General features: G+C 66.9%; 404 protein-coding genes, 4 tRNA genes, 13 pseudogenes and 1 riboswitch (2 of these 422 running past the window's edge). Of the genes and pseudogenes, 259 read left to right on the forward strand and 162 right to left on the reverse strand.

The window, feature by feature from the left end; translation table 11 throughout:
* The 7 genes from MSG_RS08910 to MSG_RS08940 form a co-directional block, all read left to right on the forward strand.
* Positions 1-281 carry the final stretch of a DMT family transporter gene (locus MSG_RS08910; RefSeq protein WP_170063148.1) on the forward strand. The gene continues 682 nt to the left of window position 1, outside the view, so only the last 281 of its 963 coding nucleotides appear in the window; its start codon lies off the left edge, out of view; its stop codon occupies positions 279-281.
* 30 nt (positions 282-311) lie between these two features.
* Positions 312-1001, forward strand: coding sequence for a class III extradiol ring-cleavage dioxygenase family protein (locus tag MSG_RS08915; protein WP_096438896.1), 690 nt, complete (start codon positions 312-314; stop codon positions 999-1001).
* Entirely contained in the window at positions 998-1957 is a 960-nt protein-coding gene (gene miaA, locus MSG_RS08920) for a tRNA (adenosine(37)-N6)-dimethylallyltransferase MiaA (RefSeq protein WP_096438898.1), read from the forward strand. The genes MSG_RS08915 and miaA overlap by 4 nt, the downstream gene beginning before the upstream one ends.
* Positions 1958-1961: 4 nt before the next feature.
* A complete protein-coding gene (gene dapF, locus MSG_RS08925; protein WP_096444257.1) occupies positions 1962-2831 on the forward strand; it encodes a diaminopimelate epimerase in 870 nt (289 codons plus the stop codon).
* A gap of 49 nt (positions 2832-2880) precedes the next feature.
* Complete coding sequence (gene hflX / locus MSG_RS08930; RefSeq protein WP_096438900.1) at positions 2881-4329, forward strand: GTPase HflX; 1449 nt, start codon at positions 2881-2883, stop codon at positions 4327-4329.
* 102 nt (positions 4330-4431) lie between these two features.
* Positions 4432-5592 carry an acyl-CoA dehydrogenase family protein gene (locus MSG_RS08935; protein ID WP_096438902.1) on the forward strand — a complete coding sequence of 387 codons (1161 nt, stop codon included), beginning with the start codon at positions 4432-4434 and terminating at the stop codon, positions 5590-5592.
* Positions 5593-6123: 531 nt separating this feature from the next.
* Entirely contained in the window at positions 6124-8367 is a 2244-nt protein-coding gene (locus MSG_RS08940) for an LGFP repeat-containing protein (RefSeq protein ID WP_096444259.1), read from the forward strand.
* Positions 8368-8388: 21 nt separating this feature from the next.
* Here MSG_RS08940 and lexA read toward each other — a convergent pair whose 3' ends face one another.
* Positions 8389-9084 carry a transcriptional repressor LexA gene (gene lexA / locus MSG_RS08945; RefSeq protein ID WP_096438904.1) on the reverse strand — a complete coding sequence of 232 codons (696 nt, stop codon included), beginning with the start codon at positions 9082-9084 and terminating at the stop codon, positions 8389-8391.
* 291 nt (positions 9085-9375) lie between these two features.
* Between lexA and MSG_RS08950 the strand changes: the two genes are divergently transcribed.
* The 3 genes from MSG_RS08950 to MSG_RS08960 all read left to right on the forward strand — a co-directional run bounded on the left by MSG_RS08950 (position 9376) and on the right by MSG_RS08960 (position 11011).
* On the forward strand, positions 9376-9876 hold the full coding sequence (locus MSG_RS08950; RefSeq protein ID WP_096438906.1) for a LysM peptidoglycan-binding domain-containing protein: 501 nt from the start codon (positions 9376-9378) through the stop codon (positions 9874-9876).
* 157 nt (positions 9877-10033) lie between these two features.
* Entirely contained in the window at positions 10034-10498 is a 465-nt protein-coding gene (gene nrdR / locus MSG_RS08955) for a transcriptional regulator NrdR (RefSeq protein WP_096438908.1), read from the forward strand.
* A gap of 27 nt (positions 10499-10525) precedes the next feature.
* Positions 10526-11011 carry a peroxynitrite isomerase gene (locus tag MSG_RS08960; RefSeq protein WP_096438910.1) on the forward strand — a complete coding sequence of 162 codons (486 nt, stop codon included), beginning with the start codon at positions 10526-10528 and terminating at the stop codon, positions 11009-11011.
* A 5-nt stretch (positions 11012-11016) separates the two neighbouring features.
* Here MSG_RS08960 and MSG_RS08965 read toward each other — a convergent pair whose 3' ends face one another.
* From MSG_RS08965 to MSG_RS08975, 3 genes are read right to left on the reverse strand one after another with little or no spacing between them, the layout of a single operon-like run.
* Positions 11017-11703, reverse strand: a complete 687-nt coding sequence (locus MSG_RS08965; RefSeq protein ID WP_096438912.1) for a PhzF family phenazine biosynthesis protein — start codon at positions 11701-11703, stop codon at positions 11017-11019.
* A gap of 33 nt (positions 11704-11736) precedes the next feature.
* Positions 11737-12768 (reverse strand): alpha/beta fold hydrolase, encoded by a 1032-nt coding sequence (locus tag MSG_RS08970; RefSeq protein WP_096438914.1) that lies wholly within the window; start codon positions 12766-12768, stop codon positions 11737-11739.
* A 35-nt stretch (positions 12769-12803) separates the two neighbouring features.
* Positions 12804-13778, reverse strand: coding sequence for a proteasome assembly chaperone family protein (locus tag MSG_RS08975; RefSeq protein WP_096438916.1), 975 nt, complete (start codon positions 13776-13778; stop codon positions 12804-12806).
* A gap of 205 nt (positions 13779-13983) precedes the next feature.
* Here MSG_RS08975 and MSG_RS08980 point away from each other — a divergent pair, with 205 nt between their 5' ends.
* Positions 13984-14802: a trypsin-like serine peptidase gene (locus tag MSG_RS08980; protein WP_096438918.1), complete on the forward strand. Its 819-nt coding sequence runs from the start codon at positions 13984-13986 to the stop codon at positions 14800-14802.
* Positions 14803-14814: 12 nt separating this feature from the next.
* On the opposite strand, the gene sthA is transcribed toward MSG_RS08980, so the two are convergent.
* A complete protein-coding gene (gene sthA / locus MSG_RS08985) occupies positions 14815-16221 on the reverse strand; it encodes a Si-specific NAD(P)(+) transhydrogenase (RefSeq protein WP_096444261.1) in 1407 nt (468 codons plus the stop codon).
* A gap of 113 nt (positions 16222-16334) precedes the next feature.
* Between sthA and MSG_RS08990 the strand changes: the two genes are divergently transcribed.
* Positions 16335-17390, forward strand: a complete 1056-nt coding sequence (locus tag MSG_RS08990; protein ID WP_096438920.1) for a DUF4192 domain-containing protein — start codon at positions 16335-16337, stop codon at positions 17388-17390.
* A gap of 5 nt (positions 17391-17395) precedes the next feature.
* On the opposite strand, the gene MSG_RS08995 is transcribed toward MSG_RS08990, so the two are convergent.
* From MSG_RS08995 to MSG_RS09005, 3 genes are all read right to left on the reverse strand, one after another.
* Positions 17396-18091, reverse strand: a complete 696-nt coding sequence (locus MSG_RS08995; protein WP_096438922.1) for a metal-dependent transcriptional regulator — start codon at positions 18089-18091, stop codon at positions 17396-17398.
* Positions 18092-18238: 147 nt separating this feature from the next.
* Entirely contained in the window at positions 18239-19198 is a 960-nt protein-coding gene (gene sigB, locus MSG_RS09000; RefSeq protein WP_096438924.1) for a sigma-70 family RNA polymerase sigma factor SigB, read from the reverse strand.
* Between the two features lie 150 nt (positions 19199-19348).
* The gene (locus MSG_RS09005) at positions 19349-19756 is read right to left on the reverse strand and encodes a DUF3099 domain-containing protein (protein WP_096438926.1); all 408 of its coding nucleotides are present in this window, start codon (positions 19754-19756) and stop codon (positions 19349-19351) included.
* 76 nt (positions 19757-19832) lie between these two features.
* On the opposite strand from MSG_RS09005, the gene MSG_RS09010 reads away from it, so the two are divergent.
* On the forward strand, positions 19833-20072 hold the full coding sequence (locus MSG_RS09010) for a DUF3039 domain-containing protein (protein WP_181159141.1): 240 nt from the start codon (positions 19833-19835) through the stop codon (positions 20070-20072).
* On the opposite strand, the gene MSG_RS09015 is transcribed toward MSG_RS09010, so the two are convergent.
* Positions 20073-21080, reverse strand: a complete 1008-nt coding sequence (locus MSG_RS09015) for a YihY/virulence factor BrkB family protein (RefSeq protein ID WP_096438928.1) — start codon at positions 21078-21080, stop codon at positions 20073-20075.
* A gap of 66 nt (positions 21081-21146) precedes the next feature.
* Complete coding sequence (locus MSG_RS09020) at positions 21147-21332, reverse strand: DUF7455 domain-containing protein (RefSeq protein WP_096438930.1); 186 nt, start codon at positions 21330-21332, stop codon at positions 21147-21149.
* A gap of 158 nt (positions 21333-21490) precedes the next feature.
* Between MSG_RS09020 and MSG_RS09025 the strand changes: the two genes are divergently transcribed.
* Complete coding sequence (locus MSG_RS09025; RefSeq protein WP_096444267.1) at positions 21491-21856, forward strand: DUF952 domain-containing protein; 366 nt, start codon at positions 21491-21493, stop codon at positions 21854-21856.
* On the opposite strand, the gene MSG_RS09030 is transcribed toward MSG_RS09025, so the two are convergent.
* The 3 genes from MSG_RS09030 to ppgK all read right to left on the reverse strand — a co-directional run bounded on the left by MSG_RS09030 (position 21835) and on the right by ppgK (position 24876).
* A complete protein-coding gene (locus tag MSG_RS09030) occupies positions 21835-22212 on the reverse strand; it encodes a RidA family protein (RefSeq protein ID WP_096444265.1) in 378 nt (125 codons plus the stop codon). The two genes, MSG_RS09025 and MSG_RS09030, sit on opposite strands and share 22 nt — an antisense overlap.
* 177 nt (positions 22213-22389) lie before the next feature.
* Positions 22390-23889: an RNA polymerase sigma factor gene (locus MSG_RS09035; protein WP_096438932.1), complete on the reverse strand. Its 1500-nt coding sequence runs from the start codon at positions 23887-23889 to the stop codon at positions 22390-22392.
* A gap of 177 nt (positions 23890-24066) precedes the next feature.
* Positions 24067-24876 (reverse strand): polyphosphate--glucose phosphotransferase, encoded by an 810-nt coding sequence (gene ppgK, locus MSG_RS09040; protein ID WP_096438934.1) that lies wholly within the window; start codon positions 24874-24876, stop codon positions 24067-24069.
* Positions 24877-24989: 113 nt separating this feature from the next.
* On the opposite strand from ppgK, the gene MSG_RS09045 reads away from it, so the two are divergent.
* Positions 24990-25892 carry an inositol monophosphatase family protein gene (locus MSG_RS09045; protein WP_096438936.1) on the forward strand — a complete coding sequence of 301 codons (903 nt, stop codon included), beginning with the start codon at positions 24990-24992 and terminating at the stop codon, positions 25890-25892.
* Between the two features lies 1 nt (position 25893).
* Here MSG_RS09045 and cei read toward each other — a convergent pair whose 3' ends face one another.
* Positions 25894-26547 (reverse strand): envelope integrity protein Cei, encoded by a 654-nt coding sequence (gene cei, locus MSG_RS09050; RefSeq protein WP_096438938.1) that lies wholly within the window; start codon positions 26545-26547, stop codon positions 25894-25896.
* 180 nt (positions 26548-26727) lie between these two features.
* Here cei and MSG_RS09055 point away from each other — a divergent pair, with 180 nt between their 5' ends.
* On the forward strand, positions 26728-27030 hold the full coding sequence (locus MSG_RS09055) for a DUF4193 domain-containing protein (RefSeq protein WP_007774871.1): 303 nt from the start codon (positions 26728-26730) through the stop codon (positions 27028-27030).
* A gap of 1 nt (position 27031) precedes the next feature.
* On the opposite strand, the gene MSG_RS09060 is transcribed toward MSG_RS09055, so the two are convergent.
* On the reverse strand, positions 27032-27508 hold the full coding sequence (locus MSG_RS09060) for a DUF3093 domain-containing protein (RefSeq protein ID WP_096438940.1): 477 nt from the start codon (positions 27506-27508) through the stop codon (positions 27032-27034).
* A gap of 37 nt (positions 27509-27545) precedes the next feature.
* Between MSG_RS09060 and dut the strand changes: the two genes are divergently transcribed.
* Together dut and MSG_RS09070 are read left to right on the forward strand one after the other, a co-directional pair.
* Complete coding sequence (gene dut, locus MSG_RS09065; RefSeq protein WP_373421129.1) at positions 27546-28010, forward strand: dUTP diphosphatase; 465 nt, start codon at positions 27546-27548, stop codon at positions 28008-28010.
* 74 nt (positions 28011-28084) lie between these two features.
* The gene (locus MSG_RS09070) at positions 28085-28825 is read left to right on the forward strand and encodes a DUF3710 domain-containing protein (protein ID WP_096438944.1); all 741 of its coding nucleotides are present in this window, start codon (positions 28085-28087) and stop codon (positions 28823-28825) included.
* 12 nt (positions 28826-28837) lie between these two features.
* Here MSG_RS09070 and MSG_RS09075 read toward each other — a convergent pair whose 3' ends face one another.
* The gene (locus MSG_RS09075; RefSeq protein ID WP_096438946.1) at positions 28838-29548 is read right to left on the reverse strand and encodes a hypothetical protein; all 711 of its coding nucleotides are present in this window, start codon (positions 29546-29548) and stop codon (positions 28838-28840) included.
* Positions 29549-29679: 131 nt separating this feature from the next.
* Between MSG_RS09075 and MSG_RS09080 the strand changes: the two genes are divergently transcribed.
* Positions 29680-30048, forward strand: coding sequence for an OB-fold nucleic acid binding domain-containing protein (locus MSG_RS09080; protein ID WP_096438948.1), 369 nt, complete (start codon positions 29680-29682; stop codon positions 30046-30048).
* Positions 30049-30050: 2 nt separating this feature from the next.
* On the forward strand, positions 30051-30728 hold the full coding sequence (locus MSG_RS09085; protein ID WP_096444269.1) for a DUF3159 domain-containing protein: 678 nt from the start codon (positions 30051-30053) through the stop codon (positions 30726-30728).
* Here the strand turns inward: MSG_RS09085 and MSG_RS09090 are convergent.
* Together MSG_RS09090 and MSG_RS09095 are read right to left on the reverse strand one after the other, a co-directional pair.
* Positions 30725-31399, reverse strand: coding sequence for a potassium channel family protein (locus MSG_RS09090; RefSeq protein ID WP_096438950.1), 675 nt, complete (start codon positions 31397-31399; stop codon positions 30725-30727). The genes MSG_RS09085 and MSG_RS09090 overlap by 4 nt on opposite strands.
* Before the next feature lie 31 nt (positions 31400-31430).
* Positions 31431-32114, reverse strand: a complete 684-nt coding sequence (locus MSG_RS09095) for a potassium channel family protein (RefSeq protein ID WP_096438952.1) — start codon at positions 32112-32114, stop codon at positions 31431-31433.
* 130 nt (positions 32115-32244) lie between these two features.
* Here MSG_RS09095 and MSG_RS09100 point away from each other — a divergent pair, with 130 nt between their 5' ends.
* The 5 genes from MSG_RS09100 (at position 32245) to MSG_RS09120 (ending at position 39566) form a co-directional block, all read left to right on the forward strand.
* A complete protein-coding gene (locus tag MSG_RS09100) occupies positions 32245-34239 on the forward strand; it encodes an APC family permease (protein WP_096438954.1) in 1995 nt (664 codons plus the stop codon).
* A gap of 38 nt (positions 34240-34277) precedes the next feature.
* Complete coding sequence (locus MSG_RS09105) at positions 34278-35522, forward strand: class I SAM-dependent RNA methyltransferase (RefSeq protein ID WP_096438956.1); 1245 nt, start codon at positions 34278-34280, stop codon at positions 35520-35522.
* A 103-nt stretch (positions 35523-35625) separates the two neighbouring features.
* Positions 35626-37089 carry a cation:proton antiporter domain-containing protein gene (locus tag MSG_RS09110; protein ID WP_096438958.1) on the forward strand — a complete coding sequence of 488 codons (1464 nt, stop codon included), beginning with the start codon at positions 35626-35628 and terminating at the stop codon, positions 37087-37089.
* A gap of 60 nt (positions 37090-37149) precedes the next feature.
* Positions 37150-39063: a 1-deoxy-D-xylulose-5-phosphate synthase gene (gene dxs, locus MSG_RS09115; protein ID WP_096438960.1), complete on the forward strand. Its 1914-nt coding sequence runs from the start codon at positions 37150-37152 to the stop codon at positions 39061-39063.
* A 155-nt stretch (positions 39064-39218) separates the two neighbouring features.
* Positions 39219-39566, forward strand: coding sequence for a YbaB/EbfC family nucleoid-associated protein (locus MSG_RS09120; protein WP_096438962.1), 348 nt, complete (start codon positions 39219-39221; stop codon positions 39564-39566).
* 55 nt (positions 39567-39621) lie between these two features.
* Here the strand turns inward: MSG_RS09120 and MSG_RS09125 are convergent, their stop codons facing one another.
* The 6 genes from MSG_RS09125 to MSG_RS09150 all read right to left on the reverse strand — a co-directional run bounded on the left by MSG_RS09125 (position 39622) and on the right by MSG_RS09150 (position 44751).
* A complete protein-coding gene (locus MSG_RS09125) occupies positions 39622-40149 on the reverse strand; it encodes a YbaB/EbfC family DNA-binding protein (protein ID WP_232011200.1) in 528 nt (175 codons plus the stop codon).
* Positions 40150-40184: 35 nt separating this feature from the next.
* Positions 40185-40502, reverse strand: a complete 318-nt coding sequence (locus tag MSG_RS09130) for a type VII secretion target (protein WP_096438964.1) — start codon at positions 40500-40502, stop codon at positions 40185-40187.
* Positions 40499-41722 carry an EspA/EspE family type VII secretion system effector gene (locus MSG_RS09135; protein ID WP_142404447.1) on the reverse strand — a complete coding sequence of 408 codons (1224 nt, stop codon included), beginning with the start codon at positions 41720-41722 and terminating at the stop codon, positions 40499-40501. Before MSG_RS09135 ends, MSG_RS09130 begins: the two co-directional genes overlap by 4 nt.
* 168 nt (positions 41723-41890) lie before the next feature.
* Positions 41891-43186, reverse strand: coding sequence for an HRDC domain-containing protein (locus tag MSG_RS09140; protein WP_096438968.1), 1296 nt, complete (start codon positions 43184-43186; stop codon positions 41891-41893).
* A 1-nt stretch (position 43187) separates the two neighbouring features.
* Complete coding sequence (locus MSG_RS09145; RefSeq protein WP_096444273.1) at positions 43188-43823, reverse strand: DUF3000 domain-containing protein; 636 nt, start codon at positions 43821-43823, stop codon at positions 43188-43190.
* Between the two features lie 121 nt (positions 43824-43944).
* Positions 43945-44751, reverse strand: a complete 807-nt coding sequence (locus MSG_RS09150; RefSeq protein WP_096444276.1) for an enoyl-CoA hydratase/isomerase family protein — start codon at positions 44749-44751, stop codon at positions 43945-43947.
* 64 nt (positions 44752-44815) lie between these two features.
* On the opposite strand from MSG_RS09150, the gene hemE reads away from it, so the two are divergent.
* Genes hemE through hemQ form a run of 3 tightly spaced genes read left to right on the forward strand, consistent with a single transcriptional unit; the run spans position 44816 to position 47939 of the window.
* Positions 44816-45865, forward strand: coding sequence for a uroporphyrinogen decarboxylase (gene hemE, locus MSG_RS09155; RefSeq protein ID WP_096438970.1), 1050 nt, complete (start codon positions 44816-44818; stop codon positions 45863-45865).
* Positions 45862-47238, forward strand: a complete 1377-nt coding sequence (locus tag MSG_RS09160; protein WP_096438972.1) for a protoporphyrinogen oxidase — start codon at positions 45862-45864, stop codon at positions 47236-47238. Before hemE ends, MSG_RS09160 begins: the two co-directional genes overlap by 4 nt.
* Before the next feature lie 5 nt (positions 47239-47243).
* A complete protein-coding gene (gene hemQ / locus MSG_RS09165; protein ID WP_096438974.1) occupies positions 47244-47939 on the forward strand; it encodes a hydrogen peroxide-dependent heme synthase in 696 nt (231 codons plus the stop codon).
* 189 nt (positions 47940-48128) lie between these two features.
* On the opposite strand, the pseudogene MSG_RS09170 reads toward hemQ, so the two are convergent.
* Positions 48129-49046: pseudogene (locus MSG_RS09170) on the reverse strand (alpha/beta fold hydrolase).
* A 53-nt stretch (positions 49047-49099) separates the two neighbouring features.
* On the opposite strand from MSG_RS09170, the gene MSG_RS09175 reads away from it, so the two are divergent.
* Positions 49100-49591, forward strand: a complete 492-nt coding sequence (locus MSG_RS09175) for a winged helix-turn-helix transcriptional regulator (RefSeq protein WP_096438976.1) — start codon at positions 49100-49102, stop codon at positions 49589-49591.
* A 21-nt stretch (positions 49592-49612) separates the two neighbouring features.
* Here MSG_RS09175 and msrB read toward each other — a convergent pair whose 3' ends face one another.
* The 4 genes from msrB to MSG_RS09195 all read right to left on the reverse strand — a co-directional run bounded on the left by msrB (position 49613) and on the right by MSG_RS09195 (position 53895).
* Positions 49613-50035 (reverse strand): peptide-methionine (R)-S-oxide reductase MsrB, encoded by a 423-nt coding sequence (gene msrB / locus MSG_RS09180; protein WP_096438978.1) that lies wholly within the window; start codon positions 50033-50035, stop codon positions 49613-49615.
* Between the two features lie 78 nt (positions 50036-50113).
* Positions 50114-51457, reverse strand: coding sequence for an arabinofuranan 3-O-arabinosyltransferase (aftC, locus tag MSG_RS09185; RefSeq protein ID WP_096438980.1), 1344 nt, complete (start codon positions 51455-51457; stop codon positions 50114-50116).
* 74 nt (positions 51458-51531) lie between these two features.
* Entirely contained in the window at positions 51532-53091 is a 1560-nt protein-coding gene (locus MSG_RS09190; RefSeq protein WP_096438982.1) for an alpha/beta hydrolase, read from the reverse strand.
* Between the two features lie 24 nt (positions 53092-53115).
* A complete protein-coding gene (locus MSG_RS09195) occupies positions 53116-53895 on the reverse strand; it encodes a pyrimidine reductase family protein (RefSeq protein ID WP_096438984.1) in 780 nt (259 codons plus the stop codon).
* Between MSG_RS09195 and zapE the strand changes: the two genes are divergently transcribed.
* Positions 53894-54982 (forward strand): cell division protein ZapE, encoded by a 1089-nt coding sequence (gene zapE / locus MSG_RS09200; protein WP_096438986.1) that lies wholly within the window; start codon positions 53894-53896, stop codon positions 54980-54982. The two genes, MSG_RS09195 and zapE, sit on opposite strands and share 2 nt — an antisense overlap.
* Here zapE and MSG_RS09205 read toward each other — a convergent pair.
* Positions 54960-55511 carry a GNAT family N-acetyltransferase gene (locus tag MSG_RS09205; protein ID WP_096438988.1) on the reverse strand — a complete coding sequence of 184 codons (552 nt, stop codon included), beginning with the start codon at positions 55509-55511 and terminating at the stop codon, positions 54960-54962. The two genes, zapE and MSG_RS09205, sit on opposite strands and share 23 nt — an antisense overlap.
* On the reverse strand, positions 55499-56032 hold the full coding sequence (locus tag MSG_RS09210) for a hypothetical protein (protein ID WP_096438990.1): 534 nt from the start codon (positions 56030-56032) through the stop codon (positions 55499-55501). The genes MSG_RS09205 and MSG_RS09210 overlap by 13 nt, the downstream gene beginning before the upstream one ends.
* Before the next feature lie 161 nt (positions 56033-56193).
* Between MSG_RS09210 and MSG_RS09215 the strand changes: the two genes are divergently transcribed.
* Positions 56194-56541: a DUF732 domain-containing protein gene (locus MSG_RS09215; protein WP_096438991.1), complete on the forward strand. Its 348-nt coding sequence runs from the start codon at positions 56194-56196 to the stop codon at positions 56539-56541.
* A gap of 7 nt (positions 56542-56548) precedes the next feature.
* Here MSG_RS09215 and MSG_RS09220 read toward each other — a convergent pair whose 3' ends face one another.
* On the reverse strand, positions 56549-57160 hold the full coding sequence (locus tag MSG_RS09220) for a hypothetical protein (RefSeq protein WP_096438993.1): 612 nt from the start codon (positions 57158-57160) through the stop codon (positions 56549-56551).
* Positions 57161-57248: 88 nt separating this feature from the next.
* Here MSG_RS09220 and MSG_RS09225 point away from each other — a divergent pair, with 88 nt between their 5' ends.
* Both MSG_RS09225 and MSG_RS09230 read left to right on the forward strand, forming a co-directional pair.
* Positions 57249-57617 carry a DUF732 domain-containing protein gene (locus MSG_RS09225; RefSeq protein ID WP_096438995.1) on the forward strand — a complete coding sequence of 123 codons (369 nt, stop codon included), beginning with the start codon at positions 57249-57251 and terminating at the stop codon, positions 57615-57617.
* Positions 57618-57673: 56 nt separating this feature from the next.
* Complete coding sequence (locus MSG_RS09230) at positions 57674-58615, forward strand: cytochrome c oxidase assembly protein (protein WP_096438997.1); 942 nt, start codon at positions 57674-57676, stop codon at positions 58613-58615.
* A gap of 14 nt (positions 58616-58629) precedes the next feature.
* Here the strand turns inward: MSG_RS09230 and MSG_RS09235 are convergent, their stop codons facing one another.
* Positions 58630-59763: a glycosyltransferase gene (locus tag MSG_RS09235; protein ID WP_096438999.1), complete on the reverse strand. Its 1134-nt coding sequence runs from the start codon at positions 59761-59763 to the stop codon at positions 58630-58632.
* Positions 59764-60060: 297 nt separating this feature from the next.
* Here MSG_RS09235 and MSG_RS25140 point away from each other — a divergent pair, with 297 nt between their 5' ends.
* Both MSG_RS25140 and MSG_RS09245 read left to right on the forward strand, forming a co-directional pair.
* On the forward strand, positions 60061-60366 hold the full coding sequence (locus MSG_RS25140) for a DUF732 domain-containing protein (RefSeq protein ID WP_162899180.1): 306 nt from the start codon (positions 60061-60063) through the stop codon (positions 60364-60366).
* Between the two features lie 193 nt (positions 60367-60559).
* Positions 60560-61714: a glycosyltransferase family 4 protein gene (locus MSG_RS09245; protein ID WP_096439002.1), complete on the forward strand. Its 1155-nt coding sequence runs from the start codon at positions 60560-60562 to the stop codon at positions 61712-61714.
* On the opposite strand, the gene MSG_RS09250 is transcribed toward MSG_RS09245, so the two are convergent.
* Together MSG_RS09250 and MSG_RS09255 are read right to left on the reverse strand one after the other, a co-directional pair.
* Entirely contained in the window at positions 61665-62717 is a 1053-nt protein-coding gene (locus MSG_RS09250) for a polysaccharide deacetylase family protein (protein ID WP_096439004.1), read from the reverse strand. The genes MSG_RS09245 and MSG_RS09250 overlap by 50 nt on opposite strands.
* A 113-nt stretch (positions 62718-62830) precedes the next feature.
* Complete coding sequence (locus MSG_RS09255) at positions 62831-63169, reverse strand: hemophore-related protein (protein ID WP_096439006.1); 339 nt, start codon at positions 63167-63169, stop codon at positions 62831-62833.
* 492 nt (positions 63170-63661) lie between these two features.
* Here MSG_RS09255 and MSG_RS09260 point away from each other — a divergent pair, with 492 nt between their 5' ends.
* Both MSG_RS09260 and MSG_RS25145 read left to right on the forward strand, forming a co-directional pair.
* A complete protein-coding gene (locus tag MSG_RS09260; RefSeq protein WP_142404448.1) occupies positions 63662-63925 on the forward strand; it encodes a hypothetical protein in 264 nt (87 codons plus the stop codon).
* 112 nt (positions 63926-64037) lie between these two features.
* Positions 64038-64193, forward strand: a complete 156-nt coding sequence (locus MSG_RS25145) for a hypothetical protein (RefSeq protein WP_162899181.1) — start codon at positions 64038-64040, stop codon at positions 64191-64193.
* A gap of 936 nt (positions 64194-65129) precedes the next feature.
* On the opposite strand, the gene MSG_RS09265 is transcribed toward MSG_RS25145, so the two are convergent.
* Positions 65130-65489, reverse strand: coding sequence for a DUF732 domain-containing protein (locus MSG_RS09265; protein WP_096444278.1), 360 nt, complete (start codon positions 65487-65489; stop codon positions 65130-65132).
* A gap of 235 nt (positions 65490-65724) precedes the next feature.
* On the opposite strand from MSG_RS09265, the gene MSG_RS09270 reads away from it, so the two are divergent.
* The 13 genes from MSG_RS09270 (at position 65725) to MSG_RS09335 (ending at position 75093) form a co-directional block, all read left to right on the forward strand.
* A complete protein-coding gene (locus tag MSG_RS09270; protein ID WP_096439010.1) occupies positions 65725-67482 on the forward strand; it encodes a putative alpha/beta hydrolase in 1758 nt (585 codons plus the stop codon).
* A 3-nt stretch (positions 67483-67485) separates the two neighbouring features.
* Positions 67486-68001: a hypothetical protein gene (locus tag MSG_RS09275; protein ID WP_096439012.1), complete on the forward strand. Its 516-nt coding sequence runs from the start codon at positions 67486-67488 to the stop codon at positions 67999-68001.
* Between the two features lie 492 nt (positions 68002-68493).
* Entirely contained in the window at positions 68494-68751 is a 258-nt protein-coding gene (locus MSG_RS26115) for a DUF3761 domain-containing protein (protein ID WP_096439014.1), read from the forward strand.
* 122 nt (positions 68752-68873) lie between these two features.
* Positions 68874-70337: a putative alpha/beta hydrolase gene (locus MSG_RS09290; protein WP_096444280.1), complete on the forward strand. Its 1464-nt coding sequence runs from the start codon at positions 68874-68876 to the stop codon at positions 70335-70337.
* A gap of 13 nt (positions 70338-70350) precedes the next feature.
* Positions 70351-70887, forward strand: coding sequence for a hypothetical protein (locus MSG_RS09295; protein ID WP_096439016.1), 537 nt, complete (start codon positions 70351-70353; stop codon positions 70885-70887).
* Between the two features lie 51 nt (positions 70888-70938).
* On the forward strand, positions 70939-71232 hold the full coding sequence (locus MSG_RS09300; protein WP_096439018.1) for a hypothetical protein: 294 nt from the start codon (positions 70939-70941) through the stop codon (positions 71230-71232).
* 362 nt (positions 71233-71594) lie between these two features.
* On the forward strand, positions 71595-72743 hold the full coding sequence (locus MSG_RS09305; RefSeq protein ID WP_096439020.1) for a tyrosine-type recombinase/integrase: 1149 nt from the start codon (positions 71595-71597) through the stop codon (positions 72741-72743).
* Between the two features lie 178 nt (positions 72744-72921).
* The gene (locus MSG_RS09310) at positions 72922-73113 is read left to right on the forward strand and encodes a helix-turn-helix domain-containing protein (protein ID WP_181159142.1); all 192 of its coding nucleotides are present in this window, start codon (positions 72922-72924) and stop codon (positions 73111-73113) included.
* Positions 73110-73400, forward strand: a complete 291-nt coding sequence (locus MSG_RS09315) for a hypothetical protein (RefSeq protein WP_096439022.1) — start codon at positions 73110-73112, stop codon at positions 73398-73400. Before MSG_RS09310 ends, MSG_RS09315 begins: the two co-directional genes overlap by 4 nt.
* Before the next feature lie 98 nt (positions 73401-73498).
* Positions 73499-73948, forward strand: a complete 450-nt coding sequence (locus MSG_RS09320) for a hypothetical protein (protein ID WP_096439024.1) — start codon at positions 73499-73501, stop codon at positions 73946-73948.
* Positions 73949-74087: 139 nt separating this feature from the next.
* Positions 74088-74480, forward strand: coding sequence for a hypothetical protein (locus MSG_RS09325; RefSeq protein WP_096439026.1), 393 nt, complete (start codon positions 74088-74090; stop codon positions 74478-74480).
* A gap of 192 nt (positions 74481-74672) precedes the next feature.
* The gene (locus MSG_RS24835; protein ID WP_142404449.1) at positions 74673-74885 is read left to right on the forward strand and encodes a hypothetical protein; all 213 of its coding nucleotides are present in this window, start codon (positions 74673-74675) and stop codon (positions 74883-74885) included.
* Positions 74866-75093, forward strand: coding sequence for a hypothetical protein (locus MSG_RS09335; protein ID WP_142404450.1), 228 nt, complete (start codon positions 74866-74868; stop codon positions 75091-75093). The genes MSG_RS24835 and MSG_RS09335 overlap by 20 nt, the downstream gene beginning before the upstream one ends.
* Positions 75094-75132: 39 nt before the next feature.
* Here the strand turns inward: MSG_RS09335 and MSG_RS09340 are convergent, their stop codons facing one another.
* Together MSG_RS09340 and MSG_RS09345 are read right to left on the reverse strand one after the other, a co-directional pair.
* Entirely contained in the window at positions 75133-75492 is a 360-nt protein-coding gene (locus tag MSG_RS09340) for a DUF732 domain-containing protein (RefSeq protein WP_096439032.1), read from the reverse strand.
* A 722-nt stretch (positions 75493-76214) separates the two neighbouring features.
* The gene (locus MSG_RS09345) at positions 76215-76775 is read right to left on the reverse strand and encodes a hypothetical protein (RefSeq protein WP_096439034.1); all 561 of its coding nucleotides are present in this window, start codon (positions 76773-76775) and stop codon (positions 76215-76217) included.
* A 14-nt stretch (positions 76776-76789) separates the two neighbouring features.
* On the opposite strand from MSG_RS09345, the gene MSG_RS09350 reads away from it, so the two are divergent.
* From MSG_RS09350 to MSG_RS09375, 6 genes are all read left to right on the forward strand, one after another.
* On the forward strand, positions 76790-78268 hold the full coding sequence (locus MSG_RS09350) for a terminase large subunit domain-containing protein (protein WP_096439036.1): 1479 nt from the start codon (positions 76790-76792) through the stop codon (positions 78266-78268).
* Positions 78249-79673 (forward strand): phage portal protein, encoded by a 1425-nt coding sequence (locus MSG_RS09355; protein WP_096439038.1) that lies wholly within the window; start codon positions 78249-78251, stop codon positions 79671-79673. The genes MSG_RS09350 and MSG_RS09355 overlap by 20 nt, the downstream gene beginning before the upstream one ends.
* Positions 79673-80113, forward strand: a complete 441-nt coding sequence (locus MSG_RS09360) for a hypothetical protein (protein WP_096439040.1) — start codon at positions 79673-79675, stop codon at positions 80111-80113. Before MSG_RS09355 ends, MSG_RS09360 begins: the two co-directional genes overlap by 1 nt.
* Positions 80114-80188: 75 nt before the next feature.
* On the forward strand, positions 80189-81052 hold the full coding sequence (locus MSG_RS09365; RefSeq protein ID WP_096439042.1) for a phage major capsid protein: 864 nt from the start codon (positions 80189-80191) through the stop codon (positions 81050-81052).
* Positions 81052-81378 carry a hypothetical protein gene (locus MSG_RS09370; RefSeq protein ID WP_096439044.1) on the forward strand — a complete coding sequence of 109 codons (327 nt, stop codon included), beginning with the start codon at positions 81052-81054 and terminating at the stop codon, positions 81376-81378. The genes MSG_RS09365 and MSG_RS09370 overlap by 1 nt, the downstream gene beginning before the upstream one ends.
* 162 nt (positions 81379-81540) lie before the next feature.
* Positions 81541-81888 carry a hypothetical protein gene (locus tag MSG_RS09375; protein ID WP_096439046.1) on the forward strand — a complete coding sequence of 116 codons (348 nt, stop codon included), beginning with the start codon at positions 81541-81543 and terminating at the stop codon, positions 81886-81888.
* Here the strand turns inward: MSG_RS09375 and MSG_RS09380 are convergent, their stop codons facing one another.
* From MSG_RS09380 to MSG_RS09400, 5 genes are all read right to left on the reverse strand, one after another.
* Positions 81889-82260 (reverse strand): DUF732 domain-containing protein, encoded by a 372-nt coding sequence (locus tag MSG_RS09380; protein ID WP_096439048.1) that lies wholly within the window; start codon positions 82258-82260, stop codon positions 81889-81891.
* Positions 82257-82577 carry a hypothetical protein gene (locus MSG_RS09385; protein WP_142404451.1) on the reverse strand — a complete coding sequence of 107 codons (321 nt, stop codon included), beginning with the start codon at positions 82575-82577 and terminating at the stop codon, positions 82257-82259. Before MSG_RS09385 ends, MSG_RS09380 begins: the two co-directional genes overlap by 4 nt.
* Positions 82578-82735: 158 nt before the next feature.
* Positions 82736-82810, reverse strand: a tRNA-Val gene (locus tag MSG_RS09390).
* A gap of 16 nt (positions 82811-82826) precedes the next feature.
* Positions 82827-82897 (reverse strand) — tRNA-Cys (locus MSG_RS09395).
* A 28-nt stretch (positions 82898-82925) separates the two neighbouring features.
* Positions 82926-82998, reverse strand: a tRNA-Gly gene (locus MSG_RS09400).
* Positions 82999-83177: 179 nt separating this feature from the next.
* Between MSG_RS09400 and MSG_RS09405 the strand changes: the two genes are divergently transcribed.
* From MSG_RS09405 to MSG_RS09420, 4 genes and pseudogenes are all read left to right on the forward strand, one after another.
* Positions 83178-83249, forward strand: a tRNA-Val gene (locus MSG_RS09405).
* Positions 83250-83519: 270 nt separating this feature from the next.
* Positions 83520-83657: pseudogene (locus tag MSG_RS26120) on the forward strand (helix-turn-helix domain-containing protein); the annotation flags it as partial.
* Between the two features lie 265 nt (positions 83658-83922).
* The gene (locus MSG_RS26005) at positions 83923-84189 is read left to right on the forward strand and encodes an NUDIX hydrolase (RefSeq protein WP_308737746.1); all 267 of its coding nucleotides are present in this window, start codon (positions 83923-83925) and stop codon (positions 84187-84189) included.
* A 45-nt stretch (positions 84190-84234) separates the two neighbouring features.
* Positions 84235-84547 (forward strand): annotated as a pseudogene (locus tag MSG_RS09420) (ABC transporter permease); the annotation flags it as partial.
* A 114-nt stretch (positions 84548-84661) separates the two neighbouring features.
* Here MSG_RS09420 and MSG_RS09425 read toward each other — a convergent pair.
* Positions 84662-86791, reverse strand: a complete 2130-nt coding sequence (locus MSG_RS09425; RefSeq protein ID WP_096439052.1) for a S9 family peptidase — start codon at positions 86789-86791, stop codon at positions 84662-84664.
* A 426-nt stretch (positions 86792-87217) separates the two neighbouring features.
* Here MSG_RS09425 and MSG_RS25545 point away from each other — a divergent pair.
* A pseudogene (locus MSG_RS25545) lies at positions 87218-87404 on the forward strand (transposase); the annotation flags it as partial.
* 518 nt (positions 87405-87922) lie between these two features.
* Here MSG_RS25545 and MSG_RS25150 read toward each other — a convergent pair.
* Entirely contained in the window at positions 87923-88099 is a 177-nt protein-coding gene (locus MSG_RS25150) for a hypothetical protein (protein WP_162899111.1), read from the reverse strand.
* Here MSG_RS25150 and MSG_RS09430 point away from each other — a divergent pair.
* On the forward strand, positions 88086-89252 hold the full coding sequence (locus tag MSG_RS09430; RefSeq protein ID WP_096444284.1) for a PPE family protein: 1167 nt from the start codon (positions 88086-88088) through the stop codon (positions 89250-89252). The genes MSG_RS25150 and MSG_RS09430 overlap by 14 nt on opposite strands.
* 730 nt (positions 89253-89982) lie before the next feature.
* Here MSG_RS09430 and espB read toward each other — a convergent pair.
* The 4 genes from espB to MSG_RS25155 form a co-directional block, all read right to left on the reverse strand.
* On the reverse strand, positions 89983-91362 hold the full coding sequence (gene espB, locus MSG_RS09435) for an EspB family ESX-1 secretion system-associated protein (RefSeq protein ID WP_096439054.1): 1380 nt from the start codon (positions 91360-91362) through the stop codon (positions 89983-89985).
* A gap of 155 nt (positions 91363-91517) precedes the next feature.
* Positions 91518-92156 (reverse strand): TetR/AcrR family transcriptional regulator, encoded by a 639-nt coding sequence (locus MSG_RS09440; protein WP_096439056.1) that lies wholly within the window; start codon positions 92154-92156, stop codon positions 91518-91520.
* 51 nt (positions 92157-92207) lie between these two features.
* Positions 92208-93461, reverse strand: coding sequence for a PPE family protein (locus MSG_RS09445; protein ID WP_096439058.1), 1254 nt, complete (start codon positions 93459-93461; stop codon positions 92208-92210).
* A 12-nt stretch (positions 93462-93473) separates the two neighbouring features.
* Complete coding sequence (locus MSG_RS25155) at positions 93474-93614, reverse strand: hypothetical protein (protein WP_162899182.1); 141 nt, start codon at positions 93612-93614, stop codon at positions 93474-93476.
* A gap of 859 nt (positions 93615-94473) precedes the next feature.
* On the opposite strand from MSG_RS25155, the gene MSG_RS09455 reads away from it, so the two are divergent.
* A complete protein-coding gene (locus tag MSG_RS09455) occupies positions 94474-94764 on the forward strand; it encodes a hypothetical protein (protein ID WP_096439062.1) in 291 nt (96 codons plus the stop codon).
* Positions 94765-94871: 107 nt separating this feature from the next.
* Here MSG_RS09455 and MSG_RS09460 read toward each other — a convergent pair whose 3' ends face one another.
* The 3 genes from MSG_RS09460 to MSG_RS09470 form a co-directional block, all read right to left on the reverse strand.
* Entirely contained in the window at positions 94872-95687 is an 816-nt protein-coding gene (locus MSG_RS09460) for an MBL fold metallo-hydrolase (protein ID WP_096439064.1), read from the reverse strand.
* A gap of 108 nt (positions 95688-95795) precedes the next feature.
* Complete coding sequence (locus MSG_RS09465) at positions 95796-97364, reverse strand: long-chain-fatty-acid--CoA ligase (protein WP_096439066.1); 1569 nt, start codon at positions 97362-97364, stop codon at positions 95796-95798.
* Between the two features lie 90 nt (positions 97365-97454).
* On the reverse strand, positions 97455-98018 hold the full coding sequence (locus MSG_RS09470) for a hypothetical protein (RefSeq protein WP_232011202.1): 564 nt from the start codon (positions 98016-98018) through the stop codon (positions 97455-97457).
* A gap of 192 nt (positions 98019-98210) precedes the next feature.
* On the opposite strand from MSG_RS09470, the gene MSG_RS09475 reads away from it, so the two are divergent.
* The gene (locus MSG_RS09475; protein WP_096439068.1) at positions 98211-98999 is read left to right on the forward strand and encodes an SDR family NAD(P)-dependent oxidoreductase; all 789 of its coding nucleotides are present in this window, start codon (positions 98211-98213) and stop codon (positions 98997-98999) included.
* Between the two features lie 74 nt (positions 99000-99073).
* Positions 99074-99856: a sulfite exporter TauE/SafE family protein gene (locus MSG_RS09480; RefSeq protein ID WP_096439070.1), complete on the forward strand. Its 783-nt coding sequence runs from the start codon at positions 99074-99076 to the stop codon at positions 99854-99856.
* 199 nt (positions 99857-100055) lie between these two features.
* Here MSG_RS09480 and MSG_RS09485 read toward each other — a convergent pair whose 3' ends face one another.
* Both MSG_RS09485 and MSG_RS09490 read right to left on the reverse strand, forming a co-directional pair.
* Positions 100056-101147 (reverse strand): glutamate--cysteine ligase, encoded by a 1092-nt coding sequence (locus MSG_RS09485; RefSeq protein WP_096439072.1) that lies wholly within the window; start codon positions 101145-101147, stop codon positions 100056-100058.
* A gap of 50 nt (positions 101148-101197) precedes the next feature.
* Complete coding sequence (locus MSG_RS09490) at positions 101198-101632, reverse strand: anti-sigma factor antagonist (RefSeq protein ID WP_232011203.1); 435 nt, start codon at positions 101630-101632, stop codon at positions 101198-101200.
* Positions 101633-101786: 154 nt separating this feature from the next.
* On the opposite strand from MSG_RS09490, the gene MSG_RS09495 reads away from it, so the two are divergent.
* Positions 101787-102380 carry a TetR/AcrR family transcriptional regulator gene (locus MSG_RS09495; protein WP_096439074.1) on the forward strand — a complete coding sequence of 198 codons (594 nt, stop codon included), beginning with the start codon at positions 101787-101789 and terminating at the stop codon, positions 102378-102380.
* 22 nt (positions 102381-102402) lie between these two features.
* Here the strand turns inward: MSG_RS09495 and MSG_RS09500 are convergent, their stop codons facing one another.
* Positions 102403-103068 carry a DedA family protein gene (locus MSG_RS09500; protein WP_096439076.1) on the reverse strand — a complete coding sequence of 222 codons (666 nt, stop codon included), beginning with the start codon at positions 103066-103068 and terminating at the stop codon, positions 102403-102405.
* A 14-nt stretch (positions 103069-103082) separates the two neighbouring features.
* Positions 103083-103967: an SGNH/GDSL hydrolase family protein gene (locus tag MSG_RS09505; protein ID WP_096439078.1), complete on the reverse strand. Its 885-nt coding sequence runs from the start codon at positions 103965-103967 to the stop codon at positions 103083-103085.
* 70 nt (positions 103968-104037) lie between these two features.
* On the opposite strand from MSG_RS09505, the gene MSG_RS09510 reads away from it, so the two are divergent.
* Positions 104038-105699 carry an AMP-binding protein gene (locus tag MSG_RS09510; protein WP_096439080.1) on the forward strand — a complete coding sequence of 554 codons (1662 nt, stop codon included), beginning with the start codon at positions 104038-104040 and terminating at the stop codon, positions 105697-105699.
* Between the two features lie 12 nt (positions 105700-105711).
* On the forward strand, positions 105712-106785 hold the full coding sequence (locus MSG_RS09515) for a permease (protein WP_096439082.1): 1074 nt from the start codon (positions 105712-105714) through the stop codon (positions 106783-106785).
* Between the two features lie 9 nt (positions 106786-106794).
* Here the strand turns inward: MSG_RS09515 and MSG_RS09520 are convergent, their stop codons facing one another.
* Positions 106795-107604, reverse strand: a complete 810-nt coding sequence (locus tag MSG_RS09520) for a polysaccharide deacetylase family protein (protein ID WP_096439084.1) — start codon at positions 107602-107604, stop codon at positions 106795-106797.
* A gap of 280 nt (positions 107605-107884) precedes the next feature.
* Here MSG_RS09520 and MSG_RS09525 point away from each other — a divergent pair.
* Positions 107885-108027 (forward strand): annotated as a pseudogene (locus MSG_RS09525) (hemerythrin domain-containing protein); the annotation flags it as partial.
* A 13-nt stretch (positions 108028-108040) separates the two neighbouring features.
* On the opposite strand, the gene MSG_RS09530 reads toward MSG_RS09525, so the two are convergent.
* Complete coding sequence (locus MSG_RS09530) at positions 108041-108748, reverse strand: TetR/AcrR family transcriptional regulator (RefSeq protein ID WP_096439086.1); 708 nt, start codon at positions 108746-108748, stop codon at positions 108041-108043.
* Between the two features lie 695 nt (positions 108749-109443).
* Here MSG_RS09530 and MSG_RS09540 point away from each other — a divergent pair.
* The 4 genes and pseudogenes from MSG_RS09540 to MSG_RS09555 all read left to right on the forward strand — a co-directional run bounded on the left by MSG_RS09540 (position 109444) and on the right by MSG_RS09555 (position 111780).
* Positions 109444-110027, forward strand: a pseudogene (locus tag MSG_RS09540) (helix-turn-helix transcriptional regulator).
* Positions 110024-110449 (forward strand): hypothetical protein, encoded by a 426-nt coding sequence (locus MSG_RS09545; RefSeq protein ID WP_096444290.1) that lies wholly within the window; start codon positions 110024-110026, stop codon positions 110447-110449. Before MSG_RS09540 ends, MSG_RS09545 begins: the two are co-directional and overlap by 4 nt.
* Before the next feature lie 42 nt (positions 110450-110491).
* The gene (locus MSG_RS09550; protein ID WP_096439089.1) at positions 110492-110839 is read left to right on the forward strand and encodes a cupin domain-containing protein; all 348 of its coding nucleotides are present in this window, start codon (positions 110492-110494) and stop codon (positions 110837-110839) included.
* Entirely contained in the window at positions 110839-111780 is a 942-nt protein-coding gene (locus MSG_RS09555; RefSeq protein ID WP_096439091.1) for an NAD(P)H-dependent flavin oxidoreductase, read from the forward strand. The genes MSG_RS09550 and MSG_RS09555 overlap by 1 nt, the downstream gene beginning before the upstream one ends.
* A gap of 9 nt (positions 111781-111789) precedes the next feature.
* Here the strand turns inward: MSG_RS09555 and MSG_RS09560 are convergent, their stop codons facing one another.
* Positions 111790-112293 carry a DUF1990 family protein gene (locus tag MSG_RS09560; RefSeq protein ID WP_096439093.1) on the reverse strand — a complete coding sequence of 168 codons (504 nt, stop codon included), beginning with the start codon at positions 112291-112293 and terminating at the stop codon, positions 111790-111792.
* Positions 112294-112349: 56 nt separating this feature from the next.
* Here MSG_RS09560 and MSG_RS09565 point away from each other — a divergent pair, with 56 nt between their 5' ends.
* From MSG_RS09565 to MSG_RS09600, 8 genes are all read left to right on the forward strand, one after another.
* Complete coding sequence (locus tag MSG_RS09565; protein WP_373421127.1) at positions 112350-113216, forward strand: aldo/keto reductase; 867 nt, start codon at positions 112350-112352, stop codon at positions 113214-113216.
* Positions 113217-113240: 24 nt separating this feature from the next.
* On the forward strand, positions 113241-113864 hold the full coding sequence (locus MSG_RS09570) for a PaaI family thioesterase (RefSeq protein ID WP_096439097.1): 624 nt from the start codon (positions 113241-113243) through the stop codon (positions 113862-113864).
* Positions 113865-113971: 107 nt separating this feature from the next.
* A complete protein-coding gene (gene thrS / locus MSG_RS09575) occupies positions 113972-116080 on the forward strand; it encodes a threonine--tRNA ligase (protein WP_096439099.1) in 2109 nt (702 codons plus the stop codon).
* The gene (locus tag MSG_RS09580) at positions 116073-116645 is read left to right on the forward strand and encodes an HIT family protein (protein WP_096439101.1); all 573 of its coding nucleotides are present in this window, start codon (positions 116073-116075) and stop codon (positions 116643-116645) included. Before thrS ends, MSG_RS09580 begins: the two co-directional genes overlap by 8 nt.
* A 189-nt stretch (positions 116646-116834) precedes the next feature.
* Entirely contained in the window at positions 116835-117500 is a 666-nt protein-coding gene (gene pgsA, locus MSG_RS09585; RefSeq protein ID WP_096439103.1) for a phosphatidylinositol phosphate synthase, read from the forward strand.
* Entirely contained in the window at positions 117497-118447 is a 951-nt protein-coding gene (locus tag MSG_RS09590; RefSeq protein ID WP_096439105.1) for a phosphatidylinositol mannoside acyltransferase, read from the forward strand. The genes pgsA and MSG_RS09590 overlap by 4 nt, the downstream gene beginning before the upstream one ends.
* On the forward strand, positions 118447-119571 hold the full coding sequence (locus tag MSG_RS09595; RefSeq protein WP_096439107.1) for a glycosyltransferase family 4 protein: 1125 nt from the start codon (positions 118447-118449) through the stop codon (positions 119569-119571). The genes MSG_RS09590 and MSG_RS09595 overlap by 1 nt, the downstream gene beginning before the upstream one ends.
* Positions 119571-120614, forward strand: coding sequence for an NUDIX hydrolase (locus MSG_RS09600; RefSeq protein WP_096439109.1), 1044 nt, complete (start codon positions 119571-119573; stop codon positions 120612-120614). The genes MSG_RS09595 and MSG_RS09600 overlap by 1 nt, the downstream gene beginning before the upstream one ends.
* A gap of 1 nt (position 120615) precedes the next feature.
* Here MSG_RS09600 and MSG_RS09605 read toward each other — a convergent pair whose 3' ends face one another.
* Both MSG_RS09605 and MSG_RS09610 read right to left on the reverse strand, forming a co-directional pair.
* Entirely contained in the window at positions 120616-121836 is a 1221-nt protein-coding gene (locus tag MSG_RS09605) for a PE-PPE domain-containing protein (RefSeq protein WP_096439111.1), read from the reverse strand.
* A 21-nt stretch (positions 121837-121857) separates the two neighbouring features.
* Positions 121858-122985, reverse strand: coding sequence for a PPE family protein (locus tag MSG_RS09610; protein WP_142404453.1), 1128 nt, complete (start codon positions 122983-122985; stop codon positions 121858-121860).
* 319 nt (positions 122986-123304) lie between these two features.
* On the opposite strand from MSG_RS09610, the gene pdxS reads away from it, so the two are divergent.
* The 4 genes from pdxS to MSG_RS09630 all read left to right on the forward strand — a co-directional run bounded on the left by pdxS (position 123305) and on the right by MSG_RS09630 (position 126644).
* Complete coding sequence (gene pdxS / locus MSG_RS09615) at positions 123305-124216, forward strand: pyridoxal 5'-phosphate synthase lyase subunit PdxS (protein WP_096439115.1); 912 nt, start codon at positions 123305-123307, stop codon at positions 124214-124216.
* Positions 124217-124225: 9 nt separating this feature from the next.
* Positions 124226-125062, forward strand: coding sequence for an acyl-CoA thioesterase II (gene tesB, locus MSG_RS09620; protein WP_096439117.1), 837 nt, complete (start codon positions 124226-124228; stop codon positions 125060-125062).
* Entirely contained in the window at positions 125059-125655 is a 597-nt protein-coding gene (pdxT, locus tag MSG_RS09625; RefSeq protein WP_096439119.1) for a pyridoxal 5'-phosphate synthase glutaminase subunit PdxT, read from the forward strand. Before tesB ends, pdxT begins: the two co-directional genes overlap by 4 nt.
* Positions 125656-125888: 233 nt before the next feature.
* A complete protein-coding gene (locus tag MSG_RS09630) occupies positions 125889-126644 on the forward strand; it encodes a YebC/PmpR family DNA-binding transcriptional regulator (protein WP_096439121.1) in 756 nt (251 codons plus the stop codon).
* A 6-nt stretch (positions 126645-126650) separates the two neighbouring features.
* Here the strand turns inward: MSG_RS09630 and MSG_RS09635 are convergent, their stop codons facing one another.
* The 5 genes from MSG_RS09635 to MSG_RS09655 are packed head-to-tail and all read right to left on the reverse strand — an operon-like array spanning position 126651 to position 130303.
* Positions 126651-128246, reverse strand: coding sequence for a polyamine aminopropyltransferase (locus tag MSG_RS09635; RefSeq protein ID WP_096439123.1), 1596 nt, complete (start codon positions 128244-128246; stop codon positions 126651-126653).
* Complete coding sequence (locus MSG_RS09640; protein ID WP_096439125.1) at positions 128243-128698, reverse strand: DUF350 domain-containing protein; 456 nt, start codon at positions 128696-128698, stop codon at positions 128243-128245. Before MSG_RS09640 ends, MSG_RS09635 begins: the two co-directional genes overlap by 4 nt.
* Positions 128699-128732: 34 nt before the next feature.
* Entirely contained in the window at positions 128733-129164 is a 432-nt protein-coding gene (locus MSG_RS09645) for a DUF4247 domain-containing protein (RefSeq protein WP_096439127.1), read from the reverse strand.
* A gap of 14 nt (positions 129165-129178) precedes the next feature.
* Complete coding sequence (locus MSG_RS09650; protein ID WP_096439129.1) at positions 129179-129682, reverse strand: DUF2617 family protein; 504 nt, start codon at positions 129680-129682, stop codon at positions 129179-129181.
* A gap of 9 nt (positions 129683-129691) precedes the next feature.
* Positions 129692-130303 carry a DUF4178 domain-containing protein gene (locus MSG_RS09655; protein WP_096439131.1) on the reverse strand — a complete coding sequence of 204 codons (612 nt, stop codon included), beginning with the start codon at positions 130301-130303 and terminating at the stop codon, positions 129692-129694.
* A gap of 198 nt (positions 130304-130501) precedes the next feature.
* Here MSG_RS09655 and ruvC point away from each other — a divergent pair, with 198 nt between their 5' ends.
* The 5 genes from ruvC (at position 130502) to MSG_RS09680 (ending at position 134009) form a co-directional block, all read left to right on the forward strand.
* Positions 130502-131071: a crossover junction endodeoxyribonuclease RuvC gene (gene ruvC / locus MSG_RS09660; RefSeq protein ID WP_096439133.1), complete on the forward strand. Its 570-nt coding sequence runs from the start codon at positions 130502-130504 to the stop codon at positions 131069-131071.
* Entirely contained in the window at positions 131068-131682 is a 615-nt protein-coding gene (gene ruvA, locus MSG_RS09665; RefSeq protein WP_096439135.1) for a Holliday junction branch migration protein RuvA, read from the forward strand. Before ruvC ends, ruvA begins: the two co-directional genes overlap by 4 nt.
* Positions 131679-132749 carry a Holliday junction branch migration DNA helicase RuvB gene (gene ruvB, locus MSG_RS09670; RefSeq protein ID WP_096439137.1) on the forward strand — a complete coding sequence of 357 codons (1071 nt, stop codon included), beginning with the start codon at positions 131679-131681 and terminating at the stop codon, positions 132747-132749. The genes ruvA and ruvB overlap by 4 nt, the downstream gene beginning before the upstream one ends.
* Before the next feature lie 61 nt (positions 132750-132810).
* On the forward strand, positions 132811-133197 hold the full coding sequence (locus MSG_RS09675; protein WP_096439139.1) for a DUF1304 domain-containing protein: 387 nt from the start codon (positions 132811-132813) through the stop codon (positions 133195-133197).
* A gap of 116 nt (positions 133198-133313) precedes the next feature.
* Positions 133314-134009 carry a hypothetical protein gene (locus tag MSG_RS09680; protein ID WP_096439140.1) on the forward strand — a complete coding sequence of 232 codons (696 nt, stop codon included), beginning with the start codon at positions 133314-133316 and terminating at the stop codon, positions 134007-134009.
* An 83-nt stretch (positions 134010-134092) separates the two neighbouring features.
* Here MSG_RS09680 and car read toward each other — a convergent pair whose 3' ends face one another.
* On the reverse strand, positions 134093-137584 hold the full coding sequence (car, locus tag MSG_RS09685) for a carboxylic acid reductase (protein WP_096439142.1): 3492 nt from the start codon (positions 137582-137584) through the stop codon (positions 134093-134095).
* Positions 137585-137738: 154 nt separating this feature from the next.
* Positions 137739-139088: a 4-aminobutyrate--2-oxoglutarate transaminase gene (gabT, locus tag MSG_RS09690; protein ID WP_096444292.1), complete on the reverse strand. Its 1350-nt coding sequence runs from the start codon at positions 139086-139088 to the stop codon at positions 137739-137741.
* A gap of 254 nt (positions 139089-139342) precedes the next feature.
* Between gabT and yajC the strand changes: the two genes are divergently transcribed.
* The 6 genes from yajC to MSG_RS09720 all read left to right on the forward strand — a co-directional run bounded on the left by yajC (position 139343) and on the right by MSG_RS09720 (position 147686).
* Complete coding sequence (gene yajC, locus MSG_RS09695; protein WP_096439144.1) at positions 139343-139669, forward strand: preprotein translocase subunit YajC; 327 nt, start codon at positions 139343-139345, stop codon at positions 139667-139669.
* Between the two features lie 77 nt (positions 139670-139746).
* The gene (secD, locus tag MSG_RS09700) at positions 139747-141645 is read left to right on the forward strand and encodes a protein translocase subunit SecD (protein ID WP_096439146.1); all 1899 of its coding nucleotides are present in this window, start codon (positions 139747-139749) and stop codon (positions 141643-141645) included.
* 2 nt (positions 141646-141647) lie between these two features.
* Positions 141648-142967 carry a protein translocase subunit SecF gene (gene secF / locus MSG_RS09705; RefSeq protein ID WP_096439148.1) on the forward strand — a complete coding sequence of 440 codons (1320 nt, stop codon included), beginning with the start codon at positions 141648-141650 and terminating at the stop codon, positions 142965-142967.
* Between the two features lie 5 nt (positions 142968-142972).
* A complete protein-coding gene (locus MSG_RS09710; protein ID WP_096439150.1) occupies positions 142973-144679 on the forward strand; it encodes an ABC transporter substrate-binding protein in 1707 nt (568 codons plus the stop codon).
* Positions 144661-145218: an adenine phosphoribosyltransferase gene (locus MSG_RS09715; RefSeq protein ID WP_373421128.1), complete on the forward strand. Its 558-nt coding sequence runs from the start codon at positions 144661-144663 to the stop codon at positions 145216-145218. Before MSG_RS09710 ends, MSG_RS09715 begins: the two co-directional genes overlap by 19 nt.
* 95 nt (positions 145219-145313) lie before the next feature.
* Positions 145314-147686: a RelA/SpoT family protein gene (locus tag MSG_RS09720; protein ID WP_096439154.1), complete on the forward strand. Its 2373-nt coding sequence runs from the start codon at positions 145314-145316 to the stop codon at positions 147684-147686.
* A gap of 20 nt (positions 147687-147706) precedes the next feature.
* Here the strand turns inward: MSG_RS09720 and MSG_RS09725 are convergent, their stop codons facing one another.
* From MSG_RS09725 to MSG_RS09735, 3 genes and pseudogenes are all read right to left on the reverse strand, one after another.
* Entirely contained in the window at positions 147707-149551 is a 1845-nt protein-coding gene (locus MSG_RS09725) for a protein kinase domain-containing protein (protein WP_232011205.1), read from the reverse strand.
* 209 nt (positions 149552-149760) lie between these two features.
* Positions 149761-151462 (reverse strand): annotated as a pseudogene (locus MSG_RS09730) (protein kinase domain-containing protein).
* Between the two features lie 140 nt (positions 151463-151602).
* Positions 151603-152505 carry a peptidylprolyl isomerase gene (locus tag MSG_RS09735; protein ID WP_096439156.1) on the reverse strand — a complete coding sequence of 301 codons (903 nt, stop codon included), beginning with the start codon at positions 152503-152505 and terminating at the stop codon, positions 151603-151605.
* Positions 152506-152624: 119 nt separating this feature from the next.
* Here MSG_RS09735 and MSG_RS09740 point away from each other — a divergent pair, with 119 nt between their 5' ends.
* Together MSG_RS09740 and hisS are read left to right on the forward strand one after the other, a co-directional pair.
* Positions 152625-153299 (forward strand): MBL fold metallo-hydrolase, encoded by a 675-nt coding sequence (locus MSG_RS09740; protein ID WP_096439158.1) that lies wholly within the window; start codon positions 152625-152627, stop codon positions 153297-153299.
* Positions 153296-154564, forward strand: coding sequence for a histidine--tRNA ligase (hisS, locus tag MSG_RS09745; protein ID WP_096439160.1), 1269 nt, complete (start codon positions 153296-153298; stop codon positions 154562-154564). The genes MSG_RS09740 and hisS overlap by 4 nt, the downstream gene beginning before the upstream one ends.
* A gap of 28 nt (positions 154565-154592) precedes the next feature.
* Here hisS and MSG_RS09750 read toward each other — a convergent pair whose 3' ends face one another.
* The 3 genes from MSG_RS09750 to helR form a co-directional block, all read right to left on the reverse strand.
* Complete coding sequence (locus MSG_RS09750) at positions 154593-154817, reverse strand: deoxyribodipyrimidine photolyase (protein WP_096439162.1); 225 nt, start codon at positions 154815-154817, stop codon at positions 154593-154595.
* Between the two features lie 183 nt (positions 154818-155000).
* Positions 155001-155426 carry a hypothetical protein gene (locus tag MSG_RS09755; RefSeq protein ID WP_096439164.1) on the reverse strand — a complete coding sequence of 142 codons (426 nt, stop codon included), beginning with the start codon at positions 155424-155426 and terminating at the stop codon, positions 155001-155003.
* Positions 155427-155581: 155 nt separating this feature from the next.
* Entirely contained in the window at positions 155582-157783 is a 2202-nt protein-coding gene (helR, locus tag MSG_RS09760; RefSeq protein WP_181159241.1) for an RNA polymerase recycling motor ATPase HelR, read from the reverse strand.
* A gap of 79 nt (positions 157784-157862) precedes the next feature.
* Here helR and MSG_RS09765 point away from each other — a divergent pair, with 79 nt between their 5' ends.
* Positions 157863-158888 (forward strand): Rv2578c family radical SAM protein, encoded by a 1026-nt coding sequence (locus MSG_RS09765; protein WP_096439166.1) that lies wholly within the window; start codon positions 157863-157865, stop codon positions 158886-158888.
* A gap of 1 nt (position 158889) precedes the next feature.
* Here MSG_RS09765 and MSG_RS09770 read toward each other — a convergent pair whose 3' ends face one another.
* Positions 158890-160476, reverse strand: coding sequence for a purple acid phosphatase family protein (locus MSG_RS09770; RefSeq protein ID WP_096439168.1), 1587 nt, complete (start codon positions 160474-160476; stop codon positions 158890-158892).
* Positions 160477-160577: 101 nt separating this feature from the next.
* On the opposite strand from MSG_RS09770, the gene MSG_RS09775 reads away from it, so the two are divergent.
* Positions 160578-161024 (forward strand): hypothetical protein, encoded by a 447-nt coding sequence (locus MSG_RS09775; RefSeq protein ID WP_162899184.1) that lies wholly within the window; start codon positions 160578-160580, stop codon positions 161022-161024.
* Between the two features lie 30 nt (positions 161025-161054).
* Here MSG_RS09775 and ypfJ read toward each other — a convergent pair whose 3' ends face one another.
* The 4 genes and pseudogenes from ypfJ to MSG_RS09795 form a co-directional block, all read right to left on the reverse strand.
* Positions 161055-161933 (reverse strand): KPN_02809 family neutral zinc metallopeptidase, encoded by an 879-nt coding sequence (gene ypfJ, locus MSG_RS09780; protein ID WP_096439172.1) that lies wholly within the window; start codon positions 161931-161933, stop codon positions 161055-161057.
* Positions 161934-161942: 9 nt separating this feature from the next.
* Positions 161943-162222: pseudogene (locus tag MSG_RS09785) on the reverse strand (hypothetical protein).
* A 9-nt stretch (positions 162223-162231) separates the two neighbouring features.
* The gene (locus tag MSG_RS09790) at positions 162232-163119 is read right to left on the reverse strand and encodes an oxidoreductase (protein ID WP_181159242.1); all 888 of its coding nucleotides are present in this window, start codon (positions 163117-163119) and stop codon (positions 162232-162234) included.
* 38 nt (positions 163120-163157) lie between these two features.
* On the reverse strand, positions 163158-164099 hold the full coding sequence (locus tag MSG_RS09795; RefSeq protein ID WP_197705020.1) for an alpha/beta hydrolase: 942 nt from the start codon (positions 164097-164099) through the stop codon (positions 163158-163160).
* Between the two features lie 135 nt (positions 164100-164234).
* Between MSG_RS09795 and aspS the strand changes: the two genes are divergently transcribed.
* From aspS to MSG_RS09810, 3 genes are read left to right on the forward strand one after another with little or no spacing between them, the layout of a single operon-like run.
* Positions 164235-166010, forward strand: coding sequence for an aspartate--tRNA ligase (gene aspS, locus MSG_RS09800; protein WP_096439177.1), 1776 nt, complete (start codon positions 164235-164237; stop codon positions 166008-166010).
* Entirely contained in the window at positions 166007-166441 is a 435-nt protein-coding gene (locus MSG_RS09805; protein WP_096439178.1) for a nitroreductase family deazaflavin-dependent oxidoreductase, read from the forward strand. Before aspS ends, MSG_RS09805 begins: the two co-directional genes overlap by 4 nt.
* Before the next feature lie 47 nt (positions 166442-166488).
* Positions 166489-167562, forward strand: a complete 1074-nt coding sequence (locus MSG_RS09810; protein ID WP_096439180.1) for an FUSC family protein — start codon at positions 166489-166491, stop codon at positions 167560-167562.
* On the opposite strand, the gene MSG_RS09815 is transcribed toward MSG_RS09810, so the two are convergent.
* Positions 167559-167948: an MmcQ/YjbR family DNA-binding protein gene (locus MSG_RS09815; protein WP_096439182.1), complete on the reverse strand. Its 390-nt coding sequence runs from the start codon at positions 167946-167948 to the stop codon at positions 167559-167561. The two genes, MSG_RS09810 and MSG_RS09815, sit on opposite strands and share 4 nt — an antisense overlap.
* A gap of 148 nt (positions 167949-168096) precedes the next feature.
* Here MSG_RS09815 and MSG_RS09820 point away from each other — a divergent pair, with 148 nt between their 5' ends.
* Both MSG_RS09820 and MSG_RS09825 read left to right on the forward strand, forming a co-directional pair.
* The gene (locus MSG_RS09820; RefSeq protein ID WP_096439184.1) at positions 168097-169035 is read left to right on the forward strand and encodes a transglutaminase family protein; all 939 of its coding nucleotides are present in this window, start codon (positions 168097-168099) and stop codon (positions 169033-169035) included.
* Complete coding sequence (locus MSG_RS09825; RefSeq protein ID WP_096439186.1) at positions 169028-170092, forward strand: zinc-binding metallopeptidase family protein; 1065 nt, start codon at positions 169028-169030, stop codon at positions 170090-170092. The genes MSG_RS09820 and MSG_RS09825 overlap by 8 nt, the downstream gene beginning before the upstream one ends.
* Positions 170093-170097: 5 nt before the next feature.
* Here the strand turns inward: MSG_RS09825 and MSG_RS09830 are convergent, their stop codons facing one another.
* A complete protein-coding gene (locus tag MSG_RS09830; RefSeq protein WP_232011206.1) occupies positions 170098-171060 on the reverse strand; it encodes an alpha/beta hydrolase in 963 nt (320 codons plus the stop codon).
* 147 nt (positions 171061-171207) lie between these two features.
* Here MSG_RS09830 and MSG_RS09835 point away from each other — a divergent pair, with 147 nt between their 5' ends.
* On the forward strand, positions 171208-172812 hold the full coding sequence (locus MSG_RS09835) for an adenylate/guanylate cyclase domain-containing protein (RefSeq protein ID WP_096439190.1): 1605 nt from the start codon (positions 171208-171210) through the stop codon (positions 172810-172812).
* A gap of 215 nt (positions 172813-173027) precedes the next feature.
* Here the strand turns inward: MSG_RS09835 and MSG_RS09840 are convergent, their stop codons facing one another.
* Entirely contained in the window at positions 173028-173825 is a 798-nt protein-coding gene (locus MSG_RS09840) for a class I SAM-dependent methyltransferase (RefSeq protein WP_096439192.1), read from the reverse strand.
* 95 nt (positions 173826-173920) lie between these two features.
* Here MSG_RS09840 and MSG_RS09845 point away from each other — a divergent pair, with 95 nt between their 5' ends.
* Positions 173921-174490 carry a TetR family transcriptional regulator gene (locus MSG_RS09845; protein WP_096439194.1) on the forward strand — a complete coding sequence of 190 codons (570 nt, stop codon included), beginning with the start codon at positions 173921-173923 and terminating at the stop codon, positions 174488-174490.
* A gap of 41 nt (positions 174491-174531) precedes the next feature.
* Here the strand turns inward: MSG_RS09845 and MSG_RS09850 are convergent, their stop codons facing one another.
* The 3 genes from MSG_RS09850 to MSG_RS09860 form a co-directional block, all read right to left on the reverse strand.
* Positions 174532-177198, reverse strand: a complete 2667-nt coding sequence (locus MSG_RS09850) for a circularly permuted type 2 ATP-grasp protein (protein WP_096439196.1) — start codon at positions 177196-177198, stop codon at positions 174532-174534.
* Positions 177199-177224: 26 nt separating this feature from the next.
* Positions 177225-180578: a transglutaminase family protein gene (locus tag MSG_RS09855; protein WP_096439198.1), complete on the reverse strand. Its 3354-nt coding sequence runs from the start codon at positions 180576-180578 to the stop codon at positions 177225-177227.
* A gap of 130 nt (positions 180579-180708) precedes the next feature.
* On the reverse strand, positions 180709-181776 hold the full coding sequence (locus MSG_RS09860; RefSeq protein WP_096439200.1) for a hypothetical protein: 1068 nt from the start codon (positions 181774-181776) through the stop codon (positions 180709-180711).
* A 145-nt stretch (positions 181777-181921) separates the two neighbouring features.
* Here MSG_RS09860 and MSG_RS09865 point away from each other — a divergent pair, with 145 nt between their 5' ends.
* On the forward strand, positions 181922-183295 hold the full coding sequence (locus MSG_RS09865) for a replication-associated recombination protein A (protein ID WP_096439202.1): 1374 nt from the start codon (positions 181922-181924) through the stop codon (positions 183293-183295).
* Between the two features lie 56 nt (positions 183296-183351).
* On the opposite strand, the gene MSG_RS09870 is transcribed toward MSG_RS09865, so the two are convergent.
* Entirely contained in the window at positions 183352-183975 is a 624-nt protein-coding gene (locus MSG_RS09870) for a hypothetical protein (RefSeq protein ID WP_096439204.1), read from the reverse strand.
* 205 nt (positions 183976-184180) lie between these two features.
* On the opposite strand from MSG_RS09870, the gene MSG_RS09875 reads away from it, so the two are divergent.
* The 11 genes from MSG_RS09875 to aroQ all read left to right on the forward strand — a co-directional run bounded on the left by MSG_RS09875 (position 184181) and on the right by aroQ (position 195077).
* Positions 184181-184570 carry a secondary thiamine-phosphate synthase enzyme YjbQ gene (locus MSG_RS09875; protein ID WP_181159243.1) on the forward strand — a complete coding sequence of 130 codons (390 nt, stop codon included), beginning with the start codon at positions 184181-184183 and terminating at the stop codon, positions 184568-184570.
* Positions 184571-184729: 159 nt separating this feature from the next.
* Positions 184730-187444: an alanine--tRNA ligase gene (alaS, locus tag MSG_RS09880; protein ID WP_096439208.1), complete on the forward strand. Its 2715-nt coding sequence runs from the start codon at positions 184730-184732 to the stop codon at positions 187442-187444.
* On the forward strand, positions 187445-187975 hold the full coding sequence (gene ruvX / locus MSG_RS09885) for a Holliday junction resolvase RuvX (protein ID WP_096439210.1): 531 nt from the start codon (positions 187445-187447) through the stop codon (positions 187973-187975).
* Positions 187968-189215, forward strand: a complete 1248-nt coding sequence (locus tag MSG_RS09890) for an endolytic transglycosylase MltG (protein ID WP_096439212.1) — start codon at positions 187968-187970, stop codon at positions 189213-189215. The genes ruvX and MSG_RS09890 overlap by 8 nt, the downstream gene beginning before the upstream one ends.
* Positions 189190-190029 (forward strand): shikimate dehydrogenase, encoded by an 840-nt coding sequence (locus MSG_RS09895; RefSeq protein WP_096439214.1) that lies wholly within the window; start codon positions 189190-189192, stop codon positions 190027-190029. Before MSG_RS09890 ends, MSG_RS09895 begins: the two co-directional genes overlap by 26 nt.
* Positions 190030-190040: 11 nt before the next feature.
* A complete protein-coding gene (locus MSG_RS09900; protein WP_096439216.1) occupies positions 190041-190460 on the forward strand; it encodes a prepilin peptidase in 420 nt (139 codons plus the stop codon).
* Between the two features lie 57 nt (positions 190461-190517).
* Positions 190518-191690, forward strand: coding sequence for an acyl-CoA dehydrogenase family protein (locus MSG_RS09905; protein ID WP_096439218.1), 1173 nt, complete (start codon positions 190518-190520; stop codon positions 191688-191690).
* Between the two features lie 117 nt (positions 191691-191807).
* Positions 191808-193016, forward strand: a complete 1209-nt coding sequence (aroC, locus tag MSG_RS09910; RefSeq protein WP_096444298.1) for a chorismate synthase — start codon at positions 191808-191810, stop codon at positions 193014-193016.
* On the forward strand, positions 193013-193564 hold the full coding sequence (locus MSG_RS09915) for a shikimate kinase (RefSeq protein WP_096439220.1): 552 nt from the start codon (positions 193013-193015) through the stop codon (positions 193562-193564). The genes aroC and MSG_RS09915 overlap by 4 nt, the downstream gene beginning before the upstream one ends.
* Positions 193561-194646 carry a 3-dehydroquinate synthase gene (gene aroB, locus MSG_RS09920; protein ID WP_096439222.1) on the forward strand — a complete coding sequence of 362 codons (1086 nt, stop codon included), beginning with the start codon at positions 193561-193563 and terminating at the stop codon, positions 194644-194646. The genes MSG_RS09915 and aroB overlap by 4 nt, the downstream gene beginning before the upstream one ends.
* Positions 194646-195077 carry a type II 3-dehydroquinate dehydratase gene (aroQ, locus tag MSG_RS09925; RefSeq protein WP_096439224.1) on the forward strand — a complete coding sequence of 144 codons (432 nt, stop codon included), beginning with the start codon at positions 194646-194648 and terminating at the stop codon, positions 195075-195077. The genes aroB and aroQ overlap by 1 nt, the downstream gene beginning before the upstream one ends.
* Before the next feature lie 5 nt (positions 195078-195082).
* Here aroQ and MSG_RS09930 read toward each other — a convergent pair whose 3' ends face one another.
* The gene (locus MSG_RS09930; RefSeq protein WP_096439226.1) at positions 195083-195796 is read right to left on the reverse strand and encodes a B-4DMT family transporter; all 714 of its coding nucleotides are present in this window, start codon (positions 195794-195796) and stop codon (positions 195083-195085) included.
* A gap of 33 nt (positions 195797-195829) precedes the next feature.
* Here MSG_RS09930 and MSG_RS09935 point away from each other — a divergent pair, with 33 nt between their 5' ends.
* The 21 genes and pseudogenes from MSG_RS09935 to MSG_RS10035 all read left to right on the forward strand — a co-directional run bounded on the left by MSG_RS09935 (position 195830) and on the right by MSG_RS10035 (position 217502).
* Positions 195830-196933 (forward strand): M24 family metallopeptidase, encoded by a 1104-nt coding sequence (locus MSG_RS09935; RefSeq protein WP_096439228.1) that lies wholly within the window; start codon positions 195830-195832, stop codon positions 196931-196933.
* Between the two features lie 66 nt (positions 196934-196999).
* Complete coding sequence (locus MSG_RS09940) at positions 197000-197314, forward strand: hypothetical protein (RefSeq protein ID WP_145958455.1); 315 nt, start codon at positions 197000-197002, stop codon at positions 197312-197314.
* Between the two features lie 157 nt (positions 197315-197471).
* A complete protein-coding gene (gene efp / locus MSG_RS09945; RefSeq protein WP_096439232.1) occupies positions 197472-198035 on the forward strand; it encodes an elongation factor P in 564 nt (187 codons plus the stop codon).
* Positions 198032-198550: a transcription antitermination factor NusB gene (gene nusB, locus MSG_RS09950; RefSeq protein ID WP_096439234.1), complete on the forward strand. Its 519-nt coding sequence runs from the start codon at positions 198032-198034 to the stop codon at positions 198548-198550. Before efp ends, nusB begins: the two co-directional genes overlap by 4 nt.
* Positions 198547-198900, forward strand: a complete 354-nt coding sequence (locus tag MSG_RS09955; RefSeq protein ID WP_096439235.1) for an antitermination protein NusB — start codon at positions 198547-198549, stop codon at positions 198898-198900. Before nusB ends, MSG_RS09955 begins: the two co-directional genes overlap by 4 nt.
* Positions 198901-199022: 122 nt before the next feature.
* Positions 199023-201872: an aminotransferase class I/II-fold pyridoxal phosphate-dependent enzyme gene (locus tag MSG_RS09960; protein ID WP_096439237.1), complete on the forward strand. Its 2850-nt coding sequence runs from the start codon at positions 199023-199025 to the stop codon at positions 201870-201872.
* Positions 201873-201948: 76 nt separating this feature from the next.
* On the forward strand, positions 201949-202581 hold the full coding sequence (locus MSG_RS09965) for a helix-turn-helix domain-containing protein (protein WP_096439239.1): 633 nt from the start codon (positions 201949-201951) through the stop codon (positions 202579-202581).
* A gap of 261 nt (positions 202582-202842) precedes the next feature.
* Positions 202843-203214 (forward strand): cupin domain-containing protein, encoded by a 372-nt coding sequence (locus MSG_RS09970; RefSeq protein ID WP_372513168.1) that lies wholly within the window; start codon positions 202843-202845, stop codon positions 203212-203214.
* Between the two features lie 19 nt (positions 203215-203233).
* Positions 203234-203767: a dimethylamine monooxygenase subunit DmmA family protein gene (locus MSG_RS09975; RefSeq protein ID WP_096439241.1), complete on the forward strand. Its 534-nt coding sequence runs from the start codon at positions 203234-203236 to the stop codon at positions 203765-203767.
* Positions 203764-204708, forward strand: coding sequence for a PDR/VanB family oxidoreductase (locus MSG_RS09980; protein WP_096439243.1), 945 nt, complete (start codon positions 203764-203766; stop codon positions 204706-204708). Before MSG_RS09975 ends, MSG_RS09980 begins: the two co-directional genes overlap by 4 nt.
* Positions 204705-206242: pseudogene (locus MSG_RS09985) on the forward strand (heme-dependent oxidative N-demethylase subunit alpha family protein). The gene MSG_RS09980 and the pseudogene MSG_RS09985 overlap by 4 nt, the downstream one beginning before the upstream one ends.
* The gene (locus MSG_RS09990; protein ID WP_096439245.1) at positions 206239-207234 is read left to right on the forward strand and encodes a PDR/VanB family oxidoreductase; all 996 of its coding nucleotides are present in this window, start codon (positions 206239-206241) and stop codon (positions 207232-207234) included. The pseudogene MSG_RS09985 and the gene MSG_RS09990 overlap by 4 nt, the downstream one beginning before the upstream one ends.
* Positions 207231-208256 carry a heme-dependent oxidative N-demethylase family protein gene (locus MSG_RS09995; protein ID WP_096439247.1) on the forward strand — a complete coding sequence of 342 codons (1026 nt, stop codon included), beginning with the start codon at positions 207231-207233 and terminating at the stop codon, positions 208254-208256. The genes MSG_RS09990 and MSG_RS09995 overlap by 4 nt, the downstream gene beginning before the upstream one ends.
* 51 nt (positions 208257-208307) lie before the next feature.
* Positions 208308-209825, forward strand: coding sequence for an APC family permease (locus MSG_RS10000; RefSeq protein WP_096439249.1), 1518 nt, complete (start codon positions 208308-208310; stop codon positions 209823-209825).
* Positions 209826-210265: 440 nt separating this feature from the next.
* On the forward strand, positions 210266-211597 hold the full coding sequence (gene glnT, locus MSG_RS10005) for a type III glutamate--ammonia ligase (protein ID WP_096439251.1): 1332 nt from the start codon (positions 210266-210268) through the stop codon (positions 211595-211597).
* A gap of 30 nt (positions 211598-211627) precedes the next feature.
* Positions 211628-212524 (forward strand): class II glutamine amidotransferase domain-containing protein, encoded by an 897-nt coding sequence (locus MSG_RS10010; protein WP_096439253.1) that lies wholly within the window; start codon positions 211628-211630, stop codon positions 212522-212524.
* A complete protein-coding gene (locus MSG_RS10015; RefSeq protein ID WP_096439255.1) occupies positions 212512-213192 on the forward strand; it encodes a GltB/FmdC/FwdC-like GXGXG domain-containing protein in 681 nt (226 codons plus the stop codon). The genes MSG_RS10010 and MSG_RS10015 overlap by 13 nt, the downstream gene beginning before the upstream one ends.
* Before the next feature lie 11 nt (positions 213193-213203).
* Positions 213204-214538, forward strand: coding sequence for an FMN-binding glutamate synthase family protein (locus MSG_RS10020; RefSeq protein WP_096439257.1), 1335 nt, complete (start codon positions 213204-213206; stop codon positions 214536-214538).
* Entirely contained in the window at positions 214538-215725 is a 1188-nt protein-coding gene (locus MSG_RS10025) for an NAD(P)/FAD-dependent oxidoreductase (RefSeq protein WP_096439259.1), read from the forward strand. The genes MSG_RS10020 and MSG_RS10025 overlap by 1 nt, the downstream gene beginning before the upstream one ends.
* A gap of 59 nt (positions 215726-215784) precedes the next feature.
* Entirely contained in the window at positions 215785-216870 is a 1086-nt protein-coding gene (locus MSG_RS10030; protein ID WP_096439261.1) for an S-(hydroxymethyl)mycothiol dehydrogenase, read from the forward strand.
* Positions 216867-217502: an MBL fold metallo-hydrolase gene (locus MSG_RS10035; protein WP_096439263.1), complete on the forward strand. Its 636-nt coding sequence runs from the start codon at positions 216867-216869 to the stop codon at positions 217500-217502. The genes MSG_RS10030 and MSG_RS10035 overlap by 4 nt, the downstream gene beginning before the upstream one ends.
* Before the next feature lie 233 nt (positions 217503-217735).
* On the opposite strand, the gene MSG_RS10040 is transcribed toward MSG_RS10035, so the two are convergent.
* From MSG_RS10040 to MSG_RS10075, 8 genes are all read right to left on the reverse strand, one after another.
* On the reverse strand, positions 217736-218806 hold the full coding sequence (locus tag MSG_RS10040; RefSeq protein ID WP_105886897.1) for a PPE family protein: 1071 nt from the start codon (positions 218804-218806) through the stop codon (positions 217736-217738).
* 43 nt (positions 218807-218849) lie between these two features.
* The gene (locus tag MSG_RS10045) at positions 218850-219593 is read right to left on the reverse strand and encodes an enoyl-CoA hydratase/isomerase family protein (protein WP_232011208.1); all 744 of its coding nucleotides are present in this window, start codon (positions 219591-219593) and stop codon (positions 218850-218852) included.
* Between the two features lie 66 nt (positions 219594-219659).
* Positions 219660-220859, reverse strand: coding sequence for an acyl-CoA dehydrogenase family protein (locus MSG_RS10050; protein WP_096439268.1), 1200 nt, complete (start codon positions 220857-220859; stop codon positions 219660-219662).
* Entirely contained in the window at positions 220860-221684 is an 825-nt protein-coding gene (locus tag MSG_RS10055) for an SDR family oxidoreductase (protein WP_096439270.1), read from the reverse strand.
* Complete coding sequence (locus MSG_RS10060) at positions 221685-222854, reverse strand: acyl-CoA dehydrogenase family protein (RefSeq protein WP_096439273.1); 1170 nt, start codon at positions 222852-222854, stop codon at positions 221685-221687. It lies immediately after the preceding gene.
* Between the two features lie 9 nt (positions 222855-222863).
* The gene (locus MSG_RS10065) at positions 222864-224915 is read right to left on the reverse strand and encodes an acetate--CoA ligase family protein (RefSeq protein ID WP_096439275.1); all 2052 of its coding nucleotides are present in this window, start codon (positions 224913-224915) and stop codon (positions 222864-222866) included.
* Positions 224912-225103, reverse strand: coding sequence for a ferredoxin (locus MSG_RS10070; RefSeq protein WP_096439277.1), 192 nt, complete (start codon positions 225101-225103; stop codon positions 224912-224914). Before MSG_RS10070 ends, MSG_RS10065 begins: the two co-directional genes overlap by 4 nt.
* Positions 225100-225492: a hypothetical protein gene (locus MSG_RS10075; protein WP_096439279.1), complete on the reverse strand. Its 393-nt coding sequence runs from the start codon at positions 225490-225492 to the stop codon at positions 225100-225102. The genes MSG_RS10070 and MSG_RS10075 overlap by 4 nt, the downstream gene beginning before the upstream one ends.
* 210 nt (positions 225493-225702) lie before the next feature.
* Between MSG_RS10075 and MSG_RS10080 the strand changes: the two genes are divergently transcribed.
* The 8 genes from MSG_RS10080 to MSG_RS10115 are packed head-to-tail and all read left to right on the forward strand — an operon-like array spanning position 225703 to position 234211.
* Positions 225703-226881 carry an aromatic ring-hydroxylating oxygenase subunit alpha gene (locus tag MSG_RS10080; RefSeq protein ID WP_096439281.1) on the forward strand — a complete coding sequence of 393 codons (1179 nt, stop codon included), beginning with the start codon at positions 225703-225705 and terminating at the stop codon, positions 226879-226881.
* A gap of 2 nt (positions 226882-226883) precedes the next feature.
* Positions 226884-227528, forward strand: a complete 645-nt coding sequence (locus MSG_RS10085) for a TetR/AcrR family transcriptional regulator (protein ID WP_096444302.1) — start codon at positions 226884-226886, stop codon at positions 227526-227528.
* A complete protein-coding gene (locus tag MSG_RS10090; RefSeq protein ID WP_096439283.1) occupies positions 227525-228643 on the forward strand; it encodes an extracellular solute-binding protein in 1119 nt (372 codons plus the stop codon). Before MSG_RS10085 ends, MSG_RS10090 begins: the two co-directional genes overlap by 4 nt.
* Entirely contained in the window at positions 228640-229533 is an 894-nt protein-coding gene (locus MSG_RS10095) for an ABC transporter permease (protein WP_096439285.1), read from the forward strand. The genes MSG_RS10090 and MSG_RS10095 overlap by 4 nt, the downstream gene beginning before the upstream one ends.
* Positions 229530-230351, forward strand: coding sequence for an ABC transporter permease (locus tag MSG_RS10100; protein ID WP_096439286.1), 822 nt, complete (start codon positions 229530-229532; stop codon positions 230349-230351). Before MSG_RS10095 ends, MSG_RS10100 begins: the two co-directional genes overlap by 4 nt.
* Before the next feature lie 3 nt (positions 230352-230354).
* Positions 230355-231485 carry an ABC transporter ATP-binding protein gene (locus MSG_RS10105; protein ID WP_373421206.1) on the forward strand — a complete coding sequence of 377 codons (1131 nt, stop codon included), beginning with the start codon at positions 230355-230357 and terminating at the stop codon, positions 231483-231485.
* 21 nt (positions 231486-231506) lie between these two features.
* Positions 231507-232820, forward strand: coding sequence for a flavin monoamine oxidase family protein (locus MSG_RS10110; protein ID WP_096439288.1), 1314 nt, complete (start codon positions 231507-231509; stop codon positions 232818-232820).
* On the forward strand, positions 232817-234211 hold the full coding sequence (locus MSG_RS10115) for an aldehyde dehydrogenase family protein (RefSeq protein ID WP_096439290.1): 1395 nt from the start codon (positions 232817-232819) through the stop codon (positions 234209-234211). The genes MSG_RS10110 and MSG_RS10115 overlap by 4 nt, the downstream gene beginning before the upstream one ends.
* A gap of 9 nt (positions 234212-234220) precedes the next feature.
* On the opposite strand, the gene MSG_RS10120 is transcribed toward MSG_RS10115, so the two are convergent.
* A complete protein-coding gene (locus tag MSG_RS10120) occupies positions 234221-234892 on the reverse strand; it encodes a FadR/GntR family transcriptional regulator (RefSeq protein WP_096439292.1) in 672 nt (223 codons plus the stop codon).
* A gap of 86 nt (positions 234893-234978) precedes the next feature.
* On the opposite strand from MSG_RS10120, the gene MSG_RS10125 reads away from it, so the two are divergent.
* Positions 234979-236208, forward strand: a complete 1230-nt coding sequence (locus MSG_RS10125) for an MFS transporter (RefSeq protein WP_096439294.1) — start codon at positions 234979-234981, stop codon at positions 236206-236208.
* A 64-nt stretch (positions 236209-236272) separates the two neighbouring features.
* Positions 236273-236713: a MarR family winged helix-turn-helix transcriptional regulator gene (locus tag MSG_RS10130; protein WP_096439296.1), complete on the forward strand. Its 441-nt coding sequence runs from the start codon at positions 236273-236275 to the stop codon at positions 236711-236713.
* Here MSG_RS10130 and MSG_RS10135 read toward each other — a convergent pair.
* The 4 genes from MSG_RS10135 to MSG_RS10150 are packed head-to-tail and all read right to left on the reverse strand — an operon-like array spanning position 236693 to position 240265.
* Positions 236693-237277, reverse strand: coding sequence for an isochorismatase family protein (locus tag MSG_RS10135; protein WP_197705021.1), 585 nt, complete (start codon positions 237275-237277; stop codon positions 236693-236695). The genes MSG_RS10130 and MSG_RS10135 overlap by 21 nt on opposite strands.
* Before the next feature lie 5 nt (positions 237278-237282).
* On the reverse strand, positions 237283-237939 hold the full coding sequence (gene leuD, locus MSG_RS10140) for a 3-isopropylmalate dehydratase small subunit (RefSeq protein WP_096439298.1): 657 nt from the start codon (positions 237937-237939) through the stop codon (positions 237283-237285).
* A gap of 8 nt (positions 237940-237947) precedes the next feature.
* Positions 237948-239354, reverse strand: a complete 1407-nt coding sequence (locus MSG_RS10145) for a 3-isopropylmalate dehydratase large subunit (protein ID WP_096439300.1) — start codon at positions 239352-239354, stop codon at positions 237948-237950.
* Positions 239351-240265, reverse strand: coding sequence for an isocitrate lyase/PEP mutase family protein (locus MSG_RS10150; RefSeq protein WP_232011211.1), 915 nt, complete (start codon positions 240263-240265; stop codon positions 239351-239353). The genes MSG_RS10145 and MSG_RS10150 overlap by 4 nt, the downstream gene beginning before the upstream one ends.
* A gap of 399 nt (positions 240266-240664) precedes the next feature.
* Here MSG_RS10150 and MSG_RS10155 point away from each other — a divergent pair, with 399 nt between their 5' ends.
* The 6 genes from MSG_RS10155 to MSG_RS10180 are packed head-to-tail and all read left to right on the forward strand — an operon-like array spanning position 240665 to position 247363.
* A complete protein-coding gene (locus MSG_RS10155; protein WP_096439304.1) occupies positions 240665-241417 on the forward strand; it encodes a GntR family transcriptional regulator in 753 nt (250 codons plus the stop codon).
* Complete coding sequence (locus MSG_RS10160; protein ID WP_096439306.1) at positions 241414-241644, forward strand: 4Fe-4S dicluster domain-containing protein; 231 nt, start codon at positions 241414-241416, stop codon at positions 241642-241644. Before MSG_RS10155 ends, MSG_RS10160 begins: the two co-directional genes overlap by 4 nt.
* Before the next feature lie 25 nt (positions 241645-241669).
* Complete coding sequence (locus MSG_RS10165; RefSeq protein ID WP_096439308.1) at positions 241670-243058, forward strand: ABC transporter substrate-binding protein; 1389 nt, start codon at positions 241670-241672, stop codon at positions 243056-243058.
* Positions 243055-243933 carry an ABC transporter permease gene (locus MSG_RS10170; protein WP_096439310.1) on the forward strand — a complete coding sequence of 293 codons (879 nt, stop codon included), beginning with the start codon at positions 243055-243057 and terminating at the stop codon, positions 243931-243933. The genes MSG_RS10165 and MSG_RS10170 overlap by 4 nt, the downstream gene beginning before the upstream one ends.
* Positions 243930-244670 (forward strand): ABC transporter ATP-binding protein, encoded by a 741-nt coding sequence (locus MSG_RS10175; protein ID WP_096439312.1) that lies wholly within the window; start codon positions 243930-243932, stop codon positions 244668-244670. Before MSG_RS10170 ends, MSG_RS10175 begins: the two co-directional genes overlap by 4 nt.
* Positions 244670-247363, forward strand: coding sequence for a fumarate reductase/succinate dehydrogenase flavoprotein subunit (locus tag MSG_RS10180; protein ID WP_096439314.1), 2694 nt, complete (start codon positions 244670-244672; stop codon positions 247361-247363). The genes MSG_RS10175 and MSG_RS10180 overlap by 1 nt, the downstream gene beginning before the upstream one ends.
* Positions 247364-247527: 164 nt before the next feature.
* On the opposite strand, the gene MSG_RS10185 is transcribed toward MSG_RS10180, so the two are convergent.
* Genes MSG_RS10185 through MSG_RS10195 form a run of 3 tightly spaced genes read right to left on the reverse strand, consistent with a single transcriptional unit; the run spans position 247528 to position 249648 of the window.
* Entirely contained in the window at positions 247528-248067 is a 540-nt protein-coding gene (locus MSG_RS10185) for a GNAT family N-acetyltransferase (RefSeq protein WP_096439316.1), read from the reverse strand.
* Position 248068: 1 nt separating this feature from the next.
* Positions 248069-249274 carry a serine hydrolase domain-containing protein gene (locus MSG_RS10190; protein WP_096439318.1) on the reverse strand — a complete coding sequence of 402 codons (1206 nt, stop codon included), beginning with the start codon at positions 249272-249274 and terminating at the stop codon, positions 248069-248071.
* Positions 249275-249297: 23 nt separating this feature from the next.
* Positions 249298-249648, reverse strand: coding sequence for an STAS domain-containing protein (locus tag MSG_RS10195; RefSeq protein ID WP_096439320.1), 351 nt, complete (start codon positions 249646-249648; stop codon positions 249298-249300).
* 204 nt (positions 249649-249852) lie between these two features.
* On the opposite strand from MSG_RS10195, the gene MSG_RS10200 reads away from it, so the two are divergent.
* Positions 249853-250284 carry a cellulose-binding domain-containing protein gene (locus MSG_RS10200; RefSeq protein WP_096439322.1) on the forward strand — a complete coding sequence of 144 codons (432 nt, stop codon included), beginning with the start codon at positions 249853-249855 and terminating at the stop codon, positions 250282-250284.
* A gap of 49 nt (positions 250285-250333) precedes the next feature.
* Here MSG_RS10200 and MSG_RS10205 read toward each other — a convergent pair whose 3' ends face one another.
* On the reverse strand, positions 250334-251113 hold the full coding sequence (locus MSG_RS10205) for a DUF6065 family protein (RefSeq protein WP_096439325.1): 780 nt from the start codon (positions 251111-251113) through the stop codon (positions 250334-250336).
* A 347-nt stretch (positions 251114-251460) separates the two neighbouring features.
* Between MSG_RS10205 and pyrR the strand changes: the two genes are divergently transcribed.
* The 12 genes from pyrR to metK all read left to right on the forward strand — a co-directional run bounded on the left by pyrR (position 251461) and on the right by metK (position 264732).
* A complete protein-coding gene (gene pyrR / locus MSG_RS10215) occupies positions 251461-252036 on the forward strand; it encodes a bifunctional pyr operon transcriptional regulator/uracil phosphoribosyltransferase PyrR (protein ID WP_096439327.1) in 576 nt (191 codons plus the stop codon).
* A 10-nt stretch (positions 252037-252046) separates the two neighbouring features.
* Positions 252047-253021: an aspartate carbamoyltransferase catalytic subunit gene (locus MSG_RS10220; RefSeq protein ID WP_096444308.1), complete on the forward strand. Its 975-nt coding sequence runs from the start codon at positions 252047-252049 to the stop codon at positions 253019-253021.
* Positions 253018-254322 (forward strand): dihydroorotase, encoded by a 1305-nt coding sequence (locus MSG_RS10225; RefSeq protein WP_096439329.1) that lies wholly within the window; start codon positions 253018-253020, stop codon positions 254320-254322. The genes MSG_RS10220 and MSG_RS10225 overlap by 4 nt, the downstream gene beginning before the upstream one ends.
* Before the next feature lie 61 nt (positions 254323-254383).
* Positions 254384-254881: a PH-like domain-containing protein gene (locus MSG_RS10230; RefSeq protein ID WP_096439331.1), complete on the forward strand. Its 498-nt coding sequence runs from the start codon at positions 254384-254386 to the stop codon at positions 254879-254881.
* Positions 254878-256008 (forward strand): glutamine-hydrolyzing carbamoyl-phosphate synthase small subunit, encoded by a 1131-nt coding sequence (gene carA / locus MSG_RS10235; RefSeq protein WP_096439333.1) that lies wholly within the window; start codon positions 254878-254880, stop codon positions 256006-256008. Before MSG_RS10230 ends, carA begins: the two co-directional genes overlap by 4 nt.
* On the forward strand, positions 256008-259370 hold the full coding sequence (gene carB / locus MSG_RS10240) for a carbamoyl-phosphate synthase large subunit (protein WP_096439335.1): 3363 nt from the start codon (positions 256008-256010) through the stop codon (positions 259368-259370). Before carA ends, carB begins: the two co-directional genes overlap by 1 nt.
* Entirely contained in the window at positions 259367-260194 is an 828-nt protein-coding gene (gene pyrF / locus MSG_RS10245) for an orotidine-5'-phosphate decarboxylase (RefSeq protein WP_096439337.1), read from the forward strand. Before carB ends, pyrF begins: the two co-directional genes overlap by 4 nt.
* 466 nt (positions 260195-260660) lie before the next feature.
* Positions 260661-260978 (forward strand): integration host factor, actinobacterial type, encoded by a 318-nt coding sequence (mihF, locus tag MSG_RS10250; protein WP_003407240.1) that lies wholly within the window; start codon positions 260661-260663, stop codon positions 260976-260978.
* Between the two features lie 60 nt (positions 260979-261038).
* Positions 261039-261665: a guanylate kinase gene (gene gmk / locus MSG_RS10255; RefSeq protein WP_096439339.1), complete on the forward strand. Its 627-nt coding sequence runs from the start codon at positions 261039-261041 to the stop codon at positions 261663-261665.
* 73 nt (positions 261666-261738) lie between these two features.
* Positions 261739-262071 carry a DNA-directed RNA polymerase subunit omega gene (gene rpoZ, locus MSG_RS10260; protein ID WP_096439341.1) on the forward strand — a complete coding sequence of 111 codons (333 nt, stop codon included), beginning with the start codon at positions 261739-261741 and terminating at the stop codon, positions 262069-262071.
* A gap of 69 nt (positions 262072-262140) precedes the next feature.
* Positions 262141-263391, forward strand: a complete 1251-nt coding sequence (gene coaBC, locus MSG_RS10265) for a bifunctional phosphopantothenoylcysteine decarboxylase/phosphopantothenate--cysteine ligase CoaBC (protein ID WP_096439343.1) — start codon at positions 262141-262143, stop codon at positions 263389-263391.
* Positions 263392-263520: 129 nt separating this feature from the next.
* Positions 263521-264732 (forward strand): methionine adenosyltransferase, encoded by a 1212-nt coding sequence (gene metK / locus MSG_RS10270; protein ID WP_096439345.1) that lies wholly within the window; start codon positions 263521-263523, stop codon positions 264730-264732.
* Between the two features lie 72 nt (positions 264733-264804).
* Here metK and MSG_RS10275 read toward each other — a convergent pair whose 3' ends face one another.
* Complete coding sequence (locus MSG_RS10275; RefSeq protein ID WP_096439347.1) at positions 264805-265386, reverse strand: pyridoxamine 5'-phosphate oxidase family protein; 582 nt, start codon at positions 265384-265386, stop codon at positions 264805-264807.
* 51 nt (positions 265387-265437) lie between these two features.
* Positions 265438-266418 (reverse strand): Lrp/AsnC family transcriptional regulator, encoded by a 981-nt coding sequence (locus MSG_RS10280; protein WP_096439349.1) that lies wholly within the window; start codon positions 266416-266418, stop codon positions 265438-265440.
* Positions 266419-266544: 126 nt separating this feature from the next.
* On the opposite strand from MSG_RS10280, the gene MSG_RS10285 reads away from it, so the two are divergent.
* Positions 266545-267303 carry an SDR family oxidoreductase gene (locus MSG_RS10285; RefSeq protein WP_096439351.1) on the forward strand — a complete coding sequence of 253 codons (759 nt, stop codon included), beginning with the start codon at positions 266545-266547 and terminating at the stop codon, positions 267301-267303.
* On the forward strand, positions 267300-268157 hold the full coding sequence (locus MSG_RS10290) for an LLM class flavin-dependent oxidoreductase (RefSeq protein ID WP_096439354.1): 858 nt from the start codon (positions 267300-267302) through the stop codon (positions 268155-268157). The genes MSG_RS10285 and MSG_RS10290 overlap by 4 nt, the downstream gene beginning before the upstream one ends.
* Positions 268158-268214: 57 nt before the next feature.
* On the opposite strand, the gene MSG_RS10295 is transcribed toward MSG_RS10290, so the two are convergent.
* Complete coding sequence (locus tag MSG_RS10295; RefSeq protein ID WP_096439356.1) at positions 268215-269180, reverse strand: alpha/beta hydrolase; 966 nt, start codon at positions 269178-269180, stop codon at positions 268215-268217.
* A 22-nt stretch (positions 269181-269202) separates the two neighbouring features.
* Positions 269203-270162 (reverse strand): alpha/beta hydrolase, encoded by a 960-nt coding sequence (locus MSG_RS10300; RefSeq protein ID WP_096439358.1) that lies wholly within the window; start codon positions 270160-270162, stop codon positions 269203-269205.
* On the opposite strand from MSG_RS10300, the gene MSG_RS10305 reads away from it, so the two are divergent.
* The 3 genes from MSG_RS10305 to MSG_RS10315 all read left to right on the forward strand — a co-directional run bounded on the left by MSG_RS10305 (position 270161) and on the right by MSG_RS10315 (position 273634).
* Entirely contained in the window at positions 270161-270895 is a 735-nt protein-coding gene (locus MSG_RS10305) for a lysoplasmalogenase (RefSeq protein ID WP_096439360.1), read from the forward strand. The two genes, MSG_RS10300 and MSG_RS10305, sit on opposite strands and share 2 nt — an antisense overlap.
* Before the next feature lie 135 nt (positions 270896-271030).
* Entirely contained in the window at positions 271031-272983 is a 1953-nt protein-coding gene (locus MSG_RS10310; RefSeq protein ID WP_096444310.1) for a primosomal protein N', read from the forward strand.
* A gap of 168 nt (positions 272984-273151) precedes the next feature.
* Positions 273152-273634, forward strand: a complete 483-nt coding sequence (locus tag MSG_RS10315; RefSeq protein ID WP_096439362.1) for a MarR family winged helix-turn-helix transcriptional regulator — start codon at positions 273152-273154, stop codon at positions 273632-273634.
* Between the two features lie 44 nt (positions 273635-273678).
* On the opposite strand, the gene MSG_RS10320 is transcribed toward MSG_RS10315, so the two are convergent.
* Positions 273679-274503 (reverse strand): class I SAM-dependent methyltransferase, encoded by an 825-nt coding sequence (locus tag MSG_RS10320; protein WP_096439364.1) that lies wholly within the window; start codon positions 274501-274503, stop codon positions 273679-273681.
* Positions 274504-274675: 172 nt separating this feature from the next.
* On the opposite strand from MSG_RS10320, the gene fmt reads away from it, so the two are divergent.
* The 4 genes from fmt to ribD are packed head-to-tail and all read left to right on the forward strand — an operon-like array spanning position 274676 to position 278752.
* Entirely contained in the window at positions 274676-275608 is a 933-nt protein-coding gene (gene fmt, locus MSG_RS10325; RefSeq protein WP_096444312.1) for a methionyl-tRNA formyltransferase, read from the forward strand.
* Positions 275605-277002, forward strand: coding sequence for an RsmB/NOP family class I SAM-dependent RNA methyltransferase (locus MSG_RS10330; RefSeq protein WP_096439366.1), 1398 nt, complete (start codon positions 275605-275607; stop codon positions 277000-277002). The genes fmt and MSG_RS10330 overlap by 4 nt, the downstream gene beginning before the upstream one ends.
* Before the next feature lie 32 nt (positions 277003-277034).
* Positions 277035-277733, forward strand: coding sequence for a ribulose-phosphate 3-epimerase (gene rpe / locus MSG_RS10335; RefSeq protein ID WP_096439368.1), 699 nt, complete (start codon positions 277035-277037; stop codon positions 277731-277733).
* Positions 277730-278752, forward strand: coding sequence for a bifunctional diaminohydroxyphosphoribosylaminopyrimidine deaminase/5-amino-6-(5-phosphoribosylamino)uracil reductase RibD (gene ribD, locus MSG_RS10340; protein ID WP_096439370.1), 1023 nt, complete (start codon positions 277730-277732; stop codon positions 278750-278752). Before rpe ends, ribD begins: the two co-directional genes overlap by 4 nt.
* A 5-nt stretch (positions 278753-278757) precedes the next feature.
* On the opposite strand, the gene MSG_RS10345 is transcribed toward ribD, so the two are convergent.
* Together MSG_RS10345 and MSG_RS10350 are read right to left on the reverse strand one after the other, a co-directional pair.
* On the reverse strand, positions 278758-280323 hold the full coding sequence (locus tag MSG_RS10345; RefSeq protein WP_096439372.1) for an MFS transporter: 1566 nt from the start codon (positions 280321-280323) through the stop codon (positions 278758-278760).
* A complete protein-coding gene (locus MSG_RS10350; protein ID WP_096439374.1) occupies positions 280323-281027 on the reverse strand; it encodes an LppX_LprAFG lipoprotein in 705 nt (234 codons plus the stop codon). Before MSG_RS10350 ends, MSG_RS10345 begins: the two co-directional genes overlap by 1 nt.
* A 130-nt stretch (positions 281028-281157) precedes the next feature.
* Here MSG_RS10350 and MSG_RS10355 point away from each other — a divergent pair, with 130 nt between their 5' ends.
* From MSG_RS10355 to MSG_RS10420, 15 genes are all read left to right on the forward strand, one after another.
* Complete coding sequence (locus MSG_RS10355; RefSeq protein WP_096439376.1) at positions 281158-281760, forward strand: riboflavin synthase; 603 nt, start codon at positions 281158-281160, stop codon at positions 281758-281760.
* Between the two features lie 211 nt (positions 281761-281971).
* Complete coding sequence (locus MSG_RS10360) at positions 281972-282301, forward strand: TM2 domain-containing protein (protein ID WP_096439378.1); 330 nt, start codon at positions 281972-281974, stop codon at positions 282299-282301.
* A gap of 822 nt (positions 282302-283123) precedes the next feature.
* Entirely contained in the window at positions 283124-284401 is a 1278-nt protein-coding gene (locus MSG_RS10365; protein ID WP_096439380.1) for a bifunctional 3,4-dihydroxy-2-butanone-4-phosphate synthase/GTP cyclohydrolase II, read from the forward strand.
* Between the two features lie 49 nt (positions 284402-284450).
* The gene (gene ribH, locus MSG_RS10370; RefSeq protein WP_096439382.1) at positions 284451-284930 is read left to right on the forward strand and encodes a 6,7-dimethyl-8-ribityllumazine synthase; all 480 of its coding nucleotides are present in this window, start codon (positions 284451-284453) and stop codon (positions 284928-284930) included.
* The gene (locus MSG_RS10375) at positions 284927-285394 is read left to right on the forward strand and encodes a PH domain-containing protein (RefSeq protein WP_096439384.1); all 468 of its coding nucleotides are present in this window, start codon (positions 284927-284929) and stop codon (positions 285392-285394) included. The genes ribH and MSG_RS10375 overlap by 4 nt, the downstream gene beginning before the upstream one ends.
* A gap of 36 nt (positions 285395-285430) precedes the next feature.
* The gene (locus tag MSG_RS10380) at positions 285431-286108 is read left to right on the forward strand and encodes a hypothetical protein (protein WP_096439386.1); all 678 of its coding nucleotides are present in this window, start codon (positions 285431-285433) and stop codon (positions 286106-286108) included.
* A 72-nt stretch (positions 286109-286180) separates the two neighbouring features.
* Positions 286181-286537 carry a hypothetical protein gene (locus MSG_RS25555; protein WP_232011213.1) on the forward strand — a complete coding sequence of 119 codons (357 nt, stop codon included), beginning with the start codon at positions 286181-286183 and terminating at the stop codon, positions 286535-286537.
* Positions 286447-288363: an excinuclease ABC subunit UvrC gene (uvrC, locus tag MSG_RS10385; RefSeq protein WP_232011272.1), complete on the forward strand. Its 1917-nt coding sequence runs from the start codon at positions 286447-286449 to the stop codon at positions 288361-288363. Before MSG_RS25555 ends, uvrC begins: the two co-directional genes overlap by 91 nt.
* Positions 288360-289310, forward strand: coding sequence for an RNase adapter RapZ (gene rapZ, locus MSG_RS10390; protein WP_232011214.1), 951 nt, complete (start codon positions 288360-288362; stop codon positions 289308-289310). The genes uvrC and rapZ overlap by 4 nt, the downstream gene beginning before the upstream one ends.
* Entirely contained in the window at positions 289307-290383 is a 1077-nt protein-coding gene (gene yvcK / locus MSG_RS10395) for a uridine diphosphate-N-acetylglucosamine-binding protein YvcK (RefSeq protein WP_096439392.1), read from the forward strand. The genes rapZ and yvcK overlap by 4 nt, the downstream gene beginning before the upstream one ends.
* Positions 290380-291357 (forward strand): DNA-binding protein WhiA, encoded by a 978-nt coding sequence (gene whiA / locus MSG_RS10400; RefSeq protein WP_096444314.1) that lies wholly within the window; start codon positions 290380-290382, stop codon positions 291355-291357. The genes yvcK and whiA overlap by 4 nt, the downstream gene beginning before the upstream one ends.
* A gap of 976 nt (positions 291358-292333) precedes the next feature.
* Positions 292334-293593: a PPE family protein gene (locus MSG_RS10405; protein ID WP_096439394.1), complete on the forward strand. Its 1260-nt coding sequence runs from the start codon at positions 292334-292336 to the stop codon at positions 293591-293593.
* Positions 293594-293605: 12 nt separating this feature from the next.
* Complete coding sequence (locus tag MSG_RS10410; RefSeq protein WP_096439396.1) at positions 293606-294970, forward strand: PPE family protein; 1365 nt, start codon at positions 293606-293608, stop codon at positions 294968-294970.
* A gap of 70 nt (positions 294971-295040) precedes the next feature.
* Complete coding sequence (locus MSG_RS10415) at positions 295041-295406, forward strand: DUF732 domain-containing protein (protein WP_096439398.1); 366 nt, start codon at positions 295041-295043, stop codon at positions 295404-295406.
* A 304-nt stretch (positions 295407-295710) separates the two neighbouring features.
* Entirely contained in the window at positions 295711-297099 is a 1389-nt protein-coding gene (locus MSG_RS10420) for a WS/DGAT/MGAT family O-acyltransferase (protein WP_096439400.1), read from the forward strand.
* 1 nt (position 297100) lies between these two features.
* Here MSG_RS10420 and MSG_RS10425 read toward each other — a convergent pair whose 3' ends face one another.
* The 3 genes from MSG_RS10425 to MSG_RS10435 are packed head-to-tail and all read right to left on the reverse strand — an operon-like array spanning position 297101 to position 300738.
* A complete protein-coding gene (locus MSG_RS10425) occupies positions 297101-298357 on the reverse strand; it encodes an alpha/beta hydrolase (protein WP_096439402.1) in 1257 nt (418 codons plus the stop codon).
* Positions 298357-299994 carry an acyl-CoA ligase FadD12 gene (gene fadD12, locus MSG_RS10430; protein WP_096439403.1) on the reverse strand — a complete coding sequence of 546 codons (1638 nt, stop codon included), beginning with the start codon at positions 299992-299994 and terminating at the stop codon, positions 298357-298359. The genes MSG_RS10425 and fadD12 overlap by 1 nt, the downstream gene beginning before the upstream one ends.
* A gap of 3 nt (positions 299995-299997) precedes the next feature.
* The gene (locus MSG_RS10435) at positions 299998-300738 is read right to left on the reverse strand and encodes a 1-acyl-sn-glycerol-3-phosphate acyltransferase (protein ID WP_373421210.1); all 741 of its coding nucleotides are present in this window, start codon (positions 300736-300738) and stop codon (positions 299998-300000) included.
* 664 nt (positions 300739-301402) lie between these two features.
* Between MSG_RS10435 and MSG_RS10440 the strand changes: the two genes are divergently transcribed.
* The 8 genes from MSG_RS10440 to MSG_RS10475 all read left to right on the forward strand — a co-directional run bounded on the left by MSG_RS10440 (position 301403) and on the right by MSG_RS10475 (position 310897).
* Positions 301403-301741, forward strand: a complete 339-nt coding sequence (locus MSG_RS10440; protein ID WP_096439405.1) for a hypothetical protein — start codon at positions 301403-301405, stop codon at positions 301739-301741.
* A 141-nt stretch (positions 301742-301882) separates the two neighbouring features.
* Entirely contained in the window at positions 301883-303631 is a 1749-nt protein-coding gene (locus tag MSG_RS10445; RefSeq protein WP_096439407.1) for a DUF3556 domain-containing protein, read from the forward strand.
* Between the two features lie 173 nt (positions 303632-303804).
* The gene (gene gap, locus MSG_RS10450) at positions 303805-304836 is read left to right on the forward strand and encodes a type I glyceraldehyde-3-phosphate dehydrogenase (RefSeq protein ID WP_096439409.1); all 1032 of its coding nucleotides are present in this window, start codon (positions 303805-303807) and stop codon (positions 304834-304836) included.
* Between the two features lie 2 nt (positions 304837-304838).
* Positions 304839-306086: a phosphoglycerate kinase gene (locus MSG_RS10455; RefSeq protein ID WP_096439411.1), complete on the forward strand. Its 1248-nt coding sequence runs from the start codon at positions 304839-304841 to the stop codon at positions 306084-306086.
* Complete coding sequence (gene tpiA, locus MSG_RS10460; RefSeq protein WP_096439413.1) at positions 306083-306868, forward strand: triose-phosphate isomerase; 786 nt, start codon at positions 306083-306085, stop codon at positions 306866-306868. Before MSG_RS10455 ends, tpiA begins: the two co-directional genes overlap by 4 nt.
* A 53-nt stretch (positions 306869-306921) precedes the next feature.
* Positions 306922-307155, forward strand: a complete 234-nt coding sequence (gene secG, locus MSG_RS10465) for a preprotein translocase subunit SecG (protein ID WP_096439415.1) — start codon at positions 306922-306924, stop codon at positions 307153-307155.
* Positions 307156-307208: 53 nt separating this feature from the next.
* On the forward strand, positions 307209-310007 hold the full coding sequence (gene ppc, locus MSG_RS10470; RefSeq protein ID WP_096439417.1) for a phosphoenolpyruvate carboxylase: 2799 nt from the start codon (positions 307209-307211) through the stop codon (positions 310005-310007).
* An 83-nt stretch (positions 310008-310090) separates the two neighbouring features.
* Positions 310091-310897, forward strand: coding sequence for a DUF1206 domain-containing protein (locus MSG_RS10475; protein WP_096439419.1), 807 nt, complete (start codon positions 310091-310093; stop codon positions 310895-310897).
* Positions 310898-310909: 12 nt separating this feature from the next.
* Here the strand turns inward: MSG_RS10475 and MSG_RS10480 are convergent, their stop codons facing one another.
* Complete coding sequence (locus tag MSG_RS10480; RefSeq protein WP_096439421.1) at positions 310910-311311, reverse strand: ATPase; 402 nt, start codon at positions 311309-311311, stop codon at positions 310910-310912.
* Between the two features lie 520 nt (positions 311312-311831).
* Here MSG_RS10480 and MSG_RS26125 point away from each other — a divergent pair.
* The gene (locus MSG_RS26125; protein WP_373421207.1) at positions 311832-313910 is read left to right on the forward strand and encodes a PPE family protein; all 2079 of its coding nucleotides are present in this window, start codon (positions 311832-311834) and stop codon (positions 313908-313910) included.
* Between the two features lie 7 nt (positions 313911-313917).
* On the opposite strand, the gene pgl is transcribed toward MSG_RS26125, so the two are convergent.
* Genes pgl through tkt form a run of 5 tightly spaced genes read right to left on the reverse strand, consistent with a single transcriptional unit; the run spans position 313918 to position 320389 of the window.
* Positions 313918-314667 carry a 6-phosphogluconolactonase gene (pgl, locus tag MSG_RS10495; protein ID WP_096439423.1) on the reverse strand — a complete coding sequence of 250 codons (750 nt, stop codon included), beginning with the start codon at positions 314665-314667 and terminating at the stop codon, positions 313918-313920.
* Entirely contained in the window at positions 314664-315575 is a 912-nt protein-coding gene (opcA, locus tag MSG_RS10500; RefSeq protein ID WP_096439425.1) for a glucose-6-phosphate dehydrogenase assembly protein OpcA, read from the reverse strand. The genes pgl and opcA overlap by 4 nt, the downstream gene beginning before the upstream one ends.
* Before the next feature lie 49 nt (positions 315576-315624).
* Positions 315625-317169, reverse strand: coding sequence for a glucose-6-phosphate dehydrogenase (gene zwf / locus MSG_RS10505; protein WP_096439427.1), 1545 nt, complete (start codon positions 317167-317169; stop codon positions 315625-315627).
* Positions 317166-318284, reverse strand: a complete 1119-nt coding sequence (gene tal, locus MSG_RS10510; RefSeq protein ID WP_096439429.1) for a transaldolase — start codon at positions 318282-318284, stop codon at positions 317166-317168. Before tal ends, zwf begins: the two co-directional genes overlap by 4 nt.
* A 14-nt stretch (positions 318285-318298) precedes the next feature.
* Positions 318299-320389: a transketolase gene (gene tkt, locus MSG_RS10515; RefSeq protein ID WP_096439431.1), complete on the reverse strand. Its 2091-nt coding sequence runs from the start codon at positions 320387-320389 to the stop codon at positions 318299-318301.
* A 267-nt stretch (positions 320390-320656) separates the two neighbouring features.
* Here tkt and MSG_RS10520 point away from each other — a divergent pair, with 267 nt between their 5' ends.
* Positions 320657-321571: a heme o synthase gene (locus MSG_RS10520; protein ID WP_096439433.1), complete on the forward strand. Its 915-nt coding sequence runs from the start codon at positions 320657-320659 to the stop codon at positions 321569-321571.
* A gap of 22 nt (positions 321572-321593) precedes the next feature.
* Here MSG_RS10520 and MSG_RS10525 read toward each other — a convergent pair whose 3' ends face one another.
* Positions 321594-322571, reverse strand: a complete 978-nt coding sequence (locus MSG_RS10525; RefSeq protein WP_096439434.1) for a quinone oxidoreductase family protein — start codon at positions 322569-322571, stop codon at positions 321594-321596.
* A 19-nt stretch (positions 322572-322590) separates the two neighbouring features.
* Here MSG_RS10525 and MSG_RS10530 point away from each other — a divergent pair, with 19 nt between their 5' ends.
* Positions 322591-323283, forward strand: coding sequence for a hypothetical protein (locus MSG_RS10530; protein ID WP_096439435.1), 693 nt, complete (start codon positions 322591-322593; stop codon positions 323281-323283).
* On the opposite strand, the gene MSG_RS10535 is transcribed toward MSG_RS10530, so the two are convergent.
* The gene (locus MSG_RS10535) at positions 323233-324216 is read right to left on the reverse strand and encodes a COX15/CtaA family protein (protein ID WP_373421208.1); all 984 of its coding nucleotides are present in this window, start codon (positions 324214-324216) and stop codon (positions 323233-323235) included. The genes MSG_RS10530 and MSG_RS10535 overlap by 51 nt on opposite strands.
* A 103-nt stretch (positions 324217-324319) precedes the next feature.
* Entirely contained in the window at positions 324320-324922 is a 603-nt protein-coding gene (locus tag MSG_RS10540; RefSeq protein WP_096444320.1) for a TetR/AcrR family transcriptional regulator, read from the reverse strand.
* Positions 324923-324988: 66 nt separating this feature from the next.
* On the opposite strand from MSG_RS10540, the gene MSG_RS10545 reads away from it, so the two are divergent.
* Entirely contained in the window at positions 324989-325783 is a 795-nt protein-coding gene (locus MSG_RS10545; RefSeq protein ID WP_096439437.1) for an MBL fold metallo-hydrolase, read from the forward strand.
* Positions 325784-325792: 9 nt separating this feature from the next.
* Here the strand turns inward: MSG_RS10545 and MSG_RS10550 are convergent, their stop codons facing one another.
* Genes MSG_RS10550 through mptB form a run of 3 tightly spaced genes read right to left on the reverse strand, consistent with a single transcriptional unit; the run spans position 325793 to position 329255 of the window.
* Positions 325793-326578, reverse strand: a complete 786-nt coding sequence (locus MSG_RS10550) for an ABC transporter permease (protein WP_096439438.1) — start codon at positions 326576-326578, stop codon at positions 325793-325795.
* The gene (locus tag MSG_RS10555; RefSeq protein WP_096444322.1) at positions 326575-327507 is read right to left on the reverse strand and encodes an ABC transporter ATP-binding protein; all 933 of its coding nucleotides are present in this window, start codon (positions 327505-327507) and stop codon (positions 326575-326577) included. The genes MSG_RS10550 and MSG_RS10555 overlap by 4 nt, the downstream gene beginning before the upstream one ends.
* A 14-nt stretch (positions 327508-327521) precedes the next feature.
* Positions 327522-329255 carry a polyprenol phosphomannose-dependent alpha 1,6 mannosyltransferase MptB gene (gene mptB, locus MSG_RS10560; protein WP_096439440.1) on the reverse strand — a complete coding sequence of 578 codons (1734 nt, stop codon included), beginning with the start codon at positions 329253-329255 and terminating at the stop codon, positions 327522-327524.
* A 66-nt stretch (positions 329256-329321) separates the two neighbouring features.
* On the opposite strand from mptB, the gene MSG_RS10565 reads away from it, so the two are divergent.
* Genes MSG_RS10565 through MSG_RS10595 form a run of 7 tightly spaced genes read left to right on the forward strand, consistent with a single transcriptional unit; the run spans position 329322 to position 335670 of the window.
* The gene (locus MSG_RS10565; RefSeq protein WP_096444324.1) at positions 329322-330110 is read left to right on the forward strand and encodes a helix-turn-helix transcriptional regulator; all 789 of its coding nucleotides are present in this window, start codon (positions 329322-329324) and stop codon (positions 330108-330110) included.
* A gap of 56 nt (positions 330111-330166) precedes the next feature.
* Positions 330167-331612 (forward strand): Fe-S cluster assembly protein SufB, encoded by a 1446-nt coding sequence (gene sufB / locus MSG_RS10570; protein ID WP_096439442.1) that lies wholly within the window; start codon positions 330167-330169, stop codon positions 331610-331612.
* Positions 331612-332796, forward strand: a complete 1185-nt coding sequence (gene sufD, locus MSG_RS10575) for a Fe-S cluster assembly protein SufD (protein WP_096439444.1) — start codon at positions 331612-331614, stop codon at positions 332794-332796. Before sufB ends, sufD begins: the two co-directional genes overlap by 1 nt.
* Positions 332796-333569 (forward strand): Fe-S cluster assembly ATPase SufC, encoded by a 774-nt coding sequence (gene sufC, locus MSG_RS10580; RefSeq protein ID WP_096439446.1) that lies wholly within the window; start codon positions 332796-332798, stop codon positions 333567-333569. The genes sufD and sufC overlap by 1 nt, the downstream gene beginning before the upstream one ends.
* Before the next feature lie 2 nt (positions 333570-333571).
* The gene (locus MSG_RS10585) at positions 333572-334834 is read left to right on the forward strand and encodes a cysteine desulfurase (RefSeq protein ID WP_096439448.1); all 1263 of its coding nucleotides are present in this window, start codon (positions 333572-333574) and stop codon (positions 334832-334834) included.
* Positions 334835-334837: 3 nt separating this feature from the next.
* Positions 334838-335326 (forward strand): Fe-S cluster assembly sulfur transfer protein SufU, encoded by a 489-nt coding sequence (gene sufU, locus MSG_RS10590; RefSeq protein WP_096439450.1) that lies wholly within the window; start codon positions 334838-334840, stop codon positions 335324-335326.
* Positions 335323-335670: a metal-sulfur cluster assembly factor gene (locus tag MSG_RS10595; RefSeq protein ID WP_096439451.1), complete on the forward strand. Its 348-nt coding sequence runs from the start codon at positions 335323-335325 to the stop codon at positions 335668-335670. The genes sufU and MSG_RS10595 overlap by 4 nt, the downstream gene beginning before the upstream one ends.
* Positions 335671-335677: 7 nt before the next feature.
* Here the strand turns inward: MSG_RS10595 and MSG_RS10600 are convergent, their stop codons facing one another.
* On the reverse strand, positions 335678-336157 hold the full coding sequence (locus MSG_RS10600) for a hypothetical protein (protein WP_096439452.1): 480 nt from the start codon (positions 336155-336157) through the stop codon (positions 335678-335680).
* A 102-nt stretch (positions 336158-336259) separates the two neighbouring features.
* A complete protein-coding gene (locus MSG_RS10605; RefSeq protein ID WP_096439453.1) occupies positions 336260-338089 on the reverse strand; it encodes an acyl-CoA dehydrogenase in 1830 nt (609 codons plus the stop codon).
* A 326-nt stretch (positions 338090-338415) separates the two neighbouring features.
* Between MSG_RS10605 and trxA the strand changes: the two genes are divergently transcribed.
* From trxA to MSG_RS10625, 4 genes are all read left to right on the forward strand, one after another.
* On the forward strand, positions 338416-338766 hold the full coding sequence (trxA, locus tag MSG_RS10610) for a thioredoxin (RefSeq protein ID WP_096444326.1): 351 nt from the start codon (positions 338416-338418) through the stop codon (positions 338764-338766).
* Positions 338767-338789: 23 nt separating this feature from the next.
* Complete coding sequence (locus tag MSG_RS10615) at positions 338790-339635, forward strand: enoyl-CoA hydratase (RefSeq protein ID WP_181159244.1); 846 nt, start codon at positions 338790-338792, stop codon at positions 339633-339635.
* 32 nt (positions 339636-339667) lie between these two features.
* Positions 339668-341296 (forward strand): ABC-F family ATP-binding cassette domain-containing protein, encoded by a 1629-nt coding sequence (locus MSG_RS10620; protein WP_096439455.1) that lies wholly within the window; start codon positions 339668-339670, stop codon positions 341294-341296.
* Positions 341297-341380: 84 nt separating this feature from the next.
* The gene (locus MSG_RS10625) at positions 341381-341572 is read left to right on the forward strand and encodes a helix-turn-helix domain-containing protein (RefSeq protein ID WP_096444328.1); all 192 of its coding nucleotides are present in this window, start codon (positions 341381-341383) and stop codon (positions 341570-341572) included.
* On the opposite strand, the gene MSG_RS10630 is transcribed toward MSG_RS10625, so the two are convergent.
* Entirely contained in the window at positions 341569-342165 is a 597-nt protein-coding gene (locus tag MSG_RS10630) for a TetR/AcrR family transcriptional regulator (RefSeq protein WP_096439456.1), read from the reverse strand. The genes MSG_RS10625 and MSG_RS10630 overlap by 4 nt on opposite strands.
* A gap of 19 nt (positions 342166-342184) precedes the next feature.
* Positions 342185-345013, reverse strand: coding sequence for an aconitate hydratase (locus MSG_RS10635; protein WP_142404531.1), 2829 nt, complete (start codon positions 345011-345013; stop codon positions 342185-342187).
* Between the two features lie 196 nt (positions 345014-345209).
* On the opposite strand from MSG_RS10635, the gene MSG_RS10640 reads away from it, so the two are divergent.
* The 10 genes and pseudogenes from MSG_RS10640 (at position 345210) to MSG_RS10685 (ending at position 355212) form a co-directional block, all read left to right on the forward strand.
* Positions 345210-345761 carry an Rv1476 family membrane protein gene (locus MSG_RS10640; protein ID WP_096439458.1) on the forward strand — a complete coding sequence of 184 codons (552 nt, stop codon included), beginning with the start codon at positions 345210-345212 and terminating at the stop codon, positions 345759-345761.
* A 228-nt stretch (positions 345762-345989) separates the two neighbouring features.
* Positions 345990-347418 (forward strand): annotated as a pseudogene (gene ripA / locus MSG_RS10645) (NlpC/P60 family peptidoglycan endopeptidase RipA).
* Positions 347419-347445: 27 nt separating this feature from the next.
* Positions 347446-348183 (forward strand): NlpC/P60 family peptidoglycan endopeptidase RipB, encoded by a 738-nt coding sequence (ripB, locus tag MSG_RS10650; RefSeq protein WP_096439459.1) that lies wholly within the window; start codon positions 347446-347448, stop codon positions 348181-348183.
* 174 nt (positions 348184-348357) lie between these two features.
* Positions 348358-349491, forward strand: a complete 1134-nt coding sequence (gene moxR1, locus MSG_RS10655) for a chaperone MoxR1 (RefSeq protein WP_096439460.1) — start codon at positions 348358-348360, stop codon at positions 349489-349491.
* 44 nt (positions 349492-349535) lie between these two features.
* Positions 349536-350447 (forward strand): DUF58 domain-containing protein, encoded by a 912-nt coding sequence (locus MSG_RS10660; RefSeq protein WP_096444330.1) that lies wholly within the window; start codon positions 349536-349538, stop codon positions 350445-350447.
* Positions 350448-350493: 46 nt separating this feature from the next.
* Positions 350494-351501, forward strand: coding sequence for a VWA domain-containing protein (locus MSG_RS10665; RefSeq protein WP_096439461.1), 1008 nt, complete (start codon positions 350494-350496; stop codon positions 351499-351501).
* A gap of 118 nt (positions 351502-351619) precedes the next feature.
* On the forward strand, positions 351620-352480 hold the full coding sequence (locus MSG_RS10670; protein WP_096439462.1) for a hypothetical protein: 861 nt from the start codon (positions 351620-351622) through the stop codon (positions 352478-352480).
* 116 nt (positions 352481-352596) lie between these two features.
* The gene (gene fabG1 / locus MSG_RS10675; protein WP_096439463.1) at positions 352597-353352 is read left to right on the forward strand and encodes a 3-oxoacyl-ACP reductase FabG1; all 756 of its coding nucleotides are present in this window, start codon (positions 352597-352599) and stop codon (positions 353350-353352) included.
* A gap of 14 nt (positions 353353-353366) precedes the next feature.
* On the forward strand, positions 353367-354176 hold the full coding sequence (inhA, locus tag MSG_RS10680) for an NADH-dependent enoyl-ACP reductase InhA (RefSeq protein ID WP_096439464.1): 810 nt from the start codon (positions 353367-353369) through the stop codon (positions 354174-354176).
* 16 nt (positions 354177-354192) lie between these two features.
* The gene (locus MSG_RS10685; protein WP_096439465.1) at positions 354193-355212 is read left to right on the forward strand and encodes a ferrochelatase; all 1020 of its coding nucleotides are present in this window, start codon (positions 354193-354195) and stop codon (positions 355210-355212) included.
* Here the strand turns inward: MSG_RS10685 and MSG_RS10690 are convergent.
* Entirely contained in the window at positions 355209-356147 is a 939-nt protein-coding gene (locus MSG_RS10690; protein ID WP_096439466.1) for a hypothetical protein, read from the reverse strand. The genes MSG_RS10685 and MSG_RS10690 overlap by 4 nt on opposite strands.
* A 57-nt stretch (positions 356148-356204) precedes the next feature.
* Here MSG_RS10690 and MSG_RS10695 point away from each other — a divergent pair, with 57 nt between their 5' ends.
* Genes MSG_RS10695 through MSG_RS10705 form a run of 3 tightly spaced genes read left to right on the forward strand, consistent with a single transcriptional unit; the run spans position 356205 to position 358209 of the window.
* A complete protein-coding gene (locus MSG_RS10695) occupies positions 356205-356639 on the forward strand; it encodes an NfeD family protein (protein ID WP_096439467.1) in 435 nt (144 codons plus the stop codon).
* Between the two features lie 48 nt (positions 356640-356687).
* Positions 356688-357833: an SPFH domain-containing protein gene (locus MSG_RS10700; protein ID WP_096439468.1), complete on the forward strand. Its 1146-nt coding sequence runs from the start codon at positions 356688-356690 to the stop codon at positions 357831-357833.
* A gap of 19 nt (positions 357834-357852) precedes the next feature.
* Positions 357853-358209, forward strand: a complete 357-nt coding sequence (locus MSG_RS10705) for a DoxX family protein (RefSeq protein ID WP_096439469.1) — start codon at positions 357853-357855, stop codon at positions 358207-358209.
* Between the two features lie 3 nt (positions 358210-358212).
* On the opposite strand, the gene MSG_RS10710 is transcribed toward MSG_RS10705, so the two are convergent.
* The 3 genes from MSG_RS10710 to MSG_RS10720 form a co-directional block, all read right to left on the reverse strand.
* Entirely contained in the window at positions 358213-358512 is a 300-nt protein-coding gene (locus MSG_RS10710) for a hypothetical protein (RefSeq protein ID WP_096439470.1), read from the reverse strand.
* Between the two features lie 154 nt (positions 358513-358666).
* Positions 358667-359419, reverse strand: a complete 753-nt coding sequence (locus MSG_RS10715) for a S1 family peptidase (RefSeq protein ID WP_232011215.1) — start codon at positions 359417-359419, stop codon at positions 358667-358669.
* 296 nt (positions 359420-359715) lie between these two features.
* The gene (locus tag MSG_RS10720; protein ID WP_096439471.1) at positions 359716-360477 is read right to left on the reverse strand and encodes a TVP38/TMEM64 family protein; all 762 of its coding nucleotides are present in this window, start codon (positions 360475-360477) and stop codon (positions 359716-359718) included.
* Between the two features lie 194 nt (positions 360478-360671).
* On the opposite strand from MSG_RS10720, the gene mutA reads away from it, so the two are divergent.
* The 7 genes from mutA to MSG_RS10750 all read left to right on the forward strand — a co-directional run bounded on the left by mutA (position 360672) and on the right by MSG_RS10750 (position 370341).
* The gene (mutA, locus tag MSG_RS10725; protein WP_096444334.1) at positions 360672-362549 is read left to right on the forward strand and encodes a methylmalonyl-CoA mutase small subunit; all 1878 of its coding nucleotides are present in this window, start codon (positions 360672-360674) and stop codon (positions 362547-362549) included.
* Positions 362550-362554: 5 nt separating this feature from the next.
* Positions 362555-364819: a methylmalonyl-CoA mutase gene (scpA, locus tag MSG_RS10730; RefSeq protein ID WP_096439472.1), complete on the forward strand. Its 2265-nt coding sequence runs from the start codon at positions 362555-362557 to the stop codon at positions 364817-364819.
* 81 nt (positions 364820-364900) lie between these two features.
* Positions 364901-365893 (forward strand): methylmalonyl Co-A mutase-associated GTPase MeaB, encoded by a 993-nt coding sequence (meaB, locus tag MSG_RS10735; protein ID WP_096439473.1) that lies wholly within the window; start codon positions 364901-364903, stop codon positions 365891-365893.
* 63 nt (positions 365894-365956) lie between these two features.
* Positions 365957-367243: an esterase/beta-lactamase LipL gene (gene lipL / locus MSG_RS10740; RefSeq protein WP_232011217.1), complete on the forward strand. Its 1287-nt coding sequence runs from the start codon at positions 365957-365959 to the stop codon at positions 367241-367243.
* A 104-nt stretch (positions 367244-367347) separates the two neighbouring features.
* Positions 367348-367515 carry a hypothetical protein gene (locus tag MSG_RS25160; protein ID WP_162899187.1) on the forward strand — a complete coding sequence of 56 codons (168 nt, stop codon included), beginning with the start codon at positions 367348-367350 and terminating at the stop codon, positions 367513-367515.
* A gap of 16 nt (positions 367516-367531) precedes the next feature.
* Positions 367532-368809 (forward strand): glycosyltransferase, encoded by a 1278-nt coding sequence (locus tag MSG_RS10745; protein WP_096439475.1) that lies wholly within the window; start codon positions 367532-367534, stop codon positions 368807-368809.
* A gap of 227 nt (positions 368810-369036) precedes the next feature.
* Entirely contained in the window at positions 369037-370341 is a 1305-nt protein-coding gene (locus MSG_RS10750) for a glycosyltransferase (protein WP_096444336.1), read from the forward strand.
* A gap of 31 nt (positions 370342-370372) precedes the next feature.
* Here the strand turns inward: MSG_RS10750 and MSG_RS10755 are convergent, their stop codons facing one another.
* Positions 370373-371050: a class I SAM-dependent methyltransferase gene (locus MSG_RS10755; RefSeq protein ID WP_162899188.1), complete on the reverse strand. Its 678-nt coding sequence runs from the start codon at positions 371048-371050 to the stop codon at positions 370373-370375.
* A gap of 360 nt (positions 371051-371410) precedes the next feature.
* Here MSG_RS10755 and MSG_RS10760 point away from each other — a divergent pair, with 360 nt between their 5' ends.
* Positions 371411-372679: a glycosyltransferase gene (locus MSG_RS10760; RefSeq protein ID WP_096439477.1), complete on the forward strand. Its 1269-nt coding sequence runs from the start codon at positions 371411-371413 to the stop codon at positions 372677-372679.
* A 21-nt stretch (positions 372680-372700) separates the two neighbouring features.
* Here MSG_RS10760 and MSG_RS10765 read toward each other — a convergent pair whose 3' ends face one another.
* From MSG_RS10765 to MSG_RS10775, 3 genes are all read right to left on the reverse strand, one after another.
* Positions 372701-373957 carry a glycosyltransferase gene (locus MSG_RS10765; RefSeq protein ID WP_096439478.1) on the reverse strand — a complete coding sequence of 419 codons (1257 nt, stop codon included), beginning with the start codon at positions 373955-373957 and terminating at the stop codon, positions 372701-372703.
* Between the two features lie 6 nt (positions 373958-373963).
* Positions 373964-375091 carry an NAD-dependent epimerase/dehydratase family protein gene (locus MSG_RS10770; protein WP_096439479.1) on the reverse strand — a complete coding sequence of 376 codons (1128 nt, stop codon included), beginning with the start codon at positions 375089-375091 and terminating at the stop codon, positions 373964-373966.
* Between the two features lie 177 nt (positions 375092-375268).
* On the reverse strand, positions 375269-376180 hold the full coding sequence (locus MSG_RS10775; RefSeq protein ID WP_096439480.1) for a sulfotransferase family protein: 912 nt from the start codon (positions 376178-376180) through the stop codon (positions 375269-375271).
* A 525-nt stretch (positions 376181-376705) separates the two neighbouring features.
* On the opposite strand from MSG_RS10775, the gene MSG_RS10780 reads away from it, so the two are divergent.
* The gene (locus MSG_RS10780; protein ID WP_096444338.1) at positions 376706-377539 is read left to right on the forward strand and encodes a TylF/MycF/NovP-related O-methyltransferase; all 834 of its coding nucleotides are present in this window, start codon (positions 376706-376708) and stop codon (positions 377537-377539) included.
* Between the two features lie 185 nt (positions 377540-377724).
* The gene (locus MSG_RS10785; protein ID WP_096444340.1) at positions 377725-378822 is read left to right on the forward strand and encodes an acyltransferase family protein; all 1098 of its coding nucleotides are present in this window, start codon (positions 377725-377727) and stop codon (positions 378820-378822) included.
* A 7-nt stretch (positions 378823-378829) separates the two neighbouring features.
* Here the strand turns inward: MSG_RS10785 and MSG_RS10790 are convergent, their stop codons facing one another.
* Positions 378830-380116, reverse strand: a complete 1287-nt coding sequence (locus MSG_RS10790; protein WP_096439481.1) for a glycosyltransferase — start codon at positions 380114-380116, stop codon at positions 378830-378832.
* Between the two features lie 507 nt (positions 380117-380623).
* Here MSG_RS10790 and MSG_RS10795 point away from each other — a divergent pair.
* Positions 380624-381424 (forward strand): annotated as a pseudogene (locus MSG_RS10795) (FkbM family methyltransferase); the annotation flags it as partial.
* A 7-nt stretch (positions 381425-381431) separates the two neighbouring features.
* On the opposite strand, the gene MSG_RS10800 reads toward MSG_RS10795, so the two are convergent.
* The 3 genes from MSG_RS10800 to MSG_RS10810 form a co-directional block, all read right to left on the reverse strand.
* On the reverse strand, positions 381432-382400 hold the full coding sequence (locus tag MSG_RS10800) for a class I SAM-dependent methyltransferase (RefSeq protein ID WP_373421209.1): 969 nt from the start codon (positions 382398-382400) through the stop codon (positions 381432-381434).
* A 57-nt stretch (positions 382401-382457) separates the two neighbouring features.
* Positions 382458-383702: a glycosyltransferase gene (locus MSG_RS10805; RefSeq protein WP_096439483.1), complete on the reverse strand. Its 1245-nt coding sequence runs from the start codon at positions 383700-383702 to the stop codon at positions 382458-382460.
* Positions 383703-383857: 155 nt separating this feature from the next.
* Positions 383858-384697, reverse strand: coding sequence for an NAD-dependent epimerase/dehydratase family protein (locus MSG_RS10810; RefSeq protein ID WP_096439484.1), 840 nt, complete (start codon positions 384695-384697; stop codon positions 383858-383860).
* 515 nt (positions 384698-385212) lie between these two features.
* Here MSG_RS10810 and MSG_RS10815 point away from each other — a divergent pair.
* Together MSG_RS10815 and MSG_RS10820 are read left to right on the forward strand one after the other, a co-directional pair.
* A complete protein-coding gene (locus MSG_RS10815) occupies positions 385213-386427 on the forward strand; it encodes a glycosyltransferase family 2 protein (protein ID WP_096439485.1) in 1215 nt (404 codons plus the stop codon).
* A gap of 80 nt (positions 386428-386507) precedes the next feature.
* Complete coding sequence (locus tag MSG_RS10820; RefSeq protein ID WP_170063149.1) at positions 386508-387344, forward strand: class I SAM-dependent methyltransferase; 837 nt, start codon at positions 386508-386510, stop codon at positions 387342-387344.
* 384 nt (positions 387345-387728) lie between these two features.
* Here MSG_RS10820 and MSG_RS10825 read toward each other — a convergent pair whose 3' ends face one another.
* The 14 genes from MSG_RS10825 to MSG_RS10880 form a co-directional block, all read right to left on the reverse strand.
* Positions 387729-388778 (reverse strand): putative sugar O-methyltransferase, encoded by a 1050-nt coding sequence (locus MSG_RS10825; protein ID WP_142404532.1) that lies wholly within the window; start codon positions 388776-388778, stop codon positions 387729-387731.
* Positions 388779-388952: 174 nt separating this feature from the next.
* Positions 388953-390176: a class I SAM-dependent methyltransferase gene (locus MSG_RS10830; protein WP_096439488.1), complete on the reverse strand. Its 1224-nt coding sequence runs from the start codon at positions 390174-390176 to the stop codon at positions 388953-388955.
* Positions 390173-390724, reverse strand: a complete 552-nt coding sequence (locus MSG_RS10835; protein WP_096444346.1) for a dTDP-4-dehydrorhamnose 3,5-epimerase family protein — start codon at positions 390722-390724, stop codon at positions 390173-390175. Before MSG_RS10835 ends, MSG_RS10830 begins: the two co-directional genes overlap by 4 nt.
* Positions 390721-391815, reverse strand: a complete 1095-nt coding sequence (gene rfbG / locus MSG_RS10840) for a CDP-glucose 4,6-dehydratase (protein ID WP_096444344.1) — start codon at positions 391813-391815, stop codon at positions 390721-390723. The genes MSG_RS10835 and rfbG overlap by 4 nt, the downstream gene beginning before the upstream one ends.
* The gene (rfbF, locus tag MSG_RS10845; protein WP_096439490.1) at positions 391797-392567 is read right to left on the reverse strand and encodes a glucose-1-phosphate cytidylyltransferase; all 771 of its coding nucleotides are present in this window, start codon (positions 392565-392567) and stop codon (positions 391797-391799) included. Before rfbF ends, rfbG begins: the two co-directional genes overlap by 19 nt.
* On the reverse strand, positions 392564-393433 hold the full coding sequence (locus MSG_RS24845; RefSeq protein WP_142404533.1) for a hypothetical protein: 870 nt from the start codon (positions 393431-393433) through the stop codon (positions 392564-392566). The genes rfbF and MSG_RS24845 overlap by 4 nt, the downstream gene beginning before the upstream one ends.
* A gap of 354 nt (positions 393434-393787) precedes the next feature.
* Positions 393788-394594, reverse strand: a complete 807-nt coding sequence (locus tag MSG_RS24850; protein WP_142404534.1) for a class I SAM-dependent methyltransferase — start codon at positions 394592-394594, stop codon at positions 393788-393790.
* Between the two features lie 126 nt (positions 394595-394720).
* The gene (locus MSG_RS10850) at positions 394721-395707 is read right to left on the reverse strand and encodes a glycosyltransferase (RefSeq protein ID WP_096439492.1); all 987 of its coding nucleotides are present in this window, start codon (positions 395705-395707) and stop codon (positions 394721-394723) included.
* A gap of 19 nt (positions 395708-395726) precedes the next feature.
* Positions 395727-396515: an ABC transporter permease gene (locus MSG_RS10855; protein ID WP_096439493.1), complete on the reverse strand. Its 789-nt coding sequence runs from the start codon at positions 396513-396515 to the stop codon at positions 395727-395729.
* 3 nt (positions 396516-396518) lie between these two features.
* Positions 396519-397259 (reverse strand): ABC transporter permease, encoded by a 741-nt coding sequence (locus tag MSG_RS10860; protein ID WP_096439495.1) that lies wholly within the window; start codon positions 397257-397259, stop codon positions 396519-396521.
* Complete coding sequence (locus MSG_RS10865; protein ID WP_096444348.1) at positions 397256-398206, reverse strand: ATP-binding cassette domain-containing protein; 951 nt, start codon at positions 398204-398206, stop codon at positions 397256-397258. Before MSG_RS10865 ends, MSG_RS10860 begins: the two co-directional genes overlap by 4 nt.
* Positions 398207-398395: 189 nt before the next feature.
* On the reverse strand, positions 398396-401338 hold the full coding sequence (locus tag MSG_RS10870; RefSeq protein WP_096439497.1) for an MMPL/RND family transporter: 2943 nt from the start codon (positions 401336-401338) through the stop codon (positions 398396-398398).
* A gap of 97 nt (positions 401339-401435) precedes the next feature.
* Entirely contained in the window at positions 401436-404342 is a 2907-nt protein-coding gene (locus MSG_RS10875) for an MMPL/RND family transporter (protein ID WP_096439499.1), read from the reverse strand.
* A complete protein-coding gene (locus MSG_RS10880) occupies positions 404339-404797 on the reverse strand; it encodes an MmpS family protein (RefSeq protein WP_096439501.1) in 459 nt (152 codons plus the stop codon). The genes MSG_RS10875 and MSG_RS10880 overlap by 4 nt, the downstream gene beginning before the upstream one ends.
* An 858-nt stretch (positions 404798-405655) precedes the next feature.
* On the opposite strand from MSG_RS10880, the gene MSG_RS10885 reads away from it, so the two are divergent.
* From MSG_RS10885 to MSG_RS10905, 5 genes are all read left to right on the forward strand, one after another.
* Positions 405656-405886, forward strand: coding sequence for an MbtH family protein (locus MSG_RS10885; protein ID WP_096439503.1), 231 nt, complete (start codon positions 405656-405658; stop codon positions 405884-405886).
* A gap of 89 nt (positions 405887-405975) precedes the next feature.
* Positions 405976-416202, forward strand: coding sequence for a non-ribosomal peptide synthetase (locus tag MSG_RS26130; protein WP_096439505.1), 10227 nt, complete (start codon positions 405976-405978; stop codon positions 416200-416202).
* A gap of 35 nt (positions 416203-416237) precedes the next feature.
* Positions 416238-423830, forward strand: a complete 7593-nt coding sequence (locus MSG_RS26135) for a non-ribosomal peptide synthetase (protein ID WP_408632023.1) — start codon at positions 416238-416240, stop codon at positions 423828-423830.
* Between the two features lie 340 nt (positions 423831-424170).
* Entirely contained in the window at positions 424171-424401 is a 231-nt protein-coding gene (locus tag MSG_RS10900; RefSeq protein WP_096439509.1) for an MbtH family protein, read from the forward strand.
* Between the two features lie 44 nt (positions 424402-424445).
* The gene (locus tag MSG_RS10905; RefSeq protein WP_096439511.1) at positions 424446-434726 is read left to right on the forward strand and encodes a non-ribosomal peptide synthetase; all 10281 of its coding nucleotides are present in this window, start codon (positions 424446-424448) and stop codon (positions 434724-434726) included.
* 110 nt (positions 434727-434836) lie between these two features.
* On the opposite strand, the gene pks2 is transcribed toward MSG_RS10905, so the two are convergent.
* The gene (pks2, locus tag MSG_RS10910) at positions 434837-441187 is read right to left on the reverse strand and encodes a sulfolipid-1 biosynthesis phthioceranic/hydroxyphthioceranic acid synthase (protein WP_096439513.1); all 6351 of its coding nucleotides are present in this window, start codon (positions 441185-441187) and stop codon (positions 434837-434839) included.
* Positions 441188-441499: 312 nt separating this feature from the next.
* Here pks2 and MSG_RS10915 point away from each other — a divergent pair, with 312 nt between their 5' ends.
* From MSG_RS10915 to ileS, 5 genes are all read left to right on the forward strand, one after another.
* Complete coding sequence (locus MSG_RS10915) at positions 441500-443233, forward strand: AMP-binding protein (RefSeq protein ID WP_096439515.1); 1734 nt, start codon at positions 441500-441502, stop codon at positions 443231-443233.
* Between the two features lie 60 nt (positions 443234-443293).
* On the forward strand, positions 443294-443887 hold the full coding sequence (locus MSG_RS10920; RefSeq protein WP_096439517.1) for a carboxymuconolactone decarboxylase family protein: 594 nt from the start codon (positions 443294-443296) through the stop codon (positions 443885-443887).
* 76 nt (positions 443888-443963) lie between these two features.
* Positions 443964-445082 carry a nitronate monooxygenase gene (locus MSG_RS10925; protein ID WP_096439518.1) on the forward strand — a complete coding sequence of 373 codons (1119 nt, stop codon included), beginning with the start codon at positions 443964-443966 and terminating at the stop codon, positions 445080-445082.
* A gap of 127 nt (positions 445083-445209) precedes the next feature.
* Positions 445210-445379: riboswitch (M-box (ykoK) riboswitch) on the forward strand.
* A 284-nt stretch (positions 445380-445663) separates the two neighbouring features.
* Positions 445664-445903, forward strand: coding sequence for an Rv1535 family protein (locus MSG_RS10930; protein WP_096439520.1), 240 nt, complete (start codon positions 445664-445666; stop codon positions 445901-445903).
* A 321-nt stretch (positions 445904-446224) separates the two neighbouring features.
* Entirely contained in the window at positions 446225-449386 is a 3162-nt protein-coding gene (gene ileS / locus MSG_RS10935; RefSeq protein WP_096439522.1) for an isoleucine--tRNA ligase, read from the forward strand.
* Between the two features lie 22 nt (positions 449387-449408).
* Here ileS and MSG_RS10940 read toward each other — a convergent pair whose 3' ends face one another.
* Entirely contained in the window at positions 449409-449975 is a 567-nt protein-coding gene (locus tag MSG_RS10940) for a class I SAM-dependent methyltransferase (protein WP_096439523.1), read from the reverse strand.
* A gap of 40 nt (positions 449976-450015) precedes the next feature.
* Between MSG_RS10940 and MSG_RS10945 the strand changes: the two genes are divergently transcribed.
* Complete coding sequence (locus MSG_RS10945) at positions 450016-451434, forward strand: DNA polymerase IV (protein WP_096439525.1); 1419 nt, start codon at positions 450016-450018, stop codon at positions 451432-451434.
* On the opposite strand, the gene MSG_RS10950 is transcribed toward MSG_RS10945, so the two are convergent.
* The gene (locus tag MSG_RS10950) at positions 451399-452328 is read right to left on the reverse strand and encodes an asparaginase (protein WP_096439527.1); all 930 of its coding nucleotides are present in this window, start codon (positions 452326-452328) and stop codon (positions 451399-451401) included. The genes MSG_RS10945 and MSG_RS10950 overlap by 36 nt on opposite strands.
* A gap of 76 nt (positions 452329-452404) precedes the next feature.
* Between MSG_RS10950 and lspA the strand changes: the two genes are divergently transcribed.
* Both lspA and MSG_RS10960 read left to right on the forward strand, forming a co-directional pair.
* Entirely contained in the window at positions 452405-452977 is a 573-nt protein-coding gene (lspA, locus tag MSG_RS10955; protein WP_096439529.1) for a signal peptidase II, read from the forward strand.
* Entirely contained in the window at positions 452977-453903 is a 927-nt protein-coding gene (locus MSG_RS10960; protein ID WP_096439531.1) for an RluA family pseudouridine synthase, read from the forward strand. The genes lspA and MSG_RS10960 overlap by 1 nt, the downstream gene beginning before the upstream one ends.
* On the opposite strand, the gene MSG_RS10965 is transcribed toward MSG_RS10960, so the two are convergent.
* The 3 genes from MSG_RS10965 to MSG_RS10975 form a co-directional block, all read right to left on the reverse strand.
* A complete protein-coding gene (locus MSG_RS10965) occupies positions 453904-454662 on the reverse strand; it encodes a class I SAM-dependent methyltransferase (protein WP_096439533.1) in 759 nt (252 codons plus the stop codon).
* Positions 454663-454678: 16 nt separating this feature from the next.
* Positions 454679-455311: an MliC family protein gene (locus tag MSG_RS10970; protein WP_096439535.1), complete on the reverse strand. Its 633-nt coding sequence runs from the start codon at positions 455309-455311 to the stop codon at positions 454679-454681.
* A 75-nt stretch (positions 455312-455386) separates the two neighbouring features.
* Positions 455387-455794 carry a group I truncated hemoglobin gene (locus MSG_RS10975; protein WP_096439537.1) on the reverse strand — a complete coding sequence of 136 codons (408 nt, stop codon included), beginning with the start codon at positions 455792-455794 and terminating at the stop codon, positions 455387-455389.
* Positions 455795-456050: 256 nt separating this feature from the next.
* Here MSG_RS10975 and MSG_RS10980 point away from each other — a divergent pair, with 256 nt between their 5' ends.
* From MSG_RS10980 to dnaE, 4 genes and pseudogenes are all read left to right on the forward strand, one after another.
* Positions 456051-457067 (forward strand): SDR family NAD(P)-dependent oxidoreductase, encoded by a 1017-nt coding sequence (locus MSG_RS10980; RefSeq protein ID WP_096439539.1) that lies wholly within the window; start codon positions 456051-456053, stop codon positions 457065-457067.
* A gap of 4 nt (positions 457068-457071) precedes the next feature.
* Positions 457072-457874 (forward strand): annotated as a pseudogene (locus tag MSG_RS10985) (SDR family NAD(P)-dependent oxidoreductase).
* Between the two features lie 177 nt (positions 457875-458051).
* Positions 458052-458446 (forward strand): annotated as a pseudogene (locus MSG_RS10990) (type II toxin-antitoxin system Rv0910 family toxin).
* A 67-nt stretch (positions 458447-458513) separates the two neighbouring features.
* A protein-coding gene (gene dnaE / locus MSG_RS10995; protein WP_096439541.1) for a DNA polymerase III subunit alpha crosses the window boundary here: on the forward strand, positions 458514-461373 show its 5' portion. The gene runs 680 nt beyond the window's last position; 2860 of the gene's 3540 nt are visible here — the first part of the coding sequence; it begins with the start codon at positions 458514-458516; the stop codon falls past the right edge of the window.

Raw genomic sequence — 461373 nt, forward strand, 5'->3', positions numbered from 1 at the left:
CGTTGCCGACGTCGGTGGTGGCCAAGCCGCTGGTCGGCGCGATCCTCGGGATGGCCGTGCTGGGCGAGACGCTGGACTGCCACGGGCCGTGGCGGCTGGTGCTCGCTGCGGGTGTCGTGGTGGTGGTCGTCGCGACCGTGGCGCTGGCCCGCGGCGAGGCCGCGAGCATGTCGCAAAGCTCCGAGCAGCCTGCACAACCGGTGGAGCTGCTGCCCGACGACCCTTCGGTTGACCTGCGCGACCCCGCCGGCTGCGTGCAGGCCCGCGGCCGGACCGCCTGACGCCGCTGACCCGTCGGTTAGTTTGGTGCCGTGCTGAGCGCCATCGCCATCGTCCCCTCGGCGCCGGTGCTGATTCCCGAACTTGCGGGAGCGGCCGCCGCCGAAATCGCCGACCTCACCGCCGCGGTGGTTGAGGCTGCCGCGGCGCTGCCGCCGCGCTGGATCGCCATCGGAACCGGCGCCGCCGACGCCGTCCTGGACCCCGACGCCGGCGGCACCTTCGCGGGCTTCGGCGCCGACGTGCGGGTGGGACTCTCGCCGCACGCCCTGGTGCAGGAGCCGGTCCCGCTGCCGCTGTGCGCGCTGATCGCCGCCTGGGTGCGCGGCCGGGCCCGGCCCGACGCCAGCGCGCAGGTTCGCGTCTACGCCGGCGACCGCGCGCCCGACACCGCGCTGGCGCTGGGCAGGCGGCTGCGCGCCGAGATCGAGCGGGAGGCGGACCCGGTCGGCGTGCTCGTCGTCGCCGACGGCGCCAACACCCTGACCCCGCCCGCGCCGGGCGGCTTCGACCCCGCCAACGCTGAGGCCCAGCAGGCGCTCGACGACGCGCTGGCCGACGGCGACCTCGCCGCGTTGACCGCGCTGCCCGCGCCGATCCTGGGGCGGGTCGCCTTCCAGGTGCTGGCCGGCCTGACCGAGCCGGGACCTCGATCGGCCAAGGAGTTCTACCGCGGCGCGCCCTACGGGGTGGGGTACTTTGCCGGCGCCTGGCAACCATGAGGCCGCTCGCGATCCTTGGGCCCACGGGCACCGGGAAGTCGCAGCTGGCGCTCGACGTCGCCGGACGGCTCACCGACGACGGCCTCGGTGCGGAAATCGTCAACGCCGACGCGATGCAGCTCTATCGCGGCATGGACATCGGGACCGCCAAGCTGCACGTCGCCGAGCGGCGCGGTATCCCGCATCACCAGCTCGACGTCCTCGACGTCACCGAGACCGCGACCGTCGCCCGCTACCAGCAGGCCGCCGCCGCGGACATCGAGGCGATCGCCGCCCGCGGCGCCGTCCCGATCGTGGTGGGCGGATCGATGCTCTACGTCCAATCGCTGCTCGACGACTGGACCTTTCCCGCAACCGACCCCCGGGTGCGCGCGCGCTGGGAGCAGCGGCTCGCCGAGGTCGGGGTGGGCGCGCTGCACGCCGAACTCGCGCGCCGCGACCCGGTGGCCGCCGCGGCGATCCTGCCCACCGACAGCCGCCGCACGGTGCGCGCGCTGGAGGTCGTCGAGCTGACCGGGCAGCCGTTCGCCGCGTCCGCGCCGCGCATCGGCACCCCGCGATGGGGCACCGCAATCGTCGGATTGGACTGTGAGACAACCATTCTCGACGAGCGATTGGCCGGGCGCACCGACGCGATGTTCGACCTTGGGCTGGTCGACGAGGTGCGGCAGCTGCTGAGGCGGGGCCTGCGCGAGGGGGTGACCGCTTCGCGCGCGCTGGGCTACGCGCAGGTGCTGGCGGCCCTGGACGCCGACCCCGATACCGACCCGGACGACGACCGGCTGCGCGAGGCGCGGGAGATGACGTTCGTCGGCACCCGGCGGTACGTGCGACGGCAGCGGTCGTGGTTTCGTCGCGACCACCGGGTGCACTGGCTCGACGTCGGGACGGGAACCGACGCCGACCGGGCCCGCCTTGCCGCGGCGGCCCTGGACGCGTGGCGGCAAGTACCCTGAACAGGTGATCTTCAGTAAGGGGCACGGCACCGAGAACGACTTCGTGCTGCTGCCCGACATCGAGTGTGGGATCGCCGTGTCCGCTTTGCGGGTGGCCACGCTCTGCGACCGGCGCCGCGGGTTGGGCGCCGACGGGGTGCTGCGGGTGACCACGGCGGGCGCCGCGCTGACCGCCGGTGTGCTCGATCGCCTGCCGGACGGCGTCGCCTCCGCCGACTGGTTCATGGACTACCGCAACGCCGACGGGTCGATCGCGCAGATGTGCGGCAACGGCGTGCGGGTGTTCGCGCACTACCTGCGGGCCAGCGGCATGGAGGCCCGCGACGAGTTCGTGGTCGGCTCGGTGGCCGGCCCGCGCCTGGTGGCGCTGCACCGCGTCGACGCGACCAGCGCCGACGTCACCGTCGACATGGGCAAGGCGAACCGGCTGGGCGGCGGCGAAGCCGTCGTCGGTGGCCGGCGATTCACCGGGCTGGCGGTCGACGTGGGCAATCCGCACCTGGCGTGCGTGGACGCGCGGCTGAGCGTCGACGAGCTCGAGGCCCTCGACGTAGGGGCGCCGGTGCAGTTCGACCCGGCGCAATTCCCGGATGGCGCCAACGTCGAAGTTCTCACCGCGGCGACCGGGGGAGTCGTGCACATGCGGGTGCACGAGCGCGGCGTGGGCGAAACCCGGTCCTGTGGCACCGGAACCGTCGCGGCCGCGGTGGCGGCGCTGGCCGACGCCGGCACCGACACCGGGACCCTGACCGTGCGGGTGCCGGGCGGCGAGGTCACCGTCACCGTCACCGATGCCACCAGCTACTTGCGGGGGCCCTCGGTGCTGGTGGCCCGCGGCGAAATCGCCGACGACTGGTGGAACGCCCTGCGGTGAATATTCTAGGTGCGCCGCGCCGCGTGACGTGCCACCATCGAAATTGGCTATGACGTATCCACATTCGCCCGAACCGGGCCTTCCCGACATCCCTGACGCTGCACCGAGCCTCGGTGAACTCGCCCTCGAAGATCGATCGGCGCTGCGCCGCGTCGCCGGGCTGTCGACCGAGCTCGCCGACGTCTCCGAGGTCGAGTACCGCCAGCTGCGGCTCGAGCGGGTCGTCCTGGTCGGCGTGTGGACTGAGGGCAGCGCCGCCGACAACCAGGCCAGCCTCGCCGAGCTGGCCGCGCTCGCCGAGACGGCCGGCTCGCAGGTGCTCGAGGGGCTCATCCAGCGCCGCGACAAGCCCGACCCGTCGACCTATATCGGCTCGGGCAAGGCGCAGGAACTGCGGGAAGTGGTCCTGGCGACCGGCGCCGACACGGTCATCTGTGACGGTGAGCTATCGCCCGCGCAGCTGACCGCGCTGGAGAAGGCCGTCAAGGTGAAGGTTATCGACCGCACCGCGCTGATCCTCGACATCTTCGCCCAGCACGCCACCAGCCGGGAGGGTAAGGCCCAGGTGTCGCTGGCCCAGATGGAATACATGCTGCCGCGGCTGCGCGGCTGGGGCGAGTCGATGTCGCGGCAGGCTGGTGGTCGCGCGGGTGGCAGCGGCGGCGGCGTGGGCCTGCGCGGCCCCGGTGAGACCAAGATCGAGACCGATCGCCGCCGCATCCGGGAGCGGATGGCCAAGCTGCGCCGCGAGATCAGGGAGATGAAGCAGGCCCGCGACACGCAGCGCAGTCGGCGGCTGCACAGCGACGTGCCGTCGGTTGCGATCGTCGGCTACACCAACGCCGGCAAGTCCAGCGTGCTCAACGCGCTGACCGGGGCTGGGGTGCTGGTGCAGGATGCGTTGTTCGCCACCCTGGAGCCGACCACTCGGCGCGCGGAGTTCGACCCCGACTCAAAAGGGTCCAGGCCCTTCCTGCTGACCGACACCGTCGGCTTCGTGCGCCACCTGCCGACGCAGCTCGTCGAGGCGTTCCGCTCCACGCTGGAGGAGGTCGTCGACGCCGACCTGCTGGTGCACGTCGTCGACGGGTCGGACGTCAACCCGCTGGCTCAGATCAACGCGGTCCGGCAGGTGATCTCCGAGGTCCAGGCGGACCACCACTCCGCTCCGCCGCCCGAACTGCTGGTCGTCAACAAGATCGACAAGGCCGGCGATCTCGCGCTAGCCAAGTTGCGCCACGCGCTTCCCGGGGCACTCTTCGTCTCGGCGCACACCGGTGAGGGCATCGACGCGTTGCGGCGGCGGATCGACGAGCTCGCCGTCGCGGCCGACACGGCCGTGGACGTCCTGATTCCGTATGACCGGGGAGATCTGGTGGCCCGGGTGCACGCTGACGGGCGTGTCCAGTCCGAGGAGCACGACGCGGTGGGCACCCGGCTGCGCGCCCGCGTCCCCGTGGCGCTGGCCGCCAGCCTGCGGGACTTCGCCGCCCGCTGATCCGGGGGCCCGGCGGGTGCACCGGGGCCGGCCCCACTGCCGACCAACCGTCTGGTTGGTATATCTTGGGCGACAGCATCCCGAGCCGCCGGAGGTCATTCCATGAGCAGTGCCGTCAAGTTCCAGCGCACTCTTTTCGAACCAGAGCACGAGCTGTTTCGGGAGTCCTACCGGGCGTTCCTGGATCGCCACGTCGCGCCTCACCAAGAGGAATGGGACAAGGCGAAGATCGTCGACCGCGGCGTGTGGCTGGAGGCCGGCAAACAAGGCTTCCTGGGCATGGCGGTGCCCGAGGAATACGGCGGCGGCGGCAATCCGGACTTCCGGTACAACACGATCGTCAGCGAGGAAACTGCGCGGGGTCGCTACAACGGCATCGGATTCGGGCTGCACAACGACATCGTGGCGCCCTACCTGCTGTCACTGGCGACCGAGGAGCAGAAGCAGCGCTGGCTGCCGAAATTCTGCAGCGGGGAACTGATCACCGCCATCGCGATGACCGAGCCGGGCACGGGCAGCGACCTGCAGGGCATCAAGACCCGGGCGGTCAAGCAGGGTGACCATTACGTGCTCAACGGGGCAAAGACGTTCATCACCAACGGGATCAACTCCGATCTGGTGATCGTGGTCGCCCAGACCGATCCGGACAAAGGCGCTCAAGGGTTTTCGCTACTCGTCGTCGAACGAGGCATGCCGGGATTCGAGCGCGGCCGTCATCTCGAAAAGATCGGGCTCGACGCGCAGGACACCGCTGAATTGTCCTTCACCGACGTCCACGTGCCGGCCGAGAACCTGCTCGGCGAGGAGGGACAGGGATTCATCTACCTGATGCGCAATCTGCCCCAGGAACGCATCAACATCGCCATCATGGCCGCCGCGTCCATGGAGAGCGTACTGGAGCTGACGCTGCAGTACACCAAGGAGCGCAAGGCCTTTGGCAAGCCGATCGGCAGTTTCCAGAACAGCCGTTTCCTCCTGGCCGAGTTGGCGACCGAGGCCACCGTGGTGCGCATCATGGTCGACAATTTCATCGGCCTGCACCTCGAGGGCAAACTTTCGGCCGAGCAGGCTGCCATGGCCAAGTGGTATTCCACCGAAAAGCAGGTCCACCTGATCGACCGTTGCCTGCAGCTGCATGGCGGCTACGGCTACATGCGTGAATACCCCGTTGCGCGTGCATATCTGGACGCCCGCGTGCAGACGATCTACGGCGGCACCACCGAAATCATGAAAGAGATCATCGGCCGCAGCCTCGGCGTCTAGCCAATTTCGCTGCCGCGCAACGACCGCGGGGTCGGGGCCGACTACCGGTCGGCAGTCCCGCGGGATGCCCCGATCGAAGTGTCGATTCCCCGGATCGGCTGGGCCGTCGGGTAGATTCCCGAACAATGATGGCCTCGCGCACCGACCTCACACGTGCTTCGCGCACGCGGATTGCGCGATCTGACGTCACGACGCCGCGGTTTTCGGCGTCGACGAGGTCGGTGACAGCGGTCGGACTATGGCCGGCCGCGCGGTAATCCGGGCCGGAAGCGCCCGGTCGCGAGATGGGCGTGGTTTTGCATCAATTCGACATCAGCGGGGTATCCGTTTTCGTAACATTTGCTATTTGACTTCGTATTCTTTGCTGGCTATAGGAAAGTTATGTGAGCCCGCGACTACACGAAGTCGAGTGAAGTTGATAATCCGGGGTGGGGTGCGAAACCGCTCGCAGGGTCTGCAGGCGATGAGCATGGCCAACGAAACAGGCATATCCGTCGGCTGGGAGGCTGGGTGAACGGGCAGATAGGCCAACTGTGCAAGCTCTTTGGGCGTGCGCTGGTCAGCGTGACGGCGGCTGCCGTGGCTGCCGCATTGCTGGCACCTGCTGCTGTGGCGTCTCCGATCGGCGACGCGGAGGCGGCCATGATGGCCGAGTGGACCAAGGCCGGTGGCGACACCTCACCGCTGGGTCCCCGCAAGGGCGACGTGTACCCCGCCGGGGACGGCTTCGAGCTGAACTTCGACGGCGGCAAGATGTTCTACACCACGGCCACCGGGGCAAGATACATTTACGGGCCGATTCTGGACAAATACGAGATGCTGGGCGGCCCCGTGGGCAGCGATCTGGGCTTCCCGACCATCAACGAAGTCCCCGGGCTGGCCGGGCCCGACAGCCGGGTGGCGACCTTTTCGGCCAGTGACAAGCCGGTGATCTTCTGGACGCCCGACCACGGTGCGTTCGTGGTGCGCGGCGCCCTGAACGCGGCTTGGGACAAACTCGGCAGCTCGGGCGGCGTGCTCGGTGTCCCGGTCGGCGACGAGACCTACGACGGCGAGATCTCCTCGCAGAAGTTCACCGGCGGTCAGATCTCCTGGAACCGCAAATCCAAGGAATTCACCACCGAACCGTCGGCGCTGGCCGATCAGCTCAAGGGCCTGCAGGTCGCGATCGATCCGGCCGCGGCCATCAACATGGCGTGGCGCGCGGCCGGCGGCACCGGCGGCCCGCTGGGCGCCAAGCAGGGCGGTCAGTACCCGATCGGCGGCGACGGGATTGCCCAGAACTTCGCCGGCGGCAAGGTGTTCTTCACCCCGGCCACCGGGGCGAACGCCGTCGAGACGAACATCCTGGCCAAGTACGAGTCGTTGGGCGGCCCCGTCGGCAGCGACCTGGGGTTCCCCACCGCCAACGAGGCCGACGGCGGCCTCGGGCCGTCCAGCCGGATTGCCACGTTCTCCGCGGCCGACAAGCCGGTGATCTTCTGGACCTCCGACCACGGCGCGTTCGTCGTGCGCGGCGCGCTGAAAACCGCGTGGGACAAGCTGCGCGGCGCCGGCGGCACACTCGGCGCCCCGGTGAGCGATCAGTCCGTGGACGGCGACGTGGTCTCGCAGAAGTTCACCGGCGGCAAGATCTCGTGGAACCGGGCGAAGAACACGTTCTCCACGGACCCGGCGAACCTGGCGCCGTTGTTGTCCGGCCTGCAGGTGACGGGCCAGAATCAGCCGAGTGGGACCGCGCCGCTGCCGTCCCACGCCAAGGACTGGCTGACCTGGCGCTGGTGGTACCTGCTGGCCATCGTTCCGCTGCTGGTCTTGATCGCCTTGTCGGTGTTCCTGGCGGTGCGCGCCAGGCGCCGCCGTTCCCGCCGGCAGCCCGAGCCCTACCTGCTCGAGAGCGAGCTGGACGCGTCCGGCTACGACGAGACGGGCGAACCTCGCTGGGGCCCCGACTACACCGAAGGCGCGACCGAGGACTACCGATTCGGTGAGTCGCCGGAGGACGCGCGTGTGGCCGGCGCGCCGCACGGCCACTGGCCACACGCGGCCTATGAGGCCGGCGACGACAAAGAGGTTTGGGGCGCTGGGGAATACGTCGACGAGGAACGTGCCGAGCAGCACGATCCCGACGCGGTCGACACCGATTCCATCCCCGTCGTCTCGGCGGCGGAGCTCGCGGCCGCCGGCTACGCCGATGCCGGCCCGGACGACGCTTATCCGGACGACGCTTATCCGGACGACGCTTATCCGGACGACGCTTATCCGGACGACTCCTACGCGGAGGGCGGCTACCCCGACGACGCCTCCGAGGCCGTGTACGCCGGGGCCTTCGGTCCCGACGACGGCTACGAGGAGTTCGCGGGACCCGGCGCGGAGCCGGCCCAGGCCGTCACCGCCGACACTGACGCCGACTTCCCTGACCTGGCCGTGCCGCATACTCCGCCGGATGTCGCGGCCGCGGGTGCCGCCGCCGGCGTGGCCGCCGCGCCTGCCGCACCGAGATCCGGGCGGCACGCGGCCGCGGACGTCGATGAGGACGATCTGGATTTCGTTCCGACCGGCGGCTTTGTGGCGCTAACGCCGGCCGGGCGCCCGACGATCCACCTGCCCATGGACGATCCGTATCAGATGCCCGACGGCTATCCCATCAAGGCCAGCCCCCGCTTCGGGCTGTACTACACCCCCGACAGCGAGTTGTACCACGACACGCTGGCCGAGATCTGGCTGTCCAGCGAGGAAGCCGCCGTCGCGAACGGCTTCGTCAGGGCCGACTGACGGCCACCGAGCGTCGGGCGGCTACACCTTGCGAATCACGGTGACGACCTTGCCCAGCACGGTCGCGTCATTTCCGGGAATGGGGTCGAACGCCGGGTTGTGCGGCATCAGCCACACCTGACCTCCGGCGCGTTTGAAGGTTTTGACGGTCGCCTCACCGTCGAGCATGGCCGCGACGATGTCGCCGTTGTCGGCGACATTCTGCTGCCGCACGACCACCCAGTCGCCGTCGCAGATCGCGGCCTCGACCATCGAGTCGCCGACCACCTTAAGCAGGAACAGCGTGCCCTCGCCGACCAATTCACGCGGCAGCGGGAAGACGTCCTCGACGGCCTCTTCGGCGAGGATCGGTCCGCCGGCCGCGATGCGCCCGAGCACGGGAACGAAGGTGGGTTCGGGTAGGGCGTCGGACCCCGCGACCTCGGTCACGGGTGCCGCCCCGGTGTCGTCGGCGCCGCGAACATCGACGGCGCGGGGACGGTTCGGGTCGCGGCGCAGATAGCCCTTGCGTTCCAGGGTGCGCAGCTGGTGTGCCACCGAGGAAGTGGACGTCAGGCCGACGGCATCGCCGATCTCCCGGATGCTGGGCGGGTAGCCGCGGGTTGTCACCGACTCGCGGATGACGTTGAGGATGGTGCGTTGCCGCTCGGTAAGCGATGGATCCACGGAGTGCAGCCGGCCGTCGGGGCCGGCCGAGGTGTCGTTGCTGTCGCTCATGGCACTGAATGTAGCGGGGCAGCACCGTAGAATCAAACATGTGTTCGACTAGCGTGTCGTCGCAGCACAGCGGGGCCTAAAGACCCTATGACGGGCGAATCACACGTGTGTAACTTTTTTTCGGATCGGGTATCCGCGCCGCATGACGGCCCTGACATTCCCGCCAGTTTTGTCGGTGGTGCGGTCTAGCGTTTGGCGTGTGCGACACGCTTCGCTCAAATGTTCGGATATCGAACACACGAGCGATACAGTCGAACACACGAGCGAGTACTACCGACCGGAGGAACGCACATGACACTCATCCACACCGTCTCGTCGCGTACCAGCGATGTCCGGCGTCCGAGCAACACCCTCGCTCAAGGGACCCGTTACGACCGCGAGCGCGTCGTGCGGGCCCGCCGGCCGGTTGCGGCGCGCCCGGCTGACCTGCGGATGCGCTACCACGGCACCGGCGTCGCCAGGTCGACGGCACCGCACCGTCGCGGTCGTCCGGCCTCGCTGATGACCACGCTCGGGCTGGCCTTGCTGGCCGGAGTCATCACCGTCTGGCTGGGCCTGATCGCCAACCTTGGCGAGATGGCCAACGGCGTCTCCGGGAACTCTGCCACCGCCGCCGTGCCGGACAGGCTCGCTGTCGTGCGGGTCGAGCCGGGCGAGTCCTTGCAGGACGTGGCGCACCGGGTGGCGCCTGACGCACCGGCTCGCCAGGTCGCCCAGCGCATCCGCGAACTCAACGACTTGAACTCGCCGGCGTTGTCGGCGGGCCAGACGCTGATCGCCCCGGTCGGCTGACGAAGCCGCGACGGCGCGCGAAAACCGCTCTACGCCAAGGCGCTTCGGGCCCCGGGGCGGCCGGTGCAGCCACGTCGTGGCCGTGTTGGCCTGCCGGGGGACCGCACAGGTACGCTCGTGGTGTTCCGCGAGGTGTCAGCACGGCAAAGGAGCAGTCATGCACTGTCCGTTCTGCCGTCATCCCGATTCCCGGGTGATCGACTCGCGCGAAACCGATGAAGGCCAAGCGATTCGGCGCCGCCGGTCCTGCCCCGAGTGTAGGCGACGCTTCACCACGGTCGAGACCGCCGTCCTGGCCGTCGTCAAACGCAGCGGTGTCACCGAGCCGTTCAGCCGCGAGAAGGTGATGAAGGGCGTCCGCCGCGCCTGCCAGGGCCGTCAGGTCGACGAGGACGCGCTGAGCCTGCTGGCCCAGCAGGTGGAAGACACCGTGCGTGCGGCCGGGTCGCCGGAAGTCCCCAGCCACGAGGTGGGCCTGGCGATCCTGGGCCCGTTGCGTGACCTCGACGAGGTCGCTTATCTGCGTTTTGCGTCGGTATACCGATCCTTCACCTCGGCCGAGGATTTCGAGCGCGAGATCGAGGCGCTACGCAAGCACCGCGAGGTACCGGCCCCGGGCTGACCCGGTGCGCGGGGCTAGGCTGTATTCATGCCCGCGGCGCTGCATCCCGATCTCGAGGCGCTGGCGCCGCTGCTGGGCACGTGGGCGGGTCGGGGCACCGGAAAGTACCCGACGATCGAGACCTTCGACTACGACGAGGAAGTCGTCTTCTCCCATGTCGGCAAGCCGTTTTTGGTCTACTCGCAAAAAACCAGGGCGGCTTCGGACGGCCGACCGCTACATGCCGAGACGGGGTATCTGCGGGTGCCGCGACCGGGGAACGCCGAGCTCGTTCTCGCGCACCCGAACGGCATCTCCGAAATCGACGTGGGCACCTACTCGGTGACCGGCGATGTCATCGAAATCGAGTTGGCCACAACGGTCATCGGGTTGGCGCCGACGGCCAAAGAGGTGACCGCGTTGACCCGTTCGCTTCGCGTCGTCGGCGACGAGCTGTCCTACCTGCTGCAGATGGGCGCGGTCGGGCAACCCCTGCAGGAGCATCTCGCCGCGGTATTGCGCCGCAAGCCCTGACGCGATCAATTCAGCCGTCGCGCACCGTCGTTGACGACGCGGCCGGCCACGCGTAACCAGCCGTCGGGGCTGTAGGTGGTCTCGAGTATCGACCCCTTGCCCTGCGTGATCCTCAGGTCGCGGCCGAGGTGATCGGTGATCCGTAACGCCGCCGAGCCCGTCGCCTCGTCCTCCGGCACGCCCAGGCTTGCGGCGAACATCCGCGAACGCAGCCACCCGGCCGATTCGTCGACCCAGGCCCACAGGTAATGGGCGGTATCGTCCGCGAACTCGGCCGGATCGGCCGCCAAAAGCCGCTCGGCGGAATCGAATTCGTGGAGGGTGAAGTCGGGGGCCCATTGCGCGTCGGCGCTGACGCCCACCAGATCACCGGCGTAGTGCACCTGGACGATCCCGGCCCTTACCCGAAGCGTGTCGATCGGCGCACCGATGTCGCGCAGCCACCACGATGCGCCGACGGCCGGGTGCCCGGCGAAGGGAAGCTCGGTACTCGGCGTGTGAATGGCGGCGACCGCGGTGGTCGAGCCGGCATCGGGGAGCTCAACGAATATCGTTTCGCTGTAACCCAACTCGGTCGCCAGGCGTTGTCGCCCGGCGGGCTCGACCTGCGCGGCATCGACGACCCCGAGCGGGTTGCCGTGCCTTCCGTCGGCATCGGTGAACACGCGCAAGACCGTCACATCGATAGCCATGCCCCGACTGTACGGCGCGGGTCAACCGAAATATCAGGTGGCGCTGCGCTCGTCGGATCCCATCGCGTTGAGCACCGCGACGCGGGTGTCCGCCGAGCCGGTGATCGTCTTTTCGCCGCTGCCGCTACGCAGCAAACGGCGCAAGGCGGCCTGATCGTATTCGGCGGGCGCGGTGGTCTCGATGAAGCGCTGGACCACGTCGATGAAGCGGGCCGGGTCCTCGTGGAAGGGGAAGTGGCCCGCGCCCTCGAAGATTTCCAGGCGGGAGCCGGGCATCGCGGCGTGGGCCATCCAGGCGTGTCGGACCGGGACGACGACATCCTTTGTGCCCCAAACGATTTGGGTGGGAATGGCCTCGGCCAGATAACATCGGTCCAGGAAGGTGACGATCTGCCCGCGCCAGTCCACCACGGCCCGCAGTGTCCGGCTGAACGCCGACGAGGCCGTCGGCTCCGGCAGGTCGTCCAGGATGCGCAGCACGTGGGGCAGGTCGCGGCCCAGGCCTGTCGAGCCGATCGCCAGGCCCGCCAGCTTCCCCGCCAGCTGCACCGTCGGCAGCACCAGCGGCAGCCGCAGCAGCGCCAGGGCCTCGGAGCCGATCGGCAGCGAGGCCAGCCGGAAGGCGACGTTGACGTCCTTGGTGACCCCGCCCGCGGCGACCAGGATCAACCGCTCGACCAAATGCGGGAACTGGTAGGCGAATTGCATCGCCACCCCGCCGCCGAGCGAATGACCGATGATGGTCACCCGCTCGATATCGAGCACGGACAGCAGATCGCGCATGCCGTTGGCGTAGCCCGCGACCGAGTAATCGGCGCGCGGCTTGTCGGACCGCCCGTGCCCCAACAGATCGGGGGCGATGACCGTGAACCGCTGGGCGAGCTTGGCCTGCACGGTATTCCACGTCGTGGAGTTGTCGCCCATGCCGTGGATCAGCAGCAGTGCCGGCCCGGAACCGGCGATCCGGTACGCCCGCTTGTAGCCGTGGATGGTGCGGAACTCGAGTCGGGGCGCGGTGACTTCGCGCACCGGGCGAAGATTGCTCTTACGCTGCCGCTCGGTCATGTCGCAAACTCCGTCATCGGGCCGGCTCGCAACGCTCAGGCTGGGTCGTCGTCGTCGCGCTTCTTCTCCGCTTGCTGGGCGAGGAATCGCTCGAACTCTGCGCCAAGTTCGTCGCCGCTAGGCAGGTCCTCGTCGCGTGCCAGTAACGACCTGTTCTCCTGAGCGTCGATGAAGGCATCGTACTGGCGCTCGAGGGCGGCCACCACTTGGGCGACCTCGGCGCTGGCCTCCACCTGCTCGTCGATCTTGGTCCGGATCTCGGAGGCCGCCTCGGTCAGAGCGGCCAGCGGCAGCTCCAGCGACCCGGTCTTGGCGACCTGCTCGAGCAGCGCCTGCGCGGCGGCGGGATAGTCGGTTTGGGTCAGGTAATGCGGCACGTGGACGGTGAACCCGACGACCTCGTGACCGTGCTGGGCCATGCGGTACTCCAGCAGGTTCGACGCGCTGCCGGGGACCTGGATCTCGGAGATCCACGGCTGGAAATCGGCGATCAGTTCCTTGTTGTTGGAGTGTGCGGTCAGCGTGGTCGGCCGGGTGTGCGGAACGGCCATCGGCACGGTGCCCAGGCCGATGGTCTGGCGCACGCCCAGCCGCTCGGCCAACAGGCGCACCGCGGTGATGAATCGCTCCCACTTCAGGTCGGGTTCCAGGCCGGCCAGCAACAGAAACGGGGTGCCGGCGCTGTCGCGCAGCGCGTACAGGCTGAGTTCCGGGTCGTCGTAGTGGGTGAAGTGGTCGGTCTTGAAGGTCATCAGCGGCCGCCGCGAGCGGTAGTCCAGCAATTCGTCGATGGCGAAAGACGCGACCAGTTCGGTGTCCAGCGCCGCCTTGAGGTGGCTGGCGGCCAGCCGTATCGCGTGGCCGGCGTCGGAGAACCCCTGCAGGGCGTGCACCAACACGGGGCCGCGGCCGTCCGACGTCACCAGATGCGGTGCCGGGAACTCGAGTTCGTACATACCGGCCTGCCCTGGCTGGTAGTACCCATCGTCAGGGTCCTGGTGGTGTGCCATCGCGTCGCCTCCTCCCGGGGTCTCTAGCGTGCCCTAAGCAGTGTCTCCCAAATCAGCGGGCACCAGTAATGGAAACGCACCGGGATCCCCCGTTAATTCTTGGGGGCCGCATTTCAGCTACCGGCGTACGCCCAGCAAATCCGGTGCCCAAGCCGACGCGTTGAATTCAGCTTGCCGGCGGGTGGTCGGGCATGATGGGAGCACAATGCGGATCCCGATGGTGGTGCTCTGTCCGGTGGTGGGCTTGCTGACGTTGCTGGCGTCGTGCAGCCGACCGCCGATTCATGCCCACCCGACGACGGCGCCGCAACAGCGTGGCGGCGGGGAGGTTCAGCACCTCGGCCAGTGGGCGCCCGGCGATGTCGCCGGTCCGGTGGACCCGGACCGGCGGGTGGGAGCGATCTACCTGGACGGGGGCACGCAGCATGTCTGCACGGGCTCGGTACTGCATTCGCCGGGCGGCAATCTGGTGCTGACCGCCGCGCATTGCCTGGCCGGCGCCGCCCAGATCACCTTCGTGCCCGGCCTGGCCGGTGACGCCCCGCCCACCGACCTGTGGACGGCCGACGCCGTCTACCTGGATCCCCGCTGGGTGGCCGGCAAGGACCCGCATGCCGACTACGCGATCGCGCGGGTCAACAGCGACCGGGGCGGATCGGTGGAGTCGCGGGCCGGACTGGCGCTGACCCTGGGCCCGGAGCCCGCGCCGGGCAGTCGCGTGACGGTGGTCGGTTACCCGACCGGGGTGGGCGGCTCGCCGATCGGCTGCCAGGGCAGGACAGCGATCACCGACGGCGGGTTTCCGTCCCTGGTCTGCCAGGGGCTGGTCGGCGGGACCAGCGGCGCCCCCTGGGTCAGCGGCACCACGGTGATCGGGGTGGTCGGGGGTTTCCAGCGGGGCGGGTGCGCCGAAAACGTCTCGTACTCGGCGCCATTCGACGAACACATCACCGAACTGCTGGACCGCGCGGTGGCCGGTGGCCCCGGCGACGCCGTACCGACCGACCTCGACGACCCCTGCTAGCGCGCTCGCCGCTCAGCGGCGGAACTGCTGCAGCGCCCGCACCTTGTTCATCACGTCGAGCGCGGCCACCTTGTAGGCCTCGGAGAATGTCGGGTAGTTGAACACCGCGTCCACCAGGTACTCGACGGTGCCGCCGCACCCCATCACGGCCTGCCCGATGTGCACCATCTCGGTGGCGCTGGTGCCGAAGATGTGGACGCCGAGCAGCTTGAGGTCCTCGGTGGACACCAGCAGCTTGAGCATGCCGTAGGAGTCGCCCGCGATCTGGCCGCGGGCCAGCTCCCGGTAGCGTGCGACGCCCACCTCGTAGGGCACCGCGTCCTTGGTCAGCTCGACCTCGGTGGCGCCCACGTAGGAGATTTCGGGGATCGAGTAGATGCCGATCGGCTGCACGTCGGTGATGCCCTCCACGGGCTCACCGAACGCGTGGTAAGCGGCCAGCCGCCCCTGTTCCATCGACGTCGCGGCCAGGGCGGGGAAGCCGATGACGTCGCCGACGGCGTAGATGTGTTCGACCTTGGTCCGGAACTTATCGTCGACCCAGATCCGCCCGCGGCCCTCGGTCTCCAGCCCCGCGTTGGGCAGGTCGAGGTGGTCGGTCTGCCCCTGGCGTCCGGCCGAGTACATCACCGTTTCGGCCGGGATCTGCTTGCCGCTGGCCAGCGTGGTGATGGTGCCGGCCGCGCCGACGTCGACGGCCGTCACCTCCTCGCCGAACCGGAAGGTCACCGCCAGGTCGCGCAGGTGGAACTTCAGCGCCTCGACGACTTCGGGGTCGCAGAAGTCCAGCATGTCGCCGCGCTTCTCCACCACGGTCACCTTGGTGCCCAGCGCGGCGAACATCGACGCGTACTCGATGCCGATCACCCCGGCGCCCACCACGACCATCGAGGCCGGCAGCGATTTGAGGTCGAGGATCCCGTCGGAGTCGAGCACCCGGTCCTCGTCGAACTCGACGCCGGATGGCCGGGCCGGCCGGGTGCCGGTGGCGATGACGATGTATTTGCCGCTGATGGTGAGTTTTTCGCGGCGTTTGGGGTCTTCCACCTCGATGGTGTGCGGGTCGACGAACCGGCCGTGCCCGATCAGCAGGTCGACGCGGTTGCGCATCAGCTGGTTTCGCACCACGTCGATTTCCTTGCCGATCACGTGCTGGGTGCGGGCCAGCAGATCGGCCGGGGTGATCTTCTCCTTCACCCGGTAACTGGCGCCGTACAGCTCGCGCTGGCTCATCCCGGTGAGGTAAAGAACCGCCTCGCGCAACGTCTTTGACGGGATCGTGCCGGTGTTGACGCAGACGCCGCCGAGCATCTGGCCGCGTTCGACGATCGCCACGGACTTGCCTAGTTTCGCCGACGCGATGGCGGCCTTCTGGCCACCCGGTCCCGAACCGATGACGACCATGTCGTATTCCTGCATCGAACCCATGGTGTAGACGATAAAGCCCACAGCCGAGACTTTCTCCACAGACGGCTGGCTCGACGGCGACGCGCGAGCGCAGCCTGACGGTCGCGGCCGTCAGCGTTGGGCTCATGACGACGCATTCGCCTGATTTCGAACTGGACCGCCCGGCGGCGCTGATCGCCGCGCTACCGGCTGTTCTCGGCTTCGTTCCGGAAAATTCATTGGTCCTGGTGGCGTTGGGGGACGGCGAACTGGGCGCGGTGCTGCGGGTCGACCTCACCGACGACCTCGCCGACCGCATCGAGCACCTCGTGGAGGTCACCGCCGCCGCGGTGCCCGAGGCCGTCATCGCCGTGATCGTCGATGCCGACGGCGCGGGCTGTCCGCACTGCAACTCCGACTATCGGCAGCTTTGCGGGTTGCTCGGAGATGCCTTGTCGCAGCACGATATTGAGTTATGGGCGGCGCACGTGGTCGATCGGGTCGCGGTCGGCGGACGTTGGTATTGCGTGGACGGCTGCGGGGCGGGCGGCGCAATCGACGACCCCTCGGCGTCGCCCATGGCCGCCGCGGCCGTGCTGGAGGGGCGGCGACTCTACCCGCGCCGGGCTGATCTGCAGGCCGTCATCGCCGCCGACCCGTCGCGCGCAGCCGCCCTCGGCCGTGCGCTCAGTCGGCAGGCGGCCAAGCGGGCCGCGGCGCATGACACCGATTCCGCGGCGCGTGCGCGCCGCGACGTGGAGCACGCGCTGGCCGCCGCGGCCGGCGCCGCCGCCGGTAGGGCGTTGCCCGACGCCGAGCTGGCCGAGCTGGGCTGCGCGCTCACCGATGTGCAGGTGCGCGACATGTTGTATGCCCTCGCCGTCACCGAAGCCGCCGGGCAGGCCGAGGCGTTGTGGGCGCTGCTGGCGCGGGCTTTGCCCGCGCCCTGGCGGGTCGACGCGCTGGTGTTGCTGGCGTTCAGCGCTTATGTCCGCGGCGACGGACCGCTCGCGGGGGTTTCGCTGGAGGCGGCGTTGCGTTGCGAGCCGGACCATCGGATGGCGGGCATGCTGGACAGGGCGTTGCAGTCGGGGCTGCGGCCCGAGCAGATTCGCGAACTCGCGATGACCGGATACCGCATCGCCGAGCGACTGGGGGTGCGGCTACCGCTACGGCGGGTGTTCCGGCGCGCGGCGGGATAGGGCCGTCAGACCTTCTCGACCTTGACCGCGTGCGCCATTTCGTGGGGCAGGGTGACGTTCTCGTGGCCCGGGATCAGGATGGTCACGCCGTTGCCGGCGGGGGTGTTTTCGGCGGTCACCCGGGCATTGGGGACGACGCCGGCGTCCTTGAGCCGGGCGATCAGGTCGATGTCGCCCTGCACGTGCTCGGTGAGCTGGCGGACGACCACCGCGACCGGTGAACCCGCGGGCAGCTCGGTCAGGCGGACCAGATTGGCCTCGTCGGCGTCGGAGTCCGGGCCGACGCCCAGGTCCAGCAGGCCCGGAATCGGGTTGCCGAACGGGGAGGTGGTGGGGTGGTTGAGCACCTTGACCAGTCGCCGTTCGACGTCCTCGCTCATCACGTGTTCCCACCGACAGGCCTCGGCGTGCACCTCTTCCCACGGCACCCCGATGACGTCGACGAGCAGCCGCTCGGCGAGGCGATGCTTGCGCATCACGGCGATCGCCAGCGCGCGGCCCTTCTCGGTGAGCTCGAGGTGGCGGTCGCCGGCCACGTGGAGCAGCCCGTCGCGCTCCATCCGGGATACGGTCTGGCTGACGGTGGGCCCGCTCTGTTCGAGCCGTTCGGCGATGCGGGCCCGCAGCGGCGTGACGCCCTCTTCTTCCAGGTCGTAGATGGTCCGTAGGTACATTTCGGTGGTATCAACCAGGTCGTTCATCCAGCACCCTCCATTGCCGCTGAGTCTACTTGGCCGCATGCCGAAATGCCCTGAAGGCTGCCTAACCTAAGCAGTATGCCCGCCGCGGACGCGGCGGGCATACTGCTACCCAACTTCACCGGCGGCCCTGCGGGCGCCCGGGGGATCTCAGCTGGCGTACGACCGCAACCGATCGGCGCGTTCGCCGTTGCGCAGCTTGCACATCACGTCGCGCTCGATCTGACGGACCCGCTCGCGGGACAGACCGAACAGCTTGCCGATCTGGTCCAGGGTGCGGGGCTGGCCGTCGTCCAGGCCGAACCGCAACCGGATCACCTGGTGCTCACGCTCGTCGAGCGTGGCCAGCACGCTGCGGATGTCGGTGTGCAGCAACTCGGCGATCACCGCGTTCTCGGCGGACATCGCCTCGGCGTCCTCGATGAAGTCGCCCAGCGGGGCCTCTTCCTCGGAGCCGACTGGCATGTCCAGGCTTACCGGGTCGCGGCTGTGCTCGAGCAGGTCGTTGATTTTCTCGACCGGGATGCCGGATTCGGCGGCCAGCTCCTCGTCGGTGGCCTCGCGTCCCAGGTTCTGGTGCATCTCGCGCTTGATCCGCGCCAGCTTGTTGACCTGCTCGACGAGATGAACCGGCAGTCTGATGGTGCGGCTCTGGTCGGCCATGCCGCGGGTGATGGCCTGACGGATCCACCAGGTGGCGTAGGTCGAGAACTTGAATCCCTTTGTGTAGTCGAACTTCTCCATCGCGCGGATCAGGCCCAGGTTGCCCTCCTGGATGAGGTCCAGCAGCGGCATCCCGCGACCGGTGTAACGCTTGGCCAGCGAAACCACCAGCCTCAGGTTGGCTTCCAGGAGGTGACTGCGCGCCGCTTCACCGTCGCGCACGACGGCCGCCAACTCGCGTTTGCGGTTTTCCCCGAGCCGCTTCCGGGTCGCCAGCAGGTGATCGGCGTAGAGGCCCGCCTCGATGCGCTTGGCGAGTTCCACCTCGCCGGCGGCGTTGAGCAGCGCGGTCTTACCGATTCCGTTCAGGTAGACGCGTACCAAGTCTGCCGCGGGGCTTTGGGCGTCCAGATCGCCGTCAAATCTGCTTGTGGTGGCGTTCGCCATAGCGACCTCCCGATTGGCTTTGTAGCTGTCATGGTGTTCAACGACGAATCAGCCCAGAGAGTTCCCACGCGATTCCCATCTCACACGCCTTGACGTGCACAAATGCGCCGAGGACCTGAGAATGTCCTGAGAAGTGCAGCGAAGCGACGGCTAGTCGGAACCGACGCCGTGCCCGGGCCCGGGCGGAGGCTGCTGCGCCCACGGAGGTTGCGGCGCCTCGATTGCGCGCCGTTCGGCCCTGGGAAACAGCGGAGTGCGCCGACGGTCGTCGTCGAACCGCCGCGGCTCGTCGACGCGGCGGGGCGGCCGGTCGTTGGCGATCAGCACGGCCATCCAGGGCAGCGGCAGCGACAGGGCGATGATCGCCAGCGAGATCAGGCCGTTGTGCCACGCGCCGTAGGCGACGGCGGCAAGGATCAGCGCCGGCACGCGGAAGGACATCAGCGTCAGGTACTTACGCACCCGCGCGCGATGCTGTTCTTCATACGAGGGCTCGGCGGCCGTGATGAGGACTGGCCGGCCGTTGTCGTCGAACCCCAGATCGGAGTTCCGTTTCATCCCTCCACTGTCCCATACGTGATCGATTCCGGCTCAACCGGTTTTGTGGCGCCGCCTCCAGTGCACAATATGGGGTATGCAGACCCAGACGATCGAACGCACCGAGACCGACGAACGCGTCGACGACGGGACCGGCAGCGACACCCCGAAGTACTTCCACTACGTCAAGAAGGACAAGATCGCCGAAAGCGCGGTGCTGGGCAACCACGTGGTCGCGTTGTGCGGTGAGGTGTTTCCCGTGACGAAGGCCGCGAAGCCGGGCTCGCCGGTGTGCCCGGACTGTAAGCAGATCTACGAGCGGCTCAAGAAGGGCTGATCAGGCCGGCGGCTCGGCGGTCGCTGCCTCGCGTTGCTGCGTCACGGGATTCGTCGTGACCGGGTTCGAGAGGGTCTCCATCGTCTTTTGTAGCGCCGGGGAACGCGACATCAACCAGTTGCGCAACCGGTGGGCGTGGGTTCGGGGCGCGGGGAATTCCTCCTGGATCGCGGCGTTGAGCTCGGCACCCAGCATGATCGCGAAACCGCCGAAGAAGGCGAACAACAAGAAGGCGATCGGCGTGGACAGTGCGCCGTAGGTGTAGCCGGTGCTGGTGATCCAGCCCAGGTAGATCCGCAGGCCCAGCGTGGCGATGATGAACACCGCCGTAGCCAGCGCGGCGCCGAAGACGAGCCGGTGCGTGGGCAGCGGCTCGGGCAGTGAAACCCGGTACAACAGCATGACCCCGAACATCAAGCCGAGGACCAGCGCCGGGTAGTAGCCGTAGCGCAGCACGTTCGCCAAGCCGACGGGGATGTGTTCGGACACCTCACGCGGCCCGATCACGGCGATCGGCGCGGTCACCACGACCACGACCAGCATCATGACGTACAGGAACAGCGCGAAGAAGCGCTGGCGGACGGGGTGGCGCAGCGGCGTCTGATCGTGGGCCTCGACGACGGAATCGACGAACGCCGACATCGCCGACGAACCCGCCCACAGCGACAGCAGAAAACCGAGCGAGATCACGTCGCCGCGCGCGTGCGCGGTGATGGCACGGATGGTCGGTTCGATGATCTCGTTGACGACGCTGGGCGAGAAGAAGCTGTGCGCCGCCGAGATGGCGCTGTGCACGACGCTCGGGAGCGCGTCGGCCCCGAAGAGCGGTGCCACGTAGGCCAGCGTGCCCAGCATTCCCAGCAGCAGCGGCGGCGTCGACAACGCCGACCAGAAACCGGCTTGCGCCGATTCCGAGAAGATCGAGTCGTCCCAGCTTTTCGAAAGGGTTCTCAGCGAAATGCGCCAGATGTGATGGCGTGACGGCTTTGCGGCAACCTGGTCACTCATAGGGGTCCAGCATTACCGAAGACTACTCGCACGCCTCACATTGTGGCGCGGGCGAGTTGGGCACACCTAGCTTCCGCTGACCTCCAGCACGGCGGCCAATGCGGTCAGTTTCGCTTCGTGCTCGTTGGCATGATGCTGGCAAAAGAGAAGTTCAGCTCCCGAGGGCAGCTTGGCTCGGACGCGTGCTGCGGCGCCGCAGCGATCGCAACGGTCGGCTCTAGTCAACTCGGGACTGGTCAAAGTTGCGGTCATTGGCTTCTCCCGTTCTCGTTCATTCACTGTCTCAGACGTATGGGGTTTTCGCGTTGTTCCCCGATCGTTATCGGGTGTGTCGTTTCTCACGAGTTTTTCGCAACGCGCCGACGAGGCGTTTAGGGTTGCCGACCGTGGCTTCCGTCCCCGGCATTCTGATGCACATGTGTGGAATAGACGACTGGTCGCGCGCTCAAACCAGGGGTCTCATCACACCCGATGCGCCCGGTCCGGGCGGCGACGCCGGGTTCATCCACCTGTCGACACCCGAGCAGGTGCATTTGCCGGCGAACCGGTTGTTTGCGGGTCGCGACGACCTCGTCCTGCTGCACATCGACCCGGCCCGGCTGGACGCGCCGGTGCGTTGGGAACCGGGAGTGCCGACGGATCCGGAGTCGATGTTGTTCCCGCATCTGTACGGTCCGCTGCCGGTGCGTGCGGTGCTGCGGGTCACCGCCTACCGGCCCGGTGCGGATGGCACCTTCGCTCCCGCCGTGGGGCCTCAGTCCGATGGGGCGACATAGGCGTCGACTTCGATTTCCACCGCCAGCTCGGGTGCGATCAGCGCCGAGACCTCGACCATGGTGGCCACTGGGCGGATGTCACCGAAGACCTGCGCGTGCACGGCCGCGACGTCGCGCCAGCGCGAGATATCCGTCACGTAGATGCGGGTGCGGACCACGTCGGTCAAGGCCGCGCCCGCCTGGCGCAGCGCAATCTCGATGCGGCGCAACGCATCTTGCGTCTGTGCGGCGATGTCCGCTCCGGTGCCGGTGGTGCCGGCCACCGCGACGTGCTGGCCGATCCGTACGGCACGCGAGTAGCCGACCGTCGACTCGAATTCGGACCCGGAGGAGACGAGCCGGCGCCTGGCTGTCATGCGATCACTGTGGTCCGCGCGGGCCGACGCGCTCACGCGATCGCGAGAACGTTTGCCCGACAATCGATTCAGTTGCGCCGGAGGCGGGAGAAGGACGGGGCATCGGTGGGGGAGCCGACGACCGGCGCGTTGGGCATCGAATTGCGCACGGCCGAATGACGGGTGAACACCCAGGAACTAGTCCAGGTAGTCGCGCAACACTTGAGAACGGCTGGGATGGCGCAGCTTTGACATCGTCTTGGATTCGATCTGGCGGATGCGCTCACGAGTCACGCCGTACACCTGACCGATCTCGTCCAGCGTGCGCGGCTGGCCGTCGGTGAGGCCGAAGCGCAGCCGTACTACGCCTGCTTCGCGCTCCGAGAGCGTCTCGAGCACCGACTGCAGCTGATCCTGCAGCAGGGTGAAGGACACCGCGTCGACGGCCACCACCGCTTCGCTGTCCTCGATGAAGTCGCCGAGCTGGCTGTCGCCCTCGTCGCCGATGGTCTGGTCCAGCGAGATGGGCTCGCGGGCGTACTGCTGGATCTCCAGCACCTTCTCCGGGGTGATGTCCATTTCCTTGGCCAGCTCTTCGGGGGTCGGCTCGCGGCCCAGATCCTGCAGCAGCTCGCGCTGAATGCGGCCCAGCTTGTTGATCACCTCGACCATGTGCACGGGGATGCGGATGGTGCGGGCCTGGTCGGCCATGGCCCGGGTGATCGCCTGGCGGATCCACCAGGTGGCGTAGGTGGAGAACTTGTAGCCCTTGGTGTAGTCGAACTTCTCGACCGCGCGGATCAGGCCTAGGTTGCCTTCCTGGATCAGGTCCAGGAAGGCCATGCCGCGGCCGGTGTAGCGCTTGGCCAGCGAGACCACCAGTCGCAGGTTGGCTTCCAGCAGATGGTTTTTCGCGCGGTCGCCGTCCCGGCAGATCCACATCATGTCGCGGCGCTGGGCGGCGGGCAGCTTGTCGCCGCGCTCGACCAGCTCGGTCATCAGCTGGGTTGCATACAGGCCGGCCTCGATCCGTTTGGCCAGCTCGACCTCTTCCTCGGCGTTGAGCAGTGCCACCTTGCCGATCTGCTTGAGGTACGCGCGCACCGAGTCCGCGGACGCGGTGAGCTCGGCGTCCTTACGGGCCTGCCGCAACGCCTCGGATTCGTCTTCGTCCCAGACGAAATCCCCGGAGGCCTTGTCCTTTTCGGACGGCTCGGCGATCTCCTCGTCCTCCTCGGCGGGTGCCTTGGCGACCTTGGCGGCCGGGGCGGCTTCGGCCTCGTCGCTGTCGTCGTCGGTGCTCTCGGGGTCGGCGTCCTCGCCCTCGGCCTCGTCCTCGAGGTCGTCGAGGACGAGGCCGGCATCGATGTCCAGGTCTTCGCCGGGCTCGACTTCCAGATCGGGTTCGCCGTCGAGATCCTCGGCGGCGCCGTCGACGTCGAGGGGTTCGGCGTCGGGATCGCCCTTGGCGGCTTTCGTGCCCCGGGCGGTGGGCGCTTTGGCGTCGGCGCTCTTGGCCGCGGCCAGGGTCTTCCTCTCGGTGCCGTCCGCTTCGGCGGCCCGCGGCGCGGCCTTGGCGGCACGCTTCGCGGGGGCGGCGCCGTTGGCGGCCTTTGCCGCCGGCCGCTTGGCGGGGGACTTCGTGGCGGTGCGCTTCACCGGCTCATCGGTCGCCGGACTGGTCTTGGTCGCTGCCACTTACACCCCTTCGGTCGGACTCACTTTCGGTGGGTTTGGGCATGGATAACCGAAAGTGTCTGCTATGTCGAATGTCGGCGTGGATATCAGCGTGAACCTTCGCACACTGGCAGTCGGGCCGTCGCCGTGAACCATTGTAACGACAGTGCGCGCTAGTACCCGCCTAGCGGGGAAAATTCAGTGCGTCACGTCGGTGGTGGACGCCATCGCCGCGCCGACGATTCCGGCGGTGTTGAGCAGGTCCGCGGCGACCACCGGGGTGCGGTTTTTCAGCAGCGGCACCCATTGGTCGGCCTTGCGGCTGATGCCGCCGCCGGCGATGAACAGGTCGGGCCACAGCGCGTTCTCGATGGCGACCAGCACCCTGGTCACCTCCTTTGCCCACCGCTCGAAGCTCCACTTCTTCTTGTCCTTGACCGACGAGGCCGCGCGTTTCTCGGCCTCCTTGCCGCCCACCTCGAGATGTCCGAACTCCGTGTTGGGTATCAGTTTGCCGTTGTGGATCACCGCCGACCCGATTCCGGTTCCGAAGGTCAGCAGCACGACCAGCCCCGAGTTGCCTTTGCCCGCGCCGTAGCGCTCTTCGGCGAGACCGGCCGCGTCGGCATCGTTGAGGACCGTCACCGGCTGGCCGTCGAGTTCGGCGGCGATGATGTCGCGCGCGTTGGTCCCGATCCACGCCTTGTCCACGTTGGCCGCCGTCTGGACGATGCCGTGGGTGACTACGCCGGGGTAGGTGACGCCGAGCGGACCGGTCCAGCCGAATTCGTTGACGACCGCCGCGATGGTCTTGGCCACGGCCGGCGGGGTGGCGGGCTGCGGGGTCAGCAGCTTGTAGCGATCCCCGATCAGCGCCCCGGTGTCCAAGTCGACAATGCCGCCCTTGATTCCGCTGCCGCCGACATCGATGCCGAAGCCGCGACGTTGTCCCGCGCCAGAGGCGTTGTCCAGGCCGGGTGTATCCGTGCTCGAGTCGGTGCTGGTCATGGGTCTCCTCGGCGGGATTTGGCTGCCCCTCACCTTAGCTGGCGGCCCGGCGGTCAGCGGGCGGGCGATCGGTCCGGTCCCCGCGACCGCCGCCTGTGTGATGCGATAGACCGGTGACGCAACCCGACGACCGGCCGGCGGGGCTGCGCTCGGTGGCCGAGACGCTGGCCGCGGAGGCGGCCGAGTTCGTGCGGCGCCGCCGCGCCGAGGTGTTCGGCATCTCGAGCGTTCGAGCCGGCGGCCACCAGGCGCGAGACGGCGACGTGGTGCGGTCCAAGAGCACACCGACCGATCCGGTCACCGTCGTCGACACCGAGACCGAACGCTTGCTGCGTGACCGATTGGCCGAATTACGGCCTGGGGAACCGATTCTCGGGGAAGAGGGCGGCGGGCCGGCCGATCCGTCCGCCACGTCCGCCGACGCGGTCACCTGGGTGCTCGACCCTGTCGACGGCACCGTGAATTTCGTCTACGGCATCCCGGCCTACGCGGTATCGATTGGGGCGCAACGCAATGGCGAGTCGGTGGCCGGTGCCGTCGCCGACGTCGTCGGCGGCCGCGTGTATTCGGCCGCGCTCGGGCTCGGCGCCCACGTCACCGACGCCCACGGTCGTCACGCGCTGCGCTGCTCCGACGTTGAGGATTTGTCAATGGCATTGTTGGGCACCGGATTTGGATATTCGACCGGGCGCCGTGCCAGGCAGGCGGAGCTGCTGGCCCGGCTACTGCCGGCAGTGCGGGACGTGCGCCGCATCGGTTCGGCGGCGCTTGACCTGTGCATGGTCGCGGCCGGCCGGCTGGATGCCTACTACGAGCACGGGCTGCAGCTGTGGGATCGCGCGGCGGGCGGCCTGATCGCGGCCGAGGCCGGGGCTCGCGTCGTGGTGCCCGCCCCTGACGAATCGGGCTCGGGGAGATCAGCGGCCGGGTTGGTGGTGGCCGCCGCGCCGGGGGTCGCCGACCAATTGCTGGCAGCCCTGGCCGAATTCGACGGCCTGGACCCGATCCTGGACTGAGTCAGCAGCTGCTGGAGTGAATCTTTTGCAGCAGCGCGGTATCTGACGGTTCGGTGGCGCCCGGCTTCAACGTGGCGAGCACGGCGTCGACGTCGTCGCTGTGAGCCAGCGACGTGAATTCCGTGCCCAGCGCGAGGTCGACGGAGTCGTCGGCGCGGTTGTCGTTGAACAGCTCGGTGCACGGCGCCACCAGCCACACGGCGGCCGCGGTGGCCTGCCCGGCCGTTCCGAAGCGGATCTGGCCCTGGCAGGTCAGCCGGGTGCCGGCGTAGACGGGGTCGTTGGTCGCCGTGGGTTGGGCAAAGCCCAGATCCTTCAGCGCTCCGGCCACGTCGCCGGCTTGCCCGCCCCGGCCGCTGGCGTTGAGGACGCGCACCTTCGTGTCGGCGAGTTTGGCCGGCGAGACGTCGGCCATCGCCGAGCGCGACACCTGCTCGCCGAGCTGGGCCGGCGACGCCGAACCCGCCTGCTGCGGTGGCGGATTGCACGCCTCGACTTCGTGGATCTTCGCCGGCCGCGTCAGTGCGACGATCCAGATCACGCCCGTCACCACCACCAGGAAGACCAGCACGAAGATGGCGGGCCGGGGGTTGCGTCGCCGGAACGGGCGACCGTGCTTGTCGAAGGCGGTACCCTCGGTGATTTGCGCGACCACACGTGCACTCTAGCTGCACGCAAACCCGCTGCTTGAGGCCGAACGCCGGGGTCAAATCGGACGTGTGACGCAAATCACAACCATCCGACCGGCGATCCGGGCACGAATCATTTGGTGGATGCGTTCGACGCTGGTACAAAGCGTTGCTTGAGGTAACGCAGGCATGTGAGGGGATTTGGAATGCCTACCGACTACGACGCCCCACGGCGCACCGAGACGGACGACGTCTCGGAAGACTCGCTGGAGGAGCTCAAAGCACGACGGAACGAAGCGGCGTCGGCCGTCGTCGACGTCGACGAATCCGAGACCGCGGAGAATTTTGAACTGCCTGGTGCTGACCTGTCCGGGGAGGAACTGTCGGTTCGCGTTATTCCGAAGCAGGCCGACGAGTTCACCTGCTCGAGCTGCTTTTTGGTGCAACACCGCAGCCGTCTCGCCAGCGAGAAGAACGGCGTGATGATCTGTACGGACTGCGCGGCGTAAGTCAGCTGCGCAATGCCGACAGCACCCGTTCGGGGTGGCGGCAACTCACCAGCCAGTACGGGGTCGGGTCGTCGGGGTCGTCGAGGACCACGAGGATCATCGGTCCGACCCACGCGCGATGCAGCACAAAGGCCGCCGGGTCGAGTTGCCGGCCCAATGCCGCCGACTTCGCCGAACGCGCGATTTCGGCGGACCGGGCGATCGCGGTGACCGGCAGGTGCGCGGCCCCGGCCCACAACTCGACGCCGCCCTCGCCAGCCGTCACCCGGATCTCCACGCGGCCGAGCCACAACAGCGCCCCGGCCGCCACGACGCACAACGTCGCATACGGCACCCACTCGGGCAGCGTCTTGACACCCAGGTTGACCTCGAAAGAGACCAGCACCGCCAGCGCGAAGGCCGGCGGCCACCACCACCAGGGCACCCAGAGCCGCTCGCGGTATCGCACGCTGTGCGGCGCGACGCGCGTATCTGACACGCGGTCAAGGGTAGTCTGTGGCCCCGTGTCGACCAGTCTGGCCAGTGAACTCAAAGTTGTCCGCCTCGATCCCGGACTGCCCCTGCCCAGCCGCGCTCATGACGGTGACGCCGGAGTGGACCTGTACAGCGCCGAAGACGTCCGGCTGGACCCGGGCCAGCGGGCCCTGGTGCGCACCGGTGTCGCTGTCGCCATCCCGTACGGGATGGTCGGATTGGTGCACCCCCGTTCGGGATTGGCGTCGCGCGTCGGACTTTCGATCGTCAATAGCCCGGGCACAATCGATGCGGGCTACCGCGGCGAGATCAAGGTGGCCCTGATCAACCTCGATCCCGCTGAGCCGATTCAGCTGCATCGCGGTGACCGCATCGCCCAGCTGCTGGTGCAGCGGGTCGAGTTGGTCGAGTTGGTCGAGGTCTCGTCGTTCGACGAGACCGGGCTGGCCAAGACGTCCCGTGGTGAAGGCGGCCACGGTTCCTCCGGCGGGCATGCGAGTTTGTGAGCGCTGATGACGATTCGACTGAGGAGGCGCGATGAGGTGGGAACCCCACCCGGTTGCGGGGGAGAATGACGCAGATGGCTGCTATCGGTAAGCGTTCAGGCAACAACGACGACACGCAAGAACCGGTCGAGGCGGCCGACCCGGTCGACGAGGAATTCGACGAGGAACTCGAGGGGCCGTTCGACATCGAGGATTTCGACGATCCCGCGGTCGCGGAGCTGGCCCGGCTCGACCTGGGCTCGGTGCTCATCCCCATGCCGGAGGTGGGTCAGCTGCAGGTCGAGCTGACCGAGACCGGCGTGCCCAGCGCGGTGTGGGTCGTCACCCCCAACGGCCGTTTCACGATCGCCGCCTACGCCGCGCCCAAGACCGGCGGCCTGTGGCGGGAGGTGGCGGCCGAGCTGGCCGAGTCGCTGCGCAACGACTCGGCGCAAGTCAGCATCAAGGACGGCCCGTGGGGTCGCGAGGTGGTCGGCACCGCGTCGGGCGTGGTCCGCTTCATCGGGGTCGACGGCTACCGCTGGATGATCCGCTGCGTCATCAACGGTCCGCAGGAGACGATGGAGGCGCTGGAGGCCGAAGCGCGAACGGCGTTGACCGACACCGTGGTTCGCCGGGGTGACACGCCGCTGCCGGTGCGCACGCCGTTGCCGGTGCAGCTGCCTGAGCCGATGGCCGAGCAGTTGCGGGCGGCCGCTGCGGCCCAACAGGCCCAGGAGCCGGGACAGGCCGAACCGCCGCCCGCCGAGCCGGCCGCCCGACGCAGCGCCGACGGTTCGGCCATGCAGCAGCTGCGCACCACAACCGGCGGCTGACGGGGTCGTCGATTAGGCATCGCCGAGGGCGGCCAGGCACGCCGCGCCCAGCGCCGCGGGGTCGGCCCCGATTTGATCGAGCGTCACCGTCCGCAGCGCCGCGCGCTGCGCCGCGGCCACCCAGTCGATGCCGGCCTGCAGCGGGTGTATCGGGTCGTCCACGGCCGAGGCGACGCCCAGGGGCGCGGTCAGCCGGCCCAGCTCCGCATGGCTCGGGGCGACGTAGCCCGCCGCCTCCTCCATGGCGTCGGGCAGGTACGGCCACTGGCCGCCCCACGACCGGGCCAGCTCGTCGGCCAGCCACGGTGGGCTCGACGCACGCATCTGCGCGGTTGTCGCCGCCAAACCGTCGGCGCGCAACTGCGACGCCGAATGCCGGGCCGCCAGCGCGGCTGGCGCCGATCCGGGCGCACCAGCCCACGCCGGCAGCGCGGCGAGCACCGCGACCGTGTGGTCCGGATGCGCCAGCGCCCACGCGAGCGCGACCGAGGCGCCGATCGACACGCCGCCGACACAGATCGGGCCCCGGCGCGCGGCTCCCGTCACTGCGGAGTCCAGCGCGCGGCGGTACCCCTCGATCAGCCCGCGCGGCTCGGGCGCCGGCGCTACCAGCAACGCGCCGACCTCGCGCAGCGGGCCGGAGAATGCGCGACGAACGTAGTCGTCGTCGGATCCGGTTCCGGGCAGCAACACCGTTGTGACACCGCGCAGATCGACACCCACTCCCCGATCCTGCCCCCCGATCAGAGGAGTCCAAAATCACGTTTTGCTTAATTGGCACCGGGGGATCAACGGGTTTACCGTTGCCGTTGGCATGTATAAAAGCGCCGAAGCTTTATTTGTCAGGAGTCGCCATGGGGGCCCAGAGTTATCTGCGCAGGCTCACCCGTCGGTTAACCGAGGACCCGGAACAGCTCGACTCCCAAGAGTTGTCGGACGAGGTCGCCAGTACCGGCGCGCAGCGCGTCATCGATTGCGAGCGTGGCCAGGAGGTCACGATGGTGGGCACGCTGCGCAGCGTCGAATGTAACGGCAAGAGCTGCGCCGGCGGCGTCCGCGCCGAGCTGTTCGACGGCAGCGACACCGTCACGCTGGTGTGGTTGGGACAACGCCGCATCCCAGGCATCGATTCGGGTCGTACGTTGCGGGTGCGGGGCCGGATGGGCAAGCTGGAGAACGGCACCAAAGCCATCTACAACCCGCATTACGAAATTCAGCGTTGACCCTGCCCGACAACAACGAAAATCGCGTCAGCCCCGACCGCTTGCTGGAACAGCTGGGCGGAGTCAGTGGCCTGATCTATTCGTCGCTGCCGGTCGTCGTGTTCGTGGCGGTGTCCGGTGTCCGGAGCCTGCTGCCCGCGGTCGCGTCCGCTCTCGGCGTCGCCGCCCTGGTCTTGGTGTGGCGACTGATCCGGCGGGGATCCACGCAGCCGGCGTTCTCCGGGTTCTTCGGTGTCGCCGTCTGCGCGCTGGTCGCCTACGTGGTCGGGGAATCCAAGGGCTACTTCCTGCTCGGCATCTGGATGTCGCTGATGTGGGCGGTGGTCTTCGCGGCGTCGATCCTGATCCGGCGGCCCGTGGTGGGCTACGTGTGGAGCTGGGCTGGCGGCCGCGACCGGGGCTGGCGCGGCGTGCCCCGGGCGGTCTACGCGTTCGACATCGCCACGGCGTGCTGGACGCTGGTTTTCGGCGCGCGGTTCGTGGTGCAACGGCTTCTGTACGACGCCGACCAGACGGGGTGGCTGGGCGTGGCTCGGATCGCGATGGGCTGGCCGCTGACCGCGCTGGCGGCCCTGGTGACCTACGCGGCGATCAAGGCCGCGCAGCGCGCCCTGGCCGACGCCGACGACGCCCTCGGCGATGCCGGGGCCACACTCGACGCGGACACCGCCCGCGACTAGTCGTTCGGTGCGACCGCGGGCAGCAGCAGCTTGCGCAGGTCCTCTTCGACCTCGGTGATCGCGACGAATAGCAACTCGTCGCCGCCTTCCAGCGGCTCGTCGCCCTCGGGCACGATCACCCGCGGCCCGCGCAGGATCGTCACCAGCGCGGCGTCCCGGGGCAGCTGCAGCCGGCGCACCGGCTTGCCGCCCCACGGGGTGTCGTCGGGCAGCGTGATCTCGACCAGGTTGGCCTGGCCCCTGCGGAACTCCATGAGCCGCACCAGATCGCCGACGGCGACGGCTTCTTCGATCAGCGAGGCCAGCATGCGCGGGGTGGACACAGCGACGTCCACGCCCCAGGCGTCGGTGAACAGCCATTCGTTGCGGGGATCGTTGACGCGGGCCACCACGCGGGGCACCGCGAACTCCGTCTTGGCCAGCAGGCTGAGCACCACGTTGACCTTGTCGTCGCCGGTTGCTGCGACGACCACGTCGAAATCCTCCAGGTGCACCGACTGCAGCAGGCTCAGCTCGCAGGCGTCGCCCAGCCGCCAATGCGCGGCGGGAATGGCGTCGACGTCGATGTGGTCGGGATTGCGTTCGATCAGGGTGATGTCGTGGCCGTTCTCGACGAGCTCGCGGGTGACCGAGCGGCCGACCGCCCCGGCGCCGGCGACAGCTACCTTCATGCCCGCCGCCCCTCAGTCCCGACTACGGGGTTCAATGACCCGCTCCCGCATCGAGGTCCTCGCTGGGTGGCTGCGCGGCGATGGCGACCGCCTCGGCGGCGCGGCCCGATATTGCGGCGATGTACACCTGATCTCCAGCCTGTATGACGGTCTTTGGTTCGGGCAATATGCCGGTGCCGAACCGGATCAAAAACGCCACCCGAGCGCCGGTGGCTTGCTCCAGGTCGGTGGCGCGACGCCCCACCCAGCCCTCGTGCAGGTCGAGCTCGGCGACGGCGACGGTGCCGGTGGGGTCGCGCCATTTGGCGGTTTCGCTCTCGCGCGTCAGAACGCCCAGCAGCCGATCGGTGGTCCAGGGCACGGTGGCGATCGTCGGGATGCCGAGCCGCTCGTAGACCTCGGCGCGCTTGGCGTCGTAGATGCGGGCGACGACGCGGCCGACGCCGAATGTCTCGCGGGCCAACCGGGCGGAAATGATGTTGGAGTTGTCCCCGGAGGACACCGCCGCAAACGCGTCGGCCTCCTCGATACCGGCCTTCAGCAGTACATCTCGGTCGAAGCCCTGTCCCAGCACCCGGTCGCCCGCGAACTCGGGGCTCAGGCGATTGAAGGCCGTGCTGTCGCGGTCGATCACCGCGACGTCGTGCCCTAATCGGGACAGGCCGTCGGCCAGCGAAGAGCCGACGCGGCCGCAGCCCATCACCACCACCCGCACTTCAGGTCCTCTCGGTGGGTTCGGTACGTGTCATTCCTTGGGCAACCGGGTTGGCCAGCCGATTTGCTCGGGAACATTCTCGCCTACGGAACGCTACCGGCAAGCTCGGTTACGCTTACTCTTGGCTCTCGTGTCCAAACTTTCAACCGCAGCGCGCAGGTTGCTCATCGGGCGGCCCTTTCGCAGCGACCGGCTGAGTCACACCCTGCTACCCAAGCGCATCGCCTTGCCGGTGTTTGCCTCCGATGCGTTGTCGTCGGTGGCGTATGCGCCCGAGGAAGTCTTTCTCATGCTGTCGGTGGCCGGGGCGGCCGCCTACGCGCTGACGCCGTGGATCGGGCTCGCGGTGGCCGCGGTCATGTTGGTGGTGGTGGCCAGCTACCGGCAGAACGTGCACGCCTATCCGTCCGGCGGTGGCGACTACGAGGTGGTGACCACCAACCTCGGCGAGACCGCCGGGTTGGTCGTGGCGAGTGCCCTGATGGTGGATTACGTTCTCACCGTTGCGGTTTCAACGTCGTCGGCGATGGCCAACATCGGCTCCGCGCTCCCGCTCGTGGCGGAGAACAAGGTGTGGTTCTGCGTGGCCGCCATCCTGCTTGTGATGGCGTTGAACCTGCGCGGGATCCGCGAGTCCGGGGTGGCCTTCGCCGTTCCGACATATGCGTTCATCGTCGGCATCGTCGTGATGATCGGATGGGGCCTGATTCGAATTTTCGTGCTGGGCAACCCGTTGCGGGCCGAATCCGCCGCCTTCACGATGCATGCCGAGCACGGCCAGATCGTCGGCTTCGCGTTCGCGTTCCTGCTGGCCCGCTCGTTCTCGTCGGGCTGCGCCGCGCTGACCGGGGTCGAGGCGATCAGCAACGGGGTGCCCGCATTTCAGAAGCCCAAGTCGCGCAACGCCGCAACGACTCTGTTGATGCTCGGCGTCATCGCGGTGACGCTGTTGATGGGCATCATCGTGCTGGCCCAGCAGATCCATGTGCAGCTGGTCGACGATCCCGCCACGCAGCTCAGTGGCGCGCCAGCCGGTTACCTGCAGAAGACGCTCGTCACCCAGCTGGCGGAGACGGTGTTCGGCAGCTTCCACATCGGCTTCCTGCTGATCGCCACTGTGACCGCGCTGATCCTGGTGCTGGCCGCCAACACCGCGTTCAATGGGTTCCCGGTGCTCGGATCGGTTCTGGCGCAACACAGTTACCTGCCGCGCCAGCTGCACACCCGCGGCGACCGCCTGGCGTTCTCCAACGGGATCCTCTTTCTGTCGGCGGCGGCGCTGGCGTTCGTCATCGCGTTCCGTGGCGAGGTGACGGCGCTGATCCAGCTCTACATCGTCGGGGTGTTCATTTCGTTCACCTTGAGCCAAATCGGCATGGTGCGGCACTGGACCCGGCTGCTGCGCAGCGAGTCCGATCCGAAGGCGCGGCGGCAGATGAAGCGCTCGCGCGTCATCAACACGGTGGGTCTGCTGTCCACCGGTGCGGTCTTACTGGTGGTGCTGGTCACCAAATTCTTTGCCGGGGCCTGGATCGCCATTGTGGCGATGGGCGGGCTGTTCATCGTCATGAAGCTGATTCGCAAGCACTACACCACCGTCAACCACGAATTGGAGGAGCAGGCCGCCGCCCAGCACGACGTCGTGCTGCCCAGCCGCAACCACGCGCTGGTGCTGGTGTCGAAGCTGCACCTGCCGACGCTGCGCGCGCTGGCTTACGCGCGCGCCACCCGCCCCGATGCGCTCGAAGCGCTGACCGTCAGCGTGGACGACGCGGAAACCCGCGCGCTGGTGCACGCCTGGGAGCAGAGCAACGTCAGCGTGCCGCTGAAGGTCATCGCGTCGCCCTATCGTGAAATCACCCGTCCGATACTGGATTACGTGAAGCGGGTGAGCAAGGATTCGCCGCGCACGGTGGTCACGGTGTTCATCCCCGAGTACGTCGTCGGCCACTGGTGGGAGCAGCTGCTACACAACCAAAGCGCGCTGCGGCTCAAGGGCCGGCTGTTGTTCATGCCCAACGTGATGGTGACGTCGGTTCCGTGGCAGTTGAGTTCGTCGGAGCGACTGCAGAAGCTGCAACCGCATGCGGCGCCCGGCGACGCCCGCCGCGGAATCTTCGATTGAGTCCGGTCGGTACCCGCGAGCCGGACGAGGTGCACCCCATGCGGCCAGAGCTGCCAACCTCACCGTCGGGCACGGAACTGACGCTGGTCGCCGGTGCGCCCGCCAACGGCGGCAGCTGCGTGGCCCATCACGAAGGCCGCGTGGTGTTCGTGCGCTACGCGCTGCCCGGGGAACGGGTGCGGGTGCGGGTCACCGCCGATCGCGGAACCTATTGGCACGCCGAGACTGTCGAGGTGCTCGACTCGTCGCCCGAGCGGATTCCGTCGCTGTGCCCGATCGCCGGGCCGGACGGCGCCGGATGTTGTGATCTGGCGTTCGCGCGCCCGGAGGCGGTCCGCGCGTTCAAGGCAAGCGTCGTGGCCAATCAGCTGGCCCGGCTGGGCGGCCTGAGGTGGGCGGACCCGGAATTCTCCGCCGAACCGCTCGCCGATTCCGCGGCCACCGGCTGGCGCACCCGGGTCCGGCTCGAGGTGGGCGCCGACCATCGGCCCGGCTTTCACCGCTATCACAGCGACGAGCTGGTGACCGACCTGCGTTGCGCGCAGCTGCCGGCCGGCATGCTCGACGAGCTGGCGCGGGCCGGCGCCAAGTCCGACTGGCCCCCGAGCGCGCAGCTGCACGTGGCCATCGACGACGACGGGGCGCGACATGTGGTGCGGACCCTGCGCCAGGGTGGCCGGACCGCGACCAAAGTCGTCGAGGGCGCCTACGAAGCGACGCAGCGGGTCGGACAGCGGGTGTGGCAGGTGCCGGTGACGGCGTTCTGGCAGGCGCACCGCGACGCGGCGCGGGTGTACTCCGGCCTGGTTGTCGACTGGGCGCGGCCGGAGGCCGGCCTGCGGGTCTGGGATCTCTACGGCGGCGCAGGCGTTTTCGCCGCCGCGCTGGGTGAGGCGGTGGGGGAGTCCGGTCGGGTGCTGACCGTCGACACCTCGCGGGCGTCGTCGCGTGCCGCGCGGGCCGCGCTGGCGGATCTGCCGCAGGTGGAGGTCGTCACTGATTCGGTGCGCCGGACGCTGGCCGCGCAAAGCTCCGCCGCAGACGTCGCGGTGCTGGATCCGCCGCGTGCGGGCGCCGGGCGCGAGGTGATCGACCTGTTGGCGGCCGCCGCGGTACCGCGAGTGGTCCATATCGGTTGTGAGGCAGCCTCTTTCGCGCGCGACATCGGCCTGTACCGCGCCCGCGGTTATTCCGTCGAGCAGATCAAGGTTTTCGACGCGTTCCCGCTGACGCATCACACCGAATGCGTCGCGCTGCTGACCCGAATTCTCGCGACAGGCTAGACTCCGTCGCGGTCTGCCGGGAAGTCTGGTCGGCGGTTGTCGTTGTCTGCGATCGGAAGGTTCGAGTGGCTGTCACCTTCATGCCCGGCAAGGGGTCGGCACCGTGAACGAGACCGCCCATTACGCGCTGATCGTCTTGTTCTGCAGTGCTGTCGGTTTGGTGGCGGTGCTGGCGAACCGGCTGACCGAGCGGGTCAAGATCCCGGTGCCCTTGCTCGTGCTGGTCGGAGCCGCCGTCGCGGTGCGCGTCGTTCCGGCGGTCCAGTCGCCGTCCGAACCGACCGTCGAGCGGTTGATCACCATCGCGCTGGTGTTGGTGCTGTTCGACGGCGGAATGCACATCGGGCCGGCGCGCTTTCGGGCGGCGGTCGCCCCGATCCTGTCGGTCGGCGTCCTGGGAACCGCCCTCACCGCCGCCGGCGCGGCACTGGTGGTGCACTACGCCTGCGGAATCGGTTGGTTTCCTTCGGTGCTCGTTGCCACGGCGGTCGCTCCCACCGACCCGGCCGTGGTGTTTTCGGTCCTGGGCAAACGCGAGATCAGGGGCCGCAGCAGCACCATCTTGGAGGGCGAGTCGGGCGCCAATGATCCCGTCGGCATCTCCCTGATGACCAGCCTGATCGCCGCCGGTGGTCTCAGCGCGGCCGGATTCGCCAGTGTCGGAACGCAATTCGTCACGCAGATGGTGATCGGTCTGGCCATTGGGGTCGTGGGTGGTCGGGCGCTGCTCGTCTTCGTGCGCCGCGTGGCGTTGCCGAGCGAGGGCCTCTATCCGCTGCGAACGCTGGCGTGCTGCCTGATGTTGTACGGCATCGCCACGCTGGCCCACGGCTCGGGATTTCTGGCGGTGTTCGTGGCCGGCATCGTGATCGGCGACGCGCGTGCGCCCTACAAGCCGGAGATCAAGCGCTTTCACGCGGCCCTGGCCGGTATGGCCGAAATCGTTGCGTTCGCCGTGCTGGGATTAACCGTCGATCTCAACGTGCTCACCCATCCCGATGTCTGGATTCCCGGGCTCGTCCTCGGGGTGACCCTGACGGTCGTAATCCGGCCGTTGGCGGTGGGGGCCTGCCTCGTTCCCGTTCGGCTGCGCCGCAACGAACGCGCCTTCGTACTGCTCGCCGGGCTCAAGGGCGCGGTGCCGATCCTGCTGGGCGAATTCCTGCGGGCCGCTCACGTCGCCGACGCCGAACGCCTCTACGGCATCGTCGTGGTCGTTGTCGTCTTCTCGGTGCTGGTGCAGGGCGGCTCGGTGCCCGGTCTGGCCCGGCTGTTGCAGCTGCCCATGCGCACCCTGAAGACCCAGCCGTGGGAGATCGGTGTCCGGTTGGCCGACGAACCGGAAGGGGTCCACCGCTTCAGCGTTGCCGCGGGGTCCGCAGCGCAGGGGTGCACGGTGGAAAGTCTCGGTGACCGGGTCGGTGACATCTGGGTGAGCATCGTGGTCCGCGCTACCGGCCTGGTGCCGGTGCGGGGCGACACCGAACTCGAGGCCGGCGACGAGGTTGTCGTGCTGGCCGATCCCGAACTTCACGACACCCTTGCCGAGCTGTTCGGCCGTTCGTAGGGCCAGCCGACCTCGCGCTGCATCCCTGGTGAACCCGCGCCCGCTGCGTAGACTGACGGGATGCTCGAACAGATCCGTGGGCCCGCTGATCTGCAGCACCTTTCCCAACAGCAGCTACGCGACCTGGCGGCAGAGATTCGCGAGTTCCTGATTCACAAGGTGGCTGCCACCGGGGGGCACCTGGGGCCGAATCTCGGCGTCGTCGAGCTGACGCTGGCGCTGCATCGGGTGTTCGATTCCCCACACGATCCGATCATCTTCGACACCGGCCACCAGGCCTACGTGCACAAAATGCTGACGGGTCGCTGCCAAGACTTCGAAAACCTGCGCAAGAAGGGCGGGTTGTCGGGGTATCCGTCGCGCGCCGAGAGCGAGCACGACTGGGTCGAGTCCAGCCACGCCAGCGCCGCCTTGTCGTATGCCGACGGCCTGGCCAAGGCGTTCGAGCTGACCGGCCACCGCAACCGCCACGTCGTCGCGGTGGTGGGCGACGGCGCGCTGACCGGCGGCATGTGCTGGGAGGCGCTGAACAACATCGCCGCGTCCGGTCGCCCGGTGATCATCGTCGTCAACGACAACGGCCGCAGCTACGCGCCGACCATCGGCGGCGTCGCCGACCACCTGGCGTCGCTGCGGCTGCAGCCGGCCTACGAACAGGTGCTGGAAAAGGGCCGCGACGTGGTGCGCTCGATGCCGCTCTTCGGCAAGATCGCCTACCGCTTCATGCACAGCGTCAAGGCGGGCATCAAGGACTCGCTGTCCCCGCAGCTGATGTTCACCGACCTGGGACTGAAGTACGTGGGCCCGGTCGACGGTCACGACGAACGCGCGGTCGAGGCCGCGCTGCGGCATGCCCGTGGCTTCGGCGGTCCGGTGATCGTGCACGTCGTCACGCGCAAGGGCATGGGTTATGCCCCGGCCGAGGCCGACGAGGCCGAGCAGATGCATTCGACGGTCCCGATCGATCCGGTCACCGGCCTGGCCACCAAGATCGCGGGCCCGGGTTGGACGGCGACCTTCTCCGACGCGCTGATCGGGTACGCGGCCAAGCGACGCGACATCGTGGCCATCACGGCGGCGATGCCCGGCCCCACGGGGCTGACGCCGTTCGGGCAGCGGTTCCCGGATCGGTTGTTCGACGTCGGCATCGCCGAGCAGCACGCGATGACGTCGGCGGCCGGGCTGGCGATGGGTGGTATGCACCCGGTGGTGGCGATCTACTCCACGTTCCTGAACCGGGCGTTCGACCAGATCATGATGGACGTCGCCCTGCACAAGCTGCCCGTCACCATGGTGCTCGACCGCGCCGGGGTCACCGGTTCCGACGGCCCCAGCCACAACGGCATGTGGGACCTGTCGCTGCTCGGCATCGTGCCCGGCATCCGGGTGGCCGCACCCCGCGACGCCACCCGGCTGCGCGAGGAACTCGGCGAGGCGCTCGACGTCGACGACGGCCCCACCGCGATACGGTTCCCCAAAGGTGATGTGGGTGAAGACATTCCAGCGGTGAAACGGCAGTCGGGCGTCGATGTCCTCGCGGTGCCGGCCGGCGGGTCCAGTCACGACGTGCTGCTGGTCGGGGTCGGCGCGTTCGCGCGGATGGCGCTGGCGGTGGCCAAGCGGCTGCACACCCAGGGCATCGGCGTGACGGTGATCGACCCGCGTTGGGTGCTGCCGGTATCCGACGCCGTCGTCGAGCTGGCCGCACAGCACAAGGTGGTCGTCACGCTGGAGGACAACGGCGTCAACGGCGGTGTCGGCTCGGCGGTGTCGGCCGCGCTGCGGCGCGCGGACCTCGACGTGCCGTGCCGCGACGTCGGCCTGCCCCAGGAGTTCTTCGAGCACGCGTCGCGCGGCGAGGTGCTGGCCGATCTCGGTCTCACCGACCAGGACGTGGCCCGCCGCATCACCGGCTGGGTCGCCGCGCTGGGCAGTGCGGAGTCCGAAACGGAGATCCGCGAGCACCTCGACTAGGCCCCGCTGCGCTGCCGTTGCCGAATAGGCGCGGCGGGCCGGGCGGATACAGCATTAGACTAATAATCATTACCAAGGAAACTATGTATCAAGGGCATTATTTGTGCGAGCACTCATGCCGCGCACGGACAGCCCCGACCCGAAGGACCTCGTCGATGGAAACGCACCGTCACCTGCAAATGACCAAGACGCTGGATTACGGGCAGCAACTGCAGTCCGCCCTCGACGACCAGATCTATCGAACGAACACCCAAACCTTCACGGCCGCAGACGAATCCAACACCGTCGAAGTAACCATGGACGCGCGCCGTAGGCTCACGGACCTCTACATCCAAGACGGCCTGTTGCGGTTGGGCCCCGACACGGTCCAACAGCGCGTCAACGGGGCGTTGCGCAATGCGGTGGCCGCCGTGAATACGGCCAACGACGCCGAGTGTCGGCGGCTGGTCGAGTCGCTGGGCTCCATCACCGCAACGATGATGGAGACGCTCGGCCTGTCCTGACCGCGATGCAGACGAGGGGCAACGTTTTGCACGTTGCCCCTCGCCGCGAGAACGGTTATCCGGTCGCGTAGCGGGTGGCGAACACGTGGGCCCGTGTCTCGGCGGCCTGCTCCGGTGACGCCAATGCCATGCCGTTCTCCAGCAGGTCGTGCAGGGCATCGGGATCGTCGGCCCCCAGCTCGCGCATGTTCTCCCACAGGAACTCGTGCTGCGCGGCTTGCCCCTGTTGTCCCGCCAGGCTCGCGATGACGAGTATCTCCTCGGCCAGCTGTGATTCGGTCATGCGCGTCACGGTCCCCGACAGCGCGACCCGGTCGATTCCGCCGTCTCGCAGAGCCGACACCGACACCGTCCCGGGCGGGTTGGTCACCGTGAACAGCGGGACGACCTCCGTCACGTCTTCCTCGGCAGTGTGCGTGAGCGAGTCGATGGCAGCCAGGATGTCCGGCGTCTCGTCGGGCTCGGCCGGCGAGAAGTCGAGGGCGGCCGACGCGTCGGAGCCGTCGGTGGGCTGCTCGGCCGCGGAGAAGTCCATTGCGGCGAAAAGATCGTCGCGGTCGTCTGCGTTCTGATGCTCGGGCACGGTGCCTGCTTTCGTGGGATCCGTCGGCTGTCTGCTCAGCCGGGAATTACCTGTTTGTTCAGCTCCTGGGCGGCCCGGTGGTCGGTGCCCTCGTAGGCTTTGGCAGCCGCGCGCAGCTTGACGGCGAGGTTCGTGGCGACCTTGACCATGAGCTCGGCCGCCTCGGCGCGGCGGACCTCGACCTCGACGACGGCGTCGTTGCCGAGCCCGCAGGACACGCCGTGGTTGACCCACACGTTGACGCCGACTCCGTTGACCGCTGCGGCGGATCCTCGGATATTCTCCCTGGTTCCGTCCTGCGCTGCCGCTAGGACGTCGACGAGATACTTCGAGGTGACGCTCAAATTTGTCATCGGGTTTCTCGATCGCTAATCGGTTGGGCCTGCTGGGTTTTGGGCGACGCCACCTCGAGGGGCCTACGCTGCGTGGCCCCGGTGCCCGGGGCGGCACCCGCGACTTCGGCTCCCTCGTCGACGGTGGCGTCCCGCGGGTCGTTCGCCGGCCGTGCGGCTTCGTCGGCCTCGGCCGGTGCGCCGTTGCCGCGGCGAGTGGTCGAGGCGGGCTGCAGTGGGACCGGGTTCGTGAGGAGTGTTGGCCCCGAGATTGTTTCGGCGTGGTCGGCCGGCCGGGTCGCGCTCGGCGTGCCACCGATCGGCTGGCCCGTCTCGGTGGGCGGATCGAGGCGAGGGGCCGCAACCGGCGGGGGTGGTGCGGGCACGCCGGGCGGCGGGGGTGCGCCGGGTGTCCCGGACGGCCCGGTCACGGTGCGGAAATCGGAGACGGTGGACTTCGCCCCCGTGGCCGTGAGGGCCGACGAAATCGTTTGCGAAGTAAGCAGATAACTCTTCATTTCGGCGATGATTTTGTCGTACTCCTCGACCACCTTCTTCACCTTCGGCCTGGTCTCGGTGCCGGAAAAGAATTCCATGTAGCCGATCGCGCTCACCGTGGCGGTGATTGCGGCCGCGGTGACCACTTTCTGAAACACCAAGCACGAGGCTTCGCTGCCGTACGCCTTGATGAGCAGGGCGACAAAGATACACCCGGTGAGCCCGTCCTTGATTCCGGCGATGGCGCGGCGTATTTCGGTGAGCTGGGCGACTTCGGCGGTCAGGATGTCCATCATCGCCTTGTCCTGGTCCCGCATCATGGTCACGCGATCCAACTGGGCCTGGTTCTGATTGGCATATTCGTCCGCCGCGGAGCCTTCCCACCTGGTGTCCGGAAAGGCCGCCTTCAAGTCCTTCATGGGCGCGTCGAGCTTCGAACGACCGTTGTCGAACTCGATTCCCTTGGTGGCGTCGCCAAGGCCCAGGGAGTATTCGAAGACGGTGATAGCGACGATGCCCCATTCGATGATCGGTACTTCCGCCGCCCAGGGATTGGTTCGCGCTTCGAGGCCTTGCGAAATCTCGGCCTGTATCCGGCGCTCGGCGATGCCCTTGACGATGATCTTGGTGGTTTCCATGCCGAACGCGCCCGCACCGATTCCCGTCGCGATCCAATCCTTGGCGGCGATGTTTCTGCCGATGCCGGCCAGGCTGCCAACAAGACCGCCGATTTCGGAAGGCACCACGACCATTGTTGAGAACCCTTCTGCGGGTAGGGACTTCGCGTCGTAAGAAGAGCCTAACAGCGCTCACGGGGTGACTGACGCACTAACTTCCTATAGGCAACAGTTGCCCAAGTTATTGATACTGTCCGCGTCCGGCTTCGACGATGGAAGGGCGTTGCGGCACACTCAGGTGCCGGCCACGTCCGGGCGGTCGCGGGCGTCGGTAGGCGGCTGCACCGCCTCGGCCAGCGCGCCGACGACGAGTTCGCGCTGCCACGGTCGCGCCTGACCGGCGCGCAGGAAGTCCTCGACGGCGGCGACCGGGTCTGCGGCCGGTTCCCAGTCCCAGCACAACCGCCGCACCAGGTCGGGGGAGATCAGGTTCTCGGCCGGCACCCCCACCCGCTGCGACACCTCCGCCAGCCCGGCCCGGGCGGCCTCCAGCCGTGCGGCGGCCTCGGGCTTGCGCCGGCTCCACCGCGCCGCCGGCGGCGGCCCGTTCAACGGTTCGGCGTCCTCGGGCTGATTGCGGCTGTCCCGGGCCGCCTGCAGCGCCCCCAGCCACACCGACGCGCTGCGGCGCTGATTGCGCCCGCCGAACACCGGCAGCTTGACCAGTTCCTCCGCCGTTTTCGGATCGGCGAGGGCGGCGTCGATGATGGCCGAATCGGGCAGGATGCGGCGGGGGGCGACGTCGCGCCGCTGGGCGATGACATCGCGGGTCAGCCACAGCTCGCGGACCGCGGCCAGGCCGCGCCGGTCGCGCACCTTGTGGATTCCCGACGTCCGCCGCCAGCGGTCCCGTCGCACCGCCGGGACCGCCTCCCGGGCGCCCGCGGTCCGCAGGTATTCGAATTCTTGTGCGGCCCAATCGGCTTTGCCTTGATCGGCCAAAACCTGGGCGATCGCGGCGCGCAGCTCGATCAGCAGCTCGACGTCGAGGGCCGCGTAGTTCAGCCATTCGCCGGGCAGCGGACGCTTCGACCAGTCGGCCGCGCCGTGGCCCTTGACCAGCCCGAAGCCGAGCAGCCGTTCGACCATCGTGGCGAGGTTGACCCGGTCGAAGCCGCCCAGCCGCCCGGCCAGCTCGGTGTCGTAGAGGGCCGGTGGGTGCAGGCCCACCTCGGCCAGGCACGGCAGATCCTGATCCGCGGAATGCAGGATCCACTCGTCGGTGCTGAGCACCTCGGCGACCGGGCGCAGCGCGGTCAGCGAATCGGTGCCGTGGCTGACCGGGTCGATGAGCACAGTGCCGGCGCCGGCCCGCCGGATCTGGATGAGGTACGCGCGATTGGAGTAGCGGAAGCCCGACGCCCGCTCGGCGTCCACCGCGAACGAGCCGTGCCCGCCGCCCAGCAACTCCGCGGCCGCGGCGATCTCGCGGACGGTCACCGCGAGCTCGGGCACCCCCTCGGCGGGGTGCAGTAGCGGGATCGGTTCGGGTTCAGTGCTGCCGGGCGCATCGGCCGCCGGTTCGCCCATATCAGGCGCGTGACCGCGAGCCCAGGTCGGTGACCCCGACGGGCGGCAGGCCCGAGGCGTGCTCCAGCACTTCGCAGAATGCCTCGACGTGGACCCCGACCTCGGGGGTGGTCGCCGTCCACGAGGCCCGCAGTTCGAGCTGGTGGGCGCGCGGCGGTCCGGAGATGTCGCCGTAGCGCACCGACGTGGTCGCGGTGACGGTGCCGCCCAGGGCGGTGACCTGGTCGGTGCGCGATTCCAGCGCATCGACCAGCCAGCTCCACGCCACTTCCGGCAGTAGCGGGTCGACGGCCTCGCTCGAGTCGAGGTCGGCCTGGATGTAGGCGACCAGGCGGATGGTGCCGTCCCAGGCGTCGGCGCCGTCGGGGTCGTAGAGCAGGATCAGGCGGCCGAATGCGTCGCCCTCGGAGCGTTCGGGGACGATCTCGAGGTCGGGATGCTTGACCTCGGCACCCAGCGCGTAGCTGAAGGGCGCCAGCCGCTGCGGCGGCCGGATCGGGCCCAACTCGATCTCCGGCCGGGCGTTGACGGCATTCATCGCCGCCACCGCCTCGCGGAACGGGCCCGGTTCGACTGAAGTCACTGGCGCAGCTCCTCCTCGTCGCTCCCGCTCCGCATCGTCGTATGCGCGGGTCACAGCGTCCGACGCTAGACCCATCGCCCGACCCGCCGCGACAGGCGCGCCGGTTTTCAAACGGGTCGCGACCAAGCCGTTACCTGGTCTTGTCGCGGTCTCCATAGTCGGGTGTTCTCGCTGCTCAGCTGCCTGTTCCGCCGGTGAATCGGGCCGGGCGCTTCTCGCGGTGCGCGGCCAGGCCCTCCTGGACGTCGGGGCCGCTGAAACTGAGGAATTCCAGGCCAAGCGAGGTTTCGAAGGTGGGCGCGAACATCCGGTACCAGGAATTCAGGCTGCGTTTGGTCCAGCGGATGGCGTTTTGCGCGCCCTGCGCCAGGTCGCCGGCGATCCGGGTCGCGGTCGCCAGCACATCGTCGTCGTCGACGCAGGCCGAGACCAGGCCGATCCGCTCGGCTTCCTCGCCGAGCAGCGTCTCGCAGGTCAGCAGGTAGAACTTGGCCTTGGCCATGCCGACCAGCAGCGGCCAGCAGATCGTGGCGTGGTCGCCCGCCGCGACGCCGAGCTTGGTGTGCCCGTCGATGAGCTTGGCGGTGCGGCCCGCGACCGAGATGTCGGCCAGCAGCGCCACCACCAGCCCGGCGCCGACGGCCGGGCCGCGGATCGCCGAGACCACCGGCTTGTCGAAGTTGACCAGGTTGAGCACCAGATCACGGGCCTCCCGCATGATGCGGATCCGGCCCTCGTAGTCGTTGATGGTCTCGTCGATCAGGTCGAAGCTGCCGCCGGAGGAGAACGCCTTGCCCTCGCCGCGGACCAGGACGGCACGCACGGCCGGGTCGCGATCGATCGCCGGCCAGACGTCGGCGAGGTCACGGTGCATCTGCGGCCCGACCGAATTCAGTCCGGGGGAGTCGAGCACCACCTCGAGGACGCCGTTATCACCGAGTTCAAAGCGGAGGCTCGGGAATTCGTCGTAGCTGATCGGCACGGGACCGATGTTACGCAAGCGCCGATCGGCACTCGTGGCAGCATTGAGGCTGATGAACACCCCTGTGCGTGCCCGCCGTAAGCTGCCCGAGTCGCCGTACCTGGCCGCGCTGGCCGGTCGCAAACCCCACCGGGTGCCGGTGTGGTTCATGCGGCAGGCCGGCCGTTCGCTGCCCGAGTACCGCAAGTTGCGCGAACGACACAGCATGCTGGCGGCGTGCTTGCAGCCGGAGGTCGTCTGCGAGATCACCCTGCAGCCCATCCGGCGTCACGACGTCGACGCCGCGATCCTGTTCTCCGACATCGTGGTACCGCTGCGCGCTGCGGGCATAGATCTGGACATCGTCGCCGACGTCGGGCCGGTGATCGCCCACCCGATCCGCACCGACGCCGACATCGATGCGATGAAACCGCTTGAGGCACAGGCAATTCAGCCGGTGAGCGAGGCGGTGGCGCTGCTCGTCGACGCGCTGGGCGAGGTGCCGCTGATCGGTTTCGCCGGTGCGCCGTTTACCCTGGCGTCCTATCTCGTCGAGGGCGGCCCCAGCCGGAATCACGCCCGCACCAAGACCATGATGCTGTCCGAGCCGGCGAGCTGGCACGCGCTGATGTCGAAGCTGGCCGATCTGACCGTCGCGTTTCTGCGTGGCCAGATCGAGGCCGGGATCGACGCCATCCAGGTGTTCGACTCGTGGGCCGGGACGCTGTCGCTGGCCGATTACCGCCAATACGTGTTGCCGCACAGCGCGCGGGTCTTCGCCACCCTGGCCGAATACCGCATACCGATGACGCATTTCGGGGTCGGGACCGCCGAGCTGCTGGGTGCGATGAGCGAAGCGGGCGCGACAACCGTCGGCGTGGACTGGCGCACCTCGCTCACCGATGCCGCGGCTAGGGTGCGGCCCGGCACCGCGCTGCAGGGCAACCTCGATCCCGTCGTGCTGCTGGCCGGCTGGCCGGCGGTGGAGCGTGCCGCGCGCGCCGTCGTCGACGACGGGCGACGCGCGGTGGACGCCGGGGCCCGCGGCCACGTGTTCAATCTGGGGCACGGGGTGCTGCCGGAGACCGACCCCGGTGTGCTGACCGACCTGGTGTCGCTGGTCCACTCGCTATGAGTGCTCGCTCGTATTGCGTTGTGGGCGGTGGTATTTCGGGTTTGACCGCAGCCTACCGGCTGCGTCAGGCGGCCGGCGACGACGCGAGCATCACGCTGTTGCACCCGGATGAGAAGCTCGGCGGCATCCTGCGCACCGAGCCGGTGGCCGGGCGTCCGATGGACGTGGGTGCCGAGGCGTTCGTGCTCAGGCGCCCCGAGATGCCGGCCCTGCTGGCCGAATTGGGGCTGTCGGAACGCCAATTGGGCACCACCGGCGTCCGGCCGTTGATCTACAGCCAGCAGTCGTTGCACCCGCTGCCGCCGGCCACCGTCGTGGGGATTCCCTCGTCGGCGGCGTCGATGGGTGGGCTGGTCGACGACGCGACCGTCGCGTGGATCGACACCGAACCCACCCGCCCGCTGAGCTGGACGCTGGGCAGCGACCCTGCGGTGGCCGAGCTGGTCGGCGAGCGCTTCGGGGAGCAGGCGGTGGCCCGTTCGGTGGACCCGCTGCTGAGCGGGGTGTACGCGGGCTCGGCGGCGACGATCGGGCTGCGGGCCGCGGCCCCCGGCGTGGCGGCCGCCCTCGACCGCGGCGCGGCCAGCCTGACCGAGGCGGTGCGTGCGGCAGCGCCGCCGGCCAGCAGCGCCCCGGTGTTCGGGGCGATCGATGGTAGCTACCAGGTGCTGGTCGACGAACTCCGCGAGCGCAGCCGGGCGCGGTGGGTGCGCGCCGCGGTGCAGCGGATCGAGCCTGCGGGCTCGGGCTGGTCGCTGCGCGATGACGCCGGAACGGCCTGGGAAGCAGACGCCGCGATCCTGGCCATCCCCGCCCCGCGCGTCGCGCGGTTGATTTCCGCCGTGGCGCCGGACAGTTCGGCGGCCGCGAGCCGGGTCACCAGCGCGTCGTCGGCGGTGCTGGCGCTCGCCGTGCCGGGTGACACCGCGTTTCCCGAGTGCTCGGGCGTGCTGGTGGCGTCCGGTGAGCGCCTGCACGCCAAGGCGATCACGTTGTCATCGCGCAAATGGGGCATTCCGGGGGACGTGCAGTTCCTGCGACTGTCGTTTGGGCGGTTCGGCGACGACCTGGCCGTCACCGCCACCGACGAGCAGCTGCTGGCCTGGGCGGCCGACGACCTGGCGACGGTGTTCGGGTTGCGGGTCGAGCCCGTCGACGCCCGGATGCAGCGCTGGATCGAGGCGATGCCGCAGTACGGGCCGGGGCACGCCGACCTGGTCGCCGAGATCCGCGCCGGCCTGCCGCCGACGCTGGCCGTGGCCGGCAGCTACCTCGACGGGATCGGGGTGCCGGCCTGCATCGGGGCGGCCGGCCGCGCCGCCGAGCGCGTGATCGGGGCCACCGGTGGCGCCGGCGCCGGAGTGGCACGATAGGTCCCATGGCCAAGATCGACTTCGACGCGCTGAACGCTACGATTCGCTACCTGATGTTCTCGGTGTTCTCGGTGCGGCCGGGCGCGCTCGGCGAGCAACGCGAGGCCGTGATCGAGGACGCGACCCGGTTCTTCAAGCAGCAGGAGGAACGCGGCGTCGTGGTGCGCGGTCTCTACGACGTCGCGGGTCTGCGCGCCGACGCGGATTTCATGGTCTGGACGCACGCCGAGCGTGTCGAGGCACTGCAGGCGACCTACGCCGACTTCCGCCGCACTACCTCGCTGGGGCAGGTCAGCTTGCCGGTGTGGAGCAGCGTGGCGCTGCACCGCCCCGCGGAGTTCAACAAGAGCCACATCCCCGCGTTCCTGGCCGGCGAAGAGCCCGGCGCCTACATCTGCGTCTATCCGTTCGTGCGGTCCTACGAGTGGTACCTGCTGCCCGACGAGGAGCGCCGCCGGATGCTCGCCGAGCACGGGATGGCCGCCCGCGAGTACAAGGATGTCCGGGCCAACACGGTCCCGGCGTTCGCCCTGGGGGACTACGAGTGGCTACTGGCCTTCGAGGCGCCCGAACTGCACCGCATCGTCGACCTGATGCGGGAACTGCGCGCCACCGACGCTCGCCGGCACACCCGCGAGGAGACGCCGTTCTTCACCGGCCCGCGGGTGGCCGTCGAGCAGCTGGTGAATTCGCTACCCTGACGGACCGCGCAGTACGGGTAGTCGGCCTCCCATGCGATGTTGTCGATGCCGATCTGGTGTCGCAGCTGGACCCTGACGTGGTCGCTGATGGGGCACGTCAGGAAGCGTTCGCGAAACACTCGCTGGGCAGCTTGCCGCCGACGCGGCGGCGGAAGCGTTCAGTCAGCCCGGCGGCGGACCGCCGACGCGCTAACCCCCGGCACCTGCGGAGGGCGTTGTGGCGGAGGCAATGTGGTCGAGAACATGGGTGAGCACGGCGTCTGGTGCTTCGATTTGTGGCCAGTGGCCGATGTCGGTGTCCAGCATCACCACGTCGGCGTCGGGAATGACCTGCCGGTACCGCTCGGCCATGTGCCGGCCGGAATTGGGATCGGCCGGCCCGTCGATCAACCGCATTGGGACGGCTGTCTGCCGCATCGCGCGCACCCAGCGGTTGCGGTGCGTCAAGCGGTCGTTGATGAACCGTCCGACCTTGTGGGAGACGCGTTTGCCGTCGTTGTACTCCAGGATTTCGTTGAACTACTGTCGCAGCGTGGGTGACGGCTTGGTCTGGGCGCCGAAGAGTTCGTCGATCGTGCGCTCGAGGACGCGCCTGGACAGCACCACTTTGCGGAACCGGCTGGCGACCGCGCCGAGTCCGGTCTGCGACAACAGGATCTGGGCGAGTCGAGGCGTATAGACCTCGTTGAACAATCCGCCGTTGAGCCAGGTCATCGAGCGGATGTGCAATGTAGCCGAAGTCGCTCCTGCTTCGTGGCGTGCCAGAAGTTCTTGCGCAACGGAGTCGCCGATGTCGTGGGTGACGATGTGCACGCTGTCCACCCCGAGGCGCGCCAGCAGGGCCTCGTGCATGTCGGCATGGTCAGGCACGGAGTAGCCGTAGGCAACTGGCTTGTCGGAGAAGCCCATGCCCAGCATGTCGGGGGCGATGACGGTGAACTTCGACGTCAATGCCGGCCAGATGAAGGACCAATCCCAAGAGTTGAACGGATAGCCGTGAATCAACAACAGCGCGGGCCCGGCGCCTTCCATCCGGTAGAAGACGTCGAATCCCAGGTAGTCGAAGTGCCGACCGCCGGCTTTCCACGCTTCGAGTGCTGCATCCATGCCCGCACTCTAACTGGGTTCTGATTTTGAACGCAATAGCCTAAGCTGGCGACATGCGCCACGACGATCTCCACCTGGAACCGTGTTCGATCCTGCGGCCGCTCGGGTTGCTCGGCGACCGGTGGACGATGGTCGTGCTGCGGCAGGCCTTTGCGGGTGTGCGGCGCTTCGAGGACTTCCACTCGGTGTTGGGCCTGAGCCGAGCGGTCCTGGCCGAGCGGCTGGCTCGACTGGTCGACGCGGGGATTTTCGAGCGACGGGCGTATCGCGACGCCCGGCGCACGCGTCACGAATACCGCCTCACCGACAAGGGCATGGACCTGTATCCGGTGCTGATGGCGCTGCGCACCTGGGGCGACAAGTATCTGGCGCCGGACGGGCCGTTCGCGCACTACCGGCATGTCGAGTGCGGCGGCAGTGCTGAGATCCACCTCGTCTGTGATCGCTGCGGCGACGAGCTGACCGCCCGCGACGTGCAACTCGAGGCCGGCGCCGGCTTGCGGGCATGGGCGCTTGGAGACGCCGCGGGGTCGGGACCCGGCTGAGCCTTGCCCCGGCCGCGCTGGCTAGTGCTCGTCGGGAACCAGGCGCAACGAGATCGAGTTGATGCAGTACCGCTGATCTGTGGGCGTCGGGTAGCCCTCGCCGGAGAACACGTGACCGAGGTGGCTGTGGCAGTTCGCGCAGAGCACCTCGGTGCGCGTCGTCCCGAACGAGTGGTCGGGCCGCAGGATCACCGCGTCGGAGCTCGACGGGTCGAAGAAGGATGGCCACCCGCAGTGCGACTCGAATTTTTCGGTGCTGCGGAACAGCTCAGCGCCGCAGGCGCGGCACTCGTAAACGCCCTGGGTCTTGGAGTCGGTGTATTCACCGGTGAACGGCCGCTCGGTGCCGGCTCGGCGTAGCACCTGAAACTCCTCGGGGGTGAGCTTCTTGCGCCATTCGTCGTCAGACAGCTGCAACTTCGGCTGAGTGTCGGGGGAGGTCATGCTTCCACGCTAGCCCGAAAGGCGTTGACCCGCCGCTCCCCGCTGCGCCCGGCTGCGCCGCGCTGGCGATCACCGCGCCTAATGCAGGTGGCCCGCTGCGCCCGGCTGCGCCGCGGCGGCGATCGCCTCACGCTCCCGCTCGGCCGCCAGCCAGGCCGGATCGAGCCCGTTGTCCAGCCGGCCCTCGGCCTTGGCGTCGAGGTAGCGGAAGTAGAGCACGGTGAAAGCGACGATCAGCAGCAGCGACCACCCGTAGGTGATCTTGAGGTACTGCAGTGCGCGGCCGTATCTCATGTACCGGTAGATCAGCCAGTCGTCCAACGCCATGAAGCCGTAGATCCCCAGCCATGCCGGCCAATTGCGGATCAGCGAGTTCGGCAGCACCACCGTCATCAGGAACGGGAACAGCATCATCGAGTAGTAGCCCTGGGCCAGAGACGACACCAGGAACGACCACAGCAGCAGCACGCCCGACGAGCCGGTGTACCAGAACAGCGGGTCGCGGGTGCGGTAGTAGCGGTACAGCAGCCACAGCGCGCCGATCGCCAACACCGTAAACAGGAGTCGCAGGAACACGATCAGCCAGGTGGGCAGGCCGAAGTACACGCCGTTGCCCTCGATCGAGCTGTTGAAGTAATCCCGGGTGCCCAGGAAGTAGGGCACCGTCTTGGTGACGAAGTCCATCGGGTCGCTGACCAACGGCCACGCGATCGCATTGATGACCACGGGCACCACCAACGCCGGCACCAGCGTGCGCCACTGCCGGTTCAGCAGCGGCAGCAACAGCAGCGGGCCCAGCACCGGTTTGAGCGTGAGCGTCAGGCCGATCACCAGCCCGGCCCACCACTGGTGGGACACCTTGCCGTCCAGCAGCCAGCGCAGGAAGAGCACCTCGGCCAGCAGGACGCAGCCGTTGATGTTGGTGAACACCAGCGTGCTGGTCACGCTCTCGGTGCAGAACATGCCCAGCAGCAGGGCGGGCGCGGCCACCGACGAGATCGTGAACTTGAACAGCCGCAGCAGCAGATACCAGGCGATCAGGATCGCGATCGTGTTGATTCCGATGAACAGGTACCGCGACGGCGTGAAGGACAGGTAGCCGAAGGGCGCCATCAGCAGCGTGCCGCCGGGCGGATACAGGTAGTGCGGGTCGACGTAGTCGAAGTGCTCGTTGTAGATGTCCCAGCCGTGCCGGAAGTTCAGCACGGCCCGATAGACCGGCTTGAAGTCGTCGGTGATGTTGCCGTTGAGGCACAGGATGATGCTGCGGTGCAACACCGACATGATGGCCACCGGCCACAGCGCGGACCGCACGATGGTCGCGGTTTTCGGGGCGCCGGTCGGCGGCCGAAAAGCGGCCAGGGTCCGATCACGCAAGCCGGATCGAGTCGGGTCAGCAGCCGTCACCAGCGCACCGTACACCGCAGCTTCGCCCGGCGACGATGCGGCCGCGCGGCGGGGGAGGAGGAGCTGGGCAATCGGAAAGGGCTCAAGTGTCAGGCGGGACAGTACGTGTCGGTGGTGGGTAGCTTGCCGCTGTCGAGATAACCGAGCAGCGGCGGGATCGCGCACGGCGAATAGACGCTGGCGCCGTGGCCGATGCCCTGCCACATCACCCGCTTGCTGGCCGCGGTGGCGTTGATGACGGTGGCTGCGGTGGCCGCGACGCCCTCGGATCCGACGATCGGGTCGCTCTGCACGCCCAGCAACACGACGTCGATCTTGAGGTCCTTGGGCGGCGGGGGCGGCGAATTGGTCGGCCAGTGCACGCATTTGACCAGGTTGAGCGCGGCCACGGTGCCGAACTGGGGGTAGAGCTTCCCCCAGGCGACGACGAGTTCGCGCACCCGGTCCGGGGTGGGACGGTTGACGGCGTCGCTGCAGCCGTTGACGAACTGGCCGTCGCTGTCCAGGGCGCCGGCGGCGCGGTTGATCAGCGCGCTGAGCTGGTTGGTGTCACCGGAGCGGGCCGCGGCCAGCGTGTTGGCCAGGGTCGTGGTGGTGCCGACGCGGTCGCCGGTGGGAAAGCCCAGGGCGACGGTGATGGCGTTGGCGACCTCGGCCACCGACGCGCCGCCGGGTCCCTTGCCGGCGCGGGCGTCGGCGAGCAGCGCGCTGACGGCGCCCTTCGGGTCGGGACCCAGCGCGCAGTTGACCGCGATGCATTGCGCGGCGAACGCGTCGAGCGCGGCCTGCTGGCCCTTCACCTGCTGCTCGGCAACGGCTTCGGCGTTGGTGCCCAAGGCAACCGGGGAGTCGAGGATCAGCCTGGCGACCTTGCTGGGTCGCGAGGAGGCGTAGGCCAGCGCGACCTGCGCGCCGTTGCCGATGCCGACCAACGCGACCGCGGGCACGTCCCACAGGCTGCGCAGCCGCTCGATGTCGGAGGCGGCGTGGGCGTCGTCGTAGGCGCTGGAGCCCGGCGCGATGGCGTCGGTGCAGTTCGTGGTCGCAGTGTTGGCGACGTCGGAAAGGTTGGCGACCGGGTCGTCGCCGGTCTCGAACTGCGCCTGATCCCGCATCGTCTGGCGGTCGGTGCGGTCCCGGCAGTCGATCGGGCTCGACGCGCCGATGCCGCGGCGGTCGACGGCGACGATCGGGTGGGTTTGCAGCATGTCGGTACCCGCCCGCGACAGCCACACCGGCAGCTGCGTCGAGGACGGCAAATCGGTGCCAGTCGTGAAGACCAGGGGGCCGGCGTCCTTGGGGGTGCGGTTCGATTTGGCGCGGACCACCCCGATGTTCACGGTCCCGCTGCCGCCGTTGACCGGGTCGAGGTCGGCGTCGTAGTTCGCGCAATCCAGCTGGACGTCGGGCGCCGGGCGAACCCCGGCGTCGGTGAACGTCTTCGACGTGCAGTCGTGCCAGGACAAGTCGTTCTTGGGTGCGGCGATCGGCGGCGGCCCCACCGGGGCGGGCTTGCTGGGGGCCACGCCCTGCGGCCGGGCACCGGAATCGGTGGCGAAGCGCGGGTCGGCGGCCAGGCCCGGGACGCAGCCGGAGACGAGCGCGGTCACCGCAACGAGGATCGTGGCGAACGTGGCGTGCCGGCTCATGCGACCACAGTAGCTTCGACTTTTTCAGGCCTTCACGTATCGGGTGTAAAGGTAGCCGGCGTCGTCGGTCAGGACGTGGGAGCAATGCATGCGGGTCAGCAGTTGCCCCGGGCCGGTCGCGATGCGGCGGGCCAGGCCGCCGACGATGTAGGGCGCGATGGTGAGACACAGCTCATCGAGCAGGTCGCGTTGCACGAACGCGCCCAGCAGCATCGGCCCGCCCTCGGTGAGGATGCGATGCATGCCGCGCGACGCGAGGATCGTCAGCAGGGCGGCCTCGTCGACCTCGCCGGGGTCCTCGCCGGAACAGTCGACCACCTCGGCCAGGTCGGCGAGCAGGCGGCCGGCGCCGGCCGCGGCGGCGGTGCAGGTGAGCACCAGGGGCGGCACCTCGGTCCGGGTGAACACCGGCATGTCGCGGTCCAGGCGAGCCGATTTGGTGACGATCGCCAGTTGCGGGACTTCGGTCTGTCCCCGGGCCTGCCGGTGCTGGCGTGGCGCGACGCCGAGCTGCGCCCCGGAATAGCCCTCGATGCGTACGGTGCCCGCGCCGACCACGATGACGTCGGCGAGCTCGCGCAGCAGGTGGAAGATGAGCCGGTCGCCCGGCCCCGCCATGGTCCCGGTTTTGCCGTCCGCGGTGGCTCCGCCGTCGATGCTGGTGATGAAGTTCGCCCGCACCCAGGGCTGGTCCTGTTCCGGATATGCGTAGAGCTGGGGGAGCTCGCCGTCATCGAGTTGGCGCGCCGACCCGAGCAGCGTCAGTGGGGTCTCGGGGCCGCTGCCGGCCGCAGAGTCGGGCATGAGGTTGATTGCAGCACGCCGTTACAGTTCCTGCATGCACGGGGGCCGCGTGGGGCGTCTGGTCGATCGGCATCCGACCGTGTCACCGGAACGGCTGATCGCCCAACTGAAACCGCCACCGACGTTCGCCGACGTGAGTTTTGCGAGCTACCGTCCCGACCCGGCCGAACCGTCGCAGGCCGCCGCGGTCGCGGCGTGCCGGGAGTTCTGCGAGCAGGCCGTGCGGCGCAGGGCGGGCCGGCGAAAGCCGTTCGGTAAGCGCCAGGTGTTGCCCGGCGTCGGGCTGTACCTGGACGGCGGGTTCGGTGTGGGCAAGACCCACCTGCTGGCGTCGGCTTACTATCAGCTGCCCGGCGACGGGCCGCGGCCGCCAACGCCCAAGGCGTTCGCCACCTTTGGCGAGCTGACCCAGCTCGCGGGGGTGTTCGGCTTCGTCGAATGCATCGACCTGTTGGCCGACTACACCGTGGTGTGCATCGACGAATTCGAACTCGACGACCCGGGCAACACCACGCTGATTTCGCGGATGCTCGCGGCGCTGGTCGAGCGCGGGGTGTCGCTGGCGGCCACCTCGAACACGCTTCCCGAGCAGCTCGGCGAGGGCCGCTTCGCGGCCCAGGACTTCCTACGCGAAATCAACACGCTGGCAAGCATTTTCACCACCGTGCGCATCGACGGCCCCGACTACCGCCATCGTGGCCTGCCGCCGGCGCCCCCGCCGCCCACCGATAAGGAGGTGGTCGCGCGGGCCGCGGGCGTGCCGGGGGCGACGCTGGACGACTTCGACGCGCTGTGCGCGCATCTGGCGACGATGCACCCGTCACGGTATCTGAGCCTGATCGAGGGGGTGACCGCCGTGTTCTTGACCGGCGTGCACGGCATCGATGACCAGAACGTCGCGCTGCGGCTGGTATCGCTGACGGATCGGCTGTACGACGCTGGCATTCCTGTGGTGGCCTCCGGGGCCAAGCTGGACACCGTTTTCGGCGCCGAGATGCTGGCCGGTGGTTACCGGAAGAAGTACCTGCGCGCGACGTCTCGGCTGTTGGCGTTGAGCGCCGCGGCTAGCTCAGCTCGCGAACCATGACGTAGTCGTGCTCGCGCAGGTCGGCGCCGACCCGAAAGGTTCTGGTGCCGCTGATCCTGAATCCGTGCTTGGTGTAAAAGCGTTGCGCTCGAACGTTTTCCTGGTTGACGCCCAGCCACATGCTGCGGACGTGCCAGTCGGCGACGGCGCCCACGGCGTGCTTCATCAGCATTGCCGACAACCCGCCGCCGTGAAAGTCGGGCACTACGTACATCTTTGACAGCTCCGCCGTCGGGCGGACATCGACGGCGCGCGCCACGTCGGGGTCGTCGCCGACGCCGTTGACCACCATGGTGTAACCGACGATCCGGTCGTCGTGCTGCGCGGTCAGGATCACCCGGTCGGGGTCGGTCAGATACTCGGCGAACCGCGCGGCCGAAAGGTTGGTGTCGATGAAGGATGCGACGTTCTCCCGCGCTATCGAGGGCGGGCACGCCAACGGAAAGGTGCGCGCGGCGACGGCGGCCAGCTCATCGGTGTCGACGGAATCCGGGGAGGCGAGGCGGACGGTCCCCGTCACAGGTTCCATTGCGCGAGGTGCTGGCCCGTCTTCTTGTCCAGCAGAACCACATTGGAGACCGGGTCGCGGTAGGCGTCCCAATAGACGCCGCCGCGCACGATCGCTCCGTTAGGCGCATTGACGAGCACGTTGTCCAGCGCGTCGGGGGCATCGGTTGCCCGCGGCTTGTACGCGTCGCCATACGGCGTGACGCCGTCGAAGCTGAAGTTGGTCGCCATGATGTACGGGTTGGGCACCCGCACGGCGCGCACGGTGATGTCGGCGCGGTTGGGCGTGCTGCCGGGGAAACTCTTGATCGGGACGCCGCTGCGGGTGTAGCCGAATCCCGGCGGCGGGTCGCAGGGGGCGACGCTGCTGACCGTCACGTCCGCGATGTAGGTTCCCGTGTCCACTCGCAGGGTGTCGCCGATGTGGCCGATCGGAGCGTCCCCGGCCCGCGCGCTGGGCGCGGCGACGCCGGTCGCGGTGACGCTGGCGGCGGCGATCAGGAGGGTTGACAAGACGATCAACCAGCGGTGTCTCTTCGCCACGTCTGCGCCTCCTATGCGTCCTTGCAGGGGACCTTCGCATGATCGCACACGCGCCGCCGCCGGCGGGAGGGGTCGGCGGGCTCGGTCGCCGCCGGGGTCGCCATGGTCAAGTCCTGCGAAGAGATGCGCGCCCGGCGTCGCTCTGCGACGATCTGTGGACTATGAAGCGTCTTCTGCTGCTGCTGGGCCTCGCCGCGATGATCGGCACGGCCGCGCCGGCGGCCGCCGACCCGGCCGACGACCAATTCCTCGCCGCGTTGCAGGCCTCCGGCGTCACGTACAAAGACCCGGGCAAGGTGATTTCGGCAGCCAAGTGGGTGTGTCAAACCGTCAACGGCGGCGAGCAGATGGCCGACGTCGTCAAGACCGTCGAGGCCGAAAACCCCGGACTCGTCCAGGAGAACGCGGCCAAGTTCACCGCGCTGGCGGCCAGCGCGTACTGCCCCAACAAGCTGCCGCCCGCGCCCGCCGCGTCTCCCGCGCCTGCCGTGCCCGTGAACAACGGCTGACAGCCCACTATTCGTCGGCGTCCGTGGCGGTCTCGGCGGCGACCTGAGCCAACCGTCCGCGGCCGGGTGGGCGGCCCAACTCCAGCGGACCCATCCCCGGCAGGGTGCGTGGGGGTGTCGTCGTCACCCGTCGCCTGCGCCAGTGGCCGGCGGCCGACAGGCGCCAATCGGCGGCCCACTTCCACTCGTAGGTCTCCAGGGTGCTCAGATTCATTGCGAGAGCTGCCATTCGCAGCCGGGCCCGGCGCGCGTCGATCCAGGACGCGATCACCCAGACGCTGTCGAGCTCGTCGTCGGCGATCTCGAAACCCCACGACATCTCCTCGTCGTCGCAGCCCATCGACGGACGCGTCGCCGGCTTGGGTGTCGACGCCTCGTATCGGTTGCCGTCGGCTTCCAGGTCGAGGGCGACCTCGTAGCGCACGGCCGGGCCCACCATTCGCAGGGTGACCTGGACGCGGGCGATGTTCTTGCGCCGCGGCGCAAGCTGGTCGACCGCGATGACGACGCCCCGGGCGCCTGGTTGATTGAGCCGAGCCCGCAGCTGATTCCAGGTGGCGATCAGCGCCACCACGGCGATGATGCCGACGAAGACGTCGAGAACGATAATGGCGGCCACGTCGATCTACCCAACACCATCCGCACCGGCGTCGCGCACCGGCCAGGGGGATGCGTGCCTTCGGCGACTCTGAAAGAATCGGGAACCTATGAGGCGTTTACTGACGCTGTTCGGCGTCGCTACCGCAATTGCGCTGGCCGGGCCGGTGTACGCCGACCCGACCCCCAGCCCGACGCCCACCCCGGACCCCGCCGTGGATGCCGATTTCCTGGCCCAGCTCCGCCAGGCCGGGCTGAACTACCAGGACCCGGCGGCCGCGATTTCGGCCGCCAAGACGGTGTGCGAGTTGGTCGACAGCGGCGAGACGGACACGAACATCGTCAACAACCTGCAGCTGCGCAATCCGGGATTCAGCGGAAACGGCGCCGCCAGGTTCACCGCGATCGCGGCCAACGCCTATTGCCCGAAGTACCTGACCGGCGAGGGCCGCGGCCCCAAGCCGGAGGACACCCCCTGAGCGCCGACCCGGTCGCTGCCTGATCGGCGACGCAGCGGCGCAATAGGCTGGTGGCCATGCGCGCCTATCCCGGACCGCTCACCGCGGGCAGCCTGGTTGCGACCTGGCAGCCGGATCTGACCTCCGCGGTCATGATCGTGATGGTGACCGTCGCTTACACGTGGTGCTATCGCCGCGGCCGGGGCCACGAGCACCCGGCAACCCCGGTGCAGGCCTCCTGCTTTGGTGTAGGGATGGCGCTGTGGGCGCTGGCCACGATCGGCGCGATCGGCGCCTACGCCTACGTGTTGTTCTGGGTGCGGGCGCTGCAGGTGCTCCTGCTGCTCTACGTGGTGCCGTTCTTCCTGGCGCAGGGCAAGCCGCTCACCGTCGTCAGCGGTGCGCTGGGTCCCGAGGGCCGGAAGCGGTTCGATCGGCTGCTGAGCAGCACGCTGGCCCGGGTTTCGGCGCACCCGCTGACGACCTCGCTGGCGATGCTCGCCACGCCGTGGCTGCTTTACCTGACGCCCTGGTACACCGCGGCCCTCGACGACGAGTGGGTCGGGGCGCCCACCCGAATCCTGTTGGTGGTCATAGGGTTCGGTTATTTCTATGCCCGCCTGCAGGCGGACCCGGTGCCGCACAGGTACTCTCAGCTCATCTCGCTGCTGATCAGCGTCGGGGAAGCCCTCGGCGACGGGCTGCTGGGATTGGTCATCTGGCAGGGCTCGTTGATCGCCGCGACGTATTATTCTGCGCTGCATCGGGATTGGGGACCCGATCAGCGGCTTGACCAGACCATCGGCGCAGGTGTGTTGTGGATTCTCGGGGACGTCGTCGGGTTACCGTTCGTGCTGCTGTTGATGCGTGCCCTGTCCCGCGACGAGCGGGCGCACGCCATTCGGGTGGACGCCGAGCTGGACACGGCCGCGCAGGCCGCCGAAAGCGACGACACCGCGCCGTCGGGACTGTGGTGGGAGCACGACCCGCAGCTGCGCGAGCGATTTCGCCGGGGCTGACCTCCGCGCGGCGATCAGCGTCCCGCCCGCGCGGCCTCTTCCAGTAGATCGGCGGCGCGGGCGGCGCTTTCGGCGGGCTTGGTCATCGTCGCGGCCACCTCGCGCGCCCGGGCGGCGCGTTCGTCGACAAGGAGCGAGCGCAGGTCGGCGACGAGTAAGTCCAGTGTGCTGGACCAGAAGCCGCGGCCGAAGCCGACTCCGAGCCGGTCGACGGCCTGCGCCCACACCGGTTGATCGTCGACCGAAAGCCACAGCACCAGCGTGGGAACTCCGGCGCGCAGGCCCGCGGCCGTCGTCCCGGCACCGCCGTGGTGGACCACCGCCCGACAGGCCGGGAACACCGCCGCGTGGTTGACCGCGCGCACGACCTTGACATGGTCGGGCAGGGCCAGCTGCGACAAGTTGTCCGGGCCGCTGCAGACCAACGCCCGCTCGCCCAGCTGCGCCGTGGCCGCGGCGATCACGGCGACCGTCTCGGCGGGGGAGGGCAACTTCAGTCCGCTGCCGAATCCGAAGTAGATCGGCGGCGTTCCCGCGGCGATCCACGACAAGACCTCGGCGTCGGCATCGACCGGCAACTCCAGCGTCAGCGCCCCCACGAAGGGCCGGCGGCGGCCGTGTTCCGCCCATTCGGTCGCCGCGCCGGGAAAGCAAAACTCTTCGTAGGCTTGGATTTCCAGCGATTCGGGCACGGGCTCGGCGGCGTCCGGCAGGCCGAGTTCGCGGCGCTGAGTCTGCTCGGCCCGCTTGGCCAGGGTTCCCATCACACCGCCGAGGCTGGCGTGGTCGCCCGGAAAGAAGTGCAGCGCCGCGTGCGGAATGCCGTAGTAATCGGCGACATTGGCGGCAAACCCCTGCTCGTTCTTACCGGTCAGGAGCAGGTCGGCCCCGTCGGCGAGCGCTTTGAGCGAGGCGCCCCACTCGACCCACGCCTGTCTGATGTTGCGCAGCACGTCGCCCATCACCGTGGCCGATGGTGCATCGGATCCGAAGGGCACCGAGGCGATACCCGCCGACTCGACGAAGCCGACCATCATCGGCGGCACGGCCAGGCGCACGTCGTGTCCGCGGGTGAGCAGTTCTCGGACCACGGCGGCGAAGGGCTCGACGTCGCCACGACTGCCGTAGCTGGCAACCACGAATTTCACGGCTTTACCTGATTCCCCTCACCCGGCGGCATTCGCTGCGGCCACCCTCGACTCGCAGCCCATGAAAGCATGCAACACCGGCGGGCCGGCGAGTGTAGGCAACAGCCCGCACCGACCCGGTGGGCCACGTTTGCAGTGGCCACGCGTCGGTGCCTTTGTCTCCCGGTGGTCAAGACTGCCAGGTCGGTCGAAAAGGCCCTGTCATCAGGTGGAAGAGGTCATTTTGTTGGCCGCCGACGGCCCAGCCGTTCAGTCGCCGTTCACCGATTCGTAAGGCCTTCGTTTTACGCTGCGCGCATGAAATCGGTTCTGGCATCGGTCGCCGCCATCTCCGCAGTGATGTGCGCCGCGCCGCGGGTTGCCCATGCTGACAGCACGTCGGATTACCTGAACACGATCAATTCGCACCATATCAGCTACGCCAACCAGGACAAGATCGTCCAGATCGGCACGACGCTGTGCCAGGAACTGCGCAACAGCCTGCCGGGAGATGAAGCGCTGAAACGGATCCAGAACCTCGGCTACACGAGCGGCCAAGCAAATGTGATCGCGGCCGCGGCGGTTTTGGCATTCTGCCCGGACATGGACAACGACCCGCTGTAAAGACCCACACGGCTTCGGCCGCCGCATCGGGCCCGCGATTTCGCGGGCCCGTCCCGTGCGCGCGCCCTCCCGCGGGTCGCCCTTTCGCGACGTGTGGTTATCCTTCGCGGGAGGTAGGGCGTTAGCGCGGTAGGCGAGGAGGCCGTCCGATGCCAGAAGCGGGGTCGGTGAGAGCGCGCCGGTCGAGAGTCCGGTGACGGACGCGGCCCCGGCTCGCGCTCCGCTTCGCGTGCTCACGGTCGGGAACGCGCCCGCCGGCCCCAACAGCCGCGGCGGCATGGCCACGATGATGCGGCTGCTCATCGAGGACGCCGACGAACGGTTCCGTGTGCGCCTGGTGCCCACCTATGTCGACGACTCCCCGGCGGCGCAGTTGTGGACGGGCATCTCGGGGATGCTCAAGGCGTCCGCGCTGGTGCTGTTCGGCTTCGTCGACGTCCTGCATGTGCACTATTCGTTGCGTGGCAGCGTGGTCCGCAAGTCCGTGCCGCTGTTCGTCGCGCGGCTACGTGGCGTCCCGACGATCGTCCATTGCCACAGCTCCGATTTCTTCGGATGGCTCGACGGGCTGCCCGGGCCGCAGCGCCGGGCCGTGCGGGCGGGCTTGCGCGCCGACTACTCGGTGGTGCTGGGCCGCTGCCATCTCGAGCGGTTCTGCCGAGGCCTGGGGGTCAACGAAGCCCGGGTCCGGGTGCTTTACAACCCGGTGGTCCTGCCGGCCGACGCGCCGGAGCCGCGAACCGGGTGGCCGCTGGGGGTGGTGGCGCTGGGCAGGCTGGGCACCAACAAGGGCAGTTACGACCTGGCCCGCGCAATCGGCATGCTGCCCAGCAAGATTCGAGCCGGCCTGCGGGTGACGCTGGCCGGCGACGGGGAAGTGGGCCAGGTCCGCGAGTTCGTCCGCGCCAACGCCCTCGACGACACCATCGACGTGATCGGCTGGGTGGGCCCCGCCGAGCGGGACCGGCTGCTGGTCGAATCGGCGGTCTTCGTCTTGCCCAGCTACAGCGAGGGCCTTCCGATGGCGTTGCTGGAGGCGATGGCCCACGGCGTGGCGCCCGTGACCACCGCGGTCGGGGCGATACCGGAGGTGGTCACCGACGGGGTGAACGGCGTCATTGTGCAATTCGGCGACGCCGCTCAGCTGGCCGCGGCGCTGCAGTCCCTCGTCGTCGACACCGAGCTGCGCGACCGCCTGGCCGCCGCCGCGCACGTGCGGGCCCGGGACTTCGACGTCGCCCGCTGGCGCGACGGACTGCACGACGTGTGGCTGGCCGCGGCGGCGACGGGCGGGTCGCTCAGCCGGCGGCGCCGCCGTAGCGGCGCGGCAGTCCACCGGAGACCATGAGCCGGAAGTAGTCGAACGACGCATCGCTGCCCACCGCCAGCCGCGGGAGGGCCAGCGGATCGCAGCGACGGTCGGCGAATCCCGCTCTCGTCGACAACGCCCAGCGCACCCCGCGGCGGTGCAGCACGGCCTTGGCGCGGTCGTCGAAATCCTGCGACCGGCCGTTGGGGTAGGCGAAAACCTTTGGTGCTCGGCCTGTTTCACGCTCCAGTGCCGTGCAGGAATCCGTGATCTCCCGCTCGACCTTGTGGTCGTCGCAGCGGGCGAGGATAGGGTGGGTGACCGAATGGGGGTACAGCGTCACCAGACCGTCGCCGGCCAGCTCACGCGCTTCGTCCCACGACAGCATGCGGAACGGACCGCCGTCGTCGCTGTCGTCGTGACCCAGCGCGGCGAGAATGTCGTCGAGTATCGCGATGCGTTGTGCGTCGGCGAGGTCTTTCAATCGGCCCACGGCAGCCGTATAGGCCCGGCCGCGGTCGGCGGCGCCGGCGAGCGGGCGAGCGGCCAGCCCCAGCGCGCCCAGGTCGACCTCGGTTGCGGAGCTGCGGGCCAAGGCCAGCCACAGGCGGTCCGGCCACAGGGTTTCGGCGGTGCCGATGGGCCCGGTTGCCAGGAACACCGCCGCGGGCAACCGCAGCTCGCGCAGCACCGGGACCGCGTTCGTGGCGAGGTTGCGGGTGCCGTCGTCGAAGGTGATCGCCACGGCGCGCGGCGGCAGCGTCGCGGCCGCCAGCCGGTCGAGCGCCTCTTCGAGCGGGAGCACAGTGAAGTGCTCGCCGAGGTATTCCAGTTGGCGGCGGAACCGCGCCGAGTCGAGCACGTGCCAGCAGGGCGGCGACAGTGGCCGGTCCTCGACGCCGTGGAACATCAGGATCGCAAGCAGATCGCGGTGGCGGCGCCGGGATAACGACGCCAGCCCGACTCCGCACAGCAGTCGGGCTGCGACGTTCTTCACGGTCGCACGTGCCGCCGGCGGCGGGAGATCTCTCAGCTTTGCCATCAACTGTCGAACTCTAGCCAGATGGAGTTGGCACCACCGAGCCGACGTGACCGGATCTATCGGTCAGCAACGAAGAACTTTGCGGCGCAACAGATTCGCCGCAAATCTACCGATCAGAAGTTATTGCAGGTGGTGAACATCTGCTGGAAGATCGGAAAAGCCTGCTGCGCGCCCTGGTTGTGCTCCACCTTGTGCAGCAGTGCCACCCGCTGATCCGGCGTCGAATTGACGTACTGATGCAGGAACGCCACGTTCGGGGGCGACTGCTCCAGGTACGTCGCGAACATCGGGTTCTGCGCGCGTAGCGCGGCGACCGCCTGTTCGTACGTGCAGGTCGTGTTGATCATCGGACCATAGTCGGGGTCAGCGGCTGCGATCCCGGCACCAGCGGTCAACGACAGTGCAAGACCGCCGACTGCGACACCCAGTCTCGTCAAGGACTGTTTGACCATGTGCGTGCTCCTCCCATATTTCTGGACCCCACTCTAGTGCCCTGTTCGAACTCGACTCTAACGTTCGCTGTCGGCGAACGGCGGCGAAACAGTTGCCGAATGGACCGTCCCGCTCGGTGTCGAGGTCGCGCTGAGCTGGGCAAACGGGGGACATCCGGTGGCGCTCGGAATCACGTCGCGCACCCCGAGGCCGCGGCCGGTATCCGGTATTTCACGGTCCGCAACCGATCCTTGCACTCGCGCGGCGTCCGACGACGGCAAAACCGCGGGTTTGAGGGCACCGACGCCGTCAATTCGGCGAGGAAAGAACGGATCCGCGAGTGGATGGCCGACGACTATCAGTCGTGCCGCCCTGCGCGGTGACGGTGGCTTGCCCGCTAGGTTGCAGGACGAGGCGGACCGGCATTGGCAGGCTGCACACGGCAGCCATCCGCGATCGCTCGAAGACGGACCGGCCCGGAAAGCAATAGCTGACGACAAAGAAGAAACTCTGTGACTGACCCCAAGATGAACACCTTTCTGCGCGACGTGAAGCTCCCGTCTGCGCCATCGCTGCGTGCCACCAAAAGCCTGAGGGACTATCTCGTCGACGCCGCCGCCAGAGACCACGGCGCGCTGAGTCCGGCCGAGATCGAAGAGCCCAACAAGCGGGTGCTGGACTGGCTGCTCACGTCGCACTTCGAGGTCGTCGACTATTTGGGCAGGCTGGAAGAAACCCTGCAGCAGCACGGGGGCCAGCCGCGTGGCCTGCTCTAACCACCTCTGACCAGCGGGAATCGCTCAACTACCCGCTCTCGTGCCGCTGCCGGACGGCGCAGCCCGATGCGGGTGAAGTGCGCCCATCGTCGTGCGGTTTTACGCTCCGGACATGCGCGACCTGGAGGCCATCGATGCGGAGCTTCGGTTGCTGTCGCGCGCCTGGCGGGTGGCGCGAGTGATCTGCGAGCGCATGCCTAGCACCGAGCAAATCGACCGGCTGCTCGACGAGCGGGCGGCCGCAGCCGCGGCTCCGTCGCGACCGTAGGTGGGTCAGCTGCCGACAATTTTTTAGTTAGCTGGCTTAGATAGTCGGCTCTTGACATGCCCATCGGTATGTGCAGCCACCAAGTTTGAACCTTCCGGTATTAACCAGGCCGTTAATTACACGGGTGTTTACGCTCCACCCCGCCTATACGAAGTCAGAAGTACTGGTATGGCGTCAATTTCGGCGTGGAATCCCTGAAATTTTTAGAGCAAAGTTTTCAGGCAGGAGGTGGGGCAATGGAAACGATTACCGCACTGTTTGTAGCCACCGTGGGAGCGTTTCTACTTACCCTGGGCCTCGGGAAAGCTGACTGCATCAGCGAGTGCATTACCAGCGGCGGCGGAATACAGTGCACTTCCTGCGACTCTCCCCACGACGGCGACAGCAAGGCGTCCTCTTCCCTGTACGAATAAAGTCCGTCGCGCACAGTTGCGGTATCAACTGGTATTAATTCGTCTCAGTGGCAGTCGGCCCATCTCTGTTACCTGCTCGAAGTCGGGTGTATTGCAAGTAAACATGGCTCTTGAGCGTGCCTGAAAGCGCACAAAGACCGAAACGGTGACCCGCTAACCCGTGACCGGCGGGTTAAATATAGGGCACTGTCTTGACAAACTTCGAAGTCTGTGGTGGAGGCGTATTCAAAGCCATCAGTATCGTGTCGGCGGTAATTCATCGGGTGTTTGCGGATTGAATCCCCTGCGGTAGGGGCGCGGTCGACACAATTCGATAACCGTTCGGCCTCGTCCGGCAACGGAATAAGCACAGTTGCGGGTCATTTACGGCCGTGGCCGGAGCTATTCGGACAGTCGCCGAAGGGCAGCGCGTCGGATGGTTGCGCTATTCGACTACCGCCGGTTCGTTGCAGTCGGAATCCGATGCTCGCGGGCGCCGCCGCTAGAGCTGACTGACGACGCCCGGTTGCTCAGGTGCAGTTGCTCAGGTGCAAAGGGAGGGGGCGTCGCACACATTGCCCGGGCAATACGTGTTGTGCGCGGCGTTGACCATGGTTCCGACGTCCAACAGCGTCACACCTCGCTTGTCCAGGTGGGCGTGGACCTCGTCGGCGATCTGTTGCGGCGTCCAACCCCAGGTGAGGTCGTAGCAGATGAGGTGCGCCTCTCCGATGAGCGCCTCTTCGGTCTTGGGTGGCCAGGTGAGACCGACGGCACGCAATTGATTGAGGTACACCTCGTCCTGGGGAGTGGTCGCGGTCGCGCCCGGGGCACTGCCGACTAAGGCGACGCCAACCATGGCGGGGATGGCCAACGTGGCTAGCCAGCGGGGGGAGGGGGACATCATCTGATTCCTTCGCTTTCTTTGTGGTGTATGAGGCGCAGAAGCGGGGTAAGACTCGGCACAAAGATGAAGAAATCGTAGCCACGGCGCCGCGGTAGCGCCGGGTGTTTGGGGCCCCGAGCGGGCCGGTGATTGGCCGAAAACCGGCCGATCGTCGGTGAATTGACGGGCCGACCCGCGCTAGTAGCCTCACGCTAAATGCGGGAGGGATGACAGTGTCACTGCGGTTCATGCGATGCGGCTGCGCAATATAAGTGTGCGAGCGCTGATAGCCGAAGCCGGCGGTGACCCCTGGGCGATCAACGAGGGCTTGCAGGCGGGGCGGCCGGCCCAGATCTCGGAGTTGGCCGAGGCCTTCCATGCCGCGGGCAGCTGCGTCGGCGAGTCCGTCATCACCTTCGCCGATGCCCGTCGTCGCTTTGCGGCAGCCTGGAACCGAGGCGGCGTTTCGATCGACGATTCCGCTGCCGTGCGGGAGCTGACCGACTCGCTCGGCGTGCAGTCGCTGCTGTTGCCCAAGATCGGTGTCGATCTGCGCACCATCGCCGCCGCCCTGGCCCAGGCCCAGCGAACCGGCGACACGTTGGTCTCGGCGTTGCACGCCCGACTCGAGCGGCTCGACCGCGAAATCGGTTACGCGACGGCACTGGAAAGAGATGCCGTCGTCGGTGTGCTTGAAAGGCATGCCATCGACGACACCAAAGCAGCACTGGGACAGCTCGATTCGCTTCGAAATGCCTACTCTGCGTACCTGCAGATCTTGCTGGCCGCTCTCCGTGTGGGCGCGGAGGGCCAGCCCGAGGAGCTTGTCGTCCCGCTGCCGACTACCGACCCCGACGAGGTCAACAGGTGGTGGCATTCGCTCGGTCAACGCCAGCGTGACCGGTTGATCGCGGAGCACCCGCCGCAGCTCGGCTGCCTCGGCGGCATCGACACCGTCTCTCGCGACAAGGTCAACCGGGCGGTGATGAACGACGACATCGGCCGCGTCGAAAGCGTTGCGGCCCAACATCGTATTTCGGTGTCGGAGGTGACCCAGTACCCGCAGCGATACGGTCTCACGGCGACCGCCGTCCTCCGCTACCACAATGCGATGCAGACCATGGAGGGCTTTCTCATCGATTCGGACGGCGGCAGGAATCCGGTGTTCCTGCACACCTACGACCCCGAGGCGTTCGGGGGGCGGGGCCGAGCGGCCATCGCCATCGGCAATCCCGACGACGCCGACAACACGACCGTGTTGGTCCCGGGGACCGGCAGCAGCGTCCGCGACGGCTACCTGACGCAACGTGACGGGCTGCATGTCTTCGACGAGGCGCGAAAAGCCGACTTGCGCAAGACAACTGCGGTTCTCGTGTGGATGGGATACCACGCGCCGGACAGCCTGCGGGATTTTGAGATCGGGCAGACCAGGTACGCGCGGGACGGGGGCGGTCTGCTGGCTCGCGACGTCAACGCGCTCGGGGCCACCCACCGACCGGGCGCCACCCACGTGACCGTGCTCGGCCATTCGTATGGCTCGACGACGGTGGCCGACGCCGCGGCCGGCTCGGGCATGCGCGCCGACGATGTGGTGCTCGTCGGCTGCCCGGGAACGGACCTCGCGCGCGCTGCGGCCGACTTCCACCTGGCCGGCAGGGGCCACGTCTACGTCGGCGCAGCGTCGACCGACCCGATCACCTATCTGGGCTTTCAGCGACATCTCCCCGGCACCGGGGTGACCGTCGGGCTCGGGAGCGACCCGGCCGTCGAGGGTTACGGCTCAACGCGGTTCAAGGCCGAGGCTCCGGGCCTGACGTCCCCGCTGGACGATCACAGCTCCTACTTCACACCCGGGAACGAATCGCTGTTCAGCATCGGCGACATCGCGTCCGGTCACGGTGACGCATTGGCGCTCGACAAGATGACTGCCCAACATCGCGGCAGCTACTGGTTACCCGACGAATTCGATCCGGAGAATCTTCGAGCGCCTACCTGGGATCACTACCATTGAGACATGTGGCGCTCGGCGGTCAGCTATGCGATGCCGGGCCTGCTTGTCATCGCGCTTCAATCCTGCAGCATCATAAGGAATTTCAGTGAGGGGGTAACGCACCCGATGACTCCGGAGGAGTCTAGGGCGCAGGTGATGGACGCCGCACGCGACATCGTGACGACGTTGGGTCTGAAAGTCGTGACCGTCTACTTCTCGCGTGATTCGTGCAACGACCAAGGCGAAGCGCCCTTCCGCGGCACCGTCCGCATTCGCTACGCCCACGCGCCGACTCTCGAAGCGTCCCAAGCCGAGGTTCATCAGATGGTCGCGACGCTCAAACAACACGGCTGGGAAGGGCCGGGGGACTTCCACACTCACGCCCCTGCGGTGAGCGGGCATGGCACCACGGCGGTGCTCGACATTTATTCGCCGGTCCAGGAATCACAGCCGGCGATCAGCGTCTACGGCGAATGCCGGGACATGACCACCCAGCACAACAGCCGCCCCGAGCAGGTGTGGCTGGATCAGTCGAGTTGAGGTGAAAGTCGAACATGGCGTTGCTGTTGTTGTCCCTCAAGATTGCGTTGGTCGCCTTCATCGTTGGAGGCACTGCTGCTCTGGTCATCCGCGCGGTCAGACGCTCCCGGGCGAACCGATTGGATCCGAGGTGGAAGCCGCATACCGGCAACCCGGATATGAGGCGTCCGCTTTCGGCGCGACGCCGACCACACCGCTTCCGGAGTGGCTCCACTGGGACGACGAGGGCGACGATGAGCACCGCAGAGGCGGTGGACAGGTCTGAGGACCGCTATCGACAAACTTCGGCCTGGGTGCGATTTTGACGATTCCCGTGTATGCACTCGCGGCGGCGTTTACGCTGCCGTCGACGGATCGGGCAACGTCACCCCCCTAGAACGTCACCAAACGCGGAGGGCTGGGGCTGTGTTGATCCGTGCGGTAGGAATCGCGGCGGCGGTGGTGGGCTTGGCATCAATTGCCGATACCGGACCGTCGACATCTATCGGCGGTATGGCGATTTCGTGGCTGCCCTTCCCGGAATGCCCAGCCGGCCAGGATCAGGAAAGTCCCGGCTGCGTCGAAAAGCCTGACCCGAACTCATCGGGCGCAATGGCCCGATGCCGCGATGGCAGCTACTCGCACAGCCAAACTCACAGCGGGACCTGTTCGGGCCACCGCGGCGTGGCCCAGTGGTGTCCGTGCAATTCCGTCTCGGGTCAATCCGGCCCTGGGCCAGTCACCGGACGCGTGAAGTTGTCCGGCATCTAGCCGGTGTCGCCCGTCGATCCATTGACGTGCGGGTTCGTCCTAGTAGCGTTACTACCCGGCAGGGGAGGAGCGTCGATGTTGGTTGGTCCTGTAGGTGCCGCCATGAAGCGGCGGCTTGTGTGGTGCAGCTCCAGTACATAAGTGTCCTGGCGCTGATCGGCGAAGCCGGCGGTGACCCGTGGGCGGTCAACCAGAGCTTGCAGGCTGGAAGCCCTGCCCAGATTTCTGGTTTGGCGGAGGCCTACCATTCGGCGGGCCGGTGCACCGCCGAATCCGCCAATGCCTTCGACGAAGCCCGGAAACGCTTTGAGGCGTCGTGGAATCGGGATGGCGGCGAGCATCCCATTAACGATTCCGCCCAGGTGCAGCGCACGGTCCGGGCATTGGGCGCCCAGTCCGAGCAGTTACCCAAGATCGCGGTCAACTTGGAAACCATTGCTGCCGCTCTCGCCGGGGCGCAAAAAGCCGGAGGCGCACGAATCGCCGCCCTTGAGACGCAGTTGCAGATCCTCGACAAGATGATCGGTCAGGCGGTCGAGATGGAGAAGAGTTCCGGTCTTACCGCCGCGGACCGACAACAACTCGATACGTTCATCACCGGCCGTGAGAACGACGCGATCAACGACACGAAATCTGCTGTTCAACAATTGAACTCGATTCGCGACCATTACGCGAACACGCTGCGGCAGGCGCAGGCCAACGGAGGCCTTGGCCCGCAGAATGCGGAGCTCGTCTCCGAGTTCAAGCTTGGGGGTGGGGAGGGCTTCCCTTCCAGCGATCCACGGATTATCGGCCCGGCGGGGCCGCCTCAGCACGAGCAGAACACTTACGACTTGCAGGATCAGTTTCAGGACGGCCAAGGCCCGACCTTCGGTGGCGATCCACGCGATGGCTTCCCCCGCAGTCCGGCTTCCCAACTGGCACAGGGCCCTCCGGGCACGCGCCCGCTGCCCACGGGAACCGCGCTCGGGCCCAATGGTAAACGCTACGGGTTTTTCAGCAACCCCGATGGCAGCGTCCAAGAGGGGGTCAACGAATACGCGACCAACGGATCGGTCTGGGACTTCACCAACCCCGACCATCCTGTGAAAGTCGGTGACCTGCCCGGAATTTCGCAAGCCAGCGGCGTCTACGACGCCGCCACCAACAAAATGATCATCGTCGGCAACGGCAGCAACAAGACCGGCGACCTCACCCGAGGCTTGTGGGTCTCTGGACCCGTCGACCCCGCTAACCCCAACGGCTGGATGAATTCCCTGCAGCGCGTCGGCGACGTCAGCCTTCCCGGTGATCGGGAAAGCCAGCTGGTCGCACTCAAGGGCGGCGGATACATGCTTGTCGGCGCGACCAACGGGGGTCCAATCCAGGCGATCAGCGCGGCCACCCCGCAGGGCCTTATGGGCGCCACCCCCCAGACGCTGATCGACGCAGGCAAACTTCCCACCGTCTACGGACCCACCGTCACCGGAACGACGATCGACCCGGCGACTGGCCTGGAAACGGTTCAACTGCGGGTAAGCACCTGGCCACCGGGGCCCACCTACGATCCCAACACCTGGACGACCACCTTCGGTGTCCAACACTAGAAAGGCGACAACGGTGCGCAACAAGATGACCGTCGCGGTAATAGCCGCAACCGTCGCAGTTGTCGGCCTGGGCTGTTCGCACACCACCCCCGGCATAGCGAAGGCTGCACCACCAAACTTCCCCGATCTCAATGCATTCCAGCCGGTGGACCCCGCACAGTATACGGCGACCGCCCGCGCCGGCGGTGCCGCGTACTTCGCCACCCCAGACGGACTTCAATGCAGCTTGCCCAATCCGGCCAGGCCGGGCGATCACGTCAGCGCCAGCTGCGACGGGCCGCTGCCGGGTCTTCCCGCCGACAGCCCTGTGGGAAGCGACGGCTGCTCGATGGTGGGATCGCCGACATCGCTGCCAACCGACCTGGGCCCCTACCGCTTTCAAGCCGGTACCGGATGCCCGATCATCACCTCACCGCTGCTCAACGCGGGCCACAAAATCACCAAAGCCGACATCACCTGCGTTGTGGGTGCCGACCGGCTCACCGCCTGCATCGACCCCATCCTCAACCGCGGGTTCGTCCTCCAGCCCTCCGGCTCGTGGACCTTCTAGCCGCCGAGAAAGTCAGGGCAACTCGTCCACCACACGACGTACGATGTCGAAATGGGGTGGGTTTGCGAGTTGGGGTTGGCGGCGGGCATCAGCGCCGCGGTCATCGCCTTCTGCCCGACCGCCGCAGCCGACCCCGGCTCCCCGTCCTACCAACAGGGCAAGCAGGCCATCGATGAACAGATTCAGCAGTACCACGTGCAGCTGAACCCCGGCACCGACCTCGGCCAGTACTGTCAACGAGTCCTTCAGAGCGACCTCAAAAGCGGCAAAATAGCCCGCGTCGACTCGCCGCCAGACTTCATCGCCGGATGCCAAGACGAGGGTCACGCTCTCCTAGGGTCCTAGCGTGACGACGCGGAGCCACCGCCACCTCAGCGAAGGCTAGGTCAGACCTCCCGGGGCTTCCGCGCGTCAAGCCGCAGCAGTTTTGCGGCGCCTTTTCCGCCGGGAAGTGCAAGGTTGGGTCATGGTGAGGTCACGGGCCCATCATTTGTGGGCCTAACTATCGGCGCTGACCTGCGTGAAACCTGGTGCGCGATACTGGGATTGAACCTGCCCGAGCAAACTTTCCGTTGAGTTGTTCTACCTGCACCAACAGGCTGTCTACCTGCTGATAGACGAGACAGTATCACGGGTCATGAGGCACCACAATCACCCACTGGCATACACTGATGTGGTGCAAATGTGGTGCAACAGTATCGCGATAAATGGCTAGGGAACCACGCTCTACACGGCGCAGTTTCGGCCGTTTGCGTCAGTTCCGTTCGGGCCGCTGGAAAGCGTCCTACACGGGCCCTGATGGCCTACTGTACGACGCCCCGTCCACCTTCGCGGTGAAGGAGGACGCCGAGGCGTGGCTGACTGATCGCCGACGTGAGATCGACCGCGAGCTGTGGAGCCCACCCGCCACCGTCGAACAGAAAACCGTCAAGCGCAAGGCTGACGTGAAGTTCGGCGACTACGCGGCCCAATGGCTGGAGACGCGGACGGTGAAGGGGCGACCGCTGCGCCCACGAACCCGCGCCCACTACGAGAAGCTGCTAGAGCATCACATCTACCCAACATTCAAGGCGAAGGCGATACGTGCCATCACGATGGAGTCGGTGGACCGCTGGTACGCCCGCACGCTTCCAGACAAGCCCACCATCCGCGCGCATACTTACTCGCTGCTGCGCACCATCCTTGAGACAGCGCGCGAGCGAGACCGAATCATCGACGTGAACCCGTGTCTTATCCGCGGCGCTGGCACGGCTGACCGCAAGATCAAACCCAAGCCAGCCACCGTCGAACAACTGGACATCATCGCTGCGGAGATGCCCGACAATCTGGGCTTGATGATCACCCTGGCAAGCTGGTGTGCGCTCCGGTTCGGAGAGCTAGTTGCACTGCGCCGCAACGATATCGACCTTGACGACGGACTAGTGAAGGTACGTCGCCAGGCCGTCCGCATCGAAGGCGGCTGGAAGATCGGTGACCCCAAGAGCGATGCCGGTGTCCGAGATGTGGCGATCCCTCCGCACATCATCCCCGCCGTAGAACGTCACTTGACGAAACATGTTGGGCCGCAGAAAAATGCGCTGCTGTTTCCTGCGAAGACAGGGGAGTACCTACAACCGTCCACGCTGTACCGGCATTTCTACAAGGCCCGTGCCAAGGCCAAGCGGCCGGATCTCAGGTTCCACGACCTGAGGCACAGCGGCGCTGTGATGGCCGCGCAGACCGGCGCGACGCTTGCAGAGCTGATGGCCCGCCTTGGGCACTCGACACCCTCAGCGGCTATGCGGTATCAGCACGCGGCACAAGGCAGGGATGCGGAGATCGCGAAAGCACTGTCAAAGCTCGCTAAAACCCGCTGAAAAGTTCCTCAAAATTGGTAACGCCAGAGGGTCCGGAATCTGGGCACCCGTGCCCTAAAATGGACATATCGAACCCGTGACATCCACGGGGAGCCACAACCTAATACTGGCGTAAATTACGCCCGCCTCGGCATTGCCGCCGGGGCGGGCTTTTCAAACCAATTTTATTGGAGCCAACATGACAGAACACGAACTGCCAAGCCGTCCGACGATCGCCCAGGTCGCCGAATATTTGAACGTGGACCCCAAGACGGTGCGCCGCTATTTGTCCAGTGGCCGCTTGCGTGGCTGGCGTACCGGCCCGCGGCTGATCCGCATTGACCGCGAGTCGGTGCTAAGACTGGGGCAGCCGGTAGGGGGTGTCCGGTGAGCGGCAACCCCGTCTGGACCGTGGAGGGCCTGTCCGAGGAAACCTATCGGTTCCACTTCCTCCCCGATGGAGCGGCTGCCGCCCAAATCAAGATCGTCAGCGCCACGGGCGACGAAGCGTCCACGCACAAGGGTGTGGTTGGAATCCATCAGAGCTTCGACGCGCACCTACTCAACGGCGAGTACAGGCTCCGGTGGCGCTGGATCGGCGGGGCGAGACAGGGGACGTATAGCTCGGTTGATTTCACGGTGCCAATCGGTCGTAAATCCAGCCAATTAGCAGTTTAAGGAAATTGACATTTCCGCAGGTAGGATTAATTCCCGAAATCCCACGACAGTGGAGGGGTATTTCCCTGAACAACTGAAAATCGAGATTGACGAGATTAATGACGACTGAAATCATTTTCCGGCCTATAGAGGAATGGCCGTATCTGATCGGCTCGAATCGGGCCGTGTGGAGCGAATCGCGCGTAGTCCGCTGTAAGGGTGGCGGCAAGCGCACCGTCCCAGCCAAGCAGGTCAAACCCACCAAGGGGTGGGTGTCGCTGTGCCGTGAGGGCGAGAAGCGCAGTTTCCGCGTTGAAACTCTGTTCGCCAAAGGGTTCCCCGAGCTGGCGCATCCGAAGTGTCAAGTGGAGTGCCGTAAGGGCCACCCGCTGATCGAGTGCGAGCACGAACTGCTGGCCCAGTGGATGACGCCGAAGCCGGCGGTTCGGCTCTGGGGTACTGGTAATCGGATTTGCCTGCATTGCCATCCAGAACCGGCCTCGTTCGATAAGGGCAGCTATTCGCTGCACTTCGGTGTGGGGCGATCATGTCACGCGTTACGTCACTAGTGACCGAGGATAAGGATAAGGCTAAGGCTTACCAGGATTAGGACTTAGGAACAGGAACAGGCGCCTAGGCTTTTAAGGCCTAGGCGCCAGGAAAAGGTTTTAAGGCTCAGGAATAGAAAGCTGAGAAGAAAATTCAAAAATGACTGAAGTTGCGGGAATTAAGGGGACCGCGCTCGATACCCGGTTGAAGCATTCGTTGCTTACCGATCCGGTTTTGCAGGCGGAGCTTTCCGGCGAGGAGTTCCGAGCGTGGGTCAATCTCACTGTTTGGGTTGTCTCGTTGGTTAGTGATGGCGCTTTCAGCGCCAAGCAGGCGATTGCGGTGGTTTCGCATTTGGATCACATGAGTATGGCCCGCTTCATTGAGCTTGGGTTGGTGGAGCACGACGACGAGTTGAATTGTCGGATGGTTTCCGACCATTGGGAGTGGCAGAGCACGCGGGAGCAGATCACGCAAATGTCGGAGCGGCGGCGGAAGAACCGTGAACGCCAGGCTGAGTGGCGCGCCAGAGGGTCGGAGGGGGTCGAGTGAGGACGATTACGACGAATGGTGCGGACATTCACGTTATGGAGCGGCCTGGTGGTGGGTTCGCGATTCAGCAGGGGCGTAGCCATCTGCTGGTGACGAATGTTGAGGCCACGGCGTTGGCGCGGGTTTTGAACGAGATGGTTCAGGCCCCGCGGTTGGTGATACCGGCCCATGAATGAAACGGGATGGAAAACGATGACGACGACAATCCAAATCAATGGTGCGCCGATCTACGTCTTGGATCGCGACAACGGCGGCGTGCTGATCATGCAGGGATCGTCACACGTTCGGCTATCCGCAGCCGAGGTTGGCGCACTGGTGAGTGCGCTATCCCCACGCACACGAACCAACGCGCGGATTCTGCGCTACCCACAAACGAAGGAGATAAATGAACTTGAAAGCTACTGAAGAACTGCCGGTGGAGGTTGTCTTCCCCGACGTTATTTCCGGCGCGGTGGTGCCGTCCAGCGAGTGGGGGCCTGTTGGGCTGTTTAACGTGACGTCGCGCGGCGATGTGCTGCGGTTGGCGTTTCTGCCGCAAGAGGTCCGGATGCTTGCCGCGTTGTGGTTGAACATCGCTGACGAGTTGGACAAGTTCCAAGCTGCTCAGGCGTGATCGCGGTGATCGCTGATTCCCATTTATGACCTCATCGACCTATGCCGGGGTGGTCAGCACCAGCCGCGCATCAGGTGGGAACGAGTCCTGCGCCGGATTGATCAGCCTGTCCAGGTTCGGGCAGTAGAATCCGATAGCCGCCGCAGCGAAGGCGTTCTCCGCTGCCACGGTGGACCCAGACATTCGTGCCATGCCGTACACGGTTTCGGTGTAGGTGAATCCGCCCGTGGTGAGGGCTTCGCAGACGAGGTGTCCGCGTCTGATGGTGGCGGCGCGGTCAGGGTAGGTGATTCCTACGCCGGCCAGTCCGTTGAGAAAGTCGCTGTCGGTGTCCGCGCGGGCGGTGGGGGCCAGTATGAGGGCGAGCGCGATTGGTATCACGGCTACGGCAATTCTCATCCGACACCTCCGTCTTCAGCCTATGTGGCAACGTTCATTCTCAACAACCGGGTCACGTGAACCGGCCTTGCATTGGCTGCGGTGTGTTGATCCCTTCTGGCTCGCGGTGTCGTGACTGTCGACTACCAACTAAGCCGCGCAATAGGCCGAAGGATCACCCGCACACCAACACGGGACGGTGGAAGCGGCTCAGCGCAAAGGTGCGCAAGGCGCAGCCGTTCTGTCTGGATTGCGGAGCTACCGAGGATTTGTGTGGTGATCACATCATCCCGATTGCTGAGAGGCCGGATCTGGCCTTTGACGAGTTGAATGTCACTGTGCGTTGCCGTCCGTGTAATGGCCGGCGTGCTGACAATTGCAGCGATGCGGAGAGAAAGGCCGTTGAGCTTGCCATAGCGGCACGAAAACAGCGTACCCTATCCTTTTACCTTGGGCAGCATAAAAGTGGCTTAGAATTAAGCTGAGAGGCCAGTAATCGCTATTTGTGGATTAGTGGGCGTGAACACTGGTGGATTGGGTTTGGATCTCGGCTTGCTCGGCGTGCGCGTGGACGGCAGCGTGAATGCCAAAGAACACGGCGAGCGCAAAAAGGATTCCCCGCGTAGTCATGCAAGAAATGCTAAGCGATTGGCCGCAGGAATGCCAGAGGAAAGCGCAGGCAAACCTGGGGGGAAGCCCGCACCCGAGGCGCTGTCCGCTCGATCAGCACAGCGCAGGGGCGATTACTCTTTGCGCCTGCGTCCCAATCTGGGTAGGCGAATGTATTTCCAACGTTGCATGCCGAACCGTTTGCATTTTAAGTAGACCCAGTAGTTGCCGTTATCGATTGCATTTGCCGACCGGATCAAGGTTGCGGCTTGAGCCGCGGCCGTGAGAATCTCCGCTTCTAACCACCGGGCATTATTTTGCAAGAATTCTGCCCGTAGTTCGTGATGCAGCCCAAATCCGGGCAAGGATTGATTCAGGCCGAAGCGAGCAGCGATGTCCAATAATATGTCTATTAGCTGACCAATCATTACCTGATTTGGCGCCTTGAGACCATCTCGCTTAGAGATTATCCGCAGCTTGTCGGCCGCGTCTCGCGCGTGTCCCTCTGTTATCGCGTAGCGGTCGCCCTTGAGGTATAAATCGCACGCTTGGAATAGCGGGTACGCGGTTTGCCGCAGTCGCTGACGTAGGTCGCGCTGACGACCGCCCACCGCGACAGCAAAGGGGACGGCCACCCCAGCGAACATGAGAGGTACCCCGATGATTGTCGCCCACTCTGCGATTTCAGCGAGCATTTAAGGAGTCAATCATGCGGGCAGGCCCTAAAGGGTCAGTCGATGACAGTATGTTGCCGTGGCGTCCGCGCTCAAGCGGGTCGGCCCGATTCGCGGCTTTTTGCGAGCGCTATATCCGCGTTCCAAAGGGCAAGGGTGCACGCAAGCCGCTCAAGCTTCGACAGTGGCAGCGGGAGCTTGCGGGGAGCGTCTTGGACGCCGATCCGCAGCCGCGTATTGCTGGGTGGTGCCTGCCACGAGGCCAAGGCAAGAGCACGCTGGTGGCCGCGCTGGGCCTCTACGAGCTGATGCTCGGCGGGGAGGGTGCCACGGTCGTCGTCGCGGCGGTGGACGAGCGGCAGGCCGGGATCGTGGGCGGTATCGCTACCCGCATGGTGGAGCTTCACCCTGACTTGGCGAGCCGGGTGCAGACGTTTCAGAACCGGCTTTTGGTGCCGTCGCGGGGTGCGTCGTTTGTGGTGCTTCCCGCTTCGCCGGCATCCCTAGAGGGCTTGGATTACACGCTGGCGATTGCTGACGAGATCGGCCGTATCAACCAGGAAACCTGGGAGGTGCTTGCACTCGCTCAAGGTAAGCGGGAGCGTTCGACGCTGATCGGGATTGGCACGCCTGGGCCTACGGAGGAGAACGTGCTCGCCAATCTGCGGGCCTACTCGCTGGCGTGTCCTGAGGACACGAGCCAGGTTTACCGGGAGCATTCCGCGGCCGGGTTTGAGGACCATCCGCCTGACTGCCTGCATTGCTGGGGGCTGGCCAACCCGGCGCTGGATGACTTTCTTCACCGCGACGCTATGCGGGCGCTGCTGCCGCCCAAGATGTCGGAACAGGCTTTCAGACGGGCTCGGTTGTGTCAGCACGTCACCGGCAACGATGAGCCGGCTTTGCCGCCGGGTTTGTGGGACTCGCTGAGCACGGATCAAAGCATCCCTGATGGTGCTGAGGTTGTGTTGAGCTTCGACGGCTCCTATAGCGGCACCGACTGCACGGTGATCCTTGCGAGCACTGTCAGCGCTACCCCGCACATGGATGTTGTTGGTGTGTGGCAGCGGCCGGAATATGCGCAAACCGACTGGCGCGTACCAGTCTTGCAAGTGGAGCAAGAGATCCGCGATGCCTGCCAACGCTGGAAAGTGTTGGAGATTGCCGCCGACCCGTACCGCTGGCAACGCTCCCTAGAGGTACTGAAAGAGGACGGCTTGCCTTGTCTGGAGTTCCCGCAGGCACCGTCCCGCATGTGTGCAGCCACGGCCGATTTCTTGACTGCGTGTGTCAATGACGGGCTTAGTCATAGCGGGAATGTGACGTTGGCAGCGCATCTGGCGAACGCGGTGCTGCACGAGGACAACCGCGGGGCGCGGATGGTGAAGGCCACGCGATCCCGTCACGCCGGCCAAATCGACGCCGCAATCTGCGCCGTGATGGGACACAGCCGCTCAACGTGGCTGGCGATGAACAAGCCGAAGCCTAAGCGGTATGCGAGTTTCCGCGCCTAATCTAAGGACTTCAAAACTGAATACGAGTAGTGATCTTTTAATCGAACTGCTGATGCGCCTAGACCGTCCGCAGTTCCGGATTGCCGAGCTTGAGCGCTATTTCACTGGCACGCAGGCCTTGGCGTTCCTGAGTCCCGATCAACGTACTGCGTTGGATCGCTTCGGGCGCATGGCGTCCAATATCCCGCGTCTGGCTGTGACTTCGTTGACTGAGCGTCTGCGGGTGAGTGGCTTTACCGGGGCGGATGTCTGGCGTGACTGGCTGGCGAATGACCTTGATCAACAGTCGGACATTGCCCACCAGGAGGCCCTGACGTTCGGCAGTTCCTACGTGATCGTGTGGGGCCGGTCGGGCAAGCCGCAGGTAAGCATAGAAAGCCCGAAACAGGTTGCGGTGATTCGTGATCCCGGTTCACGCAAGGTGCTTCGGGCGGTGAAGCGCTGGCACAGCAATATCGGCGGCAAAGCCGAGACCTGGGCAGTGGCCTACTACCCCGACCACATTGAGACTTGGTACGCCGACCAGGCTGCTGCGGCTGGCGCGGCATTAGACCTCGTTAGCGAAATCGACAACCCGCTTGGCGTTGTGCCGGTGATACCCCTCACGAACAGCGTCTTGTTGGATGGTGTCGGTCCGGATCTCGGATATCTGTATGACTACGGGTATAGCGAGATTCACGACCTGATCCCGCTTGTGGATGGCCTTAACAAGCTTCTGACGGACATGCTCGTCACTGCTGAGTTCTCCGCTCGTCCAAGGAGATTCGCAATCGGCGTCCAGCTTGTCGAGGAGCCGGTTCTTGACGACGAGGGCAACCCAACCGGCGAGACCGTTGCTGTCAATCCGATCCCGGAAAGCAACCGGGCGATGATCAGCGAGAACGAAAACGCCAAGTTCGGCCAGCTCGACGCCGCCGACCTGACTGGCTACGAGAACGCCGTGAACGTGCTTCTCGGTCAAATCATGGCAGTCTCAGCGCTTCCCGGTCATTTTCTCGGCATCATGACCGACAACCCGGCTAGCGCCGACGCTATCCGCGGTTCCGAGGCATCTCTTACTGCGAGGGCCGAAGCCCGCCAAAAGAATTTCGGACGAGCCTGGGAACAGGTGGCGCGCTTGATGGTTGCTGTCCGCGACGGCACCGACCCGGCTGACGTGGACGTGCAAGTCCAATGGGCACCGGCAGACACCCGCAGCGAAAGCCAAGAGGCGGACGCCGCCACGAAGCTGTATCAGGCCGGAATCCTCTCCCGCGCTGGCACGCTGCGCCGCTTGGGATTCAGCGCAGACCAAATCAAACAGGAACTTCTAGACAAGCGTGCCGAGCTTCTATCGGAAGACCCGATAGGGCACTACACGGCAACCAACGATCCACGCGTGCAACTAGCTAACGAAGGAAACTAATGAGTGAGGACGTGCAGCCCGACGCTGCCACCGACCGTCAGGTGTCGCAAGATGAGACACCTGACGACACCGCAGGTGCGACAAATGCCGCATCTGACGATGCCGATCAGTTCCCGCGCGATTACGTCGAACGACTCCGCAAAGAGTCTGCTGGATACCGCGATAAGGCAAAGACTGCCGAGGGTCGATCCGACGAGCTGGCTCGCCAGTTGTTCGCTGCCCGCGTGGCCGCTACCGGTCTTCTGGCCGATCCAAGGGACCTACCTTTTGACGCCAACTGGCTCGACAGCGAGACCGAGCTTCGGGGCGCGATCGCCGCGCTGCTGGACGACAAGCCGCACCTGAAGGCCCGCAACGTAACTGGCGATATCGGCCAGGGCAGGCGCGGTGAGGCAGCCGCGAAGGTCAACCTGATCGGTTTGTTGCGGGGAGAACGCTAAGCGCCAGGCGCGCAACATAATCCGTTCCCGGCGAACGGCTGAACACACAACTTAATAGAGGAAAACAACTCAATAATGTCTATCGAAACAACGTCGGGCAATTCAGCGTTGCTTGCCTCGGTCGTACAGCAGCTTGTTGTGCAACCGTTGGAACAGGCCAGCACGTTCCTAGCGGCCGGCCCGATCATCATCGACTCAAACAAGCCCGTGCGTATTCCGCGCATCACCGCCGGAACTTCGGCCGGATTCGTGGCAGAGGGGAACTTGATCTCCGATGGGTCAGTCACTTTCGACGAGGTTGATGCGCTGCCTTCGACCCTGAAGTCGATCAAGGTGTGGCTGCCCGTATCCAACGAGCTTCTGCGAACAAGCGCCGTTGACGGGCTGAACGCCATTCTGCAAACCCGACTTCTCACCGATGTCTCCCATGCACTGGACACCGCTTTGTGGGATGGGGCCGGGACAAGCAACACAATTAAGGGCATCCTTCAGGAGTCGGGAATCGCTACCGGCACGCTTGACCTGACCGACGCAGATTCGCTTATCGACGGACTGGCGACCGCCCAGGGAAACAAGGTCAGCCCAACGCATCTGGTGATGACCTCGGCCAGCTTCTCGGCGCTACGCAAGCTGAAGGTTGGTACCGACGACAAGCGTTACATCTTCGACCCGAACGGCTCGATTCAAGATGGCACCGCGTTCCGGTTGCTCGGATTGCCGGTCATCATCACCGACCACATTCCGGACGTGTCGAGTAAAGCCCGCGTAGCCCTGGTCGACTTCAGCAAGGTTGCCGTTGTCCGCGACACCGACGCCAGCGTGTTCATCGCCGATCAGACGTTGGCGAACTACGACACCGTGGCTATCCGCGTGACGCTGCGGATGGACGTGACACTGCTTCAGCCGCACGCGGTGACGGTGCTGACTGAAGCCAGCTAATGCCCAGCCCGATACCGGCTTCGGACTACCAGCAATTCGCCAAGGAAACCTATTCGGGCGATAATCTGGCGCAGTTGAACTCGGTGCTGTCGGTCGTGGGGTCCATGGTGTCGTCCTACACACGCGGACGGGGTTTCACAGACGGCACACCCGCCGACGATTTGAAGGCCGTCATCATGACGGCTACCGCGCGAATGCTGAAGAACCCTAACGGCATCCGATCTGAATCGATGGGGCCGTTCATGACTCAGTACGACCAGGCGGTTTTTAACTGGACTCTTTCGGAGTTGACCGTGATGGACCGTTACAGGGTTAAGGCGCAATAGGTTTCCCGCCATCGTTGCCGGGATTTACGCCGGGTGACCGGCGGTACGGTGTGGCAACACGCCGGGGCTGGAACCATTCTCCCTTTTGGTTTGTGAGTGAGCAGCGCCAGGGTGGGGGTTAAACCCTTACCCTGGCGCTGCTTTCGCCGTACAATCATCTTTATGCAGTGGTTCCTGCTGATGGTTTTGACGGTCGCAGTCGTGACGTATTGGCCGTTAGTGCTTGGCATTGCGGGCTTGTACGCGGTCTACAAACTGGTCGGATGGCTGTCCGCTAAGTGGTGGGCCGCCGAGATCGCCCAGCGTGACGCTAGGGCCGCAAGAATCACCCGTCTAGTCCATAACGCGGACCACGAGCACCGTCTCGTACAGCAGGGCGACATGGACGGAATCTACGGTGACTTTCCACCTCCTGACCCGACGCGCGGTATCGGTATCTGGTTGTGCGACAACGAACAGCGACCCCTCCAAGAGACGGGGCCGCTGCCTGACGTTGGGTTCGCGGGCTAGCTAGCCACCCGGTGGCGTCACCGTGAGCCGCGAATCAGGGGGGAACTGGGACTGCGCTGGCGCAATCAGACCCTCCTGTGCGGGACAGTAAAACCCCACGGACACTGCGGCGAAGGCGTTTTCTGCGCTCACCGTCGAGCCCGAGTTTCTGGCCATCCCGTAGACGGTCTCGGCGTAGGTGAAACCGCCAGTGGTGAGAGCCTTGCAAACGAGATGCCCGCGGTTGATGGTCGCGGGGGTGTCGGGGTACGTGATTCCCATTGCGGCGAGCCCGTTCAGGAAGTCGCTATCCGTGTCCGCGTTAGCGACTGAAGCGGTGTACACGCCCAAACTCATTAGGGCGATAATCGCAGCGCACATGAGCGTTTTCATGGTGTCACTGTCCCACCGGGCGCCGACAAGTCCAGCTCGTTCATGCGCTCGGCTTCGTCGGCCGCAGCGTAAAGAACCTCAGCCAATTCGCGGGCCTGCGCGACGGTGATCACCCCGCTGTTCTCGATGCTGATACAACGCTCGACCCCGCCGTGCCACTGGCGCCCCCAGATCTTTACGCCGATGTCTTCGTATTCGTTGGCGCCGGGGACGGGTTCCTGCACGAGCCACGTACTTCCGTCGAAGTAACGCTGGCCCGGTTCGTTCTCCCAGTCGTGGAGCTTGGTGTGGCCAGCGGGGAGGGGGATATTCGTCATTTGCTGTGCTTCCTTTCCCATCGTGTCGGGAAAGTGCGCTCAGGCCGCTTGCGTCCACCTGTGGGCAAACATGCCCCTAGCCAGTCGGCTATGTGGTGCGCATGTGGTGCAAGCCCTAGCTAGATAATCTAGATATATATCTTGACCTGCTGTTAAGCTGGTGCGCGATACTGGGATTGAACCAGTGACCTCTTCCGTGTCAGGGAAGCGCTCTCCCGCTGAGCTAATCGCGCCGGGAGCAAAAAACGGAGGTGGAGACGGGAATCGAACCCGTGTGCACGGCTTTGCAGGCCGTTGCCTCACCACTCGGCCACTCCACCGCTGGGGTTGATGCCTCTAGCACCTTCGAGCGGATGACGGGATTCGAACCCGCGACCCTCACCTTGGCAAGGTGATGCGCTACCAACTGCGCTACATCCGCGCGCCACGGACGAGATCGTCGCCCGGTGCGAAGCACGACGATAGTCCACGAAAGCGGGCCCACACAAATCTCTCCATGCCGACCGTGTCTAGGCTAGCGCGTGACCGGCGGGACGCATGGGGCGGGATCTGTGACACCCAATTCGTGCTACTCTTCGACGTCGTTCGCCTCTCGGCGCCGGTCCCGTGGCTCAGTGGAAGAGCGTCCGCTTCACACGCGGAAGGTCGCTGGTTCGATCCCAGCCGGGACCACAACCTATTTTCCCAGTTCAGAGGGTATTTTTACCAGCACGTCAATTAGCGCCGGGCTATCCATGGGCTATCCGGTCTCGCCGGGAGAGTTTGCTGGCTGCGTCCAACACCCCACTGCCTTGGTGGTCGCCACAACAAGTGACAACAGTGGTTTTTAGGCCCCAAGACGGCTAGGGTGGACACCAGAAATGGGACCGTGGGCGAGATGGCATAAAACGCACTCCTATCAAACAAAATCGTTCTAGATATTTTTCAAGGGGTGCTTTCACTGTGTCCAATTCCACCGAGATTTCTCGTTTTTTGTCAACCGCGCAAGCCGCGAAATACCTTGGGGTGTCGCAAACTGCACTCCGCAGCTACGTCCATAAGAAAATAATCCCGGTCCACCGTCTAGGGCGAAGATTATTCAAATACGACGTCGCAGAGCTTGATATCGTCGTGAAAACCGCAGGGGTTGTGATGCATGGCGACGGTCACGGGTGGGTGAGAGCCGTTGACGGCGAGCGGTTGTTCGGCCGGTACGGCGTTGCGGGGCTGTTGCTGGCCGCTGCCGGCCCCGATGAGGCAACCGGCCGTGTTGCTGCAACGTCGAGCGGTCTGGACGCATCACGGCGGCACCTGGGGTATATGAGCCGGGGCGCGAGACAGCCCAGAGAGCGCCGTACAGGCCGCCATCCGCGAGGCGCACGAAGAAACCGGCCTCGACCCGACTGTCATCTCTGTGACCGGCTCTGTGGTGACCTCGCGCCCAGCGGGCACCGAGTGGACGTACACGACCGTGCTTGCCGCCACCCACACCACACCCACCCTGGCCGGTAGCGCCGACAGTGCCGAGCTGGCCTGGGTGCCGGTTGCCGACGGGAGCACCTGGCGCTGCACCCTGGCTTGGCCGCGAGCTGGCCACAAACTGCGGTCGGTGGTCTGCGCTCGGCCCCAATAACGGGAAAGACCGGGAAATAGCCGCCCATTTGGGTGTCAGAGGTAACTGTGTTTCGGCATCCTGGCCACCCGCTACCGCGACATCGGTCCGCTGCTGTTCTCGGTGGTGCGGCTGTTGTTCTTTATCACGCCGGTCATTTGGAATGACGACACCTTGCGGCAGCAGGGGATCGGACGATGGTCGAGCATCGTCGAGCTCAACCCGCTGCTGCACTACCTCGACATCGTTCGCGCCCCGCTGCTGGGTGCCCGCCAGGAGCTGCGGCACTGGGCCGTGGTGGCGGTGCTGGCGGTCGTCGGCTGGGTGCTCGCGGCCGTGGCGATGCGGCAGTACCACGCGGGTCCCTTACCGGGTGTGAAACATAATGCGCCGCCTGTGAAGTGGGCCAGTAAACCTCGGGTGGAACGCTGGGTACGGACCAGGGCGAGTGGGCGAAGTGGCAACTCCAGCCGACCTCCGTCGCGACGATCTCCTAGCCACCACCGAAACGGTCCGGATCGGCAGTGGCTAACACCCATGCGCAATTGAATGCGAGTTCCTTCCACGCCTCGTAGCGGCCACTGAGTCCGAAATGTCCGGCATTGACTTGCGTCTTCAAGAAGATGGGACAGCCGCTCGTGTTGGCATGTCGAAGCGCTGCAACCCATTTCGCTGGTTCCACATAGTAAACCCTGGTATCTTGCAGTGATGTTGTCGCGAGTACGGCAGGGTAGCGTTTGGCCGCAACATTTTCATATGGGGAATAGGACTTCATATACCAATAAACATCCCTGTCGCTGAGCGGATTTCCCCACTCTTCCCATTCAGTGACAGTCAGCGGGAAGGATGGATTCAGCGCAGTCGTCAGCGGATCGACAAACGGAACCTCCGCCAGAATACCGGCAAAGAGGTCTGGCGCCATATTTGCCACCGCGCCTACCAACAGACCACCCGCGCTTGCACCCATTGCTACCAGCTGACCCGGGCGGGTAATTCCCTTGTCGGTCAGGTGCCTTGCCACCGCAACAAAGTCGGTGAAAGTGTTCTTCTTCTCGAAGATTTTGCCGTGCTCGTACCACATCCGACCCATTTCCCCGCCGCCGCGGACGTGGGCGATCGCGAACACCACGCCGCGGTCCAGTAGCGACAACAGGGCGGCGGAAAAGGTCGGATCGTGGCACGCCTCATAAGCACCGTAGCCGAAAAGCAGTGTTGGAGCGGGGAATTTGACATCGACACCGTGAACAGCGGACACCGGGATGCGTGTCCCGTCGTCGGCAACGGCCCAGTCCCGCCGTTCAACATAGTCAGCGGATCGGTAACCCCCAAGAACCGACTTCTCGCGCAGCAGGACCCGCTCACTGTTAGCAACGTCGACATCGTAGATGCGCGCCGGAATAGTAAAGGAGCCAGCCTTGATCCGGACCGTGGGCGCAGACCAGTTCGGATTGTTATGCAAACATGCCGACAACAGCTCGGAGCCAAACGAGATCTCTTTTTGCGGATCGTAAGTTCCGTCAGAGTTGATGCGCCACACCTGTAGGCGTGGCAACGCCTGCCGCCGATAACTGACTACAAGGTGCCCTGCGAAGGCGTTGACCGCGTCGAGTCGGACATCGTCGCGGTGCGCGATAAGGGTGCGTTGGGACGTCGGATCAAAGACCGGAGCTTCGCTGAGCATGAAATTCACCGCGCCGTCGTTGTGCAGGATCAAGAACCGATCCTGCCCGCCGACGACCGCGTGCTCCACTGAGTACTGGATTCCTTCGCGGCGAGCCAGCACAACCGTAAGGCACGATTGCGGATCGGCGGCATCCGCATAGCGGACTTCAGAGGTGATAGACGACGCCGACGAGATGAACACGTACCGCCCACTGCGCGTGAGGTTTAGCTCAAGCCAGAACTTTTCATCCGCTTCGTGATACACAAGCTCCGAGGTCCCCTCGGAGCCCACAAGGTACCGCCACACCTTGTCGGGTCGTTGGGCCGCGTCCAGCGTCAGGTAGTACACGGTCTGGTTGTCGGCCGCCCACGCAATGTCCAGACCGAGATCGGCGATTTCGTTGGGATAGCGCTCGCCAGAGCGTAAATCCTTGAAGCGAAGCAGGTAGCGTTCGTCGCCGATTGTATCGACCGAATATGCCAGTAAATTACCGTCGAGGCTCACCGCCACAGCGCCCAGTGCGAAGAACTCACAGCCCTGCGCTTCATCATTACAGTCGAGCAAGATCTGCTCACCTGGGAGCGCGATGCCTTCACCCAATGCGGGGGGACTCCAGTCGTCGGGATCGGTTACAGGACAACGGCAATGTGCGCGGTACTGTTTTCCCTCGTAGGTACGCGTGTAATACCACCAGTCGCCCTGTCGGGCGGGCACCGATAGATCGGTTTCTTTGGTGCGTGCCTTGATCTCATCGAAGATCTTCTGTCGCAATGATTCCAGGTGTGCCGTGGCGTGATCAAGGTAGACGTTCTCTGCCTTGAGATGGGCGAGCACCTCAGGATCGCCCTTGTCTCGCAACCACTCGTACGGGTCCATGAACACGTCCCCATGGTGTTCGCGCCGTGTCGGCACACGTTTAGCGATGGGAGGCGCGGGCTTATCGAAAACACCACCCGTCATTCGACTCGCCTGGTCCAGCCACCGAGGCCGAGCCCAAAGATGCGCTCGATACCGCGCTGCTGCGTCACCTCGGTGCCAACAGCTACGACATACCCCTCACTCATGACAACCCCATCCGCTCGCGAAGGAATTTTCCTTGTTGCGCAATCCGTGAGCAGCTCAAGCCAATACGAAGACCCATCAGCAGTCACGCACCATCGGCCAGGCCAGCCCCAGGGCAGGGGGTAACACGCATAGCCAACAAGCGCCCGGCGATCATATGCGAGGGACTCGGAGCGCGTCCAGAAGTGTTGTGTATGAGTCGGGTCTAATCAGGGTGCCTGGCGTGCCGCAGCCGAATGAATGCCGAATGAATGGAGGTACTTTCGCTGTTCTTCCAGAGACCGTCCAGAGTTGCTCGACGCGATCACTGCTGCTGCCTAACGCCGTGAACGGCTAGCGAAGTTCATCCACACGCTGATGGGCGCAGCCGACCCCTGCTGCGCCGAACGTGGCCAACGCAGCGCCGAACGCACTAAAACAACGCAATGACTGTCATCGCCGCCAATTCGACACTCACGCAATGCCATTGGATGTTGCGATCCCCAAGCTGTGGCGCGGATCGTATTTCCCCAGCCAGGCTTGACCAGCGCCGGGACGAGCTCATCCGTGCGCCGTATCGATACCCCGAGCAGATGGTATGGGCCTCCGCTGTTGCTAACCACCTCACTGGACGTGACCTGGTTGGGGTGGATACGGGCTTTAACTCTATGAGTTTTCGATGAATCCACTCGTGTGTTCCGGCATGGTTATTGCGAATGTGCCGATAACCGCGCTTCTGCCGGCTCTCAAGGAGCGGGTGCTAAACGCGTGGTCCTCTCACCCTGATTCGGGTGCTACAGTCACTGCCGTGTTCTGGCGCCCCCGTGCGTCTTGGCTGCGAGGAGGTGGGTTCGACAATGACTTCGAGCGATAGTCCGCATCCGAGTCCGCAGTTGCCTTTCCCCAGCCGCAGCCCGGAATTTCCCTCGACAACCTTCTAAGTTCGTCTCGGGCGTAGGCCGATCGTCTTCCGAAAAGCATTGGGAAGCTAGGCCGTGTGGCTCTGAAGGGCCGCCCCCTCATGCCGGTTAAGAACTCACGCGAGGATTCTCAGCCGAGAATAACCCGCGGATAAATCGGCGGGTCGCTGCGGCTATCACCGAGCATGCCCGGCCGCCTGGCAGCGCCGCCGCGGATCGGCATAACAGGACGGACCACTTCCCCACAAATATTTAACAAGTTGAATGAGAGGTAGGCGACGATGGCTGCATTGATGAGCTTCGGCATGCTTCCACCGGAAGTCAACTCTGCCCGCATGTACACCGGAGCAGGTTCAGGTCCGCTATTGACCGCCGCGGCGTCCTGGCAGGCACTCGGTGCCGAATTACATTCGGCGGCAATGAGTTACAGCTGGCTGATCTCCGAGCTCAGATCCACCGGATGGCGGGGATCAGCATCAGCAAAAATGGCGGCGGCAGTAGCACCCTACATAACATGGTTGAACGTCGCTGCGGCCCAAGCCGAGTCCACCGCCGCGCAGGCCACCGCGGCAGCCGGCGCTTATCACTGCGCGTTTGTGGCCACAGTGCCACCCAAATTGGTTGCAGCCAACCGGGCGCAGCTGATCGCGCTCATCACCACGAACATTTTTGGCCAAAACACGCCGGCGATCGCCGCCAACGAAGCCCAATACGCCCAAATGTGGGCCCAGGACACGACAGCGATGTACAGCTACGCTGCGTCGGCAGCGGCGGCCACCCAGCTCACTCCGTTCACCCTGCCGCCCGATACGGTGGACCCGGCCGGGTTGGCAGCTCAATCAGCAGCCGTCATGCAGGCCGATGTGACCGTCGGCGAGCAAATCACGTCACACCAACTGACGTCGGCGATCCCTGACACGCTGCAAGAGCTTGCGCGTGGAATTTTCCCCGAATCCTTCGACGACCTATGGGAACAATGGGGACCCAACGCCCAATTCTGGAACACTGCGGTCCCCGCAGCTGTCGCGACTCCGAGCAGCTTGATCACGACGTTTTTCGGGTTGGCCAGCGGTGAGGAAGCGGCCACTGATGCGGCCGTTGCCAGCGGCACCGCTGCTGAGCTGGGAGTCCCTGAGCTCGGTGCGGACTTGGCGGCACCGGTGGAAAGCGCCACTATGTTCAGCGCTGTGAACGGCGGTCCAACAACAGCGGGGTTAAGCAAAGCCGTCACCGTCGGAGCGTTGTCGGTGCCGCCAAGTTGGGCAGGCGAGAACCAGATCAGAACCCCGACGGCCCTGCCGTTGGGAGCCACACCCATGATCAACGCCGGTGCGCCACAAGGCACCCCCGGCATGCCCGGCATGCCGATGGGCCCGCCAACCAACCGGGATTATGGCCGAACTATCCCCCAGTACGGGTTCCGTCTTACTGTGCTAACACGCCCACCCGCCGGAGGGTAACGCGCTATCGCTGAATACACGATGCCTTTGCCGCGCCTGGATCTGTTGTCATTCCGGCGCCGGAGCCGATCGCGTGCATCGGGCCGGCGAAGCGACATCTCGCGATTCCTTTGCCAGCTGCGATCAACGGCTCGAATGTGTGCAGGACCCATGGCGGAGCTGCAAGACAAGTTGTAAATAAGGCGCGAGTTCGCATGCAAAATACCACCTTTCGGATAGCGCGAGAACTCTTGAACATAGCAACCGACGAAAACGTAAGTGAAGCAGTCAAATTGAACGCTATTACTGAAGTTTTGGACCGTGGCGGTTAGGCGGTGAAATCGACCGTGGACGTTGATATTTCAGTCAAGCCGCACGAGTTCATCTTTGGATCCTCTCCGAAACCGGGCGAGAAACTGACGCCCAATCGCCTAGTCCAAGCACTGATTTTCGATTCTTAAACCATCCAGTTTGCTAGATTTCCAGCCAGTCAACGCCGTGACCGGCAGGTTGGCATCGCCGGGCTATCCACGGGCTATCCCTAACGGGCATACTGCTGGGTGTTGTTGGCGCCTGTTGTGACTGGGATGCCAGCTAAACGCGTTGGGGAACAGGATAATCCGCTGATCAAGAGCTTACCATCTCAGCAAACAAATCTGGTTCGATCCCAGCCGGGACCACAAGTTCTGACCTGTTCCGACATCGGATCCGATGCCCCAGGCGATGACCGGGGCGTGGGCGTTGGTCCCCTTTACGCGACCCGGCGCCGACCGATCACGGCCTCCGTCCAGGGCCGGTCCTCGACGTACAGCGCGGACTCATCCTGTTGCGCGCGTTTGCCTTTGCCGGCGGCCTGACCGTGGGCGGCGCCCATCGGCATGCCTGCGCCGCCACCCCCGTTGAGCGCCGCGTAGGCCGCCGGAATCGGAATCGCGCGACCCGCGCCCGCGCCCCCGGGCGCCGCGGCGAGCCCGGACTCCGCGTGCGGCTGCAACGGCATCGACGGCACGCCGGTCCCGCGACCCCCGAACGATGCCGGTTTGAGCGCCGGCCCCGAGGGCCGGCCGGTCGACTTATCGGCGGCGCTCATGGTCGCCGCCAGCGTCGGGTCGCTCGATGCCGACGGCATACCGCCCAACGGCATGCTGGGCAGTGCGGGCGGGACAAAGGGCAGGCCAGCGTCCGGTAGGGGATTGGGGTCCAGACCGGGGCCGGGGCCGGGGAGGGGCCCGGGCTCGGGCTGAGTGTCCGGTGGCGGGACGCATTTGTAGGCGTTGGGCGGACTGGGCGGGCTCACCGGTGCCAGGGCGACCCGCCGCTCGTATTCGGCCAGCACCGCCTCGGACTTGGCCTGGCACTCCGAGTACAACCGCAGCAGCGCGGCCATTCCCAACGGGTTTCTTTCCCATTCCGGCAGCCCCTGGGTCGCTATCCACCGCTCGTCGAGCCGTCGGATCTGCTCGAGGGTGGGGTGCTCGCTGACCGCCCAGCGGTGCGCGGCGACAACGTTTCGGGCCTGGGTGGCCAGCTGGCCGCACAATGTCGCCATGTGGTCCAGCCAGCTCCGCTGCTGATCCAGGTTTTGCTCGGCAACCAGTCGGGCGTCGCTGTCCCAGCTGGTGAAGGGCCGGAACCGGTAGCGGGCTTCCAGCAGCTTGCGCTGGTACGCCGTCCAGGCATCGGCGAACCGTAGGAGCGACGCGCCCTGGTCACCGCTCATGAGCTTCAGCACGGCCTCTTTGGCCGAGGAGTACGGGACGGGGACCCGCGGCGTCGACGCGGTCTCGGTGAGCATTTCGGGCTCCGTGGCGTACCGGGCGGACTTCGGCGTCGTCGCCGGGATGGCTGTCTCGTTGTCCAGGGCGTCGGCGGCGCGTTCGTCGGTCTCCCGGTAGGCGTCGGCCGCATCGCGCAGGGACTGGGCCAGCCGTCCGCGCTCCCGGTCGCCGGCCGCGAGGTAAATCCGCATGTTGTCGGCGGACAGCGCGAGTTGTTCGGTCGCGGTGCGGACCAACTGCAGTGTGCACGCCGCGTCGGCGTTGTCGAGCGGGACCCCCGCCAGCTGGGCCTCGATGTCGCGGGCTCGCGCGGTCAGCTCGGCGTATTCCACGTTCAGCGTCAGGTGCGTCATGGCTAGTGGTCTCCTGGTCATGGCGGGTGGTTATCGATTGATAACCTGAACCGAGGTTATCATTTGATAACCCGATGTCAAGAGGTTTGCGCAACGGAGTCGTTTCGGGCAGCGCAGGTGCGGGCCGAACGTCGTCGGCAACGGGCTCGACGAAGCTAGATGCGGTTAATCGGAGGCGTCGTCTGCAGGTTTAAAGCGTCTGCCGCAGAACGGATTTCGGCCAACCGGGCGGGCTCGGCCAGCAGCGCGACCAGGCCGAACTCGAGGATTTCGTCCGGGCTGACCGTCAGCTGGGGTGTCAGCGCGTCGAACAGGGCTTGCAGCAGCCTCGACGCCGAGAGCGGATTGATGGCACGCACGTCGCCCTCGGCCTGCGCCGTCTCGATCAGCTCGGCGAGCGCCCGCTCGAGCTTCGCGGCAAGCTCCTGTTCCGCGGCGAAGCGGTCCTGCCACAAATCCGGGGTCGCGATGACGGACACCACCACCTCCGGCGAGGCGTGCAGGTGGTTGAGCGATTCCCGCAAGAAGCGATGCAGCTTGACGGCGGCGGGCACGGGCAGCGCCGCGAGTTCGTCGGCTAATTGGACCGGCCACTCCAGGGCGAGGCGGACGATCGCTGCGAAGATGTCGCCCTTGGCCGAGAAGTGCTTGTAGAGCGCCGGCTGCTCGACGCCGACGGCCGCCGCGATGTCCCGGGTGGAGGTGGCGGAGTAGCCCTGCTTGGCGATGAGCTCGGCGGTGGCGCGCAGGATGCGGACCTGGGTCGGGCTCCACTGCTTGGCGTCGGCGGGCATGGGGCTGAGGTTAGCCGTACCGGCGGTCGCCGGCCGGAAGGTGTCGCGGGCTCAGCCCGCAGCGGGTGGGCGAGGCATGACGGTCACCTGGAATCCGTAGCGCGGTCCGGTGCCGAAACTGCGACCGCCGCTGTTGCCCGCCGGTATGCCCGGCATTCCCGGTGCCCCAACCGCCGACGCTTCCGGCGCGGGGATACTGGTACTGCTCCAGCCGCCGCCGGGCAGCGCGGCTCCGGCATGGTTCTCCACTTGGGCGGCAACCATCCAGGTCTGGGGCACCGACAACCGCCCGATGGTTGCGGCCTGGTTGGTGCCGGCCGAAATCCATCCGCTTTCTGTGCTGGGCACGCCGATGGGGCCCAGCGGGGGATCACTCGCCGGTACACCGGTCGCGCCGGGCACCGGCGTCCACCCCGCATTCCCCGACCCCGAACCCATGGGTGGTAGCGCCTGAGTGCTGGGCTGCGCGGCGAGCTGCACGGCGTTGATATCGGCCATCGACGCCGTCACGGCGGGTTCGACGATCGCGGGGTTGATGTAGCCGCCCGAGACGATGCCGTTGACGAAGTTGGAATCCAGGAAGTCCCACAAGGACCCGCTGGTCAGGGACGTCGTCGACAACAGCGACGACGAGGACGAGGACGACACCGGCGAGGCCAACGACTGCAACGCATTCGGCACTGAAGACGTGAGCTGGCTCAGCGTTTCCTGCGTCCCGGCCGCCGCCGGCGCGCCGGCGGCCTGGGCGACCGCGGAAGCTTGGTCGTTCTGTGCGTCTGGGTTGGTGATCTGCGGCGCCTGACTGAACGACGTCAGCCTTGAGGCGCCGGCCGAGCTGGCGGCATAGCCGTACATGGCCGCCGCATCCTGTGCCCACATCTCGCTGTACTCCGCCTCGTTCGCCGCGATCGCCGCCGCGTTCAACCCGAGGAAATTGGTCGCGATCAGCAATGCCAGCTGACTGCGGTTGGTCGTGACCTCGGTCGGCGGCACCGTCATCGCGAATGCGGTCTCATAGGCGCTGGCTGCCGCCGTCGCCTGACTGGCGGCTTGCTCGGCCATCGCCCCGGTCGTGCTCATCCAGCTTGTGTACGGCGTCACGGCGGCCGCCATCGACGAGGATGTCGGTCCCAGCCATCCCTCGCTGACCAGCGCGGTTACCGCTGACTGATACGAGGCCGCCGCCCTGTTCAGCTCCATCGCCAGCCCGTCCCAGGCCGCGGCGGCTGCCAGCAGCGAGGCCGAGCCTGCCCCGGCATACATGCGCGCCGAGTTCACCTCGGGTGGTAATGCCCCGTAGTCCATCGCCGCCGCCTCTCAATCGGCCGCGCGAAGGCGGGCCACTCGGTCAGCGTTGGCCGGCAGCACGGCGAATCGCGTTGTGGTGTAGCCGGATATGCGGCCGGCGGCGTTATCGGCAGGCATCGCTGGGCCGCCGCGCTGTGGAACAACAGACATGACCATCTCCTTGGTAGGTAGTCCGACCCGGCTGGGCTCGGCCGCCGTGGCGGTGCGATGTCGGCGAGAGCGCATCTGCGTCGACATGCGCCGGTACAGGTACTCGGCGCGGGCGTACAGCGGCGGCAAAACGCCCGACCCAATCGAAAAAGCTCACTTCATTAATCACATGCTGGCACTATTGATCGGACCGCTTCGCCCCACCTCCCGGCACGTGCAGGCACGCAGAGTCCGGTGCTTACACAAATTGCATAAGGTTTCGCGGCACAATTTGCCAGGACCTTTACCCCCTCATTAGACGTTCGGAATGACAGGAGCGTAACCACTTCGGCGCGGCGGCGCAGGGTAAGGGAGCCAATGCATAGACGTCACAAGTGCTCTGGGTATCGGCATCGCTCGAGATCGCAGTCAGCGGCGCGTTCAACTGCGGCGATCGCCCGCAGCGCGGTGCGCCGGAGCGGTACAGCGGGATCAGGGTCCGCGCGGATCGACGCGACGAGCCCATCGCGGGCCTCGGTGCTATGACGGCGGTTCGAGATTGCCTTCCGGCCGTCGGCTCGCGTGCAGAACGTTAGCTAACTGCCGGACGACTAGACGAGTCCATTGAAACTCCCCGCGAAAAGCATTGGCGTAACATTGCGCTAACATTCGTCATTGTGACGTAACGTATCGGGCGCTATTTCGTCGCGCATCCCGGAAGTGGGAAAGCCGAATTGCCCTCGAGGTTTATTCGGCCCCCGCCGCGCTGAGGCCGCAGCACCGAGCCGGCTCGGCTATGGGGCAATCTCCACACTGACGCCCGGACGGGGGAACAATTGAGGCGCGACGACGCGCGATCACGACAAGGAGGGTGCAACCAATGGCGAACAACGAAGGCGTTGGCACGCTGAAACTCGAATGTCCGCAACTGCATCCCGTGGGCCGGATTCTCAAGGAGGCCCCGCATCAGCAGGTCGTCTACGACCCCGGCGCCCAGGTGGGGCCGCGCCGTTTCTGGCCCGACGAGGAAGACCAGCCGCAGTTCAAGACGCAGTGCCGCCACTGCGGCAAGCCCGTCGCCGAGGCCACGTCCACACTGCAGGAAAAGCACCGCAATCTGATCCTCGACGCCTCTGAGACCATCGCGACGGCCACGCTGCCGTTCGTGTAGGAGGATCCCCGTGGCGCACACCCCATCGACCCCGGACAGCGCCGGCTCACCCGACTGGGTGCACCCGCAGCTGCGGACCGAGGGATGCCTGTGCGGCGGTTGCGTGCCTAGTCCTGGTCGAGCGAGGTCAGGTCGATCCACTCGCCGTGCGGTGCCGTGCGCAGCACCCGTTTGATGCCCGCCTGATCGAACGCCGCCGTGAGTTCGGCGGGGCCCTCGCTGAAGTGGGCCCAGCCATCGACGTGGGCGGGGATCACGACCTTGACGCCGAGGACCTCCGCGGCCGCGGCCGCGCGGGCCGACGTCAGCGTCAGCGGCCGGCCGCGTTCTTTGGCCGGGACGCTGGCCGCCCCGGCGAACAGCACCGCGATGTCGATGTCGGCGACGCGGTCGGCCACCTCGCCAACCGCGCTCATCGAGGCGTTGTCACCACTGAGATAGATGGTCGGCAGGCCGGGCCCGTACAGCACGAATCCCGTGACCTCGCAGTTGACGTGCCCTTTCATGTCGCGCATCCCGTCGGCCGGGCCATGCACGGCCGGAACCGCTTGTGCCGCAATACGTCCCGGGCCGCCGGGCAGGTAGTAGGACTGCCACGGTTGCAACCCCACCGCCGATGGCCCGAATCGGCTCGCGGCGCCGGGGTTGGTGACGATCAGCGGTGCGCCCTCGGCCAGCTTGCGGCCGGCGTTGTCCAGGTTATCGGGATGCTGGTCGTGGCTGATGAGCACTGCATCGATCTGCCCCAGCGACTCGGCACTCACTGCGGGGCCGGTGAGCTTCTCCAGGTAGTCGTGCGGGCCGGGCGGGTCGAACGTCGGATCCAGCACGATCCGGCGCCCTGCGATGTCGATGACCGTCGTCGGGCCCCCGAGCACACTGATCGCGCATTTTTGTCGGTGCGCGTCTACTTGCTCACTCATGTCGTCGCCCCTGACTGTCCCTGCAGTGAATGCTTACGGCGCACGGGCAGGCTACAACACCGCGGGGCCGCGGTCGCGCTGAGTTTGCCCTCTCCCCAGGCGCCAGCCTCATACCCGACGCGCGCGATCTTGCCAATATGGTTCGCGGAGTTGGTTTTTGAGGATTTTCCCGCTGGCATTTCGGGGCAGTTCGGCGGCGAAGTCGACGGTGCGCGGACATTTGTAGCCGGCCAGGTGCTCGCGACAGAAGCCGATGATGTCGCCGGCTTCGACCGCGCCGGTGGTGACGACAATCGCCTTGACGGATTCGCCCCAGTGGTCGTCGGGGACCCCGATCACCGCCGCGTCGGTGACGGCGGGGTGCTCGATCAGCACGCTTTCCACCTCGGGCCCGTACACGTTTTCGCCGCCGGTGATGATCATGTCCTTCAGCCGGTCCTCGATATAGAGGTAGCCCTCGGCGTCGAGGCGGCCGATGTCGCCGGTGCGCACCCAGTCGTCGGCGGTGATCGTCTCGGCCGTGGCCTCCGGCCGGTTCAGGTAGCCGATCATCCGCTGGTCGCTGCGCACCCAGATCTCGCCGGCCGCATCGGTGGGCAGTTGATTGCCGGAATCGGGGTCGACAATCCGAACTTCGTTGCCCGGCGCGGCTTTTCCGGCCGATACCAACAGGTGCGGGCGGTCGGCGTCGCGATGCTCCTCGGCGCCCAGCGTCGCAATCCCGCCGCACAACTCCGTTTGCCCGTACACCTGAACGAAATTCATCTCCGGCCAGGCCGCGAGCGCCTGCTGAAGCAATGGCAGCGGCATGGGCGCCGCCCCATAGACCACGTAGCGCAAACCCGAGAGGGCGTCGATCGCGGCCTCCCCGGCGTCGAGGAACCGGGCGATCACCGGGGGCACGAAAAACGCATGTGTCGCACCGGATTTCACCGTGCCGATCAGGGTGGCGGCCTCGGGTTCGCGCGTCAGGAATGTCGGTACGCCGGCGCGGATACCGAAGAACGCATAGGCGATCCCGCCCACGTGGAACAGGGGCATTGCGACCAGGTTGGCGTCACCGTCCGAAAACGGCATCGGCGCGGCCAGATTCCCGATGTGATTCACCAGTGCGCGCTGAGTCAGCTGCACGCCCTTGGGGCGCCCGGTGGTCCCCGAGCTGTAGATCGTCAGGGCAGCGTCGTCGTCGCCGACATCCGGATAGATGGTGGGCGGCGCGGCCGCGTCCAGCAGGGGTTCGTACTCGTCCTCGTCGCCGCCGACCACGATGACGCGCTCCACGCCGGGCACCCGCGCGCGGATCGCGTCGACGGCGGAGTGCAATTCCGCCCCGACCAGAAGCACACGCGCGCCGCTGTCGTTGAGCACATGGGCGAGTTCATCCCCGAGGATCCGCCAGTTGACGATCGTGGCCACCGCGCCGATCGACGACGCGGCGAGGAAGGTCTCCAAACACGCCGGGTGGTTCTTGTCGAGGAACGCCACGCACTCGCCGCGCCGCAGGCCCGCGGCTTGCAGCGCGCCCGCGGCCCGCTGGATCCGCTGCGCCCATTGCGCCCAGGACCACCGCAGCTCGCCGAAGCGGATCGCGACGTCATCGGGCCGCTGCTGAACATGGCGCTCGACCATCCCGACGAGCGTCTCGGTGGTGCCGGTCGTGGTATCGGCTGATGGCATCGGCCCTCCGCTGGGTGGTGATGTGTTCCCCTGTCGTTGATACGCGGTGGTCCCGCCGCATGCCACGGCGGGGCCACCGGACGCCCGCGGTTACAGCATCGAGTCGATCATCGCTCCGCCGTCGGCGTCGACGTGCGTGGTGGCATCGCCGTTCTGCGTGAAGACGATGAAGGCGGACTGATGGGTCGAGGGGTTCAGCAGCTCGATGAAGGCACCGATGACGGGAATCGCGCCCAGCTGCGACGCCCCGTCAGCCGTGTAGTCGATGAAGGCTTTCTTCTGAAAGTTCGCCCCTGCCACCGTGGTCGCGATGGGCGCGGACAGGTCTTTGACGTTGCTCAGGCCGGTCACCGTGGCGCCCAGGTTGTTGATGTCGTCCTGCAGCACGGCAACGGGATCCGTCCCGGTGGCCGGTTTGACCCGGACCTCCATCTCCGCGCTGGAGAACACGTTGTGCAGCAGCACCCAGCCGGGCCCCTGGTTGCCGACCGACCAGCCCGGCGCCGGGGTGACCGAGACACCCGGCGCGACCTCGACTCCGTCGGCCGCGGTCAGCCTCACCGCCGGGCCGGTGAGGGCGCCGGTCAGGGCGATCGCCGCGGTCACCGCGGCCGCGAACGCGACGGGGCGCACTGCTCTTGAGACGACGCGCATGGTCAGACTCCTCTGTTGCGGTCGGGCGGCGGGAGGTCCGCCCGTCATGTACCCATTTCACTGGGCTGGCGTCACGCTGTCCATGATTGGCTCGCTATCGCCTGATACACCTGGCTTATCGAAGACTGCGGGGGACCCCGTGGCCACGCGGTGTGTCAACATGGCTGCGGCAAACCGACAAAGGAGTCAGACATGGTGGATGCCGAACGGGCTCGCTCGCGGACGTTCATCGTGACCGGCGCGGCGTCGGGTATCGGCCTGTCCGCCGCGCAGCGCTTGCTGGCCGAGGGTGGCACCGTCATCGGCGCCGACCTGACGTCCCCGCCCAACCTGGGACCCGACTTCCGCTTCGTCGCCGCGGACGTCACCGACGAGGACGCCATCGCCGCCGTCTTGGCCGCGGTGCCCGGCCGCCTCGACGGCGTTTTCCACGCGGCAGGCGTCGCCGGCGGCGGCCCGGTGCACCTGCTCGATCGCGGCGAGTGGGATCGCGTGATCGGGACCAACCTGACCGGCACCTTCCTGGTGGCCAAGGCGGCCCTGGCCCGGATGATCGAGCAGGAACGCGTCGACGGGGAGCGGGGCTCGATCGTGACCGTCGCCAGCATCGAGGGCCTGGAGGGCACCGCCGGCGGCAGCTCCTACAACGCCGCCAAGGGCGGGGTCGTGCTGCTCACCAAGAACATCGCGCTCGACTACGGGCCGAGCGGCATTCGGGCCAACGTCATCTGCCCCGGTTTCATCGACACGCCCATGGCCCGCGGCGTCTTCGGGCTGCCCGGGATGGAAGGGCCGCTGGCCTCCATCACCAAGGAGCACGCGTTGCAACGGCTCGGCCGGCCCGAGGAGGTCGGGGCGGTGGCGGCGTTCCTGTTGTCGCCCGACGCGTCGTTCGTCAGTGGTCAGGCCATCGCCGTCGACGGTGGCTACACCGCCGGACGCGATCACGGCGTGGTCGCGCTCTTCGGCTTCCCCGAGTAACATCCTCGGCGCTGCCGCGCCTGAAATCACCCGGCGTGCTTGGCGATCCAGCGCGCCGACTAGTGTCTAGTGCGGTGTCGCCTTACCACATGATCTTGATCGGCCTGGCCGGGTTGGTTGCCGGCGCCATCAACGCCCTCGTGGGATCTGGCACCCTGGTCACCTTCCCGACTCTGGTCGCGCTGGGTTATCCGCCGGTGACCGCCACGATGTCGAACGCGGTCGGTCTGGTGGCCGGCGGCCTCTCGGCAACCTGGGGGTACCGCGCCGAGCTGGGCGGTCAGTGGGATCGACTGCGCTGGCAGATTCCGGCCTCGTTGGCGGGCGCGGTGTTAGGGGCATATTTGCTGCTGCACCTGCCGGCGAAGGTGTTCGCTCAGGTCGTGCCGGGGCTGCTGGTGCTCGCCCTGCTGCTGGTGGTGGCCGGGCCGCGCATCCAGTCGTGGGCGCGCCGCAAAGCCGAGGAGGCAGGGCGTCATCCTGAACACATCACGCCGGGGCGCAAGGCACTGCTGGTCGTCGGGACCTTCGCCGTCGGCGTCTACGGCGGTTACTTCACCGCCGCGCAGGGCATCTTGCTGGTCGGGGTGATGGGCGCCCTGCTGCCCGAGTCGCTGCAACGCATGAACGCGGCCAAGAACCTGCTGGCATGGGTGGTGAATATCGTTGCGGCGCTGGGCTATACGCTGGTCGCCTTCGATCGGATCTGCTGGCCGGTCGCCGGGATCATCGCGGTGAGCTCGCTGGCCGGGGGGTGGCTCGGTGCGCGCTACGGCCGCGCGCTGTCCCCGACAGCGCTGCGCTACGTAATCGTGCTGGTCGGCCTGATCGGGCTGTGGCGGCTGTTGACGGTGTGACGCCGTCTGCACCCTCGGCGTTGAGTGTGCGTTCCCGGCGTTGAGTGTGCCCTTGTGGATTTGCGAGTGCGTCTACGGCGGGATTTTCGGCTTGGCCTCAAGGGGGGATTGGCGCCGTGGACGCACACGCAACGCCGTGGATGCACACGCAACGCCCTGGACGCACACGCAATGTCCTGGACGCACAAGCGAGGCGCCGTCAGCCCACCGTGGCGGCCGCAGCCTCCGCGAGGACGTCGCGCACCTCGCCGCGCCGGCGCCACGCCGAGCGCTGGCGCATCGCGCCGTTACCCTGGCCGGCGATGCGGTCGAGTTCGTCGACGACGCGGTCGTATTCGCCGAGCGCATCCAGAGCCGGGTGCACCTCCCGCACCAGGGCACCGAGCTGCTCACGCGCCGACACGGCACGGCTGTGCACCAAATCGATTGTGCGACCGGCTAATCCGTCGTGAGCGGCCTTCCAGTACGCCGCGCGCAGCGCTGCGGGCGGCAGCCGCCGCGGCTCCTCGCCGCGGTCGCGTGCCTGCAGAGACGTCATCACCGCCGCCCTGATCAGGGTGGCGAGCAGCACCGTCTCGGCGACCGTCGCCGGGACGTCGGCAACCCGGACCTCCACCGTCGGCAAGTCCGCCGACGGGCGCACGTCCCAATAGATCATCTTGTGATCCAGGATCGCCTCGGTGTCGATGAGCATGCGCACGGTGTCGTCGTACTCCTCGGCGGACGCGAAGTGCGGCGGCGGCCCGGCGGCCGGCCAGCGCCGCCACAGCACGCTGCGCCAGCTCGCGTAACCGGTGTCGGCATTGTGATAGATCGCCGAGTTGGCCGACAACGCCAGTAGCGACGGCAGCCACGGCCGCAGCCAATTGCCGGCGTAGACGGCGGCTGACCGGTCGGGCACCTCCACATGCACGTGGCATCCGCAGATGCCCTGTTCGTGCGCGACCATCCCGAATTGCGCACCGATGCGCTGGTACCGCTCGGTGTCGGTGACCGGTAACTCGTGCGGGGTGGCCGGTGGAAGCCCCAGCGCCAGCAGTTGCAGCCCGCCGGCCTGCGCGGCCTGTGCGGCGCCGCGCCGCAGCCGGATCAGCTCCACACCGAGTTCGGCACTGGTGTGCGCCACGCCCGACGTCGTCTCCACCTGGCAGCTACTCAGCTCCAATTGCAGTGTGACGCCACGGCGTTCGGCTTCGGCGGCCACGTCGGCGTTGCGCGGGGCCGGTTCACCCGTCTGTCGGTCGACGAGAAGGAACTCCTCTTCGGCGCCGACCGTCGGCAGGTCGCTCATAGGGAAATCAGTTCTTGCCCAACACTTTCGACTTGGCGCTCAGCGGCTCACTAGAGCGCGAGCGCGGAGTCCACGGTGGGGTAGATGGGCAACGCACGAAACAGCCCGCAGGCGTCGACAATTCGGGTCACGATCGGCTGATGGGCGACCAGCCGCACCTCGATGCCGCGGTCACGGCAGCGTTGCGACTGCTCGGCCAGCACGGTGTAGGCGCAGCAGCCCATGAAATCGATGCTGGTGACGTCGACCACCAACGGTCCGGGTGTGGCGACGACACTTGCCGCCTCGGCGAGCAGGTGGCGCCAGGTGTGCTCGTTGCAGGCGTCGATCTCGCCGCCCGCACTGATGACGATGGCCGGGCCGCGGCGATCGGTGGTGGCTCTCAGGGTGCTGGTGGGGTCGCCCAGCTCGTAGATCAGACGGCTGCTCAGCATCAGCGGCGGGCTGGGCCCGGTGGGAGCGGATTCGGTGATCACGGGACTCATGGTGGACTCCTAATCCGGCGCCGCTGGCGCCGCGATCTTGGTCCGTCCTGCCGTCTGAAGACAGACAAATTTCGCACACTGCGAACCTCTATTGTATAACGAGACAGGGCGGTCTGTCTACCTGGGTCGGGCTAAGAGAACGGTAAGTCTTGCTATGACGACTTCGCATGTCGCGCCGCCCAATGCGTCGGCACGGGAGCGCATCTTGACCGCCGCATACGAGCTGTTCAGCAAGCGCGGTATTCGCGCCGTGGGCACCGACGAGGTGATCGTGCGCGCGGCCGTGGCCAAGGCGACGCTATACCGCCATTTCGCGACCAAGAACGACCTGGTGCTGGCCGTCCTGCAGCGGCGGGAAGAGATATGGACCCACGGCCTGGTCGAGGCGCAGTCGGAAGCGCGGGGCCACACGCCCGAGGAGCGGTTGCTGGCCATCTTCGACGTGCTGCACGACTGGTTTCAGCTGCGCAACGGCTACGAGGGCTGCTCGTTCATCAACGTGCTGCTGGAACTGGGCCCCGACCACCCCGCCGGCCAGGCCTGCGTCACGCACATCGACCACGTCCGCGACATCGTCCGCAGCCGAGCCGTCGACGCGGGCCTGCGCGACGTCGAGGGCTTCGCCTCGTCCTGGCACATCCTGATGAAGGGCGCCATCGTGCTGGCGGCGGTGGGCGATCTGGATGCCGCGCTGCGGGCCAAGAAGATGGCACGCGGTCTGATCGAGGAGCATCGCCCCCGGCGCTGACCGCCGCCGGCGAGGCGGTCGGCTAGACCGCGTCTGCCGGGGCTTCCCCGGATTTGCGGGCGTGCTCGGCTTCGAGTTCGGCGATCGCACGCGCGGTCCGTTCGCGCAGCACGATGGTGGCGATGCCCCCGACGATTACCGCGATGACGAGAGCGATCCAGGAGAACCGCTCCAGCCAGCGTTCGGCGGCCATCCCGGCGAAATAGACCAGCGCGGTGGTGCCGCCAGCCCAGCAGATGGCGCCCGACACATTGGCGCCCAGGAATCGCTGGTAATGCATCTTCAGCGCGCCGGCTAGCGGGCCGGCGAATATCCGCAGCAACGCGATGAAACGTCCGAAGAAGACCGCCCGAATTCCCCAGCGGTTGAACAATCTTTCGGCGAGCATCACGTGTCCCGGGCCGAAATGCTTGGGGAAGCGCTGGCCCAGCCTGTCGAAGAGCGGTAAACCGAATCGGCGCCCGATGGAATAGCCGATCGAATCGCCAATGACCGCACCGATGATGGCAGCGATCGCGACGCCCAGCGGGTTGACGGCCAGGTCGTGGTGGGAGGACATCAGCGCTGCGCTGACCAACATGATTTCCCCGGGCAGCGGAACGCCGAGGCTTTCGACGCCGACCACGCCGCCGACCACCAGATAGACCGCAAGGGGCGGGATCGACTGCAGCAAGGCCTCCACGTTCATGGACTAAGGATGCCTCACGGGTGTCCGCCCTGCGCAATGTCTTCGGTCTGCGCGCCCCGGTGCGGCGCGGGTGGCGCGTTGACGGGTTCCAGCTGCGGGCGCTTGGCGAATCGCCCGTCGGCCGCGGACATGCCCCGCATCCGCCGCCACACCCACGGGAAGAAGTTGTCCTGCGTCCAGCGCAGCTTTCCGTAGGCGCCGGCCGCGACCGACAACTGCGTCGGATCGGGATGCGGCTTGGCCCAATCATGGTTGCTGTCAGGCAGATTCAGGGCTTCGGCGGCCGCGGCGGCGAACAGGATGTGACCCTTGGGCGACGCGTGCACGCGGTCATAGCTCCACGTGTCCCAGTCCCGCATCGACGCCGCGTTGTACAGGTCGACGAGCGGGAAGCCGTAGCGGGCGGCGGACGCGCGGATCGCGAAGTTGATGCGGGCCAGCCGCTTGGACACGATCCAGCCGAACGGGAGGAACTGCGCGACGTTGGGAAATGTCGTCGTCACCACCGTCGCCCCCGACTCGGCGAGCGTCGCGTAGAGGTAATCGAGTTCGGCAAGCGCACGGCCGAAGTTTCGGCCGGGCTGGATGACGTCGTTCATCCCGGCACACACGGTGATCAGGTCCGGTTCCATCGCCAGCGCCTCCGGGATCTGCTCCCTCAGCACGTCGCCCAGCAGCTTGCCGCGCACCGCGAGGTTGGCATACTGCAATCCCGGATACAGCGAGTCGAGCAGCACGGCGAGCCGATCGGCGAACCCGAGCAGACCGGTGGTCTCGTCGCCGTCCCACAGCCCCTCGGTCTGGCTGTCGCCGAGGGCGACGTATCGGCGGTATCCGGCCTGACTGGCTCCGTACACGACCCCGAGACTAATGCTGAATCGAATTCCGGTGCGTGACATCTGGCGCGAAACGCTGTTGTAGCGTGATTCTCGCCGCGCTTCACCGGGCCGGTTGGGTTAAAGGAGTGCAGTGGAATTCAATCTCGCCCAAGTGTTCTCGGCGGTGGCGGCGGCGAACCCACAACGCGATTGCGTTGTGTTTGGACATCAACGGTTCACTTTCGCGCAAACTGACGAACGGGCCCGCCGATTCGCCCGCGCACTGAATTCCTGGGGTCTCGGCGCGCATCGCGAACGTTCGGAGTTGGCGCCGTACGAATCCGGCCAAAGCCACCTCGGGTTATACATGGCCAATTGCAACGAATTCCTCGAGGCGATGCTCGGTGCCTACCACGCGCGCGTGGCGCCGTTCAATGTGAACTACCGCTACGTCGCCGACGAACTGGTCTACCCGCTCGGCAACGCGAGCGCGGACGCGGTGATGTATCACGCCCGGTTCGCGCCGACGCTCGCCGAGGCGCTCGAGAAGGGCGGGCTGCCGCCGCCGCGGCTGATCCACGTCGACGACGGCTCCGGGAACGCGCCGTTGCCCGGCGCGGTGCGCTACGAGGAGCTGCTGGCCTTCAACGCCGGGGAGGTTTCCGACGATGCGCTGGATATCACGCCGTCGCCGGACGACCTGTACGTGCTCTATACCGGCGGCACCACCGGGATGCCCAAGGCCGTGCTGTGGCGCCAGCACGACATCTACGTCAACGCCATGGGTGGACGCAGCTACGGCACCGGCGAGGTGGTCAGCGGCCTGGACGAGATCGTCGAGCGGTCGCGCGTCGCCGCGCCGGGCTCGATGACCTGCGCGCCGTTGATGCACGGCGCGGCGCAATGGGCGGCCTTCATCAACCTGTGCGGCGGCCGGCCGTTCGTGATGGCGTCGACGACCACTCATTTCGATCCGGCCGAGGCGTGGGCGCTGGCCAGCCGCGAACGGGTGGCGTCGCTGTCGATCGTGGGCGACGCGTTCGGGCGGCCGCTGGTCGACGAACTCGAATCCGGCGACTACGACCTGTCCGGGCTGACGGTGCTGGTCACCGGCGGGGCGGCACTCAGTGCGCCGCTCAAGCAGCGGTTCGTCGAGCTGCTGCCGCAACTGACGATTCTGGACGCCGGCGGCTCCTCGGAATCCGGTTCGCAGATGGGCCAGGTGTCCAGCCGCGGGCACCGCGCGAGCGGCCGGTTCGCGCCGAACCCCGGGGCGGTGGTGGTCAGCGAGGACATCACCCGGATCCTGTCGCCGGGTGACGACGAAATCGGTTGGCTGGCCCAGCAGAGCCCGATCCCGCTCGGGTACCTCGGCGATCCGGACAAGACCGCCCGGACGTTCCCGGTCATCGAGGGGATCCGGCACTCGGTGCCCGGCGACCGCGCCCGCTGGGCCGCCAACGGCGAAATCGAGTTGCTGGGCCGCGATGCGGTCACCATCAATCCCGGCGAGAAGATCTTCGCCGAAGAGGTCGAGGCCGCCATCGCCGAGCATCCCGCCGTCTACGACGTCGTGGTGACCGGCCGTCCCAGCGCGCGGTGGGGGAACGAAGTGGTGGCGATCGTGCAACTGGCAGCGGGCGAGCGGGCCTCGCGGGCGGAGTTGGCCGAGGGCATCCTCGCCGAGGCCGCGCGTCACCTCGCCCGTTACAAATTGCCGAAGGAGATCGTCTTCCGCGACCGGCTGCAACGCTCACCGTCCGGTAAGGCCGATTACCGCTGGGCGAAAGACCAAGTGACACAGTCTGTTTGAGTTAGGATATAGATGGCGAACGCACCGGGCGACGCGATCGGTGGCCGCGGCCGTGCGACTGTGGCGATCGGTGTTCTGTTCACCGTCGCCGTGTTCGTGGTGGGCTTGCTGTGGGCCAAATGGGCGCCCTACCTCGCCAAAGCTCTGAAAGCCCAGCGCACCCGCCACTGGTCGGGGTCGAGCATCCTCGGCGTTGGCGGGGTGCACCCTGGGGATGGTCCGACCTGGCATGCGGCCACGACGTTTTTTACGACGTACCTCTCGTCGATCTGGCCGGCGCTGCTGGTGGCCCTGCTGATCAGCGCCTCGGTTCAGGCGCTGGTGCCGAGGTCGTGGCTGCCGCGTGTGCTGAACCGCCGCCACCTGATTTCGAGCGCACTGGCCGGCGGTGCCGCCGGCATGCCGTCGATGATGTGCACCTGCTGTGCCGCGCCGGTGGCTGTCACGTTGCGGCGCAACGGCGTCAGCCCCGCGGCGGCCGTTGCCTACTGGCTCGGCAATCCGTTACTCAACCCCGCCGTCCTGGTTTTCCTGTTCTTCGTCGCACCATGGCAGTGGACGGTGACGCGGCTGGTGGTCGGTGTCGCCACCGTGATCTGCGTCGCGGTATCGGTGGGACTGGTCACCGGCGGGCGGCGGGCGGCAGCGGCCACGTCCGAGTCGGTCGGTCCGCCGATCGAGGAAACGGCCGGCGCGGCTAGCGGATTCGTGCGGGCGTTGCTCGGCCTGTGCCTGATTCTCTTGCCGGAATACGCAATCATGGTGTTCGTGGTCGGCGCGTTGCGCGGCTGGCTCATCACGTGGACTCAGCCCGCCCACCACGGGCTGCTGATCGTCGTGCTCGCGGCGATCGTCGGCACGCTGCTCGTCATCCCAACGGCCGGGGAGATACCGATCCTGCAGGGCCTGGCCCTTCTCGGTGTCTCCTCGGGAACCCTTGGGGCGCTGCTGATCACACTTCCGGTCATCAGCGTCCCGGGTATTGCGATGGTCACCCGCACCTTCGGCTGGAAGGCGACGGCGACGGCGGCGGCGGTGGTGGTCGCGGGAGGGTTGCTCGGCGCCACGGCCCTGAACGTGCTCTGAGCGCCCGGCTTAATGTCTCGAAACCGGATGCGAACCTCCGGGTTTGAGCAACACGTCGTTGAGCGTGACGGTGCGCAGTCGGCGTGCCCGGATGATTTCGACCAGCTGCCCGTACACGTGGGTGACGGGCGCGTGGTTGAGGTGGCCGATCACGATGTTCTGCGGCAGGAAGAACTGGTAGGCCATTCTGACGATCTGGTCCTCGGGCAGCAGGGCGGAGTCGCGCAGATCGCCGCTCCACAGGGTGGGCACCCGGTAGCCCAGATCCGCGGCGACCGCGTCGACGGCCGCATTGTGGTGGCCGTACGGCGGCCGGAAATAGGGCGTGGCGTCCACGCCGTAGGTGTTGCGCAGGAACACGTCGGTGCTCTTTAGTTCCTCGGCGATTTGCTTGGGCGACAGCCTGGTGAGGTCCGGGTGCGTCCAGGTGTGGTTGGCCAGCTGGATCTGACCGGACTCGACCAACGGCCGAAGGGCAGCGATGTTCTCGGTCCAGGAGCGGTAGCCCCCGGTGACGAAGTAGGTGAGCCGCACCCCGGTGTCCTTCGCGAATTGCGTATACAGCCGCACCACCTCGCTATCGACACCGTCGTCGACCGTCCATGCCAACAGATCGCCCTCGCCGGGCAGCGTCTTGAGTACCGTGCCAGGCAGCGCCACCCGCGAGCCCGGGTCAGGCAGCGGCATCACCTTCGGCGGCGCGGGAACGATTGGGCCGGGCGCGGATCCGAGGACATCGGCGCGTGCCGCGGCGCCACGGCGCCACGAGACTCCGGTGGCCGCCGCGGCCGCGGCGAGCAGGAAGCGCCGCCGGTCCATTGCGGTCACGTGTGCACTCCTCAGCCCGCGGCGCCAATCACCGCGACCCAGAACAACGACCCAGAACAACGACCCAGAACAACATTGGGTCGGATACCGCTAAAGGCTAAGTTTGCCCTCGCCGCAATCCCGTTGCCTCGCCGTCAGTGTCGCGAACGGATACCGATCTGTGACCTCCCGCGGCGAGTCGGGACCGCCTGAGCACCGGTTTGGACAGCGCCTGCAAGGATCGCTCGGAGCGACAGATGGTATCCGCCATCGGACGTCACGAATGGCTGGACCGGCCCCGCCGGAGGTGAAGATCACCGACGCGGAGCTCGAGGAGCTGGGGGCGCGATGGCCGCGCGGATCGAGCAATACCGCGGCTCGGCGTTGCACAAGATACGCACCAAGGGGCGGGCGGCGCTGGTGCGCGCGCTCTGACGCGGTTTCCGGATCAACCTCGAGCGACAAAGCGGGCTTGCTGCACCAGGTTTCGGGTGTCGGCCGCGGCCTGACCATCCTCGTAGATGCTGGCCAGCCAGATGTGGACCAGCGTGTCGATCACGCGGTCCTCGGGAATGGCCGGCTGCTCGGACGTGAACGTAGCGGCCATCACCCGCTCGCTCAACATGTTCAGCGCTACCGAAAGATCCTCGGCTGGAACGGTATTGGGTGCGGATCCGCGTTCGCGCTCCGTCTTGATCGCCAGCGTGGTGAACGAGATCCATTTCTGCATCAGCGTCGACCACAACTGGCGGACCTCGGGATTGGTGGCCTTGGCCGCCGCGCCGGCCACCGCGACCGCCCGATGCGAACCCGACACCTCGAAGAACGCCTCGACGCGGGCGCGCCACAGCGCCGCCGGATCGCCGGACAATTTGCCGCGCAGCGCCTTGAGCGCGGTGTGCGCCTTGGTGTTCATCTGGTCCAGCAGGGACAGCAGCACCGCGTTCTTGGACTGGAAGTAGAAGTAAAAAGTGGGGCGGGAGATACCCGCCCCTTTTGCCAAATCGTCCACCGAAAAATCGGCCAGTGGCCGCTCCTGCAACAGTCGCTCGGCGGTGGCCAGGATCGCCTGCTCGCGGTCGTCGCCGGAATGGTGCGACGAACGGCGGCCGCGGGAGGCCTGCAGGTAGCCGCGTTGCTCCGGGCGGTCGGACACGCCACATACTGTATGGGCACGTCGACATATGCCAGGCAAATTGTTGATTAAGACCAACGATAATGTCGATTAAGTTCGACGATCTGTCGAGAATTCTCGACAACTTTGTCGACCCAGCCGACAGTTGTGTCGAATACGCGATGTCTAGCGGGCGCTGCGGGAACCAGCTTTGGTGCCTTGAGAAACGGCCGTGGCACCCCGGGCCGCCATTATGCGGTCCAGGACCATATTGCACAGATCGCCGTCGTCGCATCTCCGGCGCCGCAGGAACGCGTGCAACCGTCGATCCAGCGGCCAGTCGGCATAAATCGGCCCGGAATAGGGCGAATGCAGGAAGTCTCGCGCCAAAATATCTACGTCAGCATCGATGAATAACGGTGGGCCATCCCCCATAAGCCGTCCTGCTCCTTTGTGTTCGGCCACAATCCGCCGCTGTCAAGGTACGTCAGAACCGGCGCTTGTTTTGTCACGCGAGCATTGCGGATAGGGCCCAAGTCGGCAGCGTCGGACGCCGGCCGGGTTTGCGGCAGCGGCGCCCTTGGTTATTACCAATATTAATTGTGTAAACTCTGTGGATCGCTGCGGCAACGGAAAGCCCTGATGCAAAAGGGGATGAGCACATCGTCGAGTCGGGCGGGGAATCCGCGGGTCGCCGCCGCGAGGTGCTGCGGGTCCTGCGCGGGTCGGTCGATCCGATGACCATCGCCGCGATCGCCGGGGTGCTGGGGGTGCATCCCAACACTGTGCGCTTCCATCTCGACCGCCTGGTCGGCGACGGTCGGGTAGAGCGGGTTGCGCCCGGCCGCAGGGTCCCGGGGCGCCCGCCGCTGCTGTTCCGGGCGGTCCGCCGGATGGACCGCGGCGGGTCCCGGCGCTACCAGTTGCTCGCCGAAATTCTCGTGGCGGCGGTCGGCGCCACGAAGGATCCGCGCGCCACGGCGGTGGCCGCGGGGCGGGCCTGGGGGCGAACGCTGGATCCGCACCCGAAAGCCGCCACCAGCCCCGACAGAGCGATCGGCCGCCTGGTCGAGGTGCTCGACAGCTCGGCTTTGCCCCCGAGCGGCGGTCTTACGACGGCGAGCAACAGGTGGGGCTGCGCCATTGCCCGTTTCTCGAACTGGCCGAACACCGCAGCAGCGTCGTCTGTCCCATCCACCTCGGGCTGATGCAGGGTGCGCTGGAGACGTGGCAGGCCCCGATCGCCGTCGAACGCCTCGACGCGTTCGTCGAACCGGATCTGTGTTTGACGCATCTCAAGCTGGAAGGAGTAGGGAACTGAGTACCGCATCGGCGATCGCCGTCGCTGTCACCTTCGTTTGGCTCGGCATGGTGTTGGCCATCTCGTTCCTGGAAGCCCCGCTGAAATTTCGCGCGCCCAACGTGACGCTGCAGATCGGGCTGGGCATCGGGCGGCTGGTGTTCCGCGCGCTGAACACGGTAGAGGTCGTTTTCGCTCTCGTCCTGCTGGCGATCGTAGTGGCCGGCCCGACGCCCGCGCGCAGCGCGGTGGCGTTCGCGGTCGCGTTCGCCGCGTTGGCATTTCAGCTGATCGTCGTCCGCCCGCGGCTGACCCGCCGTTCGGACATGGTGCTCGCCGGAACGGAGGGACCCCGCTCCCGGGCGCACTACGCCTACATCGGCCTGGAGGTGGTCAAGGTGGGCGCGTTGATCGCGGCGGGGATACTGCAACTGACCGTCTGAGACTCCCAACGGCCCACCTACACACCAAGGAGAGACTCACCAATGGAATCGGTATCCCTGACCGGCCTGGCTGACGAAAAGCTCGCCGAGGCGCGCAAATCCCACAGCGGCCGCGCCGCGCACACGATTCACGGCGGCCACTCCCACGAATTGCGGCAGACCGTGTTGGCCCTGCTCGCCGGCCACGACCTGTCCGAACACGACAGCCCTGGCGAGGCGACGCTGCAGGTGCTGCGCGGCCACGTGCGCCTGACGACCGGCGGCGATTCCTGGGACGGCAAGACCGGCGATTACGTCGCGATTCCGGCGGAACGGCACGGCCTTGCGGCAGTTGAGGATTCGGTGATCATGCTGACGGTGTTGAAGAGCATTCCGTCGCAGAGTCACTGATGTTGTCGACGCCCTGGTCGAAAAGCTTCGGCCTGGCGGTACCCATCCTCAACGCGCCGATGGGCGGGGTGGCTGGCGGCCGGTTGGCCGCGGCCGTCACCGCCGCCGGCGGCCTGGGCATGGTCGGCATGGGCAGTGTGGCCACCCGGGAACTGCTGCAGATCCAGTTGCAACAGGTCTGCGGCAGCTTCGGAATCGGCCTGGTGGACTGGGTGATGCGTAACGAGGCGGGGCTGCTGCAGGACGCCCTGGCCGCGCGGCCCGCCCTGCTGTCGGTGAGCTTCGGCACCGACTTCTCCTGGGTCGGCAAGGCTCATGATGCCGGAATCCCCACTGTCACACAGGTTTACGACGGGCCAGGAGCCCAGCGGGCCGTCGACGCGGGCGTCGACATCCTGGTCGCGCGCGGGTCCGAGGGCGGCGGTCACGGAGATGCCAGTCTGGGCACGCTGCCCGTGCTCGACGCCGTGCTGGACGTCGTGTCGGTGCCGGTGCTAGCCGGCGGCGGCGTGGCCTCGGCGCGCAGCCTGGCCGCCGTGCTGGCCGCCGGCGCCAGCGGCGCGTGGGTGGGCACCCGGTTGGCGGCCTGCCCGGAGGCGCTAACCGGCGACGGCAGCCGCCAGGCCCTGATCGCGGCGCGGTCCACCGACACCGTCGTCACACGGGTCTTCGACGTCGCCAATGGCCTGCCCTGGCCGGCCCGGTTTCCGGCGCGGGTGCTGGCCAACGAGTTCGTCGCGCGGTGGTCGGGCAACGAGGAGACGCTGGGTCCGTCGGCCTGCGACGAGCTCGCGGCGTCGATCGCCGCCGACGATCGCAGCATCGCCCCGGTCGACGCCGGGCAGGGCGTCGGCATGATCCACGACGACGCGTCGGTGGGCGAGGTCATCGAGCAGATGTGCGCGGGCGCCGAACGGCTGCTGCGCGGCTGGGGCTCCTAACCCGGCGGCCTACACCGCGCGCAGATAGCGCTGGGCGATGAGGCGCTGCGTCACCCGCACTACCGGGCCGCCGGCCTTGCTCCACCACGTCGCGGGCCGCGAGAACGACGACACCTCCGCGAACACCGTGTCGGTGGCGGGGTCGTGCCGGACCACGAAGCGTTCCTCGCCGGACTCCGGGTGGCCGGGCAGCGTGCCGTACCCGAACCCGCGGATGTCGGGTTCCTCGATGACGTAGACCACCCGACAGGGTGCCCGTAGGACGCCCATCATGGTCACGACCACGATCGCGTCGAGCACGACGGTCGGAGAGCTGGTCTGCACCCGCAAGCCGGCGCCGGTTTGCATGCCCCAGTGCGCGACGGCGTTGGCCGCCCGCTCGAAACGCGTTCGGCCCGTACCGATCTGGCGGGAGACGGCGAGGTGGCCGTATCCGGCGGGCCGGTCAGCGGACGCGGTCGCCCCCACCTCCGAGTACGTCAGCGGGAGCTCTTCGAGCGCTGCCAGGTCCATCAGCCCAGCTTGCCACGCCGGGAATAGCGGACGGGTGGGCGGCGTAGGTTGGTATCGTGACCACTCAATCTGTTGCCCACGCATCCGGAACCTTCACGCTCGGCGGCGATCTGACCGTCAACCGACTCGGCTTCGGCGCCATGCGCCTGACCGGCAAGGGGGTATGGGGGCCGCCCGCCGACCGCGATGAGTGCGTCCGGGTGCTGCGCCGCGCCGCCGAACTCGGCGTCAACTTCATCGACACCGCGGACTCCTATGGGCCGTACATCTCGGAGGACATCATCCGCGAGGCGCTGTACCCCTACGACGGGCTGGTGATCGCGACCAAGGCGGGTCTGCTGCGCACCGGGCCGGACGTCTGGGTCCCGCTGGGCAATCCGAGCTACCTGCGCCAGGAGCTCGAGATGAGCCTGCGCCGGCTGGCCGTCGAGACCATAGACCTGTTCCAGCTGCATCGCGTCGACCCGAACTTCCCGCTGGCCGACCAAGTGGGCGAGCTCCTGACGCTGAAGAACGAGGGCAAGATCCGTCACATCGGACTGTCGGAGGTCAACGTCGACCAGCTCAACGAGGCCCAGCAGATCACCCAGATCGTGTCGGTGCAGAACATGTATAACCTGTCGTCGCGCGGCGCCGAGCCGCTGCTGGACGAGGCGGAGAAACAGGGCGTCGGGTTCATCCCGTGGTTCCCGCTGGCGGCTGGGCCGCTGGCGGCGCCCGACGGCCCGCTGCAACGGATCGCGGCCGACCATCACACGACGCCGTCGCAGCTGGCGCTGGCCTGGCTGCTCAAGCGCTCGCCGGTGATACTGCCGATCCCCGGCACCTCGAAGGTTGCGCATCTCGAGGAAAACGTTGCCGCCGCCGAGATCACGCTCACCGACGACGAGTTCGAGACCCTGGCGGCTGCAGGCGCGCAGTAGCACGCCGCTGGATACGGTGTCGGGGTGACGAGCGAACAGGTCAGGCACCCCGGCGGGGGATTCAATCCACCCGTACCGACGACCAAGGGCGGGCCTGACTACGGCCGATTCATCGATGCGGTGCGCAAGCTGCAGGATCACGCGCGCGCCGTCGACGCGCCCAACGGCATCATCACCGAGGCCGCGAACCTGCTGGAGAAGGTCTCGGCGCTGCTGACCCCGTTCGACGCCGACGAGTGGCATTCGCCGTCGGGGCGCCGGATGGACCTGCCCGTGCGCGGCAACATCCTGACGATCCCGCTGACGTCGCACAAAACCGAGGACGGCCGGATCGCGGGCACGGCCCGCTTCGCCCGATTCCACCTGGGGCGCAACGGCGCCGTGCACGGCGGATCGCTGGGCATGCTGTTCGACACCGTGCTCGGGCTGACGGCGTCGGTGCTCACCGGAAGCCCGCGGCAGCGCACCGCTTACCTGAAGATCGACTACCGCCACATCGTGCCGATCGAAAAAGAGTTGCAGTTCGATGCGGGAATCGACCGGGTGGACGGCCGCAAAATTTTCGTGTCCGGCACGTTGACCGACGGCGACACGCTGCTGACCGAAGCGGATGCGTTGTTCGTGCGGCTGAAGCCGGACCAACCCTAGGACCGCGTGCCAGCAGTAATGCCCTGGGTTCGTCGAGGTCGACCCCGATAGCATGGCATCGACGTTTCAGCACCAATCCAGACCTCGTATCCCATGGAGACCACCCGATGAGCGCGCCCGCCCAGTCCGTCCCGGGACCCGATGGCGGCGACCCGCAGCGCCTGGCCGAGCCGGGCTCGCGACCGCCGCAAGCCCCGATCCGGGTTCCTGCCGGGACTGCCGTGTCCGCCGCGGTAGGGGAGGCGGGGCTGCCGCGGCGGGGCACGCCCGACGCGATCGTGGTGGTGCGCGACACCGACGGCAGGCTGCGCGACCTGAGTTGGGTGCCCGAGGCCGACGCCGAGGTGGTCCCGGTGGCCGCCAACACCGACGACGGGCGCAGCGTCATCCGGCACTCGGCCGCGCACGTGCTGGCCCAGGCCGTCCAGGACCTCTTCCCGCACGCCAAATTGGGCATCGGGCCGCCCATCACCGACGGCTTCTACTACGACTTCGACGTCGCCGAGCCGTTCACGCCCGAGGATCTGGAAAGGCTGGAAAAGCGGATGCGCCAGATCGTCAAGGACGGCCAGCTGTTCGACCGCCGGGTATACCAATCCAAGGATCAGGCCCGCGCGGAATTGGCCGGCGAGCCGTTCAAGCTTGAACTCGTCGACGACAAGTCCGGGGACCCCGAGGTCATGGAGGTCGGCGGCGACGAGCTGACCGCCTATGACAACTTGAATCCCCGCACCCGCGAACGGATTTGGGGCGATCTGTGCCGCGGTCCGCACATCCCGACCACCAAGCACATTCCGGCGTTCAAGCTGACCCGCAGCTCGGCCGCCTACTGGCGGGGCGACCAGAACAACGTCAGTCTGCAACGCATCTACGGCACCGCCTGGGAGTCGCAGGAGGCGCTGGACCGCCACCTCGAGCTGATCGAGGAGGCGCAGCGGCGTGACCACCGCAAGCTGGGGGCCGAACTGGACCTGTTCAGCTTCCCCGACGAAATCGGTTCCGGGCTCGCGGTTTTCCACCCCAAGGGGGGCATCATTCGCCGTGAGCTGGAGGAGTACTCGCGGCGCAAGCACGAGCAGGCGGGCTACGAGTTCGTCAACACCCCGCACATCACCAAGGAACAGCTCTACATCACGTCCGGCCACCTGGAGTGGTACGCCGACGGCATGTATCCGCCGATGCACCTCGACGCGGAGTTCGACGAGGACGGCACGGTGCGCAAGCCGGGCCAGGACTACTACCTCAAGCCGATGAACTGCCCGATGCACCACCTGATCTACCGGTCCAGGGGACGGTCGTATCGCGAACTTCCGTTGCGGCTCTTCGAGTTCGGCAGCGTCTACCGCTACGAGAAGTCCGGCGTCATCCACGGGCTGACCCGGGTGCGCGGCATGACGCAGGACGACGCGCATATCTACTGCACACTCGAGCAGATGCGCGACGAGCTGACCTCGGTGCTGCGTTTCGTGCTGGACCTGCTGAGCGACTACGGCCTCAACGACTACTACCTGGAGCTGTCCACCAAGGACGCGGACAAGTACGTGGGTTCCGACGAGGTGTGGGAGCAGGCCACCGAGATCCTGCGCGAGGTGGGCGAGGCGTCGGGCCTGCAGCTGGTGCCCGATCCAGGCGGCGCGGCCTTCTACGGCCCCAAGATTTCGGTGCAGGTGAAGGACGCGCTGGGCCGCAGCTGGCAGATGTCGACGCTGCAGGTCGATTTCAACATGCCGGACCGCTTCGAGCTCGAGTACACCGCCGCCGACGGTTCGCGGCAACGGCCGGTGCTGATCCATCGCGCGTTGTTCGGGTCGATCGAGCGGTTCTTCGGCATCCTGACCGAGCATTACGCGGGCGCGTTCCCGGCGTGGCTGGCCCCGACCCAGGTGGTCGGTATTCCCGTCGCCGATGAGCACATCCCGTATCTGGAAGAGGTTGCCGCGCAACTCAAATCGTATGGTGTGCGGGTGGAGGTGGATACCAGCGATGACCGGATGGCAAAGAAGATCGTGCACCACACCAACCAGCGGGTGCCGTTCATGTTGCTGGCCGGCGACCGCGACGTGCAGGCCGGCGCGATCAGCTTCCGCTTCGGCGATCGCAGCCAGATCAACGGTGTTCCGGTCGCCAGCGCGGTCGACGCCATCGTGAAATGGATCGCCGACCGTGAGAACGATTTTCCCACAAAGGAACTGGTGAAAGTGGCCGGCGGTGAGTGAGCAAGGGAACGCTGACGACTCGATCGTCGACAAGGGCGCCGGGGAACGCGATCACCTGCAGCGGCTGTGGACGCCGTACCGGATGACCTACCTGGCCGAGTCGCCGATGAAGCGCGACCCGAATTCTTCAGGCAAACCCGACCAGCCGTTCACCGACATCCCCCAGCTGCCCGACGAGCAGGGTCTGGTGGTGGCCCGGGGCGATCTGGTCTACGCCGTGCTGAACCTCTACCCATACAACCCCGGGCATTTGATGGTGGTGCCCTATCGGCGGGTATCTGAGATCGAGGACCTTACCGACGCCGAGAGCGCCGAGCTCATGACGTTCATCCAGAAGTCGATTCGCGTCATCAAGAACGTGTCGCGCCCACATGGTTTCAACGTCGGGCTCAACCTGGGCACGTCGGCGGGCGGATCCCTGGCCGAGCACCTGCACGTGCACGTGGTGCCGCGCTGGGGTGGCGACGCGAACTTCATCACCATCGTCGGCGGGGCCAAGGTGATTCCGCAGCTGCTGCGGGAAACACGGCAGTTGCTGGCCGACGAGTGGTCGAAACAGCCATGAGTCGCGCCGGTGACGATGCAGTGGGGGCACCTCCCAGCCGCGAAGCGGCGAGGGGGACGCAGCGATGAGGAGGAATGGCGCCCATGAGTCGCGCCGGTGACGATGCAGAGCGCAGCGATGAGGAGGAATGGCGCCCATGAGTCGCGCCGGTGACGATGCAGAGCGCAGCGATGAGGAGGAATGGCGCCCATGAGTAAAGCGCCCTTCCTGTCCCGGGCCGCATTCGCGCGGCTCACCACTCCGACAGCCAGGGCACTGCTTCGGATGGGCCTGACGGCCGATGCCGTCACCATCCTGGGCACGGTCGTCTCGGTGGCGGGCGCGCTGACGCTGTTTCCGATGGGCAAGCTTTTCATCGGCACCCTGGTCGTCTGGTTCTTCGTCCTGTTCGACATGCTCGACGGCGCGATGGCCCGGGAACGCGGCGGCGGCACGCGCTTTGGCGCGGTGCTGGACGCCACCTGCGACCGGATCAGTGACGGCGCGGTGTTCTGCGGGCTGCTGTGGTGGATCGTCTTCGGCCTGCACGACAAGCTGCTCGCGGTGGCGACGCTGATCTGCCTGGTCACTTCACAGGTGATCTCCTACATCAAGGCCCGGGCCGAGGCCAGCGGGCTGCGCGGCGACGGCGGGATCATCGAACGACCGGAACGGCTGATCATCGTCCTGGTCGGCGCGGGCGTGTCGGACTTCCCGGTCATTGCCTGGCCGGCGGCGCTGCCGGTGGCGATGTGGGTGCTGGCGGCGGCCAGCCTGGTCACCTGCGCCCAGCGCTTGCACATGGTGCGCACCTCCCCGGGCGCGACCGAACCGTTGCCGCCCGGCCCCGGAAGCCAGGAGACGAGCGGACCGTGATCTCGGCGCCATCGGGCCTGAAGGCCCTTTCGAGCCCGCGCCGCCTCCTGACGGACACGGCGACCGACTGGGTGTACGCGGCCGGCTGGCTCGCCGTCCGCGCGGCGCCGGAGTTCGCAGCGCGCAACGTTTTCGACGCCGGTGCGCGCTACGCGGCCCGCGGCGGCGGTCCTGAGCAGCTGCGCAAAAACCTGGCGCGCGTCATCGGGGTAGCGCCGGCCGAGGTTCCGGACGAGCTGTTGAAGGCATCGCTGGCGTCCTACGGCCGCTACTGGCGCGAGGCGTTTCGGCTGCCGACGATGGACCACCGCGTGCTGGCTCAGCAGGTCGACGCGACGTTCCAGGGCGCCGAGCACATCGACGCGAGCCTGGCCGAAGGGCGCGGTGTGGTGCTCGCGCTGCCGCACAGCGGCAACTGGGACATGGCCGGGGTGTGGCTGGCGCAGACGCGCGGCACCTTCACCACCGTCGCGGAACGACTCAAACCCGAGTCGCTGTACCGGCGGTTCATCGCCTACCGCGAAAGCCTCGGCTTCGAGGTGCTGCCGCTGTCCGGCGGCGACCGGCCACCCTTCGAGGTGCTGTGCGAGCGGCTGCGGTCCAACCGCGTGGTGTGCCTGATGGCCGAACGCGACCTGACCCGCACCGGTGTGGAAGTCGACTTCTTCGGCGAGCCCACCCGGATGCCGGCCGGTCCGGCGAAACTTGCGGTCGAGACCGGTGCGGCCTTGTGCGCGGCGCACTGCTGGAATGACGGCGTAAGCTGGCCGGTCTCGATATCCGCCCCGCTGGACTGCTCGAGCGGGGACGTCAAGACGATCACCCAGACGCTGGCCGACCACTTTGCCGTCAACATCGCCGCCCACCCCGAGGACTGGCACATGCTGCAGCCGCAGTGGCTGGCCGATCTGTCCGACGCGCGGCGGGCCCGGCTGGAGGGCGGCTGATGCGCATCGGCATGGTCTGTCCGTACTCGTTCGATGTGCCGGGCGGGGTGCAGTCCCATGTGTTGCAGCTCGCCGAGGTGATGCGGGCCCGCGGGCACGAGGTCAGCGTGCTGGCCCCGGCATCCCCGCACGTGTGCCTGCCCGAGTACGTCGTGTCGGCCGGCAAGGCCATCCCGATCCCCTACAACGGGTCGGTGGCGCGGCTGCAGTTCAGTCCGGCCGTGCACGGCCGGGTCCGGCGCTGGCTGACCGACGGCAATTTCGATGTACTGCACCTGCACGAACCGAACGCGCCCAGCCTGTCGATGTGGGCGCTGCGGGTCGCCGAGGGCCCGATCGTGGCGACGTTTCACACCTCGACCACCAAATCGCTGACGCTGTCGGTTTTTCAGGGCGTACTGAAGCCCTGGCACGAGAAGATCGTCGGCCGCATCGCGGTGTCAGACGTCGCGCGGCGCTGGCAGATGGAGGCCCTCGGCACCGACGCGGTCGAGATTCCCAACGGCGTCGACGTCGGGGCGCTGTCGAGCGCGCCGCGGCTCGACGGCTATCCGCGGCCGGGCAAGACCGTGCTGTTTTTGGGCCGTTACGACGAGCCGCGCAAGGGCATGGCGGTGCTGCTCGACGCGCTGCCCAAGGTGGCCGAGCAGTTTCCGGACCTGCAGGTGCTGATCGTCGGTCACGGCGACGAGGCCGAATTGCGCAGGCAGGCGGGCGAATTGGCGGACCGTATGCGGTTTCTAGGGTTGGTGGACGACGCCAGCAAAGCGTCGGCGATGCGCAGCGCCGACGTCTACTGCGCGCCCAACGTCGGCGGCGAGAGCTTCGGCATCGTCCTGGTGGAGGCGATGGCCGCGGGCACGCCGGTGCTGGCCAGCGACCTGGATGCCTTCCGAAGGGTGCTGCGCGACGGTGAGCTCGGCCGGCTGGTGCCGGTCGGTGATGCCGATGCGCTGGCCGTCGCGCTGATCGAGATGCTGGAAAACGCGGAGCTGCGGGACCGCTACGTGACGGCGGCTTCGACGGCGGTAGTCCGCTACGACTGGTCGGTGGTGGCCAGCCAGATCATGCGGGTCTACGAGACGGTTGCCGGGTCGGGCGTCAAAGTACAGGTGGCCAGCTGATGATCTGGCTGATATTGGCCGTCGGCCTGCTGCTCGCCGTGCTGGCCTTCGTCGGCGCGTGGGCGATCCGCACGGCCAACCGGCTGGACCGGTTGAACGTCCGCTACGACTTGTCCTGGCAGGCGCTGGACGGCGCGCTGGCCCGGCGCGCGGTGGTGGCTAGGGCGGTCGCGATCGACGCCTACGGAGGCTCGACCAACAGCCCCGAGGGCCGGCGGTTGGCCGCGCTGGCCGACGCCGCCGAGCGTGCTCCCCGGCAGGCGCGGGAGAACGCCGAAAACGAGCTGTCCGGCGCCCTGGCGCAGGTCGATCCGGCGTCGCTGCCGGCCGGACTGATCGCCGAGCTGGCCGACGCCGAAGCGCGGCTGCTGCTGGCCCGCCGGTTCCACAACGACGCGGTGCGCGACACCCTCGCGCTGGCTCTGCGGCGCCCGGTACGCGCCCTGCGGCTCGGTGGAACCGCAGCGCTGCCAAGCTATTTCGAGATCGTCGAGCATCCGCATGCGCTGGCGCATGGCGACCTGGGCCGCCTCAACCACCGCACGTCGGCGCGGGTGGTGCTGCTCGACGAGCACGGCGCGGTGCTGCTGCTGTGCGGCTCGGACCCCGCGGTCACCGACGGCAGCGCCTCGAAGTGGTGGTTCACCGTGGGTGGTGAGGTGCGGCCCGGGGAGCGGCTGGCCGAGGCCGCCGCCCGGGAGCTGGCCGAGGAGACCGGTTTACACGTCGCGCCGGGCGACCTGGTCGGCCCCATCTGGCGGCGCGACGAGGTCTTCGAGTTCAACGGGTCGCTGATCGACAGCGAGGAGTTCTTCTTCATCCACCGCGCGCCGCGCTTCGAGCCGTCCGTCACGGGGCGCACGGCGTTGGAACGCAACTACATTCACTGCCATCGCTGGTGTGGCACCGGCGATATTGCCGAACTGGTGGCCGCCGGCCAGACCGTCTACCCGCGCCAGTTGCCCGAACTGCTCGCGGACGCAATCGCATTGGCCGACAACCGTGCCCCGGGCCGGCCGGCCCAGCTGCAGTCCATCCGCTGACCTATACGGCGTCCGACAAAAGGGGGAGGATCCCCGCCGGCGGCAGGCCCGTAGCCAGCGGGACCGCGATACCCGGGCTCGCGCCGGCGACGGCGAGCGAGCTGATGGACTGCAGCGGACCAGGCAGCCCGGAGGCGTAGCCGAAGTCGACGAACGGCTGAACGAACGGTTGCAGCAGATTGGCCAGCGGATCCCCCAGGATGGGGATCAGCCGCAGTGGATCCAGCAGCGGCAAGTTCGTGGTGGGCACGAGGAAGTAGGTGGTGTTGCCAATCTGCTCTTGGATCGCGGTGGCAAGTTGCGCAGCGGTCAGCAACGGAGTTTGTTCATGCAGCGGCACGCTGAAAATGGCGTTGAGGTCGGCCCCGATATTGAAAATATTCGCCGGAAAGTAGGGGACGGGGTCGTACTGAATGCCGTAAATGGCTGTCGTGTAGATGGTGTCTACCGGCGTAGGGACGTGAAACGCGGTCAAGGCCCCTGGGATAAGGCGGGTCAGGACGCCGCCGGTCAACGGATTGTTCGGGTCGGCGAGCAACATGAAGTTCAGCAGGCTGGGGTTCGGCTGCAGGATGGTGGGCAGAGCGTCGAGATAGCGCATCTCCATGGTGGCGATCGTGGCGCTTTGCGAAAAACCGACGACGAGAACGTGATTGCCGGCGCCGGTCTGTGTCATGATCGCGTTGTTCAGTATCGCGATGCCCTGTTGGACCGACGACCCGAAGCCTTCGTCGGTGAGGCCGGTAACCGGCCAGAACTGCTCAGGTGTATACAGGCCCTGCGCGGTATAGGTGGGGTAATTCGGGAGGACGAATGTTTGGTAGACCTCCTGCACATAGGTGGCGCTGGGTGTCGGGTTGTCGGTACCGCCCATGATCAGCGCGACGTCCGTCGGCGACGTCTGCGATGTCGCGTTCGACGTCAGCTGCAGCGCGGCCGTGTTTGAGGCCTCGGTTTCGGCGTAGAAGGTCTGCGCGGCGTTCAGGGTTTGCACGAACTGGTTCTGAAACACTTCCGCCTGTGCGCTGAACGCCTGGTACTGCTGGGCGTGCGCTTCCAGCAGAGCCGCGGCACGTAGTGACACCGAATCACCGCCCGGCGCAAGCACTCCCATCGTCTGGCCCGCTGCGGCGGTGTTCGTCATGGCTAGCTCCGACCCGATTGACTGCATCTGGTTGGTGGCCGCCGCCATCGCGTCCAGGTTGGTGATCAGAAACGACATCGGACGCTCCCCCCCCCCGGGCTAGTCGCGCATCCCGCGGCGCAATGCGCCGGCGCGGGCCGCGGTGATCGCTGCAGGGGTGGCTACGGCGAGTCCGCGCGAGGGCGAGCCGATGGAGGGCAGGTACGGTCTGCCGGGCGTGCTGACACTGGGAATGGCAGCACCCGACGGCGCGGCAACCGTATGCGCCGGGCCGGCGACGGCTGCGCTGTCCGGCCATGTTGCTGGAACCGACAGTGCACCAATGGAATTCGCCTGGCCCATGAGCGCCGGGATCGGCGGCTTCACCAGTGCCGTCGTGCCCAGTGACGGCAGCGCCGGGCCGGTCGCGGGCAGCAGGGCCGGGGTCATCGCCGGCACAACGTCGGTGGCGCCGCCCAGCAACGGATTGGCCCCCGTCATGATTTGTCCCATCGCCATGTTCATCGGCTCCATAGCGAGTTCGGCTGGCGTCGAGAGCATTTGGAGCTGCGAAAGCGAGGTCTGCAACGTCGACAACAGCGACGACGACTGGCCGAGCGGCGAGAACAGTTCGGAGGAGGTCGATTGCACCGGGATGGTGGAACCGGCCAGGTCGGGAGGCGGGGCGCTGAACGATGTCCACTGGCTTTGGACCGCGGCGGTGCTGGCGTCGTAGCCCGTCATCGCCGCCACGTCCTGAGCCCACATTTCGGTATAGGTGGCCTCGGTTGCCGCGATCGCCGCGGTGTTCTGGCCCAGGATGTTCGTCGCGATTAGTGTCGTCAGCTGCGCCCGGTTGGCCGCAATCAGCGGCGGGGCCACCGTGGCGATGAATGCCACGTCGAAGGCCCCCGCGGACAGCCGGGCCTCGGCGGCCGCCTGCTCCGCCTGGGCGGACGCAGCGCTCAACCACTGCACATAGGGCACGGCCGCTGTGGCCATCGCAAGGGCCGACGGTCCTTGCCACGAGCCACCGAGTGTGGACACCGCAGTCTGGAAGGAACTGGCCGCCGAACTCAACTCGGTGGCTAACACGTCCCATGCCGCCGCGGCGGCCCACATCGAACCCGATCGCGGGCCCGCGTAGATCCGCGCGGAATTCACCTCCGGCGGCATCAGCACGTAATCCGGCAGCATTCCGGACCTCTTCTCAGCCGACCGCCACGGCTGCAGAACCAGGGCGGCCACCCGACAACCCGCACGAGCGCAACTGCCCGAGCAGCAGATGAAATATTTAACACAAATCCGGAATTTGCTCTACGCATTCGGCGAGGAGGCGCGAGGTGTCGGCTGTCGGTACGCCAGCTGTAACTTTTGTACGACGGAGCGGGGCTGAGCGCGCAACTGGACCACGATTGCCAGGCGGCGGCCGCGTCCAAGGCGGGGGCGCTGCTCGTTGCCGCACTGCGCTGAGCTCTCCACCGCCCTCGAGGGCAAATCGGCTGGCGGTCCACCATTACACTGTGCGGGTACCGGCAGACAACGACGATAGAGAAAACCAGAGGTAATGGTGAATAGCGCGGCGCAGGCCAGCAGCGGACGTACCGGAACGGCGCGGGTCAAGCGCGGCATGGCCGAGATGCTCAAGGGCGGCGTGATCATGGACGTCGTCACCCCCGAGCAGGCCCGCATCGCAGAAGGTGCCGGTGCCGTCGCGGTGATGGCGCTGGAGCGGGTGCCCGCGGACATCCGCGCCCAGGGCGGGGTGTCCCGGATGAGCGACCCCGACATGATCGAAGGCATCATCGCCGCGGTCACCATCCCGGTCATGGCTAAGGCCCGCATCGGGCATTTCGTCGAGGCGCAGATCCTGCAGAGCCTCGGGGTGGACTACGTCGACGAGTCCGAGGTGCTGACCCCCGCCGACTACACCCACCACATCGACAAGTGGAAGTTCACGGTGCCGTTCGTGTGCGGTGCGACCAACCTCGGCGAGGCCCTGCGACGCATCAACGAGGGCGCCGCGATGATCCGGTCCAAGGGCGAAGCCGGCACCGGCGACGTCTCCAACGCGACCACCCACATGCGTGCGATCGGTGGTGAGATCCGGCGCCTGAGTTCGTTGTCGGACGACGAATTATTCGTTGCGGCAAAGGAATTGCAGGCGCCCTACGAACTCGTCGTCGAGGTCGCTCGGGCCGGCAAGCTGCCCGTCACGCTGTTCACCGCAGGCGGCATCGCCACCCCGGCGGACGCGGCGATGATGATGCAACTCGGCGCCGAGGGCGTCTTCGTGGGCTCGGGCATCTTCAAATCCGGCGCCCCCGAGCACCGCGCCGCCGCGATCGTCAAGGCCACCACGTTCTACGACGACCCGGACGTGCTGGCCAAGGTGTCGCGCGGGCTGGGCGAGCCGATGGTCGGCATCAACGTCGAGCAGATCGCGCAGCCGCACCGCCTGGCCGAGCGCGGCTGGTAAAACAATTCCGTGTCGATCGAAGAGATCCTTGATCTCGAGCAGCTCGAGATCAACATCTACCGCGGCAGCGTGTTCAGCCCGGAGTCCGGCTTCTTGCAGCGCACCTTCGGGGGCCATGTGGCCGGCCAGTCGCTGGTGTCGGCGGTGCGCACCGTCGACCCGCAGTATCAGGTGCATTCGCTGCACGGGTATTTCTTGCGGCCCGGGGACGCGTTAGCGCGGACGGTTTTCATCGTCGAACGCTCCCGGGACGGTGGTTCGTTCGCCACGCGGCGGGTCAACGCCATCCAGCACGGCGAGATCATCTTCAGCATGGGGGCGTCCTTCCATACCGATCAGGAAGGCATCCACCACCAGGACCCGATGCCGTCCGCGCCGCCACCCGACGGGCTGCCCGGGCTGGACTCGATCAAGGTTTTCGACGACGCCGGGTTCAAGCAGTTCGAGGAGTGGGACGTCTGCATCGTGCCGCGCGAGCTGCTGCAGCTCTCGCCGGGTAAGGCCGCGCAGCAGCAGGTGTGGTTCCGCCACCGCGACCCGCTGCCCGACGACCCCGTGCTGCACATCTGCGCGCTGGCCTATATGAGCGACCTCACGCTGCTGGGATCGGCCCAGGTCACCCACCTCGACGTGCGGGAACACCTGCAGGTGGCGTCGCTGGACCACGCGATGTGGTTCATGCGGTCGTTCCGCGCCGACGAGTGGTTGCTTTACGACCAGTCCTCGCCGTCGGCCAGCGGGGGCCGCGCCCTGTGCCAAGGCAAGATCTTCACCCAGAGCGGCGAGATGGTCGCGGCCGTGATGCAGGAGGGGCTGACCCGCTACCAGCGCGGGTACCGACCGTGAGCCGGCCCCGGATCGGGGTGCTGGCGCTGCAGGGCGATACCCGCGAGCACCTGGCGGCGCTGCGCGAAGCCGGGGCCGAGTCGATGCCGGTGCGCCGCCGTAGCGAGATCGAGGCGATCGACGGGCTGGTCATTCCCGGCGGCGAATCCACCACGATGAGCCACCTGCTGCTCGATCTGGACCTGCTGGAACCGCTGCGGGCAAGGCTGGCTGACGGGCTGCCCGCCTACGGCGCCTGCGCCGGCATGATCCTGCTGGCCAGCGAGATTCTCGATGCCGGTGCCGCCGGGCGTCAGGCCGTGCCGCTGCGCGGAATCGATATGACGGTGCGGCGCAACGCTTTTGGGCGGCAGGTCGACTCGTTCGAGGGCGATATCGCGTTCGCCGGCCTCGATTCCCCGGTGCGCGCGGTGTTCATCCGCGCGCCGTGGGTCGAGCGGGTCGGCGCGGGCGTGCGGGTGCTGGCCAGCGCCGCCGGCCACGTCGTGGCGGTGCGGCAGGGCTCGAAGCTGGCGACGGCGTTTCACCCGGAGGTGACCGGCGACCGTCGCATCCACCAGCTGTTCGTCGACATCGTCACCGGGGTGGCCTGACGCTCGTTCGACCGCCCGTGCCGCCACCTCGAGTGCGCGTTCAGGGCCTTGAGCGTGCGCCCGCGGTGGGAAAACCGCCGCGGAAATCCCGCCGTCAGCGCACACCCGACGCTGTCAGCGCACACCCGACGCCGTCAGCGCACAACCCGCGTGCGGCGTCCGGACGGTCGCCGCCAATCGTCCACGTAGACTCGTCGGCGAACTTTACGGAACAGAAGAGGTAGCACACACAGATGAGCGGCCATTCCAAGTGGGCCACCACCAAGCACCAGAAGGCCGTCAAGGACGCGCGCCGCGGCAAGGAGTTCGCCCGGCTGATCAAGAACATCGAGGTCGCCGCCCGCACCGGCGGTGGTGACCCAGCCGGCAACCCGACGCTGTACGACGCCATCCAGAAGGCGAAGAAGACCTCGGTGCCCAACGACAACATCGAGCGCGCCCGCAAGCGCGGCGCGGGCGAGGAAGCCGGCGGCGCCGACTACCAGACCATCATGTACGAGGGCTACGGGCCCAACGGCGTCGCCGTGCTGATCGAGTGCCTGACCGACAACCGCAACCGTGCGGCCGGCGAGGTCCGGGTGGCGGTGACTCGCAACGGCGGCAACATGGCCGACCCGGGCTCGGTGTCCTACCTGTTCACCCGCAAGGGCGTCGTCACGCTGGAGAAGAATGGCCTGACCGAGGACGACGTGCTGACGGCAGTGCTGGACGCCGGCGCCGAGGACGTCAACGACCTGGGTGAGAGCTTCGAGATTATCTCCGAGCCGACCGACCTGGTGGCGGTCCGCACTGCGCTGCAGGACGCCGGCATCGACTACGAATCCGCCGAGGCCAGCTTCCAGCCGTCGGTCAGCGTGCCCGTCGACGTCGACGGCGCCCGCAAGGTGTTCAAGCTCGTCGACGCCCTGGAGGACAGCGACGACGTGCAGAACGTGTGGACCAACGTCGACCTGTCCGACGAGGTGCTCGCCGCCCTCGACGAGGAGTAGCTCGCGTTAGTCGTACCCGTGCCGCATGTCCTCGACGATGCGCGGGTTGTCCAGCGTCGACGGGTCCAGCGGGCGGGGGCCGACATCGGCGGAGAACACCGTCGCGGCCTGCAACACCTGCTGGTTGAGGAAGCGCAGCGGCGGCGCGTTGGCGGGCATGGTCGGGGTCGGCGGGGCATCGCCGCGGCCGGCCAGCGCGAAACCCCAATCGCCGAAGGTGGGCACGTGCACGTGATACGGCGTGACCGCGTAACCGGCCGAACGGATCGTCGACACCGTGCGCCAGAACGCCGTCAAGGTGGAGAACGGGCTGCCCGCCTGCACCAGCATCAGCCCGCCGGGCGCCAGCGCGTGCGCGACCAACGCGTAGAACTCGGACGAATACAGCCGGCCCAGCACCGGGGTGTCCGGGTCGGGCAGATCGACGATGACGGCGTCGAAGCCGCCCGGTGGGCGCGCCTCCGGATGCGGGGCGCGCAACCAGTTCATCGCGTCGTCGATCACGATGTCGACCCGCGGGTTGTCCAGCGCGCCGCCGTTGGCTTCATGCAAGGTGGTGCGCGCGATGTCGATCACCGCGGCGTCGAGTTCGACCTGCACGATCTTGTCGACACCGGGCTGGCGCAACAACTCTCGCGCGGCCAGGCCGTCGCCGCCGCCGAGCACCAGCACCGAGTGCGCGCCTTCCCCACCTGGCCTGCCGAGCGCGGGGTAGACGACGCTCTCGGTGTAGCGGTATTCGTCCCGGGTGGAGAACTGCAAACCGCCGTCGAGGTACAAGCGCGTGTCGTTGTCGCGGCGGGTGACCACGATCTCCTGGTAAGCGGTGTGCCGATAGGCGATAATCGGATCGGCGTAAAGCCTTTGGCGACTTGTGGTTTCGACGTCGTGAGAGCGGACCAGCAGTGAGACCAGCAGCGCGAGGGCGGCGGCGAGCGCGGTCAGCGCCGTCACCAGCTGCCTGGTCGATACCACGCGTCGCAGCAAGAACATCGCCACGACGGCCGCGGCGACCAGGTTGATGATGCCGGTGGCTGCCGCGCCGCGGATCATCCCCAGCTGCGGCAGCAGAATGAACGGCCACACCAGCCCGCCGACCAGCGCGCCCAGGTAGTCGGCCGCGTTGAGGTTGGCCAGCGTCCGGCCGGCATCGGTGGCCCCCGCCGTGCGCCCCTGTTGCAGCAGCGTCATCAGCAGCGGCACCTCGGCGCCGACCAGCCCGCCGATCACGGCGGTGCTGATCGCCAGCACCCAGGTCGACCCGTCGACGAACGCGAACACGACATACAGTGCCGCCGCGGACAGTCCGCCGATGATGCCTAGCAGCGCCTCGATTGCAATGAAAGTTATTGCCGCATAACGCAATAACGGCTTGACTAGCAGTGCGCCCGCGCCCAGTGCCGCGATGTAGCCCGCGACGATCAGCGAGGTGGCGACGATGCCGCCGCCGTTGAGGCTCGCCGACAGCGTCAGCAGTGCCAACTCGTACACGATGCCGCACGCCGCACACGCCGCGACGGCCGCCAGCAACACGGCCCGCCAGCGTGCCGACGTTTGCGTCGGCCGGACCCCCTGTGGCGCCGGCGAGTCGACCGATGTCATGACACCGCGGCGGCCGTCACAAACCCCACCGCCAGCAGCATCACGGCCACCGCGAACGACCCGGGATGCAGCGCCGGGTCGTCGACGTGCTCGTGGAAGTTGCCCGGAATCAGCACGTGAACCGCCAGCAGCGCGACGGCCAACAGGGCCACACCCATCAGGCCGTAGACCGCCACGCCCAACAGCCCCTGGCCCAGCTGGCTATACGAGTTGGCGATCGCGCTGACGATAACGACGGTGAGCGAGACGTACATCGCGCACGCAACGACCACGGCGTTCGGGCGGCGATCGAGGAAAACCAGTTGGCGCAGCTTGCCGGGGGTCAACAGGTCTACCATGTAGAACCCGATCAGCAGGACCCCCATGCCGACAACGAAATACAGGATCGTCGCGACGACGCCTTTGAGGACTGGGTTGACGTCGACGTTTCCGATCTCGAAGGCAAGGTACACAGCTATCTCCTTTGCGGTTGCCGCCCGATAGGCATTACTTGGTCCCCCCGGGACCGCCGGGGGTTCCGCCGGAGCCGCTTGACGGGGAGCCGGGGCCGAACCCGGGGCCGAGGAAGATGAACGACCCGTGGTTGTATCCGGCGCTCAAGGTTTCGACCCGGATGGTGCAGGGGCGGTTGCCGTCCGGGCCGACGATCACGATGTTGTTGCTGTACCGCAGGTACTCATTATTGTCGTTGTCGGCGCGTGCGTCGGGCGCCTGATAGTCGGCGAGGGAGTCGGCCACCTCGTCGGGGGTGTCGCTGCACACGTACCGCGTTCCGTTGGCGTCGCGGGCATACTCCTTGTAGTTGCTCGCGATGTAGGACGCAATGTCCTTGTTGAGCAACATGATTCCGAAGACCAACGACGCGATCCCGGCGAGCGCCAGGCCACCGGAGAGAATGAGCAAGCCGTTGCGGCTCATGCGGTTCCAGCGGCTCACGGGTGCCACCGGCTCGCCGTGTGCACCACCACGCCGCCGGATGCCGCCGGGTACAGGTGCCAGGTCTGCCAGCGCCAGCCGGTGCCGTCGGGCTCGGCGGCCAGCACGGTCAGGGCGGCGTCATCGCCGGGAAACGTACCGCCCAGCCAGCCGGTCGCGGTGCTGCACTCGTCCCGAAGCCGTTGCGCGAGTTGGCGAAACACCTCCTCGTCGTGCATGACCGTGCTGGATTCGATGCGGTAGCCTGGGGCGTCCGCATGCTCCGGAAGCGGGCCGCCGTGCTTGCGGGCGGTGCATGACACCTGTTCGGAGAAGCGACCCGCGGCGTGTTCGACCGTGACGACGTGTGAGGCGCCCAGCACCCCGAGCCGCAGCGCACCGCCGCCGGGATGCTCCAGCAGGTAGCTGGCCAGCGGTGGGGGCGCCGGAGCATTGAGCGCCAGCCCGAGTCGTGTTCCGGATACGTCCGCCGGAGCCACGGCGAGTCGATGGAGCGGCACCGGGTGGTCCTAGGGGGCTGACGGTGGAGGAGCGGGGTAGACGGTGAGCTCGCCGGGCAGCACGGGCTTGCCCGTCGATATCTCCCACGGCATGTCGGGGGCCCAGCGCTCGAACGACAACAGTGCCGACTCGTCGGCGTTGGTGCAGTCCAGGAATTCCATCTCGCCGCCGGGGGGCAGCCCGGTCGTGCCCTCGCTGGTGTAGGAGGACCGGCCCCGCTCGGATTCGTGGAAGGTCACGCCGTCCACCACGTACCGGTCGCCGGGCTGCAGCGTGAGGTCTTTGCGGGTCACCCACAGCGCCAGCTTGAGGCGCCCGTCGTCGTCCTCGACGCTGAACCACAGCGGCTGATCGCCGCCTTCCAGCAGGTGCTCCCACCAGACGAACGGGCCCTCGCGATACGTCACCGAACCGCGGACGACGTAGTCGATGCCGCCGTGGCTGACGATCGCGCCCGGACCCAGTTGCCGCGGCCCGAACTGCGGCATGGCGTTGAAGGTCAGCGGATCGGACCGGCCGCCGGGCTGGGCCGATTTCTTGGGCCGCCGCAAAGCGATGACGAGCACCACGATGGACGCGACGAACAGCACCGCGGCGAGTACCACCAGCAGTGTTCCCACGCCGTCCCTTTCCGTGCCCCGTCGCGAGAGCGAATTTTGGAACTCAAGTTAACAGCTTTTGCGCAGGGCGGGCCAGATACGCGCGCGGGCCAAGAAACCGGGCCCCGCGCGTGTCCTGCCGGCAGCGGTCGGTCCCGACCGCTACCCTATCGAACAGCTGTTCGGTGGATGAGGCTTGGGAAGAAGCGGGAGCGGGCAATGCGCGTGATGGGCGTCGATCCCGGGCTGACCCGGTGCGGGCTGTCGCTGGTCGAGACCGGGCGCGGCCGCAGCGTGGTCGCGCTGGACGTCGACGTGGTGCGTACCCCGTCGGATGCGCCGCTGCCCATGCGGCTGCTGGCCATCAGCGACGCGGTCGAGCACTGGCTGGACACCCACCGGCCGGACGTCGTGGCCATCGAGCGGGTGTTCTCCCAGCACAACGTGTCGACGGTGATGGGCACCGCGCAGGCCGGCGGCGTGATCGCGCTGGCGGCTGCCCGGCGCGCGGTCGAGGTGCACTTCCACACGCCCAGCGAGGTCAAGGCAGCCGTCACCGGCAACGGCACCGCTGACAAGGCTCAGGTCACCGCGATGATCACCAGAATCCTTGCGCTGCAATCCAAACCGACGCCGGCCGACGCCGCCGACGCGCTGGCGCTGGCCATCTGCCACTGCTGGCGCGCGCCGATGCTGGCCCGGATGGCCGCCGCCGAGGCGCTGGCCGCTAAGCAACGCGACGCCTACGCGGCCAAGCTGAAGAGCGCAAAGGTCAAGGCCGCCCGATGATCTCGTCGATACGCGGTGAAGTCCTCGAAGTGGCACTCGACCACGCGGTGATCGAGGCCGGCGGCGTCGGCTACCACGTCAACGCCACCCCCTCGACGCTGGCCACGTTGCGCCACGGCAGTGAAGCCCGGCTGGTCACCGCGATGATCGTGCGCGAGGATTCCCAGACGCTGTACGGATTTCCGGACCGCGACACCCGTGACCTGTTCTTGACGCTGCTCTCGGTGTCCGGCGTCGGGCCGCGGCTGGCCATGGCGACCCTGGCCGTGCACGACGCCGACTCGTTGCGCCAGGCGCTGGCCGACGGCGACGTCGTCGCGCTGACCCGGGTGCCCGGGATCGGCAAGCGCAGCGCCGAACGTATGGTGCTGGAGTTGCGCGACAAGATCTATGCCACCGGCACGTCCGCCCCGGCCCCGGCCGGCGCGAGCGCCAACGGCCACGCGGTGCGAGGCCCGGTGGTCGAGGCCCTGGTGGGTCTGGGCTTCGCAGCGAAGCAGGCCGAGGACGCTACCGACAGTGTGCTGGCCGCCAGCCGCGAAAAGGGTGAGCAGCCGACGACTTCCGGCGCGCTGCGCGCCGCCCTGTCGATACTGGGCAAGGCGAAATGAGCGACTACGACGATCCCGACGACTACGCGGATCGCGACCTGCGCGAAGTTTCTGGGGCCCTGACCGTCGGCGAGGGCGATGTCGACGTCAGCCTGCGGCCCCGCTCACTGGGGGAGTTCATCGGCCAGGCCCGGGTGCGCGAGCAGTTGCAGTTGGTCATCGAGGGAGCCAAAAATCGCGGCGGCACACCGGATCACATCCTGTTGTCGGGACCGCCGGGGCTGGGCAAGACGTCGCTGGCGATGATCATCGCCGCCGAGCTGGGTTCCTCGCTGCGCGTGACGTCGGGGCCCGCGCTCGAGCGCGCCGGCGATCTGGCCGCGATGCTGTCCAACCTGGTCGAGCACGACGTGCTGTTCATCGATGAGATCCATCGCATCGCCCGGCCTGCCGAGGAGATGCTCTACCTCGCGATGGAGGACTTCCGGGTCGACGTGGTGGTGGGCAAAGGCCCTGGGGCGACGTCGATTCCGCTGGACGTCGCACCGTTCACCCTGGTCGGTGCGACCACCCGGTCGGGTGCGCTGACGGGACCGCTGCGTGACCGGTTCGGCTTCACCGCGCACATGGATTTCTACGAGCCGTCCGAACTCGAGCGGGTGCTGAGCCGGTCGGCCGGCATCCTCGGCATCGAGCTGGGCGCCGATGCCGGCGCCGAGATCGCCCGGCGCTCGCGCGGGACGCCCCGCATCGCCAACCGCCTGTTGCGCCGCGTGCGTGACTTCGCCGAGGTGCGGGCCGACGGTGTGATCACCCGGGACGTCGCCAAGGCGGCGCTGGCGGTCTACGACGTCGACGAGTTCGGCCTGGACCGGCTGGACCGGGCGGTGCTCTCGGCGCTGACCCGCAGCTTCGGCGGCGGCCCGGTCGGGGTTTCGACGCTGGCCGTCGCGGTCGGGGAGGAGGCTGCCACCGTCGAGGAAGTGTGCGAGCCGTTCCTAGTGCGTGCCGGCATGGTCGCCCGGACCCCGCGCGGCCGGGTGGCCACCGCGCTGGCCTGGACACACTTGGGCCTGGTTCCACCGGCCGGGGTCACCGGGCTGAGCCAGCCGGGGCTATTCGAATAGCGACGATCGCGAGCGCGGCGTTGCCGGGCGAAGCGGTCGTCACCGTCAGAGAAGAGGCGCAATGATCATCGCCGGGTTGGTGTTCGCCGCGTTGGCGGCGCTGCTGCACGTCTACATCTTCGTGATGGAGTCGTTGACCTGGACGTCGCCGCGCACTCGCGCGACGTTCGGCACCACGCCCGAGGAGGCCGAGACCACCCGGCTGCTGGCCTTCAACCAGGGCTTCTACAACCTGTTCCTCGCGATCGCCAGCGGAATCGGCGTCGCAGCGATCGGAACCGGACACCGGCTCGTCGGGGCCACCCTCGTCTTCGCCGGAGTCGGGTCGATGGCCGCCGCCGCGGTCGTCCTGCTGCTGTCGGCGCCGGACAAGGCGCGGGCGGCGATCACGCAGGGCACCTTCCCGTTGATCGCCCTCGTGCTGCTGAGCCTGAGCCTGTACTCGTAACACCTGACTCACCGGTATCACTGGTAACAGGCTCCTTGGCTGGTCAGGTTATATCCGGGTGGGGCAGGGGTACCCACGCGATGCTGAAGTAGCCCGGCATCGACCAAGGAGACGTGATGAAACGTGCAGAGGACTACCGCGCCGGCGGACTCAGGATGCCGCGGTCGCGAGGTGCGATCAGCGGATTGATTTTGATCGTGCTGGGTGCGTGGGGGGCGCTGATCCCGTTTGTCGGGCCACGCTTCAACTTCGCCTACACACCCGACCAGGACTGGGCCTGGAGCACCGCCCGGGGCTGGCTCGAAGTCGCGCCCGGCGCCGCCGCCCTACTGGGCGGCCTGCTGCTCATCCTGTCCGGCAACCGCATCACCGCCGTGTTGGGCGGCTGGCTCGGCGTCCTGGCCGGTGCCGGGTTCGTCGTCGGCACCGAGGTCGCCCCGCTGCTGGGCATCGGTTCGGTCGGCGACCCGATCGCGGCCACCGACCGCAAGCGGGCCGCGCTGGAGGTGTCCTACTTCTCCGGCCTGGGCGCGTTGATCGTCTTCGTGGCCGGCGTCGCCCTGGCACGCACGGCGGTCCGGCTGGCGCGCGACGTGCCGCCGGGGGAACCGGTGGCAGCTGCCCCGGCCGCGGCCCGGCCGCAGTACTACTCGGGGCTCGAGGAGCCGGCTCGCGACGACGTGTCCTCCGACGCGCTCACCAAGCCGCGGGTGGACGGCGCTGAGCCGAAGGCCCGCGGCTGGCGCCGCCAGCACGCCGCGGCCAACGGGCCGGGCGCCGCCTACCTGCGCTGGCCGCACCCGCAGGGCTGACCGCGCCGCATCCAAAAGCCGGTCGCCAGCCCTCGGGAGGCTGGCGACCGGCTTTTGTGGCGATGTTCTTACAGCAGCCGTCCCTACAGCAGCCCGAGCAGTCGCAGGTCGCTGATGTACTTGGCGATGATCTGCGGCGTGATGTGCGGAATGTCTTTGTCCGGGCCAACTTTCGCGTCCTGAACCGCCGCGCGGAACCGATCGGTCGGAGCCATCGAGCCGGTGATCGGCCGTTCGGGCTTCTGGTAGTTGTGCAGCAACGGCAGCAGCGAGGCGTTGCGCTGCTTTTCGGGCAGACCCCGCAGGGCCGTCTCGAACCGCGGCAGCCATTCGGCGTAGTCAGGGATCCGCTGGATCGAGCAGCCGGCCCCCTGGGCCGGGTCGATCAGCCAGTCGACGAACTCGTCCATCCCGATGCCGTCGTCGTACGGGTTCATCACGTGGTAGGTCTGGAAGCTCTGCACGTTCTGGGCTCCCAGCGTGGCGATCGCCTCCGCGATGAACTCGACGGGCAGGCCGTCGTAGTGGGCGCGCTGTCGGCGGCCCTCGGCGTCCAGCTCGTAGAACGACCCGGGCGCGATGCCGGTGGCGGCCAGGCTCAGCATCATGCGGGTGAACATGTCCGGCACGTTGAGCTGACCGGCGTAGGTGGTGTCGGCCAGGATCATGTCGCAGCGGAACACCGCCACCGGCAAGCCGCACAGGTCGTTGGCCTCGCGCAGCAGCACCTCGCCGGCCCACTTGCTGTTGCCGTAGCCGTTGGCGTAGCTGTCGTTGATCCGCCGGGTCGCACTGATCTGCCGGATGTCGGCATCCTCGGTGAACTGCCCCGGGGCGATCTGGTCGCCCACCGCGATGGTCGAGACGTAGGTGTACGGCTTCTTGCGGCCGGTCAACGCGATCCGGATCAACTCGGCGGTGCCCAACGCGTTGGGGCCGAACAGCTCGCTGTACGGAAGCACGTGGTTGACCAGTGCCGCGGGGTCGACGATCAGGTCGACGGTGTCGGCCAGCCGCTGCCATGTCTGCGGGTCCAGGCCTAGGTTGGCGTCGCCCTTATCCCCGGCGATGACCTCGAGGTGGTCGGCCGCCAGCTCCCGGTAGTGCGCCAGCAGCTTCGGGTCGCCGCTATCGAACGTCTTGTCCAGCCGGGCGCGGGCGTCCGCGTCGGATTTGGCCCGCACCAGCGCGATCACCTTGCCGTTGACCAGGTCCATTCGCTCCAGCCAGTCCAGCGCCAGGTAGCGGCCCAGGAAGCCGGTCGCCCCGGTCAGCAGGACCGTGCGGACCTCGGTCGCCGGCGCGGCCAGCGTGGGGGCGGCGGCCAGGGTGTCGGCGTCGAGGAACTTGTCCAGCGTGAGGTCGCCGGCGTGCACCTCGACCGCCTCGCGACCGTGCACCGAGGCGAAGCTGGGACGCTTGGTGCCCTGGCGCTCGGCCTCGATGTAGCTCGCGATGGCCTGCAGGTCGTTGGCCGGGCTCACGATCACACCCACCGGCACGTCGATGTCGAAGATTTCGTGCAGCAGGTTGCCGAATGTCAACGCGGACAGCGAATCTCCGCCCAGGTCGGTGAAGTGGGCGTCGGGTGTCAGCTCGGTGGTGGCGGCCCCCAGCAGAGCGACCGCGGCCCGGCTCACCGTCTGCAGGACGGGTGCGGTGGCGCCGGTGCGGCGCAGCTCGCTCAGCTCGTTGGCCTGGCCCTGCGTCAGGTCGGCGTACAACTGCTCGAGACGTTCGCCGTAATGCTGCTTCAGCTTCGGCCACGCCAGCTTGCGGATGCCGGTGAGCAGGCCGTTCTCCAGGGTGAACGGCGTGGTCTCGACGATGAAGTCGCGCGGCACCTCGTAGGACTGCAGGTCGGCTTCCCTGGCCACGTTCTGCAGCGAGTCGGCCAGCCGTGGATTGATCTCGTCGTCGCCGAAGCGGGCCAGCGCATCTTCGCTGGGCACGATGACGGCCAGCAGGTAGGGGTGCGCGCTGTTGCCGTAGACGTAGATCTGCCGGATCAGCGGGCTGTTGCCGAACACCGCCTCCAGCTTGGCGAGGGTGACGAATTCGCCCTGGGCGAGCTTGAGGACGTTGTTGCGGCGGTCGACGTAAACCAACTTGTCGGGTGCAACCTCGGCGACGACGTCGCCGCTGCGGTAATAGCCGTCGGCGTCGAACACGTCGGCGGTGATCTCGGGACGCTTGTAGTAGCCCGGGAACATGTTCTCGGTCTTGAGCAGCAACTCGCCCCGCGGGTACGGCTGGTCGGTGGCAAAGTAGCCCAGGTCCGGGACATCGGCCAGCTTGTAGTCGATCACCGGCGGACGCTGGACTTCGCCGTCGAACAGGACCATGCCGGCCTCGGTGGACCCGTAGCCCTCCAGCAGGTGCATGTCGAGCAGGGCTTCCACCCACGTCTTGAGCTCCGGCGAGGTGGGCGCCGAGCCGGTCATCGCGAAGATGCACCGCCCGCCCAGCTGGTATCGGCGCATGTCGTCCATCGCCTGTGCTTTGTCGGCGCCGCTGTCGACCTGGCGCAGGTATTCGCCGTAGAGGGTCTCCCAGATGCGCGGCACGAAGTTCATCTCGGTGGGCCGCACCAGCTCCAAATCCTCGAGCAGCGTCGAGAGGTCGCTGCGCGCGGCGAAGTAAGCGGTGCCGCCGTTGCCGAGCGTCCCGTACAGGATGCCGCGCGCCATGACGTGGCTCATCGGCATGAAGTTGAGGGTGATCGACGCGACCGTTTCGCCGAACCAGCTGCAGCTCGACCGGCGCCACATCTTGCCGACATTGGCCTGCCGGTACATCGCGCCCTTGGGCGCCCCGGTGCTGCCGGAGGTGTAGATCAACAGCGCCAGCGCGTCTTCCTCGATGGTCGCGTCGGGCAGCGGGGGCAGTGTCTTGCCCCGCTCCAGCAGGTCGGTCAGGGGTTCGACGGGCACCCCGGCGTCAGCCAGCCGCGAGCGGGCGCTGTCCACGGCCTCGCGCTCGTCGTCGACCTCGTGGTGGTAGTCGAACACCACGAGCTTGGCCGGCCGGTGGCCGCTGCCCAGGATCAGTTCGACGGCGTCGGGCAGCTGGTTGACGCTGGCGGCGAACACCGTGGGTTCGGTCTCGACGACGATCGGCTCGAGCTGGGTGATTGCGGCGCTGGTCTGCAGCGGGACCGCGACGGCACCGATCCGTCCGAGCGCGATGTCGATGGTGGTGAAGTCGACGCTGTTGAAACCGAGCGCGGCGACGCGGTCGCCGGCATGCACGGAGTCCTGCGCCAGGGCGCGCGCCAAAGCCTCCACACGCTCGTCGAGTTCGCGGTAGGTGATGGTTTCGAAGCGGGGGAGCAGCTCCACTGTGGTGCGGCCCGTCGTGGGGCTCTTGACGAACTCGACGGCGCGGTGCCCGAGGGCGGGACGCTCGGCGTATCCATCCAGCACGATGTGAACGATCTGCGGCAGTCGCAGTCCGGGCTGCTCGACGGCGGCGGCGATCGCCGGGTCGGGCCTGACTGCGGCGAACTGTGGGTCGTTAGCGGTCAGTTCCTCGATGCGGCGTTGCAGCCGCTCTTCGCGAATGGTGGTCGACATAACAGTTCCTTGCATCACTGAGAGGTTGGGTCGGGAGCGCCACGCTGCGCTGCCAAATAGAATGTTAGCGAAGCTAAAGGTATTCCTCAACGACAATACCCCTGCGGGGCTGTGAGATCGCCCACCTGCGGCTGTGAAAACCCGGAATGTTGGGTCAGAACTCACCCAGGAGCCCGGCCAGGATGTCGAGCCCTTCGGTCAGGAGGTCGTCGCTGATCGTCAGCGGCGGCAGCAGCCGGATGACATTCCCGAACATGCCACAGGTCAAGACGACCACTCCGGCTGCGTGCGCTGCGGTGGCCAGTTTCCCGGTGAGTTCCGGATCGGGATCGGCCGTTCCCGACTTCACCAACTCTATGGCGATCATGGCGCCGCGGCCCCGGACGTCGCCGATGCGATCGTCGGTGGCCTGCAGCCGCAACAGCCGTTCGGTGATGATCCGCTCGATCTCCCGGCCCCGTTCGACCAGGCCGTCGCTCTCGATCGTCGCGATGGTGGCCAGCGCCGCCGCGCAGGCGACGGGGTTACCGCCGAACGTGCCGCCCAGGCCGCTGCCGTGCGGGGCGTCCATGATCTCGGCCCGCCCGGTCACCCCGGACAGCGGCAGCCCGTCGGCGATGCCCTTGGCAGTGCAGATCAGGTCCGGTTCCAGACCGTTTGGGCTCTCGTGCTCGCAGGCGAACATCGCCCCGGTGCGCGCGAATCCGCTCTGCACCTCGTCCGCGATGAACACCACGTTGTTCTTGCGGCACCACTCCAGCAGGGCGCCCAGGAACCCCGGCGCGGGCACGATGAAGCCGCCTTCGCCCTGGATCGGTTCGATGATGACCGCCGCCAGATTGGCGGCGCCCACCTGCTTTTCAAAGACGCTGATGGCCCGCGCGGCGGCCAGTTCGCCATCGGTCGCCAGTTCCTTGTCCAACAGCCCGTCTCGGTAGGGGTACGACATCGGCGCCCGGTAGATCTCCGGCGCGAACGGGCCGAAGCCGCTCTTGTAGGGCATCGACTTGGCGGTCAGTGCCATCGCCATGTTGGTGCGGCCGTGGTAGGCGTGGTCGAAGGCCACGACGGCCGGCTTGCGGGTGAACGACCGGGCGGCCTTGATGGCGTTCTCGACGGCCTCCGCACCGGAGTTGAACAGCACCGAGCGCTTCTCGCCGGAGCCCGGGGTGATCCGGTTCAGCTCTTCGGCGACGGCGACGTAGGACTCGTACGGCGTGACCATGAAGCAGGTGTGGGTGAACTCGGCCACCTGGGCGCGCACGGCGTCGACAACGCGTGGGGCGGAGTTGCCGATCGTGGTCACCGCGATGCCCGAACCCAGGTCGATGAGCCGGTTGCCGTCGACGTCCTCGATGATGCCGCCGCCGGCGCGCGCGACGAAGACCGGCAGCGTGACGCCCACGCCGTGCGACACCGCCGCGGTCCGGCGTTTGTTCAGCTCGAGCGAGGCCGGGCCCGGGATTTCGGTGACCAGCTGACGCGTCTGTTCGAGACCGGCCACCACATCCTCCTCCTCGCGGCCCCGCGTGCCACGTCGCGTTGAAAGCCTATCCGCTGGTGCAGTTCTCGGCAGGCCGGTGCCGGCCGGGCGCCCGGCGCCGGGGGAGGTCCGTGCAGGTGCCGATCGGTCACGACCAGTGGCCTGCCAGACTTAACGGGCACACTGGACCCGTTACGAGGTGCGCGGCTTTGCGGTCGGCGCGGCCACCGCGGAGAGAATCATCAGCACTACGGATACGAAAGACAGGCACGTCGATGGAGAGTTTGGTCCTATTCCTACCGTTCCTGCTCATCATGGGCGGGTTCATGTACGTCGCGTCGCGCCGCCAGAAGCGCGCGATGCAAGCCACGATCGACCTGCACGACTCGTTGCGGCCCGGCGACCGGGTGCACACCACTTCCGGCCTGCAGGCCACGGTGGTCTCGTTCACCGACGAGACCGTCGACCTGGAGATTGCGCCGGGGGTGGTGACCACCTGGATGAAGCTGGCCATCCGCGACCGGATCGTGCCGGAGGACGCCGACGAATTCGACGAAACCGACGGGGAGCCCAACGAGAGCCCGGTGGCCAAAGATTCTTGACCCGTGGGGCACGCGTGACGAGGGCACGTAGGCTCTCTCGGGGGTAAAAGACCGATTCTCAAGGAGATAAAAGGAACGTGGCATCGTCTTCGGCGCCGGTGCACCCTGCCCGCTACCTGTCGGTTTTCTTGTTCTTGCTCGTGGCCGTCTACCTGTCGGTCTTCCTGACCGGCGACAAACGGGCGGCCCCGAAGCTCGGCATCGATCTGCGGGGTGGCACCCGGGTGACGCTGACCGCGCGCACGCCGGACGGATCCCGTCCGAGCCGGGAGGCATTGGCGCAGGCGCAGCAGATCATCAGCGCCCGGGTCAACGGCCTGGGTGTGTCCGGCTCGGAGGTCGTCGTCGACGGCGACAACCTGGTCATCACGGTGCCCGGAAACGAAGGCAACGAGGCCCGCAACCTCGGCCAGACCGCCCGCCTGTACATCCGGCCGGTACTCAACTCGCAGCCCGCCCAGGGCGCGACGCCCAAGCAGCCGCCGGGTCAGCCGCCCGCCGGCACACCGGCCGGTTCTCCCGGTGGCCCGGGCGGGCTCCCTCCGGGGCTCGAACCCGGGGCCCCAGACCAGCAGGCGCCGGTGCCGCCGGGCCAGGTGCCCGCCCCCCAGCCCGCGCCCACCGGCCAGCCCGCGCCCACCGGCCAGCCCGCGCCGCCCGGGCGGCCCGCGCCGCAACCCCGTCCCTACCCGCAGGACCCGCCGCCGGCCCCGAGCCCGGCGCCCAGCCCCGCGTCGCCGTCGCCGGCGCCCACGAGCAAGGCGCCCGCGCCGGCCAGCCCCGCCCCGGCGCCCGGAGCGCCGGCCGGGCAAGCTCCGCCCGTTGACGTGCCCGCGCCGCCCGACCCGCGCAAGGACCTCGCCGACCGCATCCAGGCGATGAAGGAACTTCGGCAGAGCGAGAACCCGTACATCCAGATGGTGGCCATGCAGTACATGGCCGGCCATTGCGACAAAGACGACATCCTGGCCGGCAACGACGACCCGAAGCTGCCGCTGGTGACCTGCTCGACGGATCACAAGGTCGCCTATCTGCTGGGGCCGTCGATCATCAGCGGCGATCAGATCCAGGACGCCAGCTCGACGATGAACCAGCGCGGCATCGGCTACGTCGTCGACGTCCAATTCAAGCCCGCCGAGGCGAACACCTGGGCCGACTTCACCGCCGCCCACATCGGCACCCAGACCGCGTTCACCCTGGACTCGCGGGTGGTCAGCGCCCCCATGATCCAGGAGGCGATTCCGGGCGGCCGGACCCAAATCACCGGGGGTGACCCACCATTCACCGCCGCGACCGCGAGTCAGTTGGCCAACGTCCTGAAGTACGGGTCGCTGCCGCTGTCCTTCGAGTCCTCGGAAGCCCAAACCGTCTCGGCGACACTGGGATTGACGTCGCTGCGGGCCGGGCTGATCGCTGGCGGGATCGGCTTGATCCTGGTGCTGCTGTACTCGTTGCTGTATTACCGGGTGCTGGGGCTGCTGACGGCGCTGTCCCTAATTGCTTCCGGCGCAATGATTTTCGCGATCCTGGTGATCCTGGGGCGTCAGATCAACTACACCCTTGACCTGGCGGGCATCGCTGGTCTGATCATCGGTATCGGGACCACGGCCGATTCCTTCGTGGTGTTCTTCGAACGCATCAAAGACGAGATCCGCGAGGGCCGTTCCTTCCGGTCCGCGGTGCCACGCGGCTGGGCGCGGGCCCGCAAGACGATCGTCTCGGGCAATGCCGTCACCTTCCTGGCCGCCGCGGTGCTGTATGCCCTGGCGATCGGCCAGGTGCGCGGCTTTGCATTCACGTTGGGGCTCACCACGATTCTCGACATCGTGGTGGTGTTCCTGGTGACCTGGCCGCTCGTCTACTTGGCCTCCAAGTCGCCGACGCTGGCGAAACCCGCCTACAACGGCCTGGGCGCCGTGCAGCAGGTCGCCCGCGAACGCCGGGCCTCGGCGCAGGTGAAGACGGGACGGGGATAGCGATGGCTGCCAAAGAAAAGTCCGACGCCGAAGTGAACGAGTTCACCGAGGCCGGCGAGAGTGCCGTGGAGCTGACGACCTCCGAAGCGGCGGCCGGCCTGCCGCGCCACAGCTTCCTGTCCCGGCTCTACACCGGGACCGGCGCCTTCGAGGTGATCGGCCGACGCCGGCTGTGGTATAGGATCAGCGGGACGATCGTCGCGATTGCGGTCTTGTCGATCGTGTTGCGGGGCTTCACGTTCGGGATCGATTTCAGCGGCGGCACCACGGTGTCGATGCCCGCCGCCGGTGCGACGGGCACCGTGCAGACGTCGCAGGTGTCCGAGGTCTTCCGTAAGGCGATCGGCCGCGATCCGGAATCGGTCGTCGTCGTCGGCAACGGCGCGTCGGCGACGGTGCAGATTCGCTCCGAGACGCTGTCCAACGACCAGACGACCAAGCTGCGAAACGCCCTGTTCGACGCTTTCCAGCCCAAGGGCGCTGACGGCAAGCCGAACAAGGCGGCCATCAGCGACTCGGCGGTGTCGGAGACCTGGGGCGATCAGATCACCGACAAGGCGTTGATCGCGCTCGGTGTGTTCCTGGTGCTGGTGGGCGTCTACATCATGATCCGCTACGAGCGCTATATGGCCATCTCCGCGCTGACGACCATGGTCTTCGACCTGACCGTCACCGCCGGCGTGTATTCGCTGGTCGGTTTCGAGGTCAGCCCGGCGACCGTCATCGGCCTGCTGACGATCCTCGGATTCTCGCTGTACGACACGGTCATAGTGTTCGACAAAGTCGAGGAGAACACGAACGACTTCCAGCACAAGAACCGGCGCACCTTCGCCGAGCAAGCCAACCTGGCGATCAACCAGACCTTCATGCGCTCGATCAACACCAGCCTGATCTCCGTGCTGCCGGTGCTGGCCCTGATGGTGGTGGCGGTGTGGCTGCTGGGCGTGGGCACCCTGAAGGACCTGGCGCTGGTGCAGCTGGTCGGCATCCTGGTCGGCACCTACTCGTCGATCTTCTTCGCCACGCCGCTGCTGGTCACGCTGCGCGAGCGCACCGAACTCGTCCGGACCCACACCCGGCGGGTGGCCAAGCGGCGCAGCCCCGGCGCACGATCGGGCGGTCAGGAGGCCGCCGACGACCTCGAACTCGACGAGGCGCCGCAATCCTCCGGCGACGACACGCCGGGCCAGGACGCGCAGGATAGCGACGCGGCCGCAGCCGTGACGAAGCCGGCACCGAGCAAGCCGGCGCCGGGTGCCCGGCCGGTGCGGCCCACCGGAACCCGGCGCCCGACCGGCAAGCGAAACGCCGGTCGGCGGTAGCCCGGATGGGCATCCGGTGTCGGCGGGCGGGGGGCGACGTTGGCTTGTACACCAGGTGGCACGGCCTGAAAAGGTGGGCCATCGCCGCCCTGGCTTTCCCGGTCGCCGTCGGATGCACGGTGACCGGGTGTTCGGGTAGCGCCGCCTCGCAGATCGTCTACGTGGTCGACGGGACTCTGGGCACCTACAACACCAACACCGTCGCCGGCGCCGCATCGGCCGGGGCTCAGGCGTTCGCCCGCACGCTGACCGGCTTCGGGTATCACGGGCCTGATGGGCAGGTCGTCGCCGACCACGACTTCGGCACCGTCTCGGTGGTGGGTGGTTCGCCATTGGTGCTCGACTACCAAATCGCCGACAACGCCGTCTACTCCGACGGCAAGCCGGTGACCTGTGACGACCTGGTGTTGGCCTGGGCGGCCCAGTCGGGACGGTTCCCGGGCTTCGACGCCGCCACCCAGGCCGGCTACCTCGACATCGCCAACATCGAGTGCACGCCGGGGCAGAAGAAGGCTCGGGTGTCGTTCGTCCCGGATCGCGGCATCGCCGACTACATGGAGCTGTTCAGCGCGACCTCGCTGATGCCGTCGCACGTCATCGCCGACCAGCTCAACATCGACGTGACCGCGGCGGTGCTGGGCGACAACGGGCCGTTGGTGGCGCAGATCGCCAAGCTGTGGAACACCACCTGGGACCTCAAACCCGGCCTGAAATCCGACGAGATCCAGAAACGGTTCCCGTCGTCGGGGCCGTACAAGATCGAATCCGTCCTCGACGGCGGCGCGGTAGTGCTGGTGGCCAACGACCGCTGGTGGGGCCCCCGCGCGATCACCAAGCGGATCACCGTGACGCCGCAGGCGCCGGACATCCAGGACCGGGTCAGCAACCGCAGCGTCGACGTGGTGGACGTGGCGGCCGGCTCGTCGGGAGCCCTGAACACCCCGGACAACTACGAGCGCAGCGACGCGCCGTCGGCCGGCATCGAGCAGCTGATCTTTGCGCCGCAGGGGCCGCTGGCGCAGACCAAGGCGCGGCGCGCGCTGGCGCTGTGCATCCCGCGCGACGCGATCGCGCACGATGCGGGCGCCCCGATCGCCAACTCCCGGCTGTCCCCGGCCACCGAGGATGCCGTCGCGCAGGGCGACGGCGCCGCCGAGGCCGCCAAGTTCGCCAGGGCGGACCCCGCCGCCGCTCGTGACGAGCTGGGCAATGCGCCGCTGACGGTGCGAATCGGTTACCACGGGCCCAACGCGCGGCTGGCGGTCACCGTCGGGACCATCACCAAGTCCTGCGCTGCGGCCGGCATCACCGTCAACGACGTCAGCCTGGACTCGTCCGGGCCGCAGGCCCTCAAGGACGGAAAGATCGACGTCCTGGTGGCCAGCACTGGCGGCGCCACCGGCAGCGGATCCACCGGGTCGTCGGCGATGGACGCCTATGACCTGCACACCGGTAACGGCAACAACCTGTCGGGCTACTCCAACGCCCAGGTCGACGGCATCATCGGCGCGCTCGCGGTGTCCGCCGATCCGGCCGAGCGCGTTCGGCTGCTCGCCGACGCCGCGCCGGTACTCTGGGCTGAGATGCCGACGTTGCCGCTGTACCGACAGCAGCGCACGTTGCTGATGTCGAAGAAGATGTACGCGGTGAGCAGGAACCCGACCCGATGGGGCGCGGGCTGGAACATGGACCGATGGGCTCTGGTGCAGTGACGACCATCGACGATGCGCCCGACCTCGGCGACATCATCGGGTCACTGACCCGTGAGGTCGCCGATTTCCCCGAGCCCGGGGTCCAATTCAAGGACCTGACCCCCCTGTTCGCCGACCGCGAAGCGATGCGGGCCATCACCGCCGCGCTCGCCGGCCTCGCGGACGGCGTGGACCTGGTGGCCGGCGTCGACTCCCGCGGGTTTTTGGCGGCCGCGGCCATGGCCGACCGGCTGGACGTCGGCGTGCTGGCCATTCGTAAGGGCGGCAAGCTGCCGCCCCCGGTGCTCACGGAGAGCTACGACCTGGAGTACGGCAGCGCCACCCTGGAAATCCCCGCGGACGGCATTAAGCTGCGCGGGCGCCGCATCATGATCGTCGACGACGTGCTGGCCACCGGCGGGACCCTGGGCGCAGCGGCGCGCCTGTTGCAGACTGCCGGAGCCGACGTGGTCGGCGTCGCGGTGATCGTGGAGCTCACCGAGCTGGGGGGCCGGGCGGCGCTGAAGCCGCTGCCCGTGCACGCCCTGAGTCGCGTCTGACCGCGCCGGTTGCGGGGGCGACGGCCGCAGAACGGGCCGGGCAATCGGACTTAGGAGATATTCTCGAAGGTCGGAGGCAACTTACGGAGGTTGACGTGGCGGACGAGCCAAGCACGGCGCAAGCCGTCGTGCCGCCCACGGAAACGCCCCCGGCGTCCGGGCCCGTCGTTGAGGCGCCGGAGTCGCCGACCGAGACCCTGAAGACGTCCAGCAGCGCGTCGCGCCGGGTCCGGGCGCGGCTGGCTCGCCGGATGACCGCCCAGCGCAGCGCGCTCAACCCCGTGCTCGAGCCGCTGGTGGCCGTGCACCGCGAGATTTATCCCAAAGCCAACCTGTCGATGCTCAACCGGGCCTTCGAGGTCGCCGACCAGCGCCACGCCAGCCAGTTCCGGCATTCCGGGGATCCTTACATCACCCACCCGCTGGCCGTCGCCAACATCCTGGCCGAATTGGGCATGGACACCACCACTTTGGTGGCCGCGCTGCTGCACGACACCGTTGAAGACACCGGGTACACGCTCGAGGCGTTGAGCGAGGAATTCGGCGAGGAGGTCGGCCATCTGGTCGACGGGGTGACCAAGCTGGATCGCGTGGTGCTGGGCAGCGCCGCCGAGGGCGAAACCATCCGCAAGATGATCACCGCGATGGCGCGTGACCCGCGGGTACTGGTGATCAAGGTGGCCGACCGGCTGCACAACATGCGCACGATGCGCTTCCTGCCGCCCGAAAAACAGGCACGCAAGGCCCGCGAAACACTGGAAGTGATTGCACCCCTGGCACATCGGCTGGGTATGGCCAGCGTGAAGTGGGAGTTGGAAGACCTCTCCTTCGCGATCCTGCACCCCAAGAAGTACGAGGAGATCGTGCGGCTGGTCGCCGGCCGGGCACCGTCGCGCGACACCTACCTGGCCAAGGTCCGCGCCGAAATCGTCGCCACCCTGACGGCGTCGAAGATCAAAGCGACCGTCGAGGGCCGGCCCAAGCACTACTGGTCGATCTACCAGAAGATGATCGTCAAGGGACGCGACTTCGACGACATCCACGACCTGGTCGGCATCCGGATCCTGTGCGACGAGATCCGGGACTGCTATGCCGCTGTGGGCGTGGTGCATTCGCTGTGGCAGCCGATGGCGGGACGGTTCAAGGACTACATCGCCCAGCCCAGATACGGCGTCTACCAGTCCCTGCACACCACGGTCGTGGGGCCCGAGGGCAAGCCGCTGGAGGTGCAGATCCGCACCAGCGACATGCACCGCACCGCCGAATTCGGCATCGCCGCGCACTGGCGGTACAAGGAAGCCAAGGGCCGCAACGGGGTTCCGCCTTCGCATGCGGCGGCCGAGATCGACGACATGGCCTGGATGCGTCAGCTGCTGGACTGGCAACGGGAGGCCGCCGACCCCGGCGAGTTCCTGGAGTCGTTGCGTTACGACCTTGCGGTGCAAGAGATTTTCGTGTTCACCCCCAAGGGGGACGTGATCACACTGCCGAACGGTTCGACGCCGGTCGACTTCGCCTACGCGGTGCACACCGAGGTGGGCCACCGCTGCATCGGGGCCCGGGTCAACGGCCGCCTGGTGGCGCTGGAGCGCAAACTGGAAAACGGGGAAGTCGTCGAGGTTTTCACCTCGAAGGCACCCAACGCCGGGCCGTCGCGCGACTGGCAGCAATTCGTGGTGTCCCCGCGTGCCAAGGCTAAGATCCGGCAGTGGTTCGCCAAGGAGCGGCGCGAGGAGGCGCTGGAGACCGGTAAGGAGGCGATGGCCCGCGAGGTGCGCCGCGGTGGACTTCCGTTGCAGCGCTTGGTCAATGGCGAGTCCATGGGCGCGGTCGCCCGGGAACTGCATTACACCGACGTGTCAGCCCTGTACACCGCGATCGGTGAAGGCCATGTTTCGGCACGCCACGTCATGCAGCGGCTGCTGGCCGAACTCGGCGGCATCGACCAGGCCGAGGAGGAACTCGCCGAGCGGTCCACGCCCACAACGATGCTGCGGCGCCCGCGCAGCACCGACGACGTGGGGGTGTCGGTTCCCGGCGCTCCGGGCGTGCTGACCAAGTTGGCGAAGTGCTGCACACCGGTGCCCGGGGACCCGATCATGGGATTCGTCACCCGCGGCGGCGGCGTCAGCGTGCACCGCACCGACTGCACCAACGCCGCGTCGCTGCAACAACAGGCGGAGCGAATCATCGAAGTGCTTTGGGCCCCATCGCCTTCCTCGGTTTTCCTGGTGGCGATTCAGGTCGAGGCGCTGGACCGGCACCGGCTGCTGTCCGACGTGACGCGGGTGCTGGCCGACGAAAAGGTGAACATCCTGTCGGCGTCGGTCACCACTTCGGGCGACCGGGTTGCGATCAGCCGCTTCACTTTCGAGATGGGCGACCCCAAGCACCTGGGGCATCTACTCAACGTGGTGCGCAACGTCGAGGGCGTCTACGACGTCTACCGGGTGACCTCCGCGGCGTAGGCGGACGTATCGGCGGTGGCTCAGCCGATTTTGAATGAGTTGATCGTCACCGGGCTGGCGGGCATGCCCTCCTCGCCGTTGCCGACGACGCCCACCGCCACGATCTTGTCGATGGTCACCAGGCCCGCCTGGTCGATCGCGCCGAACACGGTGGAATCGGGGTTGGACACGCTGTCCTTGTACATCATGTTGAACTGGCTGCCGTTCGGATTGGGCCCGCTGAAGGGCGCCATCGTCAGGGTGCCGCGCGGGAACAGCACGGGGTCCTTCAGCGCAGGACTATTGGGACTGAATTGGTTGACGGGATATTCGTCGGCGAACTCGTAACCCGGGCCGCCCGCGCCGTCGGCGTCCGGGCCACCGCACTGCAGCAGGCCGAAATTCGCCTGGATGATCAGCTTGCCGCAGATGGTGCCGTTGAAGAACTGCTGCTGCGCAAGGCTAACGAAGCTGTTGACCGTGCACGGGGCCTTGGCGTTGTCCAGCTGGATGCCGATGTCGCCGACATTGGTCGAGATGGTGGCCTTGATCACCGGCGGGCTGGTGGACACCTGGCCGGACGGCGGCGGGTTGACCTGTTTGACGGACGGGTCCTGCGAGGCCGGGTATTGGCAGTTCGCGCCCAGGTCCGGCGGCGGAGCAAACGCCGGCAGCGGCGGTACGTCGCCACTGCTCGTTCCCACGCCCGGCCGTGGCGCCTTGGTCCGGCTGGGGTGGGTCGGGTTTTGCGCGGCGGTGTTGCCGGCGTTGCCCGAGGAGGAATCGCTTTGGGTGGTAAGGGTGATGACCAAGACGATCACCGCCACCAGCGCGACGACCGACCCGGTGACGATGCCCACGATGAGGCGCCTGCTCGAGGGCGGCGCGGGCACGCCCGGCTGCGCCGCGGCTGCCGGCGGAGGTCCCGGCTGCTGCGGGCCGGCCATCGCGGGGACGGGATCCGGCTGCGCTTGGCTGCCGGTCAGCTGCCCGGGCACGGCCTGCTGGTACACGGCGGTGACCGGCGCCGCGGACGGCGCGAGCGGGCTGGTTCGGGTGCCGTGGCCGGTGCCGGACAGCGCCGCGCGGGCGGCCTCGGCGAACTCGATCGCGGTCTGGTAGCGCTCGTCGACATCTTTTGCCATCCCGCGGGTGACGACCTCATCGAGGGCCGCCGGCACATCGGGTGCGTCGATGGACGCCCGCGGCGGCGGGGTGAGCAGATGCCCGTTCATCTGTTCTTCCAGGCTCTCGCCCGGGTAGGGGCGGTGGCCGGTCAGGCACTCGTGCAACACGCAGGCGAGCGAATACACGTCGGCGCGGTGATCCGTTGTGCCCCTGAAGCGCTCGGGTGCCATGTAGGCCACGGTGCCCATCGTGTGGCCGGCGCGGGTCAGTTGGGTGTCCGCCGCGGTTCGCGCGATGCCGAAGTCGATCAGGTACACGAAGTCGCGCGCGCTGGCGATCAGAATGTTCGACGGCTTGACGTCGCGGTGGATCAGTCCCACCTCGCGAGCGCTATCCAGTGCCGCCGCAACCTGTTCGATCACCGCGACGGCGCGGTCGGCGCTGAGTCGTCCCCCGTTTTCGGCGATGTACTCCTCCAAGTCGCGGCCCTCGACGAGCCGCATGTCGACATAGAGCCGGCCCTCGATCTCCCCGTAGTTGTGGATCGGCACGACGTGCGGGTCGTTGAGGCTGGCCGCGATGCGGGCCTCCCGGCGAAAGCGTTGCTGAAATTCGTCATCCTCGGCCAGATGAGGGGGCAAGACCTTCAGGGCCACGATCCGGTCGGTGGCGACGTCGTAGGCGCGAAAAACCTGCCCCATACCGCCTCGGCCCAACATGCCGCGCAGCTCATAATGACCGAAAGTGTCCGACCCCACGCAACGACCATAAACTCTTCGACCTCTGGCGGCGGGGGATAGCCCACAATAGGTGCCGATTTGCGCGCCGCCGCACCCGGTGTCGGGCACCGACGACCGACTGTTCGAGATGAAAGTGCTAGCGCCGCAACGATATAACGGCGCGTCTCCGCGCGCTCGTCGAACGGTGGCGCTACGGCGTTGCCGTGCAAGGCAACCGCGGCCCGGGATCAGTCGATCCGGGCCCAGTTGATGTCGACCGGCCGGGCAGGCAGCCCGCTCTCCCGACCGCCGGCGACACCGACGGCGGCGATCTTGTCGAGGACCGGCAGGCTCGACGGGTCGACCGCGCCCAGCACCGTGTTGGTCGGGGTCATCTCGGAGTCCTTGAACAACATGGCGAACTGGCTGTCGTTGGTGTTGGGTCCGTTGGTGGCCTGGATGACGGTGCCGCGGGGGTAGACCAGGTTCGCCCGAAGTCCGGGATCGTCGGGCGGATATTGGTTGACGGGATACTCGTCGCCGAATTCGTAACCCGGGCCGCCGGTGCCGTCCGCCGCAGGACCCCCGCACAGGATCAATCCTCCGTCTGGTACGACCACCATTCGGCCGCACGTGGTGTTGTTGAAGAATTGTTGCTGCGCCAGGCTGACGAAACTGTTGACCGCCCAAGGCGACTTGGCCTTGTCGAGCTGAAGGCCGATATCGCCGAAATTCGTAGAGATGGTGGCGTTGACTACCGGCGGGGTGGTGGTCACCCGGCCGGACGGGGGCGGGTTGACCGGCTTCACGGACCCGTCCGGGCTGGGCGGGTACTGGCAATTCGCGCCCAGGTCGGCCGGCGGCGCGAACGCCGGCAGTGGGGGCACGACGGCCGTGGTCGAGGTGGTGGATCCGGGTGGCTGAATGCCGAATTTCGGGGCCCGCGCGCGTGTCGGGGTGTTCGCCGCGGTGTGGTCGTTTTGCGTGAGGAGGACGAAGACCAGGGCGGCGACGGCGGCCAGTGCGAAGACCGACCCGGCGACGACGGCAAGCGTCAGGCGGCGATTCGACGTCGGCTGCGGCGGCTGCTGCGGTGCGGGGAGCGTTGCCGGGGGCGGGCCGGTGGCTGGTGGTGCGGGCGGTGGCGGTGGCGGGGGGTAGGGCGCGGTGCCCGGGGTGGCGGCGTAGTTGGCGCCGGTCAGCGTGGCGCGGGCGGCTTCGGCGAGCTCGATGGCGGTCTGGTAGCGCTGGTCGGGGTCTTTGGCCATGCCCCGGGCGACGACCTCGTCGAGAGCCGGCCACAGGCCCGGGGCCAGCGCCGAGAGCCGCGGCGGCGCGGTGTTCAGGTGCCCGTTGAGCTGCTCTTCGAAGCTATCGCCGGGGTAGGGGCGCCGCCCCGTGAGGCATTCATAGAGCACACAGGCCAGCGAGTACACATCGGCGCGGTGATCGGTGCTGCCCCGGAACCGCTCCGGGGCCATGTAGGCCACCGTGCCCATCGTGTGACCGGTGTGGGTCAGCGCGGTGTCGGCGACCGCGCGCGCGATGCCGAAATCGATCAGGTAGACAAAGTCACGCGCGGTGGTGATCAAAATGTTCGACGGCTTGACGTCGCGGTGGATCAGGCCTTCCTCGCGCGCTATCCAGTGCCGCGGCGACCTGCTCGACCACCGCCACGGCACGCTCGGCGCTGAGCCGTCCCCCGTTTTCGGCGATGTAGTGGTCCAAGTCGCGGCCCTCGATCAACCGCATGTCGACATAGAGTCGCCCGTCGATCTCCCCATAACCGTGAATCGGCACCACGTGCGGGTCGTTGAGACTGGCCGCAATCCGGGCCTCCCGGCGGAAGCGCTGTTGAAACTCGTCGTCCTCGACCAGATACGGAGGCAGCACCTTCAGCGCCACGACCCGGTCGGTCGCCGAGTCGTAGGCACGAAACACCTGCCCCATGCCGCCGCGGCCCAACAACTCCCGCAGCTCATAATGCCCGAACGAATCCCCCGCCACGCCAACACCTTAAGCCGCTAGGCAGGAAAGTACCGGACCGCGAGCCCGCCTGTGGGCGTGGCTCGTCTTGCGCCGCTACGGGGTTAGTCGAGCAGGATGGATTTGATGAGAACTTCGCTGGCCGGTGGTCCGTCTTCACCGCCGCCCTGCACGCCCGCCTTGGCGATCTTGTCCAGGACGGCCAGCCCGTCGGCCTGAATGGTGCCGAAGACGGTGTATTGGGGCGGCAGCTGGGAGTCCTTGTAGACCATGAAGAACTGGCTGCCGTTGGTGCCCGGGCCGGCGTTGGCCATGGCCAGGGTGCCGCGCGGATATACGACGGGTTCTTGCAGCTTGGGGTCGTTCGGCGGGTATTGGTCGGTCGGGTACTCGTTGGCGAACTGATAGCCCGGCCCGCCGGTGCCGTCGCCCTTGGGGTCGCCGCATTGCAGGACGCCCAGCGTTTCGGAGGTGGTCAAGCGGTGGCACTTGGTGTTGTCGAAGTACTTCTGGCCGATCAGGCTGGCGAAGCTGTTGACCGTGCACGGTGATTCGTTGTTTGCCAGCAGCAGGCCCAGGTTGCCCTGGCTGGTCGACATGCTGGCGCTGACCGTGGCCGGATCGGTCGGGATCTTGCCGGTGTGCGTCGGCGGCTTGACCGGCTTGGCGGCCGGCTGCTGCGGGGTGGGCTGGTACTGGCAGTTGGCTCCCGTGCTCGCCGACGGCTTGAACGGTGGCAGCGCCGGCGCGGGCGGGACCGGCGCCGTCGGCGACGTCGAATTGGCGGCCGAGGTGGCCGGCGTGGTGCTCGATGTCGCGGCGCTGGTCTTGTGCTTGTTGTTGGTGTTGATCACGGTGACCACCACCGCGGCGATCACGGCGATGGCGGCGATCGCCCCGACGGCGATGAGAATGATCCGGCGGGTTCGCGCTTGCTTGGCGCGGCGCTCGATCTGGCGCTCGAGTTTGCGCTTGGCGGCGGCACGTCGCTGTTCGTTGGTCGGCACGAAAACCCAGGCTAATGGGGGAGTCGCCAGGCGTGTCAAGTGGCCCCGCCACCGGGTGGTTTCGCGCGCCGGCGCGGGTCGCATCGGCGCCGGCAGCCCGGGATGGGAAACTGTCAACCGTGTTGATCACCGGATTTCCCGCCGGCGTATTGCAGTGCAACTGCTACGTGCTGGCCGAGCGACCCGGAACGGACGCCGTCATCGTCGATCCGGGACAGCGGGCGATGGGACCGTTGCGGCGGATCCTGGACGAGAATCGGCTGACCCCGGCCGCGGTGCTGCTGACGCACGGCCACATCGATCACATGTGGTCCGCGCAAAAGGTTTCGGACACCTACGGTTGCCCCACCTACATCCACCCCGAGGACCGGTTCATGCTCAAGGACCCGATCTACGGCATGGGGCCGCGGCTCGCGCAGCTGGTGGCCGGTTCCTTCTTCCGGGAGCCCAAGCAGGTGGTCGAGCTCGACCGGGACGGCGACAAGATCGATCTGGGCAGTGTGACGGTCAACGTCGATCACACGCCCGGCCACACCCGCGGCTCGGTGGTATTCCGGGTCGCTCAGGCGACCAAGACCGACGCCGACGTCGTGTTCACCGGTGACACGCTGTTCGAGCGCTCGGTGGGCCGCACCGACCTGTTCGGCGGCAGCGGCCGCGACCTGCTGACCTCGATCCTCAACAAACTCTGGGTGCTCGAAGACGACACCGTCGTGCTGCCCGGACACGGCAGCGCCACCACCATCGGCGTCGAGCGACGTGAGAATCCGTTCCTCGAGGGCCTGAGCCAGTGACCGAGGAATTCACCGCCTTTTCGGCACCCAAGGGCGTTCCGGACTATGTGCCGCCCGACTCGGCGCAATTCGTCGCGGTGCGTGACGGGCTGATCACCGCTGCCCGCCGGGCCGGATACGGCGATATCGAACTGCCCATCTTCGAGGACACCGCGCTATTCGCCCGCGGTGTAGGGGAATCCACCGACGTGGTGTCCAAGGAGATGTACACCTTCGCCGATCGCGGTGACCGTTCGGTGACGTTGCGCCCCGAGGGCACCGCCGGAGTGGTTCGCGCGGTGATCGAGCACGGACTGGATCGCGGCGCGCTGCCGGTGAAATTATGTTACGCGGGGCCGTTTTTCCGCTACGAGCGCCCGCAGGCCGGCCGCTACCGCCAACTGCAGCAGGTCGGTGCGGAGGCGATCGGCGTCGACGACCCGGCGCTGGACGCGGAGGTGATCGCGATCGCCGACGCGGGTTTTCGTGCGCTGGGCCTGACCGGGTTCCGGCTGGAACTCACCTCACTGGGCGACGACACGTGCCGCCCGCAGTATCGGGAGCTGTTGCAGGACTTCCTGTTTGCGCTGGACCTCGACGACGAGACGCGCAGGCGCGCGCAGCTCAATCCGCTGCGGGTGCTCGACGACAAGCGGCCCGAGGTGCGCGCGCTGACGGCCGACGCGCCGGTGTTGCTCGATCACCTGTCCGACGACGCCAAGCAGCACTTCGACACGGTGCTGGCACATCTCGACGCCCTGGGGGTGCCCTACGTCATCAACCCGCGGATGGTGCGCGGATTGGACTATTACACCAAAACCACCTTCGAGTTCGTCCACGACGGTCTGGGCGCACAATCCGGCATCGGCGGCGGCGGCCGCTACGACGGCCTGATGCGACGGCTGGGCGGACAAGACTTGTCGGGCATCGGTTTTGGGCTCGGGGTGGACCGTACCGCGCTGGCGCTGCGGGCCGAGGGCCGCAGCGTGGGGGAGACCACCCGGTGCGACGTGTTCGGCGTGCCGCTCAGCGAGCCGGCCAAGCTCAAACTGGCGGTCCTGGCCGGCCAACTGCGCGCGGCGGGGGTCCGCGTCGACCTGGCCTACGGCGACCGGGGGCTCAAGGGCGCGATGCGCGCCGCCGACCGTTCCGGGGCCCGTTTCGCGTTGGTCGCGGGCGAGCGCGATCTCGACGCCGGCACGATCGGGGTCAAGGATCTCTCGACCGGCGAGCAGGTCGCTGTGCCGTTGGATTCAGTTGTCGCCGATGTGCTTTCGAAGCTGTAGCGCTGACCCTAGGGCAGCGCGGCCGGAGTCATTTCTTGCTCGGAATGACGATGACGACGATCAGGGTGATGATCGAGAAAAATAGCCCGAGAATGCCCCATCCCAGCGCACTGCGGCCCTTCGTTGCGGCGATGACGGCGCACACAATTGCGGCGATGATGCTGCCGATGAAAACGAAAATTCCCTTGATGCTGCGCAGAATAAAACCCGCAGCAACGGGGTCCGTACTCGCCAAAATCACTGAGTGCAACATGCCGGGTCCTTTCGCGCGGGGCCCAGAGGTGATACCCACACGAAACTGAAATAAAACGCACTTCTCATGCGCCCGTAAACGGTCGAATTAACCTCGACCGGGCGCAGATTCAGAAAACGTCAAATCAGGTTGTCGCCGGCCGCTTTTCGCAGCGGGGCCGGCAGGCCGGCCCCGCTGCGGGCACTACGACGAGGCCTTGATGCTGATCTGGTCGACCTGGGTGTCGCCCGGCGGGCGGCCGCAGGCTCCGGTGATGTAAGTGTGAGTGGCGGTGCCCGTCAGGGTGTTGGGGTCCCAGACGGTGTGCGTGGTCGTGCCGTAGAGCGTGTAGCCACCGCCCACGCAGTTAACGTTGCTCATCGTGTCCATGACCCATTGACCGTCGACCAACGTGGCCTGGCTGGCTCCCAGCCCGGCCTTGATCCAGAGGCATCCGTTGCCGCAGGAGTTGACGGCCCAGCTGTTGTCGATGGTTCTGCCGCTTGGCGTCGTAGACGTCTCGGTGTAGTTGCCGTTCATCGTTGGCGTGTCCGCCCAGGCCGGGCTGGCGGTACCGGTAGCCAAACAGGCGAACACAGCGGTTGCGGCTAAGCCCCGTGCGATGGCCATGCTCGTATTCCTTCCATGGAGCTAATCAATGGCACCTTGATGATGTCGCACGGTTCAGGGTTTGTCGCGGCGTGGCAAAGTTTGCTTACGTCCTCTTAACATGACGCCTCTGGCAAGGGGTGGCACGACGCGGACCCGCACACGTCCGGGCGCGATTAGGTTGTGCCGCAATGGGCCTGAATACCGGATTGGGCTAAACCGTCGAGCGCCGGCGGAAGTTGCCCGTGGTGGACGATGCCGAGGCGCTGGGTGGCGCGGGTGAGCGCGACGTAGAGCTCGGCCGCCCCCCGAGGGCCATCGGCGAGGATTCGTTGCGGCTCGACGACCAACACGGCGTCGAATTCCAGGCCCTTGATCTGCGCGGCCGTAACCGTCCCCGGCACACCCGGCGGACCGATCACGACGCTCGTTCCAACACGCGCCGCCTCGCTGCGCACGAATTCGTCAATGGCCGAGGCTAATTGGCTCTCTTCGACCCTGCGCGCCCAGGGCTGGACCCCGCACGCGCGGACCGACTCCGGGGGCACCACCTCGGGCGCGAATTCGGCGAGCAGCGCGGCGGCGACGGCCATGATCTCGGCCGGGGTCCGGTAATTCACCGACAGCGACCGGTACAGCCAACGACTCGGCACGTAGGGCTCCAGCATCGCCGCCCACGACGTCGCACCCGCCGCCGACCGGCGCTGTGCCAGGTCGCCGACCACCGTGAAGGAACGGCCGGGACAGCGCCGCATCAGTACCCGCCAGTCCATCTCGGAGAGCTCCTGAGCCTCGTCGACCACGATGTGCCGATACGTCCAGTCGCGGTCGGCGGCGGCACGCTCGGCCAGCTCGCGGGTGTCGCGCTCGACGAACCGGTCCGCCAGCGCCTCGGCATGGATGACGTCACGGGCGATCAGATGATCCTCGTCGTCCATCAGGTCTTCCCGGGCCGTCATCAGGTCCAGCACGCCGGCCGCGTACTCGGCCTCGTAGTTGCGCTCCCGTTCGGCGGTCGCCGCGGCCGCCGCGGCCACCCTGTCGTGGCCCAGCAGGTCGACCAGTTCGTCGAGCAGCGGCACGTCCGACACCGTCCACGCTTCGCCGTCGACGCGCAACAGCGTCTGCGGGGCGCCCACGGAATGCAGCCGCTCGGGAGACACGTACAGCCACGCCAACAGCTCCTGCGGCGTCAGGATCGGCCAGAGCCGGTCGAGCGCGGCGGCGAATTGGTCGTTGTCCGCGAGCTCTGCCAGCAGGTCGGCGCGCAGCTGTTCCCAGGCGGTGCGGTCCTCGCGGGTCAGCCAGCCGCGGCCGATGCGGGCGATCGCCCGTTCGGTCAGCGCCCAGCTGAGGATGTCGGTGAACACCGCGCGGGCCTGGTTGTGCGGCTGTCGGCTGCCGCGCGCCTCGTCCCGCGCCCACCCCGCGAGCTCGGCGTCGATGTGCATCGTGACGTCCGCCAGCTCGATCTCCAGCGGGTGCACGGGCAGCCGCTGCCGCTCGGCGATCGCGGCGGCGAGCACGTCGAGGATCTTCAGCGAACCCTTGAACGCCGCGGCATCGGGGGTGTCCTCGGCGGTGACTTGCAACCCGGGCACCAGGTCGCCGGTTGTGCAGAACACCACGCTGGATTCGCCGAGCGACGGCAGGACCCGGTCGACGTGGTTCAGAAACGCGGCATTGGGCCCGACCACCAGCACACCGTGGCGTTCGATCCGCTCCCGCTGGGTGTAGAGCAGGTACGCGACGCGGTGCAGCGCCACGACGGTCTTTCCCGTTCCGGGGCCGCCCTCGATCACCAGCACGCCCGGGTGATCGAGGCGGATGATCTCGTCCTGCTCGGCCTGGATGGTGGCGACGATGTCGCGCATGCCGTCCCCGCGCGGCGCGTTCACCGCCGCCAGCAGCGCCGCGTCCCCCTGCGCGTCGCCGCCGGGACGGCCGAACGTCTCGTCGGTGAACTCGAGCACCCGGCGCCCGCGGGTGTGGAACTGGCGGCGCCGGCGCATGTTCTCCGGGCTGGCGGCGGTCGCGGTGTAGAACGGGCGCGCCGCCGGCGCCCGCCAATCGAGCAGCAGCGGCCGGTAGTCGTCATCGGCCTCGAAGAGGCCGATGCGGCCGATGTAGGACCGCTCGCCGCTCACGGCGTCCAACCGGCCGAAGCACAGCCCGTAGTCGGCCACGTCGAACCGCTTCACCTCCCGCGCCAGCGCCCGGACGTCGGCGTCCCGATCCGCTAGGGACTCGCCGTCGCCCAACAGCGCCGCCCGGTAGTTGTCTTTGACCCGCGCGCGCTCGGCATCGAGCTGGGCGTAGAGCCCCGTCACGTAGTCCTGCTCCGCCCGCAGTTCCTCGTCGTACTCAGCTTTCGGCAAGCGTCCCTCCACCACGTTTCGTCTCGGCCAAGTGTAGGGGCTTGCTTGACACCGAATCGAACTATTGTTCGAATAGGGTATGCGGTGGGCCAGTCAGGCGGTGGCGGTCAACGGCACCGCCGTCGACGACGGCGCGCTGCCGGGCCTGCAGCGGATCGGGTTGGTGCGCAGCGTCCGGGCCCCGCAGTTCGACGGCATCACCTTTCACGAGGTGCTCTGCAAATCGGCGCTCAACAAGATTCCCGAGGCCGCCGCGTTGCCGTTCAGGTACACCGTAAACGGTTACCGAGGCTGCTCGCATGCCTGCCGCTATTGTTTTGCCCGCCCCACTCACGAGTACCTGGACTTCAACTGCGGCAACGACTTTGACACCCAGATCGTGGTCAAGACCAACGTCGCCGAGGTGTTGCGTCGTGAGCTGCGCCGGCCCTCGTGGCGGCGCGAGACCGTGGCGCTGGGCACCAACACCGATCCCTATCAGCGTGCCGAGGGTCGCTACGTGCTGATGCCGGGCATCGTCGGGGCGCTCGCCGAATCCGGGACGCCGCTGTCGATCCTGACCAAGGGCACCCTGCTGCGCCGGGATCTGCCGCTGATCGCCGATGCCGCCCAACGGGTTCCGGTGTCGGTCGCGGTGTCGCTTGCGGTGGGCGACGCCGAGTTGCACCGCGATGTCGAGCCGGGTACCCCGACGCCGCAGGCGCGGCTCGGGCTGATCGCCGCGATCCGCGACGCCGGTCTGGATTGTCATGTGATGGTCGCCCCGGTGCTGCCGCATATTACGGATTCGGTCGAGCACCTCGACGCGCTGCTGGGCGACATCGCGGCCGCAGGCGCCACCGGAGTCACGGTGTTCGGCCTGCACCTGCGCCGTTCGACCCGCGGCTGGTTCATGTCCTGGCTGGCGCGCTCGCATCCCGACCTGGTCGGCCCCTATCGCGAGCTGTACCGGCGCGGCTCATACCTGCCGCCGGGCTACCGCGCGATGCTGCGGGAGCGGGCCACGCCGCTGATCGCGAAGCACCTGCTGGCCGGTGGGCATCGCCCGTTCGCGCAGGCGGCCGGCGCGGCGCAGCCGGAATCCGTTCAGCCGACGCTGTTTTGAGCTAGGCCGGCCCGCCGCCGCGGGGTTTGGTCAGGGTGAACTCGTCCACCGCGATGACCGCGCCGGACGGTCCGCTCAAGGCGTAGTGCGTCGCCTTGATCGTGGTGTTGCCCCCGGGCTGGCCGGGGTCGACGTCGAAGGCCGCGAAGCCGTACGGGTTGTCGCGGTCGCGAAACGCGGACCAGGGCGCGTCCTCGAGGACATAGATCGGCCGTTTGCGGCCGATCGCGGGGTCGAACGCGCCGACACCGGTGATCACCCGGGACTGCGGCCGGGGGAACAACACGCCGTTGGTCGGCGCCGAGGTGCCGCCCCCGCCGATGACGACGTGCACCGTGCCACGGGTGGCGTCGATCAGATCGTCGCGGGTGTCGGCGGGCATCGGTGTGCGGGTATCGGTGGTCAGTGAGCCGCGCAAGGGATGCGAGCGTTCGTAATGATGCTCGTGGCCGCACAGCACCAGGTCCACCTGGTACTGGTCGAACAGCGGCAGCCATTGCTCGCGGATGCCGAGGTCGGCGCCGTTGGCCAGGGCCGCGGTGGAGATGGCGGTCTGGTGCATGCAGATGACCACCCAGTCGATGTCCGGGTCGTGTCGAGCGGCCGCGAGTTCGGCCGTGAGCCAACGCTTTTGCTCACCGCCCGAATAGCCGTGGATGTAGAAGTTGCCGCCGTCCTGCAGGGCCACGTCGTCGTTGTTGAGGCTGATGACCCGTACCGAACCCGCGGTAAACGAATACCACAGCCCGCGCAGGTCCTGGCTGGCTCCCGAATCCGGCAGAGCGAAGTAGGCTTGGTAGGCGCCGTAACCGACCGGCCCGTTGCCCCATTCGTTCTCGTGGTTGCCCGCCGCCGGCATCCACGGCCGGTGTCGTGCCGAGCGGGTGTTGTTCTCGAACCATGCCGACCAGGTGCGCACTCGATCTTGTGCGAGGTTGGCGTAACAGAGGTCGCCGTTGACCAGATTGAATAGCGGGCCGAGGTGCTCGATGGCCAGGGTGGTGTCGGCCGCCGCCGGTGAGCCGATGTTGTCGGTGCTGTAGCTGCCGTCGGGCAGTCGTTCCAGCGTCGGGGTCGATTGATCACCGAAGCTGGTGAACCGCAGTGCTTTTCGTCCCGACGGAGCCGTCCGCACCGTGCCGTGCACCGGCTCGGCGCCGTCGTGCGCCGCGGCATAGACATAGTCGGTGTCCGGGGTCAGGTTCGTCAGGCGGGCGTGGTTGACGCGCACCTCGGTATTCGATTTAGCGTCCCGGTAGGTGCGGGTTTCGGCCGGCACGGTGCGCCCGAGACCCGCTGCCGGGGTGCCCAGCATGACGCGCGGATTGTGGACGGCGTCGGTGGTGTGCCAGGACACCACCACCTCGGTGCCGGCGTTCTTGCCGAATTGCAGGTGCACGCCTGCCACCGGCGGGGCGCCGTGCCGATCCGGCTGATACCAGGCCGCGGGGCCGCCCGGATGCGACCACAGCAGCGCGGCGCCGCCGCCGATACCGGCACCGAGGACGGCCGAGGTGGCGCTGGTCGTCAACAGCCGGCGCCGGCTGATGGCGGGCGTGCCCTCCACTGGGGCCGGGTCGGCGCTCATGGTTGTTTCATACCTTGCTTCATACCCGAGCCGGGCGACCAGTGGCGTAGCACGCGGTGAACGCCGGAGGCGCGGGTAACGAATCCGGTAGCGTTTTCGATATGACCAACGTGCGAAAAGTGACTAGGGGGGTCGTATCGGCAGGGTGTGCCGCGGGCGTTGTGGCTGCCGCCGGGGCGGCGGTCGGGTCGGTGGTAGCGCATGCGGATCCGGCCGGCCACCAGGTGACGTACACCGTGTCGAGCCCCAACAACCTGACCGCCACCGTCAACTACGTGAGCTCCGATCCGCCCAGCCAGGCCGCCTACAACGCGGACCCGTCGAAGTTCACGACCAGCGTGCAGGCCCCGCTCAGCGGCGGAACGCCGGTCACCTACACCGCCACGCTAGCGAACCCGAACCAGTACGCGAGCATCAGTGCCAGCGGCATGCTGCACTGGCCGGATTCCGGCAACGGCCCCGCCCAGTTCCACTGCGAGATCGCGGTGGACGGCCAGGTGGTCGTGCACCAGGACGCCACCACCACCGTCACCTGCCGGCTCGGGTAGTCCGGTTTCGCCACTGACCGGCGTAACGGCCTAGCCCAGGTTAGTCGCGGAGAAGGTGTCGCACTGTTTCGGGTCGCCGCTCTGGTAGCCGATGGTGAACCACTTCTGGCGTTGGGCGGCCGAGCCGTGGGTCCACGACTCGGGATTAACGCGTCCGGTCGACTCCTTCTGGATGCGGTCGTCGCCCACCGAGGCGGCTGCCGACAGGGCGTCTTGAATGTCCTTGTCGCTCAACGGCTCCAGGTAGGGCACTCCGGTGCTCTCCTGCTTGACCGTCGAGGCGTAGTGCGCCCAGATGCCGGCGTAGCAGTCGGCTTGCAACTCTGTGCGCACGCCGTTGCCGCCGGCGCCCTGCGCCCCCTGCTGGGAGCGGCCCAGGATGCCCTGCAGCTGCTGCACGTGGTGGCCGTATTCGTGGGCGACCACGTACTCCTGGGCGAACGGTCCACCGCTGGAACCGAATTTGTCGACGAGCTCCTGGAAGAAGTCGGTGTCGAAGTAGGCGGTCTGGTCCACCGGGCAGTAGAACGGCCCGACTGCCGTGGTGGCGGGCCCGCAGCCGGTGTTGACCGAGCTGGTGAACAACCGTACGTGCGGGCGGGTGTATTTCGGCATCAGCTGGTGCCAGACGGCGTCCACCGAGTTGCCGGTCGCCACCACGCGGCACTGCACGTACTTGTTCGCGTCGGCTCCGGTCTTGCACTGGCCGAGATCGAATCCGGGTGCCGAGTAGCCGCTGTCGTTCTGCTGCTGGGGTATCACGCGGCCCGGATCGACGCCGAAGAACAGCGCGGCGATCAGGATCAGCAGCCCGATGCCACCGCCACCGAAGGCCATCCCCAAGCCGCCCCCGCCGCCCGACGACGACGCGGTGCTGGTGTCGATCTGCATGCCCTCGTTGAAGGTCATCGCACGCTCCTAACGCTGCCCGGACGCAAGGGTATCGGTGTAGTTACGTAGATTACGCAGGAATCGGCGCAGGCCCAGGTTCAACAGCGGGCCGACGACGAACACGGCCAGCCCGGCGGGTTTCTGCGCCATGGTCCAGGTGAGCCGGCAGCCGCCCGGGATGACCTCGTCACCGCGGCGCTCGCCTTGCGATCTACTCGGCCCAGCGAGGCCAGGACGCCGCGCCGGCCAGCACCTCGAACAGCTGCTCGGGGGTGATGGCGAGGTCGACGCGCTCGCAGGGGAACATGGCTACAACTTAACCGGGCCCGTCGCTGGCCGCGGCCAGCAGTGGCACCAGCACGTCGCTGATCGGCGTGGCCAGCCCGTGGGCACGGGCCTTGCGGATGATCACGCCGTTGCGGATGTCCCACTCCATCGGCCGGTGGTGTTCCCGGTCGGCCAGGATCGATGTGCCCAGGTCCTCGGGCACGTGCCGGAACATCTCGGCGAGCTCGTCAACCAGCGTGTCGGGCAGCCGGGCGCCCTCGGCTTGCGCCACGGCCAGGCATTCGGCGACGTAACGGCGCGACAGCTCGGTGACGTCGTCGCGGCGGAACATTCCGGACCGCCGGCCGGACAGCGCCATGAACCCGGCCAGGGCGTTGGTCAGCAGCTTGCGCCAGGCGGCCGTGATGAAGTCGGGGTTGCATTCCACCCGGCAACCGGCCCCGCGCAGCAGCTCGGCGACCGTCTCGGCGGCCGGTCCGCCGGGCAGCACCAGGGCCGGTTCGGTGCGCAATCGCACCCAGCCTTCCGGCTGGGTCTCGGCGGAATACCAGACGATGCCCGGGATCACCGGCGACGCCGGGCAGTGCGGCTTGACCTGCTCGACCTGCTCGACCCCGTTCTGCAGCACCACGACGATCGTGTGCTCTCCGCACAGCGGGACCAACCAGGCGGCCGCGGCGTCGTTCTGGGTGGCCTTGACCGCCAGCAGGACTACGTCGACCGTTCCGGATACCGAGCCGGGATCGGTGCGGACCGGACCGGGCACCACGATCGGGTCCTGGCCGTCGGGGCGCAGTTCGATGCTTTGCCGGGGGGTGCGCCCGCACACCAGGACCGAATGACCGGCCCGATGCAGCAACGCGGCAGCCGTCGTTCCGACGGCGCCCGGACCGATGAGCGCGATGTTGGTGGCGATAGAGGCGAAGTTACACGCCCCGCCCGCGGCTCCTCGCGTTACAGCGACAGCCCCTGGCGCAGCACCGCGATCTTCTCCGCACCTTCGCGCTTCGAGATCGCCGCGTCCTGTATCAACATCGACCCGTGAAAAGTACCTGGGAACAAATGCAATTCGACGCTGACACCCGCGGCAAGCATGTCCAACGCGTAGGCGACACCCTCGTCACGCAAGGGGTCGAAGTGCATGACCGAGACGTAGGCGGGCGGCAGACCCGACAGATCGGTGGCGCGAGCCGGTGCGGCATACATCGGCACATTGTCGGCGCCGGCGCGACCGGCTCCCAGGTAGCAGTCCCAGCTGACGATCGCTCGTGGGCGACTCCACAGCGGTGTATCGATAAAGTCGGTCATGCTGGCGGTGGTGAGCCGGTCGTCGAGCTCGGGCACCGAAAGGAACTGGAACGCGATGTGCGGGCCGCCGCGGTCGCGGGCCACCAGCGCCAGCGCCGCGCACAGCCCGCCGCCGGCGCTGGTGCCGCGAATCGCGATGCGCCGCGGGTCGATGCCCAACTCGTCGGCGTGCGCCGCGGTCCACACCAGCCCCGCGTAGACGTCCTCCAGCCCGCCGGGGAAGGGTGTTTCCGGCGCAAGCCGGTAGTCGACGGACACCACGACGACGCCGAGTTCGCGGGCCAGGGCGACGTTGGAGGCGTGTTCGGTCTCGAGATCGCCGGCGATGAATCCGCCGCCGTGGACGCTGTACACCGCGGCCGGGGCGCTGCGCTGCTCCGGCCGGTAGATGCGGATCGGCACCGCGGGATCGCCTGCGCGGCCGGGGATTTGGCGGTCCTCGATTCGGATCCCCGTGGTGTCCGGCGGCGGAAGCTGCGCGATCATCTCCGACAGCGACGCCCGGATGGCCAACGGATCGTCGCCCGGCAGATCGGGGATCAGTGGAATCACCGCGGCGATTTCCGGGTCGAACGCATAGGTCGTCATGTGCACTCCTGCATCCATCTGCGGCAACGTCGCTGAGTAATCCTGCCCCCGGGCGCCCGGCGCCGGGACGAATACCCCAGAAATCACCTCCTTTAGACTGGGCACTCGTTCTAGCCAGGTGAAGAGGAGTGTTTTGTGCTGCGCAGCCACGCCACGGGTTCGCTGAGGAGTAGCGACGCCGGGCGGCAGGTGACGCTGGCGGGCTGGGTGGCACGCCGCCGCGACCACGGCGGCGTCATCTTCATCGACTTGCGGGATGCCTCCGGCGTCGCGCAGGTGGTGTTCCGCGCGGCTGACGTACTGGCGCAGGCGCACCGGCTGCGCGCCGAGTTCTGCGTCGCGGTCACCGGCGTCGTCGAGGTGCGCCCGGAAGGCAACGCCAACCCCGAGATCGCCACCGGCGACATCGAGGTCAACGCCGCGTCGCTGACCGTGCTCGGAGAGGCCGCTCCGCTGCCGTTCCAGCTCGACGAGCCCGCCGGCGAGGAATTGCGGCTGAAATACCGCTATCTCGATCTGCGTCGGGACGAACCAGCCGCGGCAATTCGGTTGCGCTCCAAGGTGAATGCCGCCGCACGCGGGGTGCTGGCGGGTCACGACTTCGTCGAGATCGAAACACCGACGATCACCCGCTCGACGCCGGAGGGCGCCCGCGACTTCCTGGTGCCGGCCCGGCTGCACCCGGGTTCGTTCTACGCCCTGCCGCAGAGCCCGCAGCTGTTCAAGCAGTTGCTGATGGTGGCCGGCATGGAGCGGTACTACCAGATCGCGCGCTGTTACCGCGACGAGGACTTCCGCGCCGACCGACAACCCGAATTCACCCAGCTAGACATGGAGATCAGCTTCGTCGACACCGAGGACATCATCGCGGTCTCCGAGGAGATCCTGTCCGCCCTGTGGGCGTTGATCGGCTATCCGATTCCGACGCCGATCCCGCGGATGACCTACGCCGAGGCGATGAGCCGGTTCGGCTCCGACAAGCCGGATCTGCGCTTCGACCTGGAACTCGTCGAGTGCACGGAGTTCTTCAAAGACACCACATTTCGGGTATTCCAGGCGCCGTATGTCGGCGCGGTGGTGATGCCCGGCGGGGCCTCACAGCCGCGACGCACGCTGGACGGCTGGCAGGAGTGGGCCAAGCAGCGCGGGCATCGTGGGTTGGCCTACGTGCTGGTCGGTGACGACGGCACGCTGGCCGGCCCGGTAGCCAAGAACCTGACCGACACCGAACGCGACAGCCTGGCCGCGCACGTCGGGGCGAAACCGGGGGACTGCATCTTCTTCTCGGCCGGCCCGGTGAAGTCGTCGCGGGCGCTGCTGGGTGCGGCGCGCGGCGAGATCGCCAGCCGGCTGGGCTTGATCGACCCGGACGCGTGGGCGTTCGTCTGGATCGTCGACCCGCCGCTGTTCGAGCCCGCCGAGGAGGCCACCGCCGCGGGCGACGTGGCCGTCGGCTCCGGGGCGTGGACCGCCGTGCACCACGCCTTCACCTCGCCCAAGCCCGAATTCTCTGACATTGTCGACACCGACCCCGGCCGGGTGTTGGCCGACGCCTACGACATCGTCTGCAACGGCAACGAGATCGGAGGCGGCTCGATTCGTATCCACCGCCGCGACGTCCAGGAAAAAGTGTTCGCGGTGATGGGCCTGGACCAGGCCGAGGCCGAGGAGAAATTCGGATTCCTGTTGGAGGCATTCACTTTTGGCGCGCCTCCGCACGGCGGCATCGCGTTCGGCTGGGACCGGATCAACGCCCTGCTGTCCGGGGTGGACTCCATCCGCGAGGTGATCGCCTTCCCCAAGACCGGCGGCGGCATCGACCCGCTGACCCAGGCGCCCGCGCCGATCACCGCCCAGCAGCGCAAGGAATCCGGAATAGACTTCAAGCCCAAACAGGTTCACCAAGCGTGACCGAAGCCATTCCTGACACCGCAACGATCAACGCGTTCAACCAGAACATCGCCGACGAATTCCGGGCCAACGGCGGCAAAGTGGGCGGGCAATTCGAAGACGGCAACCTGCTGTTGCTCACCACGACGGGCGCCAAGTCCGGCCAGACCCGGCTCTCGCCGCTGGCCTACTTCGACGTCGAGGACAAGCTGATCGTCATCGGGTCGTTTGGCGGCGCGCCCCGGGATCCCGCGTGGGTGCACAACCTGCGGGCCAACCCGCGGGCGTACATCGAGGTCGGCACCGACGCGTACGACGTGACGGCGCGGGAGTTGCCGTCCGCCGAGCGTGACCGGCTCTTCGAAAGGCTCACCGAGATGGCGCCGGGCTTCGCCGAGTATCAGGCCAAGACCAGCCGGGTGATACCGCTTTTCGAGTTGCGGCGAAACTAGCCGGGCCGGAATTGCCGCGCCCGCTCGCGCTGCGGTAAGCAAGCGGGATGAGCAGTCTGTTGACGGTGCGTGCGGCGGCCGGCACCGCCGCCGCCGCGGCCTTCGAACGGCTTCGCGGTCTGTGGTTCACGATCGCGCAGACATCGGTCGCTTCCGCGCTGGCCTGGTACATCGCCGCCGACCTGCTGAAGCACCCCCAGCCGTTCTTTGCGCCCATCGCGTCGGCGGTGTGCCTGTCGATCAGCAACGTGCTGCGCGGCCAGCGCGCCGTGCAGATGATCATCGGTGTGGCCTTGGGGATCTGGATGGGCGCCGGCGTGCAACGGCTGATCGGCACCGGGGTTGTCCAGATCGGCATCGCCGTGTTGCTCGCGCTGTGCGTCGGGGCGCTGGTGGGGCAGAACTTCATCGGCCAGGGGATGATGTTCGTCAATCAGACCGTGGTGTCGTCGATTCTGGTGCTGGCGCTGTATCACACCGGTCCGGTCTCCGAGCGGATCGACGACGCCCTGATTGGTGGCGGCCTAGCCATCGTGTTCGCCGTCCTGCTGTTTCCGGCCGACCCGCTGCGGGTGCTGAGCCGGGCTCGCATCGGGGTGCTGGAGGCCCTGCAGCAGGTGCTGTCGCGCACCGCCGACGTGGCCGCCGGCCGCCGGGTGGCCGCGCACGATTGGCCGCTGCCGGCCGTCGACCGTGTGCACGAAAAGCTGGGGGACCTGCTCCAGGCCCGCGCGACCGCACGGCAGGTCGTGCGGCTGTCGCCGCGGCGGTGGCGGCTGCAAGCCACCTTCCGGGGCGCGGACCACCAGGCAGTGCATGTGGCTCTCCTGGCGAGTTCCGTGCTGCAACTGGCCCGCGTCGTCGTGCCGGCGGTGGGCGGCTGCTGCGACCGGCTACCGCAGGCGGCGGAGGCCGTCCTGGTCGACCTCGCCAAGGCCACCTCGCTGGCCGACTCGAACCCCGTGGCGGCCATCACCCACGTCGAGGCCGCGCGCGTGCACGCGTCGGTGCTGCTGGCGAACGCGCGGGAAAGGACGGATGTGGTGATCGCGGACGTCGTTCAGGCCTGCGTGGACGACCTGCAGCGGGTCATCGACCTGCGCCCGGAACGCGCCGGCTAGCGCGAATCGGCCAGAAACTCCTGGACCAGCTTCCGGGGCGCCTGCGTCAGCCAGGCCTCGGTCATCAGCTCCTCGAGGTCGCCGACGTCGATCGCGTCCAGCTTGACTAACACCGCGGCGTAGCCGTCGAAATGCGGCGTAGTGAAGTACACGCCCGGATCGTCGGAGATCAGGGCGAACTTGATGCCCTCGTCGGGAACTCGCACACCCAGGATGTCGCCCTCCGGCGCCGCCGTTCCCTGCGCGGCCAGCGCCTCCCGGTCGGAGGGGCGCAGCGGCCGTTCCCACGCCAGCAATTTCCTGCCGACCCGCCAGTCGTGGGGTGACTGCTCGGAGGTCAGCGGTAGCCCAGCCGCGATGCGGGCGACGTCGTTCCACGTGGCCACACCCTGATTGTGCTCCCGTTATGGCGTGTTCAGCGAGGTATCGGCAATCGTTTGCCCAGCTGCCGCCCGCCCTGCCGGCCCCGGGCGATGTGTGGTGTGATCAGCCTGCCGCCATTCGGCCGCGGTCGAGACGTCAGGAGGTCAATCGTTGTCGTCGCCAGTGCGTGACCCGGCCACCATTCGTCACCGCATAACGCACCGCACCCAGTACCGCTACTCGGACACCGTGACCAGCTCCTACGGCCGCGGCTTTCTGACGCCGCGCGACTCGATGCGGCAGCGCTGCATCGCCCACCGGCTCACGATCGACCCGGCGCCGGCCGACAGCTCCACGAGCCAAGATTTCTACGGCAACATCAGCTCGTACTTCCACGTCACCGAGCCGCACCAGAAGCTGACGGTGATCAGCGACTCCATCGTCGACGTGTATCCGCCGCCGCCGCATCGCTATGCCAGCGGGCCTGCGCTGGACGCATGGGAGGCCGCCCGGCCCGCCGGGCACGCCGGGGCGCGGGCGCTGGCGACGGAGTTCACCCTGGATCTGGATCCGCCGGAGATCACCGGCGCGGTGCGCGAATACGCGGCGCCCAGCTTCGTGCCCGGCCGCCCGCTGGTTGAGGTGCTGCGCGACCTCACGTCGCGCATCTTTGCCGACTTCACCTACCGATCGGGCTCGACGACGATTTCCACCGGGGTAAATGAGGTTCTGGCGGCCCGGGAAGGGGTATGCCAAGACTTCGCACGGTTGGCGATTGCCTGCCTGCGCGCCAACGGGTTGGCGGCCAGCTACGTGTCTGGGTATCTGGCCACCGACCCGCCCCCCGGAAAGGAACGCATGATCGGCATTGACGCCACCCACGCCTGGGCTGCGGTGTGGACCCCGCAGCAGGCAGGCCAATTTGAGTGGCTGGGTCTTGATCCCACCAACGACCAGCTGGTCGACGAGCGCTACATCGTGGTGGGGCGGGGCCGCGACTACGCCGATGTGCCCCCCTTGCGCGGGATCATCTACACCAACTCAGAGCACAGCGTGATCGACGTCGGGGTCGACGTCATGCCGTTCGACGGGGATGACTTCGATGCGTGACTTCCACTGTCCCAACTGTGGCCAGCGCCTGGTGTTCGAGAACTCCAGCTGCCTCAATTGCGGCAGCGCGCTGGGATTTTCTCTCGAACAGATGGCGCTGCTGGTGATCACCGACGGCAGTGGCAATCAAGCCAGCGAGCATGCCGGCTTCGTGGACGCCTCCGAGTATCAGCTCTGCGCCAATCTGCGAGTCGCCGAATGCAATTGGCTGGTGCCCGTCAACACTCCGCGACTGCTCTGCGCCTCGTGCGTGTTGACGACGGAGCGTCCCAACGACGCCGACGAAGTCGGTATGGCGGAATTCGCCGCGGCCGAGGCCGCCAAGCGCCGGTTGGTCGCCGAGTTGCACGAGCTGAAGCTGCCCATCGTCGGGCGCGACCAAGATCCCGACTACGGTTTGGCGTTCCGGCTGCTGTCCAGCGCGCACGAACAGGTGCTCACGGGCCACGAAAACGGCGTTATCACTTTGGATTTGGCCGAGGGTGACGACGTCCACCGTGAGCAGTTGCGTGTCGAGATGGACGAGCCGTACCGCACGCTGCTCGGGCACTTCCGCCACGAGGTCGGGCACTATTACTACTACCGCCTGGCCGCGCCGTCCGACCAGCACGTCGCCCGGTTCAACGAACTGTTCGGCGACCCCGACGCCGACTATCAGGAGGCGCTGGATCGGCACTACAGCCAGGGCCCGCCGGAGGGTTGGCAGGAAACCTTCGTGTCCTCCTACGCGACGATGCATGCCGCCGAGGACTGGGCCGAGACCTTCGCCCACTACCTGCACATCCGCGACACCCTGGATACCGCGGCGTGGTCCGGCTTCGCGCCGGCATCGGCGACCTTCGACCGGCCGCCCTTGGGCCCCAGCGCTTTCCCCACCATCATCGACCTGTGGCTACCGCTGGCGTGGTCGCTAAACAACGTGAACCGGTCGATGGGCCACGACGACCTGTATCCGTTCGTGCTGCCCGCCGCGGTGCTGGAGAAGATGCAGTTCATCCACACGGTGATCGACGACGTGACCTCGGCGGCGAACGGTCCGGCGGCGGCGATCGCCTAAGGCGGCTAGACAGCGCGCAGGCGACGGACGCGGTCGGCGAAGACACGCCGCGACACCGGGGCGTTCGGGGCAAAGACGTCGAAGACGTGTGGACAACCCGGGTGCACATGCACCTCGGTCGACACACCGGCGCGAGCCAGGCGACGGGCGTAAGCGACGTCCTCGTCGCGGAAGATGTCGAGATCACCCACGTCGATGTAGGCGGGGGGTAGCTGTGCGAGATCGTTCGCACGCGCCGGAGCGGCATAGGCGTGCACAGCCTCGCCGTCGGCGTGCTGGCCCAGCAAGGCCTGCCACCCGGTGATGTTGTCCTCGTAGCTCCAGATCGCCGTCTGCGCCAATTCCGGGTCCGGCAGCGTGGTCCGGTCGTCGAGCATCGGGTAGATCAACAACTGCAGCGCGATCGGGGGCCCGCCGCGGTCACGCGCGATCAAGCACACCGCGGCACTGAGCCCGCCCCCGGCGCTGTCTCCCATCACAGCCACCCGGGCCGGATCGACACCGAGTTCGTCGGCGTGCGCTGCCAGCCAACGAAGCGCCGCATAGCAGTCCTCGACCGGAACCGGGTGCGGATATTCCGGCGCGATCCGGTAGTCGACCAGCAGCATGGGCACGTCGGACTCCGCGACGTAGCGCGCCGCCAACCAGTCGTAGAGGCCGCCGAATTCGCCCAATCCGACGATCATTCCGCCGCCGTGCAGGTACAGCACCGCGCCGCCGGGGAGCGCTGGTTGGGTCCCGTGGAACCAGCTCAACGACAGCGCGGCGCCGTCGTCGGTGTCGAGCGTGTATCGGCGTACCGCCACCCCGGCGACGGCCGGCAGGGTCGGCACGAACTCGGCGAATACCCGGCGGGTGATTTCGCGTCGTCCCGTCACATCTCCGGCCGGTGGCGGTTGCGAACCGGCCAGCAGGGCCGGCTGCGCGGTGATTGCGGCGAGTACCTCTGGGTCGATCTGTAGGGCCACTGCGTCGACTCGCTCTCCGTTGCGCTTCTCCCGAAGTGGCGGCCGCATCGGTGCTGCGCGAATGGCTGGGCTGAGGCGCCAACTCGCAGCGTTCGACTTTCCCAACACGTCCTCAGAACGCGGCCGGCAAATTAGGCTGACGCCATCATGCGGCCCACGAAGACGTCGGCGCAACGCTTGGGTCGGGCGCTGGATGCGGTGAGCGGCCACGGCGGCCGGTCGCCGGAGACCCCCGCCTACGGCTCCTGGTTGCTCGGGCACGTCTCGGACAGTCAGCTGCATCGTCGCCGACGCATCCAAATCATCCTGGCCCTGCTCATCGTGGCGGCGAACCTGATCGGAGTCGGTGTAGCCGCGCTCTTGGTAACCGTCGGCGTCCGCACCCCAAGCGTGTTCGACGACGCACCGTCATGGATCACGTTCGTTGCCGTGCCGACCTACTGCGTGCTGGCGATTGTCTTGGGCACTTACTGGATTACCCGCCGGAGCGTGCTCGCGCTGCAGTGGGCCATCGAGGAGGGCGAACCCAGTTCCGCCGATCAGCGCAACATCTTCCTGGCTCCATCGCGGGTGGCGATCGCCCACCTGCTGCTCTGGGGAGTCGGGGCGGCGTTGTGCACGACCCTCTACGGCCTGGTCAACCGCTTGTTCATGCCACGATTCCTCTTTTCGGTGAGCGCTTCCGGCGTCTTGGTGGCCACCAGTTGCTTCTTGATCACGGAAATCGCGCTGCGGCCCCTGGCTGCGCAGGCGCTGGCGGCGGGTCGGCCGCCTCGGCGGATAGCCGCGGGCATCATGGGCCGGATCATCATGGTGTGGCTGCTGGGCTCGGGCGTGCCCGTCGTCGGCATCGTTTTCATGACGATCGTGCAGATGTCGATGCGGAATCTCACCGAGACCCAGTTCGAGGTCAGAGTGCTGATCGTGGCGGTGGCAACACTGGTCTTCGGTTTCATCCTGATGTGGATCCTGGCCTGGACGACCGCAAACCCGGTGCGGGTGGTGCGCGCGGCGCTGGAGCGCGTGGAGCGTGGCAATCTGCGTGGCGACCTGGTGGTGTTCGACGGGACCGAACTCGGCGAACTGCAACGTGGTTTCAACACGATGGTCGCCGGTCTGCGTGAGCGCGAACGCGTGCGCGACCTGTTCGGGCGCCACGTCGGGCGCGAAGTCGCCGCGGCCGCCGAACGTGAGCGACCGCAGCTAGGCGGAGAAGAACGTCACGTCGCCGTGGTGTTCGTCGACATCATCGGGTCGACGAGGTTGGTGACCAGCCAACGGCCGGCGGACGTGGTGGCACTGCTCAACCGGTTCTTCTCCATCGTCGTCGAGGAAGTGGACCGCCATCGCGGGTTGGTGAACAAGTTCGAAGGCGACGCCTCGCTGGCCATCTTCGGGGCTCCGAACCGCTTGGACTCGCCCGAGGACGATGCCCTTGCCGCCGCGCGGACCATTGCCGGCCGGCTGGCCGCAGAACTTCCCGCGTGTCGGGCGGGCATCGGTGTGGCGGCCGGCCAGGTGATCGCCGGCAATGTCGGTGCAAGAGAACGGTTTGAGTACACTGTGATCGGCGAGCCGGTCAACCAGGCGGCCCGGTTGTGCGAACTGGCGAAAAACCATCCGCGCCGATTGCTCGCGGCGTCGGGCGCGGTGAGCGCGGCGAGCGAAACCGAGTGTGCTCGTTGGGCTTTGGGGGAGACGGTGACACTTCGCGGATACGACCGGCCTATCCGGCTGGCCGCGCCCCGGTGAGATCCCTTCGAGGGTTCCCCGGGTCCGGGAGCGCATTGCTTCGCCGACCGGTTCGATGCACGCGTCGACCAGGGCGAAGAGCAGGGCCGCGACGACGATGGTCTCGAGCCGCTGCGGAGAGACGTTGCCGCTCACGAAGGACAGCCAGCGGATGAGCACCAAGGTGTTCTCCGGCATCTCCGGGTGGGCGAGCGCGCGCAGCGCATCGTTGGCGGTCATGATCGACCGCGCGAAAACAGTACTGCGGTCGACGCGGCGCCGAATCGCGATGGGGGCCGCATGAACTCGATGCGCATCTGTGGGTCGGCAGCTTTGCCGAGGGCAACGAATGCAGAGCGACTGTAGGACCGCAGCACGCTGATGGACCCGTCGTGCATCCAGGGGCCCGCTGACGGCAACGACATCCGAACCGCCATCGGCCCCATCAACAGGATGTTCAGGATCAGTCCGAGCGGGGACCGACGTCCGATGTCGATGACGAGAAATCGCTTGCCGACTCGAGTGGCCTCGGCGATCGCCCTGCAAGCGGCGCTCGGCGGCAGGTGATGAAAGGCCAGCGCGAAGATGACCAGGTCGTAGCTGTCATCCTCGGCGGCGATCGCGGTGGCGTCGACCACCTGGGTGCGCACTCGCGGATGGGCGCCTAACGCGCCGGCAGAGATCTTCGCCACCGAGGTCGGGTCGACATCGCTGATCGTTACCGTCGCCGTGGGATGCAGGTCCAAGATCTTCGCGGCCAACTGGCCGTGCCCGGCACCGATCTCCAGGATGCGCGGGTGGGCAATGTCGGCGACGGCGCGCAGCGCGATGCGGGCATTCTTCTCGTGCAGGCCGACGCAGGTGCCCATCCGGTCGAGGGCCGAGATCACGCTTTGCTTGACCTCGTCCGCCACATCGTCGCGGTCGGTGTACTCCAGTGCCTCGGTCTGCAGCAGTCGATCCAGCCACGAGGCGCCGGGGCCGCCCCGGGGCATCGTGGCGATGGTCTCGTTCAGTGCAAGCGCTTCGTTCATCACAGGCTCCTCATGTGTTGTCGCGGATATCCGGACTCTAACAGACGAACTAGTTCGTTTGCAAACGGTCTAGTTCGTTTGGGTACGCTGGCCCGATGCGAAGCACCACAGAGCTGCGCGACGAGATCCTCGCGGCCGCCCGGGCCGAGTTCGCCCAACACGGCCTGGCCGGCGCCAGGATCGATCGCATCGCGCGTGCCGCCCAAGCCAGCAAAGAACGCCTCTATGCGCACTTCGGTGACAAAGAGACGCTGTTTCGCGAGGTGGTGGACGCCGACATGGCCGGGTTCTTCGGTGCGGTGCCGCCGCGGCCCGACGCCGTCCCCGAGTTCGTCGGCGATATCTACGACCTGGCCCGTCGCCGGCCCGAGCACGTGCGCATGGTCGACTGGGCGCGCCTGGAGGGCGTCAGCCTGGAGGAGCCCCGAGTCGGCGATCAGCCCGTTCTCGCCCGGGCCATCGCCGCGGTCGAAGAAGCACAACTCAACGGTCACGTGGACCCGGCCTGGCGACCGTTCGACCTAGTGGTGCTGCTTTTCGGGATCGGTCTGGCCTGGGCTCACTCGCCTGTTCCCGACGCCACCACCGACGATCCCACGCTGGTCGCCCAGCGCCGCGCCGCCGCCGTGGAAGCCGCCGCCCGCATCGTTGCCGTGCCGCGGTGACACGCGGCTGAGCCGGTCGGGTGCCGGCCGGACGGGCGCGACTAGGCGGGCATCACGCGGCGTTCCTTCGGGCCCCACAGCGGCTGCATGCCGCCCGGCAGCGCCAGTTGCGTCTCGCTGATCACTTCGGACAGGTCGCGCAGCTCGGAGTGAATCGCGTCGAGCAACTCAGCGAGCTCGGCGCGGCGCCCGTCGGCGTCGACGAGTTCCAGCTCGGCGGGGTGCGACCGGCGCAGCCGCGTGCTGATCTCGTCGACCAGCCGCTCGGGGCGGGACGACCCCGACGAGCTGGGCAGCTCTTTGAGGTCGGCCCGCAACCGTTCCAGCTGATAGAGCAACGACCTCGGGTTGTTCGCGTCGAACAGCATCAGCTCGGCCACCGCGGCCACGCTGACCTGACCGACGGTGCGGCGCCGGTAGATCACCGACGATTCGCACGCCACCAGGGTCGACTCGATGACGGTCTGCTCCGCGACGGGGCTGCGGGCCGTGGTCAGCGTGGCTTCCAGCAGCGCGGTCAGCCACAGGCCGCGCTCGATGCGTTTGCCGATGTCCATCATCGCCCAGCCCACGTCGCGCACCATCGACTCGCTGGCCACCCCGGCCAGCGTCAGCATGCCGGCCAGGGTCCGCGCATGCGCGGACGCGAGCAGGGTGTCGGCCTCGGCCAGCGACTGCGGCGGCTCGGGCGGGTGCGCCAGCGCCCGCTCAACGCCGGCGAGCACCATCCATGTGTCGTTGGACAGCTGGTCGCGGACGGCCCGGGCGGCCAGCCCCAACCCCTCCACCGAGTGCACCAGCGATCCGGGCAGGCTCGGGTCGTGAGTCAGCGACCACAAGGTCGAGGGGACGATCGCGATCATCTCGGCGTGGTCGTTGTTCGTGCCGGTGTCGGCCCCGGTGATGCGGCCCAGCCCGGCCATCAGCACCGGAACGCATTCGCTTTCCTCGCTGGTCTGCTGGTGGCGGTACACGTGGAAGCGATCGCGGGCGACGATCAGCAACCTGGCGGTGCCCTCGGCGCGCTCGCCGTAGCGTCCCATCCAGAACAGATCCGACAACACGCGGGGCGAGCTGACCCCGTAGGTGCCCGCGGCGGTCTTCACCGGCTGCGGAGCCGACGGCAGGGTGATGATCTCGGCGCGGGCGCGCTCGGTCGGGCGCACCCAGACATCTTTTGCCGCAACGGTTTGCATCGAGTACGCGGCGGTCCCGGGGGCCAGCACATACCCGACGCCGCCGATCATCGGCGCGTAGCCGCCGCGTTGTGCGACCGTGAACAGCCGCATGCCGACGCCGGCCGAGGACAGCACGCCGGCGTGGTCGGTCGGTGCCGAGGAGAACTGCGGCAGCTCCTGGCCGGCCCACTGCCACGGCGTCTGCTCGATCCGCGCGGCCAGGTCGGCCAGCTGGGCGGGCGAAAGTGACGGCCCCACATGGCTTTCCGAGCTGACCGTGGATTTGACCAACAGCGACGACAGGTGCGTCAGCAGGTGGGAGCGTTCACTGGCGATGCCGCCCCAGTACACCGGCGCGGTACGCAGCAGCGGGGCTTCGCCGAGCAGGCGCTCGCACAGCTTGGGCAGGAAGCGCAGCAGCCCAGGGCTTTCCAGGATCCCGCTGCCCAAGGTGTTGACCACGGTGACAGTCCCGCGGCGTTGTGCCTCCACCAAACCGACCACGCCGAGTCGGGAGTCGGCGCGCAGATCCAGCGGGTCGGTGTAAAGGGCGTCGACGCGGCGAAGCACCACGTCCACGCGCTTGAGGGTGCCCAGCGAGCGCATCCACAGCATCCCGTCGCGCACCACCAGATCCGCGCTCTCCACCAGGGGAAAGCCGAGCAGCGTCGTAAGATACGCCTGATCGAAGGCCGTCTCGGAGTAAATGCCCGGGCTGAGCACCACCACCACGGGATCCTGGGCGACGTCGGGGGCGGCGTCGATCAGGGCCAGCCGCAGTGCCTGGGCGAACGGGGTCGTCGGTCGCGGCGCGATTCGCTCGTAGAGATCCGGAATGGCGTGCGCGACGACGCGCCGGTCGGCCAGTGCATAACCGGCGCCCGAGGGCGCCTGGGTCCAGTCGGCGTTGACCTGAAAGCTGGTGTCGGGCAACCGGCTGACGTCGCAGCCGTGCATGAAGAGTTGGTGATGCCCGGGCACTTCGATGCCGGCGGCCGCCCGCACATACCCGGGATGGGCGAACACCAGCTCCGGCGGCAGCACGCCGTCGGTCAACAGGGCGCGTGGCCCGTACAGGTCGGCCAGCACCGCGTCGAGCAGCCGTGACCGCTGCACCAGCCCCGCCTCCAGCGCCTCCCAATCCGTCGCGGACAGCACGATCGGCAGCCCGTCCAGGCTCCACGGCCTGGGCTCCAGACCGTGGACGTGCCCGTCGCGGTGGGCATCGACCTCGGTATAGGTGATGCCGTCGTTGTCGATCAGGCTGCGCATCACCGAACGCAGCTGATCCAGGCCGGCGCGGCCGCGCTCGGCGACGGCGTCGGCCAGCTCGGTCCAGGCCGGCCGAACCTCGCCCTCGCTGTCGAGGAACTCGTCGTAACCGATCCCGGGACCCTGCTCGCCGGTGGGACGCAGGTCGAACAAGGCTTGCTGGGAGCGCGTGGACCGGTAGCCGGCCAGCAACCGGTCGGCGTCGTACCGGTCGTCGCCGCCGGCGACGGCCGAGGAACCAACCGGGTCGAGTGCCATTGCGATACCAGTCCTCAAGGACGCCATTACTGCTGCACGGTACGCACGCGCCGCAAATCGAGGATGCCGGGCGCGCCGATGTCGGTGAAGATCCTGGCCTGCTTTTCGCGGATGGCGGATAAATCGAGCTTGCCCGGGGTGAAGCCGGTGGCCTCGAAGCGGCGGGCGCGCCGCGATTCGGCCGCAACGGCGTTGACGGGCGGCTCGTCGTAGGCCATGCCGCCCGGGTGCGAGACGTGGTAGGTGCAGCCGCCGCGCGATGTCCCGGTGGTGAGGTCGATCAGCTCGATCCGCAGCGGGACGTCGACGGTGATGCTCGGGTGCAGCGCGCTGGGCGGCTGCCACGCCTTGTAACGCACGCCGCCCACGTGGATGTCGGGATTGTCGGTGGCCAACAACGGTACCGGGTAGCCGTTGACCGTCACCACGTAGCGGTGCCGGTCGGCGCCGATGATGCGGATCTGGATGCGCTCCACCGACGAGTCGACGTAGCGCGCGGTGCCGGTCGCGGTGGCCTCCTCGCCGAGGGTGTTCCACGGTTCGATGGCCCCGCGCAGCTCGATCTCCACGCCGTCGAACACGGCGGTGCCGATGCGGGGGAAGCGGAATTCGGTGAACGGGTCCAGCCAGCTGGTCTCGAAGGCGATGCCGTGCGCGCGCAGGTCGGAGGCGACGTCGGCGATGTCATGAATCAGGAAGTGCGGCAACAGGTATCGCCCGTGCAGGTTGGCGCCGTGGCGAATCAGCGGGGCGCGCAGCGGTTCGTCCCAGAACCACGCCACCAGGGAGCGCACCAGCAGCGACTGCACCATGGCCATGCGCAGGTGTGGCGGCATCTCGAACCCGCGCAGCTCCAGCAGCCCGAGCCGGCCGCGCGGACTGTCGGGGCTGTAGAGCTTGTCGATGCAGAACTCGGCGCGATGGGTATTGCCGGTGATGTCGGTGAGTAGGTGCCGCAACGCGCGGTCCGTCACCCAGGGCTGCGCGCCCCCGGAAGATGAAGTCAGACGGGCAATTTCGGCGAACGCGATTTCGAGCTCGTAGAGCGCCTCGGCCTGTCCCTCGTCGACCCGCGGTGCCTGCGAGGTGGTGCCGACGAATCTCCCGGCGAACAGGTAGGACAGCGACGGGTGCCGCTGCCAGTAGGTCAGCAGCGAGACCAGCAGATCCGGTCGGCGCAGCAGCGGCGAGTCGGCGGGCGACGCGCCGCCCAGCGTGATGTGGTTGCCGCCGCCGGTGCCGCCGTGGGTGCCGTCGACGTCGAACGACTCCGTCGACAGGCGCGCCAGCCGAGCCTGCTCGTACAGCGTTTCCAGCAGCTCCCGCTGCTCAGCGAAGCTGGCCGCGGGCGCGATGTTGACCTCGATGACGCCCGGGTCGGGCGTGATCGTCGTCGACTTCAGCCGCGGGTCCGGCGGCGGCCCGTAGCCCTCGATCACCACGGCGCAGTTGGCCTTTGCCGCGGCGGCCTCCGTGCGGGCGACGAGGTCGACGAAGTGCTCCAGCGCCTCGGTGGGTGGCAGGAACACGTAGAGCAATCCGTCGCGGACCTCGGCGACCAGCGCGGTCGGCGGGGCGGATGCGTCGTCCTCGACCACCGCGTCGGCGTCGTCAAGCCCAGCGGGCAGGGCGCCGGTCACCGTCGTCGGGTCCACCTCGAACGACGGCCGCGGCCCTCGCCAGCTGATCGCGTTCAGCGGCAACCGCAGGCCCGCCGGCGAATCGCCCTCGACCAACACGATGCGGCCGCGACGCAGCCGCCAGTCCGCACTGGCCCAGCCCGAGTCGTCGTCGCGCCGGTGCAGCGGCAGCACGAATGCCGCAGGGCTGGAGGCGGATTCGTCGAGGCGGGCCAGCAGCGCGTCGCGCCCCGCCGGCGTGTCCAGCCCGGTTTCGGGGCCCAGGTCGTCGCCGGGGTCCAGCGGACTGCCCTGGGGCAGGCGGGCTTTGGCGGCCAGCCGGGCCAGCGGGTCTTCGTAGGCGGGCCGCACCTGGGACAGCGGCAGCCCCAGCTGCTCGGCGATTACGGCCAGCAGCTTGTAGGCGGCCTCATCGTCGGCGGCCGGGCGCTCCGCTGCTTCGGTGGAGCCGCTCTTCCACGGGTCGGCCAACAGCGCGTCGTCGGTCCACAACGCTTGCCCGTCGGCGCGCCAATAGAGCGCAATCTGCCAGCGCGGCAACGGTTCTCCCGGATACCAACGGCCCTGCCCGCGGTGGAGCAGCCCCTGCGGTGCCCACACCGATTTGAGGCGGGCGGCCAGGTCGGAAGCGCGCTGGCGCTTGTGCGGTCCGTCGGCGGCGGTGGTCCATTCCTCGTCGACCTGGTTGTCCACCGACACGAATGTCGGCTCGCCGCCGACGGTGAGCCGGACGTCACCGGCGCGCAACCGCTCGTCGACCCCGTCGCCGACCGCGCAGATCGTCCGCCACGCCTCGTCGGTGTAGGGCAGCGTGACGCGCGGGTCCTCGTGGACGCGGGTGACGGTGTTGGAGAACTCCAACGTCGTGACGCACACGCCGGTGCTGCCGCTGATGGGCGCGGCGCTGGCGGGGTGCGGGGTGGCAGCCAGGGGGATGTGTCCCTCGCCGGCGAACAGCCCCGACGTCGGGTCCATGCCGATCCAGCCCGCGCCGGGGATGTACACCTCGGTCCACGCGTGCAGATCGGTGAAGTCGGCCGTCGGCCCCGACGGCCCGTCGAGGGCCTCCACATCGGAGGCCAGCTGCACCAGATACCCCGAGACGAACCGGGCGGCTAGGCCGAACTGGCGCAGGATCGACACCAGTAGCCACGCCGAATCGCGGCAGGAACCGACGCCGGTGCGCAGCGTGAAGTCCGGTGACTGGACGCCGGGTTCCATCCGCAGGCTGTAGGCGACGTCGGCGTTGACGGCCTGGTTCAGCGCGACGAGGAAGTCGATGGTCCGCGTGCGATCCGGCACCGAGAAATTGCGCACCCACGCCTCGACGAGCCCACCGGGGCCCGAGCCCTCGACGGTCTCGTCGACCGGCCGCAGGTACGGCTTGAGGTCGTCGAAGAGCTCCTTGGGGTAGCTCCACCCGACCGTTCCGGGCCAGGTTTCGGCCCAGTCCTCGATGAAGAAGTCGAACGGGTTGATCACCTTGAGGTCGGCGATGAGCCCGACGGTGATGGTCAGCTTCCGGGTCGGATTCGGAAACACAAGGCGGGCAAGGAAGTTGCCCAGCGCGTCCTGCTGCCAGTTGATGAAGTGCTCGGCGGGTTCGACGCGCAGCGAGTAGGCGTCGATGGGCGTGCGCGAGTGGGGTGCCGGGCGCAATCGCACGACGTGCGGGTGGACCTGCACCAGCCGGTCAAAGGTGTAGCTGGTGCGGTGCTCCAGCGCGACTTTGATACTCATATCCGCTGATCTCATCACAAGCCGCAGCAGGTCGCAGCGCGCCGCGGTTCGGCGGCGCCCGCGAATGCCCCGGCTACTGCAAGACCGCGGGCCTTGCGGTAGCGAAGCCCTGGGGTCCTGCGACGGTCGGTTAGGCGAACTGCGGTCCCGGCGGCGGACCGGCCGGGGTCCCGGGCTGCTCGATCGGGACGACCTCGCCTCCGGAGAGCTTCCGGTAGGTATAGGTCTGCAGCAGGATAGCCACCGGGAAGCCGACGAAAAGGCCTACCAGGCATACCAGTTCACCGACCAGGATCGCCGCGTACTGCACCAGCCAGGACAGCAGGCTGCCGCCGACGTCGGACCGCGTGGTCGCGATGCTGCTCTTGAGGGCGTCGAAGGGCGACTGGGATCGGTCGACCACGAAGTGGATGGCGAACTGCGCGAGGAATCCGAAGATGATCCCGGGGATGATGCAGATCACCGAAAGCAGCGCGGTCGCGACGGCGATCAACAGCGCGGTCAGGATGACCCCGACCAGGTTGCGCGGCCTGAAAAACGTGGCGATGGTCACGGGCTTGCCGTCGGCGATGTCCAACGTGCCGCTGACGATCGCGGCATGCAGGTAGATCAGGATCGCGAACACGACGATGTAGCCGATCACGATCGCGGTGACACCACCGGCGCCGATCGACACATCCGTCTGTTCGCTACTGATGCCGTAGCTGTCGACGACCGTGGTGGTCGACGTGCTCGAGAGGCTGCTGGCCAGCCCGATGATGACGCCGACGATCACGCCCACCGCCACCAGGTAACCGATGACCGGCACGACCAGCGCGGTGCTGTTCTGCGTGAACTTGGCCCACGACCACCTCGCGGCCTCGCCGACGTCGAACTTCGAGCCGGGAGGCTGGGTCTGGTAGCCGGGCTGCGAGTACCCGCCCGGGGGCGGGGCCGGGCTGTAGCCCGGGGGAGGCGGCGGCGCTCCGTAACTCGGCGGCGGGTAACTCGGTGGCGGGTAACTCGGTGGCGGGTTTCCGGCCGGCGGTCCGTACCCCGGCGGCGGTGCGGAGTGCCGGCCCGGCGGCTCATAGCCGGGCGGCGGCGGCTCGTAGCCGGGCGGTGGCTCGTTGCTGGGTGGCGGCGGGTAGCCCGGAGGGTTCTGGTTCCCGCCCTGGGGATCGGCGGGGTTGCCGGGATGCTCGGGGGGCTGGCTCATGTCCGTCCTAATTTGCTGTCGGATTGACTCGATAGGCACGCGCTCGGAACTTGGCAAACCGGAACTTAACAAATCCCGGGCGTGGGCGCGCGGATTGGTGGGACCGCGCAGATGTGCCCCCACCGCCCCGCGGCCCGCGCGTGGTATGCCTGAAGTCGTGTCCGACGGTCTGTTCGACGTGCCCGGCGTACCGCAAACCGCCGCTGCCGAACTCGGCGTGTCGGCGGGCGCGCCGCTGGCGGTCCGGATGCGCCCGGCGTCGCTGGACGAAGTGGTCGGGCAGGACCACCTGCTGGCGCCCGGATCGCCGTTGCGCCGCCTGGTCGAGGGCTCGGGCGTGGCGTCGGCCATCCTTTACGGTCCGCCCGGGAGCGGGAAAACGACGCTGGCCGCGCTGATCTCGCAGGCGACCGGCCGCCGGTTCGAGGCGTTGTCGGCGCTGTCGGCCGGCGTCAAGGAAGTCCGCGCCGTCATAGAAAAGGCGCGTGTCGCGCTCCTTCATCACGGCGAGCAGACCGTGCTGTTCATCGACGAGGTGCACCGGTTTTCCAAGACGCAGCAAGACGCATTGCTGTCTGCGGTGGAGAACCGGGTGGTGTTGTTGGTCGCCGCCACCACCGAGAACCCGTCGTTTTCGGTGGTGGCGCCGCTGCTGTCGCGGTCGCTGATCCTGCAGCTGCAGCCGCTGACGTCCGACGCCATCCGGGCCGTTGTACAACGCGCGATCGACGATCCGCGCGGGCTGGGCGGCCAGATCACAGTGGCGCCCGAGGCCGTCGAGCTGCTGGTGCAACTCGCCGCTGGCGATGCGCGCCGCGCGCTGACCGCGCTGGAGGTTGCGTCGGAAACGGTGGGGGCCGTCGACGCCGGCGGCGAGCTGACGGTCGCAGCCGTCGAGCAGTCCCTGGACAAGGCCGCGGTGCGCTACGACCGCGACGGAGACCAGCACTACGACGTCATCAGCGCCTTCATCAAATCGGTGCGCGGCTCCGACGTCGACGCCGCGCTGCATTACCTGGCGCGCATGCTCGTCGCCGGGGAGGACCCGCGGTTCGTCGCGCGCCGGCTGATGATCCTGGCCAGCGAGGACATCGGCATGGCGGACCCGGCGGCGCTGCAGCTCGCCGTCGCCGCGGCCCAGACGGTGGCGCTGATCGGTATGCCCGAGGCTCAGCTGACGTTAGCGCACTGCACGATCTATCTGGCCACCGCGCCGAAGTCGAACGCGGTCACCACCGCGCTGGGCGCGGCGATGACCGACATCAAGGCGGGCAAGGCCGGTCTGGTGCCCGCCCAGCTGCGCGACGGGCACTACTCCGGGGCCGCGGCCCTGGGCAACGCGCAGGGCTACAAGTACTCGCATGATGAGCCGGACGGCGTTGCCGCACAGCAATATCCGCCCGACGCGCTGGTGGGCGTCGACTACTACCGACCCACCGGCCGCGGCTTCGAGCGCGACATCGTGGGACGGCTGGAGCGTTTGCGGGCCATCATCCGCAGGGAAAAGGGGCGGTCATGAAAACGCTCACCGACGGGTTTCCCGGGGATGCACTGCCCTAGACGGTACGGGGGCGCTCAGATCAGCTCGGGCACCCGCAACTGGGCGATCGACAGCTCGTACTCGGCCACGTCGACGATTTCGGCACCCAGCTCGCGCGCCCTCCTGCTGCGCAGCTCGGTCGCGCGGTCGCGGTTGAGGGCCATCGCGTCCATGCTGTCGAACGTCGAGCACGACACCGCGCGCCGGCTTGCCGGGTGGTCGACCATCAGGCTGGCGCTGCAGAACCCCTCGAGCTGCTCCATCTCGGGGAGCACCGCCATCCGGTAGAAGTCCAGCGACCGGTCGAGCAGATCCGGCACCACCTTGAGCCAGGTGGCCCGCACGCAGGCTCCCTCGCGCGCCCGGTGGCGGCGGTGCAGCAGCGCGATGTTCCATTCCTCGACACTCGCGCTGCCGTCGAACATCAACGCGACGTGGTCGCGGATGATCGCGACGCGTTCGGCGCTGGAGCGCATCGACGTGATGGACTCCCAGGCGCTGGTCGCGATGGCCCGGCCGGACTGCCGGTCGACCAACAGGGAAAGCCCGACATACCCGTCGATCTCCCGCAGGGCGGGTATCACGACGTCGCGCACGTGGGCGATTCCGATGTCGATCGACAAGGGTTGACCGTCGATGGTGAAAGAACGTGCATACACGTGTGACCCCTAACTTCAGCGGGGCAGCGCCCCCGGGCGGCGCCACCGGTCCTACGGCTACTTTCCTCCCAGCGGCTACCGCTGGCAATGGCCGGCGCGCGTCTTCTGGCGGTGTTCGTCCAGTCGCTTCCGGTTGTGGCTGCGCTCACAAACAATTGGCTGGTCACCCCGGCTCGCCCGTAGGCTGGGGCGGATGCAGACCGATGTGTTGGAAGTGGACACCGCCAGGCGCCGCATCGTCGATCTCACCGACGCGGTGCGCCGGTTCTGCTTCTCCTTCGGGGACGGGCTGTGCAATGTTTTCGTGCCGCATGCGACGGCCGGCGTCGCGATCATCGAGACCGGCGCCGGCTCCGACGACGACTTGGTCGACACGCTGGAGCGGCTCTTGCCGCGCGACGAGCGTTATCGCCACTCGCACGGTTCGGCAGGCCACGGCGCCGACCACGTGCTGCCGGCGATCGTGTCTCCGTCGGTGATGGTGCCGGTCGCGGCCGGTGAGCCCCAGCTGGGCACCTGGCAAAGCATCGTGTTGGTCGACCTCAACCGGGACAACCCGCGGCGGTCGGTGCGATTGAGCTTCTTGGGCGGCTAGCGGCCAGCCAATCGACCGCGGCCGGGCCGGTACTGTGTGCGGTCGGGACAAGTCGGTCAGGCGACCTCCCGATGGCCCAGCGAATAGGCTGGAAGTCGCCTTCGAGACGGTCGCGCGGCATCGGGGCTGAACACGGGAAACAGGAAGAAGCGGAAAGAAGTGCAGACACACGAGATCAGGAAGAGGTTCCTTGATCACTTCGTGAAAGCGGGCCACACCGAGGTGCCGAGCGCATCGGTGATCCTCGACGACCCCAACCTGCTGTTCGTCAACGCCGGCATGGTGCAGTTCGTCCCCTTCTTCCTCGGCCAGCGCACCCCGCCGTATGGCACGGCCACCAGCATCCAGAAATGCATCCGCACACCCGACATCGACGAGGTGGGCATCACCACCCGGCACAACACCTTTTTCCAGATGGCCGGCAACTTCTCGTTCGGCGAGTACTTCAAGCGCGGGGCCATCGAGTTGGCCTGGTCGCTGCTGACGAACGGTATCGCCGACGGTGGATACGGGCTTGACCCCGAAAAGCTCTGGGCCACCGTGTATCTCGACGACGACGAGGCCGCGCAGCTGTGGCAGGAGATCGCCGGACTGCCGGTCGAGCGCATCCAGCGGCGCGGCATGGCCGACAACTACTGGTCGATGGGTATTCCCGGCCCGTGTGGTCCGTCGTCGGAGATCTACTACGACCGCGGGCCGGAGTTCGGCGTCGAGGGCGGCCCCGTCGTCAACGAGGACCGCTACATCGAGATCTGGAACCTCGTGTTCATGCAGAACGAGCGCGGCGAGGGAGCCGGCAAGGAAGACTTCGAGATCCTGGGGCCGTTGCCGCGCAAGAACATCGACACCGGTATGGGGGTGGAGCGGGTCGCGTTCATCCTGCAGGGCGTGCACAACGTCTACGAGACCGACCTGCTGCGGCCGGTCATCGACCTGGTCGCCGGTCGCGCGCCGCGCGGGTACGACGTGGGCAACCATGGCGACGACGTGCGTTACCGCATCATCGCCGACCACAGCCGCACCGCGGCGATCCTGATCGGCGACGGCGTGAGCCCGGGCAACGACGGGCGCGGCTACGTGCTGCGCAGGCTGCTGCGCCGGGTGATCCGCTCGGCCAAGCTGCTGGGCATCGACACGCCGATCGTCGGCGACCTGATGGCGACCGTGCGCGACGCGATGGGGCCGTCATACCCGGAGCTGGTCAACGACTTCGACCGCATCCGGCGCATCGCGGTCGCTGAGGAGACCGCGTTCAACCGCACGCTGATTTCCGGCTCGAAGTTGTTCGACGAGGTCGCCCACGCCACCAAGGCCTCCGGCGCCAAGGCGGTGTCCGGCTCGGACGCGTTCACGTTGCACGACACCTACGGGTTCCCGATCGAGCTGACGCTGGAGATGGCCGCCGAAGCCGGTCTGGCGGTGGATAAGACCGGATTCCACGAGCTGATGCTGCAGCAGCGGCAACGCGCCAAGGCCGACGCCGCCGCCCGCAAGCACGCGCACGCCGACCTGACCGCTTATCGCGAGCTGGTAGACGCCGGCCCGACCGAGTTCACCGGTTTCGACGAGTTATCTTCTGAGGCAAGGATTCTCGGTATCTTCGTGGATGGCAAGCGGGTCCCGGTGGTGTCGCATGCCGAGGGCGTCGCCGCCGACCGCGTGGAACTGATATTGGACCGTACGCCGCTGTACGCCGAGTCGGGCGGCCAGATCGCCGACGTCGGGACGATCAGCGGTGTTGGGGCGGGCGAAAGTGCCCGGGCCGCGGTCACCGATGTGCAGAAGATCGCGAAAACGCTTTGGGTGCATCGCGTTAGCGTCGAATCCGGAGAGTTCGTGGAGGGCGACACCGTCGTCGCGGCGGTGGACGCCAGCTGGCGCAAAGGCGCCACGCAAGGGCACTCGGGTACCCACATGGTGCACGCGGCCCTGCGACAAGTGCTGGGGCCCAACGCTGTTCAGGCAGGCTCGCTGAACCGCCCGGGCTACCTGCGTTTCGACTTCAACTGGCAGGGCCCGCTCAGCGAGGAGCAGCGCACCGAGATCGAAGAGGTGACCAACGAAGCGGTGCAGGCCGACTTCGAGGTGCACACCTTCCACGAGAAACTCGAGAAGGCCAAGGCGATGGGGGCCATGGCGCTGTTCGGCGAGGCCTACCCCGAAGAGGTCCGGGTTGTCGAGATGGGCGGGCCGTTCTCGCTGGAGCTGTGTGGCGGGACGCACGTGCAGAGCTCGGCCCAGATCGGTCCGGTGACCATCCTGGGCGAATCCTCCGTCGGTTCGGGGGTGCGTCGGGTGGAGGCTTACGTCGGGCTGGACTCGTTCCGGCACCTGGCCAAGGAGCGGGCGCTGATGGCCGGCCTGGCCTCGTCGCTGAAGGTGCCGTCCGAAGAGGTGCCCGCCCGGGTGGCCAATCTGGTCGAGCGGCTCAAGGCCGCCGAGAAGGAACTCGAACGCGCGCGGCTCGCGAGCGCGCGGGCCGCGGCGACCAACGCGGCCACGGGCGCCGAGCGCATCGGTAACGTCCGCGTGGTGGCGCAGCGGATGTCGAGCGGAATGACGGCGCCGGACCTGCGCTCCCTGGTGGGCGACATTCGCGGCAAGCTCGGCAGCGACCCCGCGGTGGTCGCGCTCATCGCGGCGTCGTCGGAGGGGCCGGGATCCACCGTTCCCTACGCCGTCGCCGCCAATGCCGCCGCCCAGGACCTGGGTCTGCGCGCCAACGACCTGGTCAAACAGCTCGCGCAGGCCGTCGACGGCCGTGGCGGCGGTAAGCCGGACCTGGCGCAGGGCTCCGGAAAGGATCCGACCGGCATTGACGCGGCGCTCGAGGCGGTCCGTTCCCAGATCGCCCAGATAGCGCGGGTCGGTTGAGTGGTCTCCGTCCAGCACCGTCTGCCCGACCGGCCCGGCGATCCGCATCACGACCCCGGGCGGGGTCGGCGGCTCGGCATCGACGTGGGCAGCGTGCGCATCGGCGTGGCCGTCAGCGACCCGGACGGCATCCTGGCCACTCCGGTGGAAACGGTGCGCCGGGACCGCACCGGCAGGCACGTGCGACGGCTCGCCCAACTCACCGCCGAGCTGGAGGTGGTCGAGGTGGTCGTCGGGCTGCCCCGGACGCTGGCCGCCCGCACCGGGCCGTCCGCCGTTGACGCCATCGAGCTGGCCGAGGCGCTGGGCCGGCGGATCGCCCCGACACCGGTGCGGCTTGCCGACGAACGGCTGACTACTGTTAGCGCGCAGCGATCGCTGCGGTCGGCCGGGGTAAGGGCCAAGGAGCAACGAGCGGTGATCGATCAGGCGGCTGCGGTGGCGATTCTGCAGAGCTGGCTCGATCAGCGCCGGGCCGCCGCGGCGGGGCCCGAATCAGCGTGTGCGGCGGGGGATATCACCGATGGTTGACAGCGTGCGGCCGGAACGGGCCGAGCCCGCCGCGGTCGGGCCGCCGCGGCATCGGATGAGCCGGATGGAGCGGGTCCGCGCCGAGCGCGGTCGCCGCCGGCGGCGGCTCACCGGTCACATCATCCTCGGGGTGCTGGTCGTGGTCCTGGTGGCCGGCGTCTTCGCCGGTTCCAAGCTGTGGCACAACGTGTTCGGCGCGGGTGACGACTACAGCGGTGACGGCAAGCGCGACGTCGTCATTCAGATCCAGGCCGGCGACTCGACCACGATGGTCGGTGAGACGCTGCAAAAACAGCAGGTGATCAAGACCGTGCGGGCGTTCGTCAACGCCGCGCACGGCAACGCCGGGATCAACTCGATCCAGCCGGGCTTCTACCGGGTGCGCACCGAAATCCCGGCGGCCGACGCGGTTGAGCGGCTGACCGACCCGAGCAACCGGGTGGGCAAGCTGGTGATCCCCGAGGGCCGTCAGCTCGACGACACCACCGACATGAAAACCAACGTGGTGACGCCGGGGATCCTGACCCTGATCTCGCGCTCCACCTGCGTGGACCTGAACGGCACCAAGCACTGTGTCTCGGCAGATGACCTGCGGGCCGCGGCGGGCAACAGCACCCCGTTGTCGCTGTCGGTGCCGCCCTGGGCGACTCAGCCGGTCGCCGAGCTGGGCACCGATCACCGGCGGATCGAGGGCCTGATCGCGCCGGGGACGTTCAACGTCAATCCGTCGAGCCCGCCGCAGGATATTTTGTCCGGCCTGATCAGCGCCGGATCGGAGATCTACGCGCAGTCTGGGCTGACGGACACCGCCCAGACCATGAAGCTGTCGCCCTACGACATCCTGGTGGTGGCCTCGCTGGTGCAGCAGGAATCCAACTCCCAGGACTTCGCGAAGGTGGCGCAGGTTATCTACAACCGGCTCAACGTCCACCACAGGCTGGAATTCGACTCGACCGTGAACTACCCGCTGGACCGCCGCGAGGTGGCCACCAGCGACGCCGATCGGGCCCAGAAGACGCCGTGGAACACCTACGTCTCCCATGGGTTACCCGCCGCCGCGATCTGCTCGCCCGGCATCGACGCGCTGCGCGCCGCCGAGCACCCGGAGCCCGGCGACTGGTTGTACTTCGTCACCATCGACGCGCAAGGAACCACGCTGTTCACCAAGGACTACAAGCAGCATCTGGCCAATATCGAGCTGGCTAAGCACAACGGTGTCCTCGACAGCACACCCCGCTAGCGCGGGCCCGCGCAAGGCGGCCGTTCTAGGCTCGCCGATCGCGCATTCGAAGTCCCCGCTGCTGCACCTGGCGGCCTACCGGGCGCTGGGCCTGGACGACTGGACCTACGAGCGCATCGAGTGCGGCGCCGACGAGCTGCCGGGACTGGTCGGCGGGTTCGGGCCCGAGTGGGTCGGGGTCTCGGTCACCGCGCCGGGCAAATTCGCCGCGCTGCAATTCGCCGACGAACACACCGAGCGCGCCCAGCAGGTGGGATCGGCCAACACCCTGGTGCGCACACCCCGCGGCTGGCGGGCCGACAACACCGACATCGACGGCGTCAGTGGGTCGATCGCCTCAATAGGGGGAGTCTCGGGACCGGCGCTGGTCTGTGGATCGGGCGGCACGGCGCCGGCGGCCGTCGTCGGCCTGGCCCAGCTCGGCGTCGCCGGCATCACCGTCGTGGCCCGCAACCGCGACAAGGCGGCCCGGCTGGTCGAGCTGGGCGCCCGCGTGGGTGTGCCGACGCGGTTCTGCGGCCTGGACAGCGACGAGCTGCCCGGCGCCGTGGCGGCGGCGGAAGTGCTGGTCAGCACAATCCCGGCGGACGCCGCTGCGCGCTACGCCGCGATTTTCGCCCCGATCCCGGTGCTGCTGGACGCCGTGTACGACCCGTGGCCCACGCCGCTGGCCGCGGCCGTCACCGCCGCGGGTGGCCGGGTGATCAACGGGGTGCAGATGCTGTTGCATCAAGCGTTCGCGCAGGTGGAGCAATTCACCGGGCGGCCGGCGCCGCGCGAAGCGATGACTTGCGCGCTGCAGGCCGCCGACTAGCGTCGGAGCGCATGCGGATCGCGGTGGCCGGCGCGGTGTTGGCCTGGTTGACGGCGTTGAGCTGCTACGACGTCGCGCAACGCCGGCTGCCCAACCTGCTGACGCTGCCCGGGGCGGCGGCGGTTCTGGTCGCCGCCGGGTGCGCCGGGCGGGGCTGGCCCGCGGTGGCCGGGGCGGCCGCGCTGGGCGGTCTGTATCTGGTGGTGCATCTGGCGGCGCCGGCCGGCATGGGGGCCGGCGACGTCAAGCTGGCGGTCGGCCTGGGCGCGCTGGCCGGCTGTTTCGGTGCCGCGGTGTGGATGCTGGCGGCGCTGGCCGCGCCACTGCTGACCGTGCTGCTGGGCGCCGCGCGCGGTGCCGCCACGCTGCCGCACGGCCCGTCGATGTGCCTGGCGACCGCGGTCGCGGTGGGGCTGGCATTGCTCGGTTAAAAATTGTGACGCTGCAAATCGTTGCCGGTTTGACTGCGCGCGCATAACTTTCGGCGCATGGCCGCGGCAGATCACGTGCTCGCCGAGATTGCCGCGGACTATCGCCAGCGGTTGGGCGACGGTGGAACCGAGCCCCCGCTGCGCGGGCTCAAACTCGTCCGCGAGCACCGGTTGGGCGCCGTGCGGCTGTCCCGCGAACTCGGCGGCGCCGGCTATCCGGTGCCGGAATTCTTCGACCACCTCATCGCGCTGGCCGCCGCCGACCCCGACCTGGCGCACATCCTGCGGGTGCACCACGCGCTCGTCGAGGAGCTGCAGATCAGCCCGAAGCGCCCGGGCAGCGACCGGTGGATCGCGGTGGTCGCCCAGGGCGGGCTGATCGGCGGGGCCAACTCCGAACAGAGCCAGAAGTCGGTGGGCGGCAACAACCGAGACACCCGGCTGGTGGCCACGGCCGACGGCTTGCGGCTGCGCGGCCGGAAGTTCTACAGCACCGGCGCGCAGTTCTCGGACTACCTGCGGATCACCGCGCAGGGCGACGACGGCGCCCCGACCGCCGTGATGATTCCGGTGGACCGCGCCGGCGTCGAGCACCTCGACGACTGGGATGGCATTGGTCAGCGTCAAACGGGCAGCGGCACAACGATATTCGATGACGTCGCCGTCGCGGCTGACGAGGTGTTCCCGTTGGGTGCGACCATCGGCGTGGACCGGGCCCGCGGTGCGCTGATGCAGTTGTATCTGCACGCGGTCGCCGCGGGGATCCTGCGGGCGCTGACCGAAGACGCCGCGGCGCTGGTCCGCGACCGCCGCCGCACCTACACCTTCGCCAGCGTCGACCAGCCGACCGCCGACCCGCAGTTGCTGCAGATCGTCGGCGAGATTGACGCCGTGGCCTATACCGCGCAGGCGTTGGTGCGCAGCGCGGGCGCCGAGCTGGCCCCCGCGCTGCAGGCCGCGCGCGCGACCGGCGTCGACTCGGGCCTGGAAAAGCAGGCGTCGGTCGCCGCCGCCCGGGTCAAGGTCGCGATCCAGGAGCCGGCGCTGCGTGCGGCGTCGCGCGTCTTCGACGTGGGTGGCGCGTCCGCGATCCAGGCGTCGGCGCTCTTGGACCGGCACTGGCGCAACCTGCGGACGCTGTTCTCCCACAACCCGACGGTCTACAAGGCGCGGGTGCTCGGCGACGTCGCCGTCAACGGCGCGGACTTGCCGGACACCAGTTTCTTCTGACCCGGCGGCGCGTCGTGGGTGTTCGGTGTGCACCCACGGCGGGAAATCGGCCCCGGGTAAACCCCGCCGTCAGCGCACACGCGAAGGCCAAGAGCGCGCCGTGGGACAATGGGACCCGTGTTGCGCTGGACTACTGCCGGGGAATCGCACGGCCGTGCGTTGGTGGCCATGGTTGAAGGCATGGTCGCCGGGGTCGAGGTCACGTCCACCGAAATCGCCGACCAGCTGGCCCGCCGCCGGCTCGGTTACGGCCGCGGTGCCCGGATGTCGTTCGAACGCGATGCGGTGACGGTGCTGGCCGGCGTGCGCCACGGCGCCACGCTGGGCGGGCCGATCGCCATCGAGATCGGCAACACCGAGTGGCCGAAATGGGAAACCGTGATGGCCGCCGACCCCGTCGACCCGGCCGAACTGGCCGAGTCCGCGCGCAACGCGCCGCTCACCCGGCCGCGGCCCGGTCACGCCGATTACGCGGGCATGCTCAAGTACGGCTTCGACGACGCCCGGCCGGTGCTGGAGCGGGCCAGCGCCCGGGAGACCGCGGCCCGCGTCGCGGCCGGCACGGTCGCCCGGTCGTTTCTGCGGCAGGCGCTGGGCGTCGAGGTGCTCTCCCACGTCATCTCGATCGGCCCGTCGGCGCCCTACGACGGCCCGCCGCCGCGGGCCGCGGACCTGGCCGCCATCGACGCCAGCCCGGTGCGCGCCTTCGACAAGGCGGCCGAAGCGGCGATGATCGCCGAGATCGAGGCGGCCAAGAAGGACGGCGACACCCTGGGCGGCGTGGTCGAGGTCGTCGCGCTGAGCCTGCCGGTGGGGCTGGGTTCGTTCACCAGCGGCGACAACCGCCTCGACAGCCAGCTGGCCGCCGCCGTCATGGGCATCCAGGCCATCAAGGGCGTCGAGATCGGCGACGGCTTCCAGACCGCGCGCCGCCGCGGCAGCCAGGCGCACGACGAGATGTACCCCGGGCCGGACGGCGTGGTGCGCTCGACCAACCGCGCGGGTGGCCTCGAGGGCGGCATGACCAACGGGCAGGCGCTGCGGGTGCGCGCCGCGATGAAGCCGATCTCGACCGTCCCGCGCGCGCTGGCCACCGTCGACATGGCGACCGGGGACGAAGCCGTCGCGATCCACCAGCGCTCCGACGTGTGCGCGGTGCCCGCGGCCGGCGTCGTCGTCGAGACGATGGTGGCCCTGGTGCTGGCCCGCGCCGTGCTGCAGAAGTTCGGCGGCGACTCGCTGGCCGAGACCCGCCGCAACATTGAGTCCTACCAGCGTGCGGTCGCCGACCGGGAATCGCCGGCGGCGCGGGCAGCCGGATCATGACGCCCCGGGCCGTGCTGGTCGGGTTGCCCGGCTCCGGCAAATCCACGATCGGCCGGCGGCTGGCCAAGGCGCTCGGGGTGGAGCCGCTCGACACCGACGTGGCGATCGAGGAGCGGACCGGTCGCACCATCGCCGACATCTTCGCCACCGACGGCGAGCCGGAATTTCGCCGCATCGAGGAAGAAGTGGTCCGGGCCGCGCTGGCCGAGCACGACGGCGTGCTGTCGCTCGGCGGCGGCGCGATCACCAGCCCGGGCGTGCGCGAGGCGCTGGCCGGGCACACCGTCGTGTACCTGGAGATCGGCGCCCAGGAGGGCGTGCGGCGCATCGGCGGAAACGCGGTGCGGCCCCTGCTGGCCGGGGCCGACCGCGCCGAGAAATACCGGGATCTGATGAACGCGCGGGTCCCGCTGTACAGACGCGTGGCGACCATCCGCGTCGACACCAACCGCCGCAATCCCGGGGCGGTGGTCCGCCACATTGTGTCGCGGCTGCAGGGCCTGGAGAAGAAGCAAAAGGCTACCCATGTCAGCAAGGCGAGCACATGACAGAGACCACCGAACCCGTCACCGTGCAGGTGGCCGTCGACCCGCCGTACCCGGTGGTGATCGGCACCGGGTTGCTCAACGAACTCGACCAGCTGCTGGCCGGGCGGCATCGGGTGGCGATCCTGCATCAACCGGTGCTGACGCAGACCGCCGAGGCGATCCGCAGCCACCTGGCGCACCAAGGTGTCGACGCGCACCGCATCGAAATCCCCGACGCCGAGGCCGGCAAGGACCTGCCGGTCGTCGGCTTCATCTGGGAAGTATTGGGCCGCATCGGTATTGACCGCAAGGATGCGCTGGTCAGCCTCGGTGGCGGGGCGGCCACCGATGTCGCCGGTTTCGCGGCGGCCACCTGGCTGCGCGGCGTCGCGATCGTGCACGTGCCGACCACGCTGCTGGGCATGGTCGACGCCGCCGTCGGGGGCAAGACCGGGATCAACACCGACGCCGGCAAGAATCTGGTTGGCGCCTTCCATCAGCCACTGGCCGTGCTGGTCGACCTGGCGACGCTGGAAACGTTGCCGCACAACGAACTTGTCGCGGGAATGGCCGAAATCGTCAAGGCCGGCTTCATCGCCGACCCGGTGATTCTCGACCTCATCGAGGCTCACCCGCAGGCCGCGATCGATCCGGCCGGCGGCGTGCTGCCCGAGCTGATCCGGCGGGCCATCGCGGTGAAAGCGGAGGTCGTCGCCGCCGACGAGAAGGAATCCGAGCTGCGCGAAATCCTGAACTACGGGCACACTTTGGCGCATGCGATCGAGCGCCGGGAGCGCTATCAGTGGCGGCACGGCGCCGCGGTCTCGGTGGGGCTGGTGTTCGCCGCCGAGCTGGCCCGGCTCATTGGGCGGCTGGACGACGCCACCGCCGAGCGGCATCGGACCATCCTGCAGTCGCTCGGCCTGCCGGTCAGCTACGACCCCGACGCGTTGCCGCAATTGCTCGAATACATGACCTCGGACAAGAAGACTCGGTCCGGCGTGCTGCGGTTCGTGGTGCTCGACGGGCTGGCCAAGCCGGGCCGGTTGGTGGGGCCGGACCCCGGCTTGTTGGTGACCGCCTACGCCGGGCTGAGCGCCTGATGAAAACCGTCAACGTCCTCAACGGCCCGAATCTGGGGCGGCTGGGCCGGCGCGAACCCGAGGTGTACGGAGACACCACCCACGAGCAGCTGACCGCGCTCATCGAGGAGGAGGCGGCCGGCCTGGGGCTCAAAGCTGTGGTGCGGCAAAGTGATAGCGAGGCCGAATTGCTGGACTGGATTCACCTGGCCGCCGACGCGGGCGAGCCGGTGATCCTCAATGCCGGCGGCCTGACTCATACCTCGGTGGCGCTGCGGGATGCCTGCGCCGAGCTACGCGCGCCGCTGATCGAGGTGCACATCTCCAATGTGTACGCGCGCGAAGAGTTTCGGCGACACTCCTACCTCAGCCCGGTCGCGACGGGAGTCATTGTCGGGCTGGGCATCCAGGGCTACCTGCTGGCGCTGCGCTATCTGGCCCCGGACACGTAGGGCCGCTAGTCCTTCTTGTCGGACTCCGGCTTGGTGTGCTCCTCGCCGGTGCGGATGACCTCGGTCTTCGCATCGTCGCCGGCGGGCGCTCCCCAGCGGCCCGTCGGGATGACCTCGGTCTTCGGGTCCTCGGCGGTGCGGATCGTCTCGGTGGGCTCCTCGCGCTCGGCGGTGGCCACCGCCGACTTCTGCGCCTCGGGCTGAGCCGCCGCCCCCGCCGGGGCCTCTTCGGCGCGCACCGCGGAGAACACGTCGGTGTCCGCCCGCTCCTGGTCGGATCCGCGCTCGGTGGCCGGCGGCGGATTGCGGTCGACCCGCCAGCGGCCCACCGCCACCCCGATGATCCCGGGCAGGAACACGCACAGCGCGGTGAACGCCGCGAAGGTCGTCACCTCGTTGATCAGGCCGCCGGTGTAGAGGCCGCTGTAGAACAGCGAGATGAGCCACGAAACGGCCCCGCTCAGGACGCCCGCCAGAAGACCGCCCAGCAGCCACGTCATCGCCAGATCCTGGCGACGATCCGGATCCCGGTTCGCCCGGGCGTCGGCCCGGCCGTCCAGCACCCCCCACACGGCAACGCCGACGACGAAGAGAAGAAGCAGCACGATGCTGATCAACCCCGCCTGCGTCTGCCATGCATTGATTAGCGTCCCTTGAAACAACCGGACGATGACCATGGCTGCCGCGAACACCAGTCCGCGCAGCATCCAGCTACTCATGGCCAGACAGCCTAGCGAGTACCGTCGTGAGTCGTGACACATTCCCAGCGTCGAGAGAACTTGAAAGCGCAGATCGCCGCCAGCGGGCTGGAGGCGATGCTGGTCACGGACCTGATCAACGTGCGGTATTTGTCAGGTTTTACCGGCTCGAACGGCGCGTTGCTGGTTTTCGCCGATGATCGCGGCCCGGTATTGGCCACCGACGGGCGATACCGCACCCAGGCGGCCGAACAGGCACCCGACCTCGAGGTCGCGATCGAGCGGGCCGTCGGACGCCACCTGATCGGCCGTGCGGCCGAGGCGGGCGTGGGCAAGCTGGGCTTCGAAAGCAACGTCGTCACGGTGGACGGCTTCGACGCGCTGAACAAAGAGATTGCCGAACGCAAGGCGGCCACCGAGTTGGTCCGCGCCGCCGGAACGGTCGAGGCGCTGCGCGAGGTCAAGGACGACGGTGAGCTGGCCTTGCTGCGGCTGGCCTGCGAAAAGGCCGACGCGGCGCTGTCCGACCTGGTGGAGCGGGGTGGGCTGCGGCCGGGCCGCACCGAGCGGGCGGTCAGCCGCGAGCTCGAATCCCTGATGCTCGACCACGGCGCCGACGCGATCTCGTTCGAGACCATCGTGGCCGCGGGCGCCAATTCCGCGATCCCGCATCACCGTCCGACCGACGCCGTCCTGGCGCACGGCGATTTGGTCAAGATCGACTTCGGCGCGCTGGTCGCGGGCTACCACTCCGATATGACCCGCACCTTCGTGCTGGGCAAGGCCGCCGACTGGCAGCTGGAGATCTACCAGCTGGTTTCCGACGCGCAGCGGGCCGGACGCGAGGCGTTGCGGCCCGGCGCCGACCTGCGCGAGGTCGACGCCGCGGCGCGCCAGCCGATCATCGAGGCGGGCTACGGCGAGCAGTTCAGCCACGGCCTGGGGCACGGCGTCGGCCTGCAGATCCACGAGGCGCCGGGAATCGGCGCGACGTCGACCGGGACGCTGCTGGAGCGCTCGGTGGTGACCGTCGAACCCGGCGTCTACCTGCCCGGCCGTGGCGGGGTCCGCATCGAGGACACGCTGGTGGTAGGCGATCCGGCGTCGGTCCCGGAGTTGCTGACCCGCTTCCCCAAGGAGCTGGCCGTCCTGGCTTGACCGCCCGTCGGTCGCCCGGAGCTCGCTCTGCGGAAATCGTTGCGCCTGCGTAGGATTCGGCGGGTGGTGGCCCACCTAGCCCTCATCGCCGTGTATGTCGTGGCCGCATTCTCGGCGCTCGCCGGGATCGGTTTCACCGTCCAGCTGTTCATCAGCGACGACCCTGCCGAAACCGGCACCGCGCTCAGCCGCCGGGCGGACCGGCGGGGCCCGATTCTGGTCGCGGTCGGCATCGGGTTGGGGTTGATCGCCAACACCGCTGCCGGGCACCTGCCGCCGTCGTCGGCTTCCGACTTGGTGGCGCCGTCCAGCATGACCGACCAGTGCGACAACAACGACGGGCTTTTCGGTCTCTGCGGCGCCGGGCAGCTCAACCACTAGTGGCGCCACCTGTTGCGGGTGCGCACCGGCAACAGGCGTTCCGGGCAGCCGTATCATGGCTAGGAATTCGATTGGCCCAGGGCGCCGACCGCGGCGCTTGAGTCGGGACACCGGTGCCGACATGGGTTGTCTGACCATCCAGTAGGAGATAGACCGCGTGGCATCGACTGCCGACTTCAAGAATGGGCTCGTCCTGGTGATCGACGGCCAGCTGTGGCAGATCGTCGAGTTTCAGCACGTCAAACCGGGCAAGGGCCCGGCCTTCGTGCGCACCAAGCTCAAGAACGTGCTCTCGGGCAAGGTCGTCGACAAGACGTACAACGCGGGCGTGAAGGTGGACACCGCCACCGTCGACCGCCGCGATGCCACCTACTTGTACCGCGACGGCTCAGATTTCGTCTTCATGGACAGCCAGGACTACGAGCAGCACCCGCTGCCGGAATCGCTGGTCGGCGATGCCGCAAGGTTCCTGCTGGAGGGCCTGCCGGTGCAGGTGGCGTTCCACAACGGGGTTCCGCTGTACCTCGAACTCCCGGTGACGGTCGAGCTTGTCGTCACCCACACCGAGCCGGGCCTGCAGGGCGACCGGTCCAGCGCGGGCACCAAGCCGGCGACCGTGGAGACCGGTGCGGAGCTTCAGGTGCCGCTGTTCATCAACACCGGCGACAAGCTGAAGGTCGATTCCCGCGACGGCAGCTACCTGGGACGCGTCAACGCGTGAGCAAGCCCGCGCGTCCTGTCAAAGGACGTCACCAGGCCCGTAAGCGAGCGGTCGATCTGCTCTTCGAGGCCGAGGCCCGGGATCTGAGCCCGGTTGACGTCGTCGAGGTGCGCGCCACGCTGGCCGAGACCAACCCCGAAGTGGCGGCGCTGCACGCCTACACGGTCGCGGTGGCGACCGGGGTCTCGGAGCACCTCGCCCACATCGACGATCTGATCAGCTCGCATCTGCAGGGCTGGACACTGGACCGGCTGCCCGCGGTGGATCGTGCGATCCTGCGGGTCGCGGTGTGGGAGTTGCTCTATGCCGACGACGTGCCGGAGCCGGTCGCGGTGGATGAGGCCGTTCAGCTGGCCAAGGAGCTGTCCACCGACGAATCCCCGGGCTTCATCAACGGCGTGCTCGGTCACGTCATGCTGGTGACGCCGCAGATCCGGGCGGCCGCCCAGGCCGTCCGGGACGCGGTGTCCCCGGGTGCCGCGGGCACACCGGAGAACCCAGAACCGCACTCATGACCCGGCTGCAGCTGCGCGTCCTGGTGGCCGCCGTGCTGGCTGCGGCGGTGGTGCTCGGGGCCGTTCTCTGCGCGGCCTACCGGCTGAGCACCGTCGCGTCGGCGCTGGCGATTTTCGCGCTGGGCGTGGGCGCCTGGCTCCACTACGCGGTCGAACGTCTGCTGCTGGCCCGCCGCATCGAAACCGTCCGGTCGGCGGCCCGCCCGCTGCAGCCGCTGTTGCCGGTGATGGCCGCCCTGATGGGTCTGACTCAGACGGTGGTGCGCTCGCTTGGCGACGTCACCGAGTTGCCGATGCGCCGCTGGCGGGTGCTGGACGGCGACGGCAGGGACAACCGTCCGGAGCGCTGATTGACCTCGGCGAATCCTGAGTGAAACGATCGCTTGTACGGCGTGAGCGGGCCACAATGTTGCTGGGTTCGCCGGGTTTGCCGGGTTTGCCGGTGACTGCGCCAACAGAACAGGTGAGGCAGATGAATCCCTACAGCGCCTACGCGCGACGACTGCGCGTCTCCGCGCTCGCGGCGGTGGCCAATCCGTCCTACACCCGTATCGACACGTGGAACCTGCTCGACGACGCCTGCCGCTACCTCGCCGAGGTGGACCTGGCCGGGCTGGACAAAACGCACGAGGTGGCCAAGGTCCGGCGGCTGATGGATCGCATCGGCGCCTATGAGCGGTACTGGCTGTATCCCGGGGCGGAGAATCTGGCGACCTACCGCGCTCACCTCGACGCCCTGTCCACGGTGCGACTCGCCGAAGAGGTGTCGCTGGCGGTACGGCTGCTCTCCGAATACGGCGATCGCACCGCACTGTTCGACACCTCGGCCCCGTTGGCCGACCAGGAATTGGTGGCCAAAGCCAAACAGCAGCAGTTCTATACGGTGTTGCTCGCCGACGACTCGCCCAATACCGGGCCCGACTGCCTGGCCGAGGCGCTGCGGGCGCTGCGCGGCTCATCCGAAGATGTGCAGTTCGAGCTGCTGGTGGTCCCCAGCGTCGAGGACGCGATCACCGCCGTCGCCTTGAACGGCGAGATTCAGGCTGCGATCATCCGCCACGACGTGGCGCTGCGTTCACGCGACCGGGTGCCGCTGATGAACAGCTTGCTGGGCGCCAACGACGACCCGGTCAGCCACGACTGCGGCACCGACTGCATCGAATGCGGCGAATGGATCCGCGAACTGCGCCCGCACATCGACCTCTACCTGCTCACCGACGAGTCGATCGCGGCGGGCAACGACGAGGAACAGACCGTCTACGATCGGACGTTCTACCGGCTCAACGACGTCACCGATCTGCACAGCACGGTGCTGGCCGGTCTTCGAAACCGTTTCGCCACACCATTTTTCGATGCCCTGCGGGCCTATGCCGACTCGCCGGTCGGCCAATTCCACGCGCTGCCCGTCGCGCGGGGCGCCAGTGTCTTCAACTCGAAGTCGCTGCAGGACATGGGGGAGTTCTACGGCCGCAACATCTTCATGGCCGAGACCTCGACCACGTCGGGCGGTTTGGACTCGTTGCTGGACCCGCACGGCAACATCAAGAAGGCGATGGACAAGGCCGCGCGCACCTGGAACTCCAACCAGACCTACTTCGTCACCAACGGCACGTCGACGGCGAACAAGATCGTCGTGCAATCGCTGACGCGGCCGGGCGACATCGTGCTGATCGACCGCAACTGCCACAAGTCGCACCACTACGGCTTGGTGCTGGCCGGCGCCTACCCGCTGTACCTCGACGCTTATCCATTGCCGCAGTTCGCGATCTACGGGGCGGTGCCGCTAGAGACGGTCAAGAAGGCGCTGCTGGATCTGGAGGAGGCCGGCCAGCTCGACAAGGTGCGGATGGTGTTGCTCACCAACTGCATCTTCGACGGCGTCGTGTACAACCCGCAGCGGGTGATGGAGGAGGTGCTGGCGATCAAGCCGGACATCTGCTTCCTGTGGGACGAGGCGTGGTACGCGTTCGCGACGGCCGTGCCGTGGGCCCGGCAACGGACCGCGATGGTGTCGGCCGAACGTCTCGAACAGATGCTCGCGTCGCCGGAATATGCCGCGCAGTACCGCAATTGGGTCGCATCGATGGAGGGCATCCCCCGCTCGGAGTGGGTCAACCACCGGCTGCTGCCCGACCCCGACAAGGCTCGGGTCCGCGTATATGCGACGCACTCCACCCACAAGTCGCTGTCGGCGTTCCGGCAGGCGTCGATGATCCACGTCCGCGATCGCGACTTCAATTCCCGCGCCCGCGACGCCTTCGGCGAAGCGTTTCTGACCCACACCTCGACGTCGCCCAACCAGCAACTGCTCGCCTCGCTGGACCTGGCCCGCCGCCAGGTCGACATCGAGGGGTTCCAATTGGTCCGGCAGGTCTACGACATGGCGTTGGTGTTCCGCCATCGCGTGCGCAAGGACCGGCTGATCAGCAAGTGGTTCCGCATCCTCGACGAATCCGATCTGGTGCCCGAGGAATTTCGGGCCTCGGCGGTCAGCTCCTACCGCGAGGTCAGGCAGGGCGCGCTGGCGGAGTGGAACGAGGCGTGGCGGTCCGACCAGTTCGTGCTGGACCCCACGCGGGTCACCCTGTTCCTCGGCAACACCGGCATGAACGGGTACGATTTCCGCGAGAAAATCCTGATGGAGCGCTTCGGCATTCAGATCAACAAGACGTCGATCAACAGCGTGCTGCTGATCTTCACCATCGGCGTCACCTGGTCGAGCGTGCATCACCTGCTCGACGTGCTGCGCCGGGTGGCCACCGACCTCGACCGGGAGAAGGAACTCGCCAGCGCCGCCGACTGGACGTTGCACCAGCGCCGCGTCGAGGAGATCACCCAGGACCTGCCGCACCTGCCCGACTTCAGCGAATTCGACGAGGCGTTCCGTCCGGTGGACGACTGTGTATTCGGGGACGTGCGCTCGGCGTTCTACGCCGGGTACGAGGAGTCCGACCGAGAGTATGTGCAGATCGGTCAGGCGGGGCGGCGGATCGCCGAGGGCCGGAAACTGGTGTCCACCACCTTCGTGGTGCCCTATCCGCCCGGATTTCCGGTGTTGGTGCCCGGTCAGGTGGTCTCCAAGGAGATCCTGTATTTCCTGGCGCAGCTCGACGTCAAGGAGATCCACGGCTACAACCCGCAACTCGGTCTGTCGGTGTTCACCGCGGAGGCGCTGGCCCGGCTGGAGGCGCAGCGCAGCGCGGCGATCGCCGCGGTGGGGTCGGCGTTCCCCGCGTTCGACCTGCCGTCGGACATGTCGGCCAGCAACGGGGCACGCAACGGCGACCGCGTCAACAAGGCAGCCACGACACGCGAAGCCTAGATTCGATTCCGGTGAGAAACCGGTACGGCCGTAGACTACGGCGTGTGAGGACGCCGTGGTGAGAGTGGTTCGGGATATGGGTGATCCAGCACCGGTGCAGCGTGAGGTCCTCGACAAACCAGACCCGGGTGCCGCGCTGGAGCACGCAATTGCCCGGCAGGTTCGGACGCTGCGACGGGCGGCCGGCTTCACGATTGGCGAATTATCGGCTGCCGTAGGCATTTCCAAGGCGATGCTATCGAAGATCGAAAACGCACAGACCTCGTGCAGCCTGTCGACGTTGGCCAGACTGGCTGAGGGGTTTGATGTTCCGGTGACCGCGTTGTTCCGCGGGGCCGGGGGGGCGCGCGCCGCGGTCTACACCGAGCGGGGCAAGGGATCCGAGATCGTAGGCCGCGGCACTCGGGTGGGCCACCACTATGAGTTGTTGGGCGCGTTGCGTGGTGCGCACAAGCGCCTCGAGCCCGTCCTCGTGACGTTAACCGACGCGAGCGAGGTCTTCCCGCAGTTCCAGCATCCGGGTACCGAAGTCTTGTACATGCTCGAGGGTGTGATGGTCTACGGGCACGGCGATTCGGAGTACACCCTTCGTCCCGGGGACACTCTGCTGCTGGACGGCGAAGGCATACACGGGCCAAACCAGTTGGTCCGGTTGCCCATCCGCTTTCTCGCCGTCACGGCCTACCCCGACGATCGTGCCGACACCTGATTGACCGCGGCCGACCAAGGCCGCGGCTCGTTTACCGATTCGTTCTACTCACCCTAGTCCGGGTTTCTCCTCATTTGTAGTGTCATCGTGCTGTCTCTCGGGCTTTCGCTGTGTTCTGGGCACCGCATTCCTCAAATCAACGGTGGATTACCGATATTCGGGCAGACGTAACTGCAAAGAAACGAACTTACAAAGCGTTGGTAATAATGTATATGTTCACTGACAGTGAATTACGATCCCTAACAGTGAAGTGGAGAAAAGGTGGAACAGATTTCCGTCCAGGCCCCGTTCCGAGTTACCGCCGATGCGTGGCAGAACCTGCCGTCGATGCAGATCCCGAATACCGAGGGCTTCATCAAGGACGTCTACGAAAACCCCGAGGGTAGCTCGATGTGCTCCGGTTTCTTCGAACTCAAGCACGCCGACGAACCGCTGCTGTACGTCTACGCCTACGACGAGATGAAGGTCGTCCTGGAGGGCGAATTGCTCTTGGAGAACAAGGACACCGGACAACAGCTGGTCGCGAAGGCCAAGGACGCCATCTTCTTCCCGAAGGGATCGCGGATCTACTTCTCCACACCGAGCTACGCGCTGGCGTTCTACTGTGGCGACCGCAGCGCCGACCTGCTCTGAGGCGAGGCGGGCATTGGCTGTGACAGAGCTGGCACACACCAGTGTTCCGCGCTGGTTCACCGGCACGCCGGAGGCACTCTCCGGCGTGCCGGGCACCGGCGCAAGGTCCTATCTGCTGGTCGGAGTCGGGCAAACGGTGAGTCCGTTCTTACGGCAGTGGCGGTACCACCTCGACATGGACGTGGCGACGGAGTTCCTGATCCACGAGGACGTGGATGTAGTCAACACGGCACTCGCAGAGGCGCTGGGCCGTGCTCGGGTCGGGCTGCGGCTGTGGCTTGCCGGCCCGAGCGGTGCGTGTCTGTCACTGCGCGGCACGGCACTGCGGGGCGGACTCGAAGACGACGAGATCAGCGTCACCGTCACCGAGCCGGGTGCCATCGAGGTGTCCTGCGTCCACTGCCTGGCGGTCACCTCGACGTCAGCGGGTGTCGGGGACGTGACTCAGTGCGCTGGGTGCCAGCTAAATCTTGTTATTTACCACCATGTTTCGCGTCTCAGCGGGCGGTTCATGGGCTTCATGGTCGATGCGGAGACGGCGGTGACGAAGTGAGAACAGACGAGCTGAAGCTGAGTGTTGCCGCCATCGAAGAGCTGGTGTCGGGGATTCGCAGCCTTACGCTGCGTGCGCTAGACGGCACGCCGTTACCACCGTTCGTGCCCGGCAGTCATCTGCCATTGCGTTGCGGCGCCAAATGGAACAGTTACAGCCTCACCAACGAAGGACTGGACCCGAGCGAATATTGCGTCTCGGTTCTGCGGGTCGCCGACGGTGGAGGCGGATCACGGTGGGTGCACGACCAGCTCGCGGTGGGCGACGCGATCACCGCGCTGACGCCGCGCAGCGCATTCGCACCGCAACCCCATGCGATCAAGCATCTGTTGATCGCCGGTGGCATCGGCGTCACGCCCATCGTCTCGCACCTGCGGGCGGCGCGGATGTGGAAGCGAAATATTCAGGTGCTCTACAGCTTTCGCGAAGGCTTTGCCGCCCATGTCGACGACGTCATGGATCTCGGTGGTCTTGACGCCGAGTTGTACGTAGACCAAGACGAATTCTGTGTGCGGACGCGAAAAGTGCTCGCGGATCAACCGATCGGCACGCACCTGTACGTTTGCGGACCCGGGCCGATGATCGACTACGTCCTGGACACCGCGGCAGGGTTGGGGTGGCCGGCATCGCGCCTGCACCTGGAGCGCTTCGGTGCCGACACCCTCGATCCTGGAGAGCCGTTTAGGGTCAACCTGACCAAGAGCGGCCGCGAACTCGACGTACCGAGTGGCACGTCATTGCTCGAAGCGCTTGAGGCAGCAGGCATCGCCGTGCCGAATCTGTGCCGACAAGGCGTGTGCGGCCAATGCCGCATTCCCGTCAGCGGTGGCGTACCGCTGCATCGGGACCTGTTTCTAGACGATGAAACCAAGACCGCCGGAACGGCGCTGATGTGCTGTGTTTCACGCGCGTCCGGGCCCATGCTGGAGGTACCGCTGTGACCGCTCCGATTACCGCCGACGACTTGATCCGTGAGTTTCCGTTCCCTTTCGTCGAGGATCGGTACCGCTACAGCACCAACGTGGAACAGGCGAGGACCCCGGTGCGGACCCCGGCGGGGCAATGGGGGACCGCCGTCGTCGACGTCGATTGCGGATATCGGCACGAGCTGGCCGAGCGCGCCGAGATCCTGCACGCCGACCCGACGCGGTACTCGGTGTTGCCCCACATGCGAGCCGCGGGCTGGGACGCGCTGCTGACGTTGATGCGCGAACTCAGTGCTGCCTATCCAGCGTCAATGTGCTTGTTGCGCAATGCCGATGGCAGCTGGCATTGGGTGAACGATCTTTCTGGGGAGGACCTGGTGTTCACCTACGGCGACGAGTCGACCCTGCCGGACGAACCCCTGCGCTACATCTCGGGACAGGTGCAAGAGGACATCGTGCTGCTCAATCAGCGCAACGACGAGCTCTTCGCGGACGCCGGCGTGGTGACGTTCGCCGCGGACTGGAGCCTGGGATTCGACGTTGGGATGAGTTTCCTCGAAGTCCACGGGCCGGTACCGCGGATCCATCAAGAAGGCATCATCACCCGAGCCCACGAGTTTCTCAAACGCCTTCAGCCCCATCAGCCGTACCGCCGAACCAATTGGACGATGACGATCGGGCGACGGCTGGACGTGTCGACCGAGCGCTACCCTGAATGGGGTCCGGACCGGGAGTGGATCCAAACCGTCGACGACGACACCTTCGGCGCGCTGGTGCATCTGCGGGTCGAAGTCCAACACCTCATCCGGCTCCCGCATTCAGGCGCGATCATGTTCCTGATCCGCACCTACCTGCAGCCTCTTGAGCGGCTCGCCATCGTCGACGAGTGGCGCGTCCGCGCTGCGGCAGCGATCGCCGAACTTCCGCAGGACATGGCCGAATACAAAGGAATTATCAAATATAAGGATCGCGCGGCCCGCTGGCTGCGCGACCACGCCGCCGCCGACACGGCGCTATGAGCACCGACATCGTCGCGTCCGGTTGGTCGATGCCTCGATGGCCCGCGGCTCCCGAACAGGTCGATCTGGATGCGACATCCTTCCTGATCGTCGGGATCGGGCACGAGCGGCGCACCGTCGAAGTCAGCCGAGAATGGTTGGGGCAGGCCGAAATCACGGCCCCTACCGAGCTTCTGCTGCTGGATTCGTTTACGGACGCCTCGAGCGTCAGCGCATTTGCGGCTGCCCTCGGCCGCGCTCGGATGGGAGTCCGGTTGATGATGGTCGGTGGCCAGTTCGACGTGCTGATGGCGCTCGCCCAGGCGCGTGCGGCCGGCGCGCTGCCGCAGGAGCTGGCCAGCTTTGTGGTGCACACCCGTGATCTGCCGATGTATTGTGCCCACTGCCGCAACACTTTTCGTGTCTCCAGGGCACCTGGCGACGAAGTCACGTGCCCGGGCTGCACCCGACGACTCGAAATCCACACCCATCTGTCAGCTGTGCGGGGCAGCTTCCTCGCCTCGGATGTGCGTGCCCGGGAGCTGTCATGACGAACCCAGGAATCGCGACAGTTGCACCGGCGCATCTGCACCCGGCCTATCTAACCGAGGCGCGCCAACTACGTGTGCGCCGCACCGAGATGCTGGCACCGGCGATCATGCACATCGAGCTTGTCGATCCCCACGGTGGCCGGCTGGCCGGTTATCAGCCCGGCAGCCACCTCATCGTCTCGGCCGGCGACAAGCGCAACGCCTATTCACTGGTCGGGTCCGGCTTGAACCCCGACCACTATGCCATCTCGGTGATGCGGCGCGGGGAAGGCGGCGGATCAGATTGGCTGCACGACAACGTCTGCGAGGGTCACCTCCTCGAAATCGAAGGTCCTCGTGCATTATTCGCTCCGGTACTCAACCAGCACCGAGCACTGCTCATCGCCGGCGGCATTGGTGTGACACCCGTGCTGTCCCATGCGCGCGCGGCGGCCTTGACTGGTGTGCCCACCGAGGTCCTCTATTCCTACCGGCCGGGTCACCAAGCCCATCTGGATGATCTGCGTGGCATGGCCGAATGCGGCATGATCACGCTGCACGAAGCGACCACGGTCGAGCAGACCGTGGCAATTCTGGCCGAACTCCTCGCGAAGCAGCCGCTGGGCACCCATGCATACGCCTGTGGACCGGTGGGATTGCTGCAGGCATATCAACACTTGACGGCCGCCGCGGGCTGGCCGGCCGCGCGCGTGCACCTCGAGAGATTCAGTGCCCCTGTCCAGGATCCGGGTAAACCGTTCAGCGTCACAGTGACGTCGACGGGGCAACGCATCGAGGTGCCGGCGGGCGTGTCCCTGTTGCAACGACTGCTCGACAACGGTGTGGACGTGTCCTTCCTGTGCAGGCGCGGCGTGTGCGGCGAATGCCGTATTCCGGTGCGTTCGGGCGTCGTGGAACACCGTGACTACATCCTGACCGACGAGGAAAAGGCCGAATCCACCGCGATGCTCTGTTGTGTGTCGCGTGGTTACGACATCGAGGTGGACCTATGACCCGAACAACCGCTGCCGTAACGGCGTTCCTTAACCGGCCGATCAATCACGCGGCCAACCTGCCTTGGCCGTTTCCCGACGGCTCCGACACCTTTCGGTACTCGGTCAACGTGGAGCAGGCGCGGATTGCGCGCCAGACGTCCGGCGGAGAGTGGGGACGCCATCTGGTCGACCTGGGCGGAGCCGAATATCCAAGCATCATGGCCGATCGGCGTCGAATCCTCGACGCCGATCCGCATCGCGTCAAGATCCGCCCGGGGATGGAACTGGCGTGCTGGGACGTGCTGCTGTACTACCTGCGCGACCTGAGCTACAGCTACCCGGACATGATGCACCTCGCCGAAGATTCGAACAACGAATTCCATTGGCGGAATCATATTTTAGGCACAGACCAGTCCTTCGAACTGGGCCGGGAGGATTCGCTGCCGAACGGGCCACTGGATTTTCTGGCGCGGGAGATCCCCGACGACCTGTTGCTCGTGGTCGAACGCGATGGCCAACTCTACTTCGACGCCGGCGCGGTCACCTTCGCCATGGCGTGGTCGGTGTCGTTCGACGTCGGCATGAGCATGCGCGAAATTCACGGCCCGGTACCACGATTGAACGTCGAGCAGATCACCTCGCGCGCCGAACAGTTCCTCAGGCAATTGCGCGTCGACCAAGTCTATCGGCGGGTTAACTGGACGCTGTCGGCGTCGAACTCCCGCAAGTTGGACGTCAGCCTTGAGGAACTCCCGGAATGGGGACGTGACATTCCGCGCATGATCGCCGAAAATAATTGGGGTCAAGCACAATTACGTATTGAGCTTGAGCACTTCGTTCGGTTGCCGATGAGCGGCGCGGTCACCTTCAACATCCGGACCTTCATGATCTCCCTGGACGAGCTACGGGCCGTCCCGGCGTGGTGCGCCCAGCTGGCCACCATCATGGAGGAGCTCCCCGTCGACATCGCCAACTACAAAGGCTTTCTCGGCTACCGCGAGAGTGTGGTCGCGTTCTTGCGTTCCGCCGCCAACGACTGACCGCGCGTCGCGGCTTCCTGTCGATCCCCTACTTCCAGAATTCGAGGCGAGATGACCATCTCCGACCCGCCCGGTGCAGCCACAGCGACTCCCGAGGTCGCTGTCGTCAATGTCGACGACCAGACACTGCTCAAGTCGATGCGATGGTACGACGGCTTCTTCATGGCGCTGTCGAATCCCGGCTTCTTGATCGCCAATCTGGGCTACACCACGGGGCAGGTCGGCGCGCTGGGTGCGTTTGCGCTGTGGCTGGCCATGATGGTCATCGCCGTACTGCAGAACAAGATCTACACCGAACCGGCCACCATGTTCCCCGAACATTCCGGCGGCATCGCGATGTACGCCTTCGAAGGCTGGCGCTCGCGGTTCAGCTTGGCGGGCCCGATATCCGCGATCGGCTATTGGGCTGGATGGTCATCGGTATTGACCATCTTCGGTCTGACGACCGGGGGCCTGGTCCAAGCCGAGTGGTTTCCCGATCAGACCTGGCACTTCTCACACATCGTGCAACTGGACCTGCCGCGGGTGATCGCGGTCGGGCTGGTCGTGGCGCTGTGGATCGTCAACTCGATGGGTGCCGAGCCCATGAAGCTGATGGGTTATCTGACCGGCACACTGCTGTTCGTTCCGCTCGTCCTGTTCATGGTCGTTCCGTTCTTCTTGACCGACTTCTCCTCGGCCAATCTGTCCTGGGGGCTTGTCGGTGCCGCTGGAAGCACCTGGGGTGCAGTTCAACTCGCGTTGGTGTGGCTCTACCTCATTGGCTGGTCCGCTTACGGCATCGAGGTGTGCGCCGTCTTCGCGCCCGAATATCGCGACACCAAGGAGGATACTCGCAAGGCCTTGGGCCGATCGGCGATGTTCTGCCTGGGCGTCTACGCCATCATGCCCGTCGCGCTGGGTGGTGCTGTCAGCCAGCAGTCGATTGCCAAGGCCCCGTTGGGTTTCTATACCGACCTGTTGCACCGCGAGCTGGGCAGCACCCTGTCCGATGTGGTGGTGATTTTCATGGTCGGCAGCTTTCTGCTCGGTATGAACGCAGCGAGTGCGGGCGGCAGCCGCACCCTCTACGGAATGGCGCGCAGCGGCATGACCATCAAGTGGTTCGACCACATCAACAAACGCAACGTGCCCAACCGCGGGATGTACGTCAATGTCGCGATCAACATCGCGGCGATCCTGCTGCTGCCGAGCATTGTGGCGGTGCTTGCCGTCAGCAATATGGGTTACCTCGTCTGCCATGTCTTCGCGCTGTCGGCGGTGGTACTGCTGCGAAAGGACCGGCCGGACATGGACCGTCCGGCCAGGCTGTCGAACCCGTGGCTGTGGACGGCCGGCCTGCTCGCCGCGTTCAACCTTCTCATCGTGATCGTCGGGTCGACGTCGTTTTCGAAGACTGGTTACGGCGGACCCGGAGAGTTCGTCGCGGGGTTGGCTTTGCTGCTGACCGGGTGTGCGTTCTACCTCTATCGGCGAATCGTTCAGGACAAGCGGCGGTTTACTTGGCGTGATCATAATACACCAGCGCTATTTCCCTTGAGGGACGGTGCGGCGGAGGCCGCGGCGTGAGTCGCGGGATTGCCGCGACCTTACGCTGCGTCTGCGGGACTGCTGTCGCCGCATCGTTGGCGGCCGAGGTCGTGTCGTGCTGGCACTGCCCAGCCTGCGCGCGGCGGTGGCGGGTCGACCTTGACGCGGTCCGGGTCGTTCGGGCTGGATTGCAGGAATTACTTCGCCTGCAAAGAGATATTCTCGTCGCCGTCGGGTTGACCACGATAGTTCTGGTACTGCTTGCCGTTGTTCGCCCCGTCTGGCTGCTTGGAGCGCCGATGGTCATCGGTGGGGTTGCACTGATTGCCGGCCCGTCGTATCGCAGGCGGGCCGATCGCGCCAAGGCCGCAGTCCGAACGCCGATCAGTCTCACCCGGGCAGCAGAATTCTCCGATTAGCGAGTTTAGTGAAAAGAAACTATGATCATTGTAAAGAAACCTAGAGTTACGGGGGATGTTATGACCACGTCGGCTGATCTGGTGGACCTATGTCGAGAGTCAGGCACGTCGTTCATCTTGACGATGTTTGTCGACCTCAACGGCAAGCCCTGCGCAAAGTTGGTTCCGGTTTCTGCCGTCGACGAATTAGCCAGTAATGGAGTCGGTTTCGCGGGATACGCCGTCGGGGCCATGGGGCAGGAGCCCAAGGATCCCGACCTGGTTGCCATCCCTGACCCGGCATCCTTCGCTCCGATCCCGTTCGTCAAACCCGGGTTAGCGATCGTGCACTGCGACCCCCACGTCGAGGGCCGGCCGTGGCCGTTCGCGCCGCGTAACATCCTCAAAGCTGTCGTGCAGCAAGCCTCCGATGCCGGCTTTGAGGCGTGGGTCGGCGCAGAGGTTGAGTACTTTCTGCTCCGCCGCGACGCCGCGGGCTCGTTGTACCCGGCAGACGCGGGCGACACCGCGAAGCGGCCGTGTTACGACGCTCGCGGTGTGACGCGCATGTACGACCACCTGGCGTCCATCAGCAACGCAATGAACGCCCTGGGCTGGGGCAACTACGCCAACGACCACGAAGACGCCAACGGTCAGTTCGAACAGAACTTCGGTTACGCCGAAGCGTTGACCACGGCGGACCGTGTGACCACGTTGCGGTACCTGCTGTCGGTGCTCGCCGCCGACAACGGGATGATCGCGACCTTCATGCCCAAACCGTTCGCCGACCGTACCGGCAGCGGCCTGCATCTGCATCTGTCGCTGACCAGTGGCGGTTCCCCGATATTTCCCGGCGCCGAAGACCAACGCGGACTGGACCTTTCGGAGACGGCATACAGCTTCATCGGCGGTATCCTCGACCATGCGGCGGCGCTCCAGGCGCTGGTCGCTCCCACGGTCAACTCCTACAAGCGCACCGGGGCGGTGTCGACCGTGTCCGGGGCTTCGTGGGCGCCGCGCACTCCGACCTACGGCGGCAACGACCGCACTCAGTACCTCCGCGTTCCCGACAACCAGCGCGTCGAACTACGCGGCGGCGACAGTTCGGCCAATCCCTATCTGGCGATTGCGGCCGCACTGGGCGCCGGCTTGGACGGGATCAAACGCAGCGTGAGTCCCGGCGACGTCGCGGTTACGAATCCCGAGAGACCGCCAATCCCGCTCACCCTCCTGCACGCGGTCGAACAACTCGAATCCGACGTCGTCATCAAGGCAGTTCTCGACTCGGCCGACAGCGAGGCACTCGCGCCCCGCGTTTCGGATTATTACGCCCAACTCAAGAGGCAAGAGTTCTTCGCATGGCACTCATCGGTGACCCCATGGGAAATCGACACCTATCTGACCGCGTTCTAGACCCCCACCTCATCACCGAAAGGATCATCCGTGTGCGGAATCGTAGGGTTGCACCTCAGAAATCCTGAGCTGTACCCGCAACTAGGTTCGTTGCTGACGGCGATGCTGTGCGAGATGCAAGATCGCGGCGCAGACTCCGCCGGAGTGGCCATCTATGGGCATTCCGACTGGTCCCCACCGGGATATGGCTGCGTGAGCCTCCTCAATGTCAGTGTCGAGTCCGACGTCATCGGCGCCGCGTTGACCGAACGGCTCGGTGTCCACGTCAACGCTGGCTACCTCGATGACATTCTGTTGCTGAGCGCGCCACTGGATGCGACGCCGCTCCTCGAAGCGGCGCGGGCCGTGTTGCCGGACCCGCTGATTGCGGGATTCGGCAAGGACCTCACGGTGCTCAAGGGCGTGGGTACGCCACGGGAACTGTCTGTGCACTGGGGATTACCGGACGCGCATGGATGGCAGGGCGTGGGGCACACCCGGATGGCGACCGAATCGGCGGTCACCCCCGGCGGGGCGCACCCCTACGCGGTCGGGCCCGAGCAGTGTTTGGTGCACAACGGGTCGTTTTCCAACCACGCCACCATCCGCCGTGAACTGGCCAGGGCCGGTGTGCGATTCGACAGTGAGAACGACACCGAGGTCGGTGCCCGTTTTGTCGCCAAGCAACTGGCCGAGGGCCGCGGCATCGAAGCCGCGTTGAAGGAACTCTGCGCGACGTTCGACGGCTTCTACACGTTGCTGGTCTCCAACCACGACTCGTTCGCGGTGGTGCGCGACGCGATCGCCTGCAAACCGGCGATCATCGCCGAGACCGACGACTGGGTGGCGATGGCATCGGAATACCGAGCTTTGTCCGGGTTGCCGGGCGTCGGCAGCGCACGAGTGTGGGAACCCGAGCCGGAGGTGGTTTACGTATGGACGCGATGAGATTCGATCTAGCGGCCGTGTCGCTGCGCGACGTCAATCAGGCGTTGCACGCCAACGACCTCACCGGCGAGGTCGTCATCGATAACCCGAAGGGTGCGCACAGTGTGGCCGTCGGTCTTGACGCGCCGGTGAAGGTCACCGTTAACGGTCACGTCGGCTACTACGCGGCGGGGATGAATCAGCAAGCGGAAGTGACGATCAACGGCAATGCCGGCACCGGAGTTGCCGAAAACATGATGAGCGGCACGGTGGTCGTCAAGGGCGACGCGTCGCAGTCAGCGGGTGCCACCGCGCACGGCGGCCTGCTCGTCATCGAGGGCACCGCCGGCGCGCGCTGCGGCATCTCGATGAAGGGCGTCGACATCGTCGTCGGCGGAAACGTCGGGCACAACAGTGCGTTCATGGCCCAGGACGGGCGGCTCGTGATACGCGGCAAGGCCGGTCACGGCCTGGGCGATTCGATCTACGAGACCCGCATCTACGTGCGGGGCACAGTGGAGTCCCTGGGCGCGGACTGCGTGCGCAAAGAAATGCGTGCCGAGCACCTCGAGGAACTTGCCGGTCTGCTCAAGGCTGCTGGGTTCGATGACGATCCCGCCACCTACACGCGGTACGGGTCGGGGCGTCAGCTCTACCACTTCGATGTCGACAACACAGCGGCGTACTGAAAGGACTTGTGATGACTGGCAGTAACGCTGCACACAGTGCATCCGGCTTGCGCGAATCGGCTACCATCGACCGTGGTGTCATCGCCGACATCCAGCGGGCCGCCGAGACCGGAATCTACGACATCCGTGGCTGGGGCGCCAAACGTCCGCTTCCGCATTTCGATGACTTGTTGTTCCTGGGTGCATCGATGTCGCGGTATCCGTTAGAGGGTTATCGCGAGCGATGCGAAACCGATGTCGTGCTGGGCGACTTGCATGCGAAACACCCTCTGCACCTGTCGATCCCGGTCACGATCGCCGGCATGAGTTTCGGCGCCTTGTCCGGCCCCGCGAAGGAGGCGCTGGGCCGCGGTGCCAGCGAGGTGGGTACGTCGACGACGACCGGTGACGGGGGAATGACACCGGAGGAGCGCGGCCAATCTAAATACCTTGTCTACCAATACCTGCCGTCACGCTACGGGATGAATCCCGACGATCTGCGTAAGGCGGATGCCATCGAGGTAGTCCTTGGTCAGGGCGCCAAACCCGGCGGCGGGGGAATGCTGTTGGGGCAGAAGATCTCTGAGCGAGTCGCTCGGATGCGCACGTTGCCTGAAGGCATTGACCAACGCAGTGCCTGCCGTCATCCGGACTGGACAGGGCCTGACGACCTCGCGATCAAGATCAATGAGTTGCGCGAACTCACGGACTGGGAAAAGCCCATCTACGTCAAGGTTGGTGCCACCCGCACCTACTACGACGTCAGCCTGGCCGTGCGGTCCGGCGCCGACGTCGTCGTCGTGGACGGGATGCAGGGGGGAACAGCGGCTACCCAGAGCGTGTTCATCGAACACGTCGGTATCCCGACGTTGGCTGCTCTTCCGCAAGCGGTGCAGGCGTTGCAGGAGGCGGGGATGCACCGCAAGGTGCAGCTTGTCGTCTCGGGTGGCATTCGCAGCGGCGCGGACGTGGCCAAGGCGATGGCCCTGGGGGCTGACGCCGTCGCCATCGGGACCGCAGCCTTGATCGCGCTGGGTGATAACCATCCCCGCTATGCCGACGAGTACGAGAAGCTTGGCAGCGCAGCCGGTTTCTACGACGACTTCCAAGATGGCCGGGACCCGGCCGGCATTACCACGCAGGATCCGACGTTGGCGGCTCGCTTCGACCCGGTGGCGGGCGGGCGCCGGCTGGCTAATTATTTGCGGGTGCTGACCATGGAGGCGCAGACCATTGCCCGCGCGTGCGGGAAGGCTCACCTGCAGCACCTCGAACCCGAGGACTTGGTTGCGATCACGATCGAGGCCGCGGCGATGGCGCGGGTGCCGCTGGCGGGAACCTCCTGGATCCCAGGTGCGGGTTTGTAATGGCAGATACCGCAGACGTCATCATCCTCGGCGGCGGCCTCGAAGGCGCGGCTGCCGCCTGGGCACTCAGCCAACGCGGGATCACCAACGTCGTTGTCGTCGAACGCAACACCGTGGGCAGCGGAATGACCGGGAAGTCCTCCGGCATCATCCGCTGTCACTACGGCGTCAGCTCGCTGGCGGCGATGGCGACGGTCGGGCTGGAGACGTTCGAGAATGCCGAAGAGATCTTTGGCGGCGACATCGGCTTCCGCCAAACCGGCTACGTTGTCGGCGTCAGCGACGCGAACGTCGACAACATGCGTAAAAGCCTGGCCGCTCAACGAGAAGTCGGGGTAGAGACCGAAGAGATCGCCGCGGCCGAGGTCGCGAAGATGTGGCCATGGGCCGACCTTCGCCCCTTCGGTGCGTTTGGCTGGGAAGCGCGAGGCGGCTACGGCGACGCTTATCAGACCGCACAAGCCTTCATGGTGTCGGCCCGCGCCGCCGGCGTCCGACTCCGACAGATGACCGAAGTCGTCGGGCTCAGCGTCAATGCCGACCGGGTCGGCGGCATCCTGTTGGCCGACGGCGGCGAGATCCACGCCGACACCGTCATCGTCGCCACCGGCGCGTGGACTCGGGCTTTCCTTTTGCCCTACGGCATTGACGTGCCGATCCGGGTGCATCGCGAGCAGATCGTGATGCTGTCTCCCGGAATCGATCTCGGCCCGGTGCCGGTGTTTTCCGACCTGGTGTCACTGCAATACGTGCGGCCCGACGTCAACTCGGAGATCCTGTTCGGCAATTCTGATCTCGCCCAACTCGATATCGTCGATCCCGATCGGTATCTCAACCGGGCAGACGAGGCGTTCGTCGACCTCGCCGTGGAGAAGATCAGTACTCGGTTCCCCGGCCTGGAGAACGCATCGATCGCGAGCAGCTATGCGGGGTGTTACGACGTGACGCCCGACTGGAATCCGGTCATCTCCACAACCGATATCGACGGTCTGTTGGTCGCAGCGGGATTCAGCGGCCACGGATTCAAGATCGCTCCGGCGGTGGGAGCGCTGATCGCCGATCTCGTCGTCGAGGGGCGCTCCAAAGATCCGCGCATCCCGGAATCCGACTTCCGGCTATCGCGATTCGCCGAAGGTGACCTCCTGGTCACCCGCTTTCCCTATGTCGGAGCTGGCGAGATGCGCTGAGCACAAACATAACCCGAACTCTCACATCCAACGAATCTCCACGGAAGAAGGAAGAACTCATGCAGCAGGTAGAGGGCGTCGTGGCCCTGACCAAGGGCGCACCGGCCGAGCTGACCACCATCATCCTGCCCGATCCGGGTCCGCACGATGTCGTCGTGAAGATCCAGGCATGCGGGGTCTGCCACACCGATCTGGCGTACCGCGACGGCGGGATCAACGACGAATTCCCATTCTTGCTAGGACATGAGGCTGCCGGTGTCGTCGAAACGGTCGGTTCCGGCGTCACCCATGTCGAGGTCGGCGATTTCGTCGTCCTCAACTGGCGCGCGGTCTGTGGGCATTGCCGGGCATGCAAGCGGGGCCGGCCCTGGTACTGCTTCGATACCCACAACGCGTCGGCACCGATGACCCTGTCGGACGGCACCGAGTTGACGCCCGCACTGGGCATCGGGGCGTTCGCGGAGAAGACGTTGGTCCACGAGGGACAGTGCACCAAGGTCCCCGACGCCGATCCGGCGGTGGTCGGGCTGCTGGGTTGTGGGGTGATGGCCGGGCTCGGCGCCGCGGTGAACACCGCGGCCGTGGGACGCGGCGACTCCGTGGCAGTGATCGGCTGCGGCGGTGTGGGTGCTGCCGCGATTGCCGGAGCTCGGCTGGCCGGCGCTGCCACCGTCATCGCGATCGACCGCGACGCCCGCAAACTCGAATGGGCGCGTGAGCTAGGGGCGACCCACGTGATCGACGCGACGGCAATCCCCGACGTGATCACCGCCGTCCGGGAGCTGACGGGCGGATTCGGTGCCGATGCCGTGATCGACGCGGTGGGCCGTCCCGAGACGTGGAAGCAAGCGTTCTACGCGCGCGACCTCGCCGGAACCGTGGTGCTCGTCGGTGTTCCGACCCCGGACATGATGCTCGACATGCCGCTGGTGGATTTCTTCTCTCGCGGTGGCGCGCTCAAGTCCTCTTGGTACGGCGACTGCTTGCCCGAACGCGACTTTCCGGTGCTAGTCGATCTTTATCAACAGGGACGTCTGCCGTTGGACACATTCGTCACCGAACGTATCGATCTCGGCGACATCGAAACGGCGTTCGCCGAGATGAAGCAGGGCACGGTGCTGCGATCGGTGGTGGTGCTCAAATGACCGCAATCGGTAGCGGTATCCAACGTGTGATCACCCAGGGAATTTTCGAACTTGACGGTGGCAGTTGGGAAGTCGACAACAATGTCTGGGTCGTCGGCGATGACAAAGAGGTCATCGTCGTCGACGCAGCCCACGACGCGAAGGCGATCGAGGCTGCGGTCGGTGGTCGCCACGTCGTCGCCGTGATCTGTACCCATGGCCACAACGACCACATCACCGTTGCCCCAGAGCTTGGCGTTGACCTCGATGCGCCGGTATTGCTCAACCCTGCTGACGGCATGTTGTGGCGAATGACCCATGGCGGCAATGCATTCCTGCCGATTGAAGATGGTCAGATACTCACCGCCGGTGGCATCGATCTGCACGCCATTACGACACCCGGACATTCCCCGGGCTCGACATGCCTGTATGTCCCTGACCTTGCGGCGGTATTTTCCGGCGACACCCTGTTCCAGGGCGGCCCTGGGGCCACGGGCCGTTCGTTCTCGGATTTCCCCACCATTCTCGGATCGATCAAAGACAAACTGGGTCGGCTCCCCGCCGATACCGTTGTCTACACCGGACACGGTGACACCACCACGATCGGGGGAGAGATCGTGCATTACGACGAGTGGGTGGCGCGGGGTAATTGATGCGCTCGTAAGAGTCTGTCACTAAACCAAATGGGGGCTGGCACGGCGCAAAATGCGCGTGCCAGCCCCCATTACTGTGTCAGCACCATCCCGTAGCAGCGGGCCGTATTACGTTTTGTTGCAATATCTTTCGCCGAAATATGCCGTCGCCACTGAACACAGGGGTGTGCTCCGTGGGCGCGTGATTTCGCCCTTAGGGCGCAGATCGTTGCGGCCGGTCTGGTGGATGGGTTTTAGCCTGCGGAGGGTGGCCGCGTAATGATCTGGGGGCGAAAGCCGTATTGCGGGGCGTGACGTCCGATGGCTCGGCTACTCATGTTTGCCATCGGCATTCCGGGCATACCGGGTGCGGCTGCTTGCCCTTGCGAAACCATAGGTGTGCCAATCGCCGATGAGACGCGGGTGATTTCTGACGCCGTGGTCCAGCTCTGCGGTACCGCCAACTTGCCGATCAGGGTGGCGTTGCCGGCGCCGGACGTGACGGCTCCGAAACCGGTCGCTCGTGCCAGCTCGCCGGCGATCGCGCCGATGTCGGCGCTTGCCGCCGCCGCACCGTCCGCCGCGGCCGCGGCACCGTCCCCGGCTGCGGCCGCGGCGTCACCGCCGGCACCCAAGCCCGCATACGTGGTGGGCAGGGTGAACCCGGCGACCACGGTGGCAATGGAGTTCACCAAGTTGGAGTTCGGTCCCCAGTTGTTGATCAAGTCCGTCCACCATTCCGGCGGCTGCCACGGCGGCGTGGGCGGGTCGTCCGTCAAGCCCGGGTGGACGACCTCGGGTGGTGCGGCAGCGGGAGTCAGCCGCGCGGCGGCCATCGACGCGGCCGCGTAGCTGGTCATCGCATCGGCGTCCTGAGCCCACATCTCCATGTACTGCGCCTGGGTGGCCATGATTGCCGGGGTGTTCTGCCCGAGCAAGTTGGTCGCCACCAGGTAAGCCAACTCGCTGCGGTTAGCGGCGACCACTGCCGGTGGGACGGTCGCGGCGAAGGCGGCTTCGTAGGCGGCCGCGGCCGCGTCGGCCCGCATGGCGGTGCGGTCGGCCCAGGCGGCGGTGGTCCGCAGCCACGTCGTATAGCGCGCCGCGGCAGTGGCCGCCGGCGATGCCGACACCGGGCCGTGCCATTGCTCGTCGACCAGCGCGGTCATCGTCGAGTCAAACGCCGCCGCGCAATGATGCAGTTCCGCGGCGAGACTTCGCCATGCCGATGCCGCGGCGAGCATCGAGCCCGAACCATCTCCGGCATACATCAGTGCGGAGTTGATCTCGGGCGGCCGTAATGCGAAATCTATTGGGCCTGTCACGCTCACTCCTCTGGACATGGGGTCTCGGCTGGCACGCGAATTCTCACGGACTGTTTACGATTGCGCCCGCGTCGTTGAGAACCGCATAGGAGAGCTGCTCGAGCAATAGGGCTGCTTCCTTCGGCGCATCGAAGCTCACGCTCAGCACCCGTTTGGTGATCTGCAGTGCGAGTGGAGAGTGGGCGGCCAGGGTGCGCGCAATGCCGATCGCGCACTGCACATGGCAGCCGGGCGGGCTGATCTCGGTGACGATGCCCCACTGCTCCGCCTGCCGGGTGGTGAGGCGTCGGCCGCGCAGCACCAGGTCGCTTGCGCGCCCCGCACCCACGGCCCGAACGATCCGGGTGAGCCCGCCCGAGGAGGGCAGGATTCCGATGCCAATCTCCGGAAGGCCGAAAACCGCTGCGGCGTCGGCGATTCGCAGGTCGGCCGCCAGCGCCAATTCGAGTCCGCCACCTAGGCAGTAACCGGTGATCGCGGCCACCGTCGGTTGCGGGAGCATCGCGAATTCCTCGTAGACTCGGCCCGAGCCGCGGTAGTACTCGACGATGTCGCGCGTGGTCATCAGCCGCAGTTCGGTGAGGTCGGCACCCGCCGAGAACACGGTGTCGCCGCCCGTAACGACGACGGCTCGGCTGGATTTGACTTCCGGACTGCTCAGCGCACGCAGCAATTCGGATTCCATGTGCGACGAGAGCGCATTGAGTTTGCGCTCCCGTCGCAGCATGATCACCGCAACGTCGTCGTGGGACGAAACATCAACAGTCCCAACGAAGTCATCAGACACGTTCCTTACCATAATATATGGTTAGGCTAACCGTATATGATTTGCGACACAATCTGCAGCGCGGTATCACTGCACATCAGATGATGCGCGGAAAGACAGCAGCTTTTCCAGCCCGCGCTTGCTGGTCTCGTTCGCGATGACGAGGCGTTGAATCTCCGAGGTGCCTTCCCAAATCCGGTCGACCCGCAGCTCACGCCACAGCCGCTCGACCGGATAGTCGCGGATATAGCCGCGGCCGCCGAAGATCTGTACGGCGCGATCCGCCACCCGGTTCGATGCCTCGGACGCGGCGAGTTTTACCGTTGCGGCCTTGGCGTGCAATGTCTTTCGTTGGTCGGGATCACTCAGATCGGCTTGATCGAATTCCCAGGCGACCTGGTGGGTTAGCGCCCGGTTGGTGGTGATGTCGACGACCGAGTCGGCGATCATGCCCGCAATGAGCTGCCGGTTGATCAGCGGCTGGCCGCCCTGCACTCGTTCGCGTGCCCAGTCGACGGCGTGTGTCAGTGCGCGTTCGGCGGCGCCGATGGTCCGCGCGCCAATCATCAATCGCTCCTCGGTGAACCAGTCCCGGGTCAATTCCAGCCCGGCGCCGACGCCGCCGAGCACCGCATCCGCCCCGACTCGCACGTCGGTGAAGCTGAATTCGGGGTGCTCGTAGACGAATGTGTGGGTGTAGCGCGGGACATTGGTGATGGCCACCCCCGGTGTGGCGACGTCCACCAGGAACATGGTCGGAGCGTGTTCCGGCTCGACGTAGGCGAGCACGATCAGATAGTCGGCGACGTCTCCGACGGTGACGAACCACTTTTCGCCGTTGATTACGTAGCCGCCGTCGCCGTCCGGCATCGCGGTGGTCTTGGCGGCCGAGAAATCCGATCCAGCAGCGGCTTCCGAGATGGCAACCGCGTCACGGCGCTCACCGCGCGCGCTCGGGATCAGGTACCGCTCGCGTTGCGCCGCGGAGGCGTGCGCAAGCGGGTTGGCCGGCCGCCACACCGTGTCCCACAGTGCGTTCGTCAGCTTGCCGAGTTCGTCTTGCACCACGACCTGTTCCAGCACACTGAGCCCGGCCCCGCCGAACTCGGTTGCCGTGTTGATCGCCTGTAGGCCCGAGCCCAGCACGGCGGCCTTGATCGAGGCATGCGACTCGGTCGACAGTCCGTTGTTGCGTTCGCACTCGTCCTCGAAGGGCATGATCTTCTCGGTGAGGGCACGGGCGCGGCCTTTGAGCTCGGCTAACCGTGCGGTGTATGCGAATTCCATTTAACAATAGATCCTTTCACTACATTGTTTATCCAGTTCGGGTGCCGGTTGTCCGGCGCCCAACGCATCGGCACCGCCGTCGATGACGACAGTCGTGCCGGTGACATAGCTCCCCGACGGTGACGCGAGAAATGCGATCACTTCGGAGACTTCTTCCGGCGTGCCGAATCGGCGCAGTGGTACCGCGGCTTCCCAGTTGGCACGGTCGTCGGGGGAGTAGTTGCGCCGCACGCCGTCGGTCGCGATCGTGCCAGGCGCGATGCAGACGGTCCGAATCCCGAATCGGCTCCATTCCAGGGAGAGTCCCGCCGCCAAGTTCTCCAGGGCGGCGCGGGCGGCACTGGCATGCACCATCGTCGCGATGCCGCGTCGGGGTGAGAACGCCAGGAAGAAGATCGCGCCCGACCGCTGTGGGATCATCGTGCGCACCGCGACTTCGCGCGTCACCGCCCATGCCGCGTCGACCGTGACGCGGTGCACGGCGCGCCAGCCCTTGACCGTGATCTGCTCGGCGGGGGCGCTGAACTGACCGCCCGCGTTGTTGACCAGGATGTCGATCCGGCCGAACCGTTCGAGGCAGCGATCGACCAAACGCTGAACCTGTTCGTCGTCCCGGACATCGGTGGCAACCGCCAAGGCCTGTGTACCAAGGGATTCGATTTCGGCGGCCGTCTTCTGCAGCGGCTCCGGCCGGCGCCCGGCGATCACCACGTCGGCGCCGCACCGCGCCAGGTCGAGGGCGACGGCCCGGCCGATTCCGGTGCCGCCGCCGGTGACCAGCGCGACCGCCCCGCGGTGCGCGTCGGATCGCAGTACCCGACTCATCTAGGCGACCGGCAGATCGAGAAACGCGGTGCCGCGCTTGATGAGTTCGTTCGCGATGATCACCCGCTGGATTTCCGAGGTGCCCTCCCAGATTCGGTCGACGCGCACCTCGCGGTACATCCGCTCGATCGGGTAAGCCCGGTCGTAGCCGCGGCCACCGAAGATCTGAAGGCAGCGATCGACTACCCGGCCCGCGGCTTCGCTGGCCGAGAGCTTCGCGATGGATGCCTTGGCGTGCAATGTCTTTCGGTCCACCCCGTGGTCGGCCTCCCAGGCCACCTGGTGGGTGTAGGCGCGGTTGACGGCGATGTCGACGGCGCAGTCCGCGAGCATCGACTGGATCATCTGGAAGTCGCTGATCGGTGTTCCGAACTGCTTGCGCTGGGTGGCCCAATCGCGGGCGAGTTTCAGTGCGCGCTCGGCCACCCCGACGGTTCGTGCGGCGATCATCAGGCGTTCGTCGGTGAACCAGTCCTTGGTGAGCTCGAAGCCCTGTCCGATCTCGCCGAGGATGGCATCGGCAGGCACAAAGGCGTTCTCGAAGATGAACTCGGGGTGGCCGTTGACGGCGGAGTGCATGAAGTGCGGCACCCGGCTCATGCGGACGCCCTCGGTGTTCTTCTCGACGAAGAACAGGGTGGATTCGTTGTCGGGCAGCACATTTGCCTGCACTAGCAGGAAGTCCGCGATATCGCCGCAGGTGACGAACCACTTCTCGCCGTTGAGCAGCCAGCCACCGTCGACCGGAGTTGCCGTGGTCGCGATCGCGCCGGCGTCGGATCCGGCGTCGGGTTCGGTCGTGGCGAAGGCGTCGAAGCGTTCCCCGCGCAGGATGGGCAGCAGGTAGCGCTCCCGCTGCTCGGGCGAGGCCAGCGCCAGCACGTTGGAAGGCCGCCAGGGGATGTCCCACAGGCAGTTCGTGACCTTGCCGAATTCCTCCTCGACGATCACCTGTTCGAGCAGCGTGAGCCCCGCTCCGCCCCATTCGACCGGCATGTTGATGCCGTACATCCCGGCGTCCATCGCGGCCTGGGTCAGCTTGTCGACCGTTTCCGGCGGAAGTGGGCCGCCGGCCTGCTCGGCCTCGTTCTCGTAGCCCATCAGCAGTTGGGCATACGCGGCCGCACGCGCCTTCAGTTCTTGTTGGGCGGCGGTGTAGGTAAAGTCCATCGCAATCTCCTAGTGGTGTAAGACGATTCGGGCGTCCAGAGCCGTTGCTCCGGACGCGGTGACCAACAACGGGTTGATCTCGAGTTCGGCAATCTCGGGATGAGCCGCGGCATATCGGCTGAAACGGGTGATGGTCGCGGCGGCGGCCGCGACGTCGACTGCCGGCTTGCCACGATGTCCGTAGAGCAGTGGTGCGGTGCGCAACCGCTCGATCATGCGCGTCGCCGCGGCCTCGTCGATCGGCGCGAGCGCCACCTGTACATCGCGCAGCACCTCGGTCGCGGTGCCGCCCATTCCGACCAAGACGGTCGGCCCGAAGCGGGAATCCCAACGGACTCCGACGATCAGCTCGATTCCACTTGCCAGATCCGCCATCTCTTCGACCGAGAACGATGGGGGGCGCAGCTTCGCGCAAAGGCGGGCGTGCGCGTCGAACAGGTCTTCGCGCGACGCCAGGCCTACCAGCACACCGCCCGCATCCGACTTGTGCAGCAGTCCCAACGCCTTGAGGACGTAGGGCGGGCGCAGTTCGTCGGCGGCGGCACTCAACTCGTCGAAGGTGCGAATCTCGCGGGCCGCGACGAATTCGATTCCGGCGGCCGCGAAGGCACGCCGCGACGCCATGTAGTCGGTGGCGGCCACGGGCGGCGCCGGTGCCGGCAGGTCGAGCAGGGTGGCCGTCGATGCCTGTCCGGTTACGGCGGCCAGCGCCATGGCGGCATCCGCGATCGCGCCGAAGACGGGCACGCCGCCGTCGCGCAGGATCCGGGTCGCTGGTGCCTCGGGGAAGATCGACTGCACCGCCGTCGGTTTGGCGCCGACCGCATCGGCGGCGATCTGTTTGGCGGCGGCACACTCGGCGGGCCCGAGACCCGTGAGGCCGTCCTCGCCGCTCGAATAGCCGCCGAAGTACCCGGTCATCAGGATCCCGTCGACCTCGTTGCAGGCCTGCAGTACCGCGTACGCCCGCGCATAGCTGTCCGGATCCATCTCGCCGGCGCCGGCCAGGTCGACCGGGTTGCCGACGTGAGACTGCGCCCACAGCGCGTCGCGGAGTCGAGCCTGGGTGTGCTCTTCGAGGGCGGGAACGTCGAGTCCGGCGGCCTCGGCCACGTCACAGGCGATGACGCCGTGCCCGCCGCCATCGGTCAGGATCGCGACCCGGCGCCCCCGCGGGACCGCCCGTTGCCGCAGCGCGCACAGCACATCGGCGAGTTCGCGGGGGGTGCGCACCGGGATGGCCCCCGCCACCTCGCATGCCGCGGCGATCACCGCCGAATCACTGGTGAGAGAACCGGTGTGCGACTGGGCGCCGCGGGCAGCGGCGGTGCTCGCGCCCGCGGCCAGCACCACCACCGGCGTACCCGAGGCGACCGCGGCCGCGGTCGCCTCGACGAACCCTCGACCGTCCCGGAAGTCCTCGATGTACACGGCGATCGCCGCAGTCCGGGGGTGGGCCGCGCACGCGTCGATCAACTCGACGAGGTTGACGTCGGCCTGGTTGCCCAGCGAGACGAACCGCGAGATCCCCAGTCCCCGGGCGGTGAACAGCCGATCGAGTTCGATGGCCAGGTTGCCGCTCTGGCTCAGCAGCGCGATGTCACCCGGCGCGAATTGATTCGACGACAGATATGTCGCGGTCGTGTTGTCGACGAGGCCAAGGCAATTGGGGCCCACCAGCACCGCGCCTGCCGCTCGGACACGCGCAATCAGAGCATCCTCGCGTGCCCGTCCTGTTTCGCCGGCCTCGCCCAGGCCGGCGGTGATCGCGACGATGGCACGCGCGCCCTTGGCCAGTACGCCATCGACGGCTTCCTCGAATCCGGCCGCGGGCACCGCGATGACGGCCAGGTCGATGGGCCCGTCCAGTTCGGCGACCGATGTGACGGTCGGTTGCCCGAGGATTTCTCCGCCACTTCTGTTGACCAGCTGCACTCGGTGTCGATCCGCGCCGCGAAGCGCCTGCAGCGCAACGGCATTGCCCCACTTGGCCGGATCGGTGCTGGCACCGACGACGGCGATCGACGCCGGGTCGAACAGGCTCCGCAGATCCCGGCTCATGCGCGCACCCGCAAGGCCCGCGCCGGGCAAGCGTTGACCGCGTCGTGGGCATGGTCATCCTCGGATGTGGGCACGCTGTCGCCGATTAGCCGGGCGTAGCCGTCGTCATCCAGATCCAGAAGTGCTGGCGCGGCTGCTTGGCAGAGGCCGTACCCCTGACAGGCGTCCGTATCGACAATCAGTTTCATGACATTCTCCTTCGGTTATCAGCAAGCGCCTCGAGCGCGGGGATGGCAGCGGCGAGGAGTTTTCGACGGTCGCTCGTGCGGCGGTACGCGTCGCCAGGTAACCCGATCAACATCTGGTCGTGATGGAGCACGACTTGAGCGACGGCGAGGGCCGTCGCGGGGTCTCCGGCGCGCCCGTCGACGGCATTGAGAGCAAGCTGAGTGGCGCGGTCGAGGTAGCGCAACCAGCGTCTCCCGGTGCCACGCAGGATCAGCCTGGTGACCCGGTCTTGCTCTTCGGGCAGGGCTGATCCGCCCTCCAGGCGGGCGAGAAGCTCGGGCAGAGACTGTTCCGGATCGGGCGTGAGTCCCAGCCAGGCCGTTGCGCGCCGAAGCTGCCTCTTCACCATGACCTCCTGTGTCGATCGAGTCCTGGCCGCCCCTGCGGAGCGCCCGTGTTTCGGATACATGTCGGTGTGTTTCAGATCCGTTTCCCCCTTGACATGTGATGTGTAGCACTGGTCAACTTATCAAACTAATCAGTTAGTCAGCTAGTAAAATTTTCACTTTAGGTAGAAAAGGTTTACAGGAAGTAGACAAGTGCCAGGAGGCGCGAAGACATGAACGAGACATCCGTCAAGGCCAGACCACGCCCGGTAAAAGGCGACGTCAAGCCGCTGGAGCCGGGGCTGGATTCGCGCTACTACACCGATCCGCGGATCGCCGATCTCGAGCAGACACGGATCTTCGACCGCACCTGGCAATTGGTGGGACACGTGACGGACCTGCCGAACCCGGGGTCGCGCATCGTCGGCTCGGTGGGGCGCAAAGAGGTGGTGGTCGTCCGCACCGAGGACGGCGACATCCGCGCACACCTCAACACCTGTCGGCACCGCGGTACGCGCCTGGTCGCGGAGCCGGGTGAGAGCAAAGCGCTGCGCTGTCCATATCACGGGTGGACGTATCACCTCGACGGCAAGCTCGTCGGGGCGCCGGAGAACCGCACGATCCCGTGTCTGGACAAGTCGAAACTGTCGCTGTTCGGTGCCCGGGCCGAGGTGTTCTGCGGACTGATCTTCGTCAATCTCGACCTCGCCGCCGAGCCGCTTGGAGCGCAGTTGGCCGGCGTCCGCCCTCTGCTGGAGCGCTACCTGGGCGGCACGATGGAGACGTTCGGCAAGGCGCGCGTCCACGTCAACAAGCCGGAAGAGGCGCAGGAGTCGAACTGGAAGGTGGCCGTCGACAACTACCTGGAGGGCTACCACGTCCCGGTCGCGCACCCGGGTCTGATGCGACTGCTCGATTACAAGCGCTATTCGGTTCAGACCGCCGATCTCTATGCCGTTTACGATGCTCCGTTGCGCGACAAGGCTTCTGACAACTGGGCCGAGCGGCTGTACCAGGGAGTGGTACGCCCGATGCCCGGGCTGCTGGAGGAAGACCGCCGTGTGTTTCGCTACATCGCGATCTACCCGAACACGATGATCGACCTGTATCCCGACCACGTGCTCGTCTGGAAGATGAACCCGCGCGGTGTCGATCGGGTCGACGTTCCCGGCGCCTACCTACGACGGTCGAACTGCGACACGCGCACCCGCGTCGCGCAACGGCTCAACTTTTACATCAGCGCGATCACCACGCGTGAGGACGAAGATCTTGTGCAGCGGATGCAGATCGGTATGGGCAACACCGACTTTCAGCCGGGACCACTGTCCACGCGTGAGCGGGGCGTCTCCTGGTTCGCGAGTCGCATTCGTGCCGACCTGGGCGACCTGGATGCGGAAACCGGTCGCAAATAATGATGGCGTCCGAGGTCGGCAGGCGCAGCAGAGCCGAAATCGCTGCCGAGACCAGGGAAGCGATCCTATCTGCCGCGTGCGCAATAATCAGCGAAGAGGGATTCGAAAGCATTCGGATGCGGATGGTCGCCGAGCGGGCCGGGGTATCCACGGCGGCTCTGCACTACCACTTCGACAACCGGGAGAAGCTCTTCGCCGAAGCGCTGCGGTATTCCTTCGAGAATACGGGTCGAGACGTCTACCAGGCGGACTCCGAAAGCGACAGCGCGACGGAACGTCTGGCGCGCATCATCTCCGCTTCGCTGCCGAGTACCGAGGCATTGCGCAGAGAGTGGGCCATGTACCAGGAGTTGTGGTGTCGAGCGCTTCGCGACCCGGAGTCGCGCGCTCTGGCCATCGAACTGGACCGCGCACAACAAGACTGGATCGCCGAAACCCTCGCCGACGGCGTGGCGTCAGGGGAGTTCAATCTGTGTGACATCGGGGCACACGCCCGGCTGATCAGCGCGTTGTGTGACGGCTACGGCGGACAGTTGATGCTCGAGAACCCTTCGCTGACGGTTGAGCTTGCTCATGCGGCGATCTGGGAACAGGCCGGTGGGTTGCTGGGGATCGCCGGCGAATTCCCCAACGACGGTTGGCGATGAGCACCCGTATCGATCGCCGCAGATTCCTCGCCGGCAGCGCCGGCGTCGCGGCCCTTCTTGCTTCGCCCGGTTGCGCCTACCTGACGCCCAAGCTGCAGGCGGTCGCGACCGAGCCCGTCAAGCCGCGGATTGACGGCGATCTTGTGTACTTCAACTGGGCGGACTACGTGCATCCCACTGTGTTCGAGGGGTTTGCGCGGGAGTACGGCGTCAAGGTGATTCAGTCGAATTTCGACTCGATGGAAAGTATGCAGGCCAAGCTCTCCGCGGGAAACTGCTACGACATCATCTTTCCCTCGGCACAGTGGGTGCAGAAGATGGTCGCTGCCAATCAGTTACGCGTCATCGACCCGTCGACGCTGAAGAACGCCTCGCTGATCTTCGACCATTACTCCTATTTCCGAGATCCGTGGTACGACCGGCATTCGGCGCACTCCATTCCGTTCACGATGTACAAGACCGGAATCGCTTGGCGGAAAGATAAACTCGGCGAAACGCTGCCCGGCAGCTGGTCGGACCTGTGGAACGAGGCCTCGAAGGGACACACGTTCGTGCTGGCCGACCGCAACGAAGTGCTCGGCATGCTGGCGCTGTTGCTCGGGTACGACCTCAATACCGCGGCGGACCGTCAACTTGCGGCGATGGTCAGGAAGTTTCGCGGCCTGCGCCCCTACCTGCGCGGCTTATCCAGCGACGACTACAACAACCTGCTCTCCGGTGACGCCTGGATGCACCAGACCTGGAGTGGAGACATCGCCGCGCTGCTGCGACAAGCGCCGGACCCGTCGATCTATGGATTCGAAGCGCCGAAAGAGGGTGCGCCGATCAACACCGATGCCTACGCCATCCCGGTCAACGCCCGCCACCCGGGCACCGCGTTGCTCTTCATCGACTACATGCTGCGCCCCGAGAATGTGCGGAAGAACATCGATCACATCGGATATCCGATGCCGGTTCACGGGACCGAGGACACCTACGCTCAGATCGTCGCGGCATTCCCGTCGTGTGCCGTCACCATCGAGGACCTGTCGCGTAATCTTTTCTACGCCAACAACACTGTGGCCAAGACCCAGGCTCGTGACGCCGCCTACACGGAACTGACGGTCGGCGGATGACCACCACAACGGTTCAGGCCGTCGCCCCGGCGCCGCGGCGCGCCCGCGGCGAACGCATGTGGACGTGGATGTTGGTGCCCGGCACGCTGTGGATGTCGGCGTTCTTCGTCTTCGCGCTCTTTTTGCTCATCGCGCTGAGTTTCGGAACCACCGACGCACTCGGCAACCCACGCTTCGGCAGCACACTCGAGAACATCGTGCGCGTCTTCACCCCGACCTATTTTCGGGTGGCCGTGCGCAGTTTGGTGTATGCCGTTGTCGCGGCGGTGATCTGCCTGCTGATCGCCTATCCGGTCGCCTACGCGATCGCGCGGCACGGCGGGCGTTACAAGAACGCTCTGGTAGCACTGCTCGTGGTGCCGTTCTTCGCTAACTACCTGGTGCGCATGTACGGCTGGCAGACGCTGCTGTCCGACGAGGGAATAGTGATGACCTGGCTGCGCACGCTGGGCGTCTCGGCGGACTTCCAGATCCTCAATACCTCCGCGGCGGTGATCGGTGGCCTGGTCTACGGCTATGTCGTCTTCATGATCCTGCCGATCTACGCCTCGCTGGAACGCATGGACGGCGCACTGATCCAGGCGGGGCGCGACCTCTACGGAACGTCGTTACGTACCTTCTTGTCCGTGACCGTGCCCATGTCGAGATCGGGCGCGTACGCGGGCCTCGCACTCGTATTCCTGCCCGCGATGGGGGATTTCATCAGCGCGCAGTTGCTGGGTGGACCCGACAACCTGATGATCGGCAACCTCATCCAGAACCAGTTCTTTGCCGGCCAGAACTGGCCCGGTGGGGCCGCACTGACTATGGCGTTGATGACGCTGTTGCTGATCTGCATGCTCGGCTACCTGCGCCAGACGGCGCGCGATGCCAAGGCGGCACGCCGATGAGGGGCTCAGGTATCAATCGCAAGCCACGCTTCGCCATTGCGGTCACGGCGCTGTTCTTCGTGTTGCTCTACCTGCCGATCATCGCGGTGGTCCTGTTCTCCTTCAACAACAAGAAGTCGCTCACCGTGTTCGACGGCTGGTCACTTCGTTGGTATGAGGCGTTCTTCCACGACAGCGCGCTAATCCAATCCCTGAATACGAGTGTCGTCGTGGCGGTCGCGGCGATGATCGGTTCGGTCGCGATCGGCGTCCCGCTGGCCTTCGGCCTTGTCCGGGCGCGCTCGAAGCTGGGCAGCGCGGCCAACGCGATCATGCTGATCCCACTGATCACCCCGGAGATCGTCACAGGTGTCGCATCGCTGATGCTGTTCAAAGGTGTTGGGTTGCAGCCGTCATTGACAACCCTGATCCTCGCCGAGGCTACGTTTTCGATCTCCTATGTGACGGTGATCCTGCGCGCCCGTGTCGCGGAGCTGAATCCGGAGGTCGAGGCTGCCGCAATGGACCTTGGTGCCACGCGGCTACAGTCGCTTCGCTTGGTGACGCTACCGATGATGTTGCCGGCCATCATGTCGGCCCTGATCCTGATTTTCACCCTGGTCTTCGATGACTTCGTGCTGGCATTCTTCACCAGCGGTGTCGACCCTCAACCGCTGTCGGTGCGTATCTACTCCGCGATCCGGTTTGGAATCCAGCCGTCCATCAACGCCGTCGGCACGCTGATGCTGGTCGCCTCGCTGGCTCTGATCGGGATCGCCCTACTCGTCCCGCGATTCTTCGGTAGGCGCGGCAACGGCCTCAACTTGTTAGGAGGATGAGAATTGGCTACCGCCATAGGAGATTTGAGCTCGTGCGTGGTCGGTGAGTCGCAGGCGCTGCCCCCCGTGCCGACCATCGCCGCGGTCTCACTGCGAAACATCTCGAAGTCGTACGGTGACAGCACCGTGGTGCGGGACCTGAGTATCGACATCGCGGCGGGTGAATTCTGTTCGCTGCTCGGGCCTTCCGGCTGCGGTAAGACCACCACGCTGTGGATGATCGGGGGCTTTGTCGATCCCACGTCCGGCCAGGTCTTGTTGCACGGCAACGTGGTCACCCATCTGCCACCGAATCGCCGGGACACCAACACGGTTTTCCAGAGCTACGCACTCTTCGACCACCTCTCCATCTGGGACAACGTCGCATTCGGGTTACGCCGCCGCAAGGTCGCCAAGCCCGAGATAACCCGGCGCGTCGGTGAGATGCTCGAAATGGTGCGGCTTACCGGCCGGGACAAAGACAAACCGAACGCGCTGTCCGGAGGTCAACGCCAGCGTGTCGCGCTGGCCAGGGCACTGGTCAACCGTCCCTCGGTGTTGTTGCTCGACGAGCCGTTTGCCGCGCTGGATCTCAAGCTGCGCAAGACGATGCAGGTGGAACTCAAACGCATCCAGCGTGAGGTCGGCATCACCTTCGTGTTCGTCACGCACGACCAGGAGGAGGCCCTGACGATGTCGGACCGCATCGCGGTGATGAGCGCCGGCGCCATCCAGCAATGTGGCACCCCCGAGGACATCTATGAGCGACCCGCCAACCGTTGTGTCGCGGAGTTCATCGGCACCGCCAACCTGATGACCGGGCGATACGTGGGCACCGGTCTCACGCTGCCCGGAGGAGCATCGCTACGCACCGGTCCGCTCGACGGCTGTGTGGTGGGCGACGAGGTATCGATCGCCGTGCGTCCGGAGAAGATCTGGCTGTCCGACCTCACCCCGGACATGGTGCAGACCGACGCCATCCTCAAAGCCACCGTCTACGCGGGAGCCACCACGACCTACCTGTTCGAAGTCGCACCGGGAGTTGAGCTTTCGGTGCTGGAACAGAACCTGGACTCGGCGCGCACCGAGGAACGATGGGCCGACGGTGAACGGGTCCGAATCGGTTGGCACCCCGAGCACTGCCTCGCACTATGAGCTGAATCAGGAAATAAGACAATGCCTTACGATGTAGCCGTTCTGGGTGCCGGTCTATCCGGCTTGTCCGCCGCCCGCGACCTGATGAGGGCGGGCGCCGACGTCGTTGTTCTCGAGGCCCGCAACAGAGTGGGCGGGCGCGTCGAGCAGGTCACGCTCGACGACGGCCGCATTGTCCAGCTCGGTGGTGAGGTGGTAGGCAACGGGCACACCGCGTATCAGGAGTTGGTCGCCGAACTCGGACTCACCCTGATTCCGAGTTATGTCGCCGAGCCGGGCGAGCTCACCTACGTCCTGCATGACGATGTCTGCATCGGTGACGAACCGTCGTGGTTCTCCGACGAGGATCGCCGCAGCATGGACGACGTCAAGCATGAGTTCGCGACGCTGGCGGCGACCGTCGACGCGGACGACCCGTGGTCGCACCCGAACGCGGTGGCGCTGGACACCACGCCGGTGATGAGCTGGCTGGGCGGCATCGGTGCGACGCCGAACGTACGGCGCGCGCTGGAGGCAGGCCAGTTAGGCCTGAGTTCGGGCTCCTTCGAACGCACTTCGTTGCTCGCCTTGCTGCGTAAGGCGGCCAGCATGCCGAGTAAGGAGCTCTACTCGTATGACGACTGGGAGAACCTCCGGGTGGCCGAGGGCTCAGCGACGGTCGCACTGCGGATGGCCGCCGAACTGGGCGACCGCATTCGGTTGAATTCTCCGGTCCGCGCGATCAAGGTGGCGCCGGGAAGCAGTACCGTGCGACTGATATCGGGCGAGCTGGTGCAGGCGAATTCGGTGGTGAGCTCGCTGCCGGCAGGACCGTTGCGCGACATCAAGGTGGAGGGTGTTTCCGACGCCCGGCTGGAGTCATTGCATCGGCAACGTCACGCCCTGGCCGCGAAATTCGTTGCCGCGTATACGCGGCCGTTCTGGCGCGATCGGGGTCAGAACGGTCTGACGGAATCCGAAGGCATCCTGGGGTCCTCGTGGCCGCAGACCGAGGGTGTGCTCTCCTGCCTGGTTCCGCCCGAGCGGATCGCCGCCTACCTGTCCTCGTCGACGCGGTACCGCCAAGAGGAGGCGCTCGCCGAACTCGCAAGCTGGTTCGGGGCGCAGGCGTTGAGCCCCGTCGCGACCTTCGAGCGGTTGTGGGGGACGGATCCCTGGACACAGGGCTACGTGACACAGTGGCGTCCCGGTGATGTCCACCGAGTGGGGCCGCTGCACGGCACCCACGAGCCGCCGTTCTACGTCTGCGGCTCCGATCAGTGGGTGGCGGGCTACATGGAAGGCGCGGTCCGCACCGGTCGCGCCGCGGCCGCCGAAGCGTTGGTGCACGGATGAAGACGATCGAGGTTCTCAACCCTGCTACCGCGCAACAGATCTCGTCCATCGAAGACATGGACGAAGTCGCCGTCGATGGCGCGGTCGCCACGGCGCGCCGCGCTTTCGACGGCGGTCGGTGGTGGCCGGGCACGCCCGACGACGAGCGTGGCCGAGTGCTGGCGCGTGCCGCGGAGTTGGTGCGCGCCAACGCCGATGAACTGGCCCGGCTCGAGTCGCTGGATGTCGGCAAGCCGCTCGCCGAGGCGCAGTGGGACGTGGCGGAAGCCGCCCGGATACTGGAGTATTACGCCGGCTGGCCAACGAAATTGGCGGGGGAGAGCTTCCCCGTCTCGGCCGAAGCGCTGAGCATCATCGTCCACGAACCCGTCGGGGTTGTCGCTGCGATCACTCCGTGGAACTACCCCTTGATGCTGGCCGCCCAAAAGGTTGCGCCGGCATTGGCTGCCGGTTGCAGCGTGATCCTGAAACCGGCCGAGCAGACACCCCTTACCTCGCTGCGGCTACCGCAGATCTTCGCTCAAGCGGGATTACCGGACGGGGTGTTTCAGGTGGCGACGGGCGGCGCCCGAGCGGGTGCCGCCCTGGTCGCCCACCCGGGGGTGGACAAGGTGTCATTCACCGGATCGTCCGCGGTGGGCCGGCTGGTGCTGCGTTCGGCGGCGGATTCGATCAAGCGGGTCGGGGTGGAGTTGGGCGGCAAATCGCCGAACATCGTCTTCGGCGACGCCGACGTTGCGGCGGCCATCGCCGGCACCGCGGCGGGCGTGTTCGCAAACCAGGGCCAGATATGTTCCTCGGGCTCGCGTGTCTACATCCACGCGGATGTGTATGACGAAGTGCTGGAAGGTATCTGCGCGATCGCGGCGGACCTCAAACTGGGCGCCGGGCTGGATCCCGACACGACGATGGGCCCATTGGTGAGCCGGGCTCAACAGGAGCGAGTCACCGAGTACATTCGCGTCGGCGCGAAGGAGGGCAACGTCGCCGTCTGTGGTCGGCTGCCGACCGACCCGGACCTCGAGAACGGCTTCTTCGTGCCGCCCAACGTGCTAGAGGTTCCGCACACGGCGGTCGTCGCGCGCGAAGAGATCTTCGGCCCGGTCATGGCGGTGGTGCGATTCACCGACACCGACGAGGTGCTCCGGATGGCCAACGACAGTCCGTACGGTCTGGCCGCGACGCTGTGGACTTCCGACCTCAGCCGCGCCCTGACGGCCGCCCGCGCGATTCGGGCGGGCGTGGTGTGGGTCAATGAGACACAGGCGGCGCCGCTGCAGGCACCGTGGGGTGGGTTCAAACAGTCCGGCATCGGCCGCGAGTTGGGCGTGCACGGGCTGCAGGAATACCTCGAGTCCAAGCACATCTACCTCAACCACGCTGGACGCTAAGGCGTTTCGCTATCCGCGCAGGATCGAGATGAAGACGCGGGCGGCTGCTTCGGCTCGTTTCGGATCGCCCGCGACGATGGCGTCGACCAGCTCGGTATGTTGGGCCTCGTGTGAGTCCACACTACCGACGGGCCGGGTCTCGACGGATCGGCACAGCGTCGGTACCAGCAGATCGTAGAACTGTAGGTAGATCTCATTGTGGCTGGCCGCAACGATCGCTCGATGCAGCGCCATGTCGGCCGAAACTAGTTCGGCGCGTTCGGATTCAGTGTCGGGGTCTTTCCGCCACAATTCGTTTCGCCGCACGAGTACTGCCCGCAACTCGGCGATGTCGGTCGCGTCGCGTCGCTGCGCTGCCAGTGCCGTGGCAGTGACTTCCAACGCCTCGCGCAACTCCAGCACGTCACGTTCGCGGGCCGCCGCGAAATACTCGGCGAGCGCGCCGCAGTGCTCGTCGTTGCTGAGGACGTAAGTACCCGACCCTTGCCGGCGCTCCAGCATTCCCGCGTGCACCAGCGCCTGCACCGCTTCGCGCACGGTGTGACGCGAGGCGCCGGTCATTTTGCACAACTCCGGTTCAGTCGCGATGCGCTCGCCGACCTGCCATCGCCCGGACGTGATTTCGTCGCGTAACTGATCGCTGACCTGCGCGACGAGCGTCTGGCGCCGAACGGTTTGCACACCCCGATGATAGCCCGGTTTGACTAATACATCGAATCATCGGATGATTCGACGAATACTTTGACAGAATTGAGACGGTGACTGCGATGGTGAATACCCAGCTAAAGCCTCCTTCCACCGGGCGGTCGCTCGTTGCCGGGCGAATCACGGTGCTGCTGGCGATCGTGTTGTTCTCGCTGGCCCTGCGGGCCGCGGTCACCTCGCTGACGCCGTTGTTGTCGCGAGTGTCCGGCGCCCTGGGCTTCGGCACTGCCATCGGCGGGATCCTAGGGATGCTTCCGACCGCGATGTTCGCGTTGGCCGGATTCGTCGGCCCGGCGCTGGGCCGACGAATCGGGCTCGAGCGCTTGGCCTGGTACGCCGCCGCCGCGACCGCGGCGGGGACGGGCGGCCGTTCGGTGGTCTCGGACGTGGCCGGCCTGTTGGGGTTCACGGCGCTGGCGCTGGCCGGAATGGGGATCGGCAACATCGTGATCCCGCCGCTGATAAGGCGTTACTTCGCCGATCGCGTCGGATCGATGAGCGCGGTCTACACGTCGTGTATCCAGTTGGGCACCATCGTTCCCGCCGCCCTCGCGGTCCCCATCGCCGACGCCCACGGATGGCAGGTATCGCTCGGGGTGTGGGCCCTGATCCCACTCGCCGCGCTGTTGCCCTGGGGCATCATCACGTTCCGGTCTGGCGCGGCCGACACCGCGGATCATCGCGCGTCGGAAACCGTTGCGGCCGTGTGGCGCTCGCCGCTCACGTGGGCGCTGACCGTCTTGTTCGCGATGACGGCGTTGAACACCTACGCGTTGTTGACCTGGATCCCGCAGATCATCACCTCGGCCGGCGGCAGTGAGGCGCTCGGTGGCGCCATGGTTGCGATGTTTTCGATCAGCGGATTGATCGCGGCGCTTTTCACGCCGGCGTTGTTTGTCAGATTCGCTAACCCCTTTCCCGTCGTGATCGGCTGCGGGGTCTGCTTTTTGATCGGTTTCGCGGGATTGCTCTGGCTTCCACTGACGGCGACTCTCGTGTGGGTGCTCATCGTCGGGCTGGGCCCGAGCACGTTCGCGGGGGCGATCACGTTGATCAGCCTCCGCTGCCGCACCGGGGCTGGCGCGACGGCGCTGTCCGGTTTTGTCCAGGGCGTCGGCTACCTGGTTGCCTGCGCCGGACCGTTGATTTTCGGTGTCTTGCATCAGGTCAGCGGCCGGTGGGACTTGTCGTTCGGCTTCCTGCTGGTCACCGTCGTGGCGCTGTTGATCGGCGGATATCACGCATGCAAGCCCCGCTATCTCGAAGACACCACGGGCGGAGCAACAGCCTAAACTGTCAATATGTTACTGGTGGGCGATCAAAAATAGTTGAAACTATGAAGTGTATTCTGCTCGGATGGCGCGGTCCTCATCTAGCCGCCAACTGGCGGGTCAGGCGGCCTATGACCTTCGGCTGCTAGTCAGCCGGCTGCGGCGTCGCCTCAAACACGAGTACGACAACAAAGGGCTTACTCCGTCCCAGATCTCAGTGATCAGTCGGCTCTCCCACGATGGTCCGGCATCAACAAGCGACCTGGCTGCGGCTGAGGGTGTTCGTCGCCAATCGATGGCGGCGATCGTCAATCACCTGGACAACTCCGGGCTGCTCACTCGCACGCCAGACCCTGAAGACGGGCGCCGGCTGCTGGTCGGACTGTCCAGCAAGGCAGTCCGAGATCTGCAGCAAGGTCGCCAACTTCGTGATCAATGGCTTGCCGACGAGCTGCGCGATCGCTACACCGACGAAGAACTGCAATTGATTGCCGCAGCCCTGACGCTATTGACCCGGCTGGCCTAGGATTTCGCTCGAAGTGCGCACCCGCCCGATGAGCGGAAATATATGTTGGATTGCGAAGTCGTGATGGGCCTTCGATAGGCTCGCCATCGCGTCGGGCACGCATATCACTTCGTAGCCCAATTGCAGGGCCTCTCGTGCAGTTTGCTCGACACCAAAGTTTGTAGCAATACCGGCCAACACGATTGAGCTGATGCCGCGTATGCGCAGCTCGTTGTCGAGTTGTGTGGAAGCAAACGCGCCCCAGCCGTCTTTGGTGACGCGTATGTCTGAGTCGTGTTCTCCTAGTTCCGCAACGATGCTGTCCCAGCCGGGCGGCATCAGCTCAGGAAGTGGCGGCATGGGCGTGTCGGTAACTGGACGTCTGTTAATCGGATAGGTCACATTGACTAGAACGACCGGCGCGTTGAACTTGCGGAAATAATCAGCTAATTGTCTAGCGACATTGATGACCTGATGTCCGGTGCTCGGCGCGAGCGGCATGTTTACTATGCCGTTCTGCAAGTCGATCAGGACCAGGGCTGTAGTCGTGGGGTTCAGCGCTATTTTTCGGGAATCCATGGACATGCTTTCTATTTCGTACTGCAGGGCAGGTTGGCGGTGTCGGGCCGGTGGTAGATCCAAGGTCTGTTTCGGTAATCCGCTGTCCGAAATCGTTCGATTTGGCTAAGCAACTGCAAGGTTTGACCTATGGCATCCAGCCCCTGGAGTAGCTGGTTGCGTGAGCGTTCATCAATATTGAATCGGTGGCGTGGGCCCCCGACGGCACCGACTTCGCAAGCCAGGAGGTCGATCTCGATGAAAGGCACAGCTTGCGAACCGAAAGTTTCGGCGACCAGTTGTTGGTGTCCGTCAGCGGGTAGTGGCAGCGGGAGTAGCCCGTTGCCAATGCAATTGCTCTGGAAGATGCTTGCGAAGCTCGGCGCGATCACAGCGCGAAATCCATTGTCGCGCAATGCCCAAACGGCTGATTCGCGTGAGCTTCCGCACCCAAAGTTTTCCCCAGCTACCAGGATGGTTGCCTTATCATAAGGATCTTGGTTGAGAACGAAATCGTTTCGCGGGCGGCCGTGTTCGTCGGATCGCCAATCGAGGAACAAGGCTTCCTTGAACGAGCCGTATTTGGCGAGCTCTGTCGGCTTGAATCGGGACGGACTTAGGGCGTCGGTGTCAACGTTGGCTCGCAGCATAGGGGCCGCGATGCCGGTCACCTGTCGGAAGGGTTGCATGACTGGTGTCACACCTCTCTGGGGTCGGTCAGTCGGCCGGTGATGGCGCTGGCAGCTACTGTCGCGGGGCTAGCGAGGTGGGTGCGCACTCCAGGGCCCTGCCGGTTTTCGAAGTTGCGGTTGGTGGTGCTCACGACACGTGCTCCCGGCGGGAACCGATCTCCGCCGGCGTAGAAGCACATGCCGCAACCTGATTCACGCCACTGAACGCCTGCGTCGACAAATATCTTGTCGATGCCTTCCGCCTCGGCCGCACGACGTACCGCAGTGGATCCGGGCACGCACATGGCGGTGACGCCGTCGGCGACCTTGTGTCCGCGCAGCACCTCGGCGGCCACCCGAAGATCGCTGAGCCGAGCATTGGTGCAGGAGCCGATGTAGGCCGCATCGATCGCAGTCCCGGCAAGCGGTCTGCCTGGTTGTAATCCCATGTACTGCAATGCTTGTTGCGTGCCTGCGGGATCAGCCGTGTCGGTCGGATCGGGGATCGCCATGTCGATGGCTCCGCCGTGTGCGGGGCTGGTACCCCACGTGACATGAGGCACCAGCGCCGCGGAGTCAATATGTGTGGTGCGCGTGAATAGGGCATCGGGGTCACTGACGAGGCGTTGCCACGCTTGCGTGGCGGCTGCCCAGTCATCGCCACGAGGCGCGTAGGGACGCCCGGCCAGAAAATTCAGCAAGGTGTCGTCGGGTGCGATGACCGCGGTGCGCGCGCCGGTTTCAGTGGCCATGTTGCACAATGTCAAACGCCCTTCAATGTCAAGAGAGCTGACCGCTTGGCCGCGAAACTCGATTGCGTGTCCGGTGGCGCCGTTGGCACCAATGGCGGCAAGCAACGCCAGGTTGAGGTCTTTGGCGTAGACATGGTGGCCCAGCGGACCGTCGAAGCAGACGAGCATGCTCGCCGGACGTTTCATCGCGAGTGTTTGTGTGGCTAAGGCGTGTTCGCAGTCCGTCACGCCCACGCCCCATGCCAATGCGCCCATGGCCCCCAGCGTTGGGGTGTGGCTGTCGCAGCAGATCATCGTGGTGCCTGGCAGGGCAATGCCTTGCTCGGGGAACACCACGTGTGAGATGCCTTGGCGTGCGTCGTCAACATCGAAGAGACTTACCTGGTGTCGATGCGCTTGTTCGCGGAACGTGTCGATAAACATGGCTCCGCTGGGAACTGGTGTTGAGCCCGAGGGATCCCTATTGGGTCGGGTGTCGACCACGTGGTCCATGGTGCCGAAGACCAGGTTTCGGTCAAGTGGGCTGCGCCCCTCGTCAGTGAGTGCGCGCAGAGCTAGCCCGCCGCTGCGGTCGTGCAACAATACGCGGTCGATGTAGAGCAGCGACGTGCCGTCATCGAGCTCGGCGACAACATGGTCGTCCCAGATCTTGTCCACGATGGTACGAGGCTGGCCGGTCATGATAGGTATCGCGCTTCGAGCTGTTCGACCTCATTCATACCGAACAGGTTATGCGCCTCGCGGAACGGCAGCAGCAAATCGCTGAGACCGGCGGTGTCGCCGTCTTTGCGGACGCGCGCCAGTGCCTCCCTCATGCCGCCTAGAGCGGCCAGCAGCAGTACGCCCGGCAGGCTGACCCGGGCCACACCAAGTTCTTGTAGTTCGGTGAACGCCAACCGCTCGGGCGATTTTCCGCCCTCAACGATGTTGACTGCCACCGGACCGTGGATGTTATCGACGGCGTGCCGAATTTCGTCTCGTGACGTTACTCCCTCGACGAAGATCATCGTGGCTCCCGCTTCTAGATAGGCGTTGCCGCGACGGATCACTCCTGACAATCCTTCGACCGCGAGCGCATCGGTGCGGGCATTGATCACAAAATCTGGGTCCCGCCGCGCATCAGCGGCGGCGCGGATCTTGGCTACTGCCTCCTCGAGACCGATCAACTCCTTTCCGGCGAGGTGGCCGCAGCGCTTGGGGGAGACCTGGTCCTCGAGGTTGATCCCTGCGGCACCGAGGTCTTCAAACGCTCTGACCGTGTAGTAGCTACTCACGGCGTTACCGAAACCATTGTCGCCGTCCGCCATTACCGGTACATCCACACTGCGCACGATGCGAGCGGTGCAGGCCGCCATGTCTTCGAGTGAAATCAACGAGTAGTCCGGCCGGCCGAAGTGAAATCCGGAGATCGCCGCACCGCTGCACTGCAGTGCTGCAAACCCGGCTTGTTCGGCTAGTTTTGCGCTGCTGGTATCGAAAACACCTGGCATAACCAATATCTCGGGATCAAGAATCAAGTTCTTCAAAATCGACCCTTTACCCATCTTGCCTCCTCTTCTAACGCGGTTCTGGTCGCGGGCTGCCAACAGCATCCGCGCCACTGGAAGTCGACATGGTGTGCGACGCCGTGACGTGCTGGCTGATGCCGGACCGTGAGAACCGCTCGGTCCGCCGAGCGAGTGGGATGCCCGGTGTGGGCCATACCAACAGCATAGATATCGACAGTATAAACTGTCAATATACGTGTTGCGGTGGTCATCATTTGGTTGTCGACGCTCACCGCACTACGCGCGTGGCGCAGTGGCCGGCGCGAACTTTCCGCTCACCGGGATCGCAAAGGCCGTTCGTTTTCCCAGGTGGCGCAATGGCCGTCGGGGCCTGGATTTGGGCTGGTGGACACCGAAGTGCACCCGGCGCAATAGGCTTTCCCTGCCTTGCAGGCCCCGATCGCCCGCCCCAAAAGCGCCCCTGAGCTGCGTTAGCGTGGCGACGTGGCTGAGGCGATACCCATTCGCGGACCCCGGGCCGACCGCGCCCGCCGGGTCGCGGACGTGCTGCGCCAGCAGATCCACGCCGCCACCTATCCCGACGGGCTGCCCGCCGAAAGCGAATTAGCGGCCGAGTTTTCCGTGTCGCGCAACACCATTCGCGAGGCCCTGGCAGCCCTGAAATACGAAGGTCTGATCGACCGCGGACCCAAGGTCGGCACCCATGTCGCGCAACGCAAATACGACCACCGGATCGACTCGCTGCTGGGGCTGAAGGAAACCTTCAAACACATCGGCGAGGTCCGCAACGAGGTGCGCGCCGCCATGTCCGTGGTCGCGCCGCCCGCGGTCGCCAACCGACTGCGGTTGGAACCCGGTCAGCAGGCGGTATTCATCGAGCGGCTGCGGTATCTCGGCGATCTGCCGCTCAGTCTCGACCTGACCTACCTCGCGCCCGACATCGGGACGCAGATTCTGGATTACCCGCTGGAAACCAACGACGTCTTCGCGCTCATCGAGCAGGTGAGCGGACACCGGCTGGGCTCCGCGGCGCTGGCATTGGAGGCTATTCCGGCCGATGCGCACTCCGCGGCGACGCTGCAGGTGCCCGACGGATCCGCGCTGCTGATGCTGGAACGACTTACCAGCCTCGACGACGGCAGGCCCGTTGACCTGGAATATATCCGGATGCGGGGAGATCGAATAACTATGCGGGGCAATCTGTTACGCGCCGCGCCGACAAGGAGCGAGCCATGACGCTGGTCGACAACAACCGCGCCGACGTGCCGGTGACGATCGACGAATCGCTCTGTATCGACGGTTGTACGCTCTGCGTCGACGTCTGTCCGCTGGACGCCCTGGCGATCAACCCCGACACCGGGAAAGCGTTCATGCATGTCGACGAATGCTGGTATTGCGGTCCGTGCGCAGCTCGCTGCCCAACGGGCGCCGTCACGGTCAACATGCCGTATCTCATACGCTGAAATAATCTAGACCCCAAGGCAGTTCATGAAACGACATGCAGCCTGGCTGGCGTCGGTTGTGTTCGCCATTGCCGCAACCGTCTCCGGTTGCTCGCTGGAACCCCTTTCGGCCTCCTCCGGTGTGGTCAACGTGGTGGTCGGCTACCAGTCCAAGACCATCAACACCGTCACCGCGGGGACCCTGTTGAGGGCCCAGGGCTACTTTGAGCGCCGGCTGGCCGACATCACCACCCGCACCGGAACCAAGTACGCGATCCGCTGGCAGGACTACGACACGGGCGCCCCGATCACCGCACAGATGCTCGCCGAGAAGATCGACATCGGCTCGATGGGCGACTACCCGATGTTGATCAACGGCTCCAAGACGCAGGGCAACCCGCTGGCGAAAACCGAGATCGTCTCGATCACCGGCTATAACCCCAAGGGTGCGCTGAACATGGTTGTGGTGAAGCCGGATTCGTCAGCCACCACGCTGGCCGACCTGGCCGGCACCAAGGTCTCGGCAAGCGTCGGCTCGGCGGGCCACGGCACTCTGGTCCGCGCCCTGGACCGGGCCGGGATCACCGGTGTCGAGGTTCTCAACCAGCAGCCGCAGATCGGGGCTTCGGCCCTGGAATCGGGTCAGGTGCAGGGCCTTTCGCAGTTCGTAGCCTGGCCCGGGCTGCTGGTCTACCAGGGCAAAGCCAAATTGCTCTACGACGGCGCCGAGCTGAACCTGCCCACCCTGCACGGTGTCGTGGTGCGGCGTTCGTACGCATCGGCTCACTCCGAGGTGCTCGCCGCGTTCCTGCAGGCGCAACTGGACGCGACCGATTTCCTCAACGACAAGCCACTCGAAGCGGCGCGGATCGTCGCCCAGGCGAGCGGCCTGCCCCAGGAAGTGGTGTACCTCTACAACGGGCCGGGTGGGACGTCGTTCGACCCCACGCTCAAGCCATCGCTGGTCGATGCGCTGAAAAGCGATGTGCCATATCTGAAGTCGATCGGCGACTTCGCCGATCTCGACGTGTCCGGGTTTGTGCAGGACGCGCCGCTGCGCGCGGTGTTCGCCGCCCGTGACCGCGACTACAACGCGGCCCGGGCCTCGGGCGCCAACCCGTCGTTGCTCAGCGGCGATCCTCGGCTGGCGAGTGAACTGTGGCTGGACGGAGCCGATTCCACTCAGACGGTCTCGAGCCCCACCGCGCTCCTCGGCGCCATCCGGGACGCGACCGCACGCGGAGGCAAGGTTCGGGCAGCCTACGTTCCCGACACCGAATTCGGCACCCGGTGGTTCGCCGACAAGGCGGTATGGGTGCGACAGGGCCAGGCCTACCTACCCTTCGGGACTGCGGCGGGGGCGCATCGCTACCTCGCCGCACATCCGGGCAGCGTTGCCATCAACTATCAACAGGCACTGGGAGGTTCGGCATGACTGCCTACGTAACCGGAGAACCGGCCGCCCAGGTGGCCGACGATGCCGTCGGCGCGGTTCCGGCGGCCGGCATCGACACCACGCGGCGATCCTCCTCGCCCTGGCGGTGGCGGTTGCTGCGGCTGGTCTCGGTGGCCGCGGCGATCGGGCTGTGGCAATTGCTCACGGCGGGTAAGGTGCGCCTGCTGCTGCGGTTCGACACGTTGCCGACCGTCACCCAGACCGTCAATGCGCTGCATCGCCGGCTGGGCACCTATGAGTATTGGCTTGACCTGGCGCAGTCGCTGATCCGCATCCTCACCGGCTTCGGGCTGGCTGCGGTGATCGGCGTTGCCACCGGCGTCTTGCTGGGCCGTTCGCGCTTGTTCGCCAACACCTTCGGCCCGCTGACCGAGTTGATCCGACCCGTTCCGGCCATCGCGATGGTTCCGGTGGCCATCCTGCTGTTCCCCACCGACGAGGCCGGCATCGTGTTCATCACGTTCCTCGCGGCCTACTTCCCGATCCTGGTCAGCACCCGGCACGCGGTGCGGGCGCTGCCCACCCTGTGGGAGGACTCGGTGCGGACCCTGGGCGGCGGCCGGTGGGACGTGCTGACCCAGGTGGTGTTGCCGGGGATCCTGCCCGGGGTGTTCGGCGGCCTGTCCGTCGGCATGGGCGTGGCGTGGATCTGCGTGATCTCCGCCGAGATGATCTCGGGCCGTCTCGGCATCGGTTACCGCACCTGGCAGGACTACACCGTGCTGTCCTACCCGCAGGTGTTCGTCGGCATCATCACCATCGGGGTGCTGGGATTCGTTACGGCCGCGGCCGTCGAACTGTTGGGCCGCCGCGTCACGCGCTGGCTGCCCCGTGCGGAGGAGGGGACTAGATGACGGTAGGCATGACACTGGAGCTGGATCGAGTGCGGTTGTCCTACACGGGAACTCCCGTCATCGACGGCTTGAGCCTGGCGGTGCGACCGGGTGAGATCCTGGTACTCACCGGGCCCTCGGGCTGCGGCAAGTCGACCGTGCTGCGCGCGCTGGCCGGTCTGCTGGTGCCCGACGGCGGCCGGGTGCTCGCCGACGACGCCGAGGTGACCACCACGTCGGGCGACCGCGGCATGGTGTTCCAGGACAATGCGCTGCTGCCGTGGCGCACGGTGCGGTCCAATATCGAACTGGCGCTGCGGCTGCGCGGCGAACCCCGCGCGACCCGACGTTCGGCGGCGGAGCACTGGATCGACGAGCTCGGCCTCACCGGTTTCGGCAATTACCTCCCCAAGAGCCTGTCCGGTGGGATGCGCCAGCGCGTGCAGCTGGCCCGCGGCCTGGCCGGGGCACCCCGCGCGGTGATGATGGACGAGCCGTTCGGGGCGCTGGACACCCAAACCCGTGCCGCCATGCAGCGTCTGCTGATCGACACCTGGCAGACCCATCCGACCACGATCGTGTTCGTCACCCACGACGTCGACGAGGCGCTGGCGCTGGGGGACCGCATCGTGGTGCTGGGCCGGGCGGGCCGGCCGCTGCGCGCGGTGCGGGAGGTGCCCGACCCCCGTACTGACCGCCCGCGCGATGAACTGCGCGCGGAAATCATTGCGGCGCTCGATCATTCGGTGGCCGCCTAATGGAGATTCCCGACCTGCAGCCGGTCCGTCTCGATTGCGACCTGCTGGTAATCGGTGGTGGCACGGCGGGCACCATGGCCGCGCTGTCGGCCGCCGAGCACGGCGCCCGGGTGCTGCTGCTGGAAAAGGCGCACGTGCGGCACTCCGGTGCGCTGGCGATGGGAATGGACGGCGTCAACAACGCCGTGATTCCCGGCAAGGCCGAACCGGAGGACTACGTCGCCGAGATCACCCGCGCCAACGACGGAATCGTCAACCAGCGCACGGTGTATCAGACGGCCTCCCGCGGGTTCGCCATGGTGCAGCGGCTCGAACGCTACGGCGTGAAGTTCGAGAAGGACGAGCACGGCGGATACGCGGTGCGCCGGGTGCACCGGTCGGGCTCCTACGTGTTGCCGATGCCGGAGGGCAAGGACGTCAAAAAAGCGCTCTACCGGGTGCTGCGGCAGAGGTCGATGCGGGAGAAGATCCAGATCGAGAACCGCCTGATGCCGGTGCGGGTGCTCACCGAGAGTGGCCGAGCCGTCGGTGCCGCCGCATTGAACACGCGCACCGGTGAATTCGTCGCCGTCGGCGCCAAGGCCGTGATCCTGGCGACCGGGGCGTGCGGCCGGCTCGGCCTGCCCGCGTCGGGCTACTTGTACGGCACCTACGAGAACCCGACGAACGCCGGCGACGGGTACGCGATGGCCTACCACGCGGGCGCCGAACTCTCCGGCATCGAATGCTTCCAGGTCAACCCGCTGATCAAGGATTACAACGGGCCGGCGTGTGCCTATGTGGCCAACCCGTTCGGCGGCTACCAGGTGAATTCGCACGGCGAGCGGTTCGTCGACTCCGACTACTGGTCGGGACAGATGATGGCCGAGGTCAAAAGCGAGATCGACTCCGCACGCGGACCGATCTACCTCAAGGTGTCGCATCTGCCCGACGAGTCGCTGACCGCGCTGGAGAACATTCTGCACACCACCGAACGCCCCACCCGCGGCACGTTTCACGCTAACCGCGGACATGACTACCGCACGCACGACATCGAGATGCACATCTCCGAAATCGGCTTGTGTAGCGGGCATTCCGCGTCCGGCGTGTGGGTCGACGAACACGCCAGGACCACGGTCCCCGGGCTGTATGCCGCGGGCGATCTGGCCTGTGTCCCGCACAACTACATGATCGGTGCGTTCGTGTTCGGCGACCTGGCCGGCACGCACGCCGCGTCGACGCTGACCGACACTGCTGCGCCCCAGCAGCTTCCGGACGACCAGCTGCGCGACGCGCATGAGCTGATCTACCGGCCGCTGCGCCATCCGGACGGCCCGCCACAGCCGCAGGTCGAATACAAGTTGCGACGGTTCGTCAACGACTATGTGGCACCGCCGAAGACCGCGGCCAAGCTGTCGATCGCGGTGCGCACCTTCGACCGCATGCGGGCCGAGATCGCCGAGATGGGCGCCCGCAACCCGCACGAACTGATGCGGGCCGTCGAGGTGTCCTTCATCCGCGACTGCGCCGAAATGGCCGCTCGTTCCTCGCTGACTCGCACCGAATCACGGTGGGGCCTATACCACGACCGCGCCGATCTGCCCAGCCGCGACGACAGCGAGTGGGGCTATCACCTCAACCTGCGCAAACGGACCAACGGGCTTGGCGAAGAAGAAATGGCTTTCCTCAAGCGTCCGGTGGCGCCGTATTTCGTGCCCGTTCCGGAGCTGGACGGTCTGCCGCCGGCCGATCAGACGGTGCACGAGGTGGAGCAGCCGGAGCTGGTCGGCGGCAAGGCGCCGGCCAACGCGGAATCCCGAATCGCCCCGGCGGAAACCGCGTTCGAGCCACCGTCACCGCGCATCGCCGAGGTGCTCGCCCTCGAGGAGCCGACGATCGCCGACCTGCGGCCGTACCTGGCCGATGACGACCCCGGAGTGCGCCGCACCGCGGTGGCCACGCTCACCGAGCACATTCCCGACGGCTACGCGCCGGCGCTGTTCGCCGCGCTGGACGACGCCGACGCGGGGGTGCGCCGCACCAGCGCCGAGGGCATCCGCGAGTTGGTCGAGGTGTTGCCGGACCCCGCCGGTGCCGAGCCCTACCTGCTGTCCGGCGACACGGTGGTGCGGGCGGCCGCCGTCTATCTGCTTGCGGCGCGCCGCGCCGGTGCGGCCGGGCAGTATCGGCGCGCGCTCGACGACCCCGATGACCGGGTGCGTATCGAGGCGGTACGGGCGCTGGTGTCGGTCGACGACGTCGACGGCGTCGTCACCGCCACCGGTGACGAGAGCCGAGAGGTACGCATCGCCGCGGCCGCCGGCCTGGCCACGCTGCGCGGCGGCGCCGCGGCCGTCAGCGCGTTGATCGGCGACCCCGACCCGTTGGTGCGGGCGGCCGCTCTCGCCGCGTTGGGCGAATTGGGCTGCGGTCCGGACGATTTCAAGACGGTAGAAAAAGCGTTGCAGGCGCCCGCGTGGCAGGTTCGGCAAGGTGCGGCCCGGGCTCTGTCCGGGGCGGCGGCCGAGCTCGCCGTGCCGCGGTTGTCCGAGGCCCTGTCCGACGCGCATCTCGATGTGCGGAAGGCCGCGGTGCTGAGCCTGACCCGGTGGGCCGCCGCGCCCGCTGCCCGCGACGCCCTGGGCCTCGCCCTGAAAGACAGCGACGCCGACGTGCGGGCCTACGCGCGCCGGGCGCTGGACCCGGCCGAGTAACCGCGATCCGGCGCGCGCCTAGGGCGTCGCGTGTGCAGTCATGGCATCGAGTGTGCGTCCAGGGCGTGAATTTCGGGGGGCGATTTCCCGCCGTGGGTGCATGCGCAAAACCGTGGATGTACTCGCAAAGTCGCCCACGCACGCGTGTGGTCGCCACAGCGCCCTCAGCGCAGCGCCTTGGCATAGAGCAGGCTGTCTTGCGGTTCTGGTCCCATCGTCGGGTAGACGGCATGGCGCACCAGCCGGCCCTCCCGCGCGAATCCCGCCCGCTCCAGCAGCTGCGCCGACCGCTCGTTGGCGACGCTGCAGGTGGCCCAGACCCGGTACACCGTGCGATCGGCCTGCAGCGCGCCCAGCAGCATGTCGAGAACGTCGGTCATCAGTCCCTTGCCCCACCACCGGCGGCCCAGACAGTAGCCGATTTCGACGGAGTGGGCGACTGGGCGCCGGCAGCTGGTCAGGCCGATGACCTGGCCGCTGTTCTGCAGCTCGACGGCCCAGGTGCGCTCGTCGTCGCTGACGTTGATCTTGTCGTTGATCACCCGCCGTGTGGTCGCGACATCGGGATGCGGCGCCCACAGCAGATGCTTGGTGACTTCCGGGTCGCGGGCCACGCGCTGGAATAGTGGAGCGGCGTCGTCGAGCACCGGTGGGCGCAGCAGCAGCTGCGGACCCGTGATGCGTGCGGGCGGATAGTCGACCACCTCAAAGGCCGAGCGCTTGGTAGGTACGACGGACGAACTTCGGTTGTACCGCTTGGAGTTTCGCGAGCGTGGTGTTGCCGGCCACGGCTGCCGCCACGTCCGCGGACATATCGGGCATGTTCTGGACCAGATACAGCAAAATTAGATCGGCGGTCGGGTCGGCCTGCCACCAGGTCCCGTACGCGCCGGGCCAGCCGAACGTCCCCAGCCCGCCCGGTCCGAACAACGGCGCGCTCTTGGCCGGATCGGTCACCACCGACAAGTTCAGCCCGAAGCCGCGGCCGACCCAATACGGGGCGCCCAGGAAGTTGTGCCGCTTGTGTTCGTCGGTGAGCCGGTCGGCGCGCATGAGGCGCGCCGATTCGCTGGACAGGACCCGCACGCCGTCGAGCGTCCCTTCGCCGAGCAGCATTCGCACGAACCGCAGGTAGTCGTCGGCCGTCGACAACAATCCACCCCCGGCGTTGGGAAAGCTGGGCGGCGTGATAGGCGGCGGCACCATCACGTCGTGGTGCAGCCGGCTCTGCCCGTCGAGCCGGTACATGGTAGCCGCGCGGCGCCGTCCGTCCGGGGACACGGAGAACCCGGTGTCGGGCATGCCGACCGGGCCCAGCACCCGTTCGTCGAGAACCCGGTCGAACGGCTTGCCCTCGATGCGTGAGGCGATGACGCCCAGCAGGTCGATGGAATGGCTGTATGTCATTCGTTCGCCGGGTTGATGCACCAACGGCAGCTTGGCCAGCTCGGCCAGCCACACCTCGGGGCCCTGGTTGAACGGGAGCCGCGTGTAGGCCCGGGAGATCGGCCCGGACACCGAAAATCCGTAGGCCAGGCCGCTGGTGTGGGTCAGCAGGTCCTCGATCAGGATCGCCCGGTTCACCGGGTGCGTGCGGTCCAGCGGGCCGCGCGGGTCGTCCAGCACCTGTGGTGCGGCCAGTTCCGGGGCCCAGCGGGCGATCGGGTCCTTCAGCGTCAGCTTGCCGTCGTCGACCATGCTCATGATCGCCGCCACAGTGACGGGCTTGGTCATCGAGGCGATCCGAAACACCGTGTCCCGTTGCATGGGGAGGCCGGCGTCGACGTCGCGGTGGCCGATCTCGTTGACCTGCAGCACTTCTCCGTGCTGCCACACCACGGTGACCGCCCCGGCGAGCAGCCCGGCGTCGCAGGCCTCGCGCAGCGAAGTCTGATTACCGTCGAGATTCACGCGTTCACGGTAGCGGTTGCCGGCTAGGGGTGTTCCCCGCGCACCGCGTCGGCCACCGTGGGGTAGAGGTCGACGATCTTGTCGACACCCACGATCTGCAGCGGGCGGCTGGTGGCCGAGCCGTCGGCGGCCACCCGCAGCGACGTCGGGCTGCCCTCGGTCAGGCGATGGGCCTCGACGAGGACCGTGATGCCCGCCGAGGACAAGAAGTCCACCTTGGTGAGGTCGACGATCAGCACCGCGGGCGTGTCGGCCAATGCGGCGTCGAGGTGGGTGGCCAGCGACGGCGCGGTGATGATGTCCACCGCGCCACTGACCTGCAACACGACCGCCTCAGCGGTGTCGCTGCGGGTCACCAGGAAATCGTCGCTCACACGCTGAACCGTACTGTCCTGTGCACGGGGGTCCGATACCCGGGTCAAGTAACTTGACACCCGCAATCTGCTCCACGGCATTAACGTCACTCGGCGTCGGTTCGGACAGCGAAAATTTCATCACGGTTTCGGTTGCGCAAAGGTACGGCAGCGCGCCCGCGATGCGGGAGCGACCTCGCCTGTGTGACCCTACTGTTGGTCGCTATGGCGGGACTGAACAATCACGTGAAGCACAGGCGCACAGCGCTTCACGCCACCGCGTCGGCGTTGATGGTTGCCATCGCCGGACTCGCCGTCAATCCCGTAGCTCAAGCGGCTGCCGCCGCGGCGGCGAGCCTGACGGTGGAACACACGTGGCAAACCGGTTTCATCGCCAACTTCGCCGTCACCAACGCGAGCATGGTGCCGCTCTCCGATTGGCGGCTTGATTTCGACCTGCCGGCGGGAGAATCCGTCTTGCACACGTGGAACAGCACTTTCAGCCAATCCGGCACACATGTTGTCATCACCCCCGCGAACTGGGATCGCGTCATCCCACCCGGTGGTTCCGCCACCGGCGGTTTCCGTGGCATGCTGAGCGGTACCTACTCGCCACCGGTGAATTGCGTGCTCAACGGGCAATATTTGTGCAGCTAGCGATGACCGCCCCCGGGAGGCGACTGCGGCACCCTGTCATCCCACGAGCTCATTCTTCTGGCTGGACAAACGAACGAAGCTGACGACGGGTCTGGTGGTCTGGTGCTCCGGCCTCGCCGTCTCTGTGTTTGCCTCGCGTGTAGTCGCCTTGCCACTCCACTCGCTCTCCCGCGGCGACCCTCGCTACCTGCTCGGCGTGCTCTGCGGCGCCACGTTCACGAAGAAACAACCTGTGCTTGCGCTCCAGATCTTCGTCGGATTCGATGGGCCGCAGTTCCGGGACGAACTCTTCCAGTTCGGCTCGCCGCTGCGGGACGATCATGCAGATCGGCTCGTCGACCTCGAATTGCACCGGCATCAGTTTGCGCGTCAGTTTCCAGCTCATGCTGAAACTTGCACTCGCCCAGTCAGTTTCGACTACACCCTCCAACGGATACACGGCATCCTTGGGATAGTTCGCCGGTCCGCGGACCAAGAGGTTGTAGCCGGGCGGCGTGCGGAACAGTATCGGCAGACGCCAGGTGAAGATGCCGTTGCCGAAATGACTGGCGGGCAGCAGTTGGCCGGGCTCGCGGCGGGCGGGTTGGATCACCACGTCCACTCCATCCTGATCGAACCAGGTCACGGTGAACGCGCACGGATTGCGCAGCTCCCAGCCGCTTTGGTTGGCGATGACCATCGGCAAACACCGACTGGGCCACCCTTTGTTCGACTCCGACTGCGCCGTCATCCACGCCCGGTTCGTCGGCGCCGGGACAATCGTCGGCGCGTTCTCACCGGTGATGAACGCGATCAGTGGGCGGGCGGGCGTGTTGGAGTTGTCGCTCATCCGATCCTCGATTAGCTGCGGACGTCCGTATCCGACAGACGTCAGTAGTCGACGAGGAGTCTACTGACGGGTCGCCACCTGCGCTGGTTGCCGTCCGCGCCGGGCTGCCGGCCAGGGCCTCGGCGCGTGGCTGGCGAGGTCACGTCCCTGATAGCCATTCTTGGCGGCCGGTCGCCGTACGTTACTTGGGGCAATTCACCATCTGTCGTCGGGCAGATGCGGCCGGCGACCGGCTACAGTGCGCGCGTCCGGCGTCGTCGTGCCGGAATCGAAGTGCTACGCTGCCGGGCAGTCGACATCCTTTAACGATCCGTCCGGAGAGGCGGAGAAGGAGGTCTGGGTCTCTCATGAGTGCTGCGGGGAATGCCGCCACCGGCAGGGAATTGATGTCTGCGGCCGACGTCGGCCGAACCATTTCTCGTATCGCCCATCAAATTATCGAAAAGACCGCGCTGGACAGTGCCGATGCGCCTCGGGTGGTGCTGCTGGGCATACCGACCCGCGGCGTAATCCTGGCCCACCGGCTGGCGGTGCACATCAGCGAATTCAGCGGTGTCGGGCTGGCGCACGGCGCCCTGGACATCACGCTCTACCGCGACGATCTGATGCAAAAGCCGCCGCGGCCGTTGGAGGTGACATCGATCCCGGAGGGTGGAATCGACGACTCGCTGGTGATTCTCGTCGACGACGTGCTGTACTCCGGGCGCTCCGTGCGCTCGGCCCTCGATGCGCTGCGCGACGTGGGCCGGCCGCGGTCCGTCCAGCTCGCGGTGCTGGTTGACCGCGGTCACCGCGAGCTGCCCGTGCGCGCGGACTACGTGGGCAAGAACGTCCCGACCTCGCGTGCCGAGAGCGTGCACGTGCAGCTGCGCGAGACCGACGGCCGCGACGGCGTGGTGATCTCTCGGGACGGTGATGGATGAGGCGGGCCGAATGACCAGACACCTGTTGGCCGCCGGCGATCTGACCCGCGAGGAGGTCACCGCCATCCTCGACGACGCGGACCGGTTCGCGCAGGCGCTGGTGGGCCGCGAGGTCAAGAAGCTGCCGACGCTGCGCGGCCGCACCATCGTCACGATGTTCTACGAGAACTCGACCCGCACCCGGGTCTCGTTCGAGGTGGCCGGCAAGTGGATGAGCGCCGACGTGATCAACGTTAGCGCGTCCGGATCGTCGGTGGGCAAGGGCGAATCGTTGCGCGACACCGCGTTCACGCTGCGCGCCGCCGGTGCCGACGCGCTGATCATTCGCCACCCCGCGTCGGGCGCCGCGCATCTGCTGGCCGACTGGACCGGCGCGAACGCGGACGGGCCGGCTGTGATCAACGCCGGCGACGGCACCCATGAGCACCCGACCCAGGCCCTGTTGGACGCCTTGACCATTCGCCAGCGGCTCGGCGGCATCGAGGGCCGGCGCGTGGTGATCGTGGGCGACATCCTGCACAGCCGGGTGGCCCGGTCCAACGTCATGCTGTTGAGCACTCTGGGCGCCGAGGTGGTGCTGGTGGCGCCGCCGACGCTGTTGCCGGTCGGGGTGCAGAACTGGCCGGTGACCGTATCCAACGACTTCGATGCCGAGCTGCCCGCCGCCGACGGTGTGCTGATGCTGCGGGTGCAGGCCGAGCGGATGAACGGCGGCTTCTTCCCATCCGTGCGCGAATACTCGTCGCTGTACGGGCTGTCCGAGCGGCGCCAGGCGATGCTGCCCGGCCACGCCGTGGTCTTGCATCCGGGGCCGATGCTGCGCGGCATGGAGATCGCATCCTCGGTGGCCGACTCGGCGCAATCGGCAGTGCTGCAACAGGTTTCCAACGGCGTTCACGTGCGGATGGCGGTGCTGTTCCACGTGCTGGTCGGCGCGGAATCGCCTACGAAAGCGGTGTCGCCCGGAGAAGAGGGTGTGGCATGAGTGTCCTGCTGCGCGGGGTGCGGTTGTACGGCGAGGGCGATCGCGTCGACGTGCTGGTCGATGACGGCCAGATCGCCGAAATCGGGTCCGGGCTCGCCGAGGCCGGAGACCTCGGAAAAGACTTAGACGTGATCGACGCGACGGGTCAGGTGCTGCTGCCCGGGTTCGTCGACCTGCACACCCACCTGCGCGAACCGGGCCGCGAATACGCCGAGGACATCGAAACCGGATCGGCCGCTGCGGCTTTGGGTGGTTACACGGCCGTGTTTGCGATGGCCAACACCAACCCGGTCGCCGACAGCCCGGTGGTCACCGACCACGTCTGGCACCGCGGCCAGCAGGTCGGCCTGGTCGATGTGCACCCCGTCGGCGCGATCACCGTCGGGCTGGCCGGTACCGAGCTCACCGAGATGGCCATGATGGCGGCGGGTGCCGCGCAGGTGCGGATGTTCTCCGATGACGGCGTCTGCGTGCACGACCCGCTGGTGATGCGCCGCGCCCTGGAATACGCCACCGGGCTGGGCGTGCTGGTCGCCCAGCACGCCGAGGAGCCCAGGCTGACCGTCGGCGCGGTCGCCCACGAGGGGCCCGTGGCCGCCAGGCTCGGCCTCGCAGGATGGCCACGCGCCGCCGAGGAATCGATCGTGGCGCGCGACGCGCTGCTGGCCCGCGACGCCGGCGCCCGGGTGCACATCTGCCACGCCTCCACCGCGGGCACCGTCGAGATAGTCAAATGGGCTAAGGGGCAAGGCATTTCGATCACCGCCGAGGTCACGCCGCATCATCTGTTGCTCGACGACACCAGACTGGCCAGCTACGACGGAGTCAACCGGGTCAACCCGCCGCTGCGCGAGGCCGCTGACGCAATCGCGTTGCGTCAAGCGCTGGCCGACGGGGTAATCGATTGCGTGGCCACCGACCACGCCCCGCACGCCGACCACGAAAAGTGCGTCGAGTTCGCCGCGGCGCGTCCCGGCATGCTGGGCCTGCAGACCGCGTTGTCGGTGGTGGTGCAGACCATGGTGGTGCCGGGCTTGTTGAGCTGGCGCGACGTGGCGCGGGTGATGAGCGAAAACCCGGCGCGCATCGTGGGATTGCCCGATCACGGCCGCCCGCTGGAGGTAGGGGAGCCGGCCAACCTGACCGTGGTGGATCCTGACGCCACTTGGATCGTCGCCGGCCCCGAGCTGGCCAGCCGGTCGGCGAATACGCCCTATGAGTCGATGACGTTGCCCGCCAGCGTGACTGCCACGCTGCTGCGCGGCAAGATCACCGCTCGGGACGGAAAGAGTCCGGCATGAAGCGCGCCGGCGACCGGACCGTGCGTCACCTGAGCGGCGCCTGTGGGCGGGAGCGGCGCGCATGAACTCCGCCACGCTGGTGGGGTCGCTGATCTTCGCTGTCGTACTGGTGGTGGTGATCGCCATCGTGATCCAGTTGATGATGGTCGGCTGGCGCCGGCGCGCGCGGCGGCAGGAGGAGCTGATCGGCGACCTGCCCGACGTGCCGATCGAGGTCGGCGCCGCCACCACCACGCTGCGCGGGGTGTACGTGGGCTCCACCCTGGGCACCGAATGGACCGAGCGGGTCACCGCAGGCGATCTGGGCTACCGCAGCAAGGCGGTTCTGAGTCGTTACCCGGAAGGTATTCTGCTGCAACGTATCCGGGCAAACCCGATCTGGATCCCGCAGGACTCGATCGCCGAGGTGCGTACCGAGCGCCAGATGGCCGGAAAGCTTGCCGCCCGCAATGGGATACTGGCCATCCGATGGCGGCTGCCGTCCGGCATCGAGATCGACACGGGCTTCCGGGCGAGCAATCGGGATGAATACGACGGCTGGGTCGAGGAGGCGGCGTGAAAGCGCAACTGGTACTTGAGGACGGCCGCGTCTTCACCGGAAGGCCGTTCGGCAAGATCGGCCAGACGCTCGGGGAAGCGGTCTTTTCCACCGCCATGTCGGGTTACCAGGAGACCCTGACCGACCCCAGCTACCACCGCCAGATCGTGGTGGCCACCGCCCCGCAGATCGGCAACACCGGCTGGAACTGCGAGGACGCCGAAAGCCGGGGCGACAAGATCTGGGTGGCCGGTTACGCGGTGCGCGACCCGTCGCCGCGCCCGTCCAACTGGCGGGCCACCGGGACGCTGGAAGACGAGCTGGTCCGCCAGGACATCGTCGGGATCGCCGGCATCGACACCCGCGCGGTGGTGCGGCATCTGCGCAGCCGCGGCTCGATGAAGGCCGGGGTGTTCTCGGGCGGTTCCCTGGCCGAGCCGGCCGAGCTGGTCGAGCGGGTGCGGAGCCAGCAGTCGATGCTGGGAGCCGACCTCGCCGGGGAAGTCAGCACGCCCGATGCCTACGTCGTGGAACCCGATGGGCCACAACGGTTCATCGTCGCGGCGTTGGACCTCGGGATCAAGACGAACACGCCGCGCAACTTCGCCCGGCGCGGCGTCCGCAGCCACGTGCTGCCGGCGTCGGCCACCTTCCCCCAGATCGCGGACCTCAGCCCGGACGGCGTGTTCTTGTCGAACGGGCCCGGCGACCCGGCAACCGCCGACCGCGTCGTCGCGCTCACCCGGGAGGTGCTGGGTGCCGGAATCCCGTTGTTCGGGATCTGTTTCGGCAATCAGATCCTGGGCCGCGCCCTGGGCCTGTCGACTTACAAGATGGTCTTCGGCCACCGCGGCATCAACATCCCGGTCATCGACCACGCCACCGGCCGGGTCGCCGTCACCGCGCAGAACCACGGTTTCGCGCTCGAAGGGGAGGCGGGCCAGCGGTTCGACACCCCGTTCGGCCATGCCATCGTCAGCCACACCTGCGCCAACGACGGGGTGGTTGAGGGCGTCAAACTGCTTGACGGCCGGGCATTTTCGGTCCAGTACCATCCGGAGGCCGCAGCCGGCCCGCACGATGCGGAGTATCTGTTCGACCAATTCATCGATCTGATGGAATCCCACAACACAGGAGGGGCACGCTAGTGCCGCGGCGCAGTGACCTCAAGCATGTCCTGGTGATCGGCTCGGGGCCGATCGTGATCGGGCAGGCCTGCGAGTTCGACTACTCCGGCACCCAGGCCTGCCGGGTGCTGCGGGCCGAGGGTCTGCAAGTCAGCCTGGTCAACTCCAATCCGGCCACCATCATGACCGACCCCGAGTACGCCGACCACACCTACGTCGAGCCGATCACCGCTGCCTTCGTGGAGAAGGTGATCGCCCAGCAGGCCGCGCGCGGCAACAAGATCGACGCGCTGCTGGCCACCCTCGGCGGGCAGACCGCGCTGAACACCGCGGTCGCGCTGTACGAGAACGGGGCGCTGGAGCGCCACGGAGTCGAGCTCATCGGCGCCGACTTCGACGCCATCCAACGCGGCGAGGACCGGCAGATGTTCAAGGACATCGTCGCCAAGGTCGGCGGTGAATCCGCGCGCAGCCGAGTGTGTTTCACCATGGACGAGGTCCGCGAGACGGTCGCCGAGGTCGGCCTGCCCGTCGTCGTGCGCCCCAGCTTCACGATGGGCGGGCTGGGCTCGGGCATGGCGCGTTCGGTCGAGGAGGTCGACCGGATGGCCGGCGCAGGGCTGGCCGCCAGCCCGAGCGCCAACGTGCTGATCGAGGAATCGATCTTCGGCTGGAAGGAATTCGAACTCGAGCTCATGCGCGACGGCAACGACAACGTCGTGGTGGTTTGCTCGATCGAGAACGTCGACCCGATGGGCGTGCACACCGGTGACTCGGTCACCGTCGCGCCCGCCATGACGCTGACCGACCGGGAATACCAGCGGATGCGCGATCTGGGCATCGCGATCCTGCGCGAGGTCGGCGTCGACACCGGCGGCTGCAACATCCAGTTCGCCATCAACCCGGCCGACGGGCGGCTGATCGTCATCGAGATGAACCCCCGGGTATCCCGTTCCAGCGCACTGGCATCCAAGGCGACCGGCTTCCCGATCGCCAAGATCGCGGCCAAGCTGGCCATCGGCTACACGCTCGACGAGATCGTCAACGACATCACCAAGGAGACGCCCGCCTGCTTCGAGCCCACCCTGGACTACGTCGTGGTCAAGGCGCCGCGGTTCGCGTTTGAGAAATTCCCCGGCGCCGACCCCACCCTGACCACCACGATGAAATCCGTCGGCGAGGCCATGTCGCTGGGCCGCAACTTCATCGAGGCCCTCGGTAAGGTCATGCGGTCCCTGGAGACCAGCCGAGCCGGCTTCTGGACCAAGCCCGACGCGCACGGCGACGTCGCCGAGGTGCTGACCCGGCTGCAGACCCCGACCGAGGGCCGGCTCTACGACATCGAATTGGCGCTGCGCCAGGGCGCCTCGGTCGAGCGGGTCGCCGAGGCCAGCGGCGTGGACCCGTGGTTCGTCGCGCAGATCGGTGAGCTGATCAACCTGCGTGCCGAGCTCGTCGACGCCCCGGTGCTCGATGCCGACCTGCTGCGGCAGGCCAAGCACAGCGGGCTGTCCGATCGCCAGATCGCCGCGCTGCGACCGGAATTGGCCGGTGAGGACGGGGTGCGCTCGCTGCGTGAACGGCTCGACATCCACCCCGTGTACAAGACGGTGGACACTTGCGCGGCGGAGTTCGAGGCCAAGACGCCCTACCACTACAGCAGCTACGAGCTCGACCCCGCCGCCGAGAGCGAGGTCGCGCCGCAGACCGAGAAGCCCAAGGTGCTCATCCTGGGCTCGGGGCCGAACCGGATCGGCCAGGGCATCGAATTCGATTACAGCTGCGTGCACGCCGCAACGACGCTGAGCGAGGCCGGCTTCGAGACGGTGATGGTCAACTGCAACCCGGAGACCGTGTCGACCGACTACGACACCGCCGACCGGCTGTATTTCGAGCCGCTGACGTTCGAGGACGTCCTCGAGGTGTACCGCGCCGAGGCGCAGTCGGCCGGCTTGAATTCCGGCGGCCCGGGGGTCGTCGGCGTCATCGTGCAGCTCGGTGGGCAGACCCCGCTGGGTCTGGCGCAGCGGCTCGCCGACGCCGGCGTGCCCATCGTGGGCACCCCGCCGGAGGCCATCGATCTGGCCGAGGACCGCGGCGCCTTCGGCGACGTGCTCGCCAGTGCCGGGCTGCCGGCGCCGAAGTACGGCACCGCAACGACATTCGCCCAGGCTCGCCGGATCGCCGACGACATCGGGTATCCGGTCCTGGTGCGCCCGTCGTACGTACTCGGCGGGCGCGGCATGGAGATCGTCTACGACGAAGAGACGTTGCGGGACTACATCACCCGTGCCACCGAGCTGTCCCCGGAGCACCCGGTGCTGGTGGACCGCTTCCTCGAGGACGCGGTCGAGATCGATGTCGACGCGTTGTGTGACGGTTCGGAGGTCTACATCGGCGGCATCATGGAGCACATCGAGGAGGCCGGCATCCACTCCGGCGACTCGGCCTGCGCACTGCCGCCCGTGACGCTGGGCCGCAGCGACATCGAAAAGGTGCGCCGCGCGACGGAGGGCATCGCGCACGGCATCGGCGTGATCGGCCTGCTCAACGTGCAGTACGCCCTGAAGGACGACGTGCTCTATGTCCTGGAGGCCAACCCGCGGGCCAGCCGCACCGTTCCGTTCGTGTCCAAGGCCACCGCGATTCCGCTTGCCAAGGCCTGCGCCCGGGTCATGTTGGGTGCCAACATTTCCCAGCTTCGCGACGAGGGGCTGCTGGCGGCATTCGGGGACGGTGCCAACGCGGCGCAGGACGCCCCGATCGCGGTCAAGGAAGCGGTGCTGCCCTTCCACCGGTTCCGCCGTGCCGACGGGTCGGCCATCGACTCGTTGCTCGGCCCGGAGATGAAATCGACCGGGGAAGTCATGGGCATCGACCGCGATTTCGGCAGCGCGTTCGCCAAGAGCCAGACCGCGGCCTACGGTTCGTTGCCGGCCGAGGGCACCGTGTTCGTCTCGGTCGCCAACCGCGACAAGCGATCCCTGGTGTTCCCGGTCAAACGCCTGTACGACTTGGGATTCCGCGTGCTCGCCACGGAGGGAACTGCGGAGATGTTGCGCCGCAACGGGATTCCCTGCGACGAAGTGCGCAAGCACTTCGAGCCGCCGCAGCCGGGGCGCCCGGCGGTCTCGGCGGTCGAAGCGATCAAGGCCGGTGAGGTCGACATGGTGATCAACACGCCCTACGGCAACTCCGGTCCGCGCATCGACGGCTACGAGATCCGCTCGGTGGCGGTGTCGGCCAGCATTCCCTGCGTGACGACCGTGCAGGGGGCCTCGGCGGCCGTGCAGGGCATCGAGGCGGGCATCCGCGGCGGGATCGGGGTGCGATCGCTGCAGGAGCTGCACAGTCAGATCGGCGCCGGGGGTAACGGCCGATGACCGGGTTCGGCGCCCGGCTGGCCGCGGCGAAGCTCAGCCGCGGGCCGCTGTGTCTGGGCATCGACCCCCATCCCGAGCTGCTGCGCGCCTGGGACCTGCCGACCACCGTCGACGGGCTGGCCACGTTCTGCGACACCTGTATCGAAGCGTTCTCGGGCTTCGCGGTCGTCAAACCCCAGGTCGCGTTCTTCGAGTCGTACGGTTCCGCGGGGTACGCCGTCCTGGAGCACACCATCGCCGCGCTGCGCGCGGCCGGCGTGTTGGTGCTGGCCGACGCCAAGCGCGGGGACATCGGGACCACGATGGCGGCCTACGCGACCGCCTGGGCCGGCGACTCGCCGCTGGCCGCCGACGCGGTGACGGCCTCGCCCTACCTGGGCTTCGGTTCGCTGCGCCCGCTGCTGGAGGCCGCGGCGGCACACGATCGGGGCGTGTTCGTCGTGGCGGCCAGCTCCAATCCGGAGGGCGGGACCGTGCAGCGCGCCACGTTCGACGGCCGCACGGTGTCCCAGCTGGTCATCGACCAGGCGGCGGTGGTCAACCGGTCCTCGACCACGAACGAGCCGGGTTACGTCGGCGTTGTCGTCGGCGCGACCGTCTACGAGGCGCCCGATGTCAGCGCGCTGGGCGGCCCGGTGCTGGTGCCGGGCGTCGGCGTGCAGGGCGGGCGTCCCGACGCGCTGGCGGGCCTCGGAGGGGCCACGCCGGGGCAGCTGCTGCCGGCGGTGGCGCGCGAGGTGCTCCGCGCCGGGCCGGACGTGGCGAAGCTGCGGGCCGCGGGCGAACGGATGCTGGAAGCCGTTTCGTACCTGTCGGTCAGCTAGCCGGGCCCGCTGGCGGTCATCGAGCCCGGCTCTTTTCGGGCCTCTCGCCGGTGCAAACGCCGCCGTCGCGCGCTCCCGACACAGCCGCCCGCCGGGGCGACACGCGCGACACGCCGCGACAAATCCGTGATCCGAGGCACGGGGCCGCGCCGCTACGGGTCAGGGCCGTCCGCGGCGGTGGGGAAAGTCGCCATCGGTACCCGCGTAGCGACGGAAAAACCGCAGCTAGAGGGCAAATAAACGCCGGGTGGGCCGGGCTCTCACGACGCGGCGACGGCCGTTCGCCGTGGCTTCCAGCGATGTCCGGCACGGTGTCGGCTGCCGCCATCCGGCGCGTCCACGCTGCGCATTTGTGCCCTTAACCAGGGGGTCGGGTTAGATTTCGTCAGGAACCGTGAGTACGGTCGTCTCCGCTGGGGCTGAAGGCCCCGGCAGAGACAAATGAGTGATCAGATACGGAGGAATCGTGGCCCTTCCCCAGTTGACCGACGAGCAGCGCGCGGCCGCGTTGGAGAAGGCGGCTGCCGCACGTCGAGCGCGAGCAGAGCTCAAGGACCGGCTGAAGCGCGGTGGCACCAACCTCACGCAGGTGCTCAAGGACGCCGAAAGCGATGAAGTCTTGGGCAAGATGAAGGTTTCTGCGCTGCTCGAGGCGTTGCCCAAGGTGGGCAAGGTCAAGGCGCAGGAAATCATGACCGAACTGGAAATCGCGCCGACCCGCCGCCTGCGCGGTCTCGGCGACCGGCAGCGCAAGGCGCTGCTGGAAAAGTTCGGCTCCGCCTAACCCAACCCCGCGACTATGCAGGCCGGATGGCCTGTGGGGGGTACCGACCCAGGAGCGGCTATGAGCTCCGGCGAGGGACCGGACGTCGAGTGCGGGGCACGTCCCGGGCCTGCCGGCCCAGGGCGTGTGGTCGTGCTGTCCGGTCCCTCCGCGGTCGGCAAGTCGACGGTGGTTCGGTGCCTGCGGGATCGGATTCCGAACCTCCATTTCAGTGTGTCGGCCACGACGCGCGCGCCGCGGCCCGGTGAAGTCGACGGTGTCGACTATCACTTCGTCAGTCCGGCCCGCTTCCAGCAGCTCATCGACAACGGTGACTTGCTGGAGTGGGCGGAGATCCACGGCGGCCTGCAGCGATCGGGCACACTGGCCGAGCCGGTGCGGGCCGCCACCGCGGCTGGGCTGCCGGTGCTCATCGAGGTCGACCTGGCCGGGGCCCGGGCCATCAAGAAAGCGATGCCCGAAGCCCTGACGGTGTTCCTCGCCCCGCCTAGCTGGGAAGACCTGGAGGCCAGGCTCATCGGACGCGGCACCGAGACGCCGGACGCCATCCGCCGTCGCCTGGACACCGCCCGTATCGAATTGGCAGCTCAGAACGACTTCGACCGCGTCGTCGTCAACAGTCAATTGGAGTCTGCCTGCGCAGAATTGGTATCCTTGCTGGTGGACAATGCGCCTGACCCGGCATGAGCCGCCTCGCCAGACGCCCACCAGCATCACGTTCACGCCGTTCAACAGCTCTTAGCGCCAGGAGAAAGTCTTAGTGAGTAATTCGCAGTCCGACGCGTCGCTGGCCGCCCTGCCCGCCCTGGATCCGTTCGATCCGTCGGCGGGTGGACAAGGCGCCTACGACACCCCACTGGGCATCACCAATCCGCCCATCGATGAGTTGCTGGATCGCGTCTCGAGCAAATACGCGCTGGTCATCTACGCGGCGAAGCGCGCCCGGCAGATCAACGACTACTACAACCAGCTGGGCGAGGGCATCCTCGAATACGTCGGCCCGCTGGTCGAGCCGGGTCTGCAGGAAAAGCCGCTGTCCATCGCCATGCGCGAGATCCACTCGGACTTGCTCGAACACACCGAGGGCGAGTAACAGGACAGGTCGGGCGCTGTGATCAGCTCTGAGAGCCGCTACGACATCCTCCGCGAAGGTGCGGCGTAGATGGATCGCAAGCGCATCGTCGTCGGCGTCTCAGGTGGTATCGCCGCCTACAAGGCGTGCACCGTGGTGCGCCAACTCGCCGAGGCCGGCCACGAGGTCCGCGTCATCCCCACCGATGCGGCGCTGCGCTTCGTCGGGGCCGCGACCTTCGAGGCGTTGTCTGGTCAGCCGGTGCACACCGGCGTCTTCTCCGACGTTCCCCAGGTGCCCCATGTGCGCCTCGGCCAACAGGCCGACCTGGTGGTCGTGGCGCCCGCCACCGCCGACCTGCTGGCTCGCGCGGTGCATGGACGGGCCGACGACCTGTTGACCGCGACGTTGCTGACGGCGCGCTGTCCCGTGCTGTTCGCCCCGGCGATGCACACCGAGATGTGGTCACACCCGGCCACGGTCGACAACGTGACCACTTTGCGCCGCCGCGGCACCGTGGTGCTGGAACCCGCGTTTGGGCGGCTCACCGGCACCGACACCGGCAAAGGGCGGCTGCCGGAGGCCGAGGAGATCACCACGCTGGCGCAGTTGCTCCTGGAACGCCACGATGCCCTGCCCTACGACCTGGCGGGCCGCAAGGTCCTCGTCACCGCCGGCGGCACCCGCGAACCCATCGATCCGGTGCGCTTCATCGGCAACCGCAGCTCCGGCAAGCAGGGCTACGCCGTCGCCCGGGTCGCCGCCCAGCGCGGCGCCGACGTCACGCTGGTCGCGGGGCACACCGTCGGCCTCGTCGATCCCGCGGGGGTCGACGTCGTCCACGTCAGCTCCGCGCAGCAGCTCGCCGACGCCGTTTCCAAGCACGCTCCCGCCGCCGACGTGTTGGTCATGGCCGCGGCCGTCGCCGACTTCCGGCCAGCGCAGGTTGCCGCCGCCAAGATCAAAAAGAGTGCCGACGAGGCCGACGTCCCCCCGACGATCGAATTGGTGCGCAACGACGACGTGCTGGCCGGTGCGGTGCATGCCCGCGCCCACGGGGAGCTGCCCAACATGCGGGCTATCGTGGGTTTCGCCGCCGAAACCGGCGACGCCAACGGCGACGTCCTGTTCCACGCGCGAGCGAAGTTGCGGCGCAAGGGCTGTGACCTGTTGGTCGTCAACGCCGTCGGGGAGGGCCGGGCGTTCGAGGTGGACAACAACGACGGCTGGCTGCTGGCCGCGGACGGCGCCGAGTCGGCGCTGCAGCACGGTTCCAAGACGCTGATGGCCAGTCGCATCGTCGATTCGATCGTCGCGTTCCTCAACAGCGACGGCAACTAGCGGCCCGCCGATGCTTGCCTCGGAAGGCTGTTAGAAACTCTTGGGAAAGCCCGGCTGCGTCCGGCGGCACCAGATGCGCTTAAAATAATTTGTCTAACTAACATTCGGCACGAATGGAAGGATCGCACAGTGAGTGAGACGGGTCGGCTGTTTACCAGTGAGTCGGTGACCGAGGGACATCCCGACAAGATCTGTGATGCGATCAGCGACTCGGTCCTGGACGCGCTGTTGGCCGGGGATCCGCGTTCGCGTGTCGCCGTCGAGACGGCGGTCACCACCGGCCAGGTCCACGTCATCGGTGAGGTCACCACGAACGCCAAGGAGGCGTTCGCCGACATCACCAACATCGTTCGCCAGCGGATCCTGGAGATCGGCTACGACTCGTCCGACAAGGGCTTCGACGGCGAGACCGCCGGCGTCAACATCGGCATCGGCCGCCAGTCGCCCGACATCGCGCAGGGCGTCGACACCGCGCACGAGACGCGCGTCGAGGGCGCCGCGGACCCGCTGGACGCCCAGGGTGCGGGTGACCAGGGCCTGATGTTCGGCTACGCGATTAGCGACACCCCGGAGCTGATGCCACTGCCGATCGCGCTGGCGCACCGGCTGGCGCGCAGGCTCACCGAAGTCCGCAAGAACGGCACGCTGCCCTACCTGCGCCCGGACGGCAAAACCCAGGTCACTATCGGCTACGAGGACAACGTCCCGACGCGGTTGGACACCGTGGTGGTCTCCACCCAGCACGCCGACGGAATCGACCTGGAGAAAACCCTGGATCCCGATATCCGCAAGCACGTCCTCGAGGCCGTCCTCACGGAGTTGGCGCACGACACGCTGGACGCGTCGTCCACCCGCGTGCTGGTGAACCCGACCGGGAAGTTCGTGATCGGCGGCCCGCAGGGCGACGCCGGGCTGACCGGCCGCAAGATCATCGTCGACACCTACGGCGGCTGGGCCCGCCACGGCGGCGGCGCCTTCTCCGGCAAGGACCCCTCCAAGGTGGACCGCTCGGCGGCCTACGCCATGCGCTGGGTGGCCAAGAACATCGTCGCCGCCGGGCTGGCGGAGCGGGTCGAGGTGCAGGTGGCCTACGCCATCGGCAAGGCCGCCCCCGTCGGGCTGTTCATCGAAACGTTCGGCACCGCCACGGTCGACCCGGTCAAGATCGAGAAGATCGTGCCCGAGGTGTTCGACCTGCGGCCCGGCGCGATCGTGCGCGACCTGGACCTGCTGCGCCCGATCTACGCGCCGACTGCCGCGTACGGCCATTTCGGCCGCACCGACATCGAACTGCCCTGGGAGCGGCTCGACAAGGTCGACGAACTCAAGCGCGCGGTCTAGGCGTTCGGCCTCGAACGTGACACTGCAGTCATGTTCGGCGCTGAACGTGACTGCAGTGTCACGCTCGGCGGGCTAAACCTCCCGCGCAGTCTGGCCCGGCAGAGGGTGATCAGCGTCCAGCGCCGGTAGTCCGTCGATGCTGTGCAGGTTGCGCTTAACGGCGCGGACATACGTCTCCTCGCCGGCCTTCGCGTGATAGGTGTCGAGCACCGGGCGTTCGTCGATGAGTTCGTAGTAGGGCACAGCGAATCCGCAGGCGTCGGCGATTCGCTCGATATCGATGACGATCGCGGCGCGAACCCCGGCGTGCTGGCCCCCGAAATATGCCAGCAGGTCGGGGAATTCGGCATCATCGGGGCGAACGACCCGACCCGTGCCGAACAGCCGCAAGATTCGCGAATTGCGGTTGAATGAGCAGAACATGACCGTGATCCGGCCGTTGTCGCGCAGGTGCGCGATGGTCTCGACGCCGCTGCCGAACAGATCGAGATACGCCACCCGGTGATCGTCGAGTACCGCGAACGTGTCTCGATAGCCCTTGGGGGACAGGTTGATTCGACCGCCCTCCGATGGCGCGGTGGCCACGAAGAACATGGCCTGCTCCGCGATGAATTCACGCAGCGGCTCGTCGAGGCTGGAAAACTCCTTGGTCATGCGTCAAGGCTAGCGTCCGGCGGCGGGGCATCGCCCGCGACTCCCGCCGTCCTAGCCGGCGCGGATCAACCGACCGTGCGCGATCCGCGAGCCGACTTGCTTGAGCCGCTTGCTGCGGACGCTGACGTCGTAGGCCCGGACATGCTCGACTGTGGCCAGCTCCTCGGTGAGGTAGCCATAGAGGTGTTCCGCGCCCCGGCAGATCACCACGACCATCAGATTGGCGGGACCGCTGACCGCGACGACCGAGGCGACCTCGTCGTGCCGCACGATCTGCTCGGCCACCGACGCGAGGTGGCGGGGCACGACCGATATCCACACTACGGCGGTCAGCATGAAGCCGAGCCGCTCCGGCAGGATGTCGAGATCGTAGGAAAGGGTGGCGCAGGCCTGTAGGGCGACCAACCGGCGCTTGACGCGCGCCGGCGACCATCCGGTGCGCTCACCCAGTGCGCTGTCGGAAATGCGGCCGTCGTCGGCCAGCGCATCCAGCAGCGGCTGGTCGTCGGCGGTCGGCTGCGCGGGCGGCGGTGAGTCGGTGCGGTCCGGCGGCTGCAGTGCGGCGATCTGCTGGGGGCTCAAGCCGTGCCCGTAACCGGTCCAATGCGCGTGCATCGGTGAGCCGAATACGTTGAGCACCAAATCGATCCGCATGTCGAGCACCGTTGACGTGCGGGGCAGCCGGTGCAGCAGCCCGGCCTCCCCGTCGTCGACGGGAGCACGTACGACGCAGACGAGTTCGGTGCCACCCGACAACACGTTGGCGTGGGTGACCTCGGGTCGGCGGATCAGCGCCTCGGCCAATTTGGGTAGGTCGTTGGGTTTGGCGTGTACTCGCACGACCCATTGGTATTCGCCGTACACCCGCGGGTTGACCACACCGACCACCCGAAGCACGCCGGCACGGCGCAGAGCGTGGTAACGGCGCGCGACGGTCTGCTCACCAGTGTCGATGACCTCGGCGATACGTCGGAACGGCGCCCGCGGCGACAGCTGCAGCGCATGCAGGATTTGACCGTCGATCGCTTCCATAGTGATGAAACTTTACATATAGCTGCCGCAGTGCGCCTATTTCTGACGGTCCAGGGGGTCTTGCTGGCCTTATTCGGCAGCGTCACCGACGATGAAGGTCGACTGTTCGAGACAGGAGGCGCCCCAATGGAATTGACCGGCAACACCATCCTGGTGACCGGTGGCGGCACGGGAATCGGGCGGGCCATGGCCATCGCGTTGTCCGGGCGCGGTAACCGAGTGGTGATCGCGGGTCGACGAGCCGCCGCGCTGCGTGCCGTCGCCGAGGCGTATCCGGGTATCGAGTGGCACCCGCTGGACGTCACCGACACCGCGTCCGTCCGGGAGTTCGTGGCGACGGTCGAGCGGCGGTGGCCCGATCTCCATGTGCTGATCAACAACGCGGGCGTGATGGCGCTGGAGAACCCTGACGCCCCCGATCCGGCCGTGTCGGCGACCGTCGTCGCAACCAATCTGCTCGGTCCGATCGTGTTGACGTCGCTGCTCCTGCCTACGTTGCGGCGGCAGCCCGCTGCCACGATCGTCAACGTCACGTCGGCGCTGGCCTTCGTCCCGTTGGCCATCGCTCCGACCTACAGCGCCACCAAGGCCGGCCTGCACTCGTATACCGAATCGTTGCGTATCTTGTTGCAAGAAACCGGTATTCAGGTCATCGAGGTCGCTCCGCCGCGGGTGCGCACGGACATGGACGGTCCGCGGGGCGCCGAGGCGATCGATGCCGACGAGTTCGTCGCGGAAGTCCTCGCGGGGTTGGCCGCGCAGCCTCGCGCCGGTGAAATCGTCGTCGAAGCCGCCCGCGCGGTGCGTTACGCCGAACACGAAGGTCACTACGGCCGCACGCTGGTCGCCCTCAACGCCGCTGTCACCGCCACGGATGTGCTGTGAAGCTGGGAATCGGCCTGCCGAATCACATCGCCGACGTCGCCGGGCCCGTCGTCCTCGGTTGGGCACGCCGCGGCGAAGAGCGTGGCTTTGAATCCGTCACGACGATCGATCGGTTGTTCTACCCCGGCGTCGACTCGCTGATCGCGCTGGCCACCGCGGCCGGCGCCACGACCGAACTGATGCTGGTGACCAATGTCTTGCTCGCCCCGATGTATCCGGTGGTTCCGCTGGCCAAGCAACTTGCCAGCCTGGCCCGGATCTCCAGCGGACGGCTGGTCGTCGGCCTGGGGGTGGGCAACCGGCCGGACGAATATGCCAGTACCGGTGCCGACTTCCAACGGCGGGGCCGCATCCTCGACGAGCAGGTCGAGCGGTTGCGTGGCCTGTGGACCGGTGAACGGGTTGCCCATGACGCCGCGTTGTGTCCCGCGCCCGGGCCGATTCCGGTGCTGTTCGGTGGCCGGTCGGAGGCCACGGTGCGCCGGGTGGTCGGCGCCGGCGACGGGTGGGCGGCCGGGGCCGTGCGCCACCATGACGAACAGGCGGGGCTGGCCGAACGCATCCGGGCCGGCTGGCAGGCCGCCGGCCGGCCCGGGCGTCCCTATCTGCAAGCATCGGTCAATTTCGGGCTCGGACCGGCCGCGGCCGTCGCGGCGGGCCGGGAACACCTGGCGCGCTACTACGGATTCGCTCCGGACTATGCACGGGTGAATGTCGCCGATATGGTCTGCTCGGCGGCCGACGCCCGCGACACGGTCCGGCGTTATCGGGACCTCGGCTTCGACCGGCTGCTCTTTCACCCCACCACCGAGGCCGTCGAACAGGTCGACTTCCTCGCGGACGCGATTCTCTAGGGCCCGTTGCTGTTTGGCGGTTCCACGTTTCGCGGCGCCGATTAATTCAGCACAGTCCTAGGGGTGCAACGCCTTGCGCAGTGCTCGCAGCCCGCGCTCGGTGGCCTCGGCGGCGGCGGGAATCACGAGGGCGAAGCTGGCGTAGCCGTGCACCATCGTGGGCTCGTTGCTCAGCTCGGCGGGCACACCCGCGGCGGTCAGCAGCTCGGCGTAACGGGCCCCGTCGTCGCGCAGCGGATCGTGCTCCGCGGTACCGATGTAGGCCGGCGGCAGACCCGACAGGTCGGGGGCGTTGGCCGGGGCGAGCGTGACGGGCAGCGTCGTGGGGTCGTCCTCGATGTCGACGCCGGGCAGGTACCACGTCAGGAACGCCTCGATGACCTCGCGGTCCAGCACTGGCGCGACGGCGTTCTCGGTGTGCGAGGGCAGCGACAGGTCGGCCGTGGTGACGGGGTACCAGAGCAGCTGGAACGTCAGCGCGGGCCCGCCGTTGTCGCGCGCCAGCAGCGCCGCGACCGCCGCGAGGTTGCCGCCCGCGGAGTCACCGGCCACGGCGATGCGGGCCGGGTCGCCGCCCAGCTCGGCGGCGTGCTCGCCGACCCACCGCAGCGCGGCCCAGGCGTCGTTGACGCCGGCCGGAAAGGGGTGCTCGGGGGCGAGGCGGTAGTCGACGGACACGACGATGGCCTCCGCGCCGAGCGCGTGCATGCGGGCGACGGGGTCGTGCGTGTCCAGGTCGCCGAGGGCGAAACCGCCCCCGTGGTAGAAAACGACGACGGGCGGCGGTGCCGCGGTGTCGGGCGGCCAGTAGATCCGGACCGGGATGTCTGCGAGATCGTCGTGCGAGATGGTCCGGTTCTCGACGCGCAGCTCCGGCAGCATCTCCTCCGGCACCTTGAGCTGGCGCAGCCGCGCGCGGGCGAACTCGACGCCGTCGTCCGCGTTGAAGGTCATGGTGAACGCGTCGAGCAACGCCTTGAACGTCGGGTCGATCTCTGGTCGGGCGAGGGGCGGCTCAATCATTCGTCCACCGTACGCCTGGTGTTCACCCGTACAGCGCATTGCGCAGCGCCGCGAGCCCGCGTTCCAGGCCGGCGGTCGCGGCGGGGACCACGCCCGCATAGCCCAGGTAGCCGTGCACCATCGTCGTGGCGTTGTGCACCTCGGCCGGTGTACCGGCGGCCGCCAGCAGTTCGCCGTAGCGCGCGCCGTCGTCGCGCAGCGGGTCATGACCGGCCACTCCGATGTACGCCGGCGGCAGGCCCGCCAGATTCGCCGCCCGCCCCGGCGCCATGCCGGGCGGGGGATCGGACAGGTCGACTTCACCTGCGTACCAACGCGAGAAGTCACCCACCGATTTCACGTCCAGGATCGGGGCGTCGGCGTTCTCGGTGAACGACGGCAGCGACGCGTCCCACAGCGTGGAGGGATACCACAACAGCTGGAAGGCGAGTCGCGGGCCGGCGTTGTCGCGCGCCTGCTGGGCCATCACCGCAGCGATGTTGCCGCCCGCCGAGTCCCCGGCGACGGCGATGCGGGTGGGGTCGGCGCCGATCGCGGCGGCGTTCTCGGCGACCCACAGCGTTGCGGCCCAAGCGTCTTCGACGGCGGCGGGGTAGGGATGTTCGGGTGCCAGCCGGTAGTCCACCGATACCACGATCGCGTCCACCCCCACCGCATGCTGGCGGCAGGTGCCGTCGTGGGTGTCAAGGTCGCCGACGACGAAGCCGCCGCCGTGAAAGAATACGACGACTGGCGTCGCGGCTTCGGAAGTCGTTTGAGGCCAATAGATTCGGATCCCCAGCGAGCCCGCCGGGCCGGGAATGTCGCGGTCCTCCACGCGCAGTTCGGGATGCAGCTTTCGGCGGGGTAGGTCGCGAAACCGCTGGCGCGCAGCGTCGATGCCGTCATTGGTGGATAGCCGGAACGGAACGGCATCGAGTACCTTCAGCAGAATGGGGTCGATCGCGCGTTCGTCGTCGGCTGCTTCCTCAGAGCTGGACATGGAAGTACCGTACGCACCCCGCCTAATGACCGGCGGCTGGGTGGCGGCCGGCTGGGCCGGCCTCGCCTACGGCATCTATCTGACCGTGCTCGCGTTGCGCTCACCGCCCGGGGCCGAGCTGACCGGACATTGGAACCTGCAGCCGGCGTTCAAGGCGGCCATGGCGTTCTTGCTGGCCGTCGCCGCGGTGGCGCACCCCATCGTCCGGGAGCGACGCTGGCTGATGCCCGCGCTGCTGCTGTCGGCCGCCGGTGACTTCCTGCTGGCCATCCCGTGGTGGCCGACGTCATTCGTGTTGGGGCTCGGCGCATTTCTGCTGGCGCACGTGTGTTTTGTCGCGGCGCTGCTGCCGTTGGCCGCCAGGACCGCGCTGTCGCGTGTCCGCATCGGTGCCGTGGTGGTCATGGGCGCGGCCGCGGTGGGGCTGCTGGTGTGGTTTTGGCCGCATCTGGGCCGGGACAAGCTTCCGGTGACGGCCTACATCGCCGTGCTGACCATCATGGCGTGCACGGCGTTCATGGCGCGGCTGCCGACGGCCTGGGCGGCGGCCGGGGCGGTCTGTTTCGCGGTGTCGGACTCGATGATCGCCATCGGCCGGTTCATCCTCGGCAACGAGCTGCTGGCGGTGCCGATCTGGTGGCTGTACGCCGCGGCCCAGATCCTGATCACGGCCGGGTTCTTCTTCGGCCGGACCGACGCCGCTGACCACGGCACCGAGTCCGCCGCGGCCTGAATGTCGGTGGTCGCCGTTAGGGTGTTCCCGGGCGGTAAACATGTTGAGTAGCAATGTCGTTCGTGGTGCGAGGACGTTGTGACCACAGACGCGCGCACGCCGGTCCAGGTGGAACCGATCGCCCGGGTGTTGCCGATGCTGTCCGTGCCGCACCTGGATCGCGAGTTCGACTACCTGGTGTCGGCCGAGCAATCCGACAATGCGCAGCCGGGTGTGCGGGTGCGGGTGCGGTTCCACGGTCGGCTGGTCGACGGGTTTGTGCTGGAGCGACGCAACGACACCGATCACGTCGGCAAGCTCGGCTGGCTCGATCGGGTGGTCTCGGCCGAACCGGTGCTGACCGCGGAGATCCGGCGACTCGTCGACGCGGTGGCGGCGCGCTACGCCGGGACGCGGCCGGACGTGCTGCGGCTTGCAGTGCCGGCCCGGCACGCCAGGGTGGAGCGGGAGCCCGTCGCGACGCCGCCGGCCGCGATGGTGCCGGAACCCGTCGACCCGTCGGGGTGGGAGGTCTACGGCCGCGGCGGGCAGTTCCTGACCGCCCTGGCCGAGTCGCGCGCCGCCCGCGGGGTGTGGCAGGCGCTGCCGGGCGAGCTCTGGGCCGAGCGGTTCGCCGAGGCCGCCGCGCAAACGGTCCGCGCCGGGCGGGCGGTGCTGGCCATCGTCCCCGATCAGCGGGACCTGGACGCGCTGTGGCAGGCCGCGACCGCGAGTATCGACGAGAACTGCGTGGTGGCACTGTCGGCGGGCCTGGGGCCGGCCGCGCGTTACCGACGCTGGCTGGCCGCGCTGCGGGGCCGGGCCCGGCTCGTGATCGGCACCCGCAGCGCGGTGTTCGCGCCGCTGAACGACCTGGGCCTGGTCATGGTGTGGGCAGACGCCGACGACAGCCTGGCCGAACCGCGGGCGCCCTACCCGCACGCCCGGGAGGTGGCGATGTTGCGGGCCCATCAGGCCCGGTGCGCGGCGCTCATCGGGGGCTATGCCCGTACCGCCGAAGCCCACGCGCTGGTGCGCAGCGGGTGGGCGCACGACATCGTCGCCACTCGCCCGGTGGTGCGCGCCCGGACCCCGCGGGTGATCGCGCTCGACGACACGGGCTACGACGACGAACGCGACCCGGCGGCGCGCACGGCGCGCGTCCCGTCCATCGCGCTGCGGGCCGCCCGAGCGTCGCTGCAGGCCGGGGCGCCGGTGCTGGTGCAGGTGCCGCGGCGCGGCTATGTGCCGTCGCTGGCGTGCGGGCGCTGTCGGACCATCGCCCGGTGCCGGCACTGCACCGGGCCGCTGTCGCTGCCGGACCCGGGCCACGGCTCCGGCGCGGTCTGCCGATGGTGCGGCCGCGCCGAACCGGTGCTGCGGTGCACGCGGTGCGGATCGGATGCGGTGCGCGCGGTGGTCGTCGGGGCTCGGCGCACCGCCGAAGAACTCGGCCGCGCGTTCCCCGGTACGCCGGTGATTACCTCGGCGGGCGACGCCGTCGTCGCCGGTGTCGCCGCGCGCCCGGCCCTGGTGGTTGCCACCCCGGGCGCCGAACCCTGCGCCGAGGGCGGATACGGGGCGGCGCTGCTGCTGGACACCTGGGCCCTGCTGGGCCGCCAGGACCTGCGCGCCGCCGAGGACGCGTTGTGGCGCTGGATGAGTGCCGCCGCATTGGTCCGCCCGCGCGGCGAGGGTGGGGTGGTGACGGTGATCGCCGAGTCCTCCCTTCCCACAGTGCAATCGCTGATTCGCTGGGACCCCGTGGGCCACGCGGAGGCCGATCTGACGGCACGAACCGAGGTCGGGCTGCCACCCAGCGTGCACATGGCGGCCATCGACGGCACCGCCGACGCAGTCGCCGCGTTGCTCGACGAGGTGAACCTGCCCGACGGCGCCGAGCGCCTCGGCCCGGTGGACCTGCCGCCGGGCGTGCGCCGGCCGGCCGCGACCCCGCCCGGCGTGCCGGTCATCCGGATGCTGGTGCGGGTGCCCCGCGAAGACGGCCTGGCGCTGGCCGGCAGCCTGCGCCGCGGCGTCGGTGTGCTCAGCGCACGGCAGACTCACGACCCCGTGCGGGTGCAGATGGACCCGCTGCAGATCGGGTAGGGCAGTATCGGCCTTGCCGCCGGCAGGTCTCGTCACCGCGCCGGACCCACCCGGCTGCGATAGTATGCATGAGAAATAGTATCTACCCACGACGCTGGAAGCACGGCTGTACACTTCCTAGTTTTCAGTCCGCGACGCCCCGGGGAAGCCCGGGAAAGGGGTGCCTGGATGGCGACGGAGAACGCGACCGAGGTGAACGAGTCATTGGACGCCATCACCGATGCCTTGCTCACCGCTTCCCGGCTGCTGGTGGGCATTTCGGCGCGCTCCATCGCGCAGGTCGACGAAACCATCACCATCGCGCAGTTTCGTACCCTGGTGATCCTGTCCAATCGCGGGCCGATCAACCTGGCCACGTTGGCCGGTCTGTTGGGCGTGCAACCGTCGGCCACCGGCCGAATGGTCGACCGGCTGGTCGCCTCCGGCCTGATCGACCGGCTGCCGCATCCCACCTCGCGCCGCGAACTGTTGGCCGCGCTGACCAAGCGCGGGCGCGAGGTCGTCCGCCGCGTGACCGCGCACCGGCGCGCCGAAATCGCCGCCATCGTGGAAAAGATGCCCGCGGCCGATCGCCACGGACTGGTGCGGGCGCTGACGTCGTTCACCGCGGCCGGCGGTGAACCGGACGCGGTGCTCGAAATCGGGCTGTAAATCGTTCCGTGCCGGACCCGCGGGGTGTCCGGCACGGAACGCGCTCAGCGCTTTTCAGCGGTGCACAGCAGATACTCCCAACCCATGACGCCGTCGGCCAGATACTCCTGCGCCAGCTCGAGCAGTTGCGCGTCCAGTTCGGCGGCCAGCACCCGGTTGTGACCGATGTTGGCGTAGGCCTCGATCGTCGGGCCGTAGTGGCTCTTGAAGTAGTTGTGCACGGCCTCGGCACAGTCGAATCGCCGCACCTCGAGCAGGCCGCGCGTCGTCGTGACGTGATCGACTTGCTCGCCGAGCAGCCCCGCGACGTAACCCTCGCGTCCCCACAGCGGAGCCGGGGGAACTGATGGTGACAGGCTCGGACGGTACGGGCGGATCACCGCCAGCATCCGGCCGAAGAATCCCTCCCGGGTCCAGCTGATCACCCCGATCTTGCCGCCCCGGCGGCAGACGCGGACCAGTTCGCGGGCCGCGCGCTGATGGTCGGGCGCGAACTGCACGCCGATGGCCGACACCACCACGTCGAACTCGCCGTCGCCGAATGGCAGCGCCTGCGCGTTGGCCTCGCGGTACTGCAGCCTCAAATTCTGTGCCAGCGCCCGCTGTCGGGACCGCTGCAGCAGTTCGGGTGTCAGATCGGTGGAGACGACGGTCGCGCCGGTCGCGGCGGCCGGCAGCGAGATGTTGCCGGAGCCGGCGGCCACGTCGAGCACGAAATCGCCGGGACCGATGCCGGTCGCGGACAACAGGATCGGGCCCAGCGGGGCCATCACTTCCTCGGCCATGAGGGCGTAGTCGCCCAATGCCCACATGGCCCGGTGGGCGGCCGCGAGGCCATGGTCGTCGCAGGTCGCGGTTTCGAGGGTCATCAGACCTCCTTTGGTTGAGGAGTGCGTACCCGACCTCGTTGTCGCCAGCACTGCGGATGCGGGTTCAATACTGATACCTACAGAAATAGTATGCATTAGAAATAGTATATGTCGATCAGTTTCTGCTGACGGCGTGCCGGCGCTGATCCCGGCGGTTCTTAGACTGGGGCCCGTGCGTCTCGTCTTCGCCGGCACCCCCGAACCGGCGCTACCCTCGTTGCATCGGCTCATCGACTCGCCCCGTCACGAGGTGGTAGCGGTGCTGACCAGGCCCGACGCCGCCTCCGGGCGCCGGGGCAGACCGGAGCCCTCACCCGTTGCCCGCGAGGCGCTCGATCGAGGTATTCCGGTGTTGCGGCCGTCGCGGCCGAACTCGGCGGAATTCGTCGCCGAGCTCTCGGAGTTCGCGCCGGAGTGCTGCGCCGTCGTGGCCTACGGCGCGCTGCTGCGTGACGGCCTGCTCGCGGTGCCGCCGCGGGGCTGGATCAACCTGCACTTCTCGCTGCTGCCGGCCTGGCGCGGCGCGGCCCCGGTACAGGCCGCCATCGCCGCGGGGGACACGATCACCGGGGCTACGACGTTCCGGATCGAGCCGAGCCTGGACTCGGGCCCGGTCTACGGCGTCGTGACCGAAACGATCCGGCCGACCGACACTGCCGGCGATCTGCTTGGGCGCCTTGCGGATTCGGGTGCGACGCTGTTATCGGCCACGCTGGACGGCATCGCCGACCAGATGTTGACGCCGCGACCGCAACCGGCCGACGGTGTCAGCATCGCCCCGAAGATCACCGTCGAGGAGGCGCGGGTGCGCTGGGATCTGCCGGCGCCCGTGGTGGAGCGCCGGATTCGCGCCGTCACGCCTAATCCCGGCGCCTGGACACAGATCGGTGAGCTGCGCGTCAAGCTCGGTCCCGTTCAGATCGACGCCAGCGCGCCAGAACCGTTGCCGCCCGGCATAATTCGCGTAGACCGAAAAAGCGTGTGGATCGGCACCGGCTCGGATCCGGTGCGGCTGGGCCAGCTGCAGCCACCCGGGAAAAAGCCGATGAACGCCGTCGACTGGGCCCGCGGGGCCCGGCTCGACAGCGCCGCGCGGGCCTCATGACCCCGGCCCCGAACCAGCGCCGGCCCGCCCAGCCGCGACGGCGCAAGCCACTCGACCCGGCCCGGGCGGCGGCGTTTCAGGTGCTGCGGGCCGTCAGCGAGCGCGACGCATACGCGAACCTGGCGCTGCCCGCGCTGCTGCGCGAGCGCGGCATCACGGGCCGGGACGCCGCGTTCGCCACCGAGCTGACCTACGGCACCTGCCGCAGTCGCGGCCTGCTCGACGCCGTCATCGGCGCCGCGGCCGGTCGCCCGCCGGAGGCGATCAATCCGGTGCTACTCGACCTGCTTCGGCTGGGCACCTATCAGCTGCTGCGCACCCGGGTCGACGCACACGCCGCGGTTTCCACCACCGTAGAGCAAGCCGGTATCGAATTCGATTCGGCGCGAGCGGGTTTCGTCAACGGTGTGCTGCGCACCATCTCCGGGCGCGACGAGAAGTCGTGGATCGACGAGCTGGCGCCCGACCCGTCGCGGGATCCCGTCGGGCACGCCGCGTTCGTGCATGCCCATCCGCGCTGGATCGCCCAGGCCTTCGCCGACGCGCTCGGCGCCGATGCCGGAGAGCTAGAGGCACTGTTGGCCAGCGACGACGAGCGGCCCCAGGTGCACCTGGCGGCGCGCCCCGGCGTGCTGAGCGCGGCGGAGCTGGCCTCCCAATTGGATCCAGCCGTGGGTGGCACGGTCGGCCGGTACTCGCCGTATGCCGTGTACCTGGCGGGCGGCGATCCCGGACAGGTGGCGGCGGTGCGCGACGGCCAGGCTCTGGTCCAGGACGAGGGCAGCCAGCTGGTGGCCCGCGCGCTCACGCTGGCGCGGGTGGACGGCGACGGCGGGCGGTGGCTGGACCTGTGCGCCGGGCCGGGTGGCAAGACGGCGCTGCTGGCCGCGCTGGGCGCCGAGACCGGCGCGCGGGTCACGGCGATCGAGCCGTCGCCCGCGCGTGCGGACCTGGTCGCCGAGAACACCCGCGGCCTCGGCGTCGAGCTGCTGCGGGTCGACGGCCGCGAGAGCGGGCTCGAGCCGGGCTTCGACCGGGTGCTCGTCGACGCGCCCTGCACCGGGCTGGGGGCGTTGCGGCGGCGCCCGGAGGCCCGTTGGCGGCGCCAGCCGACCGACGTGCCCACGTTGACCCAGCTGCAACGCGAACTGCTGGCCGCCGCGATCGCGCTGACCCGGCCGGGCGGTGTGGTGCTCTACGCCACCTGCTCGCCGCACCTGGCCGAGACCGTCGGCGTCGTCGCCGATGCGCTGCGCCGCCATCCGGTGTCCGCGTTGGATACCCCGCCGCTGTTCGCGCCGGCCGATGTGGGCCCGGGACCCTACGGGCAGCTCTGGCCGCACCGGCACGGCACCGACGCGATGTTCGCCGCCGCGCTGCGCCGCCTGGCGTGAGGCCGGCCGCCGGGCTCAGTAGTGTGGCGCACATGCCTGGCAGCGCAGAACGTGTGACGGACGCCCTGATCGCGCCCTCGATCCTGGCGGCGGATTTCGCCCGGCTGGCCGACGAGGCGGCGGCCGTGGCCGGCGCCGACTGGCTGCACGTCGACGTGATGGACGGCCACTTCGTGCCCAACCTCACGATCGGGTTGCCCGTCGTCGAGAGCCTGCTGGCCGCCACCCGCATTCCGATGGACTGCCATCTGATGATCGACGATCCCGACCGCTGGGCCCCGCCCTACGCCGAGGCGGGCGCCTATAACGTCACATTCCACGCCGAGGCCACCGAGAATCCCATCGGCGTGGGCCGCGACATTCGCGCGGCGGGCGCCAAGGCCGGCATCAGCGTCAAGCCGAAGACGCCGCTGGAGCCCTACCTGGAAATCCTGCCGCACTTCGACACCCTGCTGATCATGTCGGTGGAGCCCGGCTTCGGCGGCCAGAGCTTCATCCCCGACGTGCTGAGCAAGGTCCGTACCGTCCGCAAACTGGTCGACTCGGGGGAGTTGACGATCCTGGTGGAGATCGACGGGGGCATCAACGCGGACACGATCGAGCAGGCCGCCGAGGCAGGCGTCGACTGCTTTGTCGCCGGTTCGGCCGTCTACGGGGCCGACGACCCGGCGGCCGCGGTGGCGGCGCTGCGCCGCCAGGCCGTAGCCGCGTCGCCGCACCTACGCAGATGACCGTTGACCAGGCCCGCATCGAAGCGGCGATGCGTCTGGCGATCGAGCACTCCGAGCGGGTCAAGGGCACCACGTACCCCAACCCGCCGGTCGGCGCCGTCATTCTGAACCTCGGCGGCGAGGTCGTCGGCGCCGGTGGCACCGCGCCGACCGGCGGCGGCCACGCCGAGGTGATGGCGTTGCGGCGGGCCGGGCGGTTGGCCGCCGGCGGCGTCGCCGTGGTCACCCTCGAGCCGTGCAACCACCACGGCAAAACGCCACCGTGCGTGGATGCCCTGCTGCGCGCAGGGGTGACGACCGTCGTCTACGCGGTCACCGACCCCAACGACGTGGCGGCCGGCGGAGCGGCCCGGTTGTCGGAAGCGGGCGTGCAGGTGCAGTCCGGGGTGTTGGGCGACCAGGTGGCGGCCGGGCCGTTGCGGGAGTGGCTGCACAAGCAGCGAACCGGGTTGCCGCACGTCACGTGGAAATACGCCAGCAGCGTCGACGGGCGCAGCGCCGCCGCGGACGGGTCGAGTCAGTGGATCTCCAGCGAGGCCTCCCGTCTCGATGTACATCGTCGCCGCGGTGTCGCGGACGCGATCGTTGTCGGCACCGGTACCGTGCTGGCCGACGATCCGGCGCTGACCGCACGGCTTCCCGACGGCTCGCTGGCGGCGAAGCAACCGCTGCGCGTCGTGGTCGGAAAGCGCGAAATACATTCGGAAGCAAGGGTTCTCAACGACGATTCGCGCACCATGGTAATTCGTACCCACGATCCGACGGAGGTGCTGCAAGCGCTCGCCGACCGCACCGACGTCCTGCTGGAGGGCGGTCCCACGCTCGCCGGCGCCTTCCTGCGGGCCGGGATGATCGACCGGATTCTGGTCTACGTGGCCCCAATCTTGTTGGGGGGCTCCGTCACCGCCGTCGACGACGTGGGGGTGCCAACCCTGGCCAAGGCGCTGCGCTGGCAGTTCGAGGGCGTCGACCGGGCGGGCCCGGATCTGGTGCTCAGCCTGGTGCCGCACCGCGGCTAGCGCGCCTAGCGCTCACCAAGGGCGAGCGCCTGCTCCTCGACCGCGACCTCCGGCTCCTCGGCGTGGTCCTTGCGGCCGCCCAGCAGCAGGCCCAGCAGCGCACCCACCACGCAGATGCCGACAGTCGCCGCGAAGATGTCGCCGTACATCATCGCGAACGCCTTGAGATACAAAGTGCCCTGGGCCGCAATGCGTTCCAGCAACGTGGCGTCGGGCGGGATCTTCGCCGACAGGCCCTGCACGATCTGGTTGAACCGGTACAGGCCCCAGGCGCTCAGCGCCGCGATGCCGATCAACATGCCGGTATTGCGGGCCACCACCACCGCCGCCGAGGCGATGCCGTGTTGAGCCGACGGGACGGCGCGCAAGGCGGCCGACGTCAGCGGTCCGATCACCAGGCCAAGCCCCACGCCGGCCACCAACAGGTCGGTGTGCAGCAGCGGCAGGGTGATGCCGAAGACGTTGTGGTGCTGCTGAAGTACTTCCGTCCCGTACTGGCCCCAGTAGTGGATCAGCCAGTAACCGTAGGCCGCGATCAGCAACCCGGCGAACGCCATCACCCGGTCGCCGACCCGGGTGGCGAGCAGACCGCCCGCCACGGCACCGATCGGCAGCGCGATCAAAAACCAGGTCAGCAACCCGGCCGCGTCGGTCTGGCTCATCTGCAGCACGCCCTGGCCGAACAGCTCGACGTCGACCAGCGTCACCATCAGCGCGGCACCAGCGCACAGCGAGGCGCCCAACGAGGCCAGGAATGGCCGGAAGCGCACCCCGGTCGGTTCGATCAACCGGGTGCGCGCGAAGCGCTCCCAGATGATGAACGCCACCGCGACGACGATCGCCGCGACCACCAGCGGGGCCCCGTAGCTGGGCAGGATCTGTTTGCCGTCGGGCGCCGGGTTGTAGAGCCCGATGACCGCGAGGCCCAGCGCGACGGCCAGCAGCACGCCGCCCACCAGGTCGATCTTCTCCGGGTTGTCGACCCGTGTGCGTGACGGCAGGCTGAACTGGATCATCACCATGGCGACCAGGGTCAGCGGCACGTTCAGCCAGAACACCCACTGCCAGTTGTGGAACAGCCAGACGACCGCGATCCCGTACAGCGGACCGAGCACCATGCCGAGTTCCTGGGCGGCACCGATGCCGCCCAGGACACCAGCGCGGTTGCGCTGTGCCCACAGGTCGGCGCCCAGCGCCAGCGTGACCGGCAGCAACGCGCCGCTGGCCACGCCCTGGATGGTCCGTCCGGTGATCAGCATGGGGAAGTCGCCCCAATGCCCGGCCAGCGCCGTGACCACCGAGCCGACGATGAACAGCGCCAAGCTGGCCTGCAGCAGCAGCTTGCGGCCGAAGCGGTCGGATGCCCGGCCCAGCAGTGGCATGGCGGCGATGTAGCCCAGCAGGTACATCGTGATGATCCAGGTGATGCGCTGCAGCTGGTTAACCGGGATTCCGACATCGCTCATGATGTCGCGGATGAGCGTGACGACGACGTAGGCGTCCAGCGCACCCAGCAGTACGGCCAGGCTGCCCGCGCCGATCGCGACGCCGCGCCCTGCTCGCGAGCTCATCAGCTCACCGGAGGCTTGGTGACCGTGACCAGCTGGCCCCAATTCGACAAGGTCATCTGGACGGAGTTACCCGAGCTCTTCTGCAAGTTGGCCTGGACCAGCTGGTGGTCGCCGGACTCCTGGATCCAGACGGTGCTGGGCAGCGCCTGGGTCGCGTTGAACTGCGGCGCGATCTTGTTCACGGCATCGGCCGAGACGTTGCCGCTGATCTTGATGGTGCTCTGCCCGTTGATGGTCTCGCGGCCCTCGGCCTTGGCGTTGCTGAAGTTCGACAGCACGTTGGCCAGGCCGGTGTCGGGGTTGAGGATCGCCGAGACGTCGTAGATGTCGGAGGCCTTACCGAAGTCGCTCCACTTGTTCGGGGTGAGCGTCGCGTACAGCACCGAGTCGTAGACCACGAAGTTGGCGTCGATGTCCGAGCCCGCCAGGCTCAGCCGTGCGTCGCCCGACGCGGCGGTGCTGGGAGTGAGCGTGAGGTCGCCGTTGAGCGTCTTGATCGGCAATCCCTGGATCTTGCCTTGCACCGACAGCACCAGGTGCACGCTCTTGACGTTCTTGGTGGTGTCGGCCGATTGCTTGACCAGTGTGGTGGCGTCGGGCAATGGTGCGCCGCTTTGCTTCGAACCGGACGAGCAGCCGGCGATCAGGGCGGTGAGGATGCTGAGGGAGACGAGGACGACCGATAGACGGCGACGGGTCTGCATATCTGCATCGTAGAGGGTGCGGGTGACCGCGCCCGGGAACGCCGGGTCCCCATCCGCGCTTGGCGGGGGAGTCTGCGGTACTTGTCCCGGCCGCTCACCAGGCAAAGCGCCGGCCAACTAGCCTGGTGCAATGTTCACCGGAATTGTCGAGGAACTCGGCGAGGTCACCGGCCGCGACGTGCTCGCCGACGCGGCTCGCCTGACGATCCGCGGGCCCGTCGTGACCGCCGACGCCGGCCACGGCGATTCGATCGCCGTCAACGGCGTGTGCCTGACGGTCGCCGAGCTGTTGCCCGATGGGCAGTTCACCGCCGACGTGATGGGGGAGACGCTGAGCCGCTCCAACCTGGGCGCCCTGCAGGCCGGCAGCCGGGTGAACCTGGAGCGGGCCGCGGCCATCAACAGCCGGCTGGGCGGGCACATTGTGCAGGGGCATGTCGACGGAACCGGTCAGGTGGTGTCCCGCACGCCGTCGGAGCATTGGGAAGTGGTTCGCATCGAGGTCCCGGCGGACGTGGCCCGCTACGTCGTCGAGAAGGGGTCGATCACCGTGGACGGGATCTCGCTGACGGTGTCCGGCCTGGGCGCCCAGCCACGGGACTGGTTCGAGGTTTCGCTGATCCCGACCACCAGGGAGCTGACCACGCTGGGCAGCGCCCCGGTCGGCACACACGTCAATCTCGAGGTGGACGTGATCGCGAAATACGTTGAGCGCCTGATGGAGTCGAAGTAGTACCAGGGCTGCCCGGGGGGCTTGCGCGCCCGCCGCGACGTGTTGCCCCGTCGCACCCTCCAAGAATCTTCCAAGAATCCTCGGAGACCTCTCGCCCAGTGTTGCCGTGACCGACCCGAACTGGCCGGCATCCGTGACTGTCTCGGGCAGACACGGCAACCCAGGACTCCGGGTGATGTGCCCGGAACCTTCAAAAGAGAGGGAATAAACAATGACGAGTCAAACCCCCGCGCCCGGTCGGTATCCCGATCCGAACGGCGGGCCCGGCAATGTCACGCCCTATGGTGGCGCCGCGCAAGGTATCGGTCCGTCGGGGCAGCCGCTGTCGGACAAGAGCAAAATGGTGGCGGGTTTACTGCAGATTTTTCTCGGCGGTTTGGGTATCGGTCGCTTCTACCTCGGCTACACGACCATCGGCATCCTGCAAATCGTGGTCACTGTTTTCACATTCGGAATCGGTGGTTTGTGGCCTTTTGTCGACGGAATCATGATCTTGTTGGGCAAGGTTCCCGACGCGCAGGGACACTCGCTGCGGGACTGAGGCCGTTTCGCAACCCGCGGTGCGACAACCGATTGCTGGCGGACCCGGACCTAGGGTTGCGGGCCCGCGATAGTGCCGCCAGCAGTTGGCGGAGAGCCGCGGCCTGCTGCCGCCCCGAATCGACGGGCATTCCTATCGGGGATGTTCCGGTTGCGCTCCGTACCGTCGCACGACCATCCCTTCCGCGACCATTCAGATCCCCACCGGTACCGCCGTGTCGGGGCTGTGCGCTCCGGCGGCTTCAAGGGTGAACGTGATGGGGCCGCATCCGGCGGTGGCGAGCATCGCGAATGCGAGAAGAGTGGCGATGAGGAGTTTGCGTATGTGAGTTTGCGTATGTGAGTAAGTTACGGGCTCGCCTTTTCCGACACGTTGCCGGGCAATATTTACATCCTTAATTGATATTCCTGATGTCGGGATCGGTAGCGTGTCGGCAATAAGAGATCCGGGAATGGAGGCCGACGACGAATTCGACGAGACCCGCCAGCGCACCGGCGATTGAGAATCGGCGAGCCCGGAACGGAGAAAGCACGCCGCGAGGGTCCCCTTGTCACTCGCGGCCTGCTAGCCGGTGATTTCGACGAGATCAGTGCCGGGTTAGACCGGAATCCATATTCCGCCGTTCCAGTAACCCCAGTGGTTTGCGCCCGGGTTCCAGACGATCTGGGCCCACGGGGGCGGCGTGTACCTGCTCAGACGCTCCGTCGGGGCTCGATGGACCCAGCCGCGAAAAAGCCGTGAATAACTGCGCCCGGGTCGTGGTTCATACTGGTTGTCACACACGACTTCGCGTGTGGCCCGGGGCGACAGCAAGGTAGCAGGATGACGAGGTTGGATTCCGTCGAACGGGCGGTTGCCGACATTGCGGCCGGTAAGGCCGTGGTCGTCATCGACGACGAGGACCGGGAGAACGAAGGCGACCTGATCTTCGCCGCCGAGAAGGCGACGCCGGAGATGGTGGCGTTCATGGTGCGCTACACCTCCGGGTACCTCTGTGTCCCGCTGGACGGCGCCATCTGCGACCGGCTCGGGCTGCTGCCGATGTACGCGGTGAACCAGGACAAGCACGGCACCGCCTACACGGTCACCGTCGACGCACGTAACGGCGTGGGCACGGGCATCTCGGCTTCCGACCGGGCCACCACGATGCGGCTGCTCGCCGACCCGACCAGCGCCGCCGACGACTTCACCCGGCCCGGACACGTCGTACCGCTACGTGCCAAGGACGGCGGCGTCCTGCGGCGCCCCGGCCACACCGAGGCCGCGGTCGACCTGGCCCGCATGGCGGGGCTGCAGCCCGCCGGGGCGATCTGCGAGATCGTCAGCCAGAAGGACGAAGGGTCGATGGCCCAGACCGACGAGCTGCGGGTCTTCGCCGACGAGCACGACCTCGCGCTGATCACCATCGCCGACATCATCGAATGGCGGCGCAAACACGAGAAGCACATCGCGCGCATCGCCGAAGCCCGCATCCCCACCCGGCACGGTGAGTTCAAGGCCATCGGTTACGCCAGCATCTACGAAGAGGTCGAGCATGTCGCGCTGGTGCGCGGCGACATCGGCGGGCTCAACGGCGAGGGCGACGACGTGTTGGTGCGCGTGCACTCCGAGTGCCTGACCGGCGACGTGTTCGGTTCCCGGCGCTGCGACTGCGGACCCCAGCTCGATGCCGCCATGGCGATGGTCGCCCGGGAGGGGCGCGGCGTCGTGCTGTACATGCGCGGCCACGAGGGCCGCGGCATCGGCCTGATGCACAAGCTGCAGGCCTACCAGCTGCAGGATGCCGGCGAGGACACCGTCGACGCCAATCTCAAGCTCGGATTGCCCGCCGACGCACGCGATTACGGGATCGGCGCGCAGATCCTGGTCGACCTCGGTGTCCGCTCGATGCGGCTACTGACCAACAATCCGGCCAAGCGGGTGGGGCTGGACGGCTACGGGCTGCACATCATCGAACGCGTCTCGCTGCCGGTGCGAGCCAATGCCGAGAACATTCGTTACCTGATGACCAAACGAGACAAGATGGGACACGACTTGGCCGGGCTGGACGAGTTTCACGAATCAGTCCATCTGCCAGGCGAATTCGGCGGTGCTCTGTGAGTCGCGCCGGCGACGATGCAAAGCTTGGCGATACTGAGGAGTCACGCAGATGAGCGGTACCGGTGTGCCGGAGGTCTTGGCACTCGACGCGTCCGATCTGCGTCTGGGCATCGTCGCGAGCACGTGGCACAGCACCATCTGTGACGCGCTGCTGGCGGGGGCGCGCAAGGTAGCCGCCGAGTCCGGCATCGACAACCCCACCGTGGTCCGCGTGCATGGGGCGATCGAGATTCCGGTCGTCGCCCAGGAACTGGCCCGCAACCACGATGCCGTGATTGCGCTTGGCGTCGTAATCCGGGGCGGCACACCGCATTTCGAGTATGTTTGCGATGCGGTGACCCAGGGCCTGACCCGGGTGTCCCTGGACGCGTCGACGCCGGTTGCCAACGGAGTGCTGACGACCAACACCGAGGAGCAGGCGTTGGATCGGGCCGGGCTTCCGACGTCCGCGGAGGACAAGGGAGCACAGGCGGCCGGTGCCGCGCTGACCGCCGCATTGACTTTGCGTGACCTGCGCACGCGGTCGTGACACCGGCGCCCCGCGAGGTGTGGGACGCTGAGCTGCGTCCGCACCTGACACCGCGATTCGTCTACGCCGCTGCATTTCTCGTCGCCGCGGCGCACGTCGTGGTCGGCTTTCTGCTCAAGAATGGGTCCAGCGGGGTGATCTTCCAGACCTCCGACCAAGTGGCGATGGCCGTCCTCGGCCTGGTCATCGCCGGCGTCATGCTGCTGTTCGCCCGGCCCAGGCTCCGGATCGGCGCGTCCGGGCTGGCCGTGCGAAACCTGCTGGGCTACCGGTTGATTCCGTGGTCGGAGGTGGTCGGCGTGTCGTTCCCGCCCGGCGGCCGCTGGGCTCGGGTCGACCTGCCCGACGACGAGTACGTGACGGTGATGGCCATCCAGGCCGTCGACAAGGGCCGGGCGGTGGACGCGATGGACACCGTACGATCGCTGCTGGTCCGCTACCGGCCGGACCTGCGCGCCCACTGAATACTGCCCTGGGCCGCGTCGTCGTAGGATCGCCCGATGGGTAACAGGGGGACGGTTGCCGCGGTCATCCTCGCGGTGACACTCAGTGCGTGTACGACATCCGTACCCGGACAAGCGACCCGGGCCTCGGATCAGTCCCCGTCCGCCCCCTCCAGGTCGGCAGCCCCCACGCCGAAGCCGGTCGCCGCGCGCGACGTGCTGCTGCAGGACGGCAACACCACCCCGCTGGGCCGGGCGGTCGCGGTTCCGGTGGGGGACAGCTACTTCACGAGCGTCCGGCCGCCCGAATGCGGGGCAGCGCTGCTGTTCAGGGGTTCGCCCCTGGTGCCCGCCGGCTCTGCTGACCACGCGGAGTCGGCATATTCGGTGGGCGGCGCGGCGCTTTACGCGGAGTCGGGCGACGTCTACGGCAACTCCCTCGACACCCACGATGTGGTCTGGAAAGGCTTCAGTGCCGTTTCGGATTGCCGCGGCGACGCCATCGGCGTGGCGCCTCTCGGCGATTTCAAACCGATGCGGCTCAGCTATTTCGCGACGCCCGCCGACGGTGTTTTGGTGTGGACGATGACCCGTCCGGAATGGACCTGTGACTTCGGGTTAGCGGTGGTGCCACGGGTAGTGCTGATGATTTCGGCGTGCGACAGCAAATCCGGATTCCCGATGGCGGATTGGGCGGCAAAGAGAAGGGCGCAGCTCACCTCCGGGACCGCCTGACCGAATCGGGCCGAAGACAAGAATCTTCTGCCGGACGGGGCCGCTTTTCGCCGTCCGCGGATAGACACTCGGGTGGGCTGCGACGGCGCACGGGTGTTCACCGCGGCGTTGACGGGTATCGCACAAGGCCTGGTCGCCAGCACCGCGACCGACCTGCTGTATTTGGCCGCGGCTCTCGCCGCGATCGACGCCGCCGAGGACATGTTCCTCATCGGCGCGGGCGTCTTCGACGCCGACGTGGACGGCCGGAGGGCCCTAGCCGTCGGCGGTCTGACGGCACCGGCTACTAGCCTGGATGCGTGCCAGATCCCGCGACATATCGCCCCGCAGCCGGGTCCATCCCGGTCGAGCCCGGCGTTTACCGATTCCGGGACCTGCACGGCCGAGTCATCTACGTCGGCAAGGCCAAAAGCCTGCGCAGCCGGCTGACCTCGTACTTCCAGGACATCTCCGCCCTGCATCCCCGCACCCGGCAGATGGTGACCACCGCGGCCAAGGTCGAGTGGACGGTGGTCAACACCGAAGTCGAGGCCCTGCAGCTGGAATACAACTGGATCAAGGAGTTCGATCCGCGCTTCAACGTCCGCTACCGCGACGACAAGTCGTATCCGGTGCTGGCCGTCACGCTCAACGAGGAATTTCCCCGGCTGATGGTCTACCGCGGCCCGCGGCGTAAAGGAGTGCGCTACTTCGGCCCGTACTCGCACGCGTGGGCCATCCGGGAGACGCTGGATCTGCTCACCCGGGTGTTTCCGGCTCGGACTTGTTCGACGGGAGTGTTCAAGCGGCACAAGCAGATTGATCGCCCCTGTTTACTCGGCTACATCGAGAAATGTTCGGCGCCCTGTGTCGGCAGGGTCAGCGCGGAGCAGCATCGCCAGATCGTGATGGACTTCTGCGACTTCCTGTCCGGCAAGACCGACCGCTTTGCCCGCGAGCTGGAGCAGCAGATGACCGCCGCGGCCGAGGAACTCGATTTCGAGCGCGCCGCCCGGCTGCGCGACGACGTCGGTGCGCTCAAGCGGGCGATGGAGAAGCAGGCCGTCGTGCTCGGCGACGGCACCGACGCCGACGTGGTCGCCTTCGCCGACGACGAGCTCGAGGCGGCGGTGCAGGTGTTTCACGTGCGCGGTGGCCGGGTGCGTGGCCAGCGCGGCTGGATCGTCGAAAAGTCCGGCGACCCAGGTGAATCCGGCGAAGAGCGACTGGTCGAGCAGTTCCTCACCCAGTTCTACGGCGAGCAGGCCGAGCTGGGCTCCGAAACAGACCAAGCGGCCGACGAGTCGACCAACCCGGTCCCGCGCGAGGTGCTGGTGCCCTGCCTGCCGTCCAATGCCGACGAGCTGACCAGCTGGCTGTCCAGTCTGCGCGGCTCGCGGGTCACCCTGCGCGTGCCGCGGCGCGGCGACAAGCGCGCGCTGGCCGAAACCGTGCAACGCAATGCGAAAGAGGCCCTGCAGCAACACAAGCTGAAGCGGGCGGGCGATTTCAACGCCAGATCGGCTGCGCTGCAGAACATCCAGGACGCGCTCGGTTTGGCGGCTGCCCCGTTGCGCATCGAGTGTGTTGACATCAGCCACGTCCAGGGCACCGACGTGGTCGGCTCGCTGGTCGTCTTCGAGGACGGGCTGCCACGCAAATCCGACTACCGTCACTTCGGCATCCGGGAAGCGGCCGGGCAGGGCCGCTCCGACGACGTCGCGTCGATCGCCGAGGTGACCCGGCGCCGGTTCGTGCGCCACCTGAGCGACCAGAACGATGCGAATACGCTTTCGCCGGAAGGGAAGTCGCGCCGGTTCGCCTATCCGCCCAACCTGTTCGTCGTCGACGGCGGTGCACCGCAAGTCAACGCGGCCAACGCCGTGCTCGAGGAGCTCGGGATCGCCGACGTCGCGGTGATCGGCCTGGCCAAACGGCTGGAGGAGATCTGGGTGCCGTCGGAGCCGGACCCGATCATCATGCCGCGCAACAGCGAGGGTCTGTATTTGCTACAGCGCGTCCGTGACGAGGCGCACCGCTTCGCGATCGCCTACCATCGGAGCAAACGATCCAAGCGAATGACCGCGTCGGCGCTCGATTCGGTGCCAGGATTAGGAGAGCATCGCCGCAAGGCGCTGGTAACCCACTTCGGCTCGATAGCCCGCCTCAAGGAGGCCACCGTCGACCAGATCACAGCCGTTCCGGGCATCGGCCTGGCCACTGCCACCGCCGTCCTCGAGGCCCTGCGACCCGGGCAACCCGGAGACGCGGAATGACGAGTCAGGTGGGGGGGAGCGGGCAGCGCCACGGGGATGTGCAGGCCGACTTCGGCGACGGCCCGCCTGCTGATGCCGGCTCGGCCGGTATCGACGTCGTTCTGGTGACCGGGTTGTCGGGCGCCGGGCGCGGAACCGCGGCCAAAGTCCTCGAGGACCTGGGCTGGTATGTGGCCGACAACCTGCCGCCCCAGCTGATCACCCGGATGGTGGATTTCGGCCTCGCCGCCGGATCGCGGATCACCCAGCTGGCGGTCGTGATGGACGTGCGTTCGCGCGGCTTCACCGGCGACCTCGACGAGGTTCGCAACGAGCTGGCCACCCGCAACATCAACCCCCGCGTGGTGTTCCTGGAGGCGTCTGACGACATGCTGGTGCGCCGGTACGAACAGAACCGGCGCAGCCACCCGCTGCAGGGCCAGCAGACGCTGGCCGAGGGCATCGCGGCCGAACGCCGGATGCTGGCGCCCGTCCGCGCCACCGCCGACCTGATCATCGACACGTCGACGCTGTCGGTGCGGGGTCTGCGGGAAAGCATCGAACGGGCCTTCAGCAGCGACGCCGCCGCCTCCACCAGCGTCACCGTCGAGTCATTCGGTTTCAAGTACGGCCTGCCGATGGACGCGGACATGGTGATGGACGTGCGCTTCCTGCCCAATCCGCACTGGGTCGACGAGCTGCGCCCGCACACCGGCCAGCACCCGGCGGTCCGCGATTACGTGTTGGGCCAGTCGGGCGCGGCGGAGTTCCTCGACGCTTACCATCGGTTGCTATCTCTGGTTGTCGATGGCTATCGCCGGGAGGGCAAGCGCTACATGACGGTCGCGATCGGCTGCACCGGCGGCAAGCATCGCAGCGTCGCGATCGCCGAGGCACTGGCGCGGCTGCTGGGCGAGAATGCGCAACTGTCGGTGCGGGTGCTGCACCGGGATCTGGGTCGGGAATGACCCCAGCACGCAGCGAGGGCATCGTCGCGCTGGGCGGTGGACACGGTCTGTACGCGACGTTATCGGCCGCGCGGCGGCTGACGCCCTACGTCACCGCGGTGGTGACCGTCGCCGACGACGGCGGTTCGTCCGGCCGGCTGCGCAACGAACTGGACGTGGTGCCGCCCGGCGATCTGCGAATGGCGTTGGCGGCCCTGGCATCTGACAGTCCCTACGGGCGACTGTGGGCGACGATCCTGCAGCACCGGTTAGGGGGCGACGGCGCCCTGGCTGGCCACCCGATCGGCAACCTGCTGCTGGCGGGACTCAACGAGGTGCTGGCCGACCCGGTCGCCGCCCTCGACGAACTCGGCCGCATCCTCGGCGTCAAGGGCAGGGTGCTGCCGATGTGCCCGATCGCGTTGCAGATCGAGGCCGACGTCTCCGGGCTGGAGTCCGACCCCCGGATGTTCCGGCTCATCCGCGGGCAGGTGGCGATCGCGACCACGCCGGGCAAGGTGCGCCGGGTGCGGCTGTTGCCGGACAACCCGCCGGCCACCCGGCAGGCCGTCGACGCCATCATGGCCGCCGACCTGGTGGTGCTGGGGCCGGGGTCGTGGTTCACCAGCGTGATCCCGCACGTGCTGGTGCCGGGCCTGGTCGCGGCTCTGCAGGCCACCCCGGCGCGGCGGGCGCTGGTGCTCAATCTGGTGGCCGAGCCGGGCGAGACGGCCGGGTTCTCGGTGGAGCGTCACCTGCACGTGCTGGCCCAGCACGCCCCGGGATTCACCGTGCACGACATCATCATCGACGCCGAACGGGTGCCCGGGGAGCGGGAGCGCGAGCAACTGCGCCGTACCGCGACCCTGCTGCAGGCCGAGGTCCACTTCGCTGACGTCTCCCGACCTGGTACACCTTTACATGACCCGGGCAAGCTCGCGGCGGTCCTGGACGGGGTCCGAGCGGACAACCCGGGTCCGGCAGCGCCTTCGGCGACGGCCACCGCGGAGATTCGGGTCGACGGTGAAAGTCCACAAACCGGCGTGAACGGACCGGCTGGCAGCGGACCAAGGGGTGACGACGCGTGGCGATGACGACCGAAGTCAAAGACGAGCTGAGCCGCCTGGTGGTGAAATCGGTCAGCGCGCGTCGGGCGGAAGTCACCTCCCTGCTGCGGTTCGCGGGCGGACTACACATCGTCGGCGGCCGGGTGGTGGTCGAGGCCGAGGTGGACCTGGGCAACATCGCGCGGCGGCTGCGCAAGGACATCTTCGACCTCTACGGCTACAACGCGGTGGTCCACGTGTTGTCGGCCAGCGGTATCCGCAAGAGCACCCGCTACGTGTTGCGGGTCGCCAACGACGGCGAGGCGCTGGCCCGTCAGACCGGTCTGCTCGACATGCGCGGGCGCCCGGTCCGCGGCCTGCCGGCCCAGGTCGTCGGGGGCAGCATCGGCGATGCCGAAGCCGCTTGGCGCGGAGCGTTTTTGGCGCACGGGTCGCTGACCGAGCCGGGGCGCTCCTCGGCGCTGGAAGTCAGCTGCCCAGGCCCCGAGGCGGCACTGGCGCTGGTCGGTGCGGCGCGGCGGCTCGGGGTCAGCGCGAAGGCCCGCGAGGTGCGCGGCGCCGATCGCGTGGTGGTGCGCGACGGCGAGGCCATCGGCGCGCTGTTGACCCGGATGGGCGCCCAGGACACCCGGCTGATCTGGGAGGAACGCCGGATGCGGCGCGAGGTGCGCGCAACGGCCAACCGGCTCGCCAACTTCGACGACGCCAACCTGCGCCGTTCGGCGCGCGCGGCCGTCGCGGCGGCCGCCCGGGTGGAGCGGGCGCTGGAAATCCTCGGCGACACCGTTCCCGACCATCTGGCCTCGGCGGGCAAACTGCGCGTCGAGCACCGGCAGGCCTCGCTGGAGGAACTCGGTCGGCTTGCCGACCCCCCGATGACGAAAGATGCCGTGGCGGGCCGTATTCGGCGCCTCCTGTCGATGGCCGACCGCAAGGCCAAGGTCGACGGCATCCCCGACACCGAGTCCGCGGTGACGCCGGACCTGCTGGAGGACGCCTGACGCAGCGAGGCGTCGCGCGGTTGCATGACGCCAAGGGCCGACGTCGCTGCCGCCCATTACCGTGCGACCGCGCCGAGGGTGAGCCGAACGAGCCGGCACGAGCATGGCCGAAACTCGCCGCCGCCAGTTCCTGATCCGCGCGAAGCCCGGTGTGCGTTCTCGCCCGGCCTGCTCGGCCGATGCCGGCCCTGGCGTGCTGCTCAGCAAACTCATATAAGCCCGGGATTCCTATGAACTGGCTATGACCGAGCCGCCGACAGCTTGGCGTCATGGATCGGTCCCGAGTACCGAACGTTCAGCCTCGACGCGCAGCGGTTGACCAATCGTGCGGACGCGGCCCTGGACCCGAGCCGAGGGTGACGCGCTGTGTCGATCCGCCATTCTCAGATCGAACTCATACATATTTTGAATTCGATATCAAATCGACGTGTCAACTGATATCGGTGAATGCGTGGCGACGCAGGCGTGCATCACCTTCGACGTGCCGGTGCCGCACCGTGCAACCGCTGGCACGTATGAAAATCCACTGATAGCAACGCCTTTACTCGACCTTCCCCGATGGATCCGCCGCTGGCGGTACTGGACGCGATGGCCCTCCGTCGAGGCAAATTAGATTTTCCACCGTGAGATTTTTATTCACGGATAGTCGTCCGTGAACGCGTTCTTTCAATTCTTCATCACCTATTCACCGCGTCGAGGTGTCGGACTTGGGCGAGGTAGACGGCTTTATGGGCGCCTCGCGTCCAGGGCACGCAGAGTGCCTTCGCAGTCGGCGGGGTGCGGGGATCGTTCCCCGAGTGCCGGTCCTCCCGGAAGCCTTTTCTCGCACGGCATGGCTAATCTCCACAGGGGCAAATGGCCCCCCGCTAGCAAACTCCTGATCGATTTCGCTGGGCGGCGTTGGCCGTTGCTCGTTGGTAGGGGAAGGCAAGCACTGGGCCCGCGGTGGTCCGACGGCCGGGGCGGAGGGAGACCTATGGATTTCGGAGCATTACCGCCGGAGATCAACTCCGGAAAGATCTATGCCGGACCCGGGCCGGCGCCATTGCTGGCCGCCGCGACCGCCTGGGATGGGCTGGCCAGCGAGTTGCAGGCGACAGCGGCGTCGTACCGGTCTGTGGTGATGGAGCTGACGACCGGCTGGCATGGACCCTCGGCGGCGTCCATGGCGGCCGCGGCCGCCCCGTACGTCGCGTGGCTGGGCGGCACGGCCGCGCAAGCCGAGCAATCGGCACTGCACGCCAAGGCGGCGGCGGGCGCCTATGAGGCCGCATTCGCTGCATCCGTGCCGCCGCCGGTGATCGCGGCCAATCGGTCGTTGTTGGAGTTGCTGATCGCGACGAACTTTTTGGGTCTGAATTCGGCGGCGATCGCGGCGACGGAGGCCGAGTACGCCGAGATGTGGGCCCAAGATGCGGCCGCGATGTACGCCTACGCCGAGTCCGCGGCGGCCGCGACCGCGCTGCAGCCGTTCACCGCACCGCCGAAGACCACCAACGACAGCGGTGCCGCCGGCCAAGCGGACGCCGTTGCCGCCGCGGGTCGGTCGTCGGTCGCCTCCGGTGTGGAAAAGGCGCTGTCGCAGACGGTCTCGGCGGCTCCCCTTGCGGCGCAGAGCATCAGCGCGAACGCGGTGACGACGGCGGCGGCCGGGCTCCCGCTGAGCCTTACGGACATCACCGGGATTCTGAAGACCTTCACCAGCGTCATGGGCGTGGTCTCCGGACCGTATACCCCGCTCGGCGTGGCCAACCTGATGAAGAACTGGTACCAGATCGCGGGCAGCATCCCGAACCTCGGCGTCGGGATCCAAGGCATCGGCCCTTTGCTGCACCCCAAGCCCCTCCTCGGCGTGCTGGCACCGCTGCTGCGCAGCGATCTGCTGACCGGTGCGACTGCGTTGCAAGGCGCGGGGACGGTTTCGGCGGCGGCGGGCCGGGCGGGCCTGGTGGGCTCGTTGTCGGTGCCGGCGAACTGGGCCGCGGCGGTCCCAGCGGTCCGAACGCTTGCCGCCGAGCTGCCCGAAACCATGCTGGATGGCGCTCCGGCGATGGCTGCCGGCGGCACCCAGGGCATGTTCGGACCGACTGCGCTATCGAGTCTGGGCGGACGCGCGGTCGGGGGCACCGCGACTCGCGCCGCCGCGAGGTCGGCCGTTCGCGTGCCCGGCGCCGTTGCCGTCGATGACATCGCGACCACGTCGACCGTCATCGTGATACCTCCGAATGCGAAATAGGGAAGGGCAACAATGGTTTTCGGGGATTTCGCAGCGCTGTCACCGGAAGTGATCTCCACCCAGATCTATTCCGGGCCCGGCGTGGGGTCGTTGCTGCGCGCCGCGGCGGCATGGGACGGGCTGGCTGCCGAGCTGCACTCCACCGCGGCGTCTTATGCAGCGGCGATTTCGGACCTGGTCGGCGAGTCGTGGCAGGGCTCGTCGGCGGAGTCCATGGCGGCGGCGGCGGCGCCGTATGTGGCGTGGCTGGCCGGCACGGCGGCCCGGGCAGAACAGACTTCCGCCCAGGCATTGGCCGCGGCCGGCGCCTATGAGGCCGCGTTGGCGGCGACCGTGCCGCCGGCGATTGTCGCGGCGAACCGCAGCCAGTTGGCCGCGCTGCTGCAGACCAACATCTTGGGTCAAAACGGCGCGGCGATCGCCGTCACCGAAGCCGAGTATGGACAGCTGTGGGCTCAAGATGTCGCCGCCATGTTCGCTTACGCCAGTGCATCGGAGTCGGCCGGAGGGCTGCCCGCGTTCGAGGAGGCACCGGCCACCACCGGTGACAGCGCGGCCGCGGTCCAGGCCGCTGCGGCAGCGACGTCGTCGCAGTCGTTGTCCTCGTGGCTGAAACAGATCGAGGACTACCTCACCTCGCTGTCCGGCCAATACACCAAGTTTTGGCAGGACCTGATCGGCGGGGTGACGGGGAGTAAGGAGGTGGCCCCGCTGTGGGAGGCGCTGTATTCGAGCATCGGGCAAGTCGGTACCCAGGCGACGTGGACCAACGTGGTCAATGCCAGTACCAGCCTCGGCATGTCGCAGTGGAAGAACTTCTTCATCTATGCGCCGTGGAGCGCGGCGATGTCGAAGACGTCGTTGGGCGCCGGTCTGGCCTCGCCGGGGCATGCCGCCGTCAGCGTTCCGGTCAAGCCTGTGTCTGCGGTACTGGGCAACGCACCGACGGTGGGCAGATTGTCCGTGCCGGCCGGCTGGGCGACCGCCGCCCCGGCGATAAGGCTGGCCGCCAACGCGTTACCGGACACCAGCCTGGCCGCGGCTGCCGCGGGAGACTTCCCCGCCGGCCTGGTCAACGAGGCGACCCTGGGCAGTCTGGCGGGCGGCGCGCTGGGTAGCCCGGCATCGCGGGTGGTCAGCTCAACCAGCCTCCAGACCCGCGCTATCGCCGGTGAGCGACGCGTGGGGCCGGTCAAGCTCGACCGCATCATCGCTCAACTGCAGGAGATGCCCGATCAAGTACAGCACTGGAACGTCGACGAGGCTGGCCTCGACGACCTGGTCGCCAGACTCAGAACAACTCCGGGCGTACACGCCGTGCACGTGTCGGACGGCGAGGGGGTCGCTATCGGAGCGTCCGACTCCAAGCTTAGGTAAAAGGTAGTAATACAGAGGATTTCGGGCTTCAGGACTGCGGGACGGCAAGAGCTGCAGCAAGGGAGGATACGTGAGATTGCACCTGGCACTTCTGGGTGTGGCGCTGGGAATTGTCATCGCCGTACCCGCCCACGCGATACCCGGGGAGGATGAGGCGGCCACCGATGAGAACAACGTAGAGTTTTTGGCTGACCTGGGTAAGGTAGGGATCAGCTTTTCAGACCCCGGTCAAGCGATAAGCGCCGGTAAAGCCGTGTGTGGCTTGGTTTCTCGCGGCATATCCGGCCTGCAACTTCTCAACGACCTCAAGGACAACAACCCGGCGCTGACAACCAGCGGTGCCGCCCAGTTCGCGACGATATCGGCGAAGGCCTACTGCCCGCGCCAACTTGACGCTTCCGCGGGAACCAGCGTCAAAGGCAGCGGCGTGCGCTGAGTCGCCGCGGGAGATGTGTCAGCATAATTCGCCTTCGGCCTTCGACCCGCGGTTAGCCCTGGATTCGCGCACCCTGGGTCAGCCTGGGCGGCGGCGTATCGATCGGCGCCCCGGTCGCGGACTCGACGCATACCTGTCCCGACGTGGCAAGGTGCGGCCGCGTCTCCGGTCGACCTGAGCCGGTGAGTCGCCGGGGGGTGGCGGCATTCCATGCCCGTGGCGTGGGTGGCTTGGCCCGGCCCGAGCCGCCAGGCCAGTATGTTCGCCATAGCGGGGCGGGGCAGGGTAGGGCTACGGTCAGGGGATGAAGCGGCTTTCGAGCGTTGACGCGGCGTTTTGGTCTGCAGAAACTGCGGGCTGGCACATGCATGTGGGCGCATTGGCGATCTGCGATCCCAGCGATGCGCCCGAGTACAGCTTCCAGCGGCTTCGCCAGCTGCTGATCGACCGGCTCCCCGAGCTGCCGCAGCTGCGGTGGCGGGTCAGCGGCGCGCCACTCGGCCTGGACCGGCCGTGGTTCGTCGAGGACGAAGAGCTCGACATCGACTTCCACGTCCGCCGCATCGGCGTGCCCGCTCCGGGCGGGCGTCGCGAGGTCGACGAACTCGTCGGCCGGTTGATGTCCTACAAGCTGGACCGCTCCCGGCCGCTCTGGGAGCTGTGGGTGATCGAGGGCGTCAAGGGCGGGCGCATCGCCACGCTCACCAAGATGCATCACGCCATCGTCGATGGTGTCTCCGGGGCCGGCCTGGGCGAAATACTGCTGGACGTCACGCCGGAACCCCGTCCGCCGCAACAGGAAACGGTCGGCTCGCTGGTGGGACTCAAGATCCCCGGCATTGAACGGCGCGCGATCGGCGCGCTGATCAACGTCGGCGTCAAAACGCCGTTCCGCATCGCCCGGCTGCTCGAGCAGACGGTGCGGCAGCAGATCGCCACCCTCGGTTTCCGGGACAGGCCGCCGCGCTACTTCGAGGCACCCAAAACCCGCTTCAACGCCCCGGTTTCGCCGCATCGCCGGATCACCGGTACCCGGGTGGAACTGGCCCGCGCCAAGGCCGTCAAGGACGCCTTCGGGGTCAAGCTCAACGACGTCGTGCTGGCGTTGGTGGCAGGCGCTGCTCTCGAGTACCTGGAAAAGCGCGGCGAGCTGCCGTTCAAGCCACTGATCGCGCAGATCCCGGTGTCGACCCGCACCGACGATTCACCCGGCGACGTCGGCAACCAGATCAGCTCGATGACCGCCTCGCTCGCCACCGACATCGCCGACCCTGCCGAGCGGTTGCTGGCGATCTACGAAAGCACCCAGAGCGCCAAGGAAATGGCGAAAGCTCTGTCGGCGCATCAGATCATGGGTCTGACCGAAACCACGCCGCCCGGGCTGTTGCAGTTGGCCGCCCGCGCGTACACGGCCACCGGCCTGTCGCGGAACCTGGCCCCGATCAACCTGGTCGTGTCCAACGTCCCCGGTCCGTCCTGCCCGCTGTACATGGCGGGCGCCGTGGTGGAATCGCTGGTGCCGCTCGGGCCGCCGGTGATGGACGTCGCGTTGAACATCACCTGCTTTTCCTACACGGACTTCCTGGACTTCGGTTTTGTGACGACGCCCGAGGTGGCCAACGACATCGAGGACATGGCCAAGGCCATCGAGCCGGCGCTGGTCGAACTCGAAAAGGCCGCCGCGGCAATATAAGTCAGTCGCGATCCAGGTACTTGGTCGCGTACACCCAGGACAGGAAGCGTGCGACTGCCTCGGCCGACCGGTGTCCCCGCGGCGAGCTGAAGATGTCGAAAGCATGCTGGGCGTTGGGCAGTTGGGCGTAGGCGACGGGCGACTTCGAGACGGCGCGCAGCTCGTCGACGAACTCCTGAGCCTCGACGACCGGGATCAGCGAATCGTCGTGGCCGTGCAAGACGAAGAACGGTGGCGCGTCGGCCCGTAACCGCCGGATCGGCGAGGCATCAACGTAGACTTCGCGGTCGGTGTCGAATTTCCGCTTGACAACCAGCTTTTCGAGCAGTTCGACGAATTCGCGGCGGCCTTCGCCCTCGGTGGAGAACCAGTCGTAGCGACCGTACACCGGCACGGCGCAGGCCACCGACGTGTCGGCGTCTTCGAAACCCGGCTGGAATGCGGGATCGTTGGGGGTCAGCGCGGCCAGCGAGCAGAGGTGCCCGCCCGCCGACCCGCCGGTGATCGCGACGAAATCGGGGTCGCCGCCGTATTGCGCGATGTTGTCCTTGACCCAGGCCAGGGCCCGCTTAACGTCGACGATGTGGTCCGGCCAGGTGTGGCGGGGCGAGACCCGATAGCCGATCGAGACGCACACCCAGCCGCGGGCCGCCAGGTGGCTCATCAGGGGGTAGGCCTGCGGGCGCCGCATCCCGATCATCCACGCGCCGCCGGGGACCTGCAGCAGCACCGGCGCCTTGCCGTCTCGAGGCAGGTCGCGCCGGCGCCAGATGTCGGCCATGTTAGCGCGGTGCGGGCCATACGACACGACGTTGGTCTTGTCGACGTAGCGACGGCGGGCCATGGTGTTGCCCAGCGGTAGGCTGCGCCGTCCCCGGCGCTCAGGCGCGTGCTGCGGCAGGGCGGACAGCGCTTCGGCGTAGTCGGGTCCCAGCTGCTCGCGCAGCCCCGCTTCCAGCACCGGCCCCGGCGTGGTCACGCCGCGATAGCGAATCACCCCGAGGATCGCCCAGGAGGCCGCCGTCAGGGCCAGTGCCGCCTTGCCGCGCCGCCCCGCGAAGTCACCGCGCCGCCCGCGTCGCAGCACGTCCAGCAACGAGGCGCAGAAGTAGACGCCGGGCACCTCGGATGTCGGCCAGCCGAACCAGAACACCAGCACCGTGCTGTAGCCTTTGCGGGCCAGCGGGCGTAATCCGTTGGCGGCGTTCAGGAATTCGACGGCCGCGCGGGCCAGTGGCCGCGATTTCGGGCGGCGCATCAGCCGTTGACCCGTGCTTGCAAGTCGCCGCGCACGATCTTGCCGGTGCTGCTGCGGGGGAGCTCGTCGAGCACCGAGATGTCCCGGGGCACCTTGTAGTTGGCGAGGTTGTCGCGGACGTGTTGCTTGAGGGTTTCGACGGTGGCGGACGAGCCGGGTTCGAGGACGACGAACGCCGCCAGTCGCTGGCCGTATTGTTGGTCGTCCACGCCGATGACGGCGGCCTCGGCCACCTCGGGGTGGGCCGCCAGCGTCTTCTCCACCTCGATGGGATAGACGTTCTCGCCGCCGGAGACGATCATCTCGTCGTCGCGGCCCACCACGAACAGCCGCCCCGCCTCGTCGAGATAGCCGACGTCGCCCGAGGACATGAATCCGGCATGGAACTCTTTCCCTTTGCCGGTCGAGCCCTCGGTATAGCCGTCGAACTGCGTGTCGTTGCGGACATAGATGGTGCCCACCTCGCCGCTAGGCAGTTCGTTGAATTCCGGATCCAGGATCCGGATTTCGGTCCCGCCCGCCGGCCTGCCCGCGGTGTCGGGTGCCACGCGCAGGTCCGCCGGTGTGGCGGTGGCGATCATGCCGGCCTCGGTCGCGTTGTAGTTGTTGTAGATGACGTCGCCGAACTGATCCATGAACGCGGTCACGACGTCGGTCCTCATCCGCGAGCCCGACGCGGCGGCGAAGCGCAACGACCTCGCACTGTAACGCTTTCGGACGTCGTCGGGCAGGTCCATGATGCGGTCGAACATCACCGGCACGACAGCCAACCCGGTCGCCCGGTGACGGTCGACCAGATCCAGGGTGGCCTCCGGGTCGAACTTGCGTCGGGTGACCACCGTGCAGGCCATCGACGCGGCGAAGATCAATTGCGAAAAGCCCCAGGCGTGAAACATCGGCGCCACGATCACGATCGTCTCCTCGGCGCGCCACGGGGTGCGGTCCAGGATCGCCTTCAGCGTGCCTATCCCGGCGCCCCCGCCGGATTGCTTGGCGCCCTTGGGACTTCCCGTGGTCCCGGAGGTGAGCAGGATCATCTTGCCCTTGCGGCCGGTGCGCTCCGGCCGTTGATCGGCATGCTCGGTGATCAGACTCTCGACGGTCAGGTCGTGCGGGTCCTCGGCCCAGGCCACGATCCGGGTGGCGTCCGGCTTGTCGGCCAGCGCGCGGTCCACCGTCTCGGTGAACTCCTCGTCGAAGATGGCGGCATCGATGCCCTCGCGGTTGACCACCTCGGCCATCGCGGGTCCGGCGAAGGACGTGTTGAGCAGCACGACATCGGAGCCGATCCGGTTGGCGGCCACCACCGACTCGACGAAGCCGCGGTGATTGCGGCACATGATCCCGATCACCTTCGGCTGACCCGACGGCAGCTTCTGCAGCGCCGCGGCCAGCGCGTTGATCCGCTCGTCGAGCTGGCGCCACGTCAGGGTGCCGAGTTCGTCGATCAACCCGGGACGGTCGGGGCAGCGCTGCGCCGCGCCGGCGAACCCGACGGTCATGCCCATGCCCTCGCGGCGCATCGCGGCGGCCATCTTCAGGTAGCGGTCGGGTCGCATCGGCGCGATCATTCCGGCGCGCCGCAGCGTGGCTAGCACACCGAGGATGCCACGGGCTTGGTCCAGACGAGATGCCATGTGTCAGCCCAGGATTGGGAAGCGGCGATTGGCGGCGAGGTCGTTGAGCGCCTCCTGCATGACCGACCGCACGTGCTCGTCGACCTCGTCGAGGTCGGGGTCCTCACCGAATTGCTCGGCGATGTGGATCGGTTCGAGCACCTGCGTCACGATCTTGGTGGGCAGCGGCACGTTGGGCGGGACGACGGCGGACAACCCGAACGGGAACCCGAACGACACCGGCAGGATGGCGCTGCGCAGCAGCCGCTTGATGCCCAGCCGTTCGGCGAGCCAGGTGCCGCGGGTCAGGTAGAGCTGGGTCTCCTGCCCGCCGATCGAGACCGCGGGCACGATGGGCACGCCGGCCTCGATCGCGGTGCGGACGTAGCCCTTGCGGCCGTTGAAGTCGATGACATTCTCCGACAGCGTGGGCCGGTAGGCGTCGTAGTCACCGCCGGGGAAGACCACCACCACGCCGCCGGACCGCAGCGCCTTGGCTGCGTTCTCCGGGTTGGCGCGGATGTAGCCGGTGCGCCGAAACAGCTCACCGGTGAAGCCCATGAACAAGATGTCGTGGCTGAGCGTGTACACCGGCCGGTCGTAGCCGAACTTGTCGTAGAAGTCGATGCTGAAGATCGGGACGTCCATCGGGAACATCCCACCGGAATGGTTGCCGACCACCAGTGCGCCGCCCGGCGGAAAGCCGTCCAGGCCGCGCACCTCGGAGCGGAAGTACGTCTTCAGGATCGGGCGCAGGACGCTCATCAGGCGCTGGGTCAGACCCGGGTCGAATTTGCCGAGCTCGGGGTCTCCGGCCTCCGGGCCGCCGCTGTCGCTCACGTCGTTCACTTCAGGCCCCCTAGTGGCTCCCTCGAGACGTCTTTGCCGCGTTGAGTCTTGTCGATGGTAGCCAGACGGTTCCCGGGGACGGGCGGCAGGCAAACACTGCTCCGGCGCGGCGTCTTGCCGGTGCCCCAAATCGACGTCGCGTTCGGCGGCGGCGGCAGGCCCGCCGCCGCGGCGCGGTCGGGTTGATGGTGTTGCAGTGCAACGGGATTCGCCCTGCCCGAGGCGCGCGAGGCCGTGGGCGAGCCGGCGCCGGGTGGTTCCCCGCCGCTGGCTGGCTGATCGGCAGGGCTCATGCACTCGAACGGGCGGTTTCCTGGGCGTAGCGAAGCGGTTGAAATCGCTATCCCGGAAGATTAAATCCGGATCCCGCAAGATTATGGCGCCGGGCGAGCGGGAAGGTTATCGTTACGCACGCGCAACGCCCCTTCGCCTCCTGAGAGAAGGCCCGATGGACTCTGCCGGTATGTCCGACGAGCGTGCTTCACGCTCGGCAGCCGAGCGCGGCGCTCGTGACCGACGGTGGCACAGGCCCCACGGCGCCACGGCCCGCCCCGGTACGGCACATGCTCGACAGGGCGAGGTGGCGCCGGCGAGTACGGCCGTCAGCCCCGCCGCCGGCGAGAGCGACCGCGCGAGGGCCGCGGCCGACGCCGCGGATCAGCGGCAGGCCGACTACTTTCTGCGTCTGCTCAACCAGAACCGGCGCGTCGTCGAGCACCGGATCGAGGGCTACCGGAAGGCGATTGCCGGCGCCGAGGCCGCCGGCAACATCGAAGGCGCGGGCGCTCTTCGGCGCATGGCGCGCGTCGAAGAGCAGGAGCGCGAGGCGCTGACCTTGATGATCGAGAAGCTGCACTGCCGGTTCCCGGCTCCGGGCACCGAGGTTGCCGCGCACCGGTCGCGGCTCGTCGCCCGGTAGCACCGCCGGGTGAAACACCCGATGCAGCACTGATTTTCCGCGCCGCGATCCCGGTTCGGCGGCATCCGCGCACGAAGTCGCCACAGGCGTGCGCGAAGCCGTTAGATTGTATTGGTCAGCGACGACAGGAACGAGGCTGCCATGGGATTCATCTCACCCGAGCTTCCCGACGTCGATCACGACACCTGGCAGACTCGGCCCCGCGCCGCGCGGCTGCAGATCGTGACCCGGCACTGGGTGGAGCACGGCTTCGGCACACCGTACGGGGTGTATCTGCTCTACCTGATCAAGATCGGTCTGTACGTCGCGATCCCGGCCGCCGTCATCTCACTGACCCCTGGCATCGGCGGACTGAGCCGTATCGGCGAATGGTGGGCCCAGCCGATCGTGTACCAGAAGGCCATCGTCTTCACCCTGCTGTTCGAGGTGCTCGGCTTGGGCTGCGGGTCGGGACCGTTGACCGGACGATTCATGCCGCCGATCGGCGGGTTCCTCTACTGGTTGCGGCCCAATACGATTCGGCTCCCGGCCTGGCCCGACAAGGTTCCGTTCACCGCCGGCGACACCCGCACCGTGATTGACGTCGCCCTGTATGCCACCGTGCTGATCGACGGGCTGTGGGCCATGCTGGCTCCCGGCGCCGGGGGGCCGGTCACCCCCGGTGGGGACGTCGGTCTGCTCGACCCTGTCCAGGTGCTGCCGATGATCGTTGCCCTGACGCTGGTGGGGCTGCGCGACAAAACGATCTTCCTGGCCGCTCGCGGTGAGCACTACTGGCTGAAATTGATCGTCTTCTTCTTTCCTTTCGTCGATCAGATCGCCGCGTTTAAGATCATCATCCTCGGATTGTGGTGGGGCGCTGCTACTTCCAAGCTCAACCACCACTTCCCGTACGTAGTGGCGGTGATGACGAGCAACAATGCGTTGCTGCGCAGCAAGCTGTTCACCCCGATCAAGCACCGGCTCTATCTCGACCCCGTCAACGACCTGCGGCCGTCCTGGCTACCGAAGGTCATGGCCCATGTCGGGGGCACCACCGCGGAATTCCTGGTCCCCGGTGTTCTGGTGTTCGCCGCCGACGGTCAACCGTGGCGCTGGTACCTGATCGGGTTCATGGTGCTCTTCCACCTCAACATCTTGTCCAACCTCCCGATGGGAGTGCCGTTGGAGTGGAACGTCTTCATCATCTTTTCGTTGTTCTATCTGTTCGGGCATTACGGCGCGATCCGCGCCGTCGATCTGAACTCGCCGCTGCTGCTGGCGATCCTGCTCGTGGCGCTTGCCTTCGTGCCGATCGGCAACCTGTTTCCGGAGAAGGTGTCGTTCCTGCCGGCGATGCGTTACTACGCCGGGAACTGGGCGACCAGCATTTGGTGCTTCCGCGTCGGGGCCGAGGCGACGCTCGAAGCCAATGTCGTGAAAAGCTCAGCGCTGGTTGTCAACCAGCTCGCCAAGCTCTACGACCCCGCGATCGCCGAAATCGTAAGCGACAAGACGGCGGCGTTCCGGGCGATGCACACCCACGGCAGGGCACTCAACGGGCTGCTGCCCCGGGCCATCGACGACGAGACCCAGTACAGCGTGCGGGAGGGCGAGATCGTCGCAGGTCCGCTGGTGGGCTGGAACTTCGGCGAGGGTCACCTGCACAACGAACAATTGCTGGCCGCCGTCCAACGCCGCTGCGACTTCGCCGAAGGCGACGTCCGCGTGATCGTTCTGGAAGGCCAGCCGATCCACACCCAGAAGCAGTGGTACCGGATCGTGGACGCCAAGACCGGCCTCATCGAGGCGGGTTACGTCGAGGTCGCGGACATGCTGAGCCGCCAGCCGTGGCCCGAGCCCAGTGACGAGTTCCCGGTTTACGTGACCCGTCGGCGCGCCGCCCGGTAGTCGACCCGAGTGGGACCGCTGGTGTCATTCCCACGCGGCCGTCTCGGTGCCGCAGCGACTTCTCACAATGACTTACGGCCGGGGACTCTTACCGGCCCTGCAGCTGTCCACCCTACTGATCTAGGCTGACGGCGAGTGGTTCCATCGGCGGACAAGCGAAGAGGGAGAGACACGTGACTGTCCGGGTAGGTATCAACGGCTTCGGTCGCATCGGACGCAACTTCTACCGGGCTTTGCTGGCCCAGCAGGAGGAGGGCCCGGGGAGCTCGGGAGCCGACATCGAGGTGGTGGCCGTCAACGACATCACCGACAACGCCACCCTGGCGCACCTGCTCAAATTCGATTCCATCCTCGGCCGGTTGCCGCACGACGTCACCCTCGAGGGCGAGGACACCATCGTCGTGGGCCCCGCGAAGATCAAGGCACTCGCCGTGCGGGAAGGGCCCGCGGCGTTGCCGTGGGGTGATCTCGGCGTCGACGTCGTCGTCGAGTCCACCGGGCTGTTCACCAACGCGGCCAAGGCCAAGGGTCACCTGGACGCCGGCGCCAAGAAGGTGATCATCTCCGCGCCCGCCACCGACGAGGACATCACCATCGTGCTCGGCGTCAACGACGACAAGTACGACGGCAGCCAGAACATCATCTCCAACGCCTCGTGCACCACGAACTGCCTGGGGCCGCTGGCCAAGGTCCTCAATGACGAGTTCGGCATCGTCAAGGGCCTGATGACCACCATCCACGCCTACACCCAGGACCAGAACCTGCAGGACGGTCCGCACAAGGACCTGCGCCGCGCCCGCGCCGCCGCGCTGAACATCGTGCCCACCTCGACCGGTGCGGCCAAGGCCATCGGGCTGGTGCTGCCCGAGCTGAAGGGCAAGCTCGACGGTTACGCGCTGCGGGTTCCGATCCCCACTGGTTCGGCGACCGACCTGACCGTCGAGCTGTCCAAGGCCGCCGGCGCCGACGAGATCAATGCGGCGTTCAAGGTAGCCGCCGAAGGCAAGCTCAAGGGCATCCTGAAGTATTACGACGCCCCGATCGTGTCCAGCGACATCGTCACCGACCCGCACAGCTCGATCTTCGACTCCGGCCTGACCAAGGTGATCGACAACCAGGCCAAGGTGGTGTCCTGGTACGACAACGAGTGGGGCTACTCCAACCGCCTCATCGACCTCGTCGCGCTGGTCGGCAAGTCTCTGTAACCGTGACGGAGGCCACGCTCCCAACCCTGGAAGACCTTCTGGCCGAGGGCATTTCCGGCCGCGGCGTGTTGGTGCGTTCGGATTTGAACGTGCCGCTCGACGACGAGGGCGCCATCACCGACCCCGGCCGGATCATCGCGTCGGTGCCGACGCTGCAGGCGCTGCTGGACGCCGGTGCCCGGGTGGTCGTCACCGCGCATCTGGGCCGCCCGAAGAACGGGCCCGACGCCAAGTTGTCCCTGGCGCCGGTCGCCGCGGCGCTCGGCGAACGGCTGGGCCGGCACGTGCAACTCGCCGGTGACGTCGTCGGGGGTGACGCTTTGGCCCGCGCCGAAGGCCTGACCGACGGCGACGTGCTGCTGCTGGAGAACATCCGCTTCGACCCCCGCGAGACCAGTAAGGACGATGCCGAGCGACTGGCCTTGGCCCGGCAGCTTGCCGAATTGGTTGGGCCAGCAGGTGCTTTCGTCTCCGATGGCTTCGGGGTGGTGCACCGCAAGCAGGCCTCGGTCTACGACGTCGCCACCCTGCTTCCGCACTACGCGGGCAAGCTGGTCGCCGAGGAAATCGAGGTACTTGAGCAGTTGTGCAGCTCGACCAGGCGCCCCTACGCGGTGGTGCTGGGCGGGTCGAAGGTGTCCGACAAGCTGGGCGTCATCGAGTCGCTGGCGACCAAGGCCGACAGCATCGTGATCGGTGGCGGCATGTGCTTTACCTTTCTTGCCGCACAAGGATATTCGGTGGGCAAGTCGCTGCTCGAAGAAGACATGGTGGAGACCTGCCGCGGCTTGCTGGATACCCACGCCGACGTCTTGCGGCTGCCCGGCGACATCGTGGTTACCGAGAACTTCGCCGCCGATTCGCCACCACAGTTCGTGGCCGCCAACGCGATTCCGGAAGATCTGATGGGGCTGGACATCGGCCCCGGATCGGTCAAACGCTTTGCGGCGCTGCTGGCCAACGCCGAGACCATCTTCTGGAATGGCCCGATGGGCGTGTTCGAGTTCCCGGCGTACGCGTCCGGCACTCGGGGCATCGCCGAGGCGATCGTCGGGGCGACTGGCAAGGGCGCGTTCAGTGTGGTCGGCGGCGGTGACTCCGCGGCCGCGGTCCGAGCGCTGAAAATCCCTGAGGATGCCTTCTCGCACATCTCCACCGGTGGGGGAGCCTCGCTGGAATACCTTGAGGGCAAGACGCTGCCCGGTATCGAGGTATTGGGCAGGCCCCAGCCAAGCGAAGGAGACTCGTGAGCCGCAAGCCGCTGATCGCCGGCAACTGGAAGATGAACCTCAATCACTTTGAGGCAATCGCGCTGGTGCAGAAGATCGCCTTCGCCTTGCCGGACAAGTACTACGACAAGGTCGATGTCACGGTTCTCCCGCCGTACACCGATCTGCGCAGCGTGCAGACCCTGGTCGATGGCGACAAGCTCCGGCTGACCTACGGGGCCCAGGACCTGTCGCAGCACGACTCGGGCGCCTACACCGGCGACATCAGCGGCGCCTTCCTGGCCAAGCTAGGCTGCACCTTCGTCGTCGTCGGTCACTCCGAGCGGCGCACCTACCACGACGAGGACGACGCCCTGGTGGCCGCGAAGGCGGCCGCCGCGCTCAAACACGAGCTCACCCCGATCATCTGCATCGGCGAACACCTGGACATTCGTGAGGCAGGCGAGCACGTCAGCTACTGCGAGGCGCAACTGCGCGGCTCGCTGGCCGGCCTGACCGCCGAGCAGATCGCCAAGGTGGTCATCGCCTACGAGCCGGTCTGGGCGATCGGCACCGGCCGGGTGGCCAGCTCTGCCGACGCGCAGGAGGTATGCGGGGCGATCCGCAAGGAACTGGGTGCGCTGGCCTCCCCGAAGATCGCCGAGACTGTGCGGGTGCTGTACGGCGGCTCGGTGAACGCCAAGAACATCGGCGACATCGTCGCGCAGGACGACGTCGACGGGGGACTGGTCGGCGGAGCGTCGCTGGACGGCGAGCAGTTCGCGACCCTGGCGGCCATCGCTGCCGGTGGGCCACTGCCGTAGGCGGGCCGTAGGCCTGCCTCAGGCCGGTAACGCGACCAGGTAGGGTGGCTGCCATGGAATTGGCCCTGCAGATCACCCTGGTGGTCACCAGTGTCTTGGTGGTGCTGCTGGTGCTGCTGCACCGTGCCAAGGGCGGCGGCCTGTCGACCTTGTTCGGCGGCGGCGTGCAGTCGAGCCTGTCGGGGTCGACGGTGGTGGAGAAGAACCTGGACCGGCTGACGTTATTTGTCGTCGGGATCTGGTTTGTCTGCATCGTCGGCATGGCCCTGCAGATCAAGTACCGCTGAGGCACTGATCACTCGCCGGGCGGACCACGCGATCCGACCCGATACTGGAATTCATGGTTGAGGTTTCCGACGCGCTGGCACCGATCGGTGCTGTGCAGCGAACCCGGGTAGGCCGCGAGGCGACCGAGCCGATGCGCGCCGATATCCGGTTGCTCGGCGCCATCCTCGGCGACACCGTGCGCGAGCTGAACGGCGACGAGGTGTTCGAGCTCGTGGAGCGGGCCCGGGTGGAGTCCTTCCGGGTGCGGCGCTCCGAGATCGATCGGGCCGAGATCTCCCACATGTTCGACGGCATCGACATCCATCTGGCCATCCCGGTGATTCGGGCGTTCAGCCACTTCGCGCTGCTGGCCAACGTGGCCGAGGACATCCACCGGGAGCGCAGGCGCCACATCCACGTCGACGCCGGCGAACCACCGCAGGACAGCAGCCTGGCCGGCACCTACGCGAAACTCGATCGGGCCGATCTGGACTCGGCCACGATAGCCGAGGCGCTCAGGGGGGCTCTGGTTTCCCCGGTGATCACCGCCCATCCGACCGAGACCCGGCGGCGCACCGTCTTCGTCACCCAGCACCGGATCACCGAGCTGATGCGGCGGCACGCCGAGGGTCACACGGAGACGGGCTATGGCCGCAGCATCGAGCAGGAGCTGCGCCGGCAGGTCCTCACGCTGTGGCAGACGGCGCTGATCCGAATCTCGCGGCTGCAGATCACCGACGAGATCGACGTCGGCCTGCGTTACTACCCGGCCGCGTTGTTCGAGGTGATCCCACAGGTGAACGCCGAGGTGCGCGCGGCGCTGCGCGCCCGGTGGCCCGACACCGAGGTGCTGCCCGGGCCGATCCTGCAGCCGGGCTCGTGGATCGGCGGTGACCGGGACGGCAACCCGAATGTGACTGCGGCCGTGGTCCGGCGAGCTACCGGCAGCGCCGCGTTCACTGCCCTGGCCCACTACCTGGCCGAGCTCACCGAGCTCGAGCAGGAGCTGTCGATGTCGGCGCGGCTCGTCGCCGTCACGCCGCAGCTGGCCGCCCTGGCCGAGGCGTGCCCGGAGGAGGCTCGGACCGACGAGCCGTATCGGCGGGCGGTGCGGCTGATCCGCGGCCGGCTCAGTGCGACGGCCGGCGAAATCCTGGATCAGCAACCCCGCCACGAGCTCGACCTGGGTCTGCAACGGTATGCGACGCCGGCCGAACTGCGCGCCGATCTCGACACGGTCGACGAATCGCTGCGCAGCCACGGCAGCGCGCTGCTGGCCGACGATCGGCTGGCGCTGCTGCGAGAAGGCGTGCACGTCTTCGGGTTTCATTTGTCGGGTCTGGACATGCGGCAGAACTCCGATGTCCACGAAGAAGTCGTCGGCGAACTGCTGGCGTGGGCCGGGGTGCACCCGGACTACGCCTCGCTGCCCGAAGAGAAGCGGGTCGAGCTGCTCACCGCCGAGCTGAGCACTCGCCGCCCGCTGCTCAGCGACCGCGCGCGACTGTCCGAACTCGCCCACAAGGAACTGTCCGTCATCGAGGCGGCGGCTCACGCCGTCGCGCGCTACGGCCCCGCCGCCGTGCCCAACTACGTCATCTCGATGTGCCAGTCCGTGTCGGACGTCTTGGAGGCCGCGATCCTGCTGAAAGAGGCGGGCCTGCTCGATGCCTCGAATTCGGAACCCTATTGCCCCGTGGGCATTTCACCGTTGTTCGAGACGATCGACGATCTGCACAATGGGGCGGCGATCCTGCACGCCATGCTGGAGCTCCCGTTCTACCGCGCGCTGGTGGCGGCCCGGGACGACTGGCAGGAGGTGATGCTGGGTTACTCCGACTCCAACAAGGACGGGGGCTACCTGGCCGCCAACTGGGCGGTGTATCGCGCCGAGCTATCGCTGGTCGAGGTGGCCCGCAAAGCCGGAATTCGGTTGCGGCTCTTCCACGGCCGGGGAGGCACCGTGGGCCGCGGCGGCGGCCCCAGCTACCAGGCTATCCTGGCGCAGCCGCCGGGAGCGGTGAACGGCTCGCTACGTCTGACCGAGCAGGGCGAGATCATCGCCGCGAAGTACGCAGAACCGCAACTTGCCCGCCGCAATCTGGAGAGTTTGGTGGCGGCCACGCTGGAGTCGACGCTGCTGGATGTGGAGGGTCTGGGCGATGCCGCGGAACCGGCGTACGCCGTCCTCGACGAGATCGCCGCCCTGGCCCACCGGTCCTATGCAGAATTAGTCCATGACACACCGGGTTTCGTCGAGTATTTCAAGGCTTCCACGCCCGTCAGCGAGATCGGCTCGTTGAATATCGGCAGCCGTCCGACGTCGCGCAAGCCCACCGAGTCGATCGCCGACTTGCGAGCCATCCCGTGGGTGCTGGCATGGAGCCAATCGCGGGTCATGCTGCCCGGCTGGTACGGCACCGGATCGGCATTCCAGCAGTGGATCGCCGCCGGCCCCGAGGAAGAACGGGTGGCGGTACTGCACGACCTCTACGAGCGGTGGCCGTTCTTCCGCGGCGTGCTGTCCAACATGGCGCAGGTGCTGGCCAAGTCGGACTTGGGGCTGGCGGCCCGCTACGCCGAGCTGGTGGCCGACGAGTCGTTGCGGCGCAGGGTGTTCGACAAGATCGTCGCCGAACATCAGCGCACGATCGCCATGCACCGGCTGATCACGGGACACGACGATCTGCTCGCCGACAACGCGGCGCTCGCGCGGTCGGTGTTCAACCGGTTCCCCTACCTGGAGCCGCTGAACCACCTGCAGGTGGAGTTGTTGCGCCGTTACCGCTCGGGTGATGACGACGAGCTGGTGCAGCGCGGAATCCTGTTGACGATGAACGGATTAGCAAGCGCGCTGCGAAACAGCGGATAGCGCGACCTTCGTCGAGTCGGGCGACGGTGCAGGACGAGCTATTTCGGCGTTACGGAACCGTCGATGAAGGGCATTCCTGGGTCATGTCGGACACTACGGTTCCCGTTACTGAGTTGGCGCAGAACAGCGTCTTCGAACGACTCGCCCGCGCCGGTTATGTCGTCAACGGGTTGCTGCACCTGATTGTCGGCTATCTCGCCATCCGGGTGGCGTGCGGCGACGGGGGCACCGCCGATCAGACCGGGGCCCTGGCGACACTGGCGGCCAAACCGGGCGGCCCGCTCGCGTTGTGGGTCGCCGCGGCGGCGTTACTGATGATGGGCCTGTGGCGGCTCGTCGAATCCGTCCTCGGCCGGTCGAGCGATCGCAAGGCGGATGGGCCATCGTCGGACGCGTCGCTACGGCTGAAGGCATTGGGTCTGGCGGCCGTCTACCTCACCTTCGCCTATTCTGCGTTCGGGTTCGCCCGTGGCGCGGGAAGGCCTGCGGATCAACAGAATTCGAGTATAAGCGCGCGGCTCATGGAAACGACCGGGGGCACCATCGCGCTCATCGCGGTTGGGGTGGTTATCGTCACGGTTGGCTGCTACCACATCTATAAGGGTGCGAGCCGGGCGTTTGTCGACGACCTCAAAGGCAAGTCGGGCGACCTGGTGCGCAGGCTCGGCGTGGCGGGGTACGTCGGCAAGGGTGTGGTGATCACCCTCACCGGTGTGCTGGTGATCGTCGCCGCCTGTCGCGCCGAACCGAAGAAGGCCACCGGACTCGATGGGGCCCTCAAAACGCTCGGGGCCCAGCACTACGGGACGGTGCTGTTGATAGCGGCCGGCGTCGGCCTGATCACCTACGGGCTCTACAGCTTCGTGATGGCGCGTTCCACCAAGATGTAGGCCGGCCCGGCGTCAGTTCTGGGAATCCGTGGGGGCCCGGTTCCGCAGTCGACCGAGCACGCCGCGCACGGCATGCTCGGTCATCGACAAGGGGGACATCATCGCCTCTCCCACGCTGACGATGTAGTCGATCCGCTGGACGATCGCCTCCACGGGTTCGACGAGGGTGATGAGCCGCTTGGCCAATTCGTCCAGGCTTTCCATCGTGCTCTCGAGATGATCCAACCCGCCATCCAGGCGGGCCACCGTCTTGTTGAGGGCCGACAACGAACTGGTCAGGTCGTTCATGGTCTTGCCCAGCCCGTCGAGCACGCCTTCGACCTGCTCCACCGTCTTGTCGGCATTCAGCGCCGCCTGGGTCAGGGTTTTGATCCGGTTGCGCTCAGGACCGCTGCGTTCGGTTCGGTCTGCCATGCGGTAATTATGAACGGATTTGCGTCCGCGGAAACCTCGCTGAATGCCCGGCAGGAAGCTCGGTCGCCGCGCCGGTGTCGACCTAGCGGCCGCCCATCGCCATCCCGGAACTGCACCGGCCCCACCCTCAGCAGTTGTTGCGGCAGTGGGCGGTCGGGCTACCGGCGATGGTTTTACCGAGCAGCGCCGCCCAGGAAGCAGAACATCGGCTCATCGCATTGTTTCGATTGACTCGGGCCGGATGCCGTTGGGGTAGGCAAATTTCAGGTTAAAACCCATCGCTTGCAGGCTGGTCATCAGGTACATTTTCGCCAGCCTCAAAGACCGTGGCCACTCCGCAGCTGCCGCCTGAGCGCGCTCAGGCGGCCGCGACCGAACTAGGGAATCACGATGGTTGACACCGGTTCGCTATCGACGCAAAAGCCACAGCGCCCAGCCTGTATCCGGAGTCGGGTGAAGACCACCACCCGGTGAAATCCGGATACGGCTGGAAGAAAGAGAACAAGGCACGGACTTCGCGTTGCTGCCGCCGGAAGTCAACAGCGGACTGATATACGCCGGGCCCGGGCCGGCGCCAATGCTCGCGAACGCGGCAAGCTGGGACGCGCTGGCCGCTGAGCTGGAGTCCAGCGCGGCCGGCTACTCCTCGACGGTCGCACAGCTGACGGGGGAGGCGTGGTCGGGCCCGTCCTCGGAACTCTTGACGGCCGCGGTGACGCCCTACGTGGAATGGCTGCAGGCCAGCGCCGCGGCGGCCGGGCAGACCGCCGCCCAGGCCTACGAGGCGGCCGCGGCTTACGAGGCGGCGTACGCGATGACTGTGCCCCCGCCGCTGATCGCGGCGAACCGCACGCAGTTAATGGCGTTGATCGCCACCAATTTTCTCGGCCAGAACACCCCGGCGATCGCGGCCACCGAAGCCGAATACATGGAGATGTGGGTCCAAGACGCCACCGCGATATACGGCTACGCCGGTGCTTCGGAGGCTGCGAGCACCCTCAACTCGTTCAACGAACCGCCGCAGACCACCAACCAGAACGGGCAGCTTGACCAGGCCCGCTCGACCGCCCAAGCCATTGGCAACGCCACCAGTAGCCGCACCGCGGGCCCCCTACAGCAGAGCGCGGGTGCCCTACAGCAGAGCGGGGGCCCCGTCCAGCTCGCCCCGGGCACCACCTCTCAGCAAACGACCTCCGGGAGCACCCTCGGCGTCACCAACAGCACCGTCAGCGCCACCAATGGCCCCGTCACGACCACCTACATCAACACCGCGACGACAGTCAGCGGCACGTATACCGTCGGAGCGAACCAAGCCGTCGTGATCGAAAACGGCGGCTCCATAGAAGTCGCCTCCGGCGGAACTCTCAACATCAATTCGGGCGGCAGCCTCGAAGTCGCCTCCGGCGGCGGCCTCACCATCGACGCCAACGCCACCCTCACCAATGCCGGCACCATCACCGTCAACTCCGCCGGCACCCTCGAAATCCAAGTCACCGGCACCCTGACCGACTCAGGTACCCTCGCCGATTACGGCACCTTCACCCTCGACTCCGGCGGTTCCCTCGAATCCGGCGGTACTGTCACTCTCAACTCCGGCGGTTCGATCATTGTCGAATCCGGTGGCACCCTCACCGACTCGGGCACTCTCACCCAGTCCGGCGGCACCCTGACCGTCAACCCCGGCGGCACCCTCGAACTCGGCTCCAGCGGCTATCTGTCGCTCGACGGTGGCACCCTCTCCAACGGCGGTACCTTGAACGTCGACTCCGGCGGCTATCTGGCCATCAGACCTGACGGCACCCTGATCGACACCGGGCACATCACTATCGAGGCCTATGGTGGCAACATCACCAACGCCGGCACCATGACCGTCAACCCCGGTGGCACCGTCGACATCCAGGTCGGCGCCTATTTCACCACCGAGGACGGTGCCAGCCTCACCAACTACGGCGGCATCACCGTCGAGAACGCCGGCACGTTCAACTGCTACGGCGGCGTCGCAGACTACGGCACCATCAACATCCAGTCCGGCGGCAACCTGTACGGCTTGGGCAACGGGTCCTACATCATCGAGTCCGGCGGCACCCTCACCGACCAAAGTGGCGGCAGCATAACCCTGTACGACAGTAGCGCCCTGACGGTCCAATCCGGCGGTTCCCTCACTGATTCCGGCACCTTCACCGACTGGGGAACCCTGACGGTCGCGCACGGCGGCACCCTCACCGAGAATGGTTTCCTCGACGTCAATACCACCTTCACCGATGCCGGCACGGTGACGGTTAGCCCGGGTGGCAGCGTTTTGGTCGAATCCGGCGCCACCGTGACCGACTCCGGCACCTTCATCGATGCCGGCACCGTCACCGTCGACTCGGGTGGCACTTTCCAAGTCACCTCCACCGGCACCTTTGTCATCGACACCGGCAGTACGCTCACGGTCGATTCCGGGGGCAGCGTGCCCGTCGCCTCGGGGGGCGTGCTGAGCGTCGGGACCGGCGAGACGGTCACAGTCTCTACCGGCGGCTCCTACGGGGCTACCGGCATCACCGGTCAGGTCGTCATATCGCAGGCGACGGACCCGGCGTGGCACAACACGTCGTAGCCCCTGCTTATTGCCCGGCGGGCAGCTTGCTCGCGGCCTCGGCGTCGAGCAGCCACCGCGTGGTCTCCTGCCCGATCGCGCCGGCCGCCGGAATCGCGACGGGCTGAGCTCCGCCGAGGGCGGCGGCCACCGCGTCGGCCTTGCCCGCGCCGGCGACCAGCAGCCAGACCTCGCGGGAACGCTGGATCGCGGGCAGCGTCAGCGTGATTCGCCGCGGCGGCGGTTTGGGGGAGTCTTTGACGCCGACCACCGCGCGGGTGGATTCCAGGACCGCGGGCGTGTCGGGGAAGAGCGAATTGATGTGGCCTTCGGGGCCCATGCCCAGCAGGTGAACGTCAAAATTCGGGATCTGCTCGCCGGGACCGGCGTTGGCGGCCAGCAACTGCTCGTAGGCGAGCGCGGCGGCGGCCAGGTCAGTGCCGAATTCTCCGTCGCTGGCGGCCATCGGATGCACCTGGCTGGCCGGGATGTCGATGTGATCGAGCAACGCTTCTCGAGCCTGCTTCTCGTTGCGCTCGTCGTCGCTTTCGGGAACATAACGCTCGTCGCCCCAGAACAGATGGACCTTCGGCCAGTCGACCCGATTGCTTTCGGCGCGCAGATACTTCAGCACGCCAATCCCGTTGCCGCCGCCGGTCAGCACGATCAGGGCTCGGCCCCTTGCCGAGATCGCGGCCCCGATGGTGTCCACCAACCGACTGCCCGCGGCCTCGACCAGGGCGTCGCTATTGGGCAAAACTTCCACAATGTTGCTCATAGGTACTGCACCTTGTCGATCCCCTCCAGAGCGCTGAAATAGACCTCGTCCGGGTCTAGCCGTCGCATGTCTTCGGCCAAGCATTCACGAGTTTCCCTGCGCGCCAATGGAACCAGCGCATCGGGTCGCCCCGTCCGGCTTAACGTGGCCGTCGTGCCCTCCTGCGGGCGGCTCAGCGTGATGGTCTCGGTCTTGCGCACCAGTTCGACCTTGAGTTCGCCGACCGCCCGGCGCACCGGCCCGTCGATGCGGCTGGCCAACCAGCCCGCCAGGACGTCGAGCGAGGGCTCGGTCCGCAGGCCTGAAACCAGCGCCGACTCGATCTCCTCGTGGGGTTTCTGGTCGACGGCCGAAGTGAGCAGCGCCCGCCAATAGGTGATCCGTGCCCAGGCCAGGTCGGTGTCTCCGGCGGTGTATCCGGGTAGCCGGCCCTTGATTCCCGACATCGGGTCGTCGCTGTTCGTCACGTCGGTGATGCGCCGAATCGCCAACTTGCCCAACGGGTCCTGCGCCGGGACGGCCGGTGCAACATCGGGCCACCACACCACGACCGGGATGTCGGGAAGCAGGAAGGGGGTGACGACGCTTTCGGCGTGGCCGGCCAGCGGCCCGGACAGCCGCAGCACCACGACCTCGCCGCCCCCGGCGTCGCCGCCGACCCGAATCTGGGCATCCAGGCGAGACTCGATGGCATCGGTGTCGCCGGGCACCACCACGATCACGCGGCTCGGGTGCTCGTGGGTGGCGGCGTTGGCGGCCTCGATCGATTCCTCCAACAACTCGTCGCTGTTCGATTTGATGATCAGCGTCCCCACCCGGCCCAGCGTGACGACGCCGGACTCCTCGCGCAGGCCGTCAAGCTTCTTGTTGATCGCATTGGTGCTGGCGTCGAGCAGGTCGACCATCATGAGCGCCGCTCCTTCTCAGCACGACGCTCCGCATCGTCGCCGGGGCGGATCACGGCCGCCTCCATTCGCGGCCGGTGCGTTGCAACATCTCGAACGCCGATGCCGGTCCCCAGGTGCCCGACTCATACGGGTCGGGTTTGCCGTGGGTGGACCAGTAATCCAGCACGGGATCGAGTATCTGCCAAGCCAATTCGACCTCCGCGTTCACCGGGAACAACGAGGGCTCGCCCAGCAGGACATCGAGGATCAGGCGCTCATAGGCCTCGGGGGAGTCCTCGGCGAATGCCGACCCGTAGGAGAAGTCCATGTTGACGTCGCGGACCTCCATCGCGCTGCCCGGGACCTTGGAACCGAACCGCAGCGTGATCCCCTCGTCCGGCTGCACGCGAATGACCAGGGCGTTGGCACCCAGTTCGTCGGTCATGGTGGCGTCGAAAGGCAGATGGGGCGCGCGTTTGAAGACCAGCGCGATCTCGGTTACCCTGCGGCCCAAGCGTTTTCCGGTCCGCAGATAGAACGGAACCCCGGCCCACCGGCGGGTGTCGACCTCGAGTGTGATGGCGGCGAACGTCTCGGTGGTCGAGTCCTTCGAGAACCCTTCCTCGTCGAGCAGGCCGACTACCTGCTCGCCACCCTGCCAGCCGGCCGCGTATTGTCCGCGGCTGGTGGTCTGGTCGAGCGGCTGCGCGAGTTGGGTGGCCGAGAGCACCTTCACCTTTTCGGCCTGCAACGCGTCGGGTTTGAAGCTCACCGGTTCTTCCATCGCGGTGAGCGCCAACAGCTGCATCAGGTGGTTCTGGATGACGTCGCGCGCGGCGCCGATGCCGTCGTAATAGCCCGCACGCCCGCCCAATCCGATGTCCTCGGCCATGGTGATCTGCACGTGATCGACGTAGTGGGCGTTCCAGATCGGATCCCAGAATTGATTGGCGAAGCGCAGCGCCAGGATGTTCTGGACCGTCTCCTTGCCCAGATAGTGGTCGATGCGGAATACCGACTCCTCTGGGAACACGGAGTTGACCACCTGGTTGAGCTCGCACGCGCTCTTCAGGTCGTGGCCGAACGGCTTCTCGATGACGACGCGGCTCCACCTGTCCTCTTGCGGGCGTGCCAGCCCCGACTTGTGCAGCTGCTCGCACACCACCGGGAACGATTTGGGCGGGATGGCCAGATAGAAGGCGTGATTGCCGCCGACACTGCGCTCGGCGTCGAGCTTGTCCAGGGTCTCGGCCAGCCGACCGAAGGCGGCCTCGTCGTCGAATTCGCCTCGCACGAAACGCAATCCCTCGGCCAACCGCTCCCAGATCGCCTGCCGAAATGGGGTGCGGCAGTACCGCTTGACGTCGTCGTGAATGACCTGGGCGAAGGCCTCGTGGTCCCAGTCGCGGCGGCCGAAGCCCACCAACGAGAAGGTGGGCGGCAGCAGGCCGCGGTTGGCCAGATCGTAGATGGCCGGGACCACTTTTTTGTGCGCCAGATCGCCGGTGACGCCGAACAGCACGAGCGCACACGGGCCGGCGATCCGGGGCAGCCGCTTGTCGTCCTTGTCTCGCAGCGGGTTATGCCACTGCCCGGAATCAGCGCCCGGGGTCATTTGTCAGCGGAACCCAGTTGCTTCTGTGTCTCGTCGAGCAGCTCGGTCCAGGACTCCACGAACTTCTGCACACCCTCGTCCTCCAGAACCAGGAAGACATCGGTCAGGTCGACGCCGATGGCCGAGAGCTTGTCGAAGATTTCCTGCGCCCCGGCGGCCGTGCCGGTGACCTTGTCGCCCTCGACGACACCGTGGTCGGCGACCGCGTCGATCGTCTTCTCGGGCATGGTGTTCACCGTGTGCGGGGCGACCAGCTCGGTGACGTAGAGCGTGTCGGAGTAGTCGGGGTTCTTGACGCCGGTGGAAGCCCACAGCGGGCGCTGCACCCGGGCGCCGTTGGCGCGCAGGTCCTGGTAGCGCTGGCCACTCTCGAAGACCTCCTGGTAGGCCGCGTAAGCCAGCCGGGCGTTGGCGACACCGGCCTGGCCGCGCAGGGCGAGCGCCTCTTCCGAGCCGATCTCTTCCAGCCGCCTGTCGATCTCGGTGTCCACGCGAGAGACGAAAAATGATGCGACGGAATGGATCTTGGACAGGTCGTGGCCGGCCTCGCGAGCCTTTTCCAGTCCGGCCAGATAGGCGTCCATCACCGCGCGGTGCCGCTCGACCGAGAAGATCAGCGTGACGTTGACCGAAATGCCTTCCGCCAGAACGGCGGTGATGGCCGGCAAGCCGGCCTCGGTGGCCGGGATCTTGATCAGCAGGTTGGGCCGGTCGACGATCTTCCACAGCTCGACGGCCTGGGCGATCGTCTTGTCGGTCTCCTTGGCCAGCCGCGGGTCGACCTCGATGGACACCCGCCCGTCGATGCCGTCGGAGGCCTCCCACTGCGGCGCCAGCACGTCGCACGCGTTGCGGACGTCGTCGGTGGTGACGGTGCGGATCGTGGCGTCGACGTCGGCGCCGCGCTCGGCGAGCTCGGCGATCTGGCTGTCGTAGGCGTCGCCCTCGGCCAGCGCCTTCTGGAAGATCGACGGGTTGGTCGTGACGCCGACGACGCTCTTGGTGTCGATCAGTTCTTGCAGGTTGCCCGACTGCAGCCGCTGTCGCGACAGGTCATCGAGCCATACGGATACCCCGGCGGCGCTGAGCGCGGCGAGGTTGGCGTTCTGGGTCATCTGAATAGCCTTTCTCAGTTATCGACTACTTGCTCGGCGGCGGCAGCGACGGCCTCCGCGGTGAAGCCGAACTCGCGGAACAATGTCTCGGCGTCGGCGGACTCGCCGTAGTGCTCGATCGACACGATCTTTCCGGTGTCGCCGACCAGCTTGTGCCATGGCTGCGCGATGCCCGCCTCGACGGCCACCCGGGCCGACACCGACGGCGGCAGCACACTGTCGCGGTACTCCGACGGCTGGGACTCGAACCATTCGACGCAGGGCATCGACACCACTCGCGCGATAATGTCCCTGTCCGCCAACAATTTTGCGGCATCCACCGCAAGCTGGACCTCCGATCCTGTGGCGATCAGAACCACGTCGGGTTCGTCGTCACCGGCATCGCCCAGCACGTAACCGCCGCGGGCGACGCCCTCGAGGTTGGTGCCCTCGAGCACCGGCACGCCCTGCCGCGTCAGGATCAAGCCGACCGGTCCGCTGCCGTTGCCGCGCGCCAAGACGGTGCGCCACGCGTACGCGGTTTCGTTGGCGTCGGCCGGGCGCACCACCGACAGCTTCGGGATGGCGCGCAGTGCCGCCAGGTGCTCGATGGGCTGGTGGGTGGGGCCGTCCTCGCCCAGGCCGATCGAGTCGTGCGTCCAGACGTAGATGGTGTCGATGTCCATCAATGCGGCGAGCCGCACCGCCGGGCGCATGTAATCGGAGAACTGCAGGAAGGTGCCGCCGTAGGCGCGGGTCGGCCCGTGCAGCACGATGCCGGACAGGATCGAACCCATCGCGTGCTCGCGGATGCCGAAGTGCAGCGTCCGTCCGTACCAGTCGGCCGTGTAATCCTTGGTGGTAATCGAGGGCGGCCCAAAGGATTTCACGCCATCCATGGTGGTGTTGTTGCTGCCGGCCAGGTCGGCTGAGCCGCCCCACAGTTCGGGCAGTTTGGGTCCCACCGCGGTCAGCACCTTGCCGGACGCGGCTCGGGTGGCCAGCGGCTTGGATCCCGGCTCCCAGTAGGGGATGTCGGCGTCCCAACCCTCGGGCAACTTCTCCGCGGTAAGCCGGTCCAGCAGCGCCTTGCGCTCGGGCTCGCGCTGCGCCCACGCGTCGAACTCGGCCTGCCACTTTTCGTGCGCTTCCCTGCCCCGGTCCACCAGCTTGCGGGTGTGGGCGATCACTTCGTCGCGCACCTCGAACTTCTTGTCGGGATCGAACCCCAGAATCTTCTTGACGGCCGCGATTTCTTCGTCGCCGAGGGCAGCGCCGTGCGCCTTGCCGGTGTTCATCAGCTTCGGTGCGGGATAACCGATGATGGTGCGCAGCGAGATGAACGACGGTTTGTCGATCACCGCCTTGGCGTTGGCGATGGCCTCCTCGATGCCGACGACGTTCTCGCCGCCCTCCACCTCTTGCACGTGCCAGCCGTAGGCGCGGTAGCGCGCGGCGGTGTCCTCACACAAGGCGATGTTGGTGTCGTCTTCGATCGAAATCTCGTTGTGGTCGTAGAACACGATCAGGTTGCCCAGCTGCTGAACCGCCGCCAGCGACGACGCCTCGGAGGTCACGCCCTCCTCGATGTCCCCATCGGAGGCGATCACGTACACGTAGTGGTCGAACGGGCTCTCCCCGGGAGCGGCGTCCGGATCGAACAGGCCGCGCTCGTAGCGAGCCGCCATCGCGAACCCGACCGAGGACGCCAGGCCCTGACCCAGCGGGCCGGTGGTGATCTCAACGCCCAAGGTGTGCCGGAACTCCGGGTGCCCGGGTGTCTTGGATCCCCAGGTGCGCAACGACTCGATGTCCGACAGCTCCAGGCCGAACCCGCCCAGGTAGAGCTGCAGGTACAGCGTCAGGCTGCTGTGGCCGGCCGACAGCACGAACCGGTCGCGTCCCAGCCAGTGCGTGTCGCTGGGATCGTGGGTCATCGCGCGCTGGAAAAGGGTGTAGGCCAACGGGGCCAGGCTCATCGCCGTCCCGGGGTGGCCGTTACCAACTTTTTGGACCGCGTCGGCGGCGAGCACCCGCACGGTGTCGACCGCGGCGGAATCCAGATCGGTCCAGTCGTCCGGGTGGTGCGGGTGGGTGAGTGTGGAGATCTCTTCGAGTGTGGTCACAGACGTCAGTCCTTGGGGTGGCCGTGGTTCGTAGCGCTGATCAATCCTCACCCTAGTGCGCTAGTGGTGGCGTTTGCAGTGCAGGATGTCGGGTATCCCTGTGAGGCCCAATCCGGAGATGACGCGCGGGCGACGCGCAATTTGCCATCGGTGCCGTACTCGGGAAATTCTGTATGAATCGACCCTGGGGACTCGCCGCCGCGGACTCCCGGTCTACCATCGTGCGTAGTAGATGCTGCGCGCTGCTGAACCCCGAGGAGTTATTGCGTGAGTGTTCGCGGGCACGTCGCTCCGAGCCGAGTACGTAGCACCGTGCTGGCTTATCTGGCGCTGACGAAGCCCCGGGTGATCGAACTGCTGCTGGTGACGGCGATACCCGCGATGCTGCTCGCGCACCGGGGTGCGGTGGACCCGCTGCTGATCCTCAACACCTTGATCGGTGGGATGCTCGCCGCGGGCGGCGCGAACACGCTGAACTGCGTGGCCGACGCCGACATCGACAAGCTGATGAAACGCACGGCGCGCCGGCCGCTGGCGCGGGCCGCGGTGCCGACGCGCAACGCCCTGGCGCTCGGTCTGGTGTTGACCGTCACCTCCTTCGTGTGGCTCCGGTGGACCACAAACCTGCTGTCGGGCTGGTTGGCGATCGCCACGATTGCGTTCTACGTGTTCGTCTACACGCTGATCCTCAAGCGGCGCACGTCGCAAAACGTCGTGTGGGGCGGCGCGGCGGGGTGCATGCCGGTGATGATCGGTTGGTCGGCGGTCACGGGCACCATCGGCTGGCCGGCCGTGGCGATGTTCGCGATCATTTTCTTCTGGACCCCGCCACACACCTGGGCGTTGGCGATGCGGTACAAGGACGACTACAAAGCGGCCGGCGTGCCGATGCTGCCCGCCGTGGCAACCGAGCGCCAGGTCACCAAGCAGATCCTGGTCTACACGTGGCTCACCGTGGTCGCGACGCTGGTGTTGGCGCTGGCCGCGGGCTGGCTGTATGCCTTGGTCGCGGTGCTGGCCGGTGTGTGGTTCTTGGCGATGGCGCATCAGCTCTACGCCGGGGTCCGCGCCGGCGAGCCGGTCAAGCCGCTGCGGCTGTTCCTGCAGTCGAACAACTACCTGGCGGTGGTGTTCTGCGCGTTGGCCGTCGACTCGGTGCTGGCGCTGCCGACGCTGCTCTAGCGACGCAGGCGACGTGTGACGCCTACGGCAGCAGGACCAGGGAGCCGGTCGTCTTGCGGCCCTGCAGATCCGTGTGGGCGCGGGCGGCCTCGGCCAGCGAATAGCGTCCGCCGACCTCGATGCTGATCGTCCCGGCCGATATCGCCTCGAACAGTTCACCGGCGCGCCAGCTGAACTCTTCGCCGGTGCGGATGAAATGCGCAAGTGAGGGACGCGTGAGGAACACCGAACCCGCGGCGTTCAGGCGCTGGGGGTCGAACGGCGGGACGGGGCCGCTGGCGGCACCGAACAGCGCCAGGGTCCCGCGCACGGCGAGGCTGGCCAGGCTGGCGTCGAACGTGCTGGCCCCGACGCCGTCGTACACCGCCTCGACGCCGGCCCCGCCGGTGAGCGATCGGATCCGCTGGCCGAACTCCGCCGCGTCGTCGGGGTAGGGGAGCACCTCGTCGGCGCCCGCCCGCCGGGACAGCCGCTCCTTCTCGGGCGTCGAGACCGTGGTGATGACGCGGGCGCCGAGCCGATGCGCCCACTGCGTCAGGATCAGCCCAACGCCGCCGGCGCCGGCATGCACCAGCACCGCGTCGCCGCTTTTCACCGGGTACACCGACGTGAGCAGGTAGTGCGCGGTCAGCCCCTTCAGCAGCACCGACGCCGCCACCTCGGAAGTGACATCGTCCGGCAACTGTGCCGTCAAAGCCGCTGGGGCAGTGGCGAACTCGGCGTATGCACCGGTTGCCGCCGCGGACACCACCCGGTCGCCGACGCGGAAACTGCCCGGCGCGCCCTCGCCCAGGGCCGCGACGGTGCCCGCGAGCTCGGAGCCCACGATGAACGGCAACTCGCGGGGATATTGCCCGCTGCGGAAGTAGGTATCAAGGAAGTTGACGCCGATGGCTTCGGCTTTGATCAGCAGCTGGCCCGCGCCGGGCGTGGGTTCGGGAGTGTCAACGTAGCGCAGGACCTCGGGGCCGCCGGTTTCATTGATTTCGATTGCGTGCATGTGGCTATCATGCCCGGGCATGAAGCTTGCCCGGCCGGACGTCTTCCATCCCCGCATCGTGCTGGCCGGACCGTCGCGGCACCCCGCCGGCGATGCCGACGACGCCGGCCTGGTCGCCGCGTTGCGGCGGCGGGGTCTGCACGCCCGCTGGCTGGCCTGGGACGATCCGGAGAACGCCCGCGCCGATCTGGTGATCCTGCGGGCGGGGTGCGACGGCGCCCAACGCCGCGACGAATTCCTGGCCTGGGCCGCGAGTATTCCCAAGCTGCTCAACCCGCCGGCCGCAATCGCTTGGAATCTCGGTGCGGGATACCTGGCCGACGTGCAGAGTGCCGGCGTGCCGACGCTGCCGCGCGGGGCGCCGGGAAAACCGGTGGCGCTGATCTACTTCGGCGGCGAACAATCGCACGCGTTCACCCAGACGCAGGTGGTCGAGCCGGAGTTCGAGGTCTGGGACGCCGGGCATGCGGCCGTCGCGGCGGCGGCCGAACGCGCCGGCATCCGGCCCGACGAGTTGCTCTGCGCGCGGGTCGACGTCACCGGCGGCCCCGACGACGTTCGGGTCGGCGCGCTGGATGTGGTTGCGCCAGCGCTGGGTTGGACGACGTTGGACACCGCGGCGCGTGAGCTGGCCGAGCGCCGGTTCGCGGTGGCCGTGGAGTCAGCCTGCGAGCGGCTCGGGCTCGGTCCGCTCTCGCATCGAGGCCCATAGCGCCGCGGTCGCCGCAGTGCATGCCGCGGCCCCGGCGACGTGTATCGCGACCAGCGCGGCGGGCACCCCCGTGAAATACTGCGCGGTCCCGATCGCGGCCTGAGCGCACACCAGGGCCAGCAGCGCGCCCAGCCGCAGCAGGACCACCCGGGCCGCGCCGACCGCCAGCAGTCCGAAGCCCAGCCCCACCAGCAGCGCCAAATAGGCGACCAGCAGCGAGGAATGCATGTGCACCAGCGTGGCGACCTGCACCTTCAGTCGGGGCACCGTCCGGCTGGGGCTGCGGTCCCCGGCGTGCGGGCCGGCGGCGGTCACCAGCGTGCCGGTGATCAGCACCACCGCCAGGTTCACCGCGCTCAGCGCCGTCAGCGCGCGCAGCGGCCGGGCCACCTGCGTGTAGACCACCCCGGCCCCGTTTCCATCGGGCTCGCCGACCTTGACGTAGAGCAGCACCGACAGCCACACCATCGTCATCGACGTCAGCAGGTGGATGGCGACGGTCCACCACAGCAGGCCCGTGCGCACGGTGATGCCGCCGATGACGGCTTGGACGACGGTGGACACCGGCATCAGCCACGCGTAGACCAGCACCTCGGTGCGGCGCCGCGCCCGGGTCACCGCCAGCACGGCCAGCGCGGCGGCCACGACGACCGCAAAGGTGATCATCCGGTTGCCGAACTCGACGGCCTGGTGAATGCGCGGCACCTCGGCGTGAGCCACCGGCACGAAGCTGCCCGGAAAGCACTGCGGCCAGGTCGGGCAGCCCAGCCCCGACGCGGTGACGCGCACGATGGCGCCGGTGACCGCGATGCCGCCCTGGGTGAGGATCACCAGCGCGGCGACGAGCCGCTGGACGCGCAGACTCGGGTTGGGGAGCAGGTCCACCAACCGCATCAGCACTCGTCCGACGGCCACCGCCCGATCGTAGGGCACCAAAAACTACCGCCTGTAGTACGGCTGTCCCGATGAGTGCCGGCCGATGGTCCAGCGGTCAGGTAAGCGAAGCGGAAGCGGCCGCCGAAGTCCGCTCAGACCATCAGGTGCGATGCGAGTCAACGTGGGTCAGCATGAGTCGCCGGGCCCGAGCCCCCGCGCAGCTGTCCGAAAGCAGCTGGATTTCCTGGTTTGCCGCCATCGCGATGCCATTGAGTGCCGACACCAGGTCCTCGGGGTCGAAATGGGCGTCGAGGTCACCTGCTGCCTGCGCCGTAGTCGTCTGCTCCCGCAAGAACCCACGCCAGCGAGACACCAAGTCATGCACCGTGTTTCGAAGCTCACCGGGCTGGCCGTCGAATTCGCAGGACGCGGCCGTGACGAAGCAGCCGTTGGGAAATGGGCTATCGGCCAGGTAGCGGCACCAGGACTCGATGACGGCGATCAGGCGGGGTAGCCCCGCTTCAAAGTCGAGACTGGGGTGGACCACGGCGGCGGTGAACATCTCGCCCGCCCTTTCCAGGACGGCCAACTGCAGTGCCAGGCGCGAGCCGAATGGCCCGACAACGCCGGCCTTGCTCATCTGCAGTGCCTCGGCAAGCGAGCCAAGGGTCAGTCCCGCGAGTCCGTCGGTCGACGAGCGGAGCACGCTGGCTGCCACGATGCGCTCCCGTGTCCGCCGCGCAGCCTCCGCTGACCTTCGCACGCCGACCACTTTACCGAACGGACGTGTGCTAAGTTAACGAACGGTCGTATGCTAAAGGAGCGTTGAATGAGGATTCGCTGGTTGGGATGGGCGGGTTTCGAGGTCGAGGCGAACGGAGACTGTCTGGTGATCGACCTGCTCGGCCGTCCCGAGGGAGTACTCGAGGGCACGGGACTCGCCGCGCCGATGCCCACCGTCGTGACGCCGCGAAACGCGGGTGAGATCCTTGCGGGGCTGTGCACGCATCTGCACCGCGATCATGCCGACGCCGGCGCCCTGGCCGACGCCCTGCGGCCCGGCGGGGCGGTTTTCCATCCCGTTTCGTTCGGCGGGGACGATCACGAGAATTCGTGGACGCTGAAGGCGGACGGAGAGCTGGATAGCCACCGCCTGCCTCGCGTCGCGATGAAGTACTGGGAGACCACGACCATCGGGCCCTTCACCGTCGCGGCAATCCCGGCGGTGGACACGCTCGGCGATCCGCAGGTCTCCTGGGCCGTGGAGGCAGGCGGGAAGAGGATTATCCACCTCGGCGACAGCATGTATCACGGTTACTGGTGGCGTGCGGCGCGCCGGCACGGCCCCTTCGACGCGGTCCTCACCCCGATCAACGGGCCCACGGTGTGCTTTCCGCACTGTCAACCGCCCAGTCCGTTCCCCTCGACGCTGGATGACCGGCACGCCGCCGTGGCGGCACGGCTACTCGGCGCGAAAATAGCTATACCCATGCATTACGACGGCTTCCATATCGACCGTTTCTACCAAACCGAGCCCGGCGAGCTCGCCCGCTTCCTGGACGCTGCAGCCGACGAAAGATACGAATCCGTTCTGCTGAGACCGGGCGACGATCTGGCGTTGTAAGCGCTGCGCTCAGGTGAAGCGGAACCACCGCCGCGCGGCAAGCGCCGCGCCCGCCCCCCAGGCCGCCAACACGGCGACGCCGAACCAGTCCACCGACAACGTCATCGCCTGCGACAGGGCTTCGGTGAGTGCCCCCGACGGCGTGAGCCGGGCCGCCCACTTGACCCCCGTCGGGATCATCCCGGTTTCCACGGTCAGCGCGCCGAGACCGGCGAAGACGAACCACAGCAGGTTGGCCAGGGCGAGCACGACCTCGGCCCGCAGCGTCCCGCCGAGCAGCAGCCCGAGGGCCGCGAAACCCGCGGTACCCAGCGCGATCACCCCCGCGCCCAAGCCCAACGCGGCCGGGGTGGGTCGCCAGCCGAGCGCAAAACCTATGACACCCAACAGGATTGCCTGCAGGAAGACCACCGTGACGACCGCCAGTGACTTCCCGGCGATGATGCCCCAAACCGGAAGTGGCGTTGCGCCAAGCCGTTTGAGCGCACCGTAACGACGATCGAACGCGACGGCGATCGCCTGCCCGGTGAACGCGGTCGAGATCACCGCCAGCGCCATGATGACCGGGGTGAAGACGGCCGCGCGATGCGGTCCGAACGAGCCGAGCGGCAACAGGGTGAGCCCGACCAGCAGCGTGATCGGTATGAACATGGTCAACAGCAGCTGTTCGCCGTTGCGCAGCAGCAGCTTCAGTTCCAGATTGAACTGCGCGGCAAGCATTTTCGGGACCGCGCTGGGGCGCGGGTCGGGGGCGAAGGTACCCGCCGGGAAGGCCGGGCCGTCAGTCTGCGTCATTGCCGCAACTTTCTGCCGGTGAGGTCGAGGAACACATCCTCGAGGCTGCGTTGCTCGACGCGCATGTCGGTGGCCAACACGTCGATGCGCGCGCACCAGGCGGTGACGGTCGCCAGCACCTGCGGGTCGACGCGACCCTCGACCAGATACTCGCCCGGCGTCACCTCGGTGGCCTGGTAGTCCTCGGGCAAAGCCGACGCCAGCAGGGACAGATCGAGCCGCGGCGGCGCGCTGAACCGCAACTGGTCCTTGGCCCCGCTGCGCATCAACTCCGCCGGAGTGCCCGCGGCCACCGTTGCCCCGTGGTCGATGATCGCCAGCCGATCGGCGAGCTCCTCGGCCTCCTTCAGTTGGTGAGTGGTCAGCACAACCGTCACGCCGTCGCGGCGCAGCGCGTCGATCAGCTCCCACACCAGCAACCGGGCGTGGGCGTCCATACCCGCGGTGGGTTCGTCGAGGAACACCAGCTGCGGGCGCCCGACCAGCGCGCACGCCAGCGCGAGCCGTTGCTGTTGGCCGCCGGAGAGCCGCCGGTAGGTGGTGCGGGCGGCGTCGGTGAGGCCCAGCGTGTTCAGCAGCCACGCCGGGTCCAGTGGGTCGGCGGCGTAGGAGGCCACCAGCTTGAGCATTTCTTGCGCCCGGGCCGCCGGGTAGCCGCCGCCGCCCTGCAGCATCACGCCGATCCGCGCGCGCAGCCGGGCGTTGTCGGCGACGGGGTCCAAGCCGAGCACCTCGATCGTGCCGGCGTCCGGGCGCACGAAGCCCTCGCACATCTCGACCGTCGTCGTCTTGCCGGCGCCGTTGGGTCCCAGCAGCGCGAACACCTCGGCCGTGTGCACTTCCAGATCGAGGTTGGCGACGGCCGTCGTCGGCCCGAATGTCTTGGTCACCCCGCGCAGCCGCACCACCGGGTCGGGGGCGTGGGGAATGTGGGAGGCCGAGCTCACGTCGAGTCAGCGTATGCGCCCGGCACCGCCTCGGAGCGAGGGGTGGTCGGCCGGGTCTCAGCGGCGTCGGCGAGGCCGGTGGCGTCAACGCCTGCCGCGCCGTTGGATTCGCCCGTGACGACGGAGCCGGTGGGCGCCGACAGCAGCGGACGCCACGGCAACCGGGTGTAGGTCAGCGCGATGAGCACCACCACGAGGACGGTGCTGGCGGCGGTGGCATCCACGATCTGGAACAACGCGAAGCGGTCGCCGTTGGCCGTCGGACCGAAGATGCCCACGACGAGGGTGATGACGATGACCGCCACGCGGAAACCGGGTCGGGTCGCCCAGGCGGCCAGCGGGATGATGGCCCACAGCAGGTACCAGGGCTGCACGACGGGAAACAGCAGCACGCAGATGCCCAGCGCGACGCCGAGGCCGCCGATCGGGTGCAACCGCCCGCGGAATACCGCGAACAACAGCCAGGCCACCAGCACGGTGATGATCAGCACACCGATGAACCGGGTCAGCGCCAGGACGGCGGTGGTGTGATCGCCCAGGCCCAACAGAATGCCGACCTGCCCGGTGCCCAGCGCCAGCAGCGTCGGCGGCGACATCCAGCTGCGCACCACGTTGGCGGTGCCCAGCGTGAAGAGCCAGCCGAACCCCAGGCCGCTGGCCCATCCGACGGCGGCCATCACGGCCACCGACAGCGCCGTCATCCCGCCGCCGGCGACCAGCAGCGCGCGCAACGTGCCGCCCATGCGGTAGGCCAGCGCCATCGTCACGAAACCCAGTGCCAGCAGTGACGGCAGCTTCACCTGCGACGACAGCGTGATGAGGACGGCGCCGGCCAGCAGCATGCCCAGCGGTTCCCAATCGGGGCCGGGCCGCCAGGAGGCCGGAAACAGCCGGGGCGAGTCGATGCCGCGCAGCGCGAATTCGGCGCCGGCCAGCATCAGGCCGAGCATCAGTGCCTCGTTGTGGATGCCGGCCACCAGATGCATGATCAGCAGCGGATTGGCGGCGCCCAGCCACAGCGCGCTCACCTCGGCCACGCCGCAGCGCCGGGCCAGCCGCGGTGTCGCCCACACGATCAGGGCGACCCCGATCAGCACCACGATCCGGTGGCAGAGCACGGCGGCGACGATGTTCTCACCGGTCAGCGCGGAGATTCCGCGACCGATCCACAAAAACAACGGGCCGTACGGGGCGGGCGTCTCCCGCCACAGGCTGGGTACCGACAGCGTGAAGACGTGGCCGAGGCCCAGCCCGGACGCGGGACCCACCTTGTAGGGGTCGAGCCCTTCCAGCGAGATCTGGCTCTGCGCCAGGTAGGAGTAGACGTCCTTGCTGTACATCGGCGGCGCGGGCAGCAGCGGCAGCATCCACAGCAACAGGGTGCGATCCAGCTCGCCGCGCGACATCCGCCGGCTGCCCAGCGCGAATCGGCCGAGCATCAACCAGGCCAGCGCCATCATGACCGCGCCGGTGGTCGTCATCGTCAGCGAGACGGTCTGGATGCGGGAGGGGAGGTTGAGCAGCCGGACGCCGAACGTGGGGTCCTGGACGACGGGCCGGGCCCCGGCGCCGAGCGCACCGATCGCCATCAGCACGGTTCCGGTGGCGCCGAACAGCCGGGTGCGCCGCATGGCGGTGAGCTCGGTATCGTTCAGCGGCGAGCCGACGGCTTGTTCGTCGCCGTGCAAGCTCGCGATTGACGAGCTCAGCGTGTGGTGGCGCGCTGCCATCAGTGGAGCGTAGCCGCCCCCCGCGCGGCGGCCGGGCGGTGCTCGCGGTGTGAGTGGTGCAACCCCCTGCACAGGGCACCCTTGCTAGACCGATCCGCCGAATTGCGTCACACTGGTGTTGTGAAAATCCAAACCGACGAAGAGGCCGTCGCGGCTCCGGTGCCGGCCGCGTCGCCTGCGGTGCCGGATGGTCACACCCGCCGCGCCATCGTGCGCCTGCTGCTGGAGTCCGGATCGATCACCGTCAGCGAGATCGGCGACCGGCTGGGCCTCGCGGCCGCCGGCGTCCGGCGTCATCTCGACGCGCTGATCGAGGGGGGCGACGCCGAATCGGCGGCCGCCGCGTCCTGGCAGCAGTCCGGCCGGGGCCGGCCCGCGCGGCGTTATCGGCTGACCGCCGCCGGCCGCGCCAAGCTCGAACACGCCTATGACGACCTGGCCGCCGCGGCCATCCGGCAGTTGCGGGAAATCGGCGGGCAGGACGCGGTGGCGACGTTCGCGCGGCGGCGCATCGACGCGATCCTGGCCGGCGTCGAACCGGCCGACAGCGACGACGACGCCGACGTCGAGGCGGCGGCCGAGCGGGTCGCCGGCGCGCTGACCCGGGCCGGCTACGTCGCCACCACCGCGCAGGTAGGCGGGCCGATCCACGGCGTGCAGATCTGCCAGCACCACTGCCCGGTGTCGCACGTCGCCGAGGAATTCCCGGAGCTCTGCGAAGCAGAACAGCAGGCCATGGCCGAGGTCCTGGGAACCCACGTGCAGCGGCTTGCGACGATCGTCAACGGCGACTGCGCCTGCACTACCCACGTGCCGCTCACCCAGTCAGTGAGCCCGGCCGCCAGCAAGACCTAGCACCAAGCGGCGCCCAGCCCGCGCCCGCACCACACGAGCACCAAAGGAGCGTCCGTATGACACTCACGCCAGAAGCCACGAAGGCTACAGCGCCCCTGACCCAGGAAGAGGCGATCGAGTCGCTGGGCAAATACGGCTACGGCTGGGCCGACTCCGACATCGCGGGCGCCAGCGCGCAGCGCGGTCTGTCCGAAGCGGTCGTGCGTGACATCTCCGCGAAGAAGAACGAGCCCGAATGGATGCTTCAGACCAGGCTCAAGGCGCTGCGGATCTTCGACCGCAAGCCGATGCCACACTGGGGCTCCAACCTCGAGGGCATCGACTTCGACAACATCAAGTACTTCGTGCGCTCCACCGAGAAGCAGGCGGCCTCCTGGGAAGACCTGCCCGAGGACATCCGCAACACCTATGACCGGCTGGGCATCCCGGAGGCGGAGAAGCAGCGCCTGGTCGCCGGTGTCGCCGCACAGTACGAGTCCGAGGTGGTCTACCACCAGATCCGCGAGGACCTGGAGAGCCAGGGCGTCATCTTCCTCGACACCGACAGCGGCCTGCGGGAACATCCGGAGATCTTCCAGCAGTACTTCGGCAGCGTGATCCCGGCCGGGGACAACAAGTTCTCCGCGCTGAATACCGCCGTGTGGTCGGGTGGTTCGTTCATCTACGTCCCGCCGGGCGTGCACGTCGACATCCCGCTGCAGGCCTATTTCCGGATCAACACCGAGAACATGGGCCAGTTCGAGCGAACGCTGATCATCGTCGACGAGGGCGCCTACGTGCACTACGTCGAGGGCTGTACCGCGCCGATCTACAAGAGCGACTCGCTGCACTCCGCGGTGGTCGAGATCATCGTGAAGCCCGGCGGCCGTTGCCGCTACACGACCATCCAGAACTGGTCGAACAACGTCTACAACCTGGTGACCAAGCGGGCCCGCGCCGAGGCCGGCGCCACCATGGAGTGGGTCGACGGCAACATCGGGTCGAAGGTGACCATGAAGTACCCGGCTGTCTGGATGACCGGCGAGTACGCCAAGGGTGAGGTGCTGTCGGTGGCGTTCGCCGGCGAGGGCCAGCACCAGGACACCGGCGCCAAGATGCTGCACTTGGCGCCCAACACGTCGAGCAACATCGTCTCCAAGTCGGTGGCGCGCGGCGGCGGGCGGGCGTCCTACCGCGGTCTGGTACAGGTGAACAAGGGTGCCCACGGATCGCGCTCCAGCGTGAAATGCGATGCGCTGCTTGTCGATACGGTCAGCCGCAGCGACACCTACCCGTACGTCGACATCCGCGAGGACGACGTCACGATGGGGCACGAGGCCACCGTATCCAAGGTCAGCGAGGACCAGCTCTTCTACCTGATGAGCCGGGGCATGACCGAGGACGAGGCGATGGCGATGGTGGTGCGCGGCTTCGTCGAGCCGATCGCCAAGGAACTGCCGATGGAGTACGCACTGGAGCTCAACCGACTGATCGAGCTGCAGATGGAAGGCGCGGTCGGCTAGTGACGAACGTGACTGAGGCGGTTGAGGGTTCGGCCCTCGCTGCTGCCAACAAGGGCGAGCTGTTCGCGTCCTTCGACGTGGACGCGTTCGAGGTGCCCAGTGGGCGCGACGAGATCTGGCGGTTCACCCCGCTGCGCCGGTTGCGCGGCCTGCACGACGGGTCCGCCCCCGCGACGGGCAACGCCGCGATCGAGGTGACCGAACGCCCGGGCGTGACGGTGGAGACCGTGCGCCGCGGCGACGAGCGGCTGGGTCAGGCCGGCGTTCCCGCGGATCGGGTTGCGGCACAGGCATTCTCGTCGTTCAACTCCGCAACGGTGGTGACCGTGGCCCGCGACACCGAGGTGGCCGAGCCCATCGAGATCGCCGTCACCGGCCCCGGCGAGGGTGCGGTTGCCTACGGGCACCTGCAGATCCGCGTCGAGGAACTTGCGCGCGCCATCGTCGTCGTCGACCTGCGCGGCAGCGGTACCTACGCCGACAACGTCGAGATCATCGTCGGCGACGCGGCCGCCGTCGGGGTGATCTGGATCGCCGACTGGGCCGACGACATGGTCCACGTCAGCGCGCATCATGCGCGGCTGGCCAAGGATTCGGTGCTCGGCCACGTCAACGTGACGCTCGGCGGCAATCTGGTGCGGACGTCGACGATGGTGCGCTTCACCGCACCCGGCGGCGAAGCCCAGCTGCTCGGCACCTATTTCGCCGACGACGGCCAGCACTTCGAGTCCCGGCTGCTTGTCGACCACGCACAACCCAACTGCCGCTCGGATGTGCTGTACAAGGGTGCGCTGCAAGCCGATCCGGAATCGGACCGGCCCGATGCGCACACCGTCTGGGTGGGCGACGTGTTGATCCGCGCGGAGGCCACCGGCACGGACACCTTCGAAGCCAACCGCAACCTACTGCTCACCGACGGCGCGCGCGCCGATTCGGTGCCCAACCTCGAGATCGAGACGGGCGAGATTGTCGGTGCCGGGCACGCCAGTGCCACCGGAAGATTCGACGACGAGCAGGTGTTTTACCTGCAGGCCCGGGGCATCCCGGAAGACCAGGCCCGCCGACTGATCGTTCGCGGCTTCTTCGGCGAGATCATCCAGAAGATCGCGGTGGCCGCCGTGCGCGAACGGCTGACCGAGGCCATCGAACACGAACTTGAGTTAACCGAAGGAATCAGGAACTGATGACCACGCTCGAAATCAAGGACCTGCACGTCAGCATCGCGCACACCAACGAGGCCGACGCGGTCGAAATCCTCAAGGGCGTCGACCTCACGGTGGCCTCGGGGGAGACGCACGCGCTGATGGGCCCCAACGGCTCGGGCAAGTCCACGCTGTCCTACGCGATCGCCGGGCACCCGAAGTACGAGGTGACCTCCGGCTCAATCACGCTGGACGGCCAGGACGTGCTGGCGATGAGCGTCGACGAGCGGGCCCGGGCCGGCCTGTTCCTGGCCATGCAGTACCCGATCGAGGTGCCGGGCGTGTCGATGTCGAACTTCCTGCGCACCGCCGCGGCGGCGGTGCGCGGTGAGGCGCCGAAGCTGCGGCACTGGGTCAAGGAAGTCAAGGCCGCGATGGACGACCTCGGCATCGATCCCGCGTTCTCCGAACGCAGCGTCAACGAAGGCTTTTCGGGCGGCGAGAAGAAGCGCCACGAGATCCTGCAGCTGTCGCTACTCAAGCCGAAGATCGCGATCCTCGACGAGACCGACTCCGGGCTGGACGTCGACGCGCTGCGGGTGGTCAGCGAGGGCGTGAACCGCTACGCCGAGGCCGAGCACGGCGGTGTCTTGCTGATCACGCACTACACCCGGATCCTGCGCTACATCCAGCCGCAGTTCGTGCACGTGTTCGTCGGCGGCCGAATCGTCGAGTCGGGCGGCCCCGAACTGGCCGACGAGCTCGAAGAGCACGGTTACGAGCGCTTCGTGCAGGCGGCGTCTGCGAAGGCTTAGTGATGACGACAGCAGCGAACCTGGACCTCGACGCGATCCGCGCCGACTTCCCGATACTGAAACGCATCATGCGCAGCGGGAATCAGTTGGCGTACCTGGATTCCGGCGCGACGTCGCAGCGCCCGCTGCAGGTGCTCGACGCCGAGCGGGAATTCCTGCTGACGTCCAATGGCGCCGTGCACCGCGGCGCGCACCAGCTGATGGAAGAGGCCACCGACGCCTACGAGCAGGGCCGCGCCGACATCGCGGCATTCGTCGGCGCCGACACCGACGAAATGATCTTCACCAAGAACGCGACCGAGTCGCTCAACCTGGTGTCGTATGCGCTGGGCGACAAGCGATTCGACCGGGCCGTCGGCGCAGGCGACGTCATCGTCACCACCGAACTCGAGCACCACGCCAACATCGTGCCGTGGCAAGAGCTGGCCCGACGGACCGGGGCGAGCCTGCGCTGGTACTCGGTTGTGCCCGACGGACCCGACGCCGGGAGAATCGACCTGGACTCGCTACAGCTCGACGAGCGCGTCAAAGTCGTTGCGTTCAGCCATCACTCAAATGTCACCGGCGCGGTGGCGCCGGTGAGCGAGCTGGTGGCCCGGGCCAGGGCCGTCGGCGCGCTGACCGTGCTGGACGCCTGCCAGTCGGTACCGCATCAGCCCGTGGACTTTCATGCGCTCGATGTCGACTTCGCTGCCTTCTCCGGCCATAAGATGTTAGGCCCCAACGGAATCGGCGTGCTATACGGTCGCCGGGAGTTACTCGGGGCGCTGCCGCCGTTTCTCACCGGCGGGTCGATGATCGAAACGGTCACGATGCAGGCCACCACGTATGCCGCGCCCCCGCAGCGCTTCGAGGCCGGCACCCCGATGACCTCCCAGGTGGTCGGCCTGGCCGCCGCCGCACGCTATCTCGACGCCGTCGGCATCGCGGCCGTCGAGGCCCACGAACGCGAGCTCGTCGCCGCGGCACTCGAGGGGCTCGCCGGTATCGACGCCGTGCGCATCATCGGGCCGACCGCGATGGAAAACCGCGGTTCGCCAGTGGCTTTCGTCGTCGACGGCGTGCACGCCCACGACGTCGGCCAGGTGCTCGACGACGAGGGCGTCGCGGTGCGGGTCGGGCACCACTGCGCAATGCCGTTGCATCGCCGCTTCGGTGTGGCCGCCACCGCGCGGGCATCGTTCGCGCTGTACAACACGGCTGACGAGGTTGACCGGTTGGTGTCCGGCATTCGGCGATCCCTCGAATTCTTCGGCAGGGCTTGAGCCATGCGGCTAGAGCAGATGTATCAGGACGTGATCCTCGACCACTACAAGCACCCGCAGCACCGTGGACTGCGAGAACCGTTCGGCGCGCAGGTGCTTCACGTCAACCCGATCTGTGGTGACGAGGTCACGCTGCGGGTGGCACTCTCGGACGACGGCGAGACCGTCGCCGACGTCTCCTATGACGGGCAAGGCTGTTCGATCAGCCAGGCGGCGACCTCGGTGCTCACTCAGCAGGTCATCGGTCAAAGCGTCGGTGACGCGCTGAAGACTGTCACCGCGTTCAGCGAGATGATCTCGTCGCGCGGGACGATCGAAGGCGACGAGGATGTGCTGGGCGACGGCATCGCGTTTGCCGGCGTGGCGAAATACCCGGCCCGCGTGAAGTGCGCGCTGCTGGGGTGGTTGGCGTTCAAAGACGCACTGGCCCGGGCCAGCGCCGGGGCCGGGGCCGGGGCCGAAAAACCTACGGATGGAAGCGACGGATCATGAGCGAAACCAGCGCGGCCAGCGACGAGCTGATCTTCGATCTCGAGGAGGCGATGCGCGATGTCGTCGACCCCGAATTGGGCATCAATGTCGTCGATCTGGGACTGGTCTACGGCTTGAACGTCGAACAGGGCGACGAGGGCAACGTCGCGCTGCTCGACATGACGCTGACGTCGGCCGCCTGCCCGCTGACCGATGTCATTGAGGACCAGTCGCGCACCGCGTTGGTCGGCAGCGGGCTGGTCAACGACCTTCGGATCAACTGGGTGTGGAACCCCCCGTGGGGCCCGGACAAGATCACCGAGGACGGGCGCGAACAGTTGCGCGCCCTGGGCTTCACCGTCTAGCCGCCCGCTACCACGTGCCGGGAGCCAGAACGCCCGGCTGTCCCGCCTCACTACTCGACTTGGTCAGGTTGAAGTGGTGTGCGATGGGTTCGCTGGTGTGATCCGAATATCCGCACGCCGCCTCGGTACGGACAACCACCATCTCACCGGCCCCTGTGGCGCCGCTCCAGCTGAAGTGGTCCGCGCCGCGGTGCAATGACCCGTCGGCACACCGCCATGCGTCCGGCGTGGGCGGAAAACTCACGTGCCAGCGATCGGCGTAATACTGCGCCTGACCGGTGGCATTGGAGAAATTGACGGTGGCGCAACCGATACCGCACGACGTGACCTTGAAGGTCATATCGGGGAAGCTGCCATCCGGGAAGTGCATGGTGTACATGCCACCCACCGACTGGTCGAGACTGACCGGCTCGGCCGACGTGGGCGCTGCCAGCCCGACAGCAGCCGCTGTGGCCAGCGTGACGGACGTTGCGAATATCTTCCTCATCGGCGTAATTTCCTAACCTGGTAGTCCCTGGCAGCACGATACGACCAAGTCGCCGGAAAATACAGGCTCGGGAATGGGTTTGCTGCGATCAGGATTTCGGCCTCAGAAGGCGTCTTCGGAAAGCCGCATGATCTCGTCGTCGAGCGATTCGATGACCTTGCGCTGCGACGTCAGCTTCGGAAGCATGTTCCGGGCGAAGAATGCCGCGGTGGCGATCTTGCCCTGGTAGAACGCTTCATCGCTCGCCGAAGGACTGTTTTTCAGTGCGGCGCGGGCGATTTCGGCCTGCACCAGCAATCGCCAGCCGATGATCAGGTCGCCGACGGCCAGCAGATAGCGCACCGAGCCCAGCCCGACCTTGTAGATCTCGGTCGGATGCTGTCCGGCGGACATGAGGTAGCCGGTCAGCGCGCCGGTCATCGCCGTGACGTCGTCGAGCGCGGTTTGCAACAGCTCGGCGTGCGGTTTCAGCTCCTCTGAGCAGGTGTCGATGGTCCGACTGATCTGTGCCGTCACGAACTGGAGCGCCTCGCCGCGGTCGCGAACGATCTTGCGGAAGAACAAGTCCAGCGCCTGGATGGCCGTGGTGCCCTCGTAGAGCGAATCGATCTTCGAGTCGCGGATGTACTGTTCCAGCGGGTAGTCCTGCAGGAAGCCCGAGCCGCCCAGCGTCTGCAGCGACTCGGTCAGGATCTCGTAGGCCCGTTCGGAGCTGACGCCTTTGACGACCGGCAACAACAGATCGTCGATGCGGTGCGCCATCTTGGGGTCGGCACCCGAAACACGTTGTGCCACAGCATTATCCTGATGCGCCGCGGCGTACATATACAACGCGCGCAGCCCCTCGGCGTAGGCCTTCTGCGTCATCAGGCTGCGACGCACGTCGGGGTGGTGGATGATCGTGACGCGCGGTGCGGTCTTGTCCGCCATCTGCGTGAGATCGGCGCCCTGCACCCGCTCCTTGGCGAAGGCCAGCGCGTTGAGGTAACCGGTGGACAGCGTGCCGGCCGCCTTGACGCCGATGGTCATTCGGGCGTGCTCGATCACGGTGAACATCTGCGCGATCCCGTTGTGCACGTCTCCGACCAGGTAGCCGACGGCGGGCACATCGGTGGCGCCGAAGGTCAGCTCGCACGTGGGGGAGGACTTGATGCCCATCTTGTGTTCCAGCCCGGTGGCGAAAACGCCGTTGCGGGCGCCGAGTTCGAACGTCTCGGGATCGAAGAGGTACTCGGGCACGTAGAACAGGCTCAGTCCCTTGGTGCCGGGGCCCGCGCCCTCGGGCCGGGCCAGCACCAGGTGGAAGATGTTGTCGGCGCTGTCGCCGACGTCCCCACCGGAGATGAATCGCTTGACCCCCTCGATGTGCCAAGTGCCGTCGGGCTGTGCGACGGCCTTGGCTCGGCCCGCCCCGACGTCGGAACCCGCGTCGGGCTCGGTGAGCACCATGGTCGCAGCCCAGCCCCGCTCCACGCCCTCGGCCGCCCAGCGCTTCTGCTCCTCATTGCCCTCGACGTAGAGCGCTTCGGCCATCAGCGGGCCGAGGCTGAAGAAGTTCGCGGAGGGATTGGCGCAAAAGATCATCTCGTTGACCGCCCAGGCCAGCGGCGCCGGCGCGGCCATGCCCCCGATCGCCTCGTCGATGCTGAGGCGCCACCAGCCGGCCTCTCGGATCGCCTGCACGGTTTTCACCAGCTCGGGCGCCACGCTGATGGTGTGGGTGTCCGGATCGAATACCGGTGGATTGCGGTCGGCGAAGCCAAACGACTCGGCGACGGGCCCCTCTGCGAAGCGGGCGGCCTCGTCCAGGATCGTCCGCACGGTGTCGGCGTCGAGTTCGGCGTAGTCATCTTCGCCGAGAACGGCGCCGACATCCAGTACTTCGAAGAGGTTGAATTCGAGATCACGCACGTTAGCGATGTAGTGGCCCAAGGCTTCTCCCGTTGTGGTCCCCTGAATGGTTCCCGCCGCCGACGGCGCAACAGCCTCAGTGTGAGCCAGGGGGGAAAACGTACGCAACCGTAACCTCGATCGGCACGTCGCACCACCGACAGGCCGCTGGCGCGGTGGGTGACGCCGCTGAATCGAATAGCCTTCTGCTGCAAGGCAATTCATTCGCACAGGGTGGTCAAGTGTCGCACCGGCCCGGTCGGCCCCGATCCGCGCCAAACGACCCCGGCTGTGACGCGCTCCACACGCTGGCGGCGGTCGCGGCGAACGCCGGGAACATCCCGGCGCCCTGGGCCGTTGAGCCGAATGTGACAACACGCGATCTCACCACAGAGCAGTTCAACGAAACCATCGAGGGCAACGACATCGTCCTCGTGGACTTCTGGGCGTCCTGGTGCGGACCATGCCGGCAGTTTGCGCCGACCTTCCAGGCGTCGTCGGAGAAACACCCCGACGTCGTGTACGCCAAGGTCGACACCGAGGCCGAGCAGCAGCTCGCCGCCGCCGCCCAGATCCGGTCCATCCCGACGCTGATGGCGTTCAAGAAGGGCAAGCTGGTGTTCAACCAGGCCGGGGCGTTGCCCGCGCCGGCCCTCGAGGACCTGGTGCAGCAAATCAAGGCCTTCGACGTCGACGCCGCACAGGCCGAGCAAGCCTGACGCGTCGCTGACGCCGCGCCCGAATAGGCGCACGCCGAGGTCCGCGCTACCGTTCACGGGTGAGTTTGGTACTCGTTGAGCAGCCGCGACCCGGCGTTGCGCTGATAACCCTGAACCGGCCCGAGCGAATGAACTCCATGGCGTTCGACGTCATGGTGCCGCTCAAAGAAGCCCTCGACAAGGTCAACTACGACAATTCGGTGCGGGTGGTGGTGCTGACCGGGGCGGGCCGGGGATTCTCCTCGGGCGCTGACCACAAGTCCGCCGGCTCGGTGCCCAACGTCGACGGGTTGACCCGACCCAGCTATGCACTGCGCTCCATGCAGGTCCTCGACGACGTCATCATGACGCTGCGGCGCCTGCACCAGCCGGTGATCGCGGCGGTCAACGGCGCCGCCATCGGCGGGGGGCTGTGTCTGGCGCTGGCCGCCGACATCCGGGTGGCGTCCGCCGGTGCCTACTTCCGGGCGGCAGGCATCAACAACGGGTTGACGGCCAGCGAACTGGGGCTCAGCTACCTGTTGCCCAGGGCGATCGGCTCGTCGCGGGCGTTCGAGATCATGCTGACGGGCCGTGACGTCACCGCCGAGGAAGCCGAACGTATCGGGCTGGTGTCGTGTCAGGTGCCCGAGGAGCAGCTGCTGGACACCTGCTATGCGATCGCCGCGCGCATCGCCGCCTTCTCCCGGCCCGGGATCGAGTTGACCAAGCGCACACTGTGGAGTGGGCTGGACGCCGGTAGCCTGGAAGCACACATGCAAGCCGAAGGCTTGGGACAGCTTTTCGTCCGATTGCTCACCGCCAACTTCGAAGAAGCGGTCGCCGCGCGCTCCGAGCGCCGGCCCCCGGTGTTCACCGACGACAAGTAAACGAACGCACGCAATGGAGGAGGAGAGCGATCGTGATCACCGCGACGGACCTTGAGGTCCGCGCCGGCGCGCGCATCCTGCTCTCACCCGACGGTCCCGACCTGCGGATCCAGCCCGGCGACCGCATCGGGCTGGTCGGGCGCAACGGGGCGGGCAAGACCACCACGTTGCGCATCCTGGCGGGCGAGAGCCAGCCGTATGCCGGCTCGGTCAGCCGTACCGGCGAAATCGGTTATCTCCCACAGGATCCCAAAGAGGGTGACCTTGATGTGCTGGCCCGCGACCGGGTGCTGTCGGCCCGCGGGCTCGACGTGCTGCTCACCGATTTGGAGAAGCAGCAGGCGTTGATGGCCGAGGTCGCCGACGACGACGCGCGCGACCGTGCGATCCGCCGGTATGGCCAGCTCGAAGAGCAGTTCGTGGCCTTGGGTGGCTACACGGCCGAAAGCGAAGCCGGCCGCATCTGTGCCAGCCTCGGCCTGCCCGACCGTATCCTCACCCAGCAGCTGCGCACCCTGTCCGGGGGTCAGCGGCGCCGGGTGGAACTGGCGCGAATCCTGTTCGCCGCGTCGGAGTCCGGGGCCGGGTCGTCGACGACACTGCTGCTGGACGAGCCGACCAACCACCTCGACGCGGATTCCATCGGCTGGCTGCGGACGTTCCTGCAATCGCACACCGGCGGGTTGGTGGTGATCAGCCACAACGTCGAACTGATCGCCGACGTCGTCAACCGGGTGTGGTTCCTGGACGCCGTGCGCGGCGAGGTCGACGTCTACAACATGGGCTGGCAGAAGTACCTCGATGCCCGCGCCACCGACGAACAGCGCCGCCGCCGGGAACGCGCCAACGCCGAACGCAAAGCTGCGGCGCTGCGCAACCAGGCCGCCAAGCTGGGCGCCAAGGCCACCAAAGCCGTTGCGGCCCAGAATATGTTGCGCCGTGCCGACCGGATGATCGCCGCTCTCGACGCGGAGCGCGTCGCCGACAAGGTGGCCCGGATCAAGTTCCCGACGCCGGCCCCGTGCGGGCGAACCCCGTTGGTGGCCAAAGGGCTGAGCAAGTCCTACGGGTCGCTCGAGGTATTCACCGGCGTCGATCTGGCCATCGACCGCGGTTCGCGGGTGGTGGTGCTGGGACTCAACGGCGCGGGCAAGACCACGCTGCTGCGGTTGCTGGCCGGCACCGAGACCCCCGACACCGGCGGACTGGAGCCCGGACACGGTTTGCGCATGGGCTATTTCGCGCAGGAGCACGACACCATCGACAACGACGCGACGGTGTGGGAAAACATCCGTCACGCTGCGCCCGAGTCGGGCGAGCAGGAACTGCGCGGCCTGCTCGGCGCGTTCATGTTCAGCGGCCCGCAACTCGAGCAGCCGGCGGGCACGCTGTCCGGCGGGGAGAAGACGCGGCTGGCGCTGGCCGGCCTGGTGGCGTCGACCGCCAACGTGCTGCTGCTCGACGAGCCGACCAACAATCTCGACCCCGCTTCGCGCGAACAGGTTCTCGACGCGTTACGCAGCTACCAGGGTGCGGTGGTGCTGGTGACGCACGACCCCGGGGCGGCCGAGGCCCTCGACCCCCAACGGGTGGTGCTGTTGCCGGACGGCACCGAGGATTACTGGTCCGCCGAATACCGGGATCTCATCGAGCTGGCCTGAGATCGATTCGGCGAAAGCCGCGACACGGTCGGCGTTTGTTCTTACTCTGGGTGCTTGCCCTCGTGTTCACGCGTGGAGGTGCCCGTGCGCAAGTCGAAGAAGACCCGCGATGAGTTACTGCTCGAGCTACGCAGCGCCTACGAGCGCGGAGCCAGCATTCGCACGTTAGTCGCCGCCACCGGCAGATCGTATGGCTCGATCCACAGCATGCTGGTCGAATCGGGCACCGCCCTGCGGGGGCGCGGCGGCCCCAACCACACGACGCGTCCCCGTTAGGCGGTCGTGTCCTCGGCCGGCTCTCCAGAGTCCTTGCGGCGCACCGAGTTTTCGACCAGGTCGAGGACCGCGGCCAGCCGCCGGGGATCTTCGCCGGAGGCCAGCCGGGCCACCAATCCGTCCAGCACCAGTTCCAGGTAGCACTGCAACACGTCCCCGGGCACGTCGTCGCGCACCCGCTGTGCCTCTTTCTGCCGTTGCAACCGATGGTGGGTCGCGGCGGCCAGTTCGGCGGAACGCTCGGACCAGCCGCGGTTGAACGCGGGGTCGTTGCGCAGCTTGCGCGCAATCTCCAGCCGGGTGGCCAGCCAGTCGAACTGTTCGGGTGCCGCCAGCATGTCGCGCATCACCTGGATCAGACCCTCGCGGGCGGCGACGTCGGCCATCCGTTCGGCATCCTCGTGGGCAAGGGCGAAGAACAGCGCGTCCTTGTCCCGGAAGTGATGGAAGATCGCGCCGCGCGACATCCCGATCGACTGCTCCAGGCGCCGGACCGTCGCGCGGTCGTAGCCGTGTTCGGCAAAGCAATGGCGAGCACCGTCGAGGATCTGGCGGCGGCGCGCCGCCAGATGGTCCTCGCTGACTTTTGGCACGGGAGGGTTGGCCGGCCGGCTAGCCCGACTTGAGCATGTTGCGCAAGACGTACTGCAGGATGCCGCCGTTGCGGTAGTAGTCGGCCTCGCCGGGTGTGTCGATGCGCACGACCGCGTCGAATTCGACCGCGTTTTTGTCGGCGTCCGAACCCTCCTTGGCGGCCTTGACGTGCACCGTCTTGGGCGTCTTGCCGTTGTTGAGCTCTTCGATTCCGGTGATCTCGAAGACCTCGGTGCCGTCCAGCCCCAGCTCCTGGGCCGACTTGCCCGCGGGGAACTGCAACGGGATGACGCCCATGCCGATCAGGTTGGAGCGGTGGATGCGCTCGAACGACTCGGCGATCACCGCGCGGACGCCCAGCAGTCGGGTTCCCTTGGCCGCCCAGTCACGTGAGGAGCCCGACCCGTACTCCTTACCACCCAGCACCACCAGCGGAATGTCTTGTGCCGCATAGTTTTGCGCCGCGTCGTAGATGAAGGCCTGCGGGCCCCCGTCCTGAGTGAAGTCACGGGTGTAGCCGCCCGACACGTCGTCGAGCAGCAGGTTGCGCAGCCGGATGTTGGCGAACGTGCCGCGAATCATCACCTCGTGGTTACCGCGGCGGGAACCAAAGGAGTTGTAGTCCTTGCGGTCGACGCCGTGCTCGTCGAGGTATTGCGCGGCCGGGGTGCCCGGCTTGATGCTGCTGGCGGGGGAGATGTGGTCGGTGGTCACCGAATCGCCGAGCAGCGCCAGCACCCGCGCGCCGGTGATGTCGGCGACCGGCTCGGGCTCGGCGGGCATGCCCTCGAAGTACGGGGGCTTGCGCACGTACGTCGAATCCTCGTTCCACTCAAAGGTATTGCCGCTCGGCGTGGGCAGGTTGCGCCACCGCTCGTCGCCCTTGAACACGTCGCCGTAGTTCTTGGTGAACATCTCGGAGTTGATCGCCGAGGCGATCGTGTCCGAGACGTCCTGTTGCGACGGCCAGATGTCCTTCAAATAGACGTCCTTGCCTTCTTTGTCCTTGCCCAGCGGCTGCGAATCAAAGTCGAAGTCCATCGTCCCGGCCAGCGCGTAGGCCACCACCAACGGCGGCGACGCCAGGTAGTTCATCTTCACGTCCGGGTTGATGCGACCCTCGAAGTTGCGGTTGCCGGACAGCACGGCGGTGACCGAAAGGTCGTTGTCGTTAATGGCTTTCGAAATCTCGTCCGGCAGCGGACCGGAGTTGCCGATACAAGTGGTGCAGCCGTAGCCGACCAGATAGAAGCCGAGCTTCTCCAGGTACGGCCACAGGCCGGCTTTGTCGTAGTAGTCGTTGACCACCTGGGAGCCCGGCGCCATCGTGGTCTTGACCCACGGCTTGGACGTCAGCCCCTTTTCGACGGCGTTGCGCGCCAACAGCGCGGCGCCCAGCATCACCTCGGGGTTGGAGGTGTTGGTGCACGAGGTGACGGCCGCGATCACCACCGCGCCGTGATCGAGCACGAATTCGCCGCGCTCGCCGGACTTCACGGTCACCGGATTGCTCGGTCGGCCCTTCGCGTGAGCGGCCGCGGAGTGCACCTCGGGGACATCGTCGGCGTGGCCGTTCGACGGGGACGCCGGGTCGCTGGCCGGGAAGGTCTCCTCGACCGCCTCGTCCAACTTCGAGTAGCCCTGATCCCCGTCGCCGTCGACGTAACTGTGAATCTGCTCGCGGAACGTGGACTTGGCGGCCGACAGCGCGATCCGGTCCTGCGGTCGCTTGGGTCCGGCGATCGACGGCACCACCGTGGACAGGTCCAGCTCGAGGTACTCGGAGAAAGCCGGTTCGTGGTCCGGGTCGTGCCACAGGCCCTGCTCTTTGGCGTAGGCCTCGACGAGGGCCAGCTGCTCGTCGGTGCGCCCGGTGAACTTCAGGTAGGAGATGGTCTCCTCGTCGATCGGGAAAATGGCTGCTGTGGAACCGAATTCGGGGCTCATGTTGCCCAGCGTGGCGCGGTTGGCCAGCGGGACCTCCGACACGCCCTTGCCGTAGAACTCGACGAACTTACCGACCACGCCGTGCTTACGCAGCATCTCGGTGACCGTCAGCACCACGTCGGTGGCCGTCACCGCCGGCTGGATCGCGCCGGTCAGCTTGAAGCCGACGACGCGGGGGATCAGCATCGACACCGGCTGGCCGAGCATGGCGGCTTCGGCTTCGATGCCGCCCACGCCCCATCCGAGCACACCCAGGCCGTTGACCATGGTGGTGTGCGAGTCGGTGCCCACGCAGGTGTCGGGATAGGCGACGCCGTCGCGCTGCATCACGACGCTCGCCAGGTATTCGATGTTGACCTGGTGCACGATGCCGGTGCCGGGCGGGACGACCTTGAAGTCGTCGAATGCGCCCTGGCCCCAGCGCAGGAACTGGTAGCGCTCGCCGTTGCGCTGGTATTCGATCTCGACGTTGCGCTCGAAGGCGTCCGCGGTACCGAACAGGTCGGCGATCACCGAGTGGTCGATCACCAGGTCGGCCGGCGCGAGCGGGTTGACCTTCTCCGCCTTGCCGCCGAGGTCGCCGATGGCCTCACGCATGGTGGCCAAGTCGACGATGCACGGCACGCCGGTGAAATCCTGCATGACCACGCGGGCGGGCGTGTACTGGATCTCAATGCTGGGCTCCGCGTTGGGGTCCCAGTTCGCGATGGCCTCGATGTGTTCCGTGGTGATATTGGCGCCGTCCTCGTTGCGCAGCAGGTTTTCGGCGAGGACCTTGAGGCTGTAGGGAAGCTTCTCGGTGTTGGGTACGGCGTCGAGACGGTAAATATCGTAAGACTTTTCGCCGACCTTCAGGGTGTCGCGGGCTCCGAACGAGTTCACTGATTCTTTACTGGTCACATCAACTCCCTGGGATGAAGTTTTCCCGCCGACGGGCCGTGTGGCGGTGCGGTGCTACTTTAACAGTACGCTTGTCCTATATATAAGCGGGGTCCCGTTAAGTCTTGTCGCAACGACGCCCTCTGGTAAACCCCGGCAACCCCGCGCCGGGAAAGTCGCGTACCGTGCCTCTAGCACAGCGGCAGGAAGGTAAACCGTGACCGGGCCCGATTCTTTCGCCCCACTACCGCTCTACATTCCGCAAGACGTCGACATGACCGCGGTGAAGGCTCAGGTCGCCGCGACCGGGGTCAGTGCGCCGCCCGAGGCGACGCCGGGGCTGCTCGACGTCGTCCACCAAGCTCACGCCGAAGGCATCAACCTCAAGATCGTGCTGCTCGATCACAACCCGCCCAACGACACACCGCTGCGCGATATCTCCACCGTGGTGGGCGCCGACTATCCGGATGCCACGGTCCTGACGCTGAGCCCGAGTTACGTCGGGACCTACAGCACCCACTTTCCTCGCGTGACGCTCGAGGCGGGCGAGGACATCGCCAAGACTGGCAACCCGGTGGTCTCGGCGCAGCACTTTCTGGGCGAACTGAATTCGCCCGAGTTCCCCTGGACGGGGCTGACCATCGTCTTGCTGATCGGCGTGCTCGCCGCGGCGGTCGGTACTCGGTTCCTGCAATTGCGCAGCAGGCACGCAGCAACCTCGGCGCCAGCGTCGGAGCCTGCGCACCTCGAACCCGAAGAGCGCGCCTAGCACGTCCATGCGGCTTCTGTCTGCCAAGCCGGGCGCGGCTCACGGCAAACACGCTAGGTCACCGTTCGGTTACATTAAACGCACGTAGAAGGTTCTTTTTGGGACGAGCATTTCCCCGCCGTCGCATGTGACGTACGGTGCAAATGATGCTCATGTTGTCTCTGGCGCTTATAGAAAAAACTGTGGTTGGCGCCACCGTCCGCGTACAGCCGTAGGGGAGCTAAGTCGATGGGACGCAAACTCTGGGGCTCGCCCGCGCGACCGGCCGCCCGCCTGGTCCGCCCGGTCGTGCCATCGGTGGTGTGCGTGGCGATGCTCGTGTGCACCCCCGCCCTGGCGCAGGCGGAACCCAGCGCCGACAGCATGGCCGCGCTGATCGCTAACGTGGCCAAGGCCAATCAGCGGTTGGAGAACCTGAGCGCCGAAATTCAGGCGGAGCAGGAAAGCGTCAACAAGGCCCTGGTCGACGTGGAGAGCGCCCGGGACAACCAGACGGCCGCCCAGCACGACCTCGAGGCCAGCCAGCAGTCGGTCGCCGACGCGAACACGGCGATTGCGGCGGCCCAACAGCGGTTCAACACCTTCGCGGCGGCCACCTATATGAACGGCCCATCGGGGAGTTACCTGACCGCGCGCAGCCCCGAGGACATCATCGCGACCGCGACCGCCGCCCGGACCCTGTCGGCGAGTTCCCAGAATGTGATGGACAACCTGCAGCGGGCGCGGACCGAGCAGGTGAACAAGGCGTCGGCGGCACGACTGGCCAAGCAGAAGGCAGACAAGGCGGCCACCGACGCGAAGGCGAGCCAGGATGCCGCCGTGGCGGCGCTGACCAATTCGAAGCAGAAATTCGACGACCAGCGTGAGCAGGTCACCCGGCTGGCCGCCGAGCGCGACGCGGCCCAGGAGAAGCTCCAGCAGGCCCAACTCGCTTCTGCCACTTGGTCGACGGGTCGGGGCGCGCCGGGCGGCCCGACGTCGGGCGACCGCTGGGATCCCGGGGCTCCGGCGTCCGCGCCGCCGGTCGGCGGCCGCAAGTGGGACGGCTGGGACCCCACGCTGCCGATGGTGCCCAGCGCCAACGTCCCCGGCGACCCGGTGGCGGTGATCAACCAGGTCCTGGGGATCTCGGCCACTTCGACGCAGGTCACCGCCCAGATGGGGAAGGGTTTCCTGCAGCAGCTGGGCATCCTCAAACCCGATGACACCGGGATCACCAACGCTGGCGTCGGCGGGCGTATACCGCGGGTGTACGGGCGCCAAGCCTCCGAATACGTGATCCGCCGCGGTATGTCTCAGATCGGCGCCCTACTCCTGGGGCGGTGGCAACGCGGCCGGCCCGAGCCACGGAATCGATTCCGGCGCAGGGATTACCGGCTTCGACTGCTCGGGTCTGGTGCTGTACTCGTTCGCCGGGGTGGGCATCAAACTGCCGCACTACTCGGGCTCGCAGTACAACCTGGGCCGCAAGATCCCCAGTTCCCAGATGCGCCGCGGCGATGTCATCTTCTACGGTCCCGGCGGAAGCCAGCACGTGACCATCTATCTCGGCGACGGTCAGATGCTCGAGGCCCCCGATATCGGTTTGAAGGTGCGCGTCGCGCCGGTGCGTACCAGCGGGATGACGCCCTACGTGGTCCGCTACATCGAATATTAAAAGAGGATGAACACCAATCGAGGAGCTATGCGGCACAAGCGTTTTCGCCTGATCAACTTAGCCTGGATCACCACAGTGGTGACCGGGCTGATGTTGTCTGTCGCGGCTCCGGCTCCCCTGGCCAACGCCGACCCCGGGGGCTGGGATCCGACGCTGCCCGCAACGGTCAGCGCGGGGGCGCCGGGTGACCCGCTCGCCGTCGCCAACGCCTCGTTGCAGGCGACCGCCCAGGCCACCCAGACGACGATGGACCTGGGCAGGCAATTCCTCGGCGGTCTCGGGATCAACATCCTGGGTGATCCCGCCCCCGCCGCGGCGGCGACGCCCAGCAATCCGGGTGGCAAAATTCCACGGGTGTACGGTCGCCAGGCGATCGAGTACGTGATCAAGCGAATGGGGTCGCAGATGGGCGTGCCCTATTCGTGGGGTGGCGGTTCGCTGGACGGTCCCAGCAAGGGCGTCGGCGACGGTGCGAACATCAACGGCTTCGACTGTTCGGGCCTGATGCGCTACGGCTTCGCCGGTGTCGGCGTGCTGATCCCGCGATTCTCCGGTGACCAGTACAACGCCGGGCGGCACATTCCGCCCGACCAGGCCCGGCGCGGCGACCTCATCTTCTACGGCCCCGGCGGCGGCCAGCACGTCACCATGTATCTCGGCAACGGCCAGATGCTGGAGGCGTCCGGCAGCGCCGGCAAGGTGACCGTGAGCCCGGTTCGCAAGCCCGGCATGACGCCGTACCTGACTAGGATCATCGAGTACTGACCCACGCGGATTGTCCAATCGGGGTCGGGCTGGCGAATTTGACGTGTCCGCCAGCGAACCGCAACGTCGACGGAATCCGACAGGCCTGGAATAGTTGGACGCGGGCACGTCGCTGCCCCACGGCATCGGTCGTGTGAGCAGTCGTGTCCCGTCGGTTGAGCAGAGAGAGATGTGATGACAGCAGCAGGTGGGCCGCCCCCGGGCGCCAGCGGTTACCCGGGCCCGGGCGGGCAGTCTGGTCCCGGAGGCCATGAGGTCCCCTCGGGAGGCACCGACGGATTGGCTGCCGAGGTACACACCCTGGAGCGCGCCATATTCGAGGTCAAGCGGATCATCGTGGGCCAGGATCAGCTGGTCGAGCGGATGCTGGTCGGCCTGCTGGCAAAGGGCCATGTGCTCCTCGAAGGTGTTCCCGGCGTGGCCAAGACCCTGGCCGTGGAGACCTTCGCCAAGGTGGTCGGCGGGTCGTTCGCGCGTATCCAGTTCACCCCCGACCTGGTGCCCACCGACATCATCGGTACCCGCATCTACCGGCAGGGCAAGGAAGAGTTCGACACCGAGCTGGGCCCGGTGGTGGTCAACTTCCTGCTCGCCGACGAGATCAACCGGGCCCCGGCCAAGGTGCAGTCGGCATTGCTCGAGGTCATGGCCGAGCGTCAGGTGTCGATCGGCGGTAGGCGATTCCCGCTGCCCAACCCGTTCCTGGTGATGGCCACGCAGAACCCGATCGAGCACGAGGGCGTCTACCAGCTGCCTGAGGCGCAGCGCGACCGCTTCCTATTCAAGATCAATGTCGGGTATCCCTCGCCCGAAGAGGAGCGGGAGATCATCTACCGGATGGGTGTGAAGCCGCCGCAGCCCAAGCAGATCCTGAACACCGGCGACCTGCTGCGGCTGCAGGAAATCGCAGCCAACAACTTCGTCCACCACGCGCTGGTCGACTACGTGGTGCGCGTCGTGACCGCGACCCGCCATCCCGAGCAGCTCGGCATGAACGACGTCAAGACCTGGATCTCGTTCGGGGCGTCGCCGCGTGCCTCGCTGGGCATCATCGCCGCCTCCCGCGCCCTGGCCCTGGTTCGCGGTCGCGACTACGTCATTCCCCAGGACGTCGTGGAGGTCATTCCCGATGTGCTGCGCCACCGCCTGGTGCTGACCTATGACGCGCTCGCCGACGAGATCGGGCCCGAGGTCGTCATCAATCGCGTCCTGCAGACGGTTGCCCTGCCGCAGGTGAATGCGGTTCCACAACAAGGGCATTCGGTTCCGCCGGTGATGCAGGCGGCGTCGGCGGCTAGCGGTCGGTGACCGATCCGAATCCCGCTGCCAAGCGCGCGGTGCACCCCCCGTCGATGCAGCGCGGGCAGATCGACGACCCCAAGCTGTCGGCGGCACTGCGCACTCTCGAGCTGACGGTGCGGCGCAAGCTCGACGGGGTGCTGCACGGCGACCATCTGGGACTGATCCCCGGCCCGGGCTCGGAGCCGGGGGAGTCGCGCGAGTATCAGCCGGGTGACGACGTCCGGCGGATGGACTGGGCTGTCACCGCGCGCACCACGCACCCGCACGTGCGGCAGATGATCGCCGACCGCGAGCTGGAGACGTGGCTGGTGGTCGACGTGTCGGCCAGCCTCGATTTCGGCACCACGAGCTGCGAGAAGCGTGACCTGGCGGTGGCGGCCGCGGCCGCGATCACCTTCCTCAACAGCGGCGGCGGAAACCGGCTCGGGGCGCTGGTCACCAACGGGGCCGACATGGTCCGGGTGCCGGCCCGGTCCGGGCGCCAGCACGAGCAGACGTTGTTGCGCACCATCGCGACGATGCCCAAGGCGCCGGTGGGGGTCCGTGGCGACCTTGCCGTCGCCATCGACGCGTTGCGCCGCCCGGAGCGCCGCCGCGGCATGGCGGTGATCATCAGCGACTTCCTGGGACCGATCAACTGGATGCGGCCGCTGCGGGCGATCGCCGCCCGGCACGAGGTGCTGGCCATCGAGGTGCTCGACCCCCGCGACGTCGAGCTGCCCGACGTCGGTGACGTCGTCTTGCAGGACGCCGAGACGGGGGTCACCCGCGAATTCACGATCGACACGCACCTGCGAGACGACTTCGCGAAGGCGGCGGCGGCCCACCGCGCCGAGGTGTCCCGCACGATACGTGGTTGCGGCGCACCGGTTTTGACGCTGCGCACCGACCGGGACTGGATCGCCGACATCGTCCGATTCGTCGAGTCCCGCCGCCGCGGGGCGATGGCGGGACGCCAGTGATCGGTGCTTTTCCGAAGACTGGCATCTCGCGCGAGACCGGTTTTGTATGACGCTGCCGTTCCTGGGGCCGACATCGTTGTCCGGTTTCGACCACGCCTGGTTTTTCCTCTTCTTTCTTGTCGTCGCCGGGTTGGCCGCGCTGTACGTCCTGATGCAGCTGGCGCGCCAGCGGCGGATGCTGCGATTCGCCAACATGGAGCTGCTGGAAAGCGTCGCCCCGAAGCGGCCGTCCAGGTGGCGGCATGTGCCGGCGCTGTTGCTGGTGCTGGCGCTGGTGCTGTTCACGATCGCGATGGCGGGGCCCACCAACGACGTCCGGGTTCCGCGTAACCGCGCGGTGGTGATGCTGGTGATCGACGTGTCGCAGTCCATGCGGGCCACCGACGTCACGCCGAACCGCATGGCGGCCGCGCAGGAGGCCGCCAAGGAATTCGCCGGTGAGCTGACCCCGGGGATCAACCTCGGGTTGATCGCGTACGCGGGGACCGCGACGGTGTTGGTGTCGCCGACGACCAACCGGGATGCCACCAAAGCCGCACTGGACAAGCTGCAATTCGCCGACCGCACCGCCACCGGAGAAGGCATTTTCACCGCGCTGCAGGCGATCGCGACCGTCGGTGCGGTGATCGGCGGCGGCGACACCCCGCCGCCGGCGCGCATCGTGTTGTTCTCCGACGGCAAGGAGACGATGCCGACCAACCCGGACAACCCGAAGGGGGCGTTCACCGCCGCGCGCACCGCCAAGGACCAGGGCGTGCCGATCTCGACGATCTCGTTCGGTACGCCGTACGGCTTCGTCGAGATCAACGGCCAGCGGCAACCGGTGCCGGTCGACGACGAGACGCTGAAGAAGGTTGCCCAGCTCTCGGGCGGAAACTCCTACAACGCGTCCAGCCTGGCTGAGCTCAAGGCCGTTTACGCGTCGCTGCAGCAGCAGATCGGCTATGAGACCAGAAAAGGCGATGCCAGCGTCGGCTGGCTGCGGCTGGGCGCGCTGGTGCTGGCGCTGGCCGCGCTGGCGGCGCTGCTGATCAACCGCCGGCTGCCCGGATAGGCCTGTTAGGCCTGCCGTTTTTCCGCGAGCGTAAGCAGACTGCAAAATGCGCCGCGGCTTCTCGCGGCCTGCTTACGCTCGCGGGGGGGTGTCGGTGTGAGCACGCACACTTCCGGTCATGACGGATCCGTTCCTGGGCAGTGCCGCATTGGCCGCGGGCGAGCTGACGCCTTACGAGCTGCGCAGTCGATACGTCGCGTTGCATAAGGACGTCTATGTGCGCCGGGACGTCGAGTTGACTGCCGTATTGCGGGCGAAGGCGTGCTGGTTGCGTTCACGGCGACGAGGTATCCTGGCCGGCTACTCCGCCGCGGCGGTGCACGGCGCCAAATGGATCGATCCGGCCCTGCCGGCCGCCATCATCGATGTGAACCGCTTCCCTGTGCGGGGGGTGTATGCCTGGGAGGAGCGGATCGAAGACGACGAGATCGGTTTCGTCGACGGCATGCGCGTCACTTCGCCGGCCCGTACCGCGCTTGACCTGGCGCGTCGACTGCCGCAGGGCTCCGCGGTCGCAGCGGTTGACGCGCTGGCACAGGCAACCGAACTGAAGATGCCCGATGTCGATGTGCTGCTCGATCGCTACCGGGGTCGCCGCGGTCTCAAGGCCGCTCGAACAGCACTCGCCCTTGTGGACGGCGGTTCGCAGTCGCCGAAAGAAACGTGGTTGCGTCTGCTGCTCGCAAAGGCCGGGTTTCCCCCGGTGCAAACACAGATCGCGGTATGCAACGAATGGGGTTGGGCGGAAGCGTATTTGGACATGGGCTGGGATGACATCAAGGTGGCCGCGGAGTACGACGGTGACCAGCATCGGTCGAATCGGCGTCAATACGTGAAGGACATTCGTCGAATAGAACTGGTGGAGCGGCGCTACGGATGGCTGGTGGTCAGGGTCGTCGCAGAAGACCACCCGGACGACATCATCCGTCGCATCAAAGAAGCCCTGGCGTGTCGCGGTGCGGCTTGGCCACGACCGTAAGCACGCTGTGAAAAGCGCCGCCTCATCTAGCAGTGTGCATACGCTCGCGAGCGGCGGCTTTACGAGCGCGGCGAGGTGGCTAAAGTGTCGTCGCACCGAGGCGATAAGTTGGCGGGGTGACTGGAGCAGCCACTGAACTCCCCGCCAACGGCGGCAAACCCGCATTCGTATCCCGTTCGGTCCTGGTCACCGGTGGAAACCGGGGGATCGGACTGGCGATCGCACAGCGGCTGGCCGCCGACGGCCACAAGGTGGCTATCACCCACCGCGGATCCGGCGCGCCGGAAGGGCTGTTCGGGGTCGTGTGCGATGTCACCGACAACGAAGCCGTCGACCGCGCCTTCACAGAGGTCGAGCAGCACCAGGGGCCGGTCGAGGTGCTGGTGTCGAACGCCGGCATATCCAAGGATGCTTTCCTCATTCGGATGACCGAGGAGCGGTTCGAGGAGGTCATCGACGCCAACCTCACCGGGGCGTTTCGGGTGACCCAGCGTGCGGCGCGCAGCATGCAGAAGAAGCGGTTCGGCCGGATCATCTACATCGGCTCGGTGTCCGGCAGCTGGGGTATCGGCAACCAGTCCAATTACGCCGCCGCCAAGGCCGGACTGATCGGTATGGCCCGCTCGATCTCCCGGGAGCTCTCCAAAGCCGGGGTCACCGCAAATGTGGTGGCGCCCGGCTACATCGACACCGAGATGACCCGCTCACTCGACGAGCGGATTCAGGCAGGAGCCCTGGATTTCATCCCGGCCAAGCGGGTCGGCACCGCCGAGGAGGTCGCCGGGGCGGTGAGCTTCCTGGCGTCCGAGGACGCGAGCTACATCGCCGGCGCGGTGATTCCGGTCGACGGCGGTATGGGCATGGGGCACTGAGGATAAGGACGGACATGGCTGGACTGCTCGAAGGCAAACGGATCCTGGTCACCGGGATCATCACCGACTCGTCGATCGCGTTCCACATTGCGAAGGCGGCCCAGGAAGCGGGGGCGCAGTTGGTGCTGACCGGATTCGACCGGTTGCGGCTGATTCAGCGCATCGCCGACCGGCTGCCGGAGAAGGCACCGCTGATCGAGCTCGACGTGCAGAACGAGAAGCACCTGGACACGCTTGCCGAGCGGGTGACGGCCGAGCTCGGGGAGGGCAACAAGCTCGACGGGGTCGTGCACTCCATCGGGTTCATGCCGCAGACGGGGATGGGCATCAACCCGTTCTTCGACGCGCCCTATGAGGACGTCTCGAAGGGTATTCACATTTCGGCTTATTCGTATGCGTCGCTGGCCAAGGCGCTGCTGCCGATCATGAACCCCGGCGGCTCCATCGTCGGGATGGACTTCGACCCGACGCGGGCGATGCCGGCCTACAACTGGATGACGGTCGCCAAAAGCGCACTCGAGTCGGTCAACCGCTTCGTCGCCCGCGAGGCGGGTAAGTCCGGGGTGCGCTCGAATCTGGTTGCCGCCGGGCCGATCCGGACGCTCGCGATGAGCGCGATCGTCGGTGGCGCGCTCGGTGAGGAGGCTGGCGCCCAGATGCAGCTCCTCGAGGAGGGCTGGGACCAGCGCGCCCCGATCGGCTGGAACATGAAGGACCCCACGCCGGTCGCCAAGACCGTGTGCGCCCTGCTGTCGGACTGGCTGCCGGCAACCACCGGCACCATCATCTATGCCGACGGCGGCGCCAGCACCCAATTGCTGTAGCCGGTAATGGATTTCAGTGTTTTTTGATGCCATCCTGCTGCTGTCCTTCGGCGGACCAGAGGGCCCCGATCAGGTCCGGCCGTTTCTGGAGAACGTCACCCGGGGCCGCAACGTGCCGCCGGAACGCCTCGACGACGTCGCCGGGCACTACCTGCACTTCGGCGGGGTCTCGCCCATCAACGGAATCAATCGCGCGCTGATGGACGTGCTGCGCGCCGAACAGGACCTGCCGGTGTACTTCGGCAACCGTAACTGGGAACCGTATGCCGAAGACACCGTTGCCACCATGCGCGACAATAGGATTCGCCGTGCGGCGGTGTTCACCACGTCGGCATGGAGCGGCTACTCCAGCTGCTCGCAGTACGTCGAGGACATCGCCCGGGCCCGCCGGGCGGCGGGTCCGGAGGCGCCCGAATTGGTCAAGCTGCGAACGTATTTCGACCATCCGTTGTTCGTCGAGATGTTCGCCGAAGCCGTCGCCGCGGCCGCTGCCACTGTGCCCGACGGCGCCCGGTTGGTCTTCACCGCGCACTCGATTCCGGTGGCCGCCGATCAGCGTTGCGGGCCGAACCTCTACAGCAGTCAAGTCGCTTACGCCGCAAGGCTGGTCGCGACCGCCGCGGGATATCCCGACTACGACCTGGCCTGGCAGTCGCGCTCGGGTCCGCCGCAGGTGCCGTGGCTGCAGCCCGACGTCGCCGACCAGCTGACGGGCCTGGCGGCCGAAGGCGCCAAAGCCGTGATCGTCTGCCCCATCGGCTTTGTCGCCGATCACATCGAGGTGGTGTGGGACCTCGACACCGAGTTGCGCGCACAAGCCGACGCGGCCGGGGTGGCCTTCGCGCGGGTCGCCACGCCCAACGCGGATCGCCGGTTCGCCCGGCTGGCGGTAGATCTGATCGACGAACTGCGGGAGGGACGGCCACCCGCGAGGGTCAGCGGTCCCGATCCCGTGTCCGGCTGCCTTGCCAGCGTCGACGGTGCGCCGTGCCGTCCGCCGCACTGCGCGGCGGCTAACCAGGCTAACCAGGCCTAGTCGTTCCAGGCCGAGTGCAAGATGGCGCTGACGGCAGCCATTCTCGCCGAGCGGACTACGCCGTTGAGGGGACGCAGCGCGTCGCTGGCGATCTGCGCCTGAGACGACGATTGCGTTCCGGCCGGTTCCAGCCCGGCCACCACTCGGGCGCTCAGGTGGTCGGTGTCGGGCAGCCGGCTCAGTCCCGCGCTGACCGCGATGATGGCGTCGACATGCGCGGCGTTCTCCAGCACTCGCAGCGCGCGGGACGGGGCGTGGTCGGGAATGCTGTGGTGCCGTGTGGATTCCAGCAGCTGCTCGACGAGGCCCCGCGGATCATCGACGCCCGAGGCGCCTGCCAGGCCGATGGTGCCCAGCGCATCGGCGGCCGAGCGCACCGCGGAGCGCAACGCGTACTCGGTGTCGCCGAGCTCATGGTGATTGAGCACCGGCGCCCCGGGCAGCGAATACACGATCCACGACAGTGCGCACAATTCGTCGTCGTCCGGCTCGTCGTCGGTCTCCTCGCCCGCGTAGGTGAACTCCGGCACCAACCCGACCGCCGCGCCCGGATCATCGGGGTTGGTGATGATCACCGCCTCGCCGGCGGCCAGCGCATCGCGTTCGAACTGCGTGCCGGGCGCCAGCCCGCGCACGTCGCCCGGGACCGGCAACACCACGTTGATGGTCCCGCGCAACCTTCCGGGCACAGCCGGGCCGCTGGGCACCGCGGGGCGGCCGACAGCGGCGCGCAGCGTCTGCAACAACGAGACGGTGCCGGCGTCGTGCACGTCCGGCCACGGCAGTCCGGTGTGCCCCGCGGCGACGGCATCATACGCGGTGACCGATTGCTTTGGCGCCCAGAGGGATAACGCGTCCAAAACGTCGTCGGGCGCGGCTTTACCTGCGAGCCAGGCGTTGGCCCACAGGGACAGCGAAACACTAGGACACCACATGAGATCGCAGTGTAGTTGTTTGGTCCGGCAAAGGCGGATCACGCGTATTCTGACCGCATGCCCGCCGGTGTGATTTGGCTGATATTCGCGCTGGTGCTGGTCGGCGCGGAGGCCCTCAGCGGTCATATGTTCTTGCTGATGCTCGGCGGTGGCGCCCTGGCCGCTTCGCTCACCAGTTGGCTGACGAATTGGCCGGAGTGGGTCGATGGGGCGGTGTTCCTGATCGTGTCGGTGCTGCTGGTGGCGGTGGTGCGACCCGCGGTACGGCGCCGCCTGACCCCCACCGGCCCGCTGCAGCTGGGCATCAAGGCGTTGGAGGGCAAAAGCGCCGTGGTGCTCGCTCGGGTGGCCCACGACGAGGGCCAGGTCAAGCTCGACGGCCAAATCTGGACGGCACGCCCGCTCAACGACGGGGATGTCTACGAGCCGGGGGAGTCGGTCACCGTCGTGCACATCGACGGCGCCACGGCGGTGGTGCTCGGCCACGCATAACTGATCGGCACAAACGCTGCGAAGACGCTGCGACAGAAAGGAACTCCGGTGGAAGGTGCGGTTGCGGGATTGGTGTTGCTCGCCGTCCTGGTGGTAGTGGCCATCATTGTGGTGGCCAAGTCGGTTGCGTTGATACCTCAGGCCGAGGCCGCGGTGATCGAGCGGCTGGGTCGGTACAGCCGGACGGTCAGCGGTCAGCTGACGCTGCTGGTGCCGTTCATCGACCGCGTGCGCGCACGGGTGGACCTGCGGGAGCGAGTCGTGTCGTTTCCGCCGCAGCCGGTCATCACCGAGGACAACCTGACGCTGAACATCGACACGGTCGTCTACTTTCAGGTCACCGTCCCGCAGGCGGCGGTCTACGAGATCAGCAACTACATCGTCGGCGTCGAGCAGCTCACCACAACCACGCTGCGCAACGTGGTCGGCGGCATGACGCTGGAGCAGACGTTGACCTCGCGCGACCAGATCAACGGGCAGCTGCGCGGCGTTCTCGACGAGGCCACCGGCCGCTGGGGGTTACGGGTCGCCCGGGTCGAATTGCGCAGCATCGACCCGCCGCCGTCGATTCAGGCGTCGATGGAAAAGCAGATGAAGGCCGACCGGGAGAAGCGGGCGATGATCCTGACGGCCGAAGGCACCCGCGAGGCCGCGATCAAGCAGGCTGAAGGCGCCAAGCAGGCGCAGATCCTGGCCGCCGAGGGCGCCAAGCAAGCCGCGATCCTGGCGGCCGAGGCCGACCGGCAGTCCCGGATGCTGCGGGCGCAGGGTGAGCGCGCGGCGGCCTACCTGCAGGCCCAGGGCCAGGCCAAGGCCATCGAGAAGACTTTCGCCGCGATCAAGGCCGGCAGGCTCACCCCGGAGATGCTGGCCTACCAGTACCTGCAGACGCTGCCAGAAATGGCGCGGGGGGACGCCAACAAGGTGTGGGTGGTGCCCAGCGACTTCAGCGCGGCCCTGCAGGGATTCACCAGGTTGCTTGGCACTCCGGGCGAGGATGGCGTCTTCCGGTTCGAGCCGTCGCCGGTCGACGACGCGCCGAAGCACGCCGCCGACGCCGACGACGCCGAGGTCGCCGACTGGTTTTCCACCCAGACCGACCCCGCGATCGCCCAAGCGGTGGCCAAGGCCGAGGCGATCGCGCGCCAGCCGGTGGACGGTCCACCGGGGACGCCGCCGGAGTTGGCTCGCTAGACGTCAATAGGATTGCCGGATGAGTGTTTTGACGTCACCGAAGACATACGCGGGGCTGGCTGCGTTTCATGCCGTCGACGCGGCGCTGTGTGTGGGACCGATAGCTCCTATCAGCAAGATCCTGGATGACGTGGGTGTCCCCGAGGACCTTCGACCGGTCTTTCCGATCGTCAAGGCCGCCGCGGCGGTCGGCTTGGCATCGGTCTACCGGTTTCCCGCGCTGGCCCGGCTGACCACGGCGATGCTCACGCTGTACTTCGTGTTGGCCGTCGGCGCGCATGTTCGCGTGCGGGACAAGCCCGTGAAAATCGTTCCGGCGGCGGCCTTCTTGGCGCTGTGCGCCGCGATGACGGCGAAGGGCCCGGACCGGACCTAGCTGTCAGGTCCCCGGGGACACCTGCTGCGGTGGGTGCGGCAGCGGCGGGGCAGGCACGAAGCCGCCGGGTGCCGATGTCGGAGTGCCGGGTGGCGGCGTGAACAGGCAACCGCCGCCCTGGGTCGACACCGACGACAGCGGCGGCGGGTACGGCGGCGGGGGCAGTTGGACGCGGACGGTGAAGACCAGTCCGGTCACCACGAAGGCGGCGATCGCGCCGATCAGCAAACCTGCCAGCCCGGCGGCGATCACCAACCCGGTGGAGTGGCGCCGCGCGCCGGCGGCCGTCTCAGCGTTAGTCATGTGTCTCCCAACGTCGTTAGTCGTGGTACGGAGGACGCTAACCCGCCGACGTGCAGCGAACCTGAAGAATGCGCGATTTCTTGTCGACCTCTTTTGGCGGATTGCGGAAAGCCAAGTGCCGCAACGCTAACCAGCACGATAGGCCGAGCGCCGCTCAGCGTGGGCCGTCCGGTTGTTTGGTGACCGCGGTCAGATTCCACTGCTGCAGCCAGGGCTGCACCAGCTCGGCGATCGAGAATTTCGCCGGGGCGCTACACCCCGCCTTGGGATTGAGCGGGTTGCCGCCGCGGATGTCGATGCCGACGGCGCTGGCCGTGCCGTCGGTCTGGACGGCATAGACCGGCCCCCCGGAGTCGCCACACTGGCCGGTCGCGGCGAATACGACCTTGCTCCCCGTGATGTCGAGGATCTGCCCGCATTCCTCCTGGCCGGTGCTCATGCCGTACTTACACAGCTGCTGGCCGATCCTGAGGTCGGTTGTGACACCGGAAACCTGCAGCGAGGCGGCGATCGCCGAGGTCTGCGGGACTTGTTCGCCGTCGAGCACGATTAGGCCGATGTCGTGCTGATCGGTGGGAGCCCCCTCGGTCACCGTCCGGTTGAAGGTGCCCAGCGTCACGTAGGGCAGGATGCCGCCGAGGTTCATCGTCACCCGGCTTGCCTGATGGGGCCGATTGCAGTGACCGGCGGTGAGGAAACCCGGCTGACCGCTGCCGGTGTGCACCAAAAACCCTGCTGTACAACCCATTCCGCCGGAACCGTCGGGGTATTCGACGTAGATGCCGACGCCGGGACCGATGGCACTCGCGGGAGGCAGCGACAGGGGCGACAACGCCGGCTGCGGCATGAGCTCTTGCGCCGGGCCGGGCTCGGCGGGCGGCAGCCAGATGGCCACCAGTAAGGCCACCGCGCCAGTGGCTGCGGCGACGGACAGTGCCGATGTACTCCTTTTCGGACGCGCTCGTCGCATGCCCTGGGGATCAGCTGGACCCCACTCGCTCGGCCTTGGTTGGCGCGCCAGTTTGATCCGCTGTGACAGCGCCGACAGAACCGCCACGGTCACGCACGCCCAGGCCCCGAGCAGAAGCAGGGCAGCGAAGTGCCGCCGACGTTAGCCCGCCAGTGGTGAACACCAGCGCGTCGAGCCTCACCATCTACTAAATCTTTCAGGCGAACGGCGCGGTGCTCAGCGAAACGGCTGAATCAGCCGACGGTGGCCGGTTCGGAGTCGAGTTCGTCGGGCTGCGACGTGTGTCGGTGACGCCGCCGGTAGTGACGCACCTCGACGAACAGTCCCGTCAGGCCCAACGCGCTCGTCAGCAGCGAAACCAGCAACAACAGCGGGTCGGGATGTCCCGCCAACGCGTCGCCGAGGAACACCACCGCCGCGGTGCCCGGCAGCAGGCCGGCCAGCGTGGCGACCGTGTATGGCAACATCCGGACGGCCGAGGCGCCGGCGGCGTAATTGAGCGCCGAGAACGGTATGACGGGAATCAGCCGCAGGGACAGGACAGCCCGCCAGCCCCGCTCCCGCAGCTGCCGGTCCACCCGGTGGACTGCCCGGTGTCGATGCAGGCGGTTGAGTTGCCAGCCCGCCGCGCGCACCAACGCCGTCGCGAGGACTGCGCTGACAGTGCTGGCGACCACCGCGATCACGGCGCCCAGAACCGGACCGAACAGCAGCCCGGCCGCAAGCGTGAACGCGGTGCGCGGGATGGGCACCACCGTCAAGACGACATGGGCGACCAGGAATGCCAACGGAAACCACGGGCCCACCGATTGCGCCCAGTCACGCAGTTCCACCGCACTGGGCAGCGGAACGCACAGCGTCACCGCGGCCACGATTGTGATACCGACCACTGCCACAACCGCCTGCGGGCGCGACAACTGGCGTGCGGCCGTGCCCGCCGCTCGTGCGAGACTGCGCAGCGTGTCGGCGGTTTTCGAGGCGGTAGCACCCGTCACGCCTGTCAAGGTTACGGGCCCCGCGTGAATGCACCGTTTCCCGCCGCTGGCGTTTCGGGGCGCGGTTGCTCCCGACTGGCGCGGCTCGCCGTTTTTTCGCGGCGGGGGCGATCAATTAGCCTCATCAGTGAGTTCCATTCCCAACGCAACCCGGCACCAGTTGCCGCCAGTTGCTGCGAAAACAGGAGCAGTCGGTGTCCATTGACGTACCCGAGCTCGCGGACCTAGAACAGGTTCGCGAGCGCTGGCGTGGCGCGGTCGCGGGTGTGCTGTCCAAGAGCACCCGGAAAGAACCCGCCGAGCTGGGAGACCAGCCCGAGCAACTGCTGGATGCGGCGACCTACGACGGATTCGCGATCCGGCCGCTCTACACGGTGTTCGACGAGCTGCCCGAACCGCCGTTGCCGGGCGAATGGCCTTACGTGCGCGGTGGCGACGCCTCACGTGACGTCAAGTCCGGCTGGAAGGTCGCCGAAGCGTTCCCGGCCACCCCGGTGCCGGGCGTCGCGGCAGCCGACGTCAACTCGGCGGTGCTTGACGCGCTGAGCAACGGCGCCAGCGCCCTGGTCCTGCGGGTCGGCGAGTCGGGTGTGGCGCCCGGCCAGCTGGCGCAGGTGCTCGACGGCGTGTATCTGAGCATGGTGCCGCTGATCCTCGAGGCCGGCGACGATTACCCGGCGGCCAGCGACGTCGTGTTCGAGCTGGCGGCCGGGGTGGAGCCGGACCAGCGCGCGACACTGTCGATCGATTTGGGCGGCGACCCGCTGACCGCATTGCTGAGCCGACGTCCTGCGCCCACGCTCGACGACGTGGTCGCGGCTGCCGGGCGGGCCGCCGCTCACCGCGGCGTGCGCGCGATCACCGTCGAGGGGCCCGCCTTCCACAATCTCGGCGCCAACGCGACGTGGGAGCTCGCCGCCGGCGTCGCCGCCGCGGTGAGCTACCTGCGACTGCTCACCGAATCGGGCCTGCCGATCGGGGAGGCGTTGCGGCAGATCAGTTTCCGGTTCGCCGCCGATGACGATCAGTTCATGACGATCGCTAAGTTCCGGGCGGCGCGCAACTTGTGGGCACGGGTCGCCGAGGTCGTCGGCGACCCGGATGCGGGGGCGGCCGTCATCCACGCCGAGACCTCACTGCCGATGATGACGCAGCGCGATCCCTGGGTGAACATGCTGCGCTGCACGCTGGCCGCTTTCGGCGCGGGTGTCGGTGGTGCGGACTCCTTGCTGGTGTTCCCGTTCGACGTGGCGATCGACGGTGGATTCCCGGACGTAGCAACCAGTTTCACTCGCCGCATCGCGCGCAACACGCAGCTGCTGCTGCTGGAGGAGTCGCACGTGGGACGCGTGCTGGATCCGGCCGGGGGTTCGTGGTTCGTCGAGGACCTCACCGTGCGGCTGGCCGAGCAGGCCTGGCAGCATTTCCAGGCCATCGAGGCGCGCGGCGGGTTCACCGACGCGCGGGATTTCATTGCCGACCAGATCGCCGAGATCGCTGCCCGCCGCAGCGACGACATCGCGCATCGCCGGACCGCGATCACCGGTATCAACGAATTTCCCAACCTCACTGAACCTCCTCTGCCGCAAAGCGATTCGTCGTACTCGCCACTGGCCGCGGGCAGCCTGGTGCGTTATGCCGCGGAATTCGAGGCGCTGCGCGACCGGTCGGACGCCTACCTGGCTGCCACCGGTTCGCGCCCGCGTGCGCTGCTGCTTCCGGTGGGGCCGCTGGCGGAAAACAACATCCGCGCGACGTTCGCCTCGAACCTGTTGGCGTCGGGGGGTGTTGAGGCGATCAACCCGGGAACGGTCGACGCCGCGGGCGTTGCGGCGGCGGTGGCTGAAGCGGGCTCGCCGGCGGTGGTGGTCATCTGCGGCACCGACAAGCGCTATCAGGACGAAGCCTCCGGCATCGTGCAGGCGGCGCGTGAGTCCGGCGTTTCGCGGGTGTACCTGGCCGGACCCGAAAAGGCCGTGGCCGATGCCGAGCATCGGCCCGACCAATTTCTGACCGCGAAAATCAATGCGGTCGAAGCTCTGTCGGATCTGCTGACGAGGTTGGGGGCGTAGCCGCGATGACGACCACTGCACCCATTGTCGGCAGCTTCGCCGATGTGCCGCTGCACAGCGAGCGGTCTATTGCTCCCGCGACCGAGGCCGCCGTCGAAGATCAGGTGACGGCGCTCGCGACCGCGCACCTGTATACACCCGACCAATTGATATGGCGCACACCGGAAGACATCGATGTCAAGCCGGTGTACATCTCCGCCGACCGCGCCGCCGCCGAGGCGGCGGGCTACCCGCTGAACAGCTTTCCGGGCGAGCCGCCCTTTGTGCGCGGTCCCTACCCGACGATGTATGTCAATCAGCCGTGGACCATCCGCCAGTACGCGGGGTTCTCCACGGCCGCCGAGTCCAACGCGTTCTACCGCCGCAACCTCGCCGCAGGCCAGAAGGGACTGTCGGTCGCCTTCGACCTGGCCACCCACCGCGGCTACGACTCCGACCACCCGCGCGTCCAGGGCGACGTCGGAATGGCCGGCGTGGCAATCGATTCCATCCTCGATATGCGGCAGCTGTTCGACGGCATCGATCTGTCGTCGGTGTCGGTGTCGATGACGATGAACGGGGCCGTGCTGCCCATCCTGGCCCTGTACGTGGTGGCCGCCGAGGAGCAGGGGGTGCCGCCGGAGAAGCTGGCTGGCACCATCCAGAACGACATCCTCAAAGAGTTCATGGTGCGCAACACCTACATCTATCCGCCCAAGCCGTCGATGCGGATCATCTCCGACATCTTCGGCTACACCAGCGCCAAGATGCCGAAGTTCAACTCCATCTCGATTTCCGGCTATCACATCCAAGAAGCCGGTGCCACAGCGGATTTGGAACTCGCTTACACCCTGGCCGACGGTGTCGACTACATCAAGGCCGGCTTGGACGCCGACTTGGACATCGACAAGTTCGCGCCCCGGTTGTCGTTCTTCTGGGGCATCGGGATGAACTTCTTCATGGAAGTCGCAAAGCTGCGGGCCGGGCGGCTGCTGTGGAGCGAACTGGTCGCCCAGTTCCATCCCAAGAGCGCCAAATCGCTGTCGCTGCGCACCCATTCCCAGACTTCGGGGTGGTCGCTGACGGCGCAGGACGCGTTCAACAACGTCGCACGCACCTGCATCGAGGCGATGGCCGCGACCCAGGGCCACACCCAGTCGCTGCACACCAACGCCCTCGACGAGGCGCTGGCGCTGCCCACCGACTTCTCCGCCCGCATTGCCCGTAACACCCAGCTGCTGTTGCAGCAGGAGTCGGGCACCGTGCGACCGATCGACCCGTGGGGTGGCTCGTACTACGTCGAATGGCTCACGCATCAACTGGCGCAGCGGGCCCGGGCCCACATCGCCGAGGTCGCCGAACACGGCGGCATGGCCCAGGCCATCGACGACGGGATTCCTAAATTGCGGATCGAGGAGGCGGCGGCGCGCACCCAGGCGCGGATCGATTCCGGTATCCAGCCGGTCGTCGGGATCAACAAGTACCAGGTCGAAGAGGACCAGGACATCGAGGTCCTCAAGGTCGAGAACAGCCGGGTACGCGCCGAGCAGCTGGCCAAGCTGAAGGAGCTGCGCGCCGGCCGGGACCAGGGCGCCGTCGATGCGGCCCTGGCCGAGCTGAGCCGGGCGGCCGGCGCGCATTCCGGCGCAGTCGGCAAGGGTGATCGAGATGGCCTGGGCAACAACCTGCTGGCGCTGGCGATCGACGCCGCCCGGGCCAAGGCCACCGTCGGGGAGATTTCCGACGCGCTGGAGCAGGTGTACGGGCGTCATCAGGCCGAGATCCGTACCATCTCCGGGGTCTACCGCGACGAAGCTGGAAAGGCCACCAACATGGCAACCGCCAGCGAACTGGTCGAGAAGTTCGCCGAGGCCGACGGCCGTCGGCCCCGGATCCTGGTCGCCAAGATGGGACAGGACGGCCACGACCGCGGCCAGAAGGTGATCGCGACTGCGTTCGCCGACATCGGCTTCGACGTGGACGTCGGTTCCCTGTTCTCCACGCCCGAGGAGGTGGCCCGCCAGGCCGCCGACAACGACGTGCACGTGGTCGGCGTGTCCTCGTTGGCCGCCGGCCATCTGACGCTGGTGCCGGCGCTGCGCGACGCGCTGGTCGAGGTGGGCAGGCCCGACATCATGATCGTGGTCGGCGGCGTGATCCCGCCGGGTGACTTCGCTGAGCTGTACGAGGCCGGGGCCGCCGCGATTTTCCCGCCCGGGACGGTGATCGCCGACGCCGCGATCGGCTTGCTGCACAAGCTCGCCGAGCGGCTGGGTTATGACCTGAGCTAGTGACCGGCAATCGCTCCCGCGGGCGGACCGCCGTGGCGGAATTCTGCTCGATTTCTCGCCACGGCGTTAAGAGCGACGGACTTGGAGGCAAGCGACGTGGCTGACACCGTCGGCAAACTCGCCGCTGCTGTTCGTGCCGGCGACCGGGCGGCGCTGCCGCGAGCGATCACGTTGCTCGAGTCCACCCGCGCCGACCATCGCGACCAGGCGCAGCAGCTGCTGCTGGAGCTGCTGCCCGACGCCGGAAACGCGCATCGGGTGGGCATCACCGGCGTCCCCGGCGTCGGCAAGTCCACCACCATCGAGTCGCTGGGCATGCACCTGATCGAGCAAGGGCACCGGGTGGCGGTGTTGGCGGTCGACCCGTCGTCCACCCGTACCGGTGGCTCGATCCTCGGGGACAAGACGCGCATGTCGCGCCTGGCGGTACAGCCGGATGCTTACATCCGCCCGTCACCCACGTCGGGAACCTTGGGCGGTGTAGCAAAGGCGACAAGGGAGACGATCGTCCTGCTGGAGGCGGCCGGATTCGACGTGATCCTGATCGAGACCGTGGGTGTGGGACAGTCCGAGGTGGCGGTGGCCAACATGGTCGACACCTTCATTCTGCTGACTTTGGCGCGCACCGGCGATCAGCTGCAGGGCATTAAGAAGGGGGTGCTGGAACTGGCCGACATCGTGGTGGTGAACAAGGCCGACGGCAAGCATCTGCCCGACGCGCGTGCCGCTGCCCGCGAGCTGTCTTCGGCCATCCGGCTGATCTATCCGCGCGAAACATTCTGGCGTCCACCGGTTCTCACGATGAGCGCCGTCGAGGGCTCGGGTTTGGCCGAGATGTGGGAGACCGTCGAGCGCCATCGCAAGGTGCTGACCCAGGCCGGCGAGTTCGACGCGCGGCGGCGCGCTCAGCAAGTGGATTGGACCTGGCAGATGGTTCGCGACACCGTGTTGGACCGGGTGCTGTCCAACCCCGCCGTGCGCAAGATTCGTGCCGACGTGGAGAGGCGGGTCAAGGCGGGGGAGCTGACTCCGGCGATGGCGGCCCAGCAAATACTAGACGCCGCGTCGCGCTAACGGAACGGTCAATTATTGAAGTTCTGCACTTGGGCACTGTGAAATCGAAGTAAATTCGAAAGTGTGACGGCAGACACTCGGGTCGATCTCCGCGCGGTCCCTTCTCGCGATGCCCCTGACGCAGGTCATCGTGTGTCCGGCGCGGCGGACCCAAACTTTTCCTGCGTCGTTCGTGGATTCTCGAGCCTGTTCCCGGGTCGGCGCTTCGGCGGCGGCGCCCTGGCGGTCTATCTCGACGGCCAGCCGGTCGTGGATGTGTGGACCGGCTGGTCGGACCGGGCTGGGCAGGTGCCGTGGACGGCCGACCGCGCGCCCATGGTCTTCTCGGCCACCAAGGGCATGGCCTCGACGGTCATCCACCGGCTCGTCGATCGCGGGCTGATCGACTACGAGGCTCCGGTCGCCGAGTACTGGCCGGAATTCGGGGCCAACGGAAAGTCCGGGCTGACCGTGCGCGACGTGATGAGGCACCGGGCCGGCTTGTCGGGGTTGCGTGGAGCCACCCAGGAGGAGCTGCTGGACCACGTCCGCATGGAAGAACGCTTGGCCGCGGCCCCGCCCGGCCGTTTCCTCGGCAAACCTGCCTACCACGCGCTGACCTTCGGCTGGCTGATGTCCGGCTTGGCCCGGGCCGTGACCGGGAAGGGCATGCGTGAGCTGATTCGCCAGGAACTGGCCGGCCCGCTGGGCACCGACGGTCTACACCTCGGCCGGCCGCCCGCCGACGCGCCGACGCGGGTGGCCCAGATCATCATGCCGCAGAACATCATTGCCAACCCGCTGCTCAGTTCGCTGTCGCGAAAGGTGGCTTCGGAGCTCTCCGGCGGGTTCCGCGCGATCTACTTCCAGGGCGTCATGGCTGCGGTGCAGGGTGAGATTCCGCTGCTCGACGCCGAGATGCCGGCGGCGAACGGAGTGGCGACCGCCCGGGGCCTGGCGCGGATGTACGGCGCCATCGCCAACGGCGGTGAGATCGACGGCACCCGCCTGCTCTCCCGGGAGACCGTCGCCGGACTGACGGGGCGCCGCAGCCTCAAGCGGGACCGCAACGTCCTCGTGCCGTTGTCGTTTCACCTGGGCTATCACAGCGTGCCGTTCGGCAACGTCGTGCCGGGCTTCGGGCACGTCGGGATGGGCGGCTCGTTCGGTTGGGCTGACCCGGCCAGCGGGCTGGCTTTCGCCTTTGTGCACAACCGGCTGCTGTCCCCGTTCCTGGCGCTGGATCACTCGGGAGTGGCCACGCTGGGGTACCTGTTGCGAGCCGGCGTCGCGAAAGCCCGCAAACGTGGCTTCCGGCCCGTCAACGAGTTCGGATCGGCGTGCCCCGAGCCGGGAGCCGTCGCGGGCTGAGCCTCGTGTTGGCGCTTCAGGTGTGGAGAGCCCGGCTTGTGACCTTCGTCGCCGGGGCCTGAATCCGGGTACCGGCGAGCCCAACTGATAAGGACAATGTTGTGATGACCGAAGTACGAGAGGGTGTTCGGTCGAGCCAGCGCGTTGCCGATATTGACCTCGACAAATTCGGCGGCGCCGCCTGCGCGGATGAGTTCAAAGTCGCCCGCATGGCCCCCGAACTAGGCATAATTGCCGCGGCCCCTGACGCCCCCTCAGCGCATGACGAATGAAAGGCCGGGACCGGCGATGAAATTTGCCTTGACGTGTTATGGAACGCGTGGCGATATCGAGCCGTCAGTGGCGGTCGGCCGGGAGCTGTTGCGCCGCGGTCACGAGGTGCGCATGGGGGTCCCGCCCGATTTGGTCGGCTTCAGCGAGGCGGCCGGGCTCACGGCGGTCACCTATGGCCTGGACACCCAGGCCTGGCTGGAACGGTATCGCAACTTCTGGACGTCGTTCTTCGGCAACTTCTGGAAGGTGCAGGAGTTGGTCGGGCTGTGGCGCGAATATTGGGAGCCCGTCGCGCAGTGTTGGGCGGAAATGAGCAAGACGGCCACGGAACTTGCTGACGGCGCCGACCTGCTGCTGACCAGCCAGAGCTTTCAGGAGCCGGCCGCGAACGTGGCCGAGTACTACGACATCCCGTTGGCCACGCTGCACAACTTCCCGGTGCGGCCCAATGGTCAGCTCGTTCCCAGCCTGCCGTCGCCGGTGGGGCGCTCCGCTATGACCGCGCTGGACTGGGTGTTCTGGCGCATGAACAAGAAGGCCGAGGATACGCAGCGCCGCGAACTGGGCTTGCCGAAAGCCACCAGCCCCTCGCCCACCCGGATCGCCGAACGCGGATCGCTGGAAATCCAGGCATACGACGAGGTCTGCTTCCCCGGGCTGGCGGCCGAATGGGCGAAGTGGGAGGGGCAGCGTCCCTTCATCGGCGCGTTGACGATGGAACTGACGACGGACAACGACGACGAGGTCGCGTCCTGGATCGCCGCGGGACCGCCCCCGATCTGCTTCGGCTTCGGGAGCATCGCGGTGGAATCCGCCGCCGAGACCGTCGCGATGATCAGCGACGTCAGCGCGCAGCTGGGGGAGCGGGCGTTGATCTGCGCCGGCGGCACCGACTTCGGCGGTGTTCGAATTCCGGAGCACGTCAAGGTGGTCGGACCGGTGAATTACGCGGCCATCTTCCCGGCGTGCCGCGCCGTCGTCCATCACGGAGGTGCTGGTACCACCGCGGCCAGCATGCGTGCCGGAGTGCCGACGCTCATCCTGTCGACAGGGCCCGATCAGACGTACTGGGGGGTACGGGTCAAGCGACTGAAGGTGGGCACCGCGCGTCGCTTCTCCGGCGCCACGCGGCAAACGCTCATCACTGACCTGCGTCGGATCCTCGCCCCGGAGTACGTCGCTCGGGCCCGCGAGATCGCCACTCGGATGACCAAGCCCTCCGAAAGCGTGGCCGATGCAGCGGATCTGGTGGAGAAGTTCGCCGTCTGCTCAGACAAGGCCTGGCTGAAGTAATTATCAACACCGGCCGTTTCGGCGGTCTGCGATTTGAAGTCCGTAACATTTTGCGGGAACGACGTCGATCAGGCGGTTTATCGATCCGTGCGTTTGCTGCGCCGTAACACCGGGTAATACCTACCGAATATCGGTCGAAGTCAATTTGCGAATGCCCCACTTCAGCGTGCAAAACATACATACTTTCATTGGGGGTCGAGCATGACCGGAGGGTGGGATTTATGCGTCTGAAGATTGTGCTTGCGAGTTATGGCACGCGTGGCGATATCGAACCGTGCATCGCAATTGGCCATGAGTTGCTGCGCCGTGGGCACGACGTGCGAATGGCCGTTCCACCCGACCTGGTCGGGTTCGTCGAGTCCGCCGGCCTGGCAGCGGTGCCGTACGGCGAGGAGACCCAGGCGTGGCTGGATGGGCATCGCAATTTCTGGACGTCGTTGTTGCGCAACTTCTGGCGGGTCGGGCGCGCGGCCGGGTTGCTGCACGAGGTCTGGGAATTGGCGACCACCTGCTGGGAGACCGCTAGTTCCGTGCTGCTCTCGCTGGCCGAGGGGGCTGACCTGTTGCTCACCGGCCTTGGTTACGCAGAGCCCGCTGGCAATGTCGCGGAATATTACGACATTCCCCTGGCGACGTTGCATTACTTTCCCGCACGGCCCAACGGGCAGGTCATCGGACCGTTGCCCTCGTTTGTGGGCCGTGCCGCGATGAAGGTGATCGACTGGACGCAATGGCGGGTGCTCAAGCGCGTCGAGGACGCGCAGCGCCGGGAATTAGGGCTGCCGAAGGCCAAAACCGCCTCGTCGCGACGGATTGCCAAGCGCGAAGCGCTGGAGATCCAGGCTTACGAAGAACTTTGCTTTCCGGGTTTGGCGGCTGAATGGACCAAATGGGGGGACCGGAGGCCCTTTGTCGGCGGGTTGACGATGGAGTTCGCGACCGACGCCGACGACGAGGTGGCCTCGTGGATTGCCGCGGGCACACCGCCGATCTACTTCGGCTTTGGCAGCATGCCGGTCCAATCTCCCGCCGACACGGTCGCCATGATCAGCGCGACATGCGCGCAGCTGGGTGAACGGGCGCTGATCTGCGCCGGTTGGAGCGACTTCAGCGACGTCCCGATGGCGGACCACGTCAAGGTGGTCAGTGCTGTGAACCACGCGGCGATTTTCCCGATCTGCCGGGCGGTCGTGCACCACGGTGGTGCCGGCACCACCGCCGCGAGCCTGCGCGCCGGGGTCCCGACGCTGGTCCTGTCCATGCTGGGCGATCAGCCGATCTGGGGAGCCCAGATCAAACGATTAAAAGTGGGGACCACCCGCCGTTTCTCGACCACCACCCAGGAGACGCTGGCCGCCGATCTGCGTCAAATCCTCGAGCCCGAGTGTGCCGTGCGTGCCCGGAATATCGCCATCGAGATGACCAAACCCGCGGAAAGCGTCGGCGACACTGCAGATCTGTTGGAGAAGTTCGCCCGATCGAGGCGGGCTGCCGGATCGACGGGCGCCCGTAAAGTCCACGGTGAGGCGTGAGCGCTTTGTCTAGTCGCTAAAGGCGATGCCGCTATTGCGGCGTGTCGCTGAAAACATATCGTCCTAAAGCCCAGCTTCTTTTCCCGGGCGGTTCCATCACCTCGACAGCTTTGCCATCCTTGAATAATTCATCCTGGCGGATGATTCCTTTCTGAATAGCGTCCGTCCAGGCCTGAGCGGGCCCCTTGCCCCAATTGAGCCAGGGGGTGAGATCGTCCATGACCACAACGGTTTTCTCCGTGCAGAGTGGTTTCACGTTCAGTATGTCGGTCTTGGCAACCTCGTATTCGTGGCCACCGTCTATGAAGAAGAGGTCGAACCGCAGCTCCGGATTTTTGGCCGCGAATTCCGGGACGACCTTGGTCGAGTCCCCGTAGATCAGGGTGTGCCTGCCCGGAAACCGCTTGTCGATAAGCTTTTTCGCGAATTTCGTGCCACGATGCCCGCCCAGATCAAAGGAGATGACCTTGGTCTCGGGGTGCGCGAGGAGAAAGGCGTAACTCGAAAATCCGACGTTGAAACCTATTTCTCCGATCAAGCGCGCGTTCGTGCGCTGCACCGTGGTTGCCAGACAGAGCAGCTCTTCTCGTGAACTCGATCCTTCGGTCAGTAAGTTGCCCCTTGGCAAAAGGTATCGAATGATATCGAATTCGATCTTTCTCATGTCCTTGAGGGAAAGAGAAGATGACGACGACTGGCTGACCGCCATATGAGTGTGTCCTAACCTGTATTCGGCGAAGCAATACGTGACAACGTACTGGACCGAAACAGCCCCAGTGGCTATTTTGTCGATCCGCGTCATCCATTTTGGTCGGGTGCCGCACACCGGCGTGTTGAGGCTGGTCTAACCAAATTCGCCCCGGTACCCTGGCTTCCCTAGGGGAGTTCCCGGCCGTAAAGGGCAGATGGTCGTTGCGTCCCGCTGCCAGGGACGAGCCGTCGCTCGCACGACCCCGGCAATCCAGCATGTCGCGGTGAAGGGGGGCGAATGTCAGTCGACAGCCCGCGGACCGGAGATAATGTACGCAGGTTGCCTTACCTACTTAACAGCTGAAAGGCTAGGACCACAATGAAATTTGTCCTGGCGAGCTATGGAACACGCGGCGATATCGAGCCCTCCGTCGCACTTGGTCGTGAGCTGCAGGACCGGGGACATGACGTGCACATGGCCGTACCGCCCGATCTCGTCGGGTTTGTGGAAACGGCCGGCCTTCCTGCGGTCCCGTATGGGCTGAACACCCAGGCGTGGTTGGACACCTACCGCACCTTCTGGACGTCTTTTTTCGGCAGCTTCTGGAAGGTCCACCACCTTGTCAGGTTGTGGGGCGAAATCTGGGAGACTGTGATCACGTGCTGGGTCGAGATGACCGCGACATTGACGTCGTTGGCGCAGGGGGCCGACCTACTTTTCACCGGTGAAAGCTTCATGGAAACGGCCGCCAACGTCGCCGAGTATTACGACATTCCGTTGGCGACGCTGTGTTACGTGCCGATTCGGGCCAACGGTCACCTGTTGCCGATCCTGCCGTCGCCGGTGGGTCGCTCGGTGATGACGGTGATGGAATGGGTGGCCTGGCGGATGAACAAGAAGGCAGAGGATGCCCAGCGGCGCCAACTGGGTTTGCCGAAGGCCACGAGTCCCTCGCTGCAACGGATGAACGATCGCGGAACGTTGGAAATCCAGGGCTACGACGAACTTTGCTTCCCGGGCCTGGCGGACGAATGGGCGAAATGGAGTGGCCGCAGGCCTTTCGTCGGTGCGCTCACCATGGAGCTGTCCACCGATGCCGATGACGAGGTCGCGTCCTGGATTGCCGCCGGCACACCCCCGATTTGCTTTGGTTTCGGCAGCATGCCGGTCGAATCCCCAAGGGACACAGTCGAAATGATCGGTGATGCGTGCGCGGAGCTGGGCGAGCGGGCGTTGGTGTGTGCCGGCTGGAGTGACTTCAGCGACGTCTCGCTGCCCGACCACGTCAAGGTGGTCGGAGCGGTGAACTACGCGGCGACGTTCCCCGCCTGTCGCGCGGTCGTGCACCACGGCGGCGCCGGCACCACGGCGGCGAGCCTGCGCGCCGGGGTCCCCACCCTGATCCTGTCGATGGACCTGGTTCAGACGATTTGGGGCGCGCGGATCAAACAATTGAAGGTGGGCACGTCGCGTCGCTTCTCCAGCACCACCCGCGAATCCCTCGTCACCGACCTGCGGCGAATAATCAGCCCGGAATATGTCAAGCGTGCCCGCGACATCGCCGGCCAGATGACCAAGCCTTCCGAAAGCGTCGCCATCACGGCCGATCTCATCGAAAACTTCGCCCGCGTCCGGCGCACCGTCTGATCTGTCAGGACGGGGGGTTCGTCAACAGCACGCTTTGCCGCGTGCGGTGCTTTCCAGCAGATCGGCCGCCTTGGTCAGACTGACGGCCGGCTCGGTCATCCGGCGCGAGATCTCCTGCGCCCGGGCGACGTAATCCGGGGCCAGGATCCGGCGCAGGTCGGTGACAAGCGATTCCCGAGTCGTGGCCGAAAACCGGCGTGCGGTGCCGACTTTGAGTCGTTTGATCTGCGCGCCCCAGATGGGTTGATCGCCCATGGTCCACAGGATCAACGTCGGGACGCCGGCACGCAGCCCCGCGGCCGTGGTGCCCGATCCGCCGTGGTGGACGACCGCGCGGCAGGCGGGGAAGGCCGCCGCGTAGCTGACCGCGTCCACCACCTTGACGTGGTCGTAGTGCGGGACGTCGCTCAGGTCGCTTCCGCCGGCGCGAATCAGGGCGCGTTCACCCAACTCGGCACAGGCCGCTCCGATCATTTCGACCATGGCGCCGAACGATTCGAACGGTACGCTGCCAAAGCCGAAGTAAATGGGCGGCGTGCCCGCGGCGATCCAGGACGCCACCTCCTCATCGGCATCGGTGCTGAACTCGATGGTCAGGGTGCCGACGAAGGGGCGTCGAGCGTCCGATTTCCCCCATTCGGACGACAGGCCGGGGAAGCAGACCTCGTCGTAGGCCTGGATTTCCAGCGATCCGAGTTCGGTGATCCGTCGCGGCGAGGGGCCGGTGGCCTTGCGCAGGCCCAATTCCTGACGCTGCGCGTCATCGAGCCGTTTGTGCAGGCGCCAGAACAACCAGTCGAATACCCTCATCGCGGAGCGGCCCACCGGCGGCGGCAGCAACGGAACCATCTGACCGTTGGGTCGCATCGGGTAGTAGTGCAACGTGGCCAGCGGAATCTTGTAGTACTCCGCAACATTGGCGGCCGGCTGCTCGAAGTTCAGGCCGGTGTAAAGTAGGTCGGCCCCGTCGGCCATCGACATCAGCACCGTCGACATCTGTTCCCAGTGCTCGGTTTTCGGCGCCAGCAACTCGATCAGATCGCGGGGTCTGAAGGCGTTGCGTAAGACGGACTTGAAGAAGTCGCGGTACTTCTCCACCCATTCCCGGGTGTCCGGGCCGTAAGCGACTGCCGAAAGTCCGGCGGATTCGACGAAGCCCACGAGGTCGGGGGAGACGGCCATCTGCACTTCGTGTCCGCGGCGCACCAGTTCGCGGCCGAGGGCGATGGAAGGCTCGATGTCGCCGCGCGTCCCGTAGCTTGCCAGGGCAAATTTCATTGCGGCCTAGCCTAGCGGGATCCGGGCGTGCTGGTTTGCTGGGCGGCTGGGTGTATGCGTGTGATCTATTGAGCTGGATGGCAATTCGGGTTGCTCGGCGATCCAGTCGAGCAGGGCGCGCAACCCGTGCTCGAGCGTCCATGCGGGGTGCCACTCGAGCTCGGCCGTTGCCGGCTCGATGTCGCACTTGGCAGCCCGCACGTCACCGTCGCGGAACTTCCCCACGACGATCGGTTCGGGGGCGTCGCACAGCGACGCGATCCGATGGGCAAGCTCGTGGATGGTGGTCGGGATGCCTGATCCGACATCGAGCAGACGCGGTTGCGTCGCGGGCCGGTCGATCGCCGCGAACAACGCCTCGACGACGTCGTCGATGTAGACGAAATCGCGCACGATCTGCCCGTCTTCGTAGATCTCCAGTGGGCGCTGCTCGCGTGCCAGCCGCGCGAACAGGGTGACGATTCCGGTGTACGAATTGGTCAACGATTGGCCCGGCCCGTACACGTTCTGCAGCCGCAGCACGCTGAGCTCGGTGTCGTGGGCGGCCGCCCAGGCGGCCAGGAGGTGCTCCTGGGCGAGCTTGGTCGCGGCGTAGATGTTGGTAGGCCGCGGTTCGGTCCGGCCCGCGCAACTTGGCAGCGGAACCGCGGATTCGCCGGTGGGTCCAGCGGGATCCCACACACCGGCCAGCAGCTGGGCATGGCTGCGGGGTTGCGGGTAGAACGTTTGCGAGCCCGATTGCCAAGCGCCTTCGCCGTAGACGGCCCTCGACGATGCCAGGACGAGTTGGTCGGGGACATGTGCGCATCGGCTCAGGGCGTCGAGGAGTTGCGTCGTGCCCACGACGTTCACCGAACCGTGGCGCGTCGCCTCCGAAAGCGATTGCGCCGTCCCGGTCTCCGCCGCCAGGTGGACGATCTGGGACGGACGAAACAAGCGCAGCACCGCATCACAGTCGGGCGCGTGAGTGACGTCGCCGGTGAACAAGCGCACCGAGGGCGGCAGGTCGATCGCCTGGTGTCCGGTGTGTACTTGTGGATGCAGAACATCCAGCACCGCGACGTCGTAGCCGGCAGTCACCAGACGGCGCGCGAGCGCGGACCCGATAAATCCGGCGCCTCCAGTGACAAGCACCGATCCTGACAAAGGGCCGAAGCCTCCTGTTCGTCTCGCAGGGCGAGTGGCGGACCATTCGTGCGGTCGAGGGCGCAATCTTGGTGATCATATCCGCGACTTCCGAATCGCGAATCACGGTATCGGAAGTCGTGTTCCCCGAAGCGAATCGGGGAGCCAAGATGGTGGCGGAACGAGCTACGCCCAGGTTCCGCGCCGTCGCTTAAGCAGCGCGACAACCTCCACGAGGTTCCAGATGAATGGGCGGCAGAGCCTAACGAAGAGGTTGTTGGAGTGACGGTAGGAATCTTCGAACGCTGTCCGAAAGTCGTGCTCGCTCGCTCGATACGCATCGAAGACACGATCCAGTGCGAACTCGTCCACCGGCTCGTCTGCAGCGGCCGCTTGCAGGGCGTCGTACGTTGTTGACACCCACTCTGCCCCGCAGATTTCGGGAACGGGGCCGGATTGGCGGTGGTGCCGCAGATCCTCTTCCAGGAACTCCCCGATCGCTTCATGGTCTGGGGTGCTCAGATCGACGGCCAACGTCTTGGCTATCCGCTCTATTTCCTGCTGCGGGTCTTTCAACAGGCTGCCGTACTCCACGAAAACGCGGGGCAGGTGCCGCGTATGTCTTTCCGCCAGCAGATTGTATTTCAGCCACAGCGCACTCGTTAACTCTGGCCGGGCTCCCATGAGGTTCGCAAGCGATGCGCTGACTTCTCCGGGATGGCGTACGGCCACGACTGCTGCGATGCCGAGTCCGGCGTCCCGGGCCGCTTCGAACCAGAGCTCGGACAGAGCGGTTATCTGCAGGTCCTTGATCACGATGAGCGGTTGTTTGGGCAGGCTAGCCAGGTATGCGCGGATGTCCGATATGCAGGCGGCCTTTTCGTCCGCGGAGAGCGCGTTCTCGCCTTGGAGGCGTAAGGACGGGTCGTACGTGCCGCTGCCGCGGCGTAGCAGAATCGAGTTGTTCAGTCGAAGAACTTTGCGCGGTTCCCAATAGCCTCGCGTGTTGCCAGAGCCGGCTCCGAGCATCCCAGTGGGGAGCGCCGCGCCAGACAGCGAGAGCACCCTGGTGAGAGCCGAGGTCCCAGACCGGGGCATGCCGAGAACGAATAAAGCGACGGAGCGGTCGATAGTCGGGGAGGGCCGACGGACCGAATTCACTACCTTAGCGCGGCGATCAGCTCCGCGCAGCTTCGTCCGATTCATGCGCCCCCCGTCGGACATCGCCAGTACGCACGGGGCTGTCGTCTTCCCAGGGGCTGGCTGGGGCTGAAGACGGTACAGCAAGAGGGCATTCGGTCATGTTAAAGGCAAATTTATGAACATGGTGTAAAAACCGGCTACGGCCGCCTACTCGTTATGGTCCCCAAGTCAATACACAGCTGTGACCTGCGTCGATGACCGAGAATGACAGCGGCACCAGCGTCGGCCGCCGGACCCGCCCCGGGCGAATCACCCGAGGTGGGTAGCAGACGCGACGTTCACGCGGCTTTAAGTGCGGGCCGCGCAAAACGTCGCGAAACGCATGACCGGCGAGTCCGAAAGTCTAGACTCATCGCGGGGTGGGTAATCCGAGGCAACTGTTAGGGGTTTGTTTTGAGTGTCACCGACCGTGAGGGAACCGTGACGGATCGTGATGCGCGATCTTTGTATCTCGATCTGATCCGGCGCGATCTCACCAGATATGGCATGGACCAACTGGTGCCTGTGGGGTGGTCACAAGAGCAGCGCCTTACCCTCGGATGGTTACTGGGGCGCCCCTTTTTCAAGGTCGGCAACCTGATGCTGGTGCGGAAGAAGGCCTTCGACAAGCGCAGGCGTGATCTGGGGCTCGACTGGCCCATCGACGCCGAGACGATGATCGGAATGCAGCGGCTGACCAGCCTGCAGCAGTGCGTGCAAACGGTGCTGGCCGAGGATGTCCCCGGCGATCTGGTCGAATGCGGGGTGTGGCGCGGCGGGGCCGCGATCCTCATGCGCGCGGTTTTGGCAGCCTACGGGGACACCACACGTTCTGTGTGGCTCGCCGATTCGTTCGAAGGCGTTCCGCCTCCGGATACGGAGAACTACAAAGCGGACAAACTGCCCTGGCACAACATGGGGTTGCACCGCTTCGCGCCGGTGCTGGCGGTGTCGCAAGAGCAGGTCAAGGCCAATTTCGAGCGTTATGGGTTGCTGGACGGCCAGGTGCGCTTTCTGCCCGGATGGTTCAAGGACACGCTGCACGATGCCCCGATCGAGCGGATCTCGGTGTTGCGCCTCGACGGTGACCTCTACGAATCGACGATTCAGGCGCTCGACGGGCTGTACCCGCGACTGTCCGACGGGGGCTTCTGCATCATCGACGACTACAACCTTCCGTACTGTCGCCAGGCCGTCGCGGACTACCGCGACAAGCACGGGATCACCTCGGAGATCGTCGACATCGACGGCAGCGGCGTTTTCTGGCGCAAATAAGGCCCGACCGATAGGGGCCGGTCGGGCAAGATGCGGTCCTGCCCCAACGGTGGCGCCTCGCGTTTTTCTCAGCAAGATGGTGCCCGAAACGGTTAATTTTGCACTGACGGTCGTGGACCAACCGCTGTAACCTCAGCTAACCGGTGGTTATGCGCCATGACCGTGCAGCAGGCGTAGGGAGAATGATGACGCTCGGTCAGGAGCTGGATCCGAAGCGCAACGCGCTCAATGCGTGGCGGTTGCTGTTGGCCACCGGGGTCATCGTGTGGCACTCCTTCCTGACTACCGGGCACCACATCCCGTTCGTGCCGGCGCGGCAACTCCTCAGCGAAGTCTTCGTCGACGGGTTCTTCGCGATCTCCGGATTCTTGATCACCTCCAGCTGGCTGCGAGACCCACGGCTTCGCGACTACTTCGTGGCCCGGGCCCTTCGCGTTCTTCCGGGGGTGTGGGTCTGCCTCGTCGTCGTCGCGTTCGTCGTGGCCCCAATCGGTGTGGCGCTGCTGGGCGGCTCGGGCAAGGACCTGGTGTCGTCGGGCGCGTCCTTGCAGTACGTCCTGGTCAACATGCCCGCCGTCGGCGGGCTGCAGTTCGATATCGCCGGAACTCCCCGCGGGGTCCCGTACCCGGGCTTTTGGGACAGTTCGCTGTGGACCCTCATCTGGGAGGTGTTCTGCTACATCGCCGTTGCTCTGCTCGGCGTTGCCGGGCTGCTGCGTCGGAGGTGGCCCGTGCCGGTGGTGTTCGCCCTCGCGCTGGGCTGCTCGGCGATCGCCACGTTGCCCACCGATGCGACCCCTCAACAGATGATCGCCTACGCGGCCGCGCGTTTCGCGCTCATGTTCTCGGCGGGGGCCCTCGTTCACCAGTTCCGTGACCTGATCCCCGCCCGCTGGTCGTTGGTCGCCGTGAGCGCGGTCGTCGTGCTGGCGTCCAGCTTCCTGCCGCATTACCGCCTGCTTGCCGCGGTTCCGCTGGCGTACCTGATCGTTGCCTCGGGTGCCCTGTTGCACCACCAGCGGTTGAGGCTGCGGACAGACCTGTCCTATGGCGTCTACATCTACGCATTTCCGATCCAGCAGTTGCTCGTCATCGCCGGGCTCGCCACTCTTAATCCGTTGGTATTCGCCATCATTGCTGCCGTAGCGGTAGTGCCGGTTGCCGCCTTGAGTTGGTTCCTCATAGAAAAGCCGGCGTTGTCCCTGAAATCCCGCTTCAAGCGCAGAACCCTTGCCGCGCAAACGGAGCCGAACGTCCCGGCTCCGGCGCCTGCGGCCGACTGAACCGAATCTAGCGCGCGTCCGTCAACGACGATTTGCGGCGGACGGCATCCTCGAGAAGGTCGGCAGCGGCGGCGACGCTGTCGGCGGGTTTGGTCATTTTGGCGGCGACCTCGCGGGCCCGAGTTGCGTACTCGGGGGCCAGGATTTGCCGTAGGTCGGCGACCAGCGATTCTTCGGTGGCGCTGGCCAGTCGGCGGGCGGCGCCCACCTTTAACTGTTTGATGCGGGCGCCCCACAACGGCTGGTCGCCCGTGGTCCACAGGATCAACGTCGGGACTCCCGCGCGCAGGCTTGCTGCGGTGGTGCCCGCTCCGCCGTGGTGGACCGCCGCGCGGCAGGCGGGAAAGACGTCGGCGTAGTTCACCGTGCCAACGACCTTGACATGATCCGGGATTCGGATATCGCTGAAGTCCGTGCCGCCGGCGCAGATCAGCGCCCGCTCGCCCAGCTGCGCGGTGGCTGCGCCGACCAGTTCGACAATCTCGGCGGCGGATTCCACGGCGATGCTGCCGTAGGCGAAGCATATCGGCGGCGTGCCCGCCGCAATCCACGAGGCGACCTCGTCATCGGTGTCCGTCTGCAACTCCAGTGTCAGCGTGCCGATGAATGGCCGCTGACCCCCGTATTTCGCCCACTCGGCTTCTAGACCCGGGAAGCAAAACCCTTCGTAGGCTTGGATTTCGAGTGATCGGCGTTCGGCGATCCGGCGCGGCGCGGGATGTTTCGCCTTCGGCAAGCCCAGCTCGCGCCGCTGCTCCTCCTCGGCCTTGGTCGTCATTCGCCAAAACACCCACTCGGCCACCGTCATCGAGGAGCGAACCAACGGGTTGGGCGCCATCCGGACGAGTTGACCGTTGGCCCGTATCGGGAAGTAATGCAGTGTGGCCAGCGGGATGTCGTAGTACTGCGCGACGTTCGATGCGGGCTCCTGAAAAATCTGGCCGGTGAACAGTAGATCGGCCCCGTCGGCCAGCGACTTGAGGGTCGCACTCATCTGCGCCCAGTACCGCGTGACGGGCGCCCACGCCTCGCGCAGCAATTCGATCGGGCCGCGGATCGTCCAGAAATTGCGCAGGAACCTCGCCCAGAGGTCGCGAACGAACTCCTCGTCCAGGTAGTCCTTGAATTCCGGCCCGTAAGGGACCGCCGTCAGCCCCACCGACTCGACGAACTCCACCAGCTCCGGAGGGACCGCCATGCGCACCTCGTGCCCGCGGCGTTGCAGCTCACGGCCGACCGCAGCGGACGGCTCGATATCGCCACGCGTTCCATAGCATGCCAGGGCAAATTTCATCGCGGACCGTAGCCTTTCCGGGTTGTTTGCGCGCAAGGCGACATTACGGGCCATTATCGCCGGTTGTCCGGTCGCGGAAACTGGGCTCGGCATGATTTCAACGGGGGTGGGGTGCTGGGTCTGCCCACGAAACCGCCCGCAGGCATTTGCTGTTTCCCGGTGATATACCCCTCTTTCAGCCCAAACTCCGCGAACTTATGCTTGCCCTTCGGGGACTTCACCTCAACCGGTTGAGGTGCTGGTACTGTCGTCGCAATCTGAACGGAGGCGCGGCCAGTGTGCGGTCCCCACTGTGCCCGTGCCGCCTCGGCCGGGTGGGGAGGATCAATGGTGTTGGCACCACAACGATGTAAGCGCAGTGACGGCGAGTTTGCTTGCTCGGTCGCGCAACGAGGCGTTTAGGCCCTATTTCGAATGGCGCTTATCGACCACGATGATGACATGCCGGCAGTGAAACCAGCCCCATCGCAACGGCTGTCTGACGGCGTCCGGCGCTGGCTGACCGCGCCGCGAAACTTTTCTCGGAGCCTGCAGCGCTATCTGCCCGGTGGTTTGACGCCGTGGCATTGGCGCGGCTTCCAGGTCATGCTCGAGCCTGGTTCGATGATCGCCCGCGTCGTGCGGGTGACCGGTGGTTTCGAGGACACCGAGATCGACATCGCGGCCGCGCTGTTCGGCGCGTTATACCCCGATCGCTGCATCGTCGACGTCGGGGCCAACATCGGCCTGCACAGCCTGGCCTGGTCCCGGCTGGCGCCTGTGGTAGCGGTGGAGCCGGCGCCGGAAACGTTTGCCCGGTTGGAGGCCAACGTGGCCGCCAACGGTCTGCAAGGTCGCGTGCGCACCCTGCGCGTGGCGGCCGGGGACAGCGTTGGCGACGTCAACTTCTTCGTGGCCGCGGACAGCGGCTTCAGCTCCTTGAAGAACACCCACCATGCGCCAATCCGCGAGCAGATCACGGTGCCCTGCACCACGCTGGACGCGCTCGCGGCCCAACTGCCCGGCCCGATTGGCCTGCTGAAGATCGACGTGGAGGGGCTCGAGCGCACCGTGATCGCCGGCGCCGCCGAACTCTTGCGGCGCGACCGTCCGGTACTGATGGTGGAGATCTTCGGGTGCTACGACTCGAACCCCGATCCGGAAGGAACGGTCGAGGACATCCGTGCCTACGGATATGAGCCGTTCGTCTACGCCTCCGGATCTCCAATGCTCAACGAAACTGCCCTGCAAGATTCCGGGCTGATCCGCTACGAAAAGCACCTCGACTACCGATACAACTACTTCTTCGTTCCGCGGCCCCTCGGCTGATACGTCTTCACTTCGCCCCTAACACGAACGCGGTCTGGTCACCGCGGCCCTGCCGGTTGAGCAGTTCGGTTCGTTTCTGCCAGCGCCAGACCCGTGTGGGCCCGAAGAAGCGGAGGATCTTCGGATCGTTGAGTGCGATGTCGTGCCGGTAGGCCTCGCTGCCGAGAAATTGGAACAATGTCGAGTCGTCAAATGTCTGTTCCACTTCGAGGCTGACGGTTTCGGCGGCCAACGCCATTCCCTTTCGCGAGGGGATGACGATGTGCCGCGGCGCATCGATCTGCAGCCAGTCCTGCTGGTAGACGGACCACACTTCCGACGAAGTCGTTGGCAGCCGGACCAGGCACCTGCCCCCGGACGCCAACTTCTCCCGGGCGGCACGCAAAGTCGCGACCGGATCCGGCATGTGTTCCAGCGAATGGTTGAACATGATGAGGTCGAACTCGCCGGTCACGTCGCTCAGGTAACGCTTCGCCAGCGGCACGCCGTGCGGGGTCGTGCCGTCGGCTTCGATGAAGGGATCCGCACCGGACAGGCTGGTGAATCCGATTGCGGCCAAACGGTCTAACAGCACGCCGCCACCGCAGCCCACGTCGATGATGCGCGCGTCCGGTTTGAGCTCCAGCTGCCGGAGCATCCTGACGATGTCTCCCATGACGACGCGGACGATGCCGTTGGGTAGTGCCCCCAGTAGGGTGCCGACCACGCGGCCGCCGGTCTCCAATTCAAAGCGGTCCTTCTGCGTGGTGAGCCATTGAATGACCTTCGGCGAAGCGTTGTACGAATAATAATTCGGGGGATAGTGGGCCGCGAGTTCCTCGCCCTCGAGAATGTTCACGATCTGCAACGTGTCGCATGCGGCGCAGAGGTAGTACTCGAAGGGTTCCCGTGTGCCGAACATCATCTCGCGAATCGCGATCTCCTGGTGGGGACCGGTGGATCCGCACAGTCGGCATTCCTTCTCGATCCCGCTCAATTTGTCCTCCCGGCGGAAAGCTCCGCGCCACTTGATGATTCGTTTTTGTGACCCATGTCAGACCGTGCGCGTCGAACGGGCGAGATCCTCGAGCAGATCGGCGGCGCGGGCAACGCTGTCCGCGGGTTTGGTCATTCGCTCGGCCAGGTCGCGGGCTCGTGTCGCGTACGCCGGCTGCAGGATCCGACGCAGGTCCTCGACCAGCGATTCTTTAGCGGTTGCCGAAAACCGGCGGACGGCGCCCACTTTCAACCTCTCGACCTGAGTACCCCAGATTGACTGGTCTTCGGTGCTCCACAGGACCAGCGTTGGGACGCCGGCGCGCAGGCTGGCCGCTGTCGTTCCCGCGCCTCCGTGGTGGACGACGGCGCGGCTGGCTCGAAAGACGTCGGCGTAGTTAACCGCCCCAACCACTTTGACGTGGTCGAAGCCGCTGACACCCGTGAAATCGGTGCCGCCGGCGCAGATCAATGCCCGCTCACCGAGTTCCGCACAGGCGGCGCTGATCATTTCGACGGTGTGAGCCGGCGACTCTATCGGCAAGCTCCCAAACCCAAACGAAATCGGCGGTGTCCCCGCTGCAATCCACCTCGTGACCTCTGTGTCGTCCGGCGTGCTCAACTCCATCGTCAGGGTGCCGACGAAGGGCCGCCGGTCGCCCTCTTTGGCCCACTGAGCTGTCAGGTCGGGAAAGCACACTGCGTCGTAGCCCTGGATTTCCACGGACCCACGCTCGGCCATCCGCCGCGGCGGGGGGACGGTCGCTCGTGGCAGGTCGAGCTCACGGCGCTGTGCATCGTCGGCCTTCTTGGTCAATCGCCAAGACACGTGCTCTATCGGGATCCGCACGAGCGGGTTGTTCGGCCGGATCGGGAAATGATGCAGCGTAACTAACGGAATGTCGTAGTACTCCGCGACGTTGGCCGCCGCATCGCGGTACAGCAGCCCGGTAAACAGCAGATCGACTCCGTTCGCCAACGACTTGAGCGTCGCACCCATGTTCGGCCAGTGCTGGTTGAGGGGTTCCACCGCTTGGCGCACCACTCGGAACGGGTCTCGCAGCCTCCAGAAGTTGCGGACGAAATCAGACTTGGTCGAGCCGCGCAGGAACTCGGCATTCCAAAATGACTCGACCGTGGGACCGTAGGCGACTGCCGAAAGGCCAGCAGACCGCACGAAGTCAACGAGCTCAGGCGGGACGGCCGTTCGCACGTCATGTCCGCGCCGCAGGAGTTCGCGGCCGACGGCGGCACACGGCTCGACGTCGCCGCGAGTTCCGTAGCACGCCAGAGCGAATATCATCGCCGACCGAAGCCTTTCCGATCCGTTATCAGGTGGGAAGAAGCCTTTAAGCGGACACTACTCTAGCTGTGGTGTGCTTCGGCCATGTCTAGGAACGTTTTTGGTGACAGGAGCATCGGCATCGATTAGTTCAGCTGGCGGCCCTGGCGGCTCTTTCATCCCACCTGCGTGTCCGTCCGCACGCCGACGACGCGCGGTGGATCAAAGACGTTGTCCGGCCTCGCCCCAAAGCGCAACAGGTCATGTCGCCCGTAGTCGTCGGCGATGCGTTCGGCAAGTTGCCGAACAGTCACCCCTTCGCCGGAGCAGATGTTCACTGCTCCCTGCTGGTCGCCCAGCGCGACATCGGCGATCATCTGAGCCGCATCTGCCACGTCAAGGAAATCACGCACTTGATCTCCGCGAGTAAGCAGCACTTCTTCTCCGGCCCCGAGTTGCCTGCGAATGTATGGCACCAGCCGACGTTCATCTTCACCTTCCCCGTACAGGTAAAAGATCCGACACCAGGCAAAGCTCACGTCCCCCGCGCCAAGGAAAGAGCGCAGTACTTGAAATGCTGACGCCTTGCAGGTGGCATAGAGGGTGTCGGGTGCCAGCGGGGTCTCGGTCGTGATCAGGCCTGCGGAGAAGTCGTACTCCGCGCAGGTCCCGAGGCCGACGAATCGTGCACCACCGACTGCCGCGAATGCCTCAGCCAAGTTGAGTGTGCCGCTGAGGCATCTAAGGTTGAGCGGCGACGTAAGGTATTGGCCCGGCTCCGCATACCAAGCCGCGTGCACCAGGGTTTCCGACCCTTGGAGCATTTCCTCCAATCGGCCGGCTTTCTCGGCAAATAAGTCGGGCGTATGCACCACCTCGAGTGCTCCGCATTCCGGGATGCCACGCAGATGCGACGGATCGCGAACGAGCACCCGTACTGAGTGGCCGCGTCTGAGAAGGCTGCGCACGATGTGCCTTCCGACGAAACCTGTTGCTCCGGTCAAGGTGACGGTCATACGAGTGTCACCTTCCGCGGGGTCGATAGTCGAGTGCGGGAACAATTAAGCCTGTTTCGATTTTCACCATCGCGTCCAATTCAGCTCCCTTCGAGAAATTCGGGCTATGCGCCATCGGCCATGGCGCTCACAGCAATTGCGCGCTCGGCCTCTGCGGCTTGGTGTGGGCGATGGTGGGCTTCACAGGAAGCCCAATCGGGGAACCGCCCTCACGCAACAAACACCTCTCTACAGAAGAACTTTGAATTAGGTTCGCACCTCATGGGCGAGGTTCATGGGTAAGGTAACCACATAGTCTGTCGGCTCCGGTCGAATCCTCAGCGGTTTCTTCCCGTCGAAAACAGAGGAGTGTACTTTATGGGGTTGAGTCTGCCTGACGGTCTTCCCGAGACCAAGTACGAAGCCTGGTGGCTAGAAAACTGCCAGGACTTCCTCACGGAAGCGTCGGGGTGGCGCCAGCGCGATATCGGAACCTGGCGCTGGTGGCGTGCGCTTGCCGCGACTGATGGCACTGCATGAGCGCGCCTGAATTTTCCGTGCTCCTGCCCACGCGCAACCGCGCGGAGTTGCTGGCTCAGGCGATCGCCACTGTGCGGGCGCAGGATGAGGAGAGTTGGGAGATCGTCGTTTCCGACAACGCATCAGTGGATGATGTGCGGGGTCTGGTAGACGGCCTTGACGACCCACGCATCCGCTATCTTCGCACTGATGAGCCTCTGCCGGTGACGGCCAACTGGAACCGCGCCGCCGATGCCGCGACCGGCCGTTGGGTTCTGATGCTAGGTGATGATGACGGGCTTCCCGCCGGCTACATGCGGACGATGCGCGAGGCCTGCACGGCGCTGGCCGACCCTGACCTGATCTATCACGGCGCGTACCACTTCATGGCGCCTGGCGTCCTACCCGGCAAGACGCAAGGGACGGTGTTTGATGTGACGCAGTGTTACTCCATGCTTCACGGCCGTGATGCGCCGGCGATTATTCCGCTGGAGGAGGCGCGGGCGGCGGCGCGGGCGGCGCTGGACATGCGTGCGCTCAGCGCGTTCAACATGCAGCACTTCCTGTTCCGGCGGGACTTCCTGGAGCGTTTGCGCGCCGATGGACCGGTGTTCAGGGGGCCTTTCCCAGATTTCTATACCGCCAACGTTGCCTGGCTGCGTGCGGCCCGCGTGGGCGTGGTGCCGCGCCCAATGACGGTGATCGGCGTCACACCCAAGTCCTATGGCTATTTCTACCACAACGACGCCGAGGCGGAGGGGACGGATATGCTGGGGAACCAGCATTTCCGCGATGGAGTGGCACCGGAACTCCGCAAGCGGCTGCTGCCGGGCAGCTACTTGAACACGCAGTGGCTGGTATCCGTCGCGTTGGTACGCGATGCGCTGCCGGACGACCCGTCTTTGCGCCTGGGTGTAGGCCGCTACCGGCGCCTGCAGATTGTTGACACGGTATTGCGTCACTACACCACCGGGCGGCCGGTGGGCACCGCGCTTGGTCAGATGTGGCCGCTGCTGAGTCGGGCTGAAAGGGCACTGGCGATGCTGTTGCGGCTGGCACTGCTGCCATGGCGCGTGTTACCGAAAGTCCTGCGCCCCGTGGTTGCCTACCTCGTTGCGCGCAGGTTCGGCCAATATGCCTGGCTGACCCGGCCACGCAGGGTGCCCCTGGCACCGTCCAACATGCTGGACGCCGTCGACGGCCTGCGCCGTCTGACCGAGGGTGCCGCGTGATGGACGGCGGCGGGCCTGACTGCCCCTACTGCTCCGCGGCCACTGCCCCCCTGCTGGCCGCGCCGGACGTGAACCGCCGCGTGACGCCCACCGTGTTCCACCTGCGCCAGTGCGATGGTTGTGGACTGATCTTCCTGGCCGACCCGCCAGCGGACCTTGGCCCGTATTACACGGCTGACTATCATTACGTGCCCAAGGACCGGGCCGAGCTGGACAAGCATCTGCGACCGCAGCGTTTCAAGATCGAACTGCTGCGCCGCTATTGCCAAACCGGGAAACTGCTGGAGATTGGACCTTCGATCGGCCAGTTCTGTGCTCTGGCGCAGGAAGCGGGCTTCGCGGTTCACGCGGTAGAGATGGACGCCGACTGCGCGCGTTTCCTGACGACGGAGCTGGGGGTTGTGACGACCTGTTCGGCCGATCCGGCCTCAGTGCTGCAGGACCAGCCGCAGACCTATGATGCGATCTGCCTTTGGCACGCTCTCGAGCATCTGCAGCGTCCCTGGGACGTGCTGGCAGCGGCCACTGCGCGGCTGAATCCGGGAGGCGTGATCGTCGTTGCGGCACCTAATCCATTGAGCATCCAGGCCCGCAGGATGGGCGACCGATGGCCACATCATGACTTGCCGCGCCACCTCTTCGGTTTGCCGATGGCGTGGATGAGCCGTTGGGCCGAGGCTAACGGACTGGACGTGGTGTTGGCCACGACCCGGGATGAAGGCAGCCTGGGCTGGAACCGCTTCTCGTGGGAGATGCGGGCAATCAGCCTTGTGCCGGGGGCAAAACCAGGTTCGGTGGTGTGGTGGCTGGGCAGGTGGTTCGGTCGACTGATGCTGCGCTTCGAGGGAGGGGAGGGCGAGGGCGCGTGCTACACCATGGTGCTGCAGCGGCCCATGTCACCCGCGGCCGCGAACTGATCGAACTCGACTGGCGTGTTCCCGCGGCGGATGTGTCCGGCAGTCTGGGTGGGATGAGTGAGTCATCTTCAGGCCAAACACACGACCTTCGTTCTTCGATAACCGACGCCAGCTGGGCTGGCACGAGCACATCCCGTGAACCGCCGCTGAATATCGTTGAGCGCTCGATCGCGGCCCAGTGCCCATCGCCGAGCTTGAGCGGGCATTCGCGGTGGTCGGCGGCTGGGTGAAGGGGCTGCGGATGGACAATGGCCAGAGGTCGTTTCTGGAGCTCTGCAATCGGTTTGAGCCGGGGAATTGAGACGGGTCCTACATTCCGCCCGGATGCGCTTTTGCAAGCCTTTCAGCGATAAGCGGCGTGATGCGGTCTATGCGCCCGGAACGCTATTTTATTTCGCGGTGCCAAATCCTATTGAAGAATTCCGGAACTATCGGGTCGGAGAAGTCGCGAGACAGCTTCCATTCGTTTCCATCGATGTAATCATCGGGCCCGATATCCGTTCCGTCCAGCGGATTCTTCCAACGCTTCCACTGCTTTAGATAAATATAATCAGCTGATTTTCTCTGAAAAAGATCGATATAAAGCGCGACCTGTTCGCGGCTCATCTCGGGCAAAGTGCTGATTGAGAGCATGACATTGAAATATCCGTCTGGAAATTTGGTGATCTGATTGGCAGTGAAAAAGGCAATGTCTGCTGAGGACAACTCAGCTTCGATCACCGAAAAATCGGCAAAAGGACGGAATGTAAAAATCTTTTTGTTCGGGAACAGCTGGGACAAATACCATTGAGACACATAGAGTGCAGGCGGTATGTCGAAAATGACATACCGCCCTTGCAGCGTCTCGGTGAAAACTTGGGCCAACCGCCCAGATCCAGCGCCTACTTCCGCTACCCTCCGCTGCGATGAAGGAGAATCCAGCAGATCAGCTATAACATTAGCTTCAATAATGGAATTGGCCAGATCCTGGCTTATCAGCCTCTCGCCCAATCGAATTTTGATCGGATTGCCTAAACTCGGTTCAGACAGGTGGACGTGCAGCTTCCTCTTGTCGATCCGGACCATCAGGTCCCAGAGATACGTCACGAACCGGCGGTAGTGGTTTTTTTGCTTTGTCGTCAGCGTGACAGGGGTTTCATGGGTGGTAAATGAGAGAGTGACATCATCCTCGATCGAGCTCCGCCAAGGATTGAGGGTGGGGCGCTTGAGCCAGTTGAGAAAAACGTGCCGGACCATCGGTGCTCCCTTGCCGACGACCCAGTTGAAGTAATTTTGCGAAACTGTTCTTTTGAAATTATCGAGTCCTCGGTCGTCCAGCATCGCCATGTTTTTCTGACCAATGTCAGTCCAGAATTTCGACGCCAGAAAGCGAGGATCTTTTTCGATTTCCTGAATCATCGAATTGCACGCTCGATGAAGCCCGGTTTCGGTCATCTCCACCTTAGCCTTTGCGCCAAATTCGATTTCAGCATTTGATTTAGTGACTCCTTATCATGTTGATAAATCTAAAAGGGTGAAAATTGTCCTTTGGGTGTCTCGGTTGTAGCGGATTCAGAACCTCATTTCGAACGTCTCAAAGTGTCGGATGAAACTGGCCAGCGCCAGGCGTCACAGGATGCTCAATTCGGGGACCGCGGTCACGAAACGTGTGCCGTTGTGGACAAGGTCAGCCAATTGAGTTCGCACCTCCTGGGCGATGTTCCAGGGCAAGATGATTACGTCGTCCGGTCGATTCTCGCGTAGTGCCTCAGGCGAATAGATGGGGATGTGACTGCCTGGCATGAATTTTCCTTGCTTGGACGCCGCCGCGTCGCACACATACGGTAGCAAGTCAGGCTTGACACCTGCGTAGTTCAACAACGTGTTGCCTTTGGCAGCGGCCCCGTAGGCCGCAATGCGACGGCCCGCTCGTTTTTGTTCGATCAGGAAGGCCAGCAGATCATCCTTCACGCGGTCGGCACGCTGCTGGAAGGCGGCGTAGGTTTCGGGCCGGGTCAGCCCGAACTCGTCCTCACGTGTCAGCAGCGAACCGACACGGCCGGTGGTAGAGATTGCTGACTGGGCATGGCAGCCATACACGCGGAGGCTACCGCCGTGGGTGGGCAACTCGTCAACATCCCACACACGCAATCCGGCTTCGGTAAAGATGCGGGCCACAGTCGTCAGCGAATGATACGAGAAGTGCTCGTGATAGATGGTGTCGAACTGCGTCCGCTCGATGAGTGGCAGCAGGTGCGGAAATTCCAGCGTGATGGTGCCCTCCGATTTCAACGCGGCGGCCAATCCGCGGGTGAAGTCGTTGATGTCGGGAACGTGGGCGTATACATTGTTGCCCGCGATGAGATCCGCCCGCTGTCCTTGGGACGCCAGCTGATTCCCCAGGGCTTCGCCGAAGAACTCCCGCATGACCGGGATCCCCAGCGCCTCGGCGGCCGCGGCCGTGCTCGCCGTCGGCTCGATGCCGAGGCACGGGATATCCGCTGCCACAAAGTTTTTCAGCAGGTAACCATCGTTGGAGGCTATTTCGATGACGAAGCTCTCGGGCCCGAGTTGGAGTCGCTCCGTGATGATGCCCGCATAGTCGGCTGCGTGAGCGAGCCAGCTGCTGGAGGTGCTCGAAAAGTAGGCGTAGTCGGCCTGAAACAGTTCTTCGGCGCGGGCGTAGTCCTCGGTTTGCACCAACCAGCACTGGTGACAAACCTTTACGCGCAGTGGGTAATGCACTTCCGGGTAACCCAGCTGCTTGGCGTTCAGGTAGGCGTTGGAGGGGGGCGCGAACCCCAGGTCGACAAAGTTGAGCTCCAGGAGCGTGTCGCAGTGCCGGCATTTCATAAAGCGACTCCAGTGAAATCGGCGTTCAGCAACGGGTGCGCTCGGTCACGCGATGATAGGTCCTGCGCCGGCAATGGCCAGGCGATGCCAAGCCTTGGGTCGTCGTGACGTACCCCGCCTTCGGAAAGCGGGTGATAGGACGCCGTGTGCAGGTACAGCAACTCGCTGTCGGGCTCCAAAACCTGGAAACCATGAGCGAAACCCTCTGGGATTACTAGCATTTGCGCGTCGTCTTGTGCCAGTTCCTGCGCGTGCCATTCCAAGAACGTGGACGATCCCGCGCGTAGGTCGACCGCGACATCCCAGACTCGTCCACGCAGACACCGGATCATTTTCATTTCCGCGTGCGGTGGGTATTGGAAATGCATGCCCCGCACGGCCCCGCTGCGGCTGGTTCTGGAGTGGTTGATTTGCAAAATCTGGCGATGGCCCAGCACGGACTGAAGTTCCTGTGCGCAGAATAGGCGGGTGAACGCGCCGCGAGCATCGCGGTGGGGCGCGGACTGCGCAATCTTCAGATCTTCCAGCGATGTGTCGAGGATCTTCATGCGGTCGCCCAACCCACACCTGAATTAACTGCGTCAGCGACGTAGGATGCTAGTTCGCCGGCGCTTGGTACTTCACCCAACTCTAGCAATCGGCGATACCAATCGGCCGTTTGGTGGATTGTCTTCTCAAGGTTCCAGACTGGACGCCAGCCGAGATGCATCCTTGCCTTGGAGCTGTCGAGTTGGAGCAAGCCTGCCTCGTGCGGTTGAGGAGTGGATGCCACTTGCCACCGAAGTTCTGGCCACGTGCGAGCGAGGTCTTGCAGCACCCGCTCAACGGTGCGGTTTCCTTCGCCATCGGGGCCGAAGTTCCACGCATCGGCACATGCTGTGTCGCCCGCCAAGAGCCGCTGGCCCAGCAGCAGGTACCCGCTCAGACAATCCAGCACGTGTTGCCACGGTCGTGTAGCGTGCGGCGAGCGAATGACGAGCGGCTCGCCGGTTACGACCGCACGCACTAGGTCGGGAATCAAACGGTCCTCCGACCAGTCACCACCGCCGATCACGTTCCCGCCTCGAGCAGTTGCGAGCAGTGGAGCCGATGGCTGTTGCAGAAACGCTTTTCGGTAATTCGCGGAGACCAACTCCGCGCCGGCCTTGGATGCGCTGTAGGCGTCGTGCCCCCCCAGGCGGTCTCTCTCTCGGTAGGCCCAAGGCCATTCCCGATTCTCGTAACATTTGTCTGTAGTGACGGCCACCACTGCCCGCAGTTCTGGTGTGTGACGGGCGGCCTCCAGCACGTGCACCGTGCCCATCACATTGGTAGCCCACGTGACCACGGGGTCGCGGTACGACCGGCGGACCAACGGCTGGGCGGCCAAGTGAAAAATAATCTCTGGCTTCTCCGCGGTGAAAACCGAACGGACCGCGGCTTCGTCGCGGATGTCTATGCGATGGTCTTTGATGGGTAGCTCTAATAGGTTCCAGTGGCTGGGCTCGGACGGAGGGTCCAGTGCTAGTCCGATCACTTCAGCGCCTAGCGAGTGCAGCCAGAGGCACAACCAACTGCCCTTGAAGCCCGTATGGCCTGTGACGAGGACTCGTCGCCCCCGATAAGCAGCTCCGAACGAGTTCAACGCCAGCATTTCCATGGCGCTCCGCTGCCCCATAGTTCTTCGAGCAGGTTCTTGTCCCGAAGCGTATCCATGGGCTGCCAGAAGCCGGAATGCTCGAACGCCATCATTTGGCCATCAAGGGCGAGGCGCGCCAAAGGTGGGCCCTCCCAGGTGGTCTGGTCGCCCTCAATGTAGTCGAGTACCGCGGGCGACAGGACGAAAAATCCACCGTTGATGAGGCCGCCATCGCCACGTGGTTTCTCGACAAAGCCTATGACCCGGTCGCCAGCGCACTCGATGGCTCCATAGCGGCCAGGCGGCAGCACTGCCGTGACCGTGGCGTGACGCCCGTGCCTACGATGGAATTCGATGCTCGCGCCGATGTTGACGTCGCTGAGCCCATCCCCGTAGGTGAAACAGAAGGCCTCATCGTCCTGAATGTAGGACGACACGCGCTTGAGACGGCCGCCCGTCATAGTGTCATCGCCAGTATCAACTAGGGTCACTCTCCAGGGTTCCGCGTGGCGCTCGTGCACTTCCATCCTGTTAGCGGACATATCAAAAGTGACGTCCGACATGTGCAGAAAATAGTTTGCGAAATATTCCTTAATGACGTAACCCTTATAGCCGCAGCAAACGACGAAATCATTAATGCCGTGGTGGGAGTAGAGCTTCATGATGTGCCACAGGATCGGCCGCCCGCCAATCTCTACCATCGGCTTGGGGCGGACGACGGTTTCTTCTCGCAGGCGCGTACCTGCGCCACCGGCCAGTATTACGGCTTTCATTTGGCTCGCTTACTTTTGGGGTACAACCAGCTCGACCACTTGCGTGGCTGATCCGATAATGCGATAGAGTACCTTGAATTACCTTCTACGATGACTGTCATATAACCAAAAATATCGACTGGAACCTTGTTTGAGTACCTCTCAATGAGATGACTAAGCAAAAGAAAAGATCCAAGTCTTTCAGATAGAAACCCGACCGCCCTTATCTGATATATATCATACTTCTCTAAGCGACGGCTGTACCGTTGCAGGAACTGCCTGCTAACGAGCTCAATAGCTGATGTTGCATCCAGTAGCCATGATTTCGGATAAATTCCGAGTTGGGCGCCTCCCGGAATAAAATGCCGCGCAGATAGGAACTTTGAAGCAGAACCTTTGTCCAGCACTCCTAACTCAACGGCCAGGGATGCGTAGTCCAGGATATCTTTTCGATGATGAGCTGTCGCATACTGACCAACTAGTGAGTTCTCAAAATAAAGAGGGTGCGCAACCAAAAATTCGACGCCGGATCTGGGGGTTAATACTGAGAGCTCGGTCTCTTTTTCAAAGCTCTCAAGAGTCAGCTCGCGCACCGCCGGATAGCCAAACGATTGGGAATCGACCCCAACCGGGACAGGGAGGAGCCTCTTTCTATGCGATGAAATCTCAATAAGATCGGCGGAATTGGCGAATCTCTCAACCGCAATTGGCAAGACGTAAGTGCCTGCAGCTCCGTGGGCAAGAGGTCTGGCGTCGTGCCAAAACCGGTCAAGCTGTCTGATATGGAGTTCGGAGCCAGACTGGAAATCTCCCAGTGCGATGCAACCGTCATACCAACTCTCAGGCAGTAAAGGCTTTACATGACTAATACAGAACCTATGAATCATGCGGTTGAGTCAGGCCGCGGACGATGAGATAAGCCGACGATCGAATCGTGCGTCACGCGAAAAATCCTAGCCCATTTCCGGGTGTGGTGGGCAGGAGTGGCGGCTGTGTACTTGGTCGCGGCTCGACAACACCGGCATGTCGCTTGACGTGCGGAAATGATTGCGGAAATGATCAAGTGCCGTTATGGGCCCCGCGCAGCATACATCGGTGCGACACTCGGCGGTGAGCCTAGGCCTCGGCTCAGGAAGCTCCTACATGCCGGCCGCATACCGGAGTGCAGCAATGTGGCCAGCACATGAAGCGCGCCCCCGGCGACGCTTGATGCGCGGTCCGCGAGGGGCAATTCTTGCTGGTCAGCGCCGAGCGCCGGTTTGCATTCGCGTTAAGTCTCGGCAAGTACGGCGCACGATGACAATGGAATCGTGGATTTCGATACCTCCTAAAATCGGCGTGATTGACGGAACGGAAACTTCCCGGATTCGGTCTGGGTGACCAACTTGGAAGTTTGTCTCGCTGGTGGCGACTTGGTAATGGCCGTGCATAGCGTCGGCCAATGCTCGAACGAGATCCATGAATGATACGCGGCTGTCGCGGTACCGCTTCCAATAGTCGCGGTAAACGTCTTCGGCAATGTAGATGCCTTCGTCTTTCAGGGCGGTCGCGAACAGGCAGCGGAAGGAACTCACCATGCGGGAACTTCCATGGCTTCCATTGTCGAGAATAACGTCAAATGGGCCGAATTCCGCCGCAACTTGGGCGAGAAAGGAACCATTCTTTCCTTCGCAAAAGTGGACACAAATACCTCCAGAATCTCTGATTTTTAGAAGCCTTGAGTCTGTGTCGACGTTAATGATCTGCGAGTCAGGGTGAAGGAACTCATGCCAGGTCTGTAGTGAGGCATCATAGAAACTACTAATAAGCAACATCCGCAGGGGCCTACTCCTGTCGACAATGGCCTCGTAAATTTTTGAATAGTGCGCAAGCTTGTAGCCCTGCGGGGGAGGGCCCGATAGTTCCACCGTCTCACGTCGAAGTTCGGTGTCTGCGGCCGTCCACGTGGTCGTTGAAGCGAGATCCGGCCCTAGAGCCTGTAGCATTTTGCTTCGTCCGCGATATCGATACTTCGGGGTAATTCGAGGAAACTTCAGAACGATCTTCACGATTACTAGTTCCTCATCGGTGGTGGTGGAACGCAGATCATGTGGCCTACTGCAGCGCAGATGCAGATCGTAGCTGGGGGTCGCGGCTGGGAGATCGGCCTTGCACCGTAGCTGTAGCCGCCGTGGTCACTTAAGCGCATGTGCCATCCCATCGCGAAACTGCCGCGCGCGGGCGAATTCACGAACGGGCGCCAGCAGCAAGATCTTTAGACGGGACCGACGCTGTGGTCCAGATACGGCGGCTCCGACGAGCAGCGTCAGCCACGCGACCAACCACCACATGCGTGCGACGGATCGAATTACGATGGTCGATGACGGATCCACGATCATCCAGGTGAGAATGCGTAGCTGATCGAGCCAGTGTCGCCTGCTTTGGATGATCCGTGATGTCTCCGTATCTCCGGTGTGATGGCGCACTGAAAGTTCTTGTGGCACAAAGCAAACTTCGCACCGAAGCATCAACCGCAACCAAAAGTCCAGATCGACGGCCTGATGGATGTCATCGCGGAGACCGCCCACGTCGAGCGCTAGCTGGCGCCGAAACATCACCGAGGTGGGCTCACCAATGAAGTTGGCGCTGGCCCCCAACAAACCCACGACCTGCGCGACGAGAAAGGATCCGCGGTTGTACTCTTCGAGTTTCCAGAAATAGATGTGAAGCTTCTCCGGAGTCTGCTTGCGGAAGCCTGGCGGGACATTGTCATTCAGCACCCGGCGGGGCGCGAAGGCCAGCCCCACAGCCGGGTCATCGAAACATCTGGCGAGACTATCTAAGGCGCCCGCGAGTAACCAGTCATCGCCGTGCACAAACTGAATACAGGTGCCGCGTGCGAGTTCTATGCACTTGTTGTGGTTTTCGTTGAGGCCGAGGCGAGAGTCATTGCGCACCAGTCGATCACCCGGCCGAAGCATCTTCTGGGCGATCGAGGGACCCTCGTCTGTTGACTTGTCATCGACGATCAGAATCTCGAATTCGGCGCCATCCTGGCCCAGGATGCTGCGCAGACAACGCTCGATGGTCGCACTGTTGTTGTACATCGGCACGCACACCGATATACGTGGTGGAACTGACGCATCCTCGATCCCAGGGGGGCTCACCGCGCTGTGATCCATATGTAGACGCGGCCAGACCTTACGCGCTGGACTCGGCGGCTGCGCGGTAGCCGCGTACGGCGATCGGCATGAACACGGCGAGCAGCACTATCGCCCACAGCAGGGTCATGGTCAGGGGCCATACGATCGGGCCATCGTGGGCCAACGCCCACATCGCCTGAATGGGTGGTGACATTGGTTGTATGCGTACGAATGGCCGCAGCCAATCCGGGAACATTCCGATCGGCGTGGTGCCGGGGTTAATGAAGGCCAGAGATACCGTCGCGGTCGCGAGCCAGGTCATGACAATACGACCGTTGTTCCGAATCGCCAGCGACATTGCGACCGCCGTAAACCCGACAGCCAGGACCGACGGGACCAGTATATAGACCAGCGCCGCGAGCCAGCCGTGCGCAAAACGCAGGCCCAGCAACATCCCGATGGCGGTGATCAGAAGCGTTCCGAGCAGTGCCCGTGCGGCCTCAGCGGTCAGCCGCCCCGTAAGGGCGCTTGCCCGGTGCACTGGCAGCACCCAAAACCGGGTTAGCAGCCGTGTCTCGCGTTCGACTGCGATACCGACGGCGCTGCCTAATGAGCCGAACAACGCGGAGAGCACCGAGCACACCGGGACTAGGCCGTACACGCTCGCAACGCCAGTGACCCTGTGTACCTGCTGGTCCAGCACGACCTCGTAGGCAAGCAGTAGGCAGATGGGGAACACCAGCGACCCCATCAGCACCGCACGATCGCGCCGCCACCGGGTGAGGAGTCGGCCGGCCTGCACCCAGCTCTGGGCCAGCAGCGAGCCTTGTACATCGTGCGGTGCCATCTACTAGACCCGCCTCTGCAAACGCAGCGTAATGGCGCCGAACACCAAAATCATGCCTGCGCACCACGCCAGGCTAGCCACGAGGTTGCCGGCAGTCAGGTGTCCGCAGGCCAGGCCACGCAGCGTTTCGGCTACCTGCGACACCGGCTGGTTACGCACGTATGGGCGCAGCCACGCGGGGAAGGTCTTCTCGGGGGCGATTCCGGTCGACAGCATGAACAGCAGCAATTGAGGGACCACCAGCAGCTGGCTGGCGCCCTGGACGCTGTTCGTGCTTGATCCGAGTGCGTCAGCTCCTAGCGCCACGGCCAGGCACAACAACAATGCGACGAGGACGAAGGCCAACACATCGGCGGCGCCGCCGGTCATCCGAAATCCGATGACATAGCCGGCGACCATCGCCACGCTTAGGGCAACCAAACCCCGGAGCAGGGTAGCGACCATGCGGGCGCTTACCGGCACAGCTGATGAGATCGGCAGCGTTCCTAGTCGCGCGCCCAAACCAGTCAGATGGTCGCGAGCGGACCGGTCCGCTGTGATCAGGGCGACGAAGATCACCGACTGGACGACGACGGCGGGCACCAAATACTGGGCGTACGTCATACGGCCCGTATCAACTAGCCCGTGCAGTGCCACGGTGAAACCTGCCAAATAAGCGACAGGCAGCAGTAATTCCATCATCAGCGCACCGTCGCGCGCAGCGGACTTCAGCGCACGTTCAGTGAGCGCGGCCAGCGCGCTCATGATCGCGCGACAGCCTGACGGTCAGTGAGGTGTAGGAACGCCTCGTCGAGCGAGGGCTTGCGGAGGGAGATATCGACGAGTTCGACGCCGAGTGCATCGACCCGGCGAAAAACCTCACCCAGCGTCGCTACACCGTCGGGAGCAAAGACAGAGACCGAACCCGTATCGCCGTCGACGTCGATACCGTCGAGTCCCGCCAGGGCCGCCGCCACTTTCGGTAAGTCGGCCAGATCCGCTGGGGTCACTTGGCAATAGCTACTGCCCACCCTGCGCTTCAGCTCCTCGGCGGTGCCGCTGGCTATCACCTGGCCGTGGTCGATAACGACGATCGAGTCGCTCAACACATCGGCCTCTTCCAAGTACTGTGTGGTCAGCAGCACTGTGATGCCCTGCGAGGCCAGTGAGCCCACCAAGGTCCACACGTCACGGCGGCTGCGTGGATCTAACCCAACCGTCGGCTCGTCGAGGAAGAGCACTTTTGGGAGCACCATCAACGCACTGGCGAGATCGACGCGCCTCCACATGCCTCCGGAGTAGGTAGCCACTCGCCGGTCAGCGGCCTCCGTCAGGTCGAACTGTGCGATCAGCTCGTCAGCGCGAGTCCTTGCCTGCTGGCGACGCAGACCGCGCAACCTGCCAAAGAGCACCAGGTTTTCGCGTCCGGTGAGCAGCGGGTCCATCGCTGTAAATTGCCCGGCCATCCCAATGCTCGCACGTACTTGGCCGGGCTGACGAACGATGTCATAGCCGGCGATGATGCCTTGCCCGGATGTGGGACGGATCAGCGTGGACAGAATGTTGATGGTCGTTGTCTTGCCGGCACCGTTATGGCCAAGGAGACCGCATACCGTCCCGGCAGGTACAGAGAAGGTCACACCGCGAAGAGCTGGGGTCGAACCCCCAAATGTCTTCGTAAGATCGACAACCTCGATCGCTAGTGAACTCACCATAGGGAGTATTCCACGGTGGATGTCCGCATGTGGGCGGTATTGACGCGATCGGGACTGCCGCAAACCTCGGCCCGTTTAACCGTCGAACTGAACCGAAAGCAGCACAATGAGCGAAGGCGCGAAGGCTTAAACGTCCCCTGCCGGGTGTTTGTGGTATCCGCGGCCTGTGTAGTGAAGTCAGCCAAGTCAGACGATCGCCCTCGGAATCTCGGCGGTGCGCGCATCGTCGCCGTGGCCTTCCCCGAGCAGCAGCGAGCGCACCACCGGACGCGGTCCGATTGGCCACAGCATCTGGCTCGCGGGTCGCGGACGAACCTTCTGCGGCCACCAGAACCAGCGTCCGAGCAGGGCGGCAATAGTCGGGGTCATGAACGAGCGAACGACCAGGGTGTCGAACAACAGGCCCAACCCGATCGTGGTCCCGACTTGGCCGATAATACGCAAATCGCTGACCACCATTGCCATCATGGTGAAAGCGAATACGAGCCCGGCGTTCGTCACGACTTTACCGGTACTGCCCATTGCGCGGATGATGCCGGTATTTATACCTGCGCCTATTTCGTCTTTCATACGGGATACCAACAGCAGGTTGTAGTCAGAACCGACGGCCAAAAGGACGATGATCGACATCGCCATCACCATCCAGTGCAATTGGATGCCCAAAATGTATTGCCAGACCAGCACAGACAGTCCGAACGAGGAACCCAAGGACAGTGCCACGGTGCCCACGATGACCAGGGCGGCCACGAAGCTTCGGGTAATCAGGATCATGATGATGAAGATCAGGCACAGGGAGCCGACCCCCGCGATCAACAGATCGAATTTGGAGGCGTCGCGGAAGTCTTTGTAGGTGGCGGCGTTGCCCGCGATGAAGATCTTGGCGTCCTCAAGTGGCGTCGTCTTCAATGCCTCTTCGGCGGCCGTCCGGATTTGATCGATCCGGTTGATGCCGTCGATCGTCGCGGGATCGCCTCGATGCGAAATGATGAATCGAACCGACTTCCCGTCGGGGGAGAAGAACGACGTCATCGCCTTCTTGAAGTCCGGGTTCTGGAAAACCTCCGGTGGCAGCCAGAACGAATCGTCGTTCTTGGCGGCGTCGAAGGCTTGTCCGACCGCGGCGGCGTCCTTCTGTGACTGGTCCATCTGGTCCAGCATCCCCTGCATTGTGCTGTGGTTGGTCAGCATGAATTGCACCGTGTTCTGCAGGTTCTCGATGATCGCAGGGAATTGCGCGAGCATTTGCGGCAAAATCTTGTCCAGCTTGTCCAGGTCCTTGTCGAGCTCGTGCATTTTCTCGGCGAGTTCGTCGACGCCGTCGAGCGTGTCGAATATCGACCGTATCGCCCAACAAACCGGGATGTCATAGCAGTGCTTTTCCCAGTAAAAGTAACTTTGGATCGGCCTGAAGAAGTCGTCGAAATTGGAAATGTTGACGTTTACTTCGTCCAGCATTTCGGTCAGTTCGTGGGTTTTGCCGACCATGTCGTGGACGGTGGCATTGACCTGTTTCGTAATGTCGAACATTTTAGTGATTAGTCTGAGCGTTTCCCGCATCATATCGACTTGCTTGAGCATATCGTTAGCGCGCAATTGCATGTACTTCATGTCTTGCATCTGGCCGGCGTTCTGCATGCTGAGCAGGAAGGGGATCGACGTATGTTCGATCGGGGTGCCCTCGGGGCGAGTGATGCCCTGCACCCGCGAGATTCCCGGGACGCGGAAGATCGACTTGGCTATTTTGTGCAGCACCAGGAAATCTGTCGGGTTCCGCATGTCGTGGTTGGCTTCGACCATCAACATCTCGGGCATCATTCGCGACTGCGAGAAGTGCCGGTCGGCGGCTGAATATCCCTGGTTGGCCGAAAGGTGATTGGGCATATATTTGCGGTCGTCGTAGTTCGTCTTGTAGCCCGGGAGCGTCACGATGCCGACCAGCGCAATTGCGCAGCTGGCAGCCAGAATGGGGGCGGGCCAGCGGACGACCGCCGTACCGATCCGGCGCCAGCCCCGGACCGTGATCAAGCGCTTCGGGTCCAATAAGCCAAGGCCGCTACCGACCGCGACGACCGCCGGAGTCAGTGAGAGTGCGATGAGCACCGACGCCAGCATGCCCACGGCACACGGCACACCGATGGTCTGGAACATGGGCATCCGGGTGAAGCTCAGGCACAGCATCGCGCCGGCGATCGTCAAACCGGAACCCAACACGACGGGCGCGACGCTGCGATAGGTGGTGTAGTACGCGGCCGCGCGGTCCTCGCCGGCCTGACGGGCTTCTTGGTACCGGCCGAAGAAGAAGATCCCGTAGTCGGTTCCAGCCGCCATAGCGAGGGCGACCAATAGGTTAACGGAAAACGTTGACAGCGCAACCATATTATTGTCGCCCATAAACGCGACAATTCCCCGGGCGGCGAATACCTCAACTGCGACGGTTATCAGCAATAGAATTACGGTGATTGGGGAACGGTAGACGATGAGCAGCACCACAAAAATAATCGCGGCGCCGACCAGCGTGATTTGCAAAATAGACTCGTCACCGGCGGTCTGCATATCCGAGAAGAGCGCGGCGGGACCGGTGACATAGGCATGGATACCTGCGGGCGGCGGGTTGCGCGCAATGATGTTTCGGACCGCGGCAGTCGAGTCCTGCCCCAGGGTGGTGCCCTGGTTGCCGGCGAGGTTCAGCTGCACGTAGACGGCCTTGCCGTCGGGGCTCTGGGCGCCCGCCGCGGTCAGCCGGTCCGACCACAGGTCCTGGATGTGTTCGATGTGCTTGGGGTCGGCACGCAGCTGAGTGATAAGCCGGTTGTAATACGCGTGGGCTTCGTCGCCGAGCGGCTCCTGCCCCTCGATCACGAGCATGGCGAAGCTGTCCGAGTCGGATTCCTTGAAGTCCTTGCCCATGCGCTGCATGGCCTGGACCGAAGGCGCATCCTGCGGCACCAGGGGCACGGAATGCTCTCGGCCGACCGTCTCCAGCCACGGCACGAAGATGTTCACACACAGGGTGAAGACGAACCAACCAAGGATGATCGGCACGGCCAGGGCGCGGATCATCCGCGGGACGAAGGGGTGTGGAGGCTCCTCGGTCCGCACGGGATCGGTGCGCACGTCGTCTGTGCTCATCCGATCACGCCCGTCACGGAGGCGATCACGTCGCTAGCGCACTGCGTCACGCTGCTCCCCACGGTTGCTGGCTCCGTCCTGAATTGAAATTCGCCACTTATCGCTGTTGTCCCTGCCCCAGCAACAGGGCTCGAACCACCGGACGGGGTCCGGTCGACCGGAGCAACGTACTCGCGGGGCGAGGACGGACGCGCTGCGGCCACCAGAACCAACGGCCCAGCAAAGCCGCGACAGACGGGGTCATGAACGCGCGCACGATCAAGGTGTCGAACAGCAGACCCATACCGATCGTCGTTCCGACCTGACCGATGATCGTCAGGTCACTGACGATCATGGAGCCCATGGTGAAGGCGAACACCAGACCTGCATTCGTCACGACCCGTCCGGTACCGCCCATGGCGCGGATGATGCCGGTATTCAACCCGGCGTGTATCTCTTCTTTCATCCGGGACACCAGCAACAGGTTGTAGTCGGACCCCACCGCCAGGAGGACGATCACGGACATCGCCACCACCATCCAGTGGAGCTGGATGCCCAAAAGGTATTGCCACACCAGCACCGACATGCCGAACGAGGCACCCAGCGAAATCAGCACCGTCCCAACGATTACGAGTGACGCCACGAAGCTGCGCGTGATGATCAGCATGATGATGAGAATCAGGCAGATGGAAGCGACGCCCGCGATCAACAGGTCGACTTTCGACCCGTCCACCAGGTCTTTGGTGATCGCTGCGGTGCCGGTCAGATAGATCTTGGAGTCTTCTAGTGGCGTGCCCTTCAGAGCCTCTTCGGCGGCGGATTTGATCTGGTCGACACGCGAGATGCCCTCTGTGGTAGCGGGATCGCCCCGCTGGGAAATGAACATGCGGACGTCCTTGCCGTCCGGCGAGAGAAAGATCTTCATGACCTCTTTGAAGCCCGGGCTCTTGAACACCGCCGGGGGCAGGTAGAACGAGTCGTCGTTCTTCGACGCGTCGAACGCCTGGCCCATGGCCGACGAGTTGTCAGTCTGGCTGTCCATCTGCCCGAAGATCCCGGCCATGGTGCTGTGCATCGTCAGCAGCATCGTACGCATCGACTCCATGATGGCGATCTGCGGCGGGAATTGGGCCAGCAGCTGCGGCATCAGGAGGTCAACCATGTCGAGGTCTCCGACCAGCAGGTGCAACTTCTCGCTGATCTCGTCGATGCCGTCAATCGTGTCGAACACGGATCGAATCGCGAAACAGATGGGAATGTCGTAGCAGTGCTTTTCCCAGTAGAAGTAGCTGCGGACCGGTCGGAAGAAATCGTCGAAATCCGAGATGTGGTCTCGCAGCTCGTTTGTCTTGATTTCCACTTCGTGCGTGATGCCGGTCATCGCGTGGGTGATCGCGTTGAGCTGCGACATCAACTCGTACATGCGCTTCATGATCGCAACCATTTTTGCCAGGTCATTGGCCTGGATCAGCAGGTCGTTCATCCGGGCTTCCTGGAACTTGAAAGTCTGCTGTTGGAAGCCCTGCTGCAAGCTGAGTAGGTACGGGATGGTCGCGTGCTCGATCGGGGTGCCCTCGGGCCGGGTGATCGCCTGCACCCGCGAGATGCCCGGCACGGCAAGCACGCCCTTGGCGAGCTTGTTCAACACCAAAAAGTCCGCCGAGTTGCGCATGTCGTGATCCGCTTCGACCAACAGGATCTCGGGCATCATCATGCGCGACTTCGGGAAGTGCCTTTCCGCTGCATCTAGACCTTGGACGGCGGCAATGTTCCTGGGTAGGTACGACTGGTCGTTGTAGCTCGGCTTGAATCCCGGCAGTGCCAACAGGCCGACCAGAGTAACCGCAAGTGTCGCAACGAGAATGGGCCCGGGCCACCGAACGATGGCCGTACCGATTCGTCGCCAACCGCTGACTCGGTATTTCCGCTTGGGGTCGAAGAGATTGAACCGGCGGCCCCCCAGCGCCAGAACGGCCGGGACCAACGTCAGCGCCACCGCCACCGCCACACCTATGCCGATCGCGCAGGGGATACCAAGCGGCTGGAAATACGGCAACCGGGTAAAGCTCAGGCACAGGACCGCACCGGCGATCGTCAGTCCGGACGCCAAGACGACCTTGGCCGTCCCGTGGTAGGTGGTGAAGTAGGCCGTCAACTTGTCTTCGCCGGCCTGCCGGGCCTCTTGGTACCGGCCGACGAAGAAAATCCCGTAGTCGGTGCCTGCTGCGAGCCCGATGGACACCAACAGGTTGACCGCATACGTCGTGAGACCGACCAGGCCCAGGTCACCCATCAACGCCACGGTCCCCCGGGCCACCTGCAGCTCGATGAAAACCATCAGGAGCAAAAGGGCCACCGTCACGAACGAGCGGTAGACGAGCAGCAAGGTAATGAAGATGACCGCGATGCTGACCAGCGTCACGATGGCGATGGTGCGGTCACCACTGTTACCCATATCCGCGATGACCGCTGCCGGCCCGGTGAGGTACGCCGTGACGCCCGGCGGCGCCTTCGTCCGCGCGATGATGTCGCGTACGGCTTTGATCGATTCGTTACCCAGCGTTTGGCCCGGATTGCCGGCAAGCGTCAATTCGACATAGGCAGCCTTGCCGTCCGCGCTGATCGCGGCGGCCTGGGTGAGCGGATCGCCCCAATAGTCCTGAATGTGCTGAACGTGCGTCGGATCGGCACGCAGTCCGCGGATAATGCTGGTGTAGTACTCGTGTGCGTCATCCCCGAGGGGTTTTTGGCCCTCCAGGACCATCATTGCCGCAGCGCCCCCGAAGGGCGATTTGAAATCTTGGCCCAGGCGGTCCAATGCCTTGATCGACGGCGCGTCCGTCGGGGTCAGCGAAACCAAATGCTCTGCTTCGACCTTCTCCAGCGGTGGAACGAAGATCGTCAAGCAGACGACGATTGCCAACCAGCCCAAAATAATGGGAACGGAAAAGCGGTGAATCTGCCGCGCGATAAATGGTTGTTTTGGCGGCGCGGAAGGCGGGCGGTCCACGTCAAGCGTGCTCATGCTGACTTCAACATGCAGAAGGTGAAGGCGCTGACCTCATTCACTACTTTCTCGGCCTTGACTTCGTCGCCGATCAGAATGCGGCAACCAATGCTGTCGGTATTGCCCTGTGCCACGAGATTCCCCACAATCGTCGGCTTGGTCGTCGTCAGAACAATCTTCCAAGGCAGTTGTGCACCCTCAACCCGCTGTGGCTCGGAGTTGACGTCGAAATATCCAATGTCAGCCACGGTCCCGGGCGGACCGAACACCTCGTAGGTGATGCGCTTCGGTTCAAAGGGCTTGTTGTCATTGACTTTAGTGTCGGCGTACGCCGGACGCTTTTCGGATCCGAAGATGCCGTGCAGCCGGCCTACTGTCAAACCGCCCGCGACGACCACGACGATGATGACCAGAGGAATCCAGACGCGCTTGAGAAGCCGGGCGGACGCAAACCCCAATTTGCGATGCCTCATACGTGTTGCCGGCGCGTCCGGGCCCGATGAAGACCGGCGACCACGACGGACAAATCCGGCGCTGCGCCCCGGGCCTGGATTCACGCCCCGGTCACCCTCGGTAGTGACGCCGGACGGCGTTCGCTCGACATCACGGACACTGCGTTCGGCCACCGCACCTAACCTTCCACCGTTCCCACACCCCTGAACGTTCCGGTCGTTCGACCATGCAACTAGACAATCGGCCGCGACACGTTGACGTTACATCGAATGTGGCGCACGTCGCAGGCTTGCTGAAAGACGGGCACCTCAAACGCGCAGCGCTCGGTGAGTGCGGCTCCGGGTCCCGAAGAGTAAACCATGCCCGTCGTCTCCGTAGCGACACTTTGGGAAGCCGATGGGGCGTCTTTATGCACACCTTGTGCGTAACGGGGGGCGGCTGGGAATAACAGCCGAGTCGACAGCCCCTTGGGACGAGCGCGGCTGGCGATTGATTGACCGTTCCGCCTTGGCGCACAAGGGTTTTGTGTCTCACAGCCGGTCAGAGTCATCGTTCGTGGCACGGGATGGGAGACTGCGGACCGACGGCCGCAGGGCCGGTGCCTGATATCAGTCGTTTTCCCAGGTGAAGACCGCGAAAACCCCACATTGATGGCTGTCGCAGGCATGTGTGAATTGCCACAATCGCCCCGTTGCTACTGGTCGTCGGTTTCTCGCGGGTATAGTCGTGGTGCTGCGCCGACCGGTAATGCTGGTCGGCGTCGGGGGTGCTAAAAGGGTCACACCAGGAAGTTTTTTCAAACGCCGGACTGACCCTGTTGACCTCCAGTATCGTTTTGAGACGGTTCCACTCATCTCGACTAGACGTCCTGGAGAACTGTGAGCATCAATCCGCTCGACGACGACAATGGCAGCTTTTTCGTCTTGGTCAACGACGAAGAGCAGCACAGTCTGTGGCCGGTGTTCGCCGATGTTCCGGCTGGGTGGCGGGTGGTTTTTGGGGAAGCGGACCGCGCCGGGTGCTTCGATTATGTCGAACAGAACTGGACTGATATCTGCCCTAAGAGTCTGTGCGAAAGGCTAGCTGCGGCCCGGGGTTTCGATAAGTGAGTCACCTGGGTATGGGGGGACCAGTAGGTCTCAGGGGGAGTCGGGTCGAAGTCGACGACCCGACTGCGGAGGGGCTCTGGGGGAATCCGATGGAAATCGACGATCTCGCGTTTCCATTAACGCGGGGGCAGTTGGATATTTGGCTTGCGCAAGAGACGGGGTTGTCGTCAACGGAGTGGCAGCTTGGTCTTTTCGTGCGGATTGATGGCGTGGTGCAGCGGGGTTCGCTTGAGTGGGCTATTCGCCGGGTGGTGCAGGAGGCTGAGCCTGCTCGTGCTGCCTTTTTTGAGGTTGATGGTCGTGTTTTCCAACGTGCGGTGGACTACCCGGATGTAGAACTGGCGTTTTACGACCTGACCGGTTCGGATAACGCGGTTCAAGAGGCCCGGGATATCGCGTTGTCGATTCAGCGTACTCCGATGCCGTTGACGGGTCCGTTATTTAGATTCGCCTTGTTCAAGACGCGGTCGGCTGAGTTTTATCTGCTGGCGTGCGCGCATCACATTGCCATTGACGGAACTGGTGTGGTGTTGGTGGGGCAGCGTATTGCGTCGGTGTATTCGGCGATTGTTTCTGGTGCGCCGTTGCCGACGGGTTTGTTCGGGTCGCTGCAAGACCTGGTCGATAGCGAATTGGCCTATGAATCCTCTGATGACTATCGCCAGGACGAGGTGTACTGGACGCAGAATCTGCCGGCCGAGAGCACGGGTGATTTCGCGTTGGAGGCCGCCGAGCGTGATCCGTGGCCGTCGGCGCCGGTGCAGGTGGATCCTGCGCTGGTGGGCCGGGTCGAGGAGTTGGCTCGTGGCTGGGATGTGCCGCGGACGGCGGTGATCACTGCGGCGTGCGCGCTGTTGGTGCGTGGCTTCAGCGGTGAGGGTGCTGAGGTGGTGTTCGATTTCCCGGTTAACCGCCGGGTCAGCCCGGAGGCTAAGACGCTGCCTGGCATGGTGGCCGGGGTGGTGCCGCTGGTGATCAGTGTGTCGCCGCAGAAGACTGTCGCTGAGTTGTGCGAGCACGTGAACGTGCGGATTCGGGAAGCGGTGGCGCATCAGCGGTTCCCGGTGCATGCGTTGGAGCGTAAGGCGCGGGGGTCGGGTCGGCTGGCTGAGCGTACGAACCTGAACTTTATTCCTGCGGGTTTTAGCCTGCCTTTTGGCGGTGCGATGGCCACGGCGTCTTACACGAACTCTGGTCAGGTGGGTGGTTTCGGGCTGATCTTTTCTGCCGACGGCGACGAGTTGTTCTTGAGTACGGCTGGTGCTGGTGGGCCGTTGTCGAATTTTGAGGTCGTTGACTTGGCGCGGCGTCTTGAGCAGGTGCTGGCAGAGATGGTGGCGGACCCGTCGCGGCGGCTGTCGTCGATCGACGTGCTCGATGCCGGCGAGCAAGCCGGCCTGGACGAGTTCGGAAACCGGGCGGTGCTTGCCGAAGTGGCCACGCCGAGGTCGATCCCGGCGTTGTGGGCTGAGCAGGTCGAGCGGGTCGGGCAGTCGGTGGCGTTGAGGTGTGGTGAGCGGTCGCTGACTTATCGTGAGCTGGACGAGGTCTCGAACCGGTTGGCGCATCTGCTGGCCGGCCGGGGCGTGGGGCCGGGCGAATGCGTGGCGTTGCTGTCGCCGCGCTCGGCCGAGGCGATCGTCGGGATCCTGGCGGTGCTCAAGACCGGTGCGGCGTACCTGCCGATCGATCCGAACCTGCCTGCGGCGCGGTTGCAGTTCATGGTGGCCGACGCCACGCCCCTGGCGGCGCTGACGGTCGGCGACTTGGCCGAGCGCTTCGAGGGCTGTGAGTTGGCCGTCGTCGACATCAACGACCCGGCCGTCGCCGACCAGCCCAGCACGCCGCTGCCCGTCCCGGCGCCGGACGACATCGCCCACATCATCTACACCTCCGGCACCACCGGCGTCCCGAAGGGTGTCGCCGTCACCCACCACAACGTCACCCAACTGGTGACGTCGGTGAATGCTCTGCCACCCCAACAGGTTTGGTCACAATGGCACTCATACAGCTTCGACGTCTCGGTCTGGGAGATCTGGTCCGCGCTGCTGCACGGCGGACGTCTGGTCGTGGTGCCCGAGTCGGTGGCCAGCTCGCCCGAAGATTTGCATGCGCTGCTGGTGAACGAAAAGGTCAGTGTGCTGGGCCAGACGCCGTCCGCCGTCGGAGCGTTGTCGCCGCGCGGCTTGGAGTCGACGGCGTTGATGGTCGCTGGTGAGGCATGCCCCACCGAGGTCGTGGACCGGTGGTCGCCGGGCCGGATCATGATCAACGCGTACGGGCCGACCGAGACCACGGTGTACGCGGCCATGAGCGCACCCCTGCAGTCGGGATCCGGGGCGGTGCCGATCGGGTCGCCGGTGCCGGGTGCGGCGCTGTTCGTGCTGGACGCCTGGTTGCGCCCGGTGCCCGCCGGCGTGGTCGGCGAGCTCTACGTCGCCGGCCGGGGTGTCGGCACCGGATACATCCGGCGCTCGGGGCTGACGGCATCGCGGTTCATGGCCTGCCCCTTCGCCGAGGGCGGCGAGCGGATGTACCGCACCGGCGACCTGGTGCGCTGGGGTGCCGACGGTCAGCTGCGCTACCTGGGCCGCGCCGACGAGCAGGTCAAGATCCGCGGCTACCGCATCGAACTCGGCGAAGTACAGGCAGCGCTGGCCGGGCTGGACGGCGTCGAGCAGGCGGCGGTGATCGCCCGCGAGGATCGCCCCGGCGACAAGCGCCTCGTCGGCTACATCACCGGAACCGCAGACCCGGGCGCGGCGCGCACCGCGCTGGCCGAGCGGCTGCCGGCGTACATGGTGCCGACCGCGGTCGTGGTCCTGGACGCGCTGCCGTTGACGGTCAACGGGAAGCTCGACCGCCGCGCGCTGCCGGCGCCGGAATACCGCGGTGGCGGCTACCGGGCTCCGTCGACCGTGGTGGAGGAGATCCTGGCCGATATCTACGCCCAGGTGTTGGGTCTTGAGCGCGTCGGCGTCGACGAGCCGTTCTTCGACCTGGGCGGCGACAGCATTCTGTCGATGCAGGTGGCCGCGCGCGCCCGGGCCGCCGGAGTGCTCTGCCGCCCCCGCGACATTTTCGTTGAGCAGACGGTCGCCCGGCTGGCCGAGGTGGCCATGGTCGCCACCGAGGTCGAGGGCGTGGTCGACGAGGGTCTGGGCCCCGTGGCGGCCACCCCGATCATGCGCTGGCTGCGCAGCGTCGAGGGCCCGGTGGAGCAGTTCAACCAGACGGTCGTCGTCGACGCGCCGGCCGGTGTCACCCAGGCCGACGTGGTGACGGTGCTGCAGGGCCTCATCGATCGCCACGCGATGCTGCGGCTGCGCGCCGAGGACGACGGTGCCGGCGGCTGGTCGCTGACCGTACCCGAGCCCGGCTCGGTCGACGCGAGCGCGCGTGTGCAGGTGGCGGATGCGCTGTCCGATGACGTGCTGGTCGATGCTCGGGCGAAGCTGCATCCGGCCGACGGCGTCGTGGTGAGCGCGGTGTGGGCGGAGTCGACGCGCCAGTTGGCGTTGATCATTCATCACCTGGCCGTCGACGGGGTGTCGTGGCGGGTGCTGCTGGAAGACCTCAACATCGCCTGGGCCCAGCACCACAGCGGGCAGGCCATCGAATTGCCCACCGGCGGAACGTCATTCGCCCGCTGGTCCACCCTGCTCGGCGAGTATGCGCACCGAGCCGACATCGTCGACGAGGCAGAAACATGGCGGCAGATCGCTGCGACGCCCGCGGCGCTGCGCGCGGTGGGGCCCGAGGACACCTATGACAACGCGCACAACTTGACGGTGTCGTTGGATGTGGAGACGACGCGGCTGTTGCTGGGTGAGGTTCCGGCGGCGTTCCACGCCGGGGTCAACGACATCTTGTTGATCGCTTTTGGTTTGGCCTGGGCGAAGCTGCTCGGCACGGCGACGCCGATCGGTATCGACGTCGAGGGCCACGGGCGGCACGAAGAGCTGTCGGCCGATGTGGATCTGTCGCGCACGGTGGGCTGGTTCACCACCAAGTACCCGGTGGCGCTGAGCGTCGGCGAGTTGGATTGGGCCGCGGTCCTCGCCGGGGGAGCTGCGCTGGGGACGCTGGTCAAGGCCGTCAAGGAGCAGTTGCGGGCCCTGCCGGATCCGCTGACCTACGGGCTGCTGCGGTACCTGAACACAGAGGTGGACCTGGCCGGGGCGGACCCGGTGATCGGGTTCAATTACCTGGGCCGCATGGGCGGCGCCGCGGAGCTGTCCGACCAGTTCTGGCGCGTGGGCCCCGATGGCCTGTTCAGTGGGACGGCCACCGTGGTAGCGATGCCGCTGATGCACACCGTGGAAGTCAATGCCGCCACCCTGGACTCCGACGCCGGCCCGCACCTGCAGGCGAACTGGACTTGGGCGCCGGGGGCGATCGACGACACCCAGATCGAACGGCTCAGCCGCTACTGGTTCGAGGCGCTGGCCGGGATCTGCACGCACGTGCACAGCGGTGGCGGCGGGCTGACTCCATCGGACCTGACGCCGGCCCGGTTGAGCCAGCCCGAGATCGACGACCTCGAGCGCCAGCACAAGATCGCCGACGTGCTGCCCCTGACGCCGCTGCAGCAGGGCTTGTTCTTCCATGCCAGCGCGACCGACGACGTCGACGACATGGGCGAGCTGTACTCGATGCAGCTGGACATCGCCTTGGCCGGTGAGCTGGACCCGCACCGGTTGCGCGAGGCAGTGCAGTCGGTGGTGCGTCGGCACCCCCATCTGGCAGCGCGCTTCTACGACCAGTTCGACGAGCCGGTGCAGGTCGTCCCGGCTGACCCGGTCGCGGCGTGGCAGTACATCGAACTCGACGGCGGCGACACCGGTGAGCAGGTCGCGCGGATCTGTGCGGCCGAGCGAGCGGCCGTCTGCGACGTCGTCGGTCAGCCCGTCTTCCGGGGTGCCCTGCTGCGCACCGGCGCGGACCAGCACCGATTTGTGCTGACTTTCCACCACATCGTGCTCGACGGTTGGTCGATGCCGATCCTGCTGCAGGAAATCTTCGCCGGCTACTACGGACACCATCTGGGTGCGCCGGTGCCCTATCGCCGGTTCGTGACGTGGCTGGCCGAGCGTGACCGGGCGGCGGCCGAGGCGGTTTGGGGCGAAGTGCTGGCCGGGTTCGACACCCCCACCCTGGTGGGCCCGCCGGAGAAGCTGACGCACGGACAGCGCAGCGTCGCCTCGTTCACGGTGTCTGCCGAGATGACGGAGGCGCTGGGTGAGCTGGCCCGTGCGCAGCGCACGACGGTCAACACGGTGCTGCAGGCCGCGTGGGCTCAGCTGCTGTGCGGCCTGACCGGTCGCCAGGATGTGGCGTTCGGTGCCGCGGTGTCCGGTCGGCCGACCGACATGGTCGGTGCTGAGTCGATCGTCGGGCTGTTGATCAATACGGTCCCGGTGCGGGCCAACCTGACGTCGGCCACCACCACCGCGGAGCTGCTCGACCAGCTGCAGACCGCGCACAACGACACGGTCGAGCATCAGCACCTGGCGCTGCGGGATGTCCACCGCATCACCGGGCTTGACCAGCTGTTCGATACCTTGTTCGTCTACGAGAACTACCCGGTCGACGCGTCGGCGCTGGGCGACATCAACGGCCTGTCGATCACCGACTTCACCAATCGTGAGTACAATCACTACCCGCTGACCATGGTGGCGCATCCCGGCCAGGAGCTGGGTCTGCGCGTGGAGTTCGACACCGAGGTGTTCGACGACGCGGCGATCGAGGCCCTCATGGAGCGGTTGCGACGGGTGTTGGCGGCCATGACCGCGGACCCGGAGCGGCGCCTGTCGTCGATCGATCTGCTCGACGACCGCGAGCACGCACGACTCGACGGGTGGGGCAACCGCGCGGTACTGACCCGTTCGGCCGGTATACCGGTGTCGATTCCCGTGCTGTTCGCGGGGCAGGTGGCGCGGATGCCGGATGCGGCCGCGCTGACGTTCCAGGGTCGTTCGATGACCTATCGGGAGCTTGACGAGGCGTCGAATCGCTTGGCGCACGTGCTTTCTGTCCGGGGAGCGGGCCCCGGTGAGCGGGTGGCGTTGTTGTTGCCGCGGTCGGCTCAGGCGATTGTGGCGATCATGGCGGTGCTCAAGACGGGGGCGGCGTATCTGCCGATGGATCCCGCGCACCCGGTGTCGCGCACGCGTTTCATGCTTGGCGACGCGGCGCCGGTCGCGGCGGTGACCACCGCCGAGTTGCGCGAGCGTTTTGACGGTTACGACGTGGCAATCGTCGATGTCAACGATCCCGGCCTCGCCGGTCAGGCCAGCACTGCGTTGATGGGGCTGAGCGCCGACGATGTTGCGTACATCATTTACACCTCGGGTACGACGGGTACGCCGAAAGGTGTTGCGGTGACGCATCGTAACGTGGTCCGGTTGCTGGAGGCGCTGGACGCGGAGCTGGAGTTGGGTCAGGTGTGGTCGCAGTGCCATTCGCTGGCTTTCGACTTCTCGGTGTGGGAGATCTTCGGTGCGTTGTTGGGTGGGGGCCGGGTGGTGGTGGTGCCCGACGCGGTGGTGCGTTCGCCCGAAGATCTGCATGCGTTGCTGGCTGCCGAGCATGTGGGTGTGTTGAGTCAGACGCCGTCGGCGTTTTATGCGTTGCAGACCGCGGATGCGCTCTCGCCGGAGTTGGGTCATCAGCTGAAGTTGCAGACCGTGGTGTTTGGTGGGGAAGCCCTTGAGCCGCAGCGGCTTTCGGCGTGGATGCATAACCATCCCGGGCCGCCGCGGCTGATCAATATGTATGGCATCACCGAGACGACGGTGCACGCGTCGTTCCGCGAGATCGTCGACGCCGATGTAGAGACTGCCGTGAGCCCGATCGGGGTGCCGCTGGATCACCTTGGCTTTTTCGTGCTCGATGGCTGGTTGCGGCCGGTGGCCGCTGGTGTCGTGGGCGAGTTGTATGTGGCGGGTGCGGGTCTGGCTTCCGGTTATATCGGTCGGCCGGATTTGTCGTCGACGCGGTTTGTGGCGTGCCCCTTCGGTGGGGCAGGTGAGCGGATGTATCGCACCGGGGATCTGGTGCGTTGGGGTGCTGACGGGCAGCTGCGTTACGTCGGGCGCGCTGACGAGCAGGTCAAGATCCGCGGCTACCGCATCGAGCTGGGCGAAATCCGTTCGGCCCTGGCCGATTTGGAGGGTGTCGAGCAGGCGGTGGTGATCGCCCGCGAGGACCGTCCCGGCGACAAGCGGCTGGTGGGTTATGTGACCGGTGAGGCGGACCCTGTCGAGCTGCGCGCTCAGCTGGGCGAGCGGTTGCCGGCCTACATGGTGCCCGCTGCGGTGGTGGCCGTGGAGGTCTTGCCGTTGACGGTCAACGGCAAGCTGGATGTTCGGGCCTTGCCGGCTCCGGAATACCAGGAGAGCGGCGGCGGCTATCGGGCGCCGGTGACGGCGGTCGAAGAGATCCTGGCCGGCATCTATGCCCAGGTGTTGGGCTTGGAGCGGGTGGGCGTGGACGATTCGTTCTTCGATCTGGGTGGCGACAGTATTTTGTCGATGCAGGTGGCCGCTCGGGCGCGGGCGGCCGGCGTGTTGTGCCGTCCGCGTGACATTTTCGTTGAGCAGACGGTGGCCCGGTTGGCGACTGTGGTCACGGTCGCCAGCGCCGAGGATCTGCTGGCCGACGAGGGCATCGGGCCGGTGGTGAGCACGCCGATCATGCACTGGCTCAAGAGTGTTGATGGGCCGGTGGAGCAGTTCAACCAGACCGTGGTGCTGGACGCGCCGGCTGGTGTCACCCGCGACGACGTGGTGGTGGTGCTGCAGGCGCTGCTGGATCGCCACGCGATGCTGCGGCTGCGTGTCGATGAGCAGTGGTCGCTGACCGTGCCCGAGGTGGGCACGGTGGACGCCGCGATGTGCGTGGAGTCGGTGCAGGAGCTGTCCGATGCGGAACTGATCGCGGGTCGGTGCAGGTTGGATCCGGCCGCGGGGGTGATGCTGAGCGCGCTGTGGGCGGAGTCGACGCGGCAGTTGGCGTTGATTGTTCATCACCTGGCTGTTGACGGGGTGTCGTGGCGGGTGCTGCTCGAGGACCTCAACATCGCCTGGGCCCAGCACCACAGCGGGCAGGCCATCGAATTGCCCACCGGTGGAACGTCGTTCGCTCGTTGGTCGCTGCTGCTCGATGAACACGCCCGCCGTCCCGCCGTCGTCGATCAGGCCGAGGCCTGGCGGCAGGTGGCGGCCACCAACGCGGTGTTGCCGGCCGTGCAGCCCGAGGATACGTATGACACCGCGCAGACGTTGTCGGTGTCGTTGGATGTCGAGACCACGCGGTCGCTGCTGGGTGAGGTGCCCGCGGCGTTCCACGCCGGCGTCAACGACATCTTGCTGATCGCCTTCGGTTTGGCCCTTCGGGAGCTTCGCGGCGTTGCTGGGCCGATCGGGATCGATGTCGAGGGTCATGGGCGCCACGAGGAGTTGTCCTCGGAGGTCGACCTGTCGCGCACGGTGGGTTGGTTTACCACCAAGTACCCGGTGGCGTTGAACGTGGGCGGCCTGGATTGGTCCCAGATCGCTTCTGGTGCAGCGGCGTTGGGGACGTTGGTCAAGGACGCCAAGGAGCAGTTGCGCGCGCTGCCCGACCCGTTGACCTACGGGTTGCTGCGCTACCTGAACCCTGATGTCGAGCTCGGGGAGTCGGACCCGTCGATCGGGTTCAACTACCTGGGCCGCATGGGTGGCGCCGCGGAGCTGTCCGACGACCTGTGGCGGTTGGGCCCCGACGGTTTGACCCGGGGTGCGGCCACCGTGGTGCCCCTGCCGCTGGCCCACTCCCTGGAGCTCAACGCGGTCACCCTCGACGACGAGTCCGGGCCCCAGTTGCAGGCCAACTGGACCTGGGCCGCCTCGGCGCTCGATGCCGTAGAAATCGACCGGCTCCACGAACTGTGGTTCGAGGCGCTGGCCGGGATCTGCGCCTATGTGCGCGGCGGCGGTGGCGGCCTGACTCCGTCGGATCTGGCGCCGGCGCGGTTGAGCCAGCAGCAGATCGACGAGATCGAGCGCGAATACGACCTCGCCGACGTGCTGCCGTTGACCCCGCTGCAGCAGGGCCTGTTCTTCCACACCAGCATCACGCACGGCAGCGGTGACGACCTGGGTGATCTGTACGCCGTGCAGCTGTGCGTGACGTTGACCGGCCCGCTGGACGCGCAGCGCCTGCATGACGCGGTGCAGTCGGTCGTGCGCCGGCATCCGCACCTGGTGGCCCGGTTCAGTGACCACTACGACGAGCCCGTCCAGATCATCCCGGCCGAACCGGCGGCGCCGTGGCGCTACCTCGAGCTCGAGGGCGACGCCCTCGAGGCGCAGGTGGAGCGGGTGTGTGCGGCCGAGCGTGCGGCGATCTGCGATCTGGCCCATCAGCCCGCGTTCCGGGCGGCGCTGCTGCGTACCGGCGAGGACCGGCACCGGTTTGTGCTGACCAATCATCACATCGTGATGGACGGTTGGTCGAAACCGATTCTGCTGCAAGAGATTTTCGCAGGTTACTATGGCCAGCAGCTGGGAACGCCCACCTCCTACCGACGGTATGTGTCCTGGTTGTCCGAGCGCGACAAGCCCGCCGCCGAAGCGGCCTGGGCCGAGGTGTTCGCCGGCTTCGACCACCCGGCGCTGGTCGCGGAGGCCGGTCGGGAACGGTTGGGGCGCCGCGATGTTGCCTCGTTCACCGTGCCCGCCGAGACCACCGCGGCGCTGGGCGAGCTGGCCCGCTCGCAGCACACGACGGTCAACACCGTGCTGCAGGCCGCCTGGGCGCAGCTGCTGGTCTGGCTGACCGGTCGCCACGACGTCGCCTTCGGCACGGCCGTGTCCGGCAGGCCCACGGAAGTGGCCGGGGCGGACTCGATGGTCGGGTTGCTGATCAACACCGTGCCGGTGCGCGCGAGCATCAACGCCTCGACCACCATCGCCGACCTGATCGAGCAGCTGCAGGGCGCCTACAACGACACCCTCGAGCACCAGCACTTGGCGCTGCGCGACATTCACCGGGTCACGGGTCACGACCAGCTGTTCGACACCCTGTTCGTCTACGAGAACTACCCGATCGACACGAGCGCGCTGGTGGGGAGCAACGGGTTGGCCGTGGCCGACTACACGAGTCGGGAGTACAATCACTATCCGCTGACGGTGCAGGCGGTGCCCGGGCACGAGATCGGTCTTCGCGTCGAATACGACACCGAGCTGTTCACCACCACCCGCATCGAAAAACTCATCCAACGGCTCCAGCGCGTACTGGTGGCCATGACCGCTTCAGGGCAGGACTCATGAGTGCCGACCCAACACGTCGGCTCCTTTCTCTCGATCTGCTCGACGCCGATGAGCATGCTGGCCTCGATGAGTGGGGCAACCGCGCCGTACTGACCCGTCCCACCACACCGGTATCCATTCCGGCCGCTTTCGCCGAACAGGTGAGCCGCGTTCCCGAGGCGGTGGCGCTGAGTTGCGGCGAGCAGTCGTGGACTTACCGCGAACTCGACGAGGCCGCCAATCGGTTGGCGCACCTGCTGGCCGGCCAGGGTGTCGGGCCCGGACAGTATGTGACGCTGCTGTTTTCGCGTTCGGCCGAGGCAATCGTCGCGATCTTGGCCGTGCTCAAGGCCGGCGCCGCCTATCTGCCGATCGACCCGGTGGTGCCCGAGGCCCGACTGAAGTTCGTCATCGAAGACGCGGCCCCTATCGTCGTCCTGACCACCGCGAGCCTGCGGTCGCGGCTGGACGGATTTGACGTGACGGTCGTCGAGGTCGACGATCCCCGCGTCGCGGACCAGCCGAGCACGGCGCTGCCGTTGCCCGCCCCGGCGAACCTTGCCCACATCATCTACACCTCGGGCACCACCGGTGTGCCCAAAGGTGTTGCGGTCACCCATCACAACGTGACCCGGCTGTTCGAATCGCTGGACGAGGGCCTGGATCGCGCCGGTGTGTGGACGCAGTGCCACTCGTTGGCATTCGACTACTCCGTGTGGGAGATCTGGGCCCCGCTGCTGGGTGGCGGACATCTGGTCGTGGTGCCCGAGTCGGTGACGGCCTCGCCGGACGATTTCCATGCGTTGCTGGTGGCCAAGCAGGTCAGCGTGCTGAGCCAAACACCCACTGCGGTGGCGGCTTTGGCGCAAGAGGGGCTGGAGTCCGCCGCGCTGATCGTGGCCGGCGAGGCGTGCCCGGCCGAAGTCGTGGATCAGTGGGCCCCCGGACGCGTGATGATCAACGGATACGGCCCCACCGAGACCACCGTCTACGCCACGTTGAGCGCCCCGCTGGAGGCGGGATCCGGTTCGGTCCCGATCGGCGCCCCGGTGTCCGGGGCTGCGCTATTCGTGCTCGACGCGGGTTTACGCCGCGTGTCGGCCGGCGTGGTCGGCGAGTTGTACGTCGCCGGCACTGGCGTTGGGTGCGGCTACCTCGGCCGGCCCGGGCTGACCGCGTCGCGATTCGTAGCCTGCCCGTTCGGGGGATCCGGAACGCGGATGTATCGCACCGGGGATCTGGTGCGCTGGGCCTCCGACGGGCAGCTCGAGTACCTGGGCCGCGCCGACGAGCAGGTCAAGATCCGCGGCTACCGCATCGAACTCGGCGAAATCCGTTCTGCGCTGGCCGCTTTGACCGGGGTGGAGTCGGCTGTGGTGATCGCCCGCGAGGACCGCCCCGGCGATAAGCGCCTGGTCGGCTACATCACCGGCACCGCCGACCCCGCCGAACTCCGCGCCCAACTCGGCGAGCGATTGCCGGCCTACATGGTGCCGGTCGCGATCGTGGTCCTCGAGACGCTGCCGTTGACGCCGAACGGCAAGCTCGACAAGCGGGCGCTGCCCGCACCGGAATACCAGGACGTGGACCGCTACCGTGCCCCGTCAACCGCGGTCGAGGAGATCCTGGCCGATATCTATGCCCAGGTGCTGGGGCTCGAGCGGGTCGGGGTCGACGATTCGTTCTTCGACCTGGGTGGCGACAGCATTTTGTCGATGCAGGTGGCGGCCCGGGCCCGGGCCGCCGGCGTGCTGTGCCGCCCGCGCGACGTGTTCGTCGAGCAGACGGTGGCCCGCTTGGCGCAGGTGGCCACGGTCGGTGGCGCAGGCAGCGTGGTCGACGAGGGCGTGGGCCCGCTGGAGGCCACGCCGATCATGCACTGGCTGCACGATGTCGACGGTCAAGTCGATCAGTTCAACCAGACGGTGGTGGTCGACGCCCCTGCCGGGGTCAGTCAGGCCGACGTCGTCGCTGTGTTGCAGGCCTTGCTGGATCGCCACGACATGCTGCGGCTGCGGGTAGAAGACGACGGGGCGGGGGGTTGGTCGCTGTCCGTGCCCGAGCCAGGCTCGGTCGACGCGAGCGCGTGTGTGCAAGCCGCGGACGCATTGTCCGACGAGATACTGGTCGCGGCTCGCTCGAAGCTGAACCCAGCCGACGGTGTGATGCTGAGCGCGGTGTGGGCCGAGTCAACTCGCCAGTTGGCGTTGATCATTCATCACCTTGCCGTCGACGGGGTGTCGTGGCGGGTGCTGCTGGAAGACCTCAACATCGCCTGGGTGCAGCACCACAGCGGGCAGCCGGTGGCGTTGCCCCCGGTGGGCACCTCGTTCCGGCGCTGGTCGGCACTGCTGGGCGAGCACGCTCACGATGCGGCGGTGGTGGACTCCGCCGAAACGTGGCGGGAGATTGCGGCAACTCCAGCGCCGCTGGCCCCGGTGGGTCCCGGGGACACCTATGACAACGCGCACAACTTGACGGTGTCGCTGGATGTGGAGACGACGCGGCTGTTGCTGGGTGAGGTGCCGGCGGCGTTCCATGCCGGGGTCAACGACATCTTGTTGATCGCTTTTGGTTTGGCCTGGGCGAAGCTGCTGGACACGCAGGCGCCGATCGGTATCGACGTCGAGGGGCACGGGCGGCATGAGGAGCTCGGGCCGGACGTTGACCTGTCGCGCACCGTGGGCTGGTTCACCACCAAGTACCCGGTGGCGCTGACCGTCGGCAGCCTAGACTGGGACGAAATAGCTTCTGGTGAAGCAGCTTTGGGTGCCCTCGTCAAGGACGCGAAGGAGCAGCTGCGGGCCCTGCCCGACCCGCTGTCGTACGGGGTGCTCCGGTACCTGAACTCCGACGTCGACCTGGGCGATTCGGAACCGGTGATCGGATTCAATTACCTGGGCCGCATGGGCGGTGGCGCGGAGCTGTCCGAGGAACTGTGGCGCGTCGGCCCGGAGGGTCTGTCGAGCGGCGCGGCGACGGTCGTCCCGATGCCGCTGATGCACACCGTCGGCCTCAACGCCGTCACTCTCGACACCGATGCCGGTCCACATCTGGAAGCCAACTGGACGTGGTCGCCATCGGCGGTCGACGACGCGCGAATCGACGAGCTGAGCCGGTTGTGGTTTGAAGCGCTGGCCGGCATCTGCACCTACGTGCGGCAGGGCGGTGGCGGGCTGACCCCGTCCGACATCCTGCCGGCGCGACTCACCCAGCAGCAGATCGACGAACTCGAGCGCCAGCACCATATCGCCGACGTGCTGCCGTTGACCCCGCTGCAAGAGGGCCTGCTGTTCCATGCCAGTTTCGCCCAGGATCCCAGCGACCTCAGTGAGCTGTACGCGGTACAGCTGGACCTCGGCCTGGCCGGCGAGCTGGACGAGCATCGGCTGCGCGAGGCGGTGCACAATGCGGTTACCCGGCACCCGAACCTCGTCGCGCACTTCTGCGACCAGTTCGACAGGCCGGTACAGGTCCTTGCCACCGATCCCGAAATCGCCTGGCGCTACGTGCAACTCGACGCCGACGACGCCGACATCGAGGATCAGGTCCAGCGCGTGTGCACCGAAGAGCGCGCCGCGGTCTGCGACCTGGCCCACCAGCCGGCATTCCGGGCGGCCTTGATTCGCACCTCCGCCGACCAGCACCGGTTCGTGCTGACCAATCACCACATCGTGCTCGACGGTTGGTCGATGCCGATCCTGCTGCAGGAAATCTTCACCACGTACTACGGCCAGCACCTCGGCGCGCCCGCGTCGTATCGCCGGTTCGTCAACTGGCTGGCCGATCGGAATTACCCGGCCGCCGAAGCGGCCTGGACCGAGGTCTTCGCCGGATTTGAGGCGCCCACCTTGGTGGCCCCGCCGCAGCGGTTGGCGCTGGGGCAGCGCGGCGTCTCGTCGTTCCGGGTGCCGGAGGACACCACGCGGGCGCTGGGTGAGTTGGCGCGCTCGCAGCGCACGACGGTCAACACGGTGCTGCAGGCCGCGTGGGCGCAGCTGCTGTGCGGGTTGACGGGCCAGCGCGATGTCGCCTTCGGCATCGTGGTCTCCGGTCGGCCCACCGACGTGCCCGGCGCCGACTCGATGGTCGGCCTGTTGCTCAACACGGTGCCGGTCAGAGCCAAGATCGACACGGCTACCACCACGGCAGACCTGCTGGGCCAGCTGCAGAGCGACCACAACAACACGCTCGAGCACGAACACCTGGCGCTCAGCGAGATTCACCGCGTCACCGGCCACGACCAGTTGTTCGACACGATCTTCATGTACGAGAACTACCCTGTCGACACCACCGCCCTGGTCGGTCTCGGCGGACTGTCGGTCACCGGGTTCAACAGCCGCGAGTACAACCACTACCCGCTGTCGGTGCAGGCCCTGCCGGGCAACGAACTCGGCCTTCGGGTGGAATACGACACCGACGTGTTCGACCAGGCCGGTATCGACGCCCTGATCGACCGGCTGCAGCGCGTCGTGCTGGCCATGACCGTCGAGCCCACCCGCCGCCTGTCCTCGATCGATCTGCTGGACGAGCGTGAACGCGCTCGGCTCGACGAGTGGAGCAACCGGGCAGTGTTGGCTCAGCCGGCGACGCGGACGTCGATCCCGGCGATGTTCGCCGCGCAGTTGGCGCGCACCCCTGACGCGGTCGCGCTGAACGACGGGGAGCGGTCGTGGACCTATCGCGAGCTCGACGAGACCGCGAACCGGTTGGCGCATGTGTTGGCCGATCAGGGGGTCGGCCCGGGGGAGCGGGTGGCGCTGTTGTACTCCCGCTCAGCCGAGGCGATCCTGTCGATGCTGGCGGTCCTGAAGACCGGAGCGGCCTACCTGCCGATCGACCCGGCAGTGCCCGAGGCCCGGCTGGAGTTCCTGATCGACGATGCCGCGCCGGTGGCGGCGATCACCACCGCGGCCCTGCGATCCCGGCTGGACGCCTTCGACGTGACGGTAATCGACATCGCCGATCCCCGGATCGCCACGCAGGATGCCGCGCCGTTGCCGGCGCCGGCTCCCGACGACATCGCCTACGTCATCTACACCTCGGGAACGACGGGTGTCCCGAAGGGTGTGGCGATCTACCACCACAACGTCACCCAGCTGTTCGAGACGCTGGACGGCGGTCTGCCCCCGGCGCACGAGCAGGTGTGGTCACAGTGGCACTCGTACAGCTTCGACATCTCGGGCTGGGAGATCTACGGCGCCCTGCTGCGCGGTGGCCGCCTGGTGGTGGTGCCCGAGGCGGTGGCGGCCTCGCCCGAGGACTTCCGCGAGCTCCTCGTCACGCAAAAAGTCAACGTCTTGTGTCAAACCCCTTCTGCCGTAGGGGCTTTGTCTCCCGAGGGCCTGGACTCGGTCGCACTCCTCGTCGGCGGCGAAGCGTGCCCGCCCGAGATCGTGGAGCGGTGGGCGCCGGGCCGGGTGATGATTAACGAATACGGCCCGACGGAAGCCACGATGTGGGTGACCCTGAGCGCGCCACTGACGCCGGGGTCCGGTGCGCCGCCGATCGGTTCGCCGCTGCCGGGCACGGCGCTGTTCGTCCTGGACGGCTGGCTGCGTCCGGTGCCGCCCGGCGTGGTTGGTGAGCTGTATGCCGCCGGCCGGGCCGTGGGATGCGGATACGCGCGTCGGTCGGGCTTGACGGCCTCCCGGTTCGTGGCCTGCCCCTTCGGCGGCGCGGGCGAACGCATGTATCGCACCGGGGATCTGGTGAGCTGGCGTCCGGACGGCCAGCTGCAGTACCTGGGCCGTACCGACGAACAGGTCAAGATCCGCGGGCACCGCATCGAACTCGGCGAGATCCAGGCCGCCCTGGCTGAACTCGAGGGCGCGGGCCAGACGGCCGTGATCGCCCGCGAGGATCGTCCCGGCGACAAGCGCCTCGTCGGCTATGTCACCGGAGCCGCGGACCCGGCGGATCTGCGCGCCCAACTTGCGGAGCGGCTGCCGAGCTACATGGTTCCAGCCGCGGTCGTGCCGGTGGCCGCCTTGCCGCTGACGGTCAACGGCAAGCTCGACAAGCGTGCGTTGCCGGTCCCGGAGTACCAGGACGCCGGCACCTACGTCGCCCCGGCCAGCCCGATCGAGGAGACCCTGGCGGGTATCTACGCCCAGGTGCTGGGCCTGGAGCGAATCGGGGTCGAGGACTCCTTCTTCAACCTCGGCGGAAACTCGCTGTCGGCCATGCGGGTGATCGCGTCGATCAACACCGCACTGGGTGTGCAGCTCGGCGTGCGTAGCCTGTTCGATGCGCCGACGGTGCGCACCCTGAGCCAGCTCATCGGCACACATGGCGCCGACCCCGCCGCCAGCAATGCGCACTTCGCCGCGGTGCACGGGCACGGCGCCACCGAGGTGCACGCCCGCGATCTGACGCTGGACAAGTTCATCGACGACGCAACGCTCAGCACCGCTCCCACGCTGGCGGCCCCGACCGGCGAGATCAACACCGTGCTGTTGACCGGGGCTACCGGATTCATCGGGCGTTACCTGGTGCTGGAGTGGCTCGAGCAGATGGAGCTGGGCGGGGGCAAGCTGATCTGCCTGGTGCGGGCGAAGTCCGACGAGGATGCCTGGGCACGGCTGGACAAGACCTTCGACAGCGGCGACGCCGAACTGCTGCGGCACTTCCGGCAGTTGGCCGCCGGTCACCTGGAGGTCATCGCCGGCGACAAGGGCGAGGCCAACCTGGGTCTGGACGAGCAGGTGTGGCAGCGGCTGGCCGACTCCGTGGATCTGATCGTGGACTCGGCAGCCCTGGTTAATGCGGTATTGCCGTACAGCGAATTGTTCGAGCCCAATGTGGTCGGAACCGCGGAATTAATCCGGCTGGCTCTGACGAGCAAGCTCAAGCAGTATGCCTACGTTTCGACCGCTGACGTGGGACGTCAGGTGGATTCGGAGGCGTTTACCGAGGACGCCGACATTCGCGTGGTCAGCCCCACGCGGGTAATCGACGCGACATTGGCTAACGGCTACGGCAACAGCAAATGGGCTGGTGAGGTCTTACTGCGCGAGGCCCACGACCTGTGCGGGCTACCGGTATCGGTGTTCCGTTGCGACGTGATTTTGGTGGATACCGCGTATGCGGGTCAATTCAACGTCGCGGATATGTTCACCCGCATGGTGCTGAGTTTGGTGGCCACGGGTGTGGCACCGGCATCGTTCTATCAGCTGGATTCTCAGGGACGGCGACAGCGTTCGCATTTCGATGGCTTGCCGGTACGATTCGTCGCTGAGGCGATTGCTGCATTGGGTGCCGCGGTGGTCGAGGGATTCGAGACCTACCACGTTATGAATCCCCACGATGACGGCATCGGACTTGACGAGTTTGTGGATTGGATAATCGAGGCGGGTTATCCGATCGAACGTGTCGACAACTTCAAAGACTGGTTATCACGGTTTGAAGCGGGATTGCGCGAGTTGCCAGAGCCTCAGCGGCAGAATTCGGTGCTCGAAGTATTGTTATTGTTGTTGCACACGGATTTGCAGCCGATCGAGCCCGTGCACGGTTCTTTGGCTTCGGCCGACCGGTTCCGTGCCGCGGTGCAGGAGGCCAAAATCGGCCCGGACAACGACATCCCGCACGTGTCGGCCCCGACGATCCTCAAATACGCAACCGACTTGCAAATGGTGGGGCTGCTGTAACGCGCGAATGGTCGCGCGTTACAGCACGGCTTGCCCTGGATTCACCGGGGCGGAGGGGTGGTGGGGCCAGGCGTGGAGATGGTCCATCGCGGGGAAATCCCCAGTGATTGCTGTGGCGGTTCTGTGCTAAGGCTCGCCAAACGCTAAGAGTTTTTCGGCTGTGTGCGATGTCGCAGATGGTCCCTTAGCTGCGGCGATACCCACATCTCGTGGGTGAAGTGGGCGGTGGCGACTGTGACCAAGGACAACGAAAACTTTCCCGAAACCCCAAACTGACCCTGCCGCGCTCCCGTATCGTTTGGGCGGTTGGATTCATATCAACTGAGGGTCTGGGGAGCTGGTGAGCGTCAATCCGTTCGACGACGAGAATGGCAGCTTTTTCGTCTTGGTCAACGACGAAGAGCAGCACAGTCTGTGGCCGGTGTTCGCCGATGTTCCGGCTGGGTGGCGGGTGGTTTTTGGGGAAGCCGACCGCGCTGCGTGCTTGGACTACATCGAACAGAACTGGACTGACATCCGCCCTAAGAGTCTGCGCGAAAGGCTGGCAGGGGGCAGGAGTTTTGATAACTGAGCCAGCTGGGCATCTGAATAACGGGTCGAGCTTTGGGGGATCAAATGAAGCTTGATGATCGAGCGCCTGTGGAGCTCTGGGGGAGCCCAATCGATCACGGCGATGATCTCGCGTTTCCATTAACGCGGGGGCAGTTGGATATTTGGCTTGCGCAAGAGACGGGGTTGTCGTCAACGGAGTGGCAGCTTGGTCTTTTCGTGCGGATTGATGGCGTGGTGCAGCGGGGTTCGCTTGAGTGGGCTATTCGCCGGGTGGTGCAGGAGGCTGAGCCTGCTCGTGCTGCCTTTTTTGAGGTTGATGGTCGTGTTTTCCAACGTGCGGTGGACTACCCGGATGTAGAACTGGCGTTTTACGACCTGACCGGTTCGGATAACGCGGTTCAAGAGGCCCGGGATATCGCGTTGTCGATTCAGCGTACTCCGATGCCGTTGACGGGTCCGTTATTTAGATTCGCCTTGTTCAAGACGCGGTCGGCTGAGTTTTATCTGCTGGCGTGCGCGCATCACATTGCCATTGACGGAACTGGTGTGGTGTTGGTGGGGCAGCGTATTGCGTCGGTGTATTCGGCGATTGTTTCTGGTGCGCCGTTGCCGACGGGTTTGTTCGGGTCGCTGCAAGACCTGGTCGATAGCGAATTGGCCTATGAATCCTCTGATGACTATCGCCAGGACGAGGTGTACTGGACGCAGAATCTGCCGGCCGAGAGCACGGGTGATTTCGCGTTGGAGGCCGCCGAGCGTGATCCGTGGCCGTCGGCGCCGGTGCAGGTGGATCCTGCGCTGGTGGGCCGGGTCGAGGAGTTGGCTCGTGGCTGGGATGTGCCGCGGACGGCGGTGATCACTGCGGCGTGCGCGCTGTTGGTGCGTGGCTTCAGCGGTGAGGGTGCTGAGGTGGTGTTCGATTTCCCGGTTAACCGCCGGGTCAGCCCGGAGGCTAAGACGCTGCCTGGCATGGTGGCCGGGGTGGTGCCGCTGGTGATCAGTGTGTCGCCGCAGAAGACTGTCGCTGAGTTGTGCGAGCACGTGAACGTGCGGATTCGGGAAGCGGTGGCGCATCAGCGGTTCCCGGTGCATGCGTTGGAGCGTAAGGCGCGGGGGTCGGGTCGGCTGGCTGAGCGTACGAACCTGAACTTTATTCCTGCGGGTTTTAGCCTGCCTTTTGGCGGTGCGATGGCCACGGCGTCTTACACGAACTCTGGTCAGGTGGGTGGTTTCGGGCTGATCTTTTCTGCCGACGGCGACGAGTTGTTCTTGAGTACGGCTGGTGCTGGTGGGCCGTTGTCGAATTTTGAGGTCGTTGACTTGGCGCGGCGTCTTGAGCAGGTGCTGGCAGAGATGGTGGCGGACCCGTCGCGGCGGCTGTCGTCGATCGACGTGCTCGATGCCGGCGAGCAAGCCGGCCTGGACGAGTTCGGAAACCGGGCGGTGCTTGCCGAAGTGGCCACGCCGAGGTCGATCCCGGCGTTGTGGGCTGAGCAGGTCGAGCGGGTCGGGCAGTCGGTGGCGTTGAGGTGTGGTGAGCGGTCGCTGACTTATCGTGAGCTGGACGAGGTCTCGAACCGGTTGGCGCATCTGCTGGCCGGCCGGGGCGTGGGGCCGGGCGAATGCGTGGCGTTGCTGTCGCCGCGCTCGGCCGAGGCGATCGTCGGGATCCTGGCGGTGCTCAAGACCGGTGCGGCGTACCTGCCGATCGATCCGAACCTGCCTGCGGCGCGGTTGCAGTTCATGGTGGCCGACGCCACGCCCCTGGCGGCGCTGACGGTCGGCGACTTGGCCGAGCGCTTCGAGGGCTGTGAGTTGGCCGTCGTCGACATCAACGACCCGGCCGTCGCCGACCAGCCCAGCACGCCGCTGCCCGTCCCGGCGCCGGACGACATCGCCCACATCATCTACACCTCCGGCACCACCGGCGTCCCGAAGGGTGTCGCCGTCACCCACCACAACGTCACCCGGCTGTTCGAGTCGTTCCACCCGGGCCTGGACCCCACGGGCGTGTGGACGCAAGGCCATTCGCTGGCCTTCGACTTTTCGGTGTGGGAGATCTGGGGCCCGCTGCTGCACGGCGGCCGTCTGGTCGTGGTGCCCGAGTCGGTGGCGGGTTCGCCCGACGACTTGCAGGCTCTGCTGGTCTCCCAGCAGGTCAGCGTCCTGAGCCAGACACCCACTGCGGTCGCGACACTGTCCACCGAGGGCCTGCAGTCGACCGCCCTGGTCGTCGCCGCCGAGGCCTGCCCGGCCGAAGTGGTCGACCGTTGGGCCCCCGGCCGCGTGATGGTCAACGGCTACGGGCCGACCGAGACCACGGTGTACGCGGCCATGAGCGCACCCCTGCAGTCGGGATCCGGGGCGGTGCCGATCGGGTCGCCGGTGCCGGGTGCGGCGCTGTTCGTGCTGGACGCCTGGTTGCGCCCGGTGCCCGCCGGCGTGGTCGGCGAGCTCTACGTCGCCGGCCGCGGCGTGAGCGCCGGATACATCCGGCGCTCGGGGCTGACGGCATCGCGGTTCGTGGCCTGCCCCTTCGGCAAGGCGGGGGAGCGGATGTACCGCACCGGCGACCTGGTGCGCTGGGGTGCCGACGGTCAGCTGCGCTACCTGGGCCGCGCCGACGAGCAGGTCAAGATCCGCGGCTACCGCATCGAACTCGGCGAAGTACAGGCAGCGCTGGCCGGGCTGGACGGCGTCGAGCAGGCGGCGGTGATCGCCCGCGAGGATCGCCCCGGCGACAAGCGCCTCGTCGGCTACATCACCGGAACCGCGGACCCCGCGGAGGCGCGCGCCGAACTGGCCGAGCGGCTGCCGGCGTACATGGTGCCGACCGCGGTCGTGGCCGTCGAGGCCATGCCGCTGACGGCGAACGGCAAGCTCGACCGCCGCGCGCTGCCGGCGCCGGAATACCGCGGTGGCGGCTACCGGGCTCCGTCGACCGTGGTGGAGGAGATCCTGGCCGGCATCTACGCCCAGGTGTTGGGTCTTGAGCGCGTCGGCGTCGACGACTCCTTCTTCGACCTGGGCGGCGACAGCATTCTGTCGATGCAGGTGACCGCCCGGGCGCGGGCCGCCGGAGTGCTCTGCCGCCCCCGCGACATTTTCGTCGAGCAGACCGTCGCCCGGTTGGCGCAAGTCGCCACGGTCGCCACCGAGGTCGAGGGCGTGGTCGACGAGGGCGTGGGCCCCGTGGCGGCCACCCCGATCATGCGCTGGCTGCGCAGCGTCGAGGGCCCGGTGGAGCAGTTCAACCAGACCGTGGTGGTCGACGCGCCGGCCGGCGTGACGCACGCCGACGTGGTGACGGTGCTGCAGGGGCTGGTGGATCGGCACGCGATGTTGCGGCTGCGCGTCGGGGACGACGGTGCCGGCGGCTGGTCGCTGACGGTGCCCGAGCCCGGCTCGTTGGACATGCACGGCTGCGTGCACACGGTCGACGTGCTCTCGGATGAGGCGCTGGTGGCGGCCCGCGCGACGCTGAACCCGGCCGACGGCGTCGTGGTGAGCGCGGTGTGGGCGGAGTCGACGCGCCAGTTGGCGTTGATCATTCATCACCTGGCCGTCGACGGGGTGTCGTGGCGGGTGCTGCTGGAAGACCTCAACATCGCCTGGGCCCAGCACCACAGCGGTCAGCCGGTGTCGTTGCCGACGGGCGGGACGTCGTTCGCCCGCTGGTCCACGCTGCTGAGCGAGCACGCCCGCGAGGCCGCGGTCGTGGACTCCGCCGGGGTGTGGCGGGAGATCGCAGCCACGCCGGCCGCCTTGCCCGCCCCGGCAGCCGAGGACACCTACGCCTCGGCGCAGAACTTGACGGTGTCGTTGGATGTGGAGACGACGCGGCTGTTGCTGGGTGAGGTTCCGGCGGCGTTCCACGCCGGCGTCAACGACATCTTGTTGATCGCATTCGGCCTCGCCTGGGCGCAATTCCTGGACACCGCCACCCCGATCGGCATCGACGTCGAGGGCCACGGGCGCCACGAAGAGCTGTCGGCCGATGTGGATCTGTCGCGCACGGTGGGGTGGTTCACCACCAAGTTCCCGGTGGCGCTGAGCGTCGGCGGGCTGGATTGGGCCGCGGTCCTCGCCGGTGACGCCCGGCTGGGCGCGCTGGTCAAGGCCGTCAAGGAGCAGTTGCGGGCCCTGCCCGACCCGTTGAGTTACGGGCTGCTGCGGTACGTCAATTCCGACGTCGAGTTGGCCGGGGCGGACCCGGTGATCGGGTTCAATTACCTGGGCCGCATGGGCGGCGCCGCGGAGCTGTCCGAGCAGTTCTGGCGCGTGGGCCCCGACGGCCTGTTCAGCGGGGCGGCCACCGTGGTAGCGATGCCGCTGGCCCACACCGTCGAGCTCAACGCTGTCACCCTGGACACCGACGCCGGGCCGCACCTGCAGGCGAACTGGACCTGGGCGGCGTCGGTGTTGGACGACGCCCAGATCAGCCAGCTGAGCCGGTTGTGGTTCGAGGCGCTGGCCGGGATCTGCACGCACGTGCACAGCGGTGGCGGCGGGCTGACTCCATCGGACCTGACGCCGGCCCGGTTGAGCCAGCCCGAGATCGACGACCTCGAGCGCCAGCACAAGATCGCCGACGTGCTGCCCCTGACGCCGCTGCAGCAGGGCTTGTTCTTCCATGCCAGCGCGACCGACGACGTCGACGACATGGGCGAGCTGTACGCCGTGCAGCTGGAGATCGGTCTCGCCGGAGCCCTGGACGCGCAGCGCCTGCGTGAGGCGGTGCAGTCGGTGGTGCGCCGGCACCCGCACCTGGTGGCCCGGTTCTACGACCAGTTCGACGAGCCGGTTCAGGTCATTCCGGCCGATCCGGCCATGGCCTGGGAGTACATCGAACTGGACGGCGTCGACGGCGACGCTCAGGCCGAGCAGGTCGACCAGACCTGCGCGGCCGAGCGTGCCGCGATCTGCGACCTGGCCAACGAGCCGGCGTTCCGTGCGGCGCTGCTGCGCACCGGCGCGGACCAGCACCGGCTGGTGCTGACTTTCCACCACATCGTGGTCGACGGTTGGTCGATGCCGATCCTGCTGCAGGAAATCTTCGCCGGCTACTACGGGCACACACTGGGTGCGCCGGTGCCCTATCGCCGGTTCGTGACGTGGCTGGCCGAGCGTGACCGGGCGGCGGCCGAGGCGGTTTGGGGCGAAGTGCTGGCCGGGTTCGACACCCCCACCCTGGTGGGCCCGCCGGAGAAGCTGACGCACGGACAGCGCAGCGTCGCCTCGTTCACGGTGTCTGCCGAGATGACGGAGGCGCTGGGTGAGCTGGCCCGTGCGCAGCGCACGACGGTCAACACGGTGCTGCAGGCCGCGTGGGCTCAGCTGCTGTGCGGCCTGACCGGTCGCCAGGATGTGGCGTTCGGTGCCGCGGTGTCCGGTCGGCCGACCGACATGGTCGGTGCTGAGTCGATCGTCGGGCTGTTGATCAATACGGTCCCGGTGCGGGCCAACCTGACGTCGGCCACCACCACCGCGGAGCTGCTCGACCAGCTGCAGACCGCGCACAACGACACGGTCGAGCATCAGCACCTGGCGCTGCGGGATATCCACCGCATCACCGGGCTTGACCAGCTGTTCGATACCTTGTTCGTCTACGAGAACTACCCGGTCGACGCGTCGGCGCTGGGCGACATCAACGGCCTGTCGATCACCGACTTCACCAATCGTGAGTACAATCACTACCCGCTGACCATGGCCGCCTTGCCGGGTCAGGAGCTGGGCTTGCGCGTGGAGTTCGACACCGAGGTGTTCGACGACGCGGCGATCGAGGCCCTCATGGAGCGGTTGCGACGGGTGTTGGCGGCCATGACCGCGGACCCGGAGCGGCACCTGTCGTCGATCGATCTGCTCGACGACCGCGAGCACGCACGACTCGACGGGTGGGGCAACCGCGAGGTGGTCGGTCAATCCGAGGCCGACGCACCGTCGATCCCGTCGGTGTTCGCCGTTCAGGTGGCGCGGATGCCGGATGCGGCCGCGCTGACGTTCCAGGGTCGTTCGATGACCTATCGGGAGCTTGACGAGGCGTCGAATCGCTTGGCGCACGTGCTTTCTGTCCGGGGAGCGGGCCCCGGTGAGCGGGTGGCGTTGTTGTTGCCGCGGTCGGCTCAGGCGATTGTGGCGATCATGGCGGTGCTCAAGACGGGGGCGGCGTATCTGCCGATGGATCCCGCGCACCCGGTGTCGCGCACGCGTTTCATGCTTGGCGACGCGGCGCCGGTCGCGGCGGTGACCACCGCCGAGTTGCGCGAGCGTTTTGACGGTTACGACGTGGCAATCGTCGATGTCAACGATCCCGGCCTCGCCGGTCAGGCCAGCACTGCGTTGATGGGGCTGAGCGCCGACGATGTTGCGTACATCATTTACACCTCGGGTACGACGGGTACGCCGAAAGGTGTTGCGGTGACGCATCGTAACGTGGTCCGGTTGCTGGAGGCGCTGGACGCGGAGCTGGAGTTGGGTCAGGTGTGGTCGCAGTGCCATTCGCTGGCTTTCGACTTCTCGGTGTGGGAGATCTTCGGTGCGTTGTTGGGTGGGGGCCGGGTGGTGGTGGTGCCCGACGCGGTGGTGCGTTCGCCCGAAGATCTGCATGCGTTGCTGGCTGCCGAGCATGTGGGTGTGTTGAGTCAGACGCCGTCGGCGTTTTATGCGTTGCAGACCGCGGATGCGCTCTCGCCGGAGTTGGGTCATCAGCTGAAGTTGCAGACCGTGGTGTTTGGTGGGGAAGCCCTTGAGCCGCAGCGGCTTTCGGCGTGGATGCATAACCATCCCGGGCCGCCGCGGCTGATCAATATGTATGGCATCACCGAGACGACGGTGCACGCGTCGTTCCGCGAGATCGTCGACGCCGATGTAGAGACTGCCGTGAGCCCGATCGGGGTGCCGCTGGATCACCTTGGCTTTTTCGTGCTCGATGGCTGGTTGCGGCCGGTGGCCGCTGGTGTCGTGGGCGAGTTGTATGTGGCGGGTGCGGGTCTGGCTTCCGGTTATATCGGTCGGCCGGATTTGTCGTCGACGCGGTTTGTGGCGTGCCCCTTCGGTGGGGCAGGTGAGCGGATGTATCGCACCGGGGATCTGGTGCGTTGGGGTGCTGACGGGCAGCTGCGTTACGTCGGGCGCGCTGACGAGCAGGTCAAGATCCGCGGCTACCGCATCGAGCTGGGCGAAATCCGTTCGGCCCTGGCCGATTTGGAGGGTGTCGAGCAGGCGGTGGTGATCGCCCGCGAGGACCGTCCCGGCGACAAGCGGCTGGTGGGTTATGTGACCGGTGAGGCGGACCCTGTCGAGCTGCGCGCTCAGCTGGGCGAGCGGTTGCCGGCCTACATGGTGCCCGCTGCGGTGGTGGCCGTGGAGGTCTTGCCGTTGACGGTCAACGGCAAGCTGGATGTTCGGGCCTTGCCGGCTCCGGAATACCAGGAGAGCGGCGGCGGCTATCGGGCGCCGGTGACGGCGGTCGAAGAGATCCTGGCCGGCATCTATGCCCAGGTGTTGGGCTTGGAGCGGGTGGGCGTGGACGATTCGTTCTTCGATCTGGGTGGCGACAGTATTTTGTCGATGCAGGTGGCCGCTCGGGCGCGGGCGGCCGGCGTGTTGTGCCGTCCGCGTGACATTTTCGTTGAGCAGACGGTGGCCCGGTTGGCGACTGTGGTCACGGTCGCCAGCGCCGAGGATCTGCTGGCCGACGAGGGCATCGGGCCGGTGGTGAGCACGCCGATCATGCACTGGCTCAAGAGTGTTGATGGGCCGGTGGAGCAGTTCAACCAGACCGTGGTGCTGGACGCGCCGGCTGGTGTCACCCGCGACGACGTGGTGGTGGTGCTGCAGGCGCTGCTGGATCGCCACGCGATGCTGCGGCTGCGTGTCGATGAGCAGTGGTCGCTGACCGTGCCCGAGGTGGGCACGGTGGACGCCGCGATGTGCGTGGAGTCGGTGCAGGAGCTGTCCGATGCGGAACTGATCGCGGGTCGGTGCAGGTTGGATCCGGCCGCGGGGGTGATGCTGAGCGCGCTGTGGGCGGAGTCGACGCGGCAGTTGGCGTTGATTGTTCATCACCTGGCTGTTGACGGGGTGTCGTGGCGGGTGCTGCTCGAGGACCTCAACATCGCCTGGGCCCAGCACCACAGCGGGCAGGCCATCGAATTGCCCACCGGTGGAACGTCGTTCGCTCGTTGGTCGCTGCTGCTCGATGAACACGCCCGCCGTCCCGCCGTCGTCGATCAGGCCGAGGCCTGGCGGCAGGTGGCGGCCACCAACGCGGTGTTGCCGGCCGTGCAGCCCGAGGATACGTATGACACCGCGCAGACGTTGTCGGTGTCGTTGGATGTCGAGACCACGCGGTCGCTGCTGGGTGAGGTGCCCGCGGCGTTCCACGCCGGCGTCAACGACATCTTGCTGATCGCCTTCGGTTTGGCCCTTCGGGAGCTTCGCGGCGTTGCTGGGCCGATCGGGATCGATGTCGAGGGTCATGGGCGCCACGAGGAGTTGTCCTCGGAGGTCGACCTGTCGCGCACGGTGGGTTGGTTTACCACCAAGTACCCGGTGGCGTTGAACGTGGGCGGCCTGGATTGGTCCCAGATCGCTTCTGGTGCAGCGGCGTTGGGGACGTTGGTCAAGGACGCCAAGGAGCAGTTGCGCGCGCTGCCCGACCCGTTGACCTACGGGTTGCTGCGCTACCTGAACCCTGATGTCGAGCTCGGGGAGTCGGACCCGTCGATCGGGTTCAACTACCTGGGCCGCATGGGTGGCGCCGCGGAGCTGTCCGACGACCTGTGGCGGTTGGGCCCCGACGGTTTGACCCGGGGTGCGGCCACCGTGGTGCCCCTGCCGCTGGCCCACTCCCTGGAGCTCAACGCGGTCACCCTCGACGACGAGTCCGGGCCCCAGTTGCAGGCCAACTGGACCTGGGCCGCCTCGGCGCTCGATGCCGTAGAAATCGACCGGCTCCACGAACTGTGGTTCGAGGCGCTGGCCGGGATCTGCGCCTATGTGCGCGGCGGCGGTGGCGGCCTGACTCCGTCGGATCTGGCGCCGGCGCGGTTGAGCCAGCAGCAGATCGACGAGATCGAGCGCGAATACGACCTCGCCGACGTGCTGCCGTTGACCCCGCTGCAGCAGGGCCTGTTCTTCCACACCAGCATCACGCACGGCAGCGGTGACGACCTGGGTGATCTGTACGCCGTGCAGCTGTGCGTGACGTTGACCGGCCCGCTGGACGCGCAGCGCCTGCATGACGCGGTGCAGTCGGTCGTGCGCCGGCATCCGCACCTGGTGGCCCGGTTCAGTGACCACTACGACGAGCCCGTCCAGATCATCCCGGCCGAACCGGCGGCGCCGTGGCGCTACCTCGAGCTCGAGGGCGACGCCCTCGAGGCGCAGGTGGAGCGGGTGTGTGCGGCCGAGCGTGCGGCGATCTGCGATCTGGCCCATCAGCCCGCGTTCCGGGCGGCGCTGCTGCGTACCGGCGAGGACCGGCACCGGTTTGTGCTGACCAATCATCACATCGTGATGGACGGTTGGTCGAAACCGATTCTGCTGCAAGAGATTTTCGCAGGTTACTATGGCCAGCAGCTGGGAACGCCCACCTCCTACCGACGGTATGTGTCCTGGTTGTCCGAGCGCGACAAGCCCGCCGCCGAAGCGGCCTGGGCCGAGGTGTTCGCCGGCTTCGACCACCCGGCGCTGGTCGCGGAGGCCGGTCGGGAACGGTTGGGGCGCCGCGATGTTGCCTCGTTCACCGTGCCCGCCGAGACCACCGCGGCGCTGGGCGAGCTGGCCCGCTCGCAGCACACGACGGTCAACACCGTGCTGCAGGCCGCCTGGGCGCAGCTGCTGGTCTGGCTGACCGGTCGCCACGACGTCGCCTTCGGCACGGCCGTGTCCGGCAGGCCCACGGAAGTGGCCGGGGCGGACTCGATGGTCGGGTTGCTGATCAACACCGTGCCGGTGCGCGCGAGCATCAACGCCTCGACCACCATCGCCGACCTGATCGAGCAGCTGCAGGGCGCCTACAACGACACCCTCGAGCACCAGCACTTGGCGCTGCGCGACATTCACCGGGTCACGGGTCACGACCAGCTGTTCGACACCCTGTTCGTCTACGAGAACTACCCGATCGATGCCGCGGCGTTATTGGGCATCGACGAACTGACCTTCAGCGACGTCACCAGCCAGGAGTACAATCACTATCCGCTGACGGTGCAGGCGGTGCCCGGGCACGAGATCGGTCTTCGCGTCGAATACGACACCGAGCTGTTCACCACCACCCGCATCGAAAAACTCATCCAACGGCTCCAGCGCGTACTGGTGGCCATGACCGGACACTCGGGATAACGGTCCGCAGTCTCCGACGCGGCGGCGTTTTACCGGTCAGATCCCACCACGGTGCCGAGGAGGGTGCGGGCGCTTAGCGCGCCCGCACCGCTACCACTGACGCACTGACGTCAGGCGGCCTCGGCAGGAGCCAGCTTCTCGAACAGCAAGTCGGCCAACCCGCGCACGGTGTTGACGTTCGCGAGGTCGGTCGGACTGACCCGAATCCCCGTCTCGGTCTCGACGCGGGTGCGCAGTTCCAGCGCCCCCAGCGAGTCCATGCCGTACTCCGACAGCGGACGGTCGGGGTCGACACTGCGCCGCAGAATCAGGTTGACCTGCTCAGAGACCATCTTCCGCAACTGGGTCGGCCACTCTTCCAGTGGCATCTCGTCCAGCTCGGTGCGGAATTTGCTGGTCCCACCGGCATTTTGCGCATTCGACCGGAACGCCTCGGCGAACGGGCTGCGCTCGGCGAACAGCTCCAACCACGGCGTGCCCCTCGTCGGGGCGTAGCCGCTGTAGGCGCGGTTGTGCCGCAGCAGCGCCTCGAAGGCATAGGCGCCCTCGTCCGGGGCGATGGCCAGGTCGGCGTTCTCGGCCAGCGCGACGCCGCGCCCGATCTGTGCCCAGGCACCCCACGCCATCGCCACCGACGGCAGGCCCTGCGCCCTGCGCCACAAGGTGAACGCGTCCACCCAGCTGTTAGCCGCCGCGTAGGCGCCCTGTCCGGGCGAGCCCACCAGCGCCGCCGCCGAGGAGAACACGCAGAACCAGTCCAATGGCTGATCGGTGGTGGCGGCGTGCAGGTTCCACGCCCCGTCGACCTTCGCCTCCCAGTCACGCTGGAGCAGCTCGTCGGTGATGTTGGCCAAGGTGGCGTCTTCGACCACCGCCGCGGCGTGCAGCACGCCGCGCAACGGCAGCCCGGTAGACGTCGCCGCGCTCACCAACCGCTCCGCGGTGCCGGACTGCGCGATGTCGCCGCTTTCCACCACGACGTCGGCACCCGTGGCGCGGATGCGATCGATCGTCTCCTGCGCCTCGGGGCTCGGCTGCGAGCGCGAGGACAGCACGATCCGCCCGGCGCCGCCCTGCGCCATCTTCTCGGCCAGGAACAAGCCCAGGCCGCCCAAACCACCGGTGACGATGTAAGACCCGTCGCCGCGGAAGACCTCGACCTTCGCCGGCGGCAGAATCACGCTGCTGCGTCCGGCGTGCGGGATGTCCAGCACCAGCTTGCCGGTGTGCTGGGCGCCGCTCATCACCCGGATGGCGGTGGCCGCGTCGGCAAGCGGGTAGTGCGTGGTCTCCGGCATCGGCAGCGTGCCGTCCGCGGTAAGCTGGTACACCTTGGTCAAAATGTCCCGCAGGCGTTCCGGGTGGCTGTAGCCCAGCAACCCCAGGTCGACGGCCAGGAACGACAGGTTACGCCGGAACGGAAACAGCCCCAGCCGGGTGTCGCCGTAGATGTCGCGCTTGCCGATCTCGATGAATCGTCCACTGAGAGCCAGTAATTCGAGTCCGGCGCGCTGTGCCGCGCCGGTGACCGAGTTGAGCACGATGTCGACGCCGTAGCCTTGGGTGTCGCGGCGAATCTCGTCGGCGAACTCGACGCTGCGTGAGTCGTAGACGTGCTCGACGCCCATGTCGCGCAGCAATTGCCGACGCTCCTCGCTACCGGCGGTGGCAAAGATGTCCGCACCGGCGGCGCGGGCAATGGCGATGGCCGCCTGTCCCACACCACCTGTCCCGGAGTGGATCAACACCTTGTCGCCCTTGCGGATTCGCGCCAGCTCTTCCAGGCCGTACCAAGCGGTGGCGGTCGCGGTGGTGATCGCGGCGGCCTGTGCTTCGGTCAGGCCGTCCGGCAACGTGACGGCCAGGTTCGCGTCGCAGGTGATGAAGGTTGCCCAGCAACCGTCGGCGTAGATGCCGCCGACGTGATCGCCGACCTTGTGGTCGGTGACGTCCGGCCCCACCGCGGTGACGACTCCGGCGAAGTCGGTGCCGGGTGCCGGCAGCCGACCCTCGAAGGCCGGGTAACGGCCGAACGCGTTGAGCACGTCGGCGAAGTTGATGCTGGACGCGCTGACCGCGACCTCGATCTGGCCCGGTCCCGGCGGAACCCGGTCGGCGGCAACGAGTTCGATCGTCTCGAGGTCGCCGGGCGTGCGGATCTGCAGACGCATCCCGTCGTGTGCGGTGTCGACCACGGTGGTCTTCCGCTCCTCGGGGCGCAGCGGAGTCGGAGACAACCGCGCGACATACCACTCGCCGCCGCGCCATGCCGTCTCGTCCTCGTCGGACCCGCTGAGCAGTTGGCGCGCCAACTGCTCGGTATCGGTCGCGTCGTCCACGTCGATCTGGGTGGCCCGCAGGTGCGCATGCTCCGTGCCGATCACCCGGATCAGCCCGCGCAGGCCGGCCTGCTCCAAGTTGGGCACGTCGCCGTCGACCACCGTCTGGGCGTTGCGCGTCACCACGAACAGGCGGGTGTGCTCGCCGGTGGTCTCCGTCAGCTCGCGGGCAATGCGCACGAGGTGCCGGACGTAGTCGTGGCCCAACTGTGGCGACTTGTCGTCGGCGTCACCGTTTTTCGGACCGGTGAGGATGGTCACGCCGGTGAAATCGCTTGACCCGAGCGTTGTTTTCAGCGCCTCGATGTTCGAGGTGTGGTCGGCCTGCTGCGGCCAGGAGATCGTGGTGCATTGCGCGCCATGGCTTTTCAGCGCGTCCGTGAGGGCAGCCAGGTCGGCGGTGTCCGTCGTGCTGATCAGCAGCCAGTTTCCGGCCTCGGCCTGGTCCACCTCAGGCACTTCGCGGTGCCGCCACTCGATGGTCAGCAATCGCTCGGCGAGCACCCGCTCTTCGCGGCCGGCCGCCGAGACGCCGGTACCGAATCGCAGTCCCTGCACACCGAGCAGGACGTTCCCTTGCTCATCGAGAATCTCGAGGTCCGACTCGATTCCGGAGGCGTCCACGTGGGTGATCCGCGAGTAGCAGTACTGGGCGTTGCGAGCCGGGACGTAGGAACGCAGCCGCCGCACGCTCAGCGGCAGCGCCAGTGCATCCTCGCCCAGTGCCCGAACCTCCGCGTGCGCACCAACCGACTGGAAGGCGGCGTCCAGCAGCGCCGGGTGCACACCGTAAGCGCTTTGCTGCGTACGAATCTGGCTGGGGAGTTCCACCTCCGCGAACACGGTGTGGCCGGTGTCGTCCTCGGCTTCGACAAGGTGCAGGGCGCCGAGTCCTTGAAACGCCGGGCCGTACTGCACGCCGCGGGCGTCCAGCCCCTTGCGCACCTCTTCGCCGTCCTCTTCGCGCGGGTGCGCGGCCAGTAGCGCGGCGATGTCGTAGGCAGCAGGCTGCTCGTCGGTCGCCACGTGCAGGACGCCGGCCGCCTGACGCGACTGCTCGCCGCCCTGATTCGTCTCCACCACGAAGTTGAGGACATCGGGTTGTGCTACCGACGCCGAGGCGCCGACGAGGGTCTCCTCGTCGAGCAGCAGTGCCTGCTCGAAGCGCAGGTCGCGTACCTCGGAACCCGCGCCGAGCACGTTATGCGCCGCGGCCAAGGCCATTTCGCAGTATGCCGCGCCCGGAAGCACGGCCACATTGCGGATCTGGTGGTCTTCCAGCCAGGGCTGCGCGGCGGTGCCGACGTCGGCCTGCCACACGTGGCGCTCGGGCTCCTCCTGCAGGCGCACGTGCGGGCCCAGCAGCGGGTGAACCGAAATGGTCGAACCGCCGCGTGCCGAGCTCTTCTCCTGATCGTCGGGGCTCAACCGCAGGTCCCGGTGCGTCCAGGTGGGCAGCGGCGCATCGACCAGGTGTCCCGTCGGGTACAGCGCGGAGAAATCGATCGCGGCACCCGCACTGTGCAGAGCAATCAGGAAGTCACGCAAGCCGTGTGGCAGCTCCTGCTCGCGGCGCATGCCGGCGAGGCCGACCGCCGGGATGTCGAGATTGCGCGCCGTCTGCTCAAAGGGGTAGACGAGCAGCGGGTGCGGCGACAGCTCGGCGAAGACCCGGAAGCCGTCCTCCAGGGCGGCCTGCACCGCCGCGGAGAACCGCACCATGTTGCGCAAGTTGTCCACCCAATACTGGGCGTTGCACACGACAGGCTCGCGCGGGTCGAACAGCGTCGCCGAGTAGAACGGGATCTCGGGTTTGCTCGGCTTGATCTCGGCGAGCGCCTCGGTGAGGTCGTCGAGGATCGGGTCGACCTGGGGGGAGTGCGAGGCAACGTCGACGGCGACCTCGCGGGCCATGATGTCGCGCCCCTCCCACGCCGCGACCAGCTCGCGGACCGTGTCGGTGGCACCGCCGATCACGGTGGACTGCGGCGAGGCGACCACCGCCACCACGACGTCGCTGACGCCGCGCGCCATCAGCTCCGAAAGCACCTGCTGCGCAGGCAGTTCCACCGACGCCATGGCCCCCGCGCCGGAGATGCGGGACATCAGCCGCGAGCGGCGGCAGATCAGCCGCGCCCCGTCCTCCAGCGAAAGTGCGCCTGCGACAACGGCTGCCGCGGCCTCGCCGAGGGAGTGTCCGATCACGGCGCCCGGGCGTACCCCGTAGGCCTTCATCGTGGCGGCCAAGGCGACCTGCATGGTGAAGATCGTCGGCTGGACGCGGTCGATGCCGGTCACGACCTGCGGGGCCGACATCGCATTGGTCACCGAGAATCCGGATTCCCGGGCGATCAGCGGCTCGAGCTGCGCGACTGTGGCGGCGAAAACCGGCTCGCTGGCCAGCAGCTCGGCACCCATCTGAGACCACTGCGAACCCTGTCCGGAGAACAACCACACCGGCCCGCGGTCGTCGCGGCCGACGGCGGCCTCGTAGGGGGCGTCGCCGTCGGCGACCTCGCGCAGGGCCGTAACGAGTTCCGTCGCGTCGTTGGCAACGACGGCGGTCCGCACCGGGCGGTGCACCCGTCGGCGCGCCAGCGTGTAGCCGAGGTCCGCCAGCGTCACCTCTTCGTGCGTCTGCACCCAGTCGGCCAACCGGCCGGCGGTGCGGCGCAATTCGTCGGCCGAGGTCGACGACACCGGGACGACGTATGGCGCGGCGGCCGGAGATTCGCCCGAGGCGTCGATGGTAGTGGTGGCCGGTGGGGCCTCTTCCATGACGATGTGGACATTGGTTCCCGAGAGCCCGTACGACGACACGGCCGCGCGTCGCAGGTGGCCGCCGTTGATGGGCCAAGGCGTGTTCTCTTGCGGCACAAAGAGATTCGTCTTGATCTTGGCCATCTGCTCGGGCAGCTTGTTGAAGTGCAGATTCTGCGGAACCACACCGTGCTGGAGGGCCAGCACTGTCTTCACCACACCCAGTGCGCCGGAGGCGGACTGGGCGTGACCGAAGTTGGTCTTTACGGTCGCCAGCGCGCAGGGCCCGTCGACGGCGTAGACGTTGGCCAGGCTGGCGTATTCGATCGGGTCGCCGATCGGAGTGCCGGTCCCGTGCGCCTCGACCATCCCCACCGTGGCGGGGTCGACGCCGGCGGCGGCCAGCGCCGCGCGGTAGACGTCGGTCTGCGCCTTCTCAGACGGGGTGGCGATGTTGACCGTGTGACCGTCCTGGTTGGCGGCCGATCCGCGGATGACCGCGAGGATGCGGTCGCCGTCGCGCTGCGCGTCGGACAGTCGCTTGAGCAGCAACATGACGGAGCCCTCGCCGGAGACGAAGCCGTCGGCCTCGACGTCGAAGGCGTGGCATTTCCCGGTGGGGGACAACATGCCTTGGGCCGAACCGGCGGCCGATTTGCGGGGATCCAGCGTGGCCGAGGCGCCACCGGCCAGGGCCAGATCGCTTTCGCCCTCGTGCAGGCTGCGGCAGGCCAGGTGAATCGCGGTCAGGCCGGAGGAGCAGGCGGTGTCCACCGTCAGGGCGGGACCGTGCACGCCGAGAGCGTAGGAGACGCGGCCCGAGGCCAGGCTGAAGTTGTTCCCGGTGAAGCCGTAGGGCCCCTCGACGGCGTGCGCATCGGCGGCCAGCAACTGGTAGTCGGCGTGCGTCAACCCGAGGAATACGCCGGTCAGGGTGTCGGCGATGGCCTCCTTGGTGAGGCCGGCGTGCTCCATGGCCTCCCACGAGGTTTCCATCACGATGCGGTGTTGGGGGTCCATCTCGGTGGCTTCGCGCTCGCCGACCCCGAAGAACTCGAGGTCAAAGCCGTAGACGTCGTCGAGGAACGAGCCCCACTTGGACACGGACCGGCCCGGGACACCGGGCTCGGGGTCGTAATAGTCGTCGACGTCCCAGCGGTCGGCCGGAACCTCGGTGACCAGGTCCTCGCCGCGCAGCAACGCATCCCACAGCCGTTCCGGTGAATCGATACCACCGGGGAGCCGGCACCCGATGCCGATCACGGCAACGGGAGTTACGGGTGTGACGCTCGCGGCGGGCGTGTTCACGCGTGCTGGACCTGAAGGGTCCACCCCATCATCGGTCGCCCCGAACGAATCCATTCCGCCTCCTCATTGGAACGGCTGAGTAAGCCTTGTTTCTGCTGCGTTGACGCAAGTCCTGGCATCCTCTCGGCCCCCCGCGATGCCCACGTCTGGTCAAGCGCTGTCCTCCATCGAGTTCGTACTGTAGGCGATCTGGCCTGTTTGGGGGCCGGTTCTCTCGGAACAGTTACCCACACCGCTTAAGCACCATCGGGTGAGGACAACCTTAGTACGAACTGCCCTTATTTCCCGGGCAGCCGGATCTTACGCTGCCGCGCAACTGGTGCTTTTTGACCGTGCGGCGTCGTTACCCACGGTAACCTGAGCCCCGTGATTGAGACTTCTGTTACAGGTGTGCTGCGCGAACGCGCCAGTCTGCAGCCCAACGACAAGGCGTTCACGTTCATCGACTACGACCAGGATTGGGAAGGGGTAGAGGAGACGCTCACCTGGGGGCAGCTGTACCGGCGCACCGTCAACATGGCCAAGGCATTGAACGAGGCCGGGTCTCCGGGCGACCGCGCGGTGATCTTGGCACCGCAGGGCCTCGACTACATCGTCGCGTTCCTCGGCGCGCTGGAGGCGGGGCAGATCGCGGTTCCGCTCGCGGTGCCGCTGGGTGGCGTCAGCGACGAGCGGGTCAGTTCCGTGCTGCGCGACTCTTCGCCGTCGGTCGTGCTCACCACGTCCCCGGTCGCGGGCATCGTGTCCGAGTACGTCAAGTTCGATTCCAGCGAATCGGTCTCATCGGTCCTCGAGGTCGACCAGCTGGACCTGGACGGCCCGATGGGCTCCTTCCGGAGCGAAAGCCGTTCCGGCACTGCGTATTTGCAATACACATCGGGATCCACGCGGTCGCCGGCCGGTGTGATGATCTCGCACCGGAATCTGGTGGCCAATTTCGAGCAGATCATGGCCGACTACTTCGTGGAGATGGGCGGAGTTTCCCCGCCGGACATGACCATCACCTCGTGGTTGCCGTTCTACCACGACATGGGGTTGGTTCTCGGGGTGTGCGCACCGGTGCTGGGCGGATTTCGCACGGTGCTGACCAGTCCGGTGTCGTTCCTGGCGCGGCCGGCGCGCTGGATTCAGATGCTGGCGAACAATTCCCATCCGTTCTCGGCTGCGCCGAACTTCGCATTCGAATTGGCGGCGCGGAAAACCTCGAACGACGATCTGGCCGGGAAGGACCTCGGCGAAGTGCTGGTCATCCTCAGCGGCAGCGAGCGGGTGCACCCCGCGACCTTGAAGCGGTTCAACGACCGGTTCGCGCGCTTCAATTTCCCGGACAAGGCGATCCGCCCGTCGTACGGGCTCGCCGAAGGAACGGTGTACGTGCAGACCCGCACGCCGGCCGCGCCGCCCGAAATCGTCGACTTCGAAACCGAGAAGCTGTCCGCCGGCGTTGCCGAGCGCTGCGCCCCGGGAACCGGCACACCGCTGGTCGCGTACGGAGTCGTCAGTTCACCGATGATCAGCATCGTCGATCCCGAAACCCGCGTCGAGTGCCCCGCGGGCACGGCCGGAGAAATCTGGATACACGGCGAGAACGTCGCCCTGGGCTACTGGAACAAACCCGACGAGACCGAGCACACGTTCCGCGCCCGGCTTGTCAATCCCGCCGACGGCCTGCCCGAAGAGGGCTGGCTGCGGACGGGGGACCGCGGCTTCTTCTCCGACGGCGAGATGTTCATCATCGGCCGCATCAAGGACCTGCTGATCGTCTACGGGCGCAACCACTCGCCCGACGACATCGAGGCGACGATCCAGGAGATCACGCGGGGACGGTGCGCGGCGATCGCGGTGTCGGACGAAGGCACCGAGCAGCTCGTCGCCATCATCGAGGTCAGGGACCGCGGTCAGTCCGAGGAGGCGGCCGACCAGCTGGCCGACGTCAAGCGCGACGTCACCTCCGCGATCTCCAATTCGCACGGCCTCGGCGTCGCCGACCTGGTGCTGGTCTCGCCCGGCTCGATCCCGATCACCACGAGCGGCAAGGTGCGCCGGGCGGCGTGCGTCGAGCAGTACCGCCACGGGCAGTTCGCGCGCCTGGACGCTTAGACGCCCAGCGCGGGTTCCGCGTCGCGGGCCTTTGGGCGTGGTGCTGGCTACGCTCGAACGATGACCACAGCCCGAGTGCCCGGATTGCCGCTCGGCGAGGCCCAGGCAGCCGCCGACGAGGCGGCCGTGCCCGACTACATGGCCGAGCTCAGCATCTTCCAGGTGTTGCTGAACCATCCGCAGCTCGCGCGCGCCGTCAACGACCTGCTCGCCACCATGCTGTGGCACGGTGCGCTCGACGCGCGGCTGCGCGAGCTGGTGATCATGCGGATCGGCTGGCTCACCGCGTGTGATTACGAATGGACGCAGCATTGGCGGGTGGCCTCCCGACTCGGGGTGACAGCCGAAGATCTGCTGGGGGTGCGCGACTGGCAGCACTACGACGGATTCGGTCCCGCCGAGCGGGCGGTGCTGGCCGCCGCCGACGACGTGGTCCGCGACGGCGCGGTGAGCGCAGCGAGCTGGGCGGCGTGCGAGCGTGAATTGCACAGCGACGCAAAGGTTCTCATCGAACTCGTCACCGCGATCGGTGCCTGGCGAATGGTCGCGTCCGTCCTGGAAAGCCTCCGGGTGCCGTTGGAAGAAGGCGTCACCAGCTGGCCGCCGGACGGCCGGTCGCCCCAGTCGCCATCGCGGATCGGCGTCGCGGAATAGGCTCTGCGGCAACGATATCGGCGCCGGTACGTGTGGACTCATTGACATATCAACCGGCGGTTCTTAGCGTCGTGAAATGCGAACCAGAGTCGCCGAGATGCTCGGCGTTGAGTTCCCGATCTGCGCATTCAGTCACTGCCGCGATGTCGTCGCCGCCGTCACCAACGCCGGCGGCCTCGGAATCCTCGGGGCCGTCGCGCACAGCCCCGAGCGGCTGCACAACGAGCTGACCTGGATCGAGGAACACACCGGCGGCAAGCCCTACGGCGTCGACCTGCTGTTGCCCCCCAAATACGTCGGCGCCGAGCAGGGCGGCATCGACGCGAAGCAGGCCGCGGACCTGCTGCCTGCCGAACACCGGGCGTTCGTCGACGACCTCCTCGCGCGGTACGGCGTGGCGCCGGCGGTCGATCCGCCGCGGTCACGGGGCGGCCTCAACATTTCGCCCAAGGGGTATGAGCCCCTGCTGGAAGTGGCCTTCGCACATGACATTCGGCTGATCGCCAGTGCGCTTGGGCCGCCGCCCGCGGATCTTGTTCAGCGCGCGCACGACAAGGACGTCGTGGTCGCGGCGCTGGCCGGTACCACCGAGCATGCGCGCCGGCACGCCGCGGCCGGCGTCGACTTGATCGTCGCGCAGGGCACCGAGGCGGGCGGTCACACCGGCGAGGTGGCGACCATGGTGCTGGTGCCCGAGGTCGTCGACGCGGTCGCGCCCGTGCCGGTGGTGGCGGCGGGCGGTATCGCCCGCGGCCGTCAGATCGCGGCCGCCCTGGCCCTGGGCGCCGAGGGCGTGTGGTGCGGGTCGGTCTGGCTGACCACCGAAGAAGCCGAGACGGTCCCCGTGGTCAAGGAGAAGTTCCTGGCCGCCACGTCCTCGGACACGGTGCGGTCGCGCTCGATGACCGGCAAGCCGGCGCGAATGTTGCGCACGGCCTGGACCGAGGAGTGGGAACGGCCGGAAAACCCCCGCCCGCTCGGCATGCCGCTGCAGACGGCGCTGGTCACCGAGCCGCAGGTGCGCATCAACCAGGCGGCCACCCATCCGGGGTCGCAGGCCCGCGAGTTGGCGACCTATTTCGTCGGCCAGGTGGTCGGCTCGCTCGACCGGGTCCGGCCCACGCGGTCGGTGGTGCTGGAGATGGTCGAGGAGTTCATCGACACGGTCGGGCGGCTGCAGGGACTGGTCGGTTAGCGGCATTTGCACAGCTCAGCGGCGCTAAAGCTGGCCGTTGGCTGTGCGCGACGTAGCGAATCCATAAAATTCTTCCGATACAGCGCGTGTCACATTGACCTCGTTGCGCTCGTCGTGCATGCTTGGCCAAGCACCTCGTTAGGCGAGGCGTCCACACGAATACAGGCCACTGACCCCGAACGTCGAAAGACGCCCCGGGTCAGGACAGCTCCTCCCGGCTTAAGGGTTGAGCCCAGGTGGCTTCCGAGCAATCGGACACGTCGTGTGGTGCCAAAACTCTGACGAGAGGGGTGCTGATCTCCGACGTCGTCGGGTCAGGACTCCTTTCGGTGCGCACAGAAGATGCGGGCAACCGCACGCGTCGAGCCGTCGAGGAGGTGAGGGACGAATGAGTTCCAGTGGCAGTCCGGATGGATATCCGGGCGATCTTCCGTCCCAATCCGACCTCCGGCACGACGCCTTGCGCTAACTGACTCCACGCGAATCGACTTGCCGCTCAGGCGTTCTCGAGTCGGAACCGTTACGGGACGGGACACGTCAGTCCAGTCAGAACCCGTTTGCAGTTCCGTTAGGAGACGATCATGACCGCAGTACTCTTCGACGAAGTAGTGGCCGTAGCCCCCGCCCGCAACCTGCGGCTGGTGCGCGACACGTCCCCGGTTGCGGCCCCGGCGCCCAAGAAGGTGGCCCCTGCTGTCCAGGCCCTGCACTTCGGCGCCGGTGACCCGCTGGTGGACGGCGCGGCCCGGCTGTTGAGCATCCCGGTCCGGCACGTGTACGCGGCCCTGTGGCGCGTCGGTTTCATCGACGTTCGGGCCTAGTCGACCGACCATGGATGGATCCCAGCCGATGGCTCCGAGGGGTTATCCGACCGCAGGCCCGGTTTGCGATCGGGTAACCCCTTGGAGCCCCTCGCGATTGATTTGCGGCGCTTACGTAGAATCTCCCTAACGGCACCGATCCGGCCATCACCGGGGAGCCTTCGGAAGAACAGCCCGCTCCGCCATCGGGGTGGCCAAGTAGACCCGAACGGGTAGGCCCGTCACAGCCACATCGAGCGGCCGCGCGGGAGCGCGGCAAGCGGGGTGGTACCGCGGTGCTCGCGCAGGTAGCGCGTCGTCGTCCCCGGCCTGACCGTAGGCATGCAGGAGACGACGCGCACCGTGACCGACTCGATCACTGGCGAAGCCGACGCCAGGGCTTATCCCAAGCTCGCGGGTGGGTCACCCGATTTCCCGGCCCTGGAACTCGATGTCCTCGATTACTGGGCCGGCGACGACACCTTCCGGGCCAGCATCGCGCGCCGCGCCGGCGCCGCCGAGTACGTCTTCTACGACGGGCCGCCGTTCGCCAACGGGCTGCCGCATTACGGGCATCTGCTGACCGGCTACGTGAAAGACATTGTCCCGCGGTACCGCACGATGCGCGGGTACAAGGTCGAGCGCCGCTTCGGCTGGGACACGCACGGGCTGCCCGCCGAACTCGAGGTCGAACGGCAGTTGGGCATCAACGACAAGTCGCAGATCGACGACATGGGGATTGCCGCGTTCAATGACGCATGCCGCGAATCGGTGTTGCGCTACACCGACGAGTGGCAGGCGTACGTCACCCGCCAGGCCCGCTGGGTCGACTTCGGCAACGACTACAAGACGCTCGATCTGCCCTACATGGAGTCGGTGATCTGGGCGTTCAAGCAGCTGTGGGACAAGGGCCTGGCCTACGAGGGTTACCGGGTACTGCCGTATTGCTGGCGCGACGAAACACCGCTGTCCAACCACGAATTGCGGATGGACGACGACGTCTATCAGAGCCGCCAGGATCCGGCGGTCACCGTCGGCTTCCAGGTGGCCGGCGGCGAGCTGGCCGGCGCCTATCTGTTGGTGTGGACGACCACACCGTGGACCCTGCCGTCCAACCTGGCCGTCGCCGTGCACCCCGATGTCACCTACGTTCAGGTCAAGGCGGAGGATCGGCGGTTCGTGCTCGCCGAGGCGCGGCTGAGAACCTACGCCCGGGAGCTAGGTGAGGAGCCCGAGGTGCTCGGTACCTATACCGGCACCCAGCTGCTCGGCACGCGCTACCTGCCGCCATTCCCGTATTTCATGGACACGGCCAAGGCTTTTCAGGTGCTGCCCGGCGACTTCGTCACCATCGACGACGGCACCGGGATCGTGCACATGGCGCCCGCCTATGGTGAGGACGACATGGCCACCACCGACAAAGTGGGCATCGTGCCGGTGACCCCGGTCGACTCCAGGGGCCGGTTCGATGCGACTGTCCCGGATTACCGGGGCCAGCACGTCTTTGACGCCAACCCGCAGATCATCCGCGACCTGAAGAACGGCAGCGGCCCGGCCGCCGTCAACAAGCCGGTGCTGATCCGTCACGAAACCTACGAACACCCCTATCCGCATTGTTGGCGGTGCCGCAATCCGCTGATCTACCGGGCGGTTTCGTCGTGGTTTGTCGCGGTCACCGACTTCCGGGACCGCATGGTGGAGCTCAACCAGCAGATCACCTGGTATCCCGAACACGTCAAGGACGGCCAGTTCGGCAAGTGGCTGCAGGGCGCCCGCGACTGGTCGATCTCACGAAACCGCTACTGGGGCACGCCAATTCCGGTGTGGAAGTCCGACGATCCAGCCTACCCGCGCCTCGACGTCTACGGCAGCCTCGACGAGCTGGAACGCGACTTCGGGGTGCGGCCCACCAATCTGCACCGGCCCTACATCGACGAGCTCACCCGGCCCAATCCCGACGACCCGACCGGGCGCACCACGATGCGACGCATCCCCGACGTGCTCGACGTGTGGTTCGACTCGGGGTCCATGCCTTATGCCCAGGTGCATTACCCGTTCGAGAACTCCGACTGGTTCGACACGCACTACCCGGGTGACTTCATCGTCGAATACATCGGACAGACCCGCGGATGGTTCTACACGCTGCATGTGCTGGCCACCGCGCTGTTTGACCGGCCGGCGTTCAAAACCTGTGTGGCACATGGCATCGTGCTGGGTTCCGACGGCCAGAAGATGAGCAAATCGCTGCGCAACTATCCTGACGTCTCCGAGGTCTTCGACCGCGACGGCTCGGATGCCATGCGCTGGTTCCTGATGGCCTCGCCGATCCTGCGCGGTGGCAATCTGATCGTCACCGAGCAGGGCATTCGCGAGGGCGTACGCCAGGTGTTGCTGCCGTTGTGGAACGCCTACAGCTTCCTGGCGCTGTATGCGCCCAAAGTCGGGACCTGGCGGGTTGATTCATCGCACGTGCTGGACCGCTACATCTTGGCCAAACTGGCGGCGCTGCGTGACGACCTCACCGGTTCGCTGCAGGAGTGCGACATCTCCGGGGCCTGCGAACAGTTGCGCCTGTTCACCGAGGCGCTGACGAATTGGTATGTGCGGCGGTCGCGTTCACGGTTCTGGGGGGAAGACAGCGACGCCATCGACACGCTGCACACGGTGCTGGAGGTGACGGCTCGGCTGGCCGCGCCGCTGCTGCCGCTGGTCACCGAGATCATCTGGCGCGGGCTCACCGGCGAGCGTTCGGTGCATCTGAGCGACTGGCCCGACGCGGGCGTGTTGCGCCCGGATGCCGACCTGGTCGCCGCGATGGACCAGGTGCGCGATGTGTGCTCGGCGGGTTCGTCGCTGCGCAAGGCCAAGAAACTGCGGGTGCGGCTGCCGTTATCGAAATTGACTGTGGCGGTTGAAGATCCGCAACAACTCGAGCCATTCACCGACCTGATCGCCGACGAGCTCAACGTCAAGCGCGTGCAGCTGACCGATGCGATCGACACGTACGGACGTTTCGAGCTTACCGTCAACGCCCGGGTGGCCGGGCCGCGGTTGGGCAAGGATGTACAGGCGGCGATCAAGGCGGTCAAGGCCGGTGAGGGCATCGTCAATCCAGACGGCACCCTGACCGCCGGCCCCGCGGTGCTGCTGCCCGAGGAGTACAACTCGCGGTTGGTGGCCGCCGACCCGGAGTTCACCGCCGCGTTGCCCGGGGGAGCGGGCCTGGTGGTCCTCGATGGCACGGTCACCCCGGAACTGGAGGCCGAGGGGTGGGCCAAGGACCGGATCCGCGAGCTGCAGGAGTTGCGCAAGTCGACGGGCCTGGACGTGTCGGACCGCATTGTGGTGGTGATGTCGGTGCCCGCCGAGCGCGCCGACTGGGCGCGCACGCACCGCGACCTGATCGCCGGCGAAATTCTGGCCACCAGCTTCGAGTTCGGTGAGCCGGCACCGGAGTCCGTCGCCATCGGCGACGGCGTGCGCGTCAGCATCGCCAAGGCCTAGCCTTTGACCGCGCCGGGTGAACCTAGGCCTTGACCGCGCGCCAGCGCAGCCGGCCGCCGCGGGCCTCGACCTCGACATCGCCAAATCCGGCCGCGCGCAAGCGGTCCGGCAGGGTGTCCGGTGAGACGGTGTTGCAGGTGTCGCGAAAATGCAGAATCCGGAACCGCAGCGACGTCACGCTGTCGCTACCGGCGAACACGCCGCCGGGGCGCAGCACGCGAAACGCCTCGGCGAACAACCGATCCTGCAGCTCGGCGGTCGGGACGTGATGCAGCATCGTGAACGACACCACCGAGCTGAACTCGTCGGCCGGCAACCCGGTGTCGGTGGCGTCGCCGTTGATGATGCGCGCGCGGTCGCCGTACAGCCGCTGCAGCCGCCGCGCCATCGGGGTGTCGATCTCTACCGAGGTGAGCCTCGGCGTCTTGTCGACCAGCACCCGCAGGATGGCGCCGTAGCCCGGCCCGATTTCCAGCGTGTTGTCACCGAGGTCCACGTCGGCCAGCGCCCACGGCAGCAGGTCGTCCTCGACCGCCTTGGCCCAGCGGTCTGAACTGCAGATGCGGCGGTGCGCGAGGTTCATGGCCATCTGGAAAACGTTAGCCCACTTGGGCAATAGCATTTGTCGGATGGAGTCGCGCTGGGTGCTGCACCTGGACATGGATGCGTTCTTCGCGTCCGTCGAGCAGCTCACCCGGCCGACCCTGCGCGGCCGGCCGGTGCTGGTCGGCGGGCTCGGCGGCCGGGGAGTGGTGGCCGGCGCCAGCTACGAGGCACGGGTGTTCGGCGCGCGGTCGGCGATGCCGATGCATCAGGCCCGCCGGATGGTCGGCGTGACCGCGGTGGTGTTGCCGCCGCGCGGGGTGGTCTACGGCGTCGCCAGCCGCCGGGTGTTCAGCGCCGTGCGCGACGTGGTGCCCGTCGTCGAGCAGCTGTCCTTCGACGAGGCGTTCGGGGAGCCGCCGCAGCTGGCCGGGGCGCCGTTCGGCGACGTCGAGGAATTCTGCGAGGCGTTGCGCCGTCGGGTGCGCGACGAGACGGGGCTGGTCGCGTCAGTCGGTGCGGGCTCGGGCAAGCAGATCGCCAAGATCGCCTCTGGCCTGGCCAAACCCGACGGCATCCGGGTGGTGGGACGCGACGAGGAACGCGCGCTGCTCGACGGGTTGCCGGTGCGACGGCTGTGGGGCATCGGGCCGGTCGCCGAGGAGAAGCTGAATCGGCTCGGCATCGAGACGATCGGGCAGCTAGCCGCGCTGACCGACGCCGAGGTGGCCAACATTCTGGGCGCGACGACCGGGCCGGCTCTCCACCGGCTGGCCCGCGGCATCGATGATCGCCCGGTCGCCGAGCGCGCCGAGGCCAAGCAGATCAGCGCCGAATCGACCTTCGCCGCCGACCTGACCAGCCTGGAGCAGCTGCACGACGCGATCGACCCGATCGCCGAGCATGCGCACCAACGCCTGCTCCGCGACGGCCGGGGCGCGCGGACCGTCACGGTGAAGCTGAAGAAGTCCGATATGAGCACGCTCACCCGCTCGGCGACGCTGCCGTACGCGACGACCGAAATGGGCGCGCTGGGAGCGCTGGCCCGGCGCCTGCTGCTCGACCCGCGCGATATCGGCCCCATTCGCCTTCTCGGCGTTGGGTTTTCGGGCCTGAGCGACGTGCGTCAGCAATCGCTGTTTCCCGACTTGGAGCTCGCGGCGCCGCAATCGGAGGCATACCACTCTGTGGAGACCGCGACCGAGGCCATGTTGGCGCCGCGGCCGGAGCCCGAGGCCTCGCCGTGGCGGGTGGGAGACGACGTGACCCACCGTGAGCTCGGGCACGGCTGGGTGCAGGGCGCGGGCCACGGCGTCGTCACGGTCCGGTTCGAGACCCGCGGCACCGGCCCGGGGCTGGCCCGGACGTTTCCCGTCGGCACCGGCGACCTCGACCGCGCCAATCCGCTCGATTCCCTGGATTGGCCGGACTACCTGGGGGTGCTGCGCGCCGAGGAGGCGAGCGACGCGTCAGCCCCAGCGGGCGACGACATCGCCGACCCGTGAGCGCGCGGCCAGCGCGGCCATCAACAGCACCCGGGCCTGCGGCGGGCGCAACCGCGGCACCATCACGGCCCCGGCCTCGACCAGGTCGTGGCCGGGGCCGTAGCCCGCGCTGACCCGGCCGCCGGGTACGCGGGTGGACACCGCGACGGCGACCCCGTCGCGGCAGTGCCGGCGCACGCCGTCGACGACGGCGGCCGCGGCGTTGCCCGAGCCCAGCGCTTCCAGCACGATGCCGCGCGCCCCGGCGGCCACGCACGCGTCCAGCGCCACGGAATCGCTGCCTAGGTAGGCCGCGACGATGTCGACCCGCGGCGCGTCCGCGGCCCGCAGCTCGCCCAGATACGGCCGGGTCTTGGCGTTGGTCAGCGCCGCCTCGCCACCCCGCGTCGTGCCGACCAGCTCGCCGGCGAAACCGCTGAGATCCTGCGTCGCCACCTTGTGCAGGCCCAACGGTTGCCACACCCGCCCGGCGAAAGACAACAGCACGCCGACGCCGTGGGCGACCGGGCTGGCCGCGACGGTCAATGCGTCACGCAGATTCGCGGGGCCGTCGGCGTCGGGGGCATCGGCGCTGCGCATGGCGCCGGTCAGGACGACCGGGGCGTCGCCAGCATAGGTGAGCTCGAGCCAGAGCGCGCTCTCCTCCATCGTGTCGGTGCCGTGGGCGATGACGATGCCCTCGGCCCCGCCTGCGGTCGCGCTACGCACGGCCGCGCCCATCCGATCCCAGTCCGCGGTCGTCAGCTCCGAGCTGTCCTTGGCCATCAGCTCGATGACGTCAACGTCGAGGCCGGAGGTGAGGTCGGCTCCGCTGTGGGTGGGACGGCACACGCCGTCCGCGCCGGTGCTGGTCGATATCGTGCCGCCGGTGGCGATGACGGTGAGTCGGGGCATAGTCGAATCATTCCGCACGCTGCGGGGTGGACGAGGCCGCACCCGATCAACCCGGGCGTTAGGGGATGATGGGAGGGTGCCTGAAGAACCAAGCTCAGCGGAGGCTGGCGCGGCCAACGACACCACAGCCACCCGAGCCCCGGCGCCGCGGCCCCAGCGGCGCCTCCGCCTGCTCCTGGTGGTCGCGGCCGTTGTGCTGGCGCTCGATGTCGTGACCAAGGTGCTCGCCGTCAAGCTGTTGCCTCCCGGTCAGCCGGTGTCCATCATCGGCGACACGGTGACGTGGACCCTGGTACGCAACTCGGGCGCGGCGTTCTCCATGGCAACCGGCTATACGTGGGTGTTGACGCTGATCGCGACGGCGGTGGTGGTCGGCATCTTCTGGATGGGTCGGCGGCTGGTGTCGCCCTGGTGGGCGGTCGGACTGGGCATGATCCTCGGCGGCGCCATGGGCAACCTGGTCGACCGCTTCTTCCGGGCGCCCGGCCCACTGCGCGGCCACGTCGTGGACTTCCTGTCGGTCGGCTGGTGGCCGGTGTTCAACGTCGCCGATCCGGCGGTGGTCGGCGGGGCCATCATGCTCGTCGTGCTGTCGGTCTTCGGATTCGACTTCGACTCGGTGGGCCGACGAACAGCCGACCGGAGCTGATGGCCAACCGCTCCATGCCCGTCCCGGAGGGATTGGCGGGCATGCGTGTCGATGCCGGTCTGGCCCGCCTGTTGGGGCTGTCGCGCAGCGCCGTGGCCGCGATCGCCGAAGACGGCGGAATCGAGCTGGACGGTGTGCCGGCGGGCAAGTCCGACCGCCTGACGCCAGGCGCCTGGCTCGAGGTACACCTGCCGGAGGCGCCCCCTCCGCTGGAGAACACCCCGGTCGACATCGAGGGCATGACGATCCTGTACTCCGACGACGACATCGTCGTGGTCGACAAGCCCGCCGCGGTGGCCGCCCACGCCTCGGTCGGCTGGTCCGGACCGACGGTGCTCGGCGGCCTGGCCGCCGTGGGCTACCGGATCACCACCTCGGGCGTGCACGAGCGCCAGGGCATCGTGCATCGCCTCGACGTGGGCACCTCCGGGGTGATGGTGGTCGCGATCTCCGAGCGCGCCTACACCGTGCTGAAGCGGGCGTTCAAGCAGCGCACGGTCGACAAGCGTTATCACGCTCTGGTGCAGGGACATCCGGACCCGTCCAGCGGCACGATCGACGCGCCGATTGGGCGCCACCGGGGTGGCGAATGGAAGTTCGCCGTTACGCAGACCGGCCGGCACAGCGTCACCCACTACGACACGGTGGAGGCCTTCGCCGCCGCCAGCCTGCTCGACGTGCACCTGGAAACCGGTCGTACCCACCAGATTCGGGTGCATTTCGCGGCGCTACACCATCCGTGCTGCGGCGACCTCGTCTACGGGGCGGATCCGAAGCTGGCGAAAAGGCTTGGGCTGGAACGTCAATGGTTACATGCCCGGTCGCTGGGGTTCGCTCATCCCGCCGACGGGCGCTGGGTGGAGTTCGTCAGCCCGTATCCTGCCGACCTGCAGCATGCGCTGGACGTGTTGCGCGACCAGGGCTGATCAGCCAGGCTTGCGCGCCTCGACCAGGACCCGCGTGGGGTGGGCGACGAAGGGCCCGTCGGCCTCGATGCGCTCGTGCAGTTCCCGCAGCCGGTCTCGATAGCGCTCCACGGTGAAGTCGGGCACCGTCCAAATCACCTTGCGCAGGAAGTAGATAACGGCGCCGATGTCGAAGAATTCGGCCCGGAGCCGCTCCATGCGAATATCCACCACCTGCAGGCCGGCGGCCTGCGCCTGCGCGGTCACGTTGCCTGGGTCGAACTCGGCCCACTTGTTCGGCTGCGGCCCGATGAAGCACTCGACGAGCTCGCCCATGGTGGCGGGCTCGATGTGCTGCGCCAAGTAGCTACCGCCCGGCCGGAGCACACGACGAACCTCGTTCCACCACACCGAGATTGGATGACGGGCCGTCACCAGGTCGAACGCTTCGTCGGCGAACGGCAGCGGTGGCTCGTCGCGGGTTGTCACCACCACGGCGCCGAGGGGATGCAGGCGCTTGGTGGCCAGCGCGGCGTTGGGCGGCCACGTTTCGAGAGCCGCCATCGTGGGCGGCAACGGCGCCGCACCGGCCAACACCTCCCCGCCGCCGGTGTGCAGATCCAGCGCCGCCGACACCGTCGCGTAGCGCTGGCTGGCCAGTCGCTGATAGCCCCACGACGGCCGCTGCTCGGTGGCCCGGCCGTCGAGCCACGAGAAGTCCCAGCCGTCGACGGATACCGAAGCGGCTTCAGCGACGAGGTCTTCGAATGTGCGGCTCATCCAAGCATTGTCGGACTCAGGACGTCGAGCAGACAACCTTCGTGCCGTTGAAGTCAAGGGTGACCTCGCCCTGGTGCTCCCAGTATTCGGAACCCTGCCGCCCGTATCGTGCGCCGCTGCCGGACGGCAGTAGGAACAGGATCTGCTGGCTGCCCTTCCAGTTGAGCACCGCCGTCGGCGGGGCGAACTGGTTGTAGAACTGGGCGGTGAGCGGCCCAGCGTCGGCGGGACAGTGGTAGGTGATGATCGGCGGCGCCACGGTCGCCGGGTCGGCGATGGCCAGCTGCACGAGCCTGGTCTGGTAGGCCTCCAAGACGCATGCGTGCAGGTCGGGGTTCTGGGCGCAGCCGTCGCGCACCGCCGCCCAGCTGGTCTGGGCGGCCACCGCGGCGGATTGATCGGCGCCGGGGCGGCCTAACGCCTGCTTGTATGCGAGCTGCAGCTGGCGCTCGAGGTCGAAGAGATGCGAGTCGGTGCAGATCAGCTGCTGCGCAGAGTTCGCCGGCTTGGTGCACTCGACCGCCGCGGGCACCGGGACGGAGCTCGGACTCGACGAGGGACTGAGCGCAGAACTTGGCGCCGAGTTGTCGGTGGAAGAGCCGCAGGCGCTCAGGAGCAGCGCCGCGACGACGACCGCGATCAGCCTCATATGTGCTGACTACCGGCTGGGCCGGCGATGCGGTGCGCGACACGCCCGCGATCGCGGAGATTCTTCCGCGCGGCCTCAGACCTTGGCCGCGGTGGTCTCGACCGAGGCTATGTCGGGCGCCAGCGGCGCGATGGCGCGGATGATTTCGGTCACCGTTGCCGGCGGCACCCCAGCCGCGGCCAGCGCGTCGGACAGGTGCCCGGCGACCAGATTGAAGTGGTGCATGTTGATTCCCCGGCCCTGGTGCACTTGCTTCATGGGCGCACCGGTGTAAGGCTCGGGGCCGCCGAGCGCGGCAGCGAAGAACTCGACCTGTCTGCCCTTGAGGCGGTTCATGTTCGTTCCGGTGAAGAACCTGGACAGCTGATCATCGGCGAGCACCCGGACGTAGAAGTCCTCGACCACGACTTCCAGTGCCTCGTGCCCCCCGATCCGCTCGTAGATGCTCGGCTCCGGCTTGCGGAAGTTCGCCAACAGTTTCATCTCACTATCCGAGCACCGCGGCGTTGCCCGTCAGTTAGTCCGTGATCACACTCGAATTACCTTAGGTAACAAGGGGATTGCCATCGAATCGCCGCGGCCATCCCTGCGCTGTGAGATGCGCGGATGCAGTCATCGACTGGCCTTCTGCCGGCACGGACCGGCCGATGACCTAGGTTGGCTTATGACCCACGTCACAGGGTTGCTCCGTCGGGCCTGGGGGACGCCCACATGATCGGGAAGTCGGGAAGGGAGTCCGATGAACATCGGTGACTTGACGAACTTGGTGGAAAAGCCGATTGCAGCCGTGTCGAACCTGATCAACACGCCCAACTCGGCGGGGCGCTATCGGCCGTTCTATCTGCGCAATCTGCTGGACGCGGTGCAGGGCCGCACGCTCGGCGACGCCGTGGCGGGCAAGACCGCCCTGATCACCGGCGGATCCTCGGGCATCGGCGCGGCGGCCGCGAAGAAGATCGCGGCGGCGGGCGGGGTGGTGGTGTTGGTCGCCCGCACGCGGGAAAACCTCGAGAAGGTCGCCGACGAGATCCGGGGGAACGGCGGCACCGCCCACGTGTACCCGTGCGATTTGGCCGACATGGAAGCCATTGCGGAGATGGCCGACCGGGTACTCGACGACCTGGGCGGCGTGGACATCCTGATCAACAACGCGGGGCGGTCCATCCGGCGCTCGCTGGAGTTGTCCTATGACCGGATCCACGACTACCAGCGGACGATGCAGTTGAATTACCTGGGCGCGGTCCAGCTCATCCTCAAGTTCATTCCGGGGATGCGGGAGCGAGGCTTCGGGCAGATCATCAACGTCTCGTCGGTCGGCGTGCAGACGCGCGCCCCGCGCTTCGGCGCCTACATCGCCAGCAAGGCCGCCCTGGACAGCCTGTGCGACGCGTTGCAAGCCGAGACCGTCAGCGAGGACGTGCGATTCACCACCGTGCACATGGCGCTGGTGCGCACCCCGATGATCAGCCCGACGACGATGTACGACAAGTTCCCGGCGCTGACGCCGGATCAGGCCGCCGGCGTGATCACCGACGCGATCGTGCACCGGCCCCGGCGGGCCAGCTCCCCGTTCGGTCAATTCGCCGCGGTCGCCGACGCCGTCAACCCCGCGGTGATGGACCTGGTGCGCAACCGCGCCTTCGCCATGTTCGAGGACTCTGGCGCGGCCAAGGGCGGCGAACCTGCTTCTGACGCAGCGAAATTCGATCGACGAAGTCAGACGTTCGTGCAGGCGACCCGAGGCATCCACTGGTGACGTCATGAGCCTTCCGCAACCCGGCCAACAGACCACCGTCGTCATCACCGGCGCCTCCTCGGGCATCGGCGCCGAGCTGGTACGCGGCCTGGCCCGGCGCGGCTTCCCGTTGCTGCTGGTGGCCCGGCGGCGCGACCGTCTTGACCAGCTCGCCGAGGAGATGCACACCGAATACGGGGTCGCCGCCGAGGTGCTGCCGCTGGACCTCAGCGATTCCCGGGCCCGCGGCAAGCTGGCCGACCGGCTGCGCGCCGAACCGATCGCCGGCTTGTGCAACAGCGCCGGATTCGGCACCAGCGGGGTGTTCCACGAACTGCCGGTCGAACGCGAGAGCGAGGAAGTCACCCTCAACGCGCTGGTGTTGATGGAACTCACCCATGCGGTGTTGCCGGGCATGGTCGAGCGCGGGGCGGGCGCCGTCATGAACATCGCCTCGATCGCCGGCTTCCAGCCGCTGCCCTACATGGCGGTCTACTCGGCCACCAAGGCCTTCGTCCAGACGTTTTCCGAAGCCGTCCACGAGGAGCTGCACGGGACGGGCGTGTCGGTGACGGCCCTGTGCCCGGCCCGGTGCCGACCGAATGGGCCGAGATCGCCAACGCCGAGCGGTTCAGCATCCCGGTGGCCCAGGTCTCGCCGCACGAGGTGGCCGAGGCCGCGATCGGCGGCATGCTCGCCGGCCGGCGCAGCGTCGTGCCGGGCGTGGTGCCCAAGGTGGTCAGCACGGGGGGCCGGTTCGCGCCGCGCAGCGTGTTGCTGCCCGCAATCCGGATCGGCAACCGGCTGCGCGGTAAACCGGGCCGCTAGGCCGCGTGTTCGGCATCCGTCTAGGGCGTTCGGCGTGCGTTCTGGGCTTTCAGCGCGCGCCCTGAGCCTTGAGCGTGCGCCCGCGGTGGGAAACCCGAATCGCCACCGTGGGTGCACGCGCAACGCCGTGGGTGCACACCGGTGCGCGGCTAGGTTTGCTTCCTGGCGGCTGTCGACATGAAACTCGACGTCCCGATGGCGCCGCAGGACTTGTCGGAACTGGGCGATTGGCTCGTCATGCACGAGGCGTGGCGCAGCGAGCTGCCCGACGAGATCACCGAGGGCACCCAGATCGTCGGGGTGGCGCACGCCAAGGGGATGCGCGATCGGGTGACGTGGACGGTGACCACATGGGACCCGCCGCACCAGGTGGCGCTGTCGGGAGCGGGAAAGGCCGAGCGAAGTACGCCGTCACCCTGCCGGTGCGACCCGCGGGGGACGGATCCACCCTCGGTTTGCGGCTTGAGCTGGGCGGTCGGGCGTTGTTCGGGCCGAGCGGGTCGGCCGCGGCGCGCGCCGTCAAAGGCGACGTCGAAAAGTCGCTGAAGAACTTCGTCGAGTTGTACGGATAAACCCGTCAAGACACACGCGGCGACACGCCCAACCACTGTCGGTCGTCGGTCATAGACTGGCGTGCCTATGAGTCAGTCGTCCTTCGTGCACCTGCATAACCACACCGAATACTCGATGCTGGATGGTGCCGCGAAGATCACGCCGATGCTGGCCGAGGTGGAGCGGCTGCAGATGCCCGCGGTCGGCATGACCGACCACGGAAACATGTTCGGCGCCAGCGAGTTCTACAACGTGGCGACCAAGACCGGCATCAAGCCGATCATCGGCGTCGAGGCCTACATTGCGCCGGGTTCCCGCTTCGACACCAAGCGCATCCTGTGGGGCGACCCGAGCCAAAAGTCTGACGACGTCTCGGGCAGCGGCTCCTACACGCACATGACGATGGTGGCCGAGAACGCCACCGGGCTGCGCAACCTGTTCAAGCTCTCCTCGTTCGCCTCCTTCGAAGGCCAGCTGGGCAAGTGGTCGCGGATGGACGCCGAGCTGATCGCCGAGCACTCCGAGGGCATCATCGCCACCACCGGCTGCCCGTCGGGCGAGGTGCAGACCCGCCTTCGCTTGGGGCATGACCGCGAGGCGCTGGAGGCCGCCGCCAAATGGCGCGAGATCTTCGGCGCCGACAACTACTTCCTGGAACTGATGGACCACGGGCTGTCCATCGAGACGCGGGTCCGCGAGGGCCTGCTGGAGATCGGCCGCAAGCTCGGCATCCCGCCGCTGGCCACCAACGACTGCCACTACGTCACCCGCGACGCCGCCCACAACCACGAGGCGCTGTTGTGTGTGCAGACCGGCAAGACGCTGTCGGATCCCAACCGGTTCAAGTTCGACGGCGACGGCTACTACCTGAAGTCGGCCGCCGACATGCGCAAGATCTGGGACGACGAGGTGCCCGGGGCGTGCGACTCCACCCTGCTGATCGCCGAGCGGGTGCAGCCCTATGACGAGGTGTGGGCGCCGCGCGACCGGATGCCGGTCTTCCCCGTGCCCGAAGGGCACGACCAGGCGAGCTGGCTGCACCACGAGGTGATGGCAGGCCTGCAGCGGCGCTTCCCGGCCGGCGCCGGGCAGGACTACATCGACCGCGCCGAGTACGAAATCAAAGTCATCTGCGACAAGGGCTTCCCGGCCTACTTCCTGATCGTCGCCGACCTGATCAACCATGCGAAGTCGATCGATATCCGGGTCGGGCCGGGGCGTGGTTCGGCGGCCGGTTCGCTGGTGGCCTATGCGCTGGGGATCACCAACATCGACCCGATCCCGCACGGTCTGCTGTTCGAGCGGTTCCTCAACCCCGAGCGTCCGTCGGCCCCCGATATCGACATCGACTTCGACGACCGGCGCCGCGGCGAGATGGTGCGTTACGCCGCCGATAAGTGGGGTTCCGATCGCGTCGCTCAGGTCATCACCTTCGGCACCATCAAAACCAAAGCAGCGCTGAAGGATTCGGCGCGCATCCACTACGGGCAGCCCGGGTTCGCGATCGCCGACCGGATCACCAAGGCGCTCCCCCCGGCGATCATGGCCAAGGACATCCCGCTGTCGGGTATCACCGATCCGAACCACGAGCGCTACAAGGAGGCGTCTGAGGTCCGCAGTCTGATCGAAACCGATCCGGACGTGCGCACGATCTACCAGACGGCGCGCGGCCTGGAGGGGTTGATCCGCAACGCAGGCGTGCACGCCTGCGCGGTGATCATGAGCAGCGAACCGCTGACCGAGGCGATCCCGCTGTGGAAGCGGCCGCAGGACGGCGCCGTCATCACCGGCTGGGACTACCCGTCGTGCGAGGCCATCGGCCTGCTGAAGATGGACTTCTTGGGCCTGCGCAACCTCACGATCATCGGTGACGCACTCGATAACATCAAGGCCAACAGGGGAATTGACCTCGACCTGGAATCGGTTCCACTCGACGACAAGCTCACCTACGAGCTGCTGGGCCGCGGTGACACGCTGGGCGTGTTCCAGCTCGACGGTGGCCCGATGCGCGACCTGCTGCGCCGCATGCAGCCCACCGAGTTCAACGACATCGTCGCCGTGCTGGCGCTGTACCGGCCCGGCCCGATGGGGATGAACGCCCACAACGACTACGCCGACCGTAAGAACAACCGGCAGGCGATCAAGCCGATCCACCCCGAGCTCGAGGAGCCGCTGCGCGAGATCCTGTCCGAGACTTACGGTTTGATCGTCTACCAAGAGCAGATCATGTTCATTGCCCAGAAGGTCGCCTCCTACACGATGGGTAAGGCCGACGCGCTGCGCAAGGCGATGGGCAAGAAGAAGCTCGAGGTGCTCGAGGCCGAATACAAGGGTTTCTACGAAGGCATGACCACCAATGGGTTCTCCGAAAGAGCGGTGAAAGCGTTGTGGGACACCATCCTTCCGTTCGCCGGTTATGCATTCAACAAGTCGCACGCCGCGGGCTACGGCCTGGTTTCCTATTGGACCGCCTACCTCAAGGCCAACTACCCGGCCGAGTACATGGCCGGCCTGCTGACGTCGGTCGGCGACGACAAGGACAAGGCCGCGGTCTACCTGGCTGACTGCCGCAAGCTGGGCATCACCGTCTTGCCGCCCGACGTCAACGAGTCACTGGTGAACTTCGCCTCCGTCGGCCAGGACATCCGCTTCGGGCTGGCCGCCGTGCGCAACGTCGGCGCCAATGTCGTCGGCTCCCTGATCGGCACACGCAACGAGAAGGGCAAGTACACCGACTTCTCCGACTACCTCAACAAGATCGACATCTCGGCGTGCAACAAGAAGGTCACCGAGTCGCTGATCAAGGCCGGCGCGTTCGACTCGCTCAGTCACCCCCGCAAGGGGCTGTTCCTGGTGCACACCGACGCTGTCGACTCGGTGCTGGGCACCAAGAAGGCCGAGGCGATGGGGCAATTCGACCTGTTCGGCGGCAGCGACGCCGGCGCCG

This window comes from Mycobacterium shigaense (genome assembly GCF_002356315.1).
Classification (GTDB): domain Bacteria; phylum Actinomycetota; class Actinomycetes; order Mycobacteriales; family Mycobacteriaceae; genus Mycobacterium; species Mycobacterium shigaense.

What these genes read in the sequence shown, in the direction of transcription:
- MSG_RS09865 (WP_096439202.1), top strand. Translation starts at nt 181,922, where the DNA reads ATGCCTGAAGTCGTGTCCGACGGTCTGTTCGACGTGCCCGGCGTACCG.
- MSG_RS10965 (WP_096439533.1), bottom strand. Translation starts at nt 454,662, where the DNA reads ATGAGCCGCACATTCGAAGACCTCGTCGCTGAAGCCGCTTCGGTATCC.
- MSG_RS10055 (WP_096439270.1), bottom strand. Translation starts at nt 221,684, where the DNA reads ATGAGTCGGGTACTGCGATCCGACGCGCACCGCGGGGCGGTCGCGCTG.
- MSG_RS25155 (WP_162899182.1), bottom strand. Translation starts at nt 93,614, where the DNA reads ATGTCTGTTGTTCCACAGCGCGGCGGCCCAGCGATGCCTGCCGATAAC.
- secF (WP_096439148.1), top strand. Translation starts at nt 141,648, where the DNA reads ATGGCTGCCAAAGAAAAGTCCGACGCCGAAGTGAACGAGTTCACCGAG.
- MSG_RS09335 (WP_142404450.1), top strand. Translation starts at nt 74,866, where the DNA reads ATGAACTTGAAAGCTACTGAAGAACTGCCGGTGGAGGTTGTCTTCCCC.
- MSG_RS10445 (WP_096439407.1), top strand. Translation starts at nt 301,883, where the DNA reads ATGGGATTCATCTCACCCGAGCTTCCCGACGTCGATCACGACACCTGG.
- ypfJ (WP_096439172.1), bottom strand. Translation starts at nt 161,933, where the DNA reads ATGACCTTCAACGAGGGCATGCAGATCGACACCAGCACCGCGTCGTCG.
- MSG_RS10815 (WP_096439485.1), top strand. Translation starts at nt 385,213, where the DNA reads ATGAGCGCGCCTGAATTTTCCGTGCTCCTGCCCACGCGCAACCGCGCG.
- miaA (WP_096438898.1), top strand. Translation starts at nt 998, where the DNA reads ATGAGGCCGCTCGCGATCCTTGGGCCCACGGGCACCGGGAAGTCGCAG.
- MSG_RS09595 (WP_096439107.1), top strand. Translation starts at nt 118,447, where the DNA reads ATGCGCATCGGCATGGTCTGTCCGTACTCGTTCGATGTGCCGGGCGGG.
- MSG_RS10380 (WP_096439386.1), top strand. Translation starts at nt 285,431, where the DNA reads ATGGGTAACAGGGGGACGGTTGCCGCGGTCATCCTCGCGGTGACACTC.
- thrS (WP_096439099.1), top strand. Translation starts at nt 113,972, where the DNA reads ATGAGCGCGCCCGCCCAGTCCGTCCCGGGACCCGATGGCGGCGACCCG.
- zwf (WP_096439427.1), bottom strand. Translation starts at nt 317,169, where the DNA reads ATGACCCCGGGCGCTGATTCCGGGCAGTGGCATAACCCGCTGCGAGAC.
- MSG_RS10205 (WP_096439325.1), bottom strand. Translation starts at nt 251,113, where the DNA reads ATGAGCGACAACTCCAACACGCCCGCCCGCCCACTGATCGCGTTCATC.
- MSG_RS10365 (WP_096439380.1), top strand. Translation starts at nt 283,124, where the DNA reads ATGACGAGGTTGGATTCCGTCGAACGGGCGGTTGCCGACATTGCGGCC.
- zapE (WP_096438986.1), top strand. Translation starts at nt 53,894, where the DNA reads ATGAGGTTGATTGCAGCACGCCGTTACAGTTCCTGCATGCACGGGGGC.
- MSG_RS09495 (WP_096439074.1), top strand. Translation starts at nt 101,787, where the DNA reads ATGACGACTTCGCATGTCGCGCCGCCCAATGCGTCGGCACGGGAGCGC.
- MSG_RS09215 (WP_096438991.1), top strand. Translation starts at nt 56,194, where the DNA reads ATGAAGCGTCTTCTGCTGCTGCTGGGCCTCGCCGCGATGATCGGCACG.
- MSG_RS09860 (WP_096439200.1), bottom strand. Translation starts at nt 181,776, where the DNA reads ATGAGCCAGCCCCCCGAGCATCCCGGCAACCCCGCCGATCCCCAGGGC.
- MSG_RS10765 (WP_096439478.1), bottom strand. Translation starts at nt 373,957, where the DNA reads ATGAAATTTGCCCTGGCAAGCTACGGGACGCGCGGCGACATCGAGCCT.
- MSG_RS10810 (WP_096439484.1), bottom strand. Translation starts at nt 384,697, where the DNA reads ATGACCGTCACCTTGACCGGAGCAACAGGTTTCGTCGGAAGGCACATC.
- MSG_RS10165 (WP_096439308.1), top strand. Translation starts at nt 241,670, where the DNA reads ATGAAACGACATGCAGCCTGGCTGGCGTCGGTTGTGTTCGCCATTGCC.
- MSG_RS10550 (WP_096439438.1), bottom strand. Translation starts at nt 326,578, where the DNA reads ATGACGCAGACTGACGGCCCGGCCTTCCCGGCGGGTACCTTCGCCCCC.
- MSG_RS10065 (WP_096439275.1), bottom strand. Translation starts at nt 224,915, where the DNA reads ATGAGCCGGGATCTGCGGAGCCTGTTCGACCCGGCGTCGATCGCCGTC.
- MSG_RS08950 (WP_096438906.1), top strand. Translation starts at nt 9,376, where the DNA reads ATGACACTCATCCACACCGTCTCGTCGCGTACCAGCGATGTCCGGCGT.
- MSG_RS09455 (WP_096439062.1), top strand. Translation starts at nt 94,474, where the DNA reads ATGGCGAACAACGAAGGCGTTGGCACGCTGAAACTCGAATGTCCGCAA.
- MSG_RS10980 (WP_096439539.1), top strand. Translation starts at nt 456,051, where the DNA reads ATGAACATCGGTGACTTGACGAACTTGGTGGAAAAGCCGATTGCAGCC.
- pdxS (WP_096439115.1), top strand. Translation starts at nt 123,305, where the DNA reads ATGGTGAATAGCGCGGCGCAGGCCAGCAGCGGACGTACCGGAACGGCG.
- MSG_RS10775 (WP_096439480.1), bottom strand. Translation starts at nt 376,180, where the DNA reads ATGCCCCGGTCTGGGACCTCGGCTCTCACCAGGGTGCTCTCGCTGTCT.
- nrdR (WP_096438908.1), top strand. Translation starts at nt 10,034, where the DNA reads ATGCACTGTCCGTTCTGCCGTCATCCCGATTCCCGGGTGATCGACTCG.
- MSG_RS09365 (WP_096439042.1), top strand. Translation starts at nt 80,189, where the DNA reads ATGTCTATCGAAACAACGTCGGGCAATTCAGCGTTGCTTGCCTCGGTC.
- MSG_RS10015 (WP_096439255.1), top strand. Translation starts at nt 212,512, where the DNA reads ATGGACGCGATGAGATTCGATCTAGCGGCCGTGTCGCTGCGCGACGTC.
- MSG_RS10410 (WP_096439396.1), top strand. Translation starts at nt 293,606, where the DNA reads ATGGTTTTCGGGGATTTCGCAGCGCTGTCACCGGAAGTGATCTCCACC.
- MSG_RS09490 (WP_232011203.1), bottom strand. Translation starts at nt 101,632, where the DNA reads ATGAGTCCCGTGATCACCGAATCCGCTCCCACCGGGCCCAGCCCGCCG.
- MSG_RS10085 (WP_096444302.1), top strand. Translation starts at nt 226,884, where the DNA reads ATGGCGTCCGAGGTCGGCAGGCGCAGCAGAGCCGAAATCGCTGCCGAG.
- MSG_RS10960 (WP_096439531.1), top strand. Translation starts at nt 452,977, where the DNA reads ATGGCCAACCGCTCCATGCCCGTCCCGGAGGGATTGGCGGGCATGCGT.
- MSG_RS25160 (WP_162899187.1), top strand. Translation starts at nt 367,348, where the DNA reads ATGACCGAAGTACGAGAGGGTGTTCGGTCGAGCCAGCGCGTTGCCGAT.
- yvcK (WP_096439392.1), top strand. Translation starts at nt 289,307, where the DNA reads ATGACCCCAGCACGCAGCGAGGGCATCGTCGCGCTGGGCGGTGGACAC.
- MSG_RS25145 (WP_162899181.1), top strand. Translation starts at nt 64,038, where the DNA reads ATGCGCGACCTGGAGGCCATCGATGCGGAGCTTCGGTTGCTGTCGCGC.
- pyrF (WP_096439337.1), top strand. Translation starts at nt 259,367, where the DNA reads ATGACCGGGTTCGGCGCCCGGCTGGCCGCGGCGAAGCTCAGCCGCGGG.
- MSG_RS10100 (WP_096439286.1), top strand. Translation starts at nt 229,530, where the DNA reads ATGAGGGGCTCAGGTATCAATCGCAAGCCACGCTTCGCCATTGCGGTC.
- pks2 (WP_096439513.1), bottom strand. Translation starts at nt 441,187, where the DNA reads ATGGATTCGTTCGGGGCGACCGATGATGGGGTGGACCCTTCAGGTCCA.
- MSG_RS10825 (WP_142404532.1), bottom strand. Translation starts at nt 388,778, where the DNA reads ATGACCGAAACCGGGCTTCATCGAGCGTGCAATTCGATGATTCAGGAA.
- MSG_RS25150 (WP_162899111.1), bottom strand. Translation starts at nt 88,099, where the DNA reads ATGCCGAAGCTCATCAATGCAGCCATCGTCGCCTACCTCTCATTCAAC.
- MSG_RS10275 (WP_096439347.1), bottom strand. Translation starts at nt 265,386, where the DNA reads ATGACCAAGGAGTTTTCCAGCCTCGACGAGCCGCTGCGTGAATTCATC.
- MSG_RS09070 (WP_096438944.1), top strand. Translation starts at nt 28,085, where the DNA reads ATGGCTGCTATCGGTAAGCGTTCAGGCAACAACGACGACACGCAAGAA.
- rfbF (WP_096439490.1), bottom strand. Translation starts at nt 392,567, where the DNA reads ATGAAAGCCGTAATACTGGCCGGTGGCGCAGGTACGCGCCTGCGAGAA.
- MSG_RS10220 (WP_096444308.1), top strand. Translation starts at nt 252,047, where the DNA reads ATGACCAGACACCTGTTGGCCGCCGGCGATCTGACCCGCGAGGAGGTC.
- MSG_RS10025 (WP_096439259.1), top strand. Translation starts at nt 214,538, where the DNA reads ATGGCAGATACCGCAGACGTCATCATCCTCGGCGGCGGCCTCGAAGGC.
- pgl (WP_096439423.1), bottom strand. Translation starts at nt 314,667, where the DNA reads ATGAGCAACATTGTGGAAGTTTTGCCCAATAGCGACGCCCTGGTCGAG.
- MSG_RS09900 (WP_096439216.1), top strand. Translation starts at nt 190,041, where the DNA reads ATGCGGATCGCGGTGGCCGGCGCGGTGTTGGCCTGGTTGACGGCGTTG.
- MSG_RS10000 (WP_096439249.1), top strand. Translation starts at nt 208,308, where the DNA reads ATGACCATCTCCGACCCGCCCGGTGCAGCCACAGCGACTCCCGAGGTC.
- espB (WP_096439054.1), bottom strand. Translation starts at nt 91,362, where the DNA reads ATGACGCACCTGACGCTGAACGTGGAATACGCCGAGCTGACCGCGCGA.
- MSG_RS10180 (WP_096439314.1), top strand. Translation starts at nt 244,670, where the DNA reads ATGGAGATTCCCGACCTGCAGCCGGTCCGTCTCGATTGCGACCTGCTG.
- ileS (WP_096439522.1), top strand. Translation starts at nt 446,225, where the DNA reads ATGCAGGAGACGACGCGCACCGTGACCGACTCGATCACTGGCGAAGCC.
- MSG_RS10860 (WP_096439495.1), bottom strand. Translation starts at nt 397,259, where the DNA reads ATGAGCGCGCTGGCCGCGCTCACTGAACGTGCGCTGAAGTCCGCTGCG.
- MSG_RS09305 (WP_096439020.1), top strand. Translation starts at nt 71,595, where the DNA reads ATGGCTAGGGAACCACGCTCTACACGGCGCAGTTTCGGCCGTTTGCGT.
- MSG_RS10475 (WP_096439419.1), top strand. Translation starts at nt 310,091, where the DNA reads ATGTCGGACACTACGGTTCCCGTTACTGAGTTGGCGCAGAACAGCGTC.
- MSG_RS10170 (WP_096439310.1), top strand. Translation starts at nt 243,055, where the DNA reads ATGACTGCCTACGTAACCGGAGAACCGGCCGCCCAGGTGGCCGACGAT.
- MSG_RS10320 (WP_096439364.1), bottom strand. Translation starts at nt 274,503, where the DNA reads ATGACCCTCGAAACCGCGACCTGCGACGACCATGGCCTCGCGGCCGCC.
- MSG_RS09350 (WP_096439036.1), top strand. Translation starts at nt 76,790, where the DNA reads ATGCGGGCAGGCCCTAAAGGGTCAGTCGATGACAGTATGTTGCCGTGG.
- MSG_RS10425 (WP_096439402.1), bottom strand. Translation starts at nt 298,357, where the DNA reads ATGCGCCGCCCGAAATCGCGGCCACTGGCCCGCGCGGCCGTCGAATTC.
- MSG_RS09445 (WP_096439058.1), bottom strand. Translation starts at nt 93,461, where the DNA reads ATGGACTACGGGGCATTACCACCCGAGGTGAACTCGGCGCGCATGTAT.
- hflX (WP_096438900.1), top strand. Translation starts at nt 2,881, where the DNA reads ATGACGTATCCACATTCGCCCGAACCGGGCCTTCCCGACATCCCTGAC.
- MSG_RS10300 (WP_096439358.1), bottom strand. Translation starts at nt 270,162, where the DNA reads ATGTCCAGCTCTGAGGAAGCAGCCGACGACGAACGCGCGATCGACCCC.
- MSG_RS10330 (WP_096439366.1), top strand. Translation starts at nt 275,605, where the DNA reads ATGACCCCGGCCCCGAACCAGCGCCGGCCCGCCCAGCCGCGACGGCGC.
- MSG_RS10070 (WP_096439277.1), bottom strand. Translation starts at nt 225,103, where the DNA reads ATGAAACTGATTGTCGATACGGACGCCTGTCAGGGGTACGGCCTCTGC.
- ruvC (WP_096439133.1), top strand. Translation starts at nt 130,502, where the DNA reads ATGCGCGTGATGGGCGTCGATCCCGGGCTGACCCGGTGCGGGCTGTCG.
- MSG_RS10020 (WP_096439257.1), top strand. Translation starts at nt 213,204, where the DNA reads ATGACTGGCAGTAACGCTGCACACAGTGCATCCGGCTTGCGCGAATCG.
- MSG_RS09635 (WP_096439123.1), bottom strand. Translation starts at nt 128,246, where the DNA reads ATGACATCGGTCGACTCGCCGGCGCCACAGGGGGTCCGGCCGACGCAA.
- sigB (WP_096438924.1), bottom strand. Translation starts at nt 19,198, where the DNA reads ATGGCGAACGCCACCACAAGCAGATTTGACGGCGATCTGGACGCCCAA.
- MSG_RS26115 (WP_096439014.1), top strand. Translation starts at nt 68,494, where the DNA reads ATGGCGATTTCGTGGCTGCCCTTCCCGGAATGCCCAGCCGGCCAGGAT.
- MSG_RS08965 (WP_096438912.1), bottom strand. Translation starts at nt 11,703, where the DNA reads ATGGCTATCGATGTGACGGTCTTGCGCGTGTTCACCGATGCCGACGGA.
- MSG_RS10230 (WP_096439331.1), top strand. Translation starts at nt 254,384, where the DNA reads ATGAACTCCGCCACGCTGGTGGGGTCGCTGATCTTCGCTGTCGTACTG.
- MSG_RS10110 (WP_096439288.1), top strand. Translation starts at nt 231,507, where the DNA reads ATGCCTTACGATGTAGCCGTTCTGGGTGCCGGTCTATCCGGCTTGTCC.
- aroQ (WP_096439224.1), top strand. Translation starts at nt 194,646, where the DNA reads ATGAAAACCGTCAACGTCCTCAACGGCCCGAATCTGGGGCGGCTGGGC.
- MSG_RS10175 (WP_096439312.1), top strand. Translation starts at nt 243,930, where the DNA reads ATGACGGTAGGCATGACACTGGAGCTGGATCGAGTGCGGTTGTCCTAC.
- MSG_RS09825 (WP_096439186.1), top strand. Translation starts at nt 169,028, where the DNA reads ATGCGTGACTTCCACTGTCCCAACTGTGGCCAGCGCCTGGTGTTCGAG.
- car (WP_096439142.1), bottom strand. Translation starts at nt 137,584, where the DNA reads ATGTCGACCACCATTCGCGAAGAGCGGCTGCAACGCCGCATCGAGGAA.
- MSG_RS10525 (WP_096439434.1), bottom strand. Translation starts at nt 322,571, where the DNA reads ATGCACGCAATCGAAATCAATGAAACCGGCGGCCCCGAGGTCCTGCGC.
- MSG_RS09605 (WP_096439111.1), bottom strand. Translation starts at nt 121,836, where the DNA reads ATGTCGTTTCTGATCACCAACCTGGACGCGATGGCGGCGGCCACCAAC.
- MSG_RS09310 (WP_181159142.1), top strand. Translation starts at nt 72,922, where the DNA reads ATGACAGAACACGAACTGCCAAGCCGTCCGACGATCGCCCAGGTCGCC.
- MSG_RS10905 (WP_096439511.1), top strand. Translation starts at nt 424,446, where the DNA reads ATGAAGCTTGATGATCGAGCGCCTGTGGAGCTCTGGGGGAGCCCAATC.
- MSG_RS24835 (WP_142404449.1), top strand. Translation starts at nt 74,673, where the DNA reads ATGACGACGACAATCCAAATCAATGGTGCGCCGATCTACGTCTTGGAT.
- MSG_RS10480 (WP_096439421.1), bottom strand. Translation starts at nt 311,311, where the DNA reads ATGGCAGACCGAACCGAACGCAGCGGTCCTGAGCGCAACCGGATCAAA.
- MSG_RS25140 (WP_162899180.1), top strand. Translation starts at nt 60,061, where the DNA reads ATGAAATCGGTTCTGGCATCGGTCGCCGCCATCTCCGCAGTGATGTGC.
- MSG_RS10745 (WP_096439475.1), top strand. Translation starts at nt 367,532, where the DNA reads ATGAAATTTGCCTTGACGTGTTATGGAACGCGTGGCGATATCGAGCCG.
- sufB (WP_096439442.1), top strand. Translation starts at nt 330,167, where the DNA reads ATGACACTCACGCCAGAAGCCACGAAGGCTACAGCGCCCCTGACCCAG.
- MSG_RS09195 (WP_096438984.1), bottom strand. Translation starts at nt 53,895, where the DNA reads ATGCCCGACTCTGCGGCCGGCAGCGGCCCCGAGACCCCACTGACGCTG.
- MSG_RS10095 (WP_096439285.1), top strand. Translation starts at nt 228,640, where the DNA reads ATGACCACCACAACGGTTCAGGCCGTCGCCCCGGCGCCGCGGCGCGCC.
- MSG_RS10690 (WP_096439466.1), bottom strand. Translation starts at nt 356,147, where the DNA reads ATGTGGTGTCCTAGTGTTTCGCTGTCCCTGTGGGCCAACGCCTGGCTC.
- MSG_RS09560 (WP_096439093.1), bottom strand. Translation starts at nt 112,293, where the DNA reads ATGGACCTGGCAGCGCTCGAAGAGCTCCCGCTGACGTACTCGGAGGTG.
- MSG_RS08975 (WP_096438916.1), bottom strand. Translation starts at nt 13,778, where the DNA reads ATGGCACACCACCAGGACCCTGACGATGGGTACTACCAGCCAGGGCAG.
- MSG_RS10940 (WP_096439523.1), bottom strand. Translation starts at nt 449,975, where the DNA reads ATGGCCATGAACCTCGCGCACCGCCGCATCTGCAGTTCAGACCGCTGG.
- fadD12 (WP_096439403.1), bottom strand. Translation starts at nt 299,994, where the DNA reads ATGGCATCTCGTCTGGACCAAGCCCGTGGCATCCTCGGTGTGCTAGCC.
- MSG_RS09630 (WP_096439121.1), top strand. Translation starts at nt 125,889, where the DNA reads ATGAGCGGCCATTCCAAGTGGGCCACCACCAAGCACCAGAAGGCCGTC.
- ppgK (WP_096438934.1), bottom strand. Translation starts at nt 24,876, where the DNA reads ATGACCAGCACCGACTCGAGCACGGATACACCCGGCCTGGACAACGCC.
- MSG_RS09080 (WP_096438948.1), top strand. Translation starts at nt 29,680, where the DNA reads ATGGGGGCCCAGAGTTATCTGCGCAGGCTCACCCGTCGGTTAACCGAG.
- MSG_RS09955 (WP_096439235.1), top strand. Translation starts at nt 198,547, where the DNA reads ATGACCCGGCTGCAGCTGCGCGTCCTGGTGGCCGCCGTGCTGGCTGCG.
- MSG_RS09360 (WP_096439040.1), top strand. Translation starts at nt 79,673, where the DNA reads ATGAGTGAGGACGTGCAGCCCGACGCTGCCACCGACCGTCAGGTGTCG.
- MSG_RS09275 (WP_096439012.1), top strand. Translation starts at nt 67,486, where the DNA reads ATGTGGCGCTCGGCGGTCAGCTATGCGATGCCGGGCCTGCTTGTCATC.
- MSG_RS10090 (WP_096439283.1), top strand. Translation starts at nt 227,525, where the DNA reads ATGAGCACCCGTATCGATCGCCGCAGATTCCTCGCCGGCAGCGCCGGC.
- sufU (WP_096439450.1), top strand. Translation starts at nt 334,838, where the DNA reads ATGCGGCTAGAGCAGATGTATCAGGACGTGATCCTCGACCACTACAAG.
- MSG_RS10880 (WP_096439501.1), bottom strand. Translation starts at nt 404,797, where the DNA reads ATGAGGCATCGCAAATTGGGGTTTGCGTCCGCCCGGCTTCTCAAGCGC.
- MSG_RS09485 (WP_096439072.1), bottom strand. Translation starts at nt 101,147, where the DNA reads ATGAGCGACCTGCCGACGGTCGGCGCCGAAGAGGAGTTCCTTCTCGTC.
- MSG_RS09795 (WP_197705020.1), bottom strand. Translation starts at nt 164,099, where the DNA reads ATGACGACCTATGCGTTCGACCCGGAAATCGCCGCGGTGATTCCACTG.
- MSG_RS09090 (WP_096438950.1), bottom strand. Translation starts at nt 31,399, where the DNA reads ATGAAGGTAGCTGTCGCCGGCGCCGGGGCGGTCGGCCGCTCGGTCACC.
- MSG_RS09020 (WP_096438930.1), bottom strand. Translation starts at nt 21,332, where the DNA reads ATGACCGCAACTTTGACCAGTCCCGAGTTGACTAGAGCCGACCGTTGC.
- MSG_RS09600 (WP_096439109.1), top strand. Translation starts at nt 119,571, where the DNA reads ATGATCTGGCTGATATTGGCCGTCGGCCTGCTGCTCGCCGTGCTGGCC.
- MSG_RS09120 (WP_096438962.1), top strand. Translation starts at nt 39,219, where the DNA reads ATGGAAACGCACCGTCACCTGCAAATGACCAAGACGCTGGATTACGGG.
- MSG_RS10925 (WP_096439518.1), top strand. Translation starts at nt 443,964, where the DNA reads ATGCGAACCAGAGTCGCCGAGATGCTCGGCGTTGAGTTCCCGATCTGC.
- MSG_RS10200 (WP_096439322.1), top strand. Translation starts at nt 249,853, where the DNA reads ATGGCGGGACTGAACAATCACGTGAAGCACAGGCGCACAGCGCTTCAC.
- MSG_RS09375 (WP_096439046.1), top strand. Translation starts at nt 81,541, where the DNA reads ATGCAGTGGTTCCTGCTGATGGTTTTGACGGTCGCAGTCGTGACGTAT.
- MSG_RS09340 (WP_096439032.1), bottom strand. Translation starts at nt 75,492, where the DNA reads ATGAGAATTGCCGTAGCCGTGATACCAATCGCGCTCGCCCTCATACTG.
- MSG_RS09850 (WP_096439196.1), bottom strand. Translation starts at nt 177,198, where the DNA reads ATGGCACTCGACCCGGTTGGTTCCTCGGCCGTCGCCGGCGGCGACGAC.
- MSG_RS10130 (WP_096439296.1), top strand. Translation starts at nt 236,273, where the DNA reads ATGGCGCGGTCCTCATCTAGCCGCCAACTGGCGGGTCAGGCGGCCTAT.
- MSG_RS10350 (WP_096439374.1), bottom strand. Translation starts at nt 281,027, where the DNA reads ATGCAGACCCGTCGCCGTCTATCGGTCGTCCTCGTCTCCCTCAGCATC.
- MSG_RS08970 (WP_096438914.1), bottom strand. Translation starts at nt 12,768, where the DNA reads ATGACCGAGCGGCAGCGTAAGAGCAATCTTCGCCCGGTGCGCGAAGTC.
- rpe (WP_096439368.1), top strand. Translation starts at nt 277,035, where the DNA reads ATGCCTGGCAGCGCAGAACGTGTGACGGACGCCCTGATCGCGCCCTCG.
- MSG_RS10035 (WP_096439263.1), top strand. Translation starts at nt 216,867, where the DNA reads ATGACCGCAATCGGTAGCGGTATCCAACGTGTGATCACCCAGGGAATT.
- MSG_RS10280 (WP_096439349.1), bottom strand. Translation starts at nt 266,418, where the DNA reads ATGGAAGCGATCGACGGTCAAATCCTGCATGCGCTGCAGCTGTCGCCG.
- MSG_RS09710 (WP_096439150.1), top strand. Translation starts at nt 142,973, where the DNA reads ATGGGCATCCGGTGTCGGCGGGCGGGGGGCGACGTTGGCTTGTACACC.
- pyrR (WP_096439327.1), top strand. Translation starts at nt 251,461, where the DNA reads ATGAGTGCTGCGGGGAATGCCGCCACCGGCAGGGAATTGATGTCTGCG.
- tal (WP_096439429.1), bottom strand. Translation starts at nt 318,284, where the DNA reads ATGACCCAGAACGCCAACCTCGCCGCGCTCAGCGCCGCCGGGGTATCC.
- MSG_RS10355 (WP_096439376.1), top strand. Translation starts at nt 281,158, where the DNA reads ATGTTCACCGGAATTGTCGAGGAACTCGGCGAGGTCACCGGCCGCGAC.
- MSG_RS09475 (WP_096439068.1), top strand. Translation starts at nt 98,211, where the DNA reads ATGGTGGATGCCGAACGGGCTCGCTCGCGGACGTTCATCGTGACCGGC.
- MSG_RS09425 (WP_096439052.1), bottom strand. Translation starts at nt 86,791, where the DNA reads ATGACGGGTGGTGTTTTCGATAAGCCCGCGCCTCCCATCGCTAAACGT.
- MSG_RS09750 (WP_096439162.1), bottom strand. Translation starts at nt 154,817, where the DNA reads ATGTTGCACTCAGTGATTTTGGCGAGTACGGACCCCGTTGCTGCGGGT.
- MSG_RS10435 (WP_373421210.1), bottom strand. Translation starts at nt 300,738, where the DNA reads ATGAGCGTCCTGCGCCCGATCCTGAAGACGTACTTCCGCTCCGAGGTG.
- MSG_RS10285 (WP_096439351.1), top strand. Translation starts at nt 266,545, where the DNA reads ATGGAATTGACCGGCAACACCATCCTGGTGACCGGTGGCGGCACGGGA.
- MSG_RS10855 (WP_096439493.1), bottom strand. Translation starts at nt 396,515, where the DNA reads ATGGCACCGCACGATGTACAAGGCTCGCTGCTGGCCCAGAGCTGGGTG.
- ribD (WP_096439370.1), top strand. Translation starts at nt 277,730, where the DNA reads ATGACCGTTGACCAGGCCCGCATCGAAGCGGCGATGCGTCTGGCGATC.
- MSG_RS26130 (WP_096439505.1), top strand. Translation starts at nt 405,976, where the DNA reads ATGGAAATCGACGATCTCGCGTTTCCATTAACGCGGGGGCAGTTGGAT.
- MSG_RS10850 (WP_096439492.1), bottom strand. Translation starts at nt 395,707, where the DNA reads ATGGATCACAGCGCGGTGAGCCCCCCTGGGATCGAGGATGCGTCAGTT.
- MSG_RS10790 (WP_096439481.1), bottom strand. Translation starts at nt 380,116, where the DNA reads ATGAAATTTGCCCTGGCATGCTATGGAACGCGTGGCGATATCGAGCCG.
- MSG_RS10975 (WP_096439537.1), bottom strand. Translation starts at nt 455,794, where the DNA reads ATGAAACTGTTGGCGAACTTCCGCAAGCCGGAGCCGAGCATCTACGAG.
- MSG_RS09465 (WP_096439066.1), bottom strand. Translation starts at nt 97,364, where the DNA reads ATGCCATCAGCCGATACCACGACCGGCACCACCGAGACGCTCGTCGGG.
- MSG_RS10150 (WP_232011211.1), bottom strand. Translation starts at nt 240,265, where the DNA reads ATGCTGTTGGCAGCCCGCGACCAGAACCGCGTTAGAAGAGGAGGCAAG.
- MSG_RS09190 (WP_096438982.1), bottom strand. Translation starts at nt 53,091, where the DNA reads ATGAGCCGGCACGCCACGTTCGCCACGATCCTCGTTGCGGTGACCGCG.
- MSG_RS09505 (WP_096439078.1), bottom strand. Translation starts at nt 103,967, where the DNA reads ATGTCACGCACCGGAATTCGATTCAGCATTAGTCTCGGGGTCGTGTAC.
- MSG_RS09500 (WP_096439076.1), bottom strand. Translation starts at nt 103,068, where the DNA reads ATGAACGTGGAGGCCTTGCTGCAGTCGATCCCGCCCCTTGCGGTCTAT.
- MSG_RS10030 (WP_096439261.1), top strand. Translation starts at nt 215,785, where the DNA reads ATGCAGCAGGTAGAGGGCGTCGTGGCCCTGACCAAGGGCGCACCGGCC.
- MSG_RS10050 (WP_096439268.1), bottom strand. Translation starts at nt 220,859, where the DNA reads ATGGAATTCGCATACACCGCACGGTTAGCCGAGCTCAAAGGCCGCGCC.
- MSG_RS09775 (WP_162899184.1), top strand. Translation starts at nt 160,578, where the DNA reads ATGACCAACGTGCGAAAAGTGACTAGGGGGGTCGTATCGGCAGGGTGT.
- MSG_RS09265 (WP_096444278.1), bottom strand. Translation starts at nt 65,489, where the DNA reads ATGTCCCCCTCCCCCCGCTGGCTAGCCACGTTGGCCATCCCCGCCATG.
- MSG_RS10945 (WP_096439525.1), top strand. Translation starts at nt 450,016, where the DNA reads ATGGAGTCGCGCTGGGTGCTGCACCTGGACATGGATGCGTTCTTCGCG.
- MSG_RS09835 (WP_096439190.1), top strand. Translation starts at nt 171,208, where the DNA reads ATGCGGCCCACGAAGACGTCGGCGCAACGCTTGGGTCGGGCGCTGGAT.
- MSG_RS09105 (WP_096438956.1), top strand. Translation starts at nt 34,278, where the DNA reads ATGCGGCCAGAGCTGCCAACCTCACCGTCGGGCACGGAACTGACGCTG.
- MSG_RS09255 (WP_096439006.1), bottom strand. Translation starts at nt 63,169, where the DNA reads ATGGTCAAACAGTCCTTGACGAGACTGGGTGTCGCAGTCGGCGGTCTT.
- MSG_RS09890 (WP_096439212.1), top strand. Translation starts at nt 187,968, where the DNA reads ATGGTTGACAGCGTGCGGCCGGAACGGGCCGAGCCCGCCGCGGTCGGG.
- pgsA (WP_096439103.1), top strand. Translation starts at nt 116,835, where the DNA reads ATGAGTAAAGCGCCCTTCCTGTCCCGGGCCGCATTCGCGCGGCTCACC.
- moxR1 (WP_096439460.1), top strand. Translation starts at nt 348,358, where the DNA reads ATGACAGCAGCAGGTGGGCCGCCCCCGGGCGCCAGCGGTTACCCGGGC.
- MSG_RS10080 (WP_096439281.1), top strand. Translation starts at nt 225,703, where the DNA reads ATGAACGAGACATCCGTCAAGGCCAGACCACGCCCGGTAAAAGGCGAC.
- MSG_RS10875 (WP_096439499.1), bottom strand. Translation starts at nt 404,342, where the DNA reads ATGAGCACGCTTGACGTGGACCGCCCGCCTTCCGCGCCGCCAAAACAA.
- MSG_RS09225 (WP_096438995.1), top strand. Translation starts at nt 57,249, where the DNA reads ATGAGGCGTTTACTGACGCTGTTCGGCGTCGCTACCGCAATTGCGCTG.
- msrB (WP_096438978.1), bottom strand. Translation starts at nt 50,035, where the DNA reads ATGACCTCCCCCGACACTCAGCCGAAGTTGCAGCTGTCTGACGACGAA.
- MSG_RS09385 (WP_142404451.1), bottom strand. Translation starts at nt 82,577, where the DNA reads ATGACGAATATCCCCCTCCCCGCTGGCCACACCAAGCTCCACGACTGG.
- MSG_RS08995 (WP_096438922.1), bottom strand. Translation starts at nt 18,091, where the DNA reads ATGAACGACCTGGTTGATACCACCGAAATGTACCTACGGACCATCTAC.
- MSG_RS09205 (WP_096438988.1), bottom strand. Translation starts at nt 55,511, where the DNA reads ATGGAACCTGTGACGGGGACCGTCCGCCTCGCCTCCCCGGATTCCGTC.
- MSG_RS10755 (WP_162899188.1), bottom strand. Translation starts at nt 371,050, where the DNA reads ATGGCGGTCAGCCAGTCGTCGTCATCTTCTCTTTCCCTCAAGGACATG.
- MSG_RS10785 (WP_096444340.1), top strand. Translation starts at nt 377,725, where the DNA reads ATGACGCTCGGTCAGGAGCTGGATCCGAAGCGCAACGCGCTCAATGCG.
- sufC (WP_096439446.1), top strand. Translation starts at nt 332,796, where the DNA reads ATGACCACGCTCGAAATCAAGGACCTGCACGTCAGCATCGCGCACACC.
- MSG_RS10305 (WP_096439360.1), top strand. Translation starts at nt 270,161, where the DNA reads ATGGAAGTACCGTACGCACCCCGCCTAATGACCGGCGGCTGGGTGGCG.
- MSG_RS09175 (WP_096438976.1), top strand. Translation starts at nt 49,100, where the DNA reads ATGCGCCACGACGATCTCCACCTGGAACCGTGTTCGATCCTGCGGCCG.
- MSG_RS10545 (WP_096439437.1), top strand. Translation starts at nt 324,989, where the DNA reads ATGAGGATTCGCTGGTTGGGATGGGCGGGTTTCGAGGTCGAGGCGAAC.
- ppc (WP_096439417.1), top strand. Translation starts at nt 307,209, where the DNA reads ATGGTTGAGGTTTCCGACGCGCTGGCACCGATCGGTGCTGTGCAGCGA.
- MSG_RS09515 (WP_096439082.1), top strand. Translation starts at nt 105,712, where the DNA reads ATGGCGAACGCACCGGGCGACGCGATCGGTGGCCGCGGCCGTGCGACT.
- MSG_RS10405 (WP_096439394.1), top strand. Translation starts at nt 292,334, where the DNA reads ATGGATTTCGGAGCATTACCGCCGGAGATCAACTCCGGAAAGATCTAT.
- MSG_RS10805 (WP_096439483.1), bottom strand. Translation starts at nt 383,702, where the DNA reads ATGATATTCGCTCTGGCGTGCTACGGAACTCGCGGCGACGTCGAGCCG.
- MSG_RS09550 (WP_096439089.1), top strand. Translation starts at nt 110,492, where the DNA reads ATGGAATCGGTATCCCTGACCGGCCTGGCTGACGAAAAGCTCGCCGAG.
- MSG_RS09965 (WP_096439239.1), top strand. Translation starts at nt 201,949, where the DNA reads ATGGGTGATCCAGCACCGGTGCAGCGTGAGGTCCTCGACAAACCAGAC.
- ruvB (WP_096439137.1), top strand. Translation starts at nt 131,679, where the DNA reads ATGAGCGACTACGACGATCCCGACGACTACGCGGATCGCGACCTGCGC.
- glnT (WP_096439251.1), top strand. Translation starts at nt 210,266, where the DNA reads ATGACCACGTCGGCTGATCTGGTGGACCTATGTCGAGAGTCAGGCACG.
- scpA (WP_096439472.1), top strand. Translation starts at nt 362,555, where the DNA reads ATGACGACCACTGCACCCATTGTCGGCAGCTTCGCCGATGTGCCGCTG.
- whiA (WP_096444314.1), top strand. Translation starts at nt 290,380, where the DNA reads ATGACGACCGAAGTCAAAGACGAGCTGAGCCGCCTGGTGGTGAAATCG.
- mptB (WP_096439440.1), bottom strand. Translation starts at nt 329,255, where the DNA reads ATGGCAGCGCGCCACCACACGCTGAGCTCGTCAATCGCGAGCTTGCAC.
- MSG_RS09010 (WP_181159141.1), top strand. Translation starts at nt 19,833, where the DNA reads ATGCAGACCCAGACGATCGAACGCACCGAGACCGACGAACGCGTCGAC.
- MSG_RS09355 (WP_096439038.1), top strand. Translation starts at nt 78,249, where the DNA reads ATGCGAGTTTCCGCGCCTAATCTAAGGACTTCAAAACTGAATACGAGT.
- gmk (WP_096439339.1), top strand. Translation starts at nt 261,039, where the DNA reads ATGAGCTCCGGCGAGGGACCGGACGTCGAGTGCGGGGCACGTCCCGGG.
- MSG_RS09995 (WP_096439247.1), top strand. Translation starts at nt 207,231, where the DNA reads ATGACCCGAACAACCGCTGCCGTAACGGCGTTCCTTAACCGGCCGATC.
- MSG_RS09645 (WP_096439127.1), bottom strand. Translation starts at nt 129,164, where the DNA reads ATGAGCCGCAACGGCTTGCTCATTCTCTCCGGTGGCCTGGCGCTCGCC.
- MSG_RS09230 (WP_096438997.1), top strand. Translation starts at nt 57,674, where the DNA reads ATGCGCGCCTATCCCGGACCGCTCACCGCGGGCAGCCTGGTTGCGACC.
- MSG_RS10295 (WP_096439356.1), bottom strand. Translation starts at nt 269,180, where the DNA reads ATGATTGAGCCGCCCCTCGCCCGACCAGAGATCGACCCGACGTTCAAG.
- MSG_RS10225 (WP_096439329.1), top strand. Translation starts at nt 253,018, where the DNA reads ATGAGTGTCCTGCTGCGCGGGGTGCGGTTGTACGGCGAGGGCGATCGC.
- MSG_RS09460 (WP_096439064.1), bottom strand. Translation starts at nt 95,687, where the DNA reads ATGAGTGAGCAAGTAGACGCGCACCGACAAAAATGCGCGATCAGTGTG.
- MSG_RS10930 (WP_096439520.1), top strand. Translation starts at nt 445,664, where the DNA reads ATGACCGCAGTACTCTTCGACGAAGTAGTGGCCGTAGCCCCCGCCCGC.
- ruvA (WP_096439135.1), top strand. Translation starts at nt 131,068, where the DNA reads ATGATCTCGTCGATACGCGGTGAAGTCCTCGAAGTGGCACTCGACCAC.
- MSG_RS09555 (WP_096439091.1), top strand. Translation starts at nt 110,839, where the DNA reads ATGTTGTCGACGCCCTGGTCGAAAAGCTTCGGCCTGGCGGTACCCATC.
- MSG_RS09140 (WP_096438968.1), bottom strand. Translation starts at nt 43,186, where the DNA reads ATGGGCGAACCGGCGGCCGATGCGCCCGGCAGCACTGAACCCGAACCG.
- MSG_RS10600 (WP_096439452.1), bottom strand. Translation starts at nt 336,157, where the DNA reads ATGAGGAAGATATTCGCAACGTCCGTCACGCTGGCCACAGCGGCTGCT.
- MSG_RS10145 (WP_096439300.1), bottom strand. Translation starts at nt 239,354, where the DNA reads ATGACCGGCCAGCCTCGTACCATCGTGGACAAGATCTGGGACGACCAT.
- MSG_RS09905 (WP_096439218.1), top strand. Translation starts at nt 190,518, where the DNA reads ATGGCCGCGGCAGATCACGTGCTCGCCGAGATTGCCGCGGACTATCGC.
- MSG_RS10660 (WP_096444330.1), top strand. Translation starts at nt 349,536, where the DNA reads ATGCAGCGCGGGCAGATCGACGACCCCAAGCTGTCGGCGGCACTGCGC.
- MSG_RS10920 (WP_096439517.1), top strand. Translation starts at nt 443,294, where the DNA reads ATGACCACAGCCCGAGTGCCCGGATTGCCGCTCGGCGAGGCCCAGGCA.
- ribH (WP_096439382.1), top strand. Translation starts at nt 284,451, where the DNA reads ATGAGCGGTACCGGTGTGCCGGAGGTCTTGGCACTCGACGCGTCCGAT.
- aroB (WP_096439222.1), top strand. Translation starts at nt 193,561, where the DNA reads ATGACAGAGACCACCGAACCCGTCACCGTGCAGGTGGCCGTCGACCCG.
- MSG_RS09855 (WP_096439198.1), bottom strand. Translation starts at nt 180,578, where the DNA reads ATGAGTATCAAAGTCGCGCTGGAGCACCGCACCAGCTACACCTTTGAC.
- MSG_RS09840 (WP_096439192.1), bottom strand. Translation starts at nt 173,825, where the DNA reads ATGAACGAAGCGCTTGCACTGAACGAGACCATCGCCACGATGCCCCGG.
- MSG_RS09675 (WP_096439139.1), top strand. Translation starts at nt 132,811, where the DNA reads ATGATCATCGCCGGGTTGGTGTTCGCCGCGTTGGCGGCGCTGCTGCAC.
- MSG_RS09915 (WP_096439220.1), top strand. Translation starts at nt 193,013, where the DNA reads ATGACGCCCCGGGCCGTGCTGGTCGGGTTGCCCGGCTCCGGCAAATCC.
- sthA (WP_096444261.1), bottom strand. Translation starts at nt 16,221, where the DNA reads ATGCAGGAATACGACATGGTCGTCATCGGTTCGGGACCGGGTGGCCAG.
- MSG_RS10710 (WP_096439470.1), bottom strand. Translation starts at nt 358,512, where the DNA reads ATGACTAACGCTGAGACGGCCGCCGGCGCGCGGCGCCACTCCACCGGG.
- MSG_RS09025 (WP_096444267.1), top strand. Translation starts at nt 21,491, where the DNA reads ATGCACATGTGTGGAATAGACGACTGGTCGCGCGCTCAAACCAGGGGT.
- MSG_RS10115 (WP_096439290.1), top strand. Translation starts at nt 232,817, where the DNA reads ATGAAGACGATCGAGGTTCTCAACCCTGCTACCGCGCAACAGATCTCG.
- MSG_RS10360 (WP_096439378.1), top strand. Translation starts at nt 281,972, where the DNA reads ATGACGAGTCAAACCCCCGCGCCCGGTCGGTATCCCGATCCGAACGGC.
- MSG_RS10665 (WP_096439461.1), top strand. Translation starts at nt 350,494, where the DNA reads ATGACGCTGCCGTTCCTGGGGCCGACATCGTTGTCCGGTTTCGACCAC.
- MSG_RS10530 (WP_096439435.1), top strand. Translation starts at nt 322,591, where the DNA reads ATGAAGCTTGCCCGGCCGGACGTCTTCCATCCCCGCATCGTGCTGGCC.
- MSG_RS09765 (WP_096439166.1), top strand. Translation starts at nt 157,863, where the DNA reads ATGCGGTGGGCCAGTCAGGCGGTGGCGGTCAACGGCACCGCCGTCGAC.
- MSG_RS09345 (WP_096439034.1), bottom strand. Translation starts at nt 76,775, where the DNA reads ATGCTCGCTGAAATCGCAGAGTGGGCGACAATCATCGGGGTACCTCTC.
- lexA (WP_096438904.1), bottom strand. Translation starts at nt 9,084, where the DNA reads ATGAGCGACAGCAACGACACCTCGGCCGGCCCCGACGGCCGGCTGCAC.
- MSG_RS10345 (WP_096439372.1), bottom strand. Translation starts at nt 280,323, where the DNA reads ATGAGCTCGCGAGCAGGGCGCGGCGTCGCGATCGGCGCGGGCAGCCTG.
- MSG_RS09300 (WP_096439018.1), top strand. Translation starts at nt 70,939, where the DNA reads ATGGGGTGGGTTTGCGAGTTGGGGTTGGCGGCGGGCATCAGCGCCGCG.
- MSG_RS10310 (WP_096444310.1), top strand. Translation starts at nt 271,031, where the DNA reads ATGCTGTCCGTGCCGCACCTGGATCGCGAGTTCGACTACCTGGTGTCG.
- MSG_RS09325 (WP_096439026.1), top strand. Translation starts at nt 74,088, where the DNA reads ATGACTGAAGTTGCGGGAATTAAGGGGACCGCGCTCGATACCCGGTTG.
- MSG_RS10420 (WP_096439400.1), top strand. Translation starts at nt 295,711, where the DNA reads ATGAAGCGGCTTTCGAGCGTTGACGCGGCGTTTTGGTCTGCAGAAACT.
- MSG_RS08980 (WP_096438918.1), top strand. Translation starts at nt 13,984, where the DNA reads ATGCGGATCCCGATGGTGGTGCTCTGTCCGGTGGTGGGCTTGCTGACG.
- MSG_RS09680 (WP_096439140.1), top strand. Translation starts at nt 133,314, where the DNA reads ATGAAACGTGCAGAGGACTACCGCGCCGGCGGACTCAGGATGCCGCGG.
- MSG_RS08960 (WP_096438910.1), top strand. Translation starts at nt 10,526, where the DNA reads ATGCCCGCGGCGCTGCATCCCGATCTCGAGGCGCTGGCGCCGCTGCTG.
- rfbG (WP_096444344.1), bottom strand. Translation starts at nt 391,815, where the DNA reads ATGGAAATGCTGGCGTTGAACTCGTTCGGAGCTGCTTATCGGGGGCGA.
- MSG_RS09015 (WP_096438928.1), bottom strand. Translation starts at nt 21,080, where the DNA reads ATGAGTGACCAGGTTGCCGCAAAGCCGTCACGCCATCACATCTGGCGC.
- MSG_RS10585 (WP_096439448.1), top strand. Translation starts at nt 333,572, where the DNA reads ATGACGACAGCAGCGAACCTGGACCTCGACGCGATCCGCGCCGACTTC.
- MSG_RS10595 (WP_096439451.1), top strand. Translation starts at nt 335,323, where the DNA reads ATGAGCGAAACCAGCGCGGCCAGCGACGAGCTGATCTTCGATCTCGAG.
- MSG_RS09030 (WP_096444265.1), bottom strand. Translation starts at nt 22,212, where the DNA reads ATGACAGCCAGGCGCCGGCTCGTCTCCTCCGGGTCCGAATTCGAGTCG.
- MSG_RS10830 (WP_096439488.1), bottom strand. Translation starts at nt 390,176, where the DNA reads ATGAAATGCCGGCACTGCGACACGCTCCTGGAGCTCAACTTTGTCGAC.
- secG (WP_096439415.1), top strand. Translation starts at nt 306,922, where the DNA reads ATGGAATTGGCCCTGCAGATCACCCTGGTGGTCACCAGTGTCTTGGTG.
- MSG_RS09380 (WP_096439048.1), bottom strand. Translation starts at nt 82,260, where the DNA reads ATGAAAACGCTCATGTGCGCTGCGATTATCGCCCTAATGAGTTTGGGC.
- opcA (WP_096439425.1), bottom strand. Translation starts at nt 315,575, where the DNA reads ATGATGGTCGACCTGCTCGACGCCAGCACCAATGCGATCAACAAGAAG.
- MSG_RS09960 (WP_096439237.1), top strand. Translation starts at nt 199,023, where the DNA reads ATGAATCCCTACAGCGCCTACGCGCGACGACTGCGCGTCTCCGCGCTC.
- MSG_RS10670 (WP_096439462.1), top strand. Translation starts at nt 351,620, where the DNA reads ATGACGGATCCGTTCCTGGGCAGTGCCGCATTGGCCGCGGGCGAGCTG.
- yajC (WP_096439144.1), top strand. Translation starts at nt 139,343, where the DNA reads ATGGAGAGTTTGGTCCTATTCCTACCGTTCCTGCTCATCATGGGCGGG.
- rapZ (WP_232011214.1), top strand. Translation starts at nt 288,360, where the DNA reads ATGACGAGTCAGGTGGGGGGGAGCGGGCAGCGCCACGGGGATGTGCAG.
- MSG_RS10075 (WP_096439279.1), bottom strand. Translation starts at nt 225,492, where the DNA reads ATGGTGAAGAGGCAGCTTCGGCGCGCAACGGCCTGGCTGGGACTCACG.
- MSG_RS09990 (WP_096439245.1), top strand. Translation starts at nt 206,239, where the DNA reads ATGACGAACCCAGGAATCGCGACAGTTGCACCGGCGCATCTGCACCCG.
- MSG_RS09440 (WP_096439056.1), bottom strand. Translation starts at nt 92,156, where the DNA reads ATGCCCGCCGACGCCAAGCAGTGGAGCCCGACCCAGGTCCGCATCCTG.
- MSG_RS09715 (WP_373421128.1), top strand. Translation starts at nt 144,661, where the DNA reads ATGGGCTCTGGTGCAGTGACGACCATCGACGATGCGCCCGACCTCGGC.
- MSG_RS09370 (WP_096439044.1), top strand. Translation starts at nt 81,052, where the DNA reads ATGCCCAGCCCGATACCGGCTTCGGACTACCAGCAATTCGCCAAGGAA.
- inhA (WP_096439464.1), top strand. Translation starts at nt 353,367, where the DNA reads ATGGCTGGACTGCTCGAAGGCAAACGGATCCTGGTCACCGGGATCATC.
- MSG_RS08935 (WP_096438902.1), top strand. Translation starts at nt 4,432, where the DNA reads ATGAGCAGTGCCGTCAAGTTCCAGCGCACTCTTTTCGAACCAGAGCAC.
- MSG_RS10835 (WP_096444346.1), bottom strand. Translation starts at nt 390,724, where the DNA reads ATGAAGATCCTCGACACATCGCTGGAAGATCTGAAGATTGCGCAGTCC.
- MSG_RS10060 (WP_096439273.1), bottom strand. Translation starts at nt 222,854, where the DNA reads ATGGACTTTACCTACACCGCCGCCCAACAAGAACTGAAGGCGCGTGCG.
- MSG_RS10970 (WP_096439535.1), bottom strand. Translation starts at nt 455,311, where the DNA reads ATGAGGCTGATCGCGGTCGTCGTCGCGGCGCTGCTCCTGAGCGCCTGC.
- MSG_RS09250 (WP_096439004.1), bottom strand. Translation starts at nt 62,717, where the DNA reads ATGGCAAAGCTGAGAGATCTCCCGCCGCCGGCGGCACGTGCGACCGTG.
- MSG_RS10870 (WP_096439497.1), bottom strand. Translation starts at nt 401,338, where the DNA reads ATGAGCACAGACGACGTGCGCACCGATCCCGTGCGGACCGAGGAGCCT.
- MSG_RS10135 (WP_197705021.1), bottom strand. Translation starts at nt 237,277, where the DNA reads ATGTCCATGGATTCCCGAAAAATAGCGCTGAACCCCACGACTACAGCC.
- MSG_RS10950 (WP_096439527.1), bottom strand. Translation starts at nt 452,328, where the DNA reads ATGCCCCGACTCACCGTCATCGCCACCGGCGGCACGATATCGACCAGC.
- MSG_RS10125 (WP_096439294.1), top strand. Translation starts at nt 234,979, where the DNA reads ATGGTGAATACCCAGCTAAAGCCTCCTTCCACCGGGCGGTCGCTCGTT.
- MSG_RS09845 (WP_096439194.1), top strand. Translation starts at nt 173,921, where the DNA reads ATGCGAAGCACCACAGAGCTGCGCGACGAGATCCTCGCGGCCGCCCGG.
- MSG_RS09055 (WP_007774871.1), top strand. Translation starts at nt 26,728, where the DNA reads ATGCCTACCGACTACGACGCCCCACGGCGCACCGAGACGGACGACGTC.
- leuD (WP_096439298.1), bottom strand. Translation starts at nt 237,939, where the DNA reads ATGCAACCCTTCCGACAGGTGACCGGCATCGCGGCCCCTATGCTGCGA.
- MSG_RS09130 (WP_096438964.1), bottom strand. Translation starts at nt 40,502, where the DNA reads ATGACAAATTTGAGCGTCACCTCGAAGTATCTCGTCGACGTCCTAGCG.
- dxs (WP_096438960.1), top strand. Translation starts at nt 37,150, where the DNA reads ATGCTCGAACAGATCCGTGGGCCCGCTGATCTGCAGCACCTTTCCCAA.
- coaBC (WP_096439343.1), top strand. Translation starts at nt 262,141, where the DNA reads ATGGATCGCAAGCGCATCGTCGTCGGCGTCTCAGGTGGTATCGCCGCC.
- MSG_RS09430 (WP_096444284.1), top strand. Translation starts at nt 88,086, where the DNA reads ATGAGCTTCGGCATGCTTCCACCGGAAGTCAACTCTGCCCGCATGTAC.
- MSG_RS10160 (WP_096439306.1), top strand. Translation starts at nt 241,414, where the DNA reads ATGACGCTGGTCGACAACAACCGCGCCGACGTGCCGGTGACGATCGAC.
- ripB (WP_096439459.1), top strand. Translation starts at nt 347,446, where the DNA reads ATGCGGCACAAGCGTTTTCGCCTGATCAACTTAGCCTGGATCACCACA.
- MSG_RS10760 (WP_096439477.1), top strand. Translation starts at nt 371,411, where the DNA reads ATGAAATTTGTCCTGGCGAGCTATGGAACACGCGGCGATATCGAGCCC.
- MSG_RS09755 (WP_096439164.1), bottom strand. Translation starts at nt 155,426, where the DNA reads ATGGCCATCGCACGGGGCTTAGCCGCAACCGCTGTGTTCGCCTGTTTG.
- MSG_RS08990 (WP_096438920.1), top strand. Translation starts at nt 16,335, where the DNA reads ATGACGACGCATTCGCCTGATTTCGAACTGGACCGCCCGGCGGCGCTG.
- MSG_RS09930 (WP_096439226.1), bottom strand. Translation starts at nt 195,796, where the DNA reads ATGAGTAGCTGGATGCTGCGCGGACTGGTGTTCGCGGCAGCCATGGTC.
- MSG_RS09770 (WP_096439168.1), bottom strand. Translation starts at nt 160,476, where the DNA reads ATGAGCGCCGACCCGGCCCCAGTGGAGGGCACGCCCGCCATCAGCCGG.
- hemQ (WP_096438974.1), top strand. Translation starts at nt 47,244, where the DNA reads ATGGCCAAGATCGACTTCGACGCGCTGAACGCTACGATTCGCTACCTG.
- MSG_RS09270 (WP_096439010.1), top strand. Translation starts at nt 65,725, where the DNA reads ATGCGGCTGCGCAATATAAGTGTGCGAGCGCTGATAGCCGAAGCCGGC.
- MSG_RS10695 (WP_096439467.1), top strand. Translation starts at nt 356,205, where the DNA reads ATGCCCGCCGGTGTGATTTGGCTGATATTCGCGCTGGTGCTGGTCGGC.
- MSG_RS10705 (WP_096439469.1), top strand. Translation starts at nt 357,853, where the DNA reads ATGAGTGTTTTGACGTCACCGAAGACATACGCGGGGCTGGCTGCGTTT.
- MSG_RS24845 (WP_142404533.1), bottom strand. Translation starts at nt 393,433, where the DNA reads ATGATTCATAGGTTCTGTATTAGTCATGTAAAGCCTTTACTGCCTGAG.
- MSG_RS09520 (WP_096439084.1), bottom strand. Translation starts at nt 107,604, where the DNA reads ATGGACCGGCGGCGCTTCCTGCTCGCCGCGGCCGCGGCGGCCACCGGA.
- MSG_RS10315 (WP_096439362.1), top strand. Translation starts at nt 273,152, where the DNA reads ATGGCGACGGAGAACGCGACCGAGGTGAACGAGTCATTGGACGCCATC.
- MSG_RS09470 (WP_232011202.1), bottom strand. Translation starts at nt 98,018, where the DNA reads ATGCGCGTCGTCTCAAGAGCAGTGCGCCCCGTCGCGTTCGCGGCCGCG.
- MSG_RS09810 (WP_096439180.1), top strand. Translation starts at nt 166,489, where the DNA reads ATGAGCAGTCTGTTGACGGTGCGTGCGGCGGCCGGCACCGCCGCCGCC.
- MSG_RS09320 (WP_096439024.1), top strand. Translation starts at nt 73,499, where the DNA reads ATGACGACTGAAATCATTTTCCGGCCTATAGAGGAATGGCCGTATCTG.
- MSG_RS09005 (WP_096438926.1), bottom strand. Translation starts at nt 19,756, where the DNA reads ATGAAACGGAACTCCGATCTGGGGTTCGACGACAACGGCCGGCCAGTC.
- MSG_RS09160 (WP_096438972.1), top strand. Translation starts at nt 45,862, where the DNA reads ATGAGTGCTCGCTCGTATTGCGTTGTGGGCGGTGGTATTTCGGGTTTG.